At 56.9% G+C, this 461,373-nt stretch carries 419 protein-coding genes, 2 tRNA genes and 2 riboswitches (2 of these 423 running past the window's edge); of the genes, 203 read left to right on the top strand and 218 right to left on the bottom strand.

Features of this window, described 5'->3' with window-relative positions; genetic code table 11:
• On the bottom strand, positions 1–1,444 hold the 5' portion of the coding sequence (locus ACO6TI_RS13470) for a hypothetical protein (RefSeq protein WP_055111470.1). Its footprint begins 197 nt before the window's first position; only the first 1,444 of its 1,641 coding nucleotides appear in the window; the start codon lies at positions 1,442–1,444; the stop codon falls past the left edge of the window.
• 143 nt (positions 1,445–1,587) lie between these two features.
• Here ACO6TI_RS13470 and ACO6TI_RS13465 point away from each other — a divergent pair, with 143 nt between their 5' ends.
• Both ACO6TI_RS13465 and ACO6TI_RS13460 read left to right on the top strand, forming a co-directional pair.
• Positions 1,588–1,788, top strand: a complete 201-nt coding sequence (locus tag ACO6TI_RS13465) for a hypothetical protein (RefSeq protein ID WP_029063911.1) — start codon at positions 1,588–1,590, stop codon at positions 1,786–1,788.
• Positions 1,789–2,096: 308 nt separating this feature from the next.
• On the top strand, positions 2,097–2,936 hold the full coding sequence (locus ACO6TI_RS13460) for a transporter substrate-binding domain-containing protein (protein ID WP_104703426.1): 840 nt from the start codon (positions 2,097–2,099) through the stop codon (positions 2,934–2,936).
• Here the strand turns inward: ACO6TI_RS13460 and ACO6TI_RS13455 are convergent.
• Complete coding sequence (locus ACO6TI_RS13455; protein WP_422385095.1) at positions 2,901–3,782, bottom strand: sterol desaturase family protein; 882 nt, start codon at positions 3,780–3,782, stop codon at positions 2,901–2,903. The two genes, ACO6TI_RS13460 and ACO6TI_RS13455, sit on opposite strands and share 36 nt — an antisense overlap.
• Before the next feature lie 146 nt (positions 3,783–3,928).
• On the opposite strand from ACO6TI_RS13455, the gene ACO6TI_RS13450 reads away from it, so the two are divergent.
• Positions 3,929–4,570 carry an alpha/beta family hydrolase gene (locus ACO6TI_RS13450; RefSeq protein WP_422385094.1) on the top strand — a complete coding sequence of 214 codons (642 nt, stop codon included), beginning with the start codon at positions 3,929–3,931 and terminating at the stop codon, positions 4,568–4,570.
• Positions 4,571–4,572: 2 nt separating this feature from the next.
• Here the strand turns inward: ACO6TI_RS13450 and ACO6TI_RS13445 are convergent, their stop codons facing one another.
• The 5 genes from ACO6TI_RS13445 to ACO6TI_RS13425 form a co-directional block, all read right to left on the bottom strand.
• A complete protein-coding gene (locus ACO6TI_RS13445) occupies positions 4,573–7,971 on the bottom strand; it encodes an efflux RND transporter permease subunit (protein WP_422385093.1) in 3,399 nt (1,132 codons plus the stop codon).
• A gap of 15 nt (positions 7,972–7,986) precedes the next feature.
• The gene (locus ACO6TI_RS13440) at positions 7,987–9,402 is read right to left on the bottom strand and encodes an efflux RND transporter periplasmic adaptor subunit (RefSeq protein ID WP_422385092.1); all 1,416 of its coding nucleotides are present in this window, start codon (positions 9,400–9,402) and stop codon (positions 7,987–7,989) included.
• Between the two features lie 177 nt (positions 9,403–9,579).
• Positions 9,580–10,554: an Hsp33 family molecular chaperone gene (locus tag ACO6TI_RS13435; RefSeq protein ID WP_422385091.1), complete on the bottom strand. Its 975-nt coding sequence runs from the start codon at positions 10,552–10,554 to the stop codon at positions 9,580–9,582.
• A gap of 12 nt (positions 10,555–10,566) precedes the next feature.
• The gene (argF, locus tag ACO6TI_RS13430) at positions 10,567–11,496 is read right to left on the bottom strand and encodes an ornithine carbamoyltransferase (RefSeq protein WP_055111460.1); all 930 of its coding nucleotides are present in this window, start codon (positions 11,494–11,496) and stop codon (positions 10,567–10,569) included.
• Entirely contained in the window at positions 11,493–12,692 is a 1,200-nt protein-coding gene (locus ACO6TI_RS13425) for an aspartate aminotransferase family protein (protein ID WP_422385090.1), read from the bottom strand. Before ACO6TI_RS13425 ends, argF begins: the two co-directional genes overlap by 4 nt.
• A gap of 530 nt (positions 12,693–13,222) precedes the next feature.
• Here ACO6TI_RS13425 and ACO6TI_RS13420 point away from each other — a divergent pair.
• Positions 13,223–13,759, top strand: coding sequence for a GcrA family cell cycle regulator (locus ACO6TI_RS13420; protein ID WP_104703431.1), 537 nt, complete (start codon positions 13,223–13,225; stop codon positions 13,757–13,759).
• A gap of 81 nt (positions 13,760–13,840) precedes the next feature.
• Here the strand turns inward: ACO6TI_RS13420 and ACO6TI_RS13415 are convergent, their stop codons facing one another.
• From ACO6TI_RS13415 to ACO6TI_RS13380, 8 genes are all read right to left on the bottom strand, one after another.
• Entirely contained in the window at positions 13,841–14,461 is a 621-nt protein-coding gene (locus tag ACO6TI_RS13415; RefSeq protein WP_055111454.1) for a helix-turn-helix transcriptional regulator, read from the bottom strand.
• A gap of 66 nt (positions 14,462–14,527) precedes the next feature.
• Positions 14,528–15,520, bottom strand: a complete 993-nt coding sequence (locus tag ACO6TI_RS13410) for an N-alpha-acetyl diaminobutyric acid deacetylase DoeB (protein WP_422385089.1) — start codon at positions 15,518–15,520, stop codon at positions 14,528–14,530.
• Between the two features lie 76 nt (positions 15,521–15,596).
• Positions 15,597–16,724 (bottom strand): aminotransferase class I/II-fold pyridoxal phosphate-dependent enzyme, encoded by a 1,128-nt coding sequence (locus ACO6TI_RS13405; RefSeq protein WP_350185425.1) that lies wholly within the window; start codon positions 16,722–16,724, stop codon positions 15,597–15,599.
• A complete protein-coding gene (locus tag ACO6TI_RS13400) occupies positions 16,708–17,412 on the bottom strand; it encodes an ABC transporter permease (RefSeq protein ID WP_348316782.1) in 705 nt (234 codons plus the stop codon). The genes ACO6TI_RS13405 and ACO6TI_RS13400 overlap by 17 nt, the downstream gene beginning before the upstream one ends.
• Complete coding sequence (locus tag ACO6TI_RS13395; protein WP_196890960.1) at positions 17,409–18,110, bottom strand: ABC transporter permease subunit; 702 nt, start codon at positions 18,108–18,110, stop codon at positions 17,409–17,411. The genes ACO6TI_RS13400 and ACO6TI_RS13395 overlap by 4 nt, the downstream gene beginning before the upstream one ends.
• An 87-nt stretch (positions 18,111–18,197) precedes the next feature.
• Positions 18,198–18,974, bottom strand: coding sequence for a transporter substrate-binding domain-containing protein (locus tag ACO6TI_RS13390; RefSeq protein ID WP_422385088.1), 777 nt, complete (start codon positions 18,972–18,974; stop codon positions 18,198–18,200).
• 17 nt (positions 18,975–18,991) lie between these two features.
• A complete protein-coding gene (locus tag ACO6TI_RS13385) occupies positions 18,992–19,756 on the bottom strand; it encodes an amino acid ABC transporter ATP-binding protein (protein WP_350185423.1) in 765 nt (254 codons plus the stop codon).
• A gap of 56 nt (positions 19,757–19,812) precedes the next feature.
• Positions 19,813–20,781 (bottom strand): hypothetical protein, encoded by a 969-nt coding sequence (locus ACO6TI_RS13380; RefSeq protein ID WP_055111442.1) that lies wholly within the window; start codon positions 20,779–20,781, stop codon positions 19,813–19,815.
• A 143-nt stretch (positions 20,782–20,924) separates the two neighbouring features.
• Between ACO6TI_RS13380 and ACO6TI_RS13375 the strand changes: the two genes are divergently transcribed.
• Both ACO6TI_RS13375 and ACO6TI_RS13370 read left to right on the top strand, forming a co-directional pair.
• Positions 20,925–21,914: a threonine ammonia-lyase gene (locus tag ACO6TI_RS13375; RefSeq protein WP_055111440.1), complete on the top strand. Its 990-nt coding sequence runs from the start codon at positions 20,925–20,927 to the stop codon at positions 21,912–21,914.
• A gap of 435 nt (positions 21,915–22,349) precedes the next feature.
• Positions 22,350–24,002, top strand: coding sequence for a vWA domain-containing protein (locus ACO6TI_RS13370; RefSeq protein ID WP_422385087.1), 1,653 nt, complete (start codon positions 22,350–22,352; stop codon positions 24,000–24,002).
• A gap of 89 nt (positions 24,003–24,091) precedes the next feature.
• Here the strand turns inward: ACO6TI_RS13370 and phoB are convergent, their stop codons facing one another.
• The 8 genes from phoB to ACO6TI_RS13330 all read right to left on the bottom strand — a co-directional run bounded on the left by phoB (position 24,092) and on the right by ACO6TI_RS13330 (position 32,784).
• Positions 24,092–24,790, bottom strand: a complete 699-nt coding sequence (gene phoB, locus ACO6TI_RS13365; RefSeq protein ID WP_029063894.1) for a phosphate regulon transcriptional regulator PhoB — start codon at positions 24,788–24,790, stop codon at positions 24,092–24,094.
• Positions 24,791–24,859: 69 nt separating this feature from the next.
• On the bottom strand, positions 24,860–25,558 hold the full coding sequence (gene phoU, locus ACO6TI_RS13360) for a phosphate signaling complex protein PhoU (protein ID WP_055111436.1): 699 nt from the start codon (positions 25,556–25,558) through the stop codon (positions 24,860–24,862).
• A 31-nt stretch (positions 25,559–25,589) separates the two neighbouring features.
• On the bottom strand, positions 25,590–26,387 hold the full coding sequence (gene pstB, locus ACO6TI_RS13355; protein WP_104703439.1) for a phosphate ABC transporter ATP-binding protein PstB: 798 nt from the start codon (positions 26,385–26,387) through the stop codon (positions 25,590–25,592).
• A gap of 11 nt (positions 26,388–26,398) precedes the next feature.
• A complete protein-coding gene (gene pstA / locus ACO6TI_RS13350; protein ID WP_104703440.1) occupies positions 26,399–27,748 on the bottom strand; it encodes a phosphate ABC transporter permease PstA in 1,350 nt (449 codons plus the stop codon).
• Positions 27,748–29,220 carry a phosphate ABC transporter permease subunit PstC gene (gene pstC, locus ACO6TI_RS13345; RefSeq protein ID WP_104703441.1) on the bottom strand — a complete coding sequence of 491 codons (1,473 nt, stop codon included), beginning with the start codon at positions 29,218–29,220 and terminating at the stop codon, positions 27,748–27,750. Before pstC ends, pstA begins: the two co-directional genes overlap by 1 nt.
• A gap of 87 nt (positions 29,221–29,307) precedes the next feature.
• The gene (locus tag ACO6TI_RS13340) at positions 29,308–30,345 is read right to left on the bottom strand and encodes a substrate-binding domain-containing protein (protein ID WP_104703442.1); all 1,038 of its coding nucleotides are present in this window, start codon (positions 30,343–30,345) and stop codon (positions 29,308–29,310) included.
• A 422-nt stretch (positions 30,346–30,767) separates the two neighbouring features.
• Complete coding sequence (locus tag ACO6TI_RS13335; RefSeq protein ID WP_209012184.1) at positions 30,768–31,949, bottom strand: ATP-binding protein; 1,182 nt, start codon at positions 31,947–31,949, stop codon at positions 30,768–30,770.
• Between the two features lie 355 nt (positions 31,950–32,304).
• Positions 32,305–32,784 carry an SRPBCC family protein gene (locus tag ACO6TI_RS13330; protein ID WP_055111424.1) on the bottom strand — a complete coding sequence of 160 codons (480 nt, stop codon included), beginning with the start codon at positions 32,782–32,784 and terminating at the stop codon, positions 32,305–32,307.
• Between the two features lie 338 nt (positions 32,785–33,122).
• Between ACO6TI_RS13330 and ACO6TI_RS13325 the strand changes: the two genes are divergently transcribed.
• Positions 33,123–34,025: an MBL fold metallo-hydrolase gene (locus ACO6TI_RS13325; protein WP_422385086.1), complete on the top strand. Its 903-nt coding sequence runs from the start codon at positions 33,123–33,125 to the stop codon at positions 34,023–34,025.
• Positions 34,026–34,030: 5 nt separating this feature from the next.
• Here the strand turns inward: ACO6TI_RS13325 and ACO6TI_RS13320 are convergent, their stop codons facing one another.
• Positions 34,031–35,017 (bottom strand): DUF1499 domain-containing protein, encoded by a 987-nt coding sequence (locus tag ACO6TI_RS13320; protein ID WP_055112636.1) that lies wholly within the window; start codon positions 35,015–35,017, stop codon positions 34,031–34,033.
• A 240-nt stretch (positions 35,018–35,257) separates the two neighbouring features.
• Between ACO6TI_RS13320 and ACO6TI_RS13315 the strand changes: the two genes are divergently transcribed.
• The 3 genes from ACO6TI_RS13315 to ACO6TI_RS13305 all read left to right on the top strand — a co-directional run bounded on the left by ACO6TI_RS13315 (position 35,258) and on the right by ACO6TI_RS13305 (position 37,494).
• The gene (locus tag ACO6TI_RS13315) at positions 35,258–35,650 is read left to right on the top strand and encodes a hypothetical protein (RefSeq protein ID WP_422385085.1); all 393 of its coding nucleotides are present in this window, start codon (positions 35,258–35,260) and stop codon (positions 35,648–35,650) included.
• Positions 35,651–35,939: 289 nt separating this feature from the next.
• On the top strand, positions 35,940–36,083 hold the full coding sequence (locus ACO6TI_RS13310) for a hypothetical protein (RefSeq protein WP_172670762.1): 144 nt from the start codon (positions 35,940–35,942) through the stop codon (positions 36,081–36,083).
• Between the two features lie 436 nt (positions 36,084–36,519).
• Positions 36,520–37,494, top strand: coding sequence for a magnesium transporter CorA family protein (locus ACO6TI_RS13305; RefSeq protein ID WP_104703447.1), 975 nt, complete (start codon positions 36,520–36,522; stop codon positions 37,492–37,494).
• Between the two features lie 36 nt (positions 37,495–37,530).
• On the opposite strand, the gene pdxH is transcribed toward ACO6TI_RS13305, so the two are convergent.
• Entirely contained in the window at positions 37,531–38,166 is a 636-nt protein-coding gene (pdxH, locus tag ACO6TI_RS13300; protein ID WP_055111414.1) for a pyridoxamine 5'-phosphate oxidase, read from the bottom strand.
• A gap of 80 nt (positions 38,167–38,246) precedes the next feature.
• Here pdxH and ACO6TI_RS13295 point away from each other — a divergent pair, with 80 nt between their 5' ends.
• The gene (locus ACO6TI_RS13295) at positions 38,247–38,714 is read left to right on the top strand and encodes an RT0821/Lpp0805 family surface protein (protein WP_209003656.1); all 468 of its coding nucleotides are present in this window, start codon (positions 38,247–38,249) and stop codon (positions 38,712–38,714) included.
• A gap of 202 nt (positions 38,715–38,916) precedes the next feature.
• Positions 38,917–39,924 carry a DnaJ C-terminal domain-containing protein gene (locus tag ACO6TI_RS13290; protein WP_055111410.1) on the top strand — a complete coding sequence of 336 codons (1,008 nt, stop codon included), beginning with the start codon at positions 38,917–38,919 and terminating at the stop codon, positions 39,922–39,924.
• A 169-nt stretch (positions 39,925–40,093) separates the two neighbouring features.
• On the opposite strand, the gene ACO6TI_RS13285 is transcribed toward ACO6TI_RS13290, so the two are convergent.
• Both ACO6TI_RS13285 and ACO6TI_RS13280 read right to left on the bottom strand, forming a co-directional pair.
• Positions 40,094–40,585, bottom strand: a complete 492-nt coding sequence (locus ACO6TI_RS13285) for an SRPBCC family protein (protein ID WP_422385084.1) — start codon at positions 40,583–40,585, stop codon at positions 40,094–40,096.
• Between the two features lie 4 nt (positions 40,586–40,589).
• The gene (locus ACO6TI_RS13280) at positions 40,590–40,931 is read right to left on the bottom strand and encodes an ArsR/SmtB family transcription factor (protein WP_055112634.1); all 342 of its coding nucleotides are present in this window, start codon (positions 40,929–40,931) and stop codon (positions 40,590–40,592) included.
• 107 nt (positions 40,932–41,038) lie between these two features.
• Here ACO6TI_RS13280 and ACO6TI_RS13275 point away from each other — a divergent pair, with 107 nt between their 5' ends.
• Genes ACO6TI_RS13275 through ACO6TI_RS13265 form a run of 3 tightly spaced genes read left to right on the top strand, consistent with a single transcriptional unit; the run spans position 41,039 to position 42,581 of the window.
• Positions 41,039–41,569 carry a MarR family winged helix-turn-helix transcriptional regulator gene (locus ACO6TI_RS13275; protein ID WP_055111406.1) on the top strand — a complete coding sequence of 177 codons (531 nt, stop codon included), beginning with the start codon at positions 41,039–41,041 and terminating at the stop codon, positions 41,567–41,569.
• Positions 41,566–41,898, top strand: coding sequence for an antibiotic biosynthesis monooxygenase (locus tag ACO6TI_RS13270; protein WP_422385083.1), 333 nt, complete (start codon positions 41,566–41,568; stop codon positions 41,896–41,898). The genes ACO6TI_RS13275 and ACO6TI_RS13270 overlap by 4 nt, the downstream gene beginning before the upstream one ends.
• Positions 41,895–42,581 carry a GNAT family N-acetyltransferase gene (locus tag ACO6TI_RS13265; protein ID WP_422385082.1) on the top strand — a complete coding sequence of 229 codons (687 nt, stop codon included), beginning with the start codon at positions 41,895–41,897 and terminating at the stop codon, positions 42,579–42,581. Before ACO6TI_RS13270 ends, ACO6TI_RS13265 begins: the two co-directional genes overlap by 4 nt.
• 47 nt (positions 42,582–42,628) lie before the next feature.
• On the opposite strand, the gene ACO6TI_RS13260 is transcribed toward ACO6TI_RS13265, so the two are convergent.
• Positions 42,629–43,135: a ClbS/DfsB family four-helix bundle protein gene (locus tag ACO6TI_RS13260; RefSeq protein WP_422385081.1), complete on the bottom strand. Its 507-nt coding sequence runs from the start codon at positions 43,133–43,135 to the stop codon at positions 42,629–42,631.
• Between the two features lie 278 nt (positions 43,136–43,413).
• Between ACO6TI_RS13260 and ACO6TI_RS13255 the strand changes: the two genes are divergently transcribed.
• Positions 43,414–43,809: a hypothetical protein gene (locus tag ACO6TI_RS13255; protein ID WP_422385080.1), complete on the top strand. Its 396-nt coding sequence runs from the start codon at positions 43,414–43,416 to the stop codon at positions 43,807–43,809.
• 34 nt (positions 43,810–43,843) lie between these two features.
• On the opposite strand, the gene ACO6TI_RS13250 is transcribed toward ACO6TI_RS13255, so the two are convergent.
• Positions 43,844–45,166, bottom strand: a complete 1,323-nt coding sequence (locus ACO6TI_RS13250; protein WP_422385079.1) for an NAD(P)/FAD-dependent oxidoreductase — start codon at positions 45,164–45,166, stop codon at positions 43,844–43,846.
• Position 45,167: 1 nt separating this feature from the next.
• Complete coding sequence (locus ACO6TI_RS13245; protein ID WP_409855178.1) at positions 45,168–46,493, bottom strand: NAD(P)/FAD-dependent oxidoreductase; 1,326 nt, start codon at positions 46,491–46,493, stop codon at positions 45,168–45,170.
• Between the two features lie 228 nt (positions 46,494–46,721).
• Between ACO6TI_RS13245 and ACO6TI_RS13240 the strand changes: the two genes are divergently transcribed.
• Positions 46,722–46,952, top strand: coding sequence for a DUF3329 domain-containing protein (locus ACO6TI_RS13240; RefSeq protein ID WP_208992518.1), 231 nt, complete (start codon positions 46,722–46,724; stop codon positions 46,950–46,952).
• 7 nt (positions 46,953–46,959) lie between these two features.
• Positions 46,960–49,347: a fatty acid cis/trans isomerase gene (locus tag ACO6TI_RS13235; RefSeq protein ID WP_422385078.1), complete on the top strand. Its 2,388-nt coding sequence runs from the start codon at positions 46,960–46,962 to the stop codon at positions 49,345–49,347.
• A gap of 7 nt (positions 49,348–49,354) precedes the next feature.
• On the opposite strand, the gene ACO6TI_RS13230 is transcribed toward ACO6TI_RS13235, so the two are convergent.
• The gene (locus ACO6TI_RS13230; RefSeq protein WP_055111393.1) at positions 49,355–50,248 is read right to left on the bottom strand and encodes a LysR family transcriptional regulator; all 894 of its coding nucleotides are present in this window, start codon (positions 50,246–50,248) and stop codon (positions 49,355–49,357) included.
• Positions 50,249–50,411: 163 nt separating this feature from the next.
• Between ACO6TI_RS13230 and ACO6TI_RS13225 the strand changes: the two genes are divergently transcribed.
• The 3 genes from ACO6TI_RS13225 to ACO6TI_RS13215 are packed head-to-tail and all read left to right on the top strand — an operon-like array spanning position 50,412 to position 54,739.
• Positions 50,412–52,028 carry a GMC family oxidoreductase gene (locus ACO6TI_RS13225; RefSeq protein ID WP_422385077.1) on the top strand — a complete coding sequence of 539 codons (1,617 nt, stop codon included), beginning with the start codon at positions 50,412–50,414 and terminating at the stop codon, positions 52,026–52,028.
• Entirely contained in the window at positions 52,025–53,512 is a 1,488-nt protein-coding gene (locus tag ACO6TI_RS13220; RefSeq protein WP_422385076.1) for an aldehyde dehydrogenase family protein, read from the top strand. Before ACO6TI_RS13225 ends, ACO6TI_RS13220 begins: the two co-directional genes overlap by 4 nt.
• A gap of 15 nt (positions 53,513–53,527) precedes the next feature.
• A complete protein-coding gene (locus tag ACO6TI_RS13215) occupies positions 53,528–54,739 on the top strand; it encodes a mandelate racemase/muconate lactonizing enzyme family protein (RefSeq protein WP_422385075.1) in 1,212 nt (403 codons plus the stop codon).
• A 168-nt stretch (positions 54,740–54,907) separates the two neighbouring features.
• On the opposite strand, the gene ACO6TI_RS13210 is transcribed toward ACO6TI_RS13215, so the two are convergent.
• Positions 54,908–55,555 carry a GntR family transcriptional regulator gene (locus ACO6TI_RS13210; RefSeq protein ID WP_055111384.1) on the bottom strand — a complete coding sequence of 216 codons (648 nt, stop codon included), beginning with the start codon at positions 55,553–55,555 and terminating at the stop codon, positions 54,908–54,910.
• A 139-nt stretch (positions 55,556–55,694) separates the two neighbouring features.
• Here ACO6TI_RS13210 and dctP point away from each other — a divergent pair, with 139 nt between their 5' ends.
• The 5 genes from dctP (at position 55,695) to ACO6TI_RS13185 (ending at position 60,384) form a co-directional block, all read left to right on the top strand.
• Positions 55,695–56,678, top strand: coding sequence for a TRAP transporter substrate-binding protein DctP (gene dctP, locus ACO6TI_RS13205; RefSeq protein ID WP_055111382.1), 984 nt, complete (start codon positions 55,695–55,697; stop codon positions 56,676–56,678).
• Positions 56,679–56,737: 59 nt separating this feature from the next.
• Positions 56,738–57,271, top strand: coding sequence for a TRAP transporter small permease (locus tag ACO6TI_RS13200; RefSeq protein ID WP_209004593.1), 534 nt, complete (start codon positions 56,738–56,740; stop codon positions 57,269–57,271).
• The gene (locus tag ACO6TI_RS13195) at positions 57,271–58,584 is read left to right on the top strand and encodes a TRAP transporter large permease (protein WP_422385074.1); all 1,314 of its coding nucleotides are present in this window, start codon (positions 57,271–57,273) and stop codon (positions 58,582–58,584) included. The genes ACO6TI_RS13200 and ACO6TI_RS13195 overlap by 1 nt, the downstream gene beginning before the upstream one ends.
• 24 nt (positions 58,585–58,608) lie before the next feature.
• Positions 58,609–59,394, top strand: coding sequence for a maleate cis-trans isomerase family protein (locus ACO6TI_RS13190; RefSeq protein ID WP_055111375.1), 786 nt, complete (start codon positions 58,609–58,611; stop codon positions 59,392–59,394).
• A gap of 258 nt (positions 59,395–59,652) precedes the next feature.
• Positions 59,653–60,384: a spermidine synthase gene (locus ACO6TI_RS13185; protein WP_422385073.1), complete on the top strand. Its 732-nt coding sequence runs from the start codon at positions 59,653–59,655 to the stop codon at positions 60,382–60,384.
• A gap of 143 nt (positions 60,385–60,527) precedes the next feature.
• Here the strand turns inward: ACO6TI_RS13185 and ACO6TI_RS13180 are convergent, their stop codons facing one another.
• Entirely contained in the window at positions 60,528–60,905 is a 378-nt protein-coding gene (locus ACO6TI_RS13180) for a VOC family protein (RefSeq protein ID WP_104703463.1), read from the bottom strand.
• 39 nt (positions 60,906–60,944) lie between these two features.
• On the opposite strand from ACO6TI_RS13180, the gene ACO6TI_RS13175 reads away from it, so the two are divergent.
• The 5 genes from ACO6TI_RS13175 to ACO6TI_RS13155 all read left to right on the top strand — a co-directional run bounded on the left by ACO6TI_RS13175 (position 60,945) and on the right by ACO6TI_RS13155 (position 67,566).
• Positions 60,945–61,493, top strand: a complete 549-nt coding sequence (locus ACO6TI_RS13175; protein WP_055111366.1) for a winged helix-turn-helix transcriptional regulator — start codon at positions 60,945–60,947, stop codon at positions 61,491–61,493.
• A 289-nt stretch (positions 61,494–61,782) separates the two neighbouring features.
• Entirely contained in the window at positions 61,783–63,576 is a 1,794-nt protein-coding gene (locus tag ACO6TI_RS13170; RefSeq protein ID WP_422385072.1) for an FAD-dependent oxidoreductase, read from the top strand.
• Positions 63,573–65,453, top strand: coding sequence for a 2-oxoacid:acceptor oxidoreductase subunit alpha (locus ACO6TI_RS13165; protein ID WP_104703465.1), 1,881 nt, complete (start codon positions 63,573–63,575; stop codon positions 65,451–65,453). The genes ACO6TI_RS13170 and ACO6TI_RS13165 overlap by 4 nt, the downstream gene beginning before the upstream one ends.
• Positions 65,453–66,502, top strand: coding sequence for a 2-oxoacid:ferredoxin oxidoreductase subunit beta (locus ACO6TI_RS13160; RefSeq protein ID WP_055111360.1), 1,050 nt, complete (start codon positions 65,453–65,455; stop codon positions 66,500–66,502). Before ACO6TI_RS13165 ends, ACO6TI_RS13160 begins: the two co-directional genes overlap by 1 nt.
• 317 nt (positions 66,503–66,819) lie before the next feature.
• Entirely contained in the window at positions 66,820–67,566 is a 747-nt protein-coding gene (locus ACO6TI_RS13155; protein ID WP_196897887.1) for a GNAT family N-acetyltransferase, read from the top strand.
• 90 nt (positions 67,567–67,656) lie between these two features.
• Here the strand turns inward: ACO6TI_RS13155 and ACO6TI_RS13150 are convergent, their stop codons facing one another.
• Positions 67,657–69,816 carry a malate synthase G gene (locus ACO6TI_RS13150; protein ID WP_422385071.1) on the bottom strand — a complete coding sequence of 720 codons (2,160 nt, stop codon included), beginning with the start codon at positions 69,814–69,816 and terminating at the stop codon, positions 67,657–67,659.
• Between the two features lie 227 nt (positions 69,817–70,043).
• On the opposite strand from ACO6TI_RS13150, the gene ACO6TI_RS13145 reads away from it, so the two are divergent.
• Entirely contained in the window at positions 70,044–70,964 is a 921-nt protein-coding gene (locus tag ACO6TI_RS13145; protein ID WP_196890995.1) for a DMT family transporter, read from the top strand.
• A 122-nt stretch (positions 70,965–71,086) separates the two neighbouring features.
• Positions 71,087–73,840, top strand: coding sequence for a cation:proton antiporter (locus tag ACO6TI_RS13140; RefSeq protein WP_422385070.1), 2,754 nt, complete (start codon positions 71,087–71,089; stop codon positions 73,838–73,840).
• Between the two features lie 33 nt (positions 73,841–73,873).
• Here ACO6TI_RS13140 and ACO6TI_RS13135 read toward each other — a convergent pair whose 3' ends face one another.
• From ACO6TI_RS13135 to ACO6TI_RS13115, 5 genes are all read right to left on the bottom strand, one after another.
• Positions 73,874–74,680, bottom strand: coding sequence for a mechanosensitive ion channel family protein (locus tag ACO6TI_RS13135; RefSeq protein ID WP_055111354.1), 807 nt, complete (start codon positions 74,678–74,680; stop codon positions 73,874–73,876).
• 125 nt (positions 74,681–74,805) lie between these two features.
• Positions 74,806–76,323 (bottom strand): ankyrin repeat domain-containing protein, encoded by a 1,518-nt coding sequence (locus ACO6TI_RS13130; RefSeq protein WP_422385069.1) that lies wholly within the window; start codon positions 76,321–76,323, stop codon positions 74,806–74,808.
• A gap of 187 nt (positions 76,324–76,510) precedes the next feature.
• On the bottom strand, positions 76,511–77,374 hold the full coding sequence (locus ACO6TI_RS13125; RefSeq protein ID WP_055111351.1) for an SDR family oxidoreductase: 864 nt from the start codon (positions 77,372–77,374) through the stop codon (positions 76,511–76,513).
• Positions 77,375–77,552: 178 nt separating this feature from the next.
• The gene (locus tag ACO6TI_RS13120; protein WP_108874592.1) at positions 77,553–78,296 is read right to left on the bottom strand and encodes a crotonase/enoyl-CoA hydratase family protein; all 744 of its coding nucleotides are present in this window, start codon (positions 78,294–78,296) and stop codon (positions 77,553–77,555) included.
• Between the two features lie 22 nt (positions 78,297–78,318).
• Positions 78,319–80,100 carry an acyl-CoA dehydrogenase gene (locus tag ACO6TI_RS13115; RefSeq protein WP_422385068.1) on the bottom strand — a complete coding sequence of 594 codons (1,782 nt, stop codon included), beginning with the start codon at positions 80,098–80,100 and terminating at the stop codon, positions 78,319–78,321.
• Positions 80,101–80,310: 210 nt separating this feature from the next.
• Here ACO6TI_RS13115 and ACO6TI_RS13110 point away from each other — a divergent pair, with 210 nt between their 5' ends.
• The 14 genes from ACO6TI_RS13110 (at position 80,311) to ribB (ending at position 96,689) form a co-directional block, all read left to right on the top strand.
• Positions 80,311–81,303 (top strand): L-threonylcarbamoyladenylate synthase, encoded by a 993-nt coding sequence (locus tag ACO6TI_RS13110; protein WP_196999138.1) that lies wholly within the window; start codon positions 80,311–80,313, stop codon positions 81,301–81,303.
• A 558-nt stretch (positions 81,304–81,861) separates the two neighbouring features.
• Entirely contained in the window at positions 81,862–82,791 is a 930-nt protein-coding gene (locus ACO6TI_RS13105) for a histone deacetylase family protein (RefSeq protein WP_108874595.1), read from the top strand.
• 120 nt (positions 82,792–82,911) lie between these two features.
• A complete protein-coding gene (locus tag ACO6TI_RS13100; RefSeq protein WP_055112627.1) occupies positions 82,912–83,160 on the top strand; it encodes an exodeoxyribonuclease VII small subunit in 249 nt (82 codons plus the stop codon).
• Positions 83,161–83,727: 567 nt separating this feature from the next.
• Positions 83,728–84,873 carry a helix-turn-helix transcriptional regulator gene (locus ACO6TI_RS13095; RefSeq protein ID WP_422385067.1) on the top strand — a complete coding sequence of 382 codons (1,146 nt, stop codon included), beginning with the start codon at positions 83,728–83,730 and terminating at the stop codon, positions 84,871–84,873.
• Positions 84,874–85,260: 387 nt separating this feature from the next.
• Positions 85,261–87,180: a 1-deoxy-D-xylulose-5-phosphate synthase gene (gene dxs, locus ACO6TI_RS13090; RefSeq protein ID WP_055111339.1), complete on the top strand. Its 1,920-nt coding sequence runs from the start codon at positions 85,261–85,263 to the stop codon at positions 87,178–87,180.
• A gap of 165 nt (positions 87,181–87,345) precedes the next feature.
• The gene (locus ACO6TI_RS13085) at positions 87,346–88,806 is read left to right on the top strand and encodes an MFS transporter (RefSeq protein WP_104703476.1); all 1,461 of its coding nucleotides are present in this window, start codon (positions 87,346–87,348) and stop codon (positions 88,804–88,806) included.
• 497 nt (positions 88,807–89,303) lie between these two features.
• A complete protein-coding gene (locus ACO6TI_RS13080) occupies positions 89,304–89,795 on the top strand; it encodes a copper chaperone PCu(A)C (RefSeq protein ID WP_196891011.1) in 492 nt (163 codons plus the stop codon).
• Between the two features lie 22 nt (positions 89,796–89,817).
• On the top strand, positions 89,818–90,444 hold the full coding sequence (locus ACO6TI_RS13075) for an SCO family protein (protein ID WP_055111335.1): 627 nt from the start codon (positions 89,818–89,820) through the stop codon (positions 90,442–90,444).
• A 25-nt stretch (positions 90,445–90,469) separates the two neighbouring features.
• The gene (locus ACO6TI_RS13070) at positions 90,470–90,607 is read left to right on the top strand and encodes a hypothetical protein (protein ID WP_173937351.1); all 138 of its coding nucleotides are present in this window, start codon (positions 90,470–90,472) and stop codon (positions 90,605–90,607) included.
• A 51-nt stretch (positions 90,608–90,658) separates the two neighbouring features.
• Positions 90,659–91,399 (top strand): TlyA family RNA methyltransferase, encoded by a 741-nt coding sequence (locus ACO6TI_RS13065; protein ID WP_422385066.1) that lies wholly within the window; start codon positions 90,659–90,661, stop codon positions 91,397–91,399.
• Positions 91,400–91,606: 207 nt separating this feature from the next.
• The gene (locus ACO6TI_RS13060) at positions 91,607–92,857 is read left to right on the top strand and encodes a hypothetical protein (RefSeq protein ID WP_196877632.1); all 1,251 of its coding nucleotides are present in this window, start codon (positions 91,607–91,609) and stop codon (positions 92,855–92,857) included.
• A 79-nt stretch (positions 92,858–92,936) separates the two neighbouring features.
• Positions 92,937–94,169, top strand: a complete 1,233-nt coding sequence (locus tag ACO6TI_RS13055; RefSeq protein WP_422385065.1) for a class I SAM-dependent RNA methyltransferase — start codon at positions 92,937–92,939, stop codon at positions 94,167–94,169.
• 3 nt (positions 94,170–94,172) lie between these two features.
• On the top strand, positions 94,173–95,285 hold the full coding sequence (locus tag ACO6TI_RS13050) for a class I SAM-dependent methyltransferase (protein WP_196877630.1): 1,113 nt from the start codon (positions 94,173–94,175) through the stop codon (positions 95,283–95,285).
• Between the two features lie 84 nt (positions 95,286–95,369).
• Positions 95,370–96,689, top strand: a complete 1,320-nt coding sequence (gene ribB, locus ACO6TI_RS13045) for a 3,4-dihydroxy-2-butanone-4-phosphate synthase (RefSeq protein ID WP_055111324.1) — start codon at positions 95,370–95,372, stop codon at positions 96,687–96,689.
• Positions 96,690–96,742: 53 nt separating this feature from the next.
• Here the strand turns inward: ribB and yghX are convergent, their stop codons facing one another.
• Together yghX and ACO6TI_RS13035 are read right to left on the bottom strand one after the other, a co-directional pair.
• On the bottom strand, positions 96,743–97,648 hold the full coding sequence (gene yghX / locus ACO6TI_RS13040) for a YghX family hydrolase (protein WP_104703481.1): 906 nt from the start codon (positions 97,646–97,648) through the stop codon (positions 96,743–96,745).
• A gap of 145 nt (positions 97,649–97,793) precedes the next feature.
• A complete protein-coding gene (locus ACO6TI_RS13035; RefSeq protein WP_422385064.1) occupies positions 97,794–98,654 on the bottom strand; it encodes a LysR family transcriptional regulator in 861 nt (286 codons plus the stop codon).
• Positions 98,655–98,749: 95 nt separating this feature from the next.
• On the opposite strand from ACO6TI_RS13035, the gene ACO6TI_RS13030 reads away from it, so the two are divergent.
• Positions 98,750–99,514 (top strand): sulfite exporter TauE/SafE family protein, encoded by a 765-nt coding sequence (locus ACO6TI_RS13030; RefSeq protein WP_029063836.1) that lies wholly within the window; start codon positions 98,750–98,752, stop codon positions 99,512–99,514.
• 56 nt (positions 99,515–99,570) lie between these two features.
• On the opposite strand, the gene aroC is transcribed toward ACO6TI_RS13030, so the two are convergent.
• Entirely contained in the window at positions 99,571–100,656 is a 1,086-nt protein-coding gene (aroC, locus tag ACO6TI_RS13025) for a chorismate synthase (protein ID WP_055112625.1), read from the bottom strand.
• 328 nt (positions 100,657–100,984) lie between these two features.
• Between aroC and ACO6TI_RS13020 the strand changes: the two genes are divergently transcribed.
• The gene (locus ACO6TI_RS13020) at positions 100,985–103,252 is read left to right on the top strand and encodes a putative bifunctional diguanylate cyclase/phosphodiesterase (RefSeq protein ID WP_422385063.1); all 2,268 of its coding nucleotides are present in this window, start codon (positions 100,985–100,987) and stop codon (positions 103,250–103,252) included.
• Between the two features lie 29 nt (positions 103,253–103,281).
• Here the strand turns inward: ACO6TI_RS13020 and ACO6TI_RS13015 are convergent, their stop codons facing one another.
• The 3 genes from ACO6TI_RS13015 to fabI all read right to left on the bottom strand — a co-directional run bounded on the left by ACO6TI_RS13015 (position 103,282) and on the right by fabI (position 106,091).
• Positions 103,282–104,451 carry a DUF3095 family protein gene (locus ACO6TI_RS13015; RefSeq protein WP_104703485.1) on the bottom strand — a complete coding sequence of 390 codons (1,170 nt, stop codon included), beginning with the start codon at positions 104,449–104,451 and terminating at the stop codon, positions 103,282–103,284.
• A 105-nt stretch (positions 104,452–104,556) separates the two neighbouring features.
• Complete coding sequence (locus ACO6TI_RS13010) at positions 104,557–105,201, bottom strand: histidine phosphatase family protein (protein WP_422385062.1); 645 nt, start codon at positions 105,199–105,201, stop codon at positions 104,557–104,559.
• Between the two features lie 71 nt (positions 105,202–105,272).
• Entirely contained in the window at positions 105,273–106,091 is an 819-nt protein-coding gene (fabI, locus tag ACO6TI_RS13005; protein ID WP_055111314.1) for an enoyl-ACP reductase FabI, read from the bottom strand.
• A 170-nt stretch (positions 106,092–106,261) separates the two neighbouring features.
• Here fabI and ACO6TI_RS13000 point away from each other — a divergent pair, with 170 nt between their 5' ends.
• From ACO6TI_RS13000 to ACO6TI_RS12985, 4 genes are all read left to right on the top strand, one after another.
• Complete coding sequence (locus tag ACO6TI_RS13000; RefSeq protein WP_104703486.1) at positions 106,262–107,674, top strand: FAD-binding oxidoreductase; 1,413 nt, start codon at positions 106,262–106,264, stop codon at positions 107,672–107,674.
• Between the two features lie 1,071 nt (positions 107,675–108,745).
• The gene (gene dnaA / locus ACO6TI_RS12995; RefSeq protein WP_104703487.1) at positions 108,746–110,209 is read left to right on the top strand and encodes a chromosomal replication initiator protein DnaA; all 1,464 of its coding nucleotides are present in this window, start codon (positions 108,746–108,748) and stop codon (positions 110,207–110,209) included.
• Positions 110,210–110,554: 345 nt separating this feature from the next.
• Positions 110,555–110,998: a glyoxalase superfamily protein gene (locus tag ACO6TI_RS12990; RefSeq protein ID WP_104703488.1), complete on the top strand. Its 444-nt coding sequence runs from the start codon at positions 110,555–110,557 to the stop codon at positions 110,996–110,998.
• A 145-nt stretch (positions 110,999–111,143) separates the two neighbouring features.
• Complete coding sequence (locus ACO6TI_RS12985; RefSeq protein WP_104703489.1) at positions 111,144–112,946, top strand: caspase family protein; 1,803 nt, start codon at positions 111,144–111,146, stop codon at positions 112,944–112,946.
• Between the two features lie 172 nt (positions 112,947–113,118).
• Here the strand turns inward: ACO6TI_RS12985 and ACO6TI_RS12980 are convergent, their stop codons facing one another.
• Together ACO6TI_RS12980 and ACO6TI_RS12975 are read right to left on the bottom strand one after the other, a co-directional pair.
• The gene (locus ACO6TI_RS12980) at positions 113,119–113,979 is read right to left on the bottom strand and encodes a methyltransferase (protein ID WP_422385061.1); all 861 of its coding nucleotides are present in this window, start codon (positions 113,977–113,979) and stop codon (positions 113,119–113,121) included.
• A gap of 75 nt (positions 113,980–114,054) precedes the next feature.
• Positions 114,055–114,798: an SOS response-associated peptidase gene (locus ACO6TI_RS12975; RefSeq protein WP_422385060.1), complete on the bottom strand. Its 744-nt coding sequence runs from the start codon at positions 114,796–114,798 to the stop codon at positions 114,055–114,057.
• Positions 114,799–114,931: 133 nt separating this feature from the next.
• Here ACO6TI_RS12975 and ACO6TI_RS12970 point away from each other — a divergent pair, with 133 nt between their 5' ends.
• The 5 genes from ACO6TI_RS12970 to ACO6TI_RS12950 all read left to right on the top strand — a co-directional run bounded on the left by ACO6TI_RS12970 (position 114,932) and on the right by ACO6TI_RS12950 (position 117,943).
• A complete protein-coding gene (locus ACO6TI_RS12970; RefSeq protein WP_104703492.1) occupies positions 114,932–115,444 on the top strand; it encodes a hypothetical protein in 513 nt (170 codons plus the stop codon).
• A 36-nt stretch (positions 115,445–115,480) separates the two neighbouring features.
• Positions 115,481–115,903 carry an NUDIX hydrolase gene (locus ACO6TI_RS12965; protein ID WP_422385059.1) on the top strand — a complete coding sequence of 141 codons (423 nt, stop codon included), beginning with the start codon at positions 115,481–115,483 and terminating at the stop codon, positions 115,901–115,903.
• A gap of 99 nt (positions 115,904–116,002) precedes the next feature.
• Positions 116,003–117,031 carry a DUF3179 domain-containing protein gene (locus tag ACO6TI_RS12960; protein ID WP_422385058.1) on the top strand — a complete coding sequence of 343 codons (1,029 nt, stop codon included), beginning with the start codon at positions 116,003–116,005 and terminating at the stop codon, positions 117,029–117,031.
• 38 nt (positions 117,032–117,069) lie between these two features.
• Positions 117,070–117,480: a TIGR02301 family protein gene (locus ACO6TI_RS12955; RefSeq protein ID WP_082442722.1), complete on the top strand. Its 411-nt coding sequence runs from the start codon at positions 117,070–117,072 to the stop codon at positions 117,478–117,480.
• Positions 117,481–117,670: 190 nt separating this feature from the next.
• Positions 117,671–117,943 carry a hypothetical protein gene (locus tag ACO6TI_RS12950; protein WP_029063820.1) on the top strand — a complete coding sequence of 91 codons (273 nt, stop codon included), beginning with the start codon at positions 117,671–117,673 and terminating at the stop codon, positions 117,941–117,943.
• A 60-nt stretch (positions 117,944–118,003) separates the two neighbouring features.
• Here the strand turns inward: ACO6TI_RS12950 and ACO6TI_RS12945 are convergent, their stop codons facing one another.
• Positions 118,004–118,666, bottom strand: a complete 663-nt coding sequence (locus tag ACO6TI_RS12945; RefSeq protein ID WP_055111296.1) for a LysE family translocator — start codon at positions 118,664–118,666, stop codon at positions 118,004–118,006.
• Positions 118,667–118,849: 183 nt separating this feature from the next.
• On the opposite strand from ACO6TI_RS12945, the gene ACO6TI_RS12940 reads away from it, so the two are divergent.
• The gene (locus ACO6TI_RS12940; protein ID WP_422385057.1) at positions 118,850–119,524 is read left to right on the top strand and encodes a hypothetical protein; all 675 of its coding nucleotides are present in this window, start codon (positions 118,850–118,852) and stop codon (positions 119,522–119,524) included.
• A gap of 36 nt (positions 119,525–119,560) precedes the next feature.
• Here the strand turns inward: ACO6TI_RS12940 and ACO6TI_RS12935 are convergent, their stop codons facing one another.
• Positions 119,561–119,998 carry a cupin domain-containing protein gene (locus tag ACO6TI_RS12935; protein ID WP_055111294.1) on the bottom strand — a complete coding sequence of 146 codons (438 nt, stop codon included), beginning with the start codon at positions 119,996–119,998 and terminating at the stop codon, positions 119,561–119,563.
• Between the two features lie 144 nt (positions 119,999–120,142).
• Positions 120,143–121,075: a LysR family transcriptional regulator gene (locus ACO6TI_RS12930; RefSeq protein WP_281926399.1), complete on the bottom strand. Its 933-nt coding sequence runs from the start codon at positions 121,073–121,075 to the stop codon at positions 120,143–120,145.
• A 101-nt stretch (positions 121,076–121,176) separates the two neighbouring features.
• Here ACO6TI_RS12930 and ACO6TI_RS12925 point away from each other — a divergent pair, with 101 nt between their 5' ends.
• The 4 genes from ACO6TI_RS12925 (at position 121,177) to ACO6TI_RS12910 (ending at position 125,285) form a co-directional block, all read left to right on the top strand.
• Complete coding sequence (locus ACO6TI_RS12925) at positions 121,177–122,136, top strand: Bug family tripartite tricarboxylate transporter substrate binding protein (RefSeq protein WP_055112617.1); 960 nt, start codon at positions 121,177–121,179, stop codon at positions 122,134–122,136.
• A gap of 62 nt (positions 122,137–122,198) precedes the next feature.
• Positions 122,199–122,666, top strand: a complete 468-nt coding sequence (locus ACO6TI_RS12920) for a tripartite tricarboxylate transporter TctB family protein (RefSeq protein ID WP_108874616.1) — start codon at positions 122,199–122,201, stop codon at positions 122,664–122,666.
• A gap of 5 nt (positions 122,667–122,671) precedes the next feature.
• Positions 122,672–124,186 carry a tripartite tricarboxylate transporter permease gene (locus ACO6TI_RS12915; RefSeq protein ID WP_055111288.1) on the top strand — a complete coding sequence of 505 codons (1,515 nt, stop codon included), beginning with the start codon at positions 122,672–122,674 and terminating at the stop codon, positions 124,184–124,186.
• Entirely contained in the window at positions 124,179–125,285 is a 1,107-nt protein-coding gene (locus ACO6TI_RS12910; RefSeq protein ID WP_422385056.1) for a lyase family protein, read from the top strand. Before ACO6TI_RS12915 ends, ACO6TI_RS12910 begins: the two co-directional genes overlap by 8 nt.
• A 61-nt stretch (positions 125,286–125,346) precedes the next feature.
• Here ACO6TI_RS12910 and ACO6TI_RS12905 read toward each other — a convergent pair whose 3' ends face one another.
• From ACO6TI_RS12905 to ACO6TI_RS12890, 4 genes are all read right to left on the bottom strand, one after another.
• Positions 125,347–126,000, bottom strand: coding sequence for a class I SAM-dependent methyltransferase (locus ACO6TI_RS12905; protein WP_422385055.1), 654 nt, complete (start codon positions 125,998–126,000; stop codon positions 125,347–125,349).
• Between the two features lie 20 nt (positions 126,001–126,020).
• A complete protein-coding gene (locus ACO6TI_RS12900) occupies positions 126,021–127,283 on the bottom strand; it encodes a DUF3419 family protein (RefSeq protein ID WP_422385054.1) in 1,263 nt (420 codons plus the stop codon).
• Between the two features lie 155 nt (positions 127,284–127,438).
• Positions 127,439–128,650, bottom strand: coding sequence for a L,D-transpeptidase (locus ACO6TI_RS12895; RefSeq protein WP_196877616.1), 1,212 nt, complete (start codon positions 128,648–128,650; stop codon positions 127,439–127,441).
• 275 nt (positions 128,651–128,925) lie between these two features.
• The gene (locus ACO6TI_RS12890; RefSeq protein WP_422385053.1) at positions 128,926–130,257 is read right to left on the bottom strand and encodes a dihydroorotase; all 1,332 of its coding nucleotides are present in this window, start codon (positions 130,255–130,257) and stop codon (positions 128,926–128,928) included.
• A gap of 179 nt (positions 130,258–130,436) precedes the next feature.
• Between ACO6TI_RS12890 and ACO6TI_RS12885 the strand changes: the two genes are divergently transcribed.
• From ACO6TI_RS12885 to ACO6TI_RS12865, 5 genes are all read left to right on the top strand, one after another.
• Positions 130,437–131,315, top strand: coding sequence for a YgfZ/GcvT domain-containing protein (locus tag ACO6TI_RS12885; protein ID WP_422385052.1), 879 nt, complete (start codon positions 130,437–130,439; stop codon positions 131,313–131,315).
• A 25-nt stretch (positions 131,316–131,340) separates the two neighbouring features.
• Positions 131,341–132,003 (top strand): YfbR-like 5'-deoxynucleotidase, encoded by a 663-nt coding sequence (locus tag ACO6TI_RS12880; protein ID WP_422385051.1) that lies wholly within the window; start codon positions 131,341–131,343, stop codon positions 132,001–132,003.
• Between the two features lie 55 nt (positions 132,004–132,058).
• Complete coding sequence (locus tag ACO6TI_RS12875) at positions 132,059–132,565, top strand: tyrosine phosphatase family protein (protein WP_055111274.1); 507 nt, start codon at positions 132,059–132,061, stop codon at positions 132,563–132,565.
• Between the two features lie 17 nt (positions 132,566–132,582).
• Positions 132,583–133,566: an NUDIX hydrolase gene (locus ACO6TI_RS12870; protein WP_104703503.1), complete on the top strand. Its 984-nt coding sequence runs from the start codon at positions 132,583–132,585 to the stop codon at positions 133,564–133,566.
• 326 nt (positions 133,567–133,892) lie between these two features.
• Positions 133,893–135,053 carry a cell wall hydrolase gene (locus ACO6TI_RS12865; protein WP_209004595.1) on the top strand — a complete coding sequence of 387 codons (1,161 nt, stop codon included), beginning with the start codon at positions 133,893–133,895 and terminating at the stop codon, positions 135,051–135,053.
• An 18-nt stretch (positions 135,054–135,071) separates the two neighbouring features.
• Here ACO6TI_RS12865 and ACO6TI_RS12860 read toward each other — a convergent pair whose 3' ends face one another.
• The 5 genes from ACO6TI_RS12860 to nadA all read right to left on the bottom strand — a co-directional run bounded on the left by ACO6TI_RS12860 (position 135,072) and on the right by nadA (position 140,646).
• Positions 135,072–135,575: a YqhA family protein gene (locus ACO6TI_RS12860; RefSeq protein ID WP_055112613.1), complete on the bottom strand. Its 504-nt coding sequence runs from the start codon at positions 135,573–135,575 to the stop codon at positions 135,072–135,074.
• A gap of 234 nt (positions 135,576–135,809) precedes the next feature.
• Positions 135,810–136,841, bottom strand: coding sequence for a GlxA family transcriptional regulator (locus ACO6TI_RS12855; protein ID WP_196877613.1), 1,032 nt, complete (start codon positions 136,839–136,841; stop codon positions 135,810–135,812).
• A 140-nt stretch (positions 136,842–136,981) separates the two neighbouring features.
• Positions 136,982–137,845, bottom strand: coding sequence for a carboxylating nicotinate-nucleotide diphosphorylase (gene nadC, locus ACO6TI_RS12850; RefSeq protein ID WP_108874623.1), 864 nt, complete (start codon positions 137,843–137,845; stop codon positions 136,982–136,984).
• A 14-nt stretch (positions 137,846–137,859) separates the two neighbouring features.
• The gene (locus ACO6TI_RS12845; protein ID WP_422385050.1) at positions 137,860–139,461 is read right to left on the bottom strand and encodes an L-aspartate oxidase; all 1,602 of its coding nucleotides are present in this window, start codon (positions 139,459–139,461) and stop codon (positions 137,860–137,862) included.
• Between the two features lie 102 nt (positions 139,462–139,563).
• Positions 139,564–140,646, bottom strand: coding sequence for a quinolinate synthase NadA (gene nadA / locus ACO6TI_RS12840; protein WP_055111265.1), 1,083 nt, complete (start codon positions 140,644–140,646; stop codon positions 139,564–139,566).
• Between the two features lie 387 nt (positions 140,647–141,033).
• On the opposite strand from nadA, the gene ACO6TI_RS12835 reads away from it, so the two are divergent.
• Entirely contained in the window at positions 141,034–142,269 is a 1,236-nt protein-coding gene (locus ACO6TI_RS12835) for an MFS transporter (RefSeq protein ID WP_422385049.1), read from the top strand.
• 71 nt (positions 142,270–142,340) lie between these two features.
• On the opposite strand, the gene ACO6TI_RS12830 is transcribed toward ACO6TI_RS12835, so the two are convergent.
• From ACO6TI_RS12830 to glyS, 3 genes are all read right to left on the bottom strand, one after another.
• Positions 142,341–143,384, bottom strand: a complete 1,044-nt coding sequence (locus ACO6TI_RS12830) for a fatty acid desaturase (RefSeq protein ID WP_104703509.1) — start codon at positions 143,382–143,384, stop codon at positions 142,341–142,343.
• A gap of 266 nt (positions 143,385–143,650) precedes the next feature.
• Complete coding sequence (locus ACO6TI_RS12825; RefSeq protein ID WP_422385048.1) at positions 143,651–144,130, bottom strand: GNAT family N-acetyltransferase; 480 nt, start codon at positions 144,128–144,130, stop codon at positions 143,651–143,653.
• A 52-nt stretch (positions 144,131–144,182) separates the two neighbouring features.
• A complete protein-coding gene (gene glyS, locus ACO6TI_RS12820) occupies positions 144,183–146,270 on the bottom strand; it encodes a glycine--tRNA ligase subunit beta (protein WP_422385047.1) in 2,088 nt (695 codons plus the stop codon).
• Positions 146,271–146,519: 249 nt separating this feature from the next.
• Here glyS and ACO6TI_RS12815 point away from each other — a divergent pair, with 249 nt between their 5' ends.
• Positions 146,520–148,070: a putative bifunctional diguanylate cyclase/phosphodiesterase gene (locus ACO6TI_RS12815; RefSeq protein WP_208992516.1), complete on the top strand. Its 1,551-nt coding sequence runs from the start codon at positions 146,520–146,522 to the stop codon at positions 148,068–148,070.
• 74 nt (positions 148,071–148,144) lie between these two features.
• Here the strand turns inward: ACO6TI_RS12815 and ACO6TI_RS12810 are convergent, their stop codons facing one another.
• The 3 genes from ACO6TI_RS12810 to ACO6TI_RS12800 form a co-directional block, all read right to left on the bottom strand.
• Positions 148,145–150,088: a DUF2207 domain-containing protein gene (locus ACO6TI_RS12810; RefSeq protein WP_422385046.1), complete on the bottom strand. Its 1,944-nt coding sequence runs from the start codon at positions 150,086–150,088 to the stop codon at positions 148,145–148,147.
• Positions 150,089–150,100: 12 nt separating this feature from the next.
• Positions 150,101–150,655, bottom strand: a complete 555-nt coding sequence (locus ACO6TI_RS12805) for a LemA family protein (RefSeq protein ID WP_055111253.1) — start codon at positions 150,653–150,655, stop codon at positions 150,101–150,103.
• 162 nt (positions 150,656–150,817) lie between these two features.
• Positions 150,818–151,759, bottom strand: a complete 942-nt coding sequence (locus tag ACO6TI_RS12800; RefSeq protein ID WP_422385310.1) for a glycine--tRNA ligase subunit alpha — start codon at positions 151,757–151,759, stop codon at positions 150,818–150,820.
• 340 nt (positions 151,760–152,099) lie between these two features.
• Between ACO6TI_RS12800 and ACO6TI_RS12795 the strand changes: the two genes are divergently transcribed.
• On the top strand, positions 152,100–153,500 hold the full coding sequence (locus ACO6TI_RS12795) for an MATE family efflux transporter (RefSeq protein ID WP_422385045.1): 1,401 nt from the start codon (positions 152,100–152,102) through the stop codon (positions 153,498–153,500).
• Between the two features lie 37 nt (positions 153,501–153,537).
• On the opposite strand, the gene ACO6TI_RS12790 is transcribed toward ACO6TI_RS12795, so the two are convergent.
• The 4 genes from ACO6TI_RS12790 to ACO6TI_RS12775 form a co-directional block, all read right to left on the bottom strand.
• Positions 153,538–153,723, bottom strand: coding sequence for a hypothetical protein (locus ACO6TI_RS12790; protein WP_035899534.1), 186 nt, complete (start codon positions 153,721–153,723; stop codon positions 153,538–153,540).
• A gap of 46 nt (positions 153,724–153,769) precedes the next feature.
• On the bottom strand, positions 153,770–154,627 hold the full coding sequence (locus ACO6TI_RS12785; RefSeq protein WP_104702177.1) for a S49 family peptidase: 858 nt from the start codon (positions 154,625–154,627) through the stop codon (positions 153,770–153,772).
• Between the two features lie 117 nt (positions 154,628–154,744).
• Positions 154,745–155,368 (bottom strand): PilZ domain-containing protein, encoded by a 624-nt coding sequence (locus ACO6TI_RS12780; RefSeq protein ID WP_144436101.1) that lies wholly within the window; start codon positions 155,366–155,368, stop codon positions 154,745–154,747.
• A 79-nt stretch (positions 155,369–155,447) separates the two neighbouring features.
• Complete coding sequence (locus ACO6TI_RS12775; protein ID WP_422385044.1) at positions 155,448–156,395, bottom strand: uracil-DNA glycosylase; 948 nt, start codon at positions 156,393–156,395, stop codon at positions 155,448–155,450.
• Positions 156,396–156,709: 314 nt separating this feature from the next.
• Here ACO6TI_RS12775 and ACO6TI_RS12770 point away from each other — a divergent pair, with 314 nt between their 5' ends.
• The gene (locus tag ACO6TI_RS12770; RefSeq protein ID WP_348316728.1) at positions 156,710–158,386 is read left to right on the top strand and encodes an electron transfer flavoprotein-ubiquinone oxidoreductase; all 1,677 of its coding nucleotides are present in this window, start codon (positions 156,710–156,712) and stop codon (positions 158,384–158,386) included.
• Positions 158,387–159,962: 1,576 nt separating this feature from the next.
• Here the strand turns inward: ACO6TI_RS12770 and ACO6TI_RS12765 are convergent.
• The 6 genes from ACO6TI_RS12765 to ACO6TI_RS12740 form a co-directional block, all read right to left on the bottom strand.
• Positions 159,963–161,282: a DEAD/DEAH box helicase gene (locus ACO6TI_RS12765; RefSeq protein ID WP_055112604.1), complete on the bottom strand. Its 1,320-nt coding sequence runs from the start codon at positions 161,280–161,282 to the stop codon at positions 159,963–159,965.
• Positions 161,283–161,617: 335 nt separating this feature from the next.
• Entirely contained in the window at positions 161,618–162,739 is a 1,122-nt protein-coding gene (locus tag ACO6TI_RS12760) for a PQQ-dependent sugar dehydrogenase (RefSeq protein ID WP_422385043.1), read from the bottom strand.
• Between the two features lie 94 nt (positions 162,740–162,833).
• Complete coding sequence (locus tag ACO6TI_RS12755) at positions 162,834–163,172, bottom strand: chorismate mutase (RefSeq protein WP_055111242.1); 339 nt, start codon at positions 163,170–163,172, stop codon at positions 162,834–162,836.
• 107 nt (positions 163,173–163,279) lie between these two features.
• The gene (locus ACO6TI_RS12750; RefSeq protein WP_029063786.1) at positions 163,280–165,574 is read right to left on the bottom strand and encodes an NADP-dependent malic enzyme; all 2,295 of its coding nucleotides are present in this window, start codon (positions 165,572–165,574) and stop codon (positions 163,280–163,282) included.
• 111 nt (positions 165,575–165,685) lie between these two features.
• A complete protein-coding gene (locus tag ACO6TI_RS12745) occupies positions 165,686–166,330 on the bottom strand; it encodes a ceramidase domain-containing protein (RefSeq protein WP_196999118.1) in 645 nt (214 codons plus the stop codon).
• An 81-nt stretch (positions 166,331–166,411) separates the two neighbouring features.
• Positions 166,412–167,638 carry a PLP-dependent aminotransferase family protein gene (locus ACO6TI_RS12740; protein ID WP_422385042.1) on the bottom strand — a complete coding sequence of 409 codons (1,227 nt, stop codon included), beginning with the start codon at positions 167,636–167,638 and terminating at the stop codon, positions 166,412–166,414.
• A gap of 184 nt (positions 167,639–167,822) precedes the next feature.
• Between ACO6TI_RS12740 and moaB the strand changes: the two genes are divergently transcribed.
• The 3 genes from moaB to ACO6TI_RS12725 are packed head-to-tail and all read left to right on the top strand — an operon-like array spanning position 167,823 to position 169,890.
• The gene (gene moaB, locus ACO6TI_RS12735; protein WP_422385041.1) at positions 167,823–168,380 is read left to right on the top strand and encodes a molybdenum cofactor biosynthesis protein B; all 558 of its coding nucleotides are present in this window, start codon (positions 167,823–167,825) and stop codon (positions 168,378–168,380) included.
• Positions 168,381–168,384: 4 nt separating this feature from the next.
• A complete protein-coding gene (locus ACO6TI_RS12730) occupies positions 168,385–168,885 on the top strand; it encodes a GNAT family N-acetyltransferase (protein ID WP_422385040.1) in 501 nt (166 codons plus the stop codon).
• Between the two features lie 36 nt (positions 168,886–168,921).
• Positions 168,922–169,890 carry a glutathione S-transferase family protein gene (locus tag ACO6TI_RS12725; protein WP_348316245.1) on the top strand — a complete coding sequence of 323 codons (969 nt, stop codon included), beginning with the start codon at positions 168,922–168,924 and terminating at the stop codon, positions 169,888–169,890.
• Here ACO6TI_RS12725 and ACO6TI_RS12720 read toward each other — a convergent pair.
• Positions 169,887–170,582 (bottom strand): glycosyltransferase, encoded by a 696-nt coding sequence (locus ACO6TI_RS12720; protein ID WP_422385039.1) that lies wholly within the window; start codon positions 170,580–170,582, stop codon positions 169,887–169,889. The two genes, ACO6TI_RS12725 and ACO6TI_RS12720, sit on opposite strands and share 4 nt — an antisense overlap.
• Before the next feature lie 165 nt (positions 170,583–170,747).
• On the opposite strand from ACO6TI_RS12720, the gene ACO6TI_RS12715 reads away from it, so the two are divergent.
• Both ACO6TI_RS12715 and ACO6TI_RS12710 read left to right on the top strand, forming a co-directional pair.
• A complete protein-coding gene (locus tag ACO6TI_RS12715) occupies positions 170,748–171,824 on the top strand; it encodes a PA0069 family radical SAM protein (RefSeq protein ID WP_055112602.1) in 1,077 nt (358 codons plus the stop codon).
• A 44-nt stretch (positions 171,825–171,868) separates the two neighbouring features.
• Positions 171,869–172,549 (top strand): ribonuclease HII, encoded by a 681-nt coding sequence (locus ACO6TI_RS12710; RefSeq protein WP_055111229.1) that lies wholly within the window; start codon positions 171,869–171,871, stop codon positions 172,547–172,549.
• A gap of 395 nt (positions 172,550–172,944) precedes the next feature.
• Here the strand turns inward: ACO6TI_RS12710 and ACO6TI_RS12705 are convergent, their stop codons facing one another.
• The 8 genes from ACO6TI_RS12705 to ACO6TI_RS12670 form a co-directional block, all read right to left on the bottom strand.
• A complete protein-coding gene (locus tag ACO6TI_RS12705; protein WP_422385038.1) occupies positions 172,945–173,424 on the bottom strand; it encodes a F0F1 ATP synthase subunit B in 480 nt (159 codons plus the stop codon).
• A 10-nt stretch (positions 173,425–173,434) separates the two neighbouring features.
• Complete coding sequence (locus tag ACO6TI_RS12700; protein WP_055111222.1) at positions 173,435–173,983, bottom strand: F0F1 ATP synthase subunit B; 549 nt, start codon at positions 173,981–173,983, stop codon at positions 173,435–173,437.
• An 82-nt stretch (positions 173,984–174,065) separates the two neighbouring features.
• A complete protein-coding gene (locus ACO6TI_RS12695; protein WP_055111220.1) occupies positions 174,066–174,290 on the bottom strand; it encodes a F0F1 ATP synthase subunit C in 225 nt (74 codons plus the stop codon).
• A 70-nt stretch (positions 174,291–174,360) separates the two neighbouring features.
• A complete protein-coding gene (locus tag ACO6TI_RS12690; RefSeq protein ID WP_029063775.1) occupies positions 174,361–175,110 on the bottom strand; it encodes a F0F1 ATP synthase subunit A in 750 nt (249 codons plus the stop codon).
• A gap of 54 nt (positions 175,111–175,164) precedes the next feature.
• Positions 175,165–175,551: an AtpZ/AtpI family protein gene (locus tag ACO6TI_RS12685; RefSeq protein ID WP_055112601.1), complete on the bottom strand. Its 387-nt coding sequence runs from the start codon at positions 175,549–175,551 to the stop codon at positions 175,165–175,167.
• Between the two features lie 211 nt (positions 175,552–175,762).
• A complete protein-coding gene (gene smc, locus ACO6TI_RS12680) occupies positions 175,763–179,221 on the bottom strand; it encodes a chromosome segregation protein SMC (protein ID WP_422385037.1) in 3,459 nt (1,152 codons plus the stop codon).
• Between the two features lie 87 nt (positions 179,222–179,308).
• On the bottom strand, positions 179,309–179,944 hold the full coding sequence (locus ACO6TI_RS12675; RefSeq protein WP_108874788.1) for a DsbA family protein: 636 nt from the start codon (positions 179,942–179,944) through the stop codon (positions 179,309–179,311).
• Positions 179,945–180,137: 193 nt separating this feature from the next.
• Entirely contained in the window at positions 180,138–180,665 is a 528-nt protein-coding gene (locus ACO6TI_RS12670; RefSeq protein ID WP_208992514.1) for a DUF721 domain-containing protein, read from the bottom strand.
• A 206-nt stretch (positions 180,666–180,871) separates the two neighbouring features.
• On the opposite strand from ACO6TI_RS12670, the gene mutY reads away from it, so the two are divergent.
• Positions 180,872–181,939: an A/G-specific adenine glycosylase gene (gene mutY, locus ACO6TI_RS12665; protein ID WP_422385036.1), complete on the top strand. Its 1,068-nt coding sequence runs from the start codon at positions 180,872–180,874 to the stop codon at positions 181,937–181,939.
• Positions 181,940–181,956: 17 nt separating this feature from the next.
• Here the strand turns inward: mutY and ACO6TI_RS12660 are convergent, their stop codons facing one another.
• Both ACO6TI_RS12660 and ACO6TI_RS12655 read right to left on the bottom strand, forming a co-directional pair.
• Positions 181,957–182,343 carry a VOC family protein gene (locus ACO6TI_RS12660; protein ID WP_104702398.1) on the bottom strand — a complete coding sequence of 129 codons (387 nt, stop codon included), beginning with the start codon at positions 182,341–182,343 and terminating at the stop codon, positions 181,957–181,959.
• A gap of 342 nt (positions 182,344–182,685) precedes the next feature.
• Positions 182,686–182,859, bottom strand: a complete 174-nt coding sequence (locus ACO6TI_RS12655; protein ID WP_196999110.1) for a hypothetical protein — start codon at positions 182,857–182,859, stop codon at positions 182,686–182,688.
• A gap of 234 nt (positions 182,860–183,093) precedes the next feature.
• Between ACO6TI_RS12655 and ACO6TI_RS12650 the strand changes: the two genes are divergently transcribed.
• Both ACO6TI_RS12650 and bfr read left to right on the top strand, forming a co-directional pair.
• Positions 183,094–183,576 (top strand): fasciclin domain-containing protein, encoded by a 483-nt coding sequence (locus ACO6TI_RS12650; RefSeq protein ID WP_104702190.1) that lies wholly within the window; start codon positions 183,094–183,096, stop codon positions 183,574–183,576.
• A gap of 272 nt (positions 183,577–183,848) precedes the next feature.
• Positions 183,849–184,334, top strand: a complete 486-nt coding sequence (gene bfr / locus ACO6TI_RS12645; RefSeq protein WP_055111213.1) for a bacterioferritin — start codon at positions 183,849–183,851, stop codon at positions 184,332–184,334.
• A 123-nt stretch (positions 184,335–184,457) separates the two neighbouring features.
• Here bfr and ACO6TI_RS12640 read toward each other — a convergent pair whose 3' ends face one another.
• Positions 184,458–185,969, bottom strand: coding sequence for an AMP nucleosidase (locus ACO6TI_RS12640; protein ID WP_055111211.1), 1,512 nt, complete (start codon positions 185,967–185,969; stop codon positions 184,458–184,460).
• A gap of 298 nt (positions 185,970–186,267) precedes the next feature.
• On the opposite strand from ACO6TI_RS12640, the gene ACO6TI_RS12635 reads away from it, so the two are divergent.
• From ACO6TI_RS12635 to ACO6TI_RS12620, 4 genes are all read left to right on the top strand, one after another.
• Positions 186,268–187,068 carry a transporter substrate-binding domain-containing protein gene (locus ACO6TI_RS12635; protein WP_055112591.1) on the top strand — a complete coding sequence of 267 codons (801 nt, stop codon included), beginning with the start codon at positions 186,268–186,270 and terminating at the stop codon, positions 187,066–187,068.
• A 150-nt stretch (positions 187,069–187,218) separates the two neighbouring features.
• Entirely contained in the window at positions 187,219–188,025 is an 807-nt protein-coding gene (locus ACO6TI_RS12630; RefSeq protein WP_104702191.1) for an ABC transporter permease subunit, read from the top strand.
• A 139-nt stretch (positions 188,026–188,164) separates the two neighbouring features.
• On the top strand, positions 188,165–188,851 hold the full coding sequence (locus tag ACO6TI_RS12625; RefSeq protein ID WP_196897977.1) for a DNA-3-methyladenine glycosylase I: 687 nt from the start codon (positions 188,165–188,167) through the stop codon (positions 188,849–188,851).
• Between the two features lie 131 nt (positions 188,852–188,982).
• Positions 188,983–190,122, top strand: a complete 1,140-nt coding sequence (locus ACO6TI_RS12620) for a site-specific DNA-methyltransferase (RefSeq protein ID WP_209003519.1) — start codon at positions 188,983–188,985, stop codon at positions 190,120–190,122.
• A 102-nt stretch (positions 190,123–190,224) separates the two neighbouring features.
• Here ACO6TI_RS12620 and ACO6TI_RS12615 read toward each other — a convergent pair whose 3' ends face one another.
• Both ACO6TI_RS12615 and ACO6TI_RS12610 read right to left on the bottom strand, forming a co-directional pair.
• Positions 190,225–190,938 carry an alpha/beta fold hydrolase gene (locus ACO6TI_RS12615; RefSeq protein WP_409855235.1) on the bottom strand — a complete coding sequence of 238 codons (714 nt, stop codon included), beginning with the start codon at positions 190,936–190,938 and terminating at the stop codon, positions 190,225–190,227.
• 29 nt (positions 190,939–190,967) lie between these two features.
• On the bottom strand, positions 190,968–191,342 hold the full coding sequence (locus ACO6TI_RS12610; RefSeq protein WP_029063759.1) for a winged helix-turn-helix transcriptional regulator: 375 nt from the start codon (positions 191,340–191,342) through the stop codon (positions 190,968–190,970).
• A 135-nt stretch (positions 191,343–191,477) separates the two neighbouring features.
• Between ACO6TI_RS12610 and ACO6TI_RS12605 the strand changes: the two genes are divergently transcribed.
• The 4 genes from ACO6TI_RS12605 to ACO6TI_RS12590 all read left to right on the top strand — a co-directional run bounded on the left by ACO6TI_RS12605 (position 191,478) and on the right by ACO6TI_RS12590 (position 193,410).
• Positions 191,478–192,092, top strand: coding sequence for a glutathione binding-like protein (locus ACO6TI_RS12605; RefSeq protein WP_422385035.1), 615 nt, complete (start codon positions 191,478–191,480; stop codon positions 192,090–192,092).
• On the top strand, positions 192,089–192,475 hold the full coding sequence (locus ACO6TI_RS12600; protein WP_108874649.1) for a nuclear transport factor 2 family protein: 387 nt from the start codon (positions 192,089–192,091) through the stop codon (positions 192,473–192,475). Before ACO6TI_RS12605 ends, ACO6TI_RS12600 begins: the two co-directional genes overlap by 4 nt.
• A 2-nt stretch (positions 192,476–192,477) precedes the next feature.
• The gene (locus tag ACO6TI_RS12595) at positions 192,478–192,693 is read left to right on the top strand and encodes a tautomerase family protein (RefSeq protein ID WP_422385034.1); all 216 of its coding nucleotides are present in this window, start codon (positions 192,478–192,480) and stop codon (positions 192,691–192,693) included.
• 156 nt (positions 192,694–192,849) lie between these two features.
• Positions 192,850–193,410: a DUF4166 domain-containing protein gene (locus ACO6TI_RS12590; RefSeq protein ID WP_422385033.1), complete on the top strand. Its 561-nt coding sequence runs from the start codon at positions 192,850–192,852 to the stop codon at positions 193,408–193,410.
• Between the two features lie 10 nt (positions 193,411–193,420).
• Here the strand turns inward: ACO6TI_RS12590 and tyrS are convergent, their stop codons facing one another.
• From tyrS to ACO6TI_RS12575, 3 genes are all read right to left on the bottom strand, one after another.
• Positions 193,421–194,698: a tyrosine--tRNA ligase gene (tyrS, locus tag ACO6TI_RS12585; RefSeq protein WP_422385032.1), complete on the bottom strand. Its 1,278-nt coding sequence runs from the start codon at positions 194,696–194,698 to the stop codon at positions 193,421–193,423.
• 245 nt (positions 194,699–194,943) lie between these two features.
• Positions 194,944–195,528, bottom strand: coding sequence for a hemerythrin domain-containing protein (locus tag ACO6TI_RS12580; protein ID WP_055112587.1), 585 nt, complete (start codon positions 195,526–195,528; stop codon positions 194,944–194,946).
• Positions 195,529–195,693: 165 nt separating this feature from the next.
• Positions 195,694–196,143, bottom strand: a complete 450-nt coding sequence (locus tag ACO6TI_RS12575) for a MarR family winged helix-turn-helix transcriptional regulator (protein WP_196877589.1) — start codon at positions 196,141–196,143, stop codon at positions 195,694–195,696.
• Between the two features lie 95 nt (positions 196,144–196,238).
• Here ACO6TI_RS12575 and ACO6TI_RS12570 point away from each other — a divergent pair, with 95 nt between their 5' ends.
• A complete protein-coding gene (locus ACO6TI_RS12570) occupies positions 196,239–196,943 on the top strand; it encodes a glutathione S-transferase family protein (protein ID WP_422385031.1) in 705 nt (234 codons plus the stop codon).
• Positions 196,944–197,001: 58 nt separating this feature from the next.
• Here ACO6TI_RS12570 and ACO6TI_RS12565 read toward each other — a convergent pair whose 3' ends face one another.
• The 7 genes from ACO6TI_RS12565 to ACO6TI_RS12535 form a co-directional block, all read right to left on the bottom strand.
• Positions 197,002–199,053: a vWA domain-containing protein gene (locus ACO6TI_RS12565; protein ID WP_196891100.1), complete on the bottom strand. Its 2,052-nt coding sequence runs from the start codon at positions 199,051–199,053 to the stop codon at positions 197,002–197,004.
• A gap of 100 nt (positions 199,054–199,153) precedes the next feature.
• A complete protein-coding gene (locus ACO6TI_RS12560; protein WP_422385030.1) occupies positions 199,154–199,807 on the bottom strand; it encodes an isochorismatase family protein in 654 nt (217 codons plus the stop codon).
• A gap of 21 nt (positions 199,808–199,828) precedes the next feature.
• A complete protein-coding gene (locus tag ACO6TI_RS12555; protein ID WP_196877585.1) occupies positions 199,829–200,296 on the bottom strand; it encodes a MarR family winged helix-turn-helix transcriptional regulator in 468 nt (155 codons plus the stop codon).
• Between the two features lie 202 nt (positions 200,297–200,498).
• Positions 200,499–200,984: an OsmC family protein gene (locus ACO6TI_RS12550; RefSeq protein ID WP_196877584.1), complete on the bottom strand. Its 486-nt coding sequence runs from the start codon at positions 200,982–200,984 to the stop codon at positions 200,499–200,501.
• Between the two features lie 3 nt (positions 200,985–200,987).
• On the bottom strand, positions 200,988–201,359 hold the full coding sequence (gene gcvH / locus ACO6TI_RS12545) for a glycine cleavage system protein GcvH (protein ID WP_108874656.1): 372 nt from the start codon (positions 201,357–201,359) through the stop codon (positions 200,988–200,990).
• A gap of 24 nt (positions 201,360–201,383) precedes the next feature.
• Positions 201,384–202,535 carry a glycine cleavage system aminomethyltransferase GcvT gene (gene gcvT / locus ACO6TI_RS12540; RefSeq protein WP_422385309.1) on the bottom strand — a complete coding sequence of 384 codons (1,152 nt, stop codon included), beginning with the start codon at positions 202,533–202,535 and terminating at the stop codon, positions 201,384–201,386.
• Between the two features lie 182 nt (positions 202,536–202,717).
• Positions 202,718–202,809: riboswitch (glycine riboswitch) on the bottom strand.
• 207 nt (positions 202,810–203,016) lie between these two features.
• Complete coding sequence (locus ACO6TI_RS12535) at positions 203,017–203,604, bottom strand: hypothetical protein (RefSeq protein ID WP_208992513.1); 588 nt, start codon at positions 203,602–203,604, stop codon at positions 203,017–203,019.
• Between the two features lie 190 nt (positions 203,605–203,794).
• On the opposite strand from ACO6TI_RS12535, the gene ispH reads away from it, so the two are divergent.
• From ispH to ACO6TI_RS12515, 4 genes are read left to right on the top strand one after another with little or no spacing between them, the layout of a single operon-like run.
• The gene (gene ispH, locus ACO6TI_RS12530) at positions 203,795–204,793 is read left to right on the top strand and encodes a 4-hydroxy-3-methylbut-2-enyl diphosphate reductase (RefSeq protein ID WP_055111184.1); all 999 of its coding nucleotides are present in this window, start codon (positions 203,795–203,797) and stop codon (positions 204,791–204,793) included.
• Between the two features lie 4 nt (positions 204,794–204,797).
• Entirely contained in the window at positions 204,798–205,763 is a 966-nt protein-coding gene (locus tag ACO6TI_RS12525) for a homoserine kinase (protein WP_104702203.1), read from the top strand.
• Positions 205,760–206,212 carry a ribonuclease HI gene (gene rnhA / locus ACO6TI_RS12520; protein WP_029063741.1) on the top strand — a complete coding sequence of 151 codons (453 nt, stop codon included), beginning with the start codon at positions 205,760–205,762 and terminating at the stop codon, positions 206,210–206,212. Before ACO6TI_RS12525 ends, rnhA begins: the two co-directional genes overlap by 4 nt.
• Before the next feature lie 34 nt (positions 206,213–206,246).
• Positions 206,247–207,170 (top strand): diacylglycerol/lipid kinase family protein, encoded by a 924-nt coding sequence (locus tag ACO6TI_RS12515; RefSeq protein WP_208992512.1) that lies wholly within the window; start codon positions 206,247–206,249, stop codon positions 207,168–207,170.
• Between the two features lie 54 nt (positions 207,171–207,224).
• Here ACO6TI_RS12515 and ACO6TI_RS12510 read toward each other — a convergent pair whose 3' ends face one another.
• The 5 genes from ACO6TI_RS12510 to ACO6TI_RS12490 all read right to left on the bottom strand — a co-directional run bounded on the left by ACO6TI_RS12510 (position 207,225) and on the right by ACO6TI_RS12490 (position 214,333).
• Positions 207,225–210,134 (bottom strand): EAL domain-containing protein, encoded by a 2,910-nt coding sequence (locus ACO6TI_RS12510; protein ID WP_082442786.1) that lies wholly within the window; start codon positions 210,132–210,134, stop codon positions 207,225–207,227.
• 31 nt (positions 210,135–210,165) lie between these two features.
• Positions 210,166–210,804, bottom strand: coding sequence for a GNAT family N-acetyltransferase (locus ACO6TI_RS12505; RefSeq protein WP_035899529.1), 639 nt, complete (start codon positions 210,802–210,804; stop codon positions 210,166–210,168).
• Positions 210,805–210,822: 18 nt separating this feature from the next.
• Positions 210,823–212,112: a M16 family metallopeptidase gene (locus ACO6TI_RS12500; protein ID WP_055111176.1), complete on the bottom strand. Its 1,290-nt coding sequence runs from the start codon at positions 212,110–212,112 to the stop codon at positions 210,823–210,825.
• Positions 212,113–212,116: 4 nt separating this feature from the next.
• Positions 212,117–213,523, bottom strand: a complete 1,407-nt coding sequence (gene thrC, locus ACO6TI_RS12495) for a threonine synthase (RefSeq protein WP_104702204.1) — start codon at positions 213,521–213,523, stop codon at positions 212,117–212,119.
• Between the two features lie 210 nt (positions 213,524–213,733).
• Complete coding sequence (locus ACO6TI_RS12490; protein ID WP_196999097.1) at positions 213,734–214,333, bottom strand: YqgE/AlgH family protein; 600 nt, start codon at positions 214,331–214,333, stop codon at positions 213,734–213,736.
• Between the two features lie 193 nt (positions 214,334–214,526).
• On the opposite strand from ACO6TI_RS12490, the gene ACO6TI_RS12485 reads away from it, so the two are divergent.
• Together ACO6TI_RS12485 and ACO6TI_RS12480 are read left to right on the top strand one after the other, a co-directional pair.
• Positions 214,527–215,345: a protein-disulfide reductase DsbD domain-containing protein gene (locus tag ACO6TI_RS12485; protein ID WP_422385029.1), complete on the top strand. Its 819-nt coding sequence runs from the start codon at positions 214,527–214,529 to the stop codon at positions 215,343–215,345.
• 114 nt (positions 215,346–215,459) lie between these two features.
• Positions 215,460–215,948: a peroxiredoxin gene (locus ACO6TI_RS12480; RefSeq protein ID WP_055111168.1), complete on the top strand. Its 489-nt coding sequence runs from the start codon at positions 215,460–215,462 to the stop codon at positions 215,946–215,948.
• Here ACO6TI_RS12480 and ACO6TI_RS12475 read toward each other — a convergent pair.
• The 8 genes from ACO6TI_RS12475 to coxB all read right to left on the bottom strand — a co-directional run bounded on the left by ACO6TI_RS12475 (position 215,945) and on the right by coxB (position 222,560).
• On the bottom strand, positions 215,945–216,709 hold the full coding sequence (locus tag ACO6TI_RS12475; protein WP_422385028.1) for an SURF1 family protein: 765 nt from the start codon (positions 216,707–216,709) through the stop codon (positions 215,945–215,947). The genes ACO6TI_RS12480 and ACO6TI_RS12475 overlap by 4 nt on opposite strands.
• Positions 216,710–216,731: 22 nt before the next feature.
• Complete coding sequence (locus ACO6TI_RS12470; RefSeq protein WP_055111164.1) at positions 216,732–217,121, bottom strand: DUF983 domain-containing protein; 390 nt, start codon at positions 217,119–217,121, stop codon at positions 216,732–216,734.
• 82 nt (positions 217,122–217,203) lie between these two features.
• Positions 217,204–218,082 carry a cytochrome c oxidase subunit 3 gene (locus tag ACO6TI_RS12465; RefSeq protein ID WP_055111162.1) on the bottom strand — a complete coding sequence of 293 codons (879 nt, stop codon included), beginning with the start codon at positions 218,080–218,082 and terminating at the stop codon, positions 217,204–217,206.
• Between the two features lie 49 nt (positions 218,083–218,131).
• Positions 218,132–218,737: a cytochrome c oxidase assembly protein gene (locus tag ACO6TI_RS12460; protein WP_055111160.1), complete on the bottom strand. Its 606-nt coding sequence runs from the start codon at positions 218,735–218,737 to the stop codon at positions 218,132–218,134.
• Between the two features lie 10 nt (positions 218,738–218,747).
• Complete coding sequence (locus ACO6TI_RS12455) at positions 218,748–218,912, bottom strand: hypothetical protein (RefSeq protein WP_158510319.1); 165 nt, start codon at positions 218,910–218,912, stop codon at positions 218,748–218,750.
• A gap of 1 nt (position 218,913) precedes the next feature.
• Entirely contained in the window at positions 218,914–219,849 is a 936-nt protein-coding gene (locus ACO6TI_RS12450; protein WP_108874661.1) for a heme o synthase, read from the bottom strand.
• Between the two features lie 115 nt (positions 219,850–219,964).
• The gene (gene ctaD / locus ACO6TI_RS12445) at positions 219,965–221,560 is read right to left on the bottom strand and encodes a cytochrome c oxidase subunit I (RefSeq protein WP_029063729.1); all 1,596 of its coding nucleotides are present in this window, start codon (positions 221,558–221,560) and stop codon (positions 219,965–219,967) included.
• A 76-nt stretch (positions 221,561–221,636) separates the two neighbouring features.
• The gene (gene coxB / locus ACO6TI_RS12440; RefSeq protein ID WP_408009889.1) at positions 221,637–222,560 is read right to left on the bottom strand and encodes a cytochrome c oxidase subunit II; all 924 of its coding nucleotides are present in this window, start codon (positions 222,558–222,560) and stop codon (positions 221,637–221,639) included.
• Between the two features lie 577 nt (positions 222,561–223,137).
• Between coxB and ACO6TI_RS12435 the strand changes: the two genes are divergently transcribed.
• On the top strand, positions 223,138–223,635 hold the full coding sequence (locus ACO6TI_RS12435; protein WP_055112574.1) for an invasion associated locus B family protein: 498 nt from the start codon (positions 223,138–223,140) through the stop codon (positions 223,633–223,635).
• A gap of 199 nt (positions 223,636–223,834) precedes the next feature.
• Here the strand turns inward: ACO6TI_RS12435 and ACO6TI_RS12430 are convergent, their stop codons facing one another.
• The 3 genes from ACO6TI_RS12430 to tldD form a co-directional block, all read right to left on the bottom strand.
• The gene (locus ACO6TI_RS12430) at positions 223,835–225,625 is read right to left on the bottom strand and encodes a monovalent cation:proton antiporter-2 (CPA2) family protein (protein WP_055111156.1); all 1,791 of its coding nucleotides are present in this window, start codon (positions 225,623–225,625) and stop codon (positions 223,835–223,837) included.
• A gap of 373 nt (positions 225,626–225,998) precedes the next feature.
• On the bottom strand, positions 225,999–226,613 hold the full coding sequence (locus ACO6TI_RS12425; RefSeq protein ID WP_422385027.1) for an HAD family hydrolase: 615 nt from the start codon (positions 226,611–226,613) through the stop codon (positions 225,999–226,001).
• Between the two features lie 20 nt (positions 226,614–226,633).
• Positions 226,634–228,058: a metalloprotease TldD gene (tldD, locus tag ACO6TI_RS12420; RefSeq protein ID WP_051645023.1), complete on the bottom strand. Its 1,425-nt coding sequence runs from the start codon at positions 228,056–228,058 to the stop codon at positions 226,634–226,636.
• A gap of 274 nt (positions 228,059–228,332) precedes the next feature.
• Here tldD and ACO6TI_RS12415 point away from each other — a divergent pair, with 274 nt between their 5' ends.
• The 3 genes from ACO6TI_RS12415 (at position 228,333) to ACO6TI_RS12405 (ending at position 229,096) form a co-directional block, all read left to right on the top strand.
• Entirely contained in the window at positions 228,333–228,560 is a 228-nt protein-coding gene (locus ACO6TI_RS12415) for a hypothetical protein (RefSeq protein ID WP_422385026.1), read from the top strand.
• Positions 228,557–228,784, top strand: a complete 228-nt coding sequence (locus ACO6TI_RS12410) for a hypothetical protein (RefSeq protein ID WP_196877580.1) — start codon at positions 228,557–228,559, stop codon at positions 228,782–228,784. The genes ACO6TI_RS12415 and ACO6TI_RS12410 overlap by 4 nt, the downstream gene beginning before the upstream one ends.
• A gap of 99 nt (positions 228,785–228,883) precedes the next feature.
• Complete coding sequence (locus tag ACO6TI_RS12405; protein ID WP_029063721.1) at positions 228,884–229,096, top strand: DUF2093 domain-containing protein; 213 nt, start codon at positions 228,884–228,886, stop codon at positions 229,094–229,096.
• Between the two features lie 9 nt (positions 229,097–229,105).
• On the opposite strand, the gene lpxK is transcribed toward ACO6TI_RS12405, so the two are convergent.
• Genes lpxK through ACO6TI_RS12375 form a run of 6 tightly spaced genes read right to left on the bottom strand, consistent with a single transcriptional unit; the run spans position 229,106 to position 234,570 of the window.
• Positions 229,106–230,128, bottom strand: coding sequence for a tetraacyldisaccharide 4'-kinase (gene lpxK / locus ACO6TI_RS12400; RefSeq protein ID WP_422385025.1), 1,023 nt, complete (start codon positions 230,126–230,128; stop codon positions 229,106–229,108).
• Positions 230,112–231,431: a 3-deoxy-D-manno-octulosonic acid transferase gene (locus ACO6TI_RS12395; protein WP_422385024.1), complete on the bottom strand. Its 1,320-nt coding sequence runs from the start codon at positions 231,429–231,431 to the stop codon at positions 230,112–230,114. Before ACO6TI_RS12395 ends, lpxK begins: the two co-directional genes overlap by 17 nt.
• Positions 231,424–232,122 (bottom strand): lysophospholipid acyltransferase family protein, encoded by a 699-nt coding sequence (locus ACO6TI_RS12390; RefSeq protein ID WP_422385023.1) that lies wholly within the window; start codon positions 232,120–232,122, stop codon positions 231,424–231,426. Before ACO6TI_RS12390 ends, ACO6TI_RS12395 begins: the two co-directional genes overlap by 8 nt.
• 28 nt (positions 232,123–232,150) lie before the next feature.
• Positions 232,151–232,390, bottom strand: coding sequence for a DUF4170 domain-containing protein (locus tag ACO6TI_RS12385; RefSeq protein WP_055112570.1), 240 nt, complete (start codon positions 232,388–232,390; stop codon positions 232,151–232,153).
• A gap of 37 nt (positions 232,391–232,427) precedes the next feature.
• Entirely contained in the window at positions 232,428–233,240 is an 813-nt protein-coding gene (locus ACO6TI_RS12380; RefSeq protein WP_108874666.1) for an inositol monophosphatase family protein, read from the bottom strand.
• Positions 233,227–234,570, bottom strand: a complete 1,344-nt coding sequence (locus tag ACO6TI_RS12375; protein WP_196891122.1) for a TldD/PmbA family protein — start codon at positions 234,568–234,570, stop codon at positions 233,227–233,229. Before ACO6TI_RS12375 ends, ACO6TI_RS12380 begins: the two co-directional genes overlap by 14 nt.
• A gap of 309 nt (positions 234,571–234,879) precedes the next feature.
• Between ACO6TI_RS12375 and ACO6TI_RS12370 the strand changes: the two genes are divergently transcribed.
• The gene (locus ACO6TI_RS12370; protein WP_196877576.1) at positions 234,880–235,470 is read left to right on the top strand and encodes a DUF6101 family protein; all 591 of its coding nucleotides are present in this window, start codon (positions 234,880–234,882) and stop codon (positions 235,468–235,470) included.
• A gap of 43 nt (positions 235,471–235,513) precedes the next feature.
• Here the strand turns inward: ACO6TI_RS12370 and ubiA are convergent, their stop codons facing one another.
• A complete protein-coding gene (gene ubiA / locus ACO6TI_RS12365; RefSeq protein ID WP_422385022.1) occupies positions 235,514–236,461 on the bottom strand; it encodes a 4-hydroxybenzoate octaprenyltransferase in 948 nt (315 codons plus the stop codon).
• Between the two features lie 311 nt (positions 236,462–236,772).
• Here ubiA and purD point away from each other — a divergent pair, with 311 nt between their 5' ends.
• The 6 genes from purD (at position 236,773) to ACO6TI_RS12335 (ending at position 245,064) form a co-directional block, all read left to right on the top strand.
• Positions 236,773–238,065: a phosphoribosylamine--glycine ligase gene (gene purD, locus ACO6TI_RS12360; RefSeq protein WP_422385308.1), complete on the top strand. Its 1,293-nt coding sequence runs from the start codon at positions 236,773–236,775 to the stop codon at positions 238,063–238,065.
• A 114-nt stretch (positions 238,066–238,179) separates the two neighbouring features.
• Positions 238,180–239,085, top strand: a complete 906-nt coding sequence (locus ACO6TI_RS12355; protein WP_422385021.1) for an alpha/beta fold hydrolase — start codon at positions 238,180–238,182, stop codon at positions 239,083–239,085.
• Between the two features lie 287 nt (positions 239,086–239,372).
• On the top strand, positions 239,373–242,540 hold the full coding sequence (locus tag ACO6TI_RS12350) for a sensor domain-containing protein (RefSeq protein WP_422385020.1): 3,168 nt from the start codon (positions 239,373–239,375) through the stop codon (positions 242,538–242,540).
• Between the two features lie 133 nt (positions 242,541–242,673).
• Positions 242,674–243,537, top strand: a complete 864-nt coding sequence (locus tag ACO6TI_RS12345; RefSeq protein ID WP_108874671.1) for a patatin-like phospholipase family protein — start codon at positions 242,674–242,676, stop codon at positions 243,535–243,537.
• Between the two features lie 115 nt (positions 243,538–243,652).
• Positions 243,653–243,991, top strand: a complete 339-nt coding sequence (locus ACO6TI_RS12340) for a hypothetical protein (protein WP_055111129.1) — start codon at positions 243,653–243,655, stop codon at positions 243,989–243,991.
• A gap of 215 nt (positions 243,992–244,206) precedes the next feature.
• Complete coding sequence (locus ACO6TI_RS12335) at positions 244,207–245,064, top strand: MBL fold metallo-hydrolase (protein WP_422385019.1); 858 nt, start codon at positions 244,207–244,209, stop codon at positions 245,062–245,064.
• A gap of 14 nt (positions 245,065–245,078) precedes the next feature.
• On the opposite strand, the gene rsmD is transcribed toward ACO6TI_RS12335, so the two are convergent.
• Positions 245,079–245,642: a 16S rRNA (guanine(966)-N(2))-methyltransferase RsmD gene (gene rsmD / locus ACO6TI_RS12330; RefSeq protein ID WP_055111124.1), complete on the bottom strand. Its 564-nt coding sequence runs from the start codon at positions 245,640–245,642 to the stop codon at positions 245,079–245,081.
• Entirely contained in the window at positions 245,639–246,976 is a 1,338-nt protein-coding gene (locus ACO6TI_RS12325; protein ID WP_422385018.1) for a pseudouridine synthase, read from the bottom strand. Before ACO6TI_RS12325 ends, rsmD begins: the two co-directional genes overlap by 4 nt.
• 177 nt (positions 246,977–247,153) lie before the next feature.
• On the opposite strand from ACO6TI_RS12325, the gene ACO6TI_RS12320 reads away from it, so the two are divergent.
• Positions 247,154–247,621, top strand: a complete 468-nt coding sequence (locus tag ACO6TI_RS12320; RefSeq protein WP_209016571.1) for a nucleoside deaminase — start codon at positions 247,154–247,156, stop codon at positions 247,619–247,621.
• A 142-nt stretch (positions 247,622–247,763) separates the two neighbouring features.
• A complete protein-coding gene (locus ACO6TI_RS12315) occupies positions 247,764–248,948 on the top strand; it encodes a porin (protein WP_104702220.1) in 1,185 nt (394 codons plus the stop codon).
• 138 nt (positions 248,949–249,086) lie between these two features.
• On the opposite strand, the gene ACO6TI_RS12310 is transcribed toward ACO6TI_RS12315, so the two are convergent.
• The 3 genes from ACO6TI_RS12310 to mutL all read right to left on the bottom strand — a co-directional run bounded on the left by ACO6TI_RS12310 (position 249,087) and on the right by mutL (position 252,707).
• The gene (locus ACO6TI_RS12310) at positions 249,087–249,713 is read right to left on the bottom strand and encodes an HAD-IA family hydrolase (RefSeq protein ID WP_108874676.1); all 627 of its coding nucleotides are present in this window, start codon (positions 249,711–249,713) and stop codon (positions 249,087–249,089) included.
• 144 nt (positions 249,714–249,857) lie between these two features.
• Positions 249,858–250,730, bottom strand: a complete 873-nt coding sequence (locus ACO6TI_RS12305) for an alpha/beta hydrolase (RefSeq protein ID WP_422385017.1) — start codon at positions 250,728–250,730, stop codon at positions 249,858–249,860.
• Between the two features lie 69 nt (positions 250,731–250,799).
• The gene (gene mutL, locus ACO6TI_RS12300; RefSeq protein WP_104702223.1) at positions 250,800–252,707 is read right to left on the bottom strand and encodes a DNA mismatch repair endonuclease MutL; all 1,908 of its coding nucleotides are present in this window, start codon (positions 252,705–252,707) and stop codon (positions 250,800–250,802) included.
• Between the two features lie 111 nt (positions 252,708–252,818).
• Here mutL and ACO6TI_RS12295 point away from each other — a divergent pair, with 111 nt between their 5' ends.
• Positions 252,819–253,694: a TIGR01459 family HAD-type hydrolase gene (locus ACO6TI_RS12295; protein ID WP_422385016.1), complete on the top strand. Its 876-nt coding sequence runs from the start codon at positions 252,819–252,821 to the stop codon at positions 253,692–253,694.
• A gap of 54 nt (positions 253,695–253,748) precedes the next feature.
• On the opposite strand, the gene ACO6TI_RS12290 is transcribed toward ACO6TI_RS12295, so the two are convergent.
• A complete protein-coding gene (locus ACO6TI_RS12290) occupies positions 253,749–254,423 on the bottom strand; it encodes a protein phosphatase CheZ (protein WP_173937285.1) in 675 nt (224 codons plus the stop codon).
• A 178-nt stretch (positions 254,424–254,601) separates the two neighbouring features.
• Positions 254,602–254,985 carry a response regulator gene (locus ACO6TI_RS12285; protein WP_029063701.1) on the bottom strand — a complete coding sequence of 128 codons (384 nt, stop codon included), beginning with the start codon at positions 254,983–254,985 and terminating at the stop codon, positions 254,602–254,604.
• Between the two features lie 251 nt (positions 254,986–255,236).
• On the opposite strand from ACO6TI_RS12285, the gene ACO6TI_RS12280 reads away from it, so the two are divergent.
• The 3 genes from ACO6TI_RS12280 to ACO6TI_RS12270 all read left to right on the top strand — a co-directional run bounded on the left by ACO6TI_RS12280 (position 255,237) and on the right by ACO6TI_RS12270 (position 257,793).
• Complete coding sequence (locus tag ACO6TI_RS12280) at positions 255,237–255,683, top strand: MaoC family dehydratase (RefSeq protein ID WP_029063700.1); 447 nt, start codon at positions 255,237–255,239, stop codon at positions 255,681–255,683.
• Positions 255,684–255,853: 170 nt separating this feature from the next.
• A complete protein-coding gene (locus ACO6TI_RS12275; protein WP_196898014.1) occupies positions 255,854–256,852 on the top strand; it encodes a bifunctional riboflavin kinase/FAD synthetase in 999 nt (332 codons plus the stop codon).
• Complete coding sequence (locus tag ACO6TI_RS12270) at positions 256,849–257,793, top strand: DMT family transporter (protein WP_209012190.1); 945 nt, start codon at positions 256,849–256,851, stop codon at positions 257,791–257,793. Before ACO6TI_RS12275 ends, ACO6TI_RS12270 begins: the two co-directional genes overlap by 4 nt.
• Here ACO6TI_RS12270 and ACO6TI_RS12265 read toward each other — a convergent pair.
• Positions 257,766–259,022 (bottom strand): glycosyltransferase family 87 protein, encoded by a 1,257-nt coding sequence (locus ACO6TI_RS12265; protein ID WP_196999084.1) that lies wholly within the window; start codon positions 259,020–259,022, stop codon positions 257,766–257,768. The genes ACO6TI_RS12270 and ACO6TI_RS12265 overlap by 28 nt on opposite strands.
• The gene (locus ACO6TI_RS12260) at positions 259,019–260,215 is read right to left on the bottom strand and encodes a glycosyltransferase family 87 protein (RefSeq protein ID WP_104702226.1); all 1,197 of its coding nucleotides are present in this window, start codon (positions 260,213–260,215) and stop codon (positions 259,019–259,021) included. The genes ACO6TI_RS12265 and ACO6TI_RS12260 overlap by 4 nt, the downstream gene beginning before the upstream one ends.
• Before the next feature lie 331 nt (positions 260,216–260,546).
• Here ACO6TI_RS12260 and ileS point away from each other — a divergent pair, with 331 nt between their 5' ends.
• From ileS to ACO6TI_RS12235, 5 genes are all read left to right on the top strand, one after another.
• Positions 260,547–263,507, top strand: coding sequence for an isoleucine--tRNA ligase (ileS, locus tag ACO6TI_RS12255; protein WP_422385015.1), 2,961 nt, complete (start codon positions 260,547–260,549; stop codon positions 263,505–263,507).
• Positions 263,508–263,540: 33 nt separating this feature from the next.
• The gene (lspA, locus tag ACO6TI_RS12250) at positions 263,541–264,077 is read left to right on the top strand and encodes a signal peptidase II (protein ID WP_196898019.1); all 537 of its coding nucleotides are present in this window, start codon (positions 263,541–263,543) and stop codon (positions 264,075–264,077) included.
• A gap of 77 nt (positions 264,078–264,154) precedes the next feature.
• On the top strand, positions 264,155–264,862 hold the full coding sequence (locus ACO6TI_RS12245; protein ID WP_144436102.1) for a hypothetical protein: 708 nt from the start codon (positions 264,155–264,157) through the stop codon (positions 264,860–264,862).
• 118 nt (positions 264,863–264,980) lie between these two features.
• Positions 264,981–266,453 (top strand): M16 family metallopeptidase, encoded by a 1,473-nt coding sequence (locus ACO6TI_RS12240; protein ID WP_422385014.1) that lies wholly within the window; start codon positions 264,981–264,983, stop codon positions 266,451–266,453.
• Between the two features lie 3 nt (positions 266,454–266,456).
• Positions 266,457–267,782 carry a M16 family metallopeptidase gene (locus ACO6TI_RS12235; protein WP_422385013.1) on the top strand — a complete coding sequence of 442 codons (1,326 nt, stop codon included), beginning with the start codon at positions 266,457–266,459 and terminating at the stop codon, positions 267,780–267,782.
• A 178-nt stretch (positions 267,783–267,960) separates the two neighbouring features.
• Here ACO6TI_RS12235 and ACO6TI_RS12230 read toward each other — a convergent pair whose 3' ends face one another.
• Positions 267,961–268,536 (bottom strand): helix-turn-helix domain-containing protein, encoded by a 576-nt coding sequence (locus ACO6TI_RS12230; RefSeq protein WP_108874683.1) that lies wholly within the window; start codon positions 268,534–268,536, stop codon positions 267,961–267,963.
• Positions 268,537–268,647: 111 nt separating this feature from the next.
• On the opposite strand from ACO6TI_RS12230, the gene ACO6TI_RS12225 reads away from it, so the two are divergent.
• Positions 268,648–269,832 (top strand): benzoate/H(+) symporter BenE family transporter, encoded by a 1,185-nt coding sequence (locus tag ACO6TI_RS12225; RefSeq protein ID WP_422385012.1) that lies wholly within the window; start codon positions 268,648–268,650, stop codon positions 269,830–269,832.
• 157 nt (positions 269,833–269,989) lie between these two features.
• On the opposite strand, the gene ACO6TI_RS12220 is transcribed toward ACO6TI_RS12225, so the two are convergent.
• Positions 269,990–271,606: an EAL domain-containing protein gene (locus tag ACO6TI_RS12220; RefSeq protein WP_422385011.1), complete on the bottom strand. Its 1,617-nt coding sequence runs from the start codon at positions 271,604–271,606 to the stop codon at positions 269,990–269,992.
• Between the two features lie 354 nt (positions 271,607–271,960).
• Here ACO6TI_RS12220 and ACO6TI_RS12215 point away from each other — a divergent pair, with 354 nt between their 5' ends.
• The 7 genes from ACO6TI_RS12215 (at position 271,961) to ACO6TI_RS12185 (ending at position 279,124) form a co-directional block, all read left to right on the top strand.
• Positions 271,961–272,785: a hypothetical protein gene (locus ACO6TI_RS12215; RefSeq protein ID WP_422385010.1), complete on the top strand. Its 825-nt coding sequence runs from the start codon at positions 271,961–271,963 to the stop codon at positions 272,783–272,785.
• A gap of 150 nt (positions 272,786–272,935) precedes the next feature.
• Positions 272,936–274,426 carry a sigma-54-dependent transcriptional regulator gene (locus ACO6TI_RS12210; RefSeq protein ID WP_108874687.1) on the top strand — a complete coding sequence of 497 codons (1,491 nt, stop codon included), beginning with the start codon at positions 272,936–272,938 and terminating at the stop codon, positions 274,424–274,426.
• Between the two features lie 114 nt (positions 274,427–274,540).
• A complete protein-coding gene (locus ACO6TI_RS12205) occupies positions 274,541–275,110 on the top strand; it encodes a hypothetical protein (protein WP_055111090.1) in 570 nt (189 codons plus the stop codon).
• Between the two features lie 286 nt (positions 275,111–275,396).
• On the top strand, positions 275,397–275,684 hold the full coding sequence (gene groES, locus ACO6TI_RS12200; RefSeq protein WP_029063691.1) for a co-chaperone GroES: 288 nt from the start codon (positions 275,397–275,399) through the stop codon (positions 275,682–275,684).
• 57 nt (positions 275,685–275,741) lie between these two features.
• Positions 275,742–277,385 (top strand): chaperonin GroEL, encoded by a 1,644-nt coding sequence (gene groL / locus ACO6TI_RS12195; protein ID WP_055111088.1) that lies wholly within the window; start codon positions 275,742–275,744, stop codon positions 277,383–277,385.
• Positions 277,386–277,769: 384 nt separating this feature from the next.
• On the top strand, positions 277,770–278,384 hold the full coding sequence (locus ACO6TI_RS12190; protein ID WP_104702236.1) for a LysE family translocator: 615 nt from the start codon (positions 277,770–277,772) through the stop codon (positions 278,382–278,384).
• Positions 278,385–278,485: 101 nt separating this feature from the next.
• Complete coding sequence (locus ACO6TI_RS12185) at positions 278,486–279,124, top strand: 2-hydroxychromene-2-carboxylate isomerase (protein WP_108874689.1); 639 nt, start codon at positions 278,486–278,488, stop codon at positions 279,122–279,124.
• A 6-nt stretch (positions 279,125–279,130) separates the two neighbouring features.
• Here ACO6TI_RS12185 and ACO6TI_RS12180 read toward each other — a convergent pair whose 3' ends face one another.
• The 3 genes from ACO6TI_RS12180 to ACO6TI_RS12170 are packed head-to-tail and all read right to left on the bottom strand — an operon-like array spanning position 279,131 to position 281,218.
• Positions 279,131–280,330, bottom strand: a complete 1,200-nt coding sequence (locus tag ACO6TI_RS12180; RefSeq protein WP_422385009.1) for an RNA polymerase sigma factor — start codon at positions 280,328–280,330, stop codon at positions 279,131–279,133.
• Positions 280,327–280,680 (bottom strand): YciI family protein, encoded by a 354-nt coding sequence (locus ACO6TI_RS12175; protein ID WP_422385008.1) that lies wholly within the window; start codon positions 280,678–280,680, stop codon positions 280,327–280,329. Before ACO6TI_RS12175 ends, ACO6TI_RS12180 begins: the two co-directional genes overlap by 4 nt.
• A gap of 16 nt (positions 280,681–280,696) precedes the next feature.
• Positions 280,697–281,218, bottom strand: coding sequence for an SRPBCC family protein (locus ACO6TI_RS12170; protein ID WP_422385007.1), 522 nt, complete (start codon positions 281,216–281,218; stop codon positions 280,697–280,699).
• A gap of 189 nt (positions 281,219–281,407) precedes the next feature.
• Here ACO6TI_RS12170 and ACO6TI_RS12165 point away from each other — a divergent pair, with 189 nt between their 5' ends.
• The 3 genes from ACO6TI_RS12165 to ACO6TI_RS12155 all read left to right on the top strand — a co-directional run bounded on the left by ACO6TI_RS12165 (position 281,408) and on the right by ACO6TI_RS12155 (position 285,136).
• Entirely contained in the window at positions 281,408–282,280 is an 873-nt protein-coding gene (locus tag ACO6TI_RS12165) for an NUDIX domain-containing protein (RefSeq protein WP_422385006.1), read from the top strand.
• Positions 282,281–282,618: 338 nt separating this feature from the next.
• On the top strand, positions 282,619–284,406 hold the full coding sequence (locus ACO6TI_RS12160) for a hypothetical protein (RefSeq protein WP_422385005.1): 1,788 nt from the start codon (positions 282,619–282,621) through the stop codon (positions 284,404–284,406).
• 373 nt (positions 284,407–284,779) lie between these two features.
• Positions 284,780–285,136 (top strand): cupin domain-containing protein, encoded by a 357-nt coding sequence (locus ACO6TI_RS12155; protein ID WP_196999070.1) that lies wholly within the window; start codon positions 284,780–284,782, stop codon positions 285,134–285,136.
• 78 nt (positions 285,137–285,214) lie between these two features.
• Here ACO6TI_RS12155 and ACO6TI_RS12150 read toward each other — a convergent pair whose 3' ends face one another.
• The gene (locus ACO6TI_RS12150) at positions 285,215–285,919 is read right to left on the bottom strand and encodes a glutathione binding-like protein (RefSeq protein ID WP_422385004.1); all 705 of its coding nucleotides are present in this window, start codon (positions 285,917–285,919) and stop codon (positions 285,215–285,217) included.
• A gap of 97 nt (positions 285,920–286,016) precedes the next feature.
• Between ACO6TI_RS12150 and ACO6TI_RS12145 the strand changes: the two genes are divergently transcribed.
• From ACO6TI_RS12145 to ACO6TI_RS12125, 5 genes are all read left to right on the top strand, one after another.
• Entirely contained in the window at positions 286,017–286,298 is a 282-nt protein-coding gene (locus tag ACO6TI_RS12145) for a SlyX family protein (protein WP_422385003.1), read from the top strand.
• A gap of 98 nt (positions 286,299–286,396) precedes the next feature.
• Positions 286,397–287,410 carry an efflux RND transporter periplasmic adaptor subunit gene (locus ACO6TI_RS12140; RefSeq protein WP_422385002.1) on the top strand — a complete coding sequence of 338 codons (1,014 nt, stop codon included), beginning with the start codon at positions 286,397–286,399 and terminating at the stop codon, positions 287,408–287,410.
• Entirely contained in the window at positions 287,410–288,645 is a 1,236-nt protein-coding gene (locus tag ACO6TI_RS12135; RefSeq protein ID WP_055111071.1) for an ABC transporter permease, read from the top strand. Before ACO6TI_RS12140 ends, ACO6TI_RS12135 begins: the two co-directional genes overlap by 1 nt.
• Positions 288,642–289,361 (top strand): ABC transporter ATP-binding protein, encoded by a 720-nt coding sequence (locus tag ACO6TI_RS12130; protein WP_422385001.1) that lies wholly within the window; start codon positions 288,642–288,644, stop codon positions 289,359–289,361. The genes ACO6TI_RS12135 and ACO6TI_RS12130 overlap by 4 nt, the downstream gene beginning before the upstream one ends.
• Positions 289,362–289,422: 61 nt before the next feature.
• Positions 289,423–289,546: riboswitch (SAM-I-IV-variant riboswitch) on the top strand.
• 41 nt (positions 289,547–289,587) lie between these two features.
• A complete protein-coding gene (locus ACO6TI_RS12125) occupies positions 289,588–289,878 on the top strand; it encodes a hypothetical protein (RefSeq protein ID WP_144436105.1) in 291 nt (96 codons plus the stop codon).
• A gap of 12 nt (positions 289,879–289,890) precedes the next feature.
• Here the strand turns inward: ACO6TI_RS12125 and ACO6TI_RS12120 are convergent, their stop codons facing one another.
• The 3 genes from ACO6TI_RS12120 to ACO6TI_RS12110 all read right to left on the bottom strand — a co-directional run bounded on the left by ACO6TI_RS12120 (position 289,891) and on the right by ACO6TI_RS12110 (position 291,177).
• Positions 289,891–290,229 (bottom strand): acyl-CoA thioesterase, encoded by a 339-nt coding sequence (locus ACO6TI_RS12120; protein WP_051644716.1) that lies wholly within the window; start codon positions 290,227–290,229, stop codon positions 289,891–289,893.
• 232 nt (positions 290,230–290,461) lie between these two features.
• The gene (locus ACO6TI_RS12115; RefSeq protein ID WP_422385000.1) at positions 290,462–290,683 is read right to left on the bottom strand and encodes a hypothetical protein; all 222 of its coding nucleotides are present in this window, start codon (positions 290,681–290,683) and stop codon (positions 290,462–290,464) included.
• Positions 290,674–291,177 (bottom strand): group III truncated hemoglobin, encoded by a 504-nt coding sequence (locus tag ACO6TI_RS12110; RefSeq protein ID WP_209003521.1) that lies wholly within the window; start codon positions 291,175–291,177, stop codon positions 290,674–290,676. The genes ACO6TI_RS12115 and ACO6TI_RS12110 overlap by 10 nt, the downstream gene beginning before the upstream one ends.
• Before the next feature lie 97 nt (positions 291,178–291,274).
• Between ACO6TI_RS12110 and ACO6TI_RS12105 the strand changes: the two genes are divergently transcribed.
• Positions 291,275–291,700, top strand: a complete 426-nt coding sequence (locus ACO6TI_RS12105) for an RrF2 family transcriptional regulator (protein WP_422384999.1) — start codon at positions 291,275–291,277, stop codon at positions 291,698–291,700.
• A gap of 2 nt (positions 291,701–291,702) precedes the next feature.
• Here the strand turns inward: ACO6TI_RS12105 and ACO6TI_RS12100 are convergent, their stop codons facing one another.
• The 4 genes from ACO6TI_RS12100 to ACO6TI_RS12085 form a co-directional block, all read right to left on the bottom strand.
• Positions 291,703–292,392: a Crp/Fnr family transcriptional regulator gene (locus tag ACO6TI_RS12100; protein WP_029062316.1), complete on the bottom strand. Its 690-nt coding sequence runs from the start codon at positions 292,390–292,392 to the stop codon at positions 291,703–291,705.
• Positions 292,393–292,613: 221 nt separating this feature from the next.
• The gene (locus tag ACO6TI_RS12095) at positions 292,614–293,411 is read right to left on the bottom strand and encodes a ChbG/HpnK family deacetylase (RefSeq protein ID WP_196917118.1); all 798 of its coding nucleotides are present in this window, start codon (positions 293,409–293,411) and stop codon (positions 292,614–292,616) included.
• Positions 293,412–293,624: 213 nt separating this feature from the next.
• A complete protein-coding gene (locus ACO6TI_RS12090; RefSeq protein ID WP_422384998.1) occupies positions 293,625–295,112 on the bottom strand; it encodes an ArnT family glycosyltransferase in 1,488 nt (495 codons plus the stop codon).
• Between the two features lie 19 nt (positions 295,113–295,131).
• Positions 295,132–296,292: a glycosyltransferase gene (locus tag ACO6TI_RS12085; protein WP_104702244.1), complete on the bottom strand. Its 1,161-nt coding sequence runs from the start codon at positions 296,290–296,292 to the stop codon at positions 295,132–295,134.
• 389 nt (positions 296,293–296,681) lie between these two features.
• Here ACO6TI_RS12085 and hisS point away from each other — a divergent pair, with 389 nt between their 5' ends.
• The 5 genes from hisS to ACO6TI_RS12060 all read left to right on the top strand — a co-directional run bounded on the left by hisS (position 296,682) and on the right by ACO6TI_RS12060 (position 303,914).
• Positions 296,682–298,148, top strand: coding sequence for a histidine--tRNA ligase (gene hisS, locus ACO6TI_RS12080; RefSeq protein ID WP_422384997.1), 1,467 nt, complete (start codon positions 296,682–296,684; stop codon positions 298,146–298,148).
• A gap of 3 nt (positions 298,149–298,151) precedes the next feature.
• Entirely contained in the window at positions 298,152–299,309 is a 1,158-nt protein-coding gene (locus tag ACO6TI_RS12075; protein WP_422384996.1) for an ATP phosphoribosyltransferase regulatory subunit, read from the top strand.
• Positions 299,306–300,274: an ATP phosphoribosyltransferase gene (hisG, locus tag ACO6TI_RS12070; RefSeq protein ID WP_055111050.1), complete on the top strand. Its 969-nt coding sequence runs from the start codon at positions 299,306–299,308 to the stop codon at positions 300,272–300,274. The genes ACO6TI_RS12075 and hisG overlap by 4 nt, the downstream gene beginning before the upstream one ends.
• A 338-nt stretch (positions 300,275–300,612) precedes the next feature.
• Positions 300,613–301,737 carry a 2Fe-2S iron-sulfur cluster-binding protein gene (locus tag ACO6TI_RS12065; protein ID WP_108874702.1) on the top strand — a complete coding sequence of 375 codons (1,125 nt, stop codon included), beginning with the start codon at positions 300,613–300,615 and terminating at the stop codon, positions 301,735–301,737.
• The gene (locus ACO6TI_RS12060) at positions 301,734–303,914 is read left to right on the top strand and encodes a mechanosensitive ion channel family protein (protein WP_422384995.1); all 2,181 of its coding nucleotides are present in this window, start codon (positions 301,734–301,736) and stop codon (positions 303,912–303,914) included. Before ACO6TI_RS12065 ends, ACO6TI_RS12060 begins: the two co-directional genes overlap by 4 nt.
• Positions 303,915–304,088: 174 nt before the next feature.
• On the opposite strand, the gene ACO6TI_RS12055 is transcribed toward ACO6TI_RS12060, so the two are convergent.
• The 3 genes from ACO6TI_RS12055 to ACO6TI_RS12045 all read right to left on the bottom strand — a co-directional run bounded on the left by ACO6TI_RS12055 (position 304,089) and on the right by ACO6TI_RS12045 (position 306,447).
• Positions 304,089–304,613, bottom strand: coding sequence for a flavodoxin domain-containing protein (locus ACO6TI_RS12055; protein WP_196877540.1), 525 nt, complete (start codon positions 304,611–304,613; stop codon positions 304,089–304,091).
• Between the two features lie 263 nt (positions 304,614–304,876).
• Positions 304,877–305,557: a DNA-3-methyladenine glycosylase I gene (locus ACO6TI_RS12050; RefSeq protein ID WP_196891185.1), complete on the bottom strand. Its 681-nt coding sequence runs from the start codon at positions 305,555–305,557 to the stop codon at positions 304,877–304,879.
• A gap of 137 nt (positions 305,558–305,694) precedes the next feature.
• Positions 305,695–306,447: a protein phosphatase CheZ gene (locus ACO6TI_RS12045; RefSeq protein ID WP_082442702.1), complete on the bottom strand. Its 753-nt coding sequence runs from the start codon at positions 306,445–306,447 to the stop codon at positions 305,695–305,697.
• Positions 306,448–306,568: 121 nt separating this feature from the next.
• Here ACO6TI_RS12045 and ACO6TI_RS12040 point away from each other — a divergent pair, with 121 nt between their 5' ends.
• From ACO6TI_RS12040 to clcA, 3 genes are all read left to right on the top strand, one after another.
• Complete coding sequence (locus ACO6TI_RS12040; protein WP_422384994.1) at positions 306,569–307,459, top strand: DUF2927 domain-containing protein; 891 nt, start codon at positions 306,569–306,571, stop codon at positions 307,457–307,459.
• Between the two features lie 248 nt (positions 307,460–307,707).
• Complete coding sequence (locus tag ACO6TI_RS12035; RefSeq protein WP_055111039.1) at positions 307,708–308,448, top strand: L,D-transpeptidase; 741 nt, start codon at positions 307,708–307,710, stop codon at positions 308,446–308,448.
• A gap of 57 nt (positions 308,449–308,505) precedes the next feature.
• Entirely contained in the window at positions 308,506–309,966 is a 1,461-nt protein-coding gene (gene clcA / locus ACO6TI_RS12030; protein WP_422384993.1) for a H(+)/Cl(-) exchange transporter ClcA, read from the top strand.
• A 176-nt stretch (positions 309,967–310,142) separates the two neighbouring features.
• Here clcA and ACO6TI_RS12025 read toward each other — a convergent pair whose 3' ends face one another.
• The gene (locus tag ACO6TI_RS12025) at positions 310,143–310,502 is read right to left on the bottom strand and encodes a DUF4870 family protein (protein WP_029062145.1); all 360 of its coding nucleotides are present in this window, start codon (positions 310,500–310,502) and stop codon (positions 310,143–310,145) included.
• A 350-nt stretch (positions 310,503–310,852) separates the two neighbouring features.
• Between ACO6TI_RS12025 and ACO6TI_RS12020 the strand changes: the two genes are divergently transcribed.
• Complete coding sequence (locus ACO6TI_RS12020; protein ID WP_035898472.1) at positions 310,853–311,797, top strand: LysR family transcriptional regulator; 945 nt, start codon at positions 310,853–310,855, stop codon at positions 311,795–311,797.
• Between the two features lie 137 nt (positions 311,798–311,934).
• Positions 311,935–312,330, top strand: coding sequence for a c-type cytochrome (locus ACO6TI_RS12015; RefSeq protein ID WP_055111035.1), 396 nt, complete (start codon positions 311,935–311,937; stop codon positions 312,328–312,330).
• A gap of 67 nt (positions 312,331–312,397) precedes the next feature.
• On the opposite strand, the gene ACO6TI_RS12010 is transcribed toward ACO6TI_RS12015, so the two are convergent.
• Positions 312,398–313,696: a DUF3422 family protein gene (locus ACO6TI_RS12010; RefSeq protein ID WP_055111033.1), complete on the bottom strand. Its 1,299-nt coding sequence runs from the start codon at positions 313,694–313,696 to the stop codon at positions 312,398–312,400.
• 194 nt (positions 313,697–313,890) lie between these two features.
• Between ACO6TI_RS12010 and ACO6TI_RS12005 the strand changes: the two genes are divergently transcribed.
• Together ACO6TI_RS12005 and ACO6TI_RS12000 are read left to right on the top strand one after the other, a co-directional pair.
• Positions 313,891–314,667: a FadR/GntR family transcriptional regulator gene (locus ACO6TI_RS12005; protein WP_055111031.1), complete on the top strand. Its 777-nt coding sequence runs from the start codon at positions 313,891–313,893 to the stop codon at positions 314,665–314,667.
• An 18-nt stretch (positions 314,668–314,685) separates the two neighbouring features.
• Positions 314,686–315,822, top strand: coding sequence for an alpha-hydroxy acid oxidase (locus ACO6TI_RS12000; protein WP_055111029.1), 1,137 nt, complete (start codon positions 314,686–314,688; stop codon positions 315,820–315,822).
• 1 nt (position 315,823) lies between these two features.
• Here ACO6TI_RS12000 and ACO6TI_RS11995 read toward each other — a convergent pair whose 3' ends face one another.
• Positions 315,824–316,588, bottom strand: a complete 765-nt coding sequence (locus tag ACO6TI_RS11995; protein ID WP_422384992.1) for a type 1 glutamine amidotransferase — start codon at positions 316,586–316,588, stop codon at positions 315,824–315,826.
• Positions 316,589–316,682: 94 nt separating this feature from the next.
• On the opposite strand from ACO6TI_RS11995, the gene ACO6TI_RS11990 reads away from it, so the two are divergent.
• Complete coding sequence (locus ACO6TI_RS11990) at positions 316,683–317,600, top strand: DMT family transporter (protein ID WP_055112535.1); 918 nt, start codon at positions 316,683–316,685, stop codon at positions 317,598–317,600.
• 41 nt (positions 317,601–317,641) lie between these two features.
• Here ACO6TI_RS11990 and ACO6TI_RS11985 read toward each other — a convergent pair whose 3' ends face one another.
• Entirely contained in the window at positions 317,642–318,532 is an 891-nt protein-coding gene (locus ACO6TI_RS11985) for a LysR substrate-binding domain-containing protein (RefSeq protein WP_055111027.1), read from the bottom strand.
• Between the two features lie 170 nt (positions 318,533–318,702).
• Positions 318,703–319,578, bottom strand: coding sequence for a LysR substrate-binding domain-containing protein (locus ACO6TI_RS11980; RefSeq protein ID WP_029062154.1), 876 nt, complete (start codon positions 319,576–319,578; stop codon positions 318,703–318,705).
• A gap of 266 nt (positions 319,579–319,844) precedes the next feature.
• Here ACO6TI_RS11980 and ACO6TI_RS11975 point away from each other — a divergent pair, with 266 nt between their 5' ends.
• Entirely contained in the window at positions 319,845–320,165 is a 321-nt protein-coding gene (locus ACO6TI_RS11975; protein ID WP_055111025.1) for a DUF1127 domain-containing protein, read from the top strand.
• A gap of 96 nt (positions 320,166–320,261) precedes the next feature.
• On the opposite strand, the gene ACO6TI_RS11970 is transcribed toward ACO6TI_RS11975, so the two are convergent.
• The 4 genes from ACO6TI_RS11970 to ACO6TI_RS11955 all read right to left on the bottom strand — a co-directional run bounded on the left by ACO6TI_RS11970 (position 320,262) and on the right by ACO6TI_RS11955 (position 325,233).
• Positions 320,262–321,029, bottom strand: a complete 768-nt coding sequence (locus ACO6TI_RS11970) for a hypothetical protein (protein ID WP_104702415.1) — start codon at positions 321,027–321,029, stop codon at positions 320,262–320,264.
• 140 nt (positions 321,030–321,169) lie between these two features.
• Positions 321,170–322,543, bottom strand: coding sequence for a glutamate--cysteine ligase (locus ACO6TI_RS11965; RefSeq protein ID WP_422384991.1), 1,374 nt, complete (start codon positions 322,541–322,543; stop codon positions 321,170–321,172).
• Positions 322,544–322,703: 160 nt separating this feature from the next.
• Positions 322,704–324,470 carry an adenylate/guanylate cyclase domain-containing protein gene (locus ACO6TI_RS11960; RefSeq protein ID WP_422384990.1) on the bottom strand — a complete coding sequence of 589 codons (1,767 nt, stop codon included), beginning with the start codon at positions 324,468–324,470 and terminating at the stop codon, positions 322,704–322,706.
• A 4-nt stretch (positions 324,471–324,474) separates the two neighbouring features.
• A complete protein-coding gene (locus tag ACO6TI_RS11955; RefSeq protein ID WP_055111019.1) occupies positions 324,475–325,233 on the bottom strand; it encodes a 16S rRNA (uracil(1498)-N(3))-methyltransferase in 759 nt (252 codons plus the stop codon).
• A gap of 214 nt (positions 325,234–325,447) precedes the next feature.
• Between ACO6TI_RS11955 and xseA the strand changes: the two genes are divergently transcribed.
• Together xseA and ACO6TI_RS11945 are read left to right on the top strand one after the other, a co-directional pair.
• Positions 325,448–327,016 carry an exodeoxyribonuclease VII large subunit gene (gene xseA / locus ACO6TI_RS11950; RefSeq protein ID WP_422384989.1) on the top strand — a complete coding sequence of 523 codons (1,569 nt, stop codon included), beginning with the start codon at positions 325,448–325,450 and terminating at the stop codon, positions 327,014–327,016.
• Positions 327,017–327,186: 170 nt separating this feature from the next.
• Positions 327,187–327,780 (top strand): DUF805 domain-containing protein, encoded by a 594-nt coding sequence (locus tag ACO6TI_RS11945; RefSeq protein ID WP_104702257.1) that lies wholly within the window; start codon positions 327,187–327,189, stop codon positions 327,778–327,780.
• Between the two features lie 116 nt (positions 327,781–327,896).
• Here the strand turns inward: ACO6TI_RS11945 and ACO6TI_RS11940 are convergent, their stop codons facing one another.
• The 5 genes from ACO6TI_RS11940 to ACO6TI_RS11920 form a co-directional block, all read right to left on the bottom strand.
• Positions 327,897–329,267, bottom strand: coding sequence for a TRAP transporter large permease (locus ACO6TI_RS11940; RefSeq protein WP_055111014.1), 1,371 nt, complete (start codon positions 329,265–329,267; stop codon positions 327,897–327,899).
• The gene (locus ACO6TI_RS11935; protein WP_055111012.1) at positions 329,264–329,908 is read right to left on the bottom strand and encodes a TRAP transporter small permease subunit; all 645 of its coding nucleotides are present in this window, start codon (positions 329,906–329,908) and stop codon (positions 329,264–329,266) included. The genes ACO6TI_RS11940 and ACO6TI_RS11935 overlap by 4 nt, the downstream gene beginning before the upstream one ends.
• Positions 329,909–329,988: 80 nt before the next feature.
• On the bottom strand, positions 329,989–331,005 hold the full coding sequence (locus ACO6TI_RS11930; protein WP_108874711.1) for a C4-dicarboxylate TRAP transporter substrate-binding protein: 1,017 nt from the start codon (positions 331,003–331,005) through the stop codon (positions 329,989–329,991).
• A gap of 224 nt (positions 331,006–331,229) precedes the next feature.
• Positions 331,230–332,627 (bottom strand): sigma-54-dependent transcriptional regulator, encoded by a 1,398-nt coding sequence (locus ACO6TI_RS11925; RefSeq protein WP_104702259.1) that lies wholly within the window; start codon positions 332,625–332,627, stop codon positions 331,230–331,232.
• Positions 332,624–334,411: a sensor histidine kinase gene (locus ACO6TI_RS11920; protein WP_104702260.1), complete on the bottom strand. Its 1,788-nt coding sequence runs from the start codon at positions 334,409–334,411 to the stop codon at positions 332,624–332,626. Before ACO6TI_RS11920 ends, ACO6TI_RS11925 begins: the two co-directional genes overlap by 4 nt.
• 168 nt (positions 334,412–334,579) lie before the next feature.
• On the opposite strand from ACO6TI_RS11920, the gene ACO6TI_RS11915 reads away from it, so the two are divergent.
• The 3 genes from ACO6TI_RS11915 to ACO6TI_RS11905 all read left to right on the top strand — a co-directional run bounded on the left by ACO6TI_RS11915 (position 334,580) and on the right by ACO6TI_RS11905 (position 340,131).
• Positions 334,580–335,413, top strand: coding sequence for a universal stress protein (locus tag ACO6TI_RS11915; protein WP_104702261.1), 834 nt, complete (start codon positions 334,580–334,582; stop codon positions 335,411–335,413).
• 377 nt (positions 335,414–335,790) lie between these two features.
• Positions 335,791–338,520: a GNAT family N-acetyltransferase gene (locus tag ACO6TI_RS11910; protein WP_196999056.1), complete on the top strand. Its 2,730-nt coding sequence runs from the start codon at positions 335,791–335,793 to the stop codon at positions 338,518–338,520.
• A 66-nt stretch (positions 338,521–338,586) separates the two neighbouring features.
• A complete protein-coding gene (locus ACO6TI_RS11905; protein ID WP_422384988.1) occupies positions 338,587–340,131 on the top strand; it encodes an MFS transporter in 1,545 nt (514 codons plus the stop codon).
• A 12-nt stretch (positions 340,132–340,143) separates the two neighbouring features.
• Here the strand turns inward: ACO6TI_RS11905 and ACO6TI_RS11900 are convergent, their stop codons facing one another.
• On the bottom strand, positions 340,144–341,811 hold the full coding sequence (locus ACO6TI_RS11900; RefSeq protein WP_422384987.1) for a thiamine pyrophosphate-binding protein: 1,668 nt from the start codon (positions 341,809–341,811) through the stop codon (positions 340,144–340,146).
• Between the two features lie 360 nt (positions 341,812–342,171).
• Positions 342,172–342,552, bottom strand: a complete 381-nt coding sequence (locus ACO6TI_RS11895) for a hypothetical protein (RefSeq protein WP_029062170.1) — start codon at positions 342,550–342,552, stop codon at positions 342,172–342,174.
• A gap of 125 nt (positions 342,553–342,677) precedes the next feature.
• Between ACO6TI_RS11895 and ACO6TI_RS11890 the strand changes: the two genes are divergently transcribed.
• Positions 342,678–344,234, top strand: a complete 1,557-nt coding sequence (locus tag ACO6TI_RS11890; protein WP_422384986.1) for an AAA family ATPase — start codon at positions 342,678–342,680, stop codon at positions 344,232–344,234.
• 3 nt (positions 344,235–344,237) lie between these two features.
• Here ACO6TI_RS11890 and ACO6TI_RS11885 read toward each other — a convergent pair whose 3' ends face one another.
• From ACO6TI_RS11885 to ACO6TI_RS11875, 3 genes are all read right to left on the bottom strand, one after another.
• A complete protein-coding gene (locus tag ACO6TI_RS11885; RefSeq protein ID WP_055110996.1) occupies positions 344,238–344,561 on the bottom strand; it encodes an AzlD family protein in 324 nt (107 codons plus the stop codon).
• Positions 344,554–345,255, bottom strand: coding sequence for an AzlC family ABC transporter permease (locus ACO6TI_RS11880; protein ID WP_104702267.1), 702 nt, complete (start codon positions 345,253–345,255; stop codon positions 344,554–344,556). Before ACO6TI_RS11880 ends, ACO6TI_RS11885 begins: the two co-directional genes overlap by 8 nt.
• 116 nt (positions 345,256–345,371) lie before the next feature.
• The gene (locus tag ACO6TI_RS11875; RefSeq protein WP_029062173.1) at positions 345,372–346,199 is read right to left on the bottom strand and encodes a sulfite exporter TauE/SafE family protein; all 828 of its coding nucleotides are present in this window, start codon (positions 346,197–346,199) and stop codon (positions 345,372–345,374) included.
• Positions 346,200–346,379: 180 nt separating this feature from the next.
• On the opposite strand from ACO6TI_RS11875, the gene ACO6TI_RS11870 reads away from it, so the two are divergent.
• Both ACO6TI_RS11870 and ACO6TI_RS11865 read left to right on the top strand, forming a co-directional pair.
• Entirely contained in the window at positions 346,380–346,946 is a 567-nt protein-coding gene (locus ACO6TI_RS11870; protein ID WP_055110992.1) for a DUF3291 domain-containing protein, read from the top strand.
• A 125-nt stretch (positions 346,947–347,071) separates the two neighbouring features.
• On the top strand, positions 347,072–347,776 hold the full coding sequence (locus ACO6TI_RS11865) for a pirin family protein (protein WP_104702269.1): 705 nt from the start codon (positions 347,072–347,074) through the stop codon (positions 347,774–347,776).
• 39 nt (positions 347,777–347,815) lie between these two features.
• Here ACO6TI_RS11865 and ACO6TI_RS11860 read toward each other — a convergent pair whose 3' ends face one another.
• The gene (locus ACO6TI_RS11860; protein ID WP_422384985.1) at positions 347,816–348,301 is read right to left on the bottom strand and encodes a hypothetical protein; all 486 of its coding nucleotides are present in this window, start codon (positions 348,299–348,301) and stop codon (positions 347,816–347,818) included.
• 481 nt (positions 348,302–348,782) lie between these two features.
• On the opposite strand from ACO6TI_RS11860, the gene ACO6TI_RS11855 reads away from it, so the two are divergent.
• A complete protein-coding gene (locus ACO6TI_RS11855) occupies positions 348,783–348,977 on the top strand; it encodes a hypothetical protein (protein WP_108874722.1) in 195 nt (64 codons plus the stop codon).
• Positions 348,978–349,153: 176 nt separating this feature from the next.
• On the opposite strand, the gene ACO6TI_RS11850 is transcribed toward ACO6TI_RS11855, so the two are convergent.
• From ACO6TI_RS11850 to ACO6TI_RS11840, 3 genes are all read right to left on the bottom strand, one after another.
• Positions 349,154–349,230 (bottom strand) — tRNA-His (locus tag ACO6TI_RS11850).
• A 187-nt stretch (positions 349,231–349,417) separates the two neighbouring features.
• A complete protein-coding gene (locus ACO6TI_RS11845; RefSeq protein ID WP_055119868.1) occupies positions 349,418–349,933 on the bottom strand; it encodes a phasin in 516 nt (171 codons plus the stop codon).
• A gap of 339 nt (positions 349,934–350,272) precedes the next feature.
• The gene (locus tag ACO6TI_RS11840; RefSeq protein WP_055119870.1) at positions 350,273–350,659 is read right to left on the bottom strand and encodes a phasin; all 387 of its coding nucleotides are present in this window, start codon (positions 350,657–350,659) and stop codon (positions 350,273–350,275) included.
• Positions 350,660–350,916: 257 nt separating this feature from the next.
• Here ACO6TI_RS11840 and ACO6TI_RS11835 point away from each other — a divergent pair, with 257 nt between their 5' ends.
• The 4 genes from ACO6TI_RS11835 (at position 350,917) to ftsH (ending at position 360,838) form a co-directional block, all read left to right on the top strand.
• On the top strand, positions 350,917–355,725 hold the full coding sequence (locus ACO6TI_RS11835; RefSeq protein ID WP_422384984.1) for an ATP-binding protein: 4,809 nt from the start codon (positions 350,917–350,919) through the stop codon (positions 355,723–355,725).
• A 352-nt stretch (positions 355,726–356,077) separates the two neighbouring features.
• Complete coding sequence (locus ACO6TI_RS11830; RefSeq protein WP_082442972.1) at positions 356,078–357,121, top strand: Fe(3+) ABC transporter substrate-binding protein; 1,044 nt, start codon at positions 356,078–356,080, stop codon at positions 357,119–357,121.
• A 113-nt stretch (positions 357,122–357,234) separates the two neighbouring features.
• Complete coding sequence (locus tag ACO6TI_RS11825) at positions 357,235–358,923, top strand: ABC transporter permease (protein ID WP_055119874.1); 1,689 nt, start codon at positions 357,235–357,237, stop codon at positions 358,921–358,923.
• Between the two features lie 88 nt (positions 358,924–359,011).
• Entirely contained in the window at positions 359,012–360,838 is a 1,827-nt protein-coding gene (gene ftsH / locus ACO6TI_RS11820) for an ATP-dependent zinc metalloprotease FtsH (RefSeq protein ID WP_422384983.1), read from the top strand.
• Between the two features lie 179 nt (positions 360,839–361,017).
• Here ftsH and ACO6TI_RS11815 read toward each other — a convergent pair whose 3' ends face one another.
• From ACO6TI_RS11815 to ACO6TI_RS11805, 3 genes are all read right to left on the bottom strand, one after another.
• Entirely contained in the window at positions 361,018–361,644 is a 627-nt protein-coding gene (locus ACO6TI_RS11815) for a CoA transferase subunit B (protein WP_029062183.1), read from the bottom strand.
• A gap of 12 nt (positions 361,645–361,656) precedes the next feature.
• A complete protein-coding gene (locus ACO6TI_RS11810) occupies positions 361,657–362,352 on the bottom strand; it encodes a CoA transferase subunit A (protein ID WP_055119879.1) in 696 nt (231 codons plus the stop codon).
• A 324-nt stretch (positions 362,353–362,676) separates the two neighbouring features.
• On the bottom strand, positions 362,677–363,723 hold the full coding sequence (locus ACO6TI_RS11805) for a hypothetical protein (RefSeq protein ID WP_196877527.1): 1,047 nt from the start codon (positions 363,721–363,723) through the stop codon (positions 362,677–362,679).
• Between the two features lie 408 nt (positions 363,724–364,131).
• Here ACO6TI_RS11805 and ACO6TI_RS11800 point away from each other — a divergent pair, with 408 nt between their 5' ends.
• The gene (locus tag ACO6TI_RS11800) at positions 364,132–364,377 is read left to right on the top strand and encodes a DUF6460 domain-containing protein (RefSeq protein WP_029062187.1); all 246 of its coding nucleotides are present in this window, start codon (positions 364,132–364,134) and stop codon (positions 364,375–364,377) included.
• A gap of 8 nt (positions 364,378–364,385) precedes the next feature.
• Here the strand turns inward: ACO6TI_RS11800 and ACO6TI_RS11795 are convergent, their stop codons facing one another.
• The 5 genes from ACO6TI_RS11795 to ACO6TI_RS11775 all read right to left on the bottom strand — a co-directional run bounded on the left by ACO6TI_RS11795 (position 364,386) and on the right by ACO6TI_RS11775 (position 370,009).
• Complete coding sequence (locus ACO6TI_RS11795) at positions 364,386–365,210, bottom strand: ABC transporter permease (RefSeq protein ID WP_055119885.1); 825 nt, start codon at positions 365,208–365,210, stop codon at positions 364,386–364,388.
• Positions 365,207–366,133, bottom strand: a complete 927-nt coding sequence (locus tag ACO6TI_RS11790; protein ID WP_409855297.1) for an ABC transporter permease subunit — start codon at positions 366,131–366,133, stop codon at positions 365,207–365,209. Before ACO6TI_RS11790 ends, ACO6TI_RS11795 begins: the two co-directional genes overlap by 4 nt.
• A gap of 5 nt (positions 366,134–366,138) precedes the next feature.
• Complete coding sequence (locus tag ACO6TI_RS11785; protein WP_104702278.1) at positions 366,139–367,296, bottom strand: ABC transporter ATP-binding protein; 1,158 nt, start codon at positions 367,294–367,296, stop codon at positions 366,139–366,141.
• Between the two features lie 80 nt (positions 367,297–367,376).
• A complete protein-coding gene (locus tag ACO6TI_RS11780) occupies positions 367,377–368,468 on the bottom strand; it encodes a polyamine ABC transporter substrate-binding protein (protein WP_055120366.1) in 1,092 nt (363 codons plus the stop codon).
• A 152-nt stretch (positions 368,469–368,620) separates the two neighbouring features.
• Positions 368,621–370,009, bottom strand: coding sequence for a glutamine synthetase family protein (locus tag ACO6TI_RS11775; protein WP_055120368.1), 1,389 nt, complete (start codon positions 370,007–370,009; stop codon positions 368,621–368,623).
• A 154-nt stretch (positions 370,010–370,163) separates the two neighbouring features.
• Between ACO6TI_RS11775 and ACO6TI_RS11770 the strand changes: the two genes are divergently transcribed.
• The 3 genes from ACO6TI_RS11770 to ACO6TI_RS11760 all read left to right on the top strand — a co-directional run bounded on the left by ACO6TI_RS11770 (position 370,164) and on the right by ACO6TI_RS11760 (position 373,855).
• Entirely contained in the window at positions 370,164–370,868 is a 705-nt protein-coding gene (locus ACO6TI_RS11770) for a GntR family transcriptional regulator (RefSeq protein ID WP_209016557.1), read from the top strand.
• 154 nt (positions 370,869–371,022) lie between these two features.
• Entirely contained in the window at positions 371,023–372,429 is a 1,407-nt protein-coding gene (locus ACO6TI_RS11765) for a glutamine synthetase family protein (RefSeq protein ID WP_422384982.1), read from the top strand.
• A gap of 31 nt (positions 372,430–372,460) precedes the next feature.
• Positions 372,461–373,855 carry an aspartate aminotransferase family protein gene (locus ACO6TI_RS11760; RefSeq protein ID WP_422384981.1) on the top strand — a complete coding sequence of 465 codons (1,395 nt, stop codon included), beginning with the start codon at positions 372,461–372,463 and terminating at the stop codon, positions 373,853–373,855.
• A 22-nt stretch (positions 373,856–373,877) separates the two neighbouring features.
• Here ACO6TI_RS11760 and ACO6TI_RS11755 read toward each other — a convergent pair whose 3' ends face one another.
• The 4 genes from ACO6TI_RS11755 to ACO6TI_RS11740 all read right to left on the bottom strand — a co-directional run bounded on the left by ACO6TI_RS11755 (position 373,878) and on the right by ACO6TI_RS11740 (position 378,069).
• Positions 373,878–374,894 carry a HupE/UreJ family protein gene (locus ACO6TI_RS11755; protein WP_350185310.1) on the bottom strand — a complete coding sequence of 339 codons (1,017 nt, stop codon included), beginning with the start codon at positions 374,892–374,894 and terminating at the stop codon, positions 373,878–373,880.
• Entirely contained in the window at positions 374,891–375,730 is an 840-nt protein-coding gene (locus tag ACO6TI_RS11750) for a peptidyl-prolyl cis-trans isomerase (RefSeq protein WP_422384980.1), read from the bottom strand. The genes ACO6TI_RS11755 and ACO6TI_RS11750 overlap by 4 nt, the downstream gene beginning before the upstream one ends.
• Positions 375,731–375,820: 90 nt before the next feature.
• On the bottom strand, positions 375,821–376,015 hold the full coding sequence (locus ACO6TI_RS11745) for a hypothetical protein (RefSeq protein ID WP_055119899.1): 195 nt from the start codon (positions 376,013–376,015) through the stop codon (positions 375,821–375,823).
• A 125-nt stretch (positions 376,016–376,140) separates the two neighbouring features.
• Complete coding sequence (locus ACO6TI_RS11740; RefSeq protein WP_055119901.1) at positions 376,141–378,069, bottom strand: DUF3604 domain-containing protein; 1,929 nt, start codon at positions 378,067–378,069, stop codon at positions 376,141–376,143.
• Between the two features lie 75 nt (positions 378,070–378,144).
• Here ACO6TI_RS11740 and ACO6TI_RS11735 point away from each other — a divergent pair, with 75 nt between their 5' ends.
• On the top strand, positions 378,145–378,687 hold the full coding sequence (locus ACO6TI_RS11735) for a YciI family protein (RefSeq protein ID WP_158705394.1): 543 nt from the start codon (positions 378,145–378,147) through the stop codon (positions 378,685–378,687).
• Positions 378,656–379,912: an RNA polymerase sigma factor gene (locus ACO6TI_RS11730; RefSeq protein ID WP_422384979.1), complete on the top strand. Its 1,257-nt coding sequence runs from the start codon at positions 378,656–378,658 to the stop codon at positions 379,910–379,912. Before ACO6TI_RS11735 ends, ACO6TI_RS11730 begins: the two co-directional genes overlap by 32 nt.
• On the opposite strand, the gene ACO6TI_RS11725 is transcribed toward ACO6TI_RS11730, so the two are convergent.
• On the bottom strand, positions 379,909–380,616 hold the full coding sequence (locus ACO6TI_RS11725) for an SDR family oxidoreductase (RefSeq protein WP_104702286.1): 708 nt from the start codon (positions 380,614–380,616) through the stop codon (positions 379,909–379,911). The genes ACO6TI_RS11730 and ACO6TI_RS11725 overlap by 4 nt on opposite strands.
• 109 nt (positions 380,617–380,725) lie before the next feature.
• Here ACO6TI_RS11725 and ACO6TI_RS11720 point away from each other — a divergent pair, with 109 nt between their 5' ends.
• The 8 genes from ACO6TI_RS11720 (at position 380,726) to ACO6TI_RS11685 (ending at position 391,417) form a co-directional block, all read left to right on the top strand.
• Positions 380,726–381,592, top strand: a complete 867-nt coding sequence (locus tag ACO6TI_RS11720; RefSeq protein ID WP_422384978.1) for a LysR substrate-binding domain-containing protein — start codon at positions 380,726–380,728, stop codon at positions 381,590–381,592.
• 173 nt (positions 381,593–381,765) lie between these two features.
• Entirely contained in the window at positions 381,766–382,149 is a 384-nt protein-coding gene (locus ACO6TI_RS11715) for a VOC family protein (RefSeq protein ID WP_055120374.1), read from the top strand.
• A gap of 116 nt (positions 382,150–382,265) precedes the next feature.
• Positions 382,266–382,673 carry an MAPEG family protein gene (locus ACO6TI_RS11710; RefSeq protein WP_029062202.1) on the top strand — a complete coding sequence of 136 codons (408 nt, stop codon included), beginning with the start codon at positions 382,266–382,268 and terminating at the stop codon, positions 382,671–382,673.
• A gap of 149 nt (positions 382,674–382,822) precedes the next feature.
• Positions 382,823–384,310, top strand: a complete 1,488-nt coding sequence (gene xrtT, locus ACO6TI_RS11705) for an exosortase T (protein ID WP_422384977.1) — start codon at positions 382,823–382,825, stop codon at positions 384,308–384,310.
• A 4-nt stretch (positions 384,311–384,314) separates the two neighbouring features.
• The gene (locus ACO6TI_RS11700) at positions 384,315–386,582 is read left to right on the top strand and encodes a VIT and vWA domain-containing protein (RefSeq protein WP_422384976.1); all 2,268 of its coding nucleotides are present in this window, start codon (positions 384,315–384,317) and stop codon (positions 386,580–386,582) included.
• A 95-nt stretch (positions 386,583–386,677) separates the two neighbouring features.
• Positions 386,678–387,388 (top strand): response regulator transcription factor, encoded by a 711-nt coding sequence (locus tag ACO6TI_RS11695; RefSeq protein WP_055119920.1) that lies wholly within the window; start codon positions 386,678–386,680, stop codon positions 387,386–387,388.
• Complete coding sequence (locus tag ACO6TI_RS11690; RefSeq protein ID WP_422384975.1) at positions 387,385–389,022, top strand: ATP-binding protein; 1,638 nt, start codon at positions 387,385–387,387, stop codon at positions 389,020–389,022. The genes ACO6TI_RS11695 and ACO6TI_RS11690 overlap by 4 nt, the downstream gene beginning before the upstream one ends.
• A 100-nt stretch (positions 389,023–389,122) precedes the next feature.
• Positions 389,123–391,417, top strand: coding sequence for a spermidine synthase (locus ACO6TI_RS11685; RefSeq protein ID WP_422384974.1), 2,295 nt, complete (start codon positions 389,123–389,125; stop codon positions 391,415–391,417).
• Positions 391,418–391,581: 164 nt separating this feature from the next.
• On the opposite strand, the gene ACO6TI_RS11680 is transcribed toward ACO6TI_RS11685, so the two are convergent.
• The 6 genes from ACO6TI_RS11680 to ACO6TI_RS11655 form a co-directional block, all read right to left on the bottom strand.
• Positions 391,582–392,115 carry a DUF934 domain-containing protein gene (locus tag ACO6TI_RS11680; RefSeq protein WP_422384973.1) on the bottom strand — a complete coding sequence of 178 codons (534 nt, stop codon included), beginning with the start codon at positions 392,113–392,115 and terminating at the stop codon, positions 391,582–391,584.
• A 33-nt stretch (positions 392,116–392,148) separates the two neighbouring features.
• Positions 392,149–392,910 (bottom strand): phosphoadenylyl-sulfate reductase, encoded by a 762-nt coding sequence (locus ACO6TI_RS11675; protein WP_055119928.1) that lies wholly within the window; start codon positions 392,908–392,910, stop codon positions 392,149–392,151.
• Entirely contained in the window at positions 392,897–394,555 is a 1,659-nt protein-coding gene (locus tag ACO6TI_RS11670; protein WP_422384972.1) for a nitrite/sulfite reductase, read from the bottom strand. The genes ACO6TI_RS11675 and ACO6TI_RS11670 overlap by 14 nt, the downstream gene beginning before the upstream one ends.
• Before the next feature lie 68 nt (positions 394,556–394,623).
• Positions 394,624–394,923, bottom strand: coding sequence for a DUF2849 domain-containing protein (locus ACO6TI_RS11665; RefSeq protein ID WP_029062210.1), 300 nt, complete (start codon positions 394,921–394,923; stop codon positions 394,624–394,626).
• Between the two features lie 18 nt (positions 394,924–394,941).
• Entirely contained in the window at positions 394,942–396,405 is a 1,464-nt protein-coding gene (gene cysG / locus ACO6TI_RS11660) for a siroheme synthase CysG (protein ID WP_422384971.1), read from the bottom strand.
• 1,342 nt (positions 396,406–397,747) lie between these two features.
• Positions 397,748–398,914 carry an acetyl-CoA acetyltransferase gene (locus ACO6TI_RS11655; RefSeq protein ID WP_422384970.1) on the bottom strand — a complete coding sequence of 389 codons (1,167 nt, stop codon included), beginning with the start codon at positions 398,912–398,914 and terminating at the stop codon, positions 397,748–397,750.
• A gap of 543 nt (positions 398,915–399,457) precedes the next feature.
• Between ACO6TI_RS11655 and ACO6TI_RS11650 the strand changes: the two genes are divergently transcribed.
• Both ACO6TI_RS11650 and ACO6TI_RS11645 read left to right on the top strand, forming a co-directional pair.
• Positions 399,458–401,128 (top strand): alpha-glucosidase family protein, encoded by a 1,671-nt coding sequence (locus ACO6TI_RS11650; RefSeq protein ID WP_422384969.1) that lies wholly within the window; start codon positions 399,458–399,460, stop codon positions 401,126–401,128.
• A gap of 87 nt (positions 401,129–401,215) precedes the next feature.
• Positions 401,216–402,001 carry a glycosyltransferase family 2 protein gene (locus tag ACO6TI_RS11645; RefSeq protein ID WP_196877513.1) on the top strand — a complete coding sequence of 262 codons (786 nt, stop codon included), beginning with the start codon at positions 401,216–401,218 and terminating at the stop codon, positions 401,999–402,001.
• A 19-nt stretch (positions 402,002–402,020) separates the two neighbouring features.
• Here the strand turns inward: ACO6TI_RS11645 and ACO6TI_RS11640 are convergent, their stop codons facing one another.
• Positions 402,021–403,214 (bottom strand): HD domain-containing phosphohydrolase, encoded by a 1,194-nt coding sequence (locus ACO6TI_RS11640; protein WP_196877512.1) that lies wholly within the window; start codon positions 403,212–403,214, stop codon positions 402,021–402,023.
• Between the two features lie 202 nt (positions 403,215–403,416).
• Here ACO6TI_RS11640 and ACO6TI_RS11635 point away from each other — a divergent pair, with 202 nt between their 5' ends.
• Together ACO6TI_RS11635 and ACO6TI_RS11630 are read left to right on the top strand one after the other, a co-directional pair.
• On the top strand, positions 403,417–404,640 hold the full coding sequence (locus tag ACO6TI_RS11635) for a TIGR03862 family flavoprotein (RefSeq protein WP_422384968.1): 1,224 nt from the start codon (positions 403,417–403,419) through the stop codon (positions 404,638–404,640).
• A complete protein-coding gene (locus ACO6TI_RS11630) occupies positions 404,637–405,095 on the top strand; it encodes a YaiI/YqxD family protein (protein ID WP_104702304.1) in 459 nt (152 codons plus the stop codon). The genes ACO6TI_RS11635 and ACO6TI_RS11630 overlap by 4 nt, the downstream gene beginning before the upstream one ends.
• A 200-nt stretch (positions 405,096–405,295) precedes the next feature.
• On the opposite strand, the gene ACO6TI_RS11625 is transcribed toward ACO6TI_RS11630, so the two are convergent.
• The gene (locus tag ACO6TI_RS11625) at positions 405,296–405,652 is read right to left on the bottom strand and encodes a BA14K family protein (protein WP_029062218.1); all 357 of its coding nucleotides are present in this window, start codon (positions 405,650–405,652) and stop codon (positions 405,296–405,298) included.
• Between the two features lie 377 nt (positions 405,653–406,029).
• On the opposite strand from ACO6TI_RS11625, the gene ACO6TI_RS11620 reads away from it, so the two are divergent.
• Positions 406,030–406,242: a cold-shock protein gene (locus tag ACO6TI_RS11620; protein ID WP_029062219.1), complete on the top strand. Its 213-nt coding sequence runs from the start codon at positions 406,030–406,032 to the stop codon at positions 406,240–406,242.
• Between the two features lie 259 nt (positions 406,243–406,501).
• Here ACO6TI_RS11620 and choV read toward each other — a convergent pair whose 3' ends face one another.
• From choV to ACO6TI_RS11605, 3 genes are all read right to left on the bottom strand, one after another.
• Positions 406,502–407,548, bottom strand: a complete 1,047-nt coding sequence (gene choV / locus ACO6TI_RS11615) for a choline ABC transporter ATP-binding protein (protein WP_196999035.1) — start codon at positions 407,546–407,548, stop codon at positions 406,502–406,504.
• The gene (choW, locus tag ACO6TI_RS11610) at positions 407,545–408,387 is read right to left on the bottom strand and encodes a choline ABC transporter permease subunit (protein ID WP_055119944.1); all 843 of its coding nucleotides are present in this window, start codon (positions 408,385–408,387) and stop codon (positions 407,545–407,547) included. Before choW ends, choV begins: the two co-directional genes overlap by 4 nt.
• Positions 408,388–408,462: 75 nt before the next feature.
• Entirely contained in the window at positions 408,463–409,410 is a 948-nt protein-coding gene (locus ACO6TI_RS11605; RefSeq protein WP_422384967.1) for a choline ABC transporter substrate-binding protein, read from the bottom strand.
• Between the two features lie 204 nt (positions 409,411–409,614).
• On the opposite strand from ACO6TI_RS11605, the gene betI reads away from it, so the two are divergent.
• The 4 genes from betI to ACO6TI_RS11585 all read left to right on the top strand — a co-directional run bounded on the left by betI (position 409,615) and on the right by ACO6TI_RS11585 (position 414,829).
• The gene (gene betI / locus ACO6TI_RS11600) at positions 409,615–410,217 is read left to right on the top strand and encodes a transcriptional regulator BetI (RefSeq protein ID WP_055119946.1); all 603 of its coding nucleotides are present in this window, start codon (positions 409,615–409,617) and stop codon (positions 410,215–410,217) included.
• Between the two features lie 14 nt (positions 410,218–410,231).
• Positions 410,232–411,890 (top strand): choline dehydrogenase, encoded by a 1,659-nt coding sequence (gene betA / locus ACO6TI_RS11595; protein WP_422384966.1) that lies wholly within the window; start codon positions 410,232–410,234, stop codon positions 411,888–411,890.
• 46 nt (positions 411,891–411,936) lie between these two features.
• Positions 411,937–413,400, top strand: a complete 1,464-nt coding sequence (gene betB, locus ACO6TI_RS11590) for a betaine-aldehyde dehydrogenase (protein ID WP_422384965.1) — start codon at positions 411,937–411,939, stop codon at positions 413,398–413,400.
• 145 nt (positions 413,401–413,545) lie between these two features.
• Positions 413,546–414,829: an adenylate/guanylate cyclase domain-containing protein gene (locus tag ACO6TI_RS11585; protein WP_055119951.1), complete on the top strand. Its 1,284-nt coding sequence runs from the start codon at positions 413,546–413,548 to the stop codon at positions 414,827–414,829.
• Between the two features lie 173 nt (positions 414,830–415,002).
• Here the strand turns inward: ACO6TI_RS11585 and hemP are convergent, their stop codons facing one another.
• From hemP to ACO6TI_RS11565, 4 genes are all read right to left on the bottom strand, one after another.
• Positions 415,003–415,257, bottom strand: coding sequence for a hemin uptake protein HemP (hemP, locus tag ACO6TI_RS11580; RefSeq protein WP_282044807.1), 255 nt, complete (start codon positions 415,255–415,257; stop codon positions 415,003–415,005).
• A gap of 415 nt (positions 415,258–415,672) precedes the next feature.
• Entirely contained in the window at positions 415,673–416,137 is a 465-nt protein-coding gene (locus ACO6TI_RS11575; protein WP_029062227.1) for an Rrf2 family transcriptional regulator, read from the bottom strand.
• A gap of 81 nt (positions 416,138–416,218) precedes the next feature.
• Positions 416,219–417,256: a LacI family DNA-binding transcriptional regulator gene (locus ACO6TI_RS11570; RefSeq protein ID WP_055119953.1), complete on the bottom strand. Its 1,038-nt coding sequence runs from the start codon at positions 417,254–417,256 to the stop codon at positions 416,219–416,221.
• Positions 417,257–417,351: 95 nt separating this feature from the next.
• Positions 417,352–418,530, bottom strand: coding sequence for an NAD(P)/FAD-dependent oxidoreductase (locus tag ACO6TI_RS11565; protein WP_422384964.1), 1,179 nt, complete (start codon positions 418,528–418,530; stop codon positions 417,352–417,354).
• 142 nt (positions 418,531–418,672) lie between these two features.
• Here ACO6TI_RS11565 and ACO6TI_RS11560 point away from each other — a divergent pair, with 142 nt between their 5' ends.
• Complete coding sequence (locus ACO6TI_RS11560; protein WP_422384963.1) at positions 418,673–419,395, top strand: alpha/beta fold hydrolase; 723 nt, start codon at positions 418,673–418,675, stop codon at positions 419,393–419,395.
• Here ACO6TI_RS11560 and ACO6TI_RS11555 read toward each other — a convergent pair.
• The 6 genes from ACO6TI_RS11555 to ACO6TI_RS11530 form a co-directional block, all read right to left on the bottom strand.
• Entirely contained in the window at positions 419,376–419,696 is a 321-nt protein-coding gene (locus tag ACO6TI_RS11555) for a hypothetical protein (protein WP_282044810.1), read from the bottom strand. The two genes, ACO6TI_RS11560 and ACO6TI_RS11555, sit on opposite strands and share 20 nt — an antisense overlap.
• A gap of 257 nt (positions 419,697–419,953) precedes the next feature.
• Positions 419,954–421,159, bottom strand: a complete 1,206-nt coding sequence (locus ACO6TI_RS11550; RefSeq protein ID WP_029062230.1) for an ABC transporter substrate-binding protein — start codon at positions 421,157–421,159, stop codon at positions 419,954–419,956.
• A gap of 93 nt (positions 421,160–421,252) precedes the next feature.
• Positions 421,253–422,218: a branched-chain amino acid ABC transporter permease gene (locus ACO6TI_RS11545; RefSeq protein ID WP_108874748.1), complete on the bottom strand. Its 966-nt coding sequence runs from the start codon at positions 422,216–422,218 to the stop codon at positions 421,253–421,255.
• Positions 422,219–422,233: 15 nt separating this feature from the next.
• The gene (locus ACO6TI_RS11540) at positions 422,234–423,106 is read right to left on the bottom strand and encodes a branched-chain amino acid ABC transporter permease (RefSeq protein ID WP_029062232.1); all 873 of its coding nucleotides are present in this window, start codon (positions 423,104–423,106) and stop codon (positions 422,234–422,236) included.
• Positions 423,107–423,111: 5 nt separating this feature from the next.
• Positions 423,112–423,819, bottom strand: a complete 708-nt coding sequence (locus ACO6TI_RS11535) for an ABC transporter ATP-binding protein (protein ID WP_055119958.1) — start codon at positions 423,817–423,819, stop codon at positions 423,112–423,114.
• Entirely contained in the window at positions 423,816–424,586 is a 771-nt protein-coding gene (locus ACO6TI_RS11530; RefSeq protein ID WP_055119960.1) for an ABC transporter ATP-binding protein, read from the bottom strand. The genes ACO6TI_RS11535 and ACO6TI_RS11530 overlap by 4 nt, the downstream gene beginning before the upstream one ends.
• Positions 424,587–425,212: 626 nt before the next feature.
• On the opposite strand from ACO6TI_RS11530, the gene ACO6TI_RS11525 reads away from it, so the two are divergent.
• Positions 425,213–427,252, top strand: a complete 2,040-nt coding sequence (locus tag ACO6TI_RS11525; RefSeq protein WP_104702317.1) for a putative bifunctional diguanylate cyclase/phosphodiesterase — start codon at positions 425,213–425,215, stop codon at positions 427,250–427,252.
• Here the strand turns inward: ACO6TI_RS11525 and kynU are convergent.
• Positions 427,245–428,465, bottom strand: coding sequence for a kynureninase (gene kynU / locus ACO6TI_RS11520; RefSeq protein ID WP_104702318.1), 1,221 nt, complete (start codon positions 428,463–428,465; stop codon positions 427,245–427,247). The two genes, ACO6TI_RS11525 and kynU, sit on opposite strands and share 8 nt — an antisense overlap.
• A 258-nt stretch (positions 428,466–428,723) precedes the next feature.
• On the opposite strand from kynU, the gene ACO6TI_RS11515 reads away from it, so the two are divergent.
• The 7 genes from ACO6TI_RS11515 (at position 428,724) to ACO6TI_RS11485 (ending at position 436,799) form a co-directional block, all read left to right on the top strand.
• Positions 428,724–430,118, top strand: a complete 1,395-nt coding sequence (locus ACO6TI_RS11515; protein WP_281926271.1) for an L-serine ammonia-lyase — start codon at positions 428,724–428,726, stop codon at positions 430,116–430,118.
• Between the two features lie 115 nt (positions 430,119–430,233).
• Complete coding sequence (aspT, locus tag ACO6TI_RS11510) at positions 430,234–431,943, top strand: aspartate-alanine antiporter (RefSeq protein ID WP_196891291.1); 1,710 nt, start codon at positions 430,234–430,236, stop codon at positions 431,941–431,943.
• Positions 431,944–431,962: 19 nt separating this feature from the next.
• Positions 431,963–433,558, top strand: coding sequence for a bifunctional aspartate transaminase/aspartate 4-decarboxylase (locus ACO6TI_RS11505; protein WP_422384962.1), 1,596 nt, complete (start codon positions 431,963–431,965; stop codon positions 433,556–433,558).
• Between the two features lie 141 nt (positions 433,559–433,699).
• On the top strand, positions 433,700–434,104 hold the full coding sequence (locus ACO6TI_RS11500; protein ID WP_104702420.1) for an MAPEG family protein: 405 nt from the start codon (positions 433,700–433,702) through the stop codon (positions 434,102–434,104).
• Between the two features lie 204 nt (positions 434,105–434,308).
• Positions 434,309–434,950, top strand: a complete 642-nt coding sequence (locus ACO6TI_RS11495; RefSeq protein WP_104702322.1) for a helix-turn-helix transcriptional regulator — start codon at positions 434,309–434,311, stop codon at positions 434,948–434,950.
• Positions 434,947–436,161, top strand: coding sequence for an aminotransferase class I/II-fold pyridoxal phosphate-dependent enzyme (locus ACO6TI_RS11490; protein WP_422384961.1), 1,215 nt, complete (start codon positions 434,947–434,949; stop codon positions 436,159–436,161). Before ACO6TI_RS11495 ends, ACO6TI_RS11490 begins: the two co-directional genes overlap by 4 nt.
• A gap of 26 nt (positions 436,162–436,187) precedes the next feature.
• Positions 436,188–436,799, top strand: a complete 612-nt coding sequence (locus ACO6TI_RS11485; RefSeq protein WP_422384960.1) for a pyridoxamine 5'-phosphate oxidase family protein — start codon at positions 436,188–436,190, stop codon at positions 436,797–436,799.
• A gap of 44 nt (positions 436,800–436,843) precedes the next feature.
• On the opposite strand, the gene ACO6TI_RS11480 is transcribed toward ACO6TI_RS11485, so the two are convergent.
• The 4 genes from ACO6TI_RS11480 to ACO6TI_RS11465 all read right to left on the bottom strand — a co-directional run bounded on the left by ACO6TI_RS11480 (position 436,844) and on the right by ACO6TI_RS11465 (position 441,293).
• Positions 436,844–437,461: a GntR family transcriptional regulator gene (locus ACO6TI_RS11480; RefSeq protein WP_029062244.1), complete on the bottom strand. Its 618-nt coding sequence runs from the start codon at positions 437,459–437,461 to the stop codon at positions 436,844–436,846.
• Positions 437,462–437,540: 79 nt separating this feature from the next.
• On the bottom strand, positions 437,541–438,548 hold the full coding sequence (locus ACO6TI_RS11475) for a YncE family protein (protein WP_104702324.1): 1,008 nt from the start codon (positions 438,546–438,548) through the stop codon (positions 437,541–437,543).
• Between the two features lie 310 nt (positions 438,549–438,858).
• Positions 438,859–439,944, bottom strand: a complete 1,086-nt coding sequence (locus ACO6TI_RS11470) for an anhydro-N-acetylmuramic acid kinase (protein WP_422384959.1) — start codon at positions 439,942–439,944, stop codon at positions 438,859–438,861.
• Positions 439,941–441,293 carry an aspartate aminotransferase family protein gene (locus ACO6TI_RS11465; protein ID WP_196898141.1) on the bottom strand — a complete coding sequence of 451 codons (1,353 nt, stop codon included), beginning with the start codon at positions 441,291–441,293 and terminating at the stop codon, positions 439,941–439,943. The genes ACO6TI_RS11470 and ACO6TI_RS11465 overlap by 4 nt, the downstream gene beginning before the upstream one ends.
• 461 nt (positions 441,294–441,754) lie before the next feature.
• Between ACO6TI_RS11465 and ACO6TI_RS11460 the strand changes: the two genes are divergently transcribed.
• Positions 441,755–442,780: an AraC family transcriptional regulator gene (locus tag ACO6TI_RS11460; protein WP_422384958.1), complete on the top strand. Its 1,026-nt coding sequence runs from the start codon at positions 441,755–441,757 to the stop codon at positions 442,778–442,780.
• Between the two features lie 95 nt (positions 442,781–442,875).
• Here the strand turns inward: ACO6TI_RS11460 and ACO6TI_RS11455 are convergent, their stop codons facing one another.
• The 7 genes from ACO6TI_RS11455 to ACO6TI_RS11425 all read right to left on the bottom strand — a co-directional run bounded on the left by ACO6TI_RS11455 (position 442,876) and on the right by ACO6TI_RS11425 (position 451,816).
• Positions 442,876–445,548 (bottom strand): AsmA-like C-terminal region-containing protein, encoded by a 2,673-nt coding sequence (locus ACO6TI_RS11455; protein WP_422384957.1) that lies wholly within the window; start codon positions 445,546–445,548, stop codon positions 442,876–442,878.
• A gap of 255 nt (positions 445,549–445,803) precedes the next feature.
• Positions 445,804–446,388: a VPLPA-CTERM sorting domain-containing protein gene (locus ACO6TI_RS11450; RefSeq protein WP_422384956.1), complete on the bottom strand. Its 585-nt coding sequence runs from the start codon at positions 446,386–446,388 to the stop codon at positions 445,804–445,806.
• A gap of 334 nt (positions 446,389–446,722) precedes the next feature.
• The gene (locus ACO6TI_RS11445; protein ID WP_055120002.1) at positions 446,723–447,322 is read right to left on the bottom strand and encodes a VPLPA-CTERM sorting domain-containing protein; all 600 of its coding nucleotides are present in this window, start codon (positions 447,320–447,322) and stop codon (positions 446,723–446,725) included.
• Between the two features lie 391 nt (positions 447,323–447,713).
• Positions 447,714–447,790: transfer RNA gene (locus ACO6TI_RS11440), tRNA-Arg, on the bottom strand.
• Between the two features lie 230 nt (positions 447,791–448,020).
• On the bottom strand, positions 448,021–449,493 hold the full coding sequence (locus tag ACO6TI_RS11435) for a sensor histidine kinase (RefSeq protein WP_104704719.1): 1,473 nt from the start codon (positions 449,491–449,493) through the stop codon (positions 448,021–448,023).
• Between the two features lie 51 nt (positions 449,494–449,544).
• Positions 449,545–450,975 (bottom strand): dihydrolipoyl dehydrogenase family protein, encoded by a 1,431-nt coding sequence (locus ACO6TI_RS11430; protein WP_422384955.1) that lies wholly within the window; start codon positions 450,973–450,975, stop codon positions 449,545–449,547.
• A 55-nt stretch (positions 450,976–451,030) separates the two neighbouring features.
• Entirely contained in the window at positions 451,031–451,816 is a 786-nt protein-coding gene (locus ACO6TI_RS11425) for a VTT domain-containing protein (RefSeq protein WP_055120386.1), read from the bottom strand.
• 361 nt (positions 451,817–452,177) lie between these two features.
• Here ACO6TI_RS11425 and rpmH point away from each other — a divergent pair, with 361 nt between their 5' ends.
• The 8 genes from rpmH to ACO6TI_RS11385 all read left to right on the top strand — a co-directional run bounded on the left by rpmH (position 452,178) and on the right by ACO6TI_RS11385 (position 459,148).
• Positions 452,178–452,312: a 50S ribosomal protein L34 gene (gene rpmH, locus ACO6TI_RS11420; RefSeq protein ID WP_006934271.1), complete on the top strand. Its 135-nt coding sequence runs from the start codon at positions 452,178–452,180 to the stop codon at positions 452,310–452,312.
• Between the two features lie 58 nt (positions 452,313–452,370).
• Positions 452,371–452,772, top strand: a complete 402-nt coding sequence (rnpA, locus tag ACO6TI_RS11415) for a ribonuclease P protein component (protein ID WP_104704717.1) — start codon at positions 452,371–452,373, stop codon at positions 452,770–452,772.
• A 9-nt stretch (positions 452,773–452,781) separates the two neighbouring features.
• Complete coding sequence (gene yidC, locus ACO6TI_RS11410) at positions 452,782–454,611, top strand: membrane protein insertase YidC (protein ID WP_055120388.1); 1,830 nt, start codon at positions 452,782–452,784, stop codon at positions 454,609–454,611.
• Positions 454,612–454,808: 197 nt separating this feature from the next.
• The gene (locus ACO6TI_RS11405) at positions 454,809–455,489 is read left to right on the top strand and encodes a CatB-related O-acetyltransferase (protein WP_196891319.1); all 681 of its coding nucleotides are present in this window, start codon (positions 454,809–454,811) and stop codon (positions 455,487–455,489) included.
• A 9-nt stretch (positions 455,490–455,498) separates the two neighbouring features.
• Positions 455,499–456,146 (top strand): ribosome biogenesis GTP-binding protein YihA/YsxC, encoded by a 648-nt coding sequence (gene yihA / locus ACO6TI_RS11400; RefSeq protein WP_055120010.1) that lies wholly within the window; start codon positions 455,499–455,501, stop codon positions 456,144–456,146.
• Between the two features lie 104 nt (positions 456,147–456,250).
• Positions 456,251–457,138 (top strand): acetylglutamate kinase, encoded by an 888-nt coding sequence (gene argB, locus ACO6TI_RS11395; protein ID WP_104704715.1) that lies wholly within the window; start codon positions 456,251–456,253, stop codon positions 457,136–457,138.
• A complete protein-coding gene (locus ACO6TI_RS11390) occupies positions 457,135–457,878 on the top strand; it encodes a pyrimidine 5'-nucleotidase (RefSeq protein WP_055120012.1) in 744 nt (247 codons plus the stop codon). Before argB ends, ACO6TI_RS11390 begins: the two co-directional genes overlap by 4 nt.
• A 400-nt stretch (positions 457,879–458,278) precedes the next feature.
• A complete protein-coding gene (locus ACO6TI_RS11385; RefSeq protein WP_196898197.1) occupies positions 458,279–459,148 on the top strand; it encodes a LysR substrate-binding domain-containing protein in 870 nt (289 codons plus the stop codon).
• On the opposite strand, the gene ACO6TI_RS11380 is transcribed toward ACO6TI_RS11385, so the two are convergent.
• A complete protein-coding gene (locus ACO6TI_RS11380; RefSeq protein WP_108873564.1) occupies positions 459,145–460,173 on the bottom strand; it encodes a helix-turn-helix domain-containing protein in 1,029 nt (342 codons plus the stop codon). The two genes, ACO6TI_RS11385 and ACO6TI_RS11380, sit on opposite strands and share 4 nt — an antisense overlap.
• A gap of 110 nt (positions 460,174–460,283) precedes the next feature.
• On the opposite strand from ACO6TI_RS11380, the gene ACO6TI_RS11375 reads away from it, so the two are divergent.
• The gene (locus ACO6TI_RS11375; protein ID WP_055120019.1) at positions 460,284–461,126 is read left to right on the top strand and encodes an alpha/beta fold hydrolase; all 843 of its coding nucleotides are present in this window, start codon (positions 460,284–460,286) and stop codon (positions 461,124–461,126) included.
• A 109-nt stretch (positions 461,127–461,235) separates the two neighbouring features.
• Here the strand turns inward: ACO6TI_RS11375 and ACO6TI_RS11370 are convergent, their stop codons facing one another.
• Positions 461,236–461,373 carry the 3' end of a TetR/AcrR family transcriptional regulator gene (locus ACO6TI_RS11370; protein WP_196879103.1) on the bottom strand. 384 nt of this gene lie beyond the right edge of the window, so only the last 138 of its 522 coding nucleotides appear in the window; its start codon lies off the right edge, out of view; its stop codon occupies positions 461,236–461,238.

Genomic DNA, 461,373 nt, shown 5'->3' with positions numbered 1-461,373 from the left:
GTTGGTTCCGCTCCAACGAACTGTTGGCGAACTGCAATGCCTTTTCGTAATCTTCTGCCGCCAGGTAAGCTGTCGCGCTCAGGCAATCGTAAAAATACCTGAAGGGATCAATGGGCGATAACTTGCGGGCCTTGTCGACCGCATGAACCGCTTGTTCACCTGAATCCTGAAACGCGTAGAGCGCTCCGCGCAAAAGCCACGAGAGTGCCTCATTCGGATTCTGGTCAAGTGCAATTTCGTAGCGGTTGGATGCCACATCCAACCGTCGCAGCAAGTTGTTGTGTGCAAAACCGTCGATTGTCATGCAGAACGCGTTTTCCGGATCGATATCAAGCGCCTTGGTAGTACTGCCAACGGCACTCTTCGTGTCTTTCGCCGGATCTGAACTCCAACCGTTGATGACACTCAGGACGTGCCATTTGCCGCGCCAGGCATGCACCTCCGCCGACCGTGGCGATCGCCTCAGGGCCTCATCAAGCAATTCGCGTGATTTCGCGAAATCACGCAGGGTCGAACGATGCATCAGGCTTACGCTTGCCATCAGAAGCTTGTGGTCGGCGATTTCGCTGATCGGCCGACCGCGAACATAGCGCAGCGTGTCGGAAGCAATGGCATTGCCGACGGATGTCACGATGTTGGTCAGGCCCTGACCGGCATCACTTATAAAGTCATTCAGCTTTCCGCTGAACTGCCGGGTCCACAAAATGCGCCCGGTCTCGGCGTCCAGAAAATCGACATCTGTAATAACTTCGTCGTTGATCTGCCGGATGCTTCCTGCCACGCAATAATCAACTTTCAGCTTGGAACGGATGACCTCGATATCGATCCGGCGTCCGGCAAGTGAGCGACTGGAAAAATGCGATATGACCGCCAGGAGGTTCGTTCTGGAAAGCGAACGGCAAATCTCTTCGGCAAACCAGTCTCCCAGTATCGTCAGCTCGGGATTGCTTTCAATGCTGAGCAACGGCATCACCGTTACCGTCGGCACAGGCGGTCTTGGCAACGCGGAGGTTGGCGCGCGGAACAGCGCATGGATCTGTTCAGGGTTGGCTCTGACCGAATCACGCCACTCCTCAAACAGGGGCGCAGGCACGTCGAGGCCTTCCAGGAACGTCCCCTGTCCGGGTTGACCCGCGAAGACGACGTTGCTCAAATCAAGTGTGACTTCAGAATTGTTGGTGTTGATGAGCTGACTGTAATATGGCCCCATTGCAGACTTGATGTCCGACAAGGCGCGCCGCAGGCTTTGCCTGCCCGTATCATAACAGGAGGCTCCCCAAAGGGTTTCCTGCAGGAAAGTCCGGCTTCTGCAGCCATGAGGCGCCGTTGCAAGCAACGCGAAGATTGCACGGTGCTTCTTGCCTGTGATCTCGAACGCCCCGGGCTCAAGCGAGCGGACGATACAGGAACCGAACAAACTGATTTCCAATAACTTTGCGCGCATGCCCCATCGCCTCGAGAAAAATACGTATTCTATAGAACAGCAGTTATAGCCTCTATCCAACCGCTTCACACTTTTTTCACACTCGTGTCCAGCCAACTCCCTCTAAACTCACGCAGTGAGGAACAGAACCGCGAGCAAGAAAATTGTCTGAAAAAAGCTCTATAATTGATGATGTGTCCGATGTTGTTGATTTTTTCCTGGCCTGGAACAATCATCGTGAAACCGTATTAAAAATTTCTGAGATGGATCAACTGGATAGCGAACAGAAAAAGACCCTACACTGGCTGGTCAAGATGGCTGACCGGGTCAGTCTTACGGACCTGGAGAAGGATGAGCTTCACTAAACATTGACGCTCCTTTTCCCAGTTCGGTGCGTTTGGTCAGCGAATACCTGTTCGGCGATCTGCACGTGCCAACACGGTGCGATGCGGACGAAGCCGGCTGATTGTCACGCAGACCGGATGGAGCCGCGTCGCTGACGTCGTTGTCCGTGTTTGTGATCTTGTGCCGAGATCAAGGGAACCTATTTTTCTGACGCACGGTGTCGGTTTCCGCTATGATCTGCTGAAAGAAAGGCGACTCGCCTGCCCCGGTCACATGGACAGTCGCCCGAAACCATGACAAGCAACCCGGTCTCACGAGCTCAGGTTTCATGAAGCAATTTCAGGTCGCGTCCCTGTTCGCGGTATTTGTTGTTTTTCTGCTTCCGGCTTCCGGTTACGGACAGTCCGCAGATGTCCGCGTTCCGAACTTCTGGGATCCCAAGGCTGTCCATGACAGGCCAAATTCAATTCCGGACAAGATCCAGTTCCTCGCAACCGACAACTATCCCCCCTTCGTGTTCCGCGACCCTCAAGGCAGGTTGACCGGGTTCAATGTCGATCTTGCCCGCGCCCTTTGCCAGGAACTTGGAAGTTCCTGTGCGCTCAGGATCAAAAACTTCAATGTGCTTTTGTCTGCACTTGACGAGGAAGAAGGCGACGCCATCATTTCCGGCCTCTCGCGAAGCTTACCCGCAACGCGCCGGCTGAATTTTACCGACGATTATCTCAAACTTCCCGCAAGATTCGTTGTCCCGAAAGAAGACACCAAAGCGTTCGACGAACAAGCCCTTGCAGGCAAAAGCATTTCGGTCGTGTCAGGATCACGGTACGAGGCATTTGCAAAACGTTTCTGGCCCGGTGCAGACATACTCGGACTGGACTCCGTTGCCGCCGCCCGTGCGGCGGTCAAAAACGGCGAAGCGGACGCGCATTTCGGTGACGGCCTGGGTCTTGCCTTCTGGTTGCCCAGCGAGGCGGCGGAGGGGTGTTGCGACTTCGTCGGCGGCCCCTGGCTGGAGCCTGGATACTTCGACCAGGGCATGGCGATAGCGACCAGACCGGAGGACACCGAGCGTGCCGCCGCGCTCAACTACGCGCTCAGACAATTGCAGCAAAAAGGTATCTACCGCGAGTTATACCTGCGTTATTTTCCCTTCAGTTTTTACTGATGCCTTGTCCGCACTTTCGGCCTTGTCGCCCTCATCTTCCTTGATCCGCCTGTTTTCAAGAAACGGAATGACAAGACTGAATGGCAGCTTGTGCGCGTTGGGGGTCAAAGACGGTCCGAGGCCGATTTCCATTGCCTGGTGTCCTTTTTCGGGTTCCTCGACATATGTTCCGAAGAGCCTGTCCCAGATGGAGAGATAGAAACCGTAGTTTGAATCGGTTTCCCGTCGTATCACGGAATGGTGGATCCGGTGCATGTCCGGTGTCACGATCAAAAGGCGCAGCAGCCAATCGAAGCCTTTCGGAATCCGGATGTTCGCATGCCCGAAAACCGCGGACGCGTTCAGCACGATTTCAAAGACCAGAACAGCTTCGACAGGTCCGCCAAGGGCGACAATCACGAGGCCTTTCCAAACGAAGGAAAGAAGGATCTCGATCGGATGGAACCTGAGCGCGGTTGTGGCATCGACTTCGCTGTCCGCATGATGAACGCGGTGAATGCGCCAGAACAACGGAACCTTGTGCGAGGCCACGTGCTGGGCCCAGACGGCGAGGTCCAGAACCAGGAAAGTGACAATCCCGGCGAGAAGACCGGTCAAACCCAGCAAGCCGAAGAGACCCCAGCCATTTTCCTGCGCCAGAAGCGCCAGTCCAACCCCACCAATTGGAAAAATCAGGCGCACAAGAATGGAATCGAGGAGGATAAGGCCCCAGTTGGTAGGCCAGCGTTTAAGCCGGCCGTTTTCCATTTGACGCCTGGGCAGTCCCGCTTCCAACAGGGCCATGACCAGAAAAATTCCGCCAAAACAGGCCATGCGCAGCTGGTTGATGTCGAACTGTTCAAACATGCCGTCTCTCTTCCGGAAGGTCCCGAAGCCGCTTGCAACATCCAGCAAGGAACGATAGGGCAAACAACATGGACATCATCTAGTTCTTCATTCCTGAAAGTATAGTCCGCATTCCCTTATTTGAAGCTGCGACAGATCACATCACCATGAGCAACCTAATCTGGAACCGTACCGACACCTCTCCCATAGCCACGCTTCTAATGGCGCATGGCGCCGGTGCACCGATGGATTCCGCCTTTATGGAAAAGCTGGCCGGAGCACTTGCGGCAGAAGGCATTGCCGTTGCGAGGTTCGAATTTGCCTATATGGCCGGTCGGCGAACGGGAGGTTCCAAGAAGCCCCCGCCGCGCGCTGACAAACTGATCGGTGAATTCCAGACTGCGCTACAATCCTTGTTGTCGGGCACGGAAGGACCGCTTTTTCTCGGCGGAAAATCCATGGGTGGGCGCGTTGCGGCGATGCTCGGCGGTGGCGGCTCCCTGCCTGCCCGGGTCAAGGGCATCTGCTGTTTCGGCTATCCCTTCCACCCGACAGGCAAGCCAGACGCGGATTGGCGCCTGGCCCCGCTCGAAGAGGCAAAGCGCCCCGTACTGATCCTTCAAGGCGACCGCGATCCCTTCGGTTCGAAAGCCGAACTCGACGCTGTTGCACTGCCCGAACACGTCTCCCTCACCTACCTGGAAGACGGCAATCACGATTTTGGTCCGCGCGGAAAATCTCCAGCAACGCTCGACGGCAATATCCGGGCAGCGGCGGCGGCAACGGCGACCTTCGCCCTGTCGCACTGACGTCACTCGGCCGGAGTAAGGCTCCGTCCGTCTCCAGACCCTGGATGCTCCTGTCGCCTTCGGCTCAGAAAGACTATTCTGCCGATATCGTCGCCGATCATGACCAACGCCGGAACCAGGACAAGAACCAGGGCTGTCGCCGTCGCAAGGCCGAAGACAATGGTGATTGCCATCGGCAACAGGAATTGCGCCTGAAGACTGGTTTCGAACATCAGCGGTAGCAGACCGCCGATCGTGGTCATCGAGGTCAGCAACACGGCACGCAGGCGATCGCAGCTGGAACCGATTGCCGCCGTATCAATTGCTTCGCCAAGTGACAAACGCTCCTCGAATCGCGCGACCAGAATTATCGAGTTGTTGACCAGAATTCCGGCCAGTCCCAGAAGGCCGATCATACTGAGGATCGTGAGGTTGAAGCCCATCAGATAGTGGCCGACAATCGCGCCGACGATTCCGAAGGGAATGATCGACATCACAACGATCGGCCTGGAGTAACTGCCAAAGATCGCCGCCAGAATTATGTATATGCCAGCGACGGCCATCATGACGCCTGTCAGGAGGTCCGAAAAGGCGTTGGACTGTTCTTCCGCACGGCCCGCAAACGAGTATTCCAAGCCGTATTTCTGAGTAAGTGCAGGCAGGAATTCCGCGCTGAGTTCGGCAATGATCTGGTTGTTCGACGTGATCGTGCTGTCCACGTCCGCGACAACCGAAACCACGGTTCCACCGTCTCGCCGCAGGATAACGGAAAACCCTTGTGCGTCCGTCAGGTTGACCACCTCTGTCAACGGAACGAATTCGCCAGCCGGGGTCCGCACAGACAATTGCCGAAGCGCCGCCGTTCCGTCCGCGCCGAAGACCTGCTTCACCCGGACGGCAACTTCCTCGTCACCTTCGGCAAAACGTCTTGCAATATTGCCCTCAAAGGCATTGCGGATCTGCCGGGCCGCACTTTCCACGGTGAAGCCGAGCGCACGCCCTCGTGGAGTGAGTTCCACCAGCAGTTCCGGTTTGCCGAAAGGAAGATCGTCTTCGACTGCGCTTGTGCCGGGAAATGCAGAAAGTTCCTCTTGCAATTCCTCAGCGGCGGCTTTGAGGTCCTGCAGGGAAGCCCCCGTCAGGCGTATATCGAGATCCCGGCCTGGAGGCCCTCCCCGGCGCTCTGCGACCGCTATGCGCGATGTGCCGGGAATGGACGGGATTGCTTCTCGCCAGGCACGAACGATATCAGGTGTGCGGACAGTCCGGTCCTCCGAACGACTGAGCTGAACCGTGATGTTGGCAACGTTGTCGCCGCGGTTGTTTCCGGCCCTGCCCAACGTGGCATAGGTGGCTTGGACAAGCGTTTCACCGTTGTCACGTGTCAATCCGGCTTCCGCGTCTTTCAGCGCCTCTTCGATCCTGCCGATACCTGCAATAGCTTCCGTTTCGGGGATCCCTGCATGGAAGAAGATCGACGCCGTCAGGTTTTCCGCCTCCGGAGACGGGAAGAACGTAAAGCCGACCCGTCCACCGCGTACCAGGCCCACCGCAAGGACCATGGCTGCGATCGCCACGGCCAGCGTGGCATAACGCCAGTGCACCGCCACGGCAACAAAGGCCCGGAATGGATAGTCGCGCACCCAGTTGAAGCCCGTATCGAAGCCCCGGCGGAACCAGCTTGGCCGGTCGGGGTCTTCCTGCCTCTGCTTGCTCCGACGCAGAGCCATGAGGAGTGATTCCAGCGCCAGCGCCAAAACGAAACAGACACTGACGACAATCATCTCGAATACGAAAACGCCTGCCGTGTCCCTGAGACTGCGGAGCGGATCATCGACAATATCGAGGTAGGGAGGAACTGAAATATCCGGTTGTGCGACCAGCGCGCTCAGAAAAAACGCCGGAACACCCGCCACGATCACAACACGCCACCAGCTCCATCCAGGGCGACTGCCAAGGGCATGCGACAAGTGACCCGGCAGAACAAGGAAACATTCGATCAGGGAGGCGATTACCACCGCGACCACGACAACCGGCAAAGTTCCCATAATCTGGCCAAGCACGTCACTCACCAGAAGAATCGGCAGAAAGGCTGCAATCGTGGTGAGACTGGCGGCAAAAATCGGTGCAAGCATCGTGGTCGCACCGTTGACAGCGGCATCGCCCGGACTGTCGCCCATGCTCTGGCGCGTTGCCGTGTGTTCGCCCACGACAATGGCGTCATCGACGATCACGCCAAGCATCATGATGAGCGCAAACATGGAGATCATGTTGATGCTCTCGCCCATCAGCCACATGATGCCGAGCGTCGCCATCATTGCGACCGGAATTCCGGCTGCGACCCAGAGCGCGATCCGCGCATTCAGGAAAAGAAAGAGGATAGCAACGACCAGAACCAGGCCCGTCAGACCGTTTTCAACGAGGAGTGAAATCCGACCCTTCACCGCGTCTGCGCGTACATCGTATTTCAGGATCTCAAGCGTCTGCGGCAATTGCCGGGAGACGTCGTCAAGATAGTCATCGACAATCTGGGCAGCCTTCAGCGTGTCGGTTTTTTCCGTCCGCAGGATTTGCAGTTCGATCGCCCGCGTCCCCTTCGAAAAGCCCTGATTTTCACTTGAATCAAAGTCCCGGACAACAGTGCCGATATCTTCAACACGCGTTTTTTCGCCGGATGCAAAGGACTTGACCTCGATCCTGCCGACCGCTTCCGGGGACCGATCCTCGGACAGGGCCCTGATCTGCCGCTCGACTGCGCCGTCGAGATTGCCGGCAGGAAGATCAATTGTATTGCCGGCGATCCGTCCCGCAATGTCGGCTATGGTCAGATCCAGCCGTCTGAGCTCGCGCTCCGGAATTTCAACCAGATATTCCGGGGACCGGTAGCCGTAGAGTTCAACCTTGTCGATGCCCCGCGCAAGAAGATCGTCACGGATCTGGCGGGCAAAGACCTTGAGCGCTTGCTCCGAAAACGGGCCACGCAGTGCTATTGTTGCGACGCCGTCTGTGAATGTGGAGGCGGATACGACAGGTGTTTCGGCATCGAGTGGCAGCGTCGTGACGCCTGACACGGCCTGTTCCACATCGGACAGCGCTTGCTGCATATTGGTGCCTTCGATGAATTCCATCTGCACCGATGCGGCCCCTTCGCGGCCATAGGACACGATTTCATCAAGCCCGTCGATGAACCGCAGTTCAGGCTCGATCACCTCCAGAATATTGGCGGCAACGTCTTCCGCGCTGGCACCGGGCCAGGAGATGGAAACGGAAATCCTGTCGGTTATGACCGTCGGGAAGAATTGCGTGTTCAGCTTGGCCAGGCCGTACGCACCGAACAAGACCATGACCGCCATGATCAGGTTCGCTGCATTCGCGTGGCGAACGATCAGTTCAAGGAAACCGCGGGATCGAATTTCTCTCATCGCGCAACCCTTCCGTTACTCGGTCTCGGATTTGCGGTTGTTCGCCGTCTGAGGAGCACCGTCCTGAGATCCTTCTGGCTGCTTCGCGACGTCATTCACAAGCAGGCCGGAGCCGGCTTCGGGAATGCGTGTCGTCAGCAAGGTTTCACCGGACTGAAGATCACCGCTGACCAGTATGAAGCCGTCATCAATCGCCAGCGCATCGACCTGGCGCGGCCTGAGCCTTCCGTCTTCAATCACATAGACCGTGCCTTCACCGTAATAGGCTGTCTCGGGAATCCGAAAACTGTCCCGATACGTCTGATCCGGTAACGAGATCTCTACAAATGCACCCGGGCGAAGCGGCACGGTCGCGTTTGCGCTGTCGATCGTTGCAATGAGATCCACACCACCACGTGTGCTGGCGACATCGGCGCCGATCCGGCTCACGGTTGCGGGATAGGTAACCGCCGCATTGCCGAGGTACCAGATCACTTCAACCGGGCGATCCACCACAGTGCCGCTCTCGGCAAGCAGGCGTCCATACTGATTGTCGGAAAGGGTGAAGCGGACTTCGAATTCGTCGCTGCTGTAAAGCGCAACGACAGCATCATTGACACTGACAAGTCGTCCCGGTTCGGCTGCTTCCGTGCGCACAATCGCATCGAATGGGGCGCTCAGGATGGTGTTGTCCAGTTGCCGCATGGCATTTTCGAGGCGCCACTCGAGACGTTTGACCGTAGCCTTTTGCTGCACCACCTTTGCTTCTTCGAGCGCAAGCGTGTTCTGGGTCTGCTCGACCGACTGCTGGCGTTGTGACACCAGCAGCTTGCGGTCATCGACCGTTCGTTCCGTGACCGCGCCACGATCGACCAGTTCTTCAGCGCGCTTCAGGTCTCTTTGAGCAAATTCCAGCTGTTCGCGGGCGCGAAGCACGTTTGCCCTTTCAAGTTCGACCCGGCCTTCACTTTCCACAAGCCCTGCATTTGCTTCTGCAAGATTGGCTTCCGCTTCGGTCACGGCGCCTTCATAGTCAAAGCGGTCAATGGCGACAAGCACATCCCCTTCCGAAACATGGCCACCCGCCTTCAGATTTGGATGGACACCGACAACCTCGCCGCCGACAAGGGCGCGCAATTCGACCTCACGCCCAGCCGTGGTTTCACCGAACACGTTGATGTCCGGCGCAAAATCGCCCTGCGCCACGGTGACGGTTTCAACGGCATAGCTTCGTTCCTGAATCGGGCGCTTGGGAACATCCGGCTTTGTCGCGACCAGGGTGTTCATGCCCATGAACGCACCGATCAGTATCGCGAAGGCAATCAGTGCCTGAAGCAGCGCCTTGAGAACGAGCAAGGTGCGCCGCCAGCTACCGCCTGGCTGCGGGTCGGAAGGCGGGAGGATTTCGGAAGCCGGTTCATTTCCGGATTCCTGAGGCAAGGATTGCAACATTATCGGCGCACCGGAGCTTCTTCGTTCTGATCGGGTTAAATACTATCACGCATGCAAATAGATTTTATTCGCAGTGCAAAATTCAAGACCCGAATACGCCTAAGCAGGAAAATTGGCACCCGCAAAATTGTAACGAAGTGTGTCCGACTGTCCATGATTGCAAACGAACCGCGGTCTTCAGCCGTCGAATTCGTACTTCGCGTTACAAAACTCGCAAGTCACGACGATCCGGCCATCAACGGTCATTTCGTCTTTTTCCTCGACGCTGAAGCCTGACAGGACACCTTCGATCTTTTCCCTGGAGCAACGGCACTTGTCCGACAACGGCTGCGGATCGAACAAACGGACGCCGCGTTCGTGGAAGAGGCGGAACAACAGCATTTCGACGCTGACTTCCGGGTCGGTCAGCTCAACGTCCTGCACGGTGTCGACGAGCGCCTTGGCTTCCACCCAGGCATCGTCCTCCTCCATTTCGTGCAGCTGTGTCCCTTCCGGGGCATCTCCAGGGTCAATATCCGCCTGCCTCAATCGCTCCGGCGCCTCCGGCAGGAACTGAATGAGAATGCCGCCCGCGGTCCAGGTTTTGGAGTGGCCCTCACCTTCGTTGCGGGTGTAGAGCTCGCCGACACCGAGCCGGACTTCCGTCGGGATCTGCTCGGACCGGTCAAAATAGCGCCGTGCAACCTCTTCCAGCGAAATCCCGTCCAGCTCCACCAGCCCCTGATAGCGCTGCATGTGCTGGCCCTGGTCGATTGTCATGGCAAGATGGCCGTGACCAAGCAGTGCTTCCGGTGTTGCCTTGCCGGCCTTCACCAGCGCTTCGACACGCCCGGTATCGAATGTGGCGCAAGCGCGTATCGCATCGGGAGACGCAAAGTCAACAACCAGCATCGACACTGGTCCCTGGGTCTGGGTCTGCAGTGTGAACCGGCCATCGAATTTCAGGGATGTCCCGAGCAAGCTCGCCAGAACAATCGCTTCGGCCAGCAGGCGCGAAACCGGCTCTGGATAGTCATGCCGTTCCAGGATGCTTTGCAGAACCGGACCGAACGCGACCGAGCGGCCGCGCACGTCCAGACCTTCGACGGCAAAGGGCCGGACAGCGTCCAGCCCTGCGGGTGCAATACCCAGTTCCTCAAGATTCAGTGCCACGTCGGCCTTGCCTCAATCCCTGCCGAAACACCAGGCCAGAATGCCCTTCTGGGCATGGAGCCTGTTTTCGGCTTCATCAAACACCACAGAATTGGGACCGTCCATGACTTCGGAAGTCACTTCCTCGCCGCGATGTGCCGGCAGACAGTGCATGAACAGAGCTTCGCTGTTTGCTTCAGCCATGAGACGCTCGTTCACCTGATAGGCTCCCAGGAGATTGTGACGCGATTCCGCATCGTCGTCTCCCATGGATACCCAGCAATCCGTCACAACGCAGTCGGTTCCCTTGACCGCCTCATATGGGTCCGAGGTCACCTGAATGGAACCACCCTTGGCGCGTGCTGCTTCAATCAGTTCCTGCGGCGGTGCCAATTCCCCCGGTGTGGCGATGCGCAACTCGAAGTCGAGGCGAGGTGCTGCATGAACCCAGGATGCGAGCACATTGTTGCTGTCCCCGGTCCAGGCGACGCTCTTTCCACGGATCGATCCACGATGTTCTTCGAACGTCATCAGGTCGGCCATGATCTGGCAAGGATGCGAAATCTTGGTCAGGCCATTGATGACGGGAACGGTCGCGTGTTCTGCGAGCTCGTTCAATTCGTTGTGGTCCAGGATGCGGATCATGATGGCGTCGACAAAACGGGACAGGACCCGTGCGGTGTCCGCAATGGTTTCGCCACGGCCAAGCTGCATCTCCGTACCCGTCAGCATGAGCGTCTCGCCGCCGAGTTCACGCATGCCGACATCGAACGATATACGCGTACGTGTGGACGGTTGTTCGAAAATCATGGCCAGCACCTTGCCGGCAAGCGGTCCCTCGCCCCGGCGGACACCATCGCGGGATGCCTTTATCTTTCGGGCGATATCCAGAATGCCGCGAAGGTCGTCACCTTCGAAATCGGTGAGATCCAGAAAATTTCTATAAGCTCCGTTCGCGGTCATTCGGCCGCTCCTTCCACAAGCTTTGCTTCAACCGCCTGGGCAGCCTGTTCAAGGCGCTCCACCGCGGCCGCGATTTCGTCTTCGGTCATTGTAAGTGGCGGCATGATGCGCACGGTATTGTCACCGGCCGGCACCGCGAGAAGCCCGGCATCGCGTGCCGCGGCGACATAGTCTCCCGCCGGCACGACGCACTTCAACCCCATCATCAGACCTGACCCGCGGACAAGCTCAAGGACCTTGGGATGGCTGTCGACAAGGCCCGCAAGCTTCTGCTTGAAATTCAGCCCTTTTTTCTGCACGTCCTGCAAAAAGCCGTCTGCCAGGATGACATCGAGCACCGCGTTACCAACCGCCATTGCAAGCGGATTGCCGCCAAATGTCGTTCCGTGCGTTCCCGGTGCAAGAGCCGCCGCGGTTTCCGCGGTCGCCAGACAGGCCCCGACCGGGAATCCTCCGCCGATCCCCTTCGCCACAGCCATCAGGTCCGGAGCGACACCGGACCATTCATAGGCAAACAGCTTGCCTGTGCGTCCGACACCAGTCTGGATTTCATCAAATATGAGCAGCAAACCATTGTCGTCGCACAACTGGCGCAGCGCACGCAGAAACTCAGGCTGCATCTCCTTGATGCCGCCCTCACCCTGAATGGGTTCGATCGCGATCGCAGCCGTCTGCGGACCGATCACCGCTTTCAAAGCCTCCAGGTCGCCCGACGGCACCTGGTCGAAACCTGGTGCTTTCGGGCCGAAACCTTCCATGTATTTGGCCTGGCCACCTGCCGCGATAGTCCCGAGCGTACGACCGTGAAAGGCCCCCTCGAATGTTATAATATGGAACCTGTCCGGCTGACCGTTGTCATACTGGTAGCGACGCGCGCACTTGATGGCGGCTTCCATCGCCTCGGCGCCGGAATTCACGAAAAGCACCTTGTCTGCAAAGGTGTTGTCGACCAGTCGCTGTGCCAGGCGTTCACCTTCCGGCATCTGATGCAGGTTGGAAATGTGCCAGAGTTTCGCTGCCTGCTCCTGCAACGCCTTTACAAGATGGGGATGACTGTGCCCGCAGGAATTCACTGCAATGCCGGAACCGCAATCGAGAAATCGTCGGCCGTCCTTGGTAACAAGCCAGACACCTTCCCCGTGATCGAAACTCAGGTTCGATCTTGCGTAATTTCCGAAAAGCGCAGTCGCGGACATAACCTCTTTCAACTCCCTAGAGCAGTCTGCATTCGTTGCAATGCGAACCAGATGCTTCCAACGTTGTGACAATGACCAGTCATGAATGTCATCAATTTCGACCTGAACATTCACTGGTCCGGAACAGCTCGTCCACCCGGTGAAATTTCCATCTCATGCCGGCATGTCTCACAGGTGCAGATGAGCCAAAAACGCAACGTGCCGCCCCGATGAGGCGGCACGCAGCGGAAACCTTATACACCGTCAGCACCGTTATCTGTCAATGGTACTGCTGCACCGGGGCTTCCAATCGGGAATTCATAAATTTCTCGAAGGCCTTACCATAACTGGGGAAAAGTCGTTTCTTCCCCAACTGGTTTGGGTGAAGCGGTTGCCTGACAAATTAACGTTATTGTAACCTCTGCTCCATCAAACACGATATCTCGTGAGGCAAATCAATCAGAGGCACTAGATATGCCATCGCTGGGCATGCATATGCATGCTTAACACGGGGTTAATGGCTGCAAAAGCCAAGCTGAAGGGTGCGGGCAATGAGTTGGACGAACGAACGGGTTGAACTGCTCAAGAAACTTTGGAGCGACGGCCTGAGTGCAAGCCAGATTGCAGGTGAACTTGGTGGTGTGACCCGGAATGCCGTGATCGGCAAGGTTCACCGGCTCGGACTTTCCGGACGTGCGAAAACGTCCAATTCAAGTGCCAAACCTCGTCGCCCCCGGACCTCCACGGCTTCACCGGGCAGTTCGCCAAAGAGGGCTCCGCAGCAACCACAGTCAATCGGCGCGACCGCTCTGAAGGCAGATATCGATCAGGCACCGGTCGTTGCGGTCAAACCCAATCTGGAGCGCCTTCCTGAACTCGTTGTTCCAATCTCCCAGCGCGCTTCCATTCTCACGCTGACTGAGCGGACGTGCAAATGGCCGATCGGAGATCCCGCAACCGACGACTTCTATTTCTGTGGCCGTCAGTCCGATGCGGGCGTTCCCTATTGCGCGCATCACTGCAAGATTGCCTATCAACCCGTCGCGGACCGGCGGCGCGAACGCAAGTCCATCGCCCGGGCATCCTGATCAGCTAATCAAAACGAAAATGCCCGCCTCGATGGCGGGTTTTTCATGTCTTGCGAACTCGCAATCGAAATTCAGATCAACCTAACGGATCACCTTGATATCGTTGTAAATCGTCGCGCGGCTGACATTGAGGACACGCGCAACATAAGAAGCTGCATGCTTTTCGCGCAAGCCGTCCGTGCGAACAATCTCACCAAGCAATTCAAGGCGATCTTCCTTCGCCAGGGCGTCAACGTTCTTGTTCTTGTCGCGACACCAATCGACGATGAACCTGTTCATCTTCTCATGCCAATCGTTCTTGAACAGGGCGTCCGGCTCTCCGGTGCTTACCGGCGCACCGATCAGGGCCGTGATCGCATTTTGGGCCGCCATGATATCGGACAGGTCATAATTAAAACATGTCAAGGCAAAGGGCTTGCCGTCATCGCCTCTCAAGACAGCACTTATGGTGCGCACAACGCGGCCATCCCAGTTGACGCGCTCATGCGGGCCGATGACGTCCCGGTCATCATCTTCTCGAAAATCCAGTTCGGAGAGATAGGACGGATCACCTATCTGCCGCTTCGAATAGGGATTGCAGATATAAGCTACCGTTTCGGTTGCCAGCGAGTGGATGACGATCTCGACATTCGACCCCAGCAGTTTCGACAGCGCTTCCGCGATCGGAACTGCGGTGCGTTCCACCAATGCGTCCTGGCTCATTCAATGCCTCTGAAAACACAGTAATTTTGCAATATTCTTATCCCAGCCTTGCCTGCAGGCAAAGTGTCAGTCAACCGGATGGCCGATGACACTTATGCAATCGCCCCGGCGGACAAGCCCCTGACCTGCTGTACAGAACAGAAATCCGGTGGTTCGCGCCTTCACCGCCACAGGCGCAGTCTCGGCCCTGTCGACCAGATGAAGTCTGCCGACGGCATCACCTTCCCGAACGCGATCTCCCAGTCCGGCTAGAGGCTCGAAAATGCCCGCATCGTCGGCGTATACATAGTGATGAAAACCGTCGACGAGCACCGTTTTTGAACACTGCGTTGTATCGCAGTTGTCCGGGCTCGCCATCAGCCCCATGTGCCGCATCACACCGTCAATACCCTTTCGTGTCACAAGCAGTGTCTCTTGCGACAGCGTTCCCGACCCGCCGAGTTCTGTGGCCAATATCCGTTTGCCCTGCCGTTCCACCTCGGTATCGATCATAGTTTCCACCTGCGGCTCTCGCAGGATGACCGTGAGCGGGGCATCAAACGCTGCAGCAAGTGCACGGATTTCACCGGTCGCGGTTTCCGTAGTCTGCATCGGCACAATTGTTGACGGCAGGAACCTGAGCGATCGGCCACCTGAATGCAGATCGAGCACCACGTCAGCCCTGGAAATCAATTCACGGCTCACGAAGTCAGCAATGCGTTCCGTTGCCGAGCCGCGCGGGTTTCCCGGAAAGGCCCTGTTCATGTTGCCGCCATCGAGTGGCGACAACCGCGACCCGTTCATCACAGCAGGTAGATTCAATGCCGGAACGATTATGACTTGTCCGTGGATATTCGCCGCATCGATCCCGCCATTGGCAAGGTTCGACAAGACGACAGGTGCTTCGAATTCGTCTCCGTGCGCGCCCCCGAGCAACAGGAGAGACGGGCCTTGCCCGTTCTTGAAACTGTAAATCGGCACACGCTGGTTGGACCAGGCACTCAGATCCAGCGAAACGGGAACATCGATGTAACCTTTTTGAACGCCGTCCTTGTCCAGGTCGAGGGAAGTGGTCAGCATGAGTGGATCCGTGTTTCAGAAATTTCACAGGAGCGTCGCACCGAAAATCGCGCGGCCTGCCGCCGTTCCGATTGGTTCAAGCGGACTTCAGTACGTCCTCGACCACCAGGTTAAGCCGCCGGAGCCCCTCCTTGAGATGCGCCTCGGGCAATGCGGAGCTGAACCTGAAATGGTTTTCGACGTGGAAGCGGCTGCCGGGAATGACAAGCACATCCTGTTCGCGCACAAGCCGCATGGCCAATGTTTCTGAATCGATCGGGAGATTGAAACGCACAAAGGACATTGCCGACGCATGCGGCGGTGCCACAGTGAAGGTGTTGTGATGAACCGCCAGAGCCTCGGTCAGTGTTTCAAAGCCGGTCCTGATCAAACGGCGCGCCCGCTCGACGAGCGCAGTGCGCGCGGGTTCCGCAAGAGCTGCTTCAGCCAGCTTCATGGAAACAGTGCTTGTGGCAACCGAAGCATATTCGTGCCGACGCCAGCAAGCCGTGATTGCATCGGCCGGACCAACCAGCCAGCCCAGACGCAAGCCGGGCAAGCCATAGGCCTTGCTGGTCGAGTTGAGCACCATTACCTTGTCATATGCTCCCCAGAAACTGGGGGTCGCCTCGTCGGTGTCCCGCTCGGTCCCGATATAGACTTCATCCGCGACGATCCATGCTCCCACGCTGGCGGCAGCGGCAATGATACCCTCGCGCTCACGATTGCTCAAAACACGACCTGTCGGATTATTCGGATTGATGACATGAATCAGCTTGGTCGTCGGGCCCACAGCTGCCATGACGGCTTCGGGGTCTATCGCCCAGCCGTTGTCGGCTTCCATGTCGACATAGCGCACATCCACACCCCGGTTCCGCGCGTCACCGGTCAACTGTTCATAGATGGGCCTGAAGGCAACCATACTGTCGCCCGGTTGAAGCAACGTATTGGCAATCAGCGTGTTGGCTTCAGTGGCACCAACAGTCACAAGAACGTTGTCGGCATTGGTTCCCGGATACATTGCCGAGATCTTCTCTCGAAGAAACGTACTTCCGTTCACTTGCGGATAGTCGAGCATCGTGTTCCACAAAACATCCGGGTCCAGACCGACCAGGTCGACCAGCTCCCGGAGTGTCATGGGATGAACGCCACTTTCCGAGTAGTTGTACTTTACGCCATGCTCCAGCTCAGAAAGAAACTGTTCAACGTCAAACGGGTGAAACATTGGTTTTCCTCTCTCGTTCCCATGCAAGGCGCTTTTCAATCGCCGAATAGGACAGTGTCAGAGCCATTGCCAGCAAGAGGTAAATTCCTCCTGCCGCAATGAAGGATTCAAAGGGGGCAAAGTGCAGCGCCGACAGTTTGCGGGCGATCCCGGTGAGATCCATGATCGAAATGGTGCTCGCCAGTGCCGTGCCCTTGAGCATGAGGATGGTCTCGTTGCTGTACGACGGCAGGGCGAAACGCACTGCCTGTGGCCCCAGAACCAGCCGCGCGATCTGCAGCCGGGAAAAGCCATATGCTTCTGCGGCTTCGATCTGTCCGCGCTCAACGCCGATAATGCCTCCCCGCATGATTTCGGAGGTAAAGGCGGCCGAGTTCAATCCAAGCGCCAAAACCGCACAGAACCAGGCTTCCCTGAGCAATGGCCAGGCAAAACTGTCGCGAACGACTTCGAATTGCCCCAGGCCATAGTAAATCGCGAAAAGTTGGACCAGGAGCGGTGTGCCTCGGAAGAACAGAACATAAAAGTCTGCGGCCTGGGCAATGACAGGTGCGCGACGCATTCTTGCCCAGCACAACAGTGCTCCCAGGACAAGTCCAATGGCCAGGCTGCAGACCAGAATGCTCAACGTAACGGGCAAACCAGCCACCAATTGCGGAACAAAGGAGAGCAGAAGATCCCAATTCATGCGCTTGCTTCCTTGAGCGCAAACCGGGCTTCAGCTCGTTTGAACAGCCGTTCAGAGAGAAAGGACACACACAGATAGATCAGCGCTGCCACGGCATAAAATGTAAAGGGCCGGTGAGTGGCACCGGCCGCGACACTTGCCTGGCGCATCAATTCCGCAACGGCTGTCATCGATACAAGAGCCGTGTCCTTCAACATGACAAGCCAGATGTTTCCCATCGCCGGCAAGGCGACCCGCAGCAATTGGGGAAGCTCAATCAGGGTGAAGCGTTTGACAGGCCCGAAACCGTAGGCATCAGCTGCTTCCAGCTGACCCTTTGGAATACTGCTGGCTGCTCCGCGAAAGGCTTCGGCAGCATAGGCGGTCGCAATCACGGCGAGGGCAAACACACCGAGTGCAAATCCGCTCAGGTTGATACGCTGGGTGTATCCCAGACTGGATGCCACGGACTGAATGACAGTGCCTGTTCCGAAGAAAAAGAGATATAGGACAAGGAGTTCCGGGACGCCGCGAAAAACCGTAACGTAACTGACCGTGATATAGCGGGCCATGGTTCCCCGGCGTCGGAAAAGCATGAGAAGCAGACCGCAGACCAGCCCCACCCCAAATGCGAGAACTGCAAGCGCCATGGTGGTTGCGAGGCCCGACAACAGCTCGTCGCCCCACCCGGATTTGCCAAATGACAGCAGCTCAAGCATTCCCTGCGACCCTTGTTTTCTTGAAGAGGCATCCGCGGGATCGTGCGTTGCCTCTTCGATACTTGAGATCCGAAATCTTGCCGGAACTTAGGGCGTAACGTCGTAGCCGAACCACTTGTCCGAGGCTTTGGTGATCGTGCCGTCGGCCAGGAGTTCGGTAATCGCCTCGTCTATCCTGGCCTTCAGTTCGGCATTGCCCTTGCCGATCCCCAATCCGATCCCGTCACCGAGTTGCGGATACTCCGCATAGGTCATCAACGGACCGAACATGGTCAAATTTGCGTCCTTGTCGGCGCCACCGAATTCATCCCAGGCTGAAACTTCCATCACGGCGGCGTCAATCCGGCCGGTCTTCAGGTCTGCGATGATCTGATCCGCCTGCTGATAGGTCTTGACGTTGGCGGTCGGGAAATGTTCGGCAACCACCCGCTCGAAAATGCTCGACCCCTGCACGCCGACCGCCTTGCCGTCGATCGCGGCCTGCAGGCCGGATTTGTCCGAAATCTCGCCAAAGCTCTCGCCGAGCGTACCGAACGATGCCGGGGCCTGCGCATATGCGGTCGAAAAATCGATGCTGTTCTTCCGTTCCTCGGTGATGGATATCGCGGACATGATCAGATCGTACTGCCCGGCAACGAGTGCCGGCAAAAGCCCGTCATACGCCTGGTTGGTCCATTCGCATTCCATCTCGATCCTTGCGCAGATGGCATTGCCGACATCCAGATCGAAACCCAGCATTTCACCGGAAGAATTCACAGATTCCCAGGGCGGATAGTCAGCGCTTGTTGCAATTCGCAATGTCTCGGCGCCGGCAGGCAAAACCGCAAATGCGGAAAGCGCTGCCGCGATTACCAGTCTCTTCATTTCACTCCTCCTCCTAGTCACATTACGGACGCCAGAAACTGAGCGGCGCGCTCGGTTCTTGGTGCGTCAAAAACCTCTTCAGGCGTCCCGCTTTCCGCAACCCGCCCCTGATCGAGGAAAATCACCCGGTCGGAAACATTGCGAGCAAAACCCATTTCGTGTGTCACCATCAGCATCGTGTTGCCTGCGGCGGCCAGTTCCTCGATGACCTTCAGAACTTCTCCGACCAGTTCCGGATCAAGAGCGGATGTCGGTTCGTCGAACAGCAGCGCGCGTGGCTCCATCGCCAGCGCACGCGCGATCGCTGCACGCTGTTGCTGGCCGCCGGACAACTGATGCGGATAAAAGTGCATTCGTTCACCGAGGCCGACACGCACCAACAGGTCGTGTGCACGCTCATTCGCTTCGGCGCGGGGCTTACCCAGCACATGGATCGGAGCGATCGCCACATTGTCGCGGACACTCATGTGCCGCCACAGATTGAAACTCTGAAACACCATGGGCAAGGCCGTTCGCAGAGCCCGCACTTCCTTCGTTACCTTCAGACCGTGGGCATTGCTGGAATATGCGACAGGACTGCCGTCCAGGGATATCGCCCCCCCATCAGGCACCTCCAGCAAATTCAGGCATCGTAGGAACGTGCTCTTGCCCGAACCCGAGGAGCCAATAATCGTGATCACCTGACCCTCATCGGCCGCAAGCGAGATGTCGTGGAGAACGCGCAGCGAACCGAATGATTTGCTAAGGTTTTGAACCGACAAACGCGTTGTTGCAGCTGACATTTCGTAGTTACCCGTATCGTTTTGATGCGCGAGGGCCAGACCCGAAAAAAACCTGTTCAATGGTTTTGCAGTTCCGCCTGTTTCAGCTTGCGCCACACGGACCTTGCGATGGCTGCATCCTGAACAGCGACCCCGGTGAGATCGACTATCGTGATATCTTCCTCCGCCCGGTCGAGCCCCCCCTCAAGCAGCACTTCGCCAAGAAGGGTCAACCGGCTCCTGGAAATGTCGCCGGTCTTCAAAGCGTTGGCGGTTTCGCCGTGCTCGGTGCATTGATCCAGGGAATCGACAACCACGTGTGATGCTTTTGAAAACAGCGCCGGTTCCAGCTCCTGCTTGCCGGGTGAATCCGCACCCATCGCCACGATATGCGTACCCGGCCTGACAGCAGGGGACTTGACGATCGCTTCGCGGGACGCGGTCGTCGTGACAATCACCTCAGAAATCGCGCAGAGCGCCTCAACGGTATCCGCTTGCGAAACGCTGACATCACTCATCTCCGCCTTCAGGTCTTCGACCACGGCAGAGACCTTGTCCGGCGAACGCCCCCAGACGACAACCCGGCTGAATCCCAATTGCCTGCAGATCAGCATCGCCTGCAAACGTGACTGAATGCCAGTGCCGATAACTCCAAGCGTTGTCGACCCTCGCCGGGCCCCGACACGGACCGCAATGACACCCGCCAGAGCCGTGCGCAGGTCCGTGAGCGCGCCCTCGTCCAGAAGGATCGCCAGCGGCATTCCCGTTGCTGCGGAGACAACCGCCATGAAGCCATTGCTGGAAGACAGACCCAGTTCCTGATTTCCGTAAAATCCGGTTGCCAGCTTGACGGTGAAAACCTCGTCATCCCCCAGATGCGCGCATTTTATATGGCACTCGCCATCAGCCTTGGGAAAGGCGAGATGGGTTACCGGCGCGACCTGGGCCTCCCCTCGCGCAAAGGTTCTGAAAGCTTCTTCGATTTCCGCAAGCGCGGCGCATTCGTCGATCTGCGCCAGAATTTCCTGCTTGTTTACCAGCCGCATCTGTCTCTCTCTGCCAGAACGCCACGAGCCGACGCCCCGGATTTGGCTGGCTCGTATCGAATTTCTAGACAAATTGTCTAATTTAGATTATTTTGTCAATACTCAATCTGCAATGGTTTCAGAGACAGGAGAAACGGGAAAACATGGTGGAGCTGGAAGACATCCATGCCGCACAGAACCGCATTGCGGACTTTGTTCGGCCGACGCCCTTGCGCAAGTCGCATGGACTGTCGAGGGATTTGAACGCCCCGATCTGGCTCAAGATGGAAACGATGCACGATACGGGCGCATTCAAACTGCGCGGTGCGGCAAACAGATTGCTCACGCTGGATGGCCAACAGAAATCGCGCGGTGTCATCACCGTTTCGAGCGGCAATCACGGTCGGGCCGTCGCCTATATGTCCAGGCTATTGAACATCCGCGCTGTTGTTTGCGTCACCAACATCGTTCCACCGGAAAAAGTAAAGGGACTTCACGACTTCGGAGCCGAGGTGATCGTGTTCGGCGAGAACCAGGATGAAGCGGATGCTGAAGCGCGTCGCATTGCGGATCGGGACAATCTCGTCTTCATCTCTCCGTTCGACGATCCGCATGTGATAGCTGGCCAGGGAACGATCGGCCTGGAACTGCTGGCAGACCGGCCTGATCTTGAAATCGTCTTCATTCAGCTCAGCGGCGGCGGCTTGATGTCCGGTGTGGCCAAAGCACTCAAAAGCCTGAAACCGGAAATCAGAATTGTCGGTGTTTCCCTGGAACACGGTGCGGCGATGATGGAAAGCATCAAGGCGGGCCGGATTGTCGAAGTCGATGAAAAACCGTCGATAGCCGATGCTCTTCCCGGCCCGATTCCGACCGATAATCAATACACATTTTCCATGTGCCGCGAACTCGTTGACGAATTTGTACAAGTCCGGGAACGAGAGATCGTGGACGCAATGAGATACGCGCTTACGCATGAGAAGTGCCTGATTGAAGGTGGAGCCGCGGCCGGGATCGCGGCCCTTCGCAAGTGCGTCGACACGCTCGATGGCAGAACGGCAGCAACGCTGTTGACCGGTAACAACATCAGCCTGGACCGGGCCCTCAAGGCCATGGACCTCGACCCGGAGTCAGAGCCTGAGCCTGCCTGCTGACGACATCAATTTTCCCAGACGGGGACCGCGCTCCAGCGTGAGTACAATCACCGCGCCGGAACCGATTGCGTCAGCTTGGTATCATGCCGACCGATACCAACGCCAATGCACTCGGACGGCCTTTCAGTGCACGCCAACTATTCTTGCTTCGACACAGCAAGTGAATATGCGCTCCACCCGGTCGGTCAAGAGCAGATCCATCAGATTTAAAAGCCTGCCAAACAGTCGCTCTTTTTTGTTTGTTTACCTTACTTAGCGATACCTTCAAGATATTCCCGTAGATATACGGAATTGTGACCAATATTACAGATAAACTTCCGTTCTCTTCTAACCTGAGGCCGATCGAGAGAAAGTTCAAGTAACTATTTCGCAACTCTCTCTCTAAATGACTGGTTGATAGACCTTCCAGCCAACTACGAATTTTAGAGGAATCGGATGAAAAGCCTTAAGATACTTACAGCATCTACTGCTCTCGCATTCGGCTTGACCACTGGTACGCCAGTCCTGGCTGATCCGTCTTCCATGTTTATCCTTGACGCTTCCGGGTCTATGTGGGGACGTCTTGATGACGGCCGCCCCAAGATTTCCGTCGCGCGGGAAGTCTTGAGCAGCGTTACCTCGAAGCTTCCGGTTTCGGTAAATGCAGGACTGATTGCTTACGGGCACAGACGCAAGGGAGACTGCTCCGACATCGAGCTGGTTCATCCCATTTCCGCCGCGGGAGGGGCGGCGATCGGCGGCAAGCTCAATTCTTTGTCTCCGCGCGGAAAGACCCCGATTACGGAAGCCTTGCGCCTTGCCGCAGAAAAGCTGACGGGACAGGAAGACGACAGGACCATTGTTCTGGTCAGCGACGGAATTGAAACCTGCGAGGGCGATCCGTGCGCTCTGGCCGAAGCATTGCAAAAATCCGATGCCGGCCTCAAGATCCATGTTGTCGGATATGGTGTGGACGCAGACGCACAGAAGCAGTTGCAATGCGTGGCTGAAAAGGGCGGCGGCGCCTACTTCCCGGCCAACGACACATCAGGTCTTGTCGAGGCACTTTCACAAGTTACGGAAAGCATCGCCACACAGGAGACCATCGTTGTTGAGGCACCGGAAGTCACCGAGGCAGCCGACACAATTCAGTTGCAGATTGCAGGTCCCGGCACGATCCAGCTGAAGCTCGCCGACTGGGTGAAAATGCCGAAGTACTGGAAGATAACGAACCCGGAAACAGCCGACGAGATTGCAAAGGTCACAGAAGACAGCGTCTCGGCGATGCCCGGTGCCTATCAGCTGGTCTGGAGACATCTTGAACACGGTGCCCAGGAAGTGACACTTCCCGAGGTGGTCTCAGTGTCATCCGGACAGACGACCGAGGTAGCAATCGATACCGGCCTTCAGCTCGTGCCACCCACTGGCGAGGACAAGCCCTATTACTGGCAATTGCTCACCAATGACAGCGATCTTGAGAACAGTTTCCGCAAACGGGAACCTGCTGCCTGGTACTGGGTCTGGGACGCTGTTCCGGTTCCTCCTGGCGACTACACTCTGATCGTGCGCCAAAGTGAGCATGACCATGCGGAAGTCAATCTGGGTCGGATTTCGCTGGACAAGGGTAAGCTCACTCAGATTGCGCTTGACCAGGGGCTGAACCTTAGCTGGAACGCGGACTGGGACCAGATTTATTATCTCAAAGTCACGGATGCGGCCGGCAACGAAACCAAGTTCGACGGACAGGGCCCGATTTTTCTGGCGCCGGGCACTTATGATCTGGCGCTCAGGTTGACCGAGCACAATCACAGCGAAGCCGATTTCGGAACAATAACCGTATCCGAAAAAGGCTTTGTCGACGCCAAACTGACCTCCGGTATCAAGTTCGACACCCAGATCCCGGGTGAAATCAAGGTGACAGCCAAGAACCTGGATTCGGGCAAGGAAGCCAGCATCAGCTGGAGCGGTTCATCCAGCAACCGCTGGCCACCGATGCCCCTGGGAGCCGGACGCTACCAGATCGACATGCAGATCAAGGGCTCGGCACCAATGACGATCGTCCCCGAGGTAACCATCAAACCCGGTCAGTTCATCACGGCGAAGATGTGAGACATCGAACCGGTCTTAAAAAAAGCCCGCCATTCGGCGGGCTTTTTCATTATTGGAGCTTCGCCCGAAGGGGCCTGTCCTGGAACGGATCAGCCGGCGACCGAGAACTGGTCATTGAAGGCGTAACCGGCACCGCGGACCGTGCGGATCGGATCCTTGGCCTTGCCCTTGTTGAGCGCCTTGCGCAGGCGCCCGACATGAACATCGACCGTGCGTTCATCAACATAGACGTCATGACCCCAGACACCGTCGAGAAGTTGTTCCCGGGAGAAAACGCGGCCGGGCGATGTCATGAGAAACTCCAGAAGCCTGAATTCGGTCGGTCCCAGATGGACTTCCCTGGTATTCCGGCGCACACGGTGAGTTTCGCGGTCCAGTTCAATGTCCCCGGACCGGAGCATGGTCGAAACGACTTCCGGACTCGCCCGGCGCAGAATGGCCCTGACACGCGCCATCAATTCCGGGACGGAGAAAGGTTTAACGACATAGTCGTCTGCGCCCGTGGACAGGCCCCGGATCCGTTCTGCCTCCTCGCCGCGTGCCGTCAGCATGATAACCGGGAGGCGCTCGGTGTCTTCGCGGGCGCGCAAGCGCCGGCAAAGTTCGATTCCCGACAATCCCGGCAGCATCCAGTCAAGCAGCAGAAGATCCGGCTGGCTTTCACGCAGGCGGATTTCCGCTTCGTCCCCGCGAATGCAGGATTCCACCTGATATCCCTCTGCTTCCAAATTGTATCTCAAAAGAAGGCTGAGCGGTTCCTCGTCTTCAACGATAAGCACCTTCGGCATTCATTCTCGCTCCGATATTGTCGGCCGGCAAAAGGACGCCGGCCGGGTATTTCCCGCTAATTCCGACGGCTAAACGGCACCGGTTGTTTCATCGAGTTTTGCGCGGTCTTCAGGAAGGCGGTCACCCGTGACCATGTAGTAGACGTTCTCGGCGATATTGGTTGCATGGTCGCCAATGCGCTCGATGTTCTTGGCGCAGAAAAGCAGGTGCACGCACTGGGTGATGACCCGCGGATCTTCCATCATGTAGGTGAGCAACTCGCGGAACAGGGAGGTATAGATGGCATCGACTTCTGCATCCGCTTCCTGTACCCGCCGGGCTGCCTCGGCGTCGCGGCGCGTATAGGCATCGAGGACCTGTTTCAACTGACCCAATGCGAGCTCGGTCATGTGCTCGACACCAATGGCAAGTTTTTTTGATTTCAGATTGCTGTCGATGGCAATGGCGCGCTTTGCGACGTTCTTGGCAAGGTCGCCGACACGTTCCAGATCGTTCGCAATACGGCTGGCAGCGGTGATTTCACGTAGGTCCTGCCCCATGGGCTGGCGAAGTGCGATCATCTCGATGAGTTTCATCTCGACCTCCTGATGAAGGGCATCGAGACGTTCGTCGTTCTCAATCGTCGATTTCGCCAGCTCGTGATCCTGTGTGACGAGTGCGGACACCGCGTCGGCAAACGCGCGCTCCGCCAGGCCACCCATCTCGGCGACTTTTCCGGCCATTGCCGTCAGTTCTTCGTCATATGCCGAGACTGTATGTTCAGACATCCTGTGTCCCCTTCAGATTTCGGTAATTCGATTAGCCGAAGCGGCCGGTGATATAGTCCTGCGTACGCTTGTCTTTCGGATTGGTGAAGATGTCCTGCGTTGAACCTTCCTCGACCAGAATTCCAAGGTGGAAAAATGCCGTACGCTGCGAAACACGGGCCGCCTGCTGCATGGAATGTGTCACGATAACGATGGTGAAATTCTCGCGCAATTCGTCGATCAGTTCTTCGACTTTAGCCGTTGCGATCGGGTCAAGTGCCGAACACGGCTCGTCCATCAGGATCACTTCCGGACTGACGGCAATCGCTCGCGCAATACACAGACGCTGCTGCTGACCTCCGGACATCCCGGTACCGGGCTCATCCAGACGGTTCTTCACCTCTTCCCAAAGACCGGCTTTTTGAAGACTGGACGAGACAATATCGTCGAGCTCCGCCTTGTTCCGGGCAAGACCGTGGATCCGTGGGCCATAAGCGATGTTGTCGTAGATGGATTTCGGGAAAGGGTTTGGCTTCTGGAAAACCATTCCGACCTTGGCGCGCAACTGCACGGGGTCGACTTTCGGATCATAAATGTCTTCGCCGTCAATCCTGATCGAGCCTTCTACGCGGCATATGTCAATCGTGTCGTTCATCCGGTTGATCGTGCGCAGGAATGTCGACTTTCCGCAGCCGGACGGCCCGATGAACGATGTAACCGATCGCGGCTGAATTTCTATGTCGACGTCTTTAATGGCGTGCGTATCACCGTAGTAGACCTGCACCTTACTGGCGGAAATCTTGCTTTCGGTCATCTCAATCGCCTGTTCAATGTTCGCCATCTCGTTCATCAGATCGTTCCTTACCAGCGGCGCTCAAACCTGCGGCGCAGGATGATCGCGAGAATATTCATTGAGAGGAGGAAGATTAGGAGGACAACAATACCGCCCCATGCTTTTTCATAGAATGCAAAATCCGCTCGCGCCGCCCAGGTGTAAATCTGAGCGGGCATTGCCGAATTTGGATCAGTGAAGCCGGCAATCAGGCCTTCAGGGTAACCGCGTGCGACGAAGCCGACCATACCAATAAGAAGCAGCGGTGCTGTTTCGCCAAGTGCCTGTGCCAACCCGATGATCGTGCCTGTCAGAATTCCCGGCATCGCCAAGGGCAGCACATGATGGAAAATCGCCTGCATCTTGGATGCTCCGACACCCAGCGCAGCATCACGGATGCTCGGCGGAACCGCCTTGAGAGACGCTCTGGTCGAAATGATGATTGTCGGGAGCGTCATAAGCGTCAGAACAAGTCCGCCAACGATCGGAGCCGACTGCGGCAGATGCATGAACTGGATGAACACGGCCAGACCCAGAATGCCGAACACGATCGATGGAACAGCGGCCAAATTCGATATGTTCACTTCAATAAGGTCCGTAAACCTGTTTTGAGGTGCAAACTCTTCAAGATAGATTGACGTTGCCACACCGATCGGGAGCGACAGGAACAGCACGACCAGCATCATGAAGAACGACCCGACCACCGAGGCACCAATACCGGCAGCGCCCGGATTATCCACGCCGGAGTCGGCTCCAGTGATGAAATTCCAGTTGAACACCGTCTTGATAACGCCGGCATCAACCAGAATATCCACAAGGTCCAGGTCGGCTTTCTGCAGGAACCGGCTGTCTGTCATGTTCTCGCGAGTGACGCGGCCGTTCATGTAACCGTCAACTCTTGAAGACGCCGCGAGTTCGAAGCCCACGGTATCGCCAAGCTTGTCCTGATTGGCCGTGAAGTATGTCCTGATCGTGTTTCCAGGTTTGCCGACGATGCGCTCAATAGTAGCGGCATCAAAAGGGACACTGACACCGCTCTCCTGCAGCTGGCCCTGAAGCGCTCCGATAAAGATCTGCTCATAGGCCTTTGTCTTGAAGAGCTGGCCTTCGGCTTCGTCGAATTGCTCCTGCGTCAGACTGAACTCAACTTCAACAATCGTCCTTGAAAAGGCGGGAATGCCTTCACTGATAATCGTATATGCAAGAACCACCAGGAAAAACAGGCCGATTCCAATCGCAGCAACGCCATAGGCCTTGAACCTCTTTTCGGCGGCATTTCGCTTACGGGTCAGGTCATCAACTTCATAGAGCGACTTGGACTTGAAGGGCAGATCTGCCGGCATTTCGGCAACCTTGGGAGAAATCGTTGTATCGGTCATCAGTCATACTGCTCCCGGTATTTGCGCACGATGTAGAGCGCGAAAATGTTTAGGCCAAGAGTTACGATAAAAAGGGTCATGCCAAGGGCGAACGCCACAAGCGCGACTGGAGAAGCAAAATCCGCATCACCAGTCAGCTGACTGACAATCTTGGCTGTCACTGTGGTCATTGCTTCAAAAGGATTGAGGCTCAGCCGCGCTGCCGCCCCTGCTCCGAGAACCACAATCATGGTTTCACCAATGGCGCGCGAGGCCGCCAGCAGGATGGCTCCGACAATGCCCGGCAGGGCTGCCGGCAGCACGACCTTTTTGACCGTTTCCGATTTCGTTGCGCCGAGACCGTATGATCCGTCGCGCATAGCCTGCGGAACCGCGTTGATGATGTCGTCCGACAACGAACTCACGAACGGGATCAACATGATGCCCATGACCAGACCGGCTGTCATCACCGCCGTTCCGGCTTTCATGATACCGAAGCCATTGTCGCCGAACACCGACATGAGAAGCGGACCTACAGTCAGCAGAGCGAACAGGCCGTATACGATGGTCGGGATACCTGCAAGGATCTCCAGCAGCGGCTTTGCGACAGCGCGTACCTTGGGGCCCGCATATTCGGACAGGTAAATCGCGGCGAACAGCCCGATCGGTACAGCCACCGCAAGAGCCACAAACGAGATGTAGAATGTACCCCAAAGAAGCGGAATAATGCCGAGCTCGGAAGATCCGCCGCGACCGGAGAAGCTTGGGGACCATGTCAATCCGAAGAAGAAGTCAGCGGCAGGGTAAAGCTTGAAGAATTCTATGGTGTTGAACACGAGCGATAAAACGATACCGACGGTTGTCAGGATCGCTATGGACGCCGCCGCAATCAGAATTGCCTGCACGCCTTTTTCAACGGTGTTCCGCGCTCTGAACTGTGCATTGGTTTCCCTGAGAGCCCAAAGAGCGCCGACAATTGCAACCAGGATTACGGCAATTGTCATATAGAAATTGCCTGCAGCGGCCAGAACCCGATAGCGCTGCGCAGCACGCAAGACGGGCTGTGTGATGTCGGAAGTAACGATCTGGCCGGCTTCCTTGAGGCGCGCGGTGACGTCGTTGAAGTCTGCGCGGGCGTTGCGGGCGAAATCTTCCGTTATGACATCGGAGGCAACAGCATTATCGAGACCGCGCGCAGCACGGCGCACTTCAGCCAGGACGAGCCCGCGGGATGACCCTTCGCTGATCGCACTGTCCGGGATCATCGCCGAAATATCGCTGTTGACGTAAAACGGCTGCGCAAGCAGCCAGGCAATCAGGAGCAGAAAGGCGGGTACCGCAGCCTTCATTGCTACGTTCGCCCCGTAATAAGACGGAAGGGAGTGCAGCGCGGAACGCACTCCCCCGGCACTGGACATGGCTCGCGCCCGCCCGAGAACATACCCAACCACGGCTATGGCGAGTACGATCAAGATGAGCCAGAACAAGGACATTTGCTCCCCCGGGAAAGCTTTAAAAAGGTCCAAAAAGGAAAAAGGGGCGGCGGAATATGCCGCCCCGAATTTCGAGCAGGGACTCGATTACTTCATCGTTTCTTCGTTGGAAACGGAAGCCTGAGTGGCTGCCAGTTCCGGATCGGAAACCAGACCGTAAGTGGCAAGCGGGCCGTCTGCACCAGCAATTTCATCGGCGATGAAGAACTGGGCGTATTCCTTCAGGCCCGGGATAACGCCGATATGCGCCTTCTTGACGTAGAAGAACAGCGGACGGGAAACCGGATACTCGCCGGAAGCGATGCTCTCGGTCGTCGGCGCGATTCCGCCCATGGTGGCAACCTTAAGCTTGTCGGTGTTGTTCTCGTAGAACGCCAGGCCGAAGACGCCGATGCCATTCGGGTTGGAGTCGATGCGAGCGAGAGTTTCAGTGTAGTCGCCATCGATGTCAGTGGACTTGCCGTCTGCACGAACATCGATACAAGCGTCCTCAGCATCGTCTTCAGACATGCCACTGTCTATCATGGCCTGCAAGGCGCCAGTGGCTTCACAACCAACGGCCAGCACCTTTTCTTCGAACACTTCGCGGGTGCCGTGCTTGGTACCCGGGATGAATGCTGCGATTTCAACTGACGGAAGATCGGCATTGAAGTCGGCCCAGGTGTTGTTCGGGTTGTCGACGAGCTTGCCGTCTTTCAGAACTTTCGCGCCAAGAGCATTGAAGATGTCGGCCGGCTGAAAGGCTGTGAATGCGGGACCGGATTTCTGAGACGCGAAAACGATACCGTCGTAACCGATACGGACTTCGATGATGTCTTTGACGCCAGCTTCCGCACATGCCTTGATTTCTTTTTCACGGATCTTGCGGGAAGCATTTGCGACGTCGATAGTGTTTTCGCCAACACCTTCACAGAAGCGTTTCAGACCAGCGGAAGAACCGCCGGACTCGACAACCGGTGTCGGGAAATCGGTGTTTTCACCGAAAGCTTCAGCAACGATGGAAGCGTATGGCAGAACGGTGGAAGAACCGGCAACCTGAACCTGGTCGCGTGCCTGGGCCGCGCCGACGAATGCAGTGGAAGCAACAGCCAGGGCGGTTGCACTAACGAGGGTCGTAAATTTCACTTGACCGCTCCCTTTGAATGTCAAGGTTTGTAGATGATCGCCGAGCCCTAGAATGCTCGAGCGATGCCGGGAACCTAGGCCCCATGGATGAGAGTTCTATGACAGTTCTTTTTCAGTTTTGTGACAATTTAACTATCTGATAAATATAAGTATTTTTTGCTTTTTCCCTTTTACGCCGGAGATAGCGCAGCGCTTGCACCAGAATCGGCGAATGCCCCTTGCGCAGTCTAACTCGCCGATGACCTGACATTCCGGCGTCGCGTGGAAACAAGAATGCACGTGGCACGACAACAAGTGTCGTTCCCGATCTTCGCGCGAAGGACCGGAAGCGCGAGGTTTTTTTAGCTGTCGAGGCTCAAGGTGAGGACGTCAGCCCTCCCCGGCTCAATAGTCACAGAGGCAAACACAGGTTTTGAAACCCGTCAGGCGGATATTTTTTCGGCGGAACCATCCGTGTTTTCAAGGGCCGGGAGTTTTATCCTGAATTCCGCCCCCTCGCCGGGGTTGCTTTCCACTTCCATACGCGCACGGTGCCTGGTGAGAATGTGCTTTACGATTGCAAGTCCGAGACCAGTCCCCTTCAAGGCCCGGCTCGATTCAACGTCCACGCGATAGAATCGTTCCGTCAGTCTTGGAAGGTGTTCGCGTGGTATTCCCTCTCCGTAATCGCGAACGGAGAGAACCCAGTAGTCCGCGTCCTGATCAACGGATTGCTCGTACACGCGCACATCAACGACTTTGCCGGAGCTGCCGTATTTCAGGGCGTTTTCGATCAGGTTTTCGACCACCTGAATTAGTTCATCCCGATCGCCCTTCAACCTGACCGGAATGTCGGGCACATCGATGCGAATTTCGACCTCCAGGTCCCTTGCCAGCGGTGAGAGCGCGTCAGCCGTGTGACGGATAATCTCGGTGAGATCAACTACCGTAGCAGGGCGAACATGTGCTTTTAGCTCAATGCGGGACAGAGAAAGAATGTCGTCAATCAACCTGCGCATGCGCCCCGCCTGATCCAGCATGATCGACAAAAAGCGTTCCTGGGCTTCGGTATCGTTTCTGGCGGGACCCTGGAGGGTTTCGATAAATCCGGTCAGGGAGGCCAGAGGTGTGCGCAACTCATGGCTCGCATTCGCGACAAAGTCTGTCCGCATCCGCTCCAGACGACGGTTTTCCGTCAGATCCTGGATAACGACAAGAATGAAATCCGGGCGCTCTCGCAAGCGTTCCTGGTTGCCGGATCCAGGCATGTAAATCGGCGCGATATGAGCTTCGTACCAGGATTCCGTCGGTACTTTTTCTATCCAGCTTATGCGTTCTTCTCCACCTGTACTGCAGACACGATCAAACGCTTCGAGCAAAGAAGGCGCACGCAGGGAAAACGACAACGGGTCTCCCGGCTTTACCCCGTCATAGGTTGCCAGTGCCTGAGCGTTGACGTAACGCGTAATTCCGCGTCCGTCGGCAACGAAACACGGCGTTGGCAGCGCGTCCACCGTCACCTTCATTCCGGTTCCCGGCCACATCCGCCGCAACTCGCGCTGTGATTTCAACTTGACGCGTCGGCTCACGGACCGCCTTGGAACAAAGGCGGCAACCGCAGTCATGAGAAGGACTGCACCTGCTGCCGGCCAGAATGGGACACCAAAAACGACAACGGCGACGACCGCAGAACAGAATGCCGTCAGCAAAATCCATCTGGCTTCGCCGATCCTCGTAAATGGCGAGGCGGCAATTTGAGGCTCAGTGGCATCCTCTAATGATGATGGTGAAGACATGGATCTAAGCGTGAGTTTGGAAACCTGTGGGGTACACCACGTTTGGTTGACACTATTTCGACGCCTCAATAATTTGCAAGGTCGAAATAGGGCAACTCGCTGCTGGTGCCAGCCCAATTACCACACCAAGCATGTCAGGCAGGCGACAGACCATTTGATTTGTATATAAATGCAAAAGGCACGCTTATCGCCAGCTTACATTTGCAGCAGCGGTCTTCAGGTTCGAGATTATCCGTGGCCAACCGTCAGCTTGCTGCATCTGCACCAGATACTGCTCACCTTTTTCGCCGTGCCGAAGAAATTCGTTATGAACAATTTCAAGGCGGGTTTTTTCACCGGCTTCGCGAAAGTTGACCATAACGCGGCTGGCCGTAAGGGGATCGGCAATTTCCTCGCCCTCTTGGGAAACCTGCCAGGCCAGACGAACATAAATCGGGGGTTCTATCGACAGCACCGTTCCCCAGATGCGCTGTCTTCCATTGCCGTCGATCTCGAAGCAGCTGCCTCCAACGCATGGCTCGATCCCCGGCTCCACCTGTCCTTCGCCCGGATTTCGAAAAGGTGAGACCCACCATGCGTCGAGCCGGTCAACACACAGCGAGAATGCCCGATCCCGCGGCAAGTCCAGCAAAAAGTCAAAGCGGCATTCCTGTTCATCGGCCATTCTTGTTCCACCAAGTTTCTGCTGCTGCACACATTTTATTTCGAATCACTGTAACCCATTGGCAGGCAAAGTTCCCTGTCCCGGGAGGCTCGCCTTCGAAATTGGACAGAGTGGCAACCTTGCCGAGTTGAAAACGGCCGACCTATGAGATCCCTTCCGTCTTCAATCGAATTTTGGCTGCCCTAGCCGATTCGAAAGTCATATACATGACGCAAGGGCCCGCCGCGGCCCCGACTTCAATAGCCGGCCTGCCTGAATTTGACGAAAATGGTTGCCATCCCCACCGAACTGCTTGAGGTTCATTCGGGAAAAAGTCAAATTTCTGCAACCGGCCCTCAATGAAACACGACCGCGACTTCAATCCGGAATACGGAACTCCCGTTGAGATTTCCCCCGGCATCCGGCGCCTGACCGCTGAAAATCCCGGCCCTTTCACCTTCCGGGGAACGAACAGTTACCTGCTGGGATCGCGCCGGCTTGTGGTTGTCGACCCCGGCCCGGCATTGCCAGGTCACCTGAACGCCATTTTGAAGGCAGCTGATGGTGCCACAATCGAGGCAATCCTTGTATCCCACACACACATGGACCATTCGCCCGGCGCGCGTTTGCTCAAGAACGAGACCGGTGCCCCGATCGTAGGATGCGGACCGCATCGTGCAGCTCGCGACCTGTTCGAAGGCGAGGTCAATCCGCTCGACAGCAGCGGCGACAAAGAACACATTCCGGACCGGCTACTTACGGACAGTGAAACATTCACGGCGACTGAATTCTCCATCGAGACAATCGCAACTCCGGGACACACCGCAAACCACTTATGTTTCGCAATCCAGGGCGAGGACATCATTTTGTCGGCCGATCACGTTATGGGTTGGTCGACTTCGATCGTCGCGCCACCTGACGGCGCGATGCGGGATTACATGACTTCAATCGAAAAGATGCTTGACCGTTCTGAAAATACCTATTTTCCAGGGCATGGCGGTCGCATCCATGATGCACATTCCTATGTCCTCGATCTGAAACAGCACCGCCTCAACCGTGAGGCATCGATCCTGGCGACGGTTTCGGAGCGTGAACGGACGATAAAGGAGATCGTCGCGGAGCTCTATGCAGAGGTCGATCCCTCGCTGCATCCCGCAGCAGGTCTGTCCGTCTATGCACACCTGGAAGATCTCGTTGAACGCGGTCTGGTATCGGCACGTCCAGACCTCTCGTTGACAGCAGGCTACAAAAGAACCGCCTGAAGACCTTAACCCTCCAGGTCGGTCGCATCCGGATCATCTGGAGCCGATAACTCGTCATCCCCGAAATAGGGTTTGAAGCCCGGCAGAGGAACAACTTCTCGCGGATCTTCTACAATTTCAGGTGTCAGTTCGTCTTCCAGTTCGCCCTCCTCAACGGAGAGCCGTGCGAGATCCCCGTAAGTTTCCAGCAAAACGCGATCGATTTCGGCGAATACGGTTCTGATCTGGCCCGCGTTGGTGGAAAGATCCTGCAACGGGGTTCTGGAACGCGAGCGGACGTCCAGCAGCGCACCGACCTGATCGGGTCGGATGCGGAGCGCAACGTCGAACTTCAATCCGAGATAACGCGTTACACCCTCAGCCTGTAATCGCGTTGCCGCATCCAGCAGGTCAGGCGGCAATTCGTCGACCACGGTCCAGTTCAGGTTTTCCAGCGCCTTGGCGCCGGCAACGTGTAGCTGGCCAGGAGCAATCCGGTATCGGCGAGGCACAATATCAGCAGAATTTCTCGACAGATCTCTGCCTTGAGAAGACGGGGAGATCGAAAGTCCGGACACCAATGGCCAAACGTTTTCTTCCAGCTTGACAGTCGCCCAGTTCAGAAACGGCTGCGACGATGCGATCTTCTCTGACTTGAGTTCAGGAGGATCGATCTTGTCTGTAGAAATGTCATTCGCCCCGGGACTGGCGACAAGTGTTCCGATCACAATAGACGGCGGCACGAGGGCAAGAACACCAAAGAACGTCCCGATCAACGCTTCAGAGACGCCAGGTCCACCATAGCTCCAAATGCGCTGGAATGCCGCCAAGGCAGCCACGATCGCGACAATGGCCAAAATTGCAGCGCAAGTCAGGGAAAGAACGAATACATCCGCATCGACCAGACCGAACCGTTTTGCAACAAAAGCGGTCAATGCGATGGCAAGCGCTATCGCACCAATGGTCCGGCTCACCGGCGCCGATGCTGTTTTGTAAACGGCGTATTGCTTCATTTCTTTCCAACCTGCATCGCGGGCCATGCTATGAGGCCGTGATCGGCAAAACCAGATTTGTTTTCTTGTTTACAGGCAAATTGTCAATTTTGAACTTCACTTCCGCAATCAGCTCATCATAAATTCGGTCGGTCAGGTTCAAGAATCATTTTCGCAACCGGCAACAAGTTGGAGCCCTGACCAAGCAGGGTGAACATTACTGGACCGATTTCCCGTCAACCGCCAAATGAAGCGCACCTTATGGCAAACCTGAACAAGCCGAATGTGAACGCACGAGTCGCAGGGCCGATTGCAACGAGTCTTGGAAACGTATTCGTTTGTTACGCGCTTATCCTGACGTTTTTTCTGGCTCCTCTGGCGCTGTTCATTGCAATGCGGTTTTCCGAACCTGCAGAACAAAGCGTATTTGCGCATTTTTATTACATCCGCACAACGATCGCTCTCTTGGTGATCGGTTGCTGTGTGGGAGGTCTGCTGATCCTGTTGGGGGCTGATCTGTCGTCCTCGCTCATCCTTGTCGGGCTCGCAATTTTTGTGCTGACTGGGTTTCTGACCCTGGCACGCTGTCTGGTCGGCGGATTCTGTGCGCTTCGCGGCAGGCCGCCAAGAAGTTACAGGTCCTACCTGGTGTAGCAACTATGAATTTATACCCTCATAAGTAGCAAAAATGGAAGAAAGTTAATCTTTACTTAACGATATACTTCAAATTCACTCCCCTTACGTTACATCCTGTTATAGAATTTGACTGGCTGAAATGGCTAAATAAGCGCATGATTTCTATGCCGGTTGCGGAAAAAATGGAATTGGCGAGAAACTCGCCCTTGGAATGCCGCAATTGGATACGACATGCACGCGGCCCGCAGTTATCCGCGCACCCAATTGCCAGTTAGCGGGAACTGGATAAGATAACGGACCTGGAAAAATGTCTGAACAAACATCCCACCCGAACGCCAAAGTTCCGGCGGGAGCCAAATTGATTAATCAATATAAGCCAGTCGGCATTGCCGCATTGAACGCCGCAGCACTCTGCAAGAACGCAGGCGCAGCGACGAAGAAAAACAAATAACCGGCCGCAATTTTCAGCGCCCGATTATTTCAAGACCTCTTGTCGGCCTCAGCCGGCCTCAACCGGTTTCTTCATCAGGTACCGCTGAGCTTGCCGTGTCCCGATCTGTTAGGCAAACTGCCGCCGACAAGGTCTATTGAGAATCGAAATTCATCGTGATTTCGAAGCAAGCCGCAGTCCGTCAACAGGCGAAAACAGCTGGCCGTCCCTTTCGAGTGACTGCCTGATCCGTTGCGCCGATTGCCCCTGCGACGTGCTTCTCGCCCCGAAGCTGCCCCAGTCGGATCAACCGGATCGTACTGGCTGTTCATGCCGCCGCCGCTCATGCCGGTTGCTGCTCTCGGGGCAATCATCCGACACGATCGCAACTCATCAGGCCCTGGCACTTTTTCGCCGGTTACCACCGGCATGCCCTGTCCCATCGGAGACTGCCCTGATGATCATTGCCTATTGCCCGTCCGTAAAAGGCCTCGAACGTATCGAACTCGCAGCTGAGGCTCCCCTGCCTGCGACGTCGGTGTGGATAGATCTCGTCGCACCGACACGCGAAGAGCAGAAGGCTGCTGAAAAGCTGATGGGCGCGGAAATCCCAACGCGCGAAGAAATCGCGTCGATTGAAACTTCCGAGCGACTCTACGTGGAGCCCGGCGCGGTCGTCATGACGGCCCAGATGCCCATAGCGACCCGGACGCTGGATCCGATCCTGTCCTCCGTCACTTTTGTCCTGAGTGCCAAACGGCTGGTGACCCTTCGTTACGGGGAACCCAAGTCAATCTCCATTCTGTCCAAGAAAGTTCAGTCTGACACCACAATCGCACATATGGGACCGGCCGTGCTCTTTGCGTTGCTCGACATTATTGTCGACCGCTGCGCAGATGAAATGGAAAGCGCATCGTCCCGTTACGACAACCTGGCTCTCCAGGTGTTCGGCGACGGGCTCAACATGCGCAAAACGGCCAGCTATCAGGTGGTGATAAAACAACTTGGGCAAATCGGCCTGCACGTTGCCAAGATGCATGATGTGTGCACGAGCCTGTCACGCGCCCTTCTCTTCATGAATACCCACGCGAAGAGGCTCACCCTGACCGAGGAGCAGGTAACCGAGTTGAAGACCTATGGCCGCGATATCCGGTCAATCAAGGAACATGCAGACGCCCTGGACAACAAACTTGCCTTTCTGCTGGACGCCACTGTCGGGCTGGTCACACTTGAACAGAACCAGATTTCAAAAATCTTTACGGTCCTGGGTCTGGTCTTCCTGCCCCCTACCCTGATCGCCTCAATCTATGGCATGAACTTCGCCAACATGCCCGAACTCAACTGGGAACAGGGATTTTTGTTTGCACTCGGTCTGATGCTTGCGTCCGTGATCGCAACATTTCTGTTTTTCCGCTGGAAGCGGCTGCTTTAGATCCGTGTCACGTCCGTATGCCGATCGCTGTTTCGCTCAAGGATATAGCCGCTCCTTGTCCCAGGGCTGGTCGGGACCCTCGCGCGTGAACAGAATTCGATCGTGCAGCCTGAATGGCCGGTCGTGCCAGAATTCGATGGATGTCGGCTCAAGCCGCATGCCTGACCAGTATTCAGGCCTTGGTATGTCTCCGATCCCGAATTTCGCGGTGAACCTGGCAACTTCCTTTTCCAGAGCGAAACGGCTTTCCAGAGGCCGGGACTGTTTTGACGCCCATGCACCTATCCTGCTGCCGCGCGGACGGGACTGGTAATAAGTGTCCGCTTCATCGACGGTAACCTGATGGACCACGCCGCGCACGCGCACCTGACGTCGCAGTGACTTCCAGTGGAAGCACATTGCGGCCTTGCCGGACGACAGCAGTTCCCTGCCCTTCGCACTCTCGAAATTCGTGTAAAACACGAAGCCGCGATCATCGACGTCTTTCAAAAGGACCATGCGCACATTAGGCAAGCCGGACGGGTCAACAGTTGCAAGCGCAAGGGCATTCGGATCATTGGGTTCCGATGCCTTGGCGTCTTCAAGCCATTCAGAAAAAAGATCAAATGGTTTCTTGACCTCCGCGAAGTCACCTTTTGTTAACTCTTCAGAGGGATGCTTGAGGTCTGTCATAGGTTACCTGTCGAAGAATTCGATCGCCTGCAGCACGGCAAGAACATGCCAGCTTGGAGGCTGTCCGTAAGTTGTTTCGTATGCGTTCATATACTCTCACGTACAACAAGATCCAGCCCTTTATGGGCATCATTGCGCTGCTTGGGAGCCTGCTTGCAGGCTGCGCACAGGTTACAGTTCCGATAGGCAGCAACAATGTGGATACGCCCACTGTCCTGACGGGCTCGATTCCATCCTCGACCGATCAGGCCTATACAGACGTCAACGCGGAAGATCGTGCTGTCATTGCAGAAAACCTCGATTCGCTTGACCAGACCCTGGACAACTATGACGCCGGCCAGGACGTGCTGCTGTCCTGGTTGAATCCGATCAGTGGCAATTCAGGCACCGTGACAAGCATCAAGGCTGACGGACTCACTGAAACAGGGTGCCTTTCCTTCCAGACGACGGCAAACACAATTGCCGGCATCAGGCTTTACTCCGGAACGGCCTGCCGGGATATCAGCCAGAAATTCGCTGTGACAGCCCTCAGCGTCGCCGACGCTTGATCAGCCGATCAAATCGCCTCATAAGGAAGTGCTTTGTTGCTGGAGGCGAAGGACTGGAATTTTGCCCTCTTCGTTCCGATATAGTAGTTAAGTTCGGTCAAGTATTGTCTCAGGAAAACGCGCGCTTCGGAGCAGGTCATGTGTCCGGAGCGTTTATGCGTGAGGCGACAGGCTGGAGAATCTTAGAAACCTGGTGATGTGAATGCGAGATCCCTATAGCGTTCTCGGTGTGGCGAAAAGCGCCAGCGAGGGCGAGATCAAGAAGGCTTTTCGGAAGCTGGCCAAGAAATACCATCCGGATCAGAACAAGGACGATCCGAAGGCGCAGCAGCAGTTTGCCGAAGTGAATCAAGCCTATGAAATCATCGGCGACAAGGACAAGCGCGCCAAGTTCGACAACGGTGAGATCGACGCGGAAGGCAAGCAGCGCTTCCAGTCGAGGGGCTTTGACGGCTTTTCCGGATTTGAGGACTTTGGCGCTGCAGGCGGTGCACGCGGCCACAGGTCGGCGGGCGGCGGCAGCACTGGTGGCGGCGCTGGTGGCTTCGACGACATCCTGAACGACATCTTCGGCGGCTTCGGCGGTCGCGGCAACCGTCCGGGAGGCGGTCCCGGCGCCGGGCCAGGCGCTGGCTTTGCCGGTGGCAGTGCGCGCACGAAAACGCCGCACAAAGCAAAAGGCAAAAATGCCGAAATCATTGCCCGCGTGTCGTTGGAAGACATCGTCAACTCCGGCAAGACCCAAGTCACACTGCCGAGCGGCAAGACAGTCAACGTGACCTTGCCGAAGGGTGTCGAGGAAGGCGAGAAAATTCGCCTGAAAGGCCAGGGTCATCCAGGTGAAAACGGCGGTCCGGCAGGCGACGTGATGGTCGAGATCCGGATCAGGCCACACACGCTCTACGAGGTGAATGGTTCCGACCTCCACCTGGACTTGCCGCTGACGCTTTACGAGGCAGTGCTCGGCGCCAAGGTCCGCACACCAACGCTTTCCGGTGCCGTGAACCTGACCATTCCGCCAAATACGTCAAGCGGCAAGGCCATGCGCCTGAAAGGCAAGGGCCTGCCCAACAAGAACGACGGCCATGGCGACCTTCTTGTCAAACCCCAGATCATCATGCCGCATCATAGCGACGAAGAGCTGGAAACACTGATGAAGGCCTGGAAGGAAATCACGCCCTACCGAGCGCGTGGACCGGAGTTCGACTAGATACTGACCGGCTTGCAGCGCCAACGTGGCAAAAAGATTTGGCCCCACACTTCGTGTCATCTGACGCCACCCCGACCTCGAGCCGGGGCAGCTTTTGCAAAGGGACCTGTCCTGTTTGGGTCCGGGACGGCACAGCAGGTTCGGTTTCCAGGAGTGCCGCCCGAGATCGTCAGCCCTGTAATTCTTCCAGCAGGTCCGCCAGCATTTCCATGCCCTTGCCCCAACCCTTGTCGAGGCCACTGATGGCTCCGGCAAAGCAGGTTATTTCCGCTTCGCTCGCCTCATGGGGTGTCCAGATGAGGCGTACTTCGGTCTGATCTCCAGCCTGTATGAAGGTCACGGTCGTCAGGAGAGTGCGCGGCCAGTCGGGCATCATCGGATTTGCTGAGATTTCCCAGTCCGCGTCGGAGACCGAATGTAGCCAGACAAGTTTTTCAGGCTCGACGACTTCAGTATATTCGACGCGTTGAAAGTGGGAGCCGCCGCCGAATTTCATCTCGTTCAGCCAGAGACCTCCCGGCTGCACGTCCAGTTTGTGAATAACCGTTTCAATACCGGGCCCGTACCAACGGGCCAGCAATTCCGGTTGGGTCCAGGTTTTCCAGACAAGTTCGCGCGGCGCATTGAAACGTCTTTCAAGAATGTATTCAGGCAATGACATTAATTTACTCCCACTGATCGGTGTTTTTGAGTTCTTCAAGAAGATTGTCGAGCTGGTCGAAACTGGAGGACCAGAATTTTCTGAATTCCTCAAGCCAGGCGACCGCCTCTTTCATCGGCTTCGCGTTGAGACGGGCCGGACGCCGTTGACGATCGGTTCCACGCGTTATCAAACCTGCACGCTCAAGAACCTTGAGGTGTTTCGACACAGCGGGCTGACTCATTTCAAACGGCTCGGCCAGTTCGTTCACCGACGCCTCGCCCGAAGCCAGTTTCGTCAAGATGGCCCGGCGAGTCGGGTCGGACAGGGCGGAAAACACTGCATCGAGGCCAGGTTTGCCAGACATATAACCAACTTGTTCCATAACTTAAAGGTTATATCAAACAATCGAATTGTCAAGTTGATTAATTTATATAACTGATTATATTACTAGTTATGTTTATGGAGCCTAACATGATTGAAGATGTTGTCCGATCACTCGGGTACGGCACACTTGGCAGCAGGCTGAAACGGATCGGTGAAAAACTGCAGTCGCAAACACAGGAAATCAGCAACGAAGTTGCCAAGGCGGAGTTGTCCGCGTCGCTCAATCCGGTACTGGCGACTCTTGATCGAAACGGCTCCCTTAGTATCGGTCATCTTGCAGAGGCGCTTGGACAAAGCCAGCCCGGAGTCACACGCATGGTCAACAAGCTGAAGGCTGCAGGGCTTGTCGAGAGCCAGCCGGATGAAAAAGACCGGCGTGTCAACAGAATTGCACTGACCGACCGCGGCGTTGCGCTCGTCTGGCATCTGCAGCAGACCCTGTGGCCCAAAGTCATGCTGGCGGTCAAGGATGCCTGTGCAGGACTGGAGGGGTCGCTTTTGCAACAGCTTTCCCAACTGGAAGACGCGCTTGACGAGCAACCCCTCAGGAAACGATGCTCCTCGGATTCCCTTCCCGACTGGAGTCGATTGGCACAGGAGATGGAGGACCCCCGATGATCAAACGCATTTGGCATGGCTGGACGACGCATGAAAACGCCGATCGGTACTTCGGTATCCTGACGGATACGGTCATTCCCGGCATCGAGGCCAAGACCATTCCAGGTTATCTCGGCATTGAAGTTCTGAGACGCGATCTGACAGATGAAGTGGAATTCAAAACCATCATGAGTTTTCGCTCGATTGACGATGTCATTGCCTTTCAGGGGCCGAATTATGCAAGAAGCCATGTTCCCGGTGCTGCACAGGAAGTTCTGAAGCGTTGGGACCAGACGGCCGAACACTATGAATTACTTTTATCCCGGAACGCTGCAGGTGCCATGACATGACCAGTTTGCTGAACCGAGTTGTCTGGTCTGCTCTCACGACCCGCCAGGATCACTTTTCAAAGCGGGGAACGCTCGCTCGGAGGTTCGATCCAGAAATTTCGCCGTTTGCAGCCTCGAAAGACAATTCGGCAGATGCGCTCGCAGCGTTGACAGAGCTGATTTGCCCCGGCGACAAACCGGTCTTCCTGCTACAGGCTGAACAGATCACGCTTCCCGAAACGCTGGTCGCGGACAAGACCGCACTTGGCGTTCTGATGATGGAAAAAACCGCCCGGGAACCTGAAGCCTCCGCTCCCATGATCGTGCCCCTGTCGAGTGACGACATTCCGGAAATGGTCGCACTTGCGGACCTCACTCAGCCAGGCCCTTTCACCAGACGCACCCCGGAACTCGGGACGTTCTGGGGCGTAAAACTGGACAATCGGCTGGCTGCCATGGGCGGCACGCGGTTGAACCTTGAAGGTTACACGGAGATCAGCGGTCTTTGCACGCATCCGGACTTTCAGGGGCGTGGACTGGCAACCGCCCTAACGCTTCACATTGCCAAAGTCATACGGAGCCGCGGCGACAAACCATTTCTTCACGCTTATGCAGACAATCATGGCGCGATTGCACTTTACCGCAAGCTCGGCTTTGACATCTGGAGCGAAGTAAACGTCGCGGTCGTCCGCCGGAATTCCTGAGCTCCAGGCTGAACCGTCATGCACGACAACCCGGCAAAGTTCCCACCTTATTGGGGCTTGGAATTGAACCGCCTGATCCCCTGGCGCAAATACTTTGTTGCCGAACGATAGTGGCTCGGTCCCGCTGCTTCCGCCCAACGGCCCGTCGGCCAGGCATTGTTGGCGCCTTTCATCGGTGCGCTGTAGAGCTGATCGTCAGACAGGGACTCAATCAATCGCAGCAGCTTGTTGTGATTACGTTCAAGCAGCGCAACTGCTTCTGTCCAGGTCATCCCCTTCTGCCGAGCACGAAGGTCGGCGTTGTACCGCTTTGTTTCGTTCCATTTGTACCCCTCGGCGGGAAAGTAAACTGTCTTTTCCTCTTGCCCATCCAGATACCAGCCAAGGAACAGGTCGATCCAGTGCGCCCGATGAGCGACTATGTCCTTGGGCGAAACGCCTTCATCGTCCAGTTCAAGGCGAAGACCGGCAGGCAGGATATCAAGCAACCGGCAGAGTTTTTCAAATTCCTTCAGTGCAAGTGACAGGAGATCCTGCTTCGATTTGGCCGCCATTGCATTCTCCCACCTGTTTCCGTGAATAAAGCGCAGCCAGTAAAAAGCGGCATTGATCTTTGCCAAGCCGTATGTCGAATGCATGTCAAGTCGCCGGGCACCTGGCAAATCAATGCGGGAACCGCTGGCCTTCCGGATAGAACAACCCGAGCAACCTATCCAGAGTTGCATCTTGGCAACACGTGATTATTTTTACGCGTCAAACAGCATCAGTCATTGCAATTAAAAAGGGTGTCTTTTAGCCAAGTTACACTCGATAATAATGACAAGGTCAGACAATGCGCATTCTACTCGGCTTCATATTCCTAGCCCTGTTTTCCACCTTTAGCCTCGCCAAAACGATCCGGGAAACGGTCCCGGCGAACAAGACGTCCGCTGTGGGTGCACATGCCACCTATGGTCCAGAATGCGAGAGTGGTGTAATTCCGAAAATGAAAATCACCCAGGCTCCCAAAAACGGCAAAGTCACTTTCCAGCAAATCGATACGAAACTCAGCGAAAAAGCCGGGCGCTGCGCTGGCAGACCTGTCAAGGGCACCATTGTGGTCTACAAACCGAACCGGGGATTTCGCGGCGAGGATGTTTTCCGTATCCGTTTTACCATGGACATGTACGACTACGGTTCTGCAAAGATCCGAAACGTGACCAACAAATACATCATCCAGGTCAAATAGATTTCCGGAAGGGCTGATTAACCGGCTGGTTGCGTTACCGGTCAAGACACCCGAAAATCCAGTAGGCGCCTTGCAGATACAGTTTTCGGAAGGCCGGCAAGGGGAACTTTCGAAACGGAATTTGCAGAGGAGACGGCAGATCGTCCCGTCTCAGAGAGCCGGTTACCAGACCGGCGATCTTCTCACCGGATAGGGACGCCATCGCTATTCCGCTGCCATGCCAGCCCATGGCCGCGTAGATGCCGTCCATGCGCGGGACTTCCCCGACGAATGGCGTCAGGTTGCGCGCGAGACAGACATTGCCGTGCCAGGCAAATTCCGTCTCGACATGCGCCCATGCCGGAAACATGGTCTCAAAGTCGTTGCGGGCGCGCTTTTGCATGGCTGTCAGCGCGGGCGCCTTTTCGAAGATCCCTCCGCGGGTTCCAAACAGGAACCGTCTGTCGGGCAGCAGGCGAAAATAATGCAGCAGTCTTCTTGTATCTGCAGCCATCGTGTCCGCGGTCCATCCCTGATCGGACAGCTCTCCTTCGCTCAGCGGACGCGTTACCTGGATGGATGACATGACCGGCAACGTGCGGCCATGCAACCATTTCGGCACGGTCTCACGGGCATAACCGTTGCCTGCCAGCACGATCTTTTTGGCCCTGACGTATCCATGCTCCGTTTCCAGGCGCCAGCACTCACCATCCTGATTCACACCAGTGACCGGTGACTTGCCAAAGATCCGACCACCAGCTTGCCGCACTTGATCACCGAGTGCGAGTAGATACTTCAGCGGATTGAGGGCAAAGCCATATGGCATATGCAGGCCACCATGGAATTCCGGACCGCCATACCCTTCCGAATCCAGTTCACTCTTTCCAAGAACGCGGGTCCTGATGCCGAAGTTATCCTTGAGGAATGCCGCCTCTTCCTTCAGGCTTGCAAGATCCTTCGGGCGATGCGCCAGATAGATTTCTCCCTTCGAGTGACAGTCTGCATCGACACCCCAGTTTTCGAGCCGTTGTGCGACAAGATTGATCCCCGCGACCTGATAGGCGGCGAATTTCCGCGCCTCATCAAGCCCAAACCTCCTGATCAGCTGGCGTGCATCGAGTTTCGTTCCACCCAGGCAACAGAAACCTCCGTTTCGTCCGGACGCACCAAAACCGACATGTTCGGCTTCCAGAACTCCAATCGAAAGTCCGCTCTTTGCAAGCTTCAACGCCGCGCTGAGACCGGCGTAACCAGCCCCGATAACAGCGACATCAAAATGCGCATTGCCGATCAGCTGCCGGTCCTGACGCACGTGGTCGACGCTTGCCTCCCAATAGCTGCCTATCGTTTCGCGCGGGGTCCTGCTCTGCTGCAACATGTCAAAACCCGAGCCTGTCGCGAAGCGAAAACCATGTCATTGCCAGAACCAGAAGCGGAAACCGCAGACGATCCCCGCCCGGAAATGAGGGAATTTCCAGCTTGTCGAAAACATCGAACCGACCGGCGGTCCCCGATACTGCCTCTGCCAGGATCTGTCCGCCAAGGGTCGCCATGGCGACACCGTGCCCTGAATAGCCCGTCGCAGTCAGCATGTTGGGGGCCAGCCTTGCAAAATAGGGCATGCGTTTCGGCGTTATCGCCAACGTGCCTCCCCAGCCATAGTCAATGCCGACATCTTTCAGTTGCGGGAATATCTCCAGCATGGGAGCACGGACAAAGGACTTGATATCGTCCGGAAACCTGTAGCCGTAATTTTCACCACCGCCGAACAGGAGGCGGCGGTCCGCGGAAAGACGGAAATAGTTGATGACAAACTTGCTGTCGGCAACGGCGGCATTGTTTCCAATGAGCTGCTTTGCTTCTTCTTCGGAAAAAGGTTCTGTCGCCACGATGTAGTTGTTGATCGGCATGACGTGAGCAGCCGTCTGGCGATCGAGGCGGCCGAGATAGCCGTTGCATGCCAGGATAAGGTGGTCGGCCTTGACGTCGCCCGTTGCCGTCCTGACCGTAATCCGCCCGCTACCCTTGCCATCAATCCCGTTGACCCTCGTTTCTTCGAAAATCTTCGCACCGGCGGCCTGGGCGGCACCGCCGATCCCCAGCGCAAAGTTCAGTGGATGAAGATGTCCGGCGCCCAGGTCGAGCGATCCGCCGAAATAACGCGGGCTGCCGACATGTTGCCCTATCTCGTCACCATCGACGAACCGGATGTCCTCATAGCCATAAACGAGCCGCAGATGCTCGACATAGTCACGGCTCTCCTCGACATATGACTTTCGGTGGTCAGCATGAAGAATGCCAGGGGAGTAATCACAGGCGATGCCATGACGCGAAATCAGCCCCCTGACGAGAGCTTTTGACTCTTCCGCCAGACCCCACAGGAGTTTTGCATGCGCCTGTCCGTGACGTTGCTCCAGCTCGGTCTGCTCCACACGCTGACCCGATCCAACCTGCCCGCCGTTGCGCCCTGAAGCCCCCCAACCAATCCTGTTTGCTTCCAGAAGTACAACATCCAGCCCTTTCTCGGCCAAATGAAGGGCAGCGGACAGGCCGGTGTAGCCTCCTCCGACGATGCAGACCTGGCAGTTCAGCGTTTCATCAAGCCGCGGGTGAGCCGTCATCGCATTTGCTGTCGCAGCGTAGTAAGAAGGCGCGTGGCATCCCGGCGTGTCGTTCGCCGTCAGGAGATCAAGCGTTGTCAGCATCGCGGATCGCCAGCTCCCTTTTGAAAGGATTGCGTGTTCTGGTCCGAATTGCGCTCACCTTCTCGCGTTCACGCGGCGGATTCAAGACGAAATCAACCTTCGGTGAGCAAGTTTTGCTTGATTTTGCAAGCCCTTGCCATTCACCTTGCGTTAAATTGACGGTCTTGACAGTTTCGGCGCGTCCGATGAAATGATCGAGCCCGCATGACCCGGAAGGAAGGCAAAACTGTGTTAGGACCTGCAGAACACCCCTGGCTAGATCCGTTGTGGCGACGCATTGTGCTTGTCGTATTTTGTGGTGGCTGGGCAGTGATGGAATACGCTCTCGGAAATTCCGGATGGGCAATTTTCGTCGGAGCTGTCGCACTTTACGCGGCCTGGTCCTATCTTTACGCATACAAGGGACCTGAAGACCCCACCCGGCAGACCCGGCCAAGAATGGACGAAGACGGGGGATAGATGCAGCATGCGGCGCAGGATTCTTTCACTAATTCGGCAGGTTGCCAGTCTTGGAAAGATCCATGGCATGCTCTGTCTTCTGCTGCTGCCCCTGATCTTTGCTGTCATCGATTCTGCTTCGGCGAGTGACACGAAGGAAGCTTCATCCCATTCGACGATCCAGGATGTTCTCAACAAACGCTGTGTTGTCTGCCATGGCTGCTATGATGCGCCCTGCCAGTTGAAACTTTCATCGGCAGACGGATGGCAACGCGGCGCCACGAAGGCGAGGGTGTACGATTCCTCGCGCCTTGAAGATGCGCCGATGACGCGGCTCGGCATTGATGCGAGGACGGTTCCCCAATGGCGTGAAAAAGGATTTTTTTCGGTCACCGGCGGCAGCGGGCACCAGTCCATGCTCGAGCAGCTCCTGAAGGCCGGACGCAGCAAGGATTTCAAACCGGGCGCTGCCCTGCCCGACAGCCTCGACATCAGCCCGCTGAGAAAGAACAGCTGCCCGACACCGTCTGAAATTAGCGGTTTTTTGGCTGATCACCCTTTCGCCGGCATGCCCTTCGGAACCGCTCCGCTTCCCGACGAGGACTATCGTCGTCTTCTCGCCTGGGCATCCGATGGTGCCCCCGCGGATACGAGCGCAACGGTCATTCCCCAGAACATTGCAGACGAAGTCCGCAGGGTTGAGGCTTTCTTCAACAGGGAGACGCTCAAATCGAAACTTGTTGCCCGCTACATTTTCGAACATCTCTTTCTGGCGCATCTCTACATTGAAGGTGACAGTCCACGGCGTTTCTTCCGCCTCATCAGATCCAGCTCGGCACCAGGCTCCGAACCGGATGAAATCCCCTCCCGCCGTCCGTTCGATGACCCCGGAGGTCGCTTCTTCTATCGGCTGGTTCCGATCGATGGCACAATTCTCCACAAGGAACATATTGTCTACGAGATCGGTCAGAACCGGCTGCGCCGCTTCGAGGACCTGTTCCTTTCGAACGACTGGACGATTGACGAGCTTCCGTCCTACTCCAAGGAGGCTGGCGGGAACCCCCTTTCCACATTCAAGGCACTTCCGCCACACAGCCGGTACCAGTTCCTGTTGGACGATGCGCTGTTTTTCGTGCGCACCTTCATTCGGGGTCCCGTCTGCTACGGGCAGGTTGCGGTCAATGTTATCCAGGATCGATTCTGGATATCGTTCCTGGACCCCGCTTCAGATCTGTCGGTCACCGATCCGACCTACCTTCAAGACGCGATTCCGATCCTCGAACTTCCGGTCGCCGTTTCGGACGACAAGATAACAGAGCGCCTCAAGAGTTTTCTTCTGGTTGGGCCCGTCAAGTATCAGGCCTTCCGGCAAAAGCGCTATGCCGAAAAAGCCAGGACAGACGGCGGCCTCGGGTATTCTGATATCTGGGATGGCGATGGAACCAACATCGATGCACGGCTGACGATTTACCGGAATTTTTCCTCCGCCTCGGTGGTGACCGGGTATCAGGGAGCCTTTCCGAAAACAGCCTGGGTAATCGACTTTCCCCTGTTTGAAAGGGTCTACTACGACCTCGTCGCAGGCTTTGATGTTTTCGGCAATGTGGAGCACCAGCTGACGACCCGGATGTACATGGACAATCTTCGCCGCGAGGGTGAAAGGATGTTCCTGTATTTCATGCCACCCGACGTCAGGGAACCACTCCATGACAGCTGGTACGAAGGACCACTCGCCACACTGATCGATCAATGGAAGGAAAGTCCTCTCGATACCGAGACACCAACAGGTGTTGACTTCAAAACGGACCATCCCAAGTCCGAATTCCTGTCTGAACTGCTCAAGACTGAACCCGATCTCTGGCCAGCGAGCGACCCTATCAACCGTTGCGACGGCAATAATTGCGCGCAGCAGACCACTGTCGCCGGTCAGTTGCGTCCGCTGAGCGGACATCCTGCTCCATTCGTGAAATTCCTGCCCGACATTTCAATACTCATTATCGAGGACGGGCAGACGGAGGACATTTTCACGATTGCGCACGATATGGCCCACAGCAATGTTGCATTTATCTTCAACGAAGACCTGCGGCGGGAACCGGAAGAGGACGAACTTACAATCGTGCCGGGCCAGTTCAGCAGCTACCCGAATTTCGCATTCAGAATGGATGCAAAAGACGTCCCCGCCTTTGTTGAGGATGTCATGTCCATCCGCAGCCAACAGGACTATCTTAAGGTGGTAGAGACATATGGTGTGCGCAGAACCGATCCCCGGTTCTGGGAAACCTACGATCTTGTCCAGTCCCGCCTCAACGAGCAGAGTGCTGTCCAGGCCGGACTTCTTGACATCAACCGATACCGCGACCCCAAACCCCTGGATCCCATCGAAAGGCTGTTTCAATTCACCTTTTCGGTCGATTGATGAACGGTCACAGATCCTTGGCTCCCAGCTCACCGATCAACCAGCTGCAAAAAATCTGAGCGTCTGACCCCAGACCCTGCCGCGGACCGGAGGTGACCAGATAGTAGCTGTGGCGGCTCTTAATTTTCCTGTCACAGGAAAGAACCAGCCGCCCGGTTTCCAGGTAGGGCTGCGCGAGCGTTTCAAGCACGAGAGCATGACCATGGCCGAGAGCGGCCAGTTCCAATGCAGACAGCGTCTGGTCCACCTGAAGCCCGGTCCGTCGTGGCGCAGGATGCCCGAAAGCCCTGAAAAAGCTCTCCCAGGTGTCTATCACGCCCATGATGTCGAGCCGTGAGGCATGCGCCAGCGTATCAAGATCCCTCTCCCTGACGTCAAACGAGAATTGAGGATGACAAACGGGGACGATCGGATCGTTCAACAGGAACTCAACAGCTCCGTCCCGCCAGCTGCCGTCGCCAAAGCGGATATCAATGTCGAAGAGATCCGGGTTCAGCGTTTCGGCCCAAGACGCCGACATCATTTGCAGTTCAATTTCCGGAAAAGCCTGCTGGAACGACTTCAAACGCGGGATCATCCACAGCTGGCTGAAACTGTTCAGACAGCGGAAACGGACCGGCTTGCGATCCCGTTCGCCGAAAACCGAGACCGTGGCGATGGAAAGGTCTGAGAACGCCTTTTCGACACTGGGCAAATAGGTTTGGCCCAGTCTTGTGAGGACGAGTTCACGGTGAACCCTTTCAAAGAGCGGATAGCCAAGCTTCTGCTCCAGCTGACGCACCTGGTAACTGACCGCTGCCGGTGTAATCAACAGTTCTTCTGCCGCCCGGGTAAAGTTGCCAAGGCGAGCCGAAGCTTCGAACGCACGAAGCCATGACAGGGGTGGGAGGCTATAGACCATATCTCTAGGCTCAGCGTTTTTTGCAACACCCGACATTTCGTATTCGGAAACAGGTTCTTCCTACAAAATTTTTCAATGCTTCTCCAAATATTTTTTCGTTTCATGGATTTTGCAATCTCGTGGAAACTTCGCGGCAGACACAACAAGACAGCCGGTGTCACCAATGCAAAGAGCCGATTACATCATCGTCGGAGCCGGGTCTGCCGGATGCATCCTTGCAGAGCGCCTGAGTGCTGACCCGCACTCCACCGTGCTTTTGCTGGAAGCCGGGAGCGCCGACAATTCACCCTGGGTACGATTGCCTCTGGGATATGCCAAGCTTGTCTCAGATCCAAAGTGCACCTGGCAATTCAAGACGGAGCCGGACACGGGCCTGAATGGACGCAGTATTTCCTGGCCGAGGGGCCGCATGCTGGGGGGATCGGGTTCTGTCAATGCCATGGTTTATTGCCGCGGCCTTCCAAGAGATTTTGAAGACTGGGTGGCATCCGGAGCAGAAGGCTGGGGTTGGCGGGACGTCAAACCTGTATTCGAACGCCTGGAAACGAAAGTGTCGCCCAGCGGCAGAAAAATGGGATGCGGCTGGATCCACGTCCAGGACACGTCGAAACAGATACACAGACTTAATCGCCATTTCTTTTCGGCACTCGACGAGGCAGACCTGCCACGGTCGGACGATTTCAACGGCGCAGCGCCCGAAGGCGGTGGCAACTACCACATCAATACGAAAGACGGGAAGCGCTGTTCGTCCGCACGCGCCTTCTTGCATCCGGCCCTGTCCCGCCCGAATCTCGAACTGCTCACCGAAGCACAGGCCAAACGGGTCCTCTTTGAGGGCAACACGGCTGTCGGCATCGAGTTGACGAGCGGTGAAGTGCTTCGTGCCGATCGGGAGGTCATCCTTTCAGCCGGCGCCATCGGCTCACCCCAGCTGTTGCAAGTGTCCGGGATAGGTCCGGGTAACCTGTTGCAGGATCTTGGAGTTCCCGTGCTTGTTGCCAACCCCAATGTCGGCGGAAACCTACAGGATCACCTTGCCGCCAACTTCACGTTTCGGGCCAAAGAAGCAACGCTCAATGCCGTGTTGCGCCCCCTGGCGGGCCGGGCACGTGCCGCCCTGCAATATGCGGTTACACGAAAGGGCCCTCTTGCGCTGTCTGTGAACCAGTGCGGCGGGTTCCTGAAATCGCAATCCGGGTTGGAACATCCAGATCAACAGCTTTACTTCAATCCCATCAGCTATCGGCTGCTCCCGAACGGCAACACGGCAAAGCTGACCCTGGATCCCTTCAACGGCTTCATCATCTGTGCGCAACCGACCCGGCCAACCAGCCGGGGACGCATCGATATCAAAAGCGTGGACAGTACTGTTGCTCCCCTGATCCAGCCGAATTCGCTTGCAACGGAAGAAGATCGCGAAGCGGTCATTGCCGGCGGCCGGCTTTGCCAGAAAATCATGTCGAGCCAGGCCATGCGCTCTGTTGTGGACGCGTCCGTCGCACCTCATCTGGAAACGCTCGACGGCAAAGGAATTCTGGCCGATTTCCGCGACCGTGCCAGCACCGTCTATCATCCGGTCTCGACCTGCCGGATGGGTAAAAATGCAGAAACATCGGTGATCGACAGCCGTCTCAAGGTTCACGGAGTTGACGGTCTGAGAGTTGTCGACGCCTCTGCCTTTCCAAATATCACCTCGGGCAATACCAATGCCCCAACCATGATGCTTGCCCTGAAAGGGGCTGACCTCATCCTTCAAGACCGGAAACGAGCCACGCAATGACAGCTCATGACATCGCACAAGATTATCTGAAGACCGGCAGGCTTGCAGCCCTGCCCGATGGCCACTTCATTGACGGCAAGACCACGCAGCCATCGAACCGGAAAATGGAAAGCTTCGATCCAGGACGGGCGGAGGCCTTCGCGGAATTCTCCCTTGGTGAAGAGACCGACATGGATCTTGCCATTGCGTCAGCCGAAACAGCCGCACGGCACTGGCGGCAGGTGACGCCGGGCGAGCGTTGCAGGATCCTGAACAATGTCGCCCGCCTGTTTCGAGAGAATGCCGACCGGCTTTCAGTGATCGAAGTGGTCGACAGCGGCAAGACCCTGGCAGAAGCACAGGGCGACATTCAATCCTCCGCGCGGCTGTTCGAATATTACGCAGGCGCCGCCGACAAGCTTGACGGGCGGTCCGTCAATCTCGGGCCGGCCTACACAGCCTTTACCGCGCGCGAACCGGTCGGGGTTACCGGGCATATCATTCCCTGGAACTATCCAACATCGACCTTTGCGCGCGGTGTCGCACCTGCGCTTGCCGCAGGATGTTCGGTTGTTGCAAAGCCAGCGGAGACAACACCCTTCACCGCCCTCGTGATGGCAGAACTGCTCTGCGAGGCAGGTGTGCCGGCGGGGCTGGTCAATGTCGTCACCGGCCTTGGCGCGGATATCGGTGCCCGGATGGCACGTGACCCGCGGATCAAGCAACTGACGTTCACAGGGTCCGTTTCGACAGGCATCAATGTTGCCCAGATGGCAGCCCCCAACGTCACGCGGCTGACCCTGGAACTTGGCGGCAAGTCTCCCCTGATCGCCTTCAGTGATGCAGACCCTGAAAAAGTGGCGGACGGAGCCTACTGGGCGATCTTCTCCAATTCCGGTCAGATCTGCTCTGCCGGGTCCAGGCTCATCATGCACAAGGCGATCCGAGACGATGTTCTTGCCATTCTTGGTGAGCGGGCAAAGTCGATCAGGACAGCACACGGACTGACCGCACCGGATATGGGTGCGATCAACTCGGAGCTGCACCTGTCGCGGATCAAGGCGCATGTCGAAGCAGCGAAAGGCCGCGGCGCCCATCTTCTAACCGGCGGCGACGTGACGGTCGACACCGACACCGGCAAGGGCTGGTTCTTCCAGCCGACCGTAATTGCCGACCTTGAACCTGATGACCCGGCAGTACAGGAAGAGATATTCGGGCCGGTGCTCTCGGTTCAGAACTTCGACACCGAAGACGAGGCCATACAACTGGCCAACGGCACGGAATTCGGCCTGATCGCGAGCGTTTATACCCAGGATGTCGGCCGGGCAATGCGGGTCGCCTCGGCCATGGACTGCGGCCAGGTATCGATCAACGACTACTGGGCCGGCGGATTGGAACTGCCATTCGGCGGCAACAAGAAATCCGGCTATGGACGCGAAAAAGGCTGGGAAGGACTCGATGCCTATACCAAGGTAAAGTCGATCACGATCAGCAACGCCAGTTAGGTCAGGACCTGTTTGATGAAACTCGACCAAATCGAGACCTTCGTTGTCGGAAACCCACCGCCTCGTCATGGCGGCCGGTATTTCATTTTCGTCAAGCTGGTCACACGTTGCGGTACAGTCGGCTATGGCGAAATCTACAACGCCACGTTCGGCCCGCATCTCGTGGCGGAAATGGCCAGAGATGTGTTCCAACGTCAGTTCGAGGGCGAAGATCCTCACCACATCGAGCGGCTTTGGCACAAGACCTACGGTGCCGGTTATACCCAGCGGCCGGATGTTTCCGTGATGGGAGTTCTCTCCGGTCTGGAGATGGCCTGCTGGGACATCATCGGAAAAGCGGCAGGCAAACCTGTTTATGAGCTACTTGGTGGCCGGGTTCACGAGCGTCTTCGGTCCTATACCTATCTCTATCCCAACGATGGTGACGTTTATCCGGATCCGGACACTCCAAATGTCTACAACGATCCCGACATTGCTGCTGCGGCAGCCATCAAGGCCGTCGAACAGGGCTTTACCGCGGTCAAGTTCGACCCGGCCGGACCCTACACGATCTATGATGGTCACCAGCCGAGCCTTCGGGATCTGGATCGCTCGGAAGGATTTTGCAGGACCATCCGAGAGGCTGTCGGTGACAGGGCTGATCTTCTTTTCGGAACACACGGCCAGTTCACCGTGTCCGGCGCCAAGCGCATGGCCCGCCGTCTGGAAGCCTATGATCCGCTCTGGTTCGAAGAGCCGATCCCGCCGGAAAAGCCGGAAGACATGGCTGAAGTTGCACGCTACACATCCATACCGGTCGCGACGGGTGAAAGGCTGTGCACGAAATACGAGTTTTCACGCGTTCTGGACACCCGGGCCGCCAGCATTCTGCAGATGAATCTCGGCCGCGTTGGCGGCCTGCTCGAAGCCAAGAAAATCGCCGCCATGGCGGAGTGCCATTCCGCCCAGGTCGCTCCCCATCTTTACTGCGGCCCACTGGTAGCACTTGCCAATATCCAGCTGGCGACATGCAGTCCGAATTTCCTGGTGCTGGAGTCGATCCGGACGTTCGATGGTATCTATTCCGATCTGCTGACCACCCCGATCCGATGGGAAAACGGCTACGTTCTTCCCTCTTGTGAACCCGGACTGGGGCATGATCTTGATGAAGACGTGGCCCGTGCACATCCTTATGAAGGCAACGAGTTACACCTGGGTCTGCAGGAAGATCCGGCCCGGCCACTTTGATGGAAATGACGTCGTGAACGGTCTGACACGTTTAGTCGGGCAAAAGACGGAACAGTCCTGTCGGCCAGCCTCGTGGCGCGACGCGACTATGTTCCGTGTTTGCAAAAACGATGGGATCCGTCGGGCGAAGGGCCTGCCTGACATCTGGGACACGCTATTTGGGACATGCTATCTGGATTCGATTGCTTCCAAAATAATAGGTAGTCGCTGACCTTGCAGCATCATGTGATCCCTCATGAGGTCATCAGCTTCCGCGCCTTTGTTTTCAAGAATCGCCTCTGCGATTCTTGCGTGTTCCTCGGTTGACTTCTGAAGCCTTCCGCGCATCTGGAACGGCATCGCGCGATATGGGTTGATATGTCCGGCAAGCTGTTCGATCTGTTCAACAAGCCTGCTGTTGCCTGCTGCCAGATGAATAGACTCATGAAATGCCAGGTTGGCCTTTGCGTATGCGGTCTTGTCATCCCGGTTGACCGCGTCACGGCACAACTGCATGGCCGTCTCGATCGATGAGGCGTCCTCACCGGTCAATCGCTCCGCTGCCAGGCGGCAAGCCATGCCTTCCAATTCGGCAGCGACTTCGAACAAGTCAATGAGTTCCTTTGCCGTCAGAACTCTTACGAAAGCTCCCTTTCGAGGCCTGGTTTCGAGCAACCCGCTGTCGACGAGAGATCTCACCGCCTCTCGAACGGGTGTGCGCGAAACATCGAAACGCTCGGCCAATGCAGCCTCTTCCAATTGATCCCCCGGTCGCAAGGCACCGGAACGAATTTCATTCCGCAGTGTCTCGATCAATTGGTCAGCAACGCGCGCCATCTTAGTCAATCCCTTGATTTCTGTCTCTTTTTAGACTGCGTCTTTCAGCTTGTCGATACGTATGTTGACACATATGTATTTTTAAATTACCTATATGTATACATATAAGCCTTATTTGTACCAACAGGAGGAAGTTATCATGAAATCAACCCTGCTCGCCGCGGCTGCAATTGCCTCGATTTTTTCCACCCACTCCGCACAGGCATCGGAACTTCGCCTGTCGCATCAATGGTCCACCAAGGACATTCGCCACAACGTGGCACAGATGGTGGCGGACGAGGTTGCCGCCGCAGACGTGGATCTCACCATCAAGATCTTTCCGTCAAAATCGCTGTTCAAACCGCGCGAGCAGTACAAGCCGCTCAGCAGGGGACAGCTCGACATGACGGTCTTTCCCCTGAGCTATGCCGGCGGCCAGCGACCGGCGTTCAACCTGACCCTGATGCCCGGTCTGGTGAAGAATCACGACCATGCGTCCCGCCTTTCGGACTCGCCCTTCATGGATGAACTGAAGGCGGAAATGGAGAAAGACGACGTCATGGTGCTCGTTGACGGCTATCTCGCCGGCGGTTTTGTCGGAAAGGACAAGTGCATCACCAGGCCGGAAGATGTTTCCGGGCTTCAGACCCGTGCAGCCGGAAAGTCCTTCGAGCAAATGCTGGTCGGCGCAGGCGCTTCGATTGCATCCATGGCATCGTCCGAAATCTACAGCGCGATGCAGACCGGAGTTCTGGATGCCGCGAATACCTCGTCATCATCTTTCGTGTCGTACCGGATATTCGAGCAGGTCAGCTGCTACACTCCGGCTGGCGATGTGGCGCTCTGGTTTCTCTATCAGCCATTGTTGATGAACAAGTCCACTTTCGAGGGATTGAACAGCAGTCAGCAGGAATCTCTGCTTGCAGCGGCCGAGAAGGCCGAGGCCTTTTATCTGAGCCAGGCAAAAATACAGGATGCCGCTTCAGTCGAAGTCTTTCGAGAAGCAGGCGTCGAGATTGCAGAGATGACACCAGCAGATTTCAAGGCCTGGCGCGCGCTCGCAAAAGACACTGCCTACAAGTCCTTCGTCGAGTCCGTGCCCAACGGACAGTTCCTGCTGGATTTGGCGCTTTCGGTCGAATGACCCAGTCGGGGCGGCCTGACCCAGGCCGTCCATTCCTCAAAACGCAAATGGAGTGAAAAATGGCTCAAGAACGCACTGGTGGTGCGCGGGTCGGAACGACCGGCGTCATAAGGCAGATTTCCGAAGTCTCCGGCTGGATCGCGGCGACCATGATCCTCGGCGCAGTGTTCCTCACCTGCCAGATGATCTTCATCCGCTTTGTTCTGAACGGCTCGACTGTTTGGCAGACCGAAATCGTCGTGTACCTGGTTGTCGCCGCAACGCTTCTCGGACTGCCCTTCGTGCAGAAGCACAAAGGGCACGTCAATGTTGACCTTCTGCCGATGTGGCTTGGGCCTAAGGGTGCCAAGCTGCTGAGGGTGGCAACCACCTTCTCCTCTCTTTGTATCATCGGCGTCTGCAGCTTCTACGGCTACGAGTACTGGCATCTTGCCCTTACCCGAGGCTGGACATCGGACACCGTTACCGCCGTACCGCTCTGGATTCCCTACCTGGCCCTGCCGGTCGGGTTCGGGCTTTTGTTTCTTCAGCTTGCATCGGATTGCGCGGATACGTTTTTCAACCTTTCCGAAAAATCGAATGGAGCAGTCTGATGGACCCTCTTCTACTCGGGTCAGTCGTCGGACTGATCACAATCCTGATATTGTTCAGCGGCATTTCGGTCGCCATGGGCCTGCTTCTCGTGTCTGCCGTTTTCCTGGTCATCTTCGATGGCATGAGATCTCTGGAACTGATGCCGGAAATATTCTTCGGCAAGCTCGACAGCTTTGCGCTCCTGTCTATCCCGATGTTCATCATCATGGGCGCGTCAATTGCCTCGACCAGAGCCGGTGCCGATCTTTATGAAGCGCTCGAACGCTGGCTGACGAGGGTTCCCGGCGGCCTTGTCGTCTCCAATCTTGGTGCCTGTGCGCTCTTTTCAGCCATGTCCGGATCCAGTCCTGCAACCTGTGCCGCAATCGGCAAGATGGGCATCCCGGAAATGCGCAAGCGCGGCTATCCTGAGGAAATCGCCACCGGGTCGATCGCCGCCGGCGGCACTCTCGGCATTCTCATTCCTCCTTCCATCACAATGATCGTCTATGGTATCGCCACCGAGACATCCATTGGACGGCTGTTTCTTGCCGGGGTGATCCCGGGCCTGTTGCTGGTAAGCCTCTTTATGGCCTGGTCGATCTATGCAACGTGGCGCTCAGGGGAACGATCGGCGGCACAAGTCAGCTATTCCTGGAGTGACAGGGTAGAGATCCTCCCGCGCGTTCTTCCCTTCATCGCGATTATCGTAGGTGTGCTCTACGCGATGTATGGCGGTGTTGCGACACCGTCCGAGACCGCCGCGGTCGGCGCTCTTCTGTGCCTGTTGGTTGCCATGGTGATTTACAGGCTCTTAAGCCCCAGGTCCCTTTGGGCAGTTCTGCGCGACAGCACCAAGGAGAGCGTGATGATCCTTTTCATCATCGCGGCCGCCGGCGTGTTTTCCTACATGCTGTCCAGTCTGTTCATCACGCAATCGATCGCCGCCTGGATCGGCGACCTTGAGGTCAACCGCTGGGTGCTGATGGCGGCGATCAATTTCTTCCTCATCGTAGCGGGGTTTTTCCTGCCACCGGTTGCAGTCATCCTGATGGCAGCCCCAATCCTCTTGCCGGTTATCGTCAGCGCCGGATTCGACCCGATCTGGTTCGCGGTGGTGCTGACCGTCAACATGGAAATCGGGCTGATTTCCCCGCCGGTCGGCCTCAATCTCTACGTGATCAACGGAATCGCACCGGATATTTCGCTCAAGAAGATCCTGGTCGGGTCCCTGCCGTTCGTCCTCTGCATGCTTGTTGCGATTCTCCTGCTGTGCCTGTTCCCGGGTCTCGCAACTTGGCTTCCGAACCTCGTCATGGGACCCGCTTACTAAACCGGCCTCGAAAGGAGAAACATCATGACCAACTCATCAAAGTATCGCCGCATCGGACTGATTGTCCCAAGCTCCAATGTTACCATGGAAACCGAGATACCGGCCCTGCTGAAAGCGCGAGAGACGATCCTGCCGGACCGCTTCACGTTCCATTCCTCGCGCATGCGCATGAAGTCCGTCGTCAAGGAAGAGCTGGAGGCGATGGATGCCGACAGCCTGAGATGTGCGACCGAACTCTCGGATGCGGCCGTCGAAGTGCAGGCGTATGCCTGCCTGGTGGCCATAATGTCCATGGGTTTGGGTTATCATCGCACCTCTTCGGAAAAGTTGCACAAGGCTACTGCCGAAAGCGGTTGTCCAGCGCCTGTGTTGAATTCAGCCGGCGCGCTGGTAGAGAGTTTGCATGAGATGAGCTTCAAGAAAGTCGCAATCATCTGCCCGTACATGAAACCGCTCACCAGACTCGTTGTCGAGTACATCGAGAACGAGGGTATCGAAGTGCAGGATTTCCTGGCGCTGGAAATTCCCGACAATCTGGACGTCGCCTCTCAGGACCCGGCAGCGCCGGCCGAACTCTGGCGCAAGCTGGACGTGCGGGGCGTCGACGCGATCGTTGCTTCGGCTTGCGTGCAGATGCCATCGCTTCCGGCGATCGAGATGATCGAGCGTGCATCGGGGCTGCCTACCGTCTCGGCCGCTGTGGCGACAACGCGCAAGATCCTCCAGAATCTGGGCCTGACCGAGGTTGCGCCGGGCGGTGGCGCGCTCCTGTCGGGCGGGCAGCTCGCACGGCTTCCGAAAGTTGCCTGAGACCATCGGAAAGAGGGGCCTGGATGAGGCTGCGGATCAGGTCGAAACTCGCATTGATGCCGGCTTGGACGCTCGACAGGGCAGAAGCCAAATGCGTTTTTCAGGAGCAATTCATGACCCCTCCGGCTCCGGAACGTCCGGCTCTTCAAGCCCAAGGACAGACCACCCAAACAAGGACCGAGGCACCCGCGTTCGCATTTTGGCTGTTATTGTCGGTTGCCTCTTTCCAAATCATCGAGTTGTCGCCATGGTGCGCTGATGAGTGCCATGTTTGAAGAACTTGATTTTGCCCCCACGCCAATTGGCGCAATATCGCTGCGTCGGCGGCATATCCTGGCCCTGAAGACCGACGTCTTTGAAATCCTGCTCGGCGACGAGCATTTGATGTCGAGCCTTTTCACGGCCTCCGAAGTGGCGTTGGCCGAACTCGGCCTCTCCGCCTTGGCTGACGACAACCTGGATATTCTGGTGGGCGGTCTCGGCTTGGGTTACACCGCCCAGGCGGTGCTTGCGCATGATGCGGTGTCCAGGCTCACGGTGATCGATCTTCTGGAGCCGGTGATCCGCTGGCATCAGGAGGGGCTTGTGCCCATGAAAACCGAATTGGCCGATGATCACCGCTGCCGGCTCGTGCAAGGAGATTTTTTTGCGCTGGCATCTTCGGAAACCGGATTCGACGCACAACAGCCTGGTCGTCAATACGATGCCATTCTGATCGACATCGACCACACGCCGGAGCGGTTGCTGCATGGCGGGTCGGCCGGGTTCTATACTGTCGATGGCCTCAGCAACTTGCAGCGTTTCCTGAAACCCTCCGGGATTGTCGGGCTTTGGTCCGACGAGAGGCCTGATGAGGCGATAACCGGATTGCTTGGTGACGCATTCGCACAAAGCTGGGCAGAGCCGGTTGTTTTCGCAAATCCCTTGCAGGATGGGCGCGAGATCACTCAAACAGTTTACCTGGGTCGCAAGGCACCAGCTGAGATCTGATACCGTTCCCTGTTTTCCGCCCCTAACTGGTATTGTCGTCCGGCCAATCCGATCTCGATCCGCGTCCTTGCTGCCTGCTACCTCACGTTCGAAAATGCCGAAGCGCACGACCGGCAGCAGGCACCACCAGGGTCAATATCGGATCAGGTGTTGCCGGTAAGGTCCTGTGCGAGCATCAAGGCATTGCCGTCCGGATCATAGAATGTCGCCGTCTTGACCATGCCCTCGACGACGTCGGTTTCGCCATCGAATTTCACCTTCGCCTGTTCCAGTTTGTTCCTGGCCGTGTCCAGATCCGCGATCCCGAAAACCGGAACGCAATTGCCGGGTGCCGGCTGGGTATGCTCCCCCAGCCCTATGGTCACTCCGGCGGTGTTGGTCTGAAGCTCCGACCAGCCTGCTTCGTCCGCATGATAGAGCACCTCAAACCCCAGCATCTTCCCGTACCAGTTCGCGCTTACGTGACGGTCCTTGACCGACATCGCAATCGTGATGGTTTGCTCCAACGAAATTAACGACATGATCTTCCCTTTCGACTCAAAATATACTAACTATACTTTATGGACATTAGTCTTTTTGTCAACATCACGTCAAGGGCCTGGGCAGTCCCGATCCTGTCGAGCCTGCATGAAGGTGTTGCCGGTCGACAGGCACCATTGCTAACGGCAACCGGTGCGAGCAGATCGGCCTTTGCCCAAAGCATCGAGCATCTCATCAAGATGGGTTTGCTGGAAAGGAATCCAGGCCATGGTCACCCTCTGCGACCGGAGTTTCGCCTGACAAAGGCCGGTCAGGCAGCTGCTTCACTGGCAAACAGAATTCACATTGCATCAAAAAACGAAGATCAGAATTTGCTGCGGCGATCATGGACCATTCCCATTCTGACGTCGCTTCAAAGACCTCGTTACTTCAACGAAATCAAACGGGATCTGTCGACTATAACCGACAGGGCACTGTCACAATCCCTGAAGGCCATGGAGACCCGGCATTGGGTGCGGCGAAGCGTCAACGATGCCGCCCGCCCGCCCAGATCCCTCTATGAAACAATTAATTTCGGCAGTAAAGTCAGTCAGATAGCTGGCACAGAGATCAACATTCCCACAAATTAGGGCAAGGGCAGCCGATCAATTCCGGGTTCGAATTTTATTTAGCTCGGGATCTGAACTCGCAGTCGGGCATGTGCAAATCCCTGTCGTTCAAAGAACGCACAGGCAGCCTGGAAACCGCCCCTTATCGCCTCTGATTTTTAGCATTGCCCGGACGCTGTGCCTCCTCGTTACAAGTATCCGAAAGTCACATAGCGTCTCCGCGACAGCAATGTAGTCTTTACATACGACTTTGCGACGCGCTTTAATTTCAGCAGCCAAACGTCTTGGACTCGATGGGAGGGGAGAGGACTTGCAAGCCACCGACACGACGAATCCGGAATATTTCCACAAGGTCGTCGACTGCCAATATGCCTGCCCAGCTCATACGCCGGTGCCTGCCTATATTCGCCTGATCGCTCAGCAACGATACACCGACGCCTATCTGATCAACTGGGAAAGCAACGTGTTTCCCGGCGTGCTCGGCCGCACCTGCGACCGGCCTTGCGAACCCGCCTGCAGGCGCGGCCGTGTCGAAGCGGAACCCGTCGCGATCTGCCGGTTGAAGCGTGTTGCTGCAGACTTCAAGGATGAAGTAGCCGACATGCTTCCCAAGGCCGGTCCTCCCAATGGCAAGAAAGTCGCGCTGATCGGTGCAGGTCCTGCGTCGCTGACGGTTGCCCGGGATCTTGCCCCCCTTGGTTACGAGGTGCACCTTTACGACGCGCAGGCCAAGGGCGGCGGCTTCATGCGCAGCCAGATACCCTCCTTCCGACTGCCAGAAAGCGTGCTGGATGAAGAAATCGGCTACATCCTGAACATGGGTATCTCGACAGTGTTCAACACCTATGTCGACAGCATGGCCGGGATGTTGACCAAGGGATACGACGCGATCTTCGTCGGCTCCGGTGCGCCGCGGGGACGAGATCTTCCCAAGCTGCCCGGCCGCAAGGAAGCTGACGCGAACATCCATATCGGAATCAACTGGCTGGCCAATGTTGCCTTTGAACATACAAAGGAGATCGGCAAGCGCGTGATTGTCCTTGGCGGCGGTAATACCGCCATGGATTGCTGCCGGACTTCGCGCCGACTTGGCGGGGAAGAGGTGAAGGTCATCGTCCGCAGCCCGTTCGCCGATATGAAGGCTTCGCCGTGGGAAAAGGAAGATGCTGTTCACGAGGGCATTCCGATCATCGACAACCACGTCCCGCGCGAATTCGTCATCGAGAATGGCAAGCTCGTCGGCATGACATTCGACAAGGTCGAGGCGATCTACCAGGAAGACGGTCGGCGTGACCTGGTATCAACCGGAGAAGACCCGGTGTTTTTTCCATGTGACGATGTGCTGATCGCAATCGGCCAGGAAAACGCCTTCCCCTGGATCGAAAAGGAGACCGGCATCCGCTTCACCAGTTGGGGAACGCCGATCATCAACGACGACGAGACATTTCAATCCACCCGAAAAGAAGTTTTCTTCGGCGGCGATTCAGCCTTTGGACCTTCCAATATCATCACCGCCGTGGCGCATGGGCACAAAGCGGCGGTATCCATCGACCTTTATTGCCAGGGCAAGAACCTGTCCAAGCGACCGCCACCCCACGTGACCCTGGTGGGGCAGAAGATGGGTATTCATGAATGGAGTTATGATTCCATTCCAATCACGGACGAGCGCAAGATTGTGCCGCTGGAGGATCTCAAGAAATCCCTGAACGACCGTATGGTCGAAGTCGAACTGGGTTTCGATGTCGAGACCGCCTTTATCGAAGCCGAACGTTGCCTGAATTGCGATGCGCAGACGGTGTTCACGGACGCCAACTGCATCGAGTGTGACGCCTGTACGGACATTTGTCCCACAAGCTGCATAACGTTCACGCAGAACGCTCCTGAAGGCGAACTGCGCAACAAACTTCTGGTTCCGGCCGAAAACACCGATCAGGATCTTTATGTTTCCGGCACTCTGCCGACCGGCCGCGTGATGGTGAAGGATGAAGATGTCTGCCTGCACTGCGGGTTGTGCGCCGAACGTTGCCCGACGGCAGCCTGGGACATGCAGATGTTCCTCTACAACATGGCGAAAGCGACGCCTGACCTGGTGGACGTCAAATGAAGCAGATCAAGGGTATCAACGATTTCGTGGTGAAGTTCGCCAACGTAAACGGTACAGGTTCGGCTTCGGCCAACCATCTGTTCGCGAAAGCGATTTTCCGGATGGGTGTCCCCGTCAGCCCGCGCAATATATTCCCGTCCAATATCCAGGGCCTGCCAACCTGGTACGAGGTGCGCGTCAGTGCAAAAGGTTATCTGGGCCGCCGTGGTGGCGTTGATCTGATGTTGTGCGTCAATCCGCAAACGATGGAAGACGACATCGCCAGCATCGCGTCCGGGGGATATTTCGTCTACGATTCCACCAGACCGCTGGCACCGCATCTCAAACGCGACGACATAAGTTATTTCGGTATCCCGCTGACCGCGATGTGCATGCGCGAGTTCAAGGTTGCGCGGTTGCAGCAACTTTTGAAAAATGTTGTCTATGTGGGTGCACTTGCGGCTCTGCTGGATGTCGATTTCTCGATCCTCAAGGACCTGTTGAACGACCAGTTCAAAGGCAAGGAAAAACTGATCCTGCCAAATGTCCACGCGCTGGAAATGGGGTATCAGTTCGCACAGGACAACTTTTCCTGCCCGCTGCCGATCCGGCTGGACTCCAGCGTGATTGACGCGCCGCATATCCGCGAAAGCAAACACATCCTGATGAATGGCAATACAGCCGCCGCCCTTGGCGCAATCTATGGCGGGGCGACGGTTGCGGCATGGTATCCCATTACCCCGTCGACATCCGTGGTCGACGCATTTTCCAAATATGCCGAACGAATGCGGATCGACGCGGGCACCGGCAAACGGAACTTTGCGATAATACAAGCGGAAGACGAACTGGCGGCCATGGGTATCGTCGTCGGTGCCAGCTGGAATGGCGCGCGGGCATTTACCGCCACCTCCGGCCCGGGCCTTTCGTTGATGAGCGAATTTCTGGGCCTGGCATATTTCGCGGAATTGCCCGTCGTGCTGATCGATGTCCAGAGATCCGGACCGTCGACCGGAATGCCGACGCGAAGCCAGCAATCGGACATATTGGCCGCCGCATATGCCAGCCACGGCGACACGAAGCACGTGCTGCTCTTCCCCGCGACGCCGCGGGAGTGCTTTGACATGACTGTTCAGGCCTTTGACCTTGCAGAGCAACTGCAAACACCGGTTATCATGATGTCCGATCTCGATCTGGGCATGAATGACTGGATGTCGCCGCCGCTGGAATGGGACGACGATTACGAGATGAGCCGAGGAAAGGTCCTGGACGCCGAAGCGCTGGACGAGGCTGAATCGTGGGGACGCTACCAGGACGTCGATGGCGACGGTATCTGCTATCGTACACTGCCTGGCGCGCATCCGGACAAGGGCGCATTCTTCACGAGGGGATCGTCAAAAAATGAAATGGCGATCTATTCCGAGAAAGGCGAAGATTACGTCCGGAATGTCGATCGGCTTTTGCGCAAGTTCGAGACCGCAAAATCCTATGTTCCAGAACCCAAGGTTCACGACCCGATCCCGGTAAAGAAGCCGAAAACCAAACTGAAGCTTGGTGCGCTCTTCTTCGGGACCTCGGCCTCGCCGTCTTACGAGGCGGTTGAAATACTGGCTGAAGAGGGCTACCCGATCGACGTCATGCGGATCCGTGCCTTTCCTTTCCACAAACGTCTCGACGCGTTCGTTCACGACCACGACATGGTTTTTGTGATCGAGCAAAACCGGGATGGTCAGATGCGGCAGCTCATCATGAACGAGTGCCATATCGCGCCCGACAAGTTGACTTCGGTTCTCAACTACTCGGGGACACCGATCACGGCGCGCACGATCGCCCGTCAAATCCGTCAGGCGTTGAATGTCGATAGCGCCGATATCGTCGAGCTGCATCCGGAGATTGCCTGATGTCCTATTACAAGCCGAAATTCCAGCATCCCAAACTCCCCAAAAACGAGCTGGGCTATACGGTCGCCGACTACGATGGTGCCGTTTCCACGCTTTGTGCGGGGTGCGGGCACGACAGCATTTCAGGTGCAATCCGAAACGCCTGTTTCCTGTCGGCAATCCCCCCTCACCGCATCGCCAAGCTTTCCGGCATCGGCTGTTCCTCGAAGATGCCCACATATTTTCTTGGCAAGAGCCACGGCTTCAATTCCGTGCATGGCCGCATGCCGTCCGTTGCGACCGGTGCCAGTGTCGCCAACCGTGATCTGATCTATCTCGGCGTGTCCGGTGACGGCGACACGGCCTCGATCGGCATGGGTCAGTTCGTTCACCTGATCAGACGCAACGTGAACATGACCTACATTGTCGCCAATAACGGCTGCTATGGATTGACCAAGGGTCAGGACAGCGCCACTGCAGATCTCGGGTCAGTCGGCAAATACGGTGTAAAAAACCCGTTTGACGGTATCGACCTGGCCAGTCTTGCAGTTCTGCAAGGGGCAAGTTTTGTCGCACGCAGTTTCTCGGGCGACAAGGAACAGCTGGAGCCCCTGATCCGCGCCGCGATGGCTCACAGGGGCTTTGCCTTCATTGATGTCGTTTCTCCCTGTGTCACCTTTGCCAACAATGTCGGCTCGACAAGAAGTTACGCCGCCACCCGTGACAATCTGGATGCAATGCCGATCGACTTCGTGCCGATGCGCGAAGAGATTCGAACTCAATACAAGGAAGGCTCAAGTCAGACGGTGACACTGCACGATGGCTCCATTATCCATCTGCACAAGGCGAGCAGAAAATACAAGCCGGACAGCCGGGAGGACGCCCTCATGGCCTTGCAGACAGCCAATCGCACCGGAAAGGTTCTGACCGGGCTGCTCTACCTCGACACCGACTCGCAGGATCTCAACCACACCCTGGCACTCGCAACCAAGCCGCTGAACAGCCTGGGCAAGGATGAACTGTGTCCCGGAAGCCGGGTGTTGAAAAGCATCAACGAAGGACTGCGATAGTCCCCGGTCGGGTGGAGACCTGCTCCCGGTACGGTTCTCCACCACACATTCAGCTCCGGTAACGAGAAAGAGGACGCAATGCCGTGGAAGCACGGTGTCCGCTGACTGCACATTCCAATGTCTTCGGCCATGCCAGTGTCCAAAGGGCAGCCCCATCTTGCAGGCACACTCATGCAGCAGAATTCACAATTGCCGAAAGTCCCCGGCGGGAAGTTTGTCTGATTTGATTTTTCATGCGTTTCGCAGGATTTCATATGATCAAGGAAGAGTATTTTGGGAGTGATGACCAACGTGCCGTTTTGAGGCGCGGACGGGCAATGGCCGAATTACTCGGGCGGGATGCGCGCCATAGTTATTACGGTCGCACCGTGGGACTGGTCTCGCCCGACGACGGAGACATTGACCACCTCGCCGCGCTGGTCAGGGCACAGGGAAATTCGAACTGTTCCGCTGTTCCACTCGATCAGGCAGCCGCCTACAAGGATGCGCTGGCAGCGCGCGGTCTCGTCCCCTTGCACTATGCCAAATGGGAAGGGACGGCGTCGCCTGTGGTCGCTGCGCGTATCGCGGTTGAAAACATGTCTTTGCCAGGCGACCTCAGCGTGGTGAAGGTGGATGCTTCAACGCCCGACGACATGATCGTCTCGTTGGCCACCATGGCTCTTTCGTGTGGCGTGTTGCCACTGAACGGCGAGGTTTTGCGTGGTCTTTTGAGGCCAGCGGTCTGCCTGATTGCCGTCAACAAATCGAAAAAGGTGGTTTCATGTGCTGCAGCGGCCACATTCGCGCACCAGGACCACAAAACCTTCGGCAAGCAAGCCTGGTGGGGCATGCTTGCCACCGATCCTTCGTATCGAGGTCAGGGGCTCGCGCTTGGTCTTGGTGCACAGGCTATTTTGGAGATGAACTCAGATTTCGGCGTCAAAGATTTCATGACGGGCGTTCAACCCGGAAATGCCGCTTCGGAAGCTGTTTGCGGGCGTATGGGCCTCGTCCCCGGGGAATTCGCCATTATCGGGTGCGCCGACCCGCAAGCATTGGCAAATGGCCGGATGACGAAATAGGATCATCTCGTGTCGAACTGACTTGCGAGGCGGCCCTGCCGGCCACCTCGTTTCCCCCTCAGCCAACCGGCCCGGACGCCGTGTTTGTCGTCAGACAATCTTCGCCTTGAACTCGCTCCGGCGACGATGGAGAACCGGTTCCGTGTAACCGTTCGGCTGGCGTGTTCCATCGATCACCAGTTCGCAGGCGGCCTGAAAGGCGACGGACTCGTCATAGTTTTCGGACATCGGACGGTAAGCCGGATCACCGGCATTCTGGCCATCCACGACAGCTGCCATCCGTTTCATGGTTTCCATGACCTGGTCCCTTGAGACCACGCCGTGATGCAGCCAGTTGGCGATGTGCTGCGACGAGATCCGCAAGGTTGCCCGGTCTTCCATCAGCCCGACATTGTTGATGTCCGGCACCTTGGAACAGCCGATCCCCTGCTCAACCCAGCGCACGACATAACCCAGAATACCCTGGGCGTTGTTGTCGAGTTCCGCCTGGATATCCTGTGGTGTCCAGTTCGGGCGTTCAGCCACAGGAATGGAAAGAATATCTTCCAGCTTCGCGGATTCACGAGATTTCAGCTCCGCCTGCCGCGCCGAAACGGAAACCTTGTAGTAGTGAAGTGCATGCAATGTTGCCGCCGTCGGGGACGGAACCCAGGCAGTGTTTGCACCCGACATCGGGTGACCGATCTTCTGTTCCAGCATGGCCTGCATCAGGTCCGGCATTGCCCACATTCCTTTTCCGATCTGGGCATGACCCGGCAAGCCGCAGGCAAGACCGACGTCTACATTGTTGTTTTCATAAGCGCTAATCCAGGTCGAGGTCTTCATGTCACCCTTGCGGATCATCGGACCCGCTTCCATGGATGTGTGCATTTCGTCACCGGTGCGGTCGAGGAAGCCGGTATTGATGAAGAACACACGGTCCTTTGCCTGGCGGATACATTCCCCCAGGTTGAGTGTCGTGCGACGCTCTTCGTCCATGATGCCCATCTTGAGCGTATTGCGCTCCATGCCCAGCGCATCCTCTACCCGATCGAAAAGCCGGGAAGCGAACGCGACTTCTTCAGGCCCGTGCATCTTGGGTTTGACGATATAGACGGAACCTGAACGGCTGTTGAGATTTCCACCGTTCGGGCCGATGTCATGCAGCGCGATCAGCGACGTGATCATGCCGTCGAGCATACCTTCCGGCACTTCGTTTCCGTCTTTGTCCAGAACAGCGTCAATGGTCATAAGATGCCCGACATTGCGGACCAGCAGAAGCGAGCGGCCGTGAAGTGTCAGCGCGCTGCCGTCGGGCGCCGTGTAGTGCCGGTCGGCATTAAGCCGACGCGTCACCTCTTTGTCTCCCTTACGGAAGGATTCTTCCAGATCACCCTTCATCAACCCGAGCCAGTTGGTGTAGATGACGACCTTGTCTTCCGCGTCGACAGCTGCGACCGAGTCTTCGCAATCCATGATCGTGGACATGGCCGATTCCAGAACCACATCGGACACATGTGCCTTGTCGGTCTTTCCGATCGGATGCTGCGCATCGATGTTGATTTCCAGATGCAGGCCGTTTTTCACCAACAGGATCTTGTATGGTGCTGCCGTCTCGCCCGAGTAACCGGCAAACTGAGACGCATCTTCCAGGGTGGTCTCACCATTTTCTGTCGCAATTTTCAGGACTTCGTTCTGAATGCTGAAACCGGTCGAATCCGACCAGCTTCCCGCAGCAAGAGGAACCGCTTCATCGAGTACGTTGCGGGCGTAGGCAATCACGTCCGCAGCACGTGCCATGTCAAATCCACCGGCTTGCGGTTTCGATCCCATGGCGTCGGTGCCATACAGCGCGTCGTACAGTGATCCCCAGCGGGCGTTCGCAGCGTTCAGTGCGTAGCGCGCGTTCATGACAGGTACGACCAGCTGTGGGCCGGCGACAGTTCCGATTTCCGGGTCCACCTTGTCAGTGCCAACCGCAAAGCCCTGGCCCTGTGGCACAAGATAACCGATTTCGCTCAGAAACGTCTTATATGTCGCCATCTCCGGTGTGCCCGGATTCGCCCTGTGCCAGGCATCGACCTTTTCCTGAATTGCATCGCGCTTTGCCAGAAGATCCCGGTTTTCTGGAGCCAGATCATGAACCAGTGCCGAAAGGCTCTTCCAGAAATGATCCTGATCTACACCCGTTCCGGGCAGGGCCTGTTCATTCACGAACTCGAAGAGTTCGTTGGCAACTTGCAATCCATGGGCGTCTGTACGGGCGGTCATAATTGTCTCCACGCGATGGGCTCGTGTCATGTTGTATGAATGTGTGTTTTGGGGGCAAAGCGGGCCATCGTCAATTGCTCGACAGCACTCATGACTTTTTCCGTTTTGGAAATAATACAGATTATTATCTCCATCATATTATCTTCCAGGTAAAGAATGGGCTTTTCGTCCTCTCCGCAATCCGGTACCGGTGACAACTCTGCCAGGATTTCCTCACAAGGCTCTTCATGTTCGCGATTGCAAGACGATTTGGTGACCTCACCTATGGCAATGCCTTTGTCATGCTGACGCTGACAACCCTGTTCTGGGGAGGCAACACCATCGCAGGCCGCCTCGCTGTCGGTGAAGTGTCCCCCATGATGGTCGTGTTTCTGCGCTGGCTGATCGTCGCGGCTATTTTCGTCCCCTTGTTCTGGTCCAGAATACGATCCGACTGGCCTCTCATGCGTCCCTATTTTGCACGCATGATCCTGATGGCCGCCTTCGGCTTCGTCGGCTTCAATTCGCTTTTCTATATTGCCGCCACCCAGACCACTGCGGTCAACCTGGGCATCATCCAGGGGTCGGTGCCGATCATTGTTCTGATTGGCTCTGTGATCGCATTCGGAACAAAGGTCCGCGTATTGCAGGTGCTGGGAATTCTGCTGACGCTTATGGGAGTGACCATAATCGCAGCCCAGGGCAGCCTCGATGTCCTTCTTGCGCTGGCCGTCAACCCGGGTGACGGCTACATGCTGTTGTCCTGCGTTCTGTATTCCGGGTATGCGCTTGCGCTCAGGGACAGGCCGAAAATCTCGGGACTGACCTTCTTTGCGGTGCTTTCCGGCATCTCCGTCCTTGCCTCGATACCGGGGCTCATTTTCGAGGTTTCGACCGGAACAGCTCAATTGCCTTCGTTCGACGGATGGCTCGTGGTTCTCTATATCGCGGTCTTTCCGTCGTGCCTCTCCCAGATTTTTTTCATGCGCGGTGTCGACCTGATCGGCCCGGCAAGGGCCGGTGTTTTCGTCAACCTCGTTCCGATCTTCGCGGCGGCCCTTGCCGTAACCATCTTGAATGAGCCTTTCAAATGGCACCACGGTGTCGCGCTCACGATGGTGCTTGGCGGGATCTGGCTTTCAGAACGGAAGGCAGGGCGCGGGAATTGAACGTACAACCCAACTAAAAACGCGGCGAATTTGATATCGCCTCATTCGCAAGGCACAGTGCGTTTATGGAAACACCTTTAATTACAGGCGCCTTCGCGCTTTTATTGATAACGATATCACTATTGCAACCGCTCGCCCGGCGGCTGGGGCTTGCCCCAAGTGTTCTGCTCGCGATCGTGGGAACGCTGATCGGAATTTCGGCGACCTATCTTTTTTACACAAGCCACACCAACCGCTTCGACGATTTTGCCCAAATCTTCGCGGATCCTCCCCTGGACTCGGAGATGATCCTCTACATGTTCCTGCCGCTCCTGCTGTTTCAGACAACTCTGACACTCGATATCAGGCGTATCCTGGAGGATATTGTTCCGATCCTGGTCATGGCGGTCGTGGCGGTGTTCGTGGCAACCGGATTTATCGGTTTTGCGCTCTACCCGTTGACCTCGTATTTCCTGTCCCTTGAAGACGTCTTGATCGTCTGCCTCCTGCTGGGCGCGATTGTCGCGACGACCGATCCGGTTGCCGTTGTCGCGATCTTCCGGGATATCGGTGCACCGGCAAGACTGGGTCGGATCGTGGAAGGCGAGAGCCTCTTGAACGATGCCGCAGCGATCGTGATTTTCGTCATCCTGCTGGGTATTCTGACGAAACAGCAATCGCTCACACCGGGCGAAGCTGTCGTGGCCTTCGGCCGTTCTTTCGTTGGTGGTTTGGTCGTCGGTGCGGTTCTGGCGCGCATTGCCGTCAGCCTGTTGTCCCTGATGCGCGATCTGCCGCTTGCCCAGGTTACGCTGAGCCTTGCGCTTCCCTATGGCACCTACGTGCTGAGCGACCAGTTTGTCGACGTTTCAGCTGTCGTGGCCGTTGTCTGTGCAGGAACCATATTCAACCTTTATGGGCTTGCGCGTATTCAGCCCGCCAGCTGGCAGTTTCTTCATGCTGTCTGGGAACAGCTGTCCTTCTGGGCTGCCTCACTGATCTTCCTGCTGTCCGCGATCCTGATCCCGAAACTGGTGGCGGGGTTTGCTCCGATCGACATCCTCCTGCTCATCGTGGTGATTGTCGCATCGCTGGCAGCACGGGCAGTCGTGATATTCGGGCTGCTGCCTGTGATGAGCCTGTTCGGTGCGGGACAGTCGGTCAGCAACAAGTACAAGACCGTCATCCTTTGGGGTGGAATGCGCGGTGCGGTGACCCTGATCCTCGCGCTCAGTGTTTCCGAACACGCCATACTCTCCGAAGAGGTGTCCGGGTTCGTGACGAAGCTTGCAACCGGCTTTGTCCTGTTCACCCTGCTCGTCTACGGAACCAGCCTTAAGCCGCTGATCCGCCTTCTCGGCCTGGATCAGCTGAACGCAAGGGACGAGGCTCTCAGGACGCAGTTTCTGTCACTGGCCCTCTTGGATGTGCGTTCCGAACTGGAGACAGCCGCCAAAAGCTATCATATCAACGAACGCGTGACGACGAACGTTCTCAAGGGCTACGAGAACCGGGCTGCCGCGGCCGCTTCGGAAACGAACAAACTGGAAGAACTCAAGGACTGGGACCGAGTGCGCATGGGTCTCATCGCCCTTGCAGATCGTGAACAACAACTCGTTCTGGAACATTTTCACGAAAAGACGATCTCCGGTCGCGCTGTCTCACGGTTCCTGACCCTGACCGGACGGACAGGCGACCTGACCCGCAGCGACGGCCGCTCCGGCTATAACAAGGCAACGCGGCAACCCTTGAAGTTCGGCTTCGGCTTCAGGCTGGCACAGACGCTTCAAAGACGATTGCGGATCACCCGGCCCCTTGCCAATCAACTCGCCGACCGTTTCGAGTTTCTGCTGATTTACCGGATACTTGCCGATGAACTGGTTGATTTCAACGACAGCCGCATCCGTCCCTTGATGGGAGACCGCGTCGCCGACATTCTTCTCGATACTCTCAGCCTGCGGCAGGATGAAACGATCCAGGCGATTGATGCGCTGCGACTGCAATATCCGGATTATGCCGACTCGCTCGAAGGCCAGTTCCTGTTGAAGGCCGGTGTGCGGCTGGAAGAAACGGCCTATGACGAAGCCAAGGGCCAGATGCTGATCGGCACCGAATTGCATCGGGACCTGTTGCGAGATGTTGAAAGGACGAGAAGAACGAGCCACACGAGGCCAAAGCTTGATCTGGGTCTGAAGACCGGTGACCTGGTGAGCGCGCACCCTCTGTTCAAGGACCTGCCCCGCAAGCAGCAGAAGGCTATCCGGCGCATGATGCGGCCCCAATTCGCAACCCCGCGCGAGAAGCTGATCCGTCGGGGCGACCGGGGTGATGCAGCCTATTTCATCGCCTCGGGAGCAGTGGAAGTTCAGGCACCCACGCACAGCGTTCGTCTCGGGCGAGGCGATGTCTTCGGGGAAATCGCACTCATGACCGGTGGACGGCGCAGTGCCGACGTTGTCGCGCTTGGCTATTGCCAGTTGCTGAGTCTCGGCGCTCATGATTTCAAGTCCCTGATGGAGCAGCACCCGGACTTGCGCGAACACGTTGTGGCGCTGGCCACCAATCGGCAGCTGATGAACACGGACAAGGCCGAACACGAAATCGAAGACCCTGTCGTTCCCCAATTCACACTAGACGACCCACCTGAAGACCAGACGTCTGAAAATGACGAAGCAGGGAACATGGACGGCGATCTGGATCAATCGACAAGTGAACTGCCGGAGGGTCCAGAAACTGACACCTCGACGGTGGAAATAGAGATCACTGAAGAGATCAAGGTGACCGAAACCATCAAGATCGCCGAAGACAAGGAACTGCCTGACACGCATCAGGACAGTGATACGGCCGCTGACGAAAAGACAGGCAATGTTACAAAAAAGGAGACCGCATCCGGGTGATGCGATCTCCAAAGCCGATACGGTTCCGGCGTATTATCCCGCCTTTTGAATTTCGACCGAATGCGGATAGGGGATAGAGATGCCCCCGGCGTCGAACGCTTCCTTGACCGCCTTGAGCATGTGGAACTTCAGTTCCCAGTAGTTTTCGGCGGCACACCACAAACGCACGCCCAGATCGACCGAACTGTCACCGAGATTGGTCACACGCACCCACGCCTCCGGGTCCTTGTGTACGCGCTCGTCCGCATTGGCGACATCCAGAATGATCTGGATCGCCTTGTCGACGTCGTCGCCGTAGTCGATGCCAAAGGTGAGGTCCAGCCGCCTCGTGTCATGTGCCGAATAGTTGGTCACGACCGACCCCCATGCCTGGCCGTTCGGCATGATGATCTGGACATTGTCCGGTGTCACGAGTTCGGTCACGAAGATGTTGAGATCCTTCACCGTGCCGGAGGTTCCGCCAACGTCGACAAACTGGCCGATTCTGTAGGGCCGGAAGATGATCAGCATCACCCCGGCCGCGACGTCACTCAAGGTTCCCTGCAACGCCAAGCCGATCGCCAGCGTACCGGCGCCGAGCACCGCGACCAGGCTGGTCGCCTCGATGCCGAACAACTGCAGGACAGCTATCAACGTGATCAGCAGGACCAGCCAGCGAACGATCGACGCGGCAAAACCGCCAATCGTGTCGTCGATCTGAGGGTGACTGACAATCCGTCGCCGCACCAGTCCGGACAGCATACCTGCGACTATCCAACCTATGATCAGGACAACGACGGCTTTTGCCGCGTTGATGAGAAGCGGAGCGTAAGCACTCACCTGATCCATTGCGCCTTCCATGAAGCCCCTCCTTGATAACCGAGCCTAACGATAGTGTTTCAATACCAGACTGAACGACCAACCAAAACAACCGGTCCTTCCACCGGAAATTGGGGGCGGACCATGCCGTCCACCCCCAAACACTACTAGCGGCTAGCGTCCAGCCAGTCTTCGAGAAACTGCACCATATCCTCGTTGCCACACCCTGCAATGAAGTTCGGATAAAGAACACTGCCTGCTTCCAGGAGCAGTCGAGCGCACGCCAAGTGATCCGCTTCCGGTCTTTTGGGGGCAAATTCCGAACCGTGAATGACAGTATCGAGTGCATCCCCGCCGTAGTCATTCTTGCGGGTCAGGTCCGGGCCGAGTGACAGAAAGTAAGCCATTTCTTCGCGGAGCCCGTTCCAACCGGCCACATGCAAGGGTGGCAAGCCCATGCTGTCCGTCACATCCGGGTCCAGTCCGGCTGACACCAGCCGTTGCATGTGACCGAGATTACCGGGAATGAAGGCAAGTCGCGTCAAAAGTCCCTTGTCCTCGTCGCTCAGATGCGTGACATCCAGAGGACCCGGCGCAGGGCCGTTGTCAGCGCACGCGGCGAGAACCATCTCGTTCCGGTCAAGCGGTTCGGCATATCCCTTCTGGTCCAGAAATGCGGCAACCGGTCTGTTTCCGTAGATCATCGCCATGGCGTAAGGGGTGTGACCGTCCCAGCGGGCAACCGGGTCGGCGCCAAATTTCAGCAACAACTCGACGATTTTCACCGAGCACCCCCGTCGCGCTGCCTGATGGAGCGATGGAATCGTGTTCATCGGTTGCCCGCTCGGGTGGTCAGGCACGGTCAGATTTGGGTCGGCTCCCGCTTCCAGCAACAGACGGACCATCTCCGCGTTGTCGAAATCGAGTGCGCGTGGCAACGCGTTGGTACCATCAGGCTTGGCCCCGTGCCTCAGGAGCAATTCAAGCGCTTTGGTATGTCCAAGTTCGGTGCTGTGATAGAGGCTTTCGTCGTCGTTCGGATTGGCACCTTGCTCCAGCAACCATCTGCCGAGAGCAAAATTGTCCGCGTGGCAGAGTGCTCCGTAAAGCGCAGACAGTTTGTAGTCACCATCAGGCTCCGGAGAATAACCTTCGTCCACATCGGCTCCGTGGCTGATCAACAAATCGGCTATCGCAGTCATGTCTGTTGATTTATCAGGCCTGCGATGAATGTCTTTTGAATAGGCCAGATGAAGAATTGGAGACCGGATGCCAACAACACGGGTCGCCGCCGAAGCATCTGCCTCGATTGCTGTGCGGACGGCTTCAAGATCGTAAAGTGCAATCTGGAGGCCGAGATTGTCATTCTTGAGGTCCGGATCGCCCTGAAGCAGTTTCTCCGTTACCCAATGCTGTCCGAAATATAGTGCCACCTTGAGCCGCTCGGCACGCTGTGCCCGGCTCATGGCTCCGCTTTCGATCGCAAATTTCAGTTTTGGCCAGCTTTCATGGCCTCCTTCTCGCGCGATTACGTGGAGAAAGTCAGCATGCCTGAGCTTCTTCTCAACGCTCACGTGTTTCACAACACGCGCAATCGCTTCCGGATCACCTTTGGCATGCGACTTGCGCAACCGGCGCGCCGCATTCTTGAAATTTTCGAGTTCCTGGAAATTGCCGTCCGACATGGCTTTTCTCCTGTTCAAACTGCCCGGGCGATCCGCTGGGTTCGGGCGCAGGTGAAAAACCGGCTATCATCGTCGTGTGTCAGGGTACTTTCGCTTTCCGCGGATCCGGCTGCCGCCCTCGTCGGCACCTAAAAGCTGCATGAACGAGCCGCGGAATGCAAGCCCGTTCACAGGTGATGACCATCATTCAATCCTTGGCCGGTCCAAGATCGGCCGGCGCGTCGACGCCCTCGGGGACGAAGAAATCCGGCGCAAGTGCAAGACTGGGGTCGACCCGGTACTTGTCAAAATCGGTGACACCCCTGCTTGCCAGGAATGTATCGTCGATCACGAACTGACCGGTAAAATCTCGTGAGGGCGAGACGAAGATTTCATGGGCCGCATCTGCAAGAATGTCCGGCGTACGGCTCTGCTGCATCATCTTGTCGCCGCCGATAATGTTCTTGATCGCTGCCGTTGCGATGGTCGTCCTCGGCCAGAGCGCGTTCACCGCAATCCCCTTGGATCTCAATTCCCCGGCAAGGCCAAGAACAACGAGGCTCATTCCGTATTTGGCGATGGCGTAAGGCGTAAAGGGTGCAAACCACTTTTCCTGCATGTCGAGTGGTGGCGACAACATGAGGATATGCGGGTTGTCGGCGTTTTTCAGATGCTCAATCGCGTGTTTGGAACAGGCCATTGTCCCACGCGTGTTCACCTGGTGCATCAGATCGAACCGTTTCATGTCGGTCTGCTGCAGGGGCGTCAGCTGAATGGCGCTCGCATTGTTGACCAGAATGTCCAGGCCTCCGAAATGGTCCGCCGTCCTGTCTATGCCCGCCTTGACAGCTTCATCGTCGCGTACGTCAAGGACAAGTGGCAGTGCCTTGCCACCTGCAGCCTCGATCTCTTCGGCTGCCGTATAGATCGTGCCTTCGAGTTTCGGATGCGGTTCGGCCGTCTTGGCCGCTATGGCGATGTTTGCACCGTCCCTGGCTGCCCGTAGCGCAATCGCCTTGCCGATACCGCGCGAGGCGCCGGTGATGAAGAGTGTCTTACCCTTCAAGGACATGATTTTCTCCTCCAGAGTGTCGCCGTGGCGGCGATGGTTTGATTGTGCTGATCATTCAACTCGCGTTTCGTGTCCGTGCACCATTCCGGATTGTAGCGCGAGCGGCAATGTCGGCATCCGGCAAGCACTTGGCAACAGTCCGACCGGAGCACGTTCATCGCCTGCATTCATTGTCAGGTCAGGCCTTCTTTTTCGACATGAAGGCCTGGAACGCGGCGATTGTTTCGGGTGCCGTCAAGCGCTCCGCAAAGATCCTGATTTCTTCTTCGACCCGTTCGGAAACGGCCTGCGTGTCTCCTCGCAAAAGTTTTCGCGACAAGGCCATGGCTTCCGGTGGCTTTGCCGCAATCTGCCTGGCGCAGGACAGCGCGGCAGTCTCGACGTCTTCTTCCACGATTTCGTTGACCAGTCCGATCTGCGCAGCCTTGTCCGCCGTCATTGGATTGCCCAGACACAGCAATTCAAAAGCTCTTGCGTGACCCATGAGTTGCGGACCGAGCAGGCTGGATCCGGCTTCCGGCACCAGTCCGAGATCGACAAACGGTGACCGGATAAAAGCGCGCCGGCTGGCAAATACCATGTCGCAATGCATCAGCAAAGTGGTGCCGACCCCAATCGCAATGCCGTCAACAGACGCGACCAGCGGCTTTTCGTTGCGCACGAGCGCGCGCAGGAAGCGCACAACCGGTGTCTCCGAGATTGCGACCTTGCCTGCATACTGAAGGAAGTCACCAATATCGTTGCCCGCTGTAAACACGTCCGGCTGCCCGCAGATGAGATGACACCGCACCTCGCCATCCGTGTTTCCGGTTTCCAACGCTTCGGCAAGCTCGGTGTACATGGCGCCCGTCAAGGCGTTTTTCTTTTCGGGCCTGTCCAGACGCAGGATCTGAACGCCGTCTTGCAGGCTTTTGCGGATCATTCCAATACTCCGATCAGGCTGTTCAGGACGCAAGGGCTTCGGCGTCAAAGGCCTGAATGGCTTCGGCCGACAAAACGATATCCGACTTCAGGCCTGCGGTTTCGCCGAGCACCGTTTCACAGAAACTCCGAGCCAGGAGCGTCCGTTCCGCCAAACGCGCGGCCGGCTCCAACACGGATCGCAGCGCCCCCTTGGCCAGCAGTGCGCCGCCCAGTGAAAGGCCCGCGACACGCAGATACGGCGTCGCACCGGAAAGTGCGTCCGCAATCCGGCCTTCGGCCTGAGCAGAGAGCATGAAGTCGGTGGCCTCTTCAAGATCTCGAATGCTTGCGTTCAGCCGGTCTGCGGTCGCACCGAATTCTGGGCGATTTGATGCCGCAACCTCATCTGCGATCGCCTTGAGTTCTGCGATGAAACCGTTGATCTGAGTGCCACCCGATAGTGGCAGTTTACGCATAACGAGGTCGATCGACTGAATGCCGTTCGTCCCCTCATAGATTGGTGCAATGCGGGCATCGCGCAGGTGCTGCGCGGCACCGGTTTCCTCGATGTAACCCATACCACCGTGAATCTGGACGCCAAGTGACGCCACTTCAACGCCGAAGTCTGTTGAGAGAGCCTTGGCTATCGGTGTCAGAAGACCAGCACGTTCGTTCCAGAATGTTCGTCCATCGTCGTCGTCCGCGATACTGGTCATGTCGATGGCATGCGCGCAGGCGTAACAAATCGCGCGGGCAACCTGGGTCTTGGATTTCATTGTCAGCAGCATGCGTTTGATATCGGGATGGCGCGCGATCGGGCTCATGCCTTCGCCCTTGTCACCTGGCGCCCTGCCCTGCTTGCGCTCAACGGCATAGTTCAGCGCATGCTGATATGCCCGTTCGGCAACACCCAACCCCTGGATGCCGACCGCAAGACGTGCGTTGTTCATCATCGTGAACATGCAGGCAAGGCCTCGGTTCTCCTCACCGATCAGCCAGCCTGTCGCGCCGCCGTCGTCGCCGTAGATCATGGTGCAGGTGGGCGACCCGTGGATCCCCATCTTGTGTTCAACACCGGCCACGCGGACATCGTTCCGAGCCCCAAGAGCACCGTCGTCGCCGACCAGGAACTTCGGCACCAGAAACAAGGAAATACCCCTGGTCCCGGCGGGCGCGTCCGGCAAGCGTGCAAGTACCATGTGAATGATGTTGTCGGTCAGGTCGTGATCTCCGTAGGTGATGAAGATCTTCTGGCCAAAGATGCGGTATGTTCCGTCATCATTCCGTTCTGCGCGGGCTCGCAGCGCATTGAGATCCGAACCGGCCTGAGGCTCGGTCAGGTTCATGGTCCCCATCCATTCACCGCTCACCAGCTTGGCCAGATATTTTGCCTTCAATTCATCCGAGGCATGTTTTTCCATGGCCTCCACCGCGCCGATGGTCAACGTCGGGCCGATCGCGAATGACATGGACCCCGAGTTCCACATCTCAAGCGCAGCTGCCGAAAGCATTTGGGGAAGCCCCTGCCCGCCAGATTCAGGATCCGCCGACAAACCATTCCAGCCACCGTCGATCCATGCATGATAAGCTTCGCGCCATCCCGGTGGTGTGGTTACCTTCCCGTCTTGAAGCGGTGTACCATGCTTGTCAGCAACCGCGTTCAGCGGTGCAATCTCTTCGGCGGCAAACCTGCCTGCTTCCGCGACAATTGCGTCGACAAGATCATCTCCCAGTTCAGCGTAACGCGTATTTTGCTGCAGGTCGCCAAGGCCACAGACATGTTTCAGCGTGAAGGCGATCTCGTCAACTGGAGCGCGATACATTCAGGTCCTCCCAAGACCGGCCGTTTTCGGCAATTGTCGGTTTTCGCCATCCCAAGCTTGACGGAGGCGGTACTTGTCCGCAAAAGGCGCATGAGACAGGTATTTGACAGGACAATAGACCAGTTGACGTTAACGTCAACCCGTACCGCAACGGCATGTCGTTGTCTTTTTTGTTTAATACACAATGCCGGAAGCCGCAGAGATCAGGACATGCAACGCTGGACCCTCGATTTGAACAGACCGGACTGGCGGAACGCTCTCGAAGCCTCTGCCGTTTGCTCGGCGATTACAAACGGTGAACTGGTGGCGGTGCCAACTGAAACGGTCTACGGACTGACGGCTGATGCCACCAACGGAGAAGCATGTGCGAAGATTTTTGCAGCCAAGGGCAGGCCGCAATTCAATCCGCTGATATCGCACGTCGCTTCGCTTGCCGATGCACAACGGCATGGAGAGTTTGACAGCCCGGCGCTGGACCTTGCCAAGGCCTTCTGGCCGGGACCCTTGACCCTTGTCGTTCCGAAAAAGAAGACTTCGACCATTTCCGACCTCGCAACAGCAGGTCTGTCGACAGTTGCCTTGCGCGTTCCGGAGGGGCCAGTCATGCGGTTCCTGTCGGAAAAGACGGGCTGTCCCCTTGCAGCGCCCAGTGCAAACCGCTCGGGAAAGATCAGTCCGACACGGGCTGACGACGTGATTGCCGACCTCGAACCCTGTCTCAGCTTCATTATTGATGCAGGGCCGTGTTCCATCGGGATCGAATCCACGATTGTCGGGCTCACAGACGGTACGCCCAGACTGTTACGGCCGGGTGGGATAACGCGTGAAGACCTGCAAGGCATCCTTGGTTCAAGCCTTCAAGATGCACCCACAAATGTGCAACCAGATGCGCCAGAGGCACCCGGCATGCTCCTGTCACACTATGCGCCGAACGCAACAATGTCCTTGAACGCTTGCGAAGCGGTACCCTCAGACGCCTTGCTGTCCTTCGGACCCGACAGGGTGCCCGGCGCGGATCAGGCTTATGCGGAATTCAACCTCAGCCCGAGAGGGGACTTTGCGGAGGCGGCTGCCAACCTCTTTCGGGGGATGCGGACCCTCGACGCCAGCGGTGCGAACACCATTCGGGTACAGTTTATCCCCAGCTTTGGGTTGGGTGAAGCAATCAACGACCGTTTGCAACGAGCAGCCGCACCTCGTTGACGGAATGGGGCTGGCCACGCGCGTCTGCGACAGGTGTTGTGTTGTCCCTACCTCGTTGATGCAATTTTCAGCTGCAATCGAAAACAGCATATATTTCAGCGTTTCACGATAGACACTTGTTTTGTCAGTTGAACCATGTCCACCTAAAGTTATCACAGCACCAAGGCAAGCTTCCAATATAACAGATAAACAAAAATCAAGTTCACTCGCATTTAAAATCTTGGCAATTCATACAAGGAACAGTGAGTGCAAAGGTCTGCCTCCAGACTTATCAACAAGTTGCATAGGCTGAGTTACGGTAAAAAGCTCGCTTTACGTTACGAGAATCACTTAGTCTTGTTGTCAGAATTGAGATGCAGCGGACCTCCCCTCGGGCATTGCGGTGCTCGCACCTTTAAACGGCCGGCCAAAGAGCCGGCCTTCTTTTTGAGCCGCTCACCCGCTGCAATCACGCATTTGTCGCTCTTCTTAAGACCTATCATCAATTGACAGGCCCGCCACCGGCGGCTCAGATGTTCCCCTGTTGCTCAAAAAACAAAACTCTTCGGAAACGCCACCTTGTCAACGCTTCTCTTGCATCATTCCTGCTATCTCGACCATCTGACCCCGCTCGGGCATCCTGAACGGCCGGACAGGATTCGGGCGATAGACAGGATCCTGGAACATGAAAAGTTCCAATCCGTCGAGCGCGACCTTGCCCCGGTGGGTGCACTGGAGGATATCGCGCGCGCCCATCCCATGAGTTACGTGGACCAGCTCCACCGACTGGCCCCGGACGAAGGCGTGGCGCGGGTTGATGCGGACACAACAATGTCTCCCGGCACATGGGAAGCGGCTCTCAGGGGGGCGGGCGGGGCCTGCCGTGCTGTCGACGAAGTGTTGACGAAGAAGGTCGACAACGCCTTTTCCGCTTCCCGCCCGCCGGGCCACCATGCGGAAAAAGAACGGGCGATGGGCTTCTGCTTTTTCAACAACGTTGCCGTTGCCGCCAGATACGCTCAGGAAAAGCACGGTGTCGGCCGAGTGGCGATCATTGATTTTGACGTCCATCACGGCAATGGCACTCAGGATATTTTTTGGGACGACTCCAGCGTGATGTACTGTTCCACGCATCAGATGCCGCTCTATCCAGGCTCCGGCGCTGCGTCTGAAACCGGTGATGCGAACACCATTGTGAACGTTCCGCTTGCCCCCGGTGAGGATGGCCTCGCCTTCAAGGAAGCATTCGAGGTCGCGATCCTGCCCCGGCTCGATGATTTTGCTCCGGAATTCGTGATCATTTCCGCAGGTTTCGATGCACACGCCCGCGACCCCCTGGGGGGGCTCAACCTTGTCGAGGCCGATTTCGCCTGGGCGACCCGCGTATTGATGGATGTCGCCGACAAACATAGTGATGGACACCTGATTTCTGTTCTGGAAGGCGGTTACGATCTGGAGGGACTCGCCCGGTCGACGGCGGCGCACGTCATGACTCTCATGACCGGCTGACCTCTCCGAATTGAAAAACGACGGGGATGATCCTGTCTATCTGACACTTCACGGCTTGACCTGCACGCTCAAGCCCGCAAGTTTCCAGATGAACTCATGCTTCAGACAAGGACCGCACCAATGAGCGACGCTGCAGGCGACATTTCCAAACTATCTTTTGAGGACGCACTCAAGCAGTTGGAAACGATCGTGCGGGAACTCGAGCAAGGCAACGTCGCCCTGGAACGCAGCATCGAGATGTATGAACGCGGTGATGCCTTGCGAAAGCACTGCGATACGCTATTGAAATCTGCGGAGGCAAAAGTGGAAAAAATCCAGCTTGGCCAGAACGGCGAAGCCAATGGATCCACCGAATTGGACGCCCAGTAAGCCAAGCTGGTCCGACGACGGCGAATGACGGGCGGAGCCTGTCAGGGCGTGGTTTTTCCAAAAAACTCAATTCAGACAGAATTCCTTATTCCACCCGTTTGTTGCCATCCGGTTCCGCGAACTGCCGAGTGCAAAACCGAAACGTGCTCGCACCGGTCCCGATCTGCCGATCGTTTACCAGGGTTGTTGCCGATCACATCAAGAGGTCGAGACGATAATCCAATGGCTCGGTAGATGTCCGTTACGCCATAGCCCGATGCCCGACTAACGTGCTGATCATGTCCCTTCAACTGGTAACCGCTCCGGAGGCATCCTGGCAAAACAGCCAAGCCTTCTCGTACGATCCAACCCGTTGACAGCGTAAAGAGTCACAAGCTCCCTCAAGCGTTTCATTTGCTATTTCTCAAAGAAATTGATAGTAATATTTACAAGTTTAAGCGGTCTTTATGTAATATTTAGTAGATGCTTTATAACATGCCGTCACTTAGTAAATCAGATGAAGTAGATCTACTTTTACGAGTATTGAGATGCTCCACACAATCGGCCGATTGGACGAGCGTGCTGGATTTGATCGATTCAAAACTGAACTGTACTTCGTTTCTGGTGGAGTTTGCGAAAAGCAATGTTCCGACCAACCGGTTCGGAGGGGATCACTCGACACGCAAGCTGAACGGAATGTTGCAGACTTCGGCAACCGGCGGAAGCCGCAAGGCTTTGCAGTTCCTGCTGACAGAAGCCCCTCTGCATTATCCCTTTTGCAGAACAACGCTCGGCAAAGGCGAATTCAATGGCCGCAAGCCCCTCGGCGAGACTGAAAAGACATCAGAAGACCTTGCACGAGCGATGGAATACGATGCCGATGACAATCGCCCGGACCGTCATGTCATTCAGCCCGAGATACCCGGTCTGGTTTCTCCTCTGAGACGCACTGAAAGCTCCACGATCCTGTTCGGCTGCCTCTTTCCCGAACACACGATCACGTCGATTGACGTCGCAATCGCCAACAAAACGTTCAGCGTGCTTGCAACATTGCTGTCTCCCGGGCTGGACGCCTTTTTCCAGATCGACCAGGAGCGTGCCACCAACCGCATCCATCGAACACTTCTTTCATTCACTTCCTGCCCCGCCGTCCTTGCAACGCAAGAAAGAATTGTGCTCGGCCAGACGGCATCGGGAATAGACAAACTGATTGCGACCGGCGGTGTCAGCCTTCGGGATGAAAAACTGGATTTCAAGAACAGGAGAATGGAAACCTGTCTGCAAGGTCTGTTGAACGAGATACAGGGGCAGGAACATTTCCAGGACGCTGAAAACAAATCAAATAGTGCGACAGAGAGCCAAAGCCAGGAGCATGCCGTCTTTATCGAAGACCCAAGCGGGCGTCTGAACCGGATTACCTTTGGTGCGATCACGCCCGCGCCGGTAGATGACAGATGCAGGTCTGCGCCCTGGATCCTGATCAGGATGACCGAACCTTCCGAACTGCCGCAAGCTGTCGAACTCGCTTTGCAGGACTATTATCTGCTGTCCCAATCCGAAGCGCATCTGGCCCGCTATCTGACGATGACCGGTTCGATGACCGACACGGTCGAGCAGCTTGGCATCACCAGGAACACGGCCAAAACACACATGCGCCGGATTTTTGAAAAAACCGGTATCAACACACAGCTTCAGCTGGCGAGGCTGGTGCACAAGCTATCGGGATACTTCTAGGTTAATCAAAGCAAACTGGTCGGAACAACGTCCAAGCGCTCGAACATCTGTTCGATTTCCGGTCATTTCGGCACAAAAAGGGGCCGCAGGTGTGCGACCCCAAGTTGATCACTGTGCACGTGGCCCCATCGACCACAACCAATGCATTAGGCCAGATCCGACTCAGATGCATCACCCAAAAGGGTGACTGATTTTCAAAATCGCGCGATAGCGCAATAAATGCACGTTATCTGCACCTGGTTTGAAAAAATCTGTTCTACAAAATGCTGCAAGTCTCTTGTTGAGAGCACGCAACATTTTGGCGCATTACTGTTGAGGCATTTGCGCCCTATAATTGGTTAGTGTATGCCTGCCCGCCAGATTTAGATTCATGGAGCCATCAGCAGAGTGTCTTCAAAACCCAATACCCCTCTCCTCGACAAGGTCAGGTCCCCCAAGGACCTGCGCACGCTCGAAGAAACAGACCTTCAGCAGCTTGCCGAGGAGTTGCGGTCGGAAACCATCGACGCCGTGTCGATCACGGGCGGTCATCTAGGAGCCGGTCTGGGGGTGGTCGAACTGACGGTCGCGCTCCACTACGTGTTCAACACTCCGGAAGACAGGATCATCTGGGATGTAGGACATCAATGTTATCCTCACAAAATCCTGACGGAACGGCGTGATCGTATCCGGACGCTGCGTCAGGGCAATGGTCTTTCCGGTTTCACCAAGCGCGCCGAAAGCGAATACGATCCCTTTGGGGCTGCGCACTCTTCCACATCCATTTCCGCAGGTCTCGGCATGGCGGCCGGGCGCGATCTAAAGGGCGAAGACAACAACGTAATCGCGGTGATCGGTGACGGCGCCATGTCTGCCGGCATGGCCTACGAGGCCATGAACAACGCCGGACATCTCGGTTCACGCCTGATCGTCATTCTCAACGACAACGATATGTCCATAGCCCCGCCGGTCGGAGCGATGTCGGCCTATCTTGCGCGGCTGGTTTCCGGCCCGACCTATCAAACGCTGAGGGATGCGGCGAAAAACATCGTCAAGAACCTGCCGAAACCAGTGTTCGAAAAAGCTGCACGCGCCGAAGAATATGCCCGCGGCTTCTGGACCGGTGGAACGATGTTCGAAGAACTCGGGTTCTACTATGTCGGTCCCGTTGACGGACACAATCTGGAGCATTTGCTGCCGGTTCTCAAAAACGTACGCGACACGCATCACGGTCCGATTCTCATCCACGCCGTGACCCAGAAGGGCAAGGGTTATGGCCCGGCAGAAGGTGCCAGGGACAAGTATCACGGCGTTGCAAAGTTCGATGTCATAACCGGCAAGCAATCCAAGCCGAAGGCGAACGCTCCCAGCTATACGAACGTCTTTGCGACATCACTGATCAAGGAAGCGGAAGCGGACGAAAAAGTCGTCGCAATTACAGCGGCCATGCCAGATGGAACCGGACTGAACCTGTTCGGTGAAGCGTTTCCCAAACGCACATACGACGTCGGCATAGCAGAGCAGCACGCGGTAACCTTTGCCGCCGGCATGGCGACCGAAGGCTTTAAACCGTTCGCGGCAATCTACTCCACATTCCTGCAACGCGCCTACGATCAGGTCATCCATGATGTGGCAATCCAGGGTTTACCGGTGCGCTTTCCGATCGACCGTGCCGGCCTTGTCGGCGCGGACGGACCAACGCATGCGGGTGCATTCGACACTGCCTTCCTGTCCTGCCTTCCCGGCTTTGTGGTGATGGCGGCTGCCGATGAAGTCGAACTGCGTCACATGGTGGCAACAGCCGTTGCCTACGACGAAGGTCCGATCTCGTTCCGCTATCCGCGCGGCGAAGGTGTCGGGCTCGACATGCCCGAGCGCGGCAGCGTTCTCGACATCGGCAAGGGCGTCATCCGCCGCGAGGGCACAAAGGTGGCGCTCCTCAGTTTCGGTGGCCGGATGAACGAATGTCTGGAAGCAGCTGATGAACTTGATGCCGCCGGTCTTTCGACGACAGTTGCCGATGCTCGCTTTGCCAAGCCGCTGGACATGGACCTGATCCGGCGCCTTGCGCGCGAACACGAAGTTCTGGTGACGATCGAGGAAGGATCCGTCGGTGGATTCGGCAGCCACGTACTGACGAATCTCGCCGAAGAAGGCCTCCTCGACAACGGTCTCAAGGTGCGTACTCTGGCCTTGCCGGATCTCTATCTCGATCATGACAAGCCGGACACGATGTACGCGAGAGCAGGACTGAATTGCGAAGGCATCATGAAAGCCGTTTTCACCGCACTTGGTACGGAAAGGCTGAGTGCGCCGCAGCGCGCGTAAACGGCTTCGCAGACTGACAAAATCGACGCCGGCAAGTGCGCATGCGTCACGCTTCAAATCGTGATTGACACGAGCTGCCATAACTGAAAATGCTGGTGCTCAGGATCAAACGCGCCGGTTCCAACCGGCGTTTTTTGTTTTGGAACGAGTCACCGGGAGGCAGCCATGGCTCAGACACTCATTTCCGTGTCCGCTCTTTTGTTGTCCGTTGCCATGCTCATTTTCGGGCACGGTCTTCAGACCACGCTCCTGCCGCTGGCCGCGGACCGGTTCTATTTCAGTGATTTCGAAATCGGTGCAATCTCTTCAGCCTACTTCGTAGGACTGGTTCTGGGCTGTCTCGGTGCACCGCTGCTGATCATGCGCGCCGGGCATATCCGCGCCTTTGCGGCGCTCGTTTCACTGATGTCCGGAGCCGCGATCCTGCATCCGGTTCTGATCGACCCCTACTCATGGTTCATCATTCGCGTTGTCTCTGGTTTCAGCCTGGCCGGTTTTTACATGATCGTCGAAAGCTGGCTCAACGAAAGCGCGACCAACGAGAACCGCGGAACGATCATGTCGGTCTATATCGTTATCGTGTTCGGTGCGATGATCCTCGGGCAGGTTTCGATTGCCAGCATGAATATTTCGTCCTTCGTGCCATTCGCAGTTGCCTCTGTTGCGTTGAGCCTTGCCGTGATGCCGATTTCGCTGACGACGGCAACGCAACCAGCACCGATCACGCTTGTGCGCTTCCGGCCGATACGCCTCTACCAGACCTCGCCGGCAGCCTTTGTCGGAATTCTGCTCATCGGGGTTTCGCAGGGTGCGATCTTCACACTTTCTCCGCTGTACGGGTCACAGATAGGCCTTTCAACCAATCAGTCAGCCTATTACGCGGCTGCAATCATCGGCGGCGGCATGATGGCACAGTGGCCGGTCGGCCGCTTGTCCGACCGGATGGACCGCCGCCTTGTCCTTGTGGGCCTTGGTGCTGCGACTGCGGTGGCTGCACTCACAATTGTGGTGTTCTCACCGACAGCATTTCCGATTGCGATCCTGTCGGCGGTGCTTGTCGGCATATTCACCCAGCCACTTTACGCCATAGCGGTTGCCCACGCTTTCGACCACGCCGCGCCGGAGGACTTCGTTGAAACCTCGTCCGGGATGTTGCTGTCATTCGGCATCGGTTCGATCATCGGCCCGTTGGTCGCCTCGCTGATTATGGGACAAATCGGACCTTCCGGACTTTACGTCATGATTGCCGCAGTCAGTCTGACAATGGCTGCATTCGTGCTGACACGCGTGTTTACGAGAGAGGCGTTGACGGACGACGAGAAAACGGATTTCGAGTACGCTGCAACGGCGCAGGTCGGCTCGGTTATTTCGCCCGAACCTCTCGACGCGGAAGCCGAGGAATATGTCATTCCGCCGGAGGAATTCCCGGCCTATGAAGACGATATCTATAATTTCGACACGCCTTCGGACGAAACCGAAGATGACACCGGTGGCGGGAACGGGCCGTCCGAAGATGATCTAGCTGCCGACAACAAGGACGTCGGGGCCAAGGGCGACCGCTCCGGTGAACCCGTTCTTGAAACACATCCGGAGACTGGCAAATCCGAAAAGCCCGACGGCTCCTGACTTATTGTGGTGACATGCGCGGTTTCGCCGCTCGACAGAAAGACGGAACAGGCCTATAGCCCTCACATGGCTTTGCGTGGCGCATATCTGCAGACCTTGCGACGTGAGCGTCATCCACTGGTGGCGTTTGCTGCGCTTGCGTTTTCGTTGCGTCTGGGCCTCGTTGTGCTCGCAACAGCCATTTCACCCGACTATGCAGCCGCGTCGGGCCTGACAAGCCTTTGTCAGCCTTCCGGTCAAGAGCAAAGCACCCCCTGGCCGCACGACATGCTGGCCTGTCAGTGCGGTCCCGCGTGCGCAAGTGGCTGTGCGCCCGGATCGTGTCTGCCAGGCATCTCCTCGGTGATGCCGTTCGAGGCCCCGGGATCGTGTGCTCCATCGGACGTCGCAGACAAGCCAATCTGCATTGCTGACAAACGTCGCGTCACGCCCATTCGGGGTCCCCCCTCTTCCTTGGTCTGAAACCGTTCAAAAACCCAGATTCCAAGGATACCGAAATGAAACTCTGGACATCCATCGCCGCTGCGACGGCGCTTACCGTCTTTTCTCTTTCCGCACTCGCGTCCGACTACCAGGCGGGCGACCTGTCACTCTCAAAAACATGGACGCGCGCAACCCCGCCCAAAGCCAAGGCCGGCGGCGGTTTTGTGGAAATCGTCAACTCCGGTTCAGAAGCAGATCGCCTGGTCTCGGCAAGTTCCGATGTCGCCGCCAAGGTTGAAATTCACGAAATGACCGTGACCGATGGCGTGATGAAAATGCGGAAAATGCAGGACGGGATCGAAATCCCGGCCGGTGAAACCGTTACCTTGAAGCCCGGCGGCCTGCACATCATGTTCATGGGACTGAACCAGGCATTCGAAGAGGGGTCTACTGTTCCAGTGGTGCTCACATTCGAAAAGGCGGGGGATGTCGCCATTGATCTTGATGTCGCCAAGATGGGCGCGAAATCGATGGATCACGGCCACATGAAGCATAGCAAAAACTGATATTTCCTGAAGAGGACGACCCATGTCTGGCTTGAAACTCTTCCGGTACGTGGCCTGGGCGGCAGTTGCCGTCCTTGCCGGCGTATCCGGGGTGCTTGTGTATCAACAAACGGCCGGAAACGAAAATTCCGGTGGCCTGATTGAACCGCTGGCGGCGATCGGCGGCCCATTTGAACTTGTCGATGGAAACGGCGAGACCGTAACGGACGCGACTTTTGCCGGAAAACCGACCGTCCTGTTTTTCGGTTTCACCTATTGTCCGGACGTGTGTCCGACGACCCTCTCGGAGCTGCAGGGCTGGATGGACGCACTCGGTGACGACGCGGAAAAACTGAACTATGCCTTTGTTTCCGTTGATCCGGAACGCGATACCCCCGAAGTCATGCGTGACTATGTCTGGGCATTCGACAAGCGCATTACACCGCTGACCGGATCGCGTGAACAGGTCGATGCCATGATCAAAGCCTATCGCGTCTATGCCAAGAAGGTGCCTCTTGACGACGGCGATTATACGATGGACCATTCCGCTGCCGTTTATCTGATGAACGCGGACAACAAGTTTGTCGGAACCATCGCTTATCAGGAAGCGGAAGATACAGCCTTGCCGAAGCTCCGCCGCCTGATCAAGAACGCGCCTGCTTCGTCGTAAAGACCAGTGAAGCGGAAACACATCCATGCGCATGCCGCTCTTTGTAGGACTGATTGCCGGCGCGACGGGTTTCGTCGCGCTGTCGGCAGTCTTGTGGCTTTACGCGGGAGAGCGTGTCTACGCTGACCGCCTGCTGTCCGCGATTGCAGGTTGTTTCGGCTGAGGTACCAGCTTGTGCTTTTCATTCGTCCGGACTGTGCCTAAAAGACCGCTCATGTCCACGAAGCGTCTTGATCAACATCTTGTCGATACCGGCCACTTCGCAAGCCGTGCCCGCGCGCGGGACGCGGTCCTGCGTGGCACGGTCAGCGTCGCAGGCAAGATCTGCAGGAAACCGGCCCAGAAGGTCAGTGCGGATACTTCTCTTGAAATAGATGACCCGGCTTCGTGCTACGTTTCCCGGGCAGCGCTTAAACTGATTGAAGGCCTGAACCGGTTCGGTGTCGATCCAAGAGGCAAGATCTGCATGGATATCGGCGCATCCACGGGGGGCTTTACTCAGGTCCTGGTGGATCGCGGAGCAGAGAAGGTCCATGCGATCGATGTCGGTCACAACCAGTTGCACGAGAGCCTGCGTTCCCATCGGAGGGTTTTTGCGCAGGACGGATGCAATGCGCGGGATCTGACTATCGATCACCTTGAAGGAGACCGGCCCGGATTGCTCGTTTCCGATGTCAGTTTCATCTCGCTGAAACTCGCACTCCCGCCGTCACTGGATCTTGCTGCGCCCGGCGCTGAGGGGGTTTTTCTGGTCAAACCGCAGTTTGAGGCGGGCAAAGACAGGATCGGCAAGGGCGGGATCGTGGATCCCACGGTGGCCGAGGAAACAGCTCGCGAGCTTCAAAAGTGGCTGACGACTGTTCCCGGCTGGGCTGCGGGTGACTTGATCCCCTCCCCGGTCAAGGGCGGCGACGGCAATGCCGAGTGGCTGCTAAACGGCAAGAAAACGGACTGAAGCACTCATCCTCCCTTTCCAGAACTGCTCACGTGGGCGCCGGCAATCCGTCAGATCTCACACTGTGCCAAGTGTAGCGAAGGCGTTTGCAAAATCACCTGATTGCAAATCAAGATTTCTATCAAAAGTTGAAATTTATCCAATTGCATTTTCCTTTTGAGAACGATTTCAGACTTATAAAACGGTCATATGCAAAGGGAGACACTCATGGATATTCCTGCTTTGGACCGCGTGGAATGCGCAATTCTCCATGACCAGTTCAATCCGTTGGATGGTGGCGTCATTTTCGAGGCTGTCAAAGAGTTTTCCAGTCATCTTGGGTATGCATCGGAGGTACAGCTGATCGCCTCGTCGACCTCGAAAGACATACATGTCAACGCGGGCGGGCATCGCGTTCTGATCAGCCAGAACGACGAACCGCTTGGGCTTGCGGGATTCCGTACGGCACTGACGACCCCCTATACCGGCCTAGTGCTTCCCAACTCACAGGACATCGTGCGACGGCACAAGGCGAACACGTTCGTGACGATCGCCAAGGGCATGCTGGATGTGCAGCTCTTTTCGGAAGAGCTGCGAAAGCTCGGAGACGAGTTTGTGGACTCGCTTGCGGCGGAATCGTCCTTTGACAGCCTTGGCGAAGCCGACCGGGCGAGATTTTTCTGTTACTGGCTGAGCAAACTGATCATCAGAAATAATCCGGCAAGCGCGGTTCATTGGTGTGTCAGCGACAATCTCGTGCCGCAAAGCTTCTTCGAAAGTGCCGGAGAGGCCGGCGATCTCGCTCTTTTGAATATCCGTCCAATTCTCACCTCCAGCGCAGGGCGGTTCGGAGAAGACCTGCCTCTTGGCATGATCGTCAGCGGCTCCCAATGGGTGATCGGAAAGGTGATCGAATTCCAGGAGGCTCGTGTTCCCCTGCCATGGATGATGGAAGTGGTACTCGGCTTTATTAATTTGTGCCAGGTCCGCGGATCGATCTTGCCGCACAACAACTCCTTCAGCGACGAGAGCAACGCGTGGGCTGTTGCGGTCTATCACGAGAAACTGGAAGGGCACGACAGTTGGGAAAAGGTTCGACTGGTCGTCGTGAATGCGCCGCAATTCGGCATTCACGGCGAGGTGACGGCGCAACGTTCCTATACCTACAAGAATGCCGACGATGTCAGGAAACGGGCCGAAGAGGAAAGAACCGAGGTTGCCGCTGCCAACGACCCGCAGCCTTATGACAGACGACCGGAAACCGTTCCGGAGGCCGGTTCGTCACCTTCCGGCATGCAGACGGAAGCTGCAGTTGCAAACGATCCGCACCGGGAGATCAAGATCACACAGCAGAAACAGGACATGAACGCGCTACGCGACTTTGCCAAACGCTCCAGCACTTCAGACACGCCAGCCACCAAAAGTGCATCGCGCGGTCTACTGTCACGCGCGAGAGGATTGTTTTCGAACCGCCGTTGAGACCTCCGCCCTATCGAAATTCACGCTGCCGCTCTTGCAAGAGCTTGCTCCGTCCCGCCGTTGACGGTATCGCTCTGCCATGAGTGAACAAGAACTGATTATTTCGGAACTGGGCCATCGTGGTGACGGAATTGCGCAGACCGACAATGGTCCGGTCTATGTGGCAGGCGCATTGCCGGGCGAGAAGGTGCGAGCAAATGTGGTCAACGGTCGGGCGACCGAGATCACAATCGTGACCAGATCGCAGGACCGCGTTTCTCCTGTGTGTAGCCATAGCGAGGCATCCGGCAGCTGTTCCATGCAGCACCTTGCCGAGAAACCCTATCTTGAATGGAAGCGTGATCTGGTCAGCCGCGCCCTCAAGGGCAGCGGCATTGAAACCTTCGTATCTGAAGCCGTTTCAGCCACCGCCGGCGGGCGTCGCCGCGCGGTGCTGACCGCCGGACGTGCCGGCCGCCATGTCATCCTCGGCTATCACGGCAAGGCGAGCCACAAGCTGGTTGACGCTGCCGGCTGCAAGGCGCTTTCGCCCGACATTGAAAAGGCGTTGCCCGGTCTCAAGCAACTCGCGGCAAAGGTCCTGCCCAAAAAAGGCGAAATGCGCGTTACCGTTCTTGCCACCACGTCAGGTCTCGACGTTGCCCTCGACAAAGCCGACCGAAATTACGACCGGATGATCGCGGAGCTGTCGCAAAAGACCATAGAACTCGACCTGGCCAGACTTTCCGTGAACGGCGAAATTCTGCTGGAGGTCCGCGCACCGGTGCTCGACATGGACGGCATCGATGTCGTCCCGGCTCCCGGAGGGTTTACCCAGGCAACCCATGCGGCCGAAGACGCCCTCTCCCGTCTTGTGCTCGATGGTGTCGGCAAGGCCAGGACAGTTGCCGATCTCTTTTGCGGGGTCGGAACATTCGCGCTGCGCCTGGCGCGACAGGCAAATGTCCACGCCGTAGAGGGCGATGCAGCTGCCATTGCAGCACTCGACAGGGCCTTGAGAAGACCGCAGGGGCTGAAGAAGGTCACTTTCGAGCGGCGCGACCTCTTCCGGCGACCACTGGTGCGCGAAGAACTGGAGCCTTTCGACGCGGTGGTTTTCGATCCGCCCCGGGCCGGAGCGCAGGCGCAGGCGGAGCTGTTGGCGAGATCGAAGGTAAAAACCATTGTTGCCGTCTCCTGCAATCCTGCCACCTTTGCCCGGGATGTGCGCCTGTTGCTCGATGGCGGCTACACGCTTCAAAGCGTCACACCGGTGGACCAGTTCCAGTATTCGCCCCATATTGAAGTGGTGGCAGTCTTGAAAAGGGAGTGAGCCATGGGCTTGGTGGATGAGAAGCTTCAACCCTCAAAGGGAAACGGGAGGCGTCCACCTATCAGGGGTTTGGCGCGGCGCGCTCGATATGCGCTGCACCAGGGCAGCCGTGTCGCGCTTTACACACTGCACTCGGAGGCCATGCGCCGCATGAACCGGCGCCTGCAAGAGGACTTGCCGGAAACACCCAAAGTTCAACCGGACGGCCCGGTTCCGGGGCAGCGACGCATGCTGGCCGATATCTTCAAGCTCTTCGCGGACGATATGAAGGCCGTCGAGGACGGGCTCTACCCGATGCCTTCTGACGGAAGCCTGACCGCGCGCGAGCTTCTTGATACCAGCAGAGCCTTCTTCAGGGATGTGCCGGAAGTCGCCCGGCGCCGAGCAACCGGCGCACATCAGGAAGTCAACGAAGACACCGGCGGGTTTGCCGAAGCGCTCCCTCGCTACTATCGCCAGAACTTTCATTTCCAGACTGACGGCTGGCTGTCGCAGGAAAGTGCGAGGCTTTACGATTTCCAGGTGGATGTTCTGTTTTCCGGTGCAACGGCGGCCATGCGCCGCAGGGCTCTTGTGCCATTTGCCGAGATCCTGAAACGCAAGGACCAGCGCAAGATCACGTATCTCGATCTTGCCTGCGGCACGGGCGGACTGCTTCATCCCGCGCTCAAGGCCTTTCCACGTCTCAGGGGCATTGGACTTGATCTCTCCGAACCCTATCTCGGCGTCGCAAAAGAACGGGGTAAGACGCGGCGCGCAGGCTATGTGACCGCCATGGCCGAGGCTCTGCCTTTTGCCGACAGTTCCATCGATGTTCTTTCCTGCGTCTTTCTCTTTCACGAGTTGCCACCAAAAGTCCGGAGGCAGGTGATCAAAGAGATTTCCCGTGTTCTGAAACCCGGTGGCTCCTTCCTTTTCGTCGACAGCCTGCAGACCGGCGACGTGCCGGACTATGACGGCCTCCTGTCGATTTTTCCGCAACTCTTTCACGAACCCTACTTCAGTTCCTACCTCAAAGAGGACCTTTCAGCTCTTTGTTCTGCCCAGGGCCTTGAGCAACGCTGGATCACACCTGCATTCGTTTCGCGTGCCGCTGAATTCGTGAAAACGGGATGATAGTAACGCCGACCTTTCAGTGTCACTGAAATTTCTTCAAGACATCTCTTGTGACTGAAAGCGAACGCGCGTATATGCGTTTGCATGAGACTCGATCAATGGCTCTCGCAGACCGGAGAAAACCGGAGCGCATTCGCGCGCCGCGCAAACCTGTCTCCTGCCTCCGTAACAGCCCTATGCAACGATCCGAACGTCTGGGTGTCGCGGGACATGGCCCGCAAGATCGCCATCGCGACCGAAGGCGCCGTCACACCCAATGATTTTCTCGGACTGTCCACAACCAAGGAGCATCCCGTGTCCCAGGCCCGTGTCGCAGAAGCCATCCGCGCGTTCGAACGCGGTGAAATGATCGTCGTGACCGACGATGACGACCGCGAAAACGAAGGTGATCTGATCGTTGCCGCGTCGAAGATCACCTCGGAGCAAATGGCTTTCATGGTCCGCCACACATCCGGCATCATCTGCGCCCCGATGACACCGGCCAATGCGCGCCGTCTGAGACTGGATCCGATGGTCGCGGAAAACGATGCCCCCCTCGCAACCGCCTTCACTATCTCCGTTGACTATCGCCAGGGCCTGACAACGGGTATTTCGGCGGAAGAACGCGGCGCGACCGTGCATGCGCTTGCCAATCCGAATGTTGCAGCCGACGATTTCGTCCGCCCGGGTCACATCTTCCCGCTCGTCGCGAAAGAAGGCGGCGTAATGATGCGTTCAGGACACACGGAAGCTGCGGTAGACCTTTGCCGCCTTTCCGGTCTTGAGGAAGTCGGTGTGCTCAGCGAACTGGTCAATGATGACGGCACAGTCAAACGCGGACCGCAGGTTGCCGAATTTGCCGCCGAATTCGATCTGAAAATGGTCTCCGTCTCCGATCTGATAGCATGGCGCCAGCGCACGGAACGGATGGTCGAAAGGGTCAATGAGCAGCCCGTCGAAACCATAGCGGGTCCCGCCTATGCCATGACATATTCGACGCCCTATGACCCCATGCATCATCTTGCAATCGTGTACGGCGACATCCTCGACGGCCGAAGTGTCCCCGTTCGTCTGCAGCTGGAATCGGTTCTGGACGACGTCTTCGGCGAGACGAGACCGCTCGATCCCATCATGAAACACTTCGCCGATCGCGGCCGGGGTGTCATTGTCTTCCTGAGGGAAGGATCCGTTGGTGTAACGCGCCAGTCGCGGCGCACCCGCTCCGATTTCGAGGCCGCGGACAGCGAAGAACACAGTTCTGCACAAGCGCGCCAGGAGCAATGGCGCGAAGTCGGCCTCGGCGCCCAGATCCTCAAGGATCTCGGTGTCAGTTCAATCCGGCTTCTGGCTTCGCGCGAGCGCCACTATGTCGGTCTGGAAGGCTTCGATATCAAGATCGATGATACGGAGATCCTCGACACCTGATCCAGAAACGAAACGGGTGCGGACGACCCAGCGTGCGCACCCGAATTCTTTCTTCACATCAGGTTTTCCTTGAAAAACGCGATTGTGCGATCTTCGGCAAGCTTGGCAGCCTTCTCATCGAAACGAGGTGTCGTATCGTTGTGGAAGCCGTGGTTCACACCTGGATACATGTGTGCAACGTAGTTCTTTCCGTTGGCCTTGAGCGCCTCCTCATAGGCAGGCCAGCCGGCATTGATACGTTCGTCCAGTTCGGCGAATTGCAGCATGAGCGGCGCCTGAATTTTCGGCACATCCGCAGCATCTGCCTGGCGTCCGTAAAACGGCACACCGGCGGCCAGTTCGGGGTATGCCACGGCAATCGCATTGACAACGCCACCGCCATAGCAAAAACCGACCGCGCCGACCTTGCCCGTGCTGTCGTCGCTTTTGAGCAAATACTCAAAACCGGCAAAAAAGTCGTTCAACAGCTTTTCCCGGTCGACCGTGCGCTGTAATTCGCGCCCCTTGTCGTCGGTGCCGGGATAGCCTCCGACAGATGTCAGGCCGTCCGGCGCCATTGCCATGAAACCGGCCTTACCCAGGCGGCGTGCGACATCTTCAATGTAAGGGTTCAGGCCACGGTTTTCATGGATGACCAGCACTGCAGCAAGCTTGCCGGTGCTACCGGCCGGTTTGACCAGGTAGGCGTTGACCTCTCCGTGACCGTTCGGGGAAGGATATGTAATCCGTTGGGTCTCGATGGAGGCGTCTTCCGGATCCACCTGCTGCGCGAGAGCATAGTCCGGCGCCAGTTGGTCGAGGAGCATTGCAGCGGTCACACCGGCAACGGTGAATTTCGCTGCGCCGTTCAAAAACTCCCGCTTCGTGATCTTGCCATGCGCGTAAAAGTCGTAGAGATCGAGAAGTTCCTGCGGAAAATCCTTTGCCGTCATGCGGCGTACCGGTGTCATATCATTCATCACATTGCTCCTTGAACCAGACGAGGCTGAATGCAGTTCTGAAACTAGAAGAACCACGCGCAAGGTCCACTGTTAAACGACGAATATGTTGTAACCGATTGTAACAGACAGCCCTGCAAATCTGTGTTGAGCCGTTGCAAACCTGTCAGCTTTGCCTTTGAGAGAAGATCTGTTCGATCCAACGACTAACGGCAACCATGCGTGCGAGACCGCTCTGATCGCTATGCTGCATGAGCCACACCTCCCGCAACAGGTCCGGTTTCGGCTCTTCCAGTTTCTGCAACCGATGGTCCGTCTCAGCGATCACCTGTGGAATGAGGGAACGTCCAAGGCCGGCAGCGATTGCTTCGATCACACCTTCCAGGTCACTCGGACGAATGTTCGAAGTTCTATCGTTACCGGATTTCAAATGCTCGCTCATCCACCTGGCCTGAGGAAGGAAACTCATGTTTTCGTGATACATGATCCAGGGCAGATCGTCCCGTGCACCTCCAGCCGGCCCATAGACCGCGTGCGTTAGAGCGGCAATTCGTCTTGCTGTCACGTTGTAGCCACCATCCTGCGGCCGGCCCAGCCGGATAGCCATGTCTGTCTCGCGCCTGGTCAGGCTGACATTTCGCACTTCTGACGCCAGGTGCATCTCGATTCCAGGATGGCGTTCGGAAAACCGCTTCAATTCAGGCATCAGAATTTTGCTGTTCACTACGGGAACGGACGAGATCCGAACCATTCCCTCTTCAGCAAGACGCGCTCCGGTCAATTCCGTGCTCAAGCGGTCAAGTGTGGTTTCGACAGATTCGGTATGCGATATCGTCCGGAGGCCGGCTGCCGTCAGTTCGAGTGAGCCGCTCGCGGACTTTTCGATCAACTGTGTCCCGATCTCCTGTTGCAGAGCTGCAAGCCGCCGTGACACGGTCGTTGCGTCGACCTTCAGGCGGTCGGCCGCACCGGAAAGAGAGCCGGCGCGATAGAATGCCAGCAGATATTTGAGGCTTTCCCAGTTCATTTCTGCATTATTGCAGCTGATGCCTGCAATTTCGAGAATTTACTTGCGTTATCGCAGCCTGTTAGAAAACGGCCGGTTTGAACGAAAGAGTGATAATGCTTCAGGATCTGACAAGCTGGACAGGACTGCCTCCGAGTTATCTGGTGATCAGCGCCACCATGGTGTTCGTTGCAGGCGCGGTTCGCGGCTTTGCCGGGTTCGGCCTGTCTGCGGTTCTCATGGCCAGCATTGTCGTTTTTGTCCCCCCTGTGGAACTGATCCCCGTCTGCTTTATTCTGGAAGCAGCAGCCAGCCTGGCCATGTTTCGCGGAGGCCTGAGGGAAGCCGACCTGGGAACTGCCGTGACACTTGCACTTTTCAGCGCGATAGGTGTTCCCCTCGGCCTCGCCCTGACAACCAGCATAGATGCCGACCTTTCCAAGCTGTTTGCCCTGGTGCTGGTGCTCACCCTTACGATCCTGCAGCTTCTGAAGGTCAAAATGGCCGTCACCTCACAGCGTGTTGCCATCCCGGTCACAGGGTTTGCTGCAGGTGTCGTCAGCGGGCTGGCATCCATCGGGGGAATGGTGATTGCCCTTTACATTCTCGCTTCACCGAAAAAAGCGCGGGAAATGCGAGGCGCCCTTGTCCTCTACCTGTTCTTTGGAATGCTGACCTCATCGGTAACGCTATTCCTGTTCGGCGTACTGGATGAAAAGGCAGTTGTTCGCGGCGCAATCTTTTCGCCGCTTGTTCTGGCGGGTGTCTTTGTCGGCAGCAAACTGTTCAGTCGCAGCCTCGACCAGACCTACCGCCGGGGGTGCCTCTATCTTCTGATGCTGTTCGCCGGCGCAGGCCTCATCAGAACCGTCATATTCTAGGTCAAAAAATACGTTCATACCGAGGTACGGAAATTTCAGAGGATTGTCGGAGCAATCTACCCAATCTGGCCGCGGTGCCTCAGATAGTGGTCGGCAAGTACGCACGCCATCATGGCTTCGCCCACTGGAACCGCCCTGATACCGACACACGGATCGTGCCGTCCCTTCGTCATCACATCCACTTCTTCGCCCTGCCGGGTTATCGACTTGCGCTCGGTCAGGATTGACGACGTCGGCTTGACGGCAAAGCGCACGACCAACGGGTCTCCATTGGAGATACCTCCAAGAACGCCACCAGAATTGTTCGTCAGGAAGACCGGTCTGCCGACATCATCCACGCGGATCTCGTCGGCATTTTCTTCTCCGGTCAGGCTGGCAGCTTCAAAACCATTGCCGACCTCTACACCCTTGACCGCATTGATCGACATCATCGCCGCGGCCAGGTCGGTATCCAGCTTGCCATAGATCGGCGCTCCCCAACCCGCCGGGATACCTTCGGCAACGACCTCTATGACCGCGCCGACGGATGACCCGGCCTTTCTGACACCATCAAGATAATCTGCCCAGAGCCCGGCAGCCTGGGGGTCCGGTGAAAAGAACGGGTTGTTGCCGATTTCCGACCAGTCCCAGTTTTCCCGGTCGATCTTGTGCTCTCCCACCTGAACCAGAGCACCACGAATTGTAACGCCCTGAAGAACCTTTCTGGCAACAGCTCCGGCTGCGACCCGCATGGCGGTTTCCCGGGCGGACGAACGGCCACCGCCGCGATAGTCACGAATACCGTACTTGGCATCATATGTGAAATCCGCATGCCCGGGCCGGAACCGATCCTTGATCTGCGAGTAGTCCTTCGACCTCTGATCCGTATTTTCAACCATCAGGGAGATTGGTGTACCGGTGGTTTTCTGAACCTCGTCGTCATCGACCATAACGCCGGACAGGATCTTCACCTCATCTGCCTCACGCCGCTGTGTCGTGAAGCGAGACTGGCCGGGCTTGCGCAATTCCATGTAGCCCTGGATGTCACCCTCCGTCAGCGGGACAAGCGGCGGGCAGCCGTCGATCACGCAGCCGATGGCCGGGCCGTGGCTTTCCCCCCACGTTGTGACACGAAACAAGTGACCAAAACTGTTGTGCGACATGAAGATTTCCAATTTCCAGCGGGAAAGACGTCAGATGCCGAGCGATAAGCCAAACTGCCGGGAAGCTCAAGCCCCGGTTCATTTCCACTGTCCTTGCCAAATCTGTTTCCACGGCGTCTCGGACACTCAATAATCCGCAACCCTCAAAAACTAATATTCGATGAAAATACGACCTCTTATACTTTCACTTGTTTGTGACTTTCGACGCTAATTCTTAAATTCACTCAACAGTTCAAAACATCCTGTAAAACTGGCTCTGTATTTGCCAATCCTTAAGGCACGTCGGATATCAGACTAAACCTCGGGCATCTTAACGTGGGGCACAGTTGTGCATATCAGAGGTTGGCTGACAGGTCTTATCGTCTTCTTGCTGGCACCTTGCCTGCTCTTTGCCTCGCTCTGGTTTCACAACAAGTTCGAGAATGTCAGCTCGATCGACCGTAGCCTTGCCGGGCTCAACCTGGTTCAGTCGCTGGGCCCGCTGATGCAGGAAAAGGCCCTCACAGGGCAGATCAGCCAGCCAACTGAAATGCTCCGCCGACGCCTTGTCGATTTCGACACGTCACAGACCACAGACGAACTCGCCACCGAACTTGATGATTTTCTTCAAGAGCCAAATGTTCCCGATGCGCTACGCAAAGCCAGGTTGCTGACGGCAAAGATTTCACAACTCGCAAAGCTCAGCGCCTCATCGTCCTACGAAACCTCCAAGCTTCCGCATTTGATCAACGACACATTGATGACGGTCGTCATCGAAACGTCCGTCATGGTGAAAAACGGCGAGATGCTATCCGGAAAGGCGGCGATCAACACCTGGGACAAGATGCTCGTTCCCGTCCAGGGAGGGCAATTCAAGGTCGCGGCGGACGGAGCCTCCCGGGCGACGAGGGAATATTTTCAGGGCCTGGAAGGACCGAGAGCCGATGTGCTCAGGGACAAGGCGGCCGCCTATCGCAGTGCCAATCTCGCCTACCAGTCTGCCGGTTCGAAATTGCTGTCTTCGACAATCAAGGGAAACAGCGGTGCGGACATCACCAATGAACAACTGAATTCCGTCCAACCTGATTTCGTGCGCACCATTTTCGCGCTGTGGCAGGAAACCGTCGACTACCTCCATGAGGATCTGCAGCAGCAACGGGCCGAGACTTTGTTTGCCGTTGCACTTGCCGGGCTCGTCGGCGGCCTCGTCATCGTGGCAGCCTTCGCCATAGCTGTCGCACTCAGCAGAGCACTTGCCGACCGGACCCAGCAGGAATTTGAAAACCTGGGTTTTCATGACCCGTTGACCGGATTGCCGAACCGCCGGGCGCTCCTCAGGTCGATCCGGGCACTGCCTCCCTGTGCGGTGGAAAACAGTACCGGGCTGATCATCTTCGACCTTCGTCACTTCAAGAAAATCAACGATCTTTACGGCGACCAGGCAGGAGACACCATTTTAAGAGATACCGCTGAGCAACTGGTCCAGTTCGCCGAAGCACAGGACATTCTGTGCAGGACCGGTGGAACGGAATTCATGCTGTTGCGCCCCAATGTGTCCGACGCACCGGAATTTGAGAAACTACCCGCCAGGATCATTCGGGAACTCGGCAAAGAACGTCTCGTTGATGATCAGAAAATAGTGCTTGAGTCCAATGCCGGGTTGCTGATCAACAAATTCGGCGATCCGGTCACCGACCAAATTCTTGTCGATGCGGAATTGGCCCTGCGGTCGGCGAAGCAGAAAGCGCCATGTAAATGCGCCCTGTTCACATCCGAAATGCGTACAGTGTTCGAGGAGAATGGGGAGATTGCCAAGCGGCTCCACAAAGCTCTGAACAACGATGACATCCTGCCGTGGTTCCAGCCGCAAATAGATATAGTGACCGGCGAGGTTGTCGGTGCTGAAGCACTCGTTCGCTGGCTGGATTACGGGCAGATCCGCTTTCCGGGCTACTTCCTGCCGGCGGCCGAAGAAGCTGGATACATGGACCGGATTGAAGACATTGTACGCCGGAAAACCATCGACCTCGCGGCGGAGCTTGCCGGCCGGACACGCCGAACGATCCATTTCGGTCTGAACGTGTCGGCTGACTTGCTCAGCAGTGCAAGGGCCGTCGACGCCCTTCACTGCCAGGTCAAGGACGCGGGTCTTTCTCCTTCGCTCATCAGTCTTGAAATTCTGGAAGCGGTCATGATCGACGAGGATACGGCCGCGCCGATCAAGGAGAACATCGCCCATCTTTCCGAGCTCGGTTTTTTTGTTGAACTCGACGACTTCGGGACAGGTCATTCGAGTATCTCCAGCCTGCGGGATCTGAAGATCGACAGGGTCAAGATCGACCGGAGCTTCGTGTCGGGTGTGGATATGAAGCCTGACCTGCAGAAGTTCACCAGTGCCCTGATCAACCTCGCCAAGAGCCTTGATATCGACGTCCTTGCCGAAGGTGTCGAAACGACAGGTGAGCGTGACTGGCTCAGACAGAATGGCTGTGACGTCATACAGGGATTTCTGATCTCCAAGGCAGTGCCGGAAGTCGATCTAAGCACGATAATCCTCAGACAGAACTTTGGCGCGCACCCGACCACAAACGCTGATCGGAAGTCCGCAATCGCCTGAGCCGGCATTGTCCCGAAGCGCGGCCCCGTTCAGGCGGTTTTCAATATGGCCTGACGCTGCTTGAATTCGGCAGCCGCCATGGACAGACCACCGTTTGAACCGTCAACAAAGTGAATGTGCTGACTGTTGCCGATATCCTGGACAAAACAGGTCATAAGCGCTTCGCCTGACACATGCATTCCAAAAATAACCTCGCCTGCATCGTAGGTTGACGCCAGGCACGTCTCAAGAGCTTCAAGTTGCTGAGGGGTAAGATCCAGCACAAGCTGCAAGCTGTCTCCAACCTTCCGATGATCGGTGTTGAGGCCCAGTTCGCGAAAATATTTTTTCGGGTCAAAGGGACCGACACGAAAACCGGTCGCATATCCCCAAACGAAGAACACGCACTCAAACAGGCCTTTGGCCCAGCCACGGGCATGTTTTCCGGCAGATGCGAGGTTCACTTCCAGACCAAGGCCTTTTGGTGGGAAACGAAATTTCAAACGCGGTTTTTCGGCCAGCCTGGTTCGATTGTCGTCGACAAGCGGATTGAAGCCAAGCTCCTCGGCAATCCTGTCCATCAACTCCGTCAGGGACCTGCGCCCTGCGGGCTTCAGAATGAGGGAGACAATATGCCCGTTTTGCGCAGGCAGTGGTTCCCAACGGCAGGAGAGTCCTTCCAGGGGTGGCAGATCCGCATTGTCGGAGGTTATCGCATAGGGGTGGACAGCTTCCGGGTCCTTCAAGATCCTGTCGGCAATATCAAGACCGTCTCCGACGATCATTGCCAGATGATTTCCCGGGCTCAGGAGATATTTGCGCAACTTGATGTCACCACCGCGAGCTCGGATGACAGCAACTGGGATCGCGGCGGCGCGCAACTCGAGTTCCATGACATGGCTGGCCAGATCAACTACACCAGCCAGGGCTTCCTTGCCTTTTTCCAGATCCGCGGCGGGGATCAACATCATGGCGCCGTCACCACCGAACACGAACGGAACCCTGTCACGACCGACGTTGTTCAGCACAGCAGCAATGACTGCCGCGCCAGTCATGTTGACGTCCTTGTAACGTCCCTGCGCGACCGCATCGCCCGAGCGGACTATGTCCGCGGCCAGAACATACCAATCGTTGGGAACCGGACGATAGTTCTCCAGCTTCGCAACGCTGCTGAAATCGGAAAAACTCGGCAGTTCACGGTAAAATTCTTCTGCGGACACAACACCCCCCTCGGATTGCGAAGGTTACGCGGTGATCGTCAGAGCCGATCACCGCGTCATGGAAAACACTGTGTCACTAAATCGTGTAATTCCGTAGCAGATACGTCAAATCGCGCTGAATTGTCCGTTCCGCCAGACAAAAACCTTGTCCTGAGGCACATCAAGCTTCGGGACGTTTGCGCTTTCAAGCCCCTCCAACCAACCGCGCAGCACCCTGAAGACACCGCCATGTGCAACGACCACCGTTGGCCGCAAGACACTCTTGAGCCAGTCACCGACCCGGTCCGCCAGCATTTCGTAGCTTTCGCCACCCGGTGGAACAAATCGCCACTTGTCCGCCCGCCGTTGCAGGAGCAGTTCCTGCTCCTTGTCGGCAAGATCCTCGAGCCGAAAACCTTCCCATTCGCCGAAAGTCAGTTCCAGAAGCCTTTCTTCCAAACGGTAACCATCAACACCCAGTCCCATGCCGTCCCGCAAAAGTTCCATTGTGTTTCTGGTGCGGCCAAGCGGGGACGCGACAAAATCGAAGGCAGTGGGGTCAAACCCCTCACGCTTCATGAAATCCCTGAGCCGAACGCCGTTGGACGCAGCCTGTTCCCTGCCGGTCCCGTTGAGAGGAATATCCAGGTGTCCCTGCATTCTGCCTTCCCGATTCCATTCCGTCTGGCCATGCCTGACAAATATCAGAAGGTCGGGGTCATGAATTTGCGGCAATCGGACTGTTGCGCCGCCGGTTTGTAACGTCGTCATGATGTTTTCCAGGATCAGGTCTGTCCTTGAACAGAAAAAAACGGCCGGTCAGTACCGGCCATTCAGCTCAATCAGTCCTTGACGACCGATATGTCCGGAGCGTCGACCGCCTTCATGCCAACGATGTTGTAGCCACAATCGACATGCTGAATTTCTCCGGTGACACCGCGTCCCAGGTCGGACAGCAAGAACAGAGCGCTGTCGCCGACCTCTTCGATTGTCACTGTGCGCCGAAGCGGTGAATTGTATTCGTTCCACTTCAGAATATACCGGAAATCGCCGATGCCGGACGCGGCCAGCGTCTTGATCGGACCGGCCGAAATGGCATTGACGCGAATGTTCTGCGGACCAAGATCCATTGCGAGATATTTCACGCTCGTTTCAAGTGCAGCCTTGGCGACGCCCATGACATTGTAGTGCGGCATGACCTTCTCAGCACCGTAATAGGTCAGTGTGAGGATCGACCCGCCCTCGGACATCAGTTTTTCAGCGCGTTGGGTCACAGCTGTCAGTGAATAGCAGGAAATATCCAGGGTACGGGCAAAGTTGTCGGAAGACGTGTCGACAAAACGCCCTGTCAGTTCAGCCTTGTCCGAAAACGCGACAGCATGGACCACGAAGTCGATCTTGCCCCATTTGTCTTCAAGGGCCTTGAAGACGGCATCGATCGTTTCGCCTTCGGTAACGTCACAATGACCGACGACAATCGCACCCAACTGCTCGGCAAGCGGTTCGACCCGTTTCTTCAAAGCATCGCCCTGATAAGTAAGCGCCAACTCGGCTCCCGCGTCGGCCAACGCTTTGGCAATACCCCAGGCAATCGACTTGTTGTTTGCCACGCCCATGATCAGGCCGCGTTTGCCATTCATCAGTCCGCGCGTTTCCGCCATCTTCTTCTCCGAAAAGGATTCCTGTACCACCCGAGCGGGCTGGCCTCCTATGGCACAAGGGTTTGGTTCCTTCAAGAGTCACAGCGACCGAATGCGCCGTCGACGTGCGCGAAAACACCTACTATTGTGACGCCCGATTCCCGCCATTCAACTTCGCAAGGACCCCGCTCATGGAGCGCATTCCACACGCCGACCGTTTCGCTGAATTGATCGGCGCCGCAAACGTCATGACCACCCCGGAAGACCAGGTTCCATACCTGAAGGAGTGGCGCGATCTATATCAGGGTGTCACGCCGATGGTGCTTCGTCCAGGCAACGTCGAAGAGGTCAGTTCAGTCATGCGATATGCTTATGAACATGACATCAAGATCGTTCCACAGGGCGGCAACACAGGGCTTGTGGGGGGGCAAATTCCGCAGGAAACCGGGGATGAAATCGTGTTGTCCCTCTCTCGGCTCAACAAGATCCGCTCTGTCGATTCCGCCGGTTTCACCATTACGGTAGAGGCAGGAGTAGTCCTGGAGACGCTTCATGACGAGGCTGAAAAAGCCGGTCGCCTGTTTCCACTTTCACTTGGTTCTCAGGGCTCGTGTCAGATCGGCGGGAACATTTCAACCAACGCCGGCGGGACAGCCGTCCTGGCCTATGGCAACACGCGCGACCTCGTCCTCGGACTGGAAGTTGTCCTGCCAACAGGTGAAATCTGGGACGGTCTCAGAACGCTTCGCAAGGACAATACCGGTTATGATTTGAAACAATTATTTATCGGCGCAGAGGGTACCCTGGGGATAATTACGGCTGCGTCTTTGAAGCTCTTTCCCAAGCCCAGGAAACTGGAAGCCGCCTTTGTCGGGTTACCGGATCCTCAGGCGGCACTCAAACTCTTCACAATGGCAAAGGCTCAGGCCGGACCGGTTCTAACCGGATTTGAAATCATGCCGCGCGTCGGTCTGGAATTTTGCCTGAATCATCTGGAGGGTGCACGCGATCCGCTCAATGGCACCCACGCCTGGTACATTCTCCTGGAGCTCTCGAGCGGATCTGATGCCTTCCCGATCAGGGATCTGATGGAAAGCATACTCGGCGAAGCCTTCGAGGAAGGTCTGGTGGAAGACGCAGCCTTTGCCCAGAACCTTTCGCAAGTGCAGGACTTCTGGCATATCCGCCACGGCATGTCGGAAGTCCAGAAACCCGAAGGGGGTTCAATCAAACACGATGTCTCCGTACCGGTTGCCTGCATCCCGGATTTCCTCGACAAGGCAATGGCCGCAGTCAAGGCTTTCGTGCCGGGTTGCCGGCCCGTGCCCTTTGGACATATCGGCGACGGAAACATCCATTTCAATGTCTCCCAGCCCATCGACGCCGACAAGGACGCCTATCTTGCGAAATGGGACGAGATGAACGCCATCGTCCACGGCATCGTGCACGAATTCGGCGGCAGCATTTCCGCCGAACATGGCATCGGCCGCCTGAAAAGAACCCTGCTGAAGGACGTGAAATCCAATGTTGAACTGGACCTGATGCGCCGGATCAAGAAAGATCTGGACCCAAAGAACCTTCTGAACCCCGGGCGCATTATCTGACCCTCCTGTTCCGGTGACTGACACCGTTTCGTTGCCTGTCCGCATCCGGTTGCGCACATGTCCGCAATGGCCTTGCCATCTCTTTTCAGGATTTCGGCGAGAGACCGCCGGTCCGTTCAGACCGATTGTCGGGCGAAGAGTGCGCGGTCCGGTTCTCCTTTGATTTTCCGAGCCGGACCGCTGCTTTCCTCTCCCATGGAATAATTCACTATTACTTATACAATTCTTAGGCGAGTCCAAGTTGTACCAGCTTCGCCTGAGATCAATTCCCGGGCTACAGCCAGTTAGCGAAATTCGCGGCTTTGCAAGCAACTGACACGCCGATATGTCCTGGATCAGCAATATACGAGGAGGCCCAAACGAAGTCTCTCGTCAAACTCCGGTGTAGCTGTTGGATTGAGAATTCGAAGCAGATAATTGAATTAATTCGTATTTATTCTGTTTTAATCGACACCGACCAACTTCTCATCGGAGCGTCAATCCGGCGATCTGCTACCGACAATCTCCCTGACTTTCATGGACTCGACGCTCATTCGGGCCTGAAATACGAGGTGATTCACGTGCCTTCTGACTGGCAAGCTTTTGTTCATCAACAAAGTTCCTTGTAAAAAATGACTGATTTTTCAATCAGTAATATGCAAAACCCTCGCGGAAATTTACAAAATCGACAACTACCTTTTGAAAACTTGCAGAAAAAACGCTCAAAAGTTAAATTTTTATTAAAAATGCTTGCGTGCCTGAAGGCATTGATGAAACACTAGCAGAAGGAAAAACTCGATCAGGACTTGCGGCATGTCCTGAATTCGATGAGGCGTAAGTTTTGATATGTATTATTTACCTTCAAACATCTCCTCATCTACACAAACTACGATGTGAAGCGTCTATGACCTCATAAGAATAAGCTATTTGTAAACATGGTAAGTAAAAGGTTAATCATGTGTCATAGGCGTCAATAAGCCAACCGGTCGAAAGACCTGACAAAAGCAAAAGAGTTGCGAAGGCGGAACCAGCAGCTCGCAGACAGTGCACGGGGGAGAACGACACAGTCGTTTTCCTAGATGGAGGCCACAAATGCAGGTTCAGAACTTAGCCAGTTCGGATCAATGGGATCGTGTGAAAAATGAACTGAGAAATGAACTCGGTGAGGATGTGTTTTCAAACTGGTTCGGAAGAGTGAAGCACGAAGAAACCGTGGGCGATTCAGTTCATCTTTCGGTCCCCACGCGTTTTCTGAAAAACTGGATCCAGAACAACTACGAGAAAAAGCTGGTCGGACTTTGGAAGCGCGAACTCGACGACATCAATCGCATTGAACTGACCGTCCGCGGAGCGTTGCGCCCGCGTCAGGTCAACGTAACGCACCCCCCGAAATCTATTGCTGCGCGCCGGATCAGTGGCCGCACCGCACCGTTCGGCAATCCCGCCCAATTCGGTGCAGCCAACAGGTCTGCCGCGATCCCCTGCCTTGCAGACACCGGAGATGAAGCTGCTGCGGAATTCCTGAGCGGAGCAGCGGTCAATCCCAAGCTGACGTTCGAGACGTTCGCGGAAGGCTCTTCCAACAGCCTGGCCTGTGCCGCCGTCCGACAGATGGCGGCAGGACATGAAGGCACTCTGGAAATGCTCTTCATTCACTCTTCGACCGGTATCGGCAAGACGCACCTGCTTCAGGCAGCAGCTGCGGAAGCCCGCAAGTCCGGCCGGCGGGTCGCCTATCTGTCCGCCGAGTTTTTCATGTATCACCTGGTACCTGCCTTGCGGACACCGGCCTTTCCGGTCCTTCGCCAGGCAATGAAGTCGATCGACCTGTTGCTTGTCGACGATCTCCAGTTCCTCCATGGCAAACAGGCGCATGAGGAATTCGGCAGAACACTCGAAATTCTGATGGAAGCACCCAGTCAGATCATCATGGCAGCCGACCGGATGCCCGATGCCCTCGGTACGCTGAGCGGCAAGGTCATGCGGAGGATACAAACCGGTGAGGTCGTCGGCATCCAGGCGACGGACTATGCGTTGCGGCATGACATTCTGCGGAAGCGGATTGCGGCGGCCAGACGCACCCATCCAGCGTTCAGCGTGCCCGAGGAGGTCGCCGACTACATAGCGCGCTACGTTATTTCTTCGGCACGCGATCTGGAGGGGGCACTGAATCGCCTGTTCGCTCACAATCAGCTGACCAAACAGCCGGTTACAATGGATCTTGCGGAAAAAACGCTGCACGATCTGGTCAGGATCGGTGAACCGCGCACGATCAAGGTGGAAGAAATCCAGCAGATCGTCTGCAAACATTTCAGTGTCACCAAGGCGGACCTTTTGTCGTCCTGCAGGGCCAGGACCCTTGTACGCCCGCGCCAGATTGCAATGTACATCGCCAAGGTCGTAACGGGACGGTCGCTCCCCGAAATCGGCCGCCGTTTCGGTAATCGCGACCACACAACGGTTCTCCATGCCGTTCGAAAGATCGAGGACATGGTGACAAAAGACAACGTATTGGCGCAGGAGGTCGAACTCCTCAAGAGCCTGATACAGACCTGACCGGCTCCAGGGTGACGTCTACCCTGTTGACCTGCGGCAGCGACAAGACTGCCGTCACCCCCGGCACCGGGCACAATATCCGCCAGGTGTCATGCAAACCTCCCTTACTTGAAGCCGCGAAAGCGGCTTCTTTTTTCTTTCATTGACAGATGCAAGTTGTCCGAATATGCGTGAGATCGGTTTGAGGAAGCCAGCCGCCCGCGGGCAGAGCCCAAGGTGAAATTCCTTTCACGAAGTCTTCTTCGTCGAATGTCGACCTTCACAGGACTGTGCAGGCTGATGGCAATGCGGGCCCCATTGGAAGGCGATTGCCTCCGACCCTGCCTTTCTTGAAAAGGTAATATCATGACACTCCCCAGTGTTTCCGAATTGAAATCCCAGGCGAAACGCCTGCGCAAGGCCCTTGCGGCAAACGGCAAGCAACTGTCACACAGCCAGGCGCTCGAACTTGTGTCGACGCAACATGGTTTCAGGGACTGGAACACCGCCAGTGCGACAGTGTCGCGCCCCAACCACTTCGCATTTTCGGTCGGTGACCGGGTATCCGGCACTTACATGCAGCAGGCCTTCCAGGGAGAAATCAAGGCTCTCTCCAAGGTCGGGACGACAGAGCGATACCATGTGACGATCCAATTTGACGAACCCGTCGATGTGGTCACATTCGACAGCTTTTCCGCGTTTCGAAGCCGCGTGAACTGTCTCATCCGTTCTGACGGTGTCGCCGTGAAGAAAACATCCGACGGCGAACCCTATCTGCGACTGAATCCGGCAGACCCGGACGCGGACTGACGGCATCCTCCAGGGTTGGACGAGCCCTCCGGAACACATTCTCCCGCAGTGTCATGCTGCGGGAGACCTGGCATGCCCGTTCTGGAGGCCTCTGGTATTCTTGGCAAACACGTTGCAAAATCTCTCATTGGCCGGGGGAGACAGAATGCATCAGCTTGGAATTGGCGCCGTGAAGCAGTTGAAGATGTTGGGCATTGTCCTGGTGGCGCTCGCCTGCCTTGCAGCGACGACCGTCCAGGAGACCAACGCAGCCGTGATCCCCGGCGGAAACGGGGGATGGCTCGTGGTCGCGAGCCGCCCCAACGCGTCCGAGGCTGTCAATGTTGCGCGCGGTTACGCCAGCCGGTTTCCGAAAACAACGGTCTTTCAGTCCAGCAATGGCTGGTTCGCGATCACACTGGGCTGGATGACCCAACCCGGTGGCAATCGCTACAAGGCCAACCTGCAGTCCGGCGGCATCATCCCGGGAGACAGCTATTTTCACAATGGTCAACGCTTTCAGTTCGCTGTCTGGTCGGCGACCGGCATAACGGGGGGCGCGTCCCGGTCGCTGATTGCATCAACCCGCATCACGACCGACTCGGGAGGTGTAGCAAACCCTCCCACGACATCGCAAAATGCCTTTGTCTCGGGCCTCGATCCAACCGGTGACAACTACCTGTCGCTTCGCACGGGACCGAGCACACGGTATCAGGAAATCGTCCGCATGGGTTTGAACACCCCGCTGACCATCCTTGGCAGAAGTGGATCCTGGCTCAATGTCGCACTCGCCGATGGGCGAACCGGCTGGGCGTACGGCAAGTATGTCGCTTCCGCTCCCGGATACGCACCGCCGCCGCAACCATCCATCGCGCCTGCACCTGTCACACCACCGACTGTTGCCAAACGGTCGATCACGCCGCCGAGCCCAGGCGTCGTGGGAGACCTGAGCGGGACCAGTGACAACTTCCTGTCGCTCAGATCAGGTGCGGGAACAGGCCACTCTGAAATTGCAAGACTGCTCGAAGGCACCAGGCTTTCCCTGCTGGCGCAACAGGGTGCCTGGTTCGAAGTTGAACTTTCAAACGGGATGCGTGGCTGGGCTTACGGCCAGTATGTCGATGCAGCAAAACCCAGACAAAGCGCATCCCAATCGGTCCCGGTTATCGGTCCGGACCCACAACCAGATCCAAATGAAAGCAAACCGCGCCAAAGGCAAGAGACCGCAACAAGCCCGAAGCTGCCGGATCTGGGAACCCTTCCTGAAGGCAAGCGGGTCGCCTTGATCATTGGCAATTCGGCATATGAACACGCCCCGCCCCTGCCCAATCCGAAAAACGATGCTACCGACTTGCAGGAATCGCTGAAGCGCCTGGGCTTCACGGTTATTCTCGGTCTGGATCAGAGCAAAATCGCCATGGAAGGAACAGTCAGAGCGTATGTACGTTCGATCCAGGATGCAGATGTCGCCCTGTTCTTCTACGCAGGTCATGCGATGCAGTTGAGTGGAAGAAACTATCTCATTCCGATAGACGCAAAACTCGAAGACGAAACCGCTGTCGACTTCGAGACGATCGAACTCGGCACGGTGCTGGACTACATGAATGCGCCCGGCCGACTGTCGATTGCGCTTCTGGACGCATGCCGTGACAATCCACTCTCCCGCCGGTTTTCACGCAGTCTTGGCGTCAGCCGCAGTTCGCAGGTCGAACGCGGGCTTGCCGCTCCTCAGGCTGGCGGGGGCAATATCCTCATCGGCTTTGCAACGGCTCCGGGCGAGGTCGCCCTGGATGGCGACGAAGACAACAGCCCGTTCACAACGGCACTGCTCACTCATATCGAGACACCCGGCCTTGAAATCGAAATCATGATGAAACGGATCAAGGCGGATGTGTACGATTCGACAAGGGGTACACAGTCGCCGTGGCATAATTCAGCGCTGAGACGGGAATTCTATTTCAAAAACTAGAGCCTTTTTCGAAGAATAAGGCACGGGTTGTGCCGATATTCAGGTTTATCGGGAATGCCCGGTTGTTTCAGCGGTCTTGCCAAACTCAAGCAGTATCGGACTTCCGGTGTCCCGGTGATGAGTTGAACCGGATCCATCAAGAGACGCGGCATTCCTCACAAGAGCCCTTCGTTCAACGCAGTTGCGCCAGAACCAGATGCCCGGGAACCGGGTTACCTTCTTCCAGCCGGACTGTAATCGGATCCATGGCGAGAATATCAAATCCGGCGACATCAAGGGAGGTTCGGATATACTTCTCCGACTGGGCGAAGCGGCTCTTGGGTCCCACCATGTAGGAGCGTCCGCCCATTATCTCGTCAGGTAGGGTCTCTGTCGAAAAGGCGAGATATCCGGCAGTATCGAGACGATCCGCAGCTGCATTCAGAAATGGTTCGACGGCTCCAAGGTAAGGGAAGACATCCGTTGCCGCGATCAGGTCCCAGACTGGCCGAGTTCCATCGTCTTCTTCAAATCCTTCAAGAAATTCCACGGCTTCGCCGATGTAAAGGTCTTCGTAGACGTCCCGGTCATAGGCGAGTTCGACTATCTTTTCGGACAGATCCACACCGGTCTGGCGGGTTGTGCAGTCCGCAAACGCCATTCCGGTCAAGCCGGTGCCGCACCCAAGATCGAGAAGACGATCGAACGGTCCCAAGCCCAGCCTTCCGACGAGATCGCGAAGGAGCAGCGGCACACAATATCCAAGTTCATCGACGAGGATCTCGTCGAAGACATCAGCGTGCTGATCGAACAGCGTGGCGACATAGGCATCGGGCATTTTTTCCGGCGAAGCTTCCACTCCGATCGCCGCAAGACGAATGCTCGCCCCGCCGCTATCATCCGGATCCAGTGCAAGAACCTGACGAAATGCCTGCTCTGCGCCTTTCAGATCACCTGATTTCTGCCGCTCAAGACCTCTGTTATAGGCTTCGGCAAGCGCTTCGTCCGAAGCATCGTCATCCAATTCGGGCGCTCTTTTATCGGTTTCGTTCATTTTGTCTGCCTGACCGGGTTTTCCTCCCCCTACACGGCTGCCATGTCCTTTGCACGGGAAATCTGCCGACGCGGTTCAGAACAGATCCAATTGGCTGTCGTCCTGTCTGGAGCCCGGCTTTGAGCTTTCATTCAACTTGGCCCCGGTCTCGCCGACATCGACAGGGTTCTGGATGTCGGCATCGTCGTTGACAACCTTGTTCACGCGCGTGGAAATCGGGGTGGCGACAAGATAATCGTCATCGATCGGCACAAGCATCTTTTTTGCTTCCCGCGCCTCGACATTTGCCGTGTCGAGCCATGTCTCAAAGGCACCCGGTTTCACGATCACAGGCATGCGGTGATGGATCTCTGACATCATCCGGTTGGACTGGATCGTCAAAATTGCGCCGGTGTCCATATCGCCGCCGTCCGGGTCCGACCAGGTATCCCAAAGCCCGGCAAAGGCCATGACATCGCCATCCGCCGGTCGGATCCAGAATGGCTGTTTGCCTTCGGAGGTCCGCCGCCATTCATAAAATCCGGACGTCGGAATGAGGCAGCGGTGATGGCGCATTGCTGCCCGGAATGAGGGCTTTTCCGCGGCCGTTTCAGCTCTTGCATTGATCAGCAGTGTGAAATCCGACGGATCCTTGACCCAGGAGGGTATCAAACCCCAACGCACAAGGTGAAACCGTCGGCTGCCATGTTCGTATCGAACCGTCGCGATAGGCTGGGTCGGTGCAATGTTGTAGCGCGGCGGAAAATTCGGCCTGTCGGTATAGTCAAAGAAGTCCCTTACCGCATCCGGCGGCGTGGTGAGAGCAAGTCGGCCACACATATTTTATCTCCAGTCCACGTCGAACGCCTGCGGCGATCGTATCGTCGAATTGCCGTCGTGCTGCTGCAAAGTTAGGCAATTGGAAACAAAAAAGAAGTAGCCTGCACACGAAGTCAATAATCAGGGGGCAGGTATGGAATGTTTGGATCCAGTTTTGGGCGCCGGAGATCTGGCTGCCGAACGGCTGGAACAGGCAAACATCAATCCCCAGACGGGACTTGCCACTGATTATCTCAATCATTTCAACGAAGTCATGATGCTCCTTGAAATGCTACCCGACATGCCCGACTGCGCCGAAGATGTTCTGGACTGGGAACCCCTGGGTTATGAAGGTCATTTTGAGAATTCGACTTTCAAGGACAAGCAGCTGGCAATCATGGCCTATTCCGCGGCGCCGGCCTTCCTGAGAGAGCATCTTGAGACACATATAGCGGATATCGACGTGCTGGTCGGTCAGATCCAGGATCAGTTGCGCAATTCCAGCGACGCTGCTTCTGTTGCTGAAGACATCGCTTACAGAGCGACACACGAAATCAAGCCGCTGATCGCCCTTGCAGGTGCCGTCATTCACGGGCACCTTGAACCGGAAGCAACACAGCATGAAGGCGACGGTGCGCAGGCGGAAATCGACGCACTGTTTGCCTGATTATTCTGCCCCGACCCTCTTTTTCAGAAATGCTCCATGTCCCGATTCTATCCAGACGCACCCCGTATCGGCGTAAGTATTCTCTGTCACCGGAATGGTCATGCTCTGTTGATCAAGCGCGGCAAGGATCCCTACAAGGACCACTGGAGCCTTCCCGGAGGCCTTGTGGAGCTTGGGGAAACGCTCGCTCAGGCAGCAGAACGGGAACTTCTGGAAGAAACAGGCGTCAAGGCCAACCTAGGTGAGCCGGTCGAAACCTTCGATTCCATTCAACTGGATGATGATGGCAGGGTTCTTACCCATTTTATCCTCACTGTTTTTTGCGGCCCGTTCCATTCAGGCGTCTCGGTTGCAGGAGATGACGCAGCCGCAATCGACTGGGTCCATCCGGATGAACTCGACGCGCGCAAGATGACACCAGACACACCGGAGCGTATTCGCCGCCACCTGCACCGGTAGCGCAAAGGTGAGTGCCTTCACGGAGGTTTGCAGATCCGTGATTCCCAATTCCGCGGGGTTTGGATGAGCATGACTGCACGCTAAAGTCCGGAGGCTCTCATGCGCTTTTATTCCGTGCAACTTTCATGTCTGGCCCCGTGCATCGCTCTGGCCATGATCGTGGTCTGCATCCTGGCACCTTCCGCAAAGGCCAGCCCGGATCAGTGGCGCCGAGCCGGATTTTCGACGGATTTCACCAAAACGAGCATCGACCTGAACTCGATCTTTTCCGGTGGTCCACCGAAAGACGGTATTCCCTCAATCGACAAACCGGCATTTCAGCCTGCAAGCAGCGTCGACTGGCTTCAGGACCGGGAGCCCGTGATCCTTCTCGAGCTGGATGATGCCGTCAAAGCCTACCCGCTTCAGATCCTGATCTGGCATGAGATCGTCAACGACCGGATCGGCGAGACTCCGGTATCGGTGACCTATTGCCCACTGTGCAATTCGTCCATCGTCTTTGACCGGCGCTTTGACGGCGACGTCCTCGATTTCGGAACGACTGGCCTTTTGAGAAACTCCGACCTTGTCATGTATGACCGACAGACCGAAACCTGGTGGCAGCAATTTACCGGTGAGGGCATCGTCGGCACCCATGCCGGGCGCGACCTGAAAATGATCCCGTCCCGGGTCGTCGCCTTCGAGGCAGTCCGCAAGACACACCCTCAAGCCGCGGTTCTTGCCCGTCCGTCGCCGCCTCGGCGCAACTACGGGTCCAATCCTTATGTCGGATACGACAGCCGATCGGCGCCATATCCCCTCTATCGGGGAGACCTTCCAGACAACATCAACCCCATGGCACGGGTCGTGGTCGTTCGTGATGGTAACCAGATTTTTGCCGCCACACTCGATCACGTCAGAACGGCAGGCCCGATCTCCATATCGGAAAACGTGCGGTTACGCTGGAGTGGAGAACAGGCTTCCATTCTGGACCAGCGCGAAACCGGTAGTGGCCGATCAATCGGGTCCGTCGAAGCGGTCAAGACAGAAAACGATCGGGAAGTACCCCTCGTCCATGACGTGACATTCGCATTCGTTGCTAATGCCTTCCACCCGGACATTGCAATTCTTGGGATCACTTCACCGTAGCGCTTGAAGTACCCCTTGCCCGCGCGCATGATCCCCGCATGAGGAAAAAACGCGTAGCTGATTTCATTTGCCGGGCGATCATTTTTGCAATGCTGGCACTTTCCCTACCGGTTCAGGTTGTGTCCGCTCAGCAAGCCGGGATCGATGCACCGCCCTATGAACAGCAGCTGATGCGCCTTTCGGAAATATTCGGCGCGCTCCATTTTCTGCGCCCGTTATGCAAAGAAAACGACGACCCGAGCTGGCGCGACCGGATGGAAGATTTTCTGGACGCCGAAACCATCGACGAGAATCGGCGACGCAGATTCATTGAACGGTTTAACCAGGGATATCGTGGATTCTCAGTCGCTTACAGGGACTGCACAGACGCGGCCCGTATCGCAATGGCACAATACCTCAACGAGGGTGAGACCATCATCAGCGACGTAACCAGCCGGTACGGCAGATAAACCGGGGCAAAATCTTCAAAACGTTACGAGTTGGTTAACCTTTTGAATCAAATTTGTGGGTGGCCGTTAAGTTTGCGTTCACGGTTACTTATCAGCGCGGATCACCGTGCTAGGATCAGGTTATGAGATTCGGGACAGGGACACGTTGGAGTTGTCTCCAAGCGTTCGGGACAGACCGGTAAGGGAACGAATGATAAACGACGATTATGCTGAGGCAGCAATGGACGCCGAATTTGCCGAGGACGAAGACATCAGACGCGCTGCGCTCGGCTTTATTTCGGATGCCTGGGCGGAAGCCATCGCAAACGGCGTGGATGCCGACGCGGTTGCACACGCCGCAATGTTTACCGCACTTGCTGATCTCGTTGCGGCCTATGGTGAAGATGCCGTGGCGAAACTTGCCGAAGGATTGCCGGACCGCATCCTTCAGGGCGACTACACGGTGAACCGGGTTCTCCAGTAATCCTGATCCGACGAATACACAAGGCCGGCTTGTCCGGCCTTTTTCATTTCGTGTACTGGATCAATGTCCCCAGATACCGGCTGCGTGACCGAGCCTGTCCAGAGCCAGGTTCAGGTAAATCAATCCGCCGAAAACAATCAGTACAAATCCGGCGATGTGGTTGGCCCGACCCAGCCAGCGATCGTCAATCCTTGACTTGAAATGCGAGACCGTTGCCGAGACGAACAGCCACCATGACGTTGCACCACCGGCCACGCCGGCGACCATCAGCAGTGACCCGAAATGATCGTCATGCGCCGGTCGATAGTCTCCCAAAACACCAAAAATGGCTGCAAACGCAAAAATTGTTCCCGGGTTTGTAATCGCCATGAAAAAGGCCGCGGCGGCATCTCCCAGATAGCTGTATTCGCGTCCGTTGCCGTCTTTTTCAATATGCGGATGGGTGTTCCAGATCCTGATGCCAAATACGATCAGCAGCGCGCCCCCAACAATCTCGATTAGCCCAAACCGGGAATCAACGAAATTGGTAACCGCCGACACACCGAATATGGCCGCAGATGCGAAAATCGTGTCTGCCACCACTGCGCCGAGCCCGACAAAAACCCCGTGGCTGAAACCGTTTTTGACTGCGTGCTGAATTGCCATGACATTGACAGGGCCAACAGGTGCTGTCGTGAGAATCCCGACAAGAAAGCCGATCAGCACATATTCCAAGACTGTCACAGCCGGTCCTTTTCACTAGGCCCTGGTTTTCGAATGGAAGCCCCTGCCGGGTCGCGCACGACGCGGGACGCCGAAAACACGCGCAGGAAAATACCCTCAGCCAGTTTCCACCGTGCCACGAATTGTTTAAGGAATGTCCCTGCGGGGCAAAGCGCAACAAATCAAAATTCACAGGAGTTCGCCATGGAACGGGTAATTTGGGTGGCGGTTCTGGTATTCTGCTTTTTTCCAACTGCCGGCATCGGCAAGAGTGTCACGACGGACACCATACCGGTCAGTCCGGAAAGCAATTCGCAAACAGCCCCGATACCGGTGGATCAACTCGGCGTTCCACAAAGCGAGCTATCGCGTGAACCGGATCAAACCAAGGCGGAAACTTCGACAGATCTCACACCGCCACAGGTTCTCTACAACACATCTGTCCTGCCAAAACCGGTCGCGCGCATGCACTCGCAGTTGAGACAAGCAGCTCTTGAGGGGGACATGAACCGGTTGCAAATGGTCCTGGAGAGCAACGAATTGCCGCCGACACTTTCCTTCGGTGACATCGGTGATCCGATCGACTTCCTGAAGGAAAGTTCGGGCGACGGCGAGGGTTTTGAGATCCTGGCGATCCTCGCCGATACACTCGAGGCCGGCTTCATTCACGTCGATGCCGGAACACCGCAGGAAATGTACATCTGGCCGTATTTTGCCCGCTTCCCGCTATCAAGCCTGACGCCGGACCAGAAGGTGGAAATGTACCGGATCATTACAGCCGGTGATTTTGCGGAAATGGAAGAATTCGGGGCCTGGACATTTTATCGCGTCGGCATCGGTCCGGACGGAACCCTGCACTATTTCGTGGCCGGGGACTGACCCAGGCACCAACCCGGCAACCATGAAGCCTTCTCGCTAGCCGACTATTTCCAGCCCCTCTTCAGCGCAAACCCTTGCAACCCATGCCATGTCAAGCTCCGGTTCGGGAGAGGGCCACTCACGCGACCCCGGCTCCAGCTTGGTGCCACAAATCCTGAATACGTTTTCATGAATGGAGCCCGGCACATTGAGGATCAGCATTTCCGCTTCCTGATCCGTCGCATTGCGAAACGCATGAACTTCGCCCCGCGGAACCTTCACAAACTGGCCTGGCCCGGCGGTTATGATCTCATCACCGACAGAAAACTCGATTTGGCCCTTTTGGATAAAAAATGATTCCTGATCATTCATGTGACGATTGGGTGGCGCACCGGCGCCGCTTGAAAGAATAGCGCTGCACAGGAAATATCCGTCTTCGGCACTGGACGAGTGAAAGTCCATGATCATTCCCATGAGATAATAGGTTTCAGACATAACTCCTCCTGTAACAACCTCCCGGAAACTTCAAACTATTCCGACAAACTAAAATGTTAGCAATTTTACCTTGAGTAAATTCGTAGATATATCATGCATTGTCTTTGAATACTATTTTCAAGAATTTTGGAAACCGAATTCAAATCATTTCCCTTCATCTGGTCCTGCGACCAGAAGAGTTGGGCTCCTTGCCGCCAATTGTTCCGAGAGTGCGCGCAGGATGTCCTCCAGTTGAAGAAGAGCTGCGGATTTCTCCTGGCCTGCAGGATAAAGCAGCCCGAAAGTCATCCATCGTTCCGGAACAACCGGCACAAGGGCGAGACGGTCAAGGGACACCTGCGCGGCAACAAGTTCGTCTGCGATCGTGATGCCATATCCTTCAGCCACCAGTGAGCAGGCCAGCTGAGATGCTGCTACTTCACAACTCTGTTGAGGTGTTATGCCGGCTGACCGGAAGAAATCGTCCAGTTGATCGCGCAAAAGCAAGCCGTGCATGAGACGTATCACCGTGTCGTTGCGAAGATCGGCAGCGGTGAGGCTCTGCCGATCTGCCAATTTGTGTGTGCTGGGAAGAACGGCCTGGGCACGTACGCGGATCAGCGCTTTCGTCCGGATCCCCGGATGATCCACCGGAAGGGCGCCAATACCGATATCGTATTCGCGCCCGGCGAGCCATTTTCCGGCGTCGCGCCGCGCACGAACATCCAGACTTACATTTGTCTCGGGGTTCTCGGACATGAAGCGTGCCACTGCGACAGCTGTCAGGGATTGCGCCACGCGCGGCATCGTGACGACCCGCAAGGTTTCGGTTCTGCCGGCCCGGATCTCCGCGGCGATACGCGGCACTTCGTCGAGGTTGTCCAGGATGCGCCCGGCCTCGCGGTAAAACGCCATCCCCTCCCGGGTCGGCGTCAGGTTTCGGCCGCTGCGGTCAAACAACGGCAGTCGCAATTCAGCTTCCAGTCCGGATATGAGCCGGCTAATCGCCGGCTGACTGAGATGCAGGATCTCGGATGCGGCTGTCAAAGATCCTTCCGAAAGCGTGGCGCGAAAGGCCCTTAGCGCTTTGATGTTCATCGGGTCTTACTTTCAAAATTTGCAAGAGTAGATAACATATTTGCATTTTTCGCAATTGAGAACATGGCGTAATGTCCGACTATCGAGTTCGGGAGGAAAAAATGAAACGCAGAACGTTCCTTGGCGCTGTTGGTGCGGCGCTTGCAATTGCCGTCACTTCAGGTGCAAGTCTTGCGGCCGACTGGCCCAAACGTCCCATAAATCTCGTGGTGCCCTACAAGGCAGGCGGGGGAACGGATGCCTATGCCCGCGCGATCTCCAAGGCCGCGGAAGGCATACTGGACGTACCCGTCGTGGTGGTGAACAAGCCAGGGTCTGCAGGACTGAACGGGGCCAATTCGGCCGTCGGCGCACGCCCGGACGGTTACACGATGATGATGACCTCCGGCGGATCGTTCCTGCTGTCCACGCTAACGCTCGACACCGACATCGACGCGCTTGAGAGTTTTCAGTTCGTGGCTCAGGTCGGTCAGTTGCAGACATCGCTCATGGTGCCGACCGGCAGTCCGTTTCAATCCGTTCAGGATGTAATTGACGCAGCCAAGGCGGATCCGGGTTCACTTCGCTGGGCTCATTCCGGGCGTGGTGGATTTCATCATGTCGGTGGGCTTGGTTTTCTTGCCAGCAACGGCATCGATGCGCAAGACGTCCCGTTCAAGGGCGGCGGTCCGACCCGTGCGGCCCTGATCGGCGAACAGGCGGATTTCGGGTTTCTCGGTGTCCAGCAGCTTGCAGGGTTTGAGGATCAGCTGCGGGCCCTGGCGGTCAACAGCCAGGATCGCGATGCCGTCATGAAGGACGTGCCATCCTTCGGCGAACTGGGTATTCCGTTCGCCGCGGTTTCTTCCCCTGTCATTGTCTTTGCGCCGAAGGACACACCTGCCGAGATTGTTTCGGCCATGGAGACTGCGCTTGAACAGATCGCGTCAAAGCCGGAATTCGCAGAATTGCTTGCGCCTCGGGGTACGGGTCCGGTTTACCAGAAAGGTGTCGATGCGAAGGCAACCTTGAGTGCCATGAAAAACGACGCCCGGCCACTGGTCGAGAGCCTGAGCAACTGAACTGTCAATGACGGGCTGTCTCTTCAGTCCGTCACTCCTCCAACGGAATTCGGGAGACTGTCATGCGCGCCTATTCCGAAGGCCTGGTTCTGGCTGTGGTTGCCCTTGTCGGGCTCTGGGGAGCCTGGCAGGTACCCGCAGCATCGACTGGTGACACCTGGGCGGGAATTGTTCCGTTTTCTGCAAGTCTGGCTTTGCTCGGCCTAGCGTCGTTCATGCTCGGCAGCACGGCATTTGCCGGTGCGCCCAAGCCGGGAGAAGACGAGAAACAACCGTTTCCCGGGGATGTCATAGGGCTCTTTGTGATTGCCCTGCTTTACCAGCAATCGATCCGATGGTTCGGCTACGTTCTACCAACGGCCCTTGCGGCACCGGTCGTTCTTTTCCTGTTCGGAATTCGCAGCCGGGTCGGTCTGGCCGTGTCGGTCATCCTGTGCCCGCTCATCTTCCACATTCTGTTTTTTGAGCTGCTCGGCGTGTTTCCGCCCTATGGCGAAGTGTTCGATCTGCTCGACTGGATCAAAGGGTAAACCCGATGGAAATCTTTCCTGCTCTCCTGTCCGTCGTGACCGATCCGACCCTTCTCGCGGCGATCCTGCTGGCGGCCGTCGTCGGGATGATCGTGGGCGCAACGCCCGGACTGACAGCATCAGCGGCAATCGCGATGCTGTTGCCGATCACCTTCTACATGTCGCCGCTCTTCGCACTGGCTTTTCTTTACGTCATCGGCAAGTCCGGCCGTTACGGCGGTTCGATTGCCGCCATCCTTTTCAATACGCCGGGAACGGCGGCAAGCGCCGCAACCCAGATCGATGGCTACCCTCTTGCCAGGGCCGGAAAGGCCGGAAAGGCCATGAAGGTCGCAACGATTTCATCGGTCATCGGCGATTTCATGGGTGACATCCTGCTTGTTGCAGGGGTCGGTTTCATCGCAGCTATCGCGCTCAAGCTCGGGCCGCCGGAAACCTTTGCAATCTATTTTGCAGCCTTTGTGGTCATTGGATCCGTCATCGGAAAATCCATCGTCAAGGGACTTGCATCCGCCCTTCTCGGCGTTTTGGTCGCGATGGTCGGTCTGGACCCGATCTCCAGCGAAGAGCGTTACACCTTCGGTTCCTTCGAACTCTCCAACGGCATTGGCCTGGTGCCTCTCATGATCGGCGTTTTTGTCCTCGGTGAGGTATTCTCACAGATGGAAGAACGGCGAAAATCAGCTGGCAGAATCGATGACAACCAGACAGCGGCCGATGATGACAGCCTCACCTGGGAAGAATACAAGCCATGCCTGCCGCATGCATTCAGAGGCGGTCTGATCGGCGCCGGGATAGGTGTGCTGCCTGGACTGGGTTCGGCAATCGCCGCCTTCATCTCTTATGGCGAAGGCAAACGACGCGCAACAAATCCGCAGCAATGGGGCAAGGGTGCCCTGGAGGGCGTTGCAGCGCCGGAGGCAGCCAACAATGCCGTTTCCGGTCCGTCCATGGCTCCGCTGCTCACCCTGGGTATTCCCGGTTCAACGATTGGCGCAATTCTTCTGGGTGTCTTTCTCATCCACGGCATCCAGGTCGGACCAACGCTTTTTCTGACGGACAAGGAGCTGGTCTATCGTTTGTTTGCATGTGGCATGCTCGGCATCGCGGCATATGGCGTCATCGGGTACTTCGGTGCAACACAGGTCGCCCGGCTAATTTTGAAAATCCCGACCAACGTTCTTTATCCGATCATTTTCCTGACAAGTTTTGTCGCGGCCTACTCCGCGCGCGCGTCCATGTTCGACGTTACAGTTATGACAGTTGCCGGGTTTGTCGGCTGGCTGATGCGCAGACATGACTTCAACATTGCCGCATTCGTGATTTCGTTCGTCCTTGCCAAGGGTGCGGAAGAAACTTTCCGCCAGTCTCTTCTGATGTCGGACAGCGGCCTCCTGATCTTTTTCGAGAGACCGATTGCGCTTGCTTTCCTGTTGATCGGATGTGCCGCTATCGCATTCCGCATCCGGTCCATCGTCAAGGAGCGCAGGATCGCTGACGGAGAGCTCGGCGATGCTTGATTTTCCCCTTTACCGGGACTGTTTTTCGAGCCCCGAAATGCGCGCTGCCTGGTCGGAGGACGCAACCATCGATTGCTGGCTCAGGGTCGAGCAGACACTGGCAAGACATCAGGCCGCACATGGTTTGATACCTGAGAGCGTTGCAACGGCACTGGCAGGCCTGTCTCTTGCCGATATTGACCGGCACCAACTTCGTGAAGACATGATGCTGGTCGGCCGGCCGATCGTAGGTCTTGTGAGGCAACTGCGCGAAAGCCTGGGAGACGCTCAGGGCCATGTTCACCATCACGCCACAACCCAGGACATCATGGACACCGCCCTGGCACTTCAGATGCGCGATGGACTTCGGCAGATCTCCACTCTTCTTGACGGCATCCTCGCTGGCATCGATGCGCATATCAACGACCATGGAATGCAGCAGATGATCGGCCGGACCAACGGTCAACATGCCGTGCCGCTGAACCTTGCCACCAAACTCGAAGTCTGGAAATCGGAGCTGCGCAGAAGGGCAATTTGCATTGAACAAGCCGGACAACGGGGATTGAATGTGCAGATCGGTGGTCCGGTCGGAGACCTTCAAGCCTACGAGAGTGGAACAGGCAAAGCGATCAAAGCTGGAATTGCCGAAGATCTCGGACTGCATGTTGTCGAGCCACACTGGCAAAATGCCCGGGACGGGATCGCCGACATTGTGGGTGCGATCGGAACCCTTTGCGGCACACTTTGCAAGATCGCGCAAAACGTCAACCTGCTGTCTTCTTCCGATATTGCCGAGTTTGCGGAAAACCCGTCACCCGGCAAGGGGGCTTCGTCTGCCATGGGTCACAAACGCAACCAACGCGCATCGGAATTCGCTGAAGCTGTGGCGAGGCTCGGACGCCAGCGCGCCGAACAGATCGGGGAACTCACTCTTCACCAACACGAACGCTCCGGTGGGACCTGGATCGGTGAATGGGTCGTCGTCCCCGAGACTTTCCTGTTGGCGTCCGGTGCTCTTTCCTGGACTGAGAAGCTTTTCCAGATCCTGTCGATAAACAAAGGTGCGATGGAGCGGAATCTTGCAAACGCGATGCAAAAGGTGCGCGAGCAGGCGCATTGACGGCTTTCCCATTGCCGCTCGCCGGGAGGAGTTTATCTTTGCAGCCGTAAAAGGATCGGCATCATCTTTTGAGCAATTCCGCATAGTCCGAATAACCGCGGTAAAGACTGCGGAATTCAAGCCGGCACGCTGACTTTGCTGCGACCAGTTCAAGCTCTTCTCTCAAATCAGCCCGAGGTGTGACGTGAAACGACTTCAACCACCTAAACAGGATTTTGCCGAACCAGGCTGGAAGCCCGCTTTGCTGACCGAAATCGACCACAAGGATGCGGCCACCCGTGTTCAGGCGAGATGCCCCGGCTGAAAGCGCTTCCCGCCAGACCGGGATCATCGAGAGCGTGTAGGAATAGAACACCCGGTCGAACGACGCTACGCCCAGGGCGTCAGTTGCTGCCGGGTTGGCGGCATCTCCTTCGATCAGCCTGATCCGGCTGCCCAGTCCCGCTCTTGCGATATTTCTTTCAGCCGTTTCCAGCATTTGCGCTGAAATATCCAGACCATAGAAATTCGCGTCGGGATAGATTCTTGCAGCCGCGATCAGATTTCGCCCGGTGCCGCATCCCAACTCGAGAACATCACCGCCGCTTGGCGGCAGCAGTTCCCTGATCAGATGATCGCGACCCAGCAGATAGTATTTTCGCGTGAGATCGTAGACATGGCGCTGATGGCGATAGACCGCGTCCATCAATCTAGCCGTTTCGACAGCTTCACTCATCCGGCAATCCGTTCCGCGCACTATCCGTTGAACACGTAAAGATGGAAGCCACCATAGATGGAGGAGCGATCCTGCCGGCCGAGTTCCAGGCTCTCGCCTTCCTCGTAACGCCATTGATCGAGGATGTCGTCCGCAACACGGCCCGGAAGCAGTGTCGGTTCGGCGGCGGTCCGGAAAATGACCCTTGCGCCAGGCCGCGCTGTCCGGGTGATTTCCGCCCAAAGAGAATTCAGCTGAAAATCCGTCATCCAGTCCTGGGCATCAAGGAGCACGTAGGCGTCGAGACTGTCGCCGGAGACGGATTGAAGATGTTCGGTAAAATTCCGGTTCAGGACCCGTACCCGGTTCGCTCGAGCACGTATCTCCTCGAAATGCGCGCGTTTCAGATAAGGTGGCAACGGGCCCGATTTCCCGGTCGACTCCCCTGCCTGGGGTGCATAGCCGCGGCCAAATGCCTGCCAGGCAAAATAGTTGTCTTTCATGGAGAAATCGCATGCCAGCTTTTCCAGCCGGTCGCGCAGAACAGCAGACATGTCACCATCAGCGTTCGCGGAAACAAGCGCATCATACTGTGCAGGAGGGATCCCAAGACCATAAAGAGACATTTTCTTCGAGGTCGCCCAACGCACCAGACGCTTGTCGAAAAGTGGCGCCAGGGCGGTATCGAAGAAGGTACGCTGTTCTTCCAGGGAGCGGGCTTTCACCATGTGCTTCGGATTGATCCCGTAAAGGCGTGCAATGAGATGGCCCGCTCCAATGCAATATCCAAGCAGGCCATGATGATAGAGATCGCGCGAGAACAGTGAGATGCGCCTGCGGCCCCAGTTGGCCAGGTCGCGCCCTTCCCAGTAGGCTATGGTGTCCGGATCGAGATTGTCTTTCAAAAACCGGTTATACGCAGCAACATTCGCCTTCTCGTCAGCCTCGCCGAAGAACCTGTAGAATGTCTCATAGTTCGGAAAGTGCCTGGCTGCTGCAAGCTTCAAACGGCCAAGAGCCACATGGGCCCGGTTCAGATCGACGGCGGTGATTTCCGCGGGATTGGCAGTCAGATAGGACATCACATTGCAGCCACCCGATGCGATCGTGATCATCCGGCATTGTGGCGTCAGCTGAAGCGCCTTCATGTCGACGTCCGGATCTTCCCAGATCTGCGGGTAAACCAGCCCCTTGAAGGCAAAGGTGAAGAGACGCTCCAAAATGCCTTCGCGGGAAGTAACCTCAGAGCGGTGTACCGCATTGTCGAGACGTTTCTTTGAAGCTGTGAGCGTGCTCTGCGCCATTGGTTTCTCCCGAGTCACCGCATCGATGAATTGCCTTCCGATACGTGACTGACACGACAGTTTGGTGACGATCCGGGTGAAATGTGCGCTTATCCGGACAATAAAAAACCCCGCAAAAGCGGGGGTAATTTCCAAGTCCAACGGAAAGTCCGGGTTCAGCGGGTGATCACCACGAAGTCGGTTCCCAGACCGGTGTTGCGCTTGAAGCTCCGGTCCGTGATCGTCAGCGAGGTGCCCGGTGTCAGCATCTTGGCAAGCTCCGTGGCAACCTTTTTCGGAATTTCGATCCGGTTCAGCAACTCGTCCGATTGACCGCCACGTTCTCCTTCGGCAGAGACCGCAATCCATTCGACGGAGTTGCCACCCCTTTCAAAGTCGAGAGCGGTGTAAACATGTGTGCCGATTTCCTGGTCGATATTCTTGACGGAGACCGGGGCCGAATAGATATCCGAAAACTTGCGGCGAACACGAAGGATCGCGTTCTGCGGCTTTTCGTAACCTGCCTCCATATGGATACGTGCGACGAGTGCATCCGTGATGCGTCCGGTAACCGGCAGGTCGGCACCTTCCTGATAGAGGCGGATTGCTGCACGGGTCTTGCGGCCGACAACTCCGTCAACCGGACCGGCGTTGTAGCCCATCTGGTTCAGCAGGCGCTGCAACACCCTTCTCTTGCTCGGAAGTTTCTGAGGCGTGATGATCATCCGCAGCGGACGATCAAAATATGGATTTTCCGGCTGTGCGACCGGCAGCGAAGCCTGCAGGTTCGCAGGGCGGATCGCACCGCGCAAGGCAGGATCCGAGGCGATGGTTTGCCCGGAAAGACTTGCCACTTCAGTTGCCGGCACATAGGGCTGTGGCAACACGCCGTGACGAACGGACACAGGCTCCGCGTGATCACGCGTCACAACAACATGCATGCCGCGCTCTGTCATGGAATAGAGCGACTTTGCGAAGGAACGGGGCAGTCGGATACAGCCATGCGAGGCGGGATAACCCGGAAGCCGCCCTACATGGAGCGCGATTCCAGACCAGGTCAGGCGCTGCATGAAAGGCATCGGCGCATTGTCATAGAGATTTGAGAAGTGCTTGCGGCGCTTTTCCAAAATCGAAAACACACCAGTCGGCGTGCTGTGCCCTCGCTTGCCGGACGAAATCGGCGACACTTCGATCAGGTCCAATCCACGGTAGACCTTGATCTTCTGCTCTTTGATGGAAACCAGCATATGGAGCGGCGTTTCATCCGGCTGCTCCCTGCCCGCGTCAGCAGTCGTATCACGTGCGACTGACGCAGAAATGGTGCTGACTGAAAAGACTGCGGCAGTGAAGAGAAGGCCCAACCTGCCAGTACGCATTACTTGAAACATTTTTGACGACATCCCTGAGCTCTCCAACGAAAAACCCTTAAAGCTCGCAGAAAACTCTATTCAAAACTTTTTTAGATCGGGTTAGGAAACACGGTTACCCATTGGTTTCCTTCGCCCATTGGCAATTTGACCCTGGCAGTTTAGCCAGCTTCCAGCTGTTATTCACATCACAAATTGTACGGATGGTTTTCAAAACTGCGCGTGATCCGGTCCATCTTGGCGGAAAGAGCCCCGAATTTCGCGGTATTTTCAATCAGTGTCGCCGAAAAGGAACCCTACTTCCTAATCCCGTCCTGAAAAACGACGGCTTCCCCCCTGGACGGTACCGACAATTCACCTTCCCACATCACGCGCTCGCCGCGAACCATCGTGCCGACAGGCCAACCGGTGACCTCCTTGCCGTCATAGGGCGTCCAGCCGCATTTGGATGCGATCCAGTCATTCCCGATGGTTTCCGTGCGCTTGAGGTCGACCACCGTGAAGTCGGCGTCGTAGCCGACCGCGATCCGCCCCTTGCGTGCCGTCTGAAAGAGGCGTGCCGGACCCGCGCTTGTCATGTCGACAAACCTCGCCAGGCTCAGGCGACCCTTGCTGACGTGATCCAGCATGATCGGAACGAGCGTCTGCACACCCGTCATCCCCGACGGCGAAGCCGGATAGGTTTTCTGTTTTTCTTCCAATAGATGGGGGGCGTGGTCTGACCCGAAAATATCCAGAACACCTTGCTTCAATGCCCACCAAAGCCGCTCGGAATGACGTGGTGCGCGTACAGGCGGGTTCATTTGCACCAGCGTTCCGAGACGGTGATAGGCCTCGTCCGTCAGGGTCAGATGGTGCGGCGTCACCTCGATCGATGCCACATCCTTGTGATCGATCAGGTAGTCGACTTCTTCTGCAGTGGAAAGATGCAGAATATGGATCTTTGCACCGGTTTCACGAGCAATACCAACAAGACGCTGCGTACATTGAAGGGCAGCAATCTCGTCGCGCCAGATCGGGTGCGAACTCGGATCCCCCTCGACCCGCTCTCCCTGACGCTCGCGCAGGCGGAACTCGTCTTCGGAGTGAAATGCTGCTCGGCGGCGGGTCACCGACAGGATATCCCTTACACCGTCGTCATCTTCCACCAGCAGATCACCCGTGGAGGAACCCATGAACACCTTGATGCCGGCAGCGGCAGGCAGACGTTCCAGATCCGGTATGTCCTTTACGTTCTCCCGGGTCCCACCAACCCAGAAGGCGAAATCACAATGCATTCGGTGGTGCCCACGCCTGACCTTGTCGGCCAATGCTTCCTCGTTCGTCGTCAAGGGATTGGTATTGGGCATTTCGAACACTGCCGTCACGCCGCCCATGACTGCGGCGCGGGATCCCGATTCAAGGTCTTCCTTGTGGTCCAGCCCCGGTTCGCGGAAATGCACCTGAGTATCCATTACCCCCGGAAGGACATGCAATCCCGTGCAGTCGATCACATCGCCGGACTGCGAAGCATCGAAGGATCCGATCCCGGCAATCCGTCCATTTCTGATACCGACATCGCGAATGCCCTCACCGTCCTGATTGACGACCGTGCCACCTTTCAGGATCAGGTCATAGGTCTCGCTCATCGGGTTTCCTCCGTCGGTGAATTCGTCTGCGGTGTGTCGTCTAATCGGGCTTATACGCGCGCGCTGTCAAAAGGACCAGATCCGGTTTGCGTAATCCCGCCCTTGCCGCGCTCCGTCAAAACACTTATTTCGCCGAAGAGACCATAGCTTCATTCACGTAACCCTATCAGGAGCGCGCCGTGCCGTCCGCCAAGATAACCCACCTGACCGACCGTGCCCTAATCCGGGTTGCCGGTGACGACGCACATCATTTCCTGCAAAACCTCGTGACGGCCGATATCGAGAAAACTGACGAGAACGGCGCCTGTGCAGGTGCCTTGCTAACACCTCAGGGCAAAATCCTTTTCGATTTTCTGATTTACAAGACAGCAGACGGCTACCTGCTGGATGCACCTCTTGAGACGGCACCCGACCTGTTGAAACGCCTGACGTTCTACAGACTTCGTGCCAAGGTCGATCTGGAATACATGGATGAAGATCTCGGCGTGATTGCCGTCTGGAATGGAACAGCTGTATTTGAAACTGCGTTGCTGGCGGTGACAGACCCGCGAGTACCAGCGCTCGGAGAACGTGTTGTCGGTAAGGTCGGGTCCCTGCTGGCGGAAAATACTGCCGAAGCCGCCAGCCTGGAGGACTACGATTTTCACCGAATCGCCCTTGGTGTTCCCGAAGGGCTCAAGGATTTCGATTATTCCGATATCTTTCCGCATGATGCGGACCTTGACCAACTCGGTGGCGTTTCCTTCAGCAAGGGTTGTTATGTCGGGCAGGAAGTCGTCTCGCGCGTCCACCACAGGGGGACATCCCGCAAGCGGTTTGTGCTGGTAGAAAGCTCGGACAAGCTGCCGGAAAAGGGAACACCCGTCACCTCCGGTGGCAAATCGATCGGTGAACTGGGTTCGAGCACAGGTCAGATCGGTCTTGCGCTGGTTCGTCTTGACAAGGCGGCGCAAGCCAAGGACAACGGCACCCCACTTCAATGCGGTGACGCGAAGGTGCAGGTCAGGATCCCAGATTGGGCATCCTTTTCCTGGCCAGAACAGAGCACCGCAAACTGAAACCGCCATTCGCACCCAAGGACCGATGCCCACAGCCCGTCCCGATCAGCCTCCCCGCGCCTGGCAGCGCATGTTGTCCGGTCGACGCCTCAACCTGCTCGACCCCTCACCGCTGGATGTCGAAATTTCAGATATTGCTCACGGGCTTGCCCGTGTGGCGCGCTGGAATGGCCAAACCAACGGTGACCATGCCTTTTCGGTGGCCGAGCACTGTCTGGTCGTCGAGGACATCGCGCTGAAGCTGAAACCCGACCTACCGCCTCACTGGCGTCAGGCCGTCCTGCTTCACGATGCCCCGGAATACGTGATCGGTGACATGATATCGCCGTTCAAGGCGGTTATCGGCGAAGCCTACAAGGCGGTGGAGACACGCCTTCAGGCGGCAATTCATCTTCGTTTCGGCCTGCCGGCCGAAATTCCGCAAACCGTCAAGAAGCTGGCAAAACGCGCCGACATTATCTCCGCTTATTTCGAAGCCGTGGAACTTGCCGGATTTGATGAGGAGGAAGCCGCCAGGATCTTCGGGCGTCCCAGGGCTTTTGCACTCGGGAAGGACAACCGTCTGCAGTATGGGCTGGAGCCTTTGCCGGTGGCACAGGCTCAAGAGAAGTTCCTGGAACGGTTTCATGAAATAGAAAAACTGCGCGAAGCTGGGAACAAACCGAGTGGCGAGCGCGCAAACGCGTGACCTGAAGGGCGAATAACCCTACCTTAAAGGCAGAAACAAATAACCCGGTTCTGCCATGCTGCACGTGTGCTCACTATCAAAACTGAACGAAACAGTCGCCGAAACAGGCGCGAGGTCCGTCGTCACCCTTATCAATGCGGAGATGGACGTACCAACGCCCGCAGGGGTCTCCCCGGACCGTCACCTCTTCCTGGCTTTCAATGATATCGTTGAACAGGTCGCCCTGCTGACACCACCGAACGAACAGCATGTTGAAGATCTGCTCGCCTTTGTCAGGGAATGGGACAGGAAAGCCCCCATGGTCATCCATTGCTGGGCCGGAATCAGCCGCTCGACAGCCGGCGCCTATGTGGCTGCGTGTGCCCTCAACTCCGAAGCGGACGAATACAGGTTGGCGTCGGCGCTGCGCGAAACGTCACCTTCCGCAACGCCGAACGCACGCATTATCGCCATGGCGGACAAGTTGCTCGGACGGGATGGCCGCATGATTGATGCCATTCGGGGTATCGGCCGAGGTGCCAATGCATTCGAAGGCACTCCATTCATAATGCCGATCGACTAGACCGACCGGGGAGCTTCATGCCACACAGGCACGCCAGTATTGAGATCGGTTTGAACGCGGTCATCGTTTCGGTTTCGGACGGAACGCCTCAGATTGTGCACGTCAACGACGAGAAGGAGGCGGACCTCGACAGCCTGCCCTTCGGCCCCTTTGACCCCATCCATCACCGGACATTCGAAATCGGCCTCAGAAGCTGGGTGGAAAACCAGACTGCGCTCAGCCTGGGATATGTCGAGCAACTCTATACCTTCGGGGACCGTGGTCGCCACAGGGTCACCGGAGACGAGGGACCCCATGTGGTCTCTGTCGGCTATCTGGCGCTCACCCGCCAAACGGCAGGCTCCGAAAACACGCTTGCACGGCACAATTCGGCCTGGCGCTCATGGTACGACTATTTTCCCTGGGAAGACTGGCGCAGCGGGCGGCCCTTCCTTCTGGACAGGGACATTCTTCCTGCCCTTGAAACCTGGGCGAGCGAGCCGCCGATGGAGGGCGAACCCCCGAGACCGCTCGCGCGTCAGGAACGTGTTCGTCTGGCCTTTGGCACGGATGCCACGCACTGGGACGAGGAAAGGGCACTGGAGCGTTTCGAATTGCTTTACGAAGCAGGCCTGCTTCGCGAAGCCAAGCGGGACGGCCGTCCGGCTGCGCTCGCAAGAGACACCCTGCCCTTTCTGGGTGTGTCCATGCGTTTCGACCACAGGCGGGTACTGGCGACAGCCATTTCCCGTTTGCGCGGGAAACTGAAATACCGGCCGGTAATCTTCGAACTGATGCCTGAAGTGTTCACGCTGACGGAACTGCAGACTTCCGTGGAAGCAATATCGGGCCGTCACCTTCACAAGCAGAACTTTCGAAGATTGGTCGAAAACGCCGATCTTGTAGAGCCAACCGGTGCCACGTCGACTGCCACGGGTGGACGTCCGGCAGCGCTATTCAGGTTCCGCCATCAACTCATGAGCGAGCGTCCGGCGCCGGGTCTGAGGGTCGGCGGGCGTTAGACTTTTATTAAGAATATCCTCCAGTAACCGACCTGTGAGGTATCGTTAAAACTTTGTTGCGTTAACCATAATTCCCCGTGCGCTAGAAAAAAATCCGCGAATACCGGTCAAATCCTCTCGCATTAACGCTCTTTCAAGGTTAAGCGGACATTCTCAATTCCGGCGTTGTTGTTCACACAACGTTAGCGCTGATCGTCCGGCTTCCGGGACGGTGTGCAACGAGTTGGAGTTGGCTGCGTATGTTTGGCCCTTTATCCCGCCACGGAAAGCGGTTTTTTTCTGCAGTTTCACAGAACAAGAGCTCGGCTCGCACACGCTTGCGCCGAATGAAAATCGCTCTGGCGACAAGCCCCGTGCTGTTTTTCATGCTTGGCGGCTCCATCGGCGAGCAGGACATATTCGCACTGATCAACGCAAGGAAAGACCAGTCACCGCGCTGGATGATGGCGCTTGAACCGGCAAATTTCGCCACGAGGGTCGCTCCAAAGCTCGCACTTGGCACTCCGGCAATTCCCGACTACACGAGTGCTCCGATCCTGACGCTGACCTCGGCTGAGCGAGGTGTCGAAGCCCGCCCGCTTTATGGCCTTGAGGACGTCTTTGCAAGCGCTCGACCGACAACCGTACCCGACACGATCCTGACCAACACATCGGCAAAAGGCGACCGCCTCATCACCATTGCTCCGGACCGGCACATGGTCGACGGGGCGTCAGGCAATGTTTACGCCATGTCCAGCATGATCTCCACCGAGAAGAAGCATGAAGATCTGCCGCGTGTTGCCTTCGTCAAGCCTCAACCGCTCGATTCAAAGGAAACCACACGTCTCGCGGAGGCGGGCAAGAACGGTCTTCTTGAAGGTGGTCCGCTCGACCTGCAGAAGGTGATGATGGCGCGAAATGCGGCAGCAGCGAGTTTTTCACTCGTATCCGCCTATGCACCCGAAAGCGTCAAGGAAACGAAGGAGCCTTTCGACGCTCTTTTCGGTGCGGTGAAATACGAACAGGAACTGCCGCCCCCTGAAGATCCGGACAATCCGCACTGGTGGGCGCAAAAGCCACTGCCACTTTCCGTCGGCACGAAGAAGGAACAACGTTGTCTGGCCGAAGCCATCTATTTCGAAGCACGCGGCGAAAGCGAAGAAGGCCAGGTTGCCGTCGCGCAGGTGGTTCTCAATCGGGTGAAGAACCCGTCTTATCCGAAGTCAATCTGCGGTGTCGTCTACCAGAACAAGCACAAGCGCAATCGCTGCCAGTTCTCCTTTGCCTGCGACGGCATCAAGGACCGGATTTCCAGCAAGGATGCCTGGAAGACGGCGAAACGTCTCGCCAGAGACGTTCTGGACGGAAAACAGTATCTGAAGATGGTCGATGCCTCGACGCACTACCACGCAACCTACGTCAATCCGCGTTGGGCCAAATCGATGGCCAAGCGTGGCCAGGTCGGATTACACATCTTTTACAAGACCTATGCAGGCGGCTGGAACTGATCAGGATTTCCTGACGGTTCAATCGCTGGTCCTGAAAACATTTGTGACCACATAGGTCGCCAGCAGGATCAGGTGGAACCCGAACAGCGCGGCGACCTGCAACGCATTGACTTGCGAAAACTCCAAAAGTTCGCTGAGAACATGGATCGACGAGATGATGACGATCGTCGACACGATCCGATGCTTCATCCGTCGATAAGCCCTTTCGCTTTCCTTGATGAACCCTTCGCCGTGGGCAGAAGATTTCAGACGGAAGGTGTTGTAGGTGTTGTTGGCCACCATCACCACCAGATTGGCGATGAAAACCATGTCCAGCAGGTTGAGGATCAGCAGGATCGTCTTCTTGCGGTCCAGAAACTCGTAGGTGGCGACCGCGTCGTAGATATCAACGAAAAACGTAATCAGAAAAAGGACCATGCCGACCGAAAGGCCGATCAGCATCGGAATCTGCGCCAATCGGGTCAGCCGATGCGCCACGTCGAATTCATCCGACTTTCCAGCGTCTGGATTCTGATCGCTCATTACGGTGTCCCAATGCTCCCTTTCCAGAATGTTTGAGCCGACGCTAAGGCAAAAACCGATCGGAAGGAACCACTTGCGACCAGTTCGGCGGTCATTTGCATGTCCGATGGAACTCGCTCGAAAGGTTTTTCCAGCCAACATCCCGATCCATCGAAGATCGGCAATGCTCAAGTCCTGTTGACTGATGTTGTCGGCAATATGACTGAAGGCGCCATGTGCAATGCGTCCGTTGTCTCAGCGTTCCAGCTTCCGGCTCCGGAGCTCTCTGTCCTGCGCCGGGCTCAGGCCATGCGCTGCACGGTAACGTTTTGAAAAATGAGAGCCGCTGGAAAATCCACAGGCAACACCGATATCGATTATGCGCATCGACGTCCGGCACACCAGTTGACGTGCGATGTCGATGCGGATCTTGCTGTAATAATCGAGCGGGGTGCAATTCAGGTATTTGTGGAAATCACGCTGCAGCTGGCGCGGGCTCGCACCGAGCCGGTTGGCAATTTCCTGAAGTGACAGTGGTTCGCTGACATGTTCGGTCATCAGTTCGATGCAAACGCGCAGTTTTTTCGGCACCATCTCCAGATCGTCGCGCATTACCGTGTGCTGCCGCTCCTCGCCCGACCTCATGTCGTGGTGCAGCGCTATGTCCGCAACGTCACCGGCAACCGTGCTCCCGTGCACTTCCGCAATAAAGCCGACCATGAGATCGATTGCGGCAGTGCCGCCCGCGCATGTCAGGAACCGGCCATCGGCCTGAATGAGGTTGTCAACCAGGTCGGTCCTTGGGAACATTTCCCGGAACAGATCGGCGTATTCCCAGTGAATGGTACACGCCCGGCCGTCCAGCAACCCGAGATCAGCCAGAACGTAGGCACCGGTACAAATGCCCGCGACACGGTTGACCCGCAAGGCAAGCTGCCGGATCAGCGCCTTTTGTCTTGCCGTCAATTCAACACGTTCAACGTCATCGCTGCTGCAGACTGCAACCAGATCAGCCCTGGCAATTTCCTCCAGTGCACAATCAGCTCGCATGACACTGCCATTGCTTGCGATTGCATCAAGACCGTCAACCGTGCAGCATCTGTAGTTGAACGACTTGCGTTTCAGAACCTTGTTAGCGATACGCAGCGGTTCAATCGCGGACGCAAAGGACAGCAGGGAAAAATTATTCAAAAGAAGGAAACAAACATCCACCGTCGTGGCATCAGATCTGCCTGCGTCCAGATACTGGTCCGGTTTCGCCGGGTTGCCGTCCTGAGATTGTTCCAAAGCGCGTCGCCGTGATGCCTATTTGCTGTCACAGAAAGCCATCCGCCTTCACCTTGACAGTTCATGGAGGTTCAGTTGGTTCCCGGCTCAGACTGACGCACTTCCGCAGATAAGTCGAGGTCCCGCCACACGGCACGAGGTCAGGCGATCTCGATATCGAGCCCGAGATCCAGCACGGGGGAAGAATGGGTGATCCAACCTGATGAAATCAGATCCACACCTGCTTCTGCCACGGCCTTGACCGTATCCAGCTCAATGCCACCGGACGCTTCCAAAATGACCTTGCCGGCTGCAATCTCGACGGCGCGTTGAAGCGTTTCAGGGCTCATGTTGTCGAGCATGACCACATCCGGCCCAGCTTGAAGTGCTTCGCGAAGCTGGTCGAGCGTATCGACTTCCACCTCGATCTTCACCAGATGTCCGGCAAATGCCCTGGCCGCATCGATGGCCTTTGAAACACCACCGGCAACCGCAATATGATTGTCCTTGATCAGGATCGCGTCATCAAGACCAAACCGGTGGTTGGCGCCGCCACCACATTTGACCGCGTATTTCTCGAACGCCCTCAAACCCGGCGTGGTCTTGCGCGTACAGACAATTTTCGCCTTGGTATGCGCAATCTGATCTGCAAAGCGCGATGTTGCAGTGGCGATGCCCGACAAATGTCCCAGGAAATTCAGCGCAACGCGTTCGGCAGAAAGCAAAGCCCGCGCCGGTCCTTCGATCCTGGCAACCTGATCGTTCGGGGCGAGGCGCTCTCCATCCTGCTTGAGAGGCAAGAAGGAAAGTGCTGCATCGGTTTGGCGGCAAGCACTTTCGGCAAATCCCAGTCCGGCCAGAACACCAGGTTTGCGCGCGGCGATGACGGCGCGTGCACGTGCATGCTTGGGCAAGGTTGCCTGGCTGGTGATATCACCGGCACGGCCCCAGTCCTCCAGAAGTGCAGCTTTGACCGTTTCATCCACCATCAGCTGTGGCAACTCGGCAAGAAGTCTATCGCTCATTTACTCGATTCCGCTCAAGCCGTCTCAAGTGCCTCGGCTGAAATCGCCTCGACCTCTTCCAGACTGGTATAAGATCTTTTGGCCATAGCCGGTTTTTCCTGCGGGAAGTCCTTGCGAAAGTGGCCACCACGGCTTTCCTCGCGCTTCAATGCCGCCGCGGCAATGATCTTGCCAGAAATCATCATGTTCTTGATCGACCGCCGGACGCAGATCTTTTCCGCATTGGCAATATCGGCCAGTGCCGTTCTGAGACCGGCTGCATCGCGCAACACACCGACGTTGTTCGACAATGTTGTTCTGAGAACGCTGATGGCGTCTCGTTCTTCAACGTTTCGCTGGCTTGGCAGTCCCGGGGCATCGTCCATCTTGTCCCAAAACGCGCTGCGCGGCGTTGGCATGAGGCCCTGTATGTCCTCGGCAATGCGCGCTGCGAAAACAACCGCCTCCAGAAGTGAGTTTGACGCGAGCCGGTTCGCTCCGTGGGCACCGGTCGAGGCCACTTCTCCCGCGGCCCAAAGACCGTCGAGGGAGGTCCGTCCGTTCGCATCCGTCAAGACGCCGCCCATGTGATAATGTTCCGCCGGCGCAACCGGTATGAGATCCTTTTCCGGATCGATGCCCGCCGCACTTACTGCCGCATGGACTGTCGGAAACTCTTCCCTGAAGTTCGAACCGATGGCTTGCCTGCAGTCGAGATACGCACCGCGGCCTTCCAGGATTTGCCCGTGGATCGCCCGGGCAACTATGTCGCGTGGCGCAAGCTCCATATCCCGATGTACCCCTTCCATGAAGCGGTTTCCGGCCTTGTCGACAAGAAGCGCGCCCTCGCCACGCAGGGCTTCGGTTGCCAATGGTGCCGGATCCTTGCCGACATCAAGTGCGGTCGGGTGGAACTGAACGAATTCTGCATCGGCAATCACGGCGCCTGCCCGAGCAGCCATCGCCAGCCCATGACCGTTGGCCTCGTGCGGGTTCGTGGTCAAGCCGTATAGATGGCCAACCCCACCGGATGCGAGAACAACTGCCTTGGCCGGAAAGGCAAGACGCGAAATACCGCCCCGGCGACGGACGAGAACGCCGGTGACATAGCGGCCTTCACTCAGAAAACTTTCGCCGATGTATCCTTCCAGCACACGGATCGAAGGTGTGTTCCGCACAGCTGTCGTCAACGCATCCATGATGGCCTTGCCAGCCATGTCGCCACGAACGCGCACGACACGGCTTTGCGAATGGGCCGCCTCGCGGGAAAGCTGCAGGCGACCTTCCAGGTCCTGGTCGAATGGAACGCCATAGGACAGGAGGTCGTGAACCCGGTCGCTTCCTTCACGGGTCATCTGGTCGACGATCTTGGGCTCGCAAATACCACCGCCGGCGGCCAGCGTGTCATCCCTGTGCTCTTCTACCGAATCCTGTTCCGAAATGGCCGCCGCAATACCGCCCTGAGCCCAGGCGGAAGATGCCCCCTGTCCGATCGGAGCATTGGTAATGACAGTAACGGGTCTGGGGCTGAGTTTGAGCGCGCAGAAAAGGCCGGCAAGCCCGCCTCCCAAGATGACGACATCATCCACATCCTTGCCGATATAGTCAGGTGCAAAATCATCAACCGACACGGCCATTGGAATCTTCCTGGAACAGATTGGGCATTGCCCGAAAAACCTCCGGACCAGGAAGAGTCCCGGGGCCGGAAGCATGCTTCGTGCGGTTTAGACCGAAGACGGTCAGATTTTCAAGTTGATCATCCGTTCAACTGCCGTGCGTGCGCGATCTGCGACTACCGGATCGACCACAACTTCCTCTTTCATCTCGACAAGGCTGTCGAGAATCTTGCCAAGCGTGATGCGTTTCATGTGCGGACACAGGTTGCACGGCCGGATGTAATTCACATCGGGGGTCTCGCTGGCGATATTGTCCGCCATCGAACATTCGGTGACCATCATCACCTTTTCCGGCCGCCTTGTCTTGACCCAGTCGATCATATGAGCGGTCGAGCCGGCAAAGTCGGCTTCGGCAACAACTTCCGGCGGGCATTCCGGATGAGCGATGATTTTCACATCAGGCTCGATCCTGCGATAGTCGCGCAGTTCTTCGGCGGTGAAGCGCTCATGAACCTCACAGGCACCGTCCCAGACCAGCACTTCGACATCCGTTTTCTTGCCGACATTGGCAGCCAGATACTTGTCCGGGACAAGGAAAACCCTGTCAACGCCGAAACTTTCGACCACCTGCAAGGCGTTGGAAGACGTACAGCAGATATCACATTCGGCTTTCACCTCGGCCGATGTGTTGACATAGGTGATGATCGGAACACCGGGATTGCGTTCCCGCAGGGCGCGAACGTCCGCTCCGGTGATGGATTCCGCCAGAGAACAACCGGCTCGCATGTCAGGGATCAGAACCGTCTTTTCAGGGCTGAGAATCTTCGAGGTTTCCGCCATGAAATGCACACCGCACTGGACGATAACCTCCGCATCCGTTCGGGTCGCCTCGATGGCGAGTTGAAGGCTGTCACCGAAAATGTCGGCTACACCGTGATAGATGTCCGGCGTCATGTAGTTATGCGCGAGAATCACCGCGTTGCGCTCTTTTTTCAGCTTGTTGATCGCATGGATCGTCGGTGCGAGCGCGGCCCATTCGATGGCCGGGATGAAGTGCTTGACCTTCTCGAAGATCGGCGCCGTCGCTTCGGCTATTTCGGGCGTGTAGCGCAAGTCCGGACGCTCCACATGTCCGAAGCGTTCCAGCGCTGTCAGACCAGTCGTGATGGGTTCGGATACCGAATAGGCTGTCTGGGCAACGGTCATGGCGCCCCTCCTGTAAGCAGGCTGAAACCGGTGTTTCAGCTCACAGATTACTTATACTCAACTTGAGCAAATCAAATGCAAAAGAAAACAGGCCCAACGGCCCTGACCTTTTGCTCTTTCAGAGTTTATATAAGCGGATCACGACAAAAAATCCATCACTTTCGCACCATTTTTTGGTTTTTCAGATTTTGCGTTTTGATTTCATAGGCTTGGGCGCTGCTTTTTTTCGACCTGATCCTAGCTGGCTAATCTTTGTGCGCTCTGCTGCAGCATGTGCGCTCACCACTGCGATCATGCATTCCATTTTGTGATCCATCGATCAAAATTTCGCGTTTTACCAATTTGCGTATGCCGCTATTTCTTAATCAACCAAAAACGAGGCATCCGATGACAGCAGCTCAAACCAGGGCCCTCTCGAGACCGAACATACCGCTGGTGATTGTCTGCGGTTGCCTGATTGCCATGATCTCGTTCGGACCACGCTCCGCCATGGGACTGTTTTTCCTGCCAATGACCGAGGCGCAGGGCTGGAGCCGCGAAGTCTTCGCGCTGGCGATTGCCATTCAAAACCTGGTTTGGGGCATAGGTCAGCCGGTCTCGGGCATGATGGCAGACCGCTTCGGCACATGGAAATCAATGGCCCTTGGTGCAGTACTCTACGCAGCCGGACTTCTCATGATGATCGATGCGCAGAGCGCCCTTGCACTGCATTTGTCCGCAGGTGTTCTGATCGGACTCGGAATAGCCTTTTCATCCTTCTCGCTTGTGCTGGCAGCCTTCGGACGAACCGTTTCTCCCGAACAGCGGTCTCTTGCGTTCGGCATCGGTACCGCCTCGGGTTCGCTCGGTCAGTTCCTGTTCAACCCGCTAGGTGCTGCGCTTATCGAAAGCATCGGATGGCAAACCACGCTACTCGTTTTCACCGGACTCATTGCAACCCTTCCTCTCCTGGCGGTGGCGCTGAGGGGAAAACCGGAACAATCGGCGGCAAGCGGTACTGCCGGCGATCAGAAACTCGCGGACGCCGTCGCGGAAGCATTCGGAACGCGAGGCTTCATCCTGCTGACAACCGGATTTTTCGTCTGCGGTTTTCACGTCGCATTCATTACCGTGCACTTGCCGCCATACATCGCCGATCTGGGGCTGGGAACTGCGCTCGGGGGCTGGGCGCTGGCATTTATCGGTCTCTTCAACATCGTCGGCTCCCTCGCATCGGGTTATGCCGGCGGGCGGCATTCCAAACCGATCCTGCTGTCCCTTATTTATCTTGGACGGGCCATCGCAATCTTCGCGTTCATCATGTTGCCGATAACGCCGGCTTCCGTCCTGGTTTTTTCAGCCGTGATGGGGTTGTTGTGGCTCTCGACCATTCCACTGACATCCGGCCTCGTGGCGGTCATGTTCGGCCCCCGCTACATGGCTACACTTTTCGGATTCGTGTTCCTGTCGCATCAGATCGGGGCATTTCTCGGTGTCTGGCTGGGCGGCAAACTCTACGACGAAACAGGTTCGTACGACGCCATCTGGTGGTGCGCCATCGTACTGGGAATTCTGGCCGCAATCATTCACTGGCCAATTGAGGAAAGACCGGTGTCCAGACTGGTTCAACAGGCTGCGGAGTGAAACGCAACGTGCCATAATTGTCCCGCACCGATAGATCAGCGGTGCGGGTCGGAAATCAAAGACCTGTTAAATCAACCGGCCGAGTGAAGCAGCGGCTTTGCCTGGGAAAACGACAGCAACCGTCTGGACTTTTCATCCCAAAGATGGAGACGGATACTGGCAATGCTCTGACGGATCGTCATGCAATTGCGGTCTGCCAGATCCTTGTGATCCCGAAGAACTTCCGGCAGCCGATAGAAGGGGATCCGGCTGTTGAGGTGATGGACATGGTGGATGCCGATATTGGCAACTGACCATTGCAGCACGGGCGGCAACACATAGTGGGAACTTCCGAACAGCGCTGCATCATGCAGCTGCCAGTCTTCTTCCGTGTCCCAATGTGTCGTTTCGAATTGATGCTGCACATAAAACAGCCATACGCCGACCGTCGCAGCAAGAATGGTCGTTGGCAAAAAGATCAGCAGGATCGGCATCCAGCCACCGAACACCAGAATTAGTGCAAGGCCGACAAAGATCGCGGCGTTGGTTGTCATGGCATAGAGCCAGAATTTCGCGTTAGCCATGAAACCGAAGGGAAGACGGTTCTCCAGAAAGAACGTATAGGCCGGGCCAAGGCCAAACAAAACGAATGGTGACCGATAGACGCGGTACTTAAAACGGCTGCGGGGTGTCAGTGCGCTGTATTCCGCAACGGTCAGGGTATGAATATCCCCCATGCCGCGCCGCCCAAGGTTGCCCGAAGAACTGTGGTGCATGGCATGTGACCGCCGCCAAACATCATACGGCGTCAATGTCAGAACCCCGATGACCCGGCCAAGCCAGTCACTGACGGTACGGTTCTTGAAAAACGACCCGTGCCCGCAATCATGCTGGATCGCAAAAAGGCGTACAAGAAATGCTGCATTGACCATGGCAATGGCCGCCGTCAGCCAGTAGCTGACATCCAGCGACAACCAGGCCAGGATCCACAGAAGAATGAAAGGTCCTGCCGTGACCAAGAGTTCAAATGAACTGCGTAGCGTGCTGGGTTCACGGTAGTTTGCAAGAATCGCAACCCAATCTCGTGGCGCTCGAATTTCCGGCTCAGCGCCAGCGGCATTGGTTTGTTCACACATATAGCTGCTTCTTATGATTTCAGTCTTCTACATAGACGGTTGGGGACCGCTTGCAATGCCGGAATGTGAAGTTAGGCAACAAATCTTTGCATTGAGCCGATTTTAACGCGCTTACGTTGCATTTTGGCAAGACCGCTACCGACTTGCCGACGCTTCTGTCCTTCTGCTGGATCCGTTGTCCGGGGTCATCTGCGGCAACCGGCCCCGCCGAAACTCAATACCGGCATAACCTTCCGAACAAAATTGCGACCAGCGGAAGACTGCGTCTACACCGGTGCAAAGCGTTTTGAGACGCTCTCGCTACCCGAACGATAATCAACGAAACCCATCCTCGAATAATAGCCGAGCCCGCCGGTGTTTTCCCTGCGGATCGTTGCGTCGATGTAGCTGACGCCGGCGTTTTTGGCGGCAACAGAGGTGCAGCCAAAAAGTGCACGTCCAACCCCTTTTCCATGCCTGTCCGGATCAACATACGTCGCGATCACAGCCCAGTCCGACGGCAACTTGTCCGGGCCGGTCCAATCCGGGTCGCACCACAAGAGCGCCTGAAACCCGCAAATGCCCAGTTCGTCGGATGCAATGTGGCAGCAAATTCCAAGTTTCGGCTCAATGAACTCGCTCACGATCCCCGCGCCGTCAAACGGCTGGCGGTAGGCAGTTGTGCCGCCAGCCGAAATAATCCGGTTGAGCAATTCGGCCATTGCCTCTGCATCACGCGGCAAAGCGGACCGTACCTCTATCGGCACTGCAATCTCCTTCGCTGATCCAATGCTTCTGCTGACACTTGCGACACCGGAGTTATCCGGCCACCCTGGAAAAGTCGGCTACGACATGGGTCGCATCACGTATCTCCGCCAGAAGCTGCAATCGGTTCATCCGGAGTGCGGGCTCCTCGGCATTGACGAGAATGTCTTCAAAGAACCTGTCAACCGGAGCCCTGAGTTTCGAGAGGGCCTCCATGGCACCCTCGAAGTTTTCACCGGCAACGGCCTCGGCGGCCTCGGCCCGTGCAGCATCGATCGCGGCAGCAAGGTCTATCTCTGCCTGTTCTTGGAAGTGATCGGAATGCGGCCTGCCGGTCACCGGCACGCCATCCTTCTTTTCCTCGGCCTTCAGAATGTTGACCGCACGCTTGTAACCTGCGAGCAGGTTGGCTCCATCGTCGGAGGATACGAAGCTGCCGAGCGCTTCGACACGCTTGACGACCATCAGAAGATCATCCTGTCCGTCCAGCGCAAAGACGGCATCGATCAGATCGTGGCGTGCACCCTCATCCTTCAGGTGCACCTTCAACCGATCGCCGAAGAAGGAAAGCAGGTCGCCGACAAGCGCATCCTCATCAGCCACGTCAACATCAATCAAGCCCAACGCCGAACGAACCGCATCGCCCAGCCTTATCCTGTGGCTATTGTCCAGCACAATCCGGATTACCCCGAGTGCAGCGCGACGGAGCGCGTATGGATCTTTTGATCCGGTCGGTTTCTCATCAATGGCCCAAAAGCCAGCCAGCAGGTCCAGCTTTTCAGCAAGTGCGACACTGACTGCTACCGGATCGGTCGGTACGCTATCGCTTGGACCCTGTGGCTTGTAGTGCTCTTCAATTGCGATTGCGACAGAAGCGTCCTCGCCTTGCGCGGTCGCATAGTACCGGCCCATGAGGCCCTGAAGTTCCGGGAATTCGAAAACCATGTTGGACACAAGGTCCGCCTTGGCAAGTTCGGCTGCCCGCCTCGCCTTCAACGCATCGGCACCGACTATCGGCGCGAGCTCGGCGGACAGAGAAACAAGGCGCTTTACACGGGCTCCGACACTGCCGAGCTTTTCATGGAATTTCACATCATCAAGCCTGGGCAGATTGTCAGACAGGCTTGACTTCAGGTCCGTATCCCAGAAGAAGCGGGCATCGGCGAGGCGCGCCCGGATCACCTTTTCATTGCCGGCGACGATCAGCTTGCCACCGTCATCGGCCTGAATGTTTGAAACAAGAACGAACCTGTTGGCAAGACGCCCGGTTGTCGGGTTCTTCAGAACAAAACACTTCTGGTTGACGCGGATGGTGAGCTGAATGCACTCATCCGGAATTTCCAGAAATGCCTCGTCGAAGCTGCCGGTCAGTACCACAGGCCACTCAACGAGGCCGGCGACCTCTTCCAACAGGCCGGGATCCTCAACCAGGTCCAGACCAAGAGCCAGCGCACGATCCTTGGCGTCGTTCAGGATGATTTCCTTGCGCCGGTCCGAGTCCAGCACAACCTTGTGCTTTTCCAGCCCTGTCGCATAATCATCGAAGCGGCGCACATCAAACGCTTCATCCGCGAGGAAACGATGGCCTCTTGTCGTCTGACCCGATGCGATACCGTCGAACTCAAACGGCACAACGTCGGGTTCTTCCGTTTCCGGCCCGAAGGTCGCAACGATCGAATGCAGTGGACGGACCCAGCGGGTCGGCGTCGTGCCCCATCGCATGGATTTCGGCCAGGGGAACCCGCGCAGAATTCCCGGCATGAATTCGGCAATGATGTCGATGGCGGAACGGCCCGGTTTTTCAATCACGGCGACATAGAAATCGCCTTTCTTCGGATCGTTGCGGATAGTTGCGTCTTCAATCGAGGCAAGGCCCGCACCGCGCAGAAATCCCTCGACGGCCTTTTCCGGCGCGCCAACACGCGGTCCCTTGCGTTCCTCTCGTTTGGCCGCCGACCCGGCAGGCACTCCGGCGACATGAAGTGCCAGGCGACGTGGTGTCGCAAACGCCTTGGCGCCCTCATATGGCAGGCCCGAGTCCACCAGAGCATTGGTCACAAGGGATTTCAGTTCATCGGCCGCCTTGCGTTGCATACGGGCCGGAATTTCTTCGCTGAACAGCTCAAGCAGAAGATCGGGCATGGGAACTGTGGCCTTCGGTCTTGGTAGGGTATTTCCGGAAACAGATGTGCGTCCGTTAGCAATTCAGCAGCCTCTTGTCACCCTTTTTCCGGTGTAACGATTGCCCGGCACCTCCGCATAAATAGCAATAATGTTTCTCATTCTTGCTTCACTCTTCTTCAAGAAATACATGCGAAACTTTGAGTTCGTCAAAGCAGTATGAAGTATCGGGACGCAATAGTGATAAACCGGGTAGCCGCAGGCAGCCAAATGATGGCACGCCCCCTGGCCGCGCTTTTTGCAGCGGCCATTGTGAGTTTTGCGGCTCTGAAATTCATTCCCCACCTGCTGGAAGACGGTCACGACGAAAACAATCATCTTTTCTACGACGCTGCGACGGGCATTTTCATGGTCTTCGCGCTTGTCGGCACCACCTACGGCATTTGGGCGACGAGACGACTGAGGAAGGAGCTGAGTGCCAGATCTTCCCAACATTCAGAAGCCCTGGCACTTGCCCAGCACGATGCGCTGACCGGTCTTCCCAACCGCCGCCGGTTACTGGAAGCATTTGCGGTTCTCAGCCGGGAGGTGAAGGACGATTGTTTTCGCGCGATCATGATGCTGGACCTGGACGGCTTCAAGCCCATCAACGATGTGTACGGCCACGCGTTCGGCGACAACCTGCTGCGCAGCTTTGCCGGGCGCCTGGCCGAAACCGTCGGCAATGACGGCATTGTTGCCCGTCTCGGCGGAGACGAATTCGCAATCATATCGCCCGTGTTCAAAGACAAGTCGGAAGCTTCGGGCTTCGCGCGGCGCCTCCTGACCCGTATCAGCGAACGTTTCGAATTCGGCGAGAGACAGATCTCCATCGGTACCGGTATCGGTATCGCCCTTTACCCGCATGATGGACATGCCATCACCGAGCTTCTTCGCCGTGCCGACATCGCTCTTTACCGGGCGAAATCTTCCGGCAGATCCACCTATCGTTTTTTTGAAGTGGATATGGATGCGTCCATCCTGCACAGGACACTTCTGGAGCAAAGATTGCGTCGTGCAATCGAAAACGAAGAGGTGAAGGTACATTACCAACCCATTCTCGACATGGACACGGGACGGATTGCCGGATTCGAAGGGCTTGCCCGCTGGTCGGACAGTGATTTCGGCGACGTGCCCCCCATGCAATTTATTCCGATCGCTGAAGACTGCGGCATCATTTCAGAGTTGACGCGTCACCTTCTTGCCCAGGCCTGTTCTGCGGCCAGGAGTTGGCCGGACGAGCTCTATCTTTCGTTCAACCTATCGCCTGTTCAGCTGCAGGACCCGGCTCTGCCGACGCAGATCCAGACCATACTGGACACTGCCGGCTACCCGGCCGACCGGTTGGTTCTGGAGATCACCGAAACGTCGCTGGTGAAAAATCCCGAATCTGCAAAACGCATTTTGAACGAGCTCACCAAAGCGGGCATTACTATCGCGCTTGACGATTTCGGCGCCGGTCACTCCTCCTTGAGCTATCTCAGGGACTTTCCGATCAAGAAGGTGAAGATCGACAAGTCCTTTACCGAGCGCATGCTGACGGACAAGCAGTGTGCCGCCATCGTGGAAGCGGTACTCGTGCTTTCCAGGGGGCTCGATATCGACGCGGTTGCCGAGGGCGTTGAACAGGGTGAGGTTCACGACGCGCTCAGCTCCAGCGGTTGTCACTATGGCCAGGGTTTCCTGTATGCCAAAGCGGTCTCAGCAGAAGCTGCGGCCGAACTGCTCAACGATCAGGCCGATGGCAGCCTTTCATTTTCCGATACTTCCAACGTTGCGTGAGCACCTTCTTCGGCAAGCCGGCAATTTTCCAATCTCGACGTTCGGGTTCCTGCGCAGACGCAAATAGCCGCCTGCTACCAGCCTCCCCCGCCGCCTCCACCGCCGCCGCCACCTGACGAACCGCCTGACGACCCGCCGGAAAAGCCGGAACTCGACGACTTGGGAACGGGAAGCGAGGACTGGAAAGACTGCGCCATGGAACTGGTCGTCTGTCCAAGCGTGTCGGCTACACGACTGGCTTCGAACCTGTGCCCTGCATACCAGCCGGGACTGTAACTTGCCGCGACGGCGGCACCTGCGGCCGTCGTCAACCACCCCTCGAATGCCTTTGACCAAGGCTTTTCCACGCCCAGCGCGACTGCATAGGGGAGAAGATCCTCAAAATGACTTGTACTCATGTCCGGTACTTCCGACATGTTGAGCCGCTCCACTTCGGCGACCGACAAATAAAGCTTGAGCCCTTCGATTTCATCGAGCACCTGGCGTCCGAGTGCGGTCGGTGCGCCAAGCAGAAAGAAGAAGAGGACATTCAGTGCGACCAGAGCCGCGGCCACCACGGGCAAAATCGGAAGCGTAGACACGCCGCCGGAAATATTGTTCGCAAAAAGCCCGGTGACCACCATCGCTGATACGAACAGCAGAAAGATAAGGGCCATCCGGATCTGCATGTTCGAAATTCGAAAAATCGCCTTTCCGATGTTCACTGAGAAAGCCGCGGCGAAGATCGACAACACCATGAACAGAAAGGCAAACTCCATCTGATCAGGAGGCATCTGGCCGAATATGAACAGCGCAAAGATTGCAACGACACTCAATATGGCGCCCGGGACGAGAAACGACCGGTTGTTCCTGAAAAAGACGTTCCGGCTCTCCACTTCGATCGCGCTTCTGAATTTCCTGCCGAGCGTTTTGATCGAGCTGCCATTGCCCTTGTAGATCTGCAACGGCGAGCCTCGATCCTTGAGGAAAGCAACCAGGGCAGCTTCGCCCTTCGGCAGCCCATTGGTCTGGTCAGCAACGATGTCATCGAGCACAAGCATCATGTCTCCGTCGCGCTCTTCCAGCCGCAAGCAATGCTTGACCGCAAGATTGAGGCTGGCGGCCGTCAGTGCAATCCAGCCACCGTCGCCGAAACCACGGGTCAGAACGTATCTGGAAAGTGCCGGAGATACGCCTGCAGGCGGTTTGAACCTGGGAAAGACGACACCCTTCGCAGGGTCGCGTCCCACAAAAAGCCAGGCAACGAGATAATACGCCAGGACCAGCAGCATGCCTGCGCCGCCGATGAGTTCAGAGCGGTAGTCATTCAAGAAGTAACCGATCTGGTCGGCTTCTGTTGGCGGCGTGATGGAACCCTTGGGCATCGCGACCACGACTGTCAGACCTTCATAGGCGGCCAGAGGCCTCGTGGTCGTGAAGATGACCTCACGACCGTCGTCGCCCACACGCGCATCATAATTCCTGCCTGTAGCGCCGAACACGCCGGTATATGCCGTCCAGTCCCGTGCCCTTACTCCCTCCGGTAGAACCACCCTCGCGACAGCCTCATCGACCGGAAAGATCCACTCGTTTCCGGTCGCATTCCAGTAAACTTCGTCATGATCTGCAAAAAAGCGTATCTGCCGGTCTGTTTGGTACTTGATTGTGTAGGTATATTCGCCCGGCTGAAGGAAGACGTTTTCCTCGCCAATATAAATCCTGACACCGTCCCGGCTTGACGTTTGAGCGAAACTTGCGTCCCGGCCGTCCTGCAGGACCGAGAGCAGCTGGAATCCGGCGCGGTAGGTCCGACCGTCCTTACCTTCGATCATCAATGGAATATCGCGGAATATTCCCCGCTTGATGTTGTTGCCTTCAGCGCGAACCGTGATCGTTTCAGTAACTGTCAAAAGCCCGTTTTCGGCGACATCGATGTTGGAGACAAAACGATGAAACCGTTCTTCAGCCGCGATGCCCCCCGCGCCTGTGACACAGAGGACAGCGAACACCAGACAAGCGAAGGCGTTTCGGAAAATCATGCGATCGCCTCCCTAGAACTGAACCTTGGGTACGGCCCTGTCTGCTTCGTCCTCGATCTCGAAATATTCCGCCTTTTCAAACTTGAACCGAGAGGCAACAAGATTGGAAGGAAAGCTCTCTACCGCAACGTTCAGGCCGCGTACGGCGCCGTTGTAGTACCTGCGCGCCATCTGAATTGCGTTCTCGATCTCGTCGAGAGACTTGTGAAGATCGGAGAAATTCTCGCTCGCCTTGAGATCAGGATAAGCCTCGGCAACTGCAAAGAGGCGACCGAGTGCCTGGCTCAGCGCGCCTTCCGCCTTCGCTCTTCCGGCCACGTCGTCGCGCGGCACGGAACCAGCCGAAGCCCGCAGCTGTGTGACGTTGTCCAGTGTTTGCTGCTCATGATCCGCATAACCCTTGACGGTTTCGACCAGATTGGGAATGAGGTTTGCCCTGCGTTTCAGCTGGACGTCGATGCCGCTCCAGCCCTCTTTAACCATCTGCCTTTTCTTGACGAGCGTGTTGTAAAGAAAAATCGCAAAGACCGAGACAGCGATCAGAAATGCAAGAATGAACCAGGCCAACGTGAACCCCCCCGTAAAGAATGACCGGAGGCTAGCGCCTGAGCACTGTCTTGTCATCCCGCGCAGGCACAGGGAATTGTTTCAATACCGTATCAACTGTCTCGTCGATTGCCTGAGACCCCAGATCACTGCCCGTCCTTAAAGAACAGGAATTCACCTGGCTTATTCTGCCGCCTGGTTGTGATAGCCGACACCGCCGGCTTCCGTTTCCAGAAATGCAGCACCGCAGGCCTTTGCGAGTTCGCGCACACGCAGAATATAACTCTGGCGCTCGGTCACCGATATGACGCCACGCGCATCGAGCAGGTTGAAAGCATGGCTGGCCTTGATGCATTGATCGTATGCGGGAAGCACAACCTGGTGCACATGTGCGCCCGTCTCGTCCCGTGCCTTCGCGCCGGCCGCCAGCAACGCACGGCACTCGTTTTCGGCATCCTTGAAGTGACGGAACAGTATGTCCGTGTCCGCATGTTCAAAATTGTGACGCGAATATTCCTGTTCGGCCTGGAGAAAGACATCGGCATAAGTGATCTTCGCATCGCCTTCCATGCCGTTGTAGTTGAGATCATAGACGTTATCGACGCCCTGGATATACATGGCCAGACGCTCTAGACCGTAAGTGAGCTCGCCGGAAACCGGGGAGCACTCGAACCCGGCGACCTGCTGAAAATACGTGAATTGCGAGACTTCCATACCGTCGCACCAACACTCCCAACCAAGCCCCCAGGCACCGAGTGTCGGGCTTTCCCAGTCGTCCTCCACGAAACGGATGTCGTGTAACTTCGGGTCCAGACTTATTGCATAGAGCGACTTCAGGTAGAGATCCTGAAGGTCGGAGGGTGACGGTTTCAAGATCACCTGGAACTGGTAATAGTGCTGCAGGCGGTTCGGGTTTTCACCGTAGCGTCCATCGGTCGGGCGACGCGACGGCTGCACATAGGCGGCCCTCCAGGGCCGCGGCCCGAGCGAGCGCAAAGTGGTTGCCGGATGAAACGTCCCGGCGCCGACTTCCATGTCGTAAGGCTGAAGCACCACGCAGCCCTGGTCTGCCCAGAAACGCTGAAGCGTCAGGATCAGGCCTTGAAAGGAATTTTCCGGACGCATATGCGCCGGCAGGTTTTCAGTGGACATGGATTTTCATTCCGCAATTGGCTCTTGGCGGCAGGACAGTCCCGCCATTGCGGAGCGAGAGGTGCCACGATGCGGCGGCAAGGTCAAGACGCGCTGCCCAGGAGGCACACACACCAAATGGCGTGCAGCGACAGCCGGGGTTGACGCATCTCCTTCCACAAACTACCAACATCGCGGCTCCGGACGCCAGCCGCTCGCCGACCTCCGTCTTGGTGAAGATCCGGATTTGACGATTTTTCGTTCCTCCACGCGTTTCGCGTTGCGGGCAATGCGAGCTTCCCCTTCCTTGCGAAATAACGACCTGGAGAACGGAATGTCATCCGACACTTCGCGGAAGAACGTCTTCACACAGGGGCCACTTGCCCTCACCTTATTGAAAACCGCACTGCCGATCATACTGGTCATGAGCATGAACGGCCTTTTGACGGTCGCGGATGCCGTGTTTCTTGGCCGGTTCGCAGGACCAGATGCGCTCAGCGCAGTCACCTTGATGTTTCCCGCCTACATGCTGCTTGTCGCGATGGCGACGCTGGTCTCAAACGGGATGAACAGTATCCTCGCCCGCAACCTTGGTGGCGGCGATATCGATGGTGCACGATCGGTATTTTCCGGTGCACACGGACTGGCACTTTGTACCGGCGCAGGAGCAATCGTCCTGTTTTCAGCCGGTGGATACCCGCTGATCCTGATTGCTGCCGAGGGGTCGGAACCGATCGCCGGAATGGCATATACATACCTCGCTATCACAGTCTGGACCTCGCCACTTCTCTTTGTGCTTTCAGTCCAAACGGGTGCCCTTCGAAGCGAAGGCTTCGTCATGCAGATGGCCGGGGTCAGCCTTCTTGTATCGCTGGCCAATATTGTCTTCAATTTCGTGCTGGTCGCCATCCTGAAACTTGGTGTCGCGGGAACAGCCTATGGGACTGCGCTGGCGCAGCTGCTGACGTTTACAGTGGTGATCCTGTTTCGCCTGCGAGCAAAGACAGTCCTGAAACCCGGCGCTCTGCTAAGCTATCCGCTGACCGCGCATTGGTGGTCCATCTTTGCTCTTGGAGCCCCTCAAAGCCTGAACTTTGCCGGTATTGCCCTCAGCTCTGCGGCAACCTTCGCCTCGCTTCAGTATTTCGGGCAGGAAGGATACGAAGCAACGGTCGCCGCCTTCGGCATCGTGACCCGCATCATGACCTTCGTCTTCTTGCCGCTGCTCGGATTGACCCAGGCACTGCAGGCAATGATCGGCAACAATTACGGCGCGGGAGAATGGAAGCGTTCGGACGACACGCTACGGCTCGGACTTCTGACAGCGTTTTTATATTGCCTTGGTGCACAAATACTCTTGACGGTTTTTGCCCGACCGGTCGGCTTCCTGTTCGTCGATGATTTGCAGGTGTCCGACGAGTTGTCGAGGATCATGCCGATCACAGTCGCTTTGATGTTTGCCGCCGGTCCGCTCTTCGTTATCGCGGCCTATTTCCAGGCGCTTGGCGACGCGATACGCTCGGCATTGATCAGTCTGATCAAACCGTATTTCTTCTTTCTGCCGTTGCTGATCGCGCTACCGGCATATTTCGGTGAAACAGGGATCTGGCTGGCAGGTCCCGCGGCGGAATTCCTGCTTGTCGTGCTGACCGCCATGATCCTCGGCGTAACAGCCAGAAGGAAAACACTGCGTTGGGGTCTGTTTGTTGCATCCACTGCAAAAACGAACGCCTAGGTTCCTCTCGGCGGAGCTTGTGCTCCGCCGGCGCGGTTCAATTGCCTGGACGATACCTGCCTGTCTCAGGATCCAGAACGAGCTTTGCGCCGCGACCGTTAGGGTCGGCCTTTGCCGCGGCCTTGGAGATCTGGTTCTCGACTTCGGCCATCTTGCGCTTGACGCGCTGGACGATCCAGTAGCCGCCAACGGCCAGGGCAGCAACACCTATCAGTTCCGTCATTTCTACTCCCCTTCTTGCTCCCACCTCACAATTTCAATACGTCCATTTAAAGGCCGTAACGCATCCACATCGCCCGTTCCTCCACGGAGGAAATAAGTTCTTCCCCAAGGCCTTCAGTCAGTCGTTGCCCTTTCAGTGCAACACCGAGTCCAGCCCTTCGGCCGAACAGACCGCGCGGCGCAGATATCAGGTTCGGTTGCGTCTTTTCACCGTAGCGCTCACGCAAAACGGCTCGCAAGTCACCGATGGCATCGACAAGTCCGAGCTGAACGGCGGTGCGGCCAGTCCAGAATTTTCCGGTAAACAGGTCCGGATCGTCTGTCAGAATGTCACCACGCCGGGATTTCACCAGATCAATGAAGGTTTCGTGGATCTCCAGCTGAAGCGTTTTCAGATAGGCGATGTCCTCAGGGTCTTCCGGCTGGAACGGATCAAGCGTCACCTTCTTTTCGCCTGCCGTGTAAACGCGGCGATCGACGCCAATTTTCTTGATCAGTTCCGTAAAACCGAAACCGGCCGCGACAACGCCGATCGACCCGACGACGGAAGACGGATCGACAAAGATCTCGTCACCGGCAAGTGCAATCATATAGCCGCCGCTTGCCGCGACATCCTCCACGAAAACAAGGACGTCCTTGTCATTTTCCTTGGCAAGGTCCCGAATGCGCTTGAAAATCAGGCGTGACTGTACCGGAGACCCTCCCGGGGAATTGACGATCAATGCGACTGCTGGCGCTTTCTTGATCGAGAAGGCTTTTTCCAGGGGCAGTGCTACTGAAGCCAGAGACAGTCCGGAGCGCATCGGGCTCTGCATGCCGATGGCACCCTGCAGGCGCACGACGGGAATGACCGGTTTGTCATTGCGGAAACGTTTGGGAAGAATACGACGAAAGCTGGAAAGCACGCTGGAAAGCCCTGAGAGTGATCAAAATCTTCTCTCGATATATGTATCGTCTCTGCACTTGCAAAGGTCGCCGGCAACCTTAATTCGTTCCGTGCGCGATCTAACGCTCTGTGGTCGTCAAGATCCGAAGGCGCTAATGCGCTTTTTCGGCTTCGGCTTTTGGGCTTCCTTTTCCTTTTCACGGTCGAGTTTGATCGCGATCATCTCCGGTGTCGGCATCGGTGCCGGCGCGAATGGCCAGTTGAGACGAACACCTGCGCTCCCCTCCGCGCGCCACACGATTTTCGCGGAAATCGGCAGATCAAGTCCCGGAATCGAGATTTCGACCTCCCGGGGCAGGCGATCCAGATTGTCTCCTTCAATCCGGCACCCTGATTTGCTGGCATCCACGATCCTGCACTTCATGGTGAAAGGGCTGGTCTTTCCGCAGACTATTGTGCTGATCCAGACGGGACGCCGAATTTCGCGCCGTTTTTCGCCGGACTGCGACTTCATGGGTTCAAAGCTGATCCTGGCTTCATTGTCACCAAAAGCAATAACCGTTCCACGGACAAGCTTGTCACAGCCTTCCAGACGCAGACCGACCTCCTCCTTGAGCAGGTCGACCTTTTCTGAAACGATCCAACACCCCTTGTCGGTCAGATCAAGCACCGACGCCTCAAAACAGGTCATATCCGCAAGATCGACGACTAGTGCCGCGACGCAGTTGTCTGCAGTCCTGACAGCGTTAAAGGTGCTCAATTGAACCTCCGGATTCACCACACCCCAGACTACAACCTGAAGCCTAAAAACGGTGTTAACGCTAGGTCAAATGAGGGATTTAACTTTCGGTCAGTTTCGTGCGAATGCTGAGGAAATCGCGCCAAGACAGGCGTTTTTCCAAGGGACTGCGCAGCAGATAGGCCGGATGATATGTCGCGATCGCCGCTATCTGCCGTCCCGTGACCGGATAACTCATCCATCGGCCGCGCATCTTGCGAATGCCGTCCTGGACGCCGAGCAGGTTCTTGGCGGACGCAGCCCCGAGAAAGACTAACACGTCCGGATTGACCAGCTCGATCTGGCGCTTGATGAACGGCTTGCAGATTTCTGTTTCCTGCGGTGTCGGCGTTCGATTTCCCGGTGGTCGCCAGGGAACGACATTCGCGATATAGGCGGATGAACGATCCAGTCCGATTGCCGTCAGCATGCGATCCAAGAGCTGGCCGGACCGCCCGACGAAGGGTTTGCCCTGAAGGTCTTCGTCCCGTCCGGGAGCTTCGCCGACAAACATCAGCCTGGCATCCGGAGACCCGTCTGCAAAAACCAGCCTCTTGGCAGTGAGCTTCAGGTTACAGCCGTCGAAGGCTTCCAGACAGGCCCTGAGATCATCAAGCGTTTCAGCTGATGCAGCAAGATCGCGGGCGGACGCAACGATCTGCTGATCGGGAATAACAGCCGGTTGCCCTGCGGCCGTGCCCTGCGACAGATTGACAGGGGTTTGCGATGCGGTCGGAGCCTGTGGTGTGATCGACGTCTGTGGCTGGGCGGGTGATTTCGGTAACCGGCCGGTATCGATCCGCGCCGGTTGCGAAGCACTCGAGCCGATCGATTGCGCGTCTTTGGGTTCAGAGACCGCGACCTGAGCCCGGCGACGTTCCGCGGCCTGCCTGAGTGTCTGCTCGGCCCAATCAACCGCCTCATCCCCCAAAAAACAGTCGATGCCAGCGTCGACATAAAACTCCAGCAGGCTTTCGATTTTTCTCAGATCTTGTTGGGGATTTTGCAAGAGATCGACCTCCGAGGTGCGATATTATCCGGTTGGCCCGCGAGCACAAGCGGCACCCGGTGACAGAGGCTGCGGATAGTTCGATTTTCAGCGTCTTTGCACATCTCTCTACAGCCACCTCAGCGTTATTAACGTTTACGTAAACGTCAGTCTTTTGCTTGACGCGTCTCTCCGGCTTTGATCTATCTGGCGAAAATACAGTCAAATGGGGTCCGGATTTCGCATTCAGGATAGAAAAATGTCGTGTTTTGCGCCGCAAAATAGGGCAAACAAGGCGATAGGGATAAGGCCCCACCGGGTAGAGGGAGACAAAAATGAGCGAACAAGACGCGCTTGGTGAACGCGAGAGCATGGAAGTTGATGTCGTGATCGTCGGCGCAGGTCCGGCAGGACTTGCCGCGGCAATCCGGCTGATGCAAATCGCCGGCGAAAAAGGCGAGGAACTGAGTGTCGTTGTCCTAGAAAAGGGATCCGAGGTCGGCGCCCACATTCTGTCTGGTGCTGTTATCGACCCTGTCGCGCTTGATCAACTTCTTCCGGAATGGCGCGACGAGGAAACACCGATCAAGACCGCCGTCACGGATGATCATTTCCTTGTGCTCGGCCCTGCCGGGTCCATGCGCCTTCCGAACCTGTTCATGCCGAAGCTGATGAACAACCACGGAAACTACATCGTTTCCCTCGGAAACGTTTGCCGTTGGCTGGCGGAAAAGGCCGAGGCGCTCGGGGTCGAGATCTATCCGGGATTTGCTGCGGCTGAATTGCTTTACGATGAAAACGGCAGTGTTGCCGGCGTCGCGACAGGTGACATGGGGATCGGCCGCGACGGCAAACCCAATGCAATGTTTACCCGCGGCATGGAGCTTCGCGCAAAATATACGCTGATCGGCGAAGGTGCCCGCGGATCGCTTGCCAAGCAACTGATCGAGAAATTCGATCTCGACAAGGACAGCGACGTGCCGAAGTTCGGCATCGGCATCAAGGAACTCTGGCAGGTTGATCCGGAAAAACACAGGCTCGGCCTCGTGCAGCATTCCTTCGGCTGGCCTCTCGACGGCAAGACCGGTGGCGGATCCTTCCTTTATCACCTGGAAGACAATCAGGTTGCCGTCGGCTTCGTGCTCCATCTCAACTACGAAAACCCCTGGCTGTCACCGTTCGACGAGTTTCAGCGTTTCAAGACCCATCCGGCGATCCGTGAGACATTCGAAGGCGGCAAACGCATCTCCTACGGCGCGCGCGCAATCACCGAAGGTGGCTATCAGTCGGTTCCCAAACTTTCATTTCCCGGCGGTTTGCTGATGGGATGCTCGGCAGGGTTCGTCAATGTTCCGCGCATCAAGGGCTCACATAACGCCATGTTCTCCGGCATGCTTGCAGCCGAAGAGGTGATGGCCGCCATCGGACGCGGCGAAGCCCATACGGAACTGGCGAATTACGATACGGCGTGGCGCAACAGCCCGATCGGAGAGGACCTGCACAAAGTGCGCAACGCCAAACCGCTCTGGTCGAAATTCGGCACCTGGATCGGGATCGGTCTCGGCGGTCTGGACATGTGGACGAACGAATTGTTCGGCTTTTCCTTCTTCGGCACCATGAAGCACGGCAAACGGGACTCCGACACCCTGAAACCGGCCAAGGACTGCAAGAAGATCGACTATCCGAAGCCGGATGGTGTCGTGTCCTTCGACAAACTCTCCTCCGTGTTCCTGTCGAACACCAACCACGAGGAAGACCAGCCGATCCACCTGAAGGTTGCCGACATGGCGCTTCAGAAATCGTCCGAGCACGATGTGTTCGAAGGTCCTTCCAACCGCTATTGCCCGGCCGGCGTCTACGAGTGGGTCGAGGAAGGAGAAGATGCGCCGCGCTTCCAGATCAATTCGCAGAACTGCGTGCACTGCAAGACCTGCGACATCAAGGATCCGAACCGCAACATCACCTGGACCGTGCCGGAAGGTGCGGGCGGACCGAATTATCCGAACATGTAACCGCCGAGATGCTGACCACCTTGGCACATCGGATTGGAGCGGCTACGGCCGCTCTCTTTCTTTCATGTGTGAACGCGCAAGCCGACGTCTGCGACAAGGTTAGGCCAGATTGGAATCCTGACGCTGGCCCTGCGTCCCAATACGACGAACTTGTGTTTCTCTTTGGCTCAACATCCGGGCTGGCATTCCTCGCCCTGATATTTGTTTCGCTCATTTTTCGAAAGAGATGGCTTTGCGTTCTGTCGGCAACACTGTCGTTTGCCTTGGCAATCGCAGTTATTGGTGACTGGATATTTGAATGGGGTGGCAGAGTACGTAAATTTGCCCTGGCCGAGGGCTGCCTTACACCTCCCCATGCAATCGGGTCAGTCCTTCTGGCAGTGTCTGCCATTTGCCTTCTGATCGCTGTCAGAGGGTCATTCCTACGAACCTAGTAATGCTTGAAAACAAACAGCGCCGGGAAGTCAAACTTCCCGGCGCTGCCGTCTTGTGGCCGATGGGTGTTATCAGACCGGCGAAGTGGGGGTGCCGGTCCGTTGCGGTTGTCAATTGCGCACAGCTGGAAGGCCGGACGTCTCGGACGTCCATGCGTTGCGCGATCGCCCGCGCCACAAGGCCTGAGCCGTTCTTTCAAACGGCAATTCAAATTCATGGGAGTCGAAGGTCCTGATGGAGCCAACGTGCACCTTGCCCAGATCTTTGTCTGGTTAAAAAAGCCTCTGCACTTGTTAAACTTGGTTAATGAATGCGTCGGTGCGCGCCGATTTATCCTTACGTTACGTTCGCGTCAACCACCTACTTCGCCAGATAAAAATTTATTATGACTCGAGAGTTCAAATTTATACTAATTGGTCAAATTTTTATCTCGTTCGAAGCCGAATTTCGTAACGCTGAGGAAACTTCGCAATGGCATCAAGTCCAGATCAGTAATATCGAATAAATAGCACTGATAAGCCCCTGCCCGATTTTCCATAGCTTTCAACCGCTTATTGAAATTCCACCGCAATTAAAGGCGTATAAGAATTTTCTATACAACAATAGATAAAGAAAATGTTTCTTGCAATTCTTTGAAACTAAAGCATTTCTTGCTTTGCCAACTCGCTCGATTCAATCCTGAGTTAAGTGCAAGAATCGGGAAATAACCGCTTTTTTCCATCTAAATATCTGAAAAATTTGAGATAACCGGATATCCACATGCATTTATACACGCAATCGTCGACGATTGCAGACTCGAGTTGGTTAATCTAGTTTTACTGTCAATGGGGCTTAGTTGGTTGATTTTCGCCATGTTTTGGCGATTGACGTCACGTTGTTCGCGATGGTCTCGCGAGTTCCCCAAAACAATTTGATATCTGGTCGCCCATCGGCGATCGGGTGCCTTGTGGGCAGGAAGCAGCGGCTTCCCGACCGGACTGCGGCGGTTTCGGATCGGGTTTGAACGGCTTCCAACTGTACAGTCAGAGCGGCTTTTGTTGCTCTGGACCCCATCGACCACAAGGTTTGGCACCGGGAAGGCCACTTCCCGGTGCAATTTTTTTAAAATCCGCTTCTCTGGAAACCGCGCAGCTGCCTTGGTTCAGGCAGCCCTTTTGCGGTTGTTCGGCCTGCGGCGCTTCGCCTGCCTTGCAGATGCGTTGTTGTTGTCGTTGTCGTTCTTGGAAGACGATTTGCGGAATGGCTTCTTGGGCGCCGGCTTGCTGCCGCCTCGATTTTGCCCACCACGGTTCTGTCCACCGCGCTTTGACCGGCTCGCTGCTGCGGCCATTGGAGGAACATCGCCGCTGGCGACCGGAATCTCGATACCGATCAGTTTTTCAATCTGACGGAACAACGCGATCTCCTCGGGAGCGCACAGTGCAACTGCTTCACCGGCAGCGCCGGCACGTGCCGTGCGGCCGATCCTGTGAACATAGGCTTCAGCGACTTCAGGCAGCTCGAAGTTGTAGACATGGCTCACTCCCGGGATATCGATCCCGCGGGCGGCAACGTCGGTGGCCACAAGTACATTTATCCGGCCTTCGCGCAGATCTCGGATCGCCTTGTCACGCTGGTTCTGACTCTTGTTTCCGTGAATGGAGCCCGCCGCAACGCCGTTTTGCGACAATTTGCGCATGAGACGCTCAGCACCATGTTTGGTCCGGCAAAAGACAAGCGACATGTCGTCCGGGCTGGACTGCAATTGCTTGAGCACGAAATCCGTCTTGGCTTTCTGATCCATGAAATGCACGGACTGGGTAACCTTGTCGGCGGTCCGTCCTGTCGGCGAGACTTCAACCCGTTCCGGATTGCGCAAATAGGAGCGTGCGAGCTCGGAAATCTGTTTCGGCATCGTTGCAGAAAACAGCAGGGTTTGCCGCTCTTGACGGACCAGTCCGGCTATCCTGCGCAATGCATGGATGAAGCCGAGATCGAGCATCTGGTCAGCTTCATCGAGAACGAGATAGGACGCGGTACCCAGGTTGACGGCCTTTCGGTCAACGAGATCAAGAAGCCGACCCGGAGTGGCCACGAGAATGTCCGTCCCCCTGGAGAGCCGCTTGATCTGTCCGTTGATCGATACGCCACCGACGACGGAAGATACACGCAAGGGGGTGGTTTTCAGGTAAGAAACCAGGTTTTTTGCGATCTGGTTCACCAGTTCGCGTGTCGGTGCGAGAATAAGCGCGCGCGCGCCCCTCGGCTGCGCATGTTCGTTTTCGGCAAGCAACCGGTCGATCAGCGGCAACCCGAATGCTGCGGTCTTTCCGGTGCCGGTCTGGGCAAGGCCCATGAGATCACGGCCCGAAAGGATGAGCGGAATAGCTTTTTCCTGGATAGGTGTCGGTGACGTGTAGCCGTTTTCCGAGACAGCTTTCAACAGGCCACTGGAAAGTCCCAGGTCTTTAAATTCGGTCAAAATCATTTCCTTGTTTCGAGCGTCACAAACGCCCGTGTCACCGCAAAGTCTTCCTTTGCGGCTTGATGTCGGTTCGCGGCAGCAAGATCCTTTCAAAAGACCGTGCTCTGTGCCGCCAGACCCTAACGTGATGTGGGAACTGGTTGAGCCTCTCATCAGGCTCGAATTCTGTGCAACTGGGAGTCACCCTGCTCCGGAAACGATGCGTTTTCGGGCAATCGGTGCATTGAGTCTGCTCACGCGGCAGCAATTGCTTGCCGGTATATCGTCTTACGGACGCAAAATGTCAAGCGAATGCGCAGGATTTGTCTTTCGGCGACAAAGCGTTCCGGCAATCACGGGACCAATCGGATCAACCGGCCGTCATCGCTGTCGGTCAGAACATAGAGAAATCCGTCAGGTGCCTGGCGAACATCCCGTATGCGTTCACCCAACTCGGCCAGAAGCTGTTCTTCAGAAACTATGCTGTCACCGTCCAGCCTGAGCCTGGAAAGATGTTGCCCGCGCAATGCACCAACCAGCAGGTCTCCCTGCCAGTCGGGATACAGGTCGCTTTTGACAAAAGCCATTCCGGAAGGAGCAATCGACGGATCCCAGTAGTAGACAGGTTGTTCCATGCCGTCCCGGGACGTTCCCTCGCCGATCTTGCCACCGGAATAGTGCCGTCCGTAGGAGATCACCGGCCAGCCGTAATTCTTGCCGGCCTCCGGAATATTGACTTCGTCCCCGCCGCGGGCACCGTGCTCAACAGTCCAGAGCTTTCCGGTGACGGGATTGATTGCCGCACTTTGCGGGTTCCGGTGTCCGATGGACCAGATTTCCGGTTTGTAACCCTCAAGGCCTTCGAACGGATTGCCAGGTGCGGGATCGCCGTTCGAAGTCAGTCGCAGCACCGAGCCGGTGTGTTCCGACGGGTCCTGCGAACGCGAACCTTCTCCCCTGTCGCCCAGTGTCATGAACAGGGTCCCATCAGGAGCAAAGGCAAGGCGAGAACCGAAATGACGCCCGCCATAGGCGCGATTGTTGGCCCGGAAAATCGTCTCGCCGTCTTCAAGGCGGTGGTTTTCTCCATCTGCCGCCAGCTTTGCCCGATAGAGAGATGTCCCTGCTCCTTCGGGCGAACCTTGCGAGAAGGTCATGTAGATCGTGCGGTCGCTTTCAAATCCGGGACTGAGTACGACATCGAGCAGCCCACCCTGGCCTTGCGCGAAGACCTCGGGCGTTCCGGACACCACGCTCTGGTCGCCTTCGGCGGAAACGAATTTCAAAAGACCGTCGCGCTCGGTCACCAGGTAGCCGCCTTCAGGCAGAAACGCCACGCTCCACGGATAAGCAAGACCATCCGTGATTGTTTCGGGATTTACCGATGACTGGGCGGCGGCAGGCATCATCACTGCTGAACCGGCCAGAAGGACCAACGCTGCGGCTGAAGTCGTGCAAAAACTCAGGACGTTCATTCAGGGCTCCGAACAAGAGAGACTGCCAATCGGCATTTTCTCTTTAATTAGGTACTCCCGGCGATCCGAACAGCCACCATCGCATTAAAAACATTCAATCGGCGGTTTCGACGGACGCAATATCTGCATTTTCCAGACGTGTGGATATTGCCCGTTTCTCCCATGCCACATTCCAGTCGATCAGCGTACGCCAGACCAACTCGGCCTGCGCGGGTTCCAGACCAAGGCCTTCAGCGCGCTGACGGATTGCTGCAATCATTGTTTCGATACGCTCGCGATCGAATGCTTCATCGGGATGTTGCTTGATTTGCGACATGCGCCGGACGTAACCCTGCCGGCGCGCGAAGATCCGGATCAACTCCTCGTCCAATATGTCAATCGCAGTTCGGATATCCTGCTTGCTGACGCAGTTTTCGGGCGTTTTCACGGTCATGGTGCGACTTTGTTTTCAGGACGGGACGCGGGCCGGTTTAAAGGTCCGCATCGCAAAGGTGAACGCGCGAATTGAAGCAGCCGGTTTCTCCGACAGTTTCTGCGGGCCTAGTCTGCCAATCGGGTCTGTGCCTCAACGCTTGCCAATGCCGACATGTTGACCACACCGCGCGAGGTCACGGACGGTGTCAGGATATGTGCCGTTTTTGCCGCCCCCAGCAGGATCGGGCCGACATGCAGCGCCTGTGTCGCCACCTTCAGGAGGTTGTGGGCAATATTGGCCGAATCGAGGTTCGGGAAAAGCAGCAGATTGGCTTCGCCTTTCAGCCTGCTGCCCGGCATCACCTGCTCCCGCAACGTTTCGCTCAACGCAGAATCGCCGTGCATTTCCCCGTCTGCTTCCAGTTCCGGATGGCGTTCCCAGATGATGTCTAACGCCTCGCGCATCTTGCGCGATGATGCCGTTTCTCTCGAACCGAAGTTGGACATCGACAGAAGTGCGATCTTGGGTTCGATGCCGAAGCGGCGAATTTCCTGAGCGGCCAGGATGGCCATTTCCGAAATCTCTTCGGCGGTCGGATCTTCAGTGACGAATGTATCCGACATGAAAAGGGCACCCTGGCTGTTGATAAGCAGGGACATGGCGGAAAGATCGCGGGCCGTCTCGCAAACGCCGATCACCTGCTTGATATCGCGCAGATGCCGGATGAAACGCCCCTCCAGGCCGCAGATGACCGCGTCCGCATCGCCCCGTCTCACGGCAAGGGCGGAAATGACAGTCGCGTTGGTTCGTACGACGGTCCGGGCGGCACTGGGCGGCAGACCCTTTCGGCCGACACACTCGAAATACTCATCCACATAGTCGCGGTAGCGCGGGTCGTCCTGCGGGTTGACGTATTCAAAATCAATATCGGGACGGATCTTCAGGCCGAAGCGCTCGCAGCGCTGCTGCAGAACATCGGGGCGGCCAACCAGGATCGGTTTGGCAATGTGGTCCTCGATCAGGACCTGTGCAGCACGCAACACGCGCTCGTCCTCGCCTTCCGCATAAATGATCCTTTGCGGCTCCTTCGACGCATTCTGGATGATCGGTTTCATGATCAGGCCGGAACGGAAGACAAAGCGGTTCAAACGGTCGTAGTAAGCATCAAAATCGGTGATCGGCCGCGTCGCGACACCGGATTCCATCGCGGCCTTGGCAACGGCCGGAGCGACACGCAGAATGAGGCGCTGGTCGAAGGGGGACGGGATCAGGTAGTTCGGGCCGAAAGTCTCGGTCTTGCCGCCATAGGCTCGCGCCACGACGTCGGAAGGCTCTTCCTGTGCAAGGCCCGCAATCGCTTCCACAGCCGCGCGCTTCATGTGTTCGTTGATGGTTGTCGCTCCGACATCCAGAGCACCACGGAAGATGAAGGGAAAGCAAATGACGTTGTTGACCTGGTTCGGGTAATCGGACCGGCCGGTGCACATCACAACATCATCGCGCACAGCCAGGGCTTCTTCGGGCATGATTTCCGGATTGGGGTTGGCCAATGCCAGAATCAACGGTCCCTTGCCCATCTTCTCGACCATCTGCGGCTTGAGCACGCCGCCTACGGAAAGGCCAAGGAACACATCCGCACCGTCAATGACTTCTTCCAGTGTTCTCAGATCGGTCTTTTGCGCGAACACGGATTTCCACTCGTCCATGAGCTTTTCACGGCCCTCGTAGACGACACCTTCGATATCCGTGATCCAGATATTCTCACGCTTCGCGCCGAGGGAGACAAGCATGTTCAGGCAGGCAAGAGCCGCAGCTCCGGCGCCGGAAGCGACGATCTTGGCATCTTCGATTTTCTTGCCCGCAAGATGCAATCCGTTTCGGACGGCGGCTCCGACGATGATCGCGGTGCCGTGCTGGTCGTCGTGAAAGACAGGAATTTTCATCTTTTCCCGGAGCTTTGCCTCGACCATGAAGCATTCCGGTGCCTTGATGTCTTCCAGATTGATGCCACCGAAAGTCGGTTCCAACACCGAAACCGCATCGACGAACTTGTCGACGTCCAGTTCGTCCACTTCGATGTCGAAAACATCAATCCCTGCGAACTTCTTGAAAAGGACCGCCTTTCCCTCCATCACCGGCTTGGATGCGAGCGGACCAATATGGCCGAGCCCAAGAACAGCGGTGCCGTTGGAGATGACGGCCACAAGATTGGCACGCGACGTGTAGATAGCAGCCTTTGACGGGTCGTCGGCGATTGCAAGACAGGGCGCAGCAACACCGGGTGAATAGGCCAGTGCCAGGTCGCGCTGGTTTCCAAGCGGTTTTGTCGGCTGTATCTCCAGCTTACCGGGCTTCGGATTCTCGTGATAATAAAGCGCTGCTTCGGTCAGATCGTGCTCGGTCTTGTTGCTATCGCTCATGACGTTTCCTGTCTCCCTGACCTTCTCGGCTCTGTCGCTGTTTCTGGATGCAATCCGGCTGGTGCTGCACATTACAACTTTGACTGCAATTTCCTTAAATGTCTCTGCGGTTTATCTCGCGCGCTGTAAAATAAGAACCCGTATCAACAAAAACAGTACGACCCCGTTCAGGACATGCCACAGGAAATGCGTTCCAAACGCAAGATGCACGCACAGAGGTTCATCCATCGTGCGAAATGTGAGCGAGGCAAAGAACACCAGCCCTGTCAGCAATACCTGTAGACCAAGCTTCTGATTTTTAGGAACAAACAGTATTCCAACAACAAAAATCGCCAGGAGCGCAGGCACGTAACCGGCCGAAGACCCGACAAGCGGCGCGATTGCCTGTCCGGCGAACGGCGTTACTGCAAAAAACGCGATAACGATGCCGAGAGCTGCCCACCATTGCAGCTGCAAAAAACGTTTGAGCGCGAGGAAAAGATAAAAATGGATGAAAATCGCGATCGGAATGACGTCGGCAAGCGATGCCCACCTTGTTGCAAAAGTGTGAAACAGGAACGACCCGATGCCTATTGCGGCAAGAACGACGATCAGGCCGAAACCCGCCAGGTCGTTCGGTGTTTTTCTGCGCCAGATCAGAAATGCGGCCAAAGCCGCAATCAGAAACGCGGCATTGGTCATGGCGTTCAATGGCTCAGACCAGAACTCAGGTCCGACGCGTTCGCAGTAGTTGTCCAGCTTCTCGTGAAGTTCCATGCGCCTCACTTCGGTTCGCAGTTCCGGTTAAATTGCTTATGCCGACCTTCGCATTCAGGACCAAGTTTGTGACGGGTGATGTTAATGCCTGGACATGACAGTTTCGCTGATCAGGGCACCAAGCCTTGAAATCCCCTGTTCAATTTTGCCCGTGTCGGCGCAGGAAAAACTCAGTCTCAAGGTGTTGCCGCCGCTCCCGTCCGGATGAAAGGCCCTGCCGGGTACAAAGGCCACCTTTGCGGTCTCGACCGAGCGCTCAAGCAAATCCGACGCATCAAGTTCCTCCGGCAACTCCACCCAGATAAACATGCCGCCTTCCGGCCGGGTCCAGCTCGTACCAGCGGGCATGTGTTTTTCCAGGGCCGCAAGCATTGCGTCGCGACGGTCCCTGTAAATCGCATTTGTGCGCGCGGTATGGCTCTCGAACTTCGTCTCGGCAACGCGCGCCATGGCTTCCTGGTTGAGAACCGGTGTGTTGAGATCACTCGCCTGTTTGATCAGAACCAGCCGGGAAATGACTTCGGACGCCGCACAGATCCAGCCGAGCCGCAGGCCGGGCGAAAGCGACTTTGAAAAACTGCCGCAATAAAGCGTCCGGCTGTTTTCAATGCCGCCGTTGCAATCGCAATCAAGCGCCAGCATCGCCCGTACCGGCTCGCCGTCATAGCGAAGGCTCTGATAGGGAGCATCTTCGATCACGGCGCAGGCGAGATCGCCAGCAAGCGACAGAATGCGCTTGCGCTCTTCCAAGTCAAGCGACAGGCCTGTCGGATTGGCAAAATCCGGCGAAAGATATGCGAATTTGACTGCGCCGCCCTTTTCTTCCGCTCTGGCAAGATAGTCACTCGCGTCCAGATTGGCGCGCGGCTCCAGCCGTTCAAAATGAAGCTCATACGCGTTGAACGCCTGGACCGCTCCGAGATAGGTCGGCCACTGAACAAGAGCAGTATCGTCTTCGGACAGGAACAGTTTGCCGATGTAGTCAAGGCCCTGCTGAGATCCGGACGTGATGAGAATATTCTCCAGATTGCAGGAAACACCAAGTTCTCCCATGTGCTCGACAATCCATTGGCGTAGCCTGATGCTGCCTTCGCTGATGCCGTACTGGAGTGCCCTTTCCGCCTCCGGACCGCCCAGGATGTCGGAATAGGCCTGCTTGAATTCCCTGGCCGGGAAAAGTGCCGGATCCGGAATGCCTCCTGCAAAGGAAATCACATCCGGCCGGTCCAGCAGCTTGAGGAGTTCGCGAATTTCCGAAGCGCGCATTCGCGTCGCCCGTCTGGCGTAGAGACTGTCCCAGGTTGTCATGATCGACTCTCAAGCATGTTATCGGTTATTTAAGTCAATAATACTGACCTAATTGTTTTGCAAGTGTCCCATTCTTGTTATTTTTTGTAATTTTATTTCGCGTAGATGGGTCTGGCACGCGCAGTCCGGCAACCACTGGAAGATTGACTCAACTTCCCCTATGTCTCGAATAAAGGAGCCCCGCATGTCACGTATCGATGAGTCCCGTCCCTTTGTACCGCTCAACATCGCGGTTCTGACCGTTTCCGACACCCGAAATCCGGAAGACGACCGATCCGGAAACACCCTTGCAGACCGGGCTGAAAAGGCAGGGCATGTGCTCGCCGACCGCAAGATCGTCACCGATGACGTTCCCGCCATCCAGGAGATTGCAAGGAAATGGATTGCCGACAAAGGCGTCGACGTCATCATATCGACCGGAGGCACGGGTTTTACCGGCAGAGATGTCACGCCGGAGGCGATGGAACCGCTGTTTGAAAAACGCATGGACGGGTTCTCGGAAGTTTTTCACCGTATTTCCTACGACAAGATCGGCACATCCACGATCCAGTCGCGGGCAACCGGCGGCGTTGCGGGCGCGACTTACATTTTCGTGCTTCCCGGTTCGCCCGGAGCCTGCAAGGATGCCTGGGACGGCATCCTGAAATGGCAACTCGACTATCGCCACATGCCCTGCAATTTCGTAGAAATCATGCCGCGACTCGATGAGCATCTCAAGCGCGGGAAACTCCAGGAAGCGTGACGCGATGCCGTTCAGGATCCGAGAAACAACTGCTGCCGATGCGGCCGCCGTTTCAGCGCTGCTCGCGCAAAGTTATTCTGTTCTTCTGGCAGAGGCCTATGATGCAGAAACCCTTCGAAGGGCGCTGCCGCTCATAACCGATGCACAGCCGAACCTACTGACCTCGGGGACCTACTATGCAGCCGAGTTTCGCGATGGCCAGATTGTCGGCGCGGGAGGATGGACCAAGCACTCCCCGACTGGCAGGAACGAAACGGCTTCAAATGGCAATATCCGTCATTTTGGAACCGATCCCGATCACACGGGCAAGGGTATCGGACGTGCCTTGATGGAACGGTGTCTGGAAGAAGCTACCGCAGCCGGACTGCAGGAACTGAATTGTTACTCGACACTGAACGGCGAAGCGTTTTACCAAGCCTGCGGTTTCAAAACCGTGGAACCGTTTCCGATCGACTTGCCGGGCGGCGTGATCTTTCCCGCCGTCCGCATGACCCGGACACTTTGACGAAATACAAAGACTGCGGGTGAATGGGAGTGCGAAATGGGATTGCTTGTAGACGGTGTCTGGGACAAGGACGCTACAGGTGACGGCGTTGCATCCGATCGATTTGAACGTTCTCGCGCCCAGATCAGAAACTGGGTTACACGCGATGGTTCGGCAGGACCGACGGGGCGCGGCGATTTCAAGGCTGAAAGCGGACGGTATCATCTTTACGTCGCCTGGAATTGTCCCTGGGCACACCGAACGCTGCTGATGCGGGCGCTCAAGGGGCTTCAGACCCACATTCCAATTTCGGTTCTCGCACCCAGACGGACGGATGAAGGCTGGGTTTTCAATCCGGAAGACGGGTATGTCGACACGCTCTTTGGCTCTTCCGCGCTGCACGAGATCTATTCCACAGGCACAGACAACTATACCGGCCGCGTCACGGTGCCGGTGCTCTGGGACACGAAGTCGGAGAAACTGGTCAGCAACGAATCTGCCGAAATCATCCGAATGTTCAATGGCGCCTTTCAGGACATTGCCGACAACCCGACCGATTATGTGCCGGCGGGCTTGCTCGAGGCTATCGACGACTGGAACAGCTATATCTATCCGAAGCTCAACAATGGTGTTTACCGGACAGGCTTTGCGCGCTCGCAGTCAGCCTACGACGATGGTGTCCGGGATGTTTTCGAAGCGCTGGAGAGGATAGAAAAAACGCTCGAGACCAGCGCGTGGCTCACCGGGGACGTTTTGACGGAAGCGGATATCCGGCTATTTCCGACATTGGCCCGTTTTGACGTTGCCTATTGGAGTGCGTTCAAGTGCAACCGCCACCGTCTCGCCGACTATCCGAACCTTTGGGCCTATGCACGACGCTTTTACGCTCTGCCGGGTGTCGCCGAAACGGTGAAACTCGAGATTTATCGGCGCGGTTATCATTCCAGAAGTGATGTGCGCAACCCGCACGGGATCGTGCCCCTGGGGCCGATTGTCGATTTTTCGGAGCCTGTTGAAATCTGCTAACCGTGCAATTTCACGGCAACGCTTGCGGGAATACGCAATGCGCCGACGCAGAAGCGTGCAAAGGCCTGGCGAAAACGGGTTGTCGAGCCATCACCTTCCGCCGCACCGGCTGTCACAGCGGCGGCCCTCAGCAATACGATCTGACTGCGGCCGATCCGTTTGGCAATATCGAGGTCCTCGAGTTCCGGCAGCGGCCGGTGTCCCCCGAGCGCCTGGTAGAACTGACGCGAGATCAGGAGACCCTGGTTACCATACGGCATTCCCAGCAATTGCGATCGCAGTGCGGCCAAGGACTCGCTGATGCGCGCGCTCATGCCGAAGCTTTCGTATCTGAGGCGAAAACTGGCGGCGGTCGTCAGCCCGTTTGGCGCTCTGCTTGCCCGGTCGATGAAAGCCTGGGCTTCATGATGCCAGCCGCTTTCCAGCAGCGTTTCCGGCCACAGGAACAACAGCCACTCGCCCTTCTTGGCCAGCCCGGCACCGTGAGACAGACACTCGCTGCGGGTTTTACCGTTGCAATTCACCCAGCTGCAGCCAGCCGCATCGGCGACCTGCTCGGTCGCATCATTGGATCCGCCGTCCACAATAATGACTTCCCGGATCACGCCCTCGGCGGCCGCCGTCACCAGTGACGAAAGCGCGTGCACCAATTCTGTTTCCGAGTTTTTCGTTGCTACGACGACACTGATCATGGCCGTCTTTTACATGAAAAATTCGCAGGTGCGAAATAACCCGCTTGAATGATCGAGTTTTTGATTTAATGTTCCTGTTATGTTCTTTTTTTGCAGTGAAAATGTCCAATGAGTGCCGCACCGCAGTCCGATACCGCTGTCGACCCGGAAGAATACACAGACGCAATGTCAGCCCGGCTCAACGAGGATCGCCGTCGAGGACGCGCAGCAGCTCTCAACAAGACGGGCCGCTTCGAACCACAGACACGGGAGAGTTTCGATGACGGCTGGGACAGTCTTGAAGATCTGCCTCCACTAAAAACAGAGGTTCAGGATGAACGAGCGCGCACGATCATAACGCGCAACGATTCGCCGGACCTTTCCTTCGACCGCTCGATCAATCCCTACCGAGGCTGCGAACACGGCTGCATCTACTGTTTCGCCCGCCCGACCCATGCCTATATGGGCCTGTCTCCCGGACTGGATTTTGAAACCCGGCTGTTTGCAAAGCCCAACGCTGCAGCCCTTCTTGAACGCGAGCTTTCCAGACCGGGATACACGCCGCGTGTGATCGCGATCGGCACCAATACAGACCCCTATCAACCCCTGGAGAAGAGCTACGGACTGATGCGCGAGATCCTGGAAGTTCTGGACGCATGTTCGCATCCTGTCGCTATTGTCACCAAGTCCGCACTTGTCGCACGCGATATCGACATTCTCTCCAGGATGGCGGAGCGTAACCTGGTCAAGGTCGCGCTTTCGGTGACGACACTCGACAGGAAGTTGTGCCGGGGAATGGAACCTCGCACCTCTGCTCCCCACAAGCGCCTTGGTGCAATTCGGGCCCTTTCCGATGCGGGTATTCCGGTCGCGGTGATGATGGCTCCGATCATCCCTGCCCTGACCGACAGCGAGATCGAAGGACTGCTTGAGGCCGCAGCCGAACATGGTGCGCGTGAAGCAAGTTTCATCCTGCTGCGTCTGCCGCTGGAGGTTTCGGAGCTGTTCCGCGACTGGCTGCTGCGCGAGCACCCCGATCGTTATCGGCACGTGATGAGCCTGGTCCGCTCCATGCGGGGGGGCAAGGATTACGATGCCAAGTGGGGTGAACGTATGCGCGGCCGCGGTCCGTATGCCGAGCAGATCGCCAAGCGCTTCTCGCTTGCTGCCAAAAGACTCGGTCTCAACCTGCGCCGGAAAAAGCTGAACACGGCAGATTTCGTTCAACCACAAAAAGGCGGTGTGCAACTCAACCTGTTTTAACGAACCTGCTTGCAGCACATGGGAAGCGGCGGCAGGGTCCTATCATGACTTTCGGTCCTTCCCTCTTCGACCTGCCTTTCCCGGAAAGTCCGGACCTCTGGATAGAACAGCGGCACGCAGCCTCCTTTCACGGCGGGCTTTGCGGTGTCGACGAAGCCGGGCGCGGTCCCTGGGCAGGACCCGTCGTTACGGCTGCAGTCATCCTGGACTATGACAACGTTCCGGATGGCCTCGACGATTCCAAGAAGCTGACGGAAGCAAGACGCGAGGAACTGTTTGGGCAGATCGTCTCGACCGCCCGGGTCTGTACCGCAAGCGCGTCTCCGGCGACAATCGACCGTTTGAACATTCGTGCTGCGACACTTTCCGCCATGGTTCGGGCCGTCAATGGCCTCAGCCAAGTACCGGCTTACGTGCTGGTCGATGGACGCGACATGCCGCGCGAGCTCAAACAGCAGGGACAGGCACTAGTGAAGGGCGACGGGCGCTGCCTGTGCATTGCAGCGGCCTCCATCGTCGCCAAGGTTACGCGAGACCGCATGATGGTGCGCCTCGAAGAACATGTCCCCGGCTACGGCTTTGCCCGGCACAAGGGCTATGGTGTTCCGCAACATCAGGAGGCGCTGGATCGCCTGGGCCCTTCGCCGCACCACAGAATGAGCTTCAAACCGGTGCGATTGGCCGCTGTGGAGAAGAACCGGGCTTCAAAAGTCCGCCATGAGTGAACCACCGGGATCAGACAGACGGCAAACACGGAAACACTCTGTTGCGTGACTGCGGCTCCGCGACACTTCCAGTTCCCCTCGTGCACTGAATTCGGCCGAACTGAATCATTTCACCGTGACTGACAGGTTCCGCACTTGTCGCTTCGTTTCCGCACGCAATGACATGCGTTCTGCGGCGATTGTTTTCATATATGCCCGGTAAACGGATTTCCGTCCGCTCGTGCAGATCAAATCCTTCTCCGCGGAGATCACCACGGCAACACTTGCCGATTCAGCACGAGCCATCGAGTTGGAAGCATCCGCCTGAAGATCTTTGTCCCGCACACGGCAATGGCACAGAAACAAAAAAGCGGCCCGGAGGCCGCTTTTCTGAATTCAGGCAATCAGAACCGTGATCAGTTCAAACGTTCTTTGACCTGATCGATGCTTTTGGCAAGAATATCGTCAGCGACCTTGTCCTTGACCTTGGAAGCCAGGATTTCCTCGGCGGCGGCAACCGCGACATCCGCTGCCTTTGCGCGGACTTCGGCAATTGCCTGTGTTTCCGCCTGGGCGATCTTGGTTTCCGCGGCCTTGGTACGGCGCTCGATCATCTCTTCCAGTGCCTGGTTGGTTTCTACCGTCAGACGCTCAGCTTCGGCGTTGGCTTCCGCGATGATCGCTTCTGCTTCGCCTTCCGCTTCATGGCGCTTGCGCTGGTATTCCGACAGGAGGGCCTGGGCTTCTTCACGCATCTTGCGCGCTTCTTCCAGTTCCTTGCGGATACCATCCGCGCGGTCGTCGAGCGAACCGCCAATCTTGCCCGGAACCTTGAGATAGATGATCAGGGCGAAGAAGAGGATGAGACCGATCAGGGCCCAAAATGTTGCATCCATGATGGTCTCCTCAGTTCAACGCCGACTTCAGCGCCTTGGTCAGGTCGGTCTTTGTCGGAGCCTTGCCGATCAGCTGCTCAACGAGCGCTGACGTGGTGTCTCCGGCAATTTCGCCGATCTGGGACAGTGCCTCGGTCTTGATACCGGCGATCTGCGTTTCAGCGGCCTGCAGCTTCTCGTTCAGCTCGGCTTCCGCCTTTTCGCGGCGAGCTTCGTGATCAGCCTTCAGCTTGGCACGCGTGTCGTGAGCAATGCTGTGAGCCTTGTTACGGGCTTCGGCCAGTGCCTGCTCGTAAGCTGCGATCGCTGCATCGGTTTCGTCTTTCAGGCGGTTGGCCTCGGAAAGATCACCGGCGATCCGGTCCTTGCGGTCTTCAAGGATCCCAGCGATCCGCGGCATCGCCACGTTTTTCATGATCCAGTAGAAGACGCCGAAGGTGATGGCGAGCCACAGCAGCTGCGACGCAAACGTTGTCGCGTCGAACGGCGGGAAGCCCACGCCATGTTCTGCGGGCGGCACTTCTATGCCTTCAGTGGTCGATTGTGTTTCGCCTGCCATTTCCACTCTCCTAGATCCGGTCAGGCGGCGCCGTCAGGGCGCCGCCACCGGAGTCGCATCGAAATTCGCTGCTTGTGAGCGATTAAGCGAACAGGATGAGGAAGGCGATCAGAAGTGAGAAGATGCCCAGAGCTTCCGTCACGGCGAAGCCGAAGATCAGGCGGCCGAACTGGCCGTCAGCTGCGGACGGGTTGCGCAGAGCGCCTGCGAGGTAGTTACCGAAGATGGTGCCGAGGCCGATGCCTGCGCCGCCCATGCCGAGGCATGCGATACCCGCACCGATGTATTTTGCTGCTTCTGCTTCCATGACACGTGCTCCTAGATGTGTTTGCAGATTGCTCACTTACGGCCCTGCCGGCCGTGTGATTGGATGACCCTTAGTGGGAAGGATGAATGGCGTCGTTCAGATACATGCAGGTCAGAACGGCGAAGACGTAGGCCTGCAGGAACGCGACCAGGAATTCGAGCGCCGTCAGGGCGACCGTCATCGCGAGCGGCAGAACCGCTCCGAAGATACCTACCGCACCCATCGCACCGAGACTGACGACAAAGCCGGAAAATACTTTCAAGGTGATGTGACCCGCCAGCATGTTGGCGAACAGACGTACGGACAGGCTGATCGGGCGGGACAGGAACGAGATAACCTCGATCATGGTCACAAGCGGGATCAGCGCAGCTGGCACACCGCTTGGTATGAACAGCTTGAGGAAACTCATTCCGTGCCGCATGAAGCCGTAGAAGATAACGGTCAGAATAACCAACATCGCCAGTGCAAAGGTGACAATGATATGGCTGGTGATCGTGAAGAAATACGGGAACATCCCGAACAGGTTTGCGACAAGCACGAACATGAAGAGAGAAAACACGAGCGGGAAGAATCGCATCCCGTCCGTCCCGGCCGCATCTCGAAGCGTGCCCGCAATGAATTCGTACATCATTTCCGAAACCGACTGCACCCGGCTCGGCACAAGGCCGCGACCGCTGGTCGAGAAGATCAGAAATGCGGAGGTAGCCGCCACGGTCAAGACCATGAACAGGGAAGAGTTGGTAAATGAGAAATCCATGCCTCCGACTTCAATCGGAAAGATCTTCTGGATCTGGAACTGTGAAATCGGATCGTTCGCCACCGGCCAGCCTTCTTCGCTCGTTCATTCTCACAGCGCCTCAAGGCGCTACAATTTCTAGTCCGATCCGTCTTTGCGAACGTCTTTGTCCCGGCGCAACCCCACTTGCGGCTGTTCGACCGCCCCGGCCGAACGCAACACATTCAGGACACCGGCCGCAAAACCCAGCAGCAGGAAAATAATGAGGCCGAATGGCGTCGTCCCCAGCCACTGGTCGGCAACCCAACCTATCCCGGCTCCTACCAGAACACCCGCGATGAATTCGGATGAGATCTTCATCGCCTGAGCATATCCGGAGGAGTTGCTTTCAGATTTGCGCGCGGCCTTTTCATCGACTGCGTGCTGATCTTCAAGCTTCCGGTTCAATTGAGCCCGCCGTTTCGACAGACCCGCTTGCGAAACATCGCCGTTTCGATCGTGATTTTCGCCGTCTTCCGAAGACATGTTCTTCTGTCCCCAGTGCGCCGACATGTCAGATCAAATAACAGGAATGCCCCGTAAGCCGCGCGCACCATAGTCGGCGCCTATGGCCGTGTCAAGGAGCCTTAAACAATAATTATCTTATTGAAATAATTAGTCTTTTTTCTTTCTAACAAAATTTACGAGACCTAAGTTGTACGCTGGCTTCGAAGTGACGCAGCCGCCAGGGGTTCCATCAGGCGGTTTCCCGGAATCGTTCCGCCGTCTCAAGGTCGACCGAAACAAGCTGTGAAACACCGCGCTCGGCCATGGTCACCCCGAAAAGCCGGTTCATGCGCGCCATGGTAATCGGATTGTGCGTGATCACGACAAACCGGGTTTCCGTGCTGGCGATCATCTCGTCCAGCAGGTCGCAGTAACGCTCGACATTGGCATCATCCAGCGGGGCGTCGACCTCGTCGAGAACACAGATCGGAGCAGGATTGGTCAAGAAAACCGCAAAGATCAGCGACATTGCGGTCAAGGCCTGTTCGCCGCCGGACAGCAGTGTCATCGTTTGCGGTTTCTTTCCCGGTGGCCTGGCAATGATCTCCAGCCCGGCATCGAGCGGGTCGTCTGAATCAACCAGCTGAAGTTCAGCAGTCCCGCCACCAAAAAGATGCGTGAACAGGCGCTGGAAATGGCCGTTGACGACTTCGAAGGATGCAAGAAGGCGTTCTCGGGCTTCTCGGTTGAGGTTTGAAATGCCGGTGCGAAGGCGCCGAATCGCTTCGATCAGATCGTCCCGTTCAGATGTCAGCGTGGTCTTCTGCTCGTCGATTTCCTTCAATTCTTCTTCGGCGCGCAGGTTAACCCCGCCAAGGCGCTCACGTTCCGCCTTGAGCCGCTCCAGCTTTCGTTCGGTGGCAGCCGGATCCGGTAATGGTGCGCCTTCTTTCAGCCCGGCAATCTCGGGGAGTGCCGTAACGGGGACTTCCAGATCCTCGTCAATCCTGCGTTCCAGGTTGCCTTTGCGTTCCTTCGAGGCCTCGAAGCGTTCCTCCGCCCGGATCTTCTGCTCACGTGCCCCCGCCAAGGCTTCCATTGCCGCCCTGGCCGCACGATCGACTTCCGAAAGGTCCAGTTCTGCCTGCTGCAACTGGTCGTCGCGCGTCTTCTTTTCGTCCTCGGCCTTCGATATCGCTGAAAACAGTTGCCGTCGCTTGATCTCGATGTCTTCGGGCGCCTCGATCAGTTCGGCCCGTTCCTCTTCAGCCTCTTCCCGGCGTTCGGTCAGCACGGTGATCTGCCGCGCCGCGTTGGACGCCCTGGTTTTCCAGCTGTCATATTCGCGCGCGATCGCTTCCAGCCGCCGGTCGCGCATTTGCTGCTCGCGTGCAAGCCCCTCAGAGACGGCGCGCGCTTCGGCCAGGGCGCCGCGTGCCGCAGCGACCTCTTCCTGGAGGTCCGAGATCTCTTCCTGGTAGTTCGCGCTCTCGGGGGCATCGGCGAGACGCTCGTCCGCCTCGACAACCTGTTCGCGCGCAAGCTCCGCTTCTTCTGCAATGCGTTCTGACCGGTCTTGTGCAGCAGCCTTTTTCGCCGCCAGCTGGGATATCGAACGTTCCGCAGTTACGAGTGCCTCGCGGGCGGCAGCCGCCTTGCGTTGTCCATCCCGCACCTTGCCGCGTGCGGACTGTTCCAGTTCAACACTCTGGCGCACGCGTGTCGCGGCGGTTTCCAGATCCTGCTGCCGGCCCTCAAGCTCACCTCGAGCGGTATCTATTTCATCGGCAAGTTCGGCAAGACGATTTTTCTGGGCCAGTCTTTGCGCCGCCGGTGTCGGTGCATTGGCGGCGACCAAAAAACCATCCCAGCGCCAGAGATCGCCATCTCTCGAGACCAGTCTTTGTCCCGGAAGGAGTTCAGCGCGACGGGCAGGCCCCTCGTGCTGGTCCACGATGCCGACCTGGCGCAATCGGCGCGCAAGTTCCGCCGGAGCCACGACTACGTCAGCCAGAGAACGGATACCGGAGGGCAAAACCGGATCTCTGTCTCCGGGCAGTGGGGTCCCCCATTTGACCGCGGCGGTTTCTTCGAGCGATGCATCCAGGTCTTCGCCAAGCGCGGCGCCCAGCGCGGTTTCAAATCCCTGTTCTACCTGAACCTGCTCAACGACCGGTGTAAAGTCCTGATCGGAGTGCACATTCAGAACCTGATCGAGGGTTCGGGCTTCCGTTTCCAGGCCCTGTAACGCCTGTTGCGCATCACTCAGCGGTCCTCTAGCAGACTGCTCCTGTTCCCGGGCCTCACGGGTTGCATGTTCCGCTTCTTCCGCAGCTGCCTCGGCCTCCAGAAGAGTTTCTTCGGCAAGTTCCAGCGCCTCGCGGTTTTCAGAAACACCATCGTTCTCCGCCAATTGACTATTCAGTGCGTCCAGAGCCTGTTGAGCTTCCTGTGCCTGGGCCACAAGGCGTTCGGCGCGCTGGCGTGTCTCTGCCACCGCGCGCTCCAATTGACGGCGCTCTGCACTGGCGCGGGCTTCCGCCGCTGTCAGATCCGACAGCCTGGTCTCGTTGGCACGAACAGTCTCCTCCGCCTCCGAAACGCTTTCGCGGGCAGAATCGGTGCGCTCCTGTACCATTTCGTTTTCTTCAAGCAGTTCCGCGCGCTCTTCAGACAGGCGTTCGAGAACCTCATCGTTTTCAGACACCATTGCCTGCTCACGCCTGATGTCTTCGGCAAGTTGAACCAGTCGCCGCTCCAGATCCTGCAACCGCTCCTTTACACGGCGCTCCTCGGCATCAAGTTCGTTGCGCACAATGACAAGCCGTTGCAGGGCTGCCGCAGCCTTTACGGCTTCGTCTCTCAACTCCGGCAGCTTGTGTGCTGCGATCGCCTGAACGCGTGCGCTTTCCGCCTGAAGGGCGGTCGCCTCATTGACCTGCTTCTGCGCTTCGGCGAACTGGTTTTCGGCCACTGACAGGGCATTCCGGGATTCTGTCCAGCGGATAAAGAGTATGGAAGCTTCCGCCGCGCGGATTTCAGATGACAGGTTCCTGTAGCGCGAGGCTTGTCGCGACTGGCGCTTCAAGTTATCGAGCTGGCCATCGATCTGAACCAGAACATCCTCCAGCCGCTCCAGATTTTGCTCGGCTGCGCGCAAACGGATCTCGGCCTCGTGCCGCCGGGAATGAAGGCCGGAAATTCCGGCAGCTTCCTCGAGGATCTGACGTCTGGATGTCGGCTTGGCGGCGATCAGCTCGCCGATCTGGCCTTGCCGCACCATCGCAGGCGAGCGTGCACCAGTGGAAGCATCGGCAAACAGCAGCTGGACATCGCGCGCGCGGACATCCTTGGCGTTTATCTTGTAGTTGGATCCCTGCTCCCGCTCGATCCGGCGGCTCACCTCCAAGAGGTCCGCGTCATTGAACGCCGTCGGCGCCGTGCGGTCCGGATTGTCGAGAAAGAGCGTGACTTCCGCGGTGTTCCGCGCCGGACGGTTGAGACTGCCGGAGAAGATCACATCGTCCATGCCGGACGCGCGCATGTTCTTGTAGGAGTTTTCGCCCATGACCCAGCGCAGGGCCTCGACGAGATTAGATTTTCCGCAACCATTGGGGCCGACGACACCGGTCAGCCCGTCGCCGATGATGAATTCCATCGGTTCGACAAAGGACTTGAAGCCCACGATTCGCAGTTTGGAAAATTTCATCGGCGCTCAAACCTCCGGGAGGCGAGCGCCGAACAAGGCAAAGTCAGGTTCAGGCAATCGTCATCGCCCGGCGAAAAATCCGCCGGATTAAAGGTTTTCCTCGATGATCTTGCCCATCTCGTCAATCGACATCGCCCCTGAGTGCTTGGCGCCGTTGATGAAGAATGTCGGCGTAGAGTTCACGCCGAACTCGTTCGCAGCACGATCTCTCACTGCATTAACTGCGTCGAGCAGACCCTGGTTTGTCAAGCATTCCTCGAAGGACTCCTGTGTAAATCCGATCTGTTTGGAAAAATCGAGCAGGGATTGGTACGGATTGTCGGTAAATGCCCAGGCGCGCTGGTTTTCAAACATTGTATCCACAATCTCGAAATAATTTTCAGCCGGTGCGCAGCGGGCCAGCATGAAGGCGGCAGCCGCAACCGGATCCAGCGGAAACTCACGGAAAACGAAGCGGACCTTGCCCGTGTCGATGTACTGTTCCTTGAGCGGCTTCCAGGTGCGTTCGTGGAAGTTTGCACAATGTCCACAGGTCATGGACGCATATTCGATAATCGTGACCGGTGCGGTTTCTTCACCCAGAACCTTGTCACCCAGCGGACCCGGTACGTTCAGCTTGTCCGGATCGACCGACTGCGCAAGCGCCGGAATGCTTGCTGCAACACTGAACGCTGCGGCCGTCAAAGCCGTGGTCTTGAGAAACTGTCTGCGGGTCTGGGTCACGAGGGTCGTCCTGTCACTGTTTCTACGCACTGCACGCGGTGGTGCAGATTCTGTTGCTTCATTTGCCCCTTCGGGCAGCCGGCGTCAACAACGCTTATCAAATGTGGCAGGATAGAGGACTCCTCAACTGTTTCTTTCACGATGATGTTATTGCGTTGTTATCGCTTGCGAACACCCCGGCATATGTAACTTGTCAAGCTGCCTCGTCCGTGCCTTTTGCGATCACCTGGGCACCGAGCTTTTTCAAAGCTTCCCGCAAACGGTCGTTCTCGACGCCTTCCAGGCTTTTGTCGAGCTTCTCCTCTTCCCGCTCCGTGAGAGACCGCAGAGGTTTAGGCTGCTCAGCCTGCTTAGTCCTCACCGGTTTCTGCAGGATCTTGATGCGGCCGATCGCCGCCCAGCCATAGAATGTGTTTATCCGCTCGATCACCTGGGCGCTGTCATGGGAGAGCATCATGGCAGTGGCACCATCGGTATGAACCACCAGTGTCGCAGGCTGCGGCGGTTTTTCCGGATCGCTCAGTTCGGGCTGCCGCGGCCAGATCAGCTTGTCGGGCAGAACCCGGGTGCCATAGCGCTCTCCGACGATATCGGGCCAGGCGGTGACAATGTCGACAGAGGCAAATCCCCGCTTGCGGCACGCAGGCGTCATCGCCTTGCCGACGAGGTCGGCAAGCATTTTCGCCTCTTTCGGCTTGTGCTGCGTAATTGCCTTTGCCACGTTGATGACCTACTTCCTCATCCGGATCGCCAAATTGCACCGATTGAGCACGATTCACGAAATATGATGTCGTGTCCCAATAGAATACGCCAAAAAGACGACGATTACTTTATGGACACCCACCAGGCAGTCAAATCTACCCAAGTTGTCCCCAGGCTATCCAAGATAGCATGCACAAATTCACCTGCGAGTACACGTTAATCCTCATGCGGTCTGCTTCCCTAAACCAATCGCTTCTGAAGTGGTACGACAGGCACGCCAGGCGATTACCGTGGCGCGTTTCCCCGGAAGACAGGAAACTTGGCGAAATCCCCGACCCTTACCGGATCTGGCTGTCCGAAGTGATGTTGCAGCAGACCACGGTCGCGGCGGTGAAGGACTACTTCGAAAAATTCACCAATGCCTGGCCGAGCGTTGAGGACCTTGCCGCCGCCGATGAAGAAGACGTCATGAAGGCCTGGGCAGGTCTGGGGTACTATTCACGCGCACGGAATTTGAAAAAATGCGCAGACACCGTTGCCCGGGATCACGGCGGCCGGTTTCCGGAAGCAGAAGATGCGTTGCTGAAGTTGCCCGGGATCGGTCCATATACGGCAGCCGCCATCGCGACAATCGCCTTCGACCGGCATGCGGCGGTTGTCGACGGCAATGTCGAGCGGGTGCTGACACGGCTGACACAGATTGAGACTCCATTGCCCGAGGCAAAGAGCCAAATCAGGGACGTGATGGCGACGCTCACGCCACACGACCGGCCGGGCGACTTTGCGCAGGCGGTGATGGACCTCGGAGCCACGATCTGCACGCCGAAGCGACCAGCGTGCGGACTTTGCCCCTGGATGAGCGATTGCAAGGTTCAGAATTCCAGCTTGGCCGAAGCACTGCCCAGAAAGGCACCAAGGAAAGAAAAGCCGACCCGGTATGGAGCTGCATTCGTTGCCGTCGACCGGGAGAGCGGAGCTATCCTTTTGCGCCGCCGGCCGCCAAAGGGGTTGCTAGGCGGCATGACGGAGGTTCCCGGCACGGACTGGTCGGAAGCGTTCGACGTTTCGGGCGCGCAGGAACATGTCCCCTTCCCGTCCGAGTGGCGAATATGCACCGGTGTGGTGAAACACACGTTCACGCATTTTCATCTGCGGCTCACGGTCTTGCGGGCATACGCGCCGCAGGACATCCTTCGTATGGTCGAAGGTACATGGTGGTCTCCACCCGCTGCTCTCGACGAGGAAGCGCTGCCGACAGTGATGCGGAAAGTACTGTCAGCAGCGCTCGACTAAGTGGAGACTTCACGGCTTCACGGCGGGGAGATTGGTTCCCCCACGTCGATCCTGTTGCCATCAGGATCAGCAAAGACGAACGCGCGCAGGCCATAGTTCTTGTCCTGAAGCCGCTTGATGATGCGCAGTCCATGATCCTGGCACCTTTGATAGGTTTCGGTCGCGTCGGAGACAAGCATATGCGCCACGTTGAAGGTGGCCGCCTTGTGGTTTTTTTGAAGCGTGAGATGCAGCTCTGCTTCATCCTTCTGCAATATCATGAAACCGACAGGGTCACCGTTTTCAAAAACCTTTTCGAATCCGAAGACCTCTTTGTAGACCTGATATGATCTTTCGATGTCACTGACAGGCAGCATTGCGGCGATGCGGCCGAGACGGAGCGAGTTGAATTGTTCGGAAGGCATGGCATCCCTCTGTTTCAGATGCGAGCTGCGCGTTTGCTCCGGACGGTGCCGGTCGTCAAGGCCGTTCATCGCTGTTCAGGGCAGTGCCTTGGCGGATACTAACAATTCGCTTTCAGACGTCAAACCCCGGACCAAGCAACAAAGACTTCAAACATGAAATACGGTTCAAGAAGGGAGCGAAGACGGCGGTCTGGAGATCAATCTCGGCAACCGCGTTTTGAGTGCATGTTTTTATGGTCGCCGGCGCTTGTGCCGTGTTGCCGATACGGATGGCATGCGCCTCCGCATCTTGGTTGTCCTGGCCGAAACAAGCCTTGTCGAGGCGACAGACCAACAGGACAGTCAGAACCTCAACACAAGAACGACCGCCGTCACAGTCCAGTGGCCGGCCGGGAATTTATCCAGGACATCGGCGGCAACCTGACCCTTTTTGACTGTGAGGCCACCTGCGCCAGGTGCGGGCAGGAAATAGAGAAGCGTATAGCGTGCGCCGAGGTTCGGCATGGTGAACAGCATCAGACTTCTCCTTCAGCGGTTGATCACGTTCAAATCATCCACCACGCGAAAGCAGTGCGGTTGGATCACTTGCCGGAGCGTATAAATCCGGGATCATTTTTTCCTCATCCGTTCCGAAGTACCAAGCGTAGAACCGGCGACACAGGCACTCAAGCAACATCTTGATTTGACTTGGAAAAGGTCTTTTTCCAAGGCGTTAAACCCTTGCCTGTGACCTATTTTCGGGAGTTAGTCATGAAACTGATACAGAACCTCGTCTTTGCACTTCTTCTCGTCGTGCCGCTTTCCGTTGCAAAAGCCGGTGAAAAGGACATTGTTGACACGGCAGTCGGCGCCGGTTCGTTCAACACCCTCGTTGCTGCAGTCCAGGCTGCAGGATTGGTCGACACCCTGAAAGGCGAAGGTCCCTTCACCGTATTCGCGCCAACGGACGAAGCTTTCGCGGCGCTGCCGGAAGGTACAGTCGAGAACCTTTTGAAGCCAGAAAACAAGGACCAGCTTGTTGCGATCCTGACCTATCACGTCGTCCCGGGCAAAGTGATGTCTTCTGATATCGCAGGCAAGAAAGCTGAAGTTGCTTCTGTTCAGGGCGACAAGATCTCCGTGGACGCAACCGACGGTGTCAAGGTTGACGGTGCGAAGGTTGTGACAGCCGATATTGAGACTTCCAACGGTGTCATCCACGTGATCGACGCGGTCATCCTGCCGAAGTCCTGACATCTCAGACGGGTACACATCGGCCCCATCATGTACCCTCTGTCCGCGCGGCCTCCCAGGAGGCCGCGCTTTTTTTTGGTGGTAAGTTTGTCGAGAGCGCTCGATAGCGGTTGGCTGGCATTGTAAAATGCACCGTTGGCTGGAAGAAAACGCATTGAAAAAAGTTCGTACTTTTGTGAACTAGCGCTGGACACACAATGTAGAACTATTCTAAAAAGACTTTCTAGAATAATTCTAAACTATCGCATTTTAGGCTCCAAGGAGAGGTTGCCATGAAGGGAAGTGAAAAAGTCATCGAGCGCCTGAACGAAGCACTGTTTCTGGAACTCGGCGCGATCAACCAGTACTGGCTGCACTACCGCCTTTTGAGCGACTGGGGTTTCACGCGCCTTGCGAAAAAAGAGCGCGAGGAATCGATCGAGGAAATGCAGCATGCGGACAAGCTGACCGACAGGATCATTTTCCTGGAAGGTCACCCGAACATGCAGAAGGTTGCACCACTGCGCATCGGCCAGAACGTCAAGGAAGTTCTGGAATCCGATCTTGCAGGCGAATACGACGCCCGCGCATCTTACAAGACGTCGCGCGACATCTGCCGCGATGAAGGTGACTATGTATCCATGGGCCTGTTCGAAGAGCTTCTGGCCGACGAGGAAGGGCACATCGATTTCCTCGAAACACAGCTGGAACTTCTCGGAAAAATCGGTGAGGAGCGCTACGGCATGCTGAATGCGGCGCCGGCAGATGAAGCTGAATAAGCCGTTTTCTTCATAGGCAGGTTATCAAGCGCGGCTCAGGGCCGCGCTTTTTTTTAGCCTTCCGCGGACTCATGTCTCGCCAACAAATCACCTTCGGAAGACAGCTGAACAACCACAGGCAGTTTACTGGAACGCAGTTTCCGCAAAGCTCCGGAGTTTTCGGGAATGCAGCCTTTCCGCAGTCATGTTACGCATCTTTTCCACGGACCTGATGCCGATCTGAAGGTGTTGGGCGACCTGACGCTTATAAAAGTCCGTTGCCATGCCGGGCAGTTTCAATTCGCCATGAAGCGGCTTGTCGGAAATGCAAAGCAATGTGCCATACGGGACGCGGAATCGGAAACCGTTGGCGGCGATCGTGGCTGACTCCATATCAAGCGCGATCGCTCTGGACTGGGAAAAACGCTTGACCAGTTCTGACTGGTCCCACAGTTCCCAGTTCCGGTTGTCGAGGGACACCACTGTTCCGGTCCGCATCAATTTCTTCAGGTCATAGCCGTCGATGCCGGTAACTTCCGCAACGGCGTCCTCCAATGCGACCTGAACTTCGGCCAATGGCGGGATCGGGACCCAGGTCGGCAGATCCTGGTCCAGGACATTGTCGTCACGGACATACCCGTGCGCCAGCACATAGTCTCCGAGTGTCTGGCTGTTCCTGAGGCCGGCGCAATGACCGAGCATCAACCAGACATGCGGCCGGAGCACCGCGACATGATCGGTGATCGTCTTGGCATTCGACGGACCGACGCCGATATTGACCATGGTGATGCCGCTGCCATCCGCCCTTTTCAGGTGGTAGGCAGGCATCTGGGGCAACTTGGAAAGTTCCGTGCCACAGGAGGGTTCGGTCTCGCCGGATTGCGTGATCAGGTTGCCCGGCGCCACGAAGGCTTCGTAGCCACTTTCCGGGTCTGCCAGGAGTTCATGCGACATGCGGCAAAATTCATCGATATAGAACTGATAGTTGGTGAAGAGCACATAGTTCTGGAAATGCTCCGCGGCTGTCGCGGTATAATGCTGCAACCTGTGCAGAGAATAGTCGACGCGCGGGGCGGTAAACGAAGCCAGAGGCATAATACCGTCAACGGGTTCATAGGTCCCGTTGGCAATGGAATCGTCCATCACGGTCAGATCCGGCAGATCGAAGATATCGGCCAGCGGCCGGGTCAGATTGGCGGCCGCAGCCCCCCCCTCCACATGGGTCCCGTCATAGAATGCAAAATGAAGCGGGATGGGCATCTTGCTATCGCCGACAAGAATCGGCACGTCGTGGTTCTTCATGAGAAGCGACAGCTGGCTATGCAGATAGTTACGGAAGAGATCCGGGCGCGTGATCGTGGAAGCGTGCGTCCCCGGACCCGACACGAAACCGTAGGACAGGCGGCTGTCCAGGCGGACATGACTGTCTGTCACGATCCTGACTTGCGGATAAAAAGCCCTCACCCTCTCGTCAAATTCCTGGCCCTCGAGAAGATCGTTGAAGTGCGAACGCAAAAAAGCCGTGTTCGCTTCGAAGATTTCAATCAGACGATCGACCGCTTTTTCCGCGTCTGTAAAAACTTCAAGCGGATGGGACGGCGCAAGCCTGACGCGCCGTTTTCCCGTTGGAATATCGCCATTGATCAAATTGGACATAACTGTCTCCTTATTGTTGTTATGAGGGCACAGTCCCGCCTTGCAGCGCCCGGGTCAATAGATCCAACGGGAGTTTTTTGAATTTTTTTTCACAGAGAGAAAATTTCTGCACCCGACTTTTCGACGGCCAAAAGCAGCACGCGGCATGACGTCACTCAAAACGCCGGCCCCAAAACCGATCAGGTTTCAAACGACTGACACGATCCCGCAATCTTGGAACCTGGTGCGTTCAGGAACGGTCTTTTCCGATACACCTAATGCCGATACTATCCTTGCAAATTCTGACCAGGAGCTTCCCATGAAACGTATCCTCTTGAACCTTGCGGTTGCTGTATCCTCATTGCTTGGGACCGGTATTGCAGCGGTTGCGGCCGATCTCCCCGATCTTGGTGGCAGGGATGTTGTCATTGCTTCGGAGAACACCTACCCGCCGCTTCAGTTCGTGGATCCCAAGACCGGTCAGGCCGGCGGCTGGGAATACGAGGCAGTCGCAGAGATCGCCAAGCGGCTGAACATGAATGTCGAATACGAGAATGTCAGCTGGGATGCCATGATCCCCGCAGTGTCGGCCGGTGAATACGATCTGGCCATGAACGGCATCACCATCCGCGAAGACCGGGCCGAAAAAGTTGCTTTTTCCGACCCCTACATGCGTTCGGAAATGTTCATGCTGGTACGTGCCGACGAGGACCGTTTCACGGATCCCAAGGGTTTTGGGGCCAACAACGATTTCCTGGCCGGCGCGCAACCGGGTACGACCCCCTTCTACGTCACAGTTTACGAAGTTCTCGACGGCGATGAAAACAATCAGCGCATCAAGCTCTTCGAAACATTCGGGGCTGCCGTGCAGGCACTCAAGACAGGTGACGTTGATCTGGTTCTAACTGACAGCACCGGTGGCCAGGGTTACGTCAACGCAAACCCGGACACGTTCAAACTGATCGGCGATCCGATGGGTACGGAGGATTTCGGTTTCATCTTCCCCAAGGGTTCCGAACTGATCGCACCGTTCAATGCAGCGATTGCCAGCATGCGCGAAGACGGCACGCTTGATGCACTGAACAAGAAATGGTTTTTCGACTACAAGGCCGCCCAATAGCAGGTTCCGACCCGTCTCCGGACGGGTAGACAAGCTGCCACGTGGCCGGTATCGGGACAGCTCCCGGCACCGGCCACTTTCTTTTCGCAGTTACGTATCCTTGCCTGACGGCGAGGCGTCCCGACCCAGCGAACGACACAAGACACCGACATGTTCCGAAAAAAGACTTCAACGGTATCCCCGCAACAGGATTTTCCTTATTGGCTCGTTGCCGCCAGCGCCATCGCGGTATTTCTCCTGTTTCAGATCGGAACCGACGAAATTTACACGCAAGTCATGACGACGGTTTCCCGAGGTGTCGGACTGACCATTTTCGTGACGCTTGTCGCGTTTTTCCTGGCGTCGGTCATCGGCCTGCTGCTGGCACTTGCCTCGCTCTCCGGCTCGATCGTCCTGCGCCAAAGTGCGAGGTTTTACGTCGAGGTTGTGCGTGGTCTGCCGATCATCGTCTTGTTGCTCTATATCGCCTTTGTCGGCACGCCGCTGATAGTCGCCGCCATCAATGCCGTTCTGGAACCGCTAGGTACCGGCACGATGCGCACCCGCGACTTTCCCCTGCTCTGGCGCGCCATCGTTGCCCTTATGATCGGATACTCCGCATTTATCGCTGAAGTTTTCCGCGCCGGGATCCAGGCTGTCGACAAGGGCCAGATCGAGGCGGCGGAAGCGCTTGGCATGAACAGGTGGCTTCGGTTCCGCCTGATCATCTTTCCCCAGGCTCTCAAGACGATCCTGCCGCCGCTCGGTAACGACTTTGTTGCCATGATCAAGGACAGTTCCCTGGTTTCCGTTCTCGGCGTCGCCGACATCACCCAGCTTGGCAAGGTCTACGCCGCCGGGTCCTTCCGCTACTTCGAAACCTACAATGTCGTCGCACTGATCTACCTGATGATGACCATCACGCTTTCCCTTGCGCTGCGCAGGTTCGAGCGGTCAAGGGATATAGGGGGCCGGTAAGCCACAACTGAACTGCCTGTCCGGACGGGTGTTGGCATCAATTCTTTCTTGTCTTGCTGCGGCTGCTTCTGCGAGTGTGAACTCCGTCAGGAATCCGGTAGACACAAAAGGCGGGAAAGACTTAACGGAGACATGACACATGCGTTCCCTTGAAGAGATCGAAGCACTCGCCGCACAGAAAAAGGGCGGAGCCGAAAAGCTCGCGGCACTTCTTGGCGAGCACAATCTGCCCAAGTCCGAAGCCGAACTCGACAAAATCGGCGACGATCGCTGGCTTGCCATGTTTACAAAATGCGTCTTCCAGGCCGGCTTCAGCTGGAAGGTCATCGAGCAGAAATGGCCGGGGTTCGAAGAGGCTTTCCAGGGATTTGATGTCGCCCGCCTCTCCTTTCTGCCTGATGAAGCCTTCGAGGCTCTGCTCAAGGATACCCGGATCGTACGCAATGGTGCCAAGATCAAGGCCGTTCAGGACAATGCGGTGTTCCTCAAGGAGCTGGCCATAGAACATGGCAGTGCCGCACGCTTTTTCTCGCGCTACCCGGTGACCGATCAGATTGGTCTGATGGAGCTCATGAAAAAACGTGGCAGCCGCCTCGGCGGAACAACGGGTCAGCTCGCGCTGCGATTCATGGGAAAGGAAAGTTTCATCCTGCCTGGAGACGTGGTTAACGCCCTGATCCGTGAAAATGTCATTGAGAATGACCGCATGTCGAAAAAAAACCTGAAGGAAATTCAGGTTGCCTTTAACGATTGGAAGACAACTTCCGGTCGCAGTTTCAACGAAATCAGCAGAATTCTGGCCTTTTCGGTCGGCACAAGTCATTAACTTCTCATTCAGCTTTTACGATTGTAAACAAAGCCTTGATTCAAAGGGAATTTTTCTTTTTCCGACTTAACCGCTGATTTACCAAACCCGGTAACCATGACACTCGAAATTGCGTGAGGTAATGCGTCGCAATGAGTGTACTGCGTACCGGGGTGTCCTTAGCGACACCCCACCCCAATGAAAACAAGGAAGCATCCGCTTCCTGGATGAACAAGATCCTGAAGGGCGACTGCGTGTCCGCCCTTGAGAAACTGCCGTCCCGTTCCGTGGACCTGGTCTTTGCGGATCCGCCCTACAATCTCCAGTTGGGCGGCGATCTGCACAGGCCGGATCAGTCGAAGGTGGACGCCTGTGACGACCACTGGGACCAGTTCGACAGCTTCGAGGCCTATGACGCCTTTACCAGATCGTGGCTGCTGGCCGCGCGCCGGGTAATGAAGCCGGACGGGTCGCTTTACGTGATCGGCTCCTATCACAACATTTTCCGTGTTGGCGCGATCCTGCAGGATCTCGGCTTCTGGATCATGAACGACATCGTCTGGCTGAAATCCAACCCGATGCCCAACTTCCGTGGCAAGCGGTTCACCAATGCCCACGAAACCATGATCTGGGCGGTGAAATCCAAGGATGCAAAACCGACCTTCAACTACGACGCATTGAAGACGTTCAACGACGATCTGCAGATGCGCTCCGACTGGCATCTGCCGCTTTGTACCGGAACGGAGCGGTTGAAAGACGGAACCGGTCAGAAGGTGCATCCGACACAGAAGCCGGAAGCGCTGCTTTACCGGGTCCTTACAGCCTCTTCCAGACCGGGAGACGTGGTGCTTGACCCGTTCTTCGGTACCGGAACCACCGGCGCGGTCGCCAAAAAGCTGGGCCGCAACTTCGTTGGTGTCGAGCGTGAGCAGGACTATATCGATGCCGCGACCGCCCGTATCGAAGCCATCGAAGCGGGTGACGGTGAAGCGCTGGAAATGCAGCAAGGCAAGCGAGCCCTGAAACGTATCCCGTTCGGAACGTTGCTGGAAAACGGCCTGCTTTCACCGGGTGCCGAACTTACCTGTTCGAAAGGCAAGCATATTGCAATCGTGCGGGCCGACGGTTCCCTGAAATCGGGCGACCATACCGGTTCGATCCACAAGGTCGGTGCCCTCGTACAGGGGCAGGAAGCCTGTAACGGTTGGACGTTCTGGCACACCAGGGAAGGTTCAGCCAAGTCACCAATCGATGAGCTTCGCAAGGAAATCAGATCCCGCCTGCAGGTATAAGCAGGCTGACAAGCAGAAGCGAACTTCGTGTTCCCCGCGATAGCACTTAACTCCCGCCTCCCTCTCGGAGGCGGGCTTTTCTTTTTTAACCTTTGCGCTGGCTCAGCCGAGTCCTTCCAACAGATCGGCAAGTGCCAAAGGTTCGGTCACCATGGCGTCGTGCCCGCTTGCGATCTCCTCGATGGGCCATCCAAGTTTTCTGGCACGGTCCAGGGCGACGATGGCCGGCCGGTAAGGCGGGTCAGTGCAGTGGATGTAGTCGGCTGGCAGGCTGTTGCCGACCGGGCTTTTCAAGTCGAGCGCGGTCGTAAAGGTTCGAAACGGATGAGGCGTCAGACGCGGCTCGACAAATGAAACGTCTTCTGAGCGGGAAACACCGAAGCTCTCTGCCGGCGCCGGTGGCAGAGTGAGACCGCCGCTGGTTTTCCCGGCCAATTCGGTGCGGTCTCTGGCCATGTCTTCCGGCAGCAGACCAAGCCATGTTTCACCTGCATCCAACATGATGGCATCGAGATAGATCAGCTTGGCAATCCGGTCAGGAACGACATCCGCAACACCGGTGATCGGGATACCGCCAAAGCTGTGACCGACCAGAACAACATTCTTGAGGTTCTCGAAGCGAAGATGCTGGACGATATCGTCAACGAAGGTCTGGATTGTGATATCCGGCGACAGCAAATGCGACCGTTCTCCGAGGCCGGTCTGAGTTGGTGCCGTGACGCGGTGGCCCCGCGCCCTCAACAGGTTCGCAACCCGCGACCAGCACCAGCCGCCGTGCCAGACGCCGTGAACGAGAACAAAGGTCTTTGTCTCCATGAATGGTCTTTCAATGCAATTTTTCTAAACTATTCAGCAGCTTCAGAGGCAACTTCATACCCACGCAGCTGCTTCAGTTTGTGCCCGACCTCGACGATCGCTTCCAGAGCCGGGATCAGTTCTTCCCCCAGTCCGGTCAACTCGTATTCGACCGACGGAGGCGACGTCGGGCGCACATGACGCAAAAGCACACCGCGCTCTTCAAGCTCGGACAGCCGCGCGGAAAGAACCTTCGATGATACGGGCGGAATGTCTGCCTTCAGCTCGTTGAAACGGCGTGGTCCGGCTCTCAGGCTCCAGATGACATTGGGCGCCCAGGCACCTGCAATCACTTGCATGCATTCCGTCAGCAGACACGGTTCCGGCGGCTGCGGGCTTCGGTTCTTGCGCATTTTCAGTGTCATATTGCCTGTAACTCCGCAGAAATCAGGTTTCTCCCGGGTAACTCGAAAAACATAGTTACCATCAGTTACCTACTTGTCAACAGTGACCTTAGCAAACACCTTCCCGTCATCAACATTCAGTAATGGAGCGAAACGATGAAGTTGTTTTACAAGCCCGGCGCCTGTTCCATGGCGGCACATATCCTTCTGAACGAAGCCGGTGCCCCCTATCTGCTGGAGAAGGTGGATACCGAACAAGGCACGACAGAAACCGGTGTATCTTACCTGACGACGAATCCTCGCGGATACGTGCCTGCCCTGAGGCTGGATGACGGCGCGGTCCTGACGGAAAATGTCGCGATCCTGCACTGGATCGGCGAACAGTTTCCAGAGCTTGCACCTGAATTCAACGACCAGCCATTGCTTCGTTTCCGGCAGCTTGAACTCCTGAGTTTCCTGTCTTCCGAATTGCACAAGGCCTTCAGCCCCTACTTTTCCGGCAAGACCTTCACGGAGGCCGAACAAGCAGCCATCCGGTCCACGCTGGATGCCAAGCTGGGTCAGTTCAATGACCTGCTTGCGCAAGGACAATCCTACTTGATCGCAGATGCGTTCTCCGTCGCCGATGCCTACGCATTCGTCATATTGAACTGGACCAACTTCATCGGGGTTTCCCTGGATACCTGGCCGGAAACGAAGGCCTATGTTGCGCGTATCGCCGCTCGGCCATCAACTCGCAAAACCCTGCAAGAGGAAGGGCTTGCCGCATGACCGGCCCGATCGAGGAACTGACCGATGTGATCACCGACTATTTCGATGCGCTTTATCACTGCGATACGGATCTGCTGCAGAAGGTGTTTCATCCCAAGGCGGTTTATGCGACCGCAGACGAGTCTCCCCTGCTGCACCGGACCATGGACGAGTATGTTCCCGTGGTCGCGGCCCGGGTGTCACCCGCCTCGCGTGGAGAGGCTCGCAACGATGTCATCGAGGAGATCCAGTTCGCAGGTGACAACACGGCCTTTGCCCGGGTTCGCTGCACCATGGCAGGCAAGGCCTATGTCGATTTCCTGACTTTCGTCCGTGAAGACGGGCGCTGGCGGATCATGGCAAAGATCTTCCAGATGAATGCACAAGCCGAAGGAGCCGCGTAGCCATGCCCTATGTCAATATCCAGGTGACCCGCGAAGGCGTTACATCGGAGCAGAAAGCCAGGCTCATAAAGGGCGCGACCGATCTGCTTGTCGAGGTTCTCGACAAGAACCCGATGACGACGTTCGTGGTGATCGATGAAGTCGAGATGGAGAGCTGGGGGATCGGTGGACTGCCCGTTGAGCAGTTTCGCGCAAAAGACCCGGTGAGTTTAAAATAGACACTCTCTCTTGAAAGCCGGGTCTTGTACCCGGCTTTTTGTCTTTCCATCAAACGGACTTCGTTAATCATCACGCAAGTTCACGAATGTGCAATTTTTAATTGAATGTTCAGTCTTTCAGATTCAAAAAGCGCCCCGAACACCATAGGAATTGCGATGCCTCGCAACTTGTACCAGACAATTCTGGGTCAGAGCTTCGAGCAAATTCCGATACAAATTCGCGACATGCACACCTTCGCAAGACGTGCGATCGGTACCGCAAATGTCACTCGCGGTCGATCGCCGGTAGCAAATCTCATTTGTTGTTTGGCTTCCCTGCCAATGGCGCGCGAAAATGTCCAGATAGAAACATCCTTTGTCGAAATCGATGGCGGTGAGCGCTGGACGCGCCGATTTGACGGCCAACCATTTGAAACGGACATGATGGCCGGCAAAGGCGAACCGTTTCCCTGCATGCTTGAACGCCTTGGGCCGTTCTTGTTCAAAATGCGTGTGACGGCGAGCCCGGCCGGCCTCGACCTGTCCCCGGAATTCGTCTTTCTCGGACCCGTGAAAATCCCGTCATTTCTTGCCCTGAAGGCTATCGGCCGCGAACGTGTTGTTGATGGCCGCTACAGGTTTTCCGGCAACGTCAGTTTCCCGTTGATCGGGAAGGTTTTCGGCTACGAAGGATCGATCGAGCCCAGCGAATTCGTATCTGACAACGAACCCGCTTAGGCCGACACCATCACTCGAACCCGACCAACGCCTTACGGCGCCTTCCAACCGAAACGGCGAGCCGATCGTTTGCTTTCAGGTCACCGGTGCCGATCCGGCGGCGCGGGTCCTCGATGATCCGGTTGTTGAGCCGTACACCACCCCCTTCCACCAGACGCCGGGCTTCGCCATTGGATGCCGCAAATCCGATTGCGACGACGAGCTCGAGAAGTCCCAGACCTTCGGCCAGGCGTTCAAGCGGCAGCTTGTGGGTCGGTTCGAGAAGGTCATCGCCGCCGGAGAACAAGGCATCTCCCTGTTGCAAGGCTGCACGCGCTTCCTCTGGTCCGTGAACGATGGTTGTTACCTGGGTCGCAAGGATCTTCTTGGCTTCATTCAGCTCCACACCCTGCAATTCGGACAATCTTTCGACTTCCTTGATCGGCAATTCCGTGAAAAGGCGGAGGAACTTGCCGACATCGGCATCCGCCGTATTGCGCCAGAACTGCCAGAAGCCGAACGGTGACAGATGTTCGGGATGCAGCCAGACAGCACCGGCGGCTGTCTTGCCCATCTTGGCCCCGCTTGCAGTCGTCAGCAGAGGAACCGTGAGGCCGTGCAGCTTGCGGCCGTCACGTCGGCCGAGTTCGACACCGTTGACGATGTTGCCCCACTGATCGGATCCGCCGACTTGCAACACGCAGTCGTGGCGCTTGGCCAATTCCAGGAAGTCCACCGCCTGCAGCATCATGTAACAGAATTCAAGCACGGTCAGCGGCATCTGCGCATCAAGGCGCGACTTGACACTGTCAAACGTCATCATGCGGTTGACAGTGAACTGGGAACCATAGTCGCGGAGAAATTCCAGGAAGCGGAATTCGTTGAGCCACTCCGCGTTGTCGACCAGCAAGGCACCATCGGGACCGTCCATGTCGACAAGCCTTTCGACCGACCGGCGAATGGTTGCGATATTGGCGGAAATCTGTCGTTCTTCCAGAAGTGGCCTTGCATCATTCCTGAAGCTCGGATCACCGATCTGGCTGGTCCCGCCACCAAGGACGACAATGGGGCGATGGCCGAGCTTTTGCAGCCAGCGCATGGTCATCAGCGGCATCAGGTGCCCGACATGGAGACTGGCGGCGGTGGCATCAAACCCGGCATATGCGGTGACCAGTCCTTCGGAAAGCGTTTGGTCCAGCGCTTCCACATCCGTGCACTGGTGCACGAGACCGCGCTCCAGGAGCACCGCGAGCGCTTCCGATTTGAGCTTGGTCGCCGGTTTACCGGCTTCGATCATGTGTTTGGTCATTTTCGGCTTCCTGGTTTCCCCGCCAGGAGCCCTTGAAACCAAAAAGCCGCCTGACGCGGCGGCTTTTTAGGTTTCTATCAAGTGAGCAAGATCCTACGCAGCCGCCGGTATGTCGGTGACGTAATAAAAATACGCAAAGGGTGCTGCGATCTTGGCCATGGCATTTTAGATGCGTTATCCGCCTCCCAGAGTCAAGCCGGATTTTTCAAGAACGGGTTCAGGTCCATCTCAGTTTCGCGCTGGTCTCAGGACAGCCCCAGCTCACTTTCGCCTCTTGAAAGAATGATCGGGACGATCAAATCCTCTTCGTCGGCAAGATGCCGTTTGAGCCCCATGAGAAGCATGTCGCTGGTCGCTGCATAGTTGTCCGAGGCCCGCCGAATTGCGTCCCGGTCGCCCTCCTGCAGCTGACCGATCAGTTCATTGGCGCTGCCGATCACCGTCTCGATACGATGATGAATAACCTCATGATCGTTTTCCAGAAGCTCAAAGCCAGGGAGCAAGCGTTTTTCCGCCTCCATGAAGACGGGAAAATAGTGGTGATCCTCGATCATGTGATGATTGTGCAATTCGGTGAGGAAATGCTGGAGCTGCGGGGCGAACATGCCGCCAAATCTTTCGGGAGGAATCTGGCCTTCCCGAAACTGGCGCAACATGGAAATCAAGGTGTTGCCGAAATTGCGGAAACCGTCATGACGGTTGAGCCAGAAATTCGTCAATGGTCCGAGATTGCCATGCCCCAGCCACGCATCCCTCGGGTATTCCCGGAGAAGAAAAAGCCACTCCTGCGGCAAGTCCTGACGACTATCGATATCAAGCGGGTCGTTCATTTGCGCTGTCAGCCTTCGTTTTGACAGCAACTGGTGCGTCAGGTCGGTCGGCTTCCTGTTGCTTACTCTTATCAGGGGTATCATCTGTCACCAACCAATCTGCGCCCGTCGAAATCAAATTTGCAAAACGTCAATCATGCAATTTTTCGAAAATTATCCTCGTTTTCAGGGCAACAGCTTGCCCAGCAGCTTCCAGAGTGTTTCAGCCTCTTCGTCGTCGAGATGCGCCGCAAACTCGATTTCGACCGCTTCGCGGTAGACCGGCCACATCCTCTCAAGCAGTGCCTCACCTTCCGGTCGCAAGAAAATCATCACTCCGCGACCATCATCCGGAGCCCGCCTCTTGTCCACGTACGAGGCCCCAACCAGCCGCTCGATCAGCCTGGAAACGTTATACTGCGCCAGAAGCATTCGCTTCTCAATATCGACGGGCCTGAGGCCAACCCCGTCTGCACGCCGCAATTCCAGAAGAACATCATACCAGCCAAGTGGCGGGAAACCCTCCGCCTTCAGGCGGACTTCCACGCGGGAGAGAACTGCACCACTTGACCGTTGCAGCCGCGCCCAACATTCCATCACATCCGGGAAATGCCGGTCTTTCAGGTTTCCAGTCATGGTCAACGCATAGAACTTTAATGCATGTGCATCAATCTTGTATTTTCATGCATCTGCATCTATTTTAATGCAAGTGCATGAAAATGGAGTTCGACATGACATATCCCTTCACCCTGATCAGCCACAGTCTTTGCCCCTACGTTCAAAGGGCAGCCATCGTTCTTGCGGAAAAGTCCATTCCTTTCGACCGGACCTACATCGATCTTTCGGACAAGCCGGACTGGTTCAAGGCCGCATCGCCACTTGGAAAGGTCCCCTTGCTGAAGACCGGTAACGACAGGTACCTGTTCGAATCGGCACCGATCGTGGAGTTCATCGACGAAACACAAGCCGAAAGACTCCATCCCGACGATCCGGTTGAGCGCGCAACTCACCGCGCTTACGTTGAATTCGCTTCGCAGATCCTGAACGGGATTGGCGCTCTATACAGCGCAGCTGATGAGCAGAGTTTCGAAAACGCAAAGCATGCCCTGCGATCGAAATTCGAGCATCTCGATACCCGAATCGACGCTACGGGTCCTTTTTTCGATCGTGACCGATTTTCTATCGTCGATGCCGCCTTTGGCCCGGTTTTTCGCTACTTCGATGTCTTCGACACGTTCACCGATCTTGGAATTTTCAATGACCTTCCCAGGGTCAGGCGCTGGCGGTGTGCTTTGGCTGTGCGCCCCTCGGTTGCGAATGCGGTTACAGACGATTATGCAACGCTTCTGCGTGCCTTTGTGTTGAAAAAAGGCAGCTGGATCACCAGTTTGATGCTGTCGGCCGAGGCCGAGTCTCCGGCGCATTCTACCCGGTAAACGAATACGCCCTACCAGCGGGGCGCTGGCCCCGCCGGTTTGTCGAATGGCTTGCCGTCTACTGGACCGATAGTGGCCGGGTGACGAGCACAGCCTTGTTGTCCCCGTTGAAATAGCGAAGCTCGTAATCCCCGGCTTCTTTCGGGGCATTCAGGTTGACAGTCTGGGCGTCGATATCTCCTGACCATACGCGCCTTTCAAAGACAGCTCTGCCTTTGCCGCCACGTGCCTTGGGATCCCAGATCTGCACCGAATCATACCGAGCCCCGGGTCCTTTCCAGGAAACTGAAAATTTTGTCCCCGTTTCAACGCTCTCCGGCCCCTCAATCGCTATTTCAAGCGGAACGACGGCAATCGGACGCGTCAGCATCACGGTCTTGTTGTCACCATTATAGTAGCGCAACTCGTAGTCGCCCGGTTTTGCCGCGCTCGGCAATGTGACCTTGCTGTTGTCAAAATCGTCATTGCGCAGTCGTTTTTGATGAACAACCCGGCCGTCACCGGCGCGCGCCCGCGGATCAAAGAACTGAACGCTGTCGTAGCGTGCACCGGGGCCGGTCCAGACGACGGTGACATGGCGGCCCTGACCGATCTCGTCGGGAGCTTCGAGTGCAACGACTGCCGCGGTCACCTCGACAGGCACGGTGGCGAGCACAGCCTTGTTGTCCCCGTTGTAATAGTGCAGCTCATATGGCCCGGCCTTTACCGGTCCCGGCAAGGTTACTCTCTGATTGTCGAAATCGTCGTTGCGCAGACGTTTTTCATGGAGCTTCTTGCCGTTCGCCGGATCGACCAGCCGCACACTGTCATACCGTGCTCCCGGCCCGACCCAGTCGACGACAATCGGTTTGCCGGCTTCAGCCGCTTCTTCCGTTTCAAGCGTGACCGGAGCTTCGATGATGTCCAGTGAACGTGTCGCCAGAACGGTCTTGTCTTCCCCAGCATAATAACGAAGCTGATATGCGCCCGGTTTTGCCGGTGTCGGCAGGGTTACCTTGTTGTTGTCGAAATCATCGTTGCGCAGGCGCTTGTTGTGCAGAACCTTGCCCTCGCCGCCGCGTGCAGACACGTCATAGAGTTGCACCGCGTCGTAACGGCCTCCGGGGCCGATCCATTCCACGGTCACCGGCCGTGCCATGGCGGTTTCGTCCGGGGCGAACAGGGCCACCTCGGCCGGGATCACGTCGATCGCACGTGTTGCCAGGATCTGGCGGCCTGTGCCGTCCCAGTATCGCAATTCATATGTGCCGGGATCGGTCACAACTGTCATGGTGACTTGATTGTTGTCAAAGTCTCCGTTCACGATCGCTTTCGAGCGAAGGCGCTTTCCCTCTCCTCCCCGGGCCATCGGATCATGCAACTCGATCTGGTCGTACCGACCGCCCGGCCCCTGCCAGGCGACATCAATCCGTGAACCGATCTCGGCTTCGTCCGGTGCCTCAAGCAACGCATCGGGCAGCTGCGCCGGTTCAGCCGCTGCTTCTTCCACGGGAACCGTTTCGACTGTTGCAGTCAACGCATCGGAAAGTTCCGCCGTGCTGCCGGCCTGGATGTAGAGACCACCGGTGTTTTCCGCCAGGCAGGCGACCTGGCGTCCTTCCTCCTCGCTCAAACCAAAGCCAATCACATGCGCGGTGAAGTTTACGCCGAGCCGCGCAAGTTCGTTGCCAAGGGCGCAGGGATCCGCATTGCAGGTTTCAATCCCGTCCGTGACGAGCACGACGGTCGCCTTGTCTTCCGTGAAGCGCATGGTTTCGGCGGCCTGGCGCACCGACGCAGACAACGGCGTCTTTCCTTTGGGCGTGATCCTGTCTGTTGCTGCCTTGATGGCCGCACCAGTCCCGGTTGCCGGAGGAACGATCAGCTCAATATCAGCGCAATTGCCTTTTTCACGGTGCCCGTAGGCAAAGAGCCCAAGTTCCAGGTCAGCTGGAAGCGTTCCCAGAACATTTGTCATGGCATCGCGCGCGATTTCAATCTTGGTGCGGCCTTCGATCTGGCCCCACATGGAGCCCGAACCATCGAACACAATTGCGACCTTGTCAGCGGCCAGGGAATGAGACGAAAAAACGGATAATGCTGTAATTGCAAAAACAAGCGGTCGAAACATAGAACCTCCGACGAAATGGAATAAGCGAGATATCGCAAGGTAAACCTGCCACATGACGCCATCTTCGCAAAGGTCACAGTTTGCCGGTCGGGCGATCAGCTCAACATACGATGACCCCTGCCGCGTCAAGTTCGCTTTTCAAGGAAGGCCATTTCGCGGGTGTTGCGGTCAGCGTCGCGGGTTCGCGGATTTCCACGTCATAGCCGCGCGCGCGTGCCCCCTTCGCCGTCAGTTGGACGCAATGGCACGCATCCAGGCCAACCAGAGTCAGACGCCCGATCTTCTTTTTGTCTAGCCAGACCTCGAAATCGGGATTTGAAAAAGTGTCTCCAACGGATTTTTCAAATACCGGCGCGTCTCCGAGATCAACGTCGCGGTCGAATTTCAGACCTTCCCGGCCAGGCGTCCCGATACCACCGGCCACAAGTTTCATCAACTGGATGACAGGCCAGTCCCGAAAAATGTTCTTTACGAAAGCAACCTCGCTGCCGTGAGAGCGGGCCTCGGCGATTTCCTGGTTCATGATCTTCAATGCCGCGTCCCGAACTTGCGGATCAAAGCCCTGCTTGCCGGTGTTGCGCGTGAAATCTTCCTGAACATCGATGACGAGGAGCGCTTTGGACGGTCTTTCAGTCCGGTTGATCAACACCCCTTTCGTTGGCGTGCCGAGCTTCCTGACGAAAAACCCGACATAGCCGAACAGCGCCGCCAACAGCAAAACAAGGCCACCGATAACACTCCAAAAGACGGACATGGTACTTCTCCAGCATAAGAATTATTCCAGCGCCTTGGGACGATCGGGATCGTCCTCAAACTCTGCAAAGTGGTCGAGCATGGCGCAAAGGACACGTTGCGTTGCCAGGATATCGTCTGCTGAAAAGAGCTCGCAGACTGCATCGATCTCGTCATTTTCCCGGGCCCGGACTTCTCCAAAAACCGTCTTGCCCTGATCTGTCAGGGAAAAGAGCGGTGAACGCCGGTGTGCGGGGTTGGGCTGCCGTTCGACAACACCTGCTTCCTCGAGAGCATTCACGATCAGCTGGATCTGCTGGCGCGTCAGAAACAGGACCCGTCCGATTTCGGGAACGGAAAGCGATCCGGTCTCATCAAGCACCTCCATGACCGCTCGCATGCCAACCGTTACACCGGTTCCGCTCAACTTTGCTTCCACCGCACGCGCCAGGCGGCGGTGAACCGGGCGGATCAGCCTGACGATCTCATATAGTTCCACGGATTTCTTCATGACACCCTCTCTTGACATAAATATTGTCATAACGACAATTATATTGTCAATATAGAAAGCCTGTAAACCGGGTTTCCAAGTCTGGGTGTTGTTGTTGCAGTCAGCATCAGGTTCCCATTTCCCGGGAGAGATTAGTCAAATGCAAGTGCCCCGGCACAAGGGCCGGGGCAGCATGAAACAATCCGAATTGGCTTCAGGAAGGTTAGGGAGCGATCAGCTTCACCGGACCCTGCTCAATGACGATCTCGCAACTGACGGAATTGGCGATAAAGCAGACGTCATGCGCCTTTTCGTGCATGTCGGTCAACCAGGACTCGTCCGGTTGTTCACTTGCGATCAGCGTGATTTCCGGACGCAGAACCACTTTGGTGATGGCCATCTTGCCACGGCCAACGCGACTCATTTCGCCCTCTGCGTGATCCCGGTAACTGGCGACATTGAAATTCGCCCGCCGGGCCAGATCGAGAAACCAGAGCATGTGGCAAGAAGAAATCGCCGCCACGAAAGCTTCTTCCGGATCAACGGCTGCCTCTACTGAATGTGGTGGAGCGACCACAGTCGGTGATGCGCTTGCCGGGACTTCCAGGCCGCCGTCAAAACGCCAGATATGGCCTCGGGAATAGGCATTGGCTGCATAGTCGCCGTCGCATGCCCACTCCACCTGAGCCGTATAATAGTGACCTGCCATTGTTCAAAGAGACTCGACAAAGGCCTTGTAGCCTGCTTCGTCCAAGAGTTCGGCAAGCTGGCTTTCATTGCCAACCTTCATTTTCAGAAACCAGGCAGCGCCTTCCGGATCCTCGTTCACTTTCCCCGGCTCATCGGAAAGCGCTTCGTTGGCCTCGACCACTTCACCGTCGATCGGTGCGTAGACCTCACTTGCCGCCTTTACAGACTCCACGACACCCGCTTCGTCGCCCTGGGCGAGTTCGGTGCCAGCATCCGGCAACTCGACATAAACAACGTCACCGAGCTGTTCTTGAGCATAAGAGGTGATGCCGACGGTTGCGATGCCTCCGTCAACTGAAATCCACTCGTGATCCTTGGAGTAATAGGTGGTCATGTCCTTATCCGTTCTCTCGATTGTTCAAGGGTTTGATTTGCGATAGTAGCGATTTGACACGAAGGGCATATCTGAAACTGTTGCCGGAAGACGACGATTGCGGACAATCAGCTCCAATCCGGTGCCGGTCTTTGCAAACCCGGCCGGCACATATCCCATCGCGACAGGCGCACCGACCACGGGGCAAAAGCCGCCACTGGTGACGGTGCCGATAACCGGCCCATCAGGTTGCGCGATCTCCGCACCGTTGCGGGCGGGGACCCCGCCGTGGAGCCTGACGCCGATCCGGACCCGACCCGGACCGTTCTTCAGTTCCCGTTGAATACGGTCCGCGCCCGGAAAACCGCCCTCCTCACGCCGGCGTTTCTGCATGCAGAAAATTATGCTTGCTTCGACCGGTGATGTTGTTTCATCAAGATCGTGACCATAAAGGCACAGGCCCGCCTCCAGCCGAAGACTGTCACGCGCACCAAGACCAACCGCGTCAATACGCTCGTCAGCCAGCAGTGCCCGCGCAATCGGCTCGGCAGCTCCGGCCGGAACCGACAATTCCACGCCGTCTTCACCTGTGTAACCGGCACGTCCGACGTGACAATCAATGCCGTCGAACTGCGTGGAACATGCCGACATGAACGCGAGGTCTGCTGCTTGCGGCGCATGTGCAGCGACAGCATTGACAGCCTCCGGCCCCTGTACGGCAATCAGCGCCCGGTCCTCGATGACTTCGAGCCTGACCGCGTCTTGCAGATTTTTCCGAAAATGCGCGATGTCGACCTCTTTACGCGCCGCGTTGACGACCAGATAAAGACGCCCGTCTTCCGCGTCGGTTTCAGGTCGTGTCACCATGAGATCGTCGATGACACCGCCTTCCCGGTTAAGCAGGACAGAGTAGCGCTGCCGCCCGCGCGGCAGGTCGACGAAACTGGATGGGGTCAACGCTTCGAGTGCGTGTGCTGTCGTCTCGTGGTCCGGCCCGACGAGAACAAGCTGTCCCATGTGAGACACATCGAACAATCCGGCCTTGCTGCGCGTGTGCAGGTGCTCGGCCAGTATGCCGTTCTGGTACTGCAACGGCATTGTGTAACCCGCGAACGGAACCATGCGTGCGCCGAGCTCCAGATGGAGATCGTGAAGTGGCGTCTGCATCAATTCTGTCACTTCGGTGGCCGTTGCCATCATTGGTCCTCGAATGCAGGGCGTTGCATGGCATTCCGGCAGATCATGAACCGGTCAACCAGCACCCCCTCTGTCCGAGTACCTGAGAGATTTCCTGTCGAACGCCATGAGTCGCGCGCCAGTTACTCCTTCGGTGAGCAGTCCACTGAGCAGTTCAGTGGAGCACTGCTTTCCAGAGCGTTGTTCCCCATGCGGTCCTTTTGCCTGAGAGTTTCCGGGGCGGTTGCTCCTTCGGCGCCGGGTCATTTGACCCAGGCTCTCCCGCGTGGGGCACGCGCGTTGCCGCGCCAAACAGGTCACGACCCTGATTGCGGGCGGGATTTTGCGAGCGGGGAATACCCTTGTCAATACAGGATTAATCCGGCCGGGATTGAAGTCTTTCAAAACAAGACCCACGGCAGCCAGGGTAACGTAGCGGCTTCCCGACAGTCTTGTGATCCGTGGGGTCACGGCGTGTGTGTGTTTCCGCGGAAGACGTCGCTCAGCGGCGACGCCCTTCATCAAATCCGAACACCACCTTGACGCTCTGGCCCTGCGGAATCGTGAATTTTTCTTCGATCAACGTCCACTTTTCCGCAGGCGCGCTCTCGCCGAGCGTCACAGGAACGGTCAGCACTTCAGAGCTCAGGGGTTTGGCACCAGTGCCGCCGGGCACGATCGCGACCCGCAGCGGCAGAACGATCTCACCGCCTTTCCAGGCCGGGCCAGGTGTTACGTCACCGGACAGCCCGACTTTCATGAGCCGCTGACCGTCCGCCTGCTGGGTGCAGCTGTTTGCCCAGTCTTCGACCGTTGCCTGATAGAGCAAGCCTTCGGATTCATCCTCTTTGCCGCGAACGTAATTCCTGATCAGGTAAGCGTTTGACTTCAGTTCCATGGACGGACAAGGCACCGGCGGAGCAAAGGTTGCCGGAGAAACTTCGATCGGTTCCTGTCCGCCCGTGATTATCTTGCTGGCAATACTGTCGGAACCTCCGCCACAGCCTGCCAGGGTCGCAGCGCACAAACCAGCTGTCAGAATTGTCTTCAGTTTCACGTCGAATACGGCCTGGAACGCACTGATCATCATCTACCCATCGGATCGAAAAGCAACTTGGCGGAGTGTCATAGCAGGTGAACATTTGCTTGGCGAGGCTTGATCGCCTGAAAGCTTGAAGCATCTCATTGTGGCTGAAATAGTGTGCACATCAGCGCATCTACTTGACAGGCATGACCTTGAAGCCCTTATTGCGGCCAGGAAGGTTTGCTGAAAGAGCACCATGAGCGATACCAAGCAGATAAAACCGCCACTTACGATAAAACTCTGTGCGCCACGCGGGTTCTGCGCCGGTGTGGACAGAGCGATCCAGATTGTTGAACTTGCGCTGGAAAAATACGGCCGTCCCGTTTATGTGCGCCACGAAATCGTTCACAACAAATTCGTTGTTGATGGTCTTAAAGCCAAGGGAGCAGTCTTCGTCGAGGAATTGAGTGAAATTCCTGCTGATGATGCCGGCAGGCCCGTGATCTTTTCCGCGCACGGCGTCCCGAAGTCGGTGCCCGAAGATGCCGAGGCACGCAACATGTTCTTTCTGGACGCTACGTGTCCGCTGGTTTCCAAGGTGCACAAGGAAGCTCAGATCCACGATCGGCGCGATCGTGAAGTGCTTCTGATCGGACATGCCGGCCATCCGGAAGTCATCGGGACGATGGGCCAGCTGCCGGCGGGAACCGTTGCGCTCATCGAAACCGAGGAAGATGCCCGAAAATTTCAACCCAAGTCGGACAGATCACTCGCCTACATTACCCAGACGACTCTATCGGTTGACGACACGGCCGGAATTGTTGCGGTCCTGCAGGAGCGTTTTCCCGATATCGTTGCCCCACACAAGGAAGATATCTGCTACGCAACAACGAACCGGCAGGAAGCGGTAAAACATGTCGCGCCGGATGTGGATGCAATGGTTGTTGTCGGTGCGCCGAATTCTTCCAATTCCCAGCGCCTGAGGGAAGTTGCTGAACGCGCCGGCTGCAAGGTTGCGGTTCTGATACAGCGTGCAAGCGACATCGAGTGGCCGGATTTCGAAGACGCACGGTCCCTTGGACTGACGGCAGGTGCATCGGCGCCGGAAACTCTGGTAGAGGAAATCATCGACGCGTTTTCCACCCGGTTCGAAGTCATCGTCGAAACCGTGCGAACCGCTGAGGAGACAATTTCCTTCAATCTGCCACGGGAACTCAGAGACGTGGTCTCGACGCCCCAGGCGGCTACCGGATAAGAACATGGCCGTTTATACCGAAGTGACCGATGAGGAATTGCAAGACTTCATCGGAACCTACGATGTGGGGCGCCTGCTTTCGTTCAAAGGCATTGCCGAGGGTGTTGAGAACAGCAACTTTCTCGTCCATACCGACAAGGCCTCCTACATTCTGACACTTTACGAAAAACGGGTAGATCCCGACGATCTGCCCTATTTCCTCAATCTTTTGCAGCACCTTGCCGGCAAGGGTCTTTCCTGTCCGACACCTGTTCCATCAAGGGATGGCGAACTGCTTGGGACGCTGGCTGGCCGCCCGGCCGCGCTTGTCACATTTCTGGAAGGCATGTGGGTCAAGCGCCCACGGGTTGAACATTGCGCCGGCCTTGGAAGGGCGATGGCCGAACTGCATCTTGACGGCCAGGACTATGACGGTTTTCGGACCAATGCGCTGAATGTCGCCGGTTGGCGACCCTTGTTCGAACAATGCGGAGACCGGAGCGACACTGTTCATCCGGGACTGGGAGACGAGATTACGCGGGAACTGGCGCATCTCGAAGCGACCTGGCCGTCAGACCTGCCGCACGGTGTCATTCACGCCGACCTGTTTCCGGACAATGTCTTCTTTCTCGGCAACGAGCTTTCGGGTCTGATCGACTTTTATTTCGCCTGCAACGATGCGTTTGCCTACGATATCGCGATCTGCCTGAATGCCTGGTGTTTTGAAATCGACCTTTCGTTCAACGTGACAAAGGCCAGGGCACTGTTGAAAGGTTACACTTCCGTTCGCCAGCTCGACTCCAACGAATACGACGCGTTACCAACCCTTTGCCGCGGTGCTGCCTTAAGGTTCCTGCTCACGCGGCTTTATGACTGGTTGAGCGTGCCCGAGGGAGCCCTTGTTACACCCAAGAACCCGCTGGAATACCTCAAGAAACTGAAATTCCATCAGACAATTGGCGGTACGGAGGCTTACGGACTGGAACGATGAGCAATCAGAATCGCGTAACGGTTTTCACCGATGGTGCCTGTTCCGGAAATCCGGGCCCCGGTGGATGGGGTGTGTTGCTTCGTTTCGGCGAGCACGAAAAGGAACTGAAAGGCGGGGAGCCGGAAACCACCAACAACCGCATGGAACTGACGGCGGCAATCGAGGCACTGAATGCACTCAAGCGCCCCTGCGCGATCGACCTCTACACGGACAGCACCTACGTGCGGAGCGGGATCCGCGAATGGCTGGACGGCTGGAAACGGAAGAACTGGCGGACGGCTGCCAACAAACCGGTGAAGAATGCCGACCTCTGGCAGGCCCTCGACGAAGCACGCGAACGCCATGACGTTTCCTGGCACTGGGTCAAGGGTCATGCAGGGCATCCTGACAACGAACGCGCGGACGAACTGGCGCGCGGCGGCATGGCACCGTATAAGAACGGCGATTGAATACAGCTCCCGACCGACGCGCTGAGGAAATCAAGTGAGAGATCTCTGCTGGTCCGCTCCCGCATCGCGGCGTCAAGCCGCACCCGACATTCCAGGGTCCGTGCTGATCATGGCGAACCCCACTTCCGGCGGATACAAGGCGGAATTCCTCGACAGCGTCCGTACAAGACTGGAAGATCTCGGTTTCCGCACAGAAATCAGACTCACCAGGCATGCCGGTGAAATCGGCGAAGTCTGCGCCAACCCAGGCCTGGGTGTTCGAACGCTTGTCGTTGCCGGGGGCGATGGATCGATCAACGAGGCACTGACAGGCTTTCAGAACAATCCCGACCCGCCGCAGCTTGCTGTCATCCCCTTCGGGACGGCGAACGTCCTTGCTCTCGAACTCGGTCTGCCACGAAAGCCGCTTGCGATCGCTGACATGATCTGGCGGCAGAAGACGAAATCTCTGCGCTTCGGACTTGCCAACGGTCATCCGTTTGTTCTCATGGCGTCCAGCGGCTTCGATGCGGAAATCGTTCACGCCGTGCCGCTGGCTCTCAAGCGGAAGTTCGGCAAGCTTGCCTACGTGATCACTGCTTTCAGGATCGGCTTCAAACGCAAGGCGAGCCATCTGGAAATTTCACTGGACGGCGAAACGATCAACGGAAAATTCGCGGTCGCCAGCAATGCGCGCCACTATGGTGGTCCCTTCGTCATCTGCCCGCACGGGGCGACCGACCCGGGTCTGTACATGCTGGTGCTGGACAAGGACGACCCCTGGTCTTCCCTGCGTTATGGATTGGCGCTGATGTTCGGACGAATACACAAGGCGCGTGGCGCAACCGTCCGGCCGTTTTCCGTGGCCACTATCGCTTCAACCTCGCCTGTCGCTGCGCAAGTTGACGGCGATCCATTCGGCACTACGCCACTGGAAATCCGCCAAACGGAGAAGACAGTGCCCGTACTGGTTCCCTGACATCCGTTGTCTGCCGCAGGGCGCCATACGAATTCAAGGCCAGGCCGGGAACGCCTATGCGCTTTCAGCTTCTGCCGGCATTTTCCGGAGCATCTTGGTCGCATCGGAGGAAGACATCGCTTCTCCGAAGAAGAAGCCCTGCGCAAATTCGCAACCGAGCTGGTAGAGCTCCAGCGCATCCGTCTCACTTTCTGCACCTTCCGCGACAACGGACATGCCCAGATCGTGGCCCATGGCAACGATCGTTCGAAGCAGGACGGACCGGGCAGACGACCCATTGGTCTTCACGAAGGACTGGTCGATCTTGATGGTGTCGAACGGGAAGCGCTGCAAATACGACAGGGAGGAATGTCCGGTTCCAAAATCATCCAGAGACAGCCCGGCCCCAAGGCTGCGCAGCCGCTCCAGTACCTTTGCCGAGTATTCCGGATTTGACATGACGAGGGATTCCGTCAATTCCAGTTTCAAGGTTCCCGGTTCAAGAGATGTCCTTGAAAGCACCGCCTTCACATCGTTGATGAGATCCTGTTTCAACAACTGGCGCGACGACAGGTTCACCGATGCAAACAGCGGCCTTTTTATCGGATACTCTCTCTGCCAGAAGGCGAGCTGCTGAGCTCCCTTGTCCAGCACGTACATCCCGAGTTCGTTGATCAGGCCAGACTGTTCTGCGATCGGAATAAACTCCGATGGTGCAATCTTTCCGCGCTTCGGATGGTTCCAGCGCGCCAAAACCTCGTAACCGGCAATGGACTGGTCTTCCAGGCGAATGATCGGTTGGTAAAATACGCCGAGCGTTTCCTTCTTGATGGCCTCACGCAGGTCCGCTTCAAGATCGACGATATTCTTGTCGAGCGGCCGCAGGATAGGTCTGAAAACTTCCTGCCGGTCACCGCCCAGTCGCTTGGCGTGATTGAGCGCGATCTCCGCGTTGGTGACCATATCTTCAACGGCCTGTTTACCGCCCTCGAAGAAGGCAATCCCGACCGAACAGGTCAGAAAGATTTCCCGGTCCCCGAACGTGATCGGTGCGCGGACCGCTTTGCGCAGGGAATCCGCCAGGGCGACGATCCTGTCCGGCTCCTGTTCCGACAAGAGCACCAGGCCATACTGGTCGCCGGACAACCTGCCAAGCGTGTCCTGCTGGCCAATCAGGCGGCCGAGACGGCGTGCCACCGTCAGGAGAATGCTGTCACCTGCCGACAGGCCGATGCTGTCATTGACCTGCTTGAAGCGGTCAAGATTGAGAACGAGCAAAGTGGGCTTGGCTGTTTCTTCCGCCTTCGAGCGCACAACACTGGTGCGCAGGCGATCGACGAACAGTTCCCTGTTCGGCAATCCGGTCAGGTTGTCATGTACCGCATCATGAAGCAGCCGCTCTTCTGCCGTGCGCTCCTCCGTCACGTCAAGCAATGTTCCAACGCAGCGTATCACCTCACCGTCGGACCCGATGATCGGCCGGGCGCGCAACCTGAACCAGCGGAAGTGTCCATCTTCAGATCGCAGGCGGAATGTCTGCATGACCTTGCCGCGACGCTGGTCGATAACGGCGTCAAGCGTCGCCCGGAACCGGTCCCGGTCCTGTGGATGCAGAACTTCCAGCCAGTCCCTCGCCGGCCCTTCAAGCGCTCCGCGCTTGAGATTGAGCAACTCCTCCACCTCGTTGCCCGTATAGATCCGGTCGCGGTCGATATCCCAATCCCAGATAATGTCGCCGGCACCGGTGAGTGCCAATGCCTTGCGCTCAACATCGGAGATCAGCCCTTGAGCGATTGCACCACCGGCAAAAGCGTGCTGCATCACCGTGAAACCGATGAGCAGGACGATCAGAACAAGGCCGCCACCGAGCGCTGGTTGAACAATATCGTTGGATAGATATCCCGTCACCGTCATGGCGGAGCCGACAAGCCAGGCAATCAAAAGGCACCAGGTGGGGATCAGCAGGATCGCCCGGTCGTATTGCTGGAATGCCAGCACGGCAATCGTTATGAAACCGAGTGCGCCGATAACGCCGAGTGACAAGCGCGCAACGCCTGCCGCAATTGACGGATCCCAGACCGCAACGCCCAAAAGCCCGAGGATGAGGATCAGGGTCGTCAGTGCCAAGTGGGAGTAGTGTATGTTCCAGCGATTGAGATTGAGATAGGCGTATAGAAAGATGAGCAGGCTGGCTGCAAGCATGACTTCAGCGCAGGACCGCGCCAACTGACTGCCGCCACCGTCGAGATTGAAGACAAGGCCCCAGAAGCCGAAATCGATACACAGATAGGCCAGGACCGACCACGCCAGCGCCGCGGTGGCAGGAAACATGACGGTTCCCTTGACCACGAACAAGATGGTCAGGAACAAGGCCAGAAGACCGGAAATCCCCAAAATGATGCCGCGGTAGAGGGTGTAGGCGTTGATCGTTTCCTTGTAGACGTCGGGTTCCCAGATACGCACTTCGGGAAGTTTGGGCGTCGTCAGTTCGGCCACGAATGTGACGATCGAACCGGGATCGAGCGTTACCAGGAAAACGTCTGCTTCCAGGCTCTTCAGTCTTTCGGGCGCAATGCCCTGGCTCGGCGTGATCGCGGCTATGCGCGACGAACCGAGGTCCGGCCAGAAGAGATCCGATCCGACCAGCTTGTAATTCGGCGCAACGATGAGACGGTCGATCTGTTCGTCACTGGTATTGGCAAGCGCGAAAACAGCCCAGTTCGTGTTGTTGCCGTCAAGCGATGGAACTTCGATCCTGCGCACGATGCCGTCCGCACCGGGTGCCGTGGACACCTGCAGACGTGTTCCGGCGTCCCGATGCAGTTCGATGGAGTTCGTAACATCGAGCGCCTCGATATCGATTGGAACGGGAATCGGCTCAAGTGCTTGAACGGGCAACGCCGCAAACACCGAGACGATCACGCAAAAAGCTAAAACAACACGTCTGATCACACTATTGATCGGGTCCGGCAACAAAATCGACATGGAGCGAAGAACTACCGGGTTGTGGCGCATGTCACAAGAATTCTTTCAAGATACCCTCAACACTGGGGCTAATTTTTCCGGAAAGAACAGCGTGATCCTCCGCAAGACAGGCGTAAAGAAGATGATCCTGCCAGGTCCCGTTAATTAACAGGTAGTTACGTGCGTATCCCTCTCGGCGGAATCCTGCATTTTCGAGCAATCGTATCGACGCCGTATTGACCGGAATGCAGGCCGCCTCGAGACGGTGAAGGTTCAAAACGTCGAAACAAAATGGCAAGATCATGGCGACCGCTGCGGACATGTGTCTCTTTCCCGCATGACGTTCACCCATCCAGTACCCCAACGTGGCGGTCTGGCTCACACCGCGCCGGATGTTGCTGAGCGTCAGACCTCCCAGGACCTCGTTCGTCCTCGACCGGAAAAGAAGAAATGTCAGGCTTCGGCCTTCCTTGCGATCCTTGGCATAGCGCCGCAAGCGCCGGCGAAATCCGGATTTGGTCAGATCATCGGATGGCCACAACGGTTCCCACGGCTTCAGGAAGGCGCGGCTCTCATCTCGCAGTTCCGCCCAGTCCTTGAAGTCGGACATCAATGGTGGGCGGAGGAGATATCCACCCGCCTCAATCAGCAGCTCGGCGTCAGGTGACGATCCCGGCCGTAGCAATGCCATGCCCCGAACCTCGTAGTTTTACAATGACGCGGCCCGCAGCACCGGGGCCTGTTCCAGTCGTCCTGCCAGTTCATCCGCTTTCATGATGCCGTCTATCGGACCGATCGCCGTCAGCGTCGGCGTGGTTCCGACAAAAGTTTCGTGCGCAACTCTGCGAATATCCTCGGCCGTAACAGCTTCGATCTTACTGGAAATTTCATCCGGACCAAGTACCCTTCCATGAACCAGGATCTGACGTGCGATCTGACCGGCACGGGCGGCCGGACTTTCAAGAGCCATCATAAGCCCTGCTCTTATCTGCGCGCGTGATCTGGCAACTTCATCATCGGAGATCGTCTGCGAGGCAGATACTAGTTCGTCCGTGATCATCGGCATGAGCGCCGCCAGGTCGTCATGACTGGTCGCAGCGTGCAATCCGAACAGGCCGGTATCGGAAAATGCCCAGTGGAAACTGTAGATTGCGTAACACAATCCGTGCTTCTCGCGTATTTCCTGGAAGAGCCTTGACGACATGCCTCCTCCCAGAACGGATGCAAGGATCTGAATGGCATAATAGTCCTTGGACTTGTAGGCTAGGCCTTCAAAACCGATCAGTACCTGGGCTTCCATCAGGTCCTTGTTTCGAAGCGTCTCACCACCACCATACTTGGCCGTGGCATCCTGGGCGGCCGCCTCGCCGCTGAAACCACTGAACTTTTCCCTGGCAAGAGCAACCAGTTCGTCGTGTTCAACCGCACCGGCTGCCGCAAGCACCATATCCGGTGCCCTGTAGCGATCGGAAAGATAGGTGTTAAGTGCGTCCCGGTTAAACCCCTGAACGGTTTCCGGCGTGCCGAGAATCGGCCTGCCAATCGCCTGGTCCGGCCAGGCGGCTTCCTGAAACAGATCGAACGCCTGATCATCGGGCGAATCGTTCGCGGCGCCAATCTCCTGCAGGATCACATGCTGTTCGCGGGCCAGTTCCTGCGAATCGAACGTTGAGTTCTGCAGAATGTCGGACAAAAGGTCGACTGCGAGGGGGGTGTCTTCTGCCAGGATCCGCGCATAGTAGTTGGTATGCTCGATGCTGGTCGACGCGTTCAGTTCGCCTCCAACCGCTTCGATCTCTTCAGCTATGCTGCGCGCTGTCCTGGTCTTGGTTCCCTTGAAAGCCATGTGCTCCAAAAGGTGCGTGATGCCATTTTGCTGCACCGTTTCCGCTCGGGACCCGGTCCGCACCCAAACTCCCAGTGCCGCCGTCTTCAAGTACGGCATCTGGTCGGTTACGACCGTCATCCCGTTTTCCAGGACAGTTGTTTGTACTTTCATATAGCTACACCCTGGCGGTGGCGGCGCGGGCGTGTGTCTCGATAAATCGTTCCACCTCGTCCAGTTCTGCCGCCAAAACCTGCTGGCGCTCCTCCGCAGTCATCATATCTTTCAGGTTGTCCGGCAGTTCGGGCCGAATACCTGAGGCTTTTTCAACCGCATCCGGGAACTTCGCCGGATGAGCCGTTCCCAGCACCACCATGGGCACCGAACCGTCTTCGTGGTTCCTGGCCACGTGAACGCCGATCGCCGTATGTGGATCCAGAAGATATCCGGCCTCCTTCCACGTTCCGGCAATTGTCGCCGCCGTCTGCGCTTCGTCACAACGGCCTGCTCCGAAATGGGCTCTCATTTCAGCAAGCGGCCCTTCCTCTATCGAAAAGCTGCCCGACTGGGCGAGCTGGTCCATCATCCGGCGGACCGACGACCCGTCGCGACCGCTAACCTCCGCCAGAAGCCGTTCGAAATTTGACGAAACCTGGATATCCATCGAAGGTGAAATCGTTGGCGTCACGACCCGCTTTTCGTAGCGGCCGGTTTCGAGTGTACGCGCCAGAATGTCGTTCACATTGGTCGCAACAATGAGCTTTTCGACGGGAAGCCCCATCTTCACTGCCGCGTAACCAGCGAAAATATCTCCAAAGTTGCCGGTCGGGACCGTGAAGGACACTTTGCGATGCGGTGCGCCAAGGGTGGCACCGGCAACAAAGTAGTAGACGATCTGCGCCAGAATGCGCGCCCAGTTAATTGAATTGACGCCCGACAGGGCGACACGGTCACGGAACGAAAAGTGATTGAACATGCCTTTGACGATTGCCTGGCAATCGTCAAAGTTTCCGGTGAGGGCGAGCGCATGGACGTTGTCTTCCGTCGGCGTCGTCATCTGGCGGCGCTGTACGTTGGAAACACGGCCATCGGGGTACAAGACAAATATGTCCGTGCGCTCGCGCCCCCTGAACGCTTCGATAGCTGCACCACCCGTATCACCGGAGGTCGCTCCGACAATTGTCGCACGCAGACCTTTTTTGGTCAGAACGTAGTCCATCATGCGCCCGAGCAGCTGCATGGCGACATCCTTGAAGGCAAGGGTCGGGCCGTGAAAAAGTTCAAGAATGAATGTGTTTGCACCGGTCTGCACGAGCGGTGTCACGGCAGGATGTCGGAAACCGGCATAGGCTTCATCGATCATCGCCTTCAGGTCTGTTTCCGGAATTGCACCGCCAACAAACGGCCGGATCACTTCCAACGCAACGTCGGCGTAAGGTTTACCCGCAAAAGAGGCAATCGTATCCGCATCGAACTGAGGCCAGGATTCGGGAAGATAGAGGCCTCCGTCGCGGGCCAGCCCCTGCAGCAGGACATCGGAAAACTCCAAGACCGGTGCTTCGCCACGCGTACTGCTGTATTTCACCCTGCCATTTCCCTCTTCGATCGTTTCAACGGACTTTGTCCGCTCCTGCCCTGCAACCAGACCCCCAACCTACTTGAAACCCGGCTGCTTTGAAACAAACCATGCCATCCAGCCGACTTACGCGCCATAACTTTCAAGCGCAAGTCGCTTTTGGGTTAAATGATGACCGTGAGCCGACAAGGCTTTTGCAACGCCACCGCATTGAAATGGTCAGGCGTGTCCGGCGTCGGAATACAACATTGCCGGATCGATCCCCATTGAACTGAGCGCCCTGCGCCATTTGGCGTCGAAATCCTTATCGAACAGGATTTCCGGATCGGCCGGTGCGGTCAGCCAACCGTTCGCCTGAATTTCGTTCTCCAACTGTCCGGGAGCCCACCCGGCATATCCAAGTGCCAGAATAGCCTGTTCCGGGCCGTCGCCCTGGGCAAGAGCCCGCAAAATCTCCAGTGTCGCGGTCAGACAAATACCGTTGTCGATCGTCAGTGTTGACTGATTGAGCATGAAATCGTCGCTGTGAAGCACAAAGCCACGCTCGACTTCCACCGGACCACCTTTGTGGACATTCATACCGCGAACGCTGTCCGGCAGCCGGATAGCGCTCTCATCATCATTCAGGATATCCAACTGGATCAGCAATTCCTCGAGGGAAAGATGCCTGGCAACCTGATTGACAACCAGCCCCATGGCACCCTGGTCGGAATGAGAGCACAGGTAGATCACGGAGTGTTCGAACCGACTGTCAGCCATGCTCGGCATTGCAATCAGAAACTGTCCTTCAAGAGAGTCTGTTTCTTCTGCTCCGACCATAAACACCTCGACTGAGTTTGACGCCTGCGTCCGTGCAAAAGCATACCGCCTTTGAACGGCTTTGTTAATGACTGTTTCCCGTGCCGGTCGTCCGTCATTTCACTTTGCCGTAACGTGACCGTCACAAGGAAATGACCGCTGCCGGAGGCTCGGACCCATGACGAGCCGACGAAACTCGTGTAGCACTGAGCCCATGAAATACACTGTCCAGATTGCGCTCATGATGCTTTTGTGCGCCTTTTCCCCCGCCCGCGCCGAGATGACTGACTGGGTCGAGGTTCAAGGTGGCGCTGTTCGTCTGATCTCCGCCGGCCCCCTTCAGGACGGACACTACATGGCCGGGCTGGAGTTCCTGTTGGAGCCTGGCTGGCACACCTATTGGCGATATGCCGGTGAGGCCGGAATACCGCCACAGATTTCGGTAACCGCGTCAGACAATATTGAAAATCTCGAAATTCTGTACCCCGTGCCTGAGCGTTATGATGACGGTTTTTCGGAATCGATCGTCTATCACGACGGAATAGTGTTGCCATTCCGGATTACGCCAGCGGTGAAGGATCAGGATGCCAAGCTGGAAGTCGAGGTCTTTTTCGGAATCTGCAAGGATATTTGCGTTCCAGGAGACGCTGTCCTGACACTGGACTTCAACCCGAGTGGCAACAACGATGCATTGTCAAAACGCCTTATCGAGCGGGACCTCACCGCGGTTCCTCGCCACGAAACCAATAACGGACTGAAAATCAATTCCGTGACACATGACGGCAAGGGCTTTCTCCTTGTCGAGGCCACCGTTGGCGATGATGGTGAAGCCGACCTCTTTGCAGCGGGTCCGGAAGGATCCTTCATCGGCCTTCCGAAACCGCTGGGAAGGAACGGAGACAAGGCGACATGGCGTCTTTCGACGAAAGGCCTGGCGACAACTGCAAGTGACCGCCAGCTCAGGCTTGTGCTGTCTTCGAACGGAACAGGCGTCGAACGCCTGGAGCCAATTTCTGCGGACTGGATCGACTAGGGCGCATCCATTGACCGGATTCGTTCAAGCTTCACTCGACGTTGAACGAACAACGCTCTATCTGTGCAAGCGGACAAGTTCTTCGTTAAGTCATCCAGCAAAGGGATATTCGATATGACAATCAAGGTTGGGGAGCGCCTTCCGGACGCCACTTTCAAGATCATGACCAGCGACGGGCCCGGCGAGATGTCGTTGAAGGACATTGCAGGCGGCAAGACCCTTGTTCTGTTCGGCGTGCCCGGCGCATTCACGCCGACGTGCCACATGAATCATCTTCCCGGTTTCGTCGAGCATGCCGAAACCCTGAAAAACAAGGGTGTGGACACGATTGCGGTCCTGTCCGTCAACGATGTGTTCGTCATGGATGCCTGGGAAAAAGCCTCCAATACGGGTGGTAAAGTCACCTTTTTGGCTGACACCGGTGCGGAATTTGTCGAGGCCATCGGCCTGGGCCTTGGCCCGGCGCCTATTTTCGGCCATCTGCGTTCGCAACGTTTCGCGCTCATCGCCAAGGATGGCGAAGTTACCTTCCTGGCCGTCGAGGAAACTCCGGGCGAAGCAACGAAGACAGGCGCTGCCGCCATACTTGAAGCGCTCGGCTAAGCACTTCCACTGCCCTTGCTACGCGGCCAGAGTATCGTGGCCGCGTAGGTCAGAAACACGCCCAGAAGTGTCGCAGCCAATCCGAACCATGTCAGCGCATACCCAAGATGGTCATTCTTGAACCGGACAATGGTTTCACCGGCCTGCGGCAGCCCGGCTTCGGGCGTAAACGTGACATCCAGATCAATGCTGTATGGCGCAAGGTTTCCGGGATCTAGCCCCAGCATCTCCCCCATCGCCTCCGTATCGCGGGCAAACCATAACCTGTCATTGGCACTCGGTTCGGGAGTGGTCCAGTTCGGTTTCTCGCTCAGCCTCAAAAGACCTGTCAGATTCACTTGCCCAGCGGGAATATTCAAGGCGGCCGCCTTCGCAGGTTCCGCAAGTCCCTGCGGCAGAAATCCCCGATTGACGAGAACCAGCCAACCTTCCGTCGTTCTGAACGGCGCATAGACCATGACACCGGGACCTTCCGCCAGCCCTACAGGGTTTGAAAGCGCGGTGTAGTAGAAGGTGTTGCCCTCCAGGAATGCACCTGCCAACTTGACACGGCGATAGTCGTACTCTTCCCCGAGACCATCCCGCCACAGTGCCGGGCGCGGCGCTTCGACAGGCGACTTCGTGACACCTGATTCGACTTGAGCGATGAGGTTGGTCTTCCACTCAAGCCGGTCGAGCTGCCAAAAGCCGAGGTTCAGAAGAACAACAAGGCCAAGTGCTGCGGCTATTGTGGGGATGAGAATTTTCTTTAGTCCGCCCATGGGCCGATCATGTCTCTTTGGTTCAAATGTCGTCCGGATTGTCCAGTCGGCCTTCTTCGGCTTTATGCCTGAACTGAAGTGCGATCATCAGCCCTTTTAGCGGGCGTAATACGGCAGCTGCGAGGACGACTGTCAGTGGAAGCCAAAGCAAGAGGTGCAGCCAAATCGGTGGCTGAAAGGACAGCTCAACAAACAGAACCAGTCCGACGACGACAAACCCGACGAGCATGATGACAAAGACCGCAGGGCCGTCGCCGCTGTCAGCGAAGGAATAGTCGAGGCCACAAGCACTGCAGGCCTTCTTGACGCTGAGAAATCCGTTGAAGAGTTTACCCTGGCCGCAACGGGGGCATCTTCCGGATAGTCCGGAGGTCACCGGATTGACCGGCGGAAAATGGGCCTTGTCTTCCATACCTGATGCCTAAGGTTCGAAAATCAAAAACGCCCGGTCTGTCCAGCAAACCGGGCGCTTCTTGATGGAGTGGCTTGCTCACCTAGTGCGCGGCGGGAGTACCTGCGCCCCAGATGTAGATGGCGACGAACAAGAACAGCCAGACGACGTCCACGAAGTGCCAGTACCAGGCGGCGGCCTCGAAGCCGAAGTGTTTTTCCACGGAGAATTGTCCGGCCAGTGCACGCAACAGGCAAACCAGCAGGAAGATTGTTCCCACGATCACATGGAATCCATGGAAGCCGGTCGCCATGAAGAAGGTCGCGCCATAGATATTGCCGTCGAAGGAGAATGCGGCATGGCCATACTCGTAGGCCTGAACGATCGTGAACAGGACGCCGAGCAGAACGGTCAGCGTCAGGCCCCATTTCACGCCTTCACGGTCGTCGTGCAGAAGAGCGTGGTGCGCCCAGGTAACTGTCGTTCCGGAGCAGAGCAGGATCAACGTGTTCAAGAGCGGCAGGTGCCATGGGTCGAATGTTGCAATTCCGTCCGGCGGCCAGTGACCACCGGTCGCTTCAACGCGGCTGAACTGTATGGCTTCACCGGCAAAAAGCGCCGCATCGAAATATGCCCAGAACCAGGCAACGAAGAACATCACTTCAGAGGCGATGAACAACAGCATGCCATAGCGAAGGTGAAGGGACACAACGCGCGTATGATGCCCCTCACGCGATTCCCTGATGGTATCGCTCCACCAACCGAACATCACGTAAAGGACCACCAGCAGACCGATGGCAAACAGCCCCCAGCTTGCCGCGGCGAAGTCGATACTGAAAAGCTCGAATGATTCACCGGCTGCGGATTTCATCCATGCGATTGCGCCAATCGCCATGATGAAAGCGCCGACCGACCCGATGAAAGGCCACGGGCTCGGCTCCACCAGGTGGTAGTCGTGGTTATTGGTATGTGCCTCAGCCATCGGCAAGCTCCCCAAACACAGTCATGTCATGCGCAACAAGCGCAATCGCTCACAAGTTCGTTTCAGCAGAAGGCGCCTCAGCCCGTGCTGCAACAGGTTGTTCCGGTTCTTCTACCGGGAAGAAAGTATAGGACAAAGTGATTTCCTTCACGTGTTCCAGCTCAGGATCCTTGTCCATCTCCGGGTCGACGAAGAAGACGACCGGCATTTCGACGGTTTCACCGGATGCAAGTTTCTGCTCGGTAAAACAGAAGCAATCCAGCTTGTTGAAATATGCGCCTGCTGACGGAGGCCACACATTGAAGGTCGAGGTTCCAACAGTCTCCTCGCTACCGGTATTGGTCGCCAGATAAGCAAGTTGCGCGCTCTCACCCATCTTGAGGGTCACCGACCGTTGTGCCGGCTTGAATTTCCAGGGCAGGGAATGATTGACATTCCCGTCAAAGCGCACGGTGATCATCCGGTTGATGACAATGTCGCTGTCACTGGTCGCAACTTGCGGAGTTCCGCCAAAACCGGTCACGCGGCAAAAGAGATCGTAAAGGGGAACGGCAGCATAGGAAGCACCCACCATCAGTCCGAATACGCTGACGCACGCAAGGGCGACCCTGCGATTGCTGCTTGCGACCTGATTGTTGTTCTGCTCGTTTCCCACGTACGTTTCCCTAAAGAGCCCGATCCATGATACTCGGTCCCAGCTTGACGATGGTGACCACATAAAAGAGAACCACAAGCGCCAGCAACACAATCGCGATCGCAATCGAGCGAGAACGCCGCTTCTTCTGCTGTTCCGTTGTCAGCCTGATACCCTGTTCTTCTTCCGCCATCATCCTACGCCCCTGCGACCAGACTTTCGCCCAGCAACAGGGCAAACAAAAGAAACAGATAGAAGATGGAAAACTTGAACAGGTTGACGCAGGCCTTGCGTGCTTCATCGCCTTCGCGCCTGCGCCAGACGTTGGCGGCAAGCGCAAGGAAGGCCAGTCCCAGCACCGCAGAAGCAGCCCCGTAAACAGGGCTCGCAAATCCCAGGAAATACGGAGACATGCCGACGGGTGCAAGGATCAGCGAATAGGCGAGAATATGATGACGTGTGCTGGTTTCACCGGCAACAACCGGCAGCATCGGGACGCCCGCAGCACGATAGTCGCCACTCTTGAACAGGGCCAGCGCCCAGAAATGCGGCGGCGTCCACATGAAGATGATGAGGAAGAGCACAAAACTCTCCAGGCTCACCGAGCCGGTTACCGACGCCCAGCCGACCATTGGAGGAAACGCGCCGGCTGCGCCGCCAATGACAATATTCTGCGGCGTGGAGCGTTTCAGCCACATCGTGTATATGACGACGTAGAAGAAAATCGTAAATGCCAGGAACGCACCTGCGAACCAGTTGACCAGCAACCCGAGCGTGACCACGGACCCGATCGCCAATGTCATGCCGAAGGCAAAGGCCTCCTCTCCGGTGATCTTTCCAGCGGGAATCGGACGCTTTTGAGTGCGCGACATGATCTCGTCGATGTCGGCGTCGTACCACATGTTCAGGGCACCCGATGCACCTGCACCGATGGCGATACACAGGATCGCAACGCCGCCCAGTACCGGATGCACGGACCCCGGAGCCAGCATCAGGCCAACAAAGGCCGTGAATATGACGAGAGACATGACGCGCGGTTTCAGCAGCGCCACATAGTCGCTCACCGATCCCATTCCACCGTTCCAGACGGCGCTGTCCTGACTGATCGTATCCTGGCGCTCGACGAGCGACATGGGCGCGTCCTTCAAATTCCGTTGTACTGCATTGGCAGCTTGTCAAAGGAGGCACCGCGCCGGTTGCCGGTGCGGTGCCGATTTCAGGCCGGAGGCCGTGCCTCCGTCCGCGGGCCTATTTGATCCGCGGCAGGGTTTCGAACTGGTGGTGCGGTGGAGGTGAAGACAGTGTCCACTCCAGGGTCGTCGCCCCCTCGCCCCACGGATTGTTGCCAACCGCACGCTTCTTGGAGAAAGCCTCGGCAATACCGAACAGGAACACCAGCACGGCGAAAGCCGAAATATACGATCCGATGGAGGAAACGTAGTTCCAACCGGCCAGAGCGTCCGGATAGTCGGCATATCTGCGCGGCATGCCGTTCATGCCCAAAAAGTGCTGCGGGAAGAACAACAGGTTCACACCGATGAAGGTGATCCAGAAATGGGCCTTGCCGATGGTTTCATTGTACATGTAGCCGAACATCTTCGGGAACCAGTAGTACCAGGCTGCGAAGATCGCGAACACGGCACCGAGCGACAGCACGTAGTGGAAGTGTGCCACAACGTAGTAGGTGTCGTGGAATGCGCGGTCGAGACCGGCATTGGCAAGTTGCACGCCCGTCACGCCACCTACGGTGAACAGGAAGATGAACCCGATCGCCCAGACCATAGGCGTCTTGAACTCGATGGAACCGCCCCACATGGTGGCGATCCAGGAGAAGATCTTCACACCCGTCGGCACCGCAATGACCATCGTGGCCGCGACGAAGTAGGCCTGTGTCTCGGAGGACATGCCAACCGTGTACATGTGGTGCGCCCACACGATGAAGCCGACCACGCCGATGGCAACCATTGCATAGGCCATGCCGAGGTAACCGAAAATCGGCTTGCGGGCGAAGGTGGAAATGATGTGGCTGACGATGCCGAAGCCCGGGAGAATCAGGATGTACACTTCCGGGTGGCCGAAGAACCAGAACAGATGCTGGAACAGGATCGGGTCACCGCCGCCGGCCGGATCAAAGAACGTGGTGCCGAAGTTTCGATCCGTCAGCAGCATCGTGATGGCGCCAGCGAGAACCGGCAGGGACAGCAGCAGAAGGAACGCCGTAATGAGGACGGACCAGGCGAACAGCGGCATCTTGTGCAAGGTCATGCCCGGCGCACGCATGTTGAAGATCGTCGTGATGAAGTTGATCGCACCGAGAATGGACGATGCGCCGGCAATATGAAGCGACAGAATTGCAAGATCCATTGCAGGTCCGGGCTGGCCGGACGTGGAAAGCGGCGGATAGATCGTCCAGCCACCACCAACGCCATTACCACCCGGAGGGCCTTCAACAAATAGCGACAGCAAGAGAAGAAGGAAAGCCGGTGGCAAGAGCCAGAAGGAAATGTTGTTCATGCGCGGGAACGCCATGTCGGGCGCGCCGATCATGATCGGAACGAAGTAGTTGGCGTATCCGCCAATCATGGCCGGCATCACCATGAAGAAGATCATGATCAGGCCGTGTGCGGTCGTGAACACGTTGAACATATGCGGGTTGCTGAAATACTGCATCCCCGGTTCCATCAGTTCCATCCGCATGCCGACGCTGAGCGCGCCACCCACGATCCCGGCAAAGATCGCGAACATGAGATACAACAACCCGATGTCCTTGTGGTTGGTCGAATAGACCCACCGGCGCCATCCATATGGATGGTCATGTGCCGCATGTGCTTCGCTCGCAGCCATTTGGGGCTCCCTCTTCAAGTACTTTCAGCAGCGCTGCGTGCTATCGCGCGTCGCCGGTCAAATGAAAGCCGCCGCGTTATTTCGCGGCGACAGAGATGTCTTCGAGCTTGCCGGCAGCAAGCTTCTTTTGATCTTTGATGGATGCCATCAGCTGTTCATTGGCCGTGTCCAGGTCTTCCTGCGCCGCTGTTGCCCAGGTCTTGTACTGTTCCTTGGACACCACACGAAGAGCAATCGGCATGAACGCGTGATTGACGCCGCAAAGCTCGGAGCACTGACCGTAGTAGACACCTTCCTCGCGTGCGCGGAACCACGTCTCGTTCAAACGACCCGGGATCGCATCGATCTTGAGACCCATCGAGGGCATTGCGAAGGCGTGGATAACATCTTCTGCCGTGACCTGAAGACGAACGGTGGTATCGACAGGAACAACGAGATCATAGTCGACCGCCAGAAGGCGAGGCACTTCGTTCAGCGACACGCCACGTGCTTCGGCAACAGCCTGACGATCATCATCAGCGATCATGTAGGAATCAAAATAAAGATCGCCCATGCCTTCGTCGGTGTATTCGTATCCCCAGTACCACTGGTATCCGATCGCCTTGATCGTCATGTCGTATTCAGGGATATCGAGCTGCTTGTAGAGCAGACGGAACGACGGGATCGCGATAACAACAAGGATCAGGATCGGCACGACCGTCCAGGCCACTTCAATCATCGTGTTGTGCGAGGTGCGGGAGGGCACCGGATTTGCCTTGGAGCTGAACTTCACCATGCAAACGACCAGCAGGGCCAGCACGAACAGCGTGATCACCGTAATGATCACCAGCGTGAACGCGTTGAACCACGTGATGTCGTCCATCATGTCAGACACCGAGGCCTGAAAGCCCAGCTGCCAGTTTGTCATACCGGATTCGGCTGCCAGGGCCGCGGTGGACACTCCAGCAAATGTTGCCGCCGCTCCGGCCAATGTCATGAGACGCTTGAAGACTGCCTTCACGTCCACGCTCCCTTCCCTCAGCCGCCTGTAAGCGGCACCTGCATACATCCTGGACCCACGATCCGGACCAATCCGGTCGGGCAGTAACGGGCTTGGCGCGAGTTCGCAAGCCTGAATCTGCCATAACCGTTCATCGGACAGGATCATCAGATAGCCGGACTATAACCATAAACCCCTATGAAGGGCGATGGTTACAATCGGCCAGAGCGGCGATCTGCCGCATCACCCCGCCGACACCATTGTGCCGCACAAAAACCACAAGAAACGCCGAGCCGCAACGGAATTTCCAACTTTTCACATCCTCAGGATGGCCTTGCCAGATTGACGCACGTCAAGGACACACGGATTTTCGACAAAAATTCGGGCTAATCGACGGCTCGGCCCCCCGGCAGACTGGAATCAACGGCCATTGTGCGGCAATGTCTGGCCGGGATTAAACCATGATTCGCTGAGCGGACTGAAAACCAGTTGATACGCTTTTGCAGAATCGGACAACGATTGACCGGAGGATTTCTTGTCAACTCATACGCAGCAGTCCTTCCAACCACACAGCTCGGGAAAAACCGGGCTTTCTATTTTGAAACTGGCCGCCATTGCCGGGCTTTTCCTAGGCACGCTTGTCCATGGAAATCCACCCGCTCAGGCTCAAGGCGAGGTCCGATCCAGCCATGGCGATTGGCAGATGCGCTGCGATACACCTCCTGGTGCTTCCGGCGAGCAATGCGCCCTCATTCAAAATGTCACGGCTTCAGATCGCGAGAATGTCGGCCTTTCCGTGATTGTACTCAAAACCGCCGACAAACAGGCGCGCATCCTGCGCGTTCTTGCGCCGCTGGGTGTCCTGTTGCCCTCCGGTCTGGGATTGCGCGTCGACAATGCGGACATCGGACGAGCCGGGTTCGTGCGCTGCCTGCCGAACGGCTGTATCGCGGAAGTCATTTTGGAAGATGAATTGCTGACGAAACTGAAGGCCGGTGCGCAAGCAACCTTCATCATCTTCCAGACACCCGAGGAAGGTATCGGCATCCCGATTTCGCTGAACGGATTTTCGGAAGGTTTCGACACGCTGCCCTAAGCCGGAAAACCATCCGTTTGTCAGCGCACAAGTGACTGCTTGTGCCGTGGAGGCCCGACGAAGCCCGGACGAGGATCCCTGCGGTCAACCCAGCGGCATGATTGCAGTTTCAGATCCGACGGGTCCCGGATCTTCGCTTCGCTGCGCCTGAAGCCGAAATCAGTGGAAACAGGAGATTCAACACGCGTAACACGTCGGTTCACGCGGCGGGCACGTCCTGCTGATCCTTCACGACTTCCTTGCGCGGCGTCACCTTGTGCAGGCGGTCCGCACCGGCATACATTCCCTTTTCAAGCTGGACGGCGAGGCGTTCCTCATCCCTGCCGCGCACATCTTCTTCAATCTGGTCGATCCGGTCCAGCGGTGTACCGAGCGCTTCAAGCGCCGCACGGCCAAATACGACGCTAGACTCGAATGTCTCGCGAATCTGGAAATCCACACCCCGCCTGGTGAGGTCCAGAACATGGGCGCGATCTGTTGCACGGCAGAAGATCAGCGCTTCGGGAAATCCGTCGCGGATCAAGTCGATCGCCTTTGCCATCACCTTGTCGTTTTCGATGCACATGGCAACCAGCGCGGCGTTGCCTGCCCCGGCGGCTGCCAGAACGTCGGCCCGGGTCGCATCGCCATAGTAGACCTTATAGCCCTGTTTTCGAGCGTAATCGATGCGGTCGGGCCGGTTGTCGATCGCCGTGATTTCAAGGCCTTCAGAGGTCAGTATCTGCGCGACAACCATGCCGAAACGACCGAATCCGATGACAAGAACGGTCGGTGCCGCCTCCTCGAAGGTTTCGATTGACGGGTTTTCAATGCCCTTGGCCTTGGCTCTTGCGGCAAGCCTGTCGAGCCCCAGACAGGCGAGCGGTGTCAGCAGCATTGTCAGGATGACGATAGCATTCAGCAAGTTGGCCGTCTGGTACGTCAACAGGCTGTTGCTGACGGCTGCAGTGAAGAGAACAAAGGCGAACTCGCCGCCTTGCGGCAGCGTCACCGCAATTCGCATGGCATCCGAATTCGATGAGCCGGTTCCGCGCGACAGTGCCCACAGGAAGACGCCCTTGAGCCCCATGACCACAGTGACGCCGGCGGCGACCACTATCCAGTGCTTGATGACCAGCGACACATCCAGCGACATGCCGACGGCGACGAAAAACAGACCCATGAGCAGCGACCGGAACGGCTCGATATCAGCCTCGAGCGTATGCCTGAAGCTGGATTCGGCCAGAAGTACACCCGCCAGGAATGCCCCCAGAGCCATCGACAGGCCGACGGAATGCATGATCCCGGCACTGCCGAGGGCGACCAGAAGTGCCGCTGTCAACATGACTTCGCGGGCGCGGCTTGCCGCCAGAAACAGGAATATGGGTGAAATCAGATATCGGCCCGTCAGGATAACGGCCGCCACGGCTCCGAGAACGATCAGGATTTCGTTCAGGATCTCCCCTGTTGTCGAAGGCCCTTCCCCTGGTGCCAGGATCGCTACCATCGCCAAGAGCGGCACGATGGCAATGTCCTGAAGCAGCAGAATTCCGAAAGCCCGCTGTCCATAAGGCGACGAAAGCTGAGCTCGCTCCTGCAGAATTTGCAGGGCAAACGCCGTTGAGGACAGGGCGAGACCGAAGCCGGCAACAAGTGCGGTTGAAAAAGGCATGCCGACAAATCGGGCGACCGCAAACAGGCTGGCGCCTGTCAGGATGACCTGGGCTGTTCCCAACCCGAAGATATCCCTTTTCATGCGCCAGAGTTTTTGCGGGTCGAGTTCAAGTCCGATCACAAACAGCAGAAGCACGACGCCGAGCTCCGCGACATGCAGAACGTCCTCGCCCGAGCCCAGAAGCTGCAGGCCATGCGGACCAATCGCTGCTCCGGCAGCCAGATAGCCCACAACCGAGCCGAGACCCAACCTCTTGGCAATCGGAACGGCGACGCAGGTCGCTGCCAGGAACACAATCGATTCAGCAAAAAACGGAGGTGCGCCTTCCGCAGCCATCCTATCTCCTCTGCCGTGCGGCTGAAAATTCCCTTGCCCCAGCATGACAGCCAGGGAGTTGATTCCATATTAACAAAAATCAGCTGCATTAACTTTGACAAATCTAAAACAAGACAGGAATTAGTGATCAAAAAACGGTCAATTCTGCCAAAACAAGTTGCGAAATTCTAATCCACGGGCAGATCAGGTAAAAACTCTCGAAGAAAATTATCTGCTCTTGAACGAAATAATCTTGTTCGAAGACGGAACCAAATCATCCTTTTACCAGTATGCCCCTGTACTGGCCGGTCCTTTTTCTCGCCTGGGTCATTTCGATCTTGCACTGTCCAAATCCGGCACCGGGCAGATGACAGAAAGACGATCTGATCTGGTGTCAGATCAGTCCGTGCCGCTGCAGGAATGCCAGAAGAGCGCCGTCGGATGTATAAACATGTCCTGTCAGACCAGCCTTCTCCGCACCGGACACGTTTGCCGCATTGTCATCGACAAAGGCGCTTTCTTCAGGCTCGTATCCGTATTTCGCACAGAGGCGACGATAGACCACCGGATCTGGTTTCCGGGCTTTGAATTCGGCGGAAACGTGTGCTTTTTCACCAAATAATTCAATCGTTTCCGGTGCACAGACAGGCAAAGCGGCCTTGAGCATCATGCCGTTGTTCGTCAGAAGCGCCAGATCGGCTCGCGCCTTGAGCCTGCGAACATGCGCCAGAACCAAAGGTCTTGCGCGCATCATCTGTCTGCGTATATCCGCCCAGGTATCGAAATCAATCGGATACCCGAGCAGACGGGCATATTGAGCCAGATAGCCTTCCGCAGTATCAGGAGATCCGGCTTCGGCCGCCGCTTCATGCGGTCCACCCCAGACGGCGGCGTCAATCTCGGTCGCGGGCCGACCGGTCAGCTCTTCCAGCAGACGGAGCCTGACCTGGTGATCGTAGTCATAGAGCACCTGATCCATATCGAAAATGACGAACCGGATATCAGGCATCTCAAAATCCGTGTTCCTGATCAGACAGCCGTCCCTCCGACAGTCAACTCGTTGATGCGCATGGAGGGTTGCCCGACACCGACCGGGACACCCTGCCCCTGTTTGCCGCAAGTTCCCATGCCGGGGTCGAGCTTCATGTCATTGCCGATCATGGCAACGCGGGTCAGGGCGTCAGGGCCATTGCCGATCAGCATCGCCCCCTTAACGGGAGCACCGACCTTGCCGTTTTCAACCCGGTAAGCTTCCGTGCAGGAAAACACGAACTTTCCTGAAGTGATGTCAACCTGGCCGCCACCGAAGGAAACAGCATAGATGCCATCCTTCACCGACTGAAGAATCTCTTCCGGATCCTTGTCTCCGGACATCATCACGGTGTTGGTCATACGCGGCATCGGAATGTGTGCAAAGGATTGCCGACGGCCGTTGCCGGTCGGCTCCATGCCCATCAGGCGGGCGTTCTGACGGTCCTGCATATATCCTGTAAGAATACCGTCCTCGATCAGGACGGTGCGACCGGCCGGAGTGCCCTCGTCGTCAACACTCAGGGACCCTCGTCGATCGGGTATCGTGCCATCGTCGACAATCGTGACGCCCGGCGACGCGACCCGCTCTCCCATCAGTCCGGCGAAAGCCGAGGTCTTCTTTCTGTTGAAATCGCCCTCAAGGCCGTGACCGACTGCTTCATGGAGCAGAATTCCCGGCCAGCCCGGACCGAGCACAACATCAAAAGACCCTGCCGGGGCAGGCACGGCTTCAAGGTTGACGAGTGCCTGACGAAGGGCTTCGTCAACACCGCCCTGCCAGTTCTCTGCCGTGACAAAACGTTCGAAACCCTCACGGCCACCGCAACCAAACATTCCGCTTTCCTGGCGTTCGTCATTGCCGGCAACCACGGAGATCGAAAGGCGCACCATCGGACGGACATCGCGAACGAGATGTCCATCAGCACGCAGGATTTCCACGACCTGCCAGGAGCCGGCAAGTGACGCCGTCACCTGGCGCACCCGCGGGTCTTTTGCCCTTGCATAGGCATCGATCTCCTGCAGCAGCTTCACCTTTTCCTCGAAACTCGGTCCTCCCAGCGGATTGGCATCGGTGTAAAGAGACTGATTTGTGCGCGCGGGTGCTGCTGCGTAGCTGCCCGAATATCCCTTCGTCACCGCGCTGACAGCATCCGCCGCACGCTTCAGCGCGGCCTCGGAGATGTCGCCTGCATGAGCATAGCCGGCTGCTTCGCCGGCAACAGCCCGCAAGCCAAAGCCCTGAGCCGTGTCATAATTGGCCCCTTTCAAGCGTCCGTTGTCGAACACCAGACCTTCCGTCTGACGATATTCGACAAACAATTCGCCATCATCCGCCCCCGCCAACGCCTCCTGCGTAATCCGCTTGGCGGAGTCCAGTCCAAGGCCGGAGGTTTCGATGAGATCTGTCGTTGAAAGGGTCATGTCGTGTCCTGTCTTCGCCCGGGTTTCGAGGCGCGAATCTGCGTGTAGACGCAAACCGGTGATCCTGTTTCCCACAACATAGGTGCATTGCGTCCGTTTTTCACACGAAAAGCAGCAAAATTCGCTTGAGGAAATTTAAACTTGAATTTAAAACTCAGCTTAAATTCGCCGAGCGAGAAGCTGCGGCACAGCCTGGCGCGTCACGCCGCCTAGCCAATTCCCCGAAAACTCGAACCAATCCCGCTGCCAACGAGCTTGCGGAACAGGGCCCGGTATGTCCACACCAATCAATGTGACCGCAGGCGGCAGCATGACCGCGTTTCATGACATTGCCACGCTACGCGGCGACGGACTTCACCCCAAGCTGCTGGAGGCATTGGCAAAAACCGGAACTGTTTCAGGTCCGCCCGCCGAAAACACGACGAGTGACAGAAACATCATCCCTGTTGACTTCGCCTCAAGATCAAGCTTGCCGGCTCCGGACCGGAAAGCATCGAAATGAAGTCGATCCTCGTTGCCATGCACCTGGTCGCCTGTCAGCCGGACCTCCTTGTCTGTCAGGACATGTCCGTGAATACCAAACGCTGGTCGGATATTGAAACCTGCCGCCAGGACCGGATTGGTGAAATGTTTCGGCTGAAGCAGGATTTGCCGCAGTGGGCTGTGGTCATGTCGCGCTGCCGCTATCTAATCGGCAGCGATCGTCGTTCCACTCCGGCATTCTAAATAACCGGTTTGTTTATTTGGTTCACGGCTTGCCGGATAGGCGCAAAGTACCGTAAAAGACGGGGAGAAACTGCGAAACAACACGGCAAACCGGCGACAATGAACCGATACGAAAATCCGCGCATTCCAAGCGAAGCCCGCGTCCGGTACCTGGATGGCGACTATCAGGTCGAAACGCCGGGAACATTCGTGCGCTGCGCCGTTACAGGGTCGGCGATCCCTCTGGATGAGCTGAAATACTGGTCGGTCGAGCACCAGGAAGCCTACGTCGATGCCAAGGCATCCATGAAGCGGTATCTGGAAACACGCTAACGCTTTGTCCTAGCCTTCGAAGGACTTTGCACGCAGTTTCTCGCGGATCAGCGCGTTGAGACGTTCTGCGTCATCGATTTTCATCGACACGTCCAGCACCTGTGACTTTGCGACCAGCCAGCGGAACAGTTCACCTTTCGAAGATGCAAGCCGCACCATGTCTTTCTGCGTTGTCACCAATTGCAGTTCGTCGTTTTCGGCTTCCGTCAACAAGGCTCGTGCTTCTGTTTCCTCATATTTGTGGTGATCGGCAAACTCCCGTGTTTTCCTGACGCTGTACCCAAGGTCTTTCAGCGACTTGAAGAACTTTTGCGGGCGTCCGATACCTGCGAAAGCGAACAGTCCGGTGTCCTTCAGAGCGTCATTCGATTGCGGTTTCAGGTGAGCGTGCAGTATCGGCAAACCCTTGCGCCCTGCCAGGTGAACCACCTCGTCCGCCGCCTCGCCCTCACCGACCAGCACGAGACAGTCGGTCTTGATGATTTGCCTGTCGGCGGGTGCCCGCAACGGTCCCGCGGGCAGGCAATATCCGTTTCCAAGTCCCGTCGTACAGTCGACGAGAACAAGATTCAGATCCTTGGCCAAAGCCGGATTCTGGAATCCGTCGTCCATCAATATGAGATCAATCGGCTGTGTCTCCGCAAGGAGCGCACCCTTCGGACGATCCGACGATATGACCGTCGGTCCATGTGCAGCCAGAAGCAACGCTTCGTCGCCAACGGCTTCCGCGCGGTGCCTTGCCGGGTCCACGAGCAGTGGCCCTTTTTCCCGCCCACCGTATCCTCTCAGCAGAAAGCCGGGCGCAAAGCCCTCGTCCCGCAGTAAACCGGCCAGCGCAATTGCAAAGGGTGTCTTTCCGGTTCCGCCGACAACGAAGTTGCCGATGCAGATTACAGGCAACCGGCTTCTGGCCTTGGGTTTTTTGAAAAGTCTCCTGCCGGACACAAATCCGTAGGCCCAACTGAAGGGCACCAAAAGAGTCGAGGCTGGAGACAGTGACGGCTGCCACCAGAATTCAGGTGATTTGTTCATCCGCCGTCTCCTGGAGCCGCTTTGCGCGATCTCCATTCAAAAGGGGTTGCAGCAACGCCAAGGATTTGTCGAGCGCACCACGTCCTGCCTCGACGAGCGCCCTCGCTGTTTCAATTTGCCGGTGGATCTTTTCGGGGTTACGGAACAACTCGCCGACTTCATTGGCGAGTTTCGTCGGATCCTGCACCCGGACAGCAGCGCCATTGCTCCAGAATTCCTTGTAGACCGCGCGGGCATTTGCAACTTTCGGCCCAGTCACCAGAGCGGACCCGCTGAGCGCTGCCTCTACCGGATTGTGCCCGCCGACATCGGCAAAAGACCCAGCCAGGAACGTGACAGGCGACAAACGGTAGTACAACCCCATCTCACCAAGCGTATCACCAAGAAAGATCTCGGTTTCCGGTGTGACCGGTTGTTGAGAACTGCGCGACACGAGCGAAAGATCGCGGGCTGCAGCCAGATCGATAACGTCCTGCGCACGCGCCGGATGCCTTGGCACCAGAACAAGCAGCAGATCCGGAAATTCCTGCCGTAGCCTTTTGTACGCATCGAACACGATTTCATCCTCGCCGGGATGGGTCAGTGCCGCTACCCAGATCCTCCGTTCACCGATTTGCGCCTGCAGAACCGTGATCGCCTCGTCATCGACCGCCGGCTCGGGCGCATCGAACTTCAGGTTTCCCGGAACCTTTACGTCGTGGCAGCCAAGCTTTTCAAATCTTTCGGCATCCGCCGGACTTTGAGCAAGCACCAAGTCCAGGCACCTGAAAATGAACCGGGATGTGTACGGGACACGGGACCAGTTCCGCAAGGACCCGTCGGAAAGCCTGCCATTCAACAAGACAAATGGCACATTGCGGCCACGCATTTCGTCAAACAGGCACGGCCAGATCTCGGATTCGACAACCATCGCAAGGTCGGGTGACCAATGCTCAAGAAACCGGTTGAGTGGAACCGGCGCGTCGTAGGGTACGAACTGGTGAAAGGCACCGTCCGGCAGTCTTTTTTCGGCTAATTCGGAGGCAGTCACAGTCACCGTTGTCAGCAACACCGCGTGACCATCTCCGGTCAACGCGTCAATCAGTGGCAGCACCGACATGGTTTCACCGACGCTTGCGGCATGAATCCATATCAGACTACCTGCCGGACGGGCCAAATCGCTCCTGCCGAAACGTTCTCCCTTTCGGGCGGGAATTTCCTTCGATGAGCGGCTCCTGAGCCCAAAAAGAACATGAAACAAAGGTGAAACGCCTTGCGCAGCGGCCCGATAGAGACTGAGCAAAACTGGGCGCTTCTCAACCATCCGACCTGCCGACCAGTTCATAGGCCCGCCTGGTAACGGCATTCAGTTCGCCTTCCACTTCCCGGCGATAGGTTTCAAGCGCGTCTTCTTCCGCGTCAGAAGGAACCCAGATCAAGTCGCCAACGGCGATGCTGCCACGCCCGAACGGCAGATTCACACTTGCCTTGTCCCAACTGTTGAGCTCAATGCTACGGCTCGTTGCGACGGCGACAGGAAGGATTGGGCGGCCCGAATGCTTGGCAAGTTGCACAATTCCCTCGCCGGCCTTGCGAGAAGGCCCTTTCGGCACGTCAGCTGTCATGGCAATGCTGTAGCCGTCCTTCAATGCTCTGACCGCTTCAATAAAACCGCGCATGCCACCGCGCTTCTTGATCTGGCGTGCATTCCGGCCACCGGAGGCCCGGATCAATCCCAGACCGAATTTTCTGGCGGCGATTGCGTTCACCTCCCCGTCGGCCGACCGGGAGATCATGACCTTGGCTGGCCAGTGCCTCGGTTTTGCAAACGGCACCATAAAATGCTGCCCGTGCCACATCGCCACGATGACAGGCAACTCTTTCTCCGTCTCGTCGTGAATACCTTCGGGATCAACGTTGAAACGGTTGGTGTGATAGACCAGCTTCAGGTATCCGGCGAGCGCGGAACCCACGCCTGCAAGTACCCATGGATGGCGGCCAAGGCGTTTGATCATTTTTTGTTATCGCCTGAATGTTTCTGAGTTATGCCGCCGCTTCCGGATCCAGAAGGCGATGCATGTGTACAATGAAGTAACGCATATGCGCGTTGTCGACCGTGGCCTGGGCCTTGGCCTTCCAGGCTTTGCTTGCCTCGGCATAATTTGGATAGATGCCCACAATATCCAGCTCATCCAGATCCCGGAAGGTCAACCCATCCGGCGATTCCAGTTCACCGCCAAAGACCAGGTGCAACAGCTGTTTCGGGGTGTCGGTCTCGCTCATGAGCATCCTCGCTAAGTTTAATACAGGCGCTGGTCATCTACCGGATAATGTCCTCAAGCACCGCACGCACTGGTCCTATAAGCCCGGTCGAAGCCGCGATCAATGCCGGGTGACCGGTCCGACTGCGATTATAGGTCAGATCCCGGCCGGAAACGTCGGTTATCCGCCCGCCAGCCTCCTTCACCAGAAGGTCGGCTGCTGCAAGATCCCAGTCGCTCGGACCACCACGCGCTGTACCGACATCAATACGCCCCGCAGCAACCATGACGAGCCTGTAGGCCAATGACCTGAGGATCTCGGTTTTCTGAAACCCGGCAGCAAGCACATCCGTATTTGAAATGATCGAATGCGGTCCGGTCAAAGTCGCACCCGAAACACTCGTACGGCCGGAGACCCTGATCCCGGCTTCGTTCAGGAACGCCCCGCCACCCGCACGCGCCGTGAACATTTCGTTCCGCCGCGGACAGAAGACTGCACCGGTCACTGGCCGACCGTCTTCAACCACAGCGATCGATATCGTCCACTCATCGCCGCCGGCCAGGAATGCGCGGGTACCGTCTATCGGGTCAACGATGAAGACACGTCTACATTCCAGACGGGCGCGGTCGTCAGCGGTTTCCTCCGAAAGCCAGCCGTAGTCCGGACGAGCGGTCAGAAGGCGGTCCGCCAGAAACCTGTCCACCGCGATGTCCGCTTCGGAGACAGGTGACTTGTTACCCTTGAACCAGGTCTCCAGACCCTGCCCAAAGTAACCAAGCGCCAGTTCCCCTGCCTGACGAGCCGCTGTTTCCAGCAATTGAAGATCCGCAACGAGGTCACACCCGTCGGCATCCTGATCAGCTTCCGGCAAGCGCCATTCCTTCAATCATCACAGAGGGTGTCGCTGCCGAGTAGCGGTTGTCCAGGTCACTCCCGGGAACCAGCCGCCTGAACATGTCGTTCAAATTGCCAGCAATCGTAATCTCACTGACGGGTTCAACAATTTCACCGTTTTCGAACCAGAATCCGGCAGCCCCGCGGGAATAGTCCCCGGTGATGCCGTTGACCCCGTGGCCAATAAGATCGGAGACCAGCAATCCGCTGCCGGCTTCCGCCATAAGCGTGTCCAACGACAACTCTCCCGGCATCAGGGTTATGTTGGTGGCACCGGGCGACGTGCCGCTTCCGCTTCTGTGCGCGCGTCCATTGGGATCCAGACCCAGTTCACGAGCGGACGCACCATCAAGAAACCAGTGCTGAAGAATGCCATCCTCGATCATGTGCAAGACGGAGGCAGCCGTTCCCTCACCGTCGAACGGCCGGGTGGCCCCTCCCCTGCGCTTGAACGGGTCGTCGACAATCTGAATTCCGGGTGCGAAGATCGCTTCCCCCATCCGATCCTTGAGAAAACTGGTTTTCCGGGCAATGGAGGCACCATTTATGGCGCCGGTCAGGTGACCGAGAATGCTGCGTGCGGCGCGCGATTCATAAATGACATTGGTCGTGCGCGTGGAAAGCTTTTGCGGATTGAGACGACGGACAGCACGCTCGCCCGCCCTTCTGCCGATTTCAGCGGGTGCATCGAGGTCTTCGAAATACGTCCTGCTGTCAAAGTCATAGTCACGTTCCATACTGGTGCCTTCACCAGCGACCGCCGTCATTGACATGCCATAGCGGGATGTCATGTACGACCCTTCAAATCCATGACTTGTGGCCAGCACGACACCGGCGAGGCGCCAGGATGCTCCGGCGCCACCAGACTTGCTGACCCCGGCAACCTCCAGTCCCGCCGTTTCCGCTTCAAGTGCGATATCGGCGAGCGCATCCGCGGTCATTTCCCTGCTGTCAAGAAGTTCCAGTCCGGGCATGTTCTTTACAAGGAGGTGTTCGTCGGCAAGCCCGGCATAGGGATCTTCAGGCGCAACACGAGCCATCGCCACGGCACGCTCAGCCAAGGTGCCGGGATCATCCAGCTGATTTGCGGAAACGGCCGCTGTCCGCTTGCCAACGAAAACGCGCAAGGTGACGTCGTCGCCTTCGGCACGTTCGGTCTCTTCGACCTTTCCCTCCCTGACATCAACGGCGAGCGAGACGCCTGTCACCGCCACGGCATCGCAGGAATCAGCTCCGGCCTTCCGGGCCGCTTCGACAAGACGCACAGCACGCGACTGCAATTCGCTTTGATCAATCATTTCCGACATTCGTTCCGCCTTGATGGGTCTGCTTCATTCGCCCCGCTTCGGCTGTTGTTTACGCCCAGCGCCCGTGCTCCGCAACAACTTGCGCGCAAACGGCCCATCGTGGACAGGGCCAGCATGTTGAACCGCCTTTGAAATTTCCGTTTCGGCCCATTTTGAACACAGGCATGAACAGATCGTTTGCACCGCGCTTACACTCCGGTAACCCTCTTTAAAATCAGAGTTTTTTAACTCTATCTCTTAAGTGGTTCACGACTTTTCTCCGCTACATTCAGCTTCATCAAGAGACCTGAAGGTCCGACGGAGAGTCATTTGAGACGTCAAACAGAACAACAGGCGCCAAAAGCAACCGGGAGCAATGCAGAAACAATACTGCATCCCGGTTGCCTGCCGGTCCGATTTGAACAAAGGCTCGAATGCCGCCCCGGAACACCCTCTCTTCCTGCTGAAATCTATATCGACCGCACAAGGGTCATCATAAAGCGACGCATTGCAGGTGTTCCCGTCAGGGTCATTGTCCCTGCAAACGGTTTCGATGGTGTCATGGTCCGGATCGTTCCGGGTGCCGCGCCTGGTAACATAACGGCTGCGCTTATCCTGAAACATCCCGACAGCGCATTATCAATCACCCTCGCAGAGACGGAAAACTCCGACGAACTGGCCGTGCTTTGGAGCCGTTGGGCCCAAACGCTGAAACTGCCCATGCTCGTATGCGATCTTGGCGGTGAAGTTAAACCGATAGACGCATTCTGCGCGACACCCGCCGCAAATCCGGCTCCTCGACGCAAGCTGCGTCTGTTGACCGGCCGCCGTCCCCGTTTTCTGAACAGGCGCATACCTGGAACGGTGACCGCTGCCCCCGCAGTTTTCGGACATGAGCGGGAAATCATCGCAAGAACCTGAAGCCCAGCCGACTTCCCGTAACCGGAAGGCACTTCCTGGTCTCTCAAAGACCCACGCCAACCAGCGCATCGGTGACAAATCCGGCGAACAGGATCCAGCCATAGGTTCCGTTGGAACGAAAGAGCTTCAGGCACTGGTCGCCATCGTCGATGTCGAGCACGATCACTTGCCATCCCAGATGAACCACGCCTGCCAGGATACCTGCAAATGCCAACGGACCGGCGTCGGCAAATGCAGCTGCCAACGAAAAGAGCACCGTCGCAAATCCATAAAGGGCAATCAGGGCCGGCTTCGTGCGATTCCCGAATAGGCGTGCCGTCGACCTGACACCGACAAGTGCATCGTCGTCCTTGTCCTGATGCGCGTAAATCGTGTCATAGCCGATCGTCCAGCATATGCCTCCAAAATACAAAAGGACGGGCGCTGGCGACAACGACCCGAAAACCGCGGCCCAACCCATGAGGGCTCCCCAGGAAAATGCAAATCCGAGGAACAGCTGCGGCCAGTTCGTAATGCGCTTCATGAATGGATAGATCGCGACCGGCAGCAGTGAGGCAAGGCCGAGAACTATCGAGAATGTGTTGAACTGCAACAATACCAGCAACCCGATCAACGCTTGCACGATCAGGAAAATCCTGGCCTGGTTCTTGGTCACCTGACCTGCCGGTATCGGCCGGGACCGCGTCCGCTCGACCCTGGCATCAATGTCAACATCCAAAAGGTCGTTGTAGGTACATCCGGCGCCGCGCATTGCCACGGCTCCAACGAAGAACAGAACGAGATGCCAGGGGTTGGGCCACCCGTTGCCGGCTGCGATTGCGGCAAGCGCAGCTGACCACCAGCAAGGCCAAAGGAGCAACCACCATCCGATAGGCCGTTCCCACCTTGCTAGACGGGCATAAGGACGTAACCCGGCGGGCAAACGTGTATCGACCCAATGTTGCTTCACCGCGTCAGCGACCGGTCCCGTGTCCTTGGTGGAAAATAACATTCGCTGCCCTCTTCGAGTTCCGGACTTCTACCAAATTCGCGACGAAATACATCCTGCAATTGCCCTGGGATATCGGACAACAAGCCCGTCCCGATGATGAGCGATGATCTGCCTTCTCCGTCTCCGCGTCCATATGACGGTTCGCCGCTCCCAGCAGGCTCTTTGTCTTCAACGACGGAAGGACGGTCTCACCTGCACTTGTTTGCCCGATTTGCAGGGACAGACCTGCCATGATAGACCGCGCAACTGCAACGCTGGCGTACCCGAATCCGCGTCAGCGAGACGGATCGTTCTCGAAAGATCGGCGATACATGAAACTGCTGCTTATCGGGTCCGGCGGGCGCGAGCACGCCCTTGCCTGGGCTTTGGCGAAATCCCCGAAACTGACCAAGCTTTACGCCGCTCCCGGAAATGCCGGGATCGCCGAAATCGCCGATCTGACCGACCTGAATGTTTCCGATCATGATGCCGTGATCGGGTTCTGTCGCGCAAAACAGATCGATCTCGTTGTTGTTGGTCCTGAAGCACCGCTTGTTGCCGGGATTGTCGACGACCTTGAAGCAGCCGGCATCAAGGCATTCGGGCCAAGCCGAGCCGCTGCACAGCTGGAGGGATCCAAGGCATTCACAAAGGGTGTGTGTGACGACGCGGCAATTCCGACCGCCGGATATGGGCGTTTTGCCGATTGCGACGCCGCACTTTCCTACGTCCGCGACCAGGGAGCACCCATCGTCGTCAAGGCCGATGGCCTTGCGGCCGGAAAGGGCGTCGTGGTCGCCATGACCCTTGGTGAAGCGGAAGACGCGGTCAAGGCCTGCTTCGAAGGTTCGTTCGGGGATGCCGGTGCCGAAGTGGTCATAGAAGAGTTCCTGCGAGGTGAAGAAGCCAGCTTCTTCGTGCTTTCCGACGGTACCCATGCCCTCCCCCTGGCAACCGCCCAGGATCACAAGCGCGCCTATGACGGCGACGAAGGACCCAATACCGGCGGAATGGGGGCTTACTCACCGGCACCCGTCCTGACAGGCGACCTGGTCACCCGGGTCATGGATCAAATTGTCAATCCGACGATCAAAACCCTGGCGGACCGCGGAACCCCTTTTAAAGGCGTTCTCTATGCCGGCCTGATGATCACTGCGGCTGGTCCGAAGCTGATTGAATACAACACCCGTTTCGGCGATCCGGAGTGCCAGGTCTTGATGCTGCGTCTCAAGAGCGACCTTCTGGAACTCATGCAGCGCAGCGTTGAAGGAACATTGGCAACTGCAAACGCCGACTGGAGCCATGAGAGTGCACTTACCGTCGTCATGGCCGCAAACGGATATCCGGCAGCATACGAAAAGGGCACCGAAATTCGTGGCCTCGAAAAGATAGGATCCGAGACGCTCGAAGTGTTTCATGCCGGCACCAAACGCGAGGATGAACGATTGCTGGCAAATGGAGGCCGGGTGCTGAATGTGACCGCGCTCGGTGATACGGTTCGCGACGCAAAAGCCCGCGCATACGCGGCAGTCGGGCAGATAGACTGGCCGGAAGGCTTTTGCCGTAACGACATCGGCTGGCGCGCTGTTGAGCGCGAGGTAGCCGAAGGTACCGGAGACGAATAAAATTCCGGATACCCTTGCGGACTGAAGTGAGCAACAACAAGCCTGAAAAATCGTCTTGGCAGCATGTTCTGGTAGCCGATACTGTTTTGGTGTTCGTGGCCCGGGGAGAGCGTCTTGAAGAGTGATTTGCCCGATCTGTTTCCCGGATTCGAAACCAGATTCGTCGAAGCGAACGGGATAACCCTGTTTTGCCGGATCGGCGGGTCCGGCCCTCCTCTCCTGCTACTGCACGGCTACCCCCAATCGCACGTCATCTGGCATGAAATCGCATCAATCCTGTCGGCACATTTCACCCTTGTGATGCCTGATCTTCCCGGCTACGGAATGTCCTCCATTCCCCCGGTTTCCGGCAATCACGAGGCGTATTCAAAGCGGTCAATGGCGTCCGTCATGCGCGAAATGATGCGTGTGCTGGGGTACCGGACGTTTTTCGCAGCGGGACACGACCGGGGTGGCCGTGTTGGATACAGACTGGCCCTGGACCATCCGGATACGATCCCAAGGCTGGCCGTGCTCGATATCCTTCCCACGTCGGACTATTGGGACCGGATGAACCGCGTCTTCGGTCTTAAAGTCTATCACTGGATGTTCCTCGCCCAGCCATTTCCATTCCCGGAGAAAATGATAGCCGCTGCACCAGTCCGATATCTGGAACACACATTGGCGAGCTGGACAGCGGAAAAAAACCTCGACTGTTTTGCGGAAGGGGCCCTGGAACATACCCGTGCCTGGTTCTGCGAGCCCGACCGGATCTCCGCATGCTGCGAAGACTATCGAGCGGGCGCGACAATCGACAATGAGCACGACATCGCTGACCGGAACGCCGGCAACATCATACGGGCGAAAATGCTGGCCCTTTGGGGCGACAAAGGCATTGCAACGAGCGTCGACGACCCACTGGCGGTATGGCAGGCCTGGTGTCCACATGTCGAAGGACACTCCCTTGCCGTGGGCCACTTTCTGCCAGAGGAAGCACCAAAGGCTACTGGCGAGACCCTGCTCGACTTTTTCAGCTCCTGATTGAATAAAACTTGAATAAAATTTGAGCGATAAACTTCAATTCATCAGTACTGCCTGTAAAAAAAGTTGAAAAACCTGACTTTTTCAAAGTTGCGTGAATTGTCGCTTAATAGCGCTTAAGAATTCCATTCAAACCAATTTAACTATTCTAGTCTATTGTGAGAATGGGCAGAGAACGCTTGGAAAAAACGGCGCTTCATACTTGCGGCGACGAGACCCCGGCATCCTGGCCAATCAGTTAGCAGCTGCGGCTGCCGGGGGTATTTGTGCTGAGTATGGGCAAACAAGTGGCTGGGGAACAGGAGAAGCTGCGGGGACACGCGCCTCGTCAGGACCGGTTCAACGGTTTTCTGGACCGCCTCGTCGATCAGCTTTGTCCGGATGACCTGCATTTCGAGAAGCCCTTACGCATCGTTTTCCTGTCCTTTCTGGCTTTGACCGTATGTGTTCTTACTGTTCAGAACATCGTTTCCGAATACCGGAATTTGCGTGAACCCCAGGAAGCGCTCGTCAACACCGCTGAACGCCTGCTGATGAAGCAAAAGAAGGTCGGCTCCGAAACGCTTGACGAAATTGTCGGTGCGCTTGGTGCGAATGAAGATCTTCTGAACGCGATCCGCAACAATGACCATCGACAGATCAAACAGGTTGCAGACGCACTGTTTGCCGTGAAATTTGACAATCTCAACGTGGTGGAACTTGCGATCTATTCCGCCAACCGGAACCTGATTTACCCGGTCAATGGCACGGCACCCGTCCGCGTTCCCGGCGCAGTCTTCAAGTCCGACCTGAATTCAACCACCCCTGGCCGGAGCGACGGCATCGAATTCGGCCCGAACAACCAGTTCGTTGTCAGTGTCTTTCGTCCGTGGATATCCGACGGTCAATTGCTGGGATACCTGAAGCTGGCAATCGACATCGAACGCTCCCTGGCACTTGCAAGTGCTGCGGTGGACGCTCAGATCGTGAAATTGTGCGAATTGCCCGCGGCCAACGGAGACCCTGCCGGTTCGACCCGTTACAAGATCCTTGGAAACCTTGCTCCATCGGGGTTTGATCTGGGCGTTTTTTCTGCCGGCGACCAAGACCTTGCCCGGATACATCCATTGTATCTTCAGGACGGCAAGGTCTTCATGGTTCGCGACCTGCCTATCGCGGTCACACAGAACGATCACGCATTCAAGCTGCTGCTGGTCAAAGACATTACCGACAACGTCTGGGCATTCTTGAACGGTATTGTCATTTCCCTGCTTGCCGGTATCGGCCTTTCTTTCATTGCATGGGCCGTCATCCATCGCCTTCTTTCACGCTTGCAATCGTCTGTTCAGAAAACCCGCGCACGGCTCGAAGCAGAAGTCAGGGACTACACTGAGAAGCTGGAAAGCAATGCGTCAAAACTTATCGAAGCTCAACGTATTGCCACAGTTGGAAGCTGGGAAAGGGATGTTGCCACGAACGAGGTCAGCGCGACGGAAGAATATTATCGGATCATGAACCTTCCAGCTGGTCTTTCCTCGAAGAAGATCATCGAAAGAGTATACGCCCAAATACCTGAAAACGAGGCGCAGGCGGCCAAACTGATGGTCAGGCGTGCGATCGAGACCTGCGGCGAATTTGATTTCGAACACTCGCTGGTGCCAGAGAACGGTTCTCCACGCTACCTCCACATCCGCGGCTATGTGCTTTCCGGCCGGGACGGAACGGCGACCAAAGTCGTGGGAACCGTGCATGACATAACCGAACGCACACGGGCGGACCGCAAAAACAATCTGCTGGCCAATATTCTGGAATCTTCGCTCAATGAAATTTACATTCTCGACGCCAAGACCTTCCGCTTTGAACACGCCAACAAATGTGCCCTGAACAACCTCGGCTACAAGCTCGACGAACTTAAATCGCTGCAGATCTGGGACATAAACCCCATTTATGATCGGGATACGATCGAGCGGCAGACCAGGCCTCTACAGAACGGTGACATTGAGGGCGTGGCCGCGGAATGTCTGCACAAGCGCGTCGATGGTTCCGAGTATCCGGTAGATCTGCGCGTACAATTGCACCAGGACAAGGACCACGATCTTTTCGTCATCATTGCAAATGATGTCACCGAAAGGGTCCTGCGGGAGACTGAAACCCGTGAGGCCAGAGTACGGGCCGAGCGATTGGCCTATTTCGATCCACTCACCAAACTGTCCAATCGGGCTGGATGTCAGCGTGATGCGAAACAGCGCTTCGGCCACGACACCAAACCAGCATTCCTGGTGCATGTCGACATGGACAATTTCAAGCGCGTGAACGATACGCTCGGGCATCTTGCCGGCGATTATTGCCTTGAAGAAACCGGCCGCAGATTGCGTGAAGTCTCGCGCGGGCTAGGCACGCCCTATCGATGGGGCGGTGATGAGTTCGTCATTATTGCCGAAGCGAGCGACTCCGATCCGAACGAACTTTGCGAGCGCGCACGTCGACTCATGCGCATGCCGATGGAGTTCAAGGGCAATCGGTTCTGGCCAACCGTCAGCATGGGCATTTCGCTGTGTCCAGAGGACGGATCGAACTTTGAAGACCTGCTTTTCAATGCCGACCTGGCGCTCTACCAGTCGAAGGAAAACGGCAAGGATCGGCTCACGTTCTTCCGGACCAGCATGAAGACCGAAAGCGAAACGGAAGCCAGGATCGAGCGGGAACTTCAGGACGCAGTCAAGAACAACCAGTTTTTCATGGTGTTCCAGCCGCAGGTCAATCTGCGCTCGCAAACGATAACCGGTATCGAGGCCCTGATCCGGTGGGACCATCCGGACCGAGGTGTTCTGTCGCCCGGTGGCTTCCTGCCTGTCGTCGAAAAAACGAGCCTTGCGCCGGTACTGGGCGAAGTCGTCATCGACCGGGCCATGGCGGCGGCAAAGTACTGGCTCGACACGGGACTCGACTTTGGACGGGTCTCGATAAACGTGTCGCCTGCACACCTGGCGTCCGGTCTGCTTGTCGACCATTTCAAGGCCGCGATGGCGAAATATCAGGTCCCGCCTGACCGCGTTACCGCCGAAGTGCTGGAATCGGTCTTTCTGAGCGATAATCGTTCAGGCCATCTGGCTGCGCTGCGGGAATTATACGAACTTGGTGTTCACATTGAACTTGATGATTTCGGTACAGGTTATGCCTCGCTCACCCATGTGGCCGACCTGCCCATAAACGGTTTGAAAATCGACCGGTCCTTCACGAACCAAATGATTGACGACCCCAGAAAGGAAGCAGTGGTCAATCAGCTTATCCACCTCGCCCGATCGCTCAACATAAACATTGTCTGCGAAGGCGTGGAAACAGAAGCGCAGTATGACCGCCTGCGCATGATGGGCGATTTTTCCATCCAGGGCTTCCTGATTGCCGAACCAATGCCCCTAGATCAGATGACCGAATGGATGAGCGAAGCGTCCGACGATCTCTATTTCGTCATTTGACCGGGCGGCCGGCAGCTCGACAATTTGCGCGTTGACAGCACTCTTTCGCAGCGGATCGGTCCAGCCGAAGCTTGGAAAGACACAGTCCGGCACCCATCTGTCCCAAGGCACATTGATATGAAGGGCAATTCAGATGGCCTCAACACCCTTACCCGCCGGGACCCAACCACGCATAGGTCTGGCCCTTGGCAGTGGTGGCGCACGTGGCCTTGCCCACATTCCGGTTCTGGAAGCACTCGATGACCTGGGTTTGAGACCGGTCCAGATCGCGGGCACCTCGATCGGAGCAATCCTTGGCGCTGCTTATGCAAGCGGGCACAGCGGGCAGGATATCCGGCAGATTGTTCTCGACATTTTCGCCGACAGAAACACTGTCCTGTCCAAGGTCTGGCAATTGAGGCCGCGGCGGTTCGGCGACATGTTCCGGCCCGGACCGGTTCAGTTCGACCCCGAGCGTGTCCTTGAGGTCTTCGTTTCTGAATATCTGCCTGAAAATTTCGAAGATCTGCAGATACCGCTACGCCTGCTTGCAACGGATTTCTTCGGCGTCGAGGAGATCGACTTCGAAAAAGGACCACTCCTTCCGGCGGTTGCCGCGTCAATCGCAATTCCGGCGCTGTTTCGTCCTGTGAAGCACGGAGACCGGTTCCTGATCGACGGCGGTGTCGTCAACCCTCTCCCATTCGAAGGCATGCGCTCAAACTGCGACATTGTCATCGCTGTCGACGTCGTCGGAGCACCGGTGCCGCGGCCTGAAAAGTCCGATATCAACATGCTGGACTCGCTGTTCGGGTCTGCGCAAATCCTCATGCAGACCATCACCAACCAGAAACTCAAAATGGAACAGCCGGATATTCTGGTTCGCCCTCCGCATGACACAACTCGCGTCCTCGATTTCATGAAAGCGGATCGGATCCTGGACAGGGCGGAACACTTGCGGGCAACGACCCGAGAACAATTGGCTAAATTGATAAAAGAGACAATGAAAGTAACCTGAATGTCACATAAGTAAATTTCACCAGACAACTGGATTTTATTGCAAAATATTTTCAAATTAATTGTTGTTTAACGATTTAATGAGATCTTATTCTTGAATAAATAGGGGCAAAACAATGCAACATACGCGGTCAATAGATTTGGAGGACTGCCCAGTTCCAGAGGATCTACTCAAACGCCTGCTCGACGCGACACTGAATGCAATCTCGGATGTCGGATCCCAGTTGACAGAGCCCCAGCGCGCCGCTCTTGCGGTTTACTGTTACCGGCGCTCTCACCTGCGCCAACTCGGCTTGTCGCTGGCAGCCCTTTGCAACCGGGCCGCATTGATGATGGAAGCCGGTCATGCCGGTGAACTCATTCACATGCAGGCACAGGCAAACACCAATAGCGATGTTGACGCCGACCGACGCCCGAGGGGCGGTAAGGCACCCGTCAGCCTCTACGTTGTTTGACAGTTCATTCGGGGCGGGTACTTCCTCCCTCCTGCCCCCACCTGCGGCAACCGCCTCCGTATAAGTGATACGCAGGCCGGTTGCCCTTTTCTTTCCAAAAGCCTTGCCGAGTTGCTCCTGAAACCGGATTTGAACATGTTCTCGGCTATTCCTGCTTGCCAGTGACGATCTGACCGCTACTCTTTAGGGAACTGATAGAAACCGGGACCAGACACATGGCTTCAGGCGTTTCCGTTCTCAAACTGTCCCGGTACCGGGAAATCAATCCTGGCCGCGTCATTGCGGTTCTTCTGGGCATATTCCTCTCGTTTGTGGCCCAGCCGGCTTTTGCGATTTGTCAGCTGATCGCAAACGGTCCTTATCTTCAGCCCCAGGCCGATGCCGTCCGCGTCTGGCAAGCCTCGCTTCAGGCCGGAGAAGTTCAAATCCGTTACATCGGCCACTCGACGTTTGAACTCGAAACACCAGGTGGCGTGCGCATCGCAACCGACTACAACGACAGTGTCCGGCCCTTTCTCCCGCCCACGGTCGCGACGATGAACGGGGCTCATACGACCCACTACTCGCTAGCACCCGACCCGAGTATCGAACATCTGCTCTACGGCTGGAATCGCGAAGGTGGTCCAATGGACCACGACCTGACGGTTGAAGATGTCCGCATCCGGAACATCCAGACAAACATTCGCGGCTGGGACGGGGAAACCCGCAGGCTCGGCAATTCCATATTCATCTTCGAAATTGCCGATTTGTGTATTGCGCATCTGGGACACCTGCATCACAGGCTGACAAAGGACGACCTCGCCAGACTTGGTCAGATCGATGTCGTATTCGCGGCGATCGACAATTCCTCGACGCTCCGCCTGGACAGCCTGATGGATGTCTTGGCAAGCATCGGCCCGACCATGGTCATCCCGATGCACTTTCACTTTGCAGGTGCACTTCCGGCCTTCATGGGAAGGGCAACGGAAGCCGGCTACCGGATCGTCAGGGCAGAAACGCCGAAACTAGTGATCAGCCGATCCTCTCTGCCTGTGAACCCGACCGTCTACATCATGATGCCCGGAGGAACCTGACACCTGTTGCAGGGTCAATCAGCAAGCTGGTAGCGGAGAAATATTACCTGGCTGTCTCCGGTCAGCCGCCTGTCGATTTCTGAAAAACAATCGGGAACATCAGGCTCAACACCAGCACGTTCTTCCAGAACGCAGATCGCTTCCGGCTTCAGCCATCCACCCTTCACGGCAGAACCCAGTGCCGCTTCCCCCAGTGCCTTCCCGTAAGGCGGGTCGGCAAAAACAAGATCGAACGGCTCGATTGTTCCGGCGTCACCGAGGCGGGTCGCATCACGGCGAAATATCTTGGCCACACCGTTCAGGCCGAAATTTTCCATGTTTCGCCGGATAACACCTCGCGCCTCCGCGCCCTCCTCTATGAAGGTGCAGTGGCGGGCACCTCGGCTCAGTGCCTCAAGGCCGAGAGCACCGGTGCCTGCGAAAAGATCAAGAACCCGAGCGTCCTCGACGTCGACGGCAACACCATGAGCAAGAATATTGAAGATGGTCTCACGCAGCCGATCGCTCGTCGGCCGTGTCATCTGGGATTTTGGCGCGGCAATCGCTTTTCCCTTGAAACGCCCGGAAACAATTCTCAAGAACGACCGCCTCCGCGCGGACGACCACCGCCTTTTGGTGGTCGGCGACCATCCTTATTGTCTTGATCCGCCCTGCTTTGCTGTGCCTTGTCCTCCAGCAAGCCGTCATCGCTCCATATACGGCGCTGCGGCGTCCGGCGCTGTTCGCCAAATTCCTTTCGCGGCTTCGGTTCGGACGTCATGCGAAACTTGGATCTCGGTGAGACCTTTTCCTGCCGGGGACCAGCGCCGCCACGCTTGGCCTGCTTTCGATCCTGCCGGTCGTTCTTTGCGGTTTTGCGTTTGTCGGTCTCGGACTTGCCTTCCCGCGCGGTCAGCCATTTGCCCTGATTGCCACCCCGATCACCACTGGATTTGCGGCCAGAGCCGGATTCGGAGCTGCGGCGGCTGGCTGGGCTCTTTTTCGGAGTATCCTGTTTAGGCTGATGAAAAATCGGCGCATCAAAGTCGGCACCGGCTTCATTTGCGAGTGCCTCACCAAGCTGGTCGCGCAGGATCCTGCCCCGGATTTCACGGACATCGTTGTCCGGCAGGTCCAACAGCTGGAATGGCCCATAGGAAATCCGGATGAGCCGGTTCACCGTAAGACCCAGATGCTCGAGGACCCGCTTGACTTCCCTGTTCTTGCCTTCGCGCAAACCGACCGTAAGCCAGATATTGCCACCCTGTTCCTTGTCGAGGGTTGCCTCGATGGCGCCGTAGAGAACTCCCTCTACCGCAATGCCGTCCTGCAACGCGTCAAGATCTGCCTGGGTGATCTTGCCGAAAGCACGGACACGGTACCGCCGCAGCCATCCCGTCGACGGCAGTTCAAGAACGCGTGCAAGGCCGCCGTCGTTTGTCAGCAACAGCAGTCCCTCGGTATTGATATCAAGCCTGCCGACAGTCAGGACACGGGGCAATTCCTTCGGCAACCTTTCGAACACCGTCGGACGGCCTTCCGGATCCTTGTTGGTCGTCACCAGTCCGCGCGGCTTGTGATAGAGCCACAGACGCGTCCGCTCGCGCATTGGCAATGGCTCTCCGTCGACGAGAACCTTGTCGTTCGCCGAAACGGTGATGGCAGGCGTGGCCAGCACCTTGCCGTTCAGCTGGACACGCCCCGCCTCGATCCAGGTCTCCGCTTCCCGGCGCGAACACAACCCTGCGCGGGCCATGACCTTCGCGATGCGTTCGCCGCGCTCCAGAGTATTGTCGGAGACCACGTTGGCCGGCTCGGCATCCGGCCTTTTCCTGGCGGGAGCCCTGGAGGGCTTTTTGCCCTGCACGCTTTTTCCGCGCCCTCGGCCTGATTGCGGTTCGGGGCGCTTTTGAGAAGGTTTTCTTGTCGTCATGGATGCGTCATAGCAGAGCTGGACCGTTTCGGAAATCGCCAGTTGACGTCCAATTCTGCAATGGAGCCCTTTTCCTGGTGCATGGCACGTGCGAAACAACTTGCGCACAGGACCCTTGAGGGGATCCGTGCGGACGACTTGAAGACCTATCCGGCGAACCTGAAATATCCTCGACACATGACCACAACCAGCATCAAGACCGAGAAAAACTCTTTCATGAACATCGCCCTTGAGGAAGCAGTAGCCGCTGCCGCAAGAGGGGAAGTTCCGGTAGGTGCCGTTCTGGTCAGGAACGGCACCATCCTGGCCCGTAACGGCAACCGGACGCTGGAGCTGCACGACCCGTCAGCGCATGCAGAGCTTCTCGTCATCCGGACCGCGTGCACGCTGCTGGAATCTCAACGCCTGACCGGTTGCGATCTCTATGTCACTCTGGAGCCATGTCCGATGTGCGCCGGGGCGATATCCTTTGCCCGGATCAGACGACTCTATTACGGAGCCGGTGACGAAAAGGGCGGCGCGGTAGATCACGGAACGCGATTCTTCTGTCAGCCGACCTGCCACCACGCACCAGAGGTCTATGCGGGCATCGGAGAAACCGACTCCGCAAAAATACTTAAAAACTTCTTTATTTCCAAGCGGTAACGGCAATCTTGCGTTGCGCAGAAGTCACATCACTTCGCTAAAAGTGCCGGAACCTTTTCTCGCTCGCGTTTTCCGTTGGCAAACCGTCTGGTCCATCATCCATACTTGCACGTATCGGCACCCGTGAACGCTGGAGTTTAAAATGTCCCGTCTTGTTGCTCTTGGTCTGCTTGCCGGCATTGCCAGCGCGACCGGCCCCGCCAACGCCGCCGATTTGCCGGTTGCGCCGGAGCCCATCGACTACGTCCGCATTTGCGATGCCTATGGTTCCCGTTTCTACTACATTCCCGGCACCGAGACTTGTTTGCGCGTCCGCGGCAGGGTCCGTACCGAGTTCCGGGTTCGCAATTTCGGCGAGGCCGAAAACTCATGGGGTAACAGGGACTCTGACGGGTATCAGTGGCGCTCCCGTGGCTACCTTTATCTCGATGCCCGCACGCAGACGGAATTCGGCACGCTCCGCGGCTTCATCGAAATGTACATGCAGCAGACCAACGAAAGCGCGGGCTATTCAATCGACAACGCCTATATCCAGTGGGGCGGATTGCTCGCAGGCCTGACAAACTCGAATTTCGATTTCTTTACCGGTTACTCGTTCAACGCCCAGGTCGAAAGCTATTCGGACCAGTCGCTGAACCAGGTGGCCTATACCTATGCCTTCGGCAACGGATTCAACGCAACGATAGCCCTGGAGGACCGTTCCGATCGAGAGGCCAGCATCGGTCTCAACGGCGGTACGCTTGGATATGGCGGAACCCGGGTGCCGGATGCGATTGGCGTTCTCGGCGTAAGTCAGGGCTGGGGTGAAGCCCAGATCATGGGCGCCTTGCACCAAGTTTATCCGAACTCCGTTTACAACGGCACGACCGGCGGTTCTGAAGATGAACTCGGATGGGCCGTCGGTGCAGGTGTCGAAATCGAATTCGGCGGTTTTGCAAACGGCGGCAGCATCGCACTGCAGGGCGTTTATACAGACGGAGCGAGCGCCTATGGTTCGACCGGCTGGGACAGCCGCATTACCGATGCAGTCTGGGACGGCAACAGCACGGAAACCACCAAAACCTGGAACGTTTTCGGCGGTGTGAGCCTCGGCCTGACGGAAACCGTCGAACTCAACGTCGAAGGCGGTTATCACAATGTTGATGCGGGAACGAGTGCCTATGATTTCACGCAGTGGAGTGTGACGAGCAACCTCGTGTGGGAGCCCGTTTCGGGCCTTATCATCGGTCCTGAACTTCAGTACCGTGACATCGACTACAGTGCCGCTTCAGGCCTGAACGATACCTACCAGCTTTATGGTACCTTCCGGATGCAGCGTTCCTTCTAGTGCGCATCCCTTGAATGCTGGATTACCTGATGTCGAAAAGCGGTCTACCCGGCAAGACACGTCGGGGCGCTGCGGGTGCAGGGCCTTCCATCACCTGAAGGCCCGGTAACGTCAGGAGCGCAAGCCGAGCCTCGATCTTCAGCTCAATCCGAATTCGATTGCCCGAAAATCTGAAATCACCGGACAATCGGGTTTTGCAACATCCGGGCTGGCAAATCCGATCGCGATCACGTCGCTTCCGGCATTCAACCCGGCCTGAATACCTGCCGGGGCGTCTTCAAAAACCAAACACTGTCCGGCACTGGTGCCAAGCTTTTCTGCAGCCAGTGTGTAACCGGAAGGATCAGGTTTCCCGTGTTCGATATCTTCGGCAGTTATCAACACTTCGGGAATTGGCAGGCCGGCTGCAGTCAACCGGCGAACAGCAAGATCGTGGCCGGCAGATGTTACGATGGCCCAACGGCCGGTCGGCAATTGGTTCAACAAATCAGCGGCCCCGGGGATTGCCACTATTCCGCGGACATCGTCAGTTTCTGCCGCCTCGATTTTGTCAGCCTCGGATTGGCAATCCGTGCCGGCTTTCGCGAATTCTCGAACGACATCAATTGTTCGTCGGCCATGTGAAACGGCAAGTATGGAAATGGGATCGAGTTCATTGGCAATTGCCCAATCCGTTAAAACACGCTCGATCACCACACGGGAATCCAAAAGCGTTCCGTCCATGTCGAACAGAACGGCTGAATAGGCTCGATCTAGCTGCAGCATGTTTTGATTTGTTCCTTTCACAAACAGTGCCGAAAAAAACCTGAACAGGTAGGTGCAGCAATGATACGGCGTGTTTCAGGTTTGCCAGGCCAGAGCGTGTCCTCTGTCCGACTTGCTCCGGGCTAAACTGCCCGGAACTGTGGTTCAGGTGCCTTCCCGGGCCCATTTGTCCCGGACGGCATCCCAGAGACCCGTCTTCCACAAATCGCTGTGACCCGCGCCCTCAATGATCAGGATTTCCTTGGGATCAGATGCGAATTCGAACAACCGCTTGCCATGGTCGACCGGAATGACCGCGTCCTCGGTTCCGTGAACGATCATCACCGGCGCACCGACTTTCCCGATCCGCTCGCGTGTTTTCATCGGGTCCTTCATCAGCATTTCAACAGGAAGCCAAGGATAGCTTTCGCCTGCCATGTCAACGAGTGCGGTATAAGGTGCTTCCAGTACAACAAGTCCTACATCAGAACGTTCGGCGCCCACGGCAGCCGCAAGTCCGGTTCCGAGGCTCTCGCCGTGGACAATGACCGGTGACCCGGCAGCTGCTGCCCTGTCGTAGTGTTCCAGCGCATCGGAAATGAGGGCGGCTTCCGAGGGGCTTCCCTCGCTGCCGGCATAGCCGCGATGTGTTGGTGCATAGAGACCGTATCCGCTGTCCACGATCTGCTTGAACCGCTTCCAGCGGCCCGAGAGATTGCTCGAATTGCCATGAAAATAGACAACAGTCGGAGTACCCGGATCCACCGGCTCCGCGGTCCAGACCGTTATCTTTGTTCCATCCGCCATTTCGACGATTTCGGCTGAAACAGACTCAAGTCCCTTGTCTGCAGGTGTTTCCAGTTCGCCGCTTGGCACAAAAACGAAGCTACGCTGGTTCACATACATGTATCCTGCTGCCATGGCGTATGCGATGGCAGCGGCGAACACCAGTTTGATCAGGCCCCGCCGAAACTTCGGCCAGGCACCCGCATGTTTTTCCTGTGCTCCCGCTGCACTGCCGCCTTCAGCCTCGGCCATGACACGCTCCTTGTTGCATTTGCCGTTGTTCCTACGCATGGCGGGTTGTTGCCGATCAGATTGCCGCGATCACTTGCGCCCGAAAAGCCTCTCAATGTCCGTCAGCTTGAGCTCGACCCAGGTCGGTCGGCCGTGATTGCACTGGCCTGATTTGGGCGTTGCCTCCATGTCGCGCAAGAGCGCGTCCATTTCTTCCGGACGCATTCGCCGGCCTGCGCGCACGGATCCGTGACATGCCATGGTCGCGGCTACATGGTCGAGTTTTTCCTTCAGGCCGTCCGCAGTGTCCCATTCCGCCAGCTCATCGGCCAGGTTTCTGACCATGCCCTGAATGTCCATGTCACCCAGCAATGCCGGAGTTTCCCTGACGGCGATCGCACCGGGACCGAATGCCTCCAGCACGAGTCCGACCTCTTCCAGGTCTGCCGCCTTTTCGTGCAAGCGGAGCGCATCTTCTTCCGCCAATTCGACAATTTCCGGGATCAGGAGAATCTGGCGCGCAACATCTTTCTTCGCCAGCGCCTCCTTCAGCCTTTCATAGACGAGCCTCTCGTGCGCCGCGTGCTGATCGACAATCACAACACCATCCGTGGTTTGTGAAATGATGTAGGTTTCATGAACCTGCGCGCGTGCAGCACCAAGAGGCAGTTCGGTCTTTCCGGTTTCGACTGGTTCCTGGTGAGCCCTTGCATCCGCGGATGGAACCGACATTTCGGCGAAACCGTTCTGAGCCCGGTAACTCTCCTGGGCTGTCTCGGCAAATCCCTCCATCGCCGCTCCGTCATCCTCCAGCGGACGGAAGACTTCCGGATTCCAGCGGTCGCCGGCTTGCGGCCGGGCATGAGGATACGCCTGAGCCTGGGCGTTTCTTCCGGTATTCCCCTGACCTGGCGTGTATGCACCTGCAGCGGAAGTCTGAAAGCCGGGTCCTTGGGAGCGCAGTGCATCAAGTGCGACCGCGGCGTTGGAGGTTGACGACCGGTGCCCGGCCTGAACGAGCGCCTGTTTGATGGCCCCGACGAGCAGTCCGCGAACCAGTTGGGAATCGCGAAATCTCACATCCGCCTTTGCCGGGTGCACATTGACATCCACCTGCGCCGGATCCAGTTCGAAAAAGAGAACGACGACGGGGTGCCGGTCTCTTGCCAGCACATCGGCATAGGCGCCGCGCAGTCCGGACAGCAACAGTTTGTCCTTTACCGGCCTGCCGTTGACAAAAAAGAACTGATGTTGGGCATTGCCGCGATGATGGGTCGGCAAACCGGCAAATCCGGTCAGGTGAACCCCTTCCCGCGCCGCATCTATTTCCATCGCGTTTTCGACGAATTCCTGCCCGAGTATCTGGGCGATCCTCGCAAGCTCGGGTTCATTGCCTCTTGCGGCCGGCCAGCTTTGCGCCTGCCGGTCAGCGCCCGAAATCGAGAAACCGACTTCCGGATAGGCCAGAGCGATCCGTTTGACGATATCCGTGACCGCAGAGGTTTCCGCGCGGTCGGATTTCAGAAACTTCAATCGGGCCGGGGTCGCAAAGAACAGGTCTCTGACTTCAACCAGTGTTCCGCCGGCACGCGCGGCAGGTGCCAGCGGCTGTTCCCGTCCCCCTTCGACCGCAATCGCCCAGGCATGATCTTCTTCCCTGTGACGGGTCTGTATCGTCAGCCTCGCCACGGAGCCGATGGATGGCAGGGCCTCTCCGCGAAATCCGAGAGTCTGGATATCGAAAAGGTCATCGTCGGATATCTTGGATGTACAATGTCGGCGGATTGCCAGTTTCAGGTCGTTCTGGCGCATGCCTTCGCCGTCATCGGCAACGCGCATGAGCGTCTTCCCGCCGGCAGCGGTCACGATCTCGATATTCCGCGCTCCGGCATCAACGGCATTTTCAACCAGTTCCTTGATGACACTGGCAGGCCGCTCGATTACTTCGCCGGCCGCAATCTGGTTGATCACCTGTTCGCCAAGTTGCCTGACCTGCATGAAACTCCCTTTACTCGGTTTCGCACTGCGTCATGTTCCTATATGGTCCGCGCCGAGTTTGTCCCGATTCTTTCCCAGCTTATCAGATCAAGCACAATCCGAGTGAAAGACATGACCGTTTCTGCACCGCTTCTGATTGACGGGCTTCGCGCCGTTGCTCCTTTCTACAAGGGGGTTCTGTGCGATGTCTGGGGTGTGCTTCACAACGGGGTTGCAGCGTTCGAGGAAGCACACAAGGCGCTGAGAGCCTATCGGGAAGAGACCGGCGGCAAGGTGGTACTGATCACGAACGCACCACGCCCGGCCAAACAGGTTGGGAAGATGCTTGCAAAACTCGGTGTTCCCGAAGAGGCCTACGACGATATCGTGACATCTGGCGATGTGACCCGGGCGATTCTGGAGGAACAGGGAAACAAGACCCTTCTGCATCTGGGGCCCAACAGGGATCAGCCCCTTTACTGGGACCTTGAAGCGACCTTCACCACAAATGACGACGAGGCGGAAGCGATCAGTTGCACCGGACTTGTGGACGACGAGAGGGAAACGCCCGACGACTACCGGGACCGGTTGCAAAAACTGGCCGACCGGAAGTTGCTCATGATCTGCGCCAATCCGGATATCGTGGTGGAACGTGGTGACCGGCTGGTCTGGTGTGCAGGAGCCTTGGCCCGGCTCTACGAAGATCTGGGCGGAGAAGTCGCCATTCTCGGCAAGCCGCACGCACCAATCTACCACGCCGCAATGAAACGGCTGGAAACGCTTGCGGGTGAACCGATTTCAAAGGAAGACGTTCTGGCCATTGGCGACGGTCTTCCCACGGATATCCGCGGAGCGGTCTCACAGGATATCGACGTCCTGTTTATTACCGCCGGAATTCACGCTTCGGACTTCGGACCCAGTGACGCTCCGGAAGAACACCTGATCCGCAAACGTCTGATCGAGGAGGGGCTACGCGCAAGAGCTGCTCTGCCCCGGCTCTGGTGGTAGAAACAAAAAAGGGCCGCCAGCGGCGACCCTTTGTTCAATCGGGATCGAGATTCTTCAGTCGAAAAGCTTGTCGATATCCGCCTGGGCGCCCATCAGCATTGAATCGATATCATCCTGCGAAACGCCTTCACCATCGTGTTGCGGACCGTGCAGGATCAGTTCACGCTTGCGGCGCTCTTCGTCGCTTTCCTGAAGTTCCGCATCCAGATCCTCCGGAATACGCAGATGTTCGATAAAGGACGAGACGCGTTCGTCGATATAATTCAGGGTCGTCACGACCTTTGAAATCCGTTGTCCCGTTATATCCTGGAAAGTGCAGGCTTCGAAGATGCTGATCATCTTGTTGCTGACCAGTTCCTGGTAGGCTTCCGTGTCGCTTGTGTCCGCCCCCATGATATCCTCGGCGGCTTCCATGATCGTGTTGGTGGCCTCTTCGGTCGCCTCGACAATCGCATCAAGCTCGCGTCCGGCATCAGGTATCTTGTTGCCGGTCATGTCATTTGCGCGCAGTTGGCAAATTTCTTCCTTCATGCGCGTAATTTCTTTGGCGATCAACTTGAGCTCTTCAGTCACCGTTGGCTGAACGGTCGACAGAAAGTCATGCATCGATCCGGACATGACCTCTGCAAGGTGCATCACGTCCGTGAGTGAGACTTCGCCATCACGATTTTTGTTCTGTTCCAGGAAATCTATAACGCGCGCAACGTTTTCCTGCTTTATATTGGCCATAAGGTTCACCCCCCGCATGAAAGCCATTCCTGAACGCAGCGGCAAACTTTGCGCCACGTTCCTGCTTCAGAATCCCGATAGACCTGAGCACACCTGCCCGTCCGACAGCTGTGTCACGCCTTTGATCCCGGTTTGCGCCGGCGGAACACCCACTACTGGGCTCCGCCCGGCACAAAGGTCACTCGGAGAAAACAGCTTCGATCTTGCCCTTGAGCGTCTGAGCATTGAACGGCTTCACGATGTAGTTGTTCACACCGGCTTTCTTTGCGGCAATGACGTTTTCCGTCTTGGATTCCGCAGTGACCATAATGAACGGGGTTTTGCTGAGACCAGAATCGGAACGAACCTGCTTGAGCAGTTCGTAGCCGGTCATCGGCTCCATATTCCAGTCCGAAATGACCAGGCCGTAACGGCGCTGCTTCATTTTTTCCAGGGCTTCGGTGCCGTCCGCGGCATCGTCGATGTCTTCGAAACCAAGTTGCTTCAACAGGTTCCGAATGATGCGAATCATCGTTTTGTAGTCATCGACCACGAGGACCGGCATCTGAAGATCAAGGGCCATTGTCTACTCCATACTGTCAATTGGCGCGGCCCCTGGCCGTGGGCCGGTGGAAACGCGATATGACTCTGAAGGAGAGCAACACAATTACTGTGTCCTCACCTCCCCACACCCGGCATAATCTACCTGCTGGCCCTGAAAAGACCGTTAATAACGCGCGTATTTTTCTTCGCCGAAAGCATAATTGCCAGAAAACCCTTGCGGGCCTAGCGTTCTCGCCGGTTGGAAACAAGAAAAAACCGGGCGGAATTGGCATGTTGGAACTGCGAACACTCTGTTTCGAAGATCTGGAAACGGGAATGCGGGAAGAACTCGTGAAACACGTCAGTTCTTCTGATGTCGTAGGCTTCGCCGAAGTCTCGGGGGACCGGAACCCCATTCACCTGTCGGAGCACTTTGCAGCACGCACACCTTTCAAAACCCGGATTGCGCATGGCCTTTACACCGCAAGTCTCATTTCGGCGGTGCTCGGGACCCGTCTTCCCGGCCCAGGTGCGATTTATCTTTCCCAGACACTCAATTTCAAGGCACCGGTCAGGATCGGTGACGACGTCAAGGTAACGGTCACGGTCGAAGAACTCATGGAACGGGGAAACCGCGCCCGGCTTTCCTGCATCTGCAGCGTCGAGGATCAGGTGGTTCTGGAAGGTGAAGCCCTGGTGAAGGTCCCTCGCCGTGACGAGGACAGATCGCGTATCTGACCGCAAAGCATCGGCCGACCGGTTTACGATGTCTACCGACCTTGACGTTTTCACGCGCAGACGGCAGTTTCCACGCCAGCATCAGCGAGCGGACACATCACGTGCCCCCGTTCCCACTGCCGTTTCCCGAGAAGCCGTTCCGGCCGACACACTGCGCGAAGGTTTGCTGCATGAGCCCGTCTCAATCCGCCAGTTTCTTGTACGCCGAGAATCTGGACGCGTTTCCTGAAGAATTGAAAGGCGGCATCGTCGCAATCGGAAATTTTGATGGCGTGCATCGGGGGCACAGAGCCGTACTGGGCGCGGCATTGGGGCTCGGTCACGGCACGCACCATCCCGTTTTCGCCATGAGTTTCGAACCGCATCCGAGAACAGTGTTCAATCCTTCCAAACCGGTCTACCGGCTGACGCCTCCGCCGTTGAAGGTCGAGATGCTGAATGCGTGCGGACTGGACGGGGCCCTTATCCTGCCGTTTACCCGGGAATTCGCCGGCATTGAAGCAAACGCCTTTGTTCAGGACATCCTGATTGACACACTCGGCATTTCGCACGCGGTCACGGGCTATGATTTCCACTTCGGCCGGGCGCGACAAGGAACACCCGACTATCTGCGCATGGCAGGCGCTGAAAACGGTTTCGGTGTCACGATCGTTCAGCGTGAAGAAGATGAAGGCGCCGAAGTCATTTCCTCCACCCGGATTCGCGACTGCCTCGCACAAGGAGACGTAGCGCAGGCCAATGCCCTGCTCGGGTACCGGTGGTATTTCGATGCAACGGTCGAACACGGCGACAAGCGCGGGCGTGACCTCGGCTATCCGACAGCGAACTTGCATCTGAGCGGTGACAGTCCGCTTCTCCAAGGCATTTACGCGGTCAAGGTACGGACGGAAAACGGCTGGCATGACGGTGTCGCCAGCTACGGCAGACGGCCTACTTTCGACGACGGCGCGGTCGTGTTCGAAGTCTTCCTGTTCGATTTCAGCGATGACCTATACGGCCAGACACTGAGAATACACCTTGTTTCCTATCTCCGGGGAGAGGACAAGTTCGATTCGGCCGAGGCCCTCGTTGCGCAGATGGATCGTGACAGCGCCGAAGCGAGAGCGGCATTGCAATCCCTCCAACCCCTTTCGGAAATCGACATGAAGTTGCTGGATCTTGCCACGTGACGAAAGTCTCAGCCCGGGCACCGGTCGAACCTAATCCGCTATTTGCAATTTTTCTGATGACAACAGCAATGCTGATCGTTCCGGTCATGGATATCATTGCAAAATACCTGTCGTCGGCGCTACCGGCACTTGAAGTTACCTTCGGCCGATTTTTTTTCCAGTTCGTGATCTGCCTCTGTATCGCACTTGTCACCGGACGGATAATGCGGCTCAGGGCCAGGCAGCCGGTCATCAATTTTCTGCGTGGCATCCTGCTCGCGATTGCATCGCTCAGTTTTTTCACCGCCGTCAAATACATGTCGGTCGCAACGGCGATCTCGATCTTTTTCATAGAACCGATGGTCTTGACCATGCTGGCCGCGCTGATCCTGAAAGAACAGGTCGGCATCCGCAGGATCGGCGCCATTCTTGTCGGGCTTCTGGGCGCCATCGTCATCCTGCGCCCAAGCCTGGCAGAAATCGGACTTGTCAGTCTACTGCCCGTTTTGACCGCATTCTTGTTTTCCTTTTATCTTCTGATCAACAAACTTTACCCGGTGGAAGACGACTTGCTCACGATCCAGTTCGGCGCCGGTCTATCAGGTGCGCTACTGCTGGGTACGGCTTTGCTGATCGGATCGTACGGACAATTTGAAGGCTACGAATTCGAAGTCCCCACACTTCCGCAAACGGCCTTGCTTGCGCTCATCGGGCTGATTTCATTCGCCGCCCATGGACTCGTTGTTGCCGCTTTCCAGCGCGGCAGTGCCAGCCTGCTCGCACCGCTGCAATATGTCGAAATCGTCAGCGCGACGCTGTTCGGCTATCTTGTCTTTTCAGACTTTCCCGATGGTCCGACATGGATAGGGATAGCACTCATCATTGGCAGCGGGCTCTATATCGCGCACCGTGAACGGAAGCTGAAAAAGAAAACTCAGGCCGATGCCGTTCCGGAGATGTGATCCGGTTCACGTTCCCGTTGCCGTGCACGATCGATGAGCTGCATGCGCCGCATTCCAAGAAACAGGATCGCTGCCGGCAAAAGCGGTGCCATCGGAATGCCAAGCAGGATGGCAAATGGTGCCGTAGATGCGGACAGTCCGATGACCACGGCAAGCAAAATCCTGTCATACGGGAAAAACCCTCGATCGAGCCCTTCCCTGATCAAAAACGCACACGGGATGACGAGTAGCGTCAGGTCATAGGTGAGTGCAAACGGTGTCACCAGGAGGGTTCCGCCAATCAGTGATGCGGACCGGACGGCCATGTCGCCCGTTCTGCGCCAGGTCTTCCAGACGCAGATGAGCGCGCCGAGGCCGACCAACATCTGCGCAGCCATCGAAATCTCATGACCAAGCCCGAATTGACGAAAGCTGCCATAGACAGAAATCATCTTGCCCCATTCGACACCGCCAAGCTCCATCATTGCTGCTGCGACCGGCGCCTGTTGCCAGAACATCAGCCAGACACCGGCGCCAAGCACAGCAGCGCTTAGGCCCGCAAACACCAATGTGGTCACCGACGCGCCGAGGAAGGCTCGCCAGTTCAAGCTGGCAACAAGCGCGACCGGGACAAGAATTCCGAGTTGCGGCTTTATCGTCAGCAAACCGAGAGCAAACCCGGCCAGCATCATGCGCTGGCGCTCGATACCGACCAGGAAGAATCCGTAAAGAGCGGCGGTCAGGGCCGCATTCTGTCCGTGAAACGCATTGTTTGCACAGGCCGGGATGAGGATCAGGCACGCGGCGAGCAGCCACTTGCCGGTGATCAGCCTGCAGGAAAGGCACAAGAGCGCAGTGGTTGAAATCACGAAAGCCGCAAAGGCCATCTTGTAAGGAAGCGCAGCAAAAACGCTCAGGAGAAGCTGGAAAGTCGGCGGATAGAAGAAGCCGAAGACCGTTTCGGACCCCGAGATTTCGACCTGCAATGCCGAAAACTCGGCGGGAACATAGACAATTTCAGGGACCCCGGCGAGCGCCTGCCGTCCTGCAAGCCAGAAACTGAAATAGTCCATCAGCACGGTGCCGTTGGGCGCGCCGAAAGCGTTGGGAACAACCAGCAACCAGATAAGGCCGAGACTGAGGCCGATGGCGGAGCAAAGGCACGCGAAGCCGATCCGGTCCCAGGTAAGCCAGGCCCCCTCGCGAATCCCCTTTTGCCAGATCATTGCGGCGCGGTTTCGCGCTTTCATGACTGCACCTCCTTGCCGATACGACCAGAAAAACTGACAAGGCGCATTGACACAAAAAGGATGATTGCCGGTGCAACAAGACCGAGCGGCACTCCCGAGACAGCCCCGATGTATCTTGAGGAGGCAGAGAGCAGCACCGCGAGGGCAACCAGCGTCCACATGTACGGGAATGCCTGCTTGCCGTTTGTGGCCTGCACCAAAAACGCGATCGCGACAGCCAGGGCCGCCAGGTCATAGGGCAGCACATAGGGTGTCGCAAAGAACCCGGCCGAAACCAGAACCGCTGCCTTCAGACCGAAAGCCTCGTCGGATCCCCAGACTTTCCAGACCACCCACAGGGCCGCGAGGGACGCCGCGCCCTGAACCGCATAAGCGGGCAGCGCGTCCAGGCCGATCAGGCGAACAGAGGCGTAGACGGATGCCATCTTGTAAAATCCTGCCATTCCCTGGTCGGTTGCCTGGCCGGTGAACGCGGCCTGTTCCAGAAAAGCCTGCCAGGTACCGGAACCCAGCACAATCCAGCTCAGCGCGGCAACGGTGATCGCGGTGACAGCGGCCGACGAGAATGCCCTGTAGTAACCAGCCGCCAGGAACGCGAAAGGCAGAAGAACGCCCATTTGCGGCTTTATCGTCAACAGACCGATGAACAGCCCGGCCAACACTTCGCGGCGCTCCGACAAGGCAACAAGGCCGGCTCCCAGCAATGCAGCGCACAGAAGTGCATTTTGTCCGTGAAACACCGCATTGAAAGTTGCAGGCATCGCTGCGATCAGCAGAACCCCGGTCCAATTGCGCAGGATGCGTGCGCAGACCGCGCCGGCGAATGCCAGGCTGACCACTTGTGACATCACATAGGCCGGGATTGCAGCCATCGTCCCAAGAGGGGCCAGAATGAGTAAAAAGGTCGGCGGGTAGAAGAACGGATAGAAGGCACCGGGTTCAAGATAAGGCGCTTGCAGCGCAAGAAAGGCTTCATTGTCGTAGGCAACCTGGGGCGTGCCCCGCACTACCTCCGAGCCCGCCAACCAGAAACAAAGGAAGTCGTTTATCGGCACGCCAGTGGCGGTCACGGCCGGTCCGGCCGGTGAAAAGAAATAGATCAGCACCGCGCAATAGGCCGTGACTGCCATGAGACCTGCCGGGATCAGGCGATCCCGCGTCGCCCAGTACCCATCTGCAAAATACGCGGCCATGCCGTCCTCTTGATCAAGCTCCTCCTCTTCATAAACTGCCAGCCGTTAAAGAAAGCCTGCCATTCCGGCAGTCGAGTACCCACGAAATACTGCAGACCTCTTTATTCGGCCTGCAAGTGCTGCTATGTCCCATCCCATGCACGACATGCCACTCATATTCATCGGCTCTGAGATGATCGCGATTACGCGAATTACCTGCCCGGCCTTCGGCTGACGCGAACAACGCGGCGCCAGGGACCGGGACACTCCTGTTCTCGCGGCCTGAAGACAGGCACGCAACACCCCGTAAAAATGGCGGGCAGTTTGCCCGAACGACCGGATCGACTTGACGATGACCGAGACAGATAAACGCGACTATTCCGAAACGCTCAACTTGCCGAAGACCGATTTCCCGATGCGGGCGGGCCTTCCCAAGAAGGAACCTGAAATCCTCGCAAGATGGGAAAAGCTTGATATCTACAACAAATTGCGCGCGCAGGGTGCGACCCGCGACAAATTCGTGCTGCATGACGGCCCCCCCTATGCCAACGGCAACATCCACATCGGGCATGCACTCAACAAGACGTTGAAGGACATTGTCACCCGCTCGATGCAGATGATGGGTTTCGAGAGCAATTATGTTCCTGGCTGGGATTGCCACGGCCTGCCGATCGAATGGAAAATCGAGGAACAGTACCGCGCCAAGGGCAAAAACAAGGACGAGGTTCCGATCAACGAATTCCGCAAGGAATGCCGCGAATTCGCCGAACACTGGATCGATGTACAGCGCAAGGAATTCAAGCGCCTCGGCATTGAGGGGGACTGGGACAACCCCTATCTTACCATGCGCTTTGAGAGCGAGGCGGTCATCGCCCGAGAGCTGATGAAATTCGCCATGTCCGGGCAGCTCTATCGCGGCTCCAAGCCGGTCATGTGGTCGGTTGTCGAAAAGACGGCACTCGCGGAAGCGGAAATCGAGTATCAGGATCACAAGTCCGACATGATCTGGGTGAAATTTCCGGTCGTGACCGCCGGTGGCAGTGATCAGGCCGCCGTGGAGCAATTGCTCGATGCGTCCCTGGTCATCTGGACAACCACGCCCTGGACCATTCCCGGAAACCGGGCGATCTGTTTTTCTTCGCGTATTGCCTACAGTCTGTTTGAAGTCACGCAGGATGGCCTGCCGGACGAAAACTGGGTGCAGAAAGGCGATCTCCTGATCCTTGCCGATGCTCTGGCGGCAGACGTCTTCAAGAACGCCCGCATTTCAGACTTCAATCGTGTTCGTGCCGTAACCGCAGACGAACTTGAGGCAATCACCTGTGCACACCCTCTCGCCGACCTCGGCCTCGGCGGCTACGAATTCGATGTGCCCGTGCTGGATGGTGATCACGTAACCGATGATGCAGGTACGGGCTTTGTCCACACTGCCCCCGGCCACGGCTCGGACGATTTTGAAATCTGGATGGATAAACGCGCCGAACTGGATGCGCGCGGTATCAATACCGCCATCCCGTTCACGGTTGCCGATGACGGATTTTACACCAAGGATGCTCCGGGCTTTGAAGGTGCCGAGGTCATCACCCACAAGGGTGAAAAGGGCAAAGCCAACAAGGTGGTCATCGAAAAGCTGAAGGAAAGCGGAAATCTGATCGGCCTTGGCAGACTTAACCACTCCTATCCGCATTCCTGGCGCTCGAAGAAACCGGTGATCTTCCGCAACACCCCGCAGTGGTTCGTCTACATGGACAAGACATTGTCCGGTGAAGGAGACACGTTGCGCACGCGCGCTCTCAACGCGATCGACGAGACCCGCTTCGTGCCGGGAAGCGGTCAGAACCGGTTACGCTCGATGATCGAGAACCGTCCGGACTGGGTCCTGTCCCGCCAACGCGCATGGGGTGTCCCGATTACCGTGTTCATCCACAAGGAGACGTCTGACGTTCTGAAGGATGAGGCAGTCAACGCGCGCATTTACGAAGCCTTTTGCGATGAAGGTGCCGATGCATGGTACGCGGAAGGTGCCAAGGAGCGTTTCCTCGGGAATGACTATCTGGCCGATGACTGGGACATGGTCACCGATATTCTCGATGTGTGGTTCGATTCCGGTTCCACCCATGCCTTCGTCCTGGAAAAACGGGACGATCTCAACCCGACCCGCAAGAAGGACGGCGGAAACGACTATGTTCTTTATCTTGAAGGGTCGGACCAGCATCGCGGCTGGTTCCATTCCTCACTGCTGGAGAGTTGCGGCACGCGCGGTACGGCGCCCTATGACGCCGTCCTGACACACGGCTTCACCATGGCCGAAGATGGCCGCAAGATGTCCAAGTCACTCAACAACCAGGTGTTCCCTCAGGATATCATCAAGCAGTACGGGGCCGACATCCTGCGTCTTTGGGTGGCGTCGACAGACTATTGGGAAGACCAGCGTCTCGGCCAGGAAATCATCAAGACAAACGTCGACAGCTATCGCAAGCTGCGCAACACGCTGCGCTGGATGCTCGGATCCCTTGCTCATGCAACCGGCGAAGAGGTCTCGATCGCCGACATGCCTGAACTCGAAAGGCTGATGCTGCATCGTCTTGCCGAGTTGGACGCCCTGGTTCGTGAAGCCTATTGGGAGTTCGACTACAAGAAGGTGACCCACCAGCTCTTCACCTTCATGACCGTCGAATTGTCCGCCTTCTATTTCGATATCCGCAAGGACACGCTTTATTGCGATGCCGAATCTTCTGCTCGCCGCAAGGCGTCGCTCTTCGTCATCGACAAGCTGTTCAACTGCCTGGTCACCTGGATGGCGCCGATGCTGCCATTCACAATGGACGAAACCTGGGTTACCCGCTACGGGGAAGAGACCTCGGTTCATCTTGAGCAATTCCCGGTCGTTCCCGCAGAATGGCGAGATGAAGATCTGGCTGCCAAATGGGCGAAGATCAGAACGGTTCGCCGCGTGATCACCGGTGCTCTTGAAATTGAACGCAGGGAAAAGCGGATCGGTTCGTCACTGGAGGCACACCCGGTCGTACATGTGACCGATCCGGATCTGATGGCCGCGCTTGAGGGGCAGAACATGGCTGATATTGCCATCACCAGCCAGTTGACGTTGTCTTCCGGCGCTGCGCCGAACGGTGCCTTCACACTTGAAGACACAAAGGGCGTAGCGGTTGTGCCGGCTCTGGCAGAAGGCCAGAAATGCGCCAGATCCTGGAAGATCCTGCCTGAAGTCGGGACTGATCGGGACTATCCGGATGTCACATTGCGCGACGCCGCAGCGCTTCGTGAATGGGACGCTTCTCATGTGCCCGCATAACGCGGCAAGGCAAGGGACAGTTTCTGGAACCGCATGAGCGAACCGACACAAATTGAACCAGATACCGCCGGGCAACCCCTCTTGTGGGGTCGCTTCAGCGGGATTGTGTTCGTTGTTGCGCTTGCCGGCCTCGTCCTGGACCAGGTGAGCAAACTCTGGCTGCTTTATGGCTTCGAGCTTGGAACGAATGGCCCTGTAGAGCTATTCCCGGTGCTGGAATTCGTGCTGGTCTGGAACCGGGGTGTCTCCTATGGCCTGTTTCAACAGGACGGTGATACAGGTCGCTGGCTGCTGGCCGGACTGACGGTTGCCATAACCATTGGTCTTTGGGTCTGGTCGGCGCGCTGCCAGACAAAACTGGTCGCCTTCGCACTCGCGCTGGTCATAGGCGGTGCGATCGGCAATGGAATAGATCGAATCGCATACGGTGCCGTGGTTGATTTTGTGCATTTTCACGTTGGCACATTCTCCTGGTACGTCTTCAACCTCGCAGATGTGTGGATCGTTGCAGGCGTCGCCGCTCTCCTGTATGACAGTTTCAGAATTGGTCCTAATTCAGCCGCAAAATGAAGGTTTAACGCTGAACAGATGGATTGCGGGCGCGTGTATGCCTGCTTTTTCAACAGGTAACCGGGGAGTCTGCTGTGGTGCGGACGAAAATTAGCTGGGTCAGAAAATCCGCCGTGCTTGTCCTATTGACTGGGCTGGCGGCTTGCCAGGCGGCCGACGGAACATCGCAGGCGCCGGATGTGGCACTGGTGAATTCCCTCATGAGCGGGCTCGGCGCTGTCGATCCGAACGCAAAGCCCATCGATTACAAACCCCGCGCTCCGCTTGCCATGCCTGCCGAACCGGGAAAGCTTCCGGAACCGGAAACCGAAGTTGCCGGAACCGATGCCCAGAACTGGCCGCAGCAACAGGAAAATGCTCAATACCGGGAACTGAAGGAGCTCTACGCAGATACCGGCGGGCTCAACAAGCAACCCTTGACACCTGAGCAAATGCGCGGCTTCAAGATCACGGGCGTGACCGGCCAGACGACACGAGACCTGGAAGCCGAGCGCCGCGACAACGATATTGCCGAAGGCGAAGTTCAAACACGCGCGCAGCAGCGCGAAGAGTGGGAAAAGCTTCAGCAACTCAAGGCACAGCAGGCCGGTCTGGAAGACAATGGTATTGCGACACGCCGCTTCCTGACCGAACCGCCAAGCAGCTACAGCACGCCGTCCCCGGACGCGCCGATGCCGGACATTGTAAAGAAGTCGAACAACAAGAAACCGACCAATTACGATCCATATACAAGTACGCCAGTCGATCCGCGGTGTCTGGAAGGTCAACAGGAATTTTGTAACTGACCGATCCGCGGTAAAACCGCGAATGACAAAAATGTAATGGGACCTCTGGACCAACCTTCCTATATGGAGGGATCAGTCCGGAGGTTTTTTCGTTTTCAGGCCACAAAGGGAGTTACACGTGAACCCTCGCCAAAATGCATTTCGTCCATCAATTGCAAAACGACTGCGACGGTCCGCCCGTCTTTTGGCTCTACCCGTACTCTTGCTGGGTACTACAGCGCTTCTCACCCCATCGCAGGTTGCTGCAGAATCGCTCCTGACGAGCGATATCGTCATAGCACCCAATCTGGAGAGTTTCACGCTGGAGAACGGCCTCCAGGTCGTCGTGATACCTGACCGCCGGGCCCCGGTCGCCACGCACATGATCTGGTACAAGGTCGGATCGGCAGATGAACCAGAGGGGCAGTCAGGCGTGGCACACTTTCTTGAACACCTGATGTTCAAGGGGACAAAAGCATACCCTGACGGCGCTTTTTCGAAAATGATCGCGGAGCGAGGTGGTCAGGAAAACGCCTTCACGAGCCTGGACTACACGGCCTATTTCCAGAAGGTCGCAAAAGAACACCTGCCGCTGATGATGAAGCTTGAGGCGGACCGCATGGAGAACCTGGTGCTGACCGAAGAGATCGTCGCGCCGGAACGTGATGTCGTGCTTGAAGAACGCAGAAGCCGTGTGGACAGCGAGCCCGGTTCGCGCCTGCGCGAAGCCATGAACGCCATCACATTCGTCAACCATCCGTATGGGTCACCCGTGATTGGCTGGGAGAGCGAAATCGAAGCCCTGAACAAGGATGCCGCGATAGATTTTTATGACCGGTTCTACACACCGAACAACGCGGTGGTCGTGATCGCCGGTGACGTCGACGTTGAAAAGATCCGGGAACTTGCAATCGAAACCTATGGCAAGGTCGCAAGGCGTGCGGAACCCGGCGAACGTGTGAGACCTTTGGAACCACCACTCTCCGGAGAACGCCGGATTGCGGTTTCTGATCCAAGGGTCCGCCAGGAAACCATTTCGCAGACCTGGGTCGTTCCCAGCCAGTCGACGGGACAGGGACGGACGCCGGAGGCGCTCGATGTCCTGTCGTATATTCTGGGAGAAGGCCCTTCGAGCCGGTTGCACAAGGCCCTCGTGCTTGGCCAGGAAGCTGCCATCGGAGCAGGAGCCTATTACCAGAGCCGAGCGCTGAATGACGGCAGGTTCGGAGTTTATGCCGCCCCGCGCCCGGGTAAGACCCTTGAAGAAATGGAGCGCCTGATAGCAGCGGAGCTGCAAAAGGTCATCGATACAGGCGTCTCCGAAGAAGAAGTGGCGCGTGCCAAAAACAGCATGCTTGCAAGCGCGATCTACGCCCAGGACAGCCAGTCAGGACTCGCCAGGCTGTTCGGCGGTGCACTGACCACCGGCCAGACGGTGGAAGATGTCCAAAGCTGGCCGGCACAGATAAGTGCCGTTACGCCTGCGGATGTTCTGGAGGCCGCGCGGTCCTACCTGACAAAAATCCCGGTTTACGGGGAATTGCGGATCGAAAGCGGGACAGAACCCGCAGCCGCCCTGACCAATGCAACAGAAGTCAACGACAAGTCCTGATCCATGACCCAGAAGACATTCTTTCGCACGCTTTCATCCCTCGCCGTTCTTTCCTTCGTCGCCCTTATGGCGCTTTCCCGTCTTGCCTATGCTGTCGAGATACAGAAAGTTGTCAGTCCGGAGGGTATCGAAGCCTGGCTCGTTGAGGATCATACGGTTCCCATCATCGCGATGAATTTTTCCTTTGACGGTGGCTCAACGCAGGATCCAGCGGGAAAAGAAGGCCTGACACGGCTGCTGGCGGCGTCACTGGATGAAGGTGCAGGTGACCTCGCTTCCGAAGATTTTCAGGGCAAGCTGGAAGAACTCGCTGTGAGTATCGGGTTCAGCACCGGCAAGGACCGGTTTTACGGAAGCTTGAGAACTCTCAGCCCAAGACTGACGCAGGCAACGGATCTTCTGAAGCTCGCAGTCAATGAACCCCGTTTCGATGAAACGCCCGTCGAGCGCATGAAGACGCAATTGAGTACGCAGATCAGACGGAACCAGAGCGATCCGAACGCGATTGCAGGCCGGTCACTCGCCGATGCCATGTTCGGGGCGCACCCTTATGCCCGCCCGACGCTTGGGACGATGGAGTCGTTGACCAGCCTTTCCGCTGCAGACCTTCAGGCACAGCACGGCAAGATCCTGACGCGGGACGGACTGAAGATCGGCGTCGTCGGCTCGATCGATGCCAAGACCCTGGCCCCGCTTCTGGACAAGATTTTCGCCGACCTTCCCGAGCGAAGTGACCTGGCGGCTGTCGCCGACCTCGCGCCCCGGACCGGCGGGACAGTTCACCGTGAACTTACAGTGCCGCAAACAACGATACTTCTGGCTTATCCCGGCATCACACGCGACGACCCTGACTATCAGGCGGCTTACGTGATGAATCACATACTCGGAGGTGGGACCTTTACATCATGGATGTATCAGGAAGTGCGCGAAAAACGCGGACTTTCCTATGGGGCGAGCACGTCCTTGTCGCCTTACCGCCACACAGGCCTTCTCATTGGATCCGCGGCAACCAAATCGGACCGGGCCGGCGAGACTGTGGAGGTGATGCTGAACCAGCTGAGCCGCATGGCAACGCAAGGCCCGAGCCAGGGCGAGCTGGAGGCGGCCAAGCGATTTATCACCGGTTCTTACCCACTGCGCTTCGACAGTTCGGGAAAGATCGCCCGTCAGCTCGTTGCCCTTCAAAACGCCGAGCTCGGCATCGACTATTTCGACCGCCGCAACAGCGAGATCCAGGCCGTGACACTTGAAGACGTTCAGCGCGTTGCAAAAAGGCTGCTCGCGGAACACAAACCGACCATCATCACCGTCGGCCAGCAGCAAGGCTGACAGACGACTGGATTTGATGTGTGTTGTCGAGAGCAGGTGCAGGTCCGCAATGTGCCAGCGCCGATCTCGGCAACTCGCCGCGGCCACCATGCCTATGCCTCACCTCGGCGTCTTTGATCCGGACCAAAAAGAGTCTGCCGCAGTTTCCCTGAAAACAGAACGTTAGGCCTTCTGGTTTTCAGTCTTCGCCTGTTACCTCAAACAATGTTGTTTTGGGATAGTGCAAGGTGTTGTGAAACTGGGCCTGCTCATCGTGAAGATTTCGATATCCATGGGGTTGATCTGCACGAAATCTCAGACCGTCACCGCAGCGGCAGCGTTTCCAGTGGCCGTCGAACAAGATTTCCATCTCTCCCTTGGTCACGAACACATCCTCGACCACACCGACATCGTGTGAGTTCGAGGTGTGTGTCTGTTCTGCTTCCAATGTCACAAGAAACGTCTCAGAACCGAAAACCGGGTCGAAGGGAAATACGGTGTGAAAACCGATGCTTCCCGGAAAGCTGATTAACTCCTTGCGGGCAGGTGTAAAGGTATCACCGGTCTGGATCATGTCTTCAATGAAGGCTGTGAGAGGCAAGTGAAACCCCTTCGCCAATTTCCACAAGGTCGCGATGGTCGGGCTCGAGTCGCCGCGTTCGATCTGATGAAGCATCGCTTTGCTGACGCCAGTCAGCTCCGCGGTCCTCGACAGGCTTAGCCCGGACTTCAATCGAGCGGCCTTGAGTTTGATTTGAATTTTTTTGTCTGTCATTTGCCTGAATCTCTTGTTCGTTATAACGAACGTACGTTATAACGAACAATCGCAGAGTATGGTCCCACGTGTCCAAGCTTAGCTTTCCCGAACCGCAAAGGCACGACAGATATGATTGCCGGTCTGAAACTTTCACATCTTGTCTCGGGATCCATCGCGGTACTGGTCGGCTACACCGGCAGCGTGGCGATCTTATTTCAAGCCATTGACAAGCTTGGAGCCACGCAGTTGCAGGCCAACAGCTGGATGCTGGTCCTGGGGCTGGGAACCGGGTTAAGCGGCGTTGCACTGTCCTGGCGCTATCGGATGCCAATCCTGACCGCATGGTCAACACCGGGGGCGGCTTTGCTGGTCATTGGTCTTGATGGCATTCCCATGAGTGAAGCCATTGGCGCCTTTCTGGTTTGCGGCGCGTTGCTGACGCTGACCGGATTGACCGGCTGGTTTGAGAAACTGTCGCATCTGATACCTGATGCGATCGCCAGTGCCATGTTGGCAGGAATTCTGTTTCGCTTTGGTTTGGGTGTTTTTTCGTCAATGGAAGAGGACATGGCGCTCGTCGCGGTCATGTGCCTGACGTATCTTGCAGGAAAGCGATGGTTTTCGCGATATGCGATACCTTCGGTATTGGCGACCGGCATCCTTTTTTGCTGGATCGCAGGCGCCTTCCACACCGATGTCGAATTTGCGTTTTCAATCGCTCGACCGGTCTTTGTCATGCCCGAGTTTTCCATGGCCGCACTCATCGGGGTCGGCCTGCCCCTCTACGTGGTCACGATGACCTCGCAAAACATGCCCGGCATCATTGCCTTGAAATCAGCAGGGTACCAACCGCCGGTTTCCGCGAGCATGACGGTCACCGGGATGACCACGGTTCTGCTTGCCCCTTTTGGAGGTTTCGCATTCAATCTCGCGGCAATAACTGCAGCGATATGCGCAGGTCCGGAAGCCGATGCAAACCCACTGACGCGATACAAGGCGGCCCTCATTGCTGGTGCATTTTATTGTCTTGTCGGTTTGCTTGGAGCTGCCGTTATCGGTCTATTCCTGATTGCTCCCGAGGCGCTTGTGGTATCGGTTGCAGGACTTGCGCTCATGAATACCATCGGAACCAGCCTCAACACCGCGCTGTTGCAGTCCGGGCAGCGAGAAGCCGCATTGGTAACTTTCATGACCACTGTGTCCGCTATCTCCTTTTTCGGAATTGGTGCGCCTGTCTGGGCCTTGCTTTTCGGGGCTGCGACCAGTTTGGCATTGTCAAAAAAGGGAGTGAACCCTCTAAAAAGCACGATCTAGCAACCGCAAAACGACTCTTCCGTACGACACCAGCCAGATCCCCGTTCCGGCCCATTTCGGGAACGACATCTGCAAGGAAAGGCGTCCCCGATCATGCATTTAAGGAATTGAAAAACGTCCCGCATTCCACACAACCGGTATGGACGATTGCGCCAGATCAGCCTGCCGCCGACTTTCTGGGAGCCGGCGCGCCCTGCAGGACTTCTGCCCGGACGGGACGCGGCGGAGAAAACAGGTTGCCCTGGGCCAGTTTCACATCGTAGTCGAGCAATTCCAGAACCTGCGATTCCGTCTCGACGTGATCGGTGATCAGTTCCATGCCGTAACGATGCAGCAGATCGCCGAAGTCCGAGGGATGAATGTGACCGTGCTTGGCTTCCCGGCGGCCGATCAGATAGTCAGCATGGAGCTTGCCGTATTTGAAGCCCCGCCCGGCCAGAGAATTGAAGTCCATCTTCATGTCGTTAATCCGGTCGATCGAGAACCGGAAACCGACTTCATATAGAGCGTTCAGGCTCTCGAGCTCCATCGCTCCCATCTCGGCGACATCGCCCTGGGAGAATTCGAAGACGAGCACATCGGCAAAATCCCTATTGGATTTCACGAATTCCAGAAACCCCGGGAAAAAAGTTTCATCGACAAGCGAAACCAGGGAAATATTGCAGAACAGAACCGCATTGCGATTGCGGGAAGTCAAACGACGTATGACCTGGACGGCACGGAACAGCAACAGGTTGTCTATGCGGGCGATCTGGCCCGACAGCACCGCTTCGGGCAGAAATGCCGTTGCTGCTATCGCATTGCCTTCTGCATCGCGGAGGCGCGTGAAGGCTTCATAGTACTTGACCTGTCGCTGCGGCAAGGTGACGATCGGCTGCAAGTGCAGCTCTACCCTGTTGGCATTGAGCGCGGATGTTATCAATTCCCGCATTGCCATGTTGGGTTGCGGGCGAGGCGGCTGAACTGTTTCGACATCTTTTGCCTGAAAGTCCGCTTGAGACGTCACTTCATCGCCGAAATCAAACGCAGGTTCAGGCCTCGGTGTCGGCACCATGGTGTCTTCTTCACGGGGTCTTTCGCCATGAACACCATATCGCCGGTCCCACTCCGCCATGTCGCCATGGCCGTGCGTTTCAGGCGACTGTGGAGCCGGCACCTGAGGCGCTGGCGCCTGTGGAGCTGGAGCCTGCCAGTTCATGTGATCAACAGGCGGATGCTCGGGCTCGTGCTGCGGCATCGGATGCAGCTGAGGCGGCACTCTCGGTTCAGCATGTACAGGGTTGTACGGAGGGGGGCTGGGGGGGGAAGGTGCGTATGAGGGCGGAATGCCCGCTTCATGCGCCTGCACAGCGGGCCGGGCCTGCGGATAATGCGGAAGATTGGGCGCCCGCGGCGGTGGAGCAAGTGCCTGTTGATCTTCCACCCGGGTTTCCAGATCGGACATGGCTTCCGCCATCTGTTTCACCAGCGTGCCGAGCACTTCCACCTCGGCGAACAAGGGATCGATTTCCGCGCGGGTCCGGCGAGGCATGGTATGTTCCATTCCCGTCAGCCGCCCCTCGAGATTACCGACATCCTCGTCAAGGTCGGCCATTCGGTCCTCGAGACGGTCCACCGCAACGCTCACCGCTCCACGATCACGCGCACGGCCGATCAGAAGATGGATCAGAATCATCGTGCACATCAGTGCGAGCGACAGCGAAACGGCTTCACCGAACGGCCGCCCGAACTGAAAAATCAGCACGATTGCGGACGACAACGCGATGATCGCCATGCATATTGCTACAAAGATGGTCCCCGTTCGACCCATGATGTCTGAAAGTTCCGACCCGAATCAAAATTTACCGGTTAATCATGCCTTAAGAAACAGGCACATCCGAATCCGCAAGCCTCTGTGAGGCATCGAATTGCCGACTTGTCCCCGACTATGCATCACCAAACCCACTGTTTTTTCGTTTCATGCGCGATACCGGGCAGGTCGGAAACCGGTGCAGCGCGGAAGCGGTGTCAGCGGCTATATCTGCCGAACAGGAATGCTAGGGATTTGCAATCACCATAGACTTGGTTAAAATTATGGCGGGCAAAATGTCGTGGTGCAGAAGGAACCGGTTACCATAAGGGGACTGGCATGCACACCGCCGAGCAGACGACCCGGAACGCTTCCACCCGAAAGGCACAGGATGACCGCCGAGGCAGCCACTCGTCTGCACAGGCCGATTCCGCAAAAGTCCCCGGTGCGCACCCGGCACCCAATTCCGATGCCTCCGTCCTGCCGTGCAACGAGAGGCAGGCCCGGTCGGCATTGACCGATGCCCTCGAAAGCGCGGAATTTCGCTCGGCACCTCAGCTCAGATCGTTCCTGGAATTTGTCGTCCACGCGTCGCTGGAAAACAAGCATGAAAAGATCAAGGGGTACACGATCGCGGTGGAAGCCCTTGGACGTGCAACGGATTTCAACCCGGTCACCGACCCGATAGTGAGGGTGGAAGCCGCCCGGCTCCGTCGCCGGCTCACGAAATACTATGAGGGTTCGGGTGCCTCCTCCCCTGTCCGTATCACGATCCCCAAGGGAAGTTACGCACCAGCGTTCACATCCGTGAAATCGGCGGCAGATTCGGGAACAGCAGCCAATCAGCAGGACGCTGTCACGAGCGAGAACAAGGCCGCGGAAGACAGCCGACCGTTCGAGGACCTGCATTCCTCTGTTTCTGCGGACGGTAAAGCAGGTCGCTCTGAAACTGAGCAAAGCCTTGCGAATTCGAATTCCATCGGTCAGGCAGGTACGGCACAAGGCGTGGAAAACGCGAACCCCTTGCAGGGCAGCTCCCAACGCACATTTCCAAATCAGCGGGAATCTCCACTCCCGCGACTCCTCCGGATACAGGTATCGCTTCCGATTGCTCTCGCACTCGCGGCGGGTGGTTTTCTCGCCGGTCTCCTTGTGGGCGCATAGGATAACTCGCTGGTCCGATCAGTTTTCTCCGTAAAAACTGCAAAATGCGTCATCTGACAACGCTTTGTTTACCCTGTTCGGAGAATTATCAGGGTGACGAATCTTTCGATATTCGAAGGACCCGGATCAAGCGATGGGAGTTACCCAGCAATGGGGAGTATTGAGGGCAACCATTTGCCTGTGATTGTACGTGTACTCGATGCATCGGCCTCGGAGGCAGCTCGCACATCCGCCGTTTGCGCGAAAATATCCGCCTCCTGCGCCGATCCGATCCTTTACACGGACTCAGCGTCCTGCCTTCAGGATCTGGCGGACAAGTCAACCGACGTTCTTATCATAGACCTGGAAACTATTGGCGGTGACGAAGCCCTTGAAGCCTATGCCGTAAGATGTCCGAAGGCCGTAATCATCGCCGTATCGGCAAAAGGATCGGTATCGCGTGCGGTCAGCGCGATGCGATCGGGTGCCCATGACTTCCTGACCAAACCGTTCTCGCTTGATGCACTTGCCACCAAGATCATGTTTCAGCTCAAACAGCGCAGACCTGTTCTGGCGCCCGCTCCCGTCGAGGCCGCATTGCCGAAGGAGCCTATTCGCGTGCCGGGACGCCAAGCCCTGAAGTCGCGATCTGAAATCTCAATCGTTGTACAAACGGGCCTGGATCGCCTGATCGGTGTTTCGCTTCAAATGCGCGACGTCCATGATCAGATAAGACGCATGGCGCCCTCGCAGGCGCCAGTGTTCATCACCGGCGAGTCTGGAACCGGCAAGGAACTGTGTGCAAACGCGATCCATGACCTGTCCGATCGTCATCCCAACCGGTTTGTTACGCTGAACTGTGCCGCCATCCCCCGGGACCTGATCGAAAGCGAAATATTCGGGTACATGCGCGGTGCCTTCACGGGCGCATCGGAAAATCGGGCCGGTGCCGCGGAACAAGCCGATGGCGGAACACTGTTTCTCGACGAGATCGGCGAAATGGACCTGCTGCTGCAAAGCAAGCTTTTAAGGTTTCTTCAAACCGGAAGTTTTCAACGGCTGGGTGACACACAGTCCCGCAAGGTGGATGCACGTATCATCTGCGCGACGAACCGCAATCCGGTTGCCGAGATCACGGCCGGCCGTTTCCGTGAAGACCTTTATTATCGTCTTCACGTCCTACCGGTCCACCTGCCGCCGCTGCGGGAACGCCGCGACGATATCCTGCCGCTTGCGGAGACTTTCCTTGACAGGTACTCCAGCGAAGAACGACGGAATTTCAAGGGGTTCGACGCCGACGCCGAAACGCGGATCTTGTCCTACGGCTGGCCCGGCAATGTCCGGCAACTGGAAAACACCATTCGACAGATGGTTGTCATGAATGATGGTGCAGCCGTTACCTATGACATGCTGCCGATGGTAATCCGCGATCAAAGCAGTCGGCCGAATGCAATCATCGATCTTTCCAGGGAAAGGTCGCGCGTGAGCGTTCCAAGCCGTCCCTTCGGGTCCATCGAGCCCCTTTGGGCCCAGGAACGGCGGATTATCGAAGACGCCCTCGATGCGTTCGACGGAAACATCGCCATGGCGGCGGCAGCACTGGAAATCAGTCCCTCCACTATCTATCGGAAACGTCAATCCTGGACGGCACGCAGCCTTTAACCGGCTATCCGTTTACTGCATTGCACACATTTTCTTGTCTATCGTCAAAAGTCGGTCTATATCGGCGAAATCGCCAAGAAACGACAAGACATAAGGGCGTGCGGGGAAGTGAAAATGCTGACAGGAAAACGTGTATCCCGGCGAGGTGCCTCTGCTATCCTCCTGGCAACGGGGATTTATACGGGGATTTGCACAGCAAGTGTTCAAGCTGAAACTGTCTCCACTCCCTCAAAAGCGTTCACGGACGCACTGACAGCTTATGATGCAGCCTGGGAAGCCAACGGACTTGCATTCTCGGTTGCAACTTTCACGCAAGACGGTGGAACCGCATACGGACAATATACTCCGCACAAAGATGCCATCTTTCAGGAAGACGACGTCCTTTCCATCTATGCCGAGCCGATCGGATATTCCTTCAGCCAGACCGACGGCATCTACGCGTTTGAACTCACAGCAAGCTACAGGCTCGTGAACCTGTCGGGTCAGGTCCTGGCCGAGCAGGACAATTTCGCAGTGTTTTCCGGTGAGGGCCGATCCAAGCAACGCGAACTTGCCGCAGCCCTTTCCTTCCAGTTCAGCGGGTTGCCGGCCGGCGACTATCAGCTCGAAACCCGATTTAGCGATGATGAGGGTGGAAAAGTAGCCGGATTCACCTTGCCATTTACAATTGCCGATCCCAAATAACGGAACGTTCGGAGACACGAGCGCGCGCTCCGCGTCGGTTTGATTCAAGGTTCCTTGATCAGGAATCACGCCATTGCGCAAATCTGCGCCAAGTGAAGATTAAATTCTCCTCACAAACCATTGACAATCTGGACGTTGCTGCATAAATCCAAGGCGCTGTTAGCACTCGCCTTGAGGGAGTGCTAGTACGCAGCAGGGATCAAGGTCTCCTGCTTAGTTCAACCCAGAAATCATGTCTCGCGCGCTGCCAATTGCGTGGGGCGCGCTCATGAGAGGAAACAGTCTTATGGCATTTCGTCCATTGCACGACCGTGTCGTCGTTCGCCGCGTAGACTCTGAAGAGAAGACTGCCGGCGGAATCATCATCCCAGACACCGCCAAGGAAAAGCCGCAGGAAGGCGAGATCATCGCTATCGGCACCGGCGCCCGTAAAGACAACGGCGAGATCGTTGCGCTCGACGTCAAGGCAGGCGACCGCGTTCTGTTCGGCAAGTGGTCTGGCACCGAAGTCAAAATCGACGGTGAAGACCTGCTGATCATGAAGGAATCCGACATCATGGGCGTGATCGCTTAATCAAACAGCGAACCGCTTCTGATCTCCTCCATTTCTCAATTTAGGTGAGACGACCCTATGTCTGCTAAAGAAGTAAAATTCTCCTCCGACGCCCGTGAGCGCATGCTCCGCGGCGTTGACACTCTCGCAAACGCCGTCAAGGTGACCCTCGGCCCGAAAGGCCGGAATGTCGTACTCGACAAGGCCTTTGGCGCACCGCGCATCACCAAGGACGGTGTATCGGTTGCCAAGGAAATCGAACTGGAAGACAAGTTCGAAAACATGGGCGCCCAGATGGTGCGCGAAGTCGCTTCCAAAACCAACGACATCGCTGGTGATGGCACGACCACAGCGACCGTTCTGGCCCAGTCCATCGTCAAGGAAGGCGCCAAGGCTGTTGCAGCCGGCATGAACCCGATGGATCTGAAGCGCGGCGTCGACATGGCTGCTGCTGAAGCCGTCAGAGCGCTGGAATCTGCTTCCAAGACCATCACAACTTCCGAAGAAGTTGCACAGGTCGGCACCATTTCCGCAAACGGTGACGAGCAGGTCGGTCAGGACATTGCCGAAGCCATGCAGAAGGTCGGCAACGAAGGTGTTATCACCGTCGAAGAAGCCAAGTCCCTGGAAACCGAGCTGGAAGTCGTTGAAGGCATGCAGTTCGACCGCGGCTACCTTTCTCCGTACTTTGTCACCAATGCCGACAAGATGCTGGCTGACCTGGAAAAGCCGTTCATCCTGCTGCACGAGAAGAAACTCTCCAACCTGCAGGCCATGCTGCCGATCCTGGAATCTGTCGTACAGTCTTCCCGCCCGCTCCTCATCATCGCTGAAGATGTTGAAGGCGAAGCACTGGCAACCCTGGTTGTCAACAAGCTGCGCGGCGGCCTGAAAATTGCTGCTGTCAAGGCTCCTGGCTTCGGTGACCGCCGCAAGGCCATGCTGGAAGACCTCGCGATCCTGACCGGTGGTACCGTGATCTCCGAAGATCTCGGCATCAAGCTGGAAAACGTTTCTCTCGACATGCTCGGCACTGCCGAGAAAGTTGCCATCACCAAGGAAACCACGACCATCGTTGACGGTGCCGGTTCCAAGGAAGACATCGACGGTCGCGTCGGGCAGATCAAGGCGCAAATCGAAGAAACCACTTCCGATTACGACCGCGAGAAACTTCAGGAGCGCCTGGCGAAACTCGCAGGTGGTGTTGCAGTAATCCGCGTTGGCGGTGCGACCGAAATCGAAGTGAAAGAGAAAAAAGACCGCGTCGATGATGCTCTGAACGCAACTCGTGCTGCTGTTGAAGAAGGCATCGTTGCAGGTGGTGGTGTTGCTCTGCTTCGTGCAAAGAATGCTGTCGCCAAACTGACTTCTGCAAATTCCGACATCGCAGCCGGCATCAAGATCGTTCTGCGTGCCCTGGAATCCCCGATCCGCCAGATCGTCGAAAACGCTGGTGTTGAAGGTTCCATCGTCGTTGGCAAGATCCAGGAGAACGATGACGACACATTCGGCTTCAACGCTCAGACCGAAGAATTCGTCAACATGATCGAAGCCGGCATCATCGACCCGACCAAGGTTGTTCGTACGGCTCTTCAGGATGCAGCATCCGTTGCCGGCCTCCTGATCACAACCGAAGCAATGGTCGCAGAGCTTCCGAAGAAAGAAGCAGCCCCGGCAATGCCAGGTGGCGACATGGGCGGTATGGGCGGCATGGGCTTCTAAGAAGCCCGACGCTCAAATGTCTTACGAAAAGGGCGGCTCTCGGGCCGCCCTTTTTGCATTTCTCCACGCTCATCATTTTCAATTCGTACTGCCTTGCAGCATGAGAGCGTCATGGACAGTCAAGAAGCCAGACGTTCAGGTGCTTTGCCGAGGGCCGGCCATTGACGGACTTCCGTCCGCGAGACCTTACCTCGACGCATGGCGATCTCTGCCGTCAATCTTGAGATTTACCAGGCTTGGCAGCAATGCAACGGGCCACGGAGGACCGACAACCCAATGACCTGTGCTTCCCCTTTCCTGGACCGGTTTCGAACACAGGTGCATAGCCACCAATCAACCTGATCCGGTGTTTGCGCGACCTGCAGCCTCTGCTAGAAAGAAATCATGGATCTTACTTCTGCATTTCTTCTGGCAACCGCGACAGCCGCACTTGTGGCAATTCCCGGACCCAACGTCGCCCTGTTCGTCGCGAACACTCTGACGCATGGCGCCCGCTACGGCTGCGCAACAGTGGTCGGCACAACAATCGGCATCGCAATCCAGCTGGCAATCGTCGTTCTCGGCCTGTCCGCGTTACTTCAGGTCGCGGCAAGTACGCTCATCTGGCTGAAATGGGCTGGTGTCCTTTACCTGATCTATCTTGGCGTGTGCGCGTGGCGCCAGGGGATAGACGACATTGAACGGCCGAAGGCAACCGGTGGAACGATGGGTCGCCTGTTCCTGCAGGGCCTGCTGCTTGCAATTGCAAACCCGAAAACGTTGATCTTCATCGCAGCTTTCCTCCCCCAGTTCACGGGAAACGATCCGACCGCGGGTCACATGGCGGTGGCCGCTGCCATCTATCTTTCGATCGTCTTTGCCGGCGATATGTTGTGGGTCGTGGCGGCAAATGTTTCCAGGCCTCTCGTCATGCAACTGGGCCGTCTCCGGCACAAACTGACCGGTGCGTTGTTTGTCGGTGCCGGTATCGGGCTTGCGCTGGCACGCGTTGAGCGCTGAAGCTGCGTGCCCGGCGAACCGGCCATTGCAGTACCAGGCGACCGGTTCGCTTTACGCTGACCCACGAAAGACCATAGCCCGCAAAAATCCGAGGGAATTACATGCCCGTGATCGAATATGTCTTTTCTGCGCATTCCGGCTACGCCTATCTCGGATCTTCCGAGCTTCTGCGGATCTGCAAGAGCGCTGACGTCGTCTTGATCCACAAACCCGTCTTGCTATCCCCCGTTGTCGACGCTCAGCGCGGACAGTCTTTCCGCAAGCGCACGCAGCAGCATGTCGACTACTTTTTCGGGCGCGAGATTGAAAGATGGGCGGAGTATCGTGAGGTGCCCATAATCAACTATCGACCGAGCCGGCACGATGCAGATTACAGCCTCGCCTCGGGCATGATCATCGCCCTGGGAGAAACCGGGCCGATGACCGACCGGATGGCTCACAATCTGCTTCAGGCACATTGGCGTGACGACGCGGACCTGTCGGATCAGGCAGCTCTTGGAAGAATTGCAACGGAAATGGGCCTCGATGCCGAGACGCATTTGGAAAGGGCCGCCTCTCGGGAAGTTCAAGAAACGCTGCGGAAAAACACTGAATGGGCAGTGTCGAACAACGTCTTCGGCTCCCCCACCTACTTCGTCGATGGCGACCCGTTTTACGGACAGGATCACCTGACACTGGTTGAACGTGCCCTTCACACCCCGTTCAAACCGGGAAACTGGTCCAATCCGAGCGTAGCTTAACACACGCTATTTATTCAGTTCCTGCGCCCGTTTCCTGGCAAGCAGATTGATTGTCGGACCGTCTGTGGCGAGCGAAATCGCTTTGTCGTAACTTTTTGCCGCTGCGAGGTGATTTCCCGCCCGGGCCTGCAAGTCCGCACGCGCTGCCCAGAGTGGCTGGTATCCGGAACCGGTCACGGTTTCCGCCGCATCCAGGGCTTCCTGCCCAGCCCGAGGTCCATGAAACCGCCCGGTGACTACCGCCTGCGCAACCAGGCTCCCGACAGAAGGAGCGATTTTGAGAAGCGCGACATAGAGTTTGTTCAGCGCCAGCCAATCGGTGGAGCCGGTTTCCTTCCTGGCAATATGAACAGATTCGATAGCTGCCTCAATCTGGAACCTACCAACTGACGACTTCACATAGGCGCAGTGCAATTGCCGCTTGCCGTATCTTATCAGCGCGTCGTTCCAGAGCGTCACATCCTGCTCGTCAGTGGGAACCAGCATGTCATCGACAATACGTGCACGCGCCCGCGCATGGCTGAATGCGATCAGGGCGGCAAGGCCAAGAGCTTCCGCATTGTCCACTATCAGACGTCCCAGCAGATCTGCGAGATAGAATGCCTCGTCGCCAAGATTTTCTGCGGGATCCAGCCAGTCATGCGCATGCAAGGCATAAAGCGCCTCAAGAATTGCCGTACTGCGTTCCCGCAGGGCGTCGTCGCAGGGAAGCGCGAAGGGTATTCCAGCGTCCCGGATCTTGGCCTTGGCCCGAACCAGTCGCTTGGACAGCGCGACAGGTGAGATCAAAAAGAGCCGCGCAATGGTTTTCGCTTCCAGACCAAGAACGGTTTGCAACATCAGGGGAACGTGCAGATCCTGGGCAATTGCCGGATGCGCGCAAACCATCAGGAGTGACAGGCGCCGGTCCGGGATTGAGCCGTCAGCAAGCTCGGACGAGGGCATATCCGGTATCTCGTTCACGGTCGGAAAACGGAACTGTCGTCGCTGACTGTCCGTCAACCGGTTTCGTGCAGTGGTCAACAGCCAGGCATCCGGGTTGTCCGGAATTCCGTGCGCCGGCCAATGGCTGAGCGCTCTTGCAAATGCCTCTGCCAGTGCATCCTCGGCGAGTGCGATATCGTTCGTGCGAGACGACAGGAGCGCCAGCAGCCGACCATAAGACCCTCGCGCAGCCAGTTCGGTTGCGCGAGCGGCATCTGTCACTCACCCCCCATGGCGGAGGCCCGAATCTCGACCTTTCCGGTCTTGGCAGCAGGACATTTCTGGGCCCACACCATGGCTGCATCCAGGTCCGGAACATCAATGACAAAATATCCGCCAAGCGTTTCCTTCGTATCGGCGAAAGGACCATCCTGAACCTGCCTGGTTCCACCTTTCAGTGACAAGGTGGTGGCCGCATGTACAGGTTGCAGCCAATCCGTATCGACGAAGACCCCGGCCTTTTGCAATGCTCCGATGTAAGCCCCGTAGACTTCCTTTTCGGCTTGCCAATCCTCGGGCGTCATATCTGAGAGATCCGCAGGATCGGTGTAGAGCAAGAAAGTGTAGCGCATACTTTTTCCTTCGTTTTCAAGACGCTGCCGACTCGGTTGCAGCGAGGTTATCCAGTCCCTGTTCGAATGTCTTGCCCACCATGCCATCAAGGAAAAGACCAAACACGCGGGCGACAGGATTAAGTCCCAGATCCATCTTCATCGTCCACACGACACGTGTTCCCTGAGGTGTGTCCAACGCCGTTATCTGCTGGACCGGACGCCCCATCGCTCCCAGGTCGATGTCATAACGGACACTGTCAGCTGTCACCGAGGCGACCGTCTGGCTGCCCTTGCCCTCACGGCCTTCGAAACGAAACCCGGAACCGACACCCGATCGCGGTCCGAACGGCATGATCTTCAGGTCAGGATCCGAGGTCAGGTAAGGATTGAACCGCTGATATCCTTCGTTTGATGCGGCAAGGTTCAAAACGGTTTCCGGTGCCACCTTCATGGTTGCCTGCCGTTTCACGTGCACTTCTCCAGGAAGGAAGAGTGTGCCGGCAGCCGCCAGGGCAATCACCCCAACGCCGCCAAGAAGAACCGTCCATATCGTCATGTATTTCTCCATCCGGTTTTTCGAAAGCAACGGTGCTTTCATAGACATGACGAACGACCGGACGGCCGATGGACATCGGCAGCAAATTTTTCCTCCCCGAACGGTTTCAGCGCTCATGACACGTCGGCAACCCAGCGGTATGATCCGTCTGCAGGCCTTGTACAAACGCTTGCCCGCTGGGAGGCCGGAATGGAATTACTGCTGCTTTGCGCCGGTGCCGGCGACAAGTCCTGGGCAGGACCGGCAGCCGATCGCCCGCTTCGCACGAAGGGCAAGCGCCGCGCCCAGAAAGTCGGCGCCTTGATCGGTCAACGCGGATTGCGCCCGGATATCACCTTGACTGCCTTGGACAACCGGTCCCGGGTAACGGCAGAGAAAACACTCAAGGCAGCAGGGTGGACGGCTCGCGACATTCGTGGTTCCCGGAAACTTTCAGCGGGGCTTGTTCCGGATTTGCCTGATGTGAACAGGGCGCTGTTGACAGCACCATCGGCAACAATTCAGGCGTTGGCGGATCGCCTCGGTTCCGGGCTCAGAACCCACGCCGGTGCGCTCCTCATCATGTCTCTTAAGGCTGGCAATGCCGACTTGAAAGAGTACGTCGACCCTAGAAACCTGCCGGATCTCTTCCCTTGGCCTTCGCCCAACGGATCCGAACTGCGTCCACGGCCCGCCTATTATTACACGCAATCGGCAGCCCTTCCCTATCGCAAGGGCGAAGCGGGCACCGAGATCCTGATCGTCGGATCCAGCAGTGGCCGCCATTGGGTCGTCCCGAAGGGTATCGTCGAGCCCGGGCTCGGCCCGGCTCAGTCGGCGCTGATTGAAGCTCGTGAAGAAGCCGGGGTTGAAGGCATGGCTGGTCACGATCCGCTCGGCCAATACACTTACGACAAGTGGGGCGCAACCTGCAGCGTTGCGGTCTATGCCATGGAAGTCACCCGTGTCCTGCCTGACAATCAGTGGGAGGAAAATCACCGGGACCGGCGCTGGGTGTCCCCCGTCGAGGCTGCTGATCTGCTTCATCAACCTGCTTTCAGGGGCATGCTGGCTCAGCTTTGATTCACCTGTCCAGGAAACCTGCCGTTTTGATTGTTTTCAACTTCTTGATGAATCATTCCAGGCCGTCAGCAGTCGCGGAACAGCTTCCCGAATTCGGCTTACTTCGGGAACCGTGCCTAAATCCAGCTGCACAAAGTCCGCAAGTTTGCAGGCGCATGTGCTTGATATTCATGACGCGCCAATCCAGAGGCCCTGAACTTTTTCGACATGGATCCATTTGGGAAAGCCGTGCCACTACATCCTTGCAGCTTAAGCCATTTCTTTAAGATAGTCCGTTACGCTACGGAGAGGATTCAAGGTCCCGGCACTGCCGGAACAGCCCGGCAGCGGTGAGGCTCTTGACGATCAGACTGGCATCTTTTCGAACGATCTTCGGCATTGATCTTCGCACACTTGCGCTGTTCCGTGTCCTGCTTTCGCTCTGGATACTCATCGATCTCTCGATGCGCGCACGGGATCTGGCGGCGCATTATACCGATATCGGCGTCATGCCCCGCGCCGTGCAATTGGACCATCTTTACGCCACTAGCTGGTCATTCCATCTGGCCAATGGATCGGCCTGGTTCCAGGCAATGCTTTTTGTCCTTGCCGGCCTCGTCGCGCTTTGCCTGCTGCTGGGATGGCGAACTCGCCTGATGACAGCGCTTTCCTGGGTTCTGCTCCTTTCGCTCCAGAACAGGAACACGTTCATATTGTCCGGCGAGGACAATCTGGCGCTTCTCTTGCTGTTCTGGGCCATGTTCCTGCCTCTCGGCGCGCGCTACTCGCTCGATGCAGCGGTGTCGCGACACAAGGAACTTGCCGAAAACGCCTATTTTTCGGTCGCGACAACTGCCCTGCTGTTGCAGGGAATGTCCATGTATTTCTTCAGTGCTCTCCTGAAGACACATCCCATATGGATCAGTGAAGGTACAGCCGTCTACTACGCCCTGCAACTGGACTACCTGGTCACGCCGTTCGCCCTCTGGTTTCGCCAATTCCAGGGTCTTTTGACGGGGCTCACCTACTACGTCTATCTGCTGGAGTTGATCGGCCCGATCCTCATTTTCTCACCGATCTTTCACAGGACGCTTCGAACGCTCTTCATGCTGGCCTTCGTGACCATGCATCTGGCGTTCGCCGTTTTTCTGGAGATCGGGTTTTTCCCGTTCATCTCCATCATCATGAATATCACCTTTATGCCCGGCTGGATGTGGGACAAGCTTGCCGCCGCATTGCCCAAACGCACACGCCAACCGGTTTCAATCTGGTTCGATCGTGGCTGCGACTTCTGCGAAAAGACCTGCAATATCTTGAGAATGATCCTGTTTCTGCCGTCCGTACCGGTCAAACCCGCCCAGGATGACCCGGAAATCGGTGCTGAACTGGAGGCCCGCACTTCCTGGGTTCTGACAGTCGGAGAACAACGCCTCTTCAAGTTCGAGGCACTCGCAAAGCTGGTTTCCGTCTCGCCCGTTTTTTTCCCTCTGGGTTGGTTCATGGGTCATTCCGCCTTCACGGCCATCGGCGACCATTCTTACGACTGGGTCGGTCGCAACCGGACCCGCCTCTCCCGCGTTACAGCGAGATGCCTTCCATGGCGCAGTGCCCCACCCCGGTTTGGATGGCTTGCGCAGATTGCTGCCGGTGCCTCGCTTGTCTTCATCACGGTGCAGAATGTCTCCACGCTGCCTGCGAGCGGCCTCACATTGCCAAGTGCATTCGTCGGTGCACGCCAGGCCCTCGGGCTCTATCAGCACTGGACCATGTTTGCCCCGTACCCGGAAATGACCAGCCCTTGGCCTGTGATCGAGGGGGAGCTGTCCGATGGCACCATGGTTGACGTCTACAAAGGCCGGGAGGGTCTCGCGGACTTTGAAAAACCGGCTGCCGTTTCGAAGACCTATGAGAACTACCGTTGGCGCAAGTTCCTGTCCAACGTGGAAGACCAGTCCTATGAAGATGTAACACAGGTGCTTGCGCTCAATTATGCGCGGTACCTGTGCCGCAACTGGTCCGCCAGGCAAAACGGTTCTGTGTCCCTGACCAATTTCGTCATTTTCTTTCAGATCGAGAGAACGCCCCGACCCGGCGCTGCGAAAGAGATCGAAACACGCACTGTCTGGACGCACGATTGCTTGGGCTGACCAACTGGCAGCTCTCCGGATCAACGGTCCAATCTTTTCAATCCATGAGCGAGAATTTTGTCGTCCCCCACCGGAAATTCAACCGATGGCCCGGCAGAAATCCGCCAGGCCGCAATTGTGGTTTGCGGGGTCAAGGAAGATCAACTGGATGGTGCCGCCGAAACTTGCAAACCTCTGCTGCACGAGACCGCACTGAACATTCGCTTTTTGGCGCGACGAACCGGGTATCGCCGCACCGCTCAACCCGACACCTTACGCGATGCTCCGGCGGCACCAGCACGGTGTGCGATAACATCGCGGCAGCCAGTTTCCAGATGACTCGGCAATCCGGTTCTGCAAAGTAACAGGTAGACCCGATGAAAGGACCTCGTACATGAAATCCATCGATCTTTCAGAGAAACTGGCCCTGTTTTCCAGCCACTGGGATCCCCATGTGGTGTCCGACTATAACGACAACGACGTCATGGTGGTGAAGTTCAAGGGTGAATATCCGTTTCACAAGCATGACACGACGGACGACTTCTTCTACGTCCTTGAAGGCGAGATGATCATGGATATCGAAGGGCAACCGCCGCGGACCGTGAAAGCGGGAGACCTGTTTATCGTTCCGAAAGGGGTTGTTCATCGCCCAAGAGCCGAAAAGGAAGTTAAGGTTCTTCTGATCGAGCCCAAGGGAGAGCCCAATTCCGGCGATTCCGATCGTGCACCGGCGGCTAAGCCGAGAATTTAAGGCCGTGTAATACCGTACGGTCACCTGGCTGGAAAAGGCGGTTTGGTTCCGCCTTTCCGACAGGCCAGTCCATGCTGCCTAGTCCCGTGCAGGAATATTGATCGCCTTTTGGCTGGCCGGGCGGGCGAGGCAAGTATCCACCCAGCGCACGACATTCTTGAAATCATGATAGCCGACAACTTCAGCGGCTTCGTAAAAACCGTTGATGTTGCGCGCCCAGGGCCAGGAAGTGATGTCGGCGATCGTATAGTCGTTCCCCATTATGAACTCGCGGCCATCGAGTTGGGCGTCGAGCACTTTAAGAAGGCGTTTGACTTCATCGCGATAACGCTCGAACGGACGGCGATCCTCAAAATTCTTTCCGGCAAACTTGTGAAAAAAGCCAAGCTGGCCGGTCATTGGACCCAGGCCGCCCATCTGCCACATCACCCACTGGATCGCCTTATATTTTTCGCCTGGTTCGGCGGGAAGGAACTTCCCCGTCTTTTCGGCAAGATAGATGAGGATCGCGCCGGACTCCCAAAGAGCAAGAGGTTTTCCCCCGGGGCCGTTCGGGTCGATAATCGCCGGGATCTTGTTGTTCGGGTTGAGCGAAAGAAACTCCAGAGAGGTCTGGTCGTTGGTTCCGAAATCCACCTTGTGCGGTTCATATGCCAGGCCTGTTTCCTCGAGCATCGCCGAGACCTTGATACCGTTCGGTGTCGGCAGGGAATAGAGCTGGAGACGGTCGGGATGTTCGGCTGGCCACTTCTTGGTGATCAGGAAATCGGACAAGGTGTTCATGAAGATCTCTCTGGTTTTATGCCCCGGCAGCTCCAGCCGGGATCCCGAAGGTCATATAACACTCGCGATCGCAATTTAAACCCATCGTCCGGATGCGATGAATAGATTTGTTCTTTCGCGAGATTACGCCTATATCAGCGCGGCCAACGACAACGAGGAATGCCCGATGACACAGGATCACGAAGCGCGGATCGAGCAGCTTGAGATCGACCTGGCACATGCCAATCGCACGATTGAAGATCTCAACAGCGTCGCGGTCGCGCATGGCAAACAAATCGACCGGCTGACGCAGCTCCTCTCCAAGATGACCGATCAGATGGAAGAGCTCGCGGAACAGGTTCTGCCGGCCCACCGTATCGACAAACCGCCGCATTACTGACCGAGTTTGTGACCGTGCCGTTGTCGCGGAGAATTGATTCATGACATGGACGTCATGACATGAACTTCTAGACTCGTGCAGTCACATTCAGGTGCTTCATGCGTTCATTTCGATATCCAGTCCTGCTTCTTCTGCTCGTTGCGACCCTCGCCAGCGCCTATTGGTGGTCCAGCCGTCCGCCAGAGGTTGCAGTCACGCAACCTTTCAGGGGCCGTGCCGCCGAGGTGGTCTATGCAACAGCTGTCGTGGAACCCGTCAGGTGGGCAAAGGTTACAAGCATCATTCGTGAAAGGATCATATCCCTTTGCGGCTGTGAAGGGGCGGAAGTCCGGCAAGGCGACCAACTTGCCGAATTGGACAGCGGGGACGCACGGGCGACGCTCGCCGAACTAGAGGCGCGCCGCGAGCTGGCCCTGTCGGACCGGGAGCGGGCGTTGCAACTCATGGAACGGCGTGTCGTCAGCCAACAGGTCTATGAAAAGGCTCAGAACGAGGTCATCCGCATCAATGCGACGATCGCCGCGCAGAAGGAGCGGTTGCGGGACTATCTGATCACCGCGCCGATGGATGGCGCCGTGTTACGGCAGGACGGTTCTGTCGGCGAGGTTGCGGAACCTGGCGAAATCCTGTTCTGGATCGGGCAGCCCCTGCCATTGCAGCTTGTTGCGGAGGTGAACGAGGAAGATATCCCGAAAGTCGAGAAAGGCCACAAGGCGCTCATTCGTTCGGACGCGTTTCCAGATGAAGATCTCGCCGCAACGGTCTCGAGAATTACTCCGAAAGGTGATCCGATTCTCAAAAACTACCGCGTTTACCTCGAACTTCCGGACGATACCCCCTTGCTTATCGGCATGACCACGGAAATCAACATCGTCACAAACGAAAGGGACGATGTCCTGTTGCTGCCGATTGCCGCTTTCGACGGCACCATGCTTCAGGTCCTGGACGACCAGGACCGGATTTCGCTCATCAAGGTCAAGACCGGCATTCGCGGCACCAGAGCGATCGAGGTTCTCGACGGCATTGGGGAGCAGAACCAGGTCGTCTTTCCGTTTCAGGCTGACCTTTCGGAGGGCGACAGGGTTGCACCGAGGGATGGAGGAGCCAGGTAATGCTGCTGTTGCGGATAGCTGCGACACATGTCCGGAACCGCATGCGGCAAACCGTGGTTTCAACGTTGGGCGTTGCCCTTGGCGTCGGCTTTTCAGTTGCCATGGCCAGCCTCATGGAAGGCTCGCAGCGGGACTTCATGACGACGCTGATCGAGGCAATTCCACATGTTGAAATCCTGGACGAGCAGCGAAACCCGGCAGAGCAACCGGCAACGGCAAAGTACGACGCTGTGGCCTTTCACGGCTTGCGGCCGCTGGAAGATTTGCGCGGCATCCGCAACCCGACGGAAGCCATCGCCTCGCTGCGCGACTGGGTGCTTGGCGATTTCGCCCAGCGGCTGAGCGGCCAGGCCGTACTGCGCTACAGCGGGCAGGACATTGGCATGACGCTTGTCGGAGTGGTTCCGAGACGCGAATTACTGGTTTCCAAAGTCCGGGAGGACATGCGCGCCGGCAGCTTTGAAGCCCTCGATACGACAGCGAATGGCCTGGTGATTGGCGGCAAGGCTGCCAGTCGTCTGGGCGCGGAACTCGGCGACACGGTCACGCTGACCTCGGCGAACGGCATCGCCAAACGGTTCAAGATCGTCGGCCTGTTCCACACGGGCATCACGACCAGCGACGAGGGCCTAGCCTATGCTCCGCTCAAGGCCGTGCAGATACTTCTGGAAAAACCGGACATCATCAACAGCATCTCGATCAGACTGGCCGATATCAGACAAGCGAATGATGTCGCCGCGCGCGCGGAGCGTCAGCTCGGATACAAGGCCGTCTCCTGGGAGGAAGCCAATGAAGGCCTGATGGAGGCCTTCGTCGTGCGCAATGCGATCATGTATACGGTTGTCGGCGCAATCCTGGTGGTCGCCGGCTTCGGAATATTCAATATCGTATCCACGATCGTGCACGAGAAGGCACGGGACATTGCAATACTGAAGTCTCTCGGCTTTCCGGAGTCCGACATTCAGCAGATCTTCGTTCTCGAGGGCCTGGTGATCGGCATTCTGGGAGCGCTTGCAGGGTGCCTGCTCGGCTTCGGGCTTTCAAGCTATCTGGCGACCGTCAAGTTCGAGGTCACCACGGATATCGAGATGACCCGTTTGCCGATACATTTTTCGTATATCCACTACGTGCTTTCCTGCTTCCTCGCCCTGTTTTCCTCTGCCATCGCAGGCCTCATTCCGGCCAGGAAGGCCGCGAAACTCAATCCCGTGGACATCATCAGGGGTGCGACATGACCCCGGCCGAGGCTGGTCCGTCCGGCAATGTCAGCCTTCTTCTCCAGACCAGGAAACTGACCCGGATTCTCCCCGCCGTTGTTCCTGTCACCCTGGTTCAGGATGTCGATATCAGCATCGGAAATTCGGAGTTCGTTGCGATCACCGGACCTTCCGGTTCCGGCAAATCCTCGCTGCTTTACCTGCTTGGCCTGCTCGACAAGCCGACATCAGGCGAGGTGTTGATTGAAGAAAGCGGCACCTCGGATATGTCCTCCGGCGAGATGGCATCGATGCGTCTTGCAAAAATCGGCTTTGTTTTTCAGTTTCACTTTCTCCTCCCCGAATTCACGGCCCTGGAAAACATCATGATCCCGATGCAGAAACTCGGCAGGCTTTCCGCCCGGGACCAGCTCGAACACGCCACCGGGCTATTGGTGGATCTTGGCCTGCAGGACTTTCTTCACCGCCGGCCGGCACAACTTTCCGGGGGACAACGTCAACGGGTTGCGGTGGCCAGGGCACTTGCCAATTCGCCGGACCTGATCCTGGCGGACGAACCGACGGGCAGCCTTGATTCAGCGGCAACGGAACAGGTCTTTGACAGTCTCCAGTCGATCGTCGAGACACAAAAGACAACCGTTGTTGCCGTGACCCACGACATGGATCTTGCGTCCCGCATGCAGCGCCGCATCCATCTTGTTGATGGCAAGATCGATTACGATCGTGTCCAGTAGGTGCCGGAACATCAACTTTTCCTGTCCGGCTTGCCAAGCCATAAATGTCATGTCATAAGCATCCCATCATCAAGAGAAGGGCTGGCGCCCTCGCCAACCTGCCGAACCGGGCAAGGTGGTTTCCGCAACAGGGATGCGGCCGGATGGAACCTCATAGAGGCATTCCGGCAATGAAGCGGTTCGATTGCATGCGCCAGTCCTCCTCGGGCAACCGATGGAGGATTTTTTGTCTCAAGAGCCTTTTGCCGGACGCGCGGCAGTTCTGATTGAGGACCATCTGGCGGCGAATGCCGCAATCGCCGACACGGCTGTCTGGCAGCAGGCGGCCGAGGACTGCGTGATGATGCGCATCCAGAGCCTGCGTCTGATCGGCGGTTTGCCGCACCACAAGGCGCCTCTTGCAGAAGAGGTCCGGATCAGGCGCCTGAAGGACCTTCTCCGACTTTGGGCAAACGGCTGCACCTGTGCCGTCGATGAAGATCTGTTTGCTGATCTTTTGAAGCGCAAGCGGTCGTGAGCCTGAAGGATGTCAGTTCGGGACCGGCCGGGGGCGGCCGCTATCATCAACGGAAACGAAAGTGAAATGGGCTTCCGTAACCTTTTCGCGATGGCCGTATCGGTGGCGCAGCGCCCAGGCATCCAGCCTGATTTCCATTGACGAATTGCCGACGCGAACGACCTGGGTATAGACGCAAAGAACGTCGCCGACATGAACCGGGCGAATGAACTTCATCCGGTCTACGGCGATGGTCACCACCCTGCCCTCAGCGCGTTGCCCGGCAGCAATGCCGCCTGCAAGGTCCATCTGCGAAAGTACCCAACCACCGAAAATGTCTCCTGCAGCATTGGTATCTGCGGGCATCGCCATTGTTCGCAGCGTCAAGTCACCACTCGGTTTCTCCTGCTCTTCGCTCACGCTGATCCTCTCCTTTTCAGTTTCGGAAAAGACTAGCGGCAAGCAGGCAGATCACAAGCTTTTCTTGTCAGATCAGCAGCATAAGGATTGCCATGATCCACAAGGGAGCCGGTGCGGCAACCCAGATCAACAGGATAGGCAGGCCGCGTGGCAGAAAATTCGACAAGGACATTTCTCGTTTCCCTTATCCAAAGACCGGCAATTCAACAACGGTAAGCACCACGAGTGCCAGCATGCCCGTGACAAAGGCGAGTTTCGCACTGCCGATCAATGTTCGTCCGGCGGTGTCGAGCCTCGGCAGTTCCATTTGCCGGGAATCCAGATACATGGACACCAGCATTATCGAGAAAATCGCGAACCAGACGACCACGAGGACCTCGGCGACAAGAACGACTGCTACCAGCATGATCCGCTCCATTCCGATTGTTGGGATGTCAGTTCGGCCGGAGGCGACGACCCGGCATGGCCGAATGTCGCGAGCCAGAGACTTTGTGCAATCCGTTCGGCAACTGCGATGATCTCATCTGCCAGATCAGGCACGAACAGTTCGCGAACGACAGGACGAAAAATCGACAGCCAATCTCCATAATCGGAACTGACCACCTCTTTCAGCTTCAGATGTGCCGGGACAGGCTTGCCCTTGTAGGCGCCATTCTTCAGGAGAACGGATTGCCAGAAGGCTTCCATCTTCGGCAGATGCTCTTCCCATTTGCCGTCAAGTCGACCTTTGAAGATCAGACCGAGACGCGGATGCTCACGAATACAGCCATAGAAGGTGTGCACCATCACCTGGATTGATTGCTCGTTCACGGTCTCGTACCGGCGCAGGCGATCACCTGTTTCCCTCACCGGACGAACCGGTAACTTGTATCTGTCTGAACCGGATCTGCGCGCTTTCATCGCTCTCTCCATAACATTCATCTTAAATGCATCTTTTAAATGACACACATCGGCGCTAAAATCAACATCTCTGATGAATGTTTTATGGAACCCAGCCATGCGCCTCAGTCAGGCCAGCGATTTTGCATTGAGAATTCTGATGGCCACCGGTCAGACGGACAGGCCGCAGACAGTAGACAGTCTGAGCACACAGCTCGGACTGGCCAAATCACATGTCATGAAAATCGTCGCCCAGCTTGCGCGGGCCGGATACCTGAAAACCACGCGCGGGCGCGGTGGCGGCATTCGCCTGGGACGCTCACCGGAAGAGATCCGGCTCGGAGATGTCGTCAGGCTGATCGAACCTGATCTGGGTGTCGTCGCCTGCCTCAAACCGGAGCTAACCGTTTGCGCCTTTCTGCCGCGCTGCGCCCTGAAGGGAGCCATGTCGCGCGCGGCGGAAGCCTTTCTGGACAGTCTCAATACCGAGACACTGGCCACGATCCTTGCAGGGACGCAACTGGCCAGTTTGCCGGGCAAGTAAACCTAAAGCGTGGACGCCTGCTCCAGGAATTCCCGGTCTTCAAGACAATAATATCCCGATATCCTGCTGATCGTCCCGGAACGTTTCCAGTCATTCAGCACGCGGCTGACATTTTCACGCGCCGCCCCGGCCATGTTGGCAATGTCCGCCTGGCTGAGCTTGTAGTGGATGAGCATCCGGCCATCGTCCAACGTTTTTCCGAAGGTCTCCGACAATTGCAGCAGGGTCTGCGCGACCCGCCCCGGCAATGGCAGGAAAGACCTTGCCGCCAGAACGTCATTGGCATGACGCAACCGTTTTCCAACAATCGACAGCATGTGGCGGTAAACCGCCGGGTGTTCATCGGAGAACCGCTGGAAGGCCGCCTTGTCGATGAAAGCGAGTTGAGCCTCTTTCAGCGCACTGACTGTTGCAGAGCGCGGGCGTCCGTCAAGCAGCGCCAATTCGCCGACAAGATCGCCCGGGCCAAGAACCGCCAGAAGTTGTTCGTCTCCCTCAACGGACAGGAGCGATACCTTCAACGAACCCTCCAGAACGGCATAACAACCGTTCCCCGGATCGCCGTTTTCAAACAATATTGTACCTGCTGCCAGTTTCATCGGCCTTGCGAGCCGGGATAACCCGACAGCCAAATCCGGCTCAAGCCCTTCCAAAGAAAAGCTGTTTTTCAAAAAGTCCTTGATTTCAGCCACACCTACCCCCTGCCAAAGGACGTTCACGACACATAAAATTTCCTGCCACGCGCAATCCTGTGATGTCCGTCACGTGCGTTCAAGAAAAAAATACCTATATCTAGAGTCATGGAAGCGGGGCTGCCCCTCCCCCCTTCCTGACCTCCACGAAAAACGGCTCTGTTCCCCGCAGAGCCGTTTTTTCGTTTCGTCGATCAAAATCCCGCGAACCGGCGGTTTTTTCAATTCAAAAACACATCCTTGCGGTCAATGGTCCGAAAAAACCTGTCACTGGCAAGGACCTCGTACTGGCATTCGCGGATTGCAATTTTTTTACGAGGTTCTTCCCGCATCAACCGATCGTCGGACTTTCCGGGGATCGCGGCGACGAAACTCCGGTCGTTCATCCCGTCGAAATGATTGAGGAGAAGCTCGTGAAGCTCCTCGACATTGCTGGTCTGTGGCAAAGGCTCCGCAGAGGGCAGAATTTTAAGATTGAATCCCTTTGCAAGACGCGCAAGACGCAAAGTCTTGAGGCCGGACCGAAGCGGTGAGATCACCAGTGGCGGCTGATCGAAATCCGCGCGCTCAATCGCCTTGAACACAATCCGGGCAATCGATGTTCTCGACAGCAATCCTTCGCGGACTGCGACAAAATCCGGTTGCCGCTGCATGAGCACCGAATAGCGCGTCAGCTGGGCAAGGGCCTCGTCCAGCAGGACTTCATCGGGCAGCAGACGGAAGAAAGCGCGCCTGTTGAGCTGTTCGCGGGTGAACATGCGATCTCCGCAGGTTTCCTGCATACGCGTGCTTACCGGCAGGACCCGATCGCCGCTGAAGGCAAGCGTAATACCGAAAAGCATGCGGTCTCCGACCTTCTCGGCAACTTCCTGAAGCGGTCTGAATTCGCGTGGCCAGAGTTCGGTGGTGACCAACGCACCGATGGCGCTCAGCCGGCCATTGACCGCAAGGTCGCGCAATGCGCGGTCAACGCCGAATGCGAGACCGTAATCCAGTGCACCAAGTGTTATTTGTTTCATCTAGTCTGACAGGCGGGTCGGTGATTCAATGTTTCACCCAATTCCCTGCGTCATTCGGGAGATCTTTGCAAGTCTGTTGCGCAGATTGAGGAGACTTGAATGCGAAACAGATGCCCATGTGTCCGGGTATTCGTCACGCCCCGAGTATTTCCCTGCGCCAGGTGGGCAGCTTGTTTCTCACAGTCAAACGGATTGCTCGGCTCCGCAAAACAACTACTTCTCCCGCGGCTCAAAAACCGGCGCCTTCAAACCATCAACCTTGTACACGACCAGTTCCTCCAGCGGCACGCCCTTCACCTTGCGTACCAGAACGGCAAGTTCCTCGACCGTTTCGAACGATCGTTGCAGGTCGCCGGCCTTGTCGCGCCGTTTTTCGGTGATGTAGAGACCCGGTTGCTCAAAGAGGGTATCGTCCGGATCAGGGGTCATGATGTAGCGGATGCGCTCGGTCACCTGAATGACAGGCAGTTTGTCTTTCATCAGAAAGTCGGTCTGCGCATTGAGGCCATAGCTCATGGTCAGGATGTAGGCCGCATTCTCATCTTCGGCCAGTTGTTCCACAGCCGCACCGATCTCGTCCCAACCGCGCAGCTGGAACGTCGGGTCCTTGCGGGCGAGTTGTCCCGTGACCGGATAAACGGCATGGATCTGCACCAGAACGGCGACGAATATTCCGATCGCGATTCCGGCAACTGCCACTTTTCGCCAGAGCAAGTGATCTATGCGCGGTGACGTCATGAAGACCGCTGCCATCATGGCAAATGCCGGAAAGAGTGGCGCAGGCCAGTTGGCCTGAACGCGGGAATGGAGCGAGTGATAGGACAGGTAAAGAAGGAAAGGCAATGTCGTCAGCAGGATCAGCGACGCAGCGTTGTCCCTTGCCCGGAAAGCTTTGAAAAGAACCACCACCCCTGCGGCAGCCAGGATGGCAATCAGGGGGTTCAGGAGCCCGATCAGGGCACCGAAATATTCAAAGACGTATTTCGTTGTGAAGCCACCGCTGCCCGCACGGCCGAACTGCTTGTAAAAACTCACCCACTCATGGACGTGGTTCCAGTAGAGCACCGGCGAAAAGCAAAGAAACGCAAGGGCTCCCCCCGCCCAGAGCTGCCAGGTGCTCCACCAGCGTCGTGCCTCCGGCACCCAGATGAGCCAAAGCACGATGCCGGCCCCAAGGAAAAGCAGTGAATATTTCGACAACAGGCCGAAACCGGCCATCAGCCCGACCAGCAGCCACCAGTTCGGATTTCTTGATACGGACAATTCGGCAAGCGTCCAGAATGTCAGTCCCCAGAAGACAACGGAGGGTGCATCAGGCGTTGCCAGGATGCCGCCGATCCCGATCAGCAGGCTGGTGTTCAAAAACAGAACGGCCCAGCCCGCTGTGCGTCGGTCGAACAGGATCGTGGCTGAGCGCCAGAGTGCAAGGGAGCCGATCAGGCCCGAGAAGACGACCACCGCGCGCACGGCCAGGACCGTGTCGCCGAAAATCGCCTGCCCGGCGGAAATCCACCAACCGATCATCGGCGGGTGATCGTAGTAGCTCAGGGCCGGAAAGAGCCCCCAGATGCGATAATACGCTTCGTCCTCGACAAGATGAGCATTGGCAGCAGCGAAAATCTTGAGTGCCGTCAGAAGACCGACAATCAGAACCAGTCCCGACGGCCGCAGGAAATACGGCAGGTCTTCGGTCTTTGCCACGTTAGGTCATACCCGCCGTTTACGATCTCCGCCAGGTGAGCGCGGAGCTGGCCGCGTAATTCCATACCGCTCCCATCACGGCACCTGCGGTTCCGGCAACCCACCAATAGACCGGGTCGGCGTAAATCAGGTTGGCGACGCCGACATTGGCGAGCACACCAACGGAGCAGACGGCATAGAAAGTCAGGAGACCGATCAGTGCCCTCACACCCCTGAGGCGCCGGTCACGGTAAGTCAGCTGATTGTTCAGGAAAAAATTCGATGTCATGGCAACGAAGGATGCTGCCGTCTGCGCCAGATTGAATTCCATCCCGCCCAGCAAAAAGAACCGCAGGGCGACCAGATGGACGAAAAGCCCGCTGGCGCCGACAAGTCCGAACATCAGAAAGCGGACGGAGACGATATCGCCGAAGTACTTGGCCAGCAGCAGACCGAAATAGTCCAGTGTCACCAGCGTGTCCAGCTTGCTTTCGCCATGCTGCCGTTCACGGAAGGTGAACGGAAGTTCCTTGATCTTCAGCGTACCGTTGGCGCTGGATACCAGATCGAGCAGGATCTTGAAGCCCTGGGGCGACAGACGCGGTGCGAGCGCCTCCGCCTTGTCACGGCGCACCATGAAGAAACCGCTCATCGGATCGCTCAAGGTCACGTTCAGGAGCTTTTGAGCCAGCCCGTTCGCGATATTTGAACCCCACGCGCGAATGGCGGACAGGCCTTCGCCGACAGTGCCGCCTTCCACCTTGCGGCTGGCGACAACAAGATCAGTGTCATCGGATTTGATTGCAGCAAACATCTTCGGCAGCAACGTCTCATCGTGCTGCAGATCGGCGTCCATGATGGCGACAAACGGCGCTGACGACGACAGGATTCCCTCGATGCAAGCGCCGGACAGTCCGCGGCGCCCGATCCGCCGGATAACCCGCACGCGCGGATCGACACCCGCGATCTTTCGGGCAACCTCGGTCGTTCCGTCCGGTGAATTGTCGTCGACCACGATCGCCTCCCAGGCAATGCCTGAAAGGGCCTTGTCGAGCAGATCGATGAGGATCGGGATATTGCCGGCTTCATTGAAACTGGGCAGCACGACACTCAGCTCTGCCGCACGCAATCCGGAAGCGTCTCGGGGTCTGTCCCAGCCTCCCTCATCCGTGCCTTGTGCAATGCTGGCTGCGCTTTCCATGTTTCAACCCTGTTCGTCTTCTTCATCCCGTCGATCGGGTGAAAGGACGTGCCGCTCGTCTGAAAATTTCGCGGACCATAGCCTTCCATGTGTTAAATACAAGCAAAGACGCGCCATACGCTGGCAAGTACACGTCCTTCATTGCTCGTTTTCATGGACCACGATGCCCGGTCCGCTCCTTTTACCCGTAAGTGTGATGCAAACAAGGCAAACCTGACGGCATTTCGCGGCCGGCAGAATAACCCCCGGGTCCGCTCCTCAGGATCCCGCCTTCGCGAACCTTGCTCTCAACTGCCGTTTCGTCTAGGACAACCGCAATTGTCTTAGCGCCGGTTGCCACAAACATGTGACAGCAATCGGCCAGGAACTCGCCGGGATCTGACGACTTCATGGCCAAAAAACCGAACAAACTGAAGGCCCGCCTGCCGCGGGGCTTTGTCGACCGCTCTGCCGACGACATCCGCGCGACGGATGAGATGATCAGCAAGATCCAGGCGGTCTACGAGCAATACGGCTTCGATCCGGTCGAAACGCCTGCCTTCGAATATACCGATTGCCTCGGCAAATTCCTTCCCGATACCGACCGGCCGAATGCCGGTGTCTTTTCGGTGCAGGACGAAGACGAGCAGTGGATGAGCCTGCGCTACGACCTGACCGCACCACTCGCCCGTCATGTCTCGGAAAACATCAACGGGATCCAGCTTCCCTATCGCACTTACCGCGCGGGCTGGGTGTTCCGGAACGAAAAACCGGGCCCGGGCCGCTTCCGCCAGTTCATGCAGTTCGACGCCGATACGGTCGGCGCTCCGGGCGTCCAGGCGGACGCGGAAATGTGCATGATGATGGCCGACACGATGGAAGCCCTCGGCATTCCGCGCGGCCAGTATGTCATCCGGGTCAACAACCGGAAGGTTCTCGATGGCGTTCTGGAGTCCATCGGGCTTGGCGGTGAAGAGAACGATGGGCGCCGTCTGACTGTTCTGAGAGCGATAGACAAGCTCGACAAGTTCGGAATTGACGGCGTGCGCCTTCTGCTCGGAGAAGGTCGCAAGGACGAAAGCGGTGATTTCACCAAGGGTGCCGCTCTAGAAGCATCTGCGATCGATACCATCGCGGATTTTGTATCCGGCACCGGCTCCCTGGAAAATGACGGCGTCACCGAACTCAATACGATGGCCGCAATGTTCAACGCCTGCGGCTATGCGGATGACCGTATCAAGATCGACCCTTCCGTCGTGCGTGGGCTGGAGTACTACACTGGTCCTGTCTATGAGGCAGAGCTGCTCTTCGATGTCACCAACGAAAAGGGTGAGGTCGTGCAGTTCGGGTCCGTTGGCGGCGGTGGGCGTTACGACGGGCTGGTCAAGCGCTTCACGGGCCGCGATGTACCGGCCACCGGGTTTTCCATCGGCGTCTCGCGTCTGATGACGGCGCTCAAGAATCTCGGCAAGCTCGGCACATCAGAGGTTGTCGCTCCTGTTCTGGTGACCGTGATGGACGGCGATGTCGACGCTCTCGGCCGGTACCAGAAAATGGTTCAAGAGTTGCGCGGCGCAGGTATCAGGGCAGAAATGTACCAGGGCAACTGGAAGAAATTCGGCAACCAGCTGAAATATGCCGACCGGCGCAACTGTCCGATTGCCATCATTCAAGGGTCGGATGAGCGGGAAGCCGGTGACCTTCAGATCAAGGATCTGATCGAAGGCAAGCGGTTGTCGGAAGAAATAACCGACAACATCACCTGGCGGGAAAGCCGGCCGGCGCAGATCACTATCAAGGAAGCTGACCTGGTGGAAACCGTGCGCGGCATTCTGGATGGCCAGGCAGACGATCGCAGACGTCAAGACGAGGGCTGAACAATGACGGCGGCTCAGACAACCGGGCTGGACCCGAACAAGATCGAAGCGGTTCTTGCTGCTTTCAGGGATGCGGGACATGAATTCGTTAACCCGCCGATCCTGCAGCCGGCAGACGTTTTTCTCGACCTGACAGGCGAAGACATCCGGCGCCGTCTGTATCTGACGCAGGGGAGCAACGGCACGGATCTCTGCCTGCGCCCCGATTTCACCATTCCGGTCTGCCGTCACCACGTGGCAACGGACAAACCCAGCCTACCGGCTGCCTACTGCTACAACGGCCCGGTGTTTCGCCAGAGGCCGGACGGGCTGGGTGAAATTCCCCAACTCGGTGCAGAAAGCCTTGGCCGAAAAGACACCGTGGAAGCCGATGCCGATCTGCTGGCCCTGTCCGTGAGTGCACTTCAAACATTCGGAGCAACGGGCACGTCCATTCGAATCGGCGACGAGACGCTGTTCGCGGCAGTCCTGTCCGGGCTGGATCTGCCGGCCGTCTGGAAGAGACGCTTGCGTGATCTGTTCGGTGAAACCGACAAGCTGACCGCCGCGATCGACCGCATGGCGGGAAGCGCTGCAGCGAATGACGACAGCCGGGATGTGCGCCTCGGTTTTCTTTCTGCACTGGAGGGCGCGGACCCGACGGCCGCCCATGCCGTTGTCGAGGACCTTCTGTCAATCGCCGGCATTTCAGCCGTCGGCGGGCGGACACCCAGCGAAATTGCCGACCGGTTCCTGGAACAGGCCGCCCTTGCAAGCGGCGGTCGCGGACATGCGCAGGCGGCAGTCACGCTTCGTGCCTATCTTGCCCTGAAAGCCGATGGCGACAATGCCGTTGCATCCCTGCGTTCGTTCGGTACGGACCACAGTCTCGACCTCGAAGAGCCGATTGCCGCCTTCGAGTGCCGCCTGTCGGCACTTGCAGCCAAAGGCATTGAACCTTCCCGGCTTTCGTTCGCCGCTGATTTCGGCCGCCGACTTGACTATTATTCCGGGTTTGTCTTCGAGATACACTCGGCCTCAGACCAGATCGCGGGACCACTGGTTGGCGGTGGCCGCTATGACAGGCTGCTGACCCTTCTCGGGGCCGGCGAAAACGTACCGGCCATCGGCTTTTCCATGTGGCTGGACCGGATCGCCGCCAGTATCGGGGCTGACTCATGAGCAAACTCATCATCGCCATTCCCTCCAAGGGCCGTCTCCAGGAAAACACCCACGCTTTCTTCGGGCGCGCGGGTCTGAAAGTTGATCAGCCCGGCGGCGCGCGCAACTATCGAGGTGCCATCAAGGGGTTGCACAACGTCGAGATCGCCTTTTTGTCGGCCTCTGAAATTGCCCGTGCGCTCTCTGAAGGCTCCGTTCATTTCGGCGTCACCGGACTGGACCTTGTCGAAGAGAATATCAGCGATCCGGCAAACAATGTTCACGTCGTCACGCCTCTCGGATTCGGGCCGGCCGATGTCGTCGTTGCCGTCCCGAAAGCCTGGATCGATGTGGAATCGATGGCAGATCTGAGCGACGTTGCCTCCGACTTCCGCAGCCGCCATGGTCGCCGCCTGCGTGTTGCGACCAAATACGTGAACCTGACGCGTGCTTTCTTCGCCCGGCACGGAATAGCGGACTACCGCATCGTTGAAAGTGCCGGCGCGACGGAAGGTGCCCCTGCTGCCGGATCTGCGGAGCTCATCGTCGATATCACCACCACCGGATCGACCCTTCACGCCAACAACCTGAAGATCCTTGCCGATGGCGTGATGTTGAAGAGCCAGGCCAATCTTGTTGCCTCTCTCAACGCCGACTGGAGCGTTACTGCACTCGCTGCAGCGAGAGCGATCCTGGACCGGGTGGCAGCTGAAGAAGCTGCGCGCGGCATCAGACTTGTCAAGGCAGTGGTCGATGACAGGACACAGGCGCTGAGATCAGTCAGCAAGGTCGGCGCGATCCAGCGTTTCTCCGAAAGCGATGACGCAAACCGTGTCAATGTGCTGTGCCCGAAGGACGCTGTCGCAGATTGCGCCCAGCTCCTGATCGAGGAAGGTGCAGACACTGTAACCGTCGAGACGCTGGACTACGTGTTTTCCAGAGAAAATCCGCTTTTCACACCTTTGAAAGAAAAGGTTGGCGGATAGCCCCGCCGGTCTCCGTTCCCCGTCAGAAGGTTTCGCCTTGAGCTGAATTTCCAGGTTCGACACCGTCTCGACCGGAGCCAGGGGCAAATCGAGGCACAATCCGGTCTTCCCGGGTCTTCAGTTTCAGCTGCCGGTTTACCGCTGCAGACATCACAACTGCCTCGCAACACTTTGAACGCCGAATACCTGCGCCGCATCCAGCATCCCGATGGAATACACACCGATAATGCATTAACAATCAAAGGGTACGAGGCTGAGGAGCGCGCTCACGGTCTCTCTTAGTTGTTTCGCATCAGGATGCGCCGGACAACGACCACGGGTACGAGGGGCGAAGTGGTATGACACTATTGAATAAACTGCGGATCGCGAGCGGTCTGGTTTTATTCGTGTTTGTGCTTGGACATCTGCTTACACTGGCATTCGGTCTGCGATCGATCGAGGCGATGGAAACGGCCGGTCGGTTCCTGATGGGGCCATGGACCAATCCGGTTGGCGGTCCGATACTTATGTTGTCCTTCCTTCTGCATGGGGCGCTTGGAATCTGGGCGCTCTTCTGGCGCAACAGATTGTTCTTCAACTGGGGTGACAGCATCCAGGCGCTGCTCGGCATTGCGATCGTGCCGCTCCTGCTGCCCCATATCATGGGGACGGTCGTCGGGCCGGCGATGACCGGAGCGACACCAAGTTTCAAATGGGTGCTTGCCGTCTACTGGATGTTCGTCCCGCATCTTGGAATTCAGCAGGTGATCGCCCTCATCGTCATCTGGATTCACGGTTGTTATGGACTGTTCCTCTGGATGCAGGTCCAAAACTGGTGGGGCCGGATCTCAACTGTTTCCTACCCGTTTGTCGTGATCGTTCCTGTTGCCGCCCTGCTTGGCTTCGTAGAGGCAGGCAAGATCCTGCTGGCGAACAGCGGAAATGCCGAATTCATGGCGCCAGTGCGCGAAACGGCAGCTTTGTATGGGCAGGTAGGCGATCAGCTTTGGCGAATTCAGGACCAGATATTGTGGGCGTATGCTGCCATTGTCGCAGTCGTTTTCGCGGCGCGTGCGGTGCGGGTGTGGCGCAAGCGGCCGATGGTCACGCTGAATTATGTCGACGGCCCGACGATCGTCCGGCCAGCAGGCCTCAGTCTTCTCGAGACCGCCCAGTCCAGGGATACCCCGCACGCCGCGTTGTGTGGAGCACGAGGCCGTTGCGGCTCTTGTGCCGTGCGCATTGTCGAAGGTGCCGGGAACCTGTCGCCGATCAGCCCGATAGAAGCCGAAACCCTGGCACGGCGATCAGCCGCTCCGGGGGACCGGCTGGCATGCCAGGCCATGCCTGTTGGTGGTTCCGTGCTTGTCGAGCCTTTGTTCTCGCCGGATATCACACCGATCGAGTACCAGGAATTGCTGCGCGGCGAGGTTCCGGACCCACCGGTTCCCGAGCCCGCCTCGGTGGGTGAGGGTTCGCAATGAAACGGTTTCTGATAGCGCTCGCATGTTTGTTTGCCGTTCAAATGATTTCGCCCGTCTCGGCACAAATGCCCTTGCCCGGATCCGGCTCAACAGAAGTTGAAGATACGGTCGCGGAACCTTCACCCAATGACATCAAGGAACTGGCCCGCCTTCTTGCCGACCCGACCATCGTCAACTGGCTGGAACAACGGGCCGACGCACTCAACGGAGAGAGCGCGCCGGAGAACCAGTCCTTCAGGGACATTGCGGCACAGGGGCTCGAGGCCGTCCAGGCAAGGGTGCGGCAGGTCGGTGTCGCCCTGACACTGTTGCCACAGGCACCGTCGATCATTTCCAGCACATGGCAACAGGAACTCTCACCGCGGGAACAGTTGAACCTTGTTGTTCTGTTGATCATTTTCGTTTTTGTCGGTGCAGGACTTGAGTGGCTCTACTGGCGCTACGCCGGATTTGTCCGGCGACGTATCGAGCTGCATCAATCAACCACCTATCTTGAAAAAACCCGCTCGGCGCTCACTCGCCTTGCACTGGTGTCGGGCGGTGCCTTCTGTTTTTCCCTGGGCACGATCGGCACGTTCGTCATTTTCGAATGGCCGCAAAACTCCTATGACTTTGTTCTGGAACTGCTGATTTCGCTTGTCATCATGCGGGCCATTGCGGCAATTGCGCTGTTCGCGCTTGCACCGCGCGTCGAAGCGCTCAGACTGGTGCCGCTCTCCCGGCAGGATGCGCGGCTTCTCTATCTCGGGGTCATGGTGACATCCGCCGTCATGCTGTTTGGTGGCAGTCTCGCAGAAACCATAGTGCTTCTGGGACAGAATGAGGCTGCAGGCCTGGCCATTGACATATCGGCCGCGGCCGCAACGACAGTCCTGGTCATCCTGCTGTTGTGGCTGTTATACGCGCGCAGCGAACGTCAGCGCCGTTTCATTCTGATGCCGGTCCTTGGCTCCTTTGTGGTGCTGATGCTCTTCATACTCTGGCTGATTGGTGCCTACAGCCTGGCAGGCACTCTGGCCGTCATTGCCCTGCTTGTGCCGATCGAGCGCATTCTGAGGCGGACGATCGAGCATGCTTTCAAGGCAAACAGGCCCGATCCGGTATCGGACGAGCCGGATGGAGACAGCGACGTGGAAGAGGAGGCGGATCACGGGATCTATCTTCCCGTTGCCATTCGCCTTGGCAGGTTCGTCGTCGTCGTCACGGCTGTTGTGTCAATCGGACTGTTTTGGGGTGTGCAGCCCTGGAACCTGTCAGCCGTGAATTCGACGCCGGCTCAGATCGTCCGAATCCTGGTTGACGTCATGGTGGCATTTCTGATTGGCGACCTCATCTGGACGGCTACAAAGACGGCAATTGACCGGCGCATGGCGGCGATGCCGAAACTTCAGCCCGGAGTGGCGCCAGGGCCGGAGGCGCGCATGGCGACGCTGCTGCCGCTGATCAAGAAAGTCGTGCTGGTCACGATTCTGGTCATGGTCGCGCTGATCGGGCTTTCATCGATGGGCATCAACATTACTCCGTTGCTGGCCGGCGCGGGCGTGGTCGGACTGGCGATCGGTTTTGGCGCCCAAGCCCTGGTTCGCGATATTGTCTCGGGCGTCTTCTTCCTGATCGACGATGCCTTTCGGGTCGGCGAATATATTGAAATGGGTGATTTGCGCGGCACCGTGGAATCCATGTCCATTCGCTCCCTGCAAGTCCGGCACCACCGGGGTGCAGTGCACACCATCCCGTTCGGCGAACTGAAGTCGCTCACCAATTACAGCCGCGACTGGGTCATGATGAAACTGGAATTCCGGGTGCCTTTCGACACCGATCTCAAACTCGCCAAAAAGATCGTTAAACGCATTGATGCCGAATTGCAGGACAACCCGGAATACGGGAAGAATTTCCTGCAGCCGCTCAAGTTTCAAGGTGTCCGGCGGATGGAGGAATTCAACATGGTCGTCGGCGTAAAATTCATGACCAAACCGGGTGAGCAATGGACCATCAGGCGCGATGCCTATCAACGCATTCGGGATGAATTCGAAAAGGCGGGCATCAATTTCGCACAACGAAACGTCAAGGTTGAAGTCATCGGCGCAGAGGACATGAGCGAGGAAACAAAGGAACAAGCCACCTCTGCAGCAATGGACGCCATTGAACAACAGGTTGACGAACCAACCGGGTCATAAGGCCGATCCGCATCTTGGGGACGCCGCGCACAGGCGCCGAGAATGCTTTGCAATGTCACGTGATCCTGCGCATTTCCTAAGGAGACGAAGCTGCCGCGTCGGCGTTCACAGCCTGCCATGCTGTTGCGAAGCAGACCGTGTCCCTGATAGCGAAATGCACCGATACGGTTGCAATCACGCTTTCGCAAAATCCGACACCAGTCGCGACAGGGCATCCCAATCTGTGAATTCGCGCGTAGTCTGGAGCTCCTTGTTGACGTGATCCGCAAGATCACCTTCCAACAAGGCCGACTTTTCAAACCAGTCATAAGAACCCGGTTTCACCGCACCGGCGATCAGAGCGATTTCCGTTGGCTTCCAACTTGCCGCCTGAAGAAAGGTGTCGACATATTCCCCAGCCTCTTCCCTTGTGTCCTGAAAGGCCGCCGCCAGGCTTACAGACACGAACAGGCCAGGCAATTCGTTGAGACTGCCCCGGTTGGCAAAGACAAACAATTCGAGATCAGGCTGGTGCCTGGCCGAGTGCACGGAGCCGGCAATGATGGTCTTGTCAAAGTCCGGAATGGAAAGCCCGCCGGAGAGATCACTTACATTGTGGAATCGGACCTCATGCCCCTCGCCCGACAAGGTCGCGCCAATGAATTTTGAAATCTTTTCCGTTTGTCCTTCGGTGGTTGCATAGGCAATCAGGTATCTCAAGACAGCACCTATCCGCTTTCGTTCGACATTCCCACGCTAGCGTATGCCGTGTTTTCCGTCGCTCCGTATCTTCACGTGTTTTGCCCGGGTAAATCGCGGCAAATTGTCCGATCACGAGCACTCGCATCTGGTGCTGGCCGACATTTCAAGGATTGCCGGGGTCGACAGGTGAACCAACATTTATCAATGCGAGTTCCGAACGCAGGACGGGCTGACAGAGACACGGCGCCTGCCGATGAACAGGCCCGAAAGGCACCTCCTTTTTATTTCCTTGTCGGTCTCACAAACGCTTCCCTGGCCTTTTCAACCTGGTCCCGGCAACAACAACCTTCCAGGTGGTCGTTGACCATGCCCATGGACTGCATGAACGCATAGACGGTCGTAGGGCCGACGAAGCTCCAGCCTCGTTTTTTCAGGTCCTTTGAAAGGGCCGTGCTTTCAGCCGTCTTGCCAAGCGTTCTTGCAGTTTCAAAATCGATCCTTGCCGGCCGGTCTTCCGGTTTGGGTTCGAAGGACCAGAAATAGGCCGCAAGCGAGCCAAATTCCGTTTGGAGTTCCAGAGCCCGATTGGCGTTGTTGATCGTCGACTCGATCTTCTTGCGGTGCCGCACGATACCACTGTCTTCCAGACACCTTGCAACATCACCGTCGTTAAACTTCGCCACTCTTTCAAACTCGAAATTGGCGAATGCCGCCCTGAAGCCTTCCCGTTTCCTGAGGATCGTCAACCAGGACAGGCCGGACTGAAAGCCTTCGAGGCAGACCTTCTCAAAAAGCCGCCGATCGTCATCGACCGGCCAGCCCCACTCCGTATCGTGATACCGCTGGTAGTCCTCAAGACCACCATGCCACCAGCAACGGCCCCTACCGTCCTGCCCTTTCAGGAGACCGGTGACCGGGTCCCGCTCTGGTTTCACGTTTTTTCCGGTTGCCTGTTCGCTCATGCCTCACCCGATATTCACTATTTGTTCTCAATTGGTAGCGGTGATCGAGATCAGTTACAAGCACAAGTGTCCAACCAAGCTTGAAAAACGAAAAAGCCCGGCGAAATGCCGGGCTTTTCAATCGACTGTATTGGGGGTCAGGCAAACAGGGCGTCGATATCGTCCTGGGACGCAACATCGTTGTCGGTTTCCAGTGCGGGACCGTTGAGCAGCGCCGCGTCGCCTTCCTTGAACTCCCGTTGCTCGAGCTCAATGTCCTTGAAGGTGTCAATTCCGCCCCAGATGTCCATCATCTGCATGATGCGATCCTCGACAAACCGGAGTGTCGAAACGACCTTGGTGATGCGCTGACCTGTAAGATCCTGGAAGTTACAGGCCTCGAAAATTTGAACAACCTTTTCCTGAATGTCGTTTGCGAGCTCAGAGTCCTCTTTGCCGACACGAGCCGAAAGTGTGTTGGCGGTCTCGTCAATGAACTCGGCGGCAGAAAGAATCATTTCCGTCGCCCCTTCTGTCCCGTCGACAACGGCATCCAGCTCGTTGGTGACACGGGTCATTTCCTCACCCTTGGAACCAGTGGTGTGGTGCAGGGTGGCAATTTCCTTTTTGGTCTGAGCGATCGCTTCATACATCGCGTCGATCTCGACCTTCAGTTTAGCAGCCTCCGACAATTCCTTGCGAAATTCGGACATGAATTTCTGGCTCATCGCTTCGGGGTCAAGTGCGTCGCCCTTTTGCGCAGCTCCTTTGCCGATCAATGATCTCAGACTGGAAATTTCCGCCAGCACTTCCTGATGCCGTCGTTCTTCGGCAAAGGCCGGATCACTGTCGGCCCCGGTATTCATGCGTATCAAGCTTTCCGCTCGAAAGGATCTCTTCACCGCGGCCATGCCTTCTCCCGTCCCTTGCCCCTGCCGGCGCATACAAATAGCGATTACCCAATTGGTAGCAGCGGAAGTTTAAAGAAATGTTTTTCCCTGAATTGACGAAAATGACAGGGGTGTCCGATGTTTGGCGCGATATTCCTTCTTTTTCCTCTCAAACGGTTTGGTTATCTTTTTCAACGACATTATTGGCGACGATCCGGACATGCCCGCACCGGTTTCGTCGCAGGGAATATTTGAACTGAACATGAATGTGGCCGGTAACTGCGATCTGACTTATATGAAAACCATGCGTTTCCTTCATCTGCCAGCATTGCTGACAAGTTTGTTTCTTACGGCGCTCATGATTTCCGTGTCGGCGCGAGCCGCAAACGATTCATTTTCTACCGAGGAACTGCTGAGAGGTTTCGAGAAGACGGTGTTCGGGCTCGAGTACCGCAGCTGGAGCTGGCGTCCCTACCTGGTCAAGAAGTTCACGCAGCCGGTAACCTTTTACGTACACAATCTGTCACGCCGCGACCGCACGCGCGTGGTCCATCGTTTCGTGCGGGAAATCGACCGGCGGATCGGTGGTCTCGAAACCAGCATTACCAACGATCCAGCCGCTGCGAATTTCGAGGTTTTTGTCGTGGACCGGGCGCAATACGTGTCGGTGGTTCAAAGAGACATTTACAAAAACGACCGTGCAAAAGTCCCAGGCCGGTGCCTTGTGCGCGTGGTTTCCGGTCGAAAGGGCATCAAACGCTCGTCCGCGGTCATTGTTTCAGATGAGGGGGAGTTTCTGTTCAAGCGCTGCCTTGTCGAGGAAATCCTTCAGGGGTTAGGCCCCATGAACGATCATCAGGACCTGACACACTCGGTTTTTAACGATGCTTCGCGCCACAGCCGGTTTACCGTGTTCGACCAGATCATTTTGAACATGCTTTACGATCCCCGAATCAGGCCCGGCATGTCGATGAAGCAGACCAAACCCATCCTGCCCCTGGTTGTGCGTGACGCCCGCAGGCGCGTGCGTTAACCAACGAAGGCTGGAAATCGCAAAGATTTCAATCATCGAAAATCGATGTGCGAGCAGGTCGCCACCGTGGCAGGGATCTGTTAATCCTGTTCCTCAAGACTCGGCTAACCATAAGAAAGATTTACGCGAATTCTCACGCCGAGATTCACTATTGCCTGAACATGCCCGCTTATCATCCTTGCCAGTTCGTTAACCGGCAACTTAAAATTGCCGGAAGACGTGGTTGATGATGAGTTGCGAGTGTTGCCATGTTCTTTTTGAAGAAACGTTCTTCGAACTTACTGTTTCTGGCGGGAGCTACCCTGCTCGGCGCCTTCATTTCGGCGGGTCCGGTGTCTGCCGGCCAGGTTTCGCCTCCCCCACTGGTCCTGAGCCCAAATCTGACAGAACCCTGGATGCTGCAGCTGCAGCCCGGCACGGCGCGCCGCGCAGCAGCTCCCGTACAGAGGCGGCAGGTCCAGCAGCCCAAGGTCCGGCGTGCCAATTGGTGGTCGCGCCGAATGGAACCGGCCCGGCAACAGCCCAAACGGCAGACCCGGCAGATTGCACCTCAATTCCTTCCGACGATCATCGACTATGACGGCCCTTACAAGGCGGGCACTATTGTCATCGATACGAACGCCCGCTTCCTCTATCTGGTCCAGAAGGACGGAACCGCTCGCCGCTATGGTGTCGGCGTCGGCAAACCCGGATTTGAGTGGGCCGGCATGCACCGTATCACGCGCAAGGCCGAGTGGCCGGACTGGCGTCCACCAGCATCGATGCGCAAACGCCGCCCCGACCTGCCTGTCTTCATGGCCGGCGGGCCGGAAAATCCGCTCGGGGCAAGGGCGCTCTATCTGGGGTCCACGCTTTATCGCATTCACGGGTCCAATCAGCCCTGGACCATCGGACACGCAGTCTCGTCCGGCTGCATTCGCATGCGCAATGAAGATGTCATGGACCTCTATCAACGTGTGGGCGTCGGGACCAAGGTACACGTTCTCTAATGCACAACCTCGACAACTGAAAATCACCTGAACGCACGGCAACGCCGTGCGTTTTGTTTGGTTTGCCAGCCACTGCTTGCACTGCTGCAGGTTTCTTTGCAGTTTGTTTTTCAACGAAGAGCGGATCTCCGCTCGTCAAAGCGTATCGAGACGACGCAGGGTATGACCCGACGCACCAACATTGAATCTGCGCGGTCCGACGCGGCCTATTTCGTGAAAGCGGCCCTGGTCGGCCTTCTCGTGGGAGGACTGGCGACCGGTTTTCATGCAGGTCTCGAGCATCTGTTTGCCCAGTATGCCGCCCTGAGAAACTCTCTCGGCAGTGGCGCATTGCCGTATGTCGTTTCGATTCTCATTTCATCTATGTGCGTTGCCGCAGCTTTTCTCCTCGTTCAACGGGTTGCTCCGGAAGCCGCCGGCAGCGGCATTCAGGAGATAGAAGGAGCGATGGAGGACCGGCGCCCGGTTCACTGGCCCCAGGTGCTTATTGCAAAATTTTTTGGCGGCCTGCTTGCCCTCGGCTCTGGTCTGGTGCTGGGGCGGGAGGGACCGACCATTCATATGGGAGCCATGACTGCGGAAGCGCTCGCACGCTCTCACAAGGTCTCTCCCGCCGATCACAAGGGCCTGCTTGCAGCAGGAGCAGCGGCGGGACTTGCTGCTGCCTTCAATGCGCCGCTTGCCGCAATCCTGTTCATTGTCGAGGAAACGAGACGGCAGTTTCCGTTCGGCTACCGTACCTACATGGCCGTCATCATTGCCTCCATCCTGAGCGCAGCCGTTACCGAACAGCTCACACAAACCGGCCCTCTCCTGGTTGTCGATGTGCGTTACTTGCCGGTCTGGAGTTACCTGCTGCTTGCCTTGATGGGCATCCTGCTCGGTGTACTCGGTGTCTTCTTCAACAAGGCGCTGATCACGGTCATGGACCTGTTTCTGAAAATCCCGAAGGGTCTGAGATGGCTCCCGGCCCTTGCAATCGGCGCAGTCACGGGCATCCTGCTCAATGCGTTTCCCGATGCAACGGGCGGCGGCGAAGATCTGGTCCATGACCTGATATCCAGCCATTATGGCGTTCTTGCTCTCTTGTTGCTCACATTCCTGCGCTTTGGCGGCGTGCTGTTTTCCTACGCGTCCGGTGTTCCGGGCGGCATATTCGCCCCCATGCTGTCCATTGCGACATGCGCCGGACTGGCGTTCGGCGTGATAGCCGTCGAAACGCTGCCCGTGGAAGATGATTTCCGGGCAGCCTGTGCCGTCGCTGCCATGGGCGGTTTTTTTGCAGCGTCCGTTCGTGCGCCCCTTGTCGGCGTCGTGCTGGTGATGGAGTTGACCGGAGCCTATGCCCTGATCATGCCCGTGCTCGTCACCTGCACGACCGCATCGCTCACTGCTCACCATCTCGGCGGGCGCCCGATCTATGAACAGCTTCTGGAACGCACACTGCGTATTGCAGGCCAGGATCCCGATAACGAGCAGGACAAAACACCGGTGCAACTCGGCACGCGCGAAGGCTGAGCTGCCGATCCAGGCGTTTCCCCGGACAGCGTTTCCCCGGACATGGTTGCCGAAGGCAACTCAGATTTCAGGCACCACGAGCCATTGCTGCCGCTCCAGCGGCACCCTGAACCGGACAACGCACCGGATCCCGACACAAAAAGGGCTCAAGCCTCAGCAATGCGGAGACGAGGACTTCAGAACATCCAGGTCTCCGGATTTGAAATCGCGTCGCCGCGACCGGCTGTCTGCACGCCCTTGATGCACCGGATGATGAACCAGACGAGCGTCGCGATCAGCACGAAAATACCAATGAACACGAATGTCAGCACGGCGCCTATTAGGCTGTACAGCAATCCGATCCAGAATGTTCGGATCTGATAGGTATAGTGGGATTCGACCCATCCCCCGGCTTTTCCTCTGTTCAAATAGGCGAAAATTACACCGATAATCGAGGTGATGCCGACAATGATACTGACAAGATAAAGAATGTAGATAAGAGTGGCGTTCTTACCACCGGGTTCCATGTAACCTGCGACATCGGTCTGATCGTTCATAACCGCACTCCGCTAAAATTCATTCTATCGAAACCGGGCCTGTGCAGCTGCGAATCTCGTTGCATCCACACTGATCCGGCCAGCCTAGATTACAGTCCTTTGCCCATTCGTCCAGACTTGTGAATATCGCTCTGCGCGAGACGGACCAAAGTGCCTTGCCAATTGCTGGGGCGCCGGCCATGAGGACCAGAAGACCACGGGGATTTGTTTTCCCGTCTTAACGACTGATCTGGTCGGCTTGTCCTGCCGTAACAAGTGCTGTTAGTTCAAGAACGTTCCCGAATTTTGACATGGTCTGTCGCATTGGGGAGAGTTCAAGCAGCATCTGTCGTCTTTCTGAGAGATTGAAAATGAGCAATCTGACGGACATGGAAATCTTTGCGCGCGTGGTGAGCGCAGGCAGCATGTCGGCGGCCGGTCGGGAAATGAGCCTGTCCCCCGCGGTGGTTTCGAAACGAATCCGAAGGCTGGAAGAAAAGCTGGGAACGCGACTTCTCCAGCGAACAACCCGTCAGATCGCAATGACCGAAGCCGGTCAGGGCTTTTATGAACGAGTCATTGCCATTCTGGCCTCGGTCGAAGAAGCAGAGTCGTTTGTCTCGCGCGGATCCGCCAAGGCCCGGGGAAATCTCAGGGTTGCCGTTCCCACGTCGTTCGGACGCCTTCACATTGCACCGCATCTGGGACGGTTTCTTTCCGAGAACCCCGACCTGTCAGTCAATCTCGACCTGTCCGACGATTTTGTGGACATTGTCGGCGATGGGTATGATCTCGCGGTCCGGATTGCGGAGCTTTCGGATTCAAGCCTGGTTGCAAGGCGGTTGGCCCCGGTCCACCGTGTCCTGTGCGCCAGCCCGGAATATCTGGCAAAACACGGCGTTCCGATCAGCATTGAGGATCTGGCAAGCAATCATGTAACGATTGCAGCGACAAATCAGGATCCGTGGCGGCTTGCCGGGCCCTCCGGAATCGAAACCGTGCGTACACGTGCGCCTCTCAAGACAAACTCAAACGAAGTCGTGCGGGAATGCCTGCTTGCAGGTGTTGGCGTGGCACTTCGTTCCACCTGGGATGTCGGTCCGGAGCTGCGAGAAGGCAAGTTGCAGATACTGCTGCCTCAATACAGGGCATCAAAGGACGTCGGCCTGCATGCCGTTTATCCGAGCCGTCAGTTCCTGCCGGCCAAGGTGCGGGTCTTCATCGATTTCCTGGCCGGTCTTTACGGGACTTCGCCCTATTGGGATGCCGGCCTTGACGACTGGCTCCGCCTGCCGAGCAGCGCAAAGGCCGGGTGATCACTCCATTTTGACATGTGACGTTTAACTGCCGCATTAGTATCTCTCCTGATGCGACTGTGCGTCACTTGCATCATGTTCGGGCTTCCTGTCTTTTGTGCCGGGGTATGTATGCACCCAAATTGAGGGAGAGTTATATGCAGCGTTTGCTGATGATCGCCGGAACAGCGCTTCTGGCCGTAACCGCTCAGGCAAGTGCCGAAGGCGACCCTGCCAAGGGTGAGAAAGTTTTCAAAAAGTGCGCCGCCTGCCACGCCGTTGGCGAAAGTGCCAAAAACAAGGTCGGACCGCAGCTGAACGGGGTGGTTGGCGCTCCGTGGGGCCGTATCGAAGGATACAAGTACTCGAAAAACCTCGTTGAATTGAGCGACGGCAAAGTCTGGGACGAAGACACTCTCGTCGTCTATCTGACTAAACCGAAAGACCTTATTCCCAAGGGCAAGATGGCATTTGCCGGTCTGAGAAAAGAAGCGGACCGCGACAACGTGATTGCCTATCTTGCACAATTCAAGGAAGACGGCACGACCGAGTAGGATCAATCGGCATCGCATCACAGGAAAGGCCGGGGCTCCCCGGCCTTTTTCATTGCGGCAACTTCAGTCAATGTTCACCATGATGCTTGCGGATACGCCTGACGACCCACCAGATGAGCAAAACGACCAACGGCACTGCCAGGCCTGTCGTGATATTCGCGCTCGGAACCGGAAGCCCCGCATCCTTGGCGGCCTTTGCCAGGTACGAAATCAAACCGACCACATAATAGGAAACCGCAGCGACTGACAGACCTTCGACGGTTTGCTGAAGTCGCAATTGCAGACGGGCTCTGCGGTTCATTGATTGCAGGAGGCTGCGGTTCTGCTGTTCCAGTTCCACGTCAACTCTCGTGCGCAGCAATGTCGTCGCGCGGGCAAGCTTGCGTGACAGCATTGCCTGGCGGTCTTCAATTGCCTGGCAGGTTCGCATGGCAGGTGCAAGGCGTCTTGCCAGGAACGATGCCAGGGACAAATCGCCCGGCGCGGCTTCTTCTCTCAATGTCTCAAGTCTGGCCTTGACGATTTCGGCATAGGCGCGGCTTGCACCGAAACGGAAGGCACTCGCCGTCGCCCCGGCTTCCAGCGCCGCCGCCAGGGCAGACAGCTTGTCAAGAAGCTCCTGGTTGGTTCCAAGCGCAGCGGCATCCTTCATCTGGCCGGTCATTTCCGCCAACTCGATCTCAAAACGCCGGATTTCCGGTTGCAGACCTGTTGCCTCAAACAATCCCAGCATGGCAAGCGTCCGATAGGTTTCGACCTCAAGAAGGCGTTGCACAACAGCGCCGCACTGCACACCGCTCAGGGATCGATTGAACAACAACATGCGTGTCAGTCCGTCTCCGTCCTGACGGAAATCCGTCACCACGGTCGCTGCCCCGTCTTCCAGGTTCGAGACCGTCAGACTGCTCTCGTCAAACTGGCTGCGCCAATCTTCGTTTTCGACCGGTTCACGCAATTCGAGGCGTACAGCAACGAGAAGGTCTCCAGGCGCGCGAAAGGCCGCGCCGAACGGATGTGTCGCAGCAAGTTGCCCGAACAGCTGGTCCGGTCTCGCGCTTCCATCCCAGGTGTAGGTCGTGAATTCCGCGTGCTGTTCCCAGCTGAGGGTTCCACCGCCGAAAGTCAGGGTGTGATGCCGGTTCCCCGACGCCGGCCCGGGCACTCCTCGGGACATGCAGAATTCCGACAACCAGTCGTGATCCCTAGCCGCCTCTTCCGCGTTGGTCAGGAACGCATAGTGCAATACCGTGCGGGGACACGTCAGCGGTCGGAATGGACGTGCATGCACTTCTCCCAGCACACGTTCGCGCAAGAGAGATGTCCGGAACGACGGCAGCGACGACCCGTTCTCTGACCCCTGACCCACAATACTCGCCCCTGTCCAGTGTTCCGTCTGCGAGGCACTCTGATCACAAAGAACGCCTTATACCAAGGTCTAATATTGTCACAGGCCACGATTGTTCGCTGATGGCGGTTTTGACGCAATAATAATTGGATAAAAAAATTGACCAATTTTTGCATTGCACTTATGTTGCGCGGCAACGAAGGGATGCATCGCGCATGTTTCAGCCTGTTGATCATCAAAAAACGGCCGACGCCGTTGTGGAGCAGATTGAAAATCTGATCCTGAAAGGCGTCCTGCACTCCGGTGACCGGCTACCGTCCGAACGGGACCTGGCCGAACAGATGAAAGTCTCAAGACCCGTCCTCAGGGATGCGCTCAAAACTCTTGAGGAACGCAGGCTGATTGAAGCACGGCGCGGTGGCGGCACCTATGTCTGCGATCTGATCGGTCCCATATTTTCCGATGCCATCATTGAGCTGATCGCCCGGCATCCGGACGCCATCAATGACTATTTCGAGTTCCGAAGGGGGATCGAAGGACAGGCGGCCGCCCAGGCAGCCATGCGTGCAGCCCCTACCGATCTCAAGCGTCTCCAGGATATCGTCAAACAAATGCACGATGCCCACGAGGCAGAGGACCTTTCCGTCGAAGCGCTGCTTGATGTCGAATTTCACCATGCAGTCGGCGAAGCGGCTCATAACGTGGTGATGCTGCATACGCTGCGTTCCTGCTACCGGCTGCTTGAAAACGGTGTCTTTTACAATCGCGGCCGGCTCTACCACCACCCGAGCGCGCGAGACGAGTTGCTGCAACAGCACGTCGCGATCGCAGACGCGATCTGCGAGGGTGATGCTGTCGGGGCAAAGCGCGCATCAGAAGAACATATCGACTATGTACGCGGCACGCGTGCCGAGGCCGAACAACTCGACCAACGCGAACAACTGGCGGGCCTGCGTCGTATCAAACCCATTAAGAATTCCACTCGATCCTGATCCGGGGGAGGATAAATCGTGACGACTATTACCGATGTTGCCGACATGCAGGCTCTTGCAAAGCGCAGGGTTCCGAAAATGTTCTACGACTATGCGGATACCGGGTCATGGACACAAAGCACCTACCGGGAAAACGAAGCAGCGCTGCAACGCCAGAAGCTGCGTCAACGTGTTGCCCGCAACATCGACAACCGTTCGGTCAAGTCGACCATGATCGGTCGGGAAGTCGCCATGCCGGTCGCATTGGCGCCCGTCGGGCTCACCGGCATGCAACACGCGGACGGTGAAATTCTCGCGGCACAGGCGGCTGAAGAATTCGGTATCCCCTTTACGCTGTCCACAATGAGCGTTTGCTCGATCGAGGACGTTGCGGAGCACACCAAGACCCCCTTCTGGTTCCAGCTCTATGTCATGCGCGACAGGGGATTTTCGGAAAACCTGATGCAAAGGGCAACCGCGGCGGATTGTTCGGCACTTGTGCTGACGCTCGACCTCCAGGTGCTTGGCCAACGCCATCAGGATCTCAAGAACGGCCTGAGCACACCACCCAAACCAAAGCCGAGCGTCCTTGTCGATCTCGCATTCAAGCCATTCTGGTGCTGGAACATGCTTCAGACAAAGCGCAGGGAATTCGGCAACATTCACGGGCACGTGGCTGGTGTCGACGACATGTCGTCGCTCGCTGAGTGGACGAACAGCCAGTTCGACCCGACACTTGACTGGTCTTCGGTCGAGTGGGTCAAGAAACACTGGGATCGCAAACTGATCCTGAAAGGCATCAACGATGTCGAGGATGCAAAAATCGCTGCCGGCCTCGGTGTGGATGCGATCGTGGTTTCCAACCATGGCGGACGTCAGCTGGACGGTGCTCTGGCCTCCTATGACGTCCTTGGCGACATCGTCGACGCAGTCGGGGACAAGATCGAAGTTCATTTCGACGGTGGGATCCGCTCAGGACAGGACGTCTTCAGAGCGGTCGCAATGGGTGCTCACAGTACCTATATCGGCCGGGCCTACATCTATGGCCTCGGCGCAATGGGCAAGGCCGGCGTGACCAAGGTTCTGGAGATGATCCACAAGGAACTGGACGTGACAATGGGCCTTTGCGGCGAGACCGACATCACGAATACCGGCCGGCATAACCTGGTGCTGTAGGTCACGGACGCCGGAGCAACGCCAGCCATGCCCGGGCGATCGCTTCACCCAACGCGTCGGACTTGTCCGCGTGACGGGCAGCTTCCTCATCGAGCCGCTCGAGCCAGTCCGGCGTATGTGGAAGGATCTCGTCTGCAAGATTTACAGACCATTCACGCACGTCAGCTAACGCGGCTTCGAAATGGAACTGGATGGCGTATGTAGTCCGGCCGATGCGGAAGGCCTGTATCGGTGTCATTGCGCTTTCAGCCAGGTGAACAGCGTCTTCAGGAAGAGAAACGGTATCGGTGTGCCAGTGAAACAGTGGCCCGCCCTTTCCCAACGCCGAGACGACAGGATCGGCCTGGCCCTCTGCCGTTGGTGTCACGTGCTGCCAGCCGAACTCAATGGGCCGGCTCAAAATGTTGCGTCCACCGAACGCCCGCGCGATGAGCTGGCAGCCAAGGCAGATCCCAAGCACCGGCCGATCTGCCTCGTGGAACGTCCTGATCAGATCACACAAGCGCGGCAGATGCGGATACTCCTTGTCCGCAAGGGCATTCTGGCCACCTCCGAGCGTCACCAAACCGCTAAAGGTGCCTGCCTCGTTCGGCAACTCCTCGCCCGCGTAGGCCCGGACAGTTTTCCATTTGTGCCCCATCCGGGCAGCCGTTCTGCCAAGTGCCGCCAACCCGGCATCCGGATAGTTCTCGATCACCAGCAGGGTCATCCCGTCTCCCGTGTCTTCCAGTTGCTCAAACCGCTTTCGCTGGTTGACCGTAATCATCTGAGTTCTTGATGCAAACATCAAAAACAATCATTTGCGCTTAAGTGAATTGAACGCCAGATTCCCTTCAGGATTTTCCAAGCATGGTGTTTTCATGAGCGTCGCTTCCCCCGCGATCCGCAACGGTTCAGGCGGTTTTTCTGCAATGGATTACGGGCTCTATGCAGCCACGGTGCTTGCCTGGGGCTTCAGCTGGATCGCGATGAAAAGTCAGGTTGCCACCGTGGCGCCGGAAGTCTCCGTCTTCTGGCGATTTGTGCTGGCAGCTGCGGTCATGATGGCATGGGCAAAATTCCGCGGCCACAACATGTCCTTCCCAGTGCAGGATCACTTTCGCTTCGCTGGCCTTGGAGCCTTTTTGTTCTCGACCAACTTTACATTGTTTTACTATGGCGCCATGCAGATCCCCTCCGGGCTGCTTGCCGTGATTTTCTCCACCGCATCAATCTTCAACCTGTTTCTTGGGCTGATCGTATTCGGTCAGCGCCCCAATCCCTTGGCACTGTTGGCAGGCACAATCGGGTTTGCAGGGATCGCCCTGATGTTCTGGCCGAAACTGGTCGGTGCCGAATTCAACACACATGCGGCAATCGGACTGGGCATATGCGTTGCTGGCACGCTGTCATTCTGTGTTGGCAACATGGTCTCCGCCGACACCCAACGGCGCGGCATCGGAGTAGTCCCCGCGACGGCCTGGGGCATGTTCTACGGAATGATGTTTCTGGGGTTGTTTTCAGCCATTCGTGGACAGAGCTTTGCCGTCGAATGGTCGATCAGCTACTTCAGCGGACTTGTCTATCTTGCAATTTTCGCATCGGTCATTGCCTTTGCGTCCTATCTGACCCTTCTGGGGCGGATCGGGTCTGCGCGGGCAGGTTATGCGACCGTCATGTTTCCGGTGGTCGCGCTTACGCTCTCGACAATCTTCGAGGGATACCAATGGACCACCGCTGCGGCCCTGGGTGTGGTCTTCGTGCTTGGCGGAAACATTCTGATGCTGCGCGCGCGTTGAAACGCCAGTCATGAAACGAAAGTACCTGGTGGCCGAATATCTTATTCAGCCGCAAGCTGGCCGGTACCGCCACCGACATTGCCGATTGCCGCGACAAGGTGATTGCACAGGGTATCGTGCATGGCTTCTCGGGCCGTGTCCGACCGCAAAAGGGCGATGTCGCAAGACGGCAGGGCAGGAAATCCGTCCCTTTCATCCAGAATACGCATTCCGTCGCGGATCGCACTTTCCGGAAACACGGTGACTGCAAGCCCTGCCTGCACCGCTCCAACGAGAGCTGCCGCACTGGAGCTGGTATAAGAAACGCGATATCGCCGCCCGACCCTGTCCAGCGCGTCCATCGACAGTCGCCGCCAACCGCAGGTCGACGGCCCCAGCGCCAAGCGGATGATGTCCTGCGTATGCGCGCAATGCTGACTGGATGTCACCCAGTAGAGCGGTTCGCGCCGGATGATCTCGCCGCGAAGATCCATCGTATCGCTCGACGTGGTGATGGCAACATCCAGCGCTCCATCGCGGATCGCTTCAGTCAGTTTGCTGCTTCCCGAACACTCGACCTGCACTTCAATTGATGGATTCAGCCGGTTAAAAGCGGCCAGAACCTGTGGCAAGAGACGGTCCGCGTAATCGTCCGGCACGCCGAGCTTGACGTGGCCAACTTCCTTTTGACCGTTGAATGCAGTGAGTGTCTCGTCGTTCAGAAGGATCATCCGCCTGGCATATTCGACCAGGCGCTGCCCGTCTTCGGTCAGCCGTGACTGTCGTCCGTCCTTGATGAATATGGCCTGTCCGACGCGCTCTTCCAGCCGGCGCATCTGCATGGATACAGCCGATTGCGTCTTGTGCACAGCTTCGCCTGCCTTGGTGAAGCTGCCCAGTTCCGCAATCGCTAAAAACGTGCGGAGCTGATCAATATCCAGCGCGTGATTCATGTGAATGCTCCACGGCACAACCACTTGTCAGTCGGTTGATTTGAGATTCGAATTAATTGAGCGAAGATACATCACAAATTCTTACATTACAAACAATATTTCAGCCCAGCGAACAACTTGTCCTCGGCACAAGTTATTGCAAACAAAACAAAACTTACTGAAACCGCTTTCTACTCCGCCGCCTGGGGAACGGAGAGATTGTCCAGCGAAGAAACGATATGTTCGACCAGAGCGTCCGTTACCCGCGAACTGTTGTGCCAGGATCGCATGATGCCGATTTCGCAATCAGGAAGTTTCGGAAAGCCATCGGCTTCCGTCAGGACACGCATACCTGAACGCAAGGCCGATTCCGGCAGAACGGAAATTGCCAGTCCGGCAAGGACAGCTGCCCCCACCGCCGTGGAGTTCCAGCTTGAATAAAGCAGGCGGTGTTCGCGCATCTGGTCTCCAAGTGCATTGATCGCCGCCTTTCGCCAGTCGCATGTCGCTCGGCCCAGCGCCAAAGGTAAAGGAGACTCGTTTTCAACCGCATGGCGCGCCGAAACGACCCATAAAAGTGGTTCGCGGCGCACGAGATCCACGTGTTTGCGACCTTTCTTTTGAACATGCGTGATGATCGCGACGTCCAGTTCTCCTTCGGAGATCATGTCGGCAAGATTGGGGGTGGGCGCGCACACAACGCTTACTTCAGCCTTGGGATTCGACCTTGAAAACCTGGCAAGAATCTCGGGCAGAAAGCGGTCGGCGTAGTCATCCGGCGTTCCCAGACGGACAAGACCGGCAAGTTCGGTATCGTCAAAGGCGGCAAGTGTTTCATCGTTCAGCTGGACAAGCCTGCGGGCATAATGAAGCAGTCGCTCGCCATGCTCGGTCAACCGGGACTGACGCCCGACCCGCACGAAGAGCGGTTTGCCGATGCGTTCTTCCAACCGTCGCATCTGCATGGAAACCGCCGACTGTGTCTTGTTCACATTGTCGGCTGCCTTGGTGAAACTGCCGCTTTCCGCGATCGAGACAAAAGTTCGTAGCTGATCCAGGTCGAGCATTTCCACTCCAAACTATAAGAGATGATCATGTGTAACATGACACTCATTCGATCGGGAAATGTTTATTGACTGTTCGATCATCACGCGACCTGCCTGCCTGTCGAAAAACTTACATCACGCATACTGATCAATTCCATCAAAAACATTCGTTGGAATTATGTTTGAAGATAGCGCATCTTGAGGATGTTCCTCAGACAATGATCGCCACGACCGGCGCGGAACAAGTTGCCGAAACTTCGTTCGGCCGCTAACAGGAGACTTTTGCCATGACACATATCGCAAGCATCCCCTTCGTCGCTCTCTTCGGGCAGATGGCTGCCCGTGCATGGCGTGTGTTTACGAACCGCCGCCATGTGACCGAACTCAAGTATTGGTCCGACGAGCAGTTGAAGGACATCGGTTTGACGCGGAGCGACGTTCGACGAGCGTTGGCCCTCCCCTTCTACCGAGATCCGACATCTTCACTGAGCAATCTTCCGGAATTCGCTTTGCCGACGCATCTCAGCGCTGCCAACACCGCGAAGGAGAATCCGGCCCTTACGCTCATTGACGGATGCAAGCCGAAATCCGGGCAGATCGCTGCCTGATCCCAATCGAGTCCCCCCGATTGCAGCCCCCTGTCGGCAAACCTTGCTGACATTCACTGACCCGCCTTTTGGCGGGTCTTTTTTTGCCAGATCAGTTCATTTCTTGTCGTAGTCCCGCGCCGCTTTTTCAAAGAAACTGTCGAATGCCTTGAACTGGCTCGACTGAAAATCCCGGCCGGCTGCCAGCCAATTCGATACCATTTCATCTATCTCGGAGGATTCGGCGTCAAGATCTTCCTCGGGAGCCTCCGGCTCTTCCTCGGGTTCCGGTTCAGGTGCTGCGTCTTCTTCCGTATCCCGGGTTTCGGTCACAAGGCTGGCCGGCTGGAGAAACGACCCCCAGAATGCGTTCATTGCGTCCGCATAACCTTGCATGTAGTCGACCGGTGTCGGCTGAGGTTTGGGACGGCCACGGGCGAAGCCACGCAGATAGGCATCAAGGAGATTGCGCGCCTCCCCGTGCACAAAGGGGCGCGCCACCTGCCCCATGGCGAGCGTTGCCGCAACAGGCATCATTTCCTGAATGGCATCGCTCTGCAGACCGGTAAGACCGGATATCTGTCCGGCAAGCGCCTTTTGAACCGCTTCCGGACCAAAAAAGGGCGTTAGAGCGGTTTCAGATGCATTTTGAACAAAACCGGCAAAAGGAGACTTCGCCGCCTCATCGAATGAAGACGGCAGACCGGGAAAATCCGAAAATCCGGGCACCGTGCTGCCAAAATGCCGGAAGCCGTTGAGAGCCGCAGGCAAAAGCTGCTCCATCACGCGACTCAAGTCGTCGTTCGACCAGCCAAACCGCTCTCTGACATCCTCCGCCAACGAAAAAACGTCAAATGGAGGCGCACCCTTGTCGCTGCCCGTCATCGCTTTGCTCCGGTCAATTTCCAGCGAGGTCCTGAGGAACAAGACCAACCGGTACAAGAGTGACGCTTCAGGGGGCTCAGGTCAATTCGCACGCGAGACCAGGCCCTTTTGGTCACTGATCTTTTTTGCGATGGTTTCAATCAGTAAGCGTATTCGCGAAACACCTGCGTGATGTCACCGTTCCAGGAGCCGTTGTAGCGCTGCAGCAGAATGTCTGCCGGGCACATGCCCGCGGCAAGGCCTTCCTCGAGCGGCGCCAAGTGGACTCGTTCGTCCAGGTCGCCGTCGCTAAGCCGGTTGCGCCGCTTCAGTCCCTCTTGCGCCAGGGCCAGTACATCCTTGGCAACGTCGAGAACCGTTCCTTGCCGGAAAGGTGTCTGCAAGGCCGACCTCGGAACGCCGCTGCGCAATGCGGCGCGCTCTTCCGCGGTCCAGTCCTTGACCAGTTCCCAGGCCTGGTCGAGCACGCCGCTGTCGTAAAGCAGTCCGACCCAAAGGGCGGGAAGCGCGCAAATGCGGCGCCAGGGCCCACCATCGGCCCCACGCATCTCAATGAATTTCTTCAGCCGGACATCCGGGAAGAGTGTTGAAATGTGGTTGTTCCAATCGCCAAGACTTGGCGTGGCATCGGGAACCCGGCCTTCCAGCGCCCCCTTCATGAACTGGCGGAAGGTCGTATCCGTCACGTCGTAATAGGTCTCTCCGCGCTTGACGAAATACATAGGCACGTCGAGTGCCCAGTCCACATAGCGCTCAAAACCGAACCCTTGTTCGAATACAAAGGGAATGTCGCCTGTTCTGTCCACGTCGGTATCGGTCCAGATCTGCGCGCGGAAAGACTTGAACCCGTTCGGCTTGCCGTCGGTAAACGGAGAATTTGCAAACATGGCGGTCGCGATCGGCTGAAGCGCAAGGCCAATGCGCATTTTGCGGATCATGTCGGCCTCGGAGGAGAAATCGAGGTTCACCTGGATCGTCGACGTTCGATACATCATGTCGAGGCCGAGCGAACCGACCTTCGGCATGTAATTGGTCATGATGTCATAGCGGGACTTCGGCATGCGCGGAATTTCCGCACGCGTCCATGTCGGCGTCATGCCGATTCCCAGGAAGCCGACACCCATCGGCTCGGCGATCTGGCGGACATGGGCCAGATGCTGATTGGCTTCACGGCAAGTCTGGTGGAGATTTTCCAACGGGGCTCCGGAGAGTTCGAACTGTCCTCCCGGCTCAATGGAAATTGCACCCCCGCCCTCGTTGTCGGCGAGACCGATGATCTTGCCTGCGTCTTCGATGCGCTCCCAGCCAAGGAGACTTTCCATGCCTTCCAGAACCGCTTCGACTCCGTTGGAACCTTCATACGGAATGGGAGACAATTGCTTCAGACAGAAACCGAACTTCTCGTGCTCTGTGCCGATCCGGAAACGGTCTTCCGTCTTGCAGCCCTCTTCGAGAGTTGCGGCAAGGTCCGCAACAGTTTCAATCGGTGTGGTATCGACCGTATCGCGGGCCATGAAACCGTCCTAAGTGTCTGCGCGGCAAGTCACGAAACGCGTTGTGAGCACTCTCGTTTCCGCATTGATCCGGCACGTTTCATGTAAAACGCACTCGAGCTTGCGTGATTTAGGAGGCTTGAAACAAGAATGCAAGGAAGGAAACCGCAGATGCGTTCGTTCACGCAATTCTGAACACGGATAGCGGATCGTCCCGACCACGCAGTTGCACCGGGCCGAGACTGGTTGTGCTCGCACCTTCCGGCAGATGCGCCATGGTTTGCGCGCTTGCAAGCGCAATCACCTTTGCGTCGGGGTCGACCTGTTTTCCATATTCCTGCAGTCTCGCAGCGACATTCACGGCGTCGCCAATGACGGTGTAGTTCATGCGCGAGGAGGTTCCGATATCGCCGACAACCACCTTTCCGGTGTGCACACCTATCCGGACCCGCAAATCGATGTCCGGTGACTGATTGATCCGTTCAGCGAGAGACTTGACTGCCTTGATCGCCATGGCCGCGTGATCGGGCTGGTCGGACGGCGCGCCCCAGAACGCCATGACACCGTCCCCCAGAAACTTGTCAATCGTTCCCTGGCTTTCGGCGATCGCATCGGAAACAGTTTCGAAGTACCCGTTGAGGTAAGACGCGGTTTCCTCCGCAGACAGGTGAGAGGCCAGCCCGGTAAAACCCGCGAGGTCGGCAAAAACGATCGTCATCTCGCGCAATTCGATATTCCGCGCACTTGTCATGCCTTCTTCGATTAGGCGGGACACAAGCTGCCGGGGAACATACCTGGCAAAGGCGTTCAGCGCACCGACAGAACCGTTGAAGGCCTGGTTGACGTCGTCCAGCTCGGCCAGCCGTGACCGCGGCAGACGTTCAGCCGCCTCAAAATTCAGTTGCCGCAGCTCCGCGGCGGAATGAGCCAGCCGTCTCAGGGGTCTGCCCAACATGCGTCCGACCATGAAGGACAACAGCGCCCCGACGAACAACGCGACAATAGCGGCATAAAGGACAATACGGGTCTGATCGAGTGCAGCGCCGAACTGATCTGCCTGATAGAGCGTGCCGACAATCCAGCCCTCGGCTGGACCTTCATCCACTTTGGAGAAGATCGCCGTGAACATGCCTCTTTCACCGGGAAACACCCGGCCATCAACCTCCCCTCCCATATTGTGGGCCTGTTGCTGATCCTTCCAGATCAGGTGCAAAGGAGTGTTCTTGAGGTCCGCAAGATCCGGCAGGGGGCTTTGCGGTCTGGAAGCAAAATCGTTTTCCGGCACCCCCTCCACCACGATTGCCTTGTCCCGGCTTTCCAAAAGAAACACCTTCTGCCGGCCTTCCCAGGACATCTGGTCAGCAATCCCGGCAAACACGGGCTGAGGGTAAAGGGCGAAAAGCGACCGGGTGTCGCCAAGGCCGAGTTCCGCGACCAGAACCGCGGTCGAAAATCCTTCCTTGTACCGGAATGGCGCCCAGGCAACGATCGGTTTCTCATCGCCCGGTGTTTCACTCAGACCCGTTTGCCCGAGTTCCAGCATTGCGCCGTCGGGCAAGAGCCTGAGATAAGGTGCCAGATCTGCGTCCCCAAACTGCTCGCCGGATGCGGAAGCATGAACAGCAATCGACCTGAGGAACTGTTCCTGCTTCTGGAAAAATTGCTTCAGGGTCGCTTCATTGCCCTTCAGAACGGCCAATGCCTGCTCATCCAGCAATCGCCCGGCGATCCGCCTGTCGGCAGACGCCATATAGGAAATGATGATGCCGCAGATCACGACCAGCAGCAGTGAAAAAACCAACCCGAGCGCTATTCCCACGGGAAGCCGGAAGCGATTGCGGCCTGTCTCCATCACAGCATCGGAATCCGGTTGATTCACACCGGATTTTTCAAGCGCCTTGCCACGTCCGGATGAGGAATCTCCCGGTGGAAGGATTTCCTGCTGCAATGAGTTATCTCCAGTCGCCAACCGTTGCCTGTATGATGGTCAATGCGGCTACCGCCGCAGTATCGGCCCTCAATATACGGGGTCCGAGCGGAATTGCGGTAACGAAATCCAGACCACGCAGATGACTGCGCTCGTCGTCGGAAAACCCGCCTTCCGGCCCGACGATCACCGCAAGCGGTTGAGGACCGGCTTCCTTCATCTGTGCAAGGGTCAGCAATGGATTGTGCGTTCCTTCCGCTTCGTCGCAGAACAGCAGACGGCGGTCCGGATGCATTTGCGGCCACTCGGCCAGGACGTCTTTCAGAGACTGTGGACCAATGACTTCTGGAATTGAAAGAATGCCGCACTGTTCAGCGGCTTCGATGACATTGGCTTCCATGCGCTCGAGGTTGATGCGGCTGGACTGAGTGTGCTGGGTCATGACCGGCTGGAGACTGCCCACACCCATCTCCACCGCCTTTTGCACCATGTAGTCGAGCCTGGCATGTTTGAGCGGCGCGAAAAGATAGATCAGATCATTGTGCTCGGTCTGCTCCCGTGTGCGCTCCATCACCTGCAGTGCGCAATCACGGCGGCTGCCGCTGGAGATTTTTGCAAGCCATTCCCCGTGATTGCCATTGAAGACCAGCAGGTAGTCGCCGTCCTTCATCCGCAACACATTCATCAGATAATTGGCCTGGCTTCGGTCGGCCTCGATCCTGGCGCCTTCGGCAAGAACGTGCCGCAAAAACAATCGCTGCATCTTGTATTCGTATTTTCCCATGTGTCGAACGTAGGCGACCGATTGTGTATGTTTCAAGGCGTATAGTCGGGCCTTGCCTGAACTACACAACATTCGGCGACGAGCGGTGTCACAGCCTTCTCAAGTTGCGCGACAACACGTTCACTTTCCCGACGGCATGAGGATGACGTGACCCGGCATCTTGACCCGTCACCGGCAAGCAGCCACTTTTGGGGTAAGAAAAGGAATCACACGCGTGAGCGAAACCCCGTCCAACGTCGCCGAATTTTCCGTCTCCGAGATTTCGTTCTCCATCAAGCGCACGATGGAAGACACCTTCGGATATGTCCGGGTGCGCGGCGAACTGGGGCGCATCTCACGTCCGGGGTCGGGCCATATCTACCTGGACCTCAAAGACGACAGGGCGGTTCTGTCCGGCGTCATCTGGCGCGGTGTTGCCTCGAAGCTGAAGATCCAGCCGGAACAGGGGCTGGAGGTGATCGCCACGGGCAAGATCACGACATTCCCGGGTCAGTCCAAGTACCAGATGGTGATTGACGCACTTGAACCCGCTGGTGCCGGAGCGTTGATGGCACTTCTGGAAGAGCGCAAGAAAAAGCTCGCGGCAGAGGGCCTTTTCGCGGAGGAACGCAAGCAGATATTGCCACCCTTGCCAAAAGTGATCGGCGTGGTCACGTCACCGACCGGTGCCGTCATTCGGGACATTCTGCACCGGATCTCCGACAGGTTTCCGCTGCATGTGCTGGTCTGGCCGGTTCGCGTGCAGGGAGAAACATCGGGTGCGGAGGTTGCCAACGGTATTCGCGGTTTCAATGCGCTGGAAGCCGGCGGCGCCATACCGCGACCGGACCTGCTGATCGTTGCGCGTGGCGGCGGCAGTATCGAAGACCTCTGGGGCTTCAACGAGGAGACCGTGGTGCGGGCTGCTGCTGACAGCCAGATCCCCCTGATTTCCGCTGTCGGACACGAGACCGACTGGACGCTCATCGATCTGGCCGCCGACGTTCGCGCACCCACACCCACAGGGGCTGCGGAAATCGCTGTCCCGGTAAAGGCCGAGTTGATGGCGATGGTCGACGACCGTTCGCGGCGGCTCAACTCAGGTCTTGTCCGGTTCGTCACGGGCCGAAGAACGGAACTGAGGGCGGCGAGCGCCGCCCTGCCGGCCCCGCAAGACCTGCTGGCGTTGCCACGGCAAAAATTCGACACGCTTGCGAACGGTCTCGAGCGCGCGCTGATCGTCAGTACGAAAAGTCACAGATCCACATTGCAGAACCTGGAAGGGCGCCTCTCTCCCCTGCTGCTTTCGCGGCTCAGTTCCAAGGCGCGGCAGGATCTCAGCAATGCCAGCGACCGGCAGCAGCGCGCACTCACTGTTGCGGTTGCTCAAAAGCGGCAGGCATATACCGCTGTCGCTGCGCGTCTCACGCCTTCTCGCCTGTCCCAGCAGACGCTACTCGGCCAGGAGCGCGTCACCGGGCTTTCGGAACGGCTCGACAGGGCTTTTCTCGCACGCGTTACCCACGAGAAAAGCAGGCTCGACGGATTGCAGAAGTTGCTCAAGTCGCTGTCCTACAAAGATGTTCTTGCGCGCGGATATGCCGTTGTCCGCGATGAAGCCGGACAACCGGTCAGATCCGCAACCGCTATTGCCTCAGGTGCGGCAATTGCCATCGAGCTGGCCGATGGAACCGTGGATGCCGTGGCGATGAGTGATAGCGCCGCTGCCACCCCCCGCAAAGGCAAGACCAAAAAGTCCACTCCTTCAAAATCGAGGCCGGAAAATCAAGGAGATCTGTTCTAGCTTCCCGATCTCATTTTTGGAAAATCCTGCCACCCGACAGGAAGCAGACCGACCCCTTGTTTTCTTCAATCTGCTTAGGGTTAATTTAACCAGTTCCCTTACCGCTATCTTAAGTTGTCTCCCCTAGCGTAAGCCGAAATGATTGAGCTTGTAGACGGGGCAGTCAGAAAATGCAGCGCAAACAATTTGGCAAACGCGGTGTTCAGCAATCCGTACCGCAATTCGGCGACAGGAACACGAGCTACGCTTCCGCAGGCATGCCGGCCTATGCATCGGCTGGCGGTGGTGCAGCGACCTTCGAAGACGACGACAATTTTTCCATCGGAAAGATGCTGGGACTTGCGTTCGGCATGCTCTTCAGTTTCCGGGGCCGTCTTGGCAGAATGGAATACTGGGTAATCGGATCCATTCGGTTCGTCCTGTTCATTGCCGTGTTGATCGCGTTTGTCTTCGCAGTCGGGCCACACATGAGTGGCCTGTCGGAAGAACAAGCGAATATTGCGCTGATGAAATATGCATTCGGCACGGCCAAGGGCGGGGTCATGACGTTTCTGCTTCTGACCCTGACATTGTGCCAGTGGTCGCTGGAAGCCCGGCGTTGCCACGATCGGGACTCCTCTGCCCTTTATCTGCTCATCCTGTTCATACCGATCGTCGGCAGCTTGTATGCCATCTATCTCTTCATCGTGAATGGCTTCTTTCCCGGCACTCCTGGCCCCAACCGATTTGACACTGTTCGCAGCCAGGCACAGATTTTCGACTAAGCGCATACAAGCAAATATCGGGACAAAAGAACCGCCGCTGGAGCGCCAACTCCAGCGGCGGTATTTTTTTCGCAGGTGTCATCCAACACCTTACCGAGCGTGCTTGCGGCCCGGCATCATCCCATGAGGGACGGTAACAGCGTTATGATCGACGGAAAGGCGAGCAGCCCGGCAATCGTCAGGACATCAGCAACGAAAAACGGGATGCAGCCCCGAAAGACTTCCTGAACCGGAATATCGGGCCGCACGCCCGAGACGACGAAACAGTTCAGGCCTATGGGCGGGGTGATCAGACAGAGCTCCGCCATTTTCACCACCAGAATGCCGAACCAGATTGCACAAGCCTCCCCCGACATGCCAAATGCGCTGTCCGCTGCCGAAACACCTTCGCCGCCATTCAGCGCGATCACTGCCGGATAAACAACAGGAAGGGTCAGGATCAGCATGCCGATCGCATCCATGAACATTCCGAGCACGGCATAGGCCAGCAGGATGCAGATCATGACGATCCACGGGGAAAATTCCAGGCCGACGATAAATTCCCTGAAGGCGTCGGGTAATCCGGCAAATCCCAGGAAACGGACATAGACCAGCACACCCCAGATCAGGGTGAAGATCATCACGGTCAACCTGGCGGTTTCATGCAAGGCCTGTCCGAGCTGTTTTACCTTCATGCCCTTTGCAAAGGCGACGACCAGAACCACAAAGGCCCCCAGAGACCCTGCCTCGGTCGGAGTTGCCAGACCAAAGAAGAACGAACAGAAGATAATGGCAACCACGGCAACGATCGGCAGTGTTCCCGGTACGCTTTCCAGACGTTCCGCCCAGGTGAACCCCTTGACGGCCGGCGCGTCGCCGCGCCAGGCAGAGACCGCCACGATGATCCCGACATAGATCAGTGCTGAAAACACACCCGGCAGGAACCCGGCAATCAGCAACTTGCCCACCGATTGTTCGACCAAAATGGCGTAGATCACCAGAATGGCTGACGGCGGTATCAGTGAAGCCAGCGTGCCGCCGGCAGCCACGACGGCGGCAGACAGCCGTTTGGAATAGCCCGCCGCAAGCATCTCGGGAATGGCGACCCGGGCGAAGACCGCTGCCGTTGCTACCGACGCGCCGGAAACCGCCGCAAATCCGGCTGTGGAGAATACCGTGCCGACGGCCATGCCACCTGGAAGCCAGCCGAGCCACCTTTTGGCAGCCTCGAACAACTGCTTGGTGAAGCCTGCATAAAAAGCCAGAAATCCGATAAGGATAAATGTCGGCAAAACCGAAAGGGCATAAGTGACGGATTTTGAATGCGGGATTGTGCCAGCCATCTTCAGGGCGACGAAGAAGCCCCGCTCAAACCCCATCTTCATGGAGAAATGAACGATCAGCCCGACAAGACCCGTGAAGGCCGCGGCAAAAGCCACGCGGACACCGAAAACAACAAGGACCAGAAGCACTCCGGTCATCAGGATGCCAACTTCAAACGGGGTCATCTGGAAGCCTCCTCATCGGTTTCATCACCAAAGGCTTCTTCGATCTCGTGCTGCGCAACGTCCTCGACATTCTCGATCATCGGAACCTCGACCGGTTGTCTTGCCGGATTGGCGACCAGGCGGGCGTATCCGTAAATCTGTAGCAGGAGCCGCAGGAAAAGCAGGCCGAGCGCCACCGGGATCACCAGTTTCGACGGCCAGGTGGGGAGGCGAATGTCCATGGTGCTGTCGCCAATGGCCCACGACCGGTCAAAATGATACAGCGATCCCCAGATCAGCAGGGCGACAGTGAAGGCGATCAGCATGACGCCGAGCATTTCGCAAATGTAAAGTGTGCGGCCGCGCAACTGTCCGAGCACAATCTCCATCCGGATATGTCCTCCCACGCGCTGGCAATAAGCAACGCCTGCGAATGCAAAGATCGCCATCGCCTGCTCGGTGATATCGATGAACCCGGGTATCGGCGTGTTGAACAGCAGCCGTCCGAGTACCTGCGCAACGGCGAGCAGGATCAACGCCAGAATGGAAAACGCGGCGAATAGGTTAAATCCGTTTTCGATATGGGCGAGAAAGCCGCTGAAGTGGATGTAGGTGGTCGGGCGCTCCGGATCGGAACGTCCAGCGGGATCGATTGTCATCATGAGTGTCAGCCCCGAGGCAGAGCTTTCCGGCGCTCATTCCGCGCGCCGGAAAGCAACAAGGTCAAACCAGTAACGCGGGCTTATTCGGCAATGGTCTTCTTGACCATGTCGAGCAGTTCCTGCGCCGGAAGACCAGCGGCTGTCTGCTCTTCGATCCAGGCGTCATGGATCGGGCCGGCCTTTTCAGCAAAGGACGTCAGTTCCTCATCCGTGAATTCCACCTGGACAACACCACGGTTTTCCAGTTCCGGCCACCACTTGTCGTAGACCTTCGCATAGGTGGCGAGATAGTGGGCAAGCGCGGGATCGACGGAGTCGTCAAGTGCCGCCTTGAAGTCATCCGGCAACGCGTTGTAGGCGTCGACATTGACGACGATCGGGCAATGAACGGTGCCCGGGTTGAGGTTCTTTGTCCACCAGTCCGCAACTTCCACGACCTTGAAGGATAGGTGTGCGTGCGGTGCAAATCCGGCAGCCTGAACCGTTCCGGAATCAATTGCCTGATAGGTCTCGGAAGCCGTTACGGATGTCGGAACAGCACCGACTGCGTCCATCAGCTTGCCCAGTCCGCCAAGCGCGCGAACACGCATGCCGTCGAAATCGGAAATCGATTTAGGCACCTCTCCCTTGCCGGCAAAGTTATATTGCGGCATCGGCGACGGCATCAGCAGTTTCGCGTTCCAGCGGCCGAGGTCTTCCTGAACTGCCGGATGATCGTAGAGTGCCTTTGAAACCTTCACTTCGGTTTCGAGGTCATTCACGCCAAGAAACGGCAATTCCAGAACAGTAAGGGTCGGGTTCTTGTCCGCATGATAGGACGCACAGAACTGAGCCATTTCGAACGCACCGAAGGAAATTCCGTCGAGATTTTCCCGGGACTTCGAAAGCGCTCCACCATAGTGCAGCTTGATTTCGAACTTGCCGTCCGTCTTTGCCGCAACTTCCTCGGCGAGTTTTTCAACATGCTCGGTGAACGCCCGGCGCTTGCCCCAAAGGGACACATTCCATGTCACGTCGGCGGCGAAGGTTTCGGTGGCGAATACGACAGACAGTGCAACCGCCGATACAGCGGTCGCGGACTTCAGTGAAAAGAGCATGAAATCCTCCCAGATATTTTGCTCATTTCCTTGGCGACTCACCCCGCAGGCAATTCACCTGTGAGCCGTGCCAAGTCGACGGGATCTAAGCACAGGACGTGCCAATTGCGAACTGGCGACGTAACTGCCTGTGACAACAGGTCTTTCGTAAAGAACAAGCGATCCGTGAGCTTACAGGTTGGCAAGAATCCGCCTATCGGAAACATCAATCGGCGGATTTCCGCCTAAACCTCAACTGTATCTGCATTGCCAGGCTGCTCGCGGGTGAGGCCATGCCGTGCCATCTTTTCGTTCAAGGTCCTGCGCGGAAGATTGAGCTCCCGCATCACATCAGCGACGTGTCCCTTGTGCCGCCTGAGAGCGCTCTCGATAAGGCTGCGCTCATACGCGTCCATGAGGTCCCTGAGCCCGCTCGACGGTTTCAGCGTTGCGGCTCCCCTGTGCCCGGTCACCAGGACTTCCAGCGACTGCGGACTGACAGCAGCATTCAATACGAAACGTTCGGCAGCGTTCCGCAACTCGCGAACATTGCCCGGCCAGGCATAGGTTTGCAGGAATGCTTCATCACGCGCCGAGAGACCGGGGGTGGATACCGCATATTGTGCCGCCAGACGATTCAGGAACGTATCGAACAAAAGCAGACTATCCCGCCCCCGTTCGCGCAACGGCGGCAGGTGAAGTTCGATCGTGTTCAGCCGGAACAACAGGTCTTCGCGCAATCGGCCCGACCGAACCGCTTCCCGTGGATCCAGGTTGGAGGCACTGACCAGCCGAACGTTCACGTTGACCGGTTTGGTGCCGCCAATCCGGTCCACCTTGCCTTCCTGCAGTACCCGCAGGAGTTTCGGCTGAAGGGTGAGCGGCATTGAAACGATTTCATCCAGAAACAGCACGCCATTGTCGGCTGTTTCGATCCGGCCGATATGTCTGCGGTCCGCACCGGTAAATGCTCCGGCTTCGTGACCGAAAAGCTCCGCTTCCACCATTGACTCGGGCAAGGCAGCTGCATTGACAGCGACAAACGGTGCTTCGTTGCGCTGGCTGAATTCATGGAGCGCCTGAGCAATCACTTCCTTGCCGGTGCCGGTTTCGCCCGTGATCAGGACAGCCGCGTCCGTTCCGGCGAAATGCAGGATCTGCTGGCGAAGCGTCTCGATCTCCGGACTGTTTCCGATCAGCCGGCTCTCAAGACCGGCTCCGTCGGCAAGCTGTTTCTTCAGCGCACGATTTTCCGTAACAAGAGCACGCTTGTCGGACGCCCGGCGAACCACTTCGGCGATGTGGTCCGGATCGAACGGCTTTTCGATGAAATCATAGGCTCCGGCCCGCATGGCCTCGACTGCCATCGGAACGTCACCATGCCCGGTGATCAGGATAACCGGCAGATCGGCATCATGTGAACCGATCCTGCGCAACAGGGAAAGACCGTCTTCGCCTTCCAGCTTCACATCAGAAACGACACAGCCATCAAAACCGGCAGCCAGCCTCGACATGGCTTCATCGGCTGTGGCGACCTCGAGCGTTGCAAAACCGGCAAGCCGGATCCACTGTCTTAGCGCCGCCCTCATGGAGGGGTCGTCATCGACAATAAGAACTTTCTGGGTATCCGGCTGTCCGGTCATTCTGCGGCTTCGTTATCCATGTCCTGAGTCTGGCTTGACGGCCTCATTCCGCTTTCAATTGCAGGCAGCGTCAGCTCGAACACAGCTCCTTTAGGCGTTTCTGTCCTTACAGACAAGCTGCCTCCGAGGTCCTCGGCAAGGCGCATGGAGATTGCCAGGCCAAGACCCATCCCTCCAGAACTCGTCTTCGTGGAGAAAAACGGGTCGAAAATCCGTTCACGCAAGTCTTCCGGGATACCGGGTCCGTTGTCAGAGATCTCCAACCTGATTTCATTGTCAATCAGCTGCGCAATCAACCGAACTTGACCTTCTCCTTCCGCCGCAGCCGCGTCGGCGCCGTTGCGCAGGAGGTTCACCAGGATCTGCTCTACCCGCAAGGGGGCGGTTTCGGTTTCAAGCGCAGTGTCCGGCAGCTCCATTTTCAGGAAAACACCCGTTTCCTCAAAGCGTGGCCGGACAATCTTTTCCGCTGTCCGGATACTTTCCCTCAGGTCGATTTTCTCGATCCGGCTTTCTCCCGGACGAGCGAAGCGTTTCAGTTCCTGGGTGAGGTTTGCCATGCGCAGCTGGATACCATCGATTTCCTTGAGGTTCTCAACAGCGGTCCCGGTATCGCCCTTGTCCAGAAACTTGCGGGTTCCTGCAACGAACATCCGTAGCGCGGAAAGCGGCTGGCTCAGTTCGTGAACAACGGCTGCCGACATTTCGCCGACAGCAGCGAGGCGGTTGGATCGCGCCAGACCGCGCTGTGCTTCCAGCAATTCCCGTTCGATCCTGCGGCGCTCCTGGATCTCGCCCACGAGTCGCGTGTTGAGTTCCTTCAGGTCCGCCGATTCCTGGCGCAGCTGGACCGAGGTCTTGCGCAGCCGACGGCCACGCAGAACCAGCAGGATGACCACATAGACCAGGCAAAGCGTGATGGTAACCGCCCAGATCGGCAATACGCTTTTGCGCGTTTCTTCCACCGGCACAAGAAAATGCAAGGTCCAGCCAAGCAAACCGACCTCTGCAGATTTGTGCCTGAACATATTGCCGTCAATCGTAACCAGTTCACTTGAAATGACCGGCTGATCGCTGACCGGGAGAAGGCTTTGCGAGGCATATTGCCGTGTCGTATTGATCGTCTGGCGCACGCCGGGCGGCAATTCGGACAGCGTACGGTAGCGCCATTCCGGCCGGCTTGAGAGAAAAATCACGCCGTTTTCATCAGATGCAAAGACCGTTTCCCCGCCTTCGGCCCAAGCTGCCTCTAGAGGACGCATGTCCACTTTGACCACGGCCGCTCCGATCGGCTTGCCCGATACCGGCGTTGGTCGTGCCAGAAACAGACCGGGTTCACCCAGCGTTGCCCCGATCGCGAAAAACTGCCCCTCTTCTCCCTTGATCGCGGATTTGAAATATGGACGAAAGCCATAATTCTGGCCGACAAGCGACAGCTCATCCTGCCAGTTGCTTGCTGCGAGCGTCGTTCCGTCTTCATTCATGACATAGAGCAGGTCAGCACCGGAATTGTCGGCCATTTCCTGCAGAAACCGGTTTGCACTTTCAATTGGCCGCCCGGACTGAAGAGCGAATGTCGCCCTTGGATCGCGGGCAATCATGTAAGGAAGATAGCGATATTTCTGGTACTCTCCCAGGATCGTCTGGCGATAGAGCGTCAGACGTTCCGCGGCCTTGCGATCGACACTGTCCTCATCCAGATCCATAAAAAGCTGAATGAGGACAAAGGCGGCTGCAATGAGCAGAAGCGGCGGTATTGCCAGATATAACCAGCTTTTCGACATTCCCTGTTATTGCCCATTTTTTTGAGCTGCGCCAGAAAACTGAATTGAGAACAAATCGGTGTTGACGAAAAAAACTATTGATACGCGTCAAGGACTCTCGTCATGCGTGTTGGTTAGTGTTTTCATGTGGCTGGCTTGCAGTCGTGTTCCAGGCCAATGGAGGAATGAATGCCAATCAAAGATGTTTTGACCATTCTCGACCTTGCAGGCGATCAGCCTGCCGCAAAATACGCCTTGGAATTCGGTCGAACCCACGATGCCCATGTTACCGGGCTCGCGGTATCGTTCGAACCCGTCGTACCTGCCTTTGCCGCCGCACCGATGCCTGTCGACTACATGCAGGCCGCACACGAGCAAGCGATAGCTGCCGCTAACGAGGCCAGGAAGGAATACGACGAACTTGCCCGGCTTGCCGCCGTCAACAGCGAAAGCCGGCTGGCCGAGATTCTGACAGGTGGCCCGTTGGAAAACGTCCTGGTTCACTGCCGCCCGACAGATCTGGTTGTCATCGGCCAGGCCAATCCGGATCGACCGGAACCGATGCGCGAACTGCTCATTGAAACGGTGCTTTTTGAAAGTGGCGTTCCGGTGATGCTCGTGCCCTATATCGGCAGCACGGCTTTTCAACCCAAGAATATTCTGGTCGGCTGGGATGGAAGTTCCACGGCAACCCGCGCCATCCACGCGGCACTTCCTGTTCTGGAAAAAGCCGAGAGCATTACCGTTCTCGTGATCGAGAAGAAGGCTTCTGTCGGCGAGGGTCAACCCGGCGCGGATGTCGCCAACTACCTGGCGCGCCACAACATGAACGTCACGGTCGAGGTCGTCGTCAATCCCCAGACGAGCGTCGCCGACACGGTGCTCAACCAGGTATCGGACAATGGCAACGACCTGGTTGTCATGGGTGGTTACGGGCACAGCAGAATGCGGGAGTTCCTCTTCGGAGGCGCGACCCGGGAAATCCTGGAGGCCATGACTGTTCCGGTCTTGATGGCTCACTGAGGAACCGGAAAACGTCTATCTCCTGCGGGTCTGCCGCAAACAGACCCGCAGGAGGGATTTGCCTCGGTCCTGCGCTGGAACGCGTTCTTCCAGGTGAGGTCGAATTGGCAGATGCAACGGCTGAGACCTGCTAGGGCCGGCACGAAAGACAGGCTACCTGCCCGGTTCCGTGCAACCGTTCAACGTCGTTTTGACGCAACATTACGATGGGGCCAATTCGTCTGGCAACAACATTGCGAGCCCTTGAAACCCGAACGGTTTCCTGCAATTTTTTAACCTTGTATCCGGGTAAAATCACCGTCACCATTTCAATCTCATTCATGAGGGCATGACCGGTTTCGAGCTCAGTACCGGCTGTGTGGAAAGGCTCAGGTTCCGTGACCATTCGCAATCTTGAAGGCTTCTTCGCACCTAAATCTGTCGCCGTCGTGGGGCCCTGCAGACATCCGGGTGTCCTGACAGAAAAACTGGTCGACTGCCTGCACGACATAGAAACTGAACATCTCGTCTCACTGGTCGGCATCGAGGAAGACATTTCCTTCAAGGGTACCAGGTGCAGATCACTTGACGATCTGGATGTCATGCCTGACCTGGTGATTTACCTCGCCCGAAGCGATGACCTTCCGGCAACGATCGAAAAGCTTGGTGCGGGTGGCACCCGTGCGGTTCTGATCCCCTCGCCCGGATATGAGACATGGGCGGAACCGCTCATGCAAGAATGCCGTGAAGCTGCCCGAAGAACAAACCTTCGACTGATCGGACCGGGCAGTCTCGGTGTTGCTGTACCGGCCAGCAAACTGAACGCCCTTTTGAGCGCCGAACCACCCACGCGAGGCGATATCGCGTTTTTCTCGCGTTCCGGTGCGGTGCTCAATGCAACTCTCTCATGGGCAAGAACCCACAATACCGGCTTTTCCGCCGTTGTGTCGCTTGGTGCGCGCATCGATGTCGATCTGGGCGATCTGATTGACTATTTTGCCCAGGACTACCGAACCCGCTCGATCGTACTCCATCTCGAAGGCATTGCATTTCCGCGCAAATTCATCTCCGCAGCGCGGGCCGCGGCACGCAGCAAACCGGTGATCGTCATCAGGTCCGGCAAGAGCCGGGATACGGGTGGATCGGGCCGCACCCATGCAGGTCGTCTTTCCAGGACCGATCTTGTCTATGAAACGGTGTTCCGTCGCACCGGCCTGTTGCGTGTCCATGATCTTGACGAAATGTTCGAGGCACTGGAAACCCTGTCGCATATCCGTGTACCCCGCTGCAACCAGGTTGCTGTCATTGCCAACGGTCGCAGCCTTGCGAGCCTGGCGGTTGACCGGCTTCAGGACCTAGGCGCGCAATTTGCGACCTTGAGCGCAGAGACCAGACAGGATTTGACAGCAGTCAGCCGGGAGCCATCAGATCCTGAACCGACCCCGGCAGCGGACGGATCCGTCATTCTGCGGGAAAGCGTGTCTGCGGCGGACATCACGACGGCGATCACAACAGTTCTGAAAGACCCCGCCGTCGACGGAGCAATCGTTCTCCAGGCCGCAAGTGCCTTCCAGCCCTTGAGAAGCATCGCGAATGCCATAACCGATGCCGCTGCCACCGACCGGCGCCGTTCAGGACGCAAAAAGGCTCTGGTCGCCGGCCTGATCGGCAGTGATGGCGCGATCAGAGCTGAATTTTCTGCCGCCAAGATCCCGAACTATGCCAGTCCGGCCGAGGCTGCCCGCAGCCTGATGCATCTGGTGCATGATGCCCAGGCGCGTGAGTTCCTGATGGCAGCACCGCCAAGCCTGCCGACCAACTTCACGCCGGATGTCGAACGCGCACGTTCCATCGTCGAAAACGCGTTGCAGGAAGGACGAAACTGGCTCGATCCCAGGGAAGCCTTCGACGTCCTTGCAGCCTATGAACTGCCCCTCATGAAGACGGTGATGGCGACAACAGCCGAGGAGGCGGCCAAACTCTCCCGCGCGTTGTTCGAAACGTCCCGGCACTGCGTTGCGAAACTGGTTTCGCCCGATTTGCCGTTCAAGTCACGGATCGACGGTGTCAGGCTGGGACTTGAAAACCCCGAGGCCGTCGAGAATGCCGCCAGGGAACTGATTGGCAACACTGAACGAGATTATCCGGATGCCGAGATCGCAGGAATATCCCTTCACCCGATGCTTGAAGACCGTCACGGCATGGAACTTTACATGGGACTTGCGGAAACACCGGAGTTCGGACCGGTTCTCGTCTTCGGACACGGCGGCACCGCAATAGAAGAAAGCGAGGACATTTCGCTCGAACTGCCGCCGCTTGATCTCAATCTTGCCGGCGCCCAGATTGGCCGGACACGGATCGCACGGCTTCTGGAGGGTGGGCCTTCCCGCCCAGCGCTCGACAGGTCAGCCCTCGCCCAGGCCCTGGTCAAGCTGTCCCAGATCACCATCGACATTCCGGAGATCAACGAACTCGACATAAATCCGCTGGTGTCCCTGCCCTCGGGGCTGATTGGCCTTGATGCCCGCATGACCCTTTGCCATCCCGAACAGCGCCCAGGGAGAACAGGCGGATCGCGCCTTGCCATCGCTCCTTACCCGCAGGAATGGGAACAGACACTCACGCTCAAGGGTGACAAGGAAGTCTTTGTGAGGCCGGTCCGGCCCGAGGATGAAGACCTTTTCAAGAGTTTCTTCGAAACCATCACACCGGAGGATCTTCGGCTACGTTTCTTTGCACCGGTCCGGGATTTCAGTCACCGGTTCCTTGCCAGGCTTACTCAGCTTGACTACGCCCGTGCCATCGCGTTCGCCGCGATTGACCCGAATGACAACGGGCTTCTGGGGGTCGTTCGTCTGCATGCCGACCCGGACCACCAGACCGGAGAATACGCAGTGATGGTGCGCTCCGACCTGAAAGGGGTCGGCCTGGGCTGGGCGCTGATGAAACTCATCATCCGATATGCCAAGGCCGATGGGATCGAAACCGTCAAGGGCGAGGTTTTGAAAGAAAACACGTCGATGATCTCCATGTGCCAGGCGCTCGGTTTCACCGTCGGCACCTCACCGGACGACCCGGGTATTGCCCTCGTTACGCTCGCCGTATCGGAAATGCCGGAAGACATTTGAATCTGTTGCCAGATTTTCCAACGACCTCTACCGTGGGGCACCGGCGTGCCAGTTCTGGAGGGGCATATGGACAGCAGAGCCAAACGTATCCTGGGAGCCGTCTCGGTCCCATCCTTCATGATCGGCACGGATTTTACCGGGGCCATGCTCCTGGTGACACCGATCGAACAGGAATACTCCGTCGACATAACGACAACCCAATGGGTTTTGAACGCCTATGCGCTGAAATTGTCCATGGGTCTTGTTGCCGGTGGCCGACTTGGTGATCTGCTCGGCCATCGCAGATACGTGCTGATCGGTCTCGGCATCTTCTTTGCGGCTTCGATCGCCTGCGTGTTCGCCCCAACCGTCTCAGCGCTCATTTTCGCAAGAGCCGCGCAAGGTGTCGGATCTGCGCTCATCTGGCCCTGCATTCTCGCGCTGGCTGCAACTTCGGTTGAAGAAGACGAACGGGGCAAGGCGATGGGCATCCTGATGGGTACCGTCGCTGGCGGAAATGTACTTGCGCCGTTCATTGCCGGGTCGCTGGCCGCACTCGGCGACTGGCGCGGTTTTTTTGTCTTCAATGCCGTGTTTGCAGTCATTGCCGCGCTTCTCATTTTCCGTTTCATCGACCGGGAAAAGGAACATGCGCGGGATGAGACGGTTGATTTGTCCGGGATGGCCGTTCTTGCCATTGCGGTGTTTTGCCTTCTCTTCGGACTGGATACCGGAGCGGACAACGGCTGGTTCAACGGAACCACTCTTCTGCTTTTTGCCGGCGCCCTGGTGTTTTTCGCCGCTTTTCCGTTTGTCGAAAAATTCGTGAAGGATCCGATGATCCCGCTGCCGATGATGCGGAATCATCAATTTGTCAGGACGCTTGCGCTTAACGGTCTGCCGGCCATCGTACTGTTCCTGTGTCTGCTCTACCTGCCCCAGTACATGCAAAAAGTCCTTGGCTGGTCGATATTCTGGAGTTCGATGGGCATGCTGCCGCTTGCAGTTGTCGTTGCCTCAATGAACCTCGCGGTCGGTAACTACTACAATTCCATCGGTCCTCGAAAACTGATGGCCGCCGGCCATGCGTTTCTGGTTCTGGGTTGTGTCCTGATGCTCTTCCTTCAGACCTCCTGGGGTTATGTCGCACTGGTACCGGTGATGATTGTCGTGGGTATCGGAGGAGGCCTTGTATTCGGGCCGGCCGGGACCGCCGCGGTCAATGCCGTCGGAGCGCAGGGTGCCGGTCTTGCCGGAGGTCTGTCCTTCATGTTCCATCTCGGGCTTGGAGCGATCGGCATCGCCTGTGCAACTGCCATGATGTTCGTCACGGCGATCAAAAAGGTCGAGACGATCGTGTCCTCCGCCGGTATCAAGCTTCCCCTCAACGAGCTCCGCGTGCTGGCGGCGGGTACTCTCGATGACCCGGCGGTCAAATCGATCACGGAGCGTTATTCAGGCAAGGATATCGACGTGATCAACACAGCAGTGCGCGACAGTTTTGCAGCTGGTCTGCACGCTGCATTCTGGTTCGGACTCGCCGTGGCCATCATCGGCGTTGTTGTCTCTGTCAGTCTGGACGAGAGCAAACTGCGAACCGATGCTCCGGAGGATGACGCCGCGGAGATCTGATCACAAGTCAGGTCATTGCTTTGCCTGGGCGGCAGCGCGGATCTGGCTCAGTGACGCCGCCGGCGTGATCGCCTCAGGGTCGAGTTTCATGTGCAGGATCGCTGGCATGCCGGAAGCCCGTGCCGCCGCATAGGCCGGGCCAAAGTCTTCCGCCGTTTCAACTGTCGCCCCAAACGCGCCATAGGTTCGGGCCAGGGCAGCGAAGTCCGGATTTACCAGTTTTGTCGCCGACGGTCTGCCGGGATAGGTTCGTTCCTGGTGCATTCGGATCGTGCCATACATGCCATTGTCGATGGCCAGAACGATGATGTTGGCCCCTTCCTGACAGGCAGTTCCGAACTCCTGCATGGTCATCTGAAGGCAACCATCTCCGGCGAAGCAGATCACTTCACGCTCCGGAAACGCAAGTTTGGCGGCCACAGCTGCCGGCAGACCGTACCCCATCGAACCGGATGTCGGCGCAGCCTGGGTACCGTAGCGGCGGAACCGATGGAACCTGTGCAGCCATGTCGCGTAGTTTCCCGCGCCGTTGGTACAAATCGTATCTTCGGGAAGGTTCGCTTCAAGCCAATCCATCACGGCGGCCATCTGCAAGGGCCCCGGTGTTTCCGGTCGCGCTCCCGACCAAGCCAGATAATCCTCGTGCGCCCGGGCCGCTTCGCCCGCTCCCTTGATTTCAACGGGTGGCTGAAGTCCTTCAACGGCCTTGCAGAAGGCTGTCGGGCTGGCATTGATCGCAAGATCCGCGCGGTAGACCCGCCCAAGCTCTTCCGGATCGGGATGGATGTGAACCAATTGCTGATCGGACGCCGGAATTTCGAGTAGCGAATAAGACTGGCTCGGCATTTCGGAGAGCCGTCCGCCGACGAGGAGAACAAGGTCTGACGCCTTTATCCGGGCGAGCAACTTCGGGCTTATGCCGATACCGACGTCGCCCGCGTAATTCGGGTGGAGATTGTCGAACAGCATCTGACGGCGGAAGGAGCAGGCAACAGGCAGATCGAACCGCTCGGCAAAACGCGTGAAGGCGGCGACGGCATCTTCCGACCAGCGGCTCCCCCCGAGGATCGCGATTGGCCGTTCGGCAGCCCAAAGCCTTTTCTGGAGTTCCGCCATTTGCGTCAGACCGGGATGTGTCTCCACCTGCTGCCAGGCCTGCGGCTGCGCGACGGTCGCCGTCTCGACAAGCATATCTTCCGGCAGAGCCAGAACTACGGGTCCCGGACGCCCGGAAGTCGCAACGTGGAAGGCACGCGAGATGAATTCGGGAACCCGATCCGCCTGATCGATTTCGGCGACCCATTTGGCGATGCCGCCGAACATCTGCCGGTAATCGACCTCCTGAAATGCCTCGCGTTCGCGCATTGCCCGTTCTATCTGTCCGATGAACAGGATCATCGGGGTGGAGTCCTGAGCCGCCACATGCACTCCGGCGGAGGCATTGGTTGCGCCAGGGCCGCGCGTCACCATGCAGATCCCGGGTTTGCCGGTCAGCTTGCCGTGGGCATCCGCCATCATCGCCGCGCCACCCTCCTGGCGGCAGACCGTCACGGGAATCGACGCATCGTGAAGAGCGTCGAGAACCGCCAGATAACTTTCACCAGGCACGCAAAAAACACGATCAGCCCCGTGCCGCTCCAGCGCGTCCACCAACAATTCGCCGCCGGTTTTCTGGTCCATGTTCTGCATCCAGTTCTTCAGAAAAATCAACAATCATTCTATAGCGTAAGAAAGAGAGCGCCGTTAGAACCTGAAATCAGATTTATTGGCAATGAGATCATTCCAAAATGGATTGACCTCATTGTCTGAGAAAGGCGGACATTCAAATGAAAGCACGAGGTGTGCCGGCGCCTGGGCAGCCGGCAATGGCGATGCAATTCCCGATCTCGTCTCGAGGAGGCCCGGGCAGGCCTTGACGAAAACCAGCTGGCAAGCCCGAAATTCGTAACCAAATTGCCGAGGTTCAGTGGGTCTTCCCACTACACCCAGAACGCACCGGAACCTGCGAAACAGTCAGATCGACGGCCTGTGCAAGGACTTTCAAACCGGCTGAACGGTTACGACCTGGAACGTGTGCATATCGCCGTCTTCGTCCTTGATCGACACGTACTCACCCGGATTGAAGGCATGAGCGCCGAAACGGTAGCCCGCCTCGTCGTCATCATCGCCGTCGATGTCGTAGTGAAACGCCCAGGATCCGCCGGGCCGGTGGATCAGATGACCGACTTCCTCTTCTTCACTGCCCCAGAACCGACGGACGCGACAGTGGTCGCGCTCCTTTTTCCAGAGCGTCGCATCAATGTGCCCGGTTTCGTTGAGTGGCGCCGTAAATTCGTACCCGTGCCGCGCGGACCCCTGAGGGAATTCTTTTGTCCGGGCCAGGTTCAACCTGATCTTTCTCAATGCCGGATGGTCGTTCATGGAATCCTCCTGTAAAGACACAACACACTCTTTGTGCCACATCGTCGTCGGGCGACATTGAGCAGAATCAAACCGTGAGAGTTGCACCTGGTGCAAAATCAGCGAGCCTCATCTTAGGACCGGACATGGATCAATCCCAGGACGCCGTTTTCAAGTTTATGCAGGGCCTGACATCCAACGATCCGGACAGACCGGACGTGAAGAGGATCGATACCCACGCCAACATTGTGTTTCTGGTGGGCAACCTTGCCTACAAAATCAAGCGCAACGTCAGTTTCCCGTTTCTCGACTACTCGACGCTGGCGCTGCGCGAGTGCGCCTGCAAGGCGGAAATCACCTTTAACCAGCCGAACGCCCCTCAAATCTACCTGAAAGCGCTGCCGGTCACACTTGAAGCAGATGGCAAACTGTCACTCGATGGCGCAGGAGAACCCGTCGAATGGGTCGTGGAAATGCGCCGCTTCGACACGCAGAATGAGCTGGACGTCCGGGCGGGCGCAGCGCCATTTTCCGACACGTTGTCCGACAAGCTTGCGAGCATGATGGTGGCCGCGCACGGCGAAGCGCCCACACGGAGCGGTCCCGGCTTTTATGAAGCACTGGCTTCCTATGTTGCGCAGAACGACGCGGCATTTCACGAACATCCCGAATTGTTTCCGCCTGAAAACGTACGTCATCTGACCGGTCAAGCCGGAAACGTCCTGTCGTCTCTCAAGGATCTGATCCTCAAACGGGGCGAGCAAGGCCTCATCCGGCGCTGCCATGGCGATGCGCATCTGCGGAATATCGTGCTGATCGAAGACGACCCGGTTCTGTTCGATGCGGTCGAGTTTTCCGATGAAATTGCAACCGGCGACGTGCTGTACGACCTTGCCTTTCTGTTGATGGATCTTTGGGAGCGAGGCCAGCTGCGGTCCGCCAACCGCGTCTTCAACCGCTATCTTGACCTCAGTCGGCTGGATACGCACCCAGAAGGTCTCGCGTGCCTCCCGTTCTACATGATGATGCGTGCTGCAATTCGCTCCAAGATTGCTGCAAGTGCGGCCCTTGCCCAATCAGATCCGGAGCAAAAACAGGCCCAGCAGAGCCTGGCGCGGAAATATTTCGGATTTGCCCAGGCGTTTCTGGAGCCATCGCGACCGGAACTGGTCGCGATTGGCGGGTTGTCGGGGACCGGCAAAACCACGCTGGCCTACGAACTGGCAGCTGATATCGGCCGCGCTCCCGGTGCGCGCGTGCTGCGCACGGACGTCATGCGCAAACGCCTGCTTGACATTCCCGAAGCAGAGAAGGCACCGCCGGAGGCCTACACGCTTCAGGCTTCCAATCGCGTCTACCAAGCCATCGACGAAGCAATTCAGTCCGTTCTTGCATCCGGGCATTCGGCAATCTTCGACGCTGTGTTCGCTGCTGAAAGCGAGCGTGCCAAAATCCGGCGGATAGCACAAAGTGTCGAGGCGGAATTCACTGGTCTTTGGCTGACGGCTGCTGCAACGACACTCAGGCAGCGTGTGGCTGACCGCGCCCAGGATGCCTCTGATGCAACTGCGGATATTGTCGACAAACAGCTCGGATATGACCTCGGCAAGATGTCCTGGGCGCAGATTGAGGCCGGAGGCAACCGGGAAGGAACAGCGTCCCAGGCCCGGGAAATTCTTGGCCGCTCACAAAGCATTAGCTGATATTTACTGGAATCCACCTGCCCTGAGAGCAGCTGCCACGGCAGCGGCAGCAAACACGGCGACATATTCCTTCTTCAACCTGAGCTGAACCGCGGCTGCAACGATGATGCACAAGCCGACGACCAGCCCACCCTGCAGGATGATCGGCAGTATCGTGGAGACAATGATCGCACCAGGCAGGGCTTCCAGGCCACGTCTGATTTTCGGTGTGACCGTCACGCGTCCCATGACCCAATAACCGCCGGCCCTCAGCGCATAGGTGACGGTCGCCATACCGAGGATCGCGAACAGAACCATTGTATCTGCGGTAAAGGCACCTTCAGTCATCGAGATAGGCCCCGGCGAATGCTCCGGCAACCGCGCCGGTGAAAATGCTCCAGTAACCGCCGAAAAGGACCCAGGTCGCCCAGGCAACGCCGCCGGCGATCAGCCAGCTGACCGTCTGGCGTTTGCCTTTCCAGAGCGGCACAAGCAGGGCGGCGAAAAAAGCTGGCAGCACCAGATCGAGACCGAAGGTTTTCGGATCGGAAATGAGACTGCCGGCGAAATAGCCCGGGATCACGGACAGTGACCACACAGCCCAGACGATCAGTCCGCTGCCCAGATAAATGCCCCAGTCGCGAGTCCCTTTTTCGTATTGAGACAGCGTCAGCAGCCAGTTGAGATCCGTCAGAAAAAACAGTGCGGGATAGGTCTTGTATCCCGGCACCTGACCAAGCCAGGGACGCAAGCTGGCGCCAATCAACAGCATGCGCATGTTGATGGCGGCGGTAATCCCCACCATTGCGATCAATGTCGGCCGATCCAGGGGTTCGCTGTAGATTTCCATGGCGACGAATTGGCTCGCCCCCGCGAACACGATTGAATTCATCAGGAGCGCTTCCAGAAATGACAATCCCTTTTGCGCGGCCACGGTGCCGAACACGGCACCAAACACGATGATGCCCGGAAAGACAGGGATGCACATCAAGGCGCCCTGCACGCAGCCTCGCAGGCTGAGGGTGACATTTTTTTCAAGCATTCAAGACCAAAGACTTGGAGAACAGGCCCATTTCAGGACGCGCCACTATCACGAGATTATAGTTTCAAGACCAATGAAATCTTTTGATCCACATATCACGGATGATTGTCGCCGGTTCAGAAGAAGACACCGTAGATCATACGAAGTCCGGTGAATCCGAGAAACAGGGCGAAGACGAGTTTGAGTTTTGCCGGATCAATCGCATGAGCGATTTTCGCGCCAAGTGGGGCCGTCAGGGTCGATGCAGGGATGATCAGCATGAAGCCGATCAGGTTGACGTAACCAAGCGAAAGCGGTGGTCTGCCGTCAAGATCAAAGCCGAAATAGACCGACAGCAATGTCCCCGGCACAGCGATGATCAGTCCGATGGCCGCCGCGGTCCCGACCGCCTTGCGGATCGGATAGTTGAACAGCGTCAATGTCGGCACGCCGAGGGTGCCGCCACCAATTCCCATCATCACGGAAATACCGCCGATCAGGAAGCCGAGCACTTCCCTGATGGGTGAGCCGGGCAACTTGTCAGCAAGATGCGACCCTTCCTTGCGAAGCATCATGTTCGCGGCAACGGCAAGGGCAACGACGCCGAAAACAAACGTCAAGGCGCCACCGGAAATGTTGCCGGCGAGCGTCGCGCCGGCGAGCACACCCAGAGCAATTGCCCACCACCAACGCTTGAGAAGATCCATGTCGACGCTGCCGCGCTTGTAATGCGCGCGCGCCGACGAAGCACCGGTGGCAAGGATGGTTGCCAGCGACGTACCGACAGCAACATGCATCAATACGTCAGGATCGATCTTCAGTGCGGTGAACATGTAATAGAGCACCGGCACGATGACGATTCCGCCACCGACACCCAGCAATCCCGCGATGATCCCGGCAACGACCCCCGTGGCAACAAGTGAAAGCGCCAGCAGGCTGAGGGAGAAAAGGCTGAGATCGTCCAAACTGGTATCCTTTCGGGCGGGACTTGAGTTGCCGGGCGGCAAGTCAGATTGTGGTTTTAGGACAAGTTCACTCGTTTTTTCCAGCCGGACGACGCAACAAACTGTTCCGGCCTGCCAACAAACGCTTGAATTCACCCCTGATAGCGGACAGTGTTCGGCTGGTTCTGACAGGGAGGGGACATGTCCGAACACTGGCTCGCGCTTTACACATTCGCACAATTCCGGACACGTGCGGATGATCCGGCAAATGATGATTTCTTCAGCAATGAAGCAGCCATCTGGGCCGCAATGGAGCGTGCAGATGGTTTCATTGCCCGCGCCGGATATGAGGACGAACCGGGCACGGACCTCTGGGGCGAGCAGGTCTTTCCGAAATACTGGGAAGACAATGGCGATGGCTGGGCGCCTTCCACAATCTCCTTGTGGCAGGACCTGGAAGCCGCCCTTGCTGCCGTTTATCGGGGCCCGCATGCCCAGATCCTGAGATTGGGTCATCTCTTCGTCAAGGAAGCCGTGGACTATCCGCCTTATGTGCTCTGGTGGGTTCCACAAGACCACCGGCCAGACTGGGAAGAAGCTGTCGAGCGTCATGAATTGCTCGGTGACAATGGACCGTCGGCAACGGCCTTCACCTTCAAGAACGCCTTCGATCCCCAGGGCGATCCGCTCGTTGTCGACGCGAAACGCTCCCGCGAGATTGCCGATCACAACCGCTTGCGCGCGAACCTGCCGAAGACGGTTCAATAGGCGATTGTTCAAAAATCGATGACTAATCGTCAAGTTCTGGCGTGATTGTAAAAGAATTCGAGCGAACCAATCTTAGGTCCAACAGTGCGCGGCTTTCCCGTGCCAACCTGGGAAAGGATTGATCGATGAACCAGTTACTACGTCCTTCGGAAACGCGCGGCGAAGCCGATTTCGGATGGCTGAAAAGCAAGCACAGCTTTTCCTTCGGCTCCTATTTCGACCCGAACCATATCGGCTTCGGCGCATTGCGGGTCATCAACGAGGACCGTGTCGCTCCTTCGGCCGGTTTTCCAACCCATCCGCACCAGAACATGGAGATCATCTCCTACATCGTCTCCGGCGGCCTGGAACACAAGGATTCGCTCGGAACCGGATCCGTCATCCGGCCTGGTGAACTGCAGCGCATGAGCGCTGGTAGCGGTGTCCGGCACAGCGAATACAACCATTCAGACACAGACCCGGTCCATTTCCTGCAGATATGGATCGTGCCGGAAGCAGACGGTCTGAATCCAAACTACGAGCAGAAAGCATTTCCTGATGCCGAGCGCCGGGACACGCTCAAGCTGATCGGCTCCAGAAACGGTCGCGAAGGCTCGGTCGTCATCCATCAGGACGTCGATCTCTGGGCGTCGCTCCTGTCGGCTGAAAAGAGTGTCTCCTTCGACATCAAACCGGGCCGCAAGGTCTGGCTGCAGATCGTCAAGGGCAAGCTGAGCGTTGATGGTCTTTCTATGGCTGCTGGCGACGGGCTTGGTCTGCTTGATGCCGGCAAGATTGATCTGGTTGCCCAAGAAAATAGCGAATTCCTGCTATTCGACCTGGCCGCCTGACGTTCTGGGGAGGGGTCGCCTCCTCCCCATATACGCCCGTCAGCTTCCCTGCCCTTCGGTCCCTTTTTCAAGAGAGCAACCGCGCAGTGCAAGGAGTGTGTCGGTCAGCTGGGCTCCGGCCTGTCTGAAAGCAGCGTCCGCGACTTCGGGACTTGCCGTCCCGAGACCCTTTGCCAGCAGCTTCATCTCGTTGAGATTCCGGTTCAACGATTTGATTTCGCGCACAAGATCAGGTTTGTCGACCGATCCCGCAGCATCCAGCTTGGCGGACAGGCCCGAGACCCTGTCATTGATGGATTGAAGATTTGACCTGACCTCGGCGGGCGACATGTCAATCCTGGACAGGGCGGCATCCGTCACCGTACCGGCGATCGATCCGGCTGCGTGGTCTACCCGGTTCACAACGACAATCACGAGAATGCAGGCGACTATGACGAGAAGCGCCGTTGCGTTGATCAAGGCCAGCAACAATTGCCCCGGCAGGCGTTTCAGACGGGTCGCAACGCCCGGTGCACCATGTGTCATTGACGGTTCCCCTCCAGGCACGGTTCAAATCAGAACCTCACCGTAGCATCGGAGATGTTACAAAACCTTCCGACTTACGGCGAAGGAATAACCATTTCGCAGCAGGAATGGACCGAACGACGGACTGCATGCCGATACTGCCAGCGTCTGCAGGTATCCTGCTCAGTGAGGCACTCTCAGGCCCAAATTTGCAGACCAATGCAGCCAGGGTCACGAGAAAAGGGCTAAGTCTATACGGCTGCGATGCCTCTCGGCACACATCCTGCCGGTTGCGGTCCAGACCTCAGGACTTTCTTTGCAGGTTTGTTTGACAGGCTGGAACCGGCATTCAAGGGCTGAACCGAATGCGCATGGTTCAACAGACCGAACAGACCCTTTGACGTTCATGCAGCCAGTTGTCACAATTTTAACGAGCACAACAACAAGAAACTAACTGGTGAGTGATATCCACACGCATCGGTTACAGTTTCGGATTGTCGTAATGAAACTTTCACATCTAGCCATTTCCCTCGTGTGTGTATTCGCGGCATCAAACCTTTTCATATTGGCCAACGAGAAATTTGAAGCCATTGCGGTTGACTTCGGATTTGGGGGAATACTGTTTATCCTGCTGACAGGTCTTTTTCTGATGGTCCTGGCAATTGTCATGTTTTTCAGGTCGTTCCGGAAGGCTTAGTGCGCCCTTGCGCCGCGCGCTCAAGCGCCATTGGCTACACCAGAACACGTTCGTTCAGCTGATCGAAACAAAATATGCGCGAGACGCGGATGCCCATTGGTCGTTGTCGGGCAGGACCAGCGTTGTTCGGCCGGTGTCCGGAAACCTTGAAACGATTGGGAGGTGTTTGTTTGGAATGGTACAGACGAGTGGGTTCGAACCACCGACCTTCGGAGCCACAATCCGACGCTCTAACCAACTGAGCTACGTCTGCCTAGGCCTTGATATGGCGCGGACGATACTCGTCCGGGCCGCTCTTTGCAAGGGCGTCTTCTAACGCCGTTTTTTGGAACCGGCAAGCTAGTATTTTCGGAAAATACAAGCCTGTTGAAAAGAAAATGCCCGGGGCTGAACCCCGGGCATATCGGTCATTGCGGTTCCGCAAATGCGGTCCTGAAAGGTCAGTTGACGCTCAGACCCTTGAAGGATTTTTCCATTGCTTCCTTGACCGGAGCGGAAACATCGGTTCCGAGCTTGGTAGCCAGTTCCTGCATTTCCTTGGTCTGGCTGCTCAGAGCGTCGAATTGCTGACGTGCAAAAGTGGATTGTAGCTCGATTGCCTCGGCAACTGTCTTCACGGACAAGATGTCCTTGATGAAGTTGAAGGTCGCGTCTGCATTGGTTTTCGCTGCGTCGACAGCCCTGTGGTTGAATTCGACAACGCCTTGGCGGGAAGTTTCGAATGTGTCTTCCATCAGGTCGGTCGCGTCTTCAGCAGCGGTCTTTACCTTGGCATAAGTATCGCGCGCGCTTTCGATGCCTTGCTCGGTGGCTTCGCGAAACGCTGCCGGAACTTCCATTTTCGGAAGAGCGAAAGCTTCAAAGTCCGGGAAAGTCACACCAGCCGGTGCAGCCTTGGCCTTGGAAGTGCGTGCTTTGGAAGCCGTCTTGGCGGTAGTCGTGTTGGTCTCGGTCATGATCTCATCTCCTAGAGTTCGGATGCGATCATCGGTTCAAATTTCATTCTGCCGTTTCTTCAACTGGCAGACCCTGTCGTCATCCGCAGACCCTACATAGTGCATGCCTTGCTGCATTGCAACATTTTTTTGCACTGCACAATAAACTTCCGTAGGGGAGAGCTCGTGTTCCAGCCTTCGGGCGGCTTTCAATCAGCCTGGCGGATGCTTTTGCTGCCGGCAACCGTCCACCGGAATCGCGGTGTCCGTGCAGCCTTCGACACTGTACCCATACGCTCGTTCTGTGAACCTTCAATGCGCAGAACGAACGTGTCCTGCGCATTCTTGAGGTCGCGGGCTTCACTTTTTCTGTGCGGCCTTTGCGGCGTCCTGCACGGCCTTGGTCGCGGCATTGGAAAATTCACGGGACTGTTCACCCAGCGATTCCATTTGCCCGCGCAGATAACTCTGCTGCAGCTTCATCATGTCCTCGACATTGTCGGCCTTGACGAGTTCCTGCGCAAACTTGAAGGCCGCATTGACGTGCTCTTCAGCATAAGTCAGCGCCTTCTTGTTGACATCCGCCGCATTTGCCTGGACAGCGCTGGCGCTGTCCTCGACGTTGGAAACAGCCTTGTGGGTGGCGCCCATGAAATCGTCAAACGCCTTACGCGCCTGGTCTACGCTCTTTTCAGCAAAATCACGCATCTGCTCGGGGACTTCAAAACCGGTATTGTCAGTGCTCATGTCAGCGCTCCTCGGGTCGCGAGCGTGGAAAGCCCGCGTCTTCTAAGTTCTGTCCTTGCCAAAAATTCGTACCATGCAGATGGCGATCCGGCAAACAATTGGGGACAGATTAACCACGCCTTCACGTAAGTCCTTTAGCAAACTTGCTGTACGTGGACGACGCTAAGCTTTGCTAGTATTAACAGAGTGTTTACGAAAGCAGGCATCCCGGCACCGCACGTCCGCAACTCGGTATCGCCGACCATTGGAGCAACACGATGGACAATCAGACCCAATCATTCCTGGAACTGAGTGCCATGAATGATCTGGTCCAACTTGCAGCCGACACAAGAGCGGCCTGGTTGTGGTCTGCCGATGGCGCCAAAATCCTGTGGTCGAATGCCGCCGGCGCGGCGTTTTTTTCCGCGCAATCCGTATCCGACCTCAAGGGTCTGTCTGCGCTGGAACGATCGCCTGCACGCCCTCACATTGCCCGTATCGCCGATTCCGGCCTGGCCGACAGATTCAGCATCGACCGGTTGAGGTTCTACCGTGGACTCCGGGTCATGCTTCTGACTTGCCAGTGCAAGCGGGTTGAACTGGACGGTGGCGATACCGCGGCGCTGATCGTTTGCAGCGACAAGGGACTTGCGCTGACCAAGGACCCCATTCCCGCATTCGCCGGTCTTCTCAAATCCGACAAGTCGACGGTCTTCCTGATTTCCGGAGGAAATGACATAGAGACATTCGGCGAACTTGACGGTGTTCCGGAAGACATTGCCCTGCCGCAGGATCAAAAGGTCCTGTTTGGTCCGCTCGACCTGAACGGCCGCTTTCATGACGGCGGCGTTCTGCAGATACCGGCCGGTCCGCGGATCGTTGTCTTGAGCAATGACCCGGTCAGCGAAGATGATACACCGGACACAACGGTTGGTGCCGTGGAACACCTGCCCGTTCCACAGTCTGTCTCGCTTGCATCCGATGCTGACCCCGCTGAGCGTCCGTTGGATGAAACGGGTCAGGATCCCGGTGACGACCATTCATCTGTGAACGATGCCGTTGGCGATAAAGATCACCACAATGATGATGATGGCCCAGGGCAGTCGTTGGAAAAGTCTTCCGTCCCGGCTGAGACCGACAAGGGCGCCGAATTGCCGGCCGAAGCATCAGAGCCGGTTGCTGAATCCGATAACGACGCCGACGAGTTCGCAGATGATCGGCCGGACGCGCATGACAACCATGTTCCCGGAGAAGTGGGCCATCAGGCTATAGAACCTGCGGCCGCCGAATTCGATGAAACGGATGAAACTTCACGCGAAGAAGTCCCCACGGAAGCGGAGGGAACTCCAGAGGACGAAGCCGGCGACGAACAGGCTCCAACAACTTCCGATGTGTCAGACGCGCAGGTTGCTGTCCGTGAAAGCTTCGTGTTCCAGCCGCGCCGGCGGCCTGTGCGATTTGCCTGGAAGATGGATGTTGACCAGTGCTTCACGTTCCTGTCCGACGAATTCGCCGAAGTGCTGGGCCCGGATGCGACGAATATTGTCGGATCGTCCTGGGAAGAGGTGTCAGAAAAGTTTGGACTGGACCCGAGGGGCAACATTGCCCGGGCGCTGGACAGGCGCGACACCTGGAGCGGTAAAACCGTAGCATGGCCCGTGAGTGGTGCTGCACTCCGCGTACCGGTGGATATGGCCGCGCTTCCGGCTTTCGATCGTGACCGGAAGTTTGAGGGCTATCGTGGCTTCGGAGTCTGCAGGACATCTGACGCTGTTCAGGATCCCGACGGCTTCATCCCGTTGCCCGTTCCCACCCCGGTGTTCGACGAGCCAGTGGACGAAGATGCCGACACTGGCGACATGCAGACACGCAGCCGGGAAACCGACGACGAACTCGAGACTGCGGCTGATGATGGCGATACGGCTCAGAGCGATGATGAAAATCGAGCGCAAATGAAGGATGCGCTGGTAGCCGATGACGAAGACGAGTTGGCCGGAAGCGAAGAAGTAGAAGATCCGGATTTGGATATCCGCCTTGCAGACGCGGACACTATTGCCGATGACGATACTGAAAGCCCAGCACCTGATGGCGAAGACGACGGATCCGACGAAGTCGCCAGCCTAGACGCTTCGGGACCTGTCACACCCGATGACGTCGAAGCCTTGGAAGACCAGATAGACGCGCAATCGCCTGAAGTGAACGCGTCGGAAGAAACCGAAAACGAGGGTGCGACAGAGACATACGTCCCGGTCAATGAAAATCCTGAAGGCGGAGACCTGAAGGACCTGAAACCCGCGCAGCCGAATTCGCTCGGCGGCAGAACATTCCTGGGCGCCAGCGCAGCTGCGTTGGTTGGTTCTCTTGCAATGTTCAAAGGCAAGAAAGGGTCGAAGCCCCTGGATACCGCCCCTGACGGTGCGGTGCCGTCGCCTGAAGAAAAGAAAGCGGAAAACGAGCATTCCGGCGGAGCGGTGCCCGGGTCCGGAACGACGGAACCAGCGACACCTGACGCGCTCAACCTGTCCGAAGACCTGAAAAACGCTGCGGCGGCGCTGGATGCAGGCCTATCAGAAAACCTTTCCGGAGAAACTGACGGGGAGCAGAACGCAGATAACCCGTCAGACACATCTGAACTGGAAGCAGAGACTGCTCCTGTCGATCCGGAGGACGTATCGGATCAGCCGACGGCACAGGCGCAATCGGACGAAGCGGTTGAGGCTGATCAGGCTGAGAACGACGATGACGAGCCCGCTGCCAAGGCAGGCGAGATCAACTCCGACCTGTCGACCAGTGAGGAAACCACTGCGGACGAACAAGACTACAAGCACGAAAACGGCACCTATATTGCCGAGGTTGCCGTTCAAGACAGTGCGGAAGAAGAAGCTGAGAAGACAGAGGCGCTCCCAGAAAATACTGCAGCTGAAGAGCCCGTCGGGATCGCAGGTCCGGCTGAACTGAAACCCTCCGAGATCGAGAGCGCTGTGAAAACGCTGGCGAAGTCTTACAAACCGGCTGAAAAACGGTCTCCGGATCTTTTTGATGAAGGGTCGGACGTGCACGCCGATACCGCGCCCGATGCCGAGGAAGCTGTTGCGGAGACTGTTGAGGCGACTATTGCGACCGAATTGAACACCGGCGACCAGGCAGATGACGTCTCCGAAACAGAAGATCTTGCAAGCGACGAGCCTTCCGAGAGCGTCAGCCTTGACGAAGAGACCGGTGACGACGCTTCTCCAAACAGCGAAGAAGAAGATCCGGCTGCCGAGGAAGAGCGCGAATTCTTTGAAGAGACCGCCGCATTCGAACAGGAAGACCGGGCGGCCGAAGCAGACGCATCTCCACCGGCGGAACCGGAGAGAAAGAGCGGTGAGGTCATTCCACTCGCAACTGCCCGTCCGCGCGTCGTCCCCGTCGACACTTCATCACTGTCGCGTCCGGAGAGACAGGCATTCCGCAAGATAGCGGAAGCGCTCGGTGCTCGGCTGGAAGGCGACATGGAGGAATTTGAAGCTCCGGATCCGGAAGAAGAAGCGCTCGAGGACTTGCCGCCTGATGTTCCAGAGGCAGGTCCGATCGATCCAAGTCTGCTCGACCGGTTGCCGATCGGCATTTCGATCGTTCACGACCGCGAAGTGCTCTACGCCAACAAGGCGCTTCTGAAGATGCTTGGTTACACTTCCATTGCGGCCCTGTCAGAAGCCGGAGGCCTGGAAGCCCTGTTCATCGATGACACCGATGAGCTGGGGGATGGAATCGGGATCGATGATGAAATCGACGAAGCCATGAAGATGCGTGTCGCAGATGGCGGTGTCCTTACCGTTGATGCGCATATGCACTCGGTGCCGTGGAACGGTACCCGCGGGTTGATGATTTCGATCAGCGAACGCCAACAGAAGCAGATACCCCCGACCGTTGCTCCTGCATCGCCGAATTTCTTTGCAGGTGTCCGGGCCGAGCTCGACAATGCCCACGACCAGATTGCCGAGTTGGATACCATTCTGGAGACCGCCACCGACGGCGTCCTTGTCCTTGACCGGCATGGAACGATCGTGAAAGTCAACGGATCCGCGGAAGCTCTTTTCAGCGCCAACCGTGCAGACATGATAGGTGCTCCCTTTATCGAGTTTCTGGCTCCGGAAAGCCATCGGGCCGCGAGCGACTACCTTGACGGCCTGTCCCGCAATGGGGTCGCCAGCATATTGAATGACGGACGAGAAGTGCTCGGTCAGGTGCCCACGGGTGGGTTGATCCCGCTTTTCATGACCATGGGGCGGATCACCAGCAGCAAGGATGAAGCCAAATTCTGTGCGGTGTTGCGCGACATCACCCAGTGGAAGACCGCAGAGGAAGAGCTGACGCAGGCCAAGCGGCAAGCCGAAAATGCCAGCTCTCAGAAGTCCGACTTCCTGGCCAAGATCAGCCACGAGATCAGAACGCCGCTTAATGCGATCATCGGATTTTCGGAAGTGATGATGGAGGAACGGTTCGGAGCGATCGGCAACGACCGTTACAAGGACTATCTGAAGGACATCCGGACGTCCGGTTCGCACATCATGAGCCTGATCAATGACCTCCTTGATCTTTCGAAAATCGAAGCCGGAAAGCTCGATCTCAAATTCTCGGCCGTCTCGACAAATGAAGTCATCAACGAATGTGTCGCCCTGATGCAGCCCCAGGCCAACCGGGAGAGGGTGATCATCCGGGCAAGCCTGCCGGAATCCGTTCCCGATATTGTCGCCGATCCGCGCTCGCTGCGCCAGATCGTGCTGAACCTGTTGTCCAACGGCATCAAGTACAACAAGTCCGGAGGCCAGGTGATCCTGTCGACCGCGCTTGAAAGCAACGGCGAAGTTGCGCTCAGGGTACGCGATACAGGTACCGGAATGACCGCGAAACAGCTGGCTGCTGCCCTGGAACCGTTCCGGCAACTGCACACTGCAAGCCGGGGTGGGGGAACGGGACTGGGTCTGCCGCTGACCAAGGCGCTGGTCGAAGCGAACCGGGCGAGCTTTCACATCGATTCAACGCCGGATCAGGGAACGCTTGTTGAAATTGTCTTTCCAACACAGCGGGTCCTGTCGGAGTAGATCCGGCCGGAACTCGATCCTTCAAGGCGATCTCGCGCCTGCCAGGTGGCGGGCGCGTGGGTACTGCACGCCTCATGCAGCGTGGGTCGAGCAACTGTTCACGGTTTCGTGATCGCCCCGGATTCCTCGACCTCGAGTGCTTTTCGACTAAAAAGTAGAGGATTAAACTCCTGTTTTATCACTGATTTTTGCTTAAATTGTGGAATGTAAAATTCCAGTTAGTTTTGAACAATTCTAAACTATTGATTTTATTAAGTTTATTGACTTACGCGCGCCTCGGAGACATATTCCTGACCAATCGCTTCCGCTTTTGGCGACAACAACAAATCAATCGGATCTCTGGGAGAGTTCTATGCGTTCGACCTTCCGCACCCTGACAGGTGCCCTTGCCCTGACCACCGCAGCCTTTGCTGCAGCACCGGCACTTGCCGACGGGGAAGTGAATATCTATTCCTACCGCCAGCCGTTTCTGATCCAGCCGTTACTGGATGCCTTTACCGCTGACACAGGTATCAAGACCAACGTTGTTTTTGCCTCCAAGGGCCTTGGCGAGCGCATTGCCGCGGAGGGCGACAATTCCCCTGCCGACGTGCTTCTGACCGTCGATATCGGCCGTCTGGACGGCGCCAAGCAGCTCGGTATCACGCAGCCGGTTGTCTCCGACGTCGTCGACGGCAATATTCCCGCGCAGTTCCGTGATCCGGAAGGCCACTGGATCGGACTGACAAATCGTGCACGCGTTGTTTATGCGTCGAAGGATCGTGTCGACCAGGACACCATTACCTATGAAGATCTCGCCGATCCGAAATGGAAAGGCCGCCTCTGCACACGATCCGGACAGCACGTCTATACCATCGGCCTGATCGCATCGATGGTCGCCCATCACGGTGCCGAAAAAACCGAAGAGTGGCTGGCAGGTGTGCGCGAAAACCTGGCCCGCAAGCCGGCCGGCAACGACCGTGCACAGGTGAAGGCAATCTTTGCCGGCGAATGTGATATCGCCATCGGCAACACCTACTACATGGGCAAGATGGAAACGAACGACAAAGAGCCGGAACAGAAAGAGTGGGCCAACTCGGTGCGCATCCTGTTCCCGAATGCCGACGCGCGTGGCACACACGTAAATCTGGCAGGCATTGTTCTGGCGAAAAATGCACCAAACAAGGACAACGCCGTAAAATTGATCGAATTCCTGTCTTCCAGCAACGCGCAGCAAATTTATGCGGAAACCAATTTCGAATATCCGGTGACACCGGGTGTGGAAGTTTCCGAGCGAGTTCAAAGCTGGGGTGAGCTGACGCCGGACGACCTTTCGCTTGCCGATATTGCCAAGAACCGCAAGACAGCCAGTGAACTGGTCGACAAGGTCGGGTTCGACAACGGCCCGGCCTCCTGACCAACCCTGACGACAGAAATCAAAAAGCGCCGTGCTTCACGGCGCTTTTTTGCATTTTGGAAGGTTTACCTTTAGAGCTTCCTGCGAACCATTACGAACAATAAAGAACTGCTTTGCTGCGCACGCCCACACACTCCATCACCGACCGTTTCTGGCTAGTCGCAGCCCTTGTCATCGCAGCAATGGTTCTGCTGCCACTCGGAGCCATTGTCTGGATCGCCATCACGCCAACTGGTGACATCTGGGGCCATCTGCTGACAACCGTTCTGCCCGGATCGTTAAAGACAACGCTGCTGCTGATGCTGGGCGTCGGACTGACGACTTGTGTAACCGGCGTGCTGACCGCCTGGCTTGTTACCATGTGCAACTTTCCCGGACGCAGGATTGCCGACTGGGCGCTTCTGGTACCGCTTGCCGTTCCGACCTATATCGTCGCGTTCGCCTATGTCGAGGTGCTGGACTACACAGGTCCCGTTCAGAGCCTGATCCGGGACATTTTCGGCTTCAAGACATCACGGGATTACTGGTTTCCGGAAATCCGGTCGCTGGGTGGCGCCATTTTCGTGATGGGTGCGGTTCTCTATCCGTACGTCTATCTCACGACACGAGCCAGCTTTCTTATTCAATCGTCGTCGACGCTGGATGTTTCGCGAACGCTGGGCGCATCGCCCTACGGCCTTTTCTTTCGGGTCGCCCTGCCCCTTGCACGGCCTGCGATTGCGATAGGCGTGTCCCTGGCCCTGATGGAGTGTCTCAATGATATTGGCGCCGTTACATTCTTCGGCGTGAAGACGCTGACCTTTTCCGTTTATGATACCTGGCTGAACCGCTCCAGCCTTGGAGGAGCCGCACAGCTTGCGCTGGCCATGCTGGCAATGGTGTTCCTTCTGTTGTGGCTAGAACGTTTCGGCCGCCGGAAGCAGCGCTTTGACGCCGGGGGTGGATCAAAGCACAGGCCGCCAACCCGCTTCGACCTGAGCGGCTGGCAATCCGTTCTCGCACTTGGTCTTTGTCTCACACCGATCCTTGTCGGGTTCGTTGTTCCGGGTCTTTTGCTAGCGGATCGAGCGAGCCGTCGACTGAACGACGTTTTTGCGTCCGGGTTCCTCCAGGCGATCTGGAACAGTTTCTATCTTGCTTCCATCGCCGCCCTGCTAACCGTTGTCATTTCAATCGCGCTTGCCTACGCACTTCGGATCAACAGCAGAGGACCACTCAAGATTGCCGTGCGCCTCGCCTCCATCGGCTATGCCATTCCCGGTACGGTTCTCGCGATCGGGATTCTCATTCCACTGGCCGGATTCGACAATTTCCTTGATGCGCGGATGGAGAGCTGGTTTGGCCTCAACACGGGTCTGCTCCTGCTCGGTAGCGGTACCGGCCTGGTCTATGCCTACGTCGTGAGGTTCCTCGCCGTTTCCTATGGTCAGGTGGAGGGCGGCTTCGGGAGAATAACACCTCACCTCGACATGGCAGCGCGGACACTCGGGCGCAATACCGGTCAGACCCTTACGCAAGTTCACCTGCCCATCCTGAAACCGGTGTTGCTGTCTGCGGCCCTGCTAAGCTTTGTCGACTGCATGAAGGAACTGCCGGCGACCATCTTGCTGCGTCCGTTCAACTTCGAAACGCTGGCAACAACCGTGTTCGAGGCAGCATCGCGGGAAGCCTTCGAAGAAGCCGCCCTTCCCTCTCTCGCCATAGTTCTTGTGGGTCTTATCCCGGTAATCTTCCTCGCGCGCTCAAGCGCTTCTTCCTTCCGCACCAAGATGTCCACACGACAGATTGATGCTACCAGCTAACTCTTCCGGTTGATCCGTCGCCTTGACAGCTACCTTGCAAATCGTCCCAATGGCGGCTTGCTCAGACCACGTACGGGACGTCTTTTCCATGGACAAAAAACATCAGATCAATCTCTGGTACGCCTTTATCGCCATGATGCTGGTGCTGATGTTCCAAAGTTGGTGGACGACTTACAAGACCGTTGAAGCGATCCCCTACAGCCAGTTTGAGCAATATCTCAAAGACAAGAAGATCGAAGAGATTTCGATCAAGGAAAACACGATAGAGGGAAAGTTCAAGGAGCCTCTCAAAGACGGCAAGCAATACTTTGTCACGACCCGCGTGGACATTCCGCTGGCCGAAGAGCTGACCAAATACGACGTCAAGTTTACCGGCATCGTCCAGAGCACCTTCATCCGGGATATCATGTCCTGGGTTCTTCCCGTCCTTCTGTTCTTTGGCCTCTGGATGTTCTTTATCCGCCGTATAGCGGAAAAGCAGGGGATCGGCGGCATGATGACCGTCGGCAAATCCAAGGCCAAGGTCTATGTCGAGACCGATGTCGACGTTACGTTTGAAAATGTCGCCGGTGTCGATGAAGCGAAACGGGAATTGAAGGAGGTCGTGGACTTCCTGAAAGACCCGAAGTCCTACGGACGCCTCGGTGCACATGTTCCAAAGGGCATCCTGCTCGTGGGACCTCCCGGGACCGGCAAGACACTGCTGGCCCGCGCGGTCGCCGGTGAAGCCGGTGTCCCGTTCTTTTCGATTTCGGGTTCGGAGTTCGTCGAGATGTTTGTCGGGGTCGGTGCCGCGCGCGTGCGGGATCTCTTCGAGCAGGCCCGCAAGGCAGCACCAGCGATCATCTTCATCGACGAGCTCGATGCGCTCGGCCGCGCCCGTTCCAGCGGAGTGATGGGCACCAACGATGAAAAGGAACAGACCCTCAATCAGCTTTTGACAGAACTTGACGGATTCGACACGTCCAGCGGGATTATTCTGCTCGCCGCTACCAACCGGCCGGAAATCCTCGACCCCGCGCTCTTGCGGGCGGGACGCTTCGACCGACAGGTGCTGGTCGACCGGCCTGACAAACCGGGCCGAAAGGCAATCCTTGAAGTCCATGTCAAAAAGATCAAACTCGACCCGGACACGGATCTTGATCAGATTGCCCAGCTCACCGCCGGGTTCTCGGGCGCCGACCTTGCCACGCTCGTCAACGAGGCAGCTCTGCTTGCAACGCGGCGCAATGTTGATGCCGTGACCTTGCAGGACTTCAACGAAGCGGTGGAACGCGTTGTCGCCGGGCTCGAAAAACGCAGCCGTATCCTGTCGGAAAAGGAACGAAAGACCGTTGCGTTTCACGAAATGGGCCATGCGCTTGTTGCCGCCAATCTCGAAGGTTGCGACCCGGTGCACAAGATCTCGATCATTCCGCGCGGGATCGGCGCGCTTGGCTATACCATGCAGCGCCCGACCGAAGACCGGTTCCTGCTTTCAACACAGGATCTTGAGAATCGCATGGCCGTGCTGATGGGTGGCCGGGCGGCGGAGGAAATCGTCTTCGAAGAGATATCGACAGGCGCTTCCGACGACTTGCAAAAAGTTACTGAGGTCGCGCGGGACATGGTGATGCGCTACGGAATGGAACAGACGCTCGGGAATCGCGCCTACGCTACCCAACGGCAGAATTTCCTGGGTCAGCCAGCCGGAGACGTTGCCGAAGTTTCACCCGATACCCAGCGCGAGATAGACATAGCCATCAAGGATCATGTCGAGGGCGCGTTCACCCGTGCCAAGGCTCTTTTGCAGCAGCATCGGAGCGAACTCGACAAGGGCGCAAAATTGCTGCTTGCCAAAGAGACCCTGACGGATTCCGATTTTCCGGCAATCAGGCCGATAGCAGAGCGGCGGGATAACAAGGCCGCGGAATAGGGGCAGGTTGGAAGACCTGTCCGGAACCACAATGGCCTGTCCCGGTCGACAGGGATTGCAAGCAATGCCGCGTCTTCACGGCCGTGTCCTGGTGCAACTTGAAAAAAGACGCCCCCAGAATCCTGAGGGCGCCTTTCGACACTAGAAACATGATGTCTTTGACGTTCGATCGGACAAGCTCAGACGATTGTCGCCTGGGTCTTTTCCCTTACCTCGTCAAGCGACACATCCGAAGCAAGTTCGACAACCTTCAGGCCGCCTTCCGCAACATCGAAAACACCGAAATTGGTGATAATGCGATCGACGCACTTCACGCCGGTGAGCGGGAGTGTGCACTCCCGCAGAAGCTTCGGATCGCCAGCCTTTGACGTGTGATCCATGATCACGACGACGCGTTTCACACCCGCCACCAGATCCATGGCACCGCCCATGCCCTTGACCATCTTTCCCGGGATCATCCAGTTGGCGAGATCACCTGTCTCGGCCACTTCCATTGCGCCCAGGATCGACAAGTCGATGTGACCGCCGCGGATCATGCCGAAGCTGTCGGCGGACGAGAAATAACTGGTCTGCGGCAATTCGGTGATGGTCTGCTTGCCTGCATTGATCAGGTCCGCGTCAACTTCATCATCCGTCGGAAAAGGGCCCATGCCGAGCATTCCGTTTTCCGACTGAAGCGTGACGTGAACTCCTTCGGGAATGTAATTTGAAACCAGCGTCGGAATGCCGATGCCAAGGTTCACATAAAAACCGTCTTCCAGCTCCTGCGCAGCGCGCTTTGCCATGTCATCACGTGTCCAGGCCATGATGTATCCTCCTCAGGCTGCGCGCGTCGTGCGCTTTTCAATGCGTTTTTCATGGTCGCCGATGATGATGCGGTCGACGAAAATACCGGCTGTATGGATGTTGTCCGCGTCGAGTTCACCGATCTCGACCACTTCTTCCACTTCAACGATACAAACCTTGCCGGCCGTCGCCATCATCGGATTGAAGTTGCGGGCCGTCTTGCGGTAGATCAGGTTGCCTTCCTTGTCGGCTTTCCAGGCCTTGACCAGGGAAACGTCGGCCACGAGCCCGGTTTCCATGATGTAGGTCTCGCCATTGAAGTCCTTGTGCTCCTTGCCTTCGGCAATCAGCGTTCCGACACCGGTCTTGGTGTAGAAGCCCGGTATGCCGGCGCCGCCTGCACGAATACGTTCCGCAAGCGTTCCCTGAGGGTTGAATTCAAGCTCCAGCTCGCCATTCAGATATTGCTTTTCGAAGGTCGCGTTTTCACCCACATAGGACGAAACCATCTTCTTGATCTGGCGCGTCTGCAAAAGAAGCCCAAGGCCAAAGTCATCAACGCCCGCATTGTTGGAAATTGCGGTGATGTCCCTGGCTCCGGAATCCCGGAGCGCAACGATCAGATTTTCCGGAATGCCGCAAAGACCGAACCCACCGGCCATCACCGTCATGCCGTCAAAGGTCAGCCCGTCCAGGGCGGCCTTTGCGTCCGGATATATTTTGTTCATGTTTCACTCCCAGTTAAGACCGCAAGGTGCGTTTTGCGCACATTCGCCGCTCGGTTCTTCCCGGTCAAGACTTCTTTGCCGCATTGCAGCGAAAAACAGGCAACACTGCCGTGAGCCGGTTCAGGGAGCGCTTTTAGGGGCTGCAGACAATGCAACTCGCCGCATTGACATCTGCTATCCGGCACCGGCCAACCAGCGTTTCTTGTCCCGGTGAAGTTTGAAGCAGAAGACAAGGACGCACTGACAGAAGTTCTTAGAAAGAGGCCTTCAACTCCTGCCAGCGTGTCACGCGAAATGTCAGCCCGGTCTCCGGCGCCCTCTTGATCAGAGAAGCGCCACGTTCTGCAGATACCGGTTCTTAAGTTTCGAGAAGTTCCTGTCCTCGGGAAAACAAACTGCCGATTCGTCGCCGAACAAGTACCCGGACAGGTACTTCATGACACCGGCCCGATTGTTTCTTTCCATGCCCAGTTCACGGAGCAGTTTAACGTACTCCGCAAATTTCGGCTGCGGCGCCCTTTTGCTTTTGACGAATCCGAGCGTCATGCTTTTGAACTCCGGCTTGTATCCGAACAAAGACAGGCCGATCAATTCACGGGCGAGCACTCTGGGTACGCGTCCTTTGTTGTCCCAAAGCATGCCGAGATTTTCATAAAAGAACTGTTGCCAAACCTTTTTGTAGAACTCGGCACCTCTCATGTTGAAAAAGATTGTCGACTGCAAAGCATGGTCTTTGCTCAGTTTGTCGCGCGCACACTGGGTTGCCGAGCCCTTCTTGAGCCTCGGGTTGTGGCGAATGTGTCGATTCAACAAGTCAAGTGCGCAATTCATGCGCTGCAGTTTTTCCAGCTCTCCGCGAACCGCGGGATCCGCCTTCCATTGGACAAACTCTTCACAGTCTCTCCACAAGTGGTGATATCCGTTTTCAAGAGCGATCTGAAACTGTTGACCCGCCGTCGCAGCGCCTACGATCAGGGCGTCGTTCAACAAGGGCGTCCAGTTCTTTTCACTCAGAATACTACCGACCTCGACGACAGGGACAGATGGCACCGGTCTTTTGGTTCCCTCGGTTCTCAGCTGTTGTTCCGCGGTGACGTGAACTTCTGTGGCTTGATCTTGAATACCGTTGGCACCCGTTACGCCAAAATTGGCAATGAGTTCCTTGTTCAGTCGTATTCCCGTTCCGCCAAGCAGGACGAGCTTCAACGCATTCCTGGACGTGGCTTCGTAAAGATTATACGCCGCAGCCACAAAGTCCTCCATGACCTTGTCTTCATTCCAGGATGGGTCCCACTTTCCCACCCACTTGTTGTCTTTGCGGTAATGATTCCAAAGCGGGCGGATTTCCATTTCAAAAGCAATGCGGTTCATGTCAGGTCTTCCTCTGGATTGTGATCAACATCGACCGCAAGGCATCTGTTCGTGCCTTTTTCTGCGGCGGCTGCGTTGTATTTCGGAAGGAAGACCGGGGCTTCGAAGTGCCGGGCGTCACAAGCGTAGTACCGATCGGTATTTTTTTGGAAAGCGGCGGGGCCCGCAAACAGTTTTCCGAACCGGCGAGGCAGGCCCTTTTGTCGAGACCTGACTGGAAAATGTAAGGACCGTCATGCATCCGGGTCGATCCGGCAAAGATCGGCGTGATCCACGTTTTCACGCGTTTTTGGAAGTTGTTTATGGTTTGTAAAGTCTTAAAGCGAAGAATTGAGGTGTGTCAGTCAAGGGATCGAAGCAAACCCGAATGGCTGTGTTCAGACAACTGCTTGAAAGAAACCACGCGCCGTGTACCCGTTCTGGTCAACATTTTTCAGGATCGCAGCGTTTTCCCTGCTCGTTGGCGCCGGGTTGTCCTTCGTCGACATTTCTGCGGAAGACATACTGGGAACTGTCGGCCTCAGTCCGCTGCAGCTTTGGATCTACATGCTCGAATTCCGCGATTGGGCAATCCCGAACATGATCCTGGGTGCCTTTATCGTGGTTCCGGTCTGGCTGTTCATTTACCTGATCCGACCACCGCGGGCCGGCTGACCCAATCCTCAACCATCGGCACCGAAGGCCGCCCGCTCGTCGCGTTCCCGTTGCACCTGTTGTCGTTTGGTCACCAGTGAGGCCGCAATGACACCGATCGTCACCAGGCCGACCAGGATCGTGCAGACCGCGTTGATTTCCGGTGTCACGCCCAACCGCACCTGCGAGTAGATTTTCATCGGCAGGGTCGTTGCACCCGGACCTGTGGTGAAGCTGGCGATCACCAAATCATCCAGCGACAGGGTGAAGGCCAGCATCCAGCCGGCAATGACGCCGGGCAAAATGATCGGAAGCGTGATCAGGAAGAAGGTCTTCACGGGAGGGCAGCCAAGATCTTCGGCTGCTTCTTCGACGGACTTGTCAAATCCGACCAGACGGGACTGAACGACAACCGCCACATAACACATGGCGAAAGTCGTGTGTGCCAGCATCACGGTCCAGAAGCCGCGGGCCGTGCCCATTGCAACGAACAGCAGCAACAAAGACAGGCCGAGGATTACTTCCGGCATGACGAGCGGCGCAAAGATCATACCGGAAAACAGCGAGCGACCCATGAACCGGCCGGAGCGCACCAATATCAGTGCTGCCAGCGTTCCGAGCACGGTCGCGATGGTTGCCGACGCAAAGGCAACGCGCAACGTCACCCAGGCCGCATCGAGCAACTGTTCGTTTTGAAGCAGGGATGCGTACCACTTGGTCGAAAAGCCACCCCAGACAGTAACCAGCCTGCTTTCGTTGAAGGAGTAGATCACCAGGAGAACAATAGGCAGGTAGAGGAACGAGAAGCCCAGAACCAGCGAGGTGATGTTGAACCAGGTCGGACCGCGGGTCATCCTTCTTTCTCCGACATTTTTTGTTGCTGGTTCTGGAAGAGCACGATCGGGATCACGAGTATCATGAGCAGGATCACCGCGACGGCCGAGGAAACAGGCCAATCCCGGTTGTTGAAGAACTCCACCCAGAGGGTCTTGCCGATCATCAGTGTGTTGGAACCACCGAGGAGATCGGGAATGACGAATTCCCCGACCGCGGGAATGAAAACCAGAAAACACCCGGCGATCACACCGGGAAGCGACAAGGGCACGGTAATCTTCCAGAACGCTTTCCAGGGCGGACAGCCGAGGTCTTCCGCTGCTTCCAGCAGGCTCCCGTCAAGCCTCTCAAGGCTGGCATAAAGTGGCAGGACCAGGAATGGCAGATAAGAATAGACGATGCCGATATAGACCGCGATATTGGTATTGAGGATCACCAACGGCTCGTCGATGAGGCCCAGCATCATCAAAAACTGGTTCAGCAGTCCCTCGTTTTTCAATATGCCGATCCAGGCGTAGACCCGGATCAGAAAACTCGTCCAGAAAGGCAGAATAACCAGCATCAGCAATGTTGGACGCCACGCCTGAGGACTGCGCGCCATGCCATAGGCGATCGGGTAGCCGATCAGCAGAGTAAACAGCGTCGATATCGCCGCAATGACAACCGATGACACATAGGATTTCCAGTAGAGCGCGTCTTCCGTCAGCCAGATGTAATTCTCGAACGAAAACTCGCGGAAGGCTTCCATGAGACCCTGCCAGCCTTCCGCCAGATCGATTGCCGGCGAGTAAGGTGGAATTGAAACCGCGATCTGTGAAAGTGAAATCTTGAAAACGATCAGAAACGGCGCCAGAAAAAACACCAGCAGCCATAGATAGGGCATCGCAATCAGCAACTTGCCCCCGATAGTTCTTTTCGCAGGAGTGGCTGTCTGTTCGCTCATCCCGCCTACCCTTTCAAGATGACGCCGGCATCCCGGTCAAAGGAAAGCACGACCTCGTCGTCCCACGTGATCGGGTTTTCGACCATGCGGGAGATGTTGGCAAAAGTGGCACGGATGGTGTCATGATCATCTTCGCCGACCTTGGAGTGAATGCAGGAGACGTCGCCAAGATAGGCAATGTCCCAGACCAGACCGTCAATCTGGTTGACCTGCCCCTCCTCCCGGCGGCCCTGGGCAATTCGGACCTTTTCGGGGCGTATAGCATACCAGACAGTTTCACCGAGACCGGCTTCCGTCTCCTGTTCGCTATCGATGACAAATCCGTCGACAATGGATACCAGGCGCGTTCCGGCATCCGATTTTTCGGTCACCTTGGCCTCAATCAGATTTACGTCGCCTATGAAGTCGGCCACGAATTTCGAATTCGGTGCTTCATAGATCTCCGCAGGGGTCGCTACCTGGACCAGTTCGCCCTTGTCCATCACGGCAATGCGATCTGCAACCGTCATTGCCTCCTCCTGATCGTGGGTCACGATCAGAAAGGTCATTTCGAGTTCTTCCTGCAGGTTCATCAGTTCGAACTGGGTTTCCTCGCGCAACTTGCGGTCCAGGGCACCCAGCGGTTCGTCGAGCAACAGAACCTTGGGACGTTTTGCGAGCGAGCGCGCGAGCGCAACCCGCTGGCGCTGGCCGCCGGAAAGCTGATGAGGCTTGCGCTGTGCAAATTGCTCAAGCTTCGTAAGGCGCAACATTTCCGATACGCGCGCTTCGATATCCTGCGCCGGCATGCTGTCCTGTTTCAGCCCGAAGGCAATGTTCTTCTCCACGTTCATATGTGGGAACAGGGCGTAGGACTGGAACATCATGTTGGAAGGACGCCGGTAAGGAGGGATACCCGCAAGATCCTGGCCGTCCAGGAATATCTGTCCGGATGTCGGTGTCTCAAACCCTGCGAGCATGCGCATCAGGGTCGTCTTGCCGCAACCCGAGCCACCGAGAAGCGCAAAAAACTCTTTCTCGTAGATCTTGAGGGACAGGTTCCTGACCGCGACAAATTCACCGAATTTCTTGGTGACGTTGCGAAACTCGATAAAGGGAGGATGGTCGGAATTTTCCCAGGGAACAAATTCCCGACGCACCGGACCAATGGATTTTTTTGCCAAGACAGCCCCCACCCACAAACGACTGGATAAAATGGAACCGCCGGGTGCCAATGATTTGGCACCCGGCGGTGTTTACAAGCTTACTGACCGGTTTTTATCTTGGTCCATTCCCGCGTCCGCGTCCGCATTGTCTTGGGCGGCTTGGTTGTTGTTATGAACAGGTTGTTTACGGTTTCCTCATCCGGGTAGACAGCCGGGTCCCCGAGAACTTCCTTGTCAACGAACTCGTGGCTCGCCTTGTTTCCATTTGCGTAGAAGACATAGTTTGTCGCCTTGGCGATCACGTCCGGTCTCATGATGTAGTTGATAAACTCATGAGCTTCTTCGACATGCGGTGCATCGACCGGAATGGCCATGTTGTCGAACCACATCATGGCCCCTTCCTTCGGAATGACGTATTCGACGGTCACACCGTTGTCGGCTTCCGCAGCGCGGTCACGTGCTATCAACACATCTCCAGACCATCCAACTGCCAGGCATATGTCTCCATTTGCCAGCGCGTTGATGTATTCGGAAGAATGGAACTTTCGGACATAGGGGCGCACCGACATCAGCAGTTCCGTCGCTTTTTTGAAGTCGGCCGGATCATTGCTGTCGGGATCAAGACCAAGGTAATTTAATGCGGGTGGAAACATTTCATCCGGGGTATCGAGCATATAGATACCGCAATCGGCGAACTTTGACGCGATTTCAGGATCAAAGACCATATCCCAGCTGTCCAGAGGCGCATCAGGCATGATCTCCTTGATCTTGTCGACATTGTACCCGAAGCCGGTGGTCCCCCACATGTAGTTTATGGCGTGTTCATTTCCCGGGTCGAATTTCACGACGCGCGCCATGATCTCGGGCCAGAGGTTTTCAAGGTTAGACAGTTTGTCCTTGTCCAGCTTCTGAAATGCGCCGGCCTGTATCTGTCTTCCCAGGAAGGTACCCGTCGGAACGACAACGTCGTAACCGGTGCCACCGGCAAGGAGCTTCGTCTCCAGAACCTCGTTGCTGTCAAAGACGTCGTAAACGACCTTGATCCCGGTTTCCTTGGTAAAGTCCTCCAGGATCGACTCATCGATGTAGTCGGACCAATTGTACACGTTCACGGTCCGGTCCTGAGCATAGGCAACACTACTCAGCAGGCTGAGAGCTGCGACCCCGGTCAACAATGTCTTAACAGTCATTCTGAACTCCCCTTCAGAAGTTTGATGGTGGCCGTTTTCGGCCTTGTTCCTGATTTTAATCGGACAATCCCTGTCGGTCTTGTCCTCTGGTCTTCCAAACATTGGCGAGGCGCCAGATGTTTGTCCAGCGCCGATTTTGGGCAGTGAGTGCGTCAAAGATAGGTCTGACGCTCCAGGGAGGAAATCTCCCGCCCGAATTCGTTCAATTCCTCCCGTTTGATCTCGGTCAGCACTTTGTGCATTTCCGGACCGACTGCCCTTTTCATCAGCTTTGATGCCTCAAAAGCGTCGATAGCTTCGTCCATCCAGGGCGTCAGCCGTTTCTTTCGTTTCTCATAGGCATTTCCCGTGACCGGTGCCGGTGGTTCCTTCTTCTGCACGAGGCCTTCCAGCATGCCGGCCAGGATCCCGGTCAGCACCAGATACGGGTTCGCATCCGCCCCCGCGATCCGGTGTTCTACACGCGCGGCCTCCGGGCTCGAGGCAGGAACGCGCAGCGCGACGGACCGGTTGTCATACCCCCAGCAGATCGAGGCCGGGGCATAGGAGCCCGGCTGCATGCGGCGGAACCCGTTGAAGGTGGAGATGAACAGAAGCAATGCTTCGGGCATGGTCTTCATCAGGCCGTTGATGGCATAACCAAGACGCTCCGGCCCCTTGTCCGGATCCGCGAAAAGGTTGCCTTTTTCATCTTCCATGGAAACATGCACATGCATGCCATTTCCCGGCCATTCCACGAATGGTTTGGCCATGAAAGATGCCTTGAGTTCGTGCTTGCGTGCAACACCCGCAACCAGACGCTTGAGCAACACCACGTCGTCGGCGGCCAAAAGCGGGTTTTGCCGGTGATGCAGATTGAGCTCGAACTGACCGGGCGCGGCTTCCGAAACCGCTGCGTCCGCCGGGATCCCCTGAGCCTCGCAGGCCTTGCGAAGATCGTCGACGACCGGCAGAAGCGCTTCCAGATCCGACAGGGCGTACATGTTTTGCCGTGCCGGGCCTAGATGCGTCGAGAACAGCGGCTTGGGCTGTTCGGTCCAATCTCCTTCGCTTTCCTCAAACAGGTAGAATTCGAGTTCGAAAGCACAGGTCGCGGTCACGCCGAATTCAGACTTCAGCCGTTCGACCATGTTTTCCAGAACGTGGCGCGGATCGGCCGGGAACGGTTGTCCGTCGCGATCGTACATCGACAGGAGGACCTGCGCCGTCTTGCGCTCCGTCCATGGCACCAGTTTCAGGGATTCCGGGATCGGCCAGCAAACGCCGTCCTTGTCGCCGGTCTCCAGGTGCATCCCGGTCGATTCCACTTCCCGCCCCCAGACATCGAGACCGAACAGCGAATAGGGAAAGGCAACGCCCTGTTCGAAGACCTTCTTCAGTGCCTTGCCCGGCAACCACTTGCCGCGGAGCACACCGTTGGTGTCGGGCAGAACCACTTCAAGAGTGTCGAGATCGGGATGCGTTTCCAAAAAGGCATCAAAATCCACCTTCCATCCGGGTTCAGCCGGATGTTCCAGAATCTGGTGGGGAAGTTCGTTCATTAAACCCCTGCTTTCAGACCGAGTTGCCTGGACAGATACGACCTGCGGGCTCTCAGCTTTCGTTTGCTTCATTTCCAAAAATGTGATCACTTTCGTAATTGTCTGTCAAGGCAGATCACACAAATTGAGTAAATGTAATGATTGGGAGACCGCGTTGAGCGACCGGCATTCCGCCCTGACATCGCCTCCTGCGAATGACCGCAAGGGTGCCACATCGTCCCGGGGTGCAACACGCGAGCAAGTTGATGCAGCCATCCGTTCCGGGCTCTTGACTGGGCGTTTCATACCTGGAAAAGCCGTGACGATACGCGGGCTTGCCACCGACCTTGGCGTCAGCCCGATGCCTGTCCGGGAAGTCTTGCAGCGGCTTGCTGCCGAAAATGCTCTTGAGGTCAAGAGCAACGGGCGTGTCCAGGTTCCTGACATGACACCTGATCGCTTTGACGAAGTGCTGAAGGCCAGGCTGTTGCTGGAGCCGGAACTGGCCGAACGCTCGCTCGAAAAGCTGTCAAAACGCGATGTGAAGATGCTGACCGCGATTGATGACGAAATCGACCAGTGCATCATCAGCGGTGACGCCGAGGCGTATATGCGCCTTAATCACGCGTTCCATTTTCATGTCTACCGGGCGTCCGGTTCAAAGGTTCTTCTGCCTCTGATCGACAGTCTCTGGCTTCAGTTCGCGCCATTCATGCGCACTGTCTATGGCAGGGTCGGAACCGCGATTCTCGTCGACCAGCACAAGGAAGCGATCCGCGCGATCGAGCAGCGTGACCGGGATGCGCTCCGGGACGCCATCATGGGCGACATCACCGATGGCATGGGACTTATCGGCAAGGAAATTCTTGAAACGACATGAGACGGTTGATCCGGATCAAAGACCGTGTCATTTTGTGATCACAAAATTCACCAATGCCCCTTGATCGCAATCTCGTGCTGATTGCAGACAAACGGCTAAAGAGAAACCAACACACTATCCGGCACCTGTTCGTGCCCAACCCCTGGAGCCCGTCGTGAGTGATGAAACGCCTGCCAAAAACAGTCTGAGTGCAACGGACAGTTTGCGTGGGGTTCCGGATGGCGACGCCGCGCTGGAATGGCTGCATTCACGCAACATCGAAGACATCGAGTGCATCGTTCCGGACCTTGCAGGTGTCGCGCGAGGCAAGATGATGCCGGTCGAGAAGTTCTTCTCCGGCCCGGTCATGACCATGCCGGCCTCGATTTTCGCGCAAACGATTTCCGGTGATTATCCTGACGATGACGAGCGCTTCCAGCACAACCCAACCGATGGCGACCTCTATTTTCGTGCAGACTACAGCACGCTAACCTCGGTGCCCTGGGAAAGCGATCCGACCGCGCAACTCATTCACGATGCCTATACACGCCAGGGAGCCCCGGTGGAAACGGCACCGCGCAACGTGCTGAAGCGCATTTTGAAACTCTACGAGGACAAGGGCTGGGAGCCCGTTGTTGCACCGGAAATTGAATTTTACCTGGTGAAGCCGAACACCGACCCAGACTATCCGCTGGAGCCACCGACCGGCCGCTCCGGCCGTCCCGAGGTTGGTCGTCAATCCTATTCGATTTTAGCACTGAACGAATTCGACGACCTTATCGACGATATCTATGACCTTTCCGAACACCAGGGACTTGAGATCGACACACTGATCCACGAGGAAGGCGCTGCGCAGATGGAAATCAATCTGCGCCACGGCAATCCGCTTGCCCTTGCCGACCAGGTGTTCCTGTTCAAGCGTACGATCCGCGAAGCCGCGCTTCGGCACGACATGTACGCGACCTTCATGTCCAAGCCGATGTCGCATCAACCCGGTTCGGCAATGCATATCCACCAGTCGGTGATCGATAAGGAAACCGGCCGGAACATCTTTGCCGGAGAAAATGGCGAGGAAACACCCGCGTTCCTCTCCTTCATTGCAGGACACCAGACATATCTGCCGAAAGTCACCTGCATCATGGCGCCTTTCGTCAATTCCTACCGGCGCTTTTCGAAGACGTCGACGTCACCGGTCAACGTCTACTGGGGTTATGACAACAGAACGGTCGGATTGCGCGTGCCCTATTCCAGCCCGGAGGCGCGGAGACTTGAGAACCGGATTCCCGGATCCGACGCCAATCCCTATCTTTCGATCGCGGCAAGCCTCGCCTGCGGTTACCTGGGTATCGTGAACGAGTTGACGCCCGATGCGCCCAGGAGTGACGATTGCACCGAACTTGCCAAATCGCTGCCGCGTGGTTTGCCGGAAGCTGTCGCAAAATTCGAGAATTCCGACGAGATGGTTGAAATCTTCGGCGAGACATTCGTCGCCACCTATCGTGCGATCAAATACGAGGAATTCGAAACCTTCATGTCGGTGATCAGCGCCTGGGAACGGGAATATCTCCTGCTCAACGTCTGATCAGCATCACTGTTCCTTTGGAGTTCACGCCATGACGGCCCATTCCAACATCTATCCGACCAAGGCCCTTCAGGAAATCGACGCGGCCCATCACTGGCATCCCTTCTCGGACATGAAATCGCTGAATGAGGAAGGCAGCCGCATCGTGACGTCGGCCGACGGCGTCTGGATCTCGGATTCAGACGGCAAGAAAATCCTCGACGGCATGGCCGGGCTCTGGTGCGTTCAGGTCGGACACGGGCGCAAGGAGATTGCCGATGCCGTCAATCGCCAGATGAACGAACTCGCCTACTACAACACCTTCTTCAAGACAACACATCCACCTGCGATCGCGTTGTCTGAAAAGCTGGCCAAACTGGCGCCGGACCACATCAACACCGTCTTTTATTGTTCCTCGGGTTCGGAGGCCAACGACACGGTGTTCCGCATGGTCCGCACCTATTGGGACAAGATGGGCAAGCCCGACAAGAAGGTGATAATCGGTCGCTGGAACGGCTATCACGGGTCAACTCTTGCAGGCACCAGCCTGGGCGGCATGAAAGCCATGCATGCCCAGGGCGATCTGCCGGTGTCCGGTGTCCATCACATCGGCCAGCCTTACTGGTTCGGTGAAGGCCAGGACATGAGCCCGGAAGAATTCGGGGTCCTTGCGGCGCGGAAGCTGGAAGAGGCAATCGACGAAATAGGCGAGGAAAAGATCGCAGCCTTCATCGCCGAACCGATCCAGGGTGCAGGCGGTGTCATCATTCCACCGGCAACCTATTGGCCCGAGATGCGCCGGATCCTTGAGGAACGCGATATCCTGTTCGTCTCCGATGAAGTTATCTGCGGCTTCGGACGCCTCGGTGAGTGGTTCGGCTCGACCCATTTCGGCGTGAAGCCGGATCTCATGCCGATCGCCAAGGGTTTGACTTCGGGGTACCTGCCGATGGGCGGCGTGCTTGTCTCAGACCGGGTCGCGGAAGGTCTGATGAATTCCGGAGACGATTTCAATCATGGCTATACCTATTCCGGCCATCCGGTCTGTGCAGCAGCAGCGCTTGCCAATCTGGAAATCATCGAGCGCGAAGGCCTGGTTGAGCGGGTCAAGAACGACATCGGACCCTATCTGCAAGAGCGCTGGCTGAGACTTGGCGATCACCCGCTGGTCGGCGAAGCCCGCATGACCGGCCTGATGGGCGCTTTGGAGCTTGTTCCGGACAAAACCGATCTCAAGAAAACCTTTCCTGACACCGGTACCGTTGGAACGATCTGCCGCGACATCTCATTCCAGAACAGCATGGTGATGCGCGCCGTCCGCGACAGCATGATCATCTCGCCGCCACTGGTCCTTAGCCACGAGGAGGCCGATTTCCTGGTCGAGAGTGCGGAAAAGACGCTGAACGACACCTATCAGACGCTCAAGAAGGATGGCTGGCTGGGATAGACTTCTGCAATCCGTGGATGGATCACGTATTTGCAAAGTACAAAACCCGCTCGATCAACCAGAAACTGGACAGACTGCCGATCACATAGGCGAGCGTCAGGCCAACAGGTCTGCGGGCCAGAACCGGGCCTTTCCGGAGCAGCCTGGAAACGACAAACACAATCACAGTCGCCAAGACAATAAAGACGAGCTGGCCTGCTTCCACGCCGACATTGAATGCGAAGAGAGCAAGCGGGATGTCCGATTGCGGCAGTCCGATTTCCTTCAAAGCACCGGCGAAGCCAAGCCCATGAAGCAGACCGAAGGCAAATGTCACCACCCAGGGAGCAGATTGCGAAAGCCGTTTTTCGTCGGGAGTGCTGAGTGCTATTTCACTCGCAAGGAAAACGATGGACAGGGCAATGACCGCTTCAACGGGTGCAGGCGGCAAGGCGATCCACCCGAGCGTTGACGCTGCGAGTGTCAGGCTATGCGCCACCGTAAAAGCTGTAACCGCGCCAACCAGTCGCCAGAAGCCCCGGACAAGCACCAGAAGTGCAAACAGAAACAACAGATGATCCCATCCTTCAAGGATGTGCACAAATCCGAGGCCGGCATAGGTTCCCAGTACCTTGAACGGCCCAGGCTCTTTGGGCAGAACTGCGGACGTCGCATCCGCTGTCAGACGCAGGGAAACTGCCGTCTTTTCCGACGGCACGAAGCGTAACAGAACATCTGTTTGTGTGTTCTCCAGTCCCGGAATCGAAACGACGCTGCCAGGGAGTGCCTCCTCGCACACCGCGGTCCAGACCGCCTCCCATGCTCCCGCACTGGCAGACGGCAAAGGCCCTTTCCGAGGCGAGCAACCGCTCGGGAGCAACAGGTCTATCGGCATGGGTTTTCCAGAAACATCGGGCTTGCGCCAAAAAACCTGCCAAATGTTCTCGCCTTTCTGTTCCAGAGACACATAGCCCGGTTGCAAGGCGTGTCCGTGTGCCAGATTTGAGATGCAGGCCGATGCCAAAATCAGGAAAGCGCCTGAAATCAACCGCCGGATCATTGTCCAGTCTCCGGCAGGACGATGCGATAGCGTTCGCGCATGGCTGCATACGCGTCGTCACGCAGCTCTTCGGCCTTTCGCAGCGCCCAGTCCGCTTCGACCTCATTGCGTATCGATTCAAATGGCAGATATTCGGCTGATTGTCGTTGGGTAACGCGGATCAGGTGCTGCCCGTAGCCGGATTGGACCGGCCCCGACCACTCATTCAACGGCAATGCCTCGATCCGTTCGTAAAAGCCGTCGCCGAATACTCCGTCGATTTTCGACCTGGCCGACATATCCAACCGGAACGGAAGCAATGTCCGCCTTCCAAGCACTTCGGGGTCCGCACCCTGACGCAACCTGTCTTGAACCTCTTCAGCGAGTTCCTCATCGGCGGGAGATCCAAGAAAAACCTGCTCGTAAGATATTCGGCCAGACCGCAGGTAAGCATTCCTGTTCGCGTCATAATAGGATTTCAGATCTTCTTCCGTCGGCTTCCGGGAGCGTGCCGCGGCGGTGGTCAGAAAATCCATCTTCTGTACCAGACGCCGCCGAAGCACAATGTCGTCACGATCCAGTCCCAGTTTCAGTGCTTCGCGCACCAGAACTTCCTCGCGCACATACGATGCGACAAGAGTTTGTTTTTCTGCTTCTGTAGGAAGACGCTGCCATACGGCCTCAAACTCAGTTACCAGCCTTTGCAGTTTCTGCTGCGTGACGACGATTTCGGCATTCTCGTCTACGGGCTCACTTTCCGGCGGCGGCGAAATGAAACCATAAGCCGCGAAAATGAGGCTGCCCAATAGAAGAAAATGAACAAGTGGCTGGCTGGCCAACCGACGAATCCCGGTCATCTTTGACGCTCTGCCCCACTTAAACCCCGTCTCTTTGATAGTCCTGACCTCTTGCCACGCGCCATTGGACGCCTTCGTGAGTTGACCGCTTCAACGTCCGCGCTTCTTCAGACTCTCCAAAACGATCAATCCAAGGTTCAAAACCCCAAACACAAGAATTGCACCGAAGACGAGAAGGCCAAGCTGTTTTGTACCGATCCCGACCGGAAGATTGAACGCCATCACGATCATGCCGAACAACGCCAGCAGCATGATCAGCGGGAAAATGGTGTCTTTCAGCTTCATGAGGGCCTCTTCTGATAGCCTGCCGCATTTGCGAATGGCCAGTTTCGCAATAAACTACTTACCCGGCACCAGACATGATCCAATAGCATATGTCCGGGGTGCCGATGGCGTACAAAGCACAGCAACTACGTTCCCGGCGTGTACCAGATCGGGGACGTATAAGCTCGTTCCTGCTGGCTTGTCGGCGCGCCTTCGGGAATATCGACGCCATATCGGAATGCATCGTAGACGTACCAGGGCGGTGTAGGGATCTCCAGGACGCGTGCGTAATAGAAGGCGCGCTGGCCAGGATCGAAATCGGGATCGGTCCAGACAGTTGCCAATTCCGACGCGCCAATCGAGTTTGTCCAACTGGCATTTTGCACGTCAACCGTATTGCCGACTGCCGGAACCTTGCCGTCCGTTCCCGGCTCGCGGCTGTCGGACCATGCAACGTCATAGACCTTTTCCTGAGTGTTGCCGTCTGCATCCATCCATCCCTTGACGATCTGGATCCGATCCAGATTGGCACCAACCGCGTCCCGCAAGGCATAAACCATGAATGCCGGCGCCTCGGCTTCCTCCGGCTTCGGCATCAGGTCTCCACCCATCGGGACACCCTTGCGATAGCCGAGCAGAGCCGGATTGCGCGTCTCCATGTCCTGGTCGGTGAAATCCCAGCCACCGAACAGTCTCACCATCATGCGTGGCCCCGTGGTGGCGTAAACCTCCTTGCGCTGCATGGCATCGAAAAGAGACTCGCGCGTGTTTTCACGTGCCCAGACACCTGTGACACCCGAGGAAACCATCTGCCAGGCAAAGAGTTCTCCATTCTCGGTTTTCACGAATGGATGGGTCAGACGATCGGGGGAAGGTTCGTAGCCGGTGTGCTTGCCGAAGAAATTTTCCTCTTCAAACGTCGCCAGGCCGGTGTGGCTGTCGGTGGCTCCGGAAAAGCCGAACTTGTAGGGGTTGGTGCCGAATTTTTCTTCCAGCAAAAACCCGTTCTTCAGGGCCTCGCGAGCATATTCGCCAGCGAGCATGTCGTTTGTCTTGGCCACGGACAGGTCCAGATTGCCCGCGTCCCAGTTGTAGTAGTCGGCAAATTCGTCATTCGGAGACAGAAAGGGATGTGCTTCGCCGTCGCCCTTGATCTGGGTAATTTCGTAAAGCGGCTCCCATTTGGCACGCTGCTCGACATAGTCCTTGTCGATCGCCTTGCCGGTAAACTGTGTGTCGACCGGGAACATCACACCATTGGAGAGGTTTCCGTTGTGGGCAAGCGCCAGGACTGCACCGTTGGTCTTGTCCTCGTAGGCCTGCATCCACTTGTAGAGATCGAGCGGATCGGAACTTCCGAAAGGCGGGGTCATGGTGAAGGGAACCACCTGCCCGGCTCTTTCCGCCCCATCGCGGAAGATCACGTTGCGATGCAGATTGTTGCCTTTGTCCAGCGAAGTCCACTCGAAGCCGATCAGCGCCGTGAACCGGCCGGGCTCGTTGAAAGCGTCCGCAGTCTTGACATTGTCCGACCAGATCGACGCGAACCGGCGCGCACCCGGCTGATACTGCGCAAAAAGGTCCGGATCGACGTTGCCCTGGCTGAATTGCGTGATCAGGTCAATCGTGGCAGCGACGGCCTCCTGCCCACCGGCCCGATATCCTTCCGACCATTTGCGACCCTGTTCGTATTTGGTCACGCCCGGCGAGGCTTCGAGAATGTCGGTAATCAGCCCCATACCGTCGGAGTGTTCGGTGATCACAAGCCAGTCAAGGGGCCGGTAGAGCCGGACAGGCTGGCCGGAAGACGCCGTGATCTCCTCGCCACGTGCGAAACGCCATGCCTGTTCCTGCGTCAACCTTGCTCCGAACCCGCCTGCATCCATTGACTGGCCGGTGTGAAGATGCGTATCGCCCCACAAGGGATGTTCAGGAAAACTACGCCCAGCATAGGGCGAATATGCTTCCCCGGGATAAACATCGAGGAGCTGACCCTCGTTGACGTCGAACTCTTGTGCAGGAAGCGTCGTAGTGACGGAAAAATATGCCAAAACAGCAACAGCGGCAGTACGCATGAGACCCTCCCACAACAAATATCACAATAAGTAATGCACATTCCCCATCCCCGGAGAAGTTTGGGAAAATTACTCATGGACCGGTTTAGGCGCAGCTACGCAGTTTTTTCAGTGCCAGGTGCAAGTTCGATCCAGTTGGGGCAATTTTCTTCCCCGGCCTTGTCGGATAAGCTCGCGCCCGGACGTTCCTCGGTCATCAATCCCGAGGCCCCGGAGGAAAAGAAGATGCTGTTTTCAGTTCTGATTTATGCCAGTGAAGATTTCATGGATGCTGTCTCACCGGAGGAGCATGACGAGATCATGCGCCACCACCGCGCCTTTCACGAACACACCAAGGGCAGCAAGACGTTCGCGTCTGCCATCAAGCTGATGTCCACGGGAACCGCGGTGACGGTCAACAAGGAACGCGACGACTACCTGGTGACAGACGGTCCGTTCGCGGAAACCAAGGAACAGTTCATGGGCTTCTATCTCATTGACTGTCCTTCGCTGGAAGAAGCCATAGATACCGTCAAACTTCTGCCGCTGGAGCACGGGCGCGTGGAAATCCGTCCGGTTGAGTATTTCGAAGGAGCCGATTTCAAGAATGCCGAGCGCCTGGTTATCGACGCATCTTAGGGCATCCCGTCCCCGTGTTCTGGCGGCTCTGAACCGCGCGTTCGGAGACATCGATGTCGTTGAAGATGCCTTTCAGGAAGCCTCACTCAAGGCGCTGAAAACATGGCAGCAGGATGATATTCCGAAAGATCCGGCTGCCTGGCTGATCGTTGCCGGACGCAACGCGGGAATTGATGCCTTCCGCAAGAAGCGCCGCGAGACGCTCACCGCTCCTGAAGATCTGGAGCCCGTCCATGACGGGGTACATCCGGAAGAGGAACTGACACTCTCGCTCGACCGGTCCGTCTACCGGGACGACGTGTTGCGTCTCCTGTTCACCTGTTGTCATCCGGTTTTGCGCCGCGATCAACAGATCGCACTTGCCCTGAAGATTGTTGCCGGACTTTCCGTCGACGAAATCGCCCGTGCTTTTCTTGTTCAGCCCAAGACAATGGAACAACGGATTACCCGTGCCAAGAAACGGCTGCAGGCGGCCAGGCTCCGCTACGAGGACCCCGACGGCGCCGAGCGCTCGGCACGGTTCTCCGTGGTCGCAAACGCCATTTATCTCGTTTTCAATGAGGGCTACTCGGCGTCTCAAGGTTCGGAACTCATTCGCGAAACACTTTGCGAGGAAGCAATTCGCCTCGCGCGCCTTCTTGTCCGCCTGTTTCCCGGAGAGCCTGAATTGCGGGGGCTTCTGGCACTCTGCCTCATCCAGCATTCCCGGCGGCGGGCACGCCTGTCAGCCACGGGTCAGGCCGTCACGCTGGAACAACAGGACAGATTGCAGTGGGACCGCACATTGATCGCCGAAGGCATCATCCTTCTCGAAGCTGCCCTCAGAAAAGCGACTCCCGGACCGCTGCAGATAGAAGCGGCCATCGCTGCCACGCACACGAGGGCAGCGCGCTATGACGAAACTGATTGGGCGGAACTGGACCGGCTGTATCGCGCCCTGGAAATAATCCGCCCTTCTCCCGTCGTGTCCCTGAACCGGGCGGTTGTGATCGCCAAGTTGAAGGGCCCTGAGGAAGCACTCGGTCAACTGGAGCAACTGGCTGCTCCGCTGGAAAGATACGCCAGTTACCATGCAACCACCGCAGCCCTGCTGACCGAATTGAAACAGTTTTCAAAGGCGCGTAAAGCTTATGAAGCGGCCATCCAGCATGCGGGAACAGAAGTGGAGCGGCAACACATCTGTTCAAAGCTGGACGCGCTCAGATCACGCGTCCCCGGCCTCTAGACCGACCGGGTTATGCCACCGTCAACGCGAATATTCTGACCGGTTATGTAGCCAGCGCCTTCTGCAGCGAGAAACGCAACGACAGACGCAATCTCTTCGTAGGATCGGCCGTAGCGTTCCATCGGTATGCGTGCGCGGAATTCCTCCTTTTCGGGAAGACTGTCGATAAAGCCCGGAAGGACATTGTTCATGCGAATGTTTTCTGCGGCATACCTGTCAGCGAACAATTTGGTGTAGGCCGCCAATCCTGCGCGGAATACACCAGATGTCGGAAAAACGGGATCGGGTTCAAATGCCGCAAATGTGGAAATGTTTATGATTGCTCCTGATTTCTGCGCCTGCATGACCGGCACCACCAGCCGCGCCGCGCGCACGACATTCATGAAGTAGACATCCAAACCAGCGTGCCAGTCTTCGTCAGTGAGATCCAGGATCGGTGCGCGCGGACCATGACCTGCGCTGTTGACCAGGACATCGATCCTGCCCCACCGCTGCATGGCCAGTTCAACAAGATGTTTCAGATCCTCGTTGGACTGATTGGAACCGGAAATCCCGACGCCTCCCAGTTCGGCGGCCAAGGCCTCACCCTTTCCCGAAGAAGAGAGAATCGCGACTTTGTAACCGTCGTGTGCCAGTCTCCGTGCCGAATCCGCCCCCATGCCACTGCCACCGGCCGTGACCATTGCCACCTTGTTCTCTGTCATCTTCTCACCCTCGGCTCGTCAATCGATACGGAAACGTATGGCCTTGAAGCGGTCTTGACCAATCATAATCAGCCGCACTAGACTGTAGAAAAACTACTGTCATGAAAAAATGCGCACTCCTAAGTTACAGCACTTGAGAATGTTTGATGCGGCGGCAAGACATCTCAATTTCCGCCTTGCCGCCGAGGAGGCAAACCTCACACAAGGCGCTGTTGCACAAGCAATACGGGCGCTTGAGGCGGACCTGGACGTATTGTTGTTTCACAGGAACGCGCGCGGCCTGTCCTTTACCGAAGTTGGTCAGCGTTATCATTCCGATGTTTCCAGAGGATTGGCAATAATCGAAGAGGCTACAAAAAAATTGCAGCCTGAAAGCAACGTCGTCACCATCAGCGTTCCACCGTCTTTTGCGTCAAAGTGGCTGGTTCCGCGGCTCCCGAAATTCATGGAGAACAATCCGGAAACAGAAGTCAGGATTGTCGCAAGTGAACACATCACCGATTTTCAAACGCAGGACGTGGACGCTGCGGTCCGGCAAGGCGGCAGACCAGCGAACCAGGATCTCGCCATTCACCGACTGGCCGGGTTGGATCTGAAGGCGTATTGCAGCCCGAACGCCGAATTCTGTCCTGTCGAACCCTGCGGTTTGCGTGACCTGGCAGATTTGCCGTTGATCCAGGACGGGCACAGATTCTGGGAGAAACTGCTGCCGGAGCAGGGCCTTCCCTGTCCGAAAGCCTCGCTCCAGTTCAATCAAACATCGCTCGCGCTCGATGCGGCGGCCAATGGCCAGGGAATCGCCATAGCGCCTCATCTCATTGCCTTTGGAGACGTGAATACCGGGCGGCTGCGCGAAGTCTGGCTGGAAGAGGCAGAGCCTGAACTCGGATTCTGGCTCGTCCATCCGGTGAAACAAACCGCCAACCGGATTGCCTGCAAAGCGCTGATCGACTGGATTGCTGACGAGTGCCGTTAGTCCGCAGTGGTGCGTATCCGACATTCAATGGATGCCCTCCAGACGCCGGATTGTGATCTCTGCGCATATTGTTTCAAAAAATTTGCCCGCACCTGTCGGATCTGACAGTCCCTCTCCGTCCTCCGATCACCTGGGCCTTCCAGGCGGATCATCAAACCTTGAGGATGGAAGACATGACCAATCCGATGCAAACCCATGGCGCGTTCAGCTGGATGGAGCTTCACAGTGGCGATGGCGCGAAAGCTAAGGAATTCTACACCGGCCTGCTTGGCTGGGGTCTTGAAGACATGGAAATGCCGGGCATGACCTATACGGTCATCGCAAATGGTGAAGAGAAGATCGGTGGCTTTCCTCCAATGGCTGCGGAATCGCCGCGCTGGGTGCCTTATGTCACTGTCGATGACGTCGATGCGCGCATCGAAAAAGCCAGGTCGCTCGGTGCAACCATCGCCAGCGAACCCATGAGCGTGCCCGGTGTCGGCCGCATGGCAACGCTTGTCGATCCTGTTGGCGGGGTCATTGCGCTGATCACCTATGAGACCCCGGCTGACGCCTGATCCCTGATCGCACCGCTTATCCGGTTCCCGTGGCCTTTTGACCGGCCGGCAGTCGCGTTCCTGTTCGTAGCTGCCGGCCGCCACGAAGGCCGTCTCGAAATTTGGAGGACCCAGAAATGGAAATCATTTCCGCACTGCCCGTCACAATAGTCTTTGTCGCCATCTTTGCCCTGATACAGATCCCGATGACTGTCGCAGTCGGACTTCGTCGCCTTCAGACCGATGTTCAGTTCATGGACGGTGGTGACAATATCCTGCTGCAACGGATGCGCGCTCATGGCAATTTCACCGAAACCGTGCCTATAGCCCTGCTTGCAATGGCTGCCGCGGAGCTTGCGGGTGCACCGCAGATACTGCTTTTGGCAGGCGGAATTGCGCTGTTGCTCGGGCGCATGCTCCACTATGCAACGATTGTCACGACGGGTTTTGGCATTGGCCGCGCGATCGGCATGCTGCTGACGCTGTCTTCGCTCGTTCTGTTTCCGGGCTTTGTTCTCTTCAAGACCGCCGGCCTCGGATTCTAAAACACCCGCAGTACAGGAAACGCTGGCCGGCGCGATACCAGACATCAGGCATTCGGAGCCGGTCACTGTTTTTCCAGTTTGGAGGAATTGCGCAAAAACTGCACAAGGCCTGACAAACGGCTGCAAGCGGAACCGGCACAACACGTGCCATGACACGTTTCGCGCCATACTTACTCACCACGGCAAGCTTTGTACTTGCCTCACTCGTTCTTGCCTATGAACCCGTTCGCTGGCTCATCGGGACCTGGTTCGATCCGTCCTACACCTCATCGGGTGCGCTCTACCTTGTGGTGATTCTGGCGCTTCTTGCCTGGTCGCTCGGCAGTGCAGTCACAGGGCCAGAGACCCGACACCGCCAAACAGCGATCGCCCTCCTCCTGGTATCGGGGTTCATCCGTTTTCTCAGCCAGGTACTCGCGATCAATGTTATCGGCGGGCTTGCGCTTGCCCTCGATGTATATGCACTTTCCGTCCTGCTCCGCACCGGGAGCCGCGCGCGACCGGTTTCCCCTTTCTGGCTGTCGATCCTGTTCCTGTTCACACTTCCGGTGGAACGCATCATCCAGCGGATTGTCGGATATCCGCTGCAGGAAATTTCCGCAAATCTGACCTGCAGGGGCCTGGGGCTCATCTTCCCGGACGTTCAATGTTCCGGAATCAGGATCGAGCTTGCCGGCAAGGATGTCCTCGTGGATCTGCCTTGCTCCGGCACATCCGGCCTGATGCTCGCCATGGCGTTCATCGTGGTTCTGAACGCTCTGTTCCGGCCCGGAATTCTGGTTTCCGCTTTCTGGATCGCACTCACGATGTCGCTCAGTCTGCTTGCCAACGCTCTGCGGATCGGCGCGCTTGCCATTGGACTTTCCCATCCGGAACACGTTTTCGGCCTGAATGTCATGGCCCAGCCACTGCACGATATCATCGGCTATGTTGCACTTGGTCTGTCGTTGCTGCCCGTCCTTGCCTTTTACAAGCCGCGCCGGGTGAACAGGTCCACCGGTACCACCGGCTGGTTCGCCTGGTCACCGAGCAGGCCCGTTCAGCACTTGAGCGCGCTTGTCTTTCTTGCCTTGGCGCTGGTGATCGTCACCCTGCCGCGAAATGCTCTTGATGTGTCAGCTGCGACACAGCCACAGATCCTCCCCCTGTCGCTCGGCGGAGAATTTGGTGTTGATGAGGACCTGCTGCCGGTCGAGCAACGCTATTTCGAACAATACGGAGGGCACGCCCAGAAACGCCGTTACGGCGCGCTTGCCCTGACCCTCGTACAAACAACATCGCCTTTGCGGCACCTGCACGCTCCGGATGATTGTCTGCGCGGGCTCGGTTACGACGTGGAATTCCTGGGAACACGCTTCGCTCCGGTTCCGACTGCCCTCTACAGGGCACGCTCCGAAACCGGAGAAGAATGGCGTGTTGCCGTCACCTTCACTTCCAGCACCGGCGAAACAACCCACAATATCGCGGAAGCCATCTGGCTGTGGCTGCAAAACCCGGGAGCCCGATGGACAAGCATCCAGAGAATTACACCCTGGAACCTTCCGGACAGTCATCTGGAAACCTTTGAAGCCGCAGCCATCGCCGCCCTTGATCTTCGCACAACAATTTCCAGCAAAACCATAAGCCGAGAAGGATAGTTCCATGACTTTTCTGACGACATTTGCTGCACGGTTCACAACCGTTTTCGTGATCAGCACTGCATTGCCTGCACAGGCAACCCTGCCCACACCCGATGAAATGTCGGGCGTGGTTCTGGCGCAACATGGAGCCAGGGAATTCCAGCTTCCCTTGCTGAAATCCGATTACAAGATCGAAATTGACGGCGACATCGCTCATGTCGAATTGACGCAGACCTTCCTCAATTCCTCCAGCCACCCCGTCAACGCCACCTACCTGTTCCCGATGAACCAAAAAGCCGCCATTCACGCCATGCGCGTCGACCTCGACGGCGAGACGCTGATTGCCCGGATCAAGGAAAAAGACAAGGCCGAAGCTGCCTACGAAAAGGCGAAGGCGGAGGGCAAGGGCGCCGCTCTGCTGACGCAACACCGGCCGAACATGTTCACCCAGGACGTTGCGAATCTCATGCCGGGACGGCCTGTGAAAATCACGATTGAATATGTCCAGAACGTACCGAAGGTCGATGGAGCTTACGAACTGGTGGTTCCGATGGTGGTCGGGCCACGCTACGAGCGGCCGGGCCGGACAAGTCCGGCAAAGCTCGTGAGCTACACCAAGGACGGAGAGATGGAGAGCCTGGCATCCGGTGACACATCCGTTGCCGAAGCTGCGCCAAGAACCGACAGCGTATCCGGCTGGTCCATCGACAAACTTCCGGCTTATCCGCCTGTCATCGGACAGAACGCGCCAAAGACAATCGACCCGGATCGCGTTGCACTCGATCTCACGCTCAATTCACCGATCCCGATCTCGCATCTTGAAAGTGATACGCACGCGGTGACAGTGGTCGGCGACGGATCGCAAAAGTCTGTTCGCTTCACCTCGGGACGAGAGATCGACAACAGGGATTTTGTCCTGCGGTATGAACTGAACTCGGAGAAGGAGATTGCGTCAGGGCTCACCTCTCACTTTGACGCCGAACGGGGAGGATACCTTTCACTGCTGATTGAACCTCCGAAAATTCCGCCGGAAGCGATGATCGGGAAACGCGAACTGGTCTTCGTGCTCGACACTTCCGGATCCATGAGAGACCAGCCGATGAATGCGAGCAAGGCATTCATGACGGCCGCCATCCGGTCTCTCAGGCCTGACGACCACTTCCGTATCATCAGTTTTTCCAGCAGCGCGTCCCATTTTTCGAACAACTCGACCAAAGCGACCGACAGGAACAAGCGCCTGGCAATCAGCCACGTCTCCAGTCTGCGCGCCGGTGGCGGGACGGAACTCAATCACGCCCTGAATGCCGCTTTTGACACGCGGCAACCTTCCGACACGACGCGCATCGTGGTCTTTCTCACAGATGGCTATATCGGCGATGAAAGGAATGTCATCCAGACAATCTCCGACCGCATCGGAAACGCCCGTATCTATTCCTTCGGTGTCGGAAATTCGGTCAATCGATTTCTGCTTGACGCGATGGCTCGGGAAGGACGCGGATACGCCCGCTACGTTCCGGTGGACGGGAATTATCGCGAGATCGCCGCAGACTTTGCAGCAAAACTGAAAACACCGCTCTTGACCGATATCTCCGTTGACTGGAACGGGCTGGTCGTCTCGGAACCGACGCCGGCAAAAATTCCGGATCTGTTCGAGGGTGGTACCGTTCGGGTTCTGGCCAGATACCCCCAGGGCGGCAAGCACAGGATCTATGTCAACGGCATCGTCAACGGCCACAAAGCGTCGTTGCCACTCGACGTCGATCTTGATGCGGATGAAAGCTTTGCGACCGCACGAGCAGCACAATCTGAAAAAACCGTGCCGCTGATCTGGGCACGGGAACAGATATTCGACAAGAACCGGGCCTATACAATCGGCGGGAGCAGCAACGAAAGTCTCAAAAGGCAAATCACACAACTCGGCCTGACCTACTCCCTGCAATCCCGCTTTACGTCCTTTGTGGCGGTCTCGGAAAAGACGGTCAACAATGTCCCTGCGAGCGCTCAAAGCAGGAGTGTGCCGTTGCCGCAGGCCTCAGGCGTGCCGAAAAGCGCCTATCCGTCCTTGAACCTCAGCGGCAGTTCCGCGCCGGAACCGGAAGGTATGTTCGGCCTGATGCTGGTTGTGCTGGCACTCGCCGCGCGTTTCCGCCGCTCCATTGCCAAAGCCTTAGGGCGCCCCCTTTCAACCCTGAAGCGCAGTCACCGAAGGTCCATGACCGCAGGCTCGACCCGGACCGACACTGCCCTTCCCCGAAGCGTGCGCCGGGATGGCTGGTGGCTGGAAACATGAAACTGCCTCGGTTATCTCTTAGTGAAACGCCAATTCAAATACCTCGAAATCAGCTCCCGCGAAGAAGGCGGGAGCCAATTGCCCGGACCAGTCCATTGCAGACCAAAACCATTCTCGTCGTCGACGACGATCCGAATATCCGCGAAGTGATCTGTTTCGCCCTGCAGAAAGCATCCTACATTCACGAGGTTGCAACCAACGGCAAGGATGCGCTGGACAAGGCGGTGCTTTGCTCTCCCGCACTTGTCATTCTCGATATCGGGCTGCCGGAAATGGACGGCCTTGACGTGTGCCGGGAGTTGCGAAAAAAGTCTGAAGTCCCGATCCTTTTCCTGTCCGCCCGGGACGATGAAATTGATCGCATCATCGGGCTGGAACTGGGCGCGGACGACTATGTCACCAAACCCTTCAGTCCGCGCGAACTGATTGCGCGGGTCGGTGTCATTCTCAAGCGCTACGGAGCCCCACAATCCGTGGCAATCCCGGCTGAAGGTTCCAGCCTTGCACATGGCCTCCTGTGCCTGGAAACAGAAGAACGTCAGGTCTCGATTGACGGCAACGACGTCACGCTTACCGCCATTGAATTCGATATTCTGACGGCCCTGATGAGCCGTCCCAAGATCGTCTTTACCCGCGAGCGCATACTTGAACGGGCCTACAAGGACAACATTCACGTCTCCGACCGGACCATTGACAGCCATATCCGCAACATTCGGGCAAAACTCGGATCCGCGGGATGCGGCGATGCCATCGAAACCGTCCACGGTGTCGGCTTTCGGCTCGGCCCCTGCGAAAATGGAAGTTGAGCCTGACAATGCTGTTCTCGCGATCCTTCCGTGACCGCTGGCGACCGCCTCTCAGCCTGGTCATCGCGCTGGTGCTGGGGATCATGCTGCTTGTCCCGCTTGGCGGGATCGTCTTTTTCCGCGTCTATGAAAATCAGCTGATACAAACGACGGAAGGCGAACTGATCGCGCAGTCCGCAGCCATCGCAGCCATCACCGCACAGCACCTGAGGCAATTCGGCGGTGAAGACCTTCCTCTCGGCACAAATGCCATCGATCAGCCCATCCCCTATTCCATGGAACCGCTGATCTCCACGCTTCGCAGGTCAAAAAACCAGCCTGAAGGCAACTGGGCTCCGCAACTGCCCATCCTCGATCTGAACAAGACGCCCGTTCTGCCTGCCCGCGCCGACCCGCTGGCCACGGATGTCCGGATTCATCCGGCTTATCATGCGACAGGAAAGGCAATCGCCACGGTACTGAGGGAAACCCAGAGACTGACACTTGCCGGTTTCAGAATTCTCGATCCAAACGGGATCATTATCGCGGGCCGGGATGATACCGGCCTGTCTCTTGCGCATGTCGAGGAAGTTCAGACAGCGCTTGGCGGCCGCTATTCGAGCGCTCTGCGCGAACGTACAGTGCAGAACCCCCAACCGATCTATTCCATCAGCCGCGGCACCAGTGTCAGGGTCTTCGCTGCCCTTCCGATCGTCCTCGACGGCAAGGTTGCTGGTGTCGTCTATGCCTCGCGGACACCAAGCAATATCCTGCGTGAAATGTTCCTGAAGCGGGAAACAATGTTCTGGGTCCTCGCCTTCGTGCTCAGCGCCACTTTGGTTGTCGGCGTCATCTTCGCCCGCGGGATCGCCGGACCGATCAAGGCGCTCACGGAACGTTCGTTGAAAATCGGCCGTGGAGATCGCGATGCGCTGAAGCCACTCGTCATCCACGGAAACCGGGAAATCCATGCCTTGTCTTCCAGCATGCTGGATACATCGCGCAAGCTGTTCGAGCGAAACGACTATATCAACACGTTCGCCAATCACGTGACCCACGAACTCAAGACACCGCTGACCGCGATCCAGGGCGCGACCGAACTGCTGCGCGATGGTGGAGATGAACTCAGCGACGCGGAGCGAGAAAAGTTTCTCGGAAACATCCTGGCCGATACGGAGCGAGCCTCACGATTGTTGAACCGCCTGCGCGAACTCGCGCGGGCCGATAGCGTGGAAATCGGCGGAACGTGTCAATTATCCGAGGTGTTGAGTGACATCAGACGACGATTTCAGGGGATCACCATCGATGCAAGAGAAGACTGCATGTTGCCGCTTGCAGCCGAGAATGCCCGCATTGTCTTCGAGAACCTGATCGACAATTCCATCCGTCACGGAGCAGACCGGGTCTCGTTTTCTCCTGAGGAGACAGAAAACGGATTCACGCTTGCCGTTGCAGATAACGGAGAAGGCATATCCGCCGGGAACCAGGACCAGATATTTGACCTGTTTTTCACCACGCGGCGCGCAAGCGGGGGCACCGGTATGGGCCTCGGAATAATTCAGGCACTACTCAAGGCCCACCAGGCAACAATCCGGTTGAGACCTCAGGATCGCGGCGCCTGCTTTGAAATCGGCTTTCCACCCAGAAGACGTTGAACCTTTATGCTTCTGTTACCTTTATCTTAAGCACGTCTTTTATGCGTTGTTTAACACGCTCTACGTAGTCTCCCCTTAGGTAACTTTGGGATTGGACAAGATGCAACAGACGCGACAGCCGTCACTTTCGCGCGGAGAAAGTGGAAGCCTGGGTATTGCGCTTTCGGTCCTGCAGCTCTTTGCGGGGACCTTGTTCCTGAGCGCGTTTTTGCTGTTTTCGGTCCAGCCGTTCTTCTCAAAACTGGTTCTGCCGAAACTTGGAGGATCACCCGGCGTGTGGTCCGTCGCAATGGTCTTCTTCCAGAGCGTTCTGCTACTGGGATATACCTATGCGCATATTCTGACACGATATCTGCAAACGAGACGGGCAATACTTGTGCACGCAGTGGTCCTGTTGTCCGCGTGTGTTTTCCTGCCGTTGGGGATTGCGTCCGGCTGGGATACGCCCCCCGTGCAGCATCAGGAAATCTGGCTTCTTGGATTGTTTGCAGTCTCGGTCGGTCTACCGTTTTTTGCAGTATCGGCAAACGCCCCGCTGCTTCAGGCCTGGTTTACCCGGACCGGCCACAGACACGCGTCGGACCCATACTTTCTTTACGGCGCGAGCAATATCGGCAGTTTTGCATCGCTCTATCTCTACATTCTCGTACTGGAACCAGCTCTTGCGCTTGGAACCCAGTCGCTGTTGTGGACAGCGGGCTACTTCATGCTGGTCATTGCAATCCTGCTGTGCGGTGCCTCCGTATTCAAGCAGTCGGACACCGTTTCTGATCACCCCGGCGGGTCTTCCAACGCCGACGATGCCGCTACTGACCAACGTATCCCGGCAAAACAGATCCTTGTCTATCTTGGACTTGCCGCCGTACCGTCGGCGCTGACGATCGCCCTCACCGCGCATATTGCCGTTGACATCGCCTCCGCACCGTTCATGTGGGTCGTTCCCCTTTCGCTGTTCCTGCTGACTTTCGTCATCGCGTTCAAGAACAAGCCCCTGATTTCGGTCGACTTCCTGTCGAACCTCCTTCCCTGGACCGCCATAATTGCGGCCGCGGTTATTTTCCTTCCCAAACTCTTGCCGCTGACATTCGGGCTCGGCGCCAATCTGCTGATCTATTTCATCACCGTGCTGTTCTGCCACGCGCGGCTTTATCAGCTTCGTCCGCACGCGAGCCAATTGACGGCCTTTTATCTCTGGATGTCGGTCGGCGGTGTCCTTGGCGGTATCTTTGCCGGTCTGGTCGCGCCGAACATCTTCAACTGGGTGGCCGAATACCCGATGCTGATGCTGAGCGCACTGTTCCTGTTACCGCTCAAAGGCGGCGCCACCTCCAGATCCGTCTTCTGGACCATCACCGCTGGCTCCGTTCTCGCATTTGCATTCTGGGCGGCCGCAACGCGTGGCCTGATCCCGGAATTGAAGGGGCACGAGGTCGTCACCCTGTCGATCATCGGCCTGATTACGCTTGCAGCCATTGTGCAGCTCAAGTGGCAGGCCGTGTCCCATGTCCTGCTGGTTCTGACCGTTCCATTTGCCCTGCTGTTGCAACTTCACCCGAGCGTCGTTCACTCGGAACGGTCATTTTTCGGTGTCATAAAGGTCAAGGACACCGACAACGGTTTGCATCGCAGGATGGTGCATGGCACGACCGTTCACGGCAGCATTGCCATGAGCGCCTTCGAACCGGACGTTGGAACAGGCAATCCGGAACCGCTTGCCTACTACCACGAGACAGGCGAGATGGCCGACACGTTGAACGCCTCGAGAGTTGCGGCCGGTGGCACGTTGCGGCATGCCGGCATCGTCGGTCTCGGAACCGGAAGTTTCCTGTGCCACATGCAGCCTGGTGAGGAATGGGCTGTCTACGAAATCGACAAGTCGGTCATAGATGTTGCGTCGAACCCGGCTTACTTCCGCTTCATTTCAGACTGCGGCCCGCAGGCGAAGATGGTTCTTGGTGATGCGCGCCTGACACTGGAGGCGGAGCCGGACGGCAAATTCGACTATCTGCTCATCGATGCGTTCTCATCCGATTCCATACCGGTTCACCTGATGACCAGGGAGGCAATCGACCTCTTCTTTTCAAAACTCTCGGAGAACGGGTTGCTGGCGCTCCATATATCGAACCGGTATCTGGAACTGGCCAGTGTGCTGGCCGCCATCGCCGAAGTGGATGGATATGAATTGCGTTTTGCTGAATTCAGCGCAGCTGAGGACAAGACCAAGCCCGATCAGGTCTTCGGAGCAAATGTCATGGTGCTTGCACGCGAAGAAGCCGATTTCGGCCCGCTTCTGGAAAACTCCAGATGGAATACTGTTTCGGCAGGAGACACACGGCCCTGGACGGATGATTATTCGAACATTGTCGGCGCGATTGTCCGGCACGAGTTCAGGTAAAGGCGGTCGATTCGGGCCCAGCCTGGTCGCAGCTGGTGCGTCTAGTTGAAGGCGCTGCCTGCAGACAACGTCACCCGGTCACAGGTCCCTGTGCCCGGGTGATTTCATTCCTGGAATGAACGGCGAGACAAGGCGGGACGCTTCGCTCTTGTCTCGCCGGGTAATTATTCGGCCGCGACAGCGACATCCCGGAAGGAACGGCGCGCCCAGGGGCGGGTTCCGAACGGAATTTCGTCGACCGTCCCCACCGGCTGCAGGTACTTGGTGACTTCCGGCCATTCGCCCGCCTTGAGTGCTTTCAGCACTTCCGGCTTGGTAATCTCGAACGAGGAAACACCACACCGGCGCGCGAGCGGCACCTGGTCCAGAATGTACTTGCCGGCAGCCCGGATATCCCCTTGAAAGCCTATCTGCTCACGCAGTACCCGGGCCGCGGAAAAGCCGCGCCCGTCGGCAAAACTCGGGAAGTCGACAGCGACATAGGTCAGATTGTCGAGGTAAGGCTGTAGCAGTTCGACATTGTCGCCGGCCTCAACTAGCACTGCTGTTTTTCCGTTGCGAGCGAGATAGTCGTTCGCGGCCTCCAGAAACAGGGTCTGCGGTACCAGCGCGTCGCCTTCAATGGCGCTACCTGTTTCGGCATCCACCCGGATCCAGTTCTCTTCGACGAACTCGCCGTCCTTGTAAATCGTTGTCATTTCGTGCGTCCTTAGTTCCAGTTTAGGCAGCGGTCAGATGCCGCTGCCGTCGATTTCCTTGCCATGGGTCGGCCAGTGAATGCCGCATTCCGTCTTGTCCTGGCCACGCCAGCGGCCTGCGCGCGGGTCTTCGCCCGGTGCAACCTTGCTGGTACAGGGCAGGCAGCCGATCGAAGGATATCCTTGCGCGACCAACGGATGTGGCGGCAGTCCGTGCGACTTTGCATAGTCCAGGACCTCGGCTGCAGACCAGTCGGCCAGCGGATTGACCTTCACCCGGCCCGCGTCGACTTCAAAGTTCTCGAGACTGTTGCGTGTCGCGCTCTGATGACGCTTCCGGCCTGAAATCCACGCTTCGAAACCATGAAGCGCCTGCTCCATCGGAACCACCTTGCGGATGTGACAGCAGGCATCCGTGTCGGTCATCCAGAGCATGCCGGACGGGTCCTGCTCCTCCAGGTCCTCCCTGGTCGGCTTGAAGGTGCGCACATCCGTAAGACCAAGCTTTTCGATCAGCTCGTCCCGATAAAGCAGGGTTGCCGGGAACAGCTTCACCGTGTCGATGAAGAGCACGGGTGTCGACGGATCAATCTGGGCCACCATATGCAGCAGCACGGCAGAGTCGGCACCAAAACTGGAGACCATGGCAATGTCACCGGCGAACTGATGCCGGATCGCGCCCAACAGGATCTCCTGGGCCGACATGTCCTCGTACTGGGAATTCAGCGCGGCGACTTCCGCCTGCAATCCCAGCTCAGGATCAACCCCCAGACTGAAAGTTTCATGCAGCGCCATAAAGGGCCTCCTTGAAGGGTGCCTCCCCAACCCGGCGGTAGGCGTCCAGGAAGGTTTCTTCCTTGCCGGATCGAAGGCCGAGATAGGTATCGACCAGCTTTTCGATCGCATCGATGACTTCCTCGGAAGAAAAGCCGCGACCGACGATCTCACCGATGGAAGCATTCTCGTTGGCCGAACCGCCGAGCGTTACCTGGTAGAATTCCTCGCCCTTTTTCTCCAGACCGAGAATGCCGATATGACCGACATGGTGGTGGCCACAGGCATTGATACAGCCGGAGATCTTGATCTTGAGTTCGCCGATTTCCGCCTGGCGTTCCGCCGTGCCGAAGCGTTCGGAAATGCGCTGTGCCACCGGGATAGAGCGCGCTGTTGCCAGGGCGCAATAGTCCATGCCCGGGCAGGCGATGATGTCGGTGATGAGACCGGCGTTGCCTTCGGCGATTTCGGCGGCAGACAGCCGGTCATAGATCGCCGGCACGTCATCAAGCTTCACATGTGGCAGGATAACGTTCTGTTCGTGGCTGATGCGGATTTCATCATGGCCGTATTGTTCTGCCAGGTCAGCAATCACATCCATCTGCGCATCAGATGCATCGCCCGGGATACCACCAATCGGCTTCATGGAAAGCGTCACGGAAGTATAGCCCGGCACCCGGTGCGGGTTCAGGTTGTGCTCCAGGAACTGGGCAAAGGCGGCATCGGCATTCCGCCGCGCTTCTACGGCCTCGGAAGCAGACGGGCCAACCTCAAGCGGGGGCGGTGCGAAATAGGCTTCGATGCGACGGACTTCCTCGTCCGGCAGGCGCAGCACGCCAAAGCGGATCTTTTCGAACTCCTCCTCGATATCCGCTTTCAGTTCTTCCAGGCCGGTTTCGTGCACGAGGATCTTGATCCGCGCCTTGTACTTGTTGTCGCGGCGGCCATAGCGGTTATAGACGCGCAGGATCGCTTCCGAATAGGCCAGAAGATCTTCTTCCGGCAGATAGTCGCGCACCTTGCGGCCAATCATCGGCGTACGTCCAAGACCACCGCCGACATAGACCACAAAACCGATCTCGCCTTCATCGTTCCGTGTCAGTTGCAGGCCGATGTCGTGCACCTGCACAGCGGCCCGGTCGTTGGGCGCTCCGGTGATCGCGATCTTGAATTTGCGCGGCAGGAACGAAAACTCCGGATGAAGAGACGACCACTGACGCAGAATTTCCGCATAGGGGCGCGGGTCTGCGATCTCGTCGGCGGCCGCGCCGGCAAAGTGGTCAGCCGTCACGTTTCGAATGCAGTTGCCGGATGTCTGAATGGCGTGCATTTCCACTTCCGCCAGTTCTTCCAGGATCTTCGGCGTGTCTTCCAGCTTTGGCCAGTTGAACTGAATGTTCTGGCGCGTCGTGAAGTGGCCGTACCCCTTGTCGTAGGTGCGCGCGATATGCGCGAGCTTGCGCATCTGGCGACCGTTCAAAGTGCCATAGGGAATGGCAACCCGCAGCATGTAGGCATGCAGTTGGAGATAGAGACCGTTCATCAGGCGAAGAGGCTTGAACTCGTCTTCCGACAATTCGCCCGCAAGGCGGCGCCGGACCTGGTCCTTGAATTGCTCGGTGCGCTGATTGACAAAACTCGCGTCAAATTCGTCGTAGCGGTACATCTTGAACTCTCCTAGCAGGCGCTGCCGTTTTCGATTTTTCCGGCGCTGCCTTTACCTGTTGTCTTTTTTCAGGCCGATACGGCCTGGGCCTGTTTACCGAACTGCGGGTGGGTGGTCGGACCGGCGGCCCGGATGCGCTCACGCAGGCGGACCGGCACAATCACGCCGTCCTCCAGTGTCACGTCCATTTCGTAGACGCTGACGACTTCCTGGTTTTTCTCGGCCTCCTGGCCGATGGCCAGTCCTTCCGCGACCTGGTCCTTGCCGTCGAAAGTTCTGGCCAGCGTTATGCGCTCGACCCAGCTGCCGTTTTCGCCGAGCCAGACAACGTCGCCGTTCAGCAAGCGGTTGGCGGTGATGACTTTCATTGCGTCTACTCTCTTTCGTCAGGCAACTGCGGCGCGGGCCACGTCAAGCGGCACCAGCGTTTCGGCCTTGTGCAGGGCGGCGTGGCCAACAGCCTCGCCTATGACTATGAGGACCGGGCCTTCGATTTCCGCACGGTTCGACAAAACCGCGAGTTCGGAAAGCGTTCCGGCAAAAAGGCGTTCATCCGCATGAGCGGCATTTTCCACGACCGCGACCGGGGTTTGCGGCTTCAGGCCCGCGCCGATCATCTTGCCGGCAACCGCGGCTGCAACAGTGCGTCCCATATAGACGGCGACAGTCGCGCCTTTCAGCGCAAGACCGGCCCAATCCGGCAGCGTCTCGGACCTGGCGTTGTGGCCGGTTGCAAAAACAAGGTTGGAGGCCACTCCCCGCAGGGTCAACGGGATCTGGGCCGAGGCGGCCGCGGCAAAGGCTGCTGTAACGCCGGGGACGATCTCAAATCCGATCCCGCCTGCACGGAGCGCCTCCATTTCCTCTGCGGCCCTGCCGAATATCATCGGATCGCCGGCCTTCAGGCGCACAACTTTCAAACCCTTCGTTCCCAACTCCACGAGCAGATCGCAGATCTCGTTCTGCGCGACGGAATGGGCCCCCTTGCGCTTGCCAACGGAAATTCGCTCCGCATCACGGCGCCCCATGGAGACAACACCCGCCGGAACCAGGGCGTCATGAACGATCACATCTGCTTCCTGCAAAAGCCGTTGCGCCCTGAGGGTCAGGAGGTCTTCCGCGCCAGGGCCAGCTCCGACCAGCCAGACAAAACCGGGCTCGTCGGCCATGCCGTTCAGCAGTCGTTGTGCATCGGCACGGGCTGCATCCGGCTTGCCGGCATAAAGATTTGTCGCCACGGAACCGGAGAAAAACCGGGCCCAGAAATTGCGTCGCAGCCCGCCGTCGGCAATTACCTTGGAGGCCGCGTCGCGAAAACTTTCAGCAAGACGCGCCAACTGCCCGGTTGCCCGCGGCAGCATCGCCTCGATGCGGGCGCGGATGTGGCGGGACAGAACCGGCCCGACACCGGTGGAGGTAATTGCTACGGCGATCGGCGCCCGATTGACCAGGGCACCGGTGTAGAAGTCGCAGAGTTCCGGCTTGTCGACCGCATTCACGGGAACACCCATGATCCGGGCCGCGTCAACGACGGCCTTGTCGAGGTCCCAGTTTTCCTGGGCGGTAAACACCAGGGCCGCACCATTCAAATGTGCAGGACGAAAACCTTCCGCGACGTGCTCGGCTTCGAAGAGGTCGATCGCCTCACGCAGGTCCTGCTCGACGGTGTTGGAGATCACGACAATCTTTGCGTTGGTTTCGCCCAGCAGCCGCACCTTGGCGGCGGCCTCGGCGCCATGGCCAACCACGAGCACCCGTCTGCCCGCGACCTTCATGAACGCGGGAAACACGTCGAGCCGGTCTTCCGGCTTTTTCAGCGTTTTGACTATGTCACCGCGACGACTGGCCATCTTCAAGGGTCTCCAATCCCAGATTGATGGCCTTAATGTAATTTGCCCCCTCCGGAAGTTCCGGGCACCGGTTTTCAAAGCTCGGCTCGGAAGAGGAATAGTTTTTTCAAGCTGAGCCGTTTGGCCGATTCCCGTTCCAGAGCGCGCAGCCAAGACAGTGTCCCTGGAGACGCCAGCAGCTAAATCGTTCAGTTTTTCCAAGGAACTGGCCGAGCCCGGACCGTTGTTTCAGAGTGACCTGAACCGGTCCCGGATCAAGTCCGGGACGGGACAATTTTCTTTGCCCATCCAAGATCCCGAATATCCGTGTGCGAAGCTACATGACGTCATCACGGACGCATCGCAGCAGAGATCCGGGATCGAGACCGCACGGCACCATACGGATTGCTTCCAGCACAAACGGTCGCTTGCAGCTCTCCGGTCCCGGCCCGCGCTTCGCGTCGCCGGATGACAGCAAAAATCACAAGAGCACTATCCTAAGACACAATGGAGACAAAAACGATCAGAGTGATCAGTCCTGTCAATCCTGACAGACCGATCGTCCACACGTCGAATAAAAGCATCGGTCGTCCGTTAAAGTAAGGGAACACCGCCGGTGAAGACGTGTAGGTAGCAACCCACGGAAGTGGGCCATCAACAACACGCTTGATATCGGTTCTGATTGACCGTGCCGAATACACCAACCCGCCAACACTTATTAAAAGGAAAGCATAGAACCCGGTCCACACAGACAAAATTAGGCCCAAAAGCAGAGGACCAATCGCGCTAATGAAATAATGAACGAAATCGACCAACTCTTCATTTGAAGGTAAAAGTTTACTTTTCGGTCTTCTATAAAATGGCGGCCAACCCATACTGACTTGCCACGCCAAGCTCCAGTAAATGAAGGTAGAAACAGATATTCCAATGAAAAAAATCTTTATCATCATCTGTTTCTAGCGACCAAAAGACACCCTCACAACACCGCTTAAGAAACAGACGTAAAGTTGTTCGGCAGCAACCTTACCAGAGTCATCATGGCAAAGCGTAACGGAGATACCGGATCGGCAAGGCACAGCACTGGTTGCTTCCCGCACAAACGGCCGCTTGCGGCTCCCCGGTCACTGCTCGCGCTTCGCTTGGCCGGGATGACGGTGGATGTTTTTCGTCTCACGGCAATCCAGTTGTCATCCCTGCGCAGGCAGGGATCCAGTGATCACCGGGCTCAACTCAGTGCCAATTACCTCAAGTTACAGACCACTGGTTCCCGGTCTTGCCGCTCGCGCGTCAAACCGGGATGACAACAGAGGCTCAGTCAAAAAGCCCAAGGAAATCGCCAATTTTGAACTATGCAATCGGTTGGCTACCGCATCGCCTGCATTACCGAGACGAAGTTGGAGACGGCTGCACCGCCCATGTTGAAGATGCCGCCGATTTCGGCGTTCTTCACCTGAATGTCGCCAGCTGTGCCGGTAAGCTGCATGGCGGTGAGGACATGCATGGAAACGCCTGTTGCACCGATCGGATGACCCTTGGACTTCAGGCCGCCCGACGGGTTGACCGGCAGCTTGCCGCCCATTTCTGTCCAGCCCTCCAGAATTGCCCGTGCGCCCTCGCCTTCTGACGTCAAGCCCATGGCTTCATATTCAATCAATTCGGCAATGGTGAAGCAATCGTGGGTCTCGACGAAGGAGAGATCCTCCAGTGCAAGATTGGCATCGCCCAGCGCTTCGCCCCAAGCTTTCGAACAGCCCTCGAACTTCAGAATATCGCGGCGGGACATCGGCAGGAAATCCTGAACATGGGCCATGCCGCGGAAGGCAACAGCCTTCTTCATGCCGAGCGCGGTTACCGGGTCAGTGAGGACGAGCGCGGCCGCACCGTCGGACACCAGCGAGCAGTCCGTGCGTTTCAGGGGACCGGCAACAAATGGGTTCTTTTCGCTTTCCGCGCGGCAGAAGTCGAAACCAAGATCCTTGCGCATCTGCGCATAAGGATTGCCAACGCCGTTCTTGTGGTTCTTGGCCGCAATTTTTGCCAACGCGTCCGACTGGTCTCCGAATTTCTGGAAATACCCATCGGCGATCTTGCCGAAAACACCGGCGAAACCGGCCGGCGTGTCGCCTTCTTCTTTCAGGTAGGAAGCCTTCAGAAGGTTCTTGCCGATTTCAGCGCCCGGTGTGGTGGTCATCTGTTCCACGCCGACCACAAGCACAATCCTTGCATCTCCGGAGGCAATCGCCCGCACGCCCTGATGGACTGCGGCAGACCCGGTCGCGCAGGCGTTTTCCACGCGCGTTGCCGGTTTGAAACGCAGGGCAGGATCAGCCTGCAGAACCAGGGAGGCGGTAAAGTCCTGCACGGAAAACCCGGCGTTGAAGTGACCGAGCAGGATCTCGTCGACGTCTTCGGGTGCAATCCCGGCATCGTGAATGGCATCAACCGCCACCTTGACGATCATGCTTTCAACGGTTTCTTCAGCGTGCTTGCCAAAGGGCATGTGCGCCCATCCCACCATCGCTGCCGTCATGAGATTTCCTCCAAATGAGCCTGTTGAGCGGTAAGGGCATCCCGGCACGGGCCAGCAGAAGCTGACCGGCCTGATGTCCACCTTACGGACACTTCGCTGTCCGGGACAGTCCCAGCTTCCATGCTGCTTTGCAAGAAGAAATTGACCTTTACGTCATTAATTTCTCATTATCCCTTTTTTTTCAAGTATTTATATAAAGTCAAAACTCGATTTCTCATCCGCCCAGCCAATCACGGATCGTCGGCACTTAGAAAAACGACGGCTGACGACGATCTGTTTCATAGCACTGTCACGTTTACCGGGTAACTGCATCCCCGTTGGAGAAAGACATTATTCTATCGCATTTTATCGCATCGCCGGTTCTGCCCAGCAGGACCGGCTTTTTACTTTTTCAACATCGGTTTTCCATGAATTGCCGCGCCCTCTTACACACGTGCACACGATTTTCTGAACAATGTAACTTGACCTCATGATCCGCGGCCTATAGCGATTCAAAGCGCTTTGAATTATCAATCCGCGCGTGACGCGGAATGGAGACCGGGAATGTTTGAAGAAGCCGAAACGGGCCAGGAGGCCGTCATGCCTGATACGAGGATCATAGGTTCGGACTGGTGGCGCGGTGCGGTGATCTACCAGATTTATCCGCGGTCCTTCAACGACAGCAATGGAGACGGCATCGGTGACCTCAACGGGGTGACCGAACGCATGGACTACATTGCCTCGCTCGGTGTTGACGCCATCTGGTTGTCGCCGTTCTTCACCTCTCCCATGGACGATTTCGGGTATGATGTTTCGGACTATGAGGATGTCGACCCGATGTTCGGGACGCTGGCCGATTTCGACCGCATGACGAAGGCAGCTCACGAGCGCGGTCTCAAGGTCATGATCGATCTGGTGATCTCGCACACGTCCGATCAGCATCCCTGGTTCAAGGAAAGCCGGTCCTCGAAGGACAATTCCAAAGCGGACTGGTTTGTCTGGGCCGATGCCAAGCCGGACGGCACGCCCCCCAACAACTGGCTGTCGCTCTTTGGTGGTCCCGCCTGGGAGTGGGACAGCCGACGCTGCCAGTATTACATGCACAATTTCCTGGCGAGCCAGCCGGATCTCAATTTCCACAACGGGGATGTCCAGGATGCCGTTCTGGATGTTGCAAGGTTCTGGCTTGATCGCGGTGTCGACGGCTTCCGTCTGGACACGGTGAACTTCTACTTCCACGATGTGGATCTCAGGGACAATCCGCCGCTCAGCGCCGGTGAAGCACCGTCAACGGTTGATCCGACCAACCCTTACGGTTTTCAGGATCATCTTTATGACAAGACCCGGCCGGAAAACCTCGTGTTCCTGGAAAGGTTCCGGGCGCTGCTGGACAAATATCCCGGATCGACCTCCGTGGGTGAAATCGGTGCGGACGGCCAGGCCGTCGAACTGACTGCCGCCTATACGGAAGCAGACAAGCGTATCCACATGGCCTACAGCTTCGATCTTCTCACGCCACAGCATTCGGCATCGTATGTCCGCCGTATCGTCGAGGACATGAACGCGGAAATAGGGTCGGGCTGGGCCAGTTGGGCCCTTTCGAACCATGATGTCAAACGGGTTGCGACACGCTGGGGAGAAGGCAAGGACGTCTCAAGGTTCGCGCCACTTGTTACCGCACTTTGCGCGTCGTTGCGCGGAACACCCTGCCTCTATCAGGGAGAAGAACTCGGTCTGACACAGGCTGACGTCCCGTTCGAGAAACTTCAGGATCCCTATGGCATTCGCTTCTGGCCGGAATACAAGGGCCGCGATGGTTGCCGCACTCCGATGCCATGGGTAAAGGACAATGCCAATGCGGGCTTTTCGGAGGCCGAGCCCTGGCTCCCCGTCGCCCCTGAACATCTTGCGCTTGCGGCATTCGAACAGGACAAGGACGAGACGTCGATCCTTTGCAGGAACCGCGCTTTTTTCTCTTGGCGGCAGAACAAAACCGCTCTCAAGAAGGGCGACATGGTGTTCCTTGAAAGCAGCGACGAGACGCTTGTCTTCACCCGGAGCTACAGAAACGAGATGATCCTGTGTGCCTTCAATCTGGCCGATGAAGAGGTGACAATAACCCTTGACGGTCTCGATCTGGAAAACCTCAACGCACCGGGCTTTGCAGGCACGATCCTGGGCAACGAGATTACACTCGGTGGCCTCGATGCAGTCTTTGCCAGAATAAATTCCTGATTTACATGCTTCAAAAGAACTCCCGGCGCGGCTAAAACAGGCGCGCCGGTCTGTCTCCGGTGCCTTTGACAACCTGCCGGACCCTGAATGACCAACCGCCTGCCCTTGTCTGCCTTTATCATTGCCAGGAACGAAGCCGACCGCATTTCCCGGCCAATCCAAAGCGTGATCGACTGGGTGGACGAGGTTATCGTCATAGATAGCGGATCGACGGACGACACGATCGCCGTTGCCGAGAAGCTCGGCGCCAGGATCGTCCACAAGGACTGGCAGGGCTACGGACCGCAAAAGCGGTGCGGTGAAGACCAGTGCCGCAACGACTGGCTGTTGAACCTTGATGCCGATGAAGAGGTTACCGAAGACCTCGCCACCGAAATCCGTGCAAAGTTTTCCGACAACAGCTATCGCGATGCCGATGGCTGGCGCATCATGATCCGGGACATGTATGCCCACGAAACGGAACCGGCGCCGTGGGCTTACGGGTATAACCAGATCCGGCTATACGACCGGCGCAAGGGCCGGTTTTCAGATTCAAGCGTCCATGACACGGTACGCCCGGTTGACGGCGCGACGATTGCAAATCTTTCCGGCATCATGGCCCACCGCTCGATCCGCTCGCTCGACTTTCAGGTGGGCAAATACAACCGGTATTCCGGCATGCAGGTAGAAGACATGCGCACGCGCGGTCGCAAACTGCCCCGTTCCCGTTTGCTTACCGAATTTCCAGTCAGCTTTTTCAAGGCCTATTTCGTCCGCAAGTACCGCAAGTACGGCTGGTGGGGCTTCATTCTGTCCATGAACTATGCCCACGCCCGGTTCCTGCGCGTCGCGAAGGCCTATGAGGCGGAACTGCTTGCCGGGAAACAACGATAGCGACCGTTTCCCGGTCTTCCTATCCCGACGCTTTCACAGGCTCCTCCGGCACCGCGTGACGTTCCACGCGGATCGGCTGACGAACACCGGTCGTGTGATGGAAATGCTCAAGGCGCCGGATGGTCGTCGGCGTCAGCGTGTGATCGCGCGACAGCACCAGTTCGTGACTGTTTTCCGCCAGAACGTCGTCGATAAGAATGTCGCCCGGCCGAAGAGAACGGATATAGCATTCCGAAATCTGACCCTTCCTGTCTTCCGCCACATCGTCCAGGAGCACTTTTCTGGCGGCCTCCAGAAGTTCGGGATCGTATTTGCTCTTCTTGATCATCAACGCTTCGAACGCGGCAACATCCGGCCCGTGTTCCGGACTGGCGTACCACAGATCGGTCAGGAGCTTGAGAATGCGGGATATCTTCGGAATCTCGCTGCCGGTGGGGCCGTCCTTGGGAAATCCGGACCCGTCAAATCCGCGAGCGGACAGGAACAACAGCTCGGACACCTTTTCCAGCTGAGGAATATTCTGCAGGAGGTCCCGCGTCTGACCCGGCGACCGGTCAAGCACGTCTCTTTCCTGCTCTGTCAGGCTGCGCGCGGCCCGATAGCGCGCAAGGATCTGCTTGGGCAGCAAAGCTTCACCAAGCGGTGACAGCATAACCGCCATTTCCAGTTCCCAGGTTTTCCTGATGCCGATTTCCTTCGCCAGCCTCAATGCCTGTTTGCGTACGGTCGCAGTGCGCCGAAACGCCTCGGGATGAAAAAGCCCGAGCATATCGATCAGCAATTTGACCGAGCCGGCGAGCGTCCGCTCCAGCATCGCCCGGTCCTTGGCCTGTTGCCGGTGATATGCGAGTGCGGTTTCAAGAGCATTTGCAAGATCTTCGGGGCGACACGGCTTTTCGAGAAACATGAAGGCACGGCCTTCGTTCAGTGTCTTCTTGACAGCCTCGGCAGATGTCTCGCGGGTCAGCATAAGCCTTGCAGCCTGGGGCACGATCATTTCCGACGCCCTCAGGAATGCCGTTCCACCTCGACCGGGCAGATTGAAACACGAAAAGATCACCGCGGTGTTTGTGTTCTGTTTGAGAAATTGCAGGGCTTCTTCAGAGTCGGAAAAGCAATTTACCTTGTAGTGGTCGCCGAACAGACGTTGAAACGCTTTCCGCACAGCAATGTCCGGGTCAACGACGACGATAGGGTCAGTTGCTGTTTCCATGAATCGTGCCTCATGCCAAAGACCGACCGGAACTTGTGCTTTCGTCAGCCGTGTCTTCCGCGCAGGATCTCATGTGACGGATAACAAATACTTGCGAAACTCGGCATCTACTGTCAGCACTTTTCGGGGGGGTGTGTAATGTTCCCAGAAGTTTGTGCGTTCGACGGTGGCCTTTTACGCGTAAGTCGCCCTATAAGGCCCCATGCTTGATGTGCTTGTTATCGGTGCCGGCCCGGCTGGTCTATTTGCTGCTGATCATCTGTCCACGCGAGGACACTCGGTCACAATTATCGACCAGATGGCGTCGCCGGCCCGCAAATTTCTCATGGCTGGTCGGGGCGGTCTCAATCTGACGCACAGTGAAGACCTGCCGACTTTCCTGTCCCGCTATCGGGAGGCAGAGCGTTTTCTCACCCCCTTGATAAACGCCTTTCCACCACCGGCGCTGACAGACTGGTGCCACGATCTGGGTCAGGAAACCTTCGTTGGATCAAGCGGGAGAGTTTTTCCGAAGACCATGAAAGCCTCACCGCTGCTGCGTGCGCTGTTGCTCAGACTGCAAGCCAACAGGGTTCAACTCCGGGTGCGGCACAGGTTTACCGGCCTGGACGACAACGGTTCAGTGCTGGTCGAGACCGGGAACGGAGGCTCGGAGACCCTGTCCGCACGCACGGTTCTGCTTGCGCTCGGCGGGGCGAGTTGGCCCAAACTCGGCGCCACGGCAACCTGGAGTCCCGTGCTCGAGGAACGCGGCATAACAGTGACACCATTTCAACCCGCCAATTGCGGGTTCCTGGTGTCCTGGAGCCCCTTTCTGACTGAAAGATTTTCCGGATCGCCCTTGAAGCGAATTGGAATAAGTGTCGGCGACCGGTCCATACTTGGAGAAGCCATCCTCTCGGCAAGGGGATTGGAAGGCGGTGCGATTTACGCGCTTTCGGCGGACATCCGGGAGATCATCAACCGGGAAGGATCGGCAAGCCTGCTGCTGGATCTCCGTCCCGCGATGAGTGCAGCGGACCTTGCCGCGAAACTGTCGCGACCACGCGGAAAACAGTCACAATCCACTTTCTTGAAGAAGACGCTCAAACTGAATGCCGTCGAACTGGCTCTTCTTCGAGAATCGGGTCCATTGCCGGGCGACACGGATCTTCTTGCTGAACGGATCAAGTCGATACCCGTCACTTGTCTTTCGCCCTATCCAATGGATCGGGCGATCTCGTCTGCCGGTGGCATCGCCCTTGAAGAACTCGACCCGGACCTGATGCTCAGGAAAATGCCCGGTGTCTTTGCGGCCGGAGAAATGCTGGACTGGGAAGCTCCGACGGGCGGATACCTGTTGCAAGCCTGTTTCGCCACCGGCCACCATGCGGCAGAAGGTATCGTGCGCTATCTGGACAAACTGACAATAGGAGAAGCCGGATGACGGTCCTGTATGTGGATGCGGACGCCTGTCCGGTGAAAAACGAAGCAGTCCGCGTCGGCGAACGTCACGAGGTCGCAATCAAATTCGTTTCAAACAGCTGGATGCGCCTGCCCGAGGGAGACCTGATCGAGCGAGTGGTGGTTCCCGAAGGGCCGGACGAGGCCGACAACTGGATTGCGGAACGAGCCCAGCCCGGCGATGTCGTCGTGACAGCAGACGTGCCACTTGCTGCCCGTTGCGTGAAGGCCGGGGCGCTTGTCATCGGACCATCAGGGAAACCCTTCCGCGAGGACGGCATAGGCATGCGTCTGGCCATGCGCGATCTGAATACGCATTTGCGGGAAACCGGTGAAATCCGGGAAGGCGGTCCGGCATTTACAAAGGCGGACCGGTCCCGGTTCCTCAATCAACTTGAAACGACCATGCGTGCGGCGAAGAGAATCTCGACAGGTTAGCCGGTTCAATTGACGACGACGGCAATCTCCGCCCGGTCGGTCTGGACATAAGATTAAAACGAAAACTCCCTGCAAGGCTGGGAGGAAACCTTGCAGGGAGACGCCGGAGACACTCGCAAGTGTCGTAAGTGGACCGGCTTGTTATTGCATTGTCTTTTGATCTGCCGGGACCGCTGACCGGTCCCGGTAAACTGAAAGCCTTAGCGGCAGAACTTGTACTGACCGGAATAGGCCAGGAAATAACCGGTGTTCGGATTGAAGGACCGGTACTTGGCACGGCAGTAGTTGAACCAGGCCGGCGACCAGGGAGCTGCGCGGTAGGTGACAACCGGAGCCGGTGCCGGGTAGTAGGCAGGCGGCGGTGCATAGTAGCGTGGTGCCGCGTAGCGACGCTGTGACAGCGCGGAGCCGATGATTGCGCCCGCAGCAAGGCCACCTGCGATCCCTGCGCCGACACGCCAGCCATTTCCAGCTTCAGCGGTTGTTGACTGCGAGGTCAGCATGACACCTGCGACAAGAGCGAGGGCGGTGGTGGTGGTTGCGATCTTCCTGAACATTTCGGTGTCCCTTCTTGGTTGCGAGGCACTCGTTGTCTCTCCGCCTCAACTCATGAAAGGACACTAGACCAGCACTGTCCGGGGCTCTGTGACCGGGGTCACAAGGATTCCGTTTGTTGAAAATCGGCATTTTCGACCGTGAATTCATCTCTCACACTAGTTTCACTTGCCTAAGAGCCACCTCAGACATACATTGACCCTCATCGGCGCGCGTTGCGTCGTACGGGACATGACGAAAGACCCGGTTAGACTGACTTCGGCAGAGCTCTTTGGAGTGCTGCTCTGAAAACCCAAGCTTTCCGTTTCTTATTGACTTCTCGTTTATCCGCGCCTTGCCGGAAACGGGAATGCGCACAAATCAACGGAAAGGTTTCTCCATGCGTGAGAACGGCACCATCAAGTTTTTCAATCACGACCGCGGCTTCGGTTTCATCACACCGGACAATGGCGGCAAGGACGTATTCGTCCACGTGACTGCATTCGAGCAGGCCGGAATCGGTGCACCGGTCGAAGGTGCAAAGATTTCATTCGTCGCTGAAGACGATCGCCGTGGCCGCGGCAAGCAGGCAGCTCAACTCGAAATGCTCTGAGTTTCTGGTCTGCGGACCAATTCTGAGCCGCTCGAGACGAGCAAAACGAAAACGGGGCCCAGCGGCCCCGTTTTTGTTTCCCAGACAAATGACCTGCAGGTACAAAGACGGCGTTGACGAAAAAGTCGGCCTCTACGTATCGTGCCAGGACGCTTTCATCGGCAACCCAAACGCACTGTTTCGTCGCCCCTGCCCGCACCGGGATGAAAGGTGCGCGATCCTTTTGAGCGAAGCTATGGAATCTTGATTGCACTCACCGTCACTTGAGCATGCAGTCGAGCAATTCTTTTTCGCCTATCACTCCGACGATAGCACCGTCCTTTTGAACCACAACGGGTTCTGAACTGGACTTCTTCAGCTTTGCAACCTCACGGACCGGTGTGGCGCTTTCGCAGGTCAGGCCGCTGGCGAGGGAGCCCGGCAGGCTTCCCGGAGGCACCATGATGTCCCGGGCACGGAGCACGTTGAGCGGATTCATGTGACTGACGAAATCGGCGACATAGTCATCGGCTGGATTCTTGACGATCTCCTGGGGCGTGCCGAGCTGAATGACCCGGCCGCCTTCCATGATCGCGATGCGTGAACCGATCTTGGCTGCCTCATCCAGATCGTGGCTGACAAAGATGATTGTCCGATTCAGTTCTTTCTGAAGATCAAGCAACTCGTCCTGCAGCTTGTCGCGGATTAGCGGGTCGAGAGCCGAAAACGGTTCGTCCATCAACAGTATCGGTGCATCGGTGGCAAAGGCACGGGCGAGGCCGACACGCTGCTGCATGCCACCGGAAAGTTCATGGACGTATTTCTCGCCCCATCCGCCCAGGCCGACAAGTTTCAGCTGTGCGTCCACTTTCGAGGTGCGTTCCTTGGGTGACATGCCTGAAAGCTCGAGACCGAACCCGACGTTCTCGGACACTGTGCGCCAGGGCAGCAGGCCAAATTGCTGAAACACCATGGCGATGCGGTGCCTTCGCAGTTCACGCAGGTCATTTGCCGAGCAAGTTTCCGGATTGACGTACTGATTGCCGTCATGCACCTGCACCTCGCCGCGGATGACCGGGTTGAGACCATTGACCGCGCGCAGCAGTGTGGACTTGCCGGAGCCCGACAGGCCCATCAGCACCAGCACTTCTCCCTCGTAAATGTCCAGGCTGGCTCCGGCTACGCCCAGGATCTGACCCGTTTCGGCCTGAATCTCCTGCCTTGTCTTGCGCGCATCGATCAGCGGCAATGCGGACCTGGGGTTTTCACCGAAGACGATGTCAACATCCCTGAAGGTGACAACGGGTGTTCTGGATGCATCGGTCATCGCTTGCCTCCTTCTTCTTTTCTGAAGAACCGATCAAGCACGATGGCAATGAGAACAATGCAAACGCCAACCTCAAAGCCCTGCGCGATATTCACTGTGTTCAAGGCTCGCAGCGTTGGTACACCGAGACCATCGGCACCAACCAGAGCGGCAATCACGACCATGGAAAGCGACAACATGATCGTTTGGGTCAGCCCGGCCATGATTTGAGGAAGCGCGTAAGGCAACTCTACTTTCCATAGGAGTTGAGATTTCGTTGCGCCGAAAGCCTCCCCTGCTTCAAGCAAAGATTTCGGTGTCGAAGAGACGCCCAGTTGGGTGAGGCGAATAGGCGCCGGGATCGCGAAGATAACGGTTGCGATCAGCCCCGGAACCATACCCAATCCAAAAAGGATCAAGGCGGGGATGAGATAAACGAAAGTGGGAATGGTCTGCATCAGGTCGAGAACCGGGCGCATTGCTGCATAAAAGCGCGGGTTATGGGCTCCCATGACGCCCACCGGCACGCCGACAACCATGCAGACAACCGCGGCTGCAACAACAAGAGCGAGCGTTTCAGTCGTTTCTTCCCAATAGCCCTGGTTGATGATGAGCAGCAGCGCGATTGCGACAAATAACGCAAACGCAATTTTCCGGTGGACGGCGTAGCCGAGTGCAACCGCCAAGACGACAATGACCAGTGGTGGCGGTGTTTGAAGAAGCCACAATATGCCATCGATCAACGTCTCCAGAAAAATTGAAATGCCGTCGAACACCCATGCGGCGTTATCAGTCAGCCAATCAAAAAAGGCCTTCGCCCATGGTCCGATCGGCAATTTGTTTTCTGTCAACCAGTCCAACCCGCTGCTCCGGTACTTGTTCTTATTTTGGAAAAAGCGCCGGGCAGATGATCCGCACCGGCGCCAAACTGGGCTTTACTCGACGCCAAGGGCGCCTTTCACCGTAGCGAAGCTATCGCCGCCATCAAAGGTTTTGACCCCGACAAGCCAGCTTTCGAACGTTGCCGGGTGTACCTTCAGCCACGCAGCGGCCGCCTTGTTCGGATCTTCGCCATCATTCAGGATTGCGCCCATGATCTCGTTTTCCATTGCCAGCGAGAACTCGAGGTTTTCAAGAAACTTGCCAACGTTGGGGCACTCTTTGGTGTAGCCTGCACGGACGTTGGTGTAGACCGTCGCGCCTCCGAAATTCGGGCCGAAAACTTCGTCACCGCCTTCAAGATAGGCCATCTCGAAATTGGCGTTCATCGGATGCGGTTCCCATCCGAGGAATACAATGTCGTTATCACGCTTTCCAGCCCGGGCGACCTGCGCGAGCATGCCCTGCTCGGAGGATTCAACCACTTCGAACCCCTCCAGACCATAAAGGTTCTGGTCGATCATTCCGATGATCAGACGGTTGCCGTCATTGCCCGCCTCAATGCCGTAGATCTTGCCGTCGAGATCATCCTGGAACTTGGCAATGTCCTGGAAGCTCTTCAGACCCTTGTCATAGGTGTATTTCGGAACGGCCAGAGTATATTTGGCACCTTCCAGATTGGCCCGCACGGTTTCGACCGAACCATCTTCCCGATAGGCCTTGATGTCACCTTCCATCGTCGGCATCCAGTTACCGAGGAAAATATCAATGTCATTGTTCTTCATTGAGGCGTAGGTCACCGGAACAGACAGGATCTTGACTTCAGGATCATAACCGAGCGCTTCCAGAACGACGGACGTTGCCGCGGTGGTTGCAGTGATGTCCGTCCAGCCCACGTCAGAAAAACGAACCGTCTTGCAGGCTTCCGGCTCGCTTGCAAGCGCTGTTCCGGACAGCATCAGGCCAAGTGCAAGACCTCCAGCGAGTGTCGCTGCGATTTTCATGAGTATACCTCCTATGGAATGTGAAATTTTTGTTTGGGCCATTTTGAAAAACTGGAAGCGAATTCACGCTCAGGCTTAAGTGCCCCCGATTTATTCTCCAATAGCCTGTTCCTGACCAATCCAAACATCCACGGAAAAATTTTGCAAGTTTTCATTGATTGACTGATCAATTAAAAATAAGAAAAAAGAAACTCGGAGATCACGATGCCCAAGGTCGGAATGGAAGCGGAACGACGGCGCAGTCTCATTGACGCAACCGTCGATGCGATCCACGAGCGTGGATACAGTGACATTACCATGGCTCAGATCGCCAAGCGGGCGGGTGTTTCCGGTGGTTTGGTACATCACTATTTTGGCTCGAAAGATCAATTACTTGCAGCAACGATGCGGCATCTTCTGACCGAACTCGGCCGTGCCATTCGTGACAAGCTCGCGAAGGCCGAAACACCACGTGAACGAATCTCCGCGATCATCGCCGGTAACTTTGCAATCGACCAGTTTCAACCGGCCGTCATCGCGGCGTGGCTGGCGTTTTATGTCCAGTCCAGAACAACGGACAGCAACAATCGTCTCCTGCGAATCTACGCCGCCCGACTTGCATCCAACCTCACTCACAACCTCAGATCATTTATGCCACAGGAAGAAGCCCGCCGGATCGCCGAGGGTACAGCCTCCATGATCGACGGTGTGTGGATCCGGCAGGCCCTGAGCGGTGCCCGATCCGACCATCAAGCCGCTATCGCAATGGTCGAAGACTACGTCGAAACCCAGATTGCCGCCCTTGCGGGTCGCACCAACGGCTGCTGAGCCGGAGCTTTTTCATGCCTGACCAGTTTGATTTCATCATCGTGGGTGCCGGATCGGCCGGCTGCGCGATGGCCAGCCGCCTCTCCGAAGACCCGAACAACAAGGTCCTGGTGCTGGAATTCGGCGGAACGGATATCGGCCCGCTGATCCAGATGCCGGCTGCCCTCTCCTATCCGATGAACATGCCGTTTTATGATTGGGGTTACGAAAGCGAGCCTGAACCGCACCTTGGAGGACGCCGCCTGGCAACTCCACGCGGCAAAGTCATCGGCGGCTCGTCCTCCATCAACGGCATGGTCTATGTGCGCGGTCATGCGTGTGATTTCGATACCTGGGAAGAAATGGGTGCCAGCGGCTGGGGCTATCGGCACGTGCTTCCTTACTACAAGCGCATGGAGCAGAATCCACAGGGTCAGGAAGGTTGGCGCGGGACCGACGGACCGCTGCACGTTCAGCGGGGCACCAAATGGAACCCGCTGTTTCACGCGTTCCGCGATGCGGGCCGTCAGGCCGGCTACGGCGTTACCGAAGACTACAATGGCGAAAAACAGGAAGGCTTCGGCGACATGGAGATGACGGTCCACAAGGGCCGACGCTGGTCAGCTGCCAATGCCTATCTGAAGCCAGCCCTGAAGCGCGGCAACCTGGAACTCATAAAGGGGGCCCTGGTTCGCAAAGTTCTGATCGAGAACAACCGGGCTGTCGGTGTGGAATTCGAAATCGGAGGGGAAATACGCGTTGCCAACGCACAGCGCGAGGTCATTCTCTCAGCCTCGTCCGTCAACTCACCCAAGATCCTGATGCTGTCCGGGATCGGTCCTGCCGACCAGCTTACAGATCTCGGCATCGATGTTGTCTCTGACCGCCAGGGTGTCGGTGCCAACCTGCAGGATCACCTGGAACTTTATATTCAGCAGGCCTGCACCCAACCGATCACGCTCTACAAACACTGGAATCTCTTTTCCAAGGCGCTGATAGGCGCACAATGGCTGTTTTTCAAAAATGGTCTGGGCGCGTCGAACCAGTTCGAGAGCTGCGCCTTCATCCGCACGAAAGCCGGCGTACAATATCCCGATATCCAGTATCATTTCCTGCCCTTTGCCGTGCGTTACGACGGTCAGGCAGCGGCGGAAGGTCATGGTTTCCAGGCACATGTCGGCCCGATGCGGTCGAAGTCACGCGGCCGGGTGAAACTGTCGTCGAACGACCCGAAAGACAAACCCTCGATCCTCTTCAACTACATGTCCCACAACGAGGACTGGGAGGACTTCAGGACTTGCATCCGTCTGACCCGGGAAATTTTCAGTCAGGAAGCCTTCGCCCCTTATCGTGGCAAGGAAATCCAGCCGGGAGATAGCGTGCAGAGCGACGAAGCGCTCGACGACTTTATCCGGGAGCACGTGGAAAGCGCTTATCATCCGTGCGGCACATGCAAGATGGGCGCTTCAGACGACCCGATGGCGGTGGTCGATCCCGAGTGCCGTGTCATCGGTGTCGATGGTCTGCGCGTGGCGGACAGCTCGATCTTTCCGCAAATCACCAATGGCAACCTCAACGGACCGTCCATTATGGTTGGCGAGAAGGCAGCCGATCATATCCTTGGCAAAGATCCGCTGCCGCCTTCGAACCAGCAACCGTGGATCCATCCGGACTGGGAAAACAGTCAACGTTAAAGAATTGCCGGACAGCCGGTCTCAAGACACAAGCAGGAGCAATCCAATGCGCGCCCAACCGAACGCTTCGCACTATGTCGGCGGGTCTTATCTGGAAAGCCAGACAGGCACACCTTTCGATTCGTTCTACCCGGCAACCGGTGAAGTGATCGCCCGGGTCCACACCGCCGATGATGCGGTCATCGAAGCTGCGATTTCCGCAGCGCGCACCGGCCAGGACATCTGGGCGGCCATGCCGCCGGCCGAACGCGGCCGGATATTGCGCAAGGCTGCAGACATTCTGCGGGAAAAGAACCGCGAACTTTCAGTCCTCGAAACTCTGGACACGGGCAAGCCGCTGCAGGAAACACTGATTGCGGATGCAGCATCCGGTGCCGATTGCCTGGAGTATTACGGCGGCCTGGCGGCGACACTTACCGGTGAGCATATCGACCTCGGCGGCTCCTTTGCCTACACAAAGCGGGAACCGCTCGGCATCTGCTTCGGGATCGGTGCGTGGAACTATCCGATCCAGATTGCCTGCTGGAAAGCGGCTCCGGCTCTTGTCTGCGGCAATGCGATGATTTTCAAGCCGTCGGAAGTCACCCCGTTGAGTGCGTTGAAGTTCGCGGAAGCTCTGACCGAAGCAGGTCTGCCGGACGGTGTGTACAACGTCATACAGGGGTTCGGCGATGTCGGCGCAAAGATGGTGGCTCATCCGGACATTGCCAAAGTGTCTCTGACCGGTTCCGTGCCGACTGGAGCGAAGGTGGCGTCGCTGGCGGGTGAGCATCTCAAGAAGACAACGCTTGAGCTCGGCGGCAAGTCGCCTCTGATCATCTTTGACGATGCCGATGTTGAAAATGCGATTTCAGCGGCGATCAATGCAAATTTCTATTCCACCGGCCAGATCTGTTCCAACGGCACACGCGTCTTCGTGCACAAGGCTATCAAGGAACAATTCCTTTCCCGCCTTGCAGAACGAACATCCAGTGCCGTGCTCGGCGATCCGCTGGATGAAGCAACAAATATCGGCCCGCTGGTTTCCAGGCAGCAATTCGACAAGGTGCTGTCCTACATGCAGATAGGCCAGGACGAAGGCGCCCGCCTGGTCTGCGGTGGCGGGTCTGCACAGGTCGACAGTTTTCCTGAAGGCTATTTCGTCCAACCGACGGTCTTTGCGGACGTTCGGGACAAAATGCGTATTGCACGGGAAGAGATTTTCGGTCCAGTGCTCAGCGTTCTCGACTTCGGAGATGAAGACGAGGTCGTTGCGCGTGCCAATGACACGGAATTCGGTCTTGCAGCCGGCGTGTTTACCAAGGACATCCAGCGGGCGCATCGTGTGATCGGCAGACTGGAGGCAGGCACCTGCTGGATCAATACCTATAACCTGACCCCGATTGAAATGCCGTTCGGCGGTTACAAGAAATCCGGCATCGGCCGGGAAAACGGTCACGCCGCGATCGAGTATTACAGCCAGATCAAAAGCATCTATGTTGAAATGGACGGGGTGGAAGCGGCGTTCTAGAGGTGTCCCCGTATCTGACAAGGGCGGTTTCCGGGAACGTGACCCGGATTCCGCCTTTTTTGTTTCCGCGCGTTTTTTCACATTGAAGTTTATTGTGCGACAGCCAGATTAGAAGGCAACCCATTCAACTCCGACTGGAGATCGCATGAACCGGCAAGTGCTAGACCCTGCACCGAGAAGCTACGTACAGCATATCTATCTGCTTGCTCGCTCCAACAGGGGCGCGGCCTGTGCGCCAGACACACAAAACCTGCAAGATGTGCATGACTGGTTGCTGCATGATGCGACCCGGATCGACAATGTCATGCTGATGTTCGAGGAATTCATGTGGCGTTGCAGAGCGGCCAACCTTGGCATCGACAGGTGTACGCTGCATATCGGTACGCTCCACCCCAGGGTCGTCGGATTTTCCTGGGTCTGGAACAGCACGGATGAACTGTGCGACGAAATCGCGGCAGATGCCAACGCGGTCAACAATGTCGCCTTCACAAAGAACCCGCTCTACCGGGTGATGCGGGAGGGCGAGATCATCAAGGTGGATCTTGAGACCGAGGAAGGTGTCAACTCCGGTTCGCTCATGCAGGATCTCGCCGAACAGGGATACACGGCTTATGTCGCCCTTCCCCTGAGCACGGCGGGCGAAATGCACAACGCCATGACGTTCGCGACGAAACGGCCTGGAGGATTTCCGCCCGTCGACAAGGAACGCATTCGCGGTTTGATCGACCTCCTGGCACTGCATGTTGAACGGCACATCGTGCAGCGGATCGCGCGCAATGTTGCCGATACCTACCTCGGACCGATTGCCGGACGCCGCGTCCTTGATGGCGAAATCCGGCGCGGCGATGGCGAAGCGATCAAGGCAGTGGTGTTCATGTCGGACATGCGCGGCTTCACGCAGCTCGCGGACCGCCTCAGCGGGCCCGAAGTCACCTGCATCCTGAACGCGTATTTCGACCGTGTGTCCGACGCCGTTCTGAACCATGGCGGCGATATTCTGAAATTCATGGGAGACGGTATTCTTGCCGTCTTCGATCAGGAAGTCCTCGGGGAAAAGGCTGCAGCGGAAGCAGCGGTGAAGGCATCCAGGGAGGCGCTTTCGGCCATCGACGAGCTCAACGATACGCCGCCTGCAACCCTGCCTGATCCCGACCTGTGGCAACCGCTCAAGATCGGCATCGGATTGCATCGCGGCGAGGTCTTTTTCGGCAATGTCGGCGGGGAAGACAGACTGGACTTCACCGTCATCGGCCGTGCAGTGAACGAGACCAGCCGCGTGGAATCCCTGTGCAAGCCTCTCGGACAGGAACTGTTGATGACCGCGCCCGTCAAGGAGGCACTTTCGGGTGACCTGCAGACCGGTCTCAATGAAATGGGGGAACACGCCTTGCGCGGCGTTGGCAAGCCGGTCGCCATTTTTGCTGCCTGAAGAGAGAATGCGGCCAGTAACTTGACGAAGCTGCAGGTGTCATACCCTTGCCAGCAGGGAGCCAGCAGCCTCTGAAGAGGGCAGTATTCCAAATCCGGACGGAGTGGAACACCGGATCCCGGTCTCACCACCAACGCGGCCAACCGGGATGACACGGTAGCAGGTCTGGCAGATCACTTCGTCAGAATCAATTTGCCCTGTTTCGTAATCGACAGGCGATAGGTGTCTTCATTGTGCAGGATCTGGATCTGGCGCAGACCGCTGAAGAGGTCGCGCGAATCAAATTCTGTTTTTGCCTGTGGTGGCAGCTTTCCTGCCAAGACGTGAGGGGAGCTGCCCGAGGAAGTAATTGAGAGGCGGCGCTTTTGGCTGTTGGCGGTAAGTGTCATACGCGCAATCGGTCCCTGGCCTTTGCTTTTGCGCTCCACGAATGGGTTTCCACGGAGCGTCCAGATAAGAACAATTAAAAGGTGAGTTTCTTACTCAACTTTATACTTGACACTCATACTCAAGTTTTCCTATCAAGGCAATGCCTGATCGAAACGGAACTGGAAATCGCGTCCTCCGGTTTTGAAAGAGACAGGGTCTTCGGTTCACCGGAGACGAAAAATGCCAGGCCAGCCAACCGCCCTCTCCTCTCCCTCAGCGGCTAGCCAGCCCGGCCTTTTCTTCAGGCGCCGACCGGCGCGCGATTGTCTTGAGTGTTTTGCGAATGAACCCGTTTGCATCAACACCGGATAATACAATGCTCACGCAGCAAGCGGTGCGATGTATCTGGATGGCGGATACGAAAAAAGCGCCGACCTGACGGTGGCGCCTTTCAAAACACAAAAATGGCCGCTTTTATGCGTTGGCAGCGATCGGTGTTTCGCCGACATCGATCTTCAAGAGATCGCGCATGCCGAACCGGTCCTCAGACAGATCCGCAATCGACTTGGTGTCCAGAACATCCATAAAGGCTTCAAGAGCTTCATGCAGCAAGCCGTTGAAGCCACAGGACATGATCAGCGGGCAATCCTTGCGGCCGGAGTCGAAACACTCTGCCAGAAGAAAGCTTTCCTCGGCAGCCCGAACAACTTCTCCGACAGTTATCTCTTCGGCGGGGCGGGCCAGCATGACACCGCCGTTTCGGCCTCGGATCGTTCTGATCAGATTCGCGTCGACCAGCACTTTCATGATCTTGAACAAGTGGGTTTCGGACATGTCGAAGCTAGCTGCGATGTCGGCAACCTTGCTCGGCTTGTCCGGGTTGACGGCGCAATACATAAGTGCGCGCACGGCATAATTGGTCTGTTGTGTCAATCGCATCACGTAGATATGCGTCGCGCTGCCTCAAACGTCAATGCAAAATTTGAATGTACGAGTGTACTTTTAGAAATCCGGGCCAGTTCAGGACAGCTCTGGCAGGTTGTCCCTGATAAAAACATCAATGCCGATCCGTTCCTGTCCCTCGATGATCGGCACCCCGTCGCAGAGCGCTTTCAACACCCGTATCGCGCTGCGGATCTCATGACCCGGGTCCTGGGCGATCACCGCATCCATCACGCCGGAATTCAAGGCATCTCGCGTATAGGGCGTCAGTTCATGCCCTACAAAAACAAGACTGCCTGCTTGCGTGGGGGCGTTCAGTGCGGAAATGATTCCGCGATTTCCTGCGCCAATATTGTAGAGACCCGCAAGGTCGGCGTGTTCTTCCAGAAGTTTCCTGACAAGGTCGGCATTCCTTTTGTTGTCGTCCCGGCCTTCGCGAACCTTCAACATTTTGAGATGAGGGAAGCTGGAAGCAATGACCTCCTCGCAACCCGCGTAGCGTTCGGCATGGTCGCGCAATCCCAATGACCCTGCAATCAATCCGATCTTACCGGGACTTTCAGGGAGAAAGCGGCCGATCAACCGGCCGGCAGTACGACCTGCGGCCATGTTGTCGATGCCGACGAAGTGCTGGCGAGACGAAGCCGGATGGTCGGAAACAAGGGTCACCACCGGAACGCCACGATCCTGAAGCCGGTCGATCGCCGCCCTGACTTCGGGAAAGGCCGGAGCGACGACCGCCACACCGTCACATACGGACCTGTCGAGGATCGCAAGCGTCCCGGCGACCCGATGGCCGTCGAATGCGTCGATCGGCTCAACATGCACCTGCATGCGATCACCGCTCATGGTTTGAGCATGGGACGCTGCCTCACGGGTCAAGTCTTCCATGAAAGCGTTGGGTCCGTTGGGGATGAGAAAATGCAGCCTGTACACCCGTTTCTTGGCAAGACCGGCAGCAAAGACGTCAGGTTTGTAATTCAGACTTTCAACCGCTTGTTCCACGCGCTCGATCGTCGCCTTGCGCACCCCCGGCCGGCCATTGAGTACCCTGTCAACCGTTGCCAGGCTGACACCGGCGGCATTCGCCACGTCATGGATCGTCACGCGTTTCATTCGGTCCTCTCGCATTCAAGGCGAGTATACAAGCGAATGAGGAACGGTCATCAAAAAATGCTGCAACGCACTAATTCAAGGCGTAAGTGCATTTTTCATACAAACTGGCCGGCTGCATGACCGGACGACCAGGCCCATTGAAAATTGAAGCCACCCAGATGTCCCGTGACATCAACAACCTCGCCAATGAAAAAAAGTCCGGACACGCTGACACATTCAAAGGTCTTGGACGAAAGCTCCTTCGTATCCAAACCGCCAAGCGTCACCTCAGCCGTGCGATACCCTTCCGTGCCGACCGGCGTCAGTTGCCAGCGATTGAGCTGCTCTGACGCGCGGCGCAACACCTTGTCGGACTGATCCGCAAGCCTGCCTTTCAGTGAAAACGCGCTGGACAGTTCGTCGGCGAGCCGATTGGGAAGCCATTGGCCAAGCGCTGTCTTGAGATCCTGTTTCGGGCTGTCCTGCCGCGCACCACGCAGTGTTTCGAAGACATCAGTCTCAGGAAGCAGATTGACCCAGATCGGTCTGCCCTCCTCCCAGAAAGACGAAATCTGGAGGATCGAGGGTCCAGACAGACCGCGGTGGGTGAACAGCAGACCTTCGCGAAAGGTCGTTTTGCCGAAAGAGACCGCTGCATCGAGCGAAACACCGGCAAGGCGTCCGCAGAGTTCCTTATTGGCATCGGAAAATGTCAGCGGCACCAGGGCCGCCCGTGGTGGAATGACCTTCAGTCCGAACTGTTTTGCAAGCTCATAGCCAAAACCTGTCGCTCCCATTTTCGGGATCGACGGCCCCCCTGTGGCGACGACAAGGGAATGCGACCTTAGCGGCCCTTTCGACGTTGCAACGGAAAACCGTTCGTCCGGTTTCTCAACCGCCTTGATATCCGTTTCAAGCTGCAGGGTCCCACCCGCAGCTTCCAGTTCGGTGAGCAGCATCCGGATGATGTCTTTCGCACTTTCATCGCAAAAGAGCTGGCCGAGCGTCTTTTCGTGCCAGGGGATGCGGTGCCTTTCGACAAGACCCAGAAAGTCGTGTTGTGTGTAGCGTTTCAGAGCCGAGACACAGAAGCGCGGGTTCTGCGACAGGAAATTTGAGGACGTACAGTGCAGATTGGTGAAATTGCAGCGTCCACCCCCGGAGATACGGATTTTTTCCGCCGGCCGTCTGGCGTGGTCGATGACCAGAACCTTGCGCCCGCGCTTTGCCGCTTCAATCGCACACATCAAACCGGCGGCGCCGCCACCGAGCACAAGTACATCCAGATCACGCATGGGCGCGCTTATAGCGACAAATGACGCTCTGGGTAAAGAACGACCTCACGACTGTTGTGACCCGGAAGTTCTTGTGAGCCTACACGATGCATCACCGCTGAAGTTGATGACGGCAACCAGCCAATAACTTAGGGTACAATTCATGAAGATTGTGATTTTGCCCGGACTAGATGGAACGGGGTACCTGCTGGAGACCTTCGCAAAAACACTTGCTGGTTCTTATAGTGTCGAGATCGTCTCCTATCCAACAGAAAAGGCTTCCTACGCAGACCTCAAGACCTGGCTCTGGAAACGACTACCACAGCAAGAACATGTGATCATTGCGGAATCCTTTTCCGGGCCTCTAGCAATTGAACTCGCGACCACAAACTCATCTGCAATCAAGGGAGTAATATTCGTAGCAAGCTTCGCCCGCTCTCCAAGACCTGTTGCCCCCTGGTTGATTTCATTCCTGAAAACGTTTCCGAACCATCCGAAACTGCTTGCCAACCTCAGCAAACCCTTTGTCATTGGGCGGGTAGGTACGGACCAGTTCAACAAGCAATACGTTGCTGCACTTCGTTCCGTTTCGTTGCGCACACTAATAAATCGACTGCAGGAAGTGCTTGAAACGGATTTGCGCTCCTCGCTTCCGCGCCTGTCTTTGCCGTGCCTTTATCTCCGCGCGAGTGGCGACCTGCTCGTTCCAGCATCTGTTTCGGCGGATTTCGAAATGTGCTCAGCAGAATATCGAATTGTGAAAGGGCCGCACTTCCTATTACAGGCAGAACCGGAGTTAACCGCCTCACTGGTTTTGGACTTCATCGGGGACTTGATCCGAAGGCAAAATCCCGGAAGTTCCGGCATCACCAATCCATCTGGTTGAATTCTTTGATCCGCATCTCGAAAAGCGCAAGGTCTTTCGGCCATCTTGAAGCGCGAATTTTCGAGAAATAGAGACCACTATTCGCGATCTCAACAATGTCGCAGCCATAGCTTTTCTCGATCGGCAGGCATTCCAGTTCATTGAGGCCATCAAACTCGACTGTCAAAGCACCCGTCCCGTCCACCCGCGTCAGGTGCCAGATTTCGGAAATGAAGTATCCATCTCCAGGCATACGTCGATCGACAATCCAGTGGTTTCGCGCGAAGGCAGCTTCAAGAATCTCGAGGTGTTCTACGGTCATATTAATTGCCGAGAAAGATGCAGAAATAACGACAAGAACGCTTGCAGAAATGTGGCGAATTTTGAGGACCGTAGTAACAAGTGTCTTTACCAAACTCAAGACAGGCAATTGCAACCAAAAGGCAAATGGTGGCCTAACCAAATTTGCCATCCTGCTTTGAGCGAGAACGGCAACGGTTTGTTTACGCCACAAAAAAACGGCCGGCGGTTCTTTCGAACCGCCGGCCTGGCAAAATCTCTTCCATAAAAAGAAGAAAATTATTGCATTTCGGTCACGACCTCGAAGCCGTTGGAACCGACTTCGAACAGGGCATAGGTGCCCGGAACGTCGCCCTTGGCGTCGAAGTTGTGCTCACCTGCAGCGCCCTTGTAGTCGATGGCCTTGCCGGCTGCGATCAGTTCCTTGGCCTTCTTCCATTCACCTGGAAGGATAGCCTCACCTTCGCCATTGGAAACTTCCGTGACGGCTGCAGCAACATCTTCCTTCTTGCCACCGGCCTTTTCCACGGCCAGAGCCAGCAGGAAGGCTGCGTCATAGGAGGTGTTTGCGAAGATCGCATCCGGATCGCCACCGACGCCCTTGAAAGCTTCGTTGAACTTGTCGAGGGATTCGGACTGTTCGCCGACCGGAGAAGACGACACGAAGTTGGACAGGTTTTCCGCGCCCAGTTCGTTGATCACGGCGTCGGACTTCATGCCGTCACCACCAACGAACTTGTCGAAGAAACCGTTCTCCAGCGCCTGACGCAGGATCGTCAGACCGGTTCCGTCACCATAGTCGAAGATGACCAGAGTGTCGGCGCCGCCCTTGGCGAGCTCCGCCAGGTTGGAACGGTAGGAAGCCTTGCCTTCTTCATGCGCTGCAAACTGGGTGATATCACCACCGAGTTCGTCGACATATTCAGCCTTGAACGCATTGGCGAGGCCGGTGCCGTAGTCGTTGTTCAGATAGGCAACCGCGACCTTTCCGTATCCCATTTCCTTCATCGTACGCGCCAGGGCACGGCCCTGGAAATCGTCCGACGGGACGGTGCGGAACACGGTGCCCTTGTCTTCCAGTCCGGAGATTTCCGGAGACGTTCCGGACGGAGTGATCAACGTGATACCCGCCGGGATGGTCACCGAACCGGCTGCTGCCAGAACCGCGCCGGAGCAATGCGGGCCGACAAGACCGACAACACCTTCGATGTTGACTGCCTTGGTCGCGGCATCCGTACCGCCTTGCGGGTTGCAGGCACTGTCGCCGACAACGCCAACCAGTTTTTCGCCGTCGCCGATACCACCCTGCTCATTGACCTGTTGAACGGCCAGCTGAGCCGCATCGATCATGGCAGGAGCCATGGCAGCGATCGGGCCGGAAACGCCGCCGATCAGGCCGATCTTGACGTCGGCCTGTGCGGGAACGGACGCGAGAGCTGTTGCAGCCATCATGCCTGCGGCAAGTGCAAAAAGTTTGGTTTTCATATGAGTACCTCCTCAATTATCCGGTCTTCGCCGGGTCTTTAGGAATTTCGGCTCCCACGCTTTGCAAAGGCGCGTGGACCCCGGGGAGCGGGCCTAATGCCGGTCCGCCCCGGATTTCGTCGACCGCTGGTCTCCCCTCAAAGGCTCGGGGAGCAGTCCTTCCGGTCTGAACCGCAGCACAAGCTGCAGCATGAGACCAATCAGGAACAAGCGGAGGTATTTTGCCTGTACCGCATATTCATGCGGAAGACGGTCGGTTGCAATCTCTGAAACGGACCAAATGATCCAAACAACAGCAGCTCCGAGAATCGCGCCGCGATTGTTACCCGATCCGCCAAGGATGAGCATGATCCAGATCAGGAACGTTGCCACCATCGGATCGATCGCCTCAGGCGTGATCGATCTGTTGAAATGGGCAAACATTGCGCCACCGAGTCCCATCAGTGCGGCACCGAAAATGAATGCTTCCAGCCGCCGGAACTCCACGTTCTTGCCCATGGCCCTGGCGGCATCCTCATCGTCGCGGATGGCGCGCATCATCCGGCCCCATGGTGCGTTGAACTGCCGCTCGACGAGGACATAAGCAACAATCAGAACCGCCAGAACGATGATCAGATAGGCGATTTGCGATTCCATGTAGCCCAGATCGCCAGCTGGCCGGGGAATGCCGGATATGCCGCGCGCTCCATTGGTGAGCACGGGCTCGGACTTGATCACCAGTCGAATAATCTCGGCGATCCCGATGGTGGCGATTGCAAGGTAGTCGGACCGGAAACGCAGGCAGATCTTTCCGATCGGCCAGGCAACAAGCCCAGCCGCCAGCATCGCTCCGATCCAGCCGATGACAAAATGCAGGTCAAACCCGCCAATGCGACCGTCGGCAGGCGCCGTCGATATGATTGCGGACGTATACGCGCCGACCGCGAAGAAACCGGCGATACCCGCGTTGAACAGCCCGGCGAAGCCCCACTGGATGTTGAGCCCAAGCGCCAGCAACGCATAAATGCATATGAAGATCGCCATGAAGAGGGCGTAGTTGACAAGACCCGCAAATTCCATCTTGCATCCCTCCCCTTACAGAACCTTGCCCTTGAGCAGCCCGGTCGGGCGCACAAGCAGCATGAACAGCAAAATGGCGAACGCCATCGCAGCCTTGTATTCACTCGGGATGACAAGAACCGAGAGTTCTTCAGCGATCCCCACGATCAGACCGCCGAGTACGGCCCCCTCAACCCTGCCGACGCCGCCAAGAATGGCCGCGGCGAACATCGGCAGCAGCATGTGCCAGCCCATCATGGCTTTCAGTTCCGTATTGATGCCAAGAAAGAAACCGGACGCCGCGCAGAGGCCGCCGGCGATCACCCATGTCAGCATGACAACCTTCTTGTTGTCGATACCGGAAAGCAGCGCCAGGTTCGGGTTGTCGGACATGGCACGCATCGCCTTGCCCCATTTGGATCGCGTCAGGAAGAGCTGCAAAACACCCACCAGGACCACCATCGCCAGGAGCGTATAGATCTCGCGGTCACGAATGCGGATACCGAAATAATCCTCAGGACGGACAATGCCGCGCGAATAGGTCTGGGTGTCGACACCCCAAACGACCTGAACCACCGCCCGGATCATCAGCGCGATGCCAAGCGAGGCCATCACGGTCACGATCTTGGGACGCTCGCGCAAGTGCTCGTAAAAGACCTTGTCGATGCCGACCGCAACGGCGGCAGTGCCGAGAACGGCGATCGGAAGCGCAACATAGGGTGACACACCCATGCCCGTGACCGCCGCCAGCGCGATAAAGGCTCCAAGGGTCGCCAGATCACCATGCGCCAGATGTGCGTAGCGCAGGATTGCGAAAATCAGCGTGATGCCGACGGCACCGAGCGCATAGATCGAACCGAGAACAATGCCCGGCACAACGTAGAAATTGACAAGTTCGAACAGGTCCATACCGATCACCCACCCAGAAACATTTCGGCGACTTCACGGTCAGCCAGAAGGTCCGCACCAGTGCCTTCGTGACGGTTCTTGCCTGCCGCCAGCACATACCCTCTGTCAGCAAAGGCCAGCGCCTGTTTGGCATGTTGTTCGACAAGAAGAATGGCAACGCCCGTGTCGCGCACATCACGGCAGATCTGGAAAATCTGCTCCATGTATTTCGGCGACAGACCGGCTGTCGGTTCGTCCAGCAGGAGAAGCTTGGGATCGAGCATCAATGCCCGCCCCATGGCGACCATCTGGCGCTGTCCGCCGGACAGACTGCCTGCCATGGTCTTGCGTCGTTCCTTGAGATCCGGAAACAGCGTGTAGACCCGGTCATAGGCTGCCGACAAATCGCCAGTCTTCAGGAAACCGCCCATTTCGAGGTTCTCGTGAATAGACATTTCCCGGAAGATATTGTCGACCTGAGGCACGTAACAAATCCCGCGCTGAACGATGCGGTTCGGTACCCAGCCAGTGATGTCATCCTCGTCAAACAGCATCTTGCCGCCGCGGATTGTAAGAAGACCGAAAACCGACTTCATCGCCGTTGATTTCCCGGCACCGTTCGGACCGACAATCACGACAATCTCGTCCTGGGCCACGGTCAACGACACGTCCTGGAGAATGTCGGCTTCGCCGTATCCACCCGTCAGGTTCTCCATCGAAAGAAGCGCACTCATGCTGCATCTCCCGTTGTCTCGCCGAGATAGGCTTCAAGCACCTGCGGATCGGAGCGGACTGCCTGGAAATCGCCTTCGATCAGCACCTTGCCTTCCGCCATACAAACGACCGGATCGCAAAGCTTTTCGATCATCTCCATGTCGTGTTCGATCAAGATAAAGGTGTAGCCGCGTTCCTTGTTGAGAATCTCGATCTTGGTTTCGAGTTTTCGCAACAATGTCCGGTTCACACCGGCGGCCGGTTCGTCCAGCAGGACCAGTCTGGCGTCGGTCATCATCGTCCGGCCGAGCTCGAGAAGCTTCTTCTGACCTCCGGAAAGATTGCCGGCGCGCTCGTGGGCGACATGCGTCAATTCCAGAAACTCGAGCGTCTCGTAAGCCTTGCTCTCCACGTCTCTTTCCGTGGACCTGACGCGGCTCCAGGCAACCCAGTTGGCAAACAGACTTTCACCTGGTTGCGAGGGCGGCACCATCATCAGGTTTTCCAGCGCGGTCAGCTTGTGAAACTCGTGCGGGATCTGGAACGTACGGACGAGACCCTTGTGAAACAGCTGATGACTGGCAAGGCCCGTCACGTCCTCACCCAGAAAACGAATGGCGCCGCTCGTTGGCGTCAAAGCCCCTGCAATCAGGTTGAAGAGCGTTGTTTTCCCTGCCCCGTTGGGCCCAATCAAGCCAGTTATACTGTTTTCTTCGACGCGGAACGTGCAGCCGTTGACTGCCCGGAACCCCCCAAAATCCATTTCGAGCTGATCAAGCTCAAGCATTCATGCTCCTCGCCGCCCCCCAAGCGGTCTTTCTTATTGCGTTTTGGCCGTGCCCCGCCTTTTTAGACTTGTAGAAGCAGACATTTGATGTCTGTCCCTCACGGCATCCTGACCTTCTAACTTTATTGGCAGAGCAATCAACCGATAATCACCCGCTTCCACCGCAGAAAGGGCAAGATTTTCCAGAATTCGCCGATCACGGAAACATCCAGTTCCCGACATAGGCAATTTTCCTGAGGAATTGCTGCGGCCAAGGCCTGCAGTGAGCGCAAGTATTCTGCGGAAAGTACCAGGCAATTTGCCGAGCATGAGAGAATCTTGACGGTGTTGGTCGCGTTTAGTTGAAAGGCCTGTCGAATGACTTGAAGCCGACAGCAACATCTACGTATAAATTACAATACACCTTTCACTTATCCTCAAAGAATTCAATTTGAAACAATATAATAAATACTGCCGCAGGAATTCTTGACTAGAGTTCGGTGAGACTAATGCCATGTTGCACCGGCTCCTTGCGCGAGACAAAAACCGATCGCAAGCCTGCCGACATCAGAGCCTGACAAAGGCCGTGACCAAACTTGGAGGGGAAACTGTCGAGCCGATCAGAATTGTCATTGGACATCGACGACATGACATTCCTCGACCCCGTCAACGTGGCCGACGGCAAAGTCGACGCGAACCTCATCCTGCAACTTTATGACAGACTCGATACAGCGGTCTGGATATTTGATTTCGACCACAAGAGATACTTGTGGGCCAATCGCAAGACCCTGGAAATCACCGAAGCAGACAGTCTGGAAGAACTGCAATCACGGGATCTCGGCGCCGATATGTCGCCGGCAGTGGAGCAACGCCTGCGTCAGTACCAACAGGACTTCTGCAAGGGTGATGTCAGCTTTTCGGAAATCTGGACGCTCTATCCAAAGGGCAAGCCCAAGGTCCTGCAAATCGAAATGAGCGGTGTGCAGCTGCGCGATGGCCGTATGGCTTTGCTGTGCGAAGGCCGCGAGCATCACGAACAGCAGCCCGAAACGCTGCGAAGTGCGGAAGCCCTGTTGCACACGACGGTGATGATCGCGCTTTTTTCCAAAGACGGAAGTCCGCTCTACCGCAATACTGCCTCCCGGGCGTCCTGCATCACTCTGGAAACCCGGTTTCCCGACCAGTTTGTCCGCGAGGAGGATGTGAAGGACATATTTGATCTGGTCGAGCAGGAGCGAACGCTGAAGTTCGTCGCGCATGTGAAAACGAGTTTGGGCTTCAAATGGCATGAACTCACCATTCGCGCATGCCATGACGCGGTTTCAGGACAACCGGCCTATCTCGTCAGCGAGATCGATGTCACAGAATTGCATGAAACCAAGGAGCGGGCACAGTATCTCGCGAGCCATGACACGCTGACCGGCCTGTCCAACCGGACCTTCCTGCAGGAACGGCTGACCCATATCCTGAATACGGCGGATACGAAAAACCAGACTGCAACGCTTTACCTGTTCGATCTGGACGATTTCAAGCTTGTGAATGATTCACTTGGCCACGCGGCTGGCGACGTGCTGTTGCAGCTGGTTGCCGAAGAATTGAAAGCAATCGCCGGCCCGGAAGATGTCGTTGCACGGCTCGGCGGTGACGAGTTTCTGATTTGCCACCTCGAAAAACCGGGTTCGGTGGATCCGGACTGGTTCGGCCGTTCGCTTCTGCGCTCCTTTGCCAAACCCCAGGTTCTTGAGGGCAAGCGAAGGCAGGTCGGCCTCAGTATCGGTTACGCACATTATCCGGACGATGGACGCGACATAGACCAGCTCATGCGGCACGCGGATCTCGCCCTCTACCAGGCGAAATCAGATCCTTCCGCGAAGTGTGTCAGGTTCCGCGACCGTATGCGCCGTTTGCGAGATGAACACCGCGCCATCAAGAAGGACCTTGAACGCGCACTGCAGAAGAACGAATTCATCCTCTACTATCAGCCAATTGCGTGCACCCGCACCGACAAGGTGGTGTCCGGAGAAGCCCTGCTGCGCTGGCAACACCCGGAACGTGGCATGGTCGGACCGGATGATTTCATAAAGATTGCCGAAGACGCCGGGCTTATCGATGAAATCGGTACCTGGGTTGCCGAAGAGGTCGCACACCTGCAGCACCGCCTTCACAATCTGCAATATGCAGTTCCACTCGCTTTGAATGTCTCACCGCGGCAACTCTCCGATTCCTCATTCCTGAGCCTGATGCAATCGCTGCCCCTGGCAACAGGCTGCGACCCGTCCGACATTTCGCTGGAAATCACGGAGTCCGTGATTTTGGGAGATATTCCGAACGCGCGCGAAACGCTGACGGCGCTCAAACATTGCGGTTATCAAATCGTCATCGATGACTTCGGCACCGGCTACTCCAACCTTGCCTACCTCCACAACTACCCGATCGACGGAATCAAGATCGACCGGATGTTCATGGAAGACATCGGCACGGGCGGGGAAATCGTCAAACTGATCCTGTCGCTGGCAAATGCACTCGGTGCAGGTGTCGTTGCAGAAGGTGTTGAGACGATCGAGCAGCGATCCTGGCTGTCGCAAAACGGCTGCAACCGCTACCAGGGCTACCTCTATTCAAGACCTGTCCCCGAAGAACGTTTCCTGTCCATGCTGGAAACGCAGTCGCAGATCGCTGCTATGTGACCTTGGCACGTGTCTTGAACTCAGGTCGATCCCAGCTGCCCGTATCCAGAATGTCCGCAAGAATTGCGACCGCGTCGACGATATCCTGATGTGACAGATAGAGCGGCGTGAACCCGAAGCGCATAACATCCGGCGCCCGGAAATCACCGATAACACCGCGTGCAATCAGGGCCTGCATAACCGCGTACCCCTCACCGAACCGGAATGAAACCTGGCTGCCGCGTTCCGACGGACTACGGGGGCTTGCAAGTGTCAGCTGCGGGCATCTGGCCTCGACCTCCGCGATGAAAAGTTCGCTCAGGGATATCGATTTGGCGCGTATGTCGGCCATGTCGACATCCTCAAAGATGTCCAGCGCAGCGTGGAGACTTGAAAGAGCCAGAATGGCCGGCGTGCCGACGGTCATGCGCGCGATGCCGGACACCGGGCGATAATCGAGGTCGAAAGCGAACGGGGCTTCGTGCCCCATCCAGCCCGTCAGCGGAGATGAAACCTTGTCCAGATGGTCCGGTGAAACATACAGAAAGGCGGGTGCGCCAGGACCACCGTTCAGATACTTGTAACCACATCCGATTGCGAAATCCGCCTTGGCTCCCAACAGGTCAACTTCGATCGCACCGGCCGAATGTGCAAGGTCCCAAATCGCTATGGCGCCGGCATCATGGGCCTTCCGGGTCAGGTCGTTCATGTCGTGCACCCGTCCGGTCCGGTAGTCGACCTGGGTCAACATCATCGCAGCAACCTGGTCATCCAGCATCGCTTCGACCTCTTCCGGCGCAACGATTTTCAGCTCGTGTCCTTTCGCCAGGAGATCCTTGAGTCCTGCGGCAACATAGAGATCCGTGGGGAAGTTTCCGCTGTCCGACAGGATGACTTTCCGTTCCGGACGAAGAGACAGTGCCGCCGAGAGGACCTTGAAGACATTGACCGATGTACTGTCACAGGCGACGACGGTGCCATTCGGCGCGCCGATCAACCGACCAATCCGATCACCGGTGCGCAAAGGCAGATCGAACCAGCTGTGGCTGTTCCATGCCCTGATCAGACTGGTGCCCCATTGCTCCGTCACCACGTCGGCAACGCGTCCCGGGACATGTTTCGGCAGAACCCCGAGTGAATTGCCGTCCAGATAGATGACGCCCTCAGGCAGATGAAACGCATCTTTCTTGTGTCTCAAGTTGTCGTTCTGATCGGACGGATGCTGCGAAGTCATTGATTGCTCGTCATTGGCTGGCCAGCGGGGGCTGGCCTGCGGGAAAGAGGCCGCACGCTATCAAAGGCCAATCCCGCAAACAACTATATCTGTATTCCATTTCTTGGGATCAGCGTTCCTGTTGGCCGGCAGCAAAACCCGCGATGTCGCAATCAGCACATAATTGCCCGTTTGGGCGCCGGACCTCATCGTGCCGTCTGCTAGCTTTGCCTCAAGGCCGATCCGGTCAGCAACCATTGGAAATGTGGTCCAATTCAGATGTTCATAAGCGTCTTCGACATATTCAAGATCGGAATCGGCCCTTCAAGCTCGCACACCGTCGGCCCCATGGTCGCAGTTCACCGGTACCTCGACAGGATAAGAGGGCTTGCCGGAGCGGAACAGGGTGCTGCCCGCATTACCATCACGCTACACGGTTCGCTTGCTTTTACCGGCAAAGGTCACGCAACCGACAAGGCGGTATGCCTCAGTCTGCTGGGGGCGCAACCGGATACGCTCGACCCTGACCGGGTAGAGCCGATGCTGGCTTCCCTGCAGACCGAGAAAAGGCTCAATATCCCCGGACTTCCGGAGATGGCATTCAACCCTGACGAAGACGTCGTATTCGACTACGGGCCGCCACTGGCGCTGCATGCCAATGGCATGACCTTTCAACTTCACGATGCGGGTGGATCACTGATCGACACGATCATTTACTATTCGATCGGCGGCGGTTTCGTTGTCAGCGAGGCGGAACTGCGCAAGACCACCAACGAACCCGTCAATGAATTGACCACGCAAAACGTCCCCTTTCCGTTTTCTTCCGCCAAACAGATGCTTGAAATGGGAGCCGAAGCGGCTCTTTCCATCGCCGAAATGAAGCTTGAGAACGAGTGCAGCGACAGATCACGCGAGGACGTGGAAACAGGCATCGACAAACTCTGGTCTGCCATGGATTCCTGTATCAACCGCGGCATCACCCAGGCCGGCATCCTGCCGGGTGGACTAAAGGTCAAGCGCCGAGCCGCGGACATTTACCAGCAGCTCATTCGCGAGGGCCGCAGCAATCCGCTGTTTGAACACAACGTCGTTGACTGGCTCGGCGTCTATGCGATGGCCGTCAACGAGGAAAATGCCGCCGGTGGCCGGGTTGTCACTGCCCCAACGAATGGCGCGGCAGGCGTCATACCGGCGGTGACCCGCTATTATCTCGACCATTGCGCCGGAGCAGATCAGGCGGGAGTTCGCATCTTTCTTCTGACTGCTGCTGCCGTCGGCGGCATCATCAAGGCAAACGCCTCGATTTCGGGCGCAGAAGTCGGTTGTCAGGGTGAAGTCGGCTCCGCTTCCGCCATGGCGGCCGCCGGTCTTTGCGCCGCGCTCGGCGGCACGAACGAGCAGATCGAAAACGCTGCAGAAATCGCTCTGGAGCATCATCTCGGCATGACTTGCGATCCAATCGCCGGACTTGTTCAGGTTCCGTGTATCGAACGGAATGCACTTGGGGCTGTGAAGGCGGTAACCGCCGCGTCCCTGGCCCTTCGCGGCGACGGGTCTCACTTCGTCCCCCTTGACGGCTGCATCGAAACCATGCGGCAGACCGGCATGGATATGATGGAGCAGTACAAGGAAACCTCGCAAGGTGGACTCGCCGTCAATATTGTTGAGTGCTAACACACTGATAAAATTTACAATTTCTTGAAAACAGATTGCCTGATCGCGAAAAAGAGACAATAGTCGTCTCCCAGGTTGCCGCAGCTATCCATTGCGTCGATCGCGGGAGGACAAGATGGAACTCTTGAAATGGCTGGCGACACAGTCGTCGCTGGTGTTTTTGTTCGTTGCCGTTGCTCTTGGCTATTTCGCCGGCAAGCTGAAAATCGGAAACTTCGTTCTGGGCGGCATCGCCGGAACGCTCATCATGGGTGTTATCCTTGGGCAGGTAGGTGTCACGATCGATTCCGCGGTCAAGGATATCTTCTTCGCGCTCTTCATCTACGCAGTCGGCTATCAGGGTGGGCCCCAGTTCTTCCGCGCCCTGTCACTCAAGTCGCTCAATCAGCTGCTATCGGCAGCCGTCATGTGCATTCTCGGACTGTTCACAGTGCTCGCCTTTGCCTGGGGTTTCGGTCTGGACCGCGGAACGGCCGCGGGTCTTGCCGCAGGCGCACTGACGCAGTCTGCAATCATCGGCACGGCCGGCGAGACCATACAGAAACTCAGCGTCTCTGCGGACCTGAAGCAGATCATGGAGACCAACATCGCGGTCGGATACGCGGTCTGCTACATCTTCGGGTCGATTGGCCCGATCATCATGGTCACGTGGTTTTTCCCCACCGTCATGCGCTGGGATATCCGGAAGGAAGCACTCAGGCTCGCCGAGAAGATGTCAGGTGGCTCGGCCGAGCTCGAGCCGGGCCAGTTCAACGCGGCGCGCCGCATCGACACCCGCTTTTACCGGTTGAGCGACGGAAGTGAATGGCTCGGCAGATCAGCCAAAGACCTGGACGCCTCCATCGATGAAGTCGCGGTCGAAGCCGTTCTGCGTGCAGGCAGGGAAATTGACCTTGATACCGCGGAGGTTCTTCAATCGGACGATGTTGTCGCGATGACCGGCCTGGTTTCGTCGCTCGACAGCCCAGCCATGAACTGGGCGACTGAGACACAGGCACCGGACGGATATCATCTTGTGCTGGAGAACCGCCACATTGTCCTGACCAACCCTGACTACGCCGGCAACAAGCTGCAGGGCATCCATGATCACACCAGATCCAATGCCCTTCGAGATGTTTTTGTTACCGGCGTCAACAGGATGGGAAGGGAGTTGCCGCTGCTGCCGGATCTCGAGATCCACAAGGGCGATGAACTGCAATTGACCGGCAGTCCGCGCGACCTGAACCTGGTCCAGAAATCAATCGGCTATCCGATCAGCGCGGCAGCGGTCACGGACTTTATCTTCTTCGGCCTCGGCATGACGCTGGGCCTGCTTCTGGGTCTGATCGAATTCAGGATCGGCGGCGTTCCTGTCTCTGTTGGCAGCGGCGGCGGGTGCCTGCTGTCCGGTCTCCTGTTCGGCTGGCTGAGGAGCACTCATCCGCGTTTTGCCGCGTTGCCGACAGGCGCCGTCAATTTCCTGAGAGATTTCGGACTTGCCGTTTTTGTCGGAGTTGTCGGGATCAGTGCCGGTCCGCAGGTTCTGACAACACTGCAGGAACAGGGCATCAGCCTGTTCCTGTTCGGAATCGGTGTTACGCTCATTCCCCAGTTTTTCGGGTTCTTCTTTTCCTACTACGTCCTGCGAATCCAGAACCCGATCGAAGCACTTGCCTGTGTTGCCGGCGGCCGCAGTGCCAATCCGGCCTTTGCGGCTCTTCTGGGCAAGGCTGAAAACGCGACGCCGGTGGTCACATTCACTGTGACATATGCGGTCGCCAACGTGTTGCTGACCCTTTGGGGGCCGCTGATTGTCGGTCTCGTCACGACAAATCCGGCTCAATGAACGCCCCGGGAGAATTCAGATGAGTACTCAAGACTATTCGAAGTTCCAGGAACTCAGCCCGTTCGAGCTGAAGGACAAGCTTATTGAAATCGCTGCCTCGGCGTCGGAGCGGATGATGCTGAATGCAGGGCGCGGCAATCCCAATTTCCTGGCAACGCACCCGCGCCGCGCCTTTCTGCGTCTCGGCGACTTCTCGGTCGAGGAAGCCGAGCGGTCCTATTCCTATCTCGACAGCGGGTTCGGCGGACTTCCCGACAAGGAAGGAATGCTGTTGCGTTTCGAAAACTTCATTCACCGCCACGAAGACCGCGATGGCACCACCTTTCTGAGAGCGGCTCTTTCCTATGCAAAGGACCAACTCGGTATTCACAGGCATGAGTTGCTGCATGAAATGGTGGCAGGGTTTCTCGGCTGCAATTACCCGGTGCCGCCGCGGATGCTGACGCACGCGGAAAAAATCGTCGGCGCTTATCTCGGCAAGGAGATGTTCGGCAGCGAGCCGCAACAAGGCCCGTTTTCCGTCTTTGCGACGGAAGGCGGCACGGCGGCGATGACCTATATCTTCCAGACCCTGAAAGCCAACGGGCTAGTCAAGCAGGGGGACAAGGTGGCACTCGGCACGCCGATCTTTTCGCCCTATCTGGAAATCCCGCCATTGCCCGAATACGACATGCCGGTCGTCGATATCCGAATGGAGGAAGGGGCTGACTGGCAGTTCAGCGACGCGGAACTGGCAAAACTGGAAGATCCTGACATCAAGATCTTCTGCATCGTGAATCCGAGCAACCCACCCTCGGTAAAACTGTCTCCGGACGACCTCGACCGGGTGGCTGCGGTGATCAATGAAAAACGTCCGGACCTGTTCGTCGTCACCGATGATGTCTACGGCACATTTGCCGACGACTTCGTTTCTCTGTTCGCCAAGTGCCCGCGCAACACACTGTGTGTTTATTCGTTCTCAAAATATTTCGGCGCGACCGGTTGGCGCCTTGGCGTGATTGCGCTCCACGAAGACAATGTGTTCGACAAGGCGCTCACCGCACTTTCTGAAGACACAAAGAAAGAGCTCGACTGGCGTTACTCCTCACTGACAACTGCCCCCCGCGAAATAAGGTTCATCGACAGGCTGGTTGCCGACAGCCGCGCCGTGGCGCTCAACCACACGGCAGGGTCTTCAACACCGCAGCAAATTCAGATGATGCTGTTCGCGCTTGCTGGGCTGCTGGATCGCGACGACCGTTACAAGAACGCTGCCAAGAGCCTGATCCGCAAGCGGTTCAATACGCTTGAACTGAACATGGGCGTGAAACCTCATCGCGAGCCGGAAGATGTCAACTACTACACGCTGATCAATCTCCAGCACCTGAGCGGACGGCTTTACGGCGATGCTTTCGCCGATTGGTTCGTGGCCAACAAGAAGGGTTACGATTTCCTGTTCCGGCTGGCCGAGGAAACCAGCGTCGTCCTGCTTCCGGGGAAGGGTTTTGAAGTGGTCGATGCCTCGGCGCGGGTGTCCCTGGCAAACCTGACCGAAGCGGAGTATGCGAAGATCGGTGCCTTCGCACGCAAGGTCATTTCGGAGTATCACGACGAATACGCCGGGCAACAGGGCTGACAACGGCGCCGGAAACTCCATTGCGGAACCTGATTACAGAACACGCTGAACCGGGCCAGCCGGAGCAGCGTGTCTTTTTTTGTCCTTATCCGCACTTCCGGTCATACTCATCACCGATGCGCCTGAATGCTGGAGGGAACCTTGACCATCATAACCACGCCGCTTGTCGCGAGCCTGCTCGCGCTGCTTTATCTGGTTCTGAGCGTCCGCGTAATCGGCGCGCGCAATAGCGAACGCATCAGTCTCGGCGACAGGGGAAACGACATTTTGTTGCGGCGGATGCGCGTCCACGCCAATTTTGCGGAATATACACCGCTTTCCCTGCTGCTTCTGCTGATGCTGGAGCTGATGGGTGGCGCTCACTGGCTGCTTTACGGGCTGGGTCTTTTCCTGGTCGTGGGACGGACAGTCCATGCCTATGGGGTCGGTAGCGACCCGGAGCCGATGAATTTCCGTGTCGTCGGAATGGTGTTGACCTTCGTCGTGATCGGCACGGCTGCTCTCGCGAACCTGGTGCTTGCAACCAATGCACTTCTGATCGGTTAAGCTCCTGGTTCCTCAGAATTGCTGCTGCCGGGTCTTGTCGGCATGCGCAACAGGCGTGCAACCTTTCGACCAGGCGAATTCGTTTGGGCTGAACTTTCCCTTCCTCGCCAAACGGCGGGGGCCTGCTGTCGAGGCTTGCTAAACCCGGTTCCCTCCCGATTCCGGAAATTGGACATAAAGTCCAATTTCGGATATAATATCTAAATGAACTCTCTCCAGGACCTCAAAAGCTTCGAGCCGGTGTGCAAGGCAATTTCGCTGATGTTTCCCGAGATGGTCGAAGTCGTGCTTCACGATCTCAAGACAAACAGAGTTGCGCATATCGAAAACGGATTTTCCAAACGCGTCGTTGGGGATGATTCCCTGATTGAAACAGAAAATTACGCATCCGAATTGCGATCGGACGGGACGATCGGGCCCTACCGGAAATCCAGCCCTGACGGATCACGCATCAAATCCATTTCTGCGATCATTCGAGATGACGCAGGAGTACCGATCGCGCTTTTGTGCATAAACCTCAAGACCGGTGATCTGGAGGCTGTCACAGGTCTTCTCGGAAAACTGACGCGGCTGGAGGACGAAAGCGCGGGCAAGTCCATCCTCAGGAACGACTGGCGTGAGCTGGCAAATGCGGTGATCGAAGACGCGCTCAAGGAAATGAAGATCTCATCCAACCAGACACGCAAGGCTGAGCGTCTCGAAATCATCAGAAGATTGCTTCGGGCTGATGTCCTGTCTGCAAGAGGGTCTGGAGAGTATGTCGCAGAAGCGCTCGGTGTTTCCCGCGCAAGCTTCTACGCAATGCTTCGCGAAGTCAGGAACAGCGAAAAGGACAGTTCGAAATGAACCTGAAGGTGACAGCCCCGCGCAACATGAGAGACTTTGGTCTGGAAGTCTTTTTTTCGAAATGGGAATTCACCGCCAGACACCATATGACGGCCTCGGACCTGGAAAGCATGTCGCTTTCCGATCTGCTGGCCATGGCTTCGAATGAAGACCGGAAAGCATTCGAGGAGTTATGGCTGGGTTACACCGAGACCTGGGGGGCTCCCCAGTTACGTCGGGAGATTTCGAGCACCTATGATCAAATACCGGCAGACAACATCCTTTGCATGGCGGGCGCTGGCGAGGGCCTGTTTGCCATACCGAATGTGCTGCTGACGCGTGACGATCACGCCATCGTGCCGACACCCAACTACCAGGGAGCGGAAACGATCCCGCTTTCAATTTGCGAGGTAACCGGGCTTCCCATGGTCTATTCATCGCCCTCCGGCATTGGGTCAGGCGCTGAAAAAGGCGGGTGGCGCATCGATATTGGCCAATTGCGAGATGCGATCAGACCGAACACCAAACTGATTTCCCTGAATTTTCCACACAACCCGACAGGCGCACTCATGAACAGTGATGACCTGGCAGACCTCGTCTCGATTGCCAGAGAAAGTGGCATCTACATACTTGCCGACGAGGTTTACAGGGGCGTTGAGCTGGACCCGATAGATCGCATGCCGCAGATTGCAGACGTCTATGAACGCGGTATTTCCCTCAATGTAATGTCAAAGGCTTATGGATTGCCCGGGCTCCGGATTGGCTGGATTGCATCGCAGGACCGAGCATTTCTCCAAAGGGTTGAACGGTTCAAGCATTATCTTTCCATATGCAATTCAGGACCTGCCGAGATACTTGCGCTGATCGCGCTCAAGTCTCGGCACGAGATCCTTGCCCGCAATCGCGCAATCATGCTGGAAAACGTCCTGGCCCTGGAAAGGGTGTTCGACATGTTTCCAGGCCTGTTTGAATGGTTCCGGCCGCTGGGGGGCTGTGTTGCGTTTCCAAAATACTGCGGACCGGACGGAGCCGAAGCCTTTACCAGAAAGCTCATTGAAGAGAGCGGAGTGTTGCTTCTGCCGTCGTCGATCTATTCAAGTGACCTTAGCGAAACTCCGCAAAACCATTTCCGGATCGGTTTCGGCAGGAACCAGGTGTTCAAGGAGGGCCTTGCGGCCATGGCGGCGCATCTTGAAAAGCACTACCCTGACCACAAGGTTGCGCCCGACTGACATGCGCCTGTGCTGTCAGGTATCGCATGACGTTTCAAGCAGGAGCACATTTGCCGGATAATCTGAAAACAATCGAAAGAGACGCCTGGAAAGCCCTTGAGTCAGCCACGCTGGACCGAGATCTGCCCTATCGATACCTGACCCTGGCTTCCCTCGGCCGTTGCGACTTTCCGGAGGCACGGACTGTCGTGTTGCGGTCCGTTGATCGGGCCGGGCACAGGCTGGAATTCCATACAGACACACGCAGTCCGAAGTGGCAGGAGTTCCACCGGAACGGCGATGCCACGGTGCTTGGATATTCGAACAGAACGCGCGTGCAGTTGCGCCTGCGCGGCAGTATCCAGTTGTCGCATCCAGGGTCAGATCAAACGGAAATGGCCTGGAACCAGCTGCCATCGCACACCAGGTCGACCTATGCCGGCGGACCGCCGGGTGACGAACTTCCGACCCGTCCGCTGGTTTCAGGCAAAAACGCTGAACCAGAAGTGCATGCAACGGGCAAACAGTGTTTTGGCGTGCTTTTCTTCAAGGCGGCGTCTCTGGACTGGTGTCGGCTGGAGCGACAAAACAACCTGCGTGCTCGTTTCATCTACGATGACAATGGTGATCTGGAATTCTCGAACTGGATCGCGCCTTAACAGAGCGGACCTTCTTTCGTCCGGTCGCCTCGCACACCAGGCAATCAGATCTGTTGCAGCCGGGTCTTGTGGGCATGCGCGATGTGGGTTCTGGCTGCGGCCTCTGCGGCTTCGCTGTCTCCCCTGGCAATGGCGGCCACCACGGCTGCGTGCTCCTCCACTGCCGTTTCACGGCGTTCGGGCGTGTCCAGAGTTGTGCCCGCCATCAGGATCAGGGACAGGCGCAGGTGTTCGATCAGGTCGACAAGGTAGCGGTTGTGCGAGGCAAGGCAGAGGCGCCGGTGAAACTCCCTGTTGGAGCGCACCAGGCTGTCCTTGTCGGCAATGCGTTGCCTGTCCGCCCTGACCAGATCCTGCAGGATCTCGATTTCAGGCAGCGAGGCATGTTTGGCGGCAAGACCAGCTGCCGTTCCCTCCAGCATTTCGCGCATGAAATAGACTTCGTTGATCTGGCCATGGTCCAGCGTCGGAACCACCATGCCCCGGTTCGGTTCATGGACAGCAAGGCCCTGTGCCTCCAGGCGCTTTAGGCCTTCCCGGATCGGAGTTCGCGAGACGCCAAATTCCTCGGCGAGATCAGCCTCGCGCAGTCGATCGCCCGGTTTGAGCACCCGTTCCTCGATCAGACCGATCAGGCGTTTGTAGATTTCAGATCCGTTCATGCAATCTGGTTAGCGGCAAGAAGGACGTTGTGCAAGGGCGGGTCCGGGCAGGGCGTCTCGTGCCGCCCTGCCCGTGCCGTCAAACGCTGACCTTCATGTCACTGTAAGCAAGGCCGTCCGCGCCTTCATCCGTTTCGATGACCCGGATAACCGACCAGGACGACGTATCGATTTCTGCGACCCGCGCGCCATCCTGCGCACCGACAAACAGGGAATTGCCATCGGGTGAAAAGAGCAGCGATGCCGGCCCGTAGGCACCGTGTGGTGCAAGATCGATTTCCGCCTTGACCTCCCGGTTTCCGCTTTCATAGACAACTACGCGATCACCGCGCAGATCGGCCACGGCAACCGCCTGGCCTTCGGGGTGAAACCGGACCCGGATCGGCAGGAAACCGGCTTCGATCACCTCCTGCCTCTCCATGGTTTGCGGATCGAACACGATGATCGTTTCGGACTGATTGTTTCCAACCCACAATTGCTTGCCGTCGGGGCTGACATCGACAGCCTCGGGCCCGACATCCGTGTTTGCCGTGTGGGTGATTTTCATTGTCTCCGCATCAACTACCGAGACCTTGTCCGATCCCCGGCTGGTCACGTATGCCGTCGAGGAATCCGGTGACAGTGCAAGCAAATGCGTGCCGATCAGTCCCGGTTCGGCTTGCCCGGTGACTGTTCCTTTCACAACATCAACAGTAATGACGTCCCGCGTTTCCTCTGTTGTCACGATTACGCTGTCGGTATCTCCAAGCCACGCGATTCCATGCGGTGCCATGTGCGGCGAGATATCGATCGTCTTCAGATGTGCAGCAGTGGCAACATCGAAAACATTGAGCTCGCGGCCGATATAGCCGTCTTCGAGGTAGGAAACGACCACAACCTGCTCACCGTCCGGAGACAAGACCAGTTCATGAGGCGAGCCGCCTGTGACCGGCCGTTTCACCTCCTGACCCGATTCCAGATCAATGAAGCTGACGGTCCCCGCATATTTGTTGCCGACAATCAGCGTGGCCGCGCTTGCTGAGAGCGCTGTGCCGGCAACAAGACAAACCGTGGATGCTGTGGTGATGAGATATCTGGTAAATGACATTTTCTGCCTCCATTCCGTTTAATTCTTGGATAGACACCCCTTGTCTTCACCCGAAGAAGAAACGTCTTGAGAGACAGATGGTTATAAAACTACATTTCACAAAATTAAATCTACTTAATATTTCAGTAAATCATTTATTTCTTCAGTTTAATTTAATTCACAATCCGCTATTACTACTTTTTCTGCTGATTTCTGTAAAATTCACCTCGAATATCTACCGGATCAGTATCGAATTGGAGAACTTTGTGTTGGGTAACATTCGGGTTTTTTGTTGAAGGAACCGCCCTGTGCTCTGCTTCTTGGTCTGTATTTACAGAGCAGGCAAATAGACCTTCCCTCCTGTGACCGGCGAACGCGCTCCAGTCGTTTCGGAAAATGTTGTCGGCAATCCGGCCTTCAGGCGGGCGCCCAAAAACGCCATGGCCTGAGCTTCAAGCGCATCTCCATCAATGCCGTAGTCGTCCGCAGACACGACATCGCCTGCAAGACGAACCCTGAGCGCCTGCATTAGAACCGGGTTGTGGCGACCGCCTCCGCAGACAAGCCACAGGCCTGGCTTTTGGGGCAAGAGCGTTTCCGCCTTCGCAATCGCCTCGGCAGTGAAAGTCAGCAGTGTTGCAGCTCCGTCCTCAAGGCTCATGCCCTCGACGAAGTCCGCGGAAAAACTGTAGCGGTCAAGCGACTTCGGTCCGGTTTCCAACAGGAACGGATGCTTCAACGCTTCGATCAGCCGCTCTTCGTCTGCCCGCCCCTTTGCCGAAATCACTCCACCGGCGTCATAGTCACCCGCGCCCTGCACCCTGATCCAGTCGTCCAGGAGAGCATTCCCCGGCCCGATATCAAAGGCAAGCAGATGGTCGCCGCTGATGAAAGTCAGGTTGGAGACACCGCCGATGTTCAGGAAGCAGAGCGGTTCCCTGTCCGTGCCGACCACCGTTCTGGCGAGTGCCTGGTGATAAATCGGCACAAGCGGTGCACCTTCGCCTCCGGCTTCCATGTCGGCAAGCCGGACGTCACCAATGACCGGCAGACCGAGCACACTGGCGAGCACCTGCGGGTCACCAAGCTGGACCGTTTCGCCTTTCTTCGGATCGTGCCAGACGGTCTGTCCGTGGAAGACGATCGCATCCGGTGTCAGGTGATGCTCCTGCAGGAAGTCTCCAATGGCAGCCGCATGATCCGCGGTCACTTCTTCGGCGATCTCCGGCCAGGCGTCCCGATTCTCGCCCTTCCGGCCGGCAGCCTCAAGAACCATTCTTCGAGTATCGGAACGATAACCTGTCGTCGTGGCCGGACCGAAACGACTGACCGTTTGGCCGTCCGTCTCGATTTCAGCCAGGTCAATGCCATCAGCGGAGGTTCCGCTGATGGTTCCGACAATCGACCAGCCCGTCATAGGCTGGCGGCCACCTTTTTCAGACTCTCCTCGGCGATATCGAACAGGTCGTTGACCTGTCCGTCCGTAATGATCAGCGGAGGACAGAAGGCCATGGCATCAAGCATGGCACGCGAGATCAGGCCGTTTTCCTGAAAGGCGGCATTCGCGGCGGCGCCGAGCGACCCAGGCGTATCCGAATGCGCCGGGTGATGCAGCTCGGCCGCGCCGATCAGACCAATGCCGCGTGTCTCGACGACCAGAGGGTTGTCGGCAAGACCTGCCAGCCGTTTCTGGAAGGTCGGTGCGATCTCCCTGACATGCCCGACCAGGTCCCGTTCTTCGATGATTTTCAGGTTCTCCAGCGCCACAGCTGCAGCAACCGGGTGCCCGCTGCCGGTATAGCCGTGTCCCAGAACACCGATCCTGTGGGACTCGTCTGCAATCGGTTCATACACCGTGTCGTTGATCAAAAGCGCAGAAATCGGCTGATAGGAAGATGACAGGGCTTTCGACAAGGTCATCATGTCCGGCTGCAAATTGTAAGTTTCAGTCCCGAACATGTTGCCGGTTCGTCCGAAACCGCAGATCACCTCGTCGGCAACAAAAAGAATGCCGTATTTCTTGAGGACCGGCTGAACCGCTTGCCAATACCCGTCCGGAGGCACGACAACGCCGCCGGCTCCCATGACCGGTTCGGCGAAGAATGCGGCGATGGTTTCGGGACCCTCAGCCAGGATCAGGTCCTCCAGATCCTGCGCACAGCGTCTTGCAAACTCCGCCTCGCTCTCGCCGTCCTTCTTCATCGTGCGATAGTGCGGGCTGGTCGTATGCAGGATCTGCGGCAGCGGCAGGTCGAAGGACTTGTGGTTGTTCGGCAGGCCGGTCAGGCTGGCGGAGGCGACCGTCACGCCATGGTAACCGCGCATCCTGGAAATGATCTTCTTGCGTTCCGGCTGGCCAAGTGCGTTGGACCGGTACCAGATCAGCTTGATCGCCGTGTCGTTGGCCTCGGATCCGGAATTGGTGAAATAGACCTTCGACATCGGCACGGGCGCCATTTCAATCAGCTTCTCTGCAAGCTCGATGGATGGTCCGTGGGTCTTGAAGGTAAAGGTGTGATAATAGGGCAGCTTTTCCATCTGACGGGCGGCAGCTTCCACAAGACGTTTTTCACCGAAACCGACGGCAACGCTCCACAGGCCCGCCATGCCCTCGATGTAGCGCTTGCCACTCACGTCCTCGACATAGATGCCCTCGCCCTTGTCGATCACCAGCGAACCGGTTTGCTCCTGCTTGCGTGCATCCGCATAGGAGTGGAGCTGGAAAGCGACATCGCGGGCTTCGAGCGAATTCGGCAACTGCGCCATGAGACACCTCTTGTTGGAAAGCTTGCTGGATGGTTCGGCGGCAAGCTGGCTTTGAACAGCCCTGCACCGACAAAGCCACGCTAGTACCGCAAAACGACAAGCACAACGAGAAATTTCAGATAGGGAAGACAGCCGGTTTCGTGACGGCATTTGCTGTTGGTGCAAAAACAAAAAACCGCGCCGAAGCGCGGTCAAGGGGCTGACGGTTTGCCGTGGCCGGGAACCGCAGCCCGTTCACCGGATCCTGTGGGGAGCACAGGACCTGACAAACGACCGTTCAGCCAGAGTTCCCAGATATTCCGCAATGACGTGTTATTATTGTCGACGGTACCATCGCGCGGAATTTGCTTTTGTAGTGTGTCCGTCTGTTCGATATTTATTTATGCATTGATTGGTGGTTTCGATTGTCAGCGACAGCCAATATGCTGTCATTTGGTGCCAAATTGTTACGGGGGCCCATATTGAGCGAAGCCGAAGTTGATGCCGTATTGATCAGGGCTGCTGTCAAGATCATGGAGCAACGTGGAGAAGATCACGAAGAAGCTCTTCACGCGACGGGACTTTCCCCTGCGGACCTGGAAGGTTTTGATCGCCGGGTCCCGCTCAGAAAATCCGACGCTTTCCTGGAACAGGCCGCGAAGCATCTGGATGATGACCTGTTCGGATTTAATGTCGGCAAGACCACTCCGACAGGTACCTTTGGTGTGATCGCCTATCTCGGCATTTCCTCAGCAACGCTGGAACAGGCCATCCTGAACCACGTCAAATACGTCAATATCTTTGTCGACAGTTACCGTCTCTCGCTTGCCAGGACAGGCAACACCGCCAAGCTTTCCTACCAGGAGGTGAATCGCAGCTCCTATTTCAAGAGACAGGCCAATGAGGCGGGAATGGCCGCGCTCCTGTCGAATTACCGGTACGGTACTGGCAGGATCCTGCGTCCGGCGGAAATTCATTTTCATCACCAGAGAGCCGAAGCACCCGCGGAAATGAAACTCTTTTTCGGGTGCCCCATTCATTTCGGCAGCGACATCCATGGCATCGTGTTTCACACAAAGGACCTTGAAACGCCTCTCGTGCATTCCGACAGGGATCTTCTTGAGCTGATGTCGAATGTCGCTGACAAGATGCTGGAAAAGCGACGCGCCGTTCCGAAGTCCTTTCTCGCCAATGTCGAATTTCACGTGATTGACGGCTTGTCGAAAGGCCAGAGCTCGGCAAGCCTGGTCGCAGGCAAACTGGGAATGACCGAACGTACTTTCGCAAGGCGGCTTGCCGACGAGAGCACAACCTTTTCGGAGGTTCTTGAGGATGTCAGACGCAATCTGTCGGAGGAGTATCTGCACAAGAGCGATCTCTCCCTGCCGGAAATCGCTTTCCTGCTGGGCTATTCGGATTCACCTGCGTTCATCCGCGCCTACAAACGCTGGTTCGGCGTCACCCCCGGAGCACGCGCGTCTGAAGTCAGACGCCTGAAAACAGGCTAGGTTTTCTGGCAGGCCCGCTGCGTCGTCTGCTTGCGGGATTGCGTTTCTTACCAATCCTCACAATGCTACCCGTCCGCGCACGAAAGCCGGAACCTTTACTTCGGTCCTGAATTTTTCGGTAGGACGCAGGGCCTTGCCTTTTCGTCGATCGGGCCCGACCCCCGAAAAATGTGACTGACAAGATTGAGCGGCAGGGAAACCACTTCGCCGATTGCCCGGCCCGGCCCGGCATCCCTTACCTTGACATCCGGCTTGCCAAGTGTCCCGTGGATTTCAAAGGGCGAGACGATCTCGACGAGCTGCTTGCGCTTGGCGCGCGGGGCGAAGGACAGGTCAAGCGCACCGGACCTGAAGTCGACGCTGCCCGCTCCGACGAGCTGAACGTTCTGTGTTTCGACGATCATTCGCTTTGACGTTGCAGTGCCGTTCTTGAAATGCAGGGGCAGCACGGCGCAGACGATTTTGGTTGTATGGTCCTGATTGCTTGTCACCAGCCAGGTGAACACATTGAGGCCGGTCAGGTCCAGCAGCCGGTTGGGCAGCGTTCCGCCCCAGAGAGAGGCCGTCACATTGCCTGAAAGCGATTTGAGAAAGCCGGTCTCGGAGGCCGCGTTGCCCGTGACATCAAAGCTGGCATAGACAGTGCTGGAAACCGGCGCCTGCATTCCGACTTCGTTCATCAGGCTGCTGAGAGGGAACTTTTCCATACGCCCGTGTGCGCTTGCCGGCCAATTGTCCTTTCCAAGGGTCACGCCGAAATCACCGGTTACCTTGCCTCCGATAAAGTCGAGTTTGAGACCGGCCAGTTGCAGTTGATCGTTGTCATATTTCAGGTTTCCGGTGAGATTGCCGGCGTGTTTCTTTCCCGCGACGATTTTCTTCACATTGAGGGCTATATCCGCACGCAAGGTTTCCTCGAACTCCTTGTTCAGTTCGATGCTGTCATCATCTTCCACACCGGCCGTTGCGAGTTTGGCAAATTCGGACAGATCGGCCAGATCCGTGAAGTCCATTTCAGTTGAGGAAATCGAACCTGCCAGCATCAGAGCGTTGCTGTCCTGCTCGGGCTTCAGATCGAGTTCTGTCCTGATTTGCGTAACCCCTGCGCTCAGTTCGCCCGACAGTTTCGCGCCAGCAGGCGACAGACCGCTGGAACCATTGAAACCCAAGGCGGGAAACGATCTGGCCGTTTCGATGCCAAGTGCCTTCAGGATCTTTTCCGGTTGCTTCATTGCAAGTTGCGTGGAGAATTCCAGATCTTCAAGCACCCGGAACTCCGGAATCGCCATCTCGAATTTCAGTTTCAGAAGATCCGACCCTGTTACTTCTCCGCTCAACTCATCGAGGCCGAATGCTCCCGATGCCTCGTTCAGCGAAACCGTGCCCTTGACTTGGCCGAGCTCCGGTGCATCTTCCGCCGGACGATTGAGCAGCAATGCCGTCGGGAAGCGATAGGAACCGGAAAGGCTCACACCTGCAAAGGCGAGTATGTCTTCAACCTCACCTTTCATTTCGAGATAAGGCGCGTTCTTCGGACCATCCAGTATCGTAATGTCCTTGAGACCAACCCTGTCATCCGCACCCTTGATCACCCGCCCGACGGTGATCGGCCCGATTTCATCGAACTCCAATAGAACGGCATCTGTGGTGATATGGGCCTGATCCACCGCCAGTGCATCAAGCGGCCCGCTCACGCGCCCGGATATTTCTTTCAAGTTGACCGCGAATGCACTTTCAGGTGCCTTCTCCGGCGGCGCCAGTCTTGTATCGAAACGCACGTCGAATATAGATCCCTGGAAAATGTCATCTACCTTTCCAGCGATCGTGACGGCATCTCCGTTATCACCCTCGAAATCAAGCTTGAGTTCGTCTATGTCCAGGCTGTTCACCGGACCGGACGAAGACCATGTCAGCGTGGCTTTGCCATCCACCGCGCTTTCCAGGCCCAACGAGGCCAGCAACGCGGCGACCGACGGCGATTTTGACGTCAGGTTGCCCTTGATCCGTGCTATTTTTTCTGACGTATCGACGGTCCCGTTCAAACCCGTTTCCAGTCCGGGAAACGCGATCGTGAGCTCAAACGGACCTGATTTTTCTTCCAGCGCCCTCGCCGACGCGGGAACCGTCCCCGTTGCAGTGAGCGGCGTGCCATTCACTGCGGCGTCAATTTGAGCGTCCGTCGATTGAGCCCCCTCCGGCGTCTCGAGTTTCAGGGACTTGATCTGAAAGGTTTCGTTCCAGCCGTCGGCTTCATCCACAAAACGGAACAGCACGTCCGTCAGTTCAAGATTGTCGAATATGGCGCTGTTGATGAGTGTCGACGGCAATTCGAACGCCGAAGTCGTTTGCTCGGTGCTGCCAGACCCGTCGGCGTGATACTCGATCTCCGCTCCACTCATGCGGAAATTTCGAATTCCCGATGCGTTACCTCGCAGCAGGCTATAGGGTGCATCGAATTCGACGGTTTCAAAGACTCGCGCCTTTGCGCTGCCGCCACCTGATGACCGCTCGATATAGGAATCCTCGATACGCACTCCCAGTCGCAGACCGGGCGTCAGAACGACCGGGCCTCGAACCTCAACCGGCCGGCCGAAGATACGGGTCAGCATCTCGCCAGCCTGTTCCTGACGGACGGGAGAATAAAGCTCGAGTGTAGCCACACAATATGCAACCGCGAATGCCGCTACCAAAAGCGCACCTGAGCCGAACGCCAGGACGCGAAACAGCCTGGCAATTCGTCCAGATGGATTTTCAGCCGCGTCGCTCAAGCTGCCAGCCTTCAATATGTGCCCGAGGAAAGCCCTCGATGCCCACTCTAAACCTGTTTTGGTACAGTTTGGCGCCAAATAAATCTGACCGGGTTCACAAAGCCCGGTCCTGGGGTCACGTTTTGGCAGGTGTGACGCTCCAAACGGCTGGCCTCTCCCAAATCAACAAAAAACGCCACCTTGACCAAGGCGGCGTTTTTCAACTCGTGCTGTTGTTTCGATGCTCGGGCGCTGTCGCAGAACGCCCGGACGCAATCAGGCTTTTTTCCGGTTCCTGAAAAATGCCAGGCCGGCAAGTCCACCGAGCAGAAGCACTCCGCCGGCCGGGATCGGAACGGCCGTGGCCTGTACATCCCAATGTGCGGATTCCTTGGTGGAAAGAGACGATCCGGCAATCGGATCGACGAGAAAGCTCACTACGCCGCTCAACGTGCCCAGATCAATAGTCAATCCGGACATGCCAAGGATGTAGGTCGTGGTGCCCACGACGAGTTCGCCATCAAAGACGCTCGTTGTCGGTTGCCAGTTGAAGACGACATTGTAAGCGGAGCTGCCGAAGTCCATCGTCCAGCCGTCTCTCCATTTGTTGCCGCCACCACCATTGTGGGTGACGCCGCCATAAAGAGCCAGATCACCCGTCAGTTCCAGAACCGGGCTGCCGACAGCATTGCTGAAATCACCGAACGACTGGCCCGGGCTTGCGGCAGGAGCGCCAGGGTTCACACCCGGACCACCAGCTTCATGGGCAACACCGGACACCGGCACTGCCGCTGCTTCTTGTACTGCAAGCGGGGCCGTCATTGCGATGACGCCCGCCAAAACTACACCGTGAAGTCGCATGCTCCACTCCCTGTCTTGCATTGTCTCAAATCATCCGGCCTGTGCTCTCGAGGGCATTTGGGGCCGGATCTCTCAGGGAAAGCATCTATAGCGTTGCTCGGTGGGAGACAATTGAAATCACTCTGATTCAAAAGAGATTTTTAAAACTTCGTTAACGACGCCAGAAAGTCTTACGTGGCGGAATTCTGATGTTCTGCACAGGAGCGCCGAAAGTTGCCCGGCCATCAGCGAGGCATCCACACAAAACGAAAACGCCGCCCGTTCGGGCGGCGTCTGCGGTTTTTTGCATTTCGCATTGGCGAAATCTGCTGTCAGGCAGCTTACATGAACGCAATCAGGCGTTCTTGCGGCGCCGGACCATAGCCAGCCCTGCCAGGCCGGTCAAAAGCAATACGCCACCCGCCGGAAGCGGAACAACCGTTGCATGAAGATCCCAGTGCATGTCTTCCGTCGGCTTGACCGATCCGAAAATCGGGTCGACGACGAAAGTCACCAGTCCGGTCACGGACCCCAGGGACAAAATGGTGCCGCTGACACCGGAGAACGCAGTGGCGACACCGTTGACGATGATCCTGCCGTCAACAACCTTCGGCGTCTCTTTTTCGTCGTGCTGCCAGTTGAACACGAGATCGTAGACACCAGAGCCAAAGTCCATTGACCAGCCGTCGACGAAATTCGTCGGGCTGCTGTGTCTGACGCCACCATAGATGCTGGTGTCGCCAATCACGTTGAACAGCGGATCGGCAGTTGTCGTGCTGAAATCGGAAATGGTGATACCGGAGCTGGCTGCTGGAGCCGTGCTGATGGTACCCGCGCCGCCACCTTCGTGAATGACGCCCGATACATTGTTGAATACTGCTGCCTGGGCAGATATGCCAGCGAACATCGCGGCACCGGCGACAGCGCCGGCAATTGTCAGCTTGTGAAGCTTCATAAACCCTAACCTCCAAATGACTTTTTGGTCACGATGACTTAAAGCAAATCGCTCTAGTGAATCGTATTAACCCCTGTTGCGCGAGGTTGCATCAATGATTGCAAAATCCCTCTTACGCAGCGGCACGTTACCATGACGCGTATCAAGACGAAACAGATTATTAACTTTTTGTTAGTTTTTACATTGAAACAACATGCAGTATCGCCAGGTCCGTCGAGAAGCATTTTTATTGTTAATTTTCAATGATTTATCAATCCAAAGCACAAAACGACCGGCAAAGGCGCCAACGCCCACTGGTTGAAAACGCCAGAAATTGCAAGCACTCATCCAGATCGTCTTCAAGAATCGTCCATCGCGGCGATCCTGGAAACTTTACAGGGATTTTCGGGATTGGCGCACCGGGGAGGATTCGAACCCCCGACCCCCAGATTCGTAGTCTGGTGCTCTATCCAGCTGAGCTACCGGTGCTTATGGGTGCGAAGATCGGGTTATCCTGATGATTAATCACCGGATGCCCGCCTTGGCTTTGCGGGGCGCTGTGTGCCCCGGACAGGGCGCTTACGTACTGCGGTCCGGCAGGGATTGCAAGGGACTTGCGGAACTTTTTTTCGGTGAATTGTCACACGAGCCGCAAAGCCGCAGAAATCCTCGTGACTTATTCGTTTCTGCCTTGGCACCCTGTGCAAAACAATGCCTCTTCAGGACGAGCGGTCCGGCACCTTGAGGCGGAAGCACGCCCCGGGCTTGCTTTCGTCCAGGTGAATGCTGCCGCCATGGGCTTTCAGGAGTTCGGCGACAATCGCAAGACCAAGACCGACACCGCCTTTCTTGGACCCGCTGTGAAAGGCCTTGAACAACGCCTTTCTGATATTGCCGGGGATCCCAGGACCGGTGTCGGAAATCATGACATGAACGCAATCGCCCTCGCGCATCGCATCCATGGAAATCCGGCGCACCAGCGTCTCGTCCTTTTCGGCTTCGAGCGCCTGAAGGGCATTGCGGACGAGATTGAGCAGAACCCGAAAGATCTGTTCAGGATCGGCATCAATCTCGATGTGGTCCGGAACCCTGTTTTCGAAAGCCACTGTCTCGTGATCGACAAGTCCAAGTACATCGGCAACATCGTCGCCGACCCGCTGGAGCGCCAGCAGGCGCCGCTGAGGCGGGCGCTCCTGGGCCTTGCCATAGGACATCACCGCCTGGGTGTAGCCGACAGCCCTGTCGAGCGTTGCCAGGATCTTCGGTGCAAGACGGCTGACCGTCGGATCGGGGACATGTTCCAGACGCTCAAGAAACAATTGCGCGGACGCCAGCAGGTTTCTCAAATCGTGGTTGATCTTGGAGACCGCGAGACCAAGATCGGCAAGTCGCTGTTTCTGATGCAATGCGCGCGACAGGGCTTCTTCCATGGCTGCCAGCCGGATTTCCGCATCTCCCAATTCATCCTGGCGGCCCGACACCGTGACAATACGGGAGGTATCCTCGGGATTTTCCGCAAATCGCTCCATGGAACGGGTCAGGCGGCGCAGCGGCCTTATGAATAGGGCGCGCAAGGTAATATAGACAAGCCCCGCGGTGATGACCGAGATGAACAGAGACAGGGCAAGAATGCGCCCGGAGAAGGCCAGCATGTCCTGCTGCAGGAGTTCGACCGGCAACACGACATCGACACGCTCCGTGTGGCCCATCTGGCCGACACCGACCACACGCATCACGCCGTCGCCCCGGTAGGTCAGAATTTGAAAACTGCCGATGATCGACGACCAGGCGCTCACATTGGCCATGTCGACGACGAAATCAACCTCGCCCGGTACATCGTTCATCGCGATCAGGCTTCGCCGGGAACCCTGATCAAGCGAAATGGCCACAGCCCCTGTCGTCTGCAACAATTCTTCCTGAAGGCGCGGGGCGATCGTGCTGGTTTCCGCCAGCACCGACGCGGCCACGCCGGCTGTCGTCAGGCGATCCATGAGCCAGGTGTTGCGGTAGTTGGCGATGGACGGAACGTAGATGAAGACTTCCGACAGCATGACGAACAACACGGTCAGCAGCAGGAGTTTTCCCGACAGGCCGCCGAGCCGGTGCCGGTCAAACCGATCCCCCGGTCCGGATTGTCCGCCCGTATCGTCTGTCGGGACTGCGGCGCCTTCCGGCGCGCCCTCATGCTTCATGTCCAATCGTCCCAAATGCCAACCGTGCCGCGCAGCACCAATTGCAATATCTTATCCAAACTTGCGCAACATACCGATAACCCGTCGCAACCAAACATTCTTTGGCGCTTCCGCATAGTACGAAATTGCCGCACGTCGCACCAGTTCCCCGAGCGTCGGATAAGGGGCGATGAAACCCGCGAGGTCCTTCATGGTCATTTTTTTCGAAAGAGCCAGGGAAAGAAGATTGATGATCTCGCCCGCCTGGGCCCCGACAATGTCGGCACCGAGCAAGCGTCCGCGCGGTCCGGCTATCAGTTTCAGCCGCCCTTCGGTAAGACCTTCCGCCTGGGCCCTGTCATTGCCGAGATAGGTTGACGTCAGAACCTTGACCCTGGCCCCGTATTCGGCCCGGGCCTCGGCCTCCGACATCCCCACATGCGCAAGCTCGGGAGATGTAAAGGTAACCCAGGGAACAATCGTGTCGTCCATTGCGATCGGCATGCGGAAGAGGGTGGACCGGATGATCAGCCCGGCCTGGTATCCGGCAACATGCGTGAATTGCAGCCCGCCGGCGACATCGCCGATCGCATAGACCTTGCGGTTTGTGGTGCGCAGTCCCTTGTCGACCCTGATCCCCTTGCGATCGTAGTCGATCCCGGCAGCGTCAAGTCCCAAGCCGTCGACATTGGGCGCCCTGCCGGTCGCGACAAGCAAATGGCTGGCAACCAGATCAACAACCGCCCCGTCCGAGGTTCTTGCCGAGATCGCTGTGCCCTCGTCTGTTTTCGCGACTTTTTCTACCGCGGTCTCTTCGAGGATTTCGATCCCTTCGTTCCTGAGCGTTTCCAGAACGACAGCACCAAGTTCCTGATCATCCTTTCCAAGTGCCCTTGCAGCTTCGAATACCGTCACCCTGGCGCCCAGGCGGCGATGAGCCTGGGCCATTTCCAGCCCGATCGGCCCCGCGCCTATGATCGCCAGATGCTCGGGAACCTCGCGCAGTTCAAACAGCGTCTCGTTGGTGAGATAGGGAACGTCATCGAGACCCGGTACAGGAGGGATGAAGGCCGTCGACCCGGTCGCGACGACAAACCTGCGCGCCCTGATTTCCGTGTCACCGACCAAAACGGTGCCGGCTCCGGTAAACCTGGCAGGCTCTCTCAGAACCGTCACCCCGAGGTCTTCGAAGCGTTCCTGCGAGTCATGCGGTTCGATCGCCGCAATGACGCTGCGCACATGATCATTCGCCTTGGCGAAGTCTATGTCCTGACCGCTGGAATGAATTCCGAACATGGCGTTTCGGCGGACGCCTGAAGCAGCCTTCGCGGCTGCAAGCAGGGATTTGGATGGAACACAGCCATAATTGAGGCAATCGCCTCCCATCAGGCCCTTTTCCACCAGAACCACGTCAACCCCGAATGCCGCGGCAGCGGCGGACACGGAAAGACCCCCGGAACCGGCACCGATCACACAAATATCCGGGGTCAGCAGTTCCGTCATGGAGGGCTCCATTTCAATTAGGTGAACATTGTTGGATCGAGTTTAGAGGATGACGTCAGCGCGCACGGACTTTTTTCAGAACCACCGGGATCAAACTGGCGATTCCGAGAGCAAAAAATGCCGCCAGAAGCTGAGGTGTCACGAGGGCGGACACATCGACCTGGCAAGTACCTGCAGCTGCGCATCCGGGGCTGGCCGCCTCCTGGGCTTCGATAACGCTGTCGAGACCCGAGCCGATGAAGGCAAAGGCAAACGTCCCGGGAATAATGCCGATGAATGTTGCCAGAGCATATGTCGGCAGGCGCATCTGGAAGATGGCAGGTGCGATGTTGACGAGCCAGAAGGGAAAGACGGGGGTCAGGCGCAGAAACAGAAGGTAGCTGAAACCTTCCCGGCGAAATCCTTCGGCAAGGCGCGACAGAAACGGACCGGCCCGGCGGGTCAGGACTTCCCCGAAAGAGGACCGGGCAACGATGAAGACAGCACAGGCACCGAGCGTTGCGCCGATCACGGTGACAAAGCCTCCGGCGATCCACCCGAACAGGAAGCCACCTGCAATTGTGAGCAGCGACGCTCCGGGAAAGGAAAGAGCAACACAAACAACATAGGCGACCAGATACACCAGTGAGGCAAGGACGAAATTCTGCTGAACAAATCCGACCAGATCCTGCCGCTGCATGATGAGGTTGGAAAGCGTGAGCTGCTGGTGCAACCCCTGTGAAAAGGCAGCAATCATCAGCAGAAGCAATACGGCCAGCGGAAGCCACTTTTTGATCCTGCCGTATACAGACGCCTTCAACGGAGTTTCGACTACCGGCTCTGTTTCCTTCGGCCCAGTCATGGTGTCTGCCTTATCCCCCAGCATGTCCATTCCCATCAGCTTGTCTTTCCAGGGCGGTTCTTGTTGCCGCCATGGTGTTCTTTAAGCCAGATGTACCTTATAGCTGGTAAAAAGAAGCGTCTTTCACCGATAAGTGACGCCAAGGTGTTGCCAATTCACCTGTGCGTGAACTGCATTTCGTTCCGAGATTCTTGCAGCGCAACGTTGACTTGGAGCTGCGCGGCGCTTATAAGCGCGCTCGATCGGGACATGCATTCGGACCCAAGGCTGTTTTGAGCCGCGCGCTTCCAGCGCTTCGAGTGCTTTCTCCAAAGAATTTAAATGAACAAGGGCCGCGCTCAAAACCGCGCGGGGAAGAACAATGAAGCGTACGTATCAACCGAGCCGTCTTGTCCGCAAGCGCCGCCACGGATTCCGCGCACGTATGGCAACCAAAAACGGTCGTCAGGTGCTTGCTCGCCGGCGTGCAAAGGGCCGTAAGAGCCTCAGCGCCTGATCGGCAACCCGCGCGCAGTGCGTCGGTTGGCGGCGTCTGCCAACACCAATCTGGCGCCATGGACACTTTGAAAAAGCGCTCCGAATTCCTGGCGGTCGCCAAAGGCGGCCGGTTGGGTCGGCGCGCTTTTCTCGTTCAGGGTCTGACGCGCGACACGGATGATGCACCGCGTGTGGGCTATACCGTTACCAAGAAAACAGGCAATTCCGTCGTGCGCAGCCGAATCAAACGGCGGCTGCGGGCTGCCGTTGCCGCGCTCAAAACCGGCGATATTCCGCAAAAAGCGGATTTTGTGCTTGTCGCTCGCGATTCAGCGCTCACTCTTCCCTTTCAAAAACTCGTTGCAGACCTTAAGTCTGGCCTTAACCAAGTGCTTGACCCGGAGACACCGCGCGGACGGGGAAAACCGCACCGGAGTAACCGGACATCTCCAGCGACACTGCGCAGGAAACAGGGGTAACACCAGTTGATTTCTGAAAACCGAAACACGATCCTGGCAATCGTTTTGTCCCTGATTGTTCTGCTGGGTTGGCAATATTTCGTTGCCAATCCCGAATTGGAGCGTCAACAGGCAGCTCTCCAGACGCAGCAGCAAGCCGAAGCGGAACGCCAGGCCGCCAACGGTGGCGCCAATCCGGATGCTCCGCAGCCTTCTGCGGCCCCCGGCAGCAACGCGGCCTTGCCGGCGCAAGGGGCAGATCGACCTGCCGTGTTTGCAAACCGGGAACAGGCTGTCGCTGCCGACAAGCGCGTCGTGATCAATTCTCCCCGGCTTGAAGGGTCGATCAACCTTTCGGGCGGGCGTCTCGATGACCTGCGCCTGAAGGACTACCACGAGACCGTCGACAAGAGCAGTCCGACGATCGCCCTGTTTTCACCCAAGGGCAGCCCGAACCCCTATTACACCGACTACGGCTGGGTTGCCGATCCGGGAGCCAACGTGCCCCTGCCCGGCCCCGACACGGTCTGGTCGGTCGACGGCGAGACGACCCTGACACCCACCACACCGTTGACCCTTGTTTGGAACAACGGTGCGGGCCTCACCTTCAAACGAACCTTTTCCGTCGACGAGAATTATCTGTTCACAGTTGCCCAATCCGTCGAAAACACGTCTTCGGCAGATGTTACGCTTTATCCCTATGGCCTGATAGCCAGGAAAGGCGTGCCTGAAACCACGGGCATCTGGATCCTTCACGAAGGCCTCCTGGGTGTATTCGGCGAGGAAGGCCTTCAGGAAATCGACTATTCCGACCTGGAAGACGAAGGCACGATCCGTCCGGCCAGCGTAGACAACGGCTGGCTCGGCATAACCGACAAGTACTGGGCCGCGACGCTCATGCCGGTCCCCGGCCAGGAGTTCCAGCCGAGTTTCAGTTTCTCCCGGACGACAGGAAATTTCCAGGCTGACTATCTGGGCACCGGTGTTGCCGTCCCTGCAGGTGGCACGGCGGAGACCAGCTCATATCTGTTCGCCGGTGCCAAGGAAACGAAGCTGATCGATGCCTACGAGGAATCGCTCAATCTCAACCGGTTCGAACTGATGATCGATTGGGGCTGGTTCTATTTCCTGACGAAGCCGATGTTCTTCGCGATCGACTACTTCTTCCATCTGATAGGCAACTTCGGCGTCGCCATTCTGGTGGTAACCGTCATCATCAAGCTGATCTTCTTCCCGCTGGCCAACAAGTCCTACGTCTCCATGAGCAAGATGAAACTTGCGCAGCCGCAGATGACGGAAATCCGCGAGAAATACTCCGATGACCGACAGAAACAGCAACAGGCGCTGATGGAGCTCTACAAGAAGGAAAAGATCAATCCGCTGGCCGGCTGCCTGCCGATCCTGATACAGATCCCGGTCTTCTTTGCGCTCTACAAGGTTCTGTTCGTCACCATCGAAATGCGTCACGCGCCCTTCTTCGGCTGGATTCAGGACCTGTCCGCGCCCGACCCGACCTCGCTCTTCAATCTCTTCGGCCTGATCCCCTGGGATCCGCCGCAATTGCTGATGCTGGGCGTCTGGCCGCTGGTCATGGGTATCTCCATGTTCGTTCAGATGAAAATGAACCCGGCACCGCCTGATCCCACCCAGCAAATGATCTTCACCTGGATGCCCGTTGTCTTCACGTTCATGCTGGCATCGTTCCCGGCAGGACTTGTCATTTACTGGGCCTGGAACAACACGCTGTCGATTACGCAGCAATACGTGATCATGCGCCGTCAGGGAGCCAAGGTGGAACTCTGGGACAATATAGGGTCCATGTTCAAGCGAAAGAAACCGGCCTCGGACGACAAGGGCTGACAAGCCCGAAAAGACCTGATAGACAGCAAGGCCTCGCCCACAGGCGGGGCCTTTTTATTGCAGCAACTCATGGAGAGTGCAGACCAATGATCCGATAAAGCAAGACCTGTTCAGCAAGGCGAAGCCGCCGACCGGCAGGTCGATCGCGCAACATGCGCTCACATTTCTTCCCTTGATTCTTGCATATTGGAGGTCCCATGCACGGCCCCTCACCCGACACACTTCATCCATTCAACGGCGAATCTCATACGGTTTTCCTGAAAAACGTCATCTCAAGGCCAACGATCGAAGTGGGTGACTACACCTACTACCATGACTTCGAAAACGCCTCGGACTTTGAAAACCGGAACGTGCGCTATCATTTTGACAACATTGGCGACCGCTTGAAGATCGGCAAGTTCTGCGCGTTGGCGGCAGGCACCAGTTTCATCATGAGCGGCGCCAATCATGCAATGACCGGGATTTCGACCTATCCCTTTCATATCTTCGACAAGGGCTGGGCGGAACAATTTGACCCGGCAACGATCTTCGACCATCTGCGCGGCGACACGATTGTTGGCAATGATGTGTGGTTCGGAACCAACTCGACCGTCATGCCCGGGGTCACCATCTGCTCCGGCGCCATCATAGGCGCCCACGCCGTTGTCGCTTCGGACGTGCCACCCTACGCGGTCGTGGTCGGCAACCCGGGACGGGTTGTGCGACTGCGCTTCGACGAGCAGACAATCGACCGTCTCCTGGACGTTGCGTGGTGGGACTGGCCGATCGAAAAGATCACACGCCATCTTTCCGCAATCTGGGGGGCCGACGCCGGCGTTCTTGAGAGAGCGGCCGCCAATCACGACAGCAACCTCGACGTGAACGAAAAGGCAAGCTAAAAGCGCTTCATGAACGACGAACAAACCTATACCCAGGAAGACTTGGAAGCGGGCCGGCTGATGTTTGCCCGCGCCTGGGATTTTCTAACCAGCGTCACCGATATGTCCAACCTTCCGGATGCGGCCGGCACCGAGATCGCCTTTGCCGGGCGCTCCAACGTGGGCAAGTCCAGCCTGATCAACGCCCTGACCGGGCGCAAGGGTCTGGCCCGCACGTCATCGACACCGGGCCGGACACAGATGCTGAACTTCTTCATCGCACCGGACACGCCCCTGACAATCGTTGACATGCCGGGCTACGGCTATGCCCAGGCGCCGAAAGAGCTGGTCGAAGCGTGGACGCAACTCGTCTTCTCCTACCTGCGCGGCCGCCCGAACCTGCGCCGGGTCATCCTCTTGATCGACAGCCGGCACGGCATCAAGAAAAACGACCTTGAGGCAATGGACCTTCTGGACAAGGCTGCCGTCGTCTATCAGGTGGTGCTGACCAAGTCCGACAAGATCAAGCCGACCCAACTTGCCCGGCTCATTTCCGATACGCAGGCATTGCTTGCAAAACGTATCGCAGCACACCCGCTGATCGTCGCAACATCCTCCGAAAAGAACCTGGGTATCGACGAATTGAGAGCCGAACTCTGTCTTCTGGCCAATCAGTAATCTTTGAAGGCCGCCGACAGTTCCGAGAATTGTGAAGAAACAGCAAACCGGTTATAGCAGGGTTCTTCTGCAAGAGATCAATTCCAGTTGAGTAAAAAGCTTTGATGACCAATCCCGACATGGCCAGCCGCGCCCATATTATCGCGCAAGCCCTGCCTTACATGCAGCGCTACGACGACAGGACCGTGGTGGTGAAGTACGGCGGTCATGCGATGGGCGATCCTTCACTTGGCCAGGCCTTCGCACGCGACATCACGCTGCTGCGTCAGTCGGGTGTCAATCCGGTCGTGGTGCACGGCGGCGGGCCGCAGATCGGAAAGATGCTGCAACGGCTCAACATCGTCAGTGAATTCAAGGCCGGCCTCCGCGTGACCGACAAGGCCACGGTCGAAGTCGTGGAGATGGTTCTTGCCGGGTCCATCAACAAGGAAATCGTCCAGATGATCAATGCCGAAGGCGGCCGGGCCGTCGGCCTGTGCGGCAAGGACGGCAATCTGGTCACTGCCCGAAAACTCAACCGCACCGTCGTCGACCCGGACAGCAACATCGAAAGCGTTGTCGATCTCGGCTTCGTCGGCGAGCCTGCCAGCGTCGACCCGACAGTGCTCCGGCTGGTTCTCAAGGAAGCCATCATACCGGTCGTTGCCCCGGTTGCGCATGGCGAGGACGGAGAGACCTACAACATCAACGCGGATACCGCGGCAGGTGCGATCGCCGGGTCGCTCAATGCCAAGCGCCTGCTGTTCCTCACGGATGTTCCCGGCGTTCTCGACAAGGACGGCAATCTGATCAAGCAGCTCAGCGTTGCCAAGGCACGCGAACTGATGAAAGACGGTACCATTTCCGGCGGGATGATCCCCAAGGTCGAAACCTGCATCGGGGCACTCGACAAGGGCGTGGAAGGTGTTGTTATCCTGAACGGCAAGGTTCCCCACGCCGTCCTGCTTGAACTGTTCACCGATGGCGGCGCAGGGACGTTGATCCGCCCGTGACCGGTAAACGCATTTTGCCCCTGGAGGGCCAACACGCACATCGCCAGGACCTCAGGGTCTTCAAGGGTGTCGAAGCCTGGGTTTTCGATCTGGACAACACACTCTACCCTCACGAGGCGGATCTCTTTTCCCAGATAGACGAACAGATCGCGCTATATGTGCAAAAGGTCCTGGACCTGAACCGGTCCGAAGCAATGGTGCACCAGAAGGCGCTCTATCACGAACATGGAACAACCCTGCGTGGCTTGATGACAACGCAGAAAATCGATCCTGACGACTATCTCGCGTTCGTTCACGACATCGATTATTCCGGCCTTGAACCCAACCCCGACCTGAGCGCAGCAATCGACGCGCTTCCCGGCAAGAAGTTCATCTTCACGAATGGCGACCGGCCGCATGCGGAACGGACCGCTGCGGCCCTGGGCATATCCGACAATTTCGAAGACATTTTCGATATCGTCTCCGCTGATCTCGTGCCAAAGCCAAATCGTGAGACCTATGACAAGTTCATTGACCTCACCGGAATTTCCCCCGCCCGGGCGGCCATGTTCGAAGATCTTTCCAAGAACCTGAGCGTTCCCCATCAACTTGGCATGCGCACGGCCCTTATTGTTCCGAAGGGCTCAAGGGGCGTCTTCCAGGAAAGCTGGGATCTCGAAGGCGATCCCTACCCTCATGTCGATTTTGTCACCGAAGACCTGACAGGCTTCCTGAGGGCTGTCTTGGGTGCACTGAGCTAAAGTGCCCGGGCCCACGAAAATGCAGTCAAATTCACAGGCATGGAATGCTCTTTGAGACGAAACGCGCTGCCGTAATGGTGGACTGCGCGTATGATTTCTCAAGATGATGATCCAAATCTGGTGAGCTTGCCAAAGGTCAAGCATCGCGGTCGTCAACCCTTTTCTGACGCTCGGCTATCGAGGTTTCAACCCTGGGGAAGGCCATTCGCCAGTCTTGTGGGTGGCAACACAAATCATTGGCCGCACCCACAGGATTTACCGGCAGGATCTATCGTCCGGATTTACCGATATTGGATTGAGATGGAAGTGGCGGCCAAATGCCGTTTTCACCGAGAGTATTCTTATTTCCAAGAAACTCCTCTAGATTGAGTAAAACTCAACTCGTGGAACGTGACCTCAAATGGCTTCCCTGCGCGCCCTTCATGCCTTTTCCCTGCTGGCCCGTCATGGCCGCGCATCGATTGCAGCCGAAAAACTCGGGGTCTCGCCGTCGGCCCTTTCCCACCTCATGCGCAAGCTCGAGAGCGAACTGGGAGCAACACTGGTCAACCGTGACGGCCGCGGTCTGACACTGACCGACGAGGGTCAGCGTCTGGCTCTCAGTCTGGGGGATGCCTTCGACCGGATAGAGGAAGCCGTCGACAGCTTCAAACGGCGCGGACGGACAGAATTGCGGATCAGCACAGTCTCCACCTTTGCGACACGCTGGCTGATTCCCCGCCTACCCGATTTTCAGGCTGAACAACCCGACGTGGAACTGCTCTTGTCCGCCTCCACACGCATGGTCGATCTCGACCGGGAAAACTACGATTGTGCGATCCGGCTCGGCACGGGCAACTGGTCAAATGTCGAAAGCCACCTGCTCTGGAATGAACATCTTGCCGTTGCCATGGCTCCAAGTCTCCTGAGCGGAAAGGATCCGTCGGACCCTCTGGTACTGTTGGACCTTCCGCTGCTGCACAGTTCCGCGCGGCGAAACGACTGGACCGAATGGCTGGAAGAGGCTGGAATTTCACATCCCGATGTTCACTCGGGCACAGTCCTTCAGAGCCGCGATCTCGCGATTCAGGCTGCGATCGCGGGCATGGGCACCATCGCGATCGACCGCCGCTTCATCTCCCAGGAACTCGACGCCGGTCATTTGATTTCGCCCGACTGGCCGGTTCTGGAACTGGAAACAGGCTACTGGTTCGTCAGATCTCCTGCGAGAACCCTGACCCGGCCGGTTGCAACGTTCAGGGAATGGCTGCAGGGCGCAGCCCGAACCTAGCGAACTGGCGACTGTTCTTCTGCCATGGCCGCGCTGCGTGTTGCGGATGGCAGCTCACCAAAATGAGAACGGTACTGACGCGCAAACCGGCTCCCGTCCCAAAAACCATGGAGTGCCGCAATGTCTCCGATTGAGTGACGACAAAAGCGCCTGTCAGTCAATTTGCGCCGGACATCGTGCAGCTTCAAGAGGCGAAGATAGGCAAGCGGTCCCATCGCCACATGTGAGGAGAACGCCTGCTGGACCGATCGTTTCGATACATTGGTGAATTGTGCCAGCTCATTGGCACTCATTGACAGCGATGATCGCGATTTCAACGACGTCCTGCACTGCAGGAAACGTTCAAATACCCGGTCTTCAGCGGAACTGGCCAATCGAGCCATGGACACATCCAGCGAGAGTTTCGATGCGATACTGGCAATCAGGGCACGGCCGGCAACTCTGTCCGAATTTCGCGTTTCGGGCTCGATGGCACATTCCATCGCCGATATCGCGTCTTCGCGTAGCCGTGCCGCCAAACCCGGAGCTTTCAGAAGACGTGGTTTGCCCGACAAGTGCTCCAGCCAGTCAGCCAGCGCAGGAGACAGGACATTCTGCTTCAAAAGCGTGGTTTTCCGGATCGCAACCGCCATCACCGACCCATTGACTGGGCTGACCAGATGCAGGTGCCCCAACGGGGGCAATACAAATACATCCGCGTCGCTCATATGCTGCCCCATGACGACAAAGGGAGCTGGAGCATTCAGCACGACACCGAAGGAAATGTGGTCGCTCGCGCCGATGACCTCCTGTTCCAGACCCTGGTTGCAAAATTCCATATGGACAGCAGCGTCAGGTCCGAGAAACAGGGACAGGAACCTGCCACGGAAGGCGCCGGACGTCAGCTGGAGGTAAGACTGTTCGTGACCCGTGAGCTGTTCCGCCTGCTGGTCGTAGTCGCAAAACACGTTGTCGGCGAGGAAGCCGCATTCTGCGCCAAAGCCATATCTGGGAAACCAACGCTCTGAAATTACTGTGCTTTTCATGACGAACAGTCACACCTCCCTTGCGCTGAAGACCTACCACTCAGAGCCTTCCGTGGATTACGCTTGATCCAGTCAAAAGACCTGAAAACCAGTCACACCGGGAGGGTAGCATGATCAAATATCTCATCGCTGCATTTGTGCTTTTCCTGACAATTCCGGCGCAGGCCGAAGATCGCTGGATGTCGATCCCGCCGGCCCCGCCGATGCCGGAAGCCGCATCAAGCGGAACGGTGAATGTCAACGGCATCGACATGTATCATGCGATTTACGGGGATGCCGACGGCACACCGATCCTGCTGATCCACGGTGGTCTCGCCCATGGCGATATATGGGCCGCCCAGGTCGCCGACCTCATGCAGGACCACACGGTGATTGTTGCCGATACCCGCGGTCACGGGCGCTCGACAAACGACGGCAGCGAGTATACCTACGCCCGCCTGGCTGCGGACTACCTGGCGCTGCTCGACCAGATCGGTGTTGATCGCGTACATCTGGTCGGCTGGTCGGATGGGGCGAATATCGGATATTCGATTTCGCAGACAAATCCTGAGCGCCTTGCGAGCCATTTCGCCCATGCCGGCAACATCACGCTTGATGGTGTCGATCCGTCTGTCGAGACAAACGAGGTCTTCGGAACCTATGTTGGAATGATGGCGGGTGACTATGCCGAAATGTCACCGACCCCGGACGGGTTCGAGAATTTTTTGGGTGCTGTTGCCAAAATGTGGGGATCTTCAAAACCGGGTGGACCCGACGCTCTCAAGTCCGTAACGGTCCCGACGCTTGTGGTGCAAAGCGAATTTGACGAAGCCATCCTGATGGACCACTCGAAGATGATTGCCGAGATCATGCCGAGCGCAGATTTCCTGGTCCTTGAGGATGTCAGTCATTTTGCTTCGTTCCAGGCCGCCGACGAGTACACCGATGCCATTCGGAATTTCATCGAACCCTGAGCACTCGAAGAAAAGAACCAATTGTGTGCAAACCCGTCGTCAGTTGCATGGCGGGTTTGTCAGGTTTTCCAAATCATCGTCTTCCTGCAAGGGTTGCCGGCCACGTGGCTCAGTTTTCTTTCAACAACAGATCGCCAAGATGTATCGCGCATTCGGTTGCCTTGCCGCGATGCAACGGCCAGTCCTGCATCAGACCTTCAACGATCAGCGTAATCTCGCCCTGTCGATCCGGCAGGCCCGACAACGC

Source organism: Roseibium album (genome assembly GCF_965233825.1).
Taxonomy (GTDB): domain Bacteria; phylum Pseudomonadota; class Alphaproteobacteria; order Rhizobiales; family Stappiaceae; genus Roseibium; species Roseibium album.
This window is presented reverse-complemented; position numbering and strand designations above follow the sequence as displayed.

Excerpts from the sequence above, each read along its gene's own strand:
- ACO6TI_RS13460 (WP_104703426.1), top strand. The coding sequence starts at position 2,097 with ATGAAGCAATTTCAGGTCGCGTCCCTGTTCGCGGTATTTGTTGTTTTT.
- ACO6TI_RS13455 (WP_422385095.1), bottom strand. The coding sequence starts at position 3,782 with ATGTTTGAACAGTTCGACATCAACCAGCTGCGCATGGCCTGTTTTGGC.
- ACO6TI_RS13450 (WP_422385094.1), top strand. The coding sequence starts at position 3,929 with ATGAGCAACCTAATCTGGAACCGTACCGACACCTCTCCCATAGCCACG.
- ACO6TI_RS13445 (WP_422385093.1), bottom strand. The coding sequence starts at position 7,971 with ATGAGAGAAATTCGATCCCGCGGTTTCCTTGAACTGATCGTTCGCCAC.
- ACO6TI_RS13440 (WP_422385092.1), bottom strand. The coding sequence starts at position 9,402 with ATGTTGCAATCCTTGCCTCAGGAATCCGGAAATGAACCGGCTTCCGAA.
- argF (WP_055111460.1), bottom strand. The coding sequence starts at position 11,496 with ATGACCGCGAACGGAGCTTATAGAAATTTTCTGGATCTCACCGATTTC.
- ACO6TI_RS13425 (WP_422385090.1), bottom strand. The coding sequence starts at position 12,692 with ATGTCCGCGACTGCGCTTTTCGGAAATTACGCAAGATCGAACCTGAGT.
- ACO6TI_RS13420 (WP_104703431.1), top strand. The coding sequence starts at position 13,223 with ATGAGTTGGACGAACGAACGGGTTGAACTGCTCAAGAAACTTTGGAGC.
- ACO6TI_RS13415 (WP_055111454.1), bottom strand. The coding sequence starts at position 14,461 with ATGAGCCAGGACGCATTGGTGGAACGCACCGCAGTTCCGATCGCGGAA.
- ACO6TI_RS13410 (WP_422385089.1), bottom strand. The coding sequence starts at position 15,520 with ATGCTGACCACTTCCCTCGACCTGGACAAGGACGGCGTTCAAAAAGGT.
- ACO6TI_RS13405 (WP_350185425.1), bottom strand. The coding sequence starts at position 16,724 with ATGTTTCACCCGTTTGACGTTGAACAGTTTCTTTCTGAGCTGGAGCAT.
- ACO6TI_RS13400 (WP_348316782.1), bottom strand. The coding sequence starts at position 17,412 with ATGAATTGGGATCTTCTGCTCTCCTTTGTTCCGCAATTGGTGGCTGGT.
- ACO6TI_RS13395 (WP_196890960.1), bottom strand. The coding sequence starts at position 18,110 with ATGCTTGAGCTGCTGTCATTTGGCAAATCCGGGTGGGGCGACGAGCTG.
- ACO6TI_RS13390 (WP_422385088.1), bottom strand. The coding sequence starts at position 18,974 with ATGAAGAGACTGGTAATCGCGGCAGCGCTTTCCGCATTTGCGGTTTTG.
- ACO6TI_RS13385 (WP_350185423.1), bottom strand. The coding sequence starts at position 19,756 with ATGTCAGCTGCAACAACGCGTTTGTCGGTTCAAAACCTTAGCAAATCA.
- ACO6TI_RS13380 (WP_055111442.1), bottom strand. The coding sequence starts at position 20,781 with ATGCGGCTGGTAAACAAGCAGGAAATTCTGGCGCAGATCGACGAATGC.
- ACO6TI_RS13375 (WP_055111440.1), top strand. The coding sequence starts at position 20,925 with ATGGTGGAGCTGGAAGACATCCATGCCGCACAGAACCGCATTGCGGAC.
- ACO6TI_RS13370 (WP_422385087.1), top strand. The coding sequence starts at position 22,350 with ATGAAAAGCCTTAAGATACTTACAGCATCTACTGCTCTCGCATTCGGC.
- phoB (WP_029063894.1), bottom strand. The coding sequence starts at position 24,790 with ATGCCGAAGGTGCTTATCGTTGAAGACGAGGAACCGCTCAGCCTTCTT.
- phoU (WP_055111436.1), bottom strand. The coding sequence starts at position 25,558 with ATGTCTGAACATACAGTCTCGGCATATGACGAAGAACTGACGGCAATG.
- pstB (WP_104703439.1), bottom strand. The coding sequence starts at position 26,387 with ATGAACGAGATGGCGAACATTGAACAGGCGATTGAGATGACCGAAAGC.
- pstA (WP_104703440.1), bottom strand. The coding sequence starts at position 27,748 with ATGACCGATACAACGATTTCTCCCAAGGTTGCCGAAATGCCGGCAGAT.
- pstC (WP_104703441.1), bottom strand. The coding sequence starts at position 29,220 with ATGTCCTTGTTCTGGCTCATCTTGATCGTACTCGCCATAGCCGTGGTT.
- ACO6TI_RS13335 (WP_209012184.1), bottom strand. The coding sequence starts at position 31,949 with ATGACTGCGGTTGCCGCCTTTGTTCCAAGGCGGTCCGTGAGCCGACGC.
- ACO6TI_RS13330 (WP_055111424.1), bottom strand. The coding sequence starts at position 32,784 with ATGGCCGATGAACAGGAATGCCGCTTTGACTTTTTGCTGGACTTGCCG.
- ACO6TI_RS13325 (WP_422385086.1), top strand. The coding sequence starts at position 33,123 with ATGAAACACGACCGCGACTTCAATCCGGAATACGGAACTCCCGTTGAG.
- ACO6TI_RS13320 (WP_055112636.1), bottom strand. The coding sequence starts at position 35,017 with ATGAAGCAATACGCCGTTTACAAAACAGCATCGGCGCCGGTGAGCCGG.
- ACO6TI_RS13315 (WP_422385085.1), top strand. The coding sequence starts at position 35,258 with ATGGCAAACCTGAACAAGCCGAATGTGAACGCACGAGTCGCAGGGCCG.
- ACO6TI_RS13310 (WP_172670762.1), top strand. The coding sequence starts at position 35,940 with ATGTCTGAACAAACATCCCACCCGAACGCCAAAGTTCCGGCGGGAGCC.
- ACO6TI_RS13305 (WP_104703447.1), top strand. The coding sequence starts at position 36,520 with ATGATCATTGCCTATTGCCCGTCCGTAAAAGGCCTCGAACGTATCGAA.
- pdxH (WP_055111414.1), bottom strand. The coding sequence starts at position 38,166 with ATGACAGACCTCAAGCATCCCTCTGAAGAGTTAACAAAAGGTGACTTC.
- ACO6TI_RS13295 (WP_209003656.1), top strand. The coding sequence starts at position 38,247 with ATGCGTTCATATACTCTCACGTACAACAAGATCCAGCCCTTTATGGGC.
- ACO6TI_RS13290 (WP_055111410.1), top strand. The coding sequence starts at position 38,917 with ATGCGAGATCCCTATAGCGTTCTCGGTGTGGCGAAAAGCGCCAGCGAG.
- ACO6TI_RS13285 (WP_422385084.1), bottom strand. The coding sequence starts at position 40,585 with ATGTCATTGCCTGAATACATTCTTGAAAGACGTTTCAATGCGCCGCGC.
- ACO6TI_RS13280 (WP_055112634.1), bottom strand. The coding sequence starts at position 40,931 with ATGTCTGGCAAACCTGGCCTCGATGCAGTGTTTTCCGCCCTGTCCGAC.
- ACO6TI_RS13275 (WP_055111406.1), top strand. The coding sequence starts at position 41,039 with ATGATTGAAGATGTTGTCCGATCACTCGGGTACGGCACACTTGGCAGC.
- ACO6TI_RS13270 (WP_422385083.1), top strand. The coding sequence starts at position 41,566 with ATGATCAAACGCATTTGGCATGGCTGGACGACGCATGAAAACGCCGAT.
- ACO6TI_RS13265 (WP_422385082.1), top strand. The coding sequence starts at position 41,895 with ATGACCAGTTTGCTGAACCGAGTTGTCTGGTCTGCTCTCACGACCCGC.
- ACO6TI_RS13260 (WP_422385081.1), bottom strand. The coding sequence starts at position 43,135 with ATGGCGGCCAAATCGAAGCAGGATCTCCTGTCACTTGCACTGAAGGAA.
- ACO6TI_RS13255 (WP_422385080.1), top strand. The coding sequence starts at position 43,414 with ATGCGCATTCTACTCGGCTTCATATTCCTAGCCCTGTTTTCCACCTTT.
- ACO6TI_RS13250 (WP_422385079.1), bottom strand. The coding sequence starts at position 45,166 with ATGTTGCAGCAGAGCAGGACCCCGCGCGAAACGATAGGCAGCTATTGG.
- ACO6TI_RS13245 (WP_409855178.1), bottom strand. The coding sequence starts at position 46,493 with ATGCTGACAACGCTTGATCTCCTGACGGCGAACGACACGCCGGGATGC.
- ACO6TI_RS13235 (WP_422385078.1), top strand. The coding sequence starts at position 46,960 with ATGCGGCGCAGGATTCTTTCACTAATTCGGCAGGTTGCCAGTCTTGGA.
- ACO6TI_RS13230 (WP_055111393.1), bottom strand. The coding sequence starts at position 50,248 with ATGGTCTATAGCCTCCCACCCCTGTCATGGCTTCGTGCGTTCGAAGCT.
- ACO6TI_RS13225 (WP_422385077.1), top strand. The coding sequence starts at position 50,412 with ATGCAAAGAGCCGATTACATCATCGTCGGAGCCGGGTCTGCCGGATGC.
- ACO6TI_RS13220 (WP_422385076.1), top strand. The coding sequence starts at position 52,025 with ATGACAGCTCATGACATCGCACAAGATTATCTGAAGACCGGCAGGCTT.
- ACO6TI_RS13215 (WP_422385075.1), top strand. The coding sequence starts at position 53,528 with ATGAAACTCGACCAAATCGAGACCTTCGTTGTCGGAAACCCACCGCCT.
- ACO6TI_RS13210 (WP_055111384.1), bottom strand. The coding sequence starts at position 55,555 with ATGGCGCGCGTTGCTGACCAATTGATCGAGACACTGCGGAATGAAATT.
- dctP (WP_055111382.1), top strand. The coding sequence starts at position 55,695 with ATGAAATCAACCCTGCTCGCCGCGGCTGCAATTGCCTCGATTTTTTCC.
- ACO6TI_RS13200 (WP_209004593.1), top strand. The coding sequence starts at position 56,738 with ATGGCTCAAGAACGCACTGGTGGTGCGCGGGTCGGAACGACCGGCGTC.
- ACO6TI_RS13195 (WP_422385074.1), top strand. The coding sequence starts at position 57,271 with ATGGACCCTCTTCTACTCGGGTCAGTCGTCGGACTGATCACAATCCTG.
- ACO6TI_RS13190 (WP_055111375.1), top strand. The coding sequence starts at position 58,609 with ATGACCAACTCATCAAAGTATCGCCGCATCGGACTGATTGTCCCAAGC.
- ACO6TI_RS13185 (WP_422385073.1), top strand. The coding sequence starts at position 59,653 with ATGAGTGCCATGTTTGAAGAACTTGATTTTGCCCCCACGCCAATTGGC.
- ACO6TI_RS13180 (WP_104703463.1), bottom strand. The coding sequence starts at position 60,905 with ATGTCGTTAATTTCGTTGGAGCAAACCATCACGATTGCGATGTCGGTC.
- ACO6TI_RS13175 (WP_055111366.1), top strand. The coding sequence starts at position 60,945 with ATGGACATTAGTCTTTTTGTCAACATCACGTCAAGGGCCTGGGCAGTC.
- ACO6TI_RS13165 (WP_104703465.1), top strand. The coding sequence starts at position 63,573 with ATGAAGCAGATCAAGGGTATCAACGATTTCGTGGTGAAGTTCGCCAAC.
- ACO6TI_RS13160 (WP_055111360.1), top strand. The coding sequence starts at position 65,453 with ATGTCCTATTACAAGCCGAAATTCCAGCATCCCAAACTCCCCAAAAAC.
- ACO6TI_RS13155 (WP_196897887.1), top strand. The coding sequence starts at position 66,820 with ATGGCCGAATTACTCGGGCGGGATGCGCGCCATAGTTATTACGGTCGC.
- ACO6TI_RS13150 (WP_422385071.1), bottom strand. The coding sequence starts at position 69,816 with ATGACCGCCCGTACAGACGCCCATGGATTGCAAGTTGCCAACGAACTC.
- ACO6TI_RS13145 (WP_196890995.1), top strand. The coding sequence starts at position 70,044 with ATGTTCGCGATTGCAAGACGATTTGGTGACCTCACCTATGGCAATGCC.
- ACO6TI_RS13135 (WP_055111354.1), bottom strand. The coding sequence starts at position 74,680 with ATGGAAGGCGCAATGGATCAGGTGAGTGCTTACGCTCCGCTTCTCATC.
- ACO6TI_RS13130 (WP_422385069.1), bottom strand. The coding sequence starts at position 76,323 with ATGTCGGACGGCAATTTCCAGGAACTCGAAAATTTCAAGAATGCGGCG.
- ACO6TI_RS13125 (WP_055111351.1), bottom strand. The coding sequence starts at position 77,374 with ATGTCCTTGAAGGGTAAGACACTCTTCATCACCGGCGCCTCGCGCGGT.
- ACO6TI_RS13120 (WP_108874592.1), bottom strand. The coding sequence starts at position 78,296 with ATGATCCGCAAAAGCCTGCAAGACGGCGTTCAGATCCTGCGTCTGGAC.
- ACO6TI_RS13115 (WP_422385068.1), bottom strand. The coding sequence starts at position 80,100 with ATGTATCGCGCTCCAGTTGACGAGATCGCCTTCACGCTGAAACATGTC.
- ACO6TI_RS13110 (WP_196999138.1), top strand. The coding sequence starts at position 80,311 with ATGCAACGCTGGACCCTCGATTTGAACAGACCGGACTGGCGGAACGCT.
- ACO6TI_RS13100 (WP_055112627.1), top strand. The coding sequence starts at position 82,912 with ATGAGCGACGCTGCAGGCGACATTTCCAAACTATCTTTTGAGGACGCA.
- ACO6TI_RS13085 (WP_104703476.1), top strand. The coding sequence starts at position 87,346 with ATGGCTCAGACACTCATTTCCGTGTCCGCTCTTTTGTTGTCCGTTGCC.
- ACO6TI_RS13080 (WP_196891011.1), top strand. The coding sequence starts at position 89,304 with ATGAAACTCTGGACATCCATCGCCGCTGCGACGGCGCTTACCGTCTTT.
- ACO6TI_RS13075 (WP_055111335.1), top strand. The coding sequence starts at position 89,818 with ATGTCTGGCTTGAAACTCTTCCGGTACGTGGCCTGGGCGGCAGTTGCC.
- ACO6TI_RS13070 (WP_173937351.1), top strand. The coding sequence starts at position 90,470 with ATGCGCATGCCGCTCTTTGTAGGACTGATTGCCGGCGCGACGGGTTTC.
- ACO6TI_RS13065 (WP_422385066.1), top strand. The coding sequence starts at position 90,659 with ATGTCCACGAAGCGTCTTGATCAACATCTTGTCGATACCGGCCACTTC.
- ACO6TI_RS13060 (WP_196877632.1), top strand. The coding sequence starts at position 91,607 with ATGGATATTCCTGCTTTGGACCGCGTGGAATGCGCAATTCTCCATGAC.
- ACO6TI_RS13055 (WP_422385065.1), top strand. The coding sequence starts at position 92,937 with ATGAGTGAACAAGAACTGATTATTTCGGAACTGGGCCATCGTGGTGAC.
- ACO6TI_RS13050 (WP_196877630.1), top strand. The coding sequence starts at position 94,173 with ATGGGCTTGGTGGATGAGAAGCTTCAACCCTCAAAGGGAAACGGGAGG.
- ribB (WP_055111324.1), top strand. The coding sequence starts at position 95,370 with ATGAGACTCGATCAATGGCTCTCGCAGACCGGAGAAAACCGGAGCGCA.
- yghX (WP_104703481.1), bottom strand. The coding sequence starts at position 97,648 with ATGAATGATATGACACCGGTACGCCGCATGACGGCAAAGGATTTTCCG.
- ACO6TI_RS13035 (WP_422385064.1), bottom strand. The coding sequence starts at position 98,654 with ATGAACTGGGAAAGCCTCAAATATCTGCTGGCATTCTATCGCGCCGGC.
- ACO6TI_RS13030 (WP_029063836.1), top strand. The coding sequence starts at position 98,750 with ATGCTTCAGGATCTGACAAGCTGGACAGGACTGCCTCCGAGTTATCTG.
- aroC (WP_055112625.1), bottom strand. The coding sequence starts at position 100,656 with ATGTCGCACAACAGTTTTGGTCACTTGTTTCGTGTCACAACGTGGGGG.
- ACO6TI_RS13010 (WP_422385062.1), bottom strand. The coding sequence starts at position 105,201 with ATGACGACGTTACAAACCGGCGGCGCAACAGTCCGATTGCCGCAAATT.
- fabI (WP_055111314.1), bottom strand. The coding sequence starts at position 106,091 with ATGGCGGAAACGCGCGGACTGATGAATGGCAAACGCGGCCTGATCATG.
- ACO6TI_RS13000 (WP_104703486.1), top strand. The coding sequence starts at position 106,262 with ATGGAGCGCATTCCACACGCCGACCGTTTCGCTGAATTGATCGGCGCC.
- dnaA (WP_104703487.1), top strand. The coding sequence starts at position 108,746 with ATGCAGGTTCAGAACTTAGCCAGTTCGGATCAATGGGATCGTGTGAAA.
- ACO6TI_RS12990 (WP_104703488.1), top strand. The coding sequence starts at position 110,555 with ATGACACTCCCCAGTGTTTCCGAATTGAAATCCCAGGCGAAACGCCTG.
- ACO6TI_RS12985 (WP_104703489.1), top strand. The coding sequence starts at position 111,144 with ATGCATCAGCTTGGAATTGGCGCCGTGAAGCAGTTGAAGATGTTGGGC.
- ACO6TI_RS12980 (WP_422385061.1), bottom strand. The coding sequence starts at position 113,979 with ATGAACGAAACCGATAAAAGAGCGCCCGAATTGGATGACGATGCTTCG.
- ACO6TI_RS12975 (WP_422385060.1), bottom strand. The coding sequence starts at position 114,798 with ATGTGTGGCCGACTTGCTCTCACCACGCCGCCGGATGCGGTAAGGGAC.
- ACO6TI_RS12970 (WP_104703492.1), top strand. The coding sequence starts at position 114,932 with ATGGAATGTTTGGATCCAGTTTTGGGCGCCGGAGATCTGGCTGCCGAA.
- ACO6TI_RS12965 (WP_422385059.1), top strand. The coding sequence starts at position 115,481 with ATGTCCCGATTCTATCCAGACGCACCCCGTATCGGCGTAAGTATTCTC.
- ACO6TI_RS12960 (WP_422385058.1), top strand. The coding sequence starts at position 116,003 with ATGCGCTTTTATTCCGTGCAACTTTCATGTCTGGCCCCGTGCATCGCT.
- ACO6TI_RS12955 (WP_082442722.1), top strand. The coding sequence starts at position 117,070 with ATGAGGAAAAAACGCGTAGCTGATTTCATTTGCCGGGCGATCATTTTT.
- ACO6TI_RS12950 (WP_029063820.1), top strand. The coding sequence starts at position 117,671 with ATGATAAACGACGATTATGCTGAGGCAGCAATGGACGCCGAATTTGCC.
- ACO6TI_RS12940 (WP_422385057.1), top strand. The coding sequence starts at position 118,850 with ATGGAACGGGTAATTTGGGTGGCGGTTCTGGTATTCTGCTTTTTTCCA.
- ACO6TI_RS12935 (WP_055111294.1), bottom strand. The coding sequence starts at position 119,998 with ATGTCTGAAACCTATTATCTCATGGGAATGATCATGGACTTTCACTCG.
- ACO6TI_RS12930 (WP_281926399.1), bottom strand. The coding sequence starts at position 121,075 with ATGAACATCAAAGCGCTAAGGGCCTTTCGCGCCACGCTTTCGGAAGGA.
- ACO6TI_RS12925 (WP_055112617.1), top strand. The coding sequence starts at position 121,177 with ATGAAACGCAGAACGTTCCTTGGCGCTGTTGGTGCGGCGCTTGCAATT.
- ACO6TI_RS12920 (WP_108874616.1), top strand. The coding sequence starts at position 122,199 with ATGCGCGCCTATTCCGAAGGCCTGGTTCTGGCTGTGGTTGCCCTTGTC.
- ACO6TI_RS12915 (WP_055111288.1), top strand. The coding sequence starts at position 122,672 with ATGGAAATCTTTCCTGCTCTCCTGTCCGTCGTGACCGATCCGACCCTT.
- ACO6TI_RS12910 (WP_422385056.1), top strand. The coding sequence starts at position 124,179 with ATGCTTGATTTTCCCCTTTACCGGGACTGTTTTTCGAGCCCCGAAATG.
- ACO6TI_RS12905 (WP_422385055.1), bottom strand. The coding sequence starts at position 126,000 with ATGAGTGAAGCTGTCGAAACGGCTAGATTGATGGACGCGGTCTATCGC.
- ACO6TI_RS12900 (WP_422385054.1), bottom strand. The coding sequence starts at position 127,283 with ATGGCGCAGAGCACGCTCACAGCTTCAAAGAAACGTCTCGACAATGCG.
- ACO6TI_RS12895 (WP_196877616.1), bottom strand. The coding sequence starts at position 128,650 with ATGTTTCAAGTAATGCGTACTGGCAGGTTGGGCCTTCTCTTCACTGCC.
- ACO6TI_RS12890 (WP_422385053.1), bottom strand. The coding sequence starts at position 130,257 with ATGAGCGAGACCTATGACCTGATCCTGAAAGGTGGCACGGTCGTCAAT.
- ACO6TI_RS12880 (WP_422385051.1), top strand. The coding sequence starts at position 131,341 with ATGCCCACAGCCCGTCCCGATCAGCCTCCCCGCGCCTGGCAGCGCATG.
- ACO6TI_RS12875 (WP_055111274.1), top strand. The coding sequence starts at position 132,059 with ATGCTGCACGTGTGCTCACTATCAAAACTGAACGAAACAGTCGCCGAA.
- ACO6TI_RS12870 (WP_104703503.1), top strand. The coding sequence starts at position 132,583 with ATGCCACACAGGCACGCCAGTATTGAGATCGGTTTGAACGCGGTCATC.
- ACO6TI_RS12865 (WP_209004595.1), top strand. The coding sequence starts at position 133,893 with ATGAAAATCGCTCTGGCGACAAGCCCCGTGCTGTTTTTCATGCTTGGC.
- ACO6TI_RS12860 (WP_055112613.1), bottom strand. The coding sequence starts at position 135,575 with ATGAGCGATCAGAATCCAGACGCTGGAAAGTCGGATGAATTCGACGTG.
- nadC (WP_108874623.1), bottom strand. The coding sequence starts at position 137,845 with ATGAGCGATAGACTTCTTGCCGAGTTGCCACAGCTGATGGTGGATGAA.
- ACO6TI_RS12845 (WP_422385050.1), bottom strand. The coding sequence starts at position 139,461 with ATGGCCGTGTCGGTTGATGATTTTGCACCTGACTATATCGGCAAGGAT.
- nadA (WP_055111265.1), bottom strand. The coding sequence starts at position 140,646 with ATGACCGTTGCCCAGACAGCCTATTCGGTATCCGAACCCATCACGACT.
- ACO6TI_RS12835 (WP_422385049.1), top strand. The coding sequence starts at position 141,034 with ATGACAGCAGCTCAAACCAGGGCCCTCTCGAGACCGAACATACCGCTG.
- ACO6TI_RS12830 (WP_104703509.1), bottom strand. The coding sequence starts at position 143,384 with ATGTGTGAACAAACCAATGCCGCTGGCGCTGAGCCGGAAATTCGAGCG.
- glyS (WP_422385047.1), bottom strand. The coding sequence starts at position 146,270 with ATGCCCGATCTTCTGCTTGAGCTGTTCAGCGAAGAAATTCCGGCCCGT.
- ACO6TI_RS12815 (WP_208992516.1), top strand. The coding sequence starts at position 146,520 with ATGATGGCACGCCCCCTGGCCGCGCTTTTTGCAGCGGCCATTGTGAGT.
- ACO6TI_RS12810 (WP_422385046.1), bottom strand. The coding sequence starts at position 150,088 with ATGATTTTCCGAAACGCCTTCGCTTGTCTGGTGTTCGCTGTCCTCTGT.
- ACO6TI_RS12800 (WP_422385310.1), bottom strand. The coding sequence starts at position 151,759 with ATGCGTCCGGAAAATTCCTTTCAAGGCCTGATCCTGACGCTTCAGCGT.
- ACO6TI_RS12795 (WP_422385045.1), top strand. The coding sequence starts at position 152,100 with ATGTCATCCGACACTTCGCGGAAGAACGTCTTCACACAGGGGCCACTT.
- ACO6TI_RS12790 (WP_035899534.1), bottom strand. The coding sequence starts at position 153,723 with ATGACGGAACTGATAGGTGTTGCTGCCCTGGCCGTTGGCGGCTACTGG.
- ACO6TI_RS12770 (WP_348316728.1), top strand. The coding sequence starts at position 156,710 with ATGAGCGAACAAGACGCGCTTGGTGAACGCGAGAGCATGGAAGTTGAT.
- ACO6TI_RS12760 (WP_422385043.1), bottom strand. The coding sequence starts at position 162,739 with ATGAACGTCCTGAGTTTTTGCACGACTTCAGCCGCAGCGTTGGTCCTT.
- ACO6TI_RS12755 (WP_055111242.1), bottom strand. The coding sequence starts at position 163,172 with ATGACCGTGAAAACGCCCGAAAACTGCGTCAGCAAGCAGGATATCCGA.
- ACO6TI_RS12750 (WP_029063786.1), bottom strand. The coding sequence starts at position 165,574 with ATGAGCGATAGCAACAAGACCGAGCACGATCTGACCGAAGCAGCGCTT.
- ACO6TI_RS12745 (WP_196999118.1), bottom strand. The coding sequence starts at position 166,330 with ATGGAACTTCACGAGAAGCTGGACAACTACTGCGAACGCGTCGGACCT.
- ACO6TI_RS12740 (WP_422385042.1), bottom strand. The coding sequence starts at position 167,638 with ATGACAACCTGGGACAGTCTCTACGCCAGACGGGCGACGCGAATGCGC.
- moaB (WP_422385041.1), top strand. The coding sequence starts at position 167,823 with ATGTCACGTATCGATGAGTCCCGTCCCTTTGTACCGCTCAACATCGCG.
- ACO6TI_RS12730 (WP_422385040.1), top strand. The coding sequence starts at position 168,385 with ATGCCGTTCAGGATCCGAGAAACAACTGCTGCCGATGCGGCCGCCGTT.
- ACO6TI_RS12725 (WP_348316245.1), top strand. The coding sequence starts at position 168,922 with ATGGGATTGCTTGTAGACGGTGTCTGGGACAAGGACGCTACAGGTGAC.
- ACO6TI_RS12720 (WP_422385039.1), bottom strand. The coding sequence starts at position 170,582 with ATGATCAGTGTCGTCGTAGCAACGAAAAACTCGGAAACAGAATTGGTG.
- ACO6TI_RS12715 (WP_055112602.1), top strand. The coding sequence starts at position 170,748 with ATGTCAGCCCGGCTCAACGAGGATCGCCGTCGAGGACGCGCAGCAGCT.
- ACO6TI_RS12710 (WP_055111229.1), top strand. The coding sequence starts at position 171,869 with ATGACTTTCGGTCCTTCCCTCTTCGACCTGCCTTTCCCGGAAAGTCCG.
- ACO6TI_RS12705 (WP_422385038.1), bottom strand. The coding sequence starts at position 173,424 with ATGGATGCAACATTTTGGGCCCTGATCGGTCTCATCCTCTTCTTCGCC.
- ACO6TI_RS12700 (WP_055111222.1), bottom strand. The coding sequence starts at position 173,983 with ATGGCAGGCGAAACACAATCGACCACTGAAGGCATAGAAGTGCCGCCC.
- ACO6TI_RS12695 (WP_055111220.1), bottom strand. The coding sequence starts at position 174,290 with ATGGAAGCAGAAGCAGCAAAATACATCGGTGCGGGTATCGCATGCCTC.
- ACO6TI_RS12685 (WP_055112601.1), bottom strand. The coding sequence starts at position 175,551 with ATGTCTTCGGAAGACGGCGAAAATCACGATCGAAACGGCGATGTTTCG.
- smc (WP_422385037.1), bottom strand. The coding sequence starts at position 179,221 with ATGAAATTTTCCAAACTGCGAATCGTGGGCTTCAAGTCCTTTGTCGAA.
- mutY (WP_422385036.1), top strand. The coding sequence starts at position 180,872 with ATGCGGTCTGCTTCCCTAAACCAATCGCTTCTGAAGTGGTACGACAGG.
- ACO6TI_RS12660 (WP_104702398.1), bottom strand. The coding sequence starts at position 182,343 with ATGCCTTCCGAACAATTCAACTCGCTCCGTCTCGGCCGCATCGCCGCA.
- ACO6TI_RS12655 (WP_196999110.1), bottom strand. The coding sequence starts at position 182,859 with ATGCTGTTCACCATGCCGAACCTCGGCGCACGCTATACGCTTCTCTAT.
- ACO6TI_RS12650 (WP_104702190.1), top strand. The coding sequence starts at position 183,094 with ATGAAACTGATACAGAACCTCGTCTTTGCACTTCTTCTCGTCGTGCCG.
- bfr (WP_055111213.1), top strand. The coding sequence starts at position 183,849 with ATGAAGGGAAGTGAAAAAGTCATCGAGCGCCTGAACGAAGCACTGTTT.
- ACO6TI_RS12640 (WP_055111211.1), bottom strand. The coding sequence starts at position 185,969 with ATGTCCAATTTGATCAATGGCGATATTCCAACGGGAAAACGGCGCGTC.
- ACO6TI_RS12635 (WP_055112591.1), top strand. The coding sequence starts at position 186,268 with ATGAAACGTATCCTCTTGAACCTTGCGGTTGCTGTATCCTCATTGCTT.
- ACO6TI_RS12630 (WP_104702191.1), top strand. The coding sequence starts at position 187,219 with ATGTTCCGAAAAAAGACTTCAACGGTATCCCCGCAACAGGATTTTCCT.
- ACO6TI_RS12625 (WP_196897977.1), top strand. The coding sequence starts at position 188,165 with ATGCGTTCCCTTGAAGAGATCGAAGCACTCGCCGCACAGAAAAAGGGC.
- ACO6TI_RS12620 (WP_209003519.1), top strand. The coding sequence starts at position 188,983 with ATGAGTGTACTGCGTACCGGGGTGTCCTTAGCGACACCCCACCCCAAT.
- ACO6TI_RS12615 (WP_409855235.1), bottom strand. The coding sequence starts at position 190,938 with ATGGAGACAAAGACCTTTGTTCTCGTTCACGGCGTCTGGCACGGCGGC.
- ACO6TI_RS12610 (WP_029063759.1), bottom strand. The coding sequence starts at position 191,342 with ATGACACTGAAAATGCGCAAGAACCGAAGCCCGCAGCCGCCGGAACCG.
- ACO6TI_RS12605 (WP_422385035.1), top strand. The coding sequence starts at position 191,478 with ATGAAGTTGTTTTACAAGCCCGGCGCCTGTTCCATGGCGGCACATATC.
- ACO6TI_RS12600 (WP_108874649.1), top strand. The coding sequence starts at position 192,089 with ATGACCGGCCCGATCGAGGAACTGACCGATGTGATCACCGACTATTTC.
- ACO6TI_RS12595 (WP_422385034.1), top strand. The coding sequence starts at position 192,478 with ATGCCCTATGTCAATATCCAGGTGACCCGCGAAGGCGTTACATCGGAG.
- ACO6TI_RS12590 (WP_422385033.1), top strand. The coding sequence starts at position 192,850 with ATGCCTCGCAACTTGTACCAGACAATTCTGGGTCAGAGCTTCGAGCAA.
- tyrS (WP_422385032.1), bottom strand. The coding sequence starts at position 194,698 with ATGACCAAACACATGATCGAAGCCGGTAAACCGGCGACCAAGCTCAAA.
- ACO6TI_RS12580 (WP_055112587.1), bottom strand. The coding sequence starts at position 195,528 with ATGAACGACCCGCTTGATATCGATAGTCGTCAGGACTTGCCGCAGGAG.
- ACO6TI_RS12575 (WP_196877589.1), bottom strand. The coding sequence starts at position 196,143 with ATGACTGGAAACCTGAAAGACCGGCATTTCCCGGATGTGATGGAATGT.
- ACO6TI_RS12570 (WP_422385031.1), top strand. The coding sequence starts at position 196,239 with ATGACATATCCCTTCACCCTGATCAGCCACAGTCTTTGCCCCTACGTT.
- ACO6TI_RS12565 (WP_196891100.1), bottom strand. The coding sequence starts at position 199,053 with ATGTTTCGACCGCTTGTTTTTGCAATTACAGCATTATCCGTTTTTTCG.
- ACO6TI_RS12560 (WP_422385030.1), bottom strand. The coding sequence starts at position 199,807 with ATGTCCGTCTTTTGGAGTGTTATCGGTGGCCTTGTTTTGCTGTTGGCG.
- ACO6TI_RS12555 (WP_196877585.1), bottom strand. The coding sequence starts at position 200,296 with ATGAAGAAATCCGTGGAACTATATGAGATCGTCAGGCTGATCCGCCCG.
- ACO6TI_RS12550 (WP_196877584.1), bottom strand. The coding sequence starts at position 200,984 with ATGGCAGGTCACTATTATACGGCTCAGGTGGAGTGGGCATGCGACGGC.
- gcvH (WP_108874656.1), bottom strand. The coding sequence starts at position 201,359 with ATGACCACCTATTACTCCAAGGATCACGAGTGGATTTCAGTTGACGGA.
- gcvT (WP_422385309.1), bottom strand. The coding sequence starts at position 202,535 with ATGGCAACGGCCACCGAAGTGACAGAATTGATGCAGACGCCACTTCAC.
- ACO6TI_RS12535 (WP_208992513.1), bottom strand. The coding sequence starts at position 203,604 with ATGATGATCAGTGCGTTCCAGGCCGTATTCGACGTGAAACTGAAGACA.
- ispH (WP_055111184.1), top strand. The coding sequence starts at position 203,795 with ATGAGCGATACCAAGCAGATAAAACCGCCACTTACGATAAAACTCTGT.
- ACO6TI_RS12525 (WP_104702203.1), top strand. The coding sequence starts at position 204,798 with ATGGCCGTTTATACCGAAGTGACCGATGAGGAATTGCAAGACTTCATC.
- rnhA (WP_029063741.1), top strand. The coding sequence starts at position 205,760 with ATGAGCAATCAGAATCGCGTAACGGTTTTCACCGATGGTGCCTGTTCC.
- ACO6TI_RS12510 (WP_082442786.1), bottom strand. The coding sequence starts at position 210,134 with ATGTCGATTTTGTTGCCGGACCCGATCAATAGTGTGATCAGACGTGTT.
- ACO6TI_RS12505 (WP_035899529.1), bottom strand. The coding sequence starts at position 210,804 with ATGGCATTGCTACGGCCGGGATCGTCACCTGACGCCGAGCTGCTGATT.
- ACO6TI_RS12500 (WP_055111176.1), bottom strand. The coding sequence starts at position 212,112 with ATGAAAGTACAAACAACTGTCCTGGAAAACGGGATGACGGTCGTAACC.
- ACO6TI_RS12490 (WP_196999097.1), bottom strand. The coding sequence starts at position 214,333 with ATGGTCGGAGCAGAAGAAACAGACTCTCTTGAAGGACAGTTTCTGATT.
- ACO6TI_RS12485 (WP_422385029.1), top strand. The coding sequence starts at position 214,527 with ATGAAATACACTGTCCAGATTGCGCTCATGATGCTTTTGTGCGCCTTT.
- ACO6TI_RS12480 (WP_055111168.1), top strand. The coding sequence starts at position 215,460 with ATGACAATCAAGGTTGGGGAGCGCCTTCCGGACGCCACTTTCAAGATC.
- ACO6TI_RS12475 (WP_422385028.1), bottom strand. The coding sequence starts at position 216,709 with ATGGGCGGACTAAAGAAAATTCTCATCCCCACAATAGCCGCAGCACTT.
- ACO6TI_RS12470 (WP_055111164.1), bottom strand. The coding sequence starts at position 217,121 with ATGGAAGACAAGGCCCATTTTCCGCCGGTCAATCCGGTGACCTCCGGA.
- ACO6TI_RS12465 (WP_055111162.1), bottom strand. The coding sequence starts at position 218,082 with ATGGCTGAGGCACATACCAATAACCACGACTACCACCTGGTGGAGCCG.
- ACO6TI_RS12455 (WP_158510319.1), bottom strand. The coding sequence starts at position 218,912 with ATGATGGCGGAAGAAGAACAGGGTATCAGGCTGACAACGGAACAGCAG.
- ACO6TI_RS12450 (WP_108874661.1), bottom strand. The coding sequence starts at position 219,849 with ATGTCGCTCGTCGAGCGCCAGGATACGATCAGTCAGGACAGCGCCGTC.
- ctaD (WP_029063729.1), bottom strand. The coding sequence starts at position 221,560 with ATGGCTGCGAGCGAAGCACATGCGGCACATGACCATCCATATGGATGG.
- ACO6TI_RS12430 (WP_055111156.1), bottom strand. The coding sequence starts at position 225,625 with ATGGCTGCGGAAGGCGCACCTCCGTTTTTTGCTGAATCGATTGTGTTC.
- ACO6TI_RS12425 (WP_422385027.1), bottom strand. The coding sequence starts at position 226,613 with ATGCCTGATATCCGGTTCGTCATTTTCGATATGGATCAGGTGCTCTAT.
- tldD (WP_051645023.1), bottom strand. The coding sequence starts at position 228,058 with ATGACCCTTTCAACGACAGATCTCATCGAAACCTCCGGCCTTGGACTG.
- ACO6TI_RS12415 (WP_422385026.1), top strand. The coding sequence starts at position 228,333 with ATGTCCACACCAATCAATGTGACCGCAGGCGGCAGCATGACCGCGTTT.
- ACO6TI_RS12410 (WP_196877580.1), top strand. The coding sequence starts at position 228,557 with ATGAAGTCGATCCTCGTTGCCATGCACCTGGTCGCCTGTCAGCCGGAC.
- ACO6TI_RS12405 (WP_029063721.1), top strand. The coding sequence starts at position 228,884 with ATGAACCGATACGAAAATCCGCGCATTCCAAGCGAAGCCCGCGTCCGG.
- lpxK (WP_422385025.1), bottom strand. The coding sequence starts at position 230,128 with ATGAACAAATCACCTGAATTCTGGTGGCAGCCGTCACTGTCTCCAGCC.
- ACO6TI_RS12395 (WP_422385024.1), bottom strand. The coding sequence starts at position 231,431 with ATGGTTGAGAAGCGCCCAGTTTTGCTCAGTCTCTATCGGGCCGCTGCG.
- ACO6TI_RS12390 (WP_422385023.1), bottom strand. The coding sequence starts at position 232,122 with ATGATCAAACGCCTTGGCCGCCATCCATGGGTACTTGCAGGCGTGGGT.
- ACO6TI_RS12385 (WP_055112570.1), bottom strand. The coding sequence starts at position 232,390 with ATGAGCGAGACCGACACCCCGAAACAGCTGTTGCACCTGGTCTTTGGC.
- ACO6TI_RS12375 (WP_196891122.1), bottom strand. The coding sequence starts at position 234,570 with ATGTCGGAAATGATTGATCAAAGCGAATTGCAGTCGCGTGCTGTGCGT.
- ubiA (WP_422385022.1), bottom strand. The coding sequence starts at position 236,461 with ATGTTATTTTCCACCAAGGACACGGGACCGGTCGCTGACGCGGTGAAG.
- purD (WP_422385308.1), top strand. The coding sequence starts at position 236,773 with ATGAAACTGCTGCTTATCGGGTCCGGCGGGCGCGAGCACGCCCTTGCC.
- ACO6TI_RS12345 (WP_108874671.1), top strand. The coding sequence starts at position 242,674 with ATGGCCTCAACACCCTTACCCGCCGGGACCCAACCACGCATAGGTCTG.
- ACO6TI_RS12340 (WP_055111129.1), top strand. The coding sequence starts at position 243,653 with ATGCAACATACGCGGTCAATAGATTTGGAGGACTGCCCAGTTCCAGAG.
- ACO6TI_RS12335 (WP_422385019.1), top strand. The coding sequence starts at position 244,207 with ATGGCTTCAGGCGTTTCCGTTCTCAAACTGTCCCGGTACCGGGAAATC.
- ACO6TI_RS12325 (WP_422385018.1), bottom strand. The coding sequence starts at position 246,976 with ATGACGACAAGAAAACCTTCTCAAAAGCGCCCCGAACCGCAATCAGGC.
- ACO6TI_RS12320 (WP_209016571.1), top strand. The coding sequence starts at position 247,154 with ATGACCACAACCAGCATCAAGACCGAGAAAAACTCTTTCATGAACATC.
- ACO6TI_RS12315 (WP_104702220.1), top strand. The coding sequence starts at position 247,764 with ATGTCCCGTCTTGTTGCTCTTGGTCTGCTTGCCGGCATTGCCAGCGCG.
- ACO6TI_RS12310 (WP_108874676.1), bottom strand. The coding sequence starts at position 249,713 with ATGCTGCAGCTAGATCGAGCCTATTCAGCCGTTCTGTTCGACATGGAC.
- ACO6TI_RS12305 (WP_422385017.1), bottom strand. The coding sequence starts at position 250,730 with ATGGCCGAGGCTGAAGGCGGCAGTGCAGCGGGAGCACAGGAAAAACAT.
- mutL (WP_104702223.1), bottom strand. The coding sequence starts at position 252,707 with ATGCAGGTCAGGCAACTTGGCGAACAGGTGATCAACCAGATTGCGGCC.
- ACO6TI_RS12295 (WP_422385016.1), top strand. The coding sequence starts at position 252,819 with ATGACCGTTTCTGCACCGCTTCTGATTGACGGGCTTCGCGCCGTTGCT.
- ACO6TI_RS12290 (WP_173937285.1), bottom strand. The coding sequence starts at position 254,423 with ATGGCCAATATAAAGCAGGAAAACGTTGCGCGCGTTATAGATTTCCTG.
- ACO6TI_RS12285 (WP_029063701.1), bottom strand. The coding sequence starts at position 254,985 with ATGGCCCTTGATCTTCAGATGCCGGTCCTCGTGGTCGATGACTACAAA.
- ACO6TI_RS12280 (WP_029063700.1), top strand. The coding sequence starts at position 255,237 with ATGTTGGAACTGCGAACACTCTGTTTCGAAGATCTGGAAACGGGAATG.
- ACO6TI_RS12275 (WP_196898014.1), top strand. The coding sequence starts at position 255,854 with ATGAGCCCGTCTCAATCCGCCAGTTTCTTGTACGCCGAGAATCTGGAC.
- ACO6TI_RS12265 (WP_196999084.1), bottom strand. The coding sequence starts at position 259,022 with ATGAAAGCGCGAAACCGCGCCGCAATGATCTGGCAAAAGGGGATTCGC.
- ACO6TI_RS12260 (WP_104702226.1), bottom strand. The coding sequence starts at position 260,215 with ATGGCCGCGTATTTTGCAGATGGGTACTGGGCGACGCGGGATCGCCTG.
- ileS (WP_422385015.1), top strand. The coding sequence starts at position 260,547 with ATGACCGAGACAGATAAACGCGACTATTCCGAAACGCTCAACTTGCCG.
- lspA (WP_196898019.1), top strand. The coding sequence starts at position 263,541 with ATGAGCGAACCGACACAAATTGAACCAGATACCGCCGGGCAACCCCTC.
- ACO6TI_RS12235 (WP_422385013.1), top strand. The coding sequence starts at position 266,457 with ATGACCCAGAAGACATTCTTTCGCACGCTTTCATCCCTCGCCGTTCTT.
- ACO6TI_RS12230 (WP_108874683.1), bottom strand. The coding sequence starts at position 268,536 with ATGACAGACAAAAAAATTCAAATCAAACTCAAGGCCGCTCGATTGAAG.
- ACO6TI_RS12225 (WP_422385012.1), top strand. The coding sequence starts at position 268,648 with ATGATTGCCGGTCTGAAACTTTCACATCTTGTCTCGGGATCCATCGCG.
- ACO6TI_RS12220 (WP_422385011.1), bottom strand. The coding sequence starts at position 271,606 with ATGGCGATCATCGCGTTGTCGTCCGCAATCGTGCTGATTTTTCAGTTC.
- ACO6TI_RS12215 (WP_422385010.1), top strand. The coding sequence starts at position 271,961 with ATGCACACCGCCGAGCAGACGACCCGGAACGCTTCCACCCGAAAGGCA.
- ACO6TI_RS12210 (WP_108874687.1), top strand. The coding sequence starts at position 272,936 with ATGGGGAGTATTGAGGGCAACCATTTGCCTGTGATTGTACGTGTACTC.
- ACO6TI_RS12205 (WP_055111090.1), top strand. The coding sequence starts at position 274,541 with ATGCTGACAGGAAAACGTGTATCCCGGCGAGGTGCCTCTGCTATCCTC.
- groES (WP_029063691.1), top strand. The coding sequence starts at position 275,397 with ATGGCATTTCGTCCATTGCACGACCGTGTCGTCGTTCGCCGCGTAGAC.
- groL (WP_055111088.1), top strand. The coding sequence starts at position 275,742 with ATGTCTGCTAAAGAAGTAAAATTCTCCTCCGACGCCCGTGAGCGCATG.
- ACO6TI_RS12190 (WP_104702236.1), top strand. The coding sequence starts at position 277,770 with ATGGATCTTACTTCTGCATTTCTTCTGGCAACCGCGACAGCCGCACTT.
- ACO6TI_RS12185 (WP_108874689.1), top strand. The coding sequence starts at position 278,486 with ATGCCCGTGATCGAATATGTCTTTTCTGCGCATTCCGGCTACGCCTAT.
- ACO6TI_RS12175 (WP_422385008.1), bottom strand. The coding sequence starts at position 280,680 with ATGCGCTACACTTTCTTGCTCTACACCGATCCTGCGGATCTCTCAGAT.
- ACO6TI_RS12170 (WP_422385007.1), bottom strand. The coding sequence starts at position 281,218 with ATGACGATATGGACGGTTCTTCTTGGCGGCGTTGGGGTGATTGCCCTG.
- ACO6TI_RS12165 (WP_422385006.1), top strand. The coding sequence starts at position 281,408 with ATGGAATTACTGCTGCTTTGCGCCGGTGCCGGCGACAAGTCCTGGGCA.
- ACO6TI_RS12155 (WP_196999070.1), top strand. The coding sequence starts at position 284,780 with ATGAAATCCATCGATCTTTCAGAGAAACTGGCCCTGTTTTCCAGCCAC.
- ACO6TI_RS12150 (WP_422385004.1), bottom strand. The coding sequence starts at position 285,919 with ATGAACACCTTGTCCGATTTCCTGATCACCAAGAAGTGGCCAGCCGAA.
- ACO6TI_RS12145 (WP_422385003.1), top strand. The coding sequence starts at position 286,017 with ATGAATAGATTTGTTCTTTCGCGAGATTACGCCTATATCAGCGCGGCC.
- ACO6TI_RS12140 (WP_422385002.1), top strand. The coding sequence starts at position 286,397 with ATGCGTTCATTTCGATATCCAGTCCTGCTTCTTCTGCTCGTTGCGACC.
- ACO6TI_RS12135 (WP_055111071.1), top strand. The coding sequence starts at position 287,410 with ATGCTGCTGTTGCGGATAGCTGCGACACATGTCCGGAACCGCATGCGG.
- ACO6TI_RS12130 (WP_422385001.1), top strand. The coding sequence starts at position 288,642 with ATGACCCCGGCCGAGGCTGGTCCGTCCGGCAATGTCAGCCTTCTTCTC.
- ACO6TI_RS12120 (WP_051644716.1), bottom strand. The coding sequence starts at position 290,229 with ATGGCGATGCCCGCAGATACCAATGCTGCAGGAGACATTTTCGGTGGT.
- ACO6TI_RS12115 (WP_422385000.1), bottom strand. The coding sequence starts at position 290,683 with ATGCTGGTAGCAGTCGTTCTTGTCGCCGAGGTCCTCGTGGTCGTCTGG.
- ACO6TI_RS12110 (WP_209003521.1), bottom strand. The coding sequence starts at position 291,177 with ATGAAAGCGCGCAGATCCGGTTCAGACAGATACAAGTTACCGGTTCGT.
- ACO6TI_RS12105 (WP_422384999.1), top strand. The coding sequence starts at position 291,275 with ATGCGCCTCAGTCAGGCCAGCGATTTTGCATTGAGAATTCTGATGGCC.
- ACO6TI_RS12095 (WP_196917118.1), bottom strand. The coding sequence starts at position 293,411 with ATGAAACAAATAACACTTGGTGCACTGGATTACGGTCTCGCATTCGGC.
- ACO6TI_RS12085 (WP_104702244.1), bottom strand. The coding sequence starts at position 296,292 with ATGGAAAGCGCAGCCAGCATTGCACAAGGCACGGATGAGGGAGGCTGG.
- hisS (WP_422384997.1), top strand. The coding sequence starts at position 296,682 with ATGGCCAAAAAACCGAACAAACTGAAGGCCCGCCTGCCGCGGGGCTTT.
- ACO6TI_RS12075 (WP_422384996.1), top strand. The coding sequence starts at position 298,152 with ATGACGGCGGCTCAGACAACCGGGCTGGACCCGAACAAGATCGAAGCG.
- hisG (WP_055111050.1), top strand. The coding sequence starts at position 299,306 with ATGAGCAAACTCATCATCGCCATTCCCTCCAAGGGCCGTCTCCAGGAA.
- ACO6TI_RS12065 (WP_108874702.1), top strand. The coding sequence starts at position 300,613 with ATGACACTATTGAATAAACTGCGGATCGCGAGCGGTCTGGTTTTATTC.
- ACO6TI_RS12060 (WP_422384995.1), top strand. The coding sequence starts at position 301,734 with ATGAAACGGTTTCTGATAGCGCTCGCATGTTTGTTTGCCGTTCAAATG.
- ACO6TI_RS12050 (WP_196891185.1), bottom strand. The coding sequence starts at position 305,557 with ATGAGCGAACAGGCAACCGGAAAAAACGTGAAACCAGAGCGGGACCCG.
- ACO6TI_RS12045 (WP_082442702.1), bottom strand. The coding sequence starts at position 306,447 with ATGGCCGCGGTGAAGAGATCCTTTCGAGCGGAAAGCTTGATACGCATG.
- ACO6TI_RS12035 (WP_055111039.1), top strand. The coding sequence starts at position 307,708 with ATGTTCTTTTTGAAGAAACGTTCTTCGAACTTACTGTTTCTGGCGGGA.
- ACO6TI_RS12025 (WP_029062145.1), bottom strand. The coding sequence starts at position 310,502 with ATGAACGATCAGACCGATGTCGCAGGTTACATGGAACCCGGTGGTAAG.
- ACO6TI_RS12020 (WP_035898472.1), top strand. The coding sequence starts at position 310,853 with ATGAGCAATCTGACGGACATGGAAATCTTTGCGCGCGTGGTGAGCGCA.
- ACO6TI_RS12015 (WP_055111035.1), top strand. The coding sequence starts at position 311,935 with ATGCAGCGTTTGCTGATGATCGCCGGAACAGCGCTTCTGGCCGTAACC.
- ACO6TI_RS12005 (WP_055111031.1), top strand. The coding sequence starts at position 313,891 with ATGTTTCAGCCTGTTGATCATCAAAAAACGGCCGACGCCGTTGTGGAG.
- ACO6TI_RS11995 (WP_422384992.1), bottom strand. The coding sequence starts at position 316,588 with ATGATTACGGTCAACCAGCGAAAGCGGTTTGAGCAACTGGAAGACACG.
- ACO6TI_RS11990 (WP_055112535.1), top strand. The coding sequence starts at position 316,683 with ATGAGCGTCGCTTCCCCCGCGATCCGCAACGGTTCAGGCGGTTTTTCT.
- ACO6TI_RS11985 (WP_055111027.1), bottom strand. The coding sequence starts at position 318,532 with ATGAATCACGCGCTGGATATTGATCAGCTCCGCACGTTTTTAGCGATT.
- ACO6TI_RS11980 (WP_029062154.1), bottom strand. The coding sequence starts at position 319,578 with ATGCTCGACCTGGATCAGCTACGAACTTTTGTCTCGATCGCGGAAAGC.
- ACO6TI_RS11975 (WP_055111025.1), top strand. The coding sequence starts at position 319,845 with ATGACACATATCGCAAGCATCCCCTTCGTCGCTCTCTTCGGGCAGATG.
- ACO6TI_RS11970 (WP_104702415.1), bottom strand. The coding sequence starts at position 321,029 with ATGACGGGCAGCGACAAGGGTGCGCCTCCATTTGACGTTTTTTCGTTG.
- ACO6TI_RS11965 (WP_422384991.1), bottom strand. The coding sequence starts at position 322,543 with ATGGCCCGCGATACGGTCGATACCACACCGATTGAAACTGTTGCGGAC.
- ACO6TI_RS11955 (WP_055111019.1), bottom strand. The coding sequence starts at position 325,233 with ATGGGAAAATACGAATACAAGATGCAGCGATTGTTTTTGCGGCACGTT.
- ACO6TI_RS11945 (WP_104702257.1), top strand. The coding sequence starts at position 327,187 with ATGCAGCGCAAACAATTTGGCAAACGCGGTGTTCAGCAATCCGTACCG.
- ACO6TI_RS11940 (WP_055111014.1), bottom strand. The coding sequence starts at position 329,267 with ATGACCCCGTTTGAAGTTGGCATCCTGATGACCGGAGTGCTTCTGGTC.
- ACO6TI_RS11935 (WP_055111012.1), bottom strand. The coding sequence starts at position 329,908 with ATGATGACAATCGATCCCGCTGGACGTTCCGATCCGGAGCGCCCGACC.
- ACO6TI_RS11930 (WP_108874711.1), bottom strand. The coding sequence starts at position 331,005 with ATGCTCTTTTCACTGAAGTCCGCGACCGCTGTATCGGCGGTTGCACTG.
- ACO6TI_RS11925 (WP_104702259.1), bottom strand. The coding sequence starts at position 332,627 with ATGACCGGACAGCCGGATACCCAGAAAGTTCTTATTGTCGATGACGAC.
- ACO6TI_RS11920 (WP_104702260.1), bottom strand. The coding sequence starts at position 334,411 with ATGTCGAAAAGCTGGTTATATCTGGCAATACCGCCGCTTCTGCTCATT.
- ACO6TI_RS11915 (WP_104702261.1), top strand. The coding sequence starts at position 334,580 with ATGCCAATCAAAGATGTTTTGACCATTCTCGACCTTGCAGGCGATCAG.
- ACO6TI_RS11905 (WP_422384988.1), top strand. The coding sequence starts at position 338,587 with ATGGACAGCAGAGCCAAACGTATCCTGGGAGCCGTCTCGGTCCCATCC.
- ACO6TI_RS11900 (WP_422384987.1), bottom strand. The coding sequence starts at position 341,811 with ATGGACCAGAAAACCGGCGGCGAATTGTTGGTGGACGCGCTGGAGCGG.
- ACO6TI_RS11895 (WP_029062170.1), bottom strand. The coding sequence starts at position 342,552 with ATGAACGACCATCCGGCATTGAGAAAGATCAGGTTGAACCTGGCCCGG.
- ACO6TI_RS11890 (WP_422384986.1), top strand. The coding sequence starts at position 342,678 with ATGGATCAATCCCAGGACGCCGTTTTCAAGTTTATGCAGGGCCTGACA.
- ACO6TI_RS11885 (WP_055110996.1), bottom strand. The coding sequence starts at position 344,561 with ATGACTGAAGGTGCCTTTACCGCAGATACAATGGTTCTGTTCGCGATC.
- ACO6TI_RS11880 (WP_104702267.1), bottom strand. The coding sequence starts at position 345,255 with ATGCTTGAAAAAAATGTCACCCTCAGCCTGCGAGGCTGCGTGCAGGGC.
- ACO6TI_RS11870 (WP_055110992.1), top strand. The coding sequence starts at position 346,380 with ATGTCCGAACACTGGCTCGCGCTTTACACATTCGCACAATTCCGGACA.
- ACO6TI_RS11865 (WP_104702269.1), top strand. The coding sequence starts at position 347,072 with ATGAACCAGTTACTACGTCCTTCGGAAACGCGCGGCGAAGCCGATTTC.
- ACO6TI_RS11860 (WP_422384985.1), bottom strand. The coding sequence starts at position 348,301 with ATGACACATGGTGCACCGGGCGTTGCGACCCGTCTGAAACGCCTGCCG.
- ACO6TI_RS11855 (WP_108874722.1), top strand. The coding sequence starts at position 348,783 with ATGAAACTTTCACATCTAGCCATTTCCCTCGTGTGTGTATTCGCGGCA.
- ACO6TI_RS11845 (WP_055119868.1), bottom strand. The coding sequence starts at position 349,933 with ATGACCGAGACCAACACGACTACCGCCAAGACGGCTTCCAAAGCACGC.
- ACO6TI_RS11840 (WP_055119870.1), bottom strand. The coding sequence starts at position 350,659 with ATGAGCACTGACAATACCGGTTTTGAAGTCCCCGAGCAGATGCGTGAT.
- ACO6TI_RS11835 (WP_422384984.1), top strand. The coding sequence starts at position 350,917 with ATGGACAATCAGACCCAATCATTCCTGGAACTGAGTGCCATGAATGAT.
- ACO6TI_RS11830 (WP_082442972.1), top strand. The coding sequence starts at position 356,078 with ATGCGTTCGACCTTCCGCACCCTGACAGGTGCCCTTGCCCTGACCACC.
- ftsH (WP_422384983.1), top strand. The coding sequence starts at position 359,012 with ATGGACAAAAAACATCAGATCAATCTCTGGTACGCCTTTATCGCCATG.
- ACO6TI_RS11815 (WP_029062183.1), bottom strand. The coding sequence starts at position 361,644 with ATGGCCTGGACACGTGATGACATGGCAAAGCGCGCTGCGCAGGAGCTG.
- ACO6TI_RS11810 (WP_055119879.1), bottom strand. The coding sequence starts at position 362,352 with ATGAACAAAATATATCCGGACGCAAAGGCCGCCCTGGACGGGCTGACC.
- ACO6TI_RS11805 (WP_196877527.1), bottom strand. The coding sequence starts at position 363,723 with ATGAACCGCATTGCTTTTGAAATGGAAATCCGCCCGCTTTGGAATCAT.
- ACO6TI_RS11795 (WP_055119885.1), bottom strand. The coding sequence starts at position 365,210 with ATGACCCGCGGTCCGACCTGGTTCAACATCACCTCGCTGGTTCTGGGC.
- ACO6TI_RS11790 (WP_409855297.1), bottom strand. The coding sequence starts at position 366,133 with ATGAGCGAACAGACAGCCACTCCTGCGAAAAGAACTATCGGGGGCAAG.
- ACO6TI_RS11780 (WP_055120366.1), bottom strand. The coding sequence starts at position 368,468 with ATGACTGTTAAGACATTGTTGACCGGGGTCGCAGCTCTCAGCCTGCTG.
- ACO6TI_RS11775 (WP_055120368.1), bottom strand. The coding sequence starts at position 370,009 with ATGAACGAACTTCCCCACCAGATTCTGGAACATCCGGCTGAACCCGGA.
- ACO6TI_RS11760 (WP_422384981.1), top strand. The coding sequence starts at position 372,461 with ATGACGGCCCATTCCAACATCTATCCGACCAAGGCCCTTCAGGAAATC.
- ACO6TI_RS11755 (WP_350185310.1), bottom strand. The coding sequence starts at position 374,894 with ATGATCCGGCGGTTGATTTCAGGCGCTTTCCTGATTTTGGCATCGGCC.
- ACO6TI_RS11750 (WP_422384980.1), bottom strand. The coding sequence starts at position 375,730 with ATGACCGGGATTCGTCGGTTGGCCAGCCAGCCACTTGTTCATTTTCTT.
- ACO6TI_RS11745 (WP_055119899.1), bottom strand. The coding sequence starts at position 376,015 with ATGAAGCTGAAAGACACCATTTTCCCGCTGATCATGCTGCTGGCGTTG.
- ACO6TI_RS11740 (WP_055119901.1), bottom strand. The coding sequence starts at position 378,069 with ATGCGTACTGCCGCTGTTGCTGTTTTGGCATATTTTTCCGTCACTACG.
- ACO6TI_RS11735 (WP_158705394.1), top strand. The coding sequence starts at position 378,145 with ATGGACCGGTTTAGGCGCAGCTACGCAGTTTTTTCAGTGCCAGGTGCA.
- ACO6TI_RS11730 (WP_422384979.1), top strand. The coding sequence starts at position 378,656 with ATGCCGAGCGCCTGGTTATCGACGCATCTTAGGGCATCCCGTCCCCGT.
- ACO6TI_RS11725 (WP_104702286.1), bottom strand. The coding sequence starts at position 380,616 with ATGACAGAGAACAAGGTGGCAATGGTCACGGCCGGTGGCAGTGGCATG.
- ACO6TI_RS11720 (WP_422384978.1), top strand. The coding sequence starts at position 380,726 with ATGCGCACTCCTAAGTTACAGCACTTGAGAATGTTTGATGCGGCGGCA.
- ACO6TI_RS11715 (WP_055120374.1), top strand. The coding sequence starts at position 381,766 with ATGACCAATCCGATGCAAACCCATGGCGCGTTCAGCTGGATGGAGCTT.
- ACO6TI_RS11710 (WP_029062202.1), top strand. The coding sequence starts at position 382,266 with ATGGAAATCATTTCCGCACTGCCCGTCACAATAGTCTTTGTCGCCATC.
- xrtT (WP_422384977.1), top strand. The coding sequence starts at position 382,823 with ATGACACGTTTCGCGCCATACTTACTCACCACGGCAAGCTTTGTACTT.
- ACO6TI_RS11700 (WP_422384976.1), top strand. The coding sequence starts at position 384,315 with ATGACTTTTCTGACGACATTTGCTGCACGGTTCACAACCGTTTTCGTG.
- ACO6TI_RS11685 (WP_422384974.1), top strand. The coding sequence starts at position 389,123 with ATGCAACAGACGCGACAGCCGTCACTTTCGCGCGGAGAAAGTGGAAGC.
- ACO6TI_RS11680 (WP_422384973.1), bottom strand. The coding sequence starts at position 392,115 with ATGACAACGATTTACAAGGACGGCGAGTTCGTCGAAGAGAACTGGATC.
- ACO6TI_RS11675 (WP_055119928.1), bottom strand. The coding sequence starts at position 392,910 with ATGGCGCTGCATGAAACTTTCAGTCTGGGGGTTGATCCTGAGCTGGGA.
- ACO6TI_RS11670 (WP_422384972.1), bottom strand. The coding sequence starts at position 394,555 with ATGTACCGCTACGACGAATTTGACGCGAGTTTTGTCAATCAGCGCACC.
- ACO6TI_RS11665 (WP_029062210.1), bottom strand. The coding sequence starts at position 394,923 with ATGAAAGTCATCACCGCCAACCGCTTGCTGAACGGCGACGTTGTCTGG.
- cysG (WP_422384971.1), bottom strand. The coding sequence starts at position 396,405 with ATGGCCAGTCGTCGCGGTGACATAGTCAAAACGCTGAAAAAGCCGGAA.
- ACO6TI_RS11655 (WP_422384970.1), bottom strand. The coding sequence starts at position 398,914 with ATGACGGCAGCGATGGTGGGATGGGCGCACATGCCCTTTGGCAAGCAC.
- ACO6TI_RS11650 (WP_422384969.1), top strand. The coding sequence starts at position 399,458 with ATGTTTGAAGAAGCCGAAACGGGCCAGGAGGCCGTCATGCCTGATACG.
- ACO6TI_RS11645 (WP_196877513.1), top strand. The coding sequence starts at position 401,216 with ATGACCAACCGCCTGCCCTTGTCTGCCTTTATCATTGCCAGGAACGAA.
- ACO6TI_RS11640 (WP_196877512.1), bottom strand. The coding sequence starts at position 403,214 with ATGGAAACAGCAACTGACCCTATCGTCGTCGTTGACCCGGACATTGCT.
- ACO6TI_RS11635 (WP_422384968.1), top strand. The coding sequence starts at position 403,417 with ATGCTTGATGTGCTTGTTATCGGTGCCGGCCCGGCTGGTCTATTTGCT.
- ACO6TI_RS11630 (WP_104702304.1), top strand. The coding sequence starts at position 404,637 with ATGACGGTCCTGTATGTGGATGCGGACGCCTGTCCGGTGAAAAACGAA.
- ACO6TI_RS11625 (WP_029062218.1), bottom strand. The coding sequence starts at position 405,652 with ATGTTCAGGAAGATCGCAACCACCACCACCGCCCTCGCTCTTGTCGCA.
- ACO6TI_RS11620 (WP_029062219.1), top strand. The coding sequence starts at position 406,030 with ATGCGTGAGAACGGCACCATCAAGTTTTTCAATCACGACCGCGGCTTC.
- choV (WP_196999035.1), bottom strand. The coding sequence starts at position 407,548 with ATGACCGATGCATCCAGAACACCCGTTGTCACCTTCAGGGATGTTGAC.
- ACO6TI_RS11605 (WP_422384967.1), bottom strand. The coding sequence starts at position 409,410 with ATGAAAATCGCAGCGACACTCGCTGGAGGTCTTGCACTTGGCCTGATG.
- betI (WP_055119946.1), top strand. The coding sequence starts at position 409,615 with ATGCCCAAGGTCGGAATGGAAGCGGAACGACGGCGCAGTCTCATTGAC.
- betA (WP_422384966.1), top strand. The coding sequence starts at position 410,232 with ATGCCTGACCAGTTTGATTTCATCATCGTGGGTGCCGGATCGGCCGGC.
- betB (WP_422384965.1), top strand. The coding sequence starts at position 411,937 with ATGCGCGCCCAACCGAACGCTTCGCACTATGTCGGCGGGTCTTATCTG.
- ACO6TI_RS11585 (WP_055119951.1), top strand. The coding sequence starts at position 413,546 with ATGAACCGGCAAGTGCTAGACCCTGCACCGAGAAGCTACGTACAGCAT.
- ACO6TI_RS11575 (WP_029062227.1), bottom strand. The coding sequence starts at position 416,137 with ATGCGATTGACACAACAGACCAATTATGCCGTGCGCGCACTTATGTAT.
- ACO6TI_RS11570 (WP_055119953.1), bottom strand. The coding sequence starts at position 417,256 with ATGAAACGCGTGACGATCCATGACGTGGCGAATGCCGCCGGTGTCAGC.
- ACO6TI_RS11565 (WP_422384964.1), bottom strand. The coding sequence starts at position 418,530 with ATGCGTGATCTGGATGTACTTGTGCTCGGTGGCGGCGCCGCCGGTTTG.
- ACO6TI_RS11560 (WP_422384963.1), top strand. The coding sequence starts at position 418,673 with ATGAAGATTGTGATTTTGCCCGGACTAGATGGAACGGGGTACCTGCTG.
- ACO6TI_RS11555 (WP_282044810.1), bottom strand. The coding sequence starts at position 419,696 with ATGACCGTAGAACACCTCGAGATTCTTGAAGCTGCCTTCGCGCGAAAC.
- ACO6TI_RS11550 (WP_029062230.1), bottom strand. The coding sequence starts at position 421,159 with ATGAAAACCAAACTTTTTGCACTTGCCGCAGGCATGATGGCTGCAACA.
- ACO6TI_RS11545 (WP_108874748.1), bottom strand. The coding sequence starts at position 422,218 with ATGGAATTTGCGGGTCTTGTCAACTACGCCCTCTTCATGGCGATCTTC.
- ACO6TI_RS11540 (WP_029062232.1), bottom strand. The coding sequence starts at position 423,106 with ATGGACCTGTTCGAACTTGTCAATTTCTACGTTGTGCCGGGCATTGTT.
- ACO6TI_RS11535 (WP_055119958.1), bottom strand. The coding sequence starts at position 423,819 with ATGAGTGCGCTTCTTTCGATGGAGAACCTGACGGGTGGATACGGCGAA.
- ACO6TI_RS11530 (WP_055119960.1), bottom strand. The coding sequence starts at position 424,586 with ATGCTTGAGCTTGATCAGCTCGAAATGGATTTTGGGGGGTTCCGGGCA.
- ACO6TI_RS11525 (WP_104702317.1), top strand. The coding sequence starts at position 425,213 with ATGACATTCCTCGACCCCGTCAACGTGGCCGACGGCAAAGTCGACGCG.
- kynU (WP_104702318.1), bottom strand. The coding sequence starts at position 428,465 with ATGACTTCGCAGCATCCGTCCGATCAGAACGACAACTTGAGACACAAG.
- ACO6TI_RS11515 (WP_281926271.1), top strand. The coding sequence starts at position 428,724 with ATGTTCATAAGCGTCTTCGACATATTCAAGATCGGAATCGGCCCTTCA.
- aspT (WP_196891291.1), top strand. The coding sequence starts at position 430,234 with ATGGAACTCTTGAAATGGCTGGCGACACAGTCGTCGCTGGTGTTTTTG.
- ACO6TI_RS11505 (WP_422384962.1), top strand. The coding sequence starts at position 431,963 with ATGAGTACTCAAGACTATTCGAAGTTCCAGGAACTCAGCCCGTTCGAG.
- ACO6TI_RS11495 (WP_104702322.1), top strand. The coding sequence starts at position 434,309 with ATGAACTCTCTCCAGGACCTCAAAAGCTTCGAGCCGGTGTGCAAGGCA.
- ACO6TI_RS11490 (WP_422384961.1), top strand. The coding sequence starts at position 434,947 with ATGAACCTGAAGGTGACAGCCCCGCGCAACATGAGAGACTTTGGTCTG.
- ACO6TI_RS11485 (WP_422384960.1), top strand. The coding sequence starts at position 436,188 with ATGACGTTTCAAGCAGGAGCACATTTGCCGGATAATCTGAAAACAATC.
- ACO6TI_RS11480 (WP_029062244.1), bottom strand. The coding sequence starts at position 437,461 with ATGAACGGATCTGAAATCTACAAACGCCTGATCGGTCTGATCGAGGAA.
- ACO6TI_RS11475 (WP_104702324.1), bottom strand. The coding sequence starts at position 438,548 with ATGTCATTTACCAGATATCTCATCACCACAGCATCCACGGTTTGTCTT.
- ACO6TI_RS11470 (WP_422384959.1), bottom strand. The coding sequence starts at position 439,944 with ATGACGGGCTGGTCGATTGTCGGAACCATCAGCGGAACCTCCGCTGAT.
- ACO6TI_RS11465 (WP_196898141.1), bottom strand. The coding sequence starts at position 441,293 with ATGGCGCAGTTGCCGAATTCGCTCGAAGCCCGCGATGTCGCTTTCCAG.
- ACO6TI_RS11450 (WP_422384956.1), bottom strand. The coding sequence starts at position 446,388 with ATGCGACTTCACGGTGTAGTTTTGGCGGGCGTCATCGCAATGACGGCC.
- ACO6TI_RS11445 (WP_055120002.1), bottom strand. The coding sequence starts at position 447,322 with ATGAAGCTTCACAAGCTGACAATTGCCGGCGCTGTCGCCGGTGCCGCG.
- ACO6TI_RS11435 (WP_104704719.1), bottom strand. The coding sequence starts at position 449,493 with ATGAAGCATGAGGGCGCGCCGGAAGGCGCCGCAGTCCCGACAGACGAT.
- ACO6TI_RS11430 (WP_422384955.1), bottom strand. The coding sequence starts at position 450,975 with ATGACGGAACTGCTGACCCCGGATATTTGTGTGATCGGTGCCGGTTCC.
- ACO6TI_RS11425 (WP_055120386.1), bottom strand. The coding sequence starts at position 451,816 with ATGACTGGGCCGAAGGAAACAGAGCCGGTAGTCGAAACTCCGTTGAAG.
- rpmH (WP_006934271.1), top strand. The coding sequence starts at position 452,178 with ATGAAGCGTACGTATCAACCGAGCCGTCTTGTCCGCAAGCGCCGCCAC.
- rnpA (WP_104704717.1), top strand. The coding sequence starts at position 452,371 with ATGGACACTTTGAAAAAGCGCTCCGAATTCCTGGCGGTCGCCAAAGGC.
- ACO6TI_RS11405 (WP_196891319.1), top strand. The coding sequence starts at position 454,809 with ATGCACGGCCCCTCACCCGACACACTTCATCCATTCAACGGCGAATCT.
- yihA (WP_055120010.1), top strand. The coding sequence starts at position 455,499 with ATGAACGACGAACAAACCTATACCCAGGAAGACTTGGAAGCGGGCCGG.
- argB (WP_104704715.1), top strand. The coding sequence starts at position 456,251 with ATGACCAATCCCGACATGGCCAGCCGCGCCCATATTATCGCGCAAGCC.
- ACO6TI_RS11385 (WP_196898197.1), top strand. The coding sequence starts at position 458,279 with ATGGCTTCCCTGCGCGCCCTTCATGCCTTTTCCCTGCTGGCCCGTCAT.
- ACO6TI_RS11380 (WP_108873564.1), bottom strand. The coding sequence starts at position 460,173 with ATGAAAAGCACAGTAATTTCAGAGCGTTGGTTTCCCAGATATGGCTTT.
- ACO6TI_RS11375 (WP_055120019.1), top strand. The coding sequence starts at position 460,284 with ATGATCAAATATCTCATCGCTGCATTTGTGCTTTTCCTGACAATTCCG.